Raw genomic sequence first — 461,373 nt, 5'->3', positions numbered from 1 at the left:
GATCACCTCCGGGGCGTACCGGCCGGCCAGCACCTCGGCGAGCAGCACCCGGTTGTACGGCGGGTGCTCCTCCTCGCCGACGAGCAGCGCGGGCAGGCCCAGCTCGCCGAGCCGCCGGGCGAGCCGTACGCCCGCGAGGCCGGCGCCGATCACCACCACACGCGTATTCGAGGTCATGTCCCCGAGCGTGCGGTCCGGACGTTACCCGGCCGCATCACCTCTGTTTCCCGCGGGGAACGCTGCCCTCAGCCTGCGGCGGCTCGGCGTGTGAGGTCCGGGGTGCGAGGGGGGTGTCGTTCGTCTGCGGCGCCGCCGTGGCTCAGCGGCTGGCTGTCAGATGGGCGAAGACCACCACGTTGCCCAGATAGCCGGAGGCCTTGGAGTAGCCGCCGCCGCAGGTGATGACGCGCAGCTCGGGGCGGTGGGCGGCGCCGTAGACCTTCTCGTCGGGGAAGTTGTTCGCCGCGTACACCTTCACCGTGTCCACGGAGAACACGGCCACGCTGCCGTCCATGCGGTCCACCTCGATGCGGGCTTCGCGCTTGAGCGCCCCGAGGTCGTAGAAGACGGCCGGGCCCTCCGCGTTGTCGACATGGCCGGCGACGATCGCGGTGCCCGTCTCGCCGGGCATGGTGCCGGACTCGTACCAGCCGGCCAGGTTCTTGATCCGGGCGGGCGGCACGTCCAGGCTGCCGGAGGGGGTGAGGGCCAGGCCCATCAGCGGGGCGTTCACCCGGATCGCGGGGATGCGGATCCGGGTGGGCACGGACGGGGCCAGGGCGTGGGCCGTGAGCCGCTCGCCGGCCGGATCCGGGCGGCCCTCGGCGGCGGCCGGCTGCGGCGGGGCGTGCGTCACGGCACCGCTGCCGAGCAGCCACACCGCGCAGCCGAGGGCCAGGACGGTGACCGCGGCTATCGCGGTGTCGCCGAGCCTGGCGCCGCGACCGCGTCTGGCGCAGTTGCGCATACGAACCTCCGAGGACTCCCGCCCCCTCCGGGCCGCGAGGGGCATCGGACCCGGAGGGGGCGGGTTGTGCGGTACCGGCGGACGGACAGCGGAGGGTGTCCGTCAGATCCCGTCGCCTCTCGCCCGGCGATGCAGGAGCCAGGTACCGCCCGCGGCGGCGACGGCCAGCGCCGCCACACCTGCCGCGGTCTGCGCGGGGTCGGTGCCGAGCGCGCCGCCGACCCCCGTCTTCAGGCTTCCTCGCGGCTGCACCTGCTCGTGCGCCGCGCTCAGTGCCACCACCAGGTCGCCCGTCACCTGGCGGTTTCCCTCGGCGCACTTGGCGACGATCTCGTACGTCCCCGGCTGTGCGCTCTCCGGCACCTGGAACTGGCCGATCGCCTCGCCCTCGTGCGTGCTGGGCGCCAGGGTGAAGGTGCCGCCGCCGACCGCGCCCGCGTCCCCGGTCGCCGAGCCCTTGTCGCCGCACGCGGCGGTGTTCACCGTGACCTGGCTGCCGGGGGCCACGGAGGAGGGGTACACGTCCAGGCTCGCGGTGCCGGCGGCCTGTGCGGGTGCCGCGGCCGCCAGGACCAGCGCGGTACCGGTCAGCAGTCGGGCGGTGCGTCGCATGGTGCTCTCCAGGGCTGGTCCGACTCGGGTGTCCCCTGCCCTACCGAGGTAACTGGGTTTCGCTCGGCTCCGCTCCCTGAGGCATCGTCAGGAATGCGGTGAACGGGTGGCGCGGCCGGCCCCCGCACGGCGTAACCGCCGCCGGGTTCCGGCAGGTCACACGCGTACGGACGCGATGATGAGACGACCGTGCGAAGAGCACACGAATGGAGCCGCCCGCCGTTGAACAGACGAGGGTGCCTCAGCGGGCCGGCACCTCAGTGCCCGTCCGGGCCGGGTGGCGCGTCCGCCGCCGGCAGCAGCACCTCCGCCTCGGCGCCCTTGCCGGGCGCGTTGCGCAGCCGCACCCGCGCCCCGATCACCTGCGCCTGTCCGAAGGCGATGGTCAGCCCCAGCCCGGTGCCCTGGCCGCGCTCGGCCGCCCCGGTCAGGAACCGCCGCGGCCCCTCCCGCAGCAGCCGCTCCGGGAAGCCGTCCCCGTGGTCCCGTACGGTCACCGCGCACCCGGACACGGTCACCTCGACCCGGCCGCCGCCGTGCCGGCGGGCGTTGCCGATCAGATTGGCCAGCACCCGCTCCAGCCGGCGCGCGTCCGTCCGTACGGGGGTGTCCGCCTCGGCGCCGGTCAGCCCCACGTCCTCCCCGGCCCGCCGTACGATCCCGGCGACCAGCGGACCCAGCGGGCGCACGTCCAGCTGCGGCCGCTCCACCTCCGCGTCCAGCCGGGCCACCTCCAGCAGATCCTCGGTGAGCGTGCACAGCGCCCGCACCCGGTCCCGGACCAGCTCGCTCGGGCGGCCCGGCGGCAGCAGTTCGGCCGCCGTGTGCAGGCCGGTCAGCGGGGTGCGCAGTTCATGGGCGACATCGGCGGTGAACCGCTGCTCGGCCTCCAGCCGGCCCTGCAGGGTCGCCGCCATCGTGTCGACGGCGGCGCCGAGTTCGGCCACCTCGTCGCGGCCGCCCGCCGGTCCCGGGCCGCCGATCCGGGCGTCCAGCTCGCCCTGGCTGATCCGGCGGGCCGTCGCCGCCGCCGTCCGCAGCTCACGGCTGAGCCGGCCGGCCAGCAGGGCCCCGCCGAGCGCGGCGAGCGCCACCACGCCCGCGCCGGAGATCATCAGCTGCCGGTCGAACTCGGCCATCTCGCGGGCCTCCTCGTCCAGCGGCTTGCGCACGGACAGCACGTGGTCGCCGATCGGCCGTGCCGCCCACACGGCGGGGTGGTCCGAGGACAGGTCGAGGTAGGTCGTGCGCCGGCCCTCGGCCGCGGCGCGCCGCAGCGGCTCGGGTACGGACAGGGAGTCGAGGGCGGCCTCGGTGTCGACGTCGTCGACGCGGCCGGTGAGTTCGTACACCTGCCGGACCCGGACCAGCTGGGCCAGTGCCTGGGCCCGGGAGCCGTCGGCGACCTGCTCCAGCCGCTGCTGGTGCACGAGCAGTCCGATGGCGACGGCGACCAGTGCGCAGCCGGCGGCGAGCAGCACGGCGATCTTGCCGCGCAGCCGGAGCCGGCGCAGCCCGAGCGGGTGGAGCCCGGGGCGAGGGTGGCCGGGGCGACGGCGGCCGAGGTGACGGTGCCTGAGGCGACGCTGCCGGAGCTGACGGAGCCCGGGGTGCCCCGGCCCGCCCGGGCGCGGCGCGGGCTCGGGCGGGCGGATCCGGCGGCGCGCGGCCTGGCCGAGGGCCGTCATCGCGTGCCGCCCTGCCCGCCCGTGCCGCTCTGCCCCCTCGTGCCGCTCTCGCTGTGGGCGGGGGACGGCGCGGGCTCCGTGGCGGAGGCCCCGTACTTCTTCTCGTCGCTCACCGTCACCAGCCGGGCTCCGTCCCAGTGGAAGCGCACCGCCTGCTGGGCACCGTCCGTGCACAGGCTGCGCAGCACCAGGTCGTGGCCCAGCGTCTCCACGGCCACCTGGTGGCCCCCGGTGAGCAGCACCTCGTAGACCTGGCCGGCGCGGGCGGCGAACACGGCGAGCAGGGTGCGGCCGTTCTCGGTGTCGACGGCGACCAGCAGCTCGGGCCGGCCGTCGCCGGTCAGGTCGGCGTAGCGCGGCGGGCGCATGCCGGCCGGGCCCGGCTTGTCGGTGCTCGGCCGGTCGGCGTACGGCCGGGTGCGCGGGTCGGCGCGCAGCACCGCCCGTACGTCCAGGTCGCGCAGGTCCTTCGCCTCGTCCGTGCCGATCCGGGGCAGTCCCTTCAGCGGCTCGGGCGGCGGCTGGCGGGTGGACGCCCGGGCGCCGGGCGCCGAGGCGGAGGTGCCGGTCCAGGCCGGCCATACGGACTCGGGGCGTGGCGGTGCGGACACGGTGGGTACCGGCTCCCCGGCGGCCAGCCCGTCCGTGGCGGCGCACCCGGAGGCGGCCCCGGCGCCGATGAGCACGGCGCAGCCGGGGAGCAGCAGGCGGAAGGACGGCTTCATGCCGTAGACCGTCGCACTGCTTCATCACAGAAATACGGAGGTTGCGTAACAAGGATCACTAAAGGTGGATGATCAGGCAATTCAGGACGAAAGTCCCGGGACCAACAGGCCGGTGCCCGGCGCGCCGGTGCCGGGAGCGGGCCGGCACCGGCGCATCCGGCCTCAGTTCACGTTGACGGCGCTCCAGGCCGCCGCCACCGCGTTGTACTCGGTGCTGCCCGCGCCGTACAGGTCCTTGGCGGCGTTCAGGGTGGCCGTGCGGGCCCCGGCGTAGTTCGTCGAGGAGGTCATGTAGACCGTCAGCGCCCGGTACCAGATCTTGCCGACCTTGTCCCGGCCGATGCCGGTGACGGTGGAGCCCTTGTACGTGGGGGAGTCGTAGGCGACCCCGTTGATGGTCTTCGGGCCGCTGCCCTCCGCCAGCAGATAGGCGAAGTGGTTGGCGACGCCGGAGGAGTAGTGGACGTCGAGGTTGCCGACCGAACTGCTCCAGTAGTCGGCCGAGTTGCCGTCCTTCGACGGCTTGTCCATGAAGCGCAGGGCGGGCTTGCCGAAGCCGGACTTCACGATCTTCTCGCCGATGAGGTAGTCACCGGGGTCGGAGGGGTTGTCCGCGTACCACTCGACCATGGTGCCGAGGATGTCCGAGGTGGCCTCGTTGAGCCCGCCGGACTCGCCGGAGTAGGTCAGCGCGGCCGTCTTGGCGGTGACGCCGTGCGTCATCTCATGGCCGGCGACGTCGAGCGCCACCAGCGGCCCGAAGGTGGTCCCGTCCCCGTCGCCGTACGTCATGCAGAAGCAACTGTCGTCCCAGAAGGCGTTGTTGTACTTGCTGCCGTAGTGGACGCGGTTGTACGAGCCCTTGCCGTCGCCGGCGATGCCGTTACGGCCCTGGACGTTCTTGTAGTAGTCCCAGGTCATGTCGGTGCCGTACTGGGCGTCGACGGCGGCCGAGGCGCGGTCGGCGGTGGTGCCGCTGCCCCAGTGGTTGTCGGCGTCCGTGAACAGGGCCGCGGGGGCCCGGCCGATGCAGATGGTGAGGACGCACGTATCGGTCTTGCCCTGCGCGTCCCCGGTGTAGGTGTTGCCGCGCGTCGGGTCCTTGAGCTGGTACGACGATCCCGATGGGGTGGTGTCGAGCGGCACCGTCCCGCTGTACAGCGACTTTCCGTCGCCGGCGGCGGTCTCGATGCTGTCCCAGGCGTCGATCTGGGCGCCGGTGCGGGCGTCGGTCAGCACGGTCCGGGCGACCGGGTTGCCGAGCGAGTCCCGGCCGGCGGCGTTGGTGCGCCAGGCGAGCCGCGGGGTGCCGTGCAGGGCGTCGACGATCAGCTCGGGCCTGGCCGTGATCTTCTTCAGCGCGTCGCCGAGGTGCACGGCGCGCAGGGCGTTCACGGCGAGGTCGGCGGCCTTGGGGGCGGCGATCCTCGGGATGATCGAGGCGAGGGAGATCGGGCTCCGGGTGGCCCGGTTCGCGCCGCGGTAGCCGCCGTCCGGGGCCAGATGGACCACGAAGTCGCCGCCCAGCACGGGCAGTTGGTGGTAGGTGCGGTCGTAGCGGACGTGCTGGGTGCCGTCCTTGTCCACGATCACGTCGCGGACGCTGGTGTTCTCGGCGGAGGTCAGGCCGAGGTTCGCGGCCTGGGCCGGCAGTGCCGACGCCGCGTTCTGGATCGCGGTGGCCCGGGTCGGCCTCGGGTCGGCGTGGGCGGCGGGGGAGAGGGCGGCGGTCAGCAGGGTCGCGGTGGTGACGGCGGCGCCGGCGGTGGTGGCGAGACGGCGGGATCCTCGGACGTGCGGACGTATCCGGCTCATCTGTCTCCTCGGGGTGGCGCCGAACGAGGGCGTGGGGCGGCGCGGAACGGGGGTGGGGGGATGGCGCTGTGACCTGAGATTTAAGGGGCCATGACATCTCGTGTCCATAGACCCTTCATGGAGATGTGTGAGGAGCCGAAGGGGGTCCAGAATCGTTTCCGTGATCGCTTCGGAGTCCCCGGCCCCGCTGCCCTTCTTCGTCTACGGCACCCTGCGCCCCGGCGAGGCCAACCACGGCCTCTTCCTGCGGGGCCGGACCGCGGCGGAGGAGCCGGCCCTGCTGCCCGGCGCGGCGCTCTACGCCGGCCCCGGCTACCCCTACGCCGTCGAACGGCCGGGCGGCCGGATACACGGCGAACTGCTCACCGCCCGGCCGGACGCCTACGCCGAACTGCTCGCCGCCCTGGACCGGTTGGAGGAGTACACCCCGGGCGACCCGCGGAGCCGCTACGAACGCGTCGCCCGGCACGCCGTCCGCACCGCCGACGGCGCCCCCGTGCGGGCCTGGGTGTATCTGGCCGCACCGCGCGTCGCCGCCGGCCTGCGCGCCACGGGCACCCGCATCGACGGCGACGATTGGCGGTCTGGACGCTGAGGCCTGTCGTCGGACTCCCTCCTCCACTGCCTCAAGGACGTGGGAGGTGCCCCCGGCCCGGCGGGTCAGCTCAGCAGTGTCAGCCCCTCGGGCACGGTGATCCCGAACTCCTCCGCCGCGACGCGCCGCGCCTGCGCCTCGTCCGTCAGCTTGCGCTCGGTCACCGTGCCGTCGGCGCGGGTCTCGGTCAGCAGGCGGCCGTCCAGGGACAGATGACGCTCGGGGGTGCTCCGCTGCAGGAAGGCGCGCTGGGTGAACGGAGAACGCGGGTTGGTGCTGACGTACCAGTTGAACACCTCGAAGTCCCGCGCGGTGAACGGCTCCAGGGTGAACGCGTACTGCCCGGCCCAGTCCTGCCGCCGCCGGTCGTAGGCCTGCAACTCCCACAGTTCCAGCGGCCCTTGGTGCGGCAGCGGCATCAGGCGGTGCCGGCGGCCGCCGCCCTCGGACTCGACGCCGGTCACCAGCGGTACCGGCGCCAGCAGCGCCCCGAGCGCGCCGAAGCCGACGTCCGCGAGATACGGCTCCGGCTCACCCGGCACCGTGACCCGCAGCATCGCATGGGTCCGCGGCCGGCTCTCCGGGCTCTCCGCGCCCACCACCACCCGCCCGGCCAGCGGTGTCACCGGGAATCCCAGCGCCTCCAGGCCCAGCCGCAGCAGCGTGTTCTGCTCGTAGCAGTAGCCTCCCCGCCCGCCGTGGACCATCTTCGCCAGCAGATCCGCCGGGGCCAGCGAGGGGGCCCGTCCGGACAGGGCGTCCAGGTTCTCGAAGGGCAGGGACAGCGCGTGCGCCAGATGGACACCGCGCAGCGTCTCCAGGCCGGCCTGCCGGCCGCCCCGCCATCCGATGCGGTCCAGATAGGCGTCGAGGTCGAACTGTTCAGGGTCGGACATGCTTCGAACGTACGCCCGCATGCCGCCCGCCGCCGCGACCCGCGGACCGATCCGTACTACTCCGGTGGCCCTACGACCTCCACCCGCACCGCGCACGACTTGAACTCCGGCATACGCGATGTGGGGTCAAGGGCCGGGTTGGTCAGGGTGTTGGCGCGGCCCTCGCCCGGCCAGTGGAAGGGCATGAAGACGGTGTCGGGGCGGATGGTGTCGGTGATCCGCGCGGGTGCCACGGCCCGGCCCCGGCGCGAGACCACCGCCAGCGCGTCGCCCTCGGCCGCGCCGAGCCGGGCCGCGAGGCGCGGATGCAACTCCACGAACGGCCCCGGCGCGGCCGCGTTCAGCTCCGCGACCCGCCGCGTCTGCGCGCCCGACTGGTACTGCGACACCACCCGGCCGGTGGTGAGCAGCAGCGGGTACGCGGCATCGGGCTCCTCCGCCGTCGCCCGGTGCGTCACGGCGGCGAACCGGGCCCGGCCGTCGGGCGTGGCGAAACGGTCCAGGAAGAGACGCGGGGTGCCGGGGTGGACCCCCTCGTCCGTGTCCTGCGGGCACGGCCAGAACACCCCGGTGCCCTCCGCCAGCCGGCGGTAGGTGATCCCGGAGTAGTCGGCCGGTCCGCCCGCGCTGGCCCGGCGCAGCTCCGCGAAGACCTCCTCCGGGTCGGCCGGGAAACCCTTCTCCACACCGAGGCGGGCGGCCAGCTCGTGCAGGACGTACAGATCGCCGCGGACCCCGGGCGGCGCGGTGACCGCCTGCCGGCGCAGCAGCACCCTGCCCTCCAGACTGGTCGTCGTGCCCGTCTCCTCCGCCCACTGGGTGACCGGCAGCACGACATCCGCCAGCTCCGCCGTCTCCGACAGCACGACATCCGCCACCGCCAGGAAGTCCAGCGCGCGCAGCCGCTCCTCGACGTGGGCCGCGCGCGGCGCCGACACCACCGGGTTGGAGCCCATCAGCAGCAGCGCCCGGATGTCCGTGCCGAGCGCGTCGAGAAGTTCGTACGCGCTGCGGCCGGGGCCGGGCAGGGTGTCCGGGTCCACGCCCCACACCCCGGCCACATGCCGCCGCGCGTCGGGGTCGTCCAGCTTGCGATAGCCGGGCAGCTGGTCGGCCTTCTGGCCGTGTTCGCGTCCGCCCTGCCCGTTTCCCTGCCCGGTCAGGCAGCCGTACCCGGACAGCGGGCGGCCCGCCCGGCCGGTCGCCAGGCACAGATCGATCCACGCGCCCACCGTGTCCGTCCCCTTGGACTGCTGCTCCGGCCCGCGCGCGGTGAGCACCATCGCCGACTCGGGCGCGCAGAACAGCCGTACCGCCTCCCGGAGCAGGGGAACGGACACCCCTGTGATCCGCTCCACCTGCTCCGGCCAGTGCGCCATCGCCGCCGCACGGGCCGCGTCCCAGCCCGTCGTCCGCTCCCGGATGAACTCCTCGTCCGTCCGCCCCTCCGTCACCACCAGGTGCAACAGGCCGAGGGCGAGGGCGAGATCGGTGCCGGGCCGCGGGGCCAGATGCAGGTCAGCCTGCTCGGCGGTCCGCGTCCGGCGCGGGTCCACGACGATCAACGTGCCGCCGTTCGCCCGTAGTTCGGTGAGGAAACGCAACGACGGCGGCATGGTCTCGGCGAGATTGGAGCCGACGAGGATCACACACCCCGTCCGCGGGATGTCCTCCAGCGGGAACGGCAGTCCCCGGTCCAGGCCGAACGCCCGGGTACCGGCCGCCGCGGCCGACGACATACAGAAACGGCCGTTGTAGTCGATCTGCGAGGTGCCCAGCACCACCCGTGCGAACTTGCCGAGCGTGTACGCCTTCTCGTTCGTGAGCCCGCCCCCGCCGAACACGCCCAGCGCGTCGGCGCCGTACCGCGCCCGCGTGCCCCCGAGCCGCTCGGCGACCAGATCCAGCGCCGCCGTCCAGCTCGCCTCGACCAGCCGGCCCCCCGAGCGCACCAGCGGCGAGGTCAGCCGCACCGCGGGCGAGAGCACCTCGGCCGCGGTGCGGCCCTTGCCGCACAGCGCGCCCCGGTTCACCGGGAAGTCCGCCCGCTCGGAGACCTCGACGCCCCCGGCCGCCAGGGGCGTGACGTTCATCCCGCACTGCAGGGCGCAGTACGGGCAGTGGGTGGGCGTCGGGGCGATCGTCTCCATACCGCCAGCCTGCGTCGGCCGTGTTACGGCCCCCCACCGCCTCCGGTTACACGCCCGGGACGGCGACCTCCCCGCGCCGCCCCGCCCGCCGTGAGGCGCCGTACCGTGAGGCGCCGTGCCGTGCAGTGCTGTGCCGTGCGGTCATGCTCACCGCCCGGCGGCCAGCGCCCGTGCCACTCCCGGCTCCTTCGGCCCGAGGAAGCGCGGATCGGGGCGGAACACCGCGTCGAGCACCGCCTTGCCCGCCGCGAACACCTCGCGCGTCCCGCCGTAGTACCAGGTCACATCGTGCGTGGCGTCGACCCCGACCCCGTACGAGTCCACCCCCGCCGCCTCGCACAGCGCCACCGCCCGCCGGATGTGGAAGCCCTGGCTGATCAGCACGGCCCGGTCCACGCCGAAGATCTTTTTGGCCCGCACACAGGAGTCCCAGGTGTCGAACCCGGCGTAGTCGCTCACGATCCGCTGCTCCGGCACCCCGTGCCGCTTCAGATAGCCGCGCATGGCGTCCGGCTCGTCGTAGTCCTTGCGGCTGTTGTCCCCGGTGACCAGGACGACCTTCACCCGCCCCGCCCGGTACAGCTTCGCCGCCGCGTCCAGCCGATGCGCGAGATACGGCGACGGCTCCCCGTTCCACAGCCCCGCGCCGAACACGACCGCCACCGGCGCCCGCGGCGCGTCCGACGTCGTGCGCAGCCGGTCCGCCGTGGACACGAACAGCCAGGTCACCGGCAGCAGCGCCAGCACACACCCGGCCATCACGGCCTGCACCAGCCGCCGCTGCCCCTGCCGGGTACGCGGCAGCCGCGGTCGACGGATCTTCATGCGGCCCCCCAGAATCTGCTGTCGCCCCTTCAGGACGTGCGGGACGCCGTTCCGGTTCGCCTCACATCGACCGTGTGTACGACGTGAAGCCATGGAAAACGCCCGTGACGGACAGGCAACAGCCATGCAACGTGACCCCGGCAGGATCCTTCCATGACGGTGTCGCACCTGTTCCGCCCCGAGTCCCTCGTCCTGGTCGCCCACGGCAGCCGCGATCCGCGCGCGCTGGAGACCGTACGGGCCCTGCGGGACCGGATACGCGAGCTGCGCCCCGGCCTCTGTGTCCGCCTGGGCCACATCGAACTCAACGAGCCCCTCCTCACGGACACCCTCACCACCCTCGGCGACACCCCCGCCGTCCTGGTCCCGCTGCTCCTCTCGCGCGGCTACCACGTCAAACACGACATCCCCACGATGGCGGCCACCGCGCGGGCCCGCACCCACCTGGCCGCCCCGCTGGGCCCGCACCCCCTCCTGGTGGAGACCCTCTACGACCGTCTGCTGGAGGCCGGCTGGCCCCCGGCCATGGACGCGGCCACCCGCCGGGCGAGCGCGGTCGTCCTCGCCGCGGCCGGCTCCCGCGACCCCGACTCCGCCACCGACACCCGCCGCACGGCCCGCGCCCTCGCCGACCGCCTCGGCGTCCCGGTCGTCCCCGCCTACGCCTCGGCGGCGACCCCGACCGTCCCGACGGCGGTGCGCGCGCTGACGGCGAGGGGCCGGCACCGCGTGGCGATCGCCTCCTGCTTCACGGCGCCGGGCCGCTTCCCGGCCCAGTGCGCCCGGGCAGCCCCCTGGATCGCCTCGGATCCCCTGGGCGCCCACCCGGCGATGGCCCGCCTGGTCCTGCAGCGCTACGAGGAGGTCTTGACGACACGGCAGCCGCAAGCGGCCTGAAGGGGCGCGGGGCCGTATCGATGTGCTGCTCCGCCGCGTGGGCGCGACAAGCCACAAACAACCCGCGGCCGCCCGAAAACAGAACTCGGCAGGTGACCGGGCATACTGTCGAAGAATGGAAGGCACCGCACTCAGCTACGACCCGTCCGCCCTGGAACGCTACGCCCCCGAGCCGGACAAACGCCCCGGCCGCACCGCCTTCCAACGCGACCGCGCCCGCCTCCTCCACTCCGCCGCCCTGCGCCGCCTCGCGGGCAAGACCCAGGTGGTCACCCCGGGGACCCGCAGCCAGGTCTGGGACGCCAGCCCCCGCACCCGCCTCACGCACTCCCTCGAATGCGCCCAGGTCGGCCGGGAACTCGGCGCCGCCCTCGGCTGTGACCCCGATCTCGTGGAGGCCGCCTGTCTGGCCCACGACCTCGGCCACCCACCTTTCGGCCACAATGGCGAACACGCCCTGAACACCTTCGCGGACGACTGCGGCGGCTTCGAGGGCAACGCCCAGTCCCTGCGGCTGCTCACCCGGATCGAGCCCAAACGGTTCACCGAGGAACGCTCCGTCGGCCTCAACCTCACCCGCGCCGCCCTCGACGCCGCCACCAAGTACCCCTGGCCGCGCGGCGCCCACCCCACCGACCCGGCATCGCCCAAGTTCGGTGTCTACGCGGACGACCGCCCGGTCTTCGACTGGCTCAGGGCGTCGGCCCCCGCAACCCGCACCTGCTTCGAGGCCCAGGTGATGGACTGGTCGGACGACGTGGCGTACTCGGTGCACGACGTCGAGGACGGCCTGCACGCCGGTCATATCGACCCCAACTGCCTGCACGCCGAGCCCGAACGGCAGGAGGTGTTCCGCGTCGCCGTCGGCCGGTACGTCCCCGCAGGCACCGACCCGGCCGAACTCGCCGCCGCCCTCGACCGCCTCCAGGACGAGGAGTGGTGGCCGCACGGCTACGACGGCACCGCGGTCGCCCAGGCCCGGCTGAAGGACGCCACCAGCCAGCTCATCGGCCGGTTCTGCCTGGCCGCCGAGGGCGCCACGCGCGCCGCGTACGGCACCGGCCGGCTCACCCGCTACGGCGCCGAACTCGTCGTACCCCGCGAGGCGCGCATGGAGTGCGCGGTGCTGAAGGCGGTCGCCGACCGGTATGTGATCCAGCGCGCCGAACAGGAGCGGCTGCGCGCGGACCAGCGGGTGATCGTCGCGGAGCTGGCCGAGGCACTGACCGTCCGCGCGCCGGACGGCCTCGATCCGCAGTTTCGGGCCCTGTTCGACGGGGCAGGCGACGACCACGCGCGCAAGCGGGTGATCGTCGACCAGATCGCTTCCCTCACCGACGCCTCGGCACGCTCACTGCACGCGAGACTGACGGGGCATATGTGAGAGGAACGTGACCGGCGGTGGCCTGATCGGGTCACCCCCTCTTCCCGCAGCACGCCGGGTGCGGGACGCTCGCATATGGCGGCACCCTTACGAGGAGGCATCAAGTGGTCGACGCGGATCAGACATTCGTCATCGTCGGGGGCGGTCTCGCCGGTGCGAAGGCGGCCGAGACGCTCCGCGCGGAGGGCTTCACCGGCCGCGTGATACTGATCAGCGACGAGCGCGACCACCCCTACGAACGCCCGCCCCTGTCCAAGGGCTATCTGCTCGGCAAGGAGGACCGCGACAGCGTCTTCGTGCACGAGCCGGCCTGGTACACCCAGGCCGAGATCGAGCTGCACCTCGGGCAGACCGTCACCGCGATCGACCGCGCCGCCAAGACCGTCCGGCTCGGCGAGGGCACTCTGATCCACTACGACAAGCTGCTGCTGGTCACCGGTGCCGAGCCGCGCCGCCTGGAAGTACCCGGCACCGGCCTCGCGGGCGTCCACCATCTGCGCCGCCTCGCCCACGCCGAGCGCCTCAAGGGCGTGCTCACGGCCCTCGGCCGGGACAACGGCCACCTCGTGATCGCGGGCGCCGGCTGGATCGGCCTGGAGGTCGCCGCGGCGGCCCGCGGCTACGGCGCGGAGGTCACGGTGATCGAGCACGGGCCGACCCCGCTGCACACCGTCCTCGGCCCCGAGCTGGGCAATGTCTTCGCCGAGCTGCACCGCGAGCACGGCGTCCGCTTCCACTTCGGGCGGCAGCTCACCGAGATCGTCGGCCAGGACGGCATGGTCCTCGCGGTCCGCACCGACGACGGCGAGGAGCACCCGGCGCACGACGTCCTCGCCGCGATCGGCGCGGCCCCCCGGATCGGCCTCGCCGAGGCGGCCGGACTGGAGATCGCCGACCGGGCCGACGGCGGCGGCATCGCCGTCGACGAGCGGCTGCGCACCTCCGACCCGGACATCTACGCCGCCGGTGACGCGGCGTCCTTCCCGCTGGCCCTGTTCGGCACCCGGCTGCGGGTGGAGCACTGGGCGAACTCGCTGAACGGCGGCCCGGCCGCCGCCCGCGCCATGCTCGGCCACGACATCGTCTACGACCGTGTGCCCTACTTCTTCACCGACCAGTACGACCTGGGCATGGAGTACAGCGGCTGGGCGCCGGCCGGGTCGTACGACGAGGTGGTGATCCGGGGCGATGCCGGCAAGCGGGAGTTCATCGCGTTCTGGCTGAAGCAGGGACGCGTGCTGGCCGGGATGAACGTGAACGTGTGGGATGTCACAGAGCGCATCCAGAAACTGATCCGTTCCCAGGCCGAGGTGGACACGGAGGCCCTGGCCGACCCGCACGTCCCGCTGGAGAGCCTGGCCTCCTGACGCCCGGGGGTGTCGGTCCCGCCCCGTAGAATCACCACGTGGCAGGACGGATCAACGACGAGGACGTGAAGGCGGTACGGGACGCGGTCCCGATCGACGCCGTGGTCTCCGAGTACCTCCAGCTGCGCAGCGCGGGCGGCGGCAATCTCAAGGGCCTGTGCCCCTTCCATGACGAGAAGTCGCCGTCCTTCCAGGTCAGCCCGAGCAAGGGACTCTTCCACTGCTTCGGCTGCCAGGAGGGCGGAGACACCATCACCTTCGTGATGAAGGTGGACCACCTCTCCTTCTCGGAGGCGGTCGAGCGCCTCGCCGCCCAGGCCGGCATCACGCTGCGCTACGAGGAGGGCGGATACAACCCGGCCCACCAGCGCGGCGAGCGCATCCGCCTGGTCGAGGCGCACAAGATCGCCGCGCAGTGGTACGCCGAGCAGCTCGCCACCAGCGCCGAGGCCGAGACCGGCCGGCTCTTCCTCGCCGAGCGCGGCTTCGACCAGGGCGCGGCCGTGCACTTCGGCGTCGGCTACAGCCCGCAGGGCTGGGACCACCTCACCCGCTATCTGCGCGGCAAGGGCTTCACCGACAAGGAGCTGATCCTCTCCGGACTCTCCCAGGAGGGCCGCCGCGGTCCCATCGACCGCTTCCGGGGCCGCCTGATGTGGCCCATCCGGGACATCGGCGGCGAGGTCGTCGGCTTCGGCGCCCGCAAGCTGTACGAGGCGGACAACGGCCCGAAGTACCTGAACACCCCCGACACGGCGATCTACAAGAAGTCCCAGGTCCTCTACGGCATCGACCTCGCCAAGCAGAACATCGCCAAGGCCAGCCGGGCGGTCGTCGTCGAGGGCTACACCGACGTGATGGCCTGCCATCTCGCGGGCGTGACCACCGCGATCGCCACCTGTGGCACGGCCTTCGGCGGCGACCACATCAAGATCCTCCGCCGCCTCCTCATGGACAACGGCTCGGCCCGCGTGATCTTCACCTTCGACGGCGACGCGGCCGGGCAGAAGGCCGCCCTGCGCGCCTTCGAGGACGACCAGAAGTTCGCCGCCGAGACGTACATCGCGATCGCTCCGGACGGCATGGACCCCTGCGAACTGCGCCTCGCGAAGGGCGACGAGGCGGTGGCGGACCTGGCCGAACCGCGCACGCCGCTCTTCGAGTTCGCGCTCCGCCAGATCGTCGCCCGCTACGACCTGGACACCCCGGCGGGCCGCGCCGCCGCCCTGGACGAGGCGGCGCCCGTCGTCGCCCGCATCAAGAACAGCGGCGCCCAGCACGAGGTCGCCGTCGAACTGGCCGGCATGCTCGGCATCCTGGACACCCAGTTCGTGGTCCGCCGCGTGGCCCAGCTGGCCCGCTGGGCGCGTGAGCGCGGCGGCAGGGGCGGCCCGCAGCAGGACCGCTCGCGCGGCGCGGAGCAGCAGTGGGCGACCCCCGCCGCCCGCCCCGCCTCCGGCCCGGCCCTGACCCTGCGCAACCCCGTCTACGCCGCCGAACGCGAACTGCTCAAACTCGCCCTGCAGCGGCCCGAGCTGGTCTCCCCGGCCGTCGACGCCTATGGCGTCGACGAGTTCACCGCCCCTCCCTACGCCGCCGTGCGCCAGGCGGTCGCGGAGGCGGGCGGCGCCGAGTACGGCGTCCAGGACCCGCAGGAGTATCTGGTCCGGGTCCGCGAGGCCGCGCCCGACGACACGGTCCGCGCCATGGTCACCGAGCTGGCCGTCGAGCCGATCCTGCGCCGCACGGTCGACGAGACCTACGCCGGCACGGTCCTGGTCCAGATCCGCCGCCGCGCCGTCGAGCGCCGCATCCACGACATCCAGTCCCAGATGACCCGCCTCGCCACCGGCGGCGACCCCGCCCAACTGGCCGCCGTCCAGAACGAGATGTGGGTCCTCCAGCAGTATGACCAGGCCCTGCGCGAGCGGGGCGCGGAGGCCCTCTAGGGACGCTCCAGGGGCCCTCCGGGGGCGCCTCCGTACGCGCCGGCGCCCGCTCGGCCGCCGCGTCGCGCCCGGTTTCCCGACACGGATCACCAACCGGTCACGGACTGGATGCAAAAAGTCACCGCAAGCCCCTACTGGCGGGGATGTGTCTTACTCCACACTGGGGTGCGGTGCCCGAGTCCGCGGAGCGCAGGCCGTCGACTCTCCACTTCCGAACCCGCTGCCGCACACCTTCAGCAGTGATCATCCTGGAGGTCGCCCCCGTGCAGACCCAGACCCTCACCCAGACCGACAGCGCCACCGGCGCCGCCGCGGACGAGCCGGATCCGGAGGCGGACGTCCTCGTGGCCGTGCCGCCGCAGGGCCCCGCCGCCCGGCACCCGGAGACGGTGCCCGCCGAGCCCGCGGAACCACCCGCGCAGGCGCTCACGGACGAGCCCGAGGAGGCCGCCGAGCCCGTCGAGACACCGCCCGCGGCCCGCGCCGACACCAGCGGCCCCTCCGCCGACCTGTTCCGTCAGTACCTGCGTGAGATCGGCCGTATCCCGCTGCTCACCGCCGCCGAGGAGGTCGAACTCGCCCGCCGGGTCGAGGCCGGCCTGTTCGCCGAGGAGAAGCTCGGCAACACCCCTGACGTGGACAGCCAGTTGGCGCTCGACCTGGACCGGCTCGTCGTCCTGGGGCGGATGGCCAAGCGGCGTCTCATCGAGGCCAATCTGCGTCTCGTCGTATCCGTGGCCAAGCGGTACGTCGGCCGCGGGCTGACCATGCTCGACCTGGTCCAGGAGGGCAACCTCGGGCTGATCCGGGCGGTGGAGAAGTTCGACTACGCCCGCGGCTACAAGTTCTCGACGTACGCCACCTGGTGGATCCGGCAGGCGATGTCCCGGGCCCTGGCCGACCAGGCCCGCACCATCCGCGTCCCGGTCCATGTGGTCGAGCTGATCAACCGGGTCGTCCGCGTCCAGCGCCGCATGCTCCAGGAACGGGGCTACGAACCCACGCCCGAAGAGGTCGCCGCCCATCTCGACCTGCTGCCCGAGCGGGTCTCCGAGGTGCTGCGCCTGGCCCAGGAACCGGTCTCGCTGCACGCCCCGGTCGGCGAGGAGGACGATGTGGCCCTCGGCGACCTGATCGAGGACGGCGACGCGGCGAGCCCCGTGGAGTCCGCCGCGTTCCTCCTGCTCAGGGAGCATCTGGAGGCCGTGCTGTCCACACTGGGCGAACGCGAACGCAAGGTCGTCCAGCTCCGCTACGGCCTCATCGACGGCCGGCCCCGCACGCTGGAGGAGATAGGGCGCCTCTTCGGCGTGACCCGGGAGCGGATACGCCAGATCGAGTCCAAGACCCTGAACAAGCTCCGGGACCACGCGTTCGCGGACCAGCTCAGGGGCTACCTGGACTGACGGAGGCAACGGAGAGGGGGGCCGCCGGCCGGCAGCCCCCCTTCGCCCACCTCGGACAGGCCCTAGGCCCTGCCGTCAAATTCCCGCCTGCCCGGCGGGCGGACGACGGGAATTTGACGACAGGCCCTAGTCCACCTCGGCCACAGCCTGCGCGAACTGGGCCTTGTACAGCCGGGCATAGGCGCCGTCCGCGGCCAGCAGCTCCGCGTGCGCGCCCTGTTCCACGATCGACCCGTTCTCCATCACGAGAATCGTGTCCGCGTCCCGGATCGTCGACAGCCGGTGCGCGATCACGAACGACGTCCGCCCCGTGGCCAGCTTCGCCATCGCCTTCTGGATCAGCACCTCGGTCCGGGTGTCGACCGAACTCGTCGCCTCGTCCAGCACCAGGATCGTCGGGTCGGACAGGAACGCCCGTGCGATGGTGATGAGCTGCTTCTCACCCGCGCTGACCCCCGCGCCCTCGTCGTCGATCACGGTCTCGTACCCGTCGGGCAGCGTACGGACGAACCGGTCGGCGTGCGCCGCCCGTGCCGCCTCCTCGATCTCGCCCCGGGTGACCTCGCGCGCCGCGCCGTAGGCGATGTTCTCCGCGATCGTGCCGCCGAACAGCCAGGTGTCCTGGAGCACCATGCCGATCCCGGCGCGGAGTTCGTCCCGGGACATCTTCCGGATGTCCACGCCGTCCAGGGCGATCCGGCCCCCCGAGACGTCGTAGAACCGCATCAGCAGGTTGACCAGCGTGGTCTTGCCCGCGCCGGTCGGGCCGACGATGGCCACCGTGTGACCGGGCTCCACCGTGAGCGAGAGGTCCTCGATCAGCGGCTTCTCGGGGTCGTACCGGAAGGACGCGTGCTCCAGTTCCACGCGTCCGCGCAGCTCGGCCGGCCGCTCGCCCGGAACCGGGTCCGCCTCCTGCTCCTCGGCGTCGAGGAGTTCGAAGATCCGCTCGGCCGACGCCACCCCGGACTGCACCAGGTTCGCCATCGAGGCGACCTGCGTCAGCGGCATCGAGAACTGCCGTGAGTACTGGATGAAGGCCTGGACATCACCGATGGACAGGGAGCCGGAGGCCACGCGCAGACCGCCGACGACCGCGACCAGGACGTAGTTGAGGTTCGAGACGAACATCATCAGCGGCTGCATGACACCGCTGTTGAACTGGGCCTTGAACCCGGCCTGGTAGAGCGCCTCGTTCTGCTCGGCGAACTGCTTGGCCGACTCGTCCTGCCGGCCGAACACCTTCACCAGGGTGTGCCCGGTGTACATCTCCTCGATATGGGCGTTCAGCTTGCCGGTGGTGCGCCACTGCTGCACGAAGTGCGGCTGCGAGCGCTTGCCGACCCGGGTGGCCACGAGGAACGACAGCGGCACGGTGACCAGCGCGACCAGCGCCAGGATCCAGGAGACGTAGAACATCATCACCAGCACGCCGACGATGGTCAGCAGCGAGTTGATCAGCTGTCCCATCGACTGCTGCAGCGTCTGCCCGATGTTGTCGATGTCGTTGGTCGCACGGGAGAGCACCTCGCCGCGCTGGCGCTTGTCGAAGTACGACAGCGGCAGCCGCGACAGCTTCGACTGCACGGACTCGCGCATCCGGAACACCGTGCGGTTCACGGCCCGGTTGACCAGCCGGGTCGCCACCGCCATCAGCAGGCCGGCGACCAGGAACGTACCGGTCGCGAGCAGCAGGATGTCCCCTACGGCGCCGAAGTCGATGCCCTTGCCGGGCGTGAAGTCGGTGCTCTTCAGCATGTCCGCGACGGAGCCCTGGCCATGAGCCCGCATCCGGTCCAGGACCTGCTCCTTGGTGGCCCCGGCCGGCATCCGGCGGCCGATGATGCCGGCGAAGACCAGGTCGGTGGCCCTGCCGAGGATCTTCGGGCCGATCACGCTCAGGGCCACGCTGACGACCACACACAGCAGCAGGCCGTAGATCGTGAGTCGTTCCGGTTTGAACAGGGATATGAGCCGTCTGCTCGACCCCTTGAAGTCCAGCGAACGCTGGTCCGGGCCTCCCGCTGCCATCATGCGTCCCATGGGCCCGGCCATCAGGCGGCCTCCGCTTCCGTCAGCTGGGAGAGCACGATCTCCCGGTACGTCTCGTTGTCCGCCATCAGCTCCCGGTGCCGGCCGGTGCCGACGACCCGGCCCTCGTCCAGCACGATGATCCGGTCCGCCTCCCGGATGGTCGCCACCCGCTGGGCGACGATGACGACGGTCGCCTCGGCCGTCTCACGGGCGAGCGCGCCGCGCAGGGCCGCGTCGGTGGCGTAGTCGAGCGCGGAGAAGGAGTCGTCGAAGAGATAGATCTCCGGGCGCTGCACCAGGGCGCGGGCGATGGCCAGACGCTGGCGCTGGCCGCCGGAGACATTGGTGCCGCCCTGCGCGATCGGCGCGTCCAGGCCGCCCTCCAGCTTGCTCACGAAGTCCTTGGCCTGCGCCACCTCCAGCGCGTGCCACAGCTCCTCGTCGGTGGCGTCGGGATTGCCGTAGCGCAGGTTGGTGGCGACGGTGCCGGCGAACAGATAGGGCTTCTGCGGCACCAGCCCGACCGTCTTCGCCAGCAGCTTCGGCTCGACCTGCTGGACGTCCACGCCGTCGACCAGCACCTCGCCCTCGGTGGCGTCGAACAGCCGCGGGACCAGCCCGAGCAGCGTCGACTTGCCGCTGCCGGTGGAGCCGATCACGGCGGTCGTCTCACCCGGCCGGGCCACCAGGTCGATGGACTTCAGCACCGGCTCCTCGGCACCCGGATAACGGAAGCCGGCGCCCCGGATCTCCAGATGGCCGTGCCGGCGCAGCTCGACGACCGGCGACTTCGGCGGGACCACGCTGGAATCCGTGCCGAGGACTTCCTGGATGCGCTCGGCACACACCTCCGCGCGCGGCACCATCATGAACATGAAGGTGGCCATCATCACGGACATGACGATCTGCATCAGATAGGCGAGGAACGCGGTCAGATCGCCGATCGCCATCTGGTTGCTGTTGATGCGATGGGCACCGAACCACACCACCGCGATCGACGACAGGTTCACCACCGTCATGACGATCGGGAACATCAGCGCGAGCATCCGGCCGGTGGCCAGCTGCATCTCGGTCAGATCGCCGTTGGCCTTCGCGAACCGACCCTGCTCGTACTCGTCGCGGACGAAGGCGCGGATCACCCGGTTGCCGGTGATCTGCTCGCGCAGCACCCGGTTCACCGTGTCCAGCCGGACCTGCATCGAGCGGAACAGCGGCCGCAGCCGGCGCACGATCAGCGTCACGGAGACGCCGAGCACCGGCACCACCGCGACCAGCACTCCGGACAGCGGCACGTCCAGGCCGAGCGCCATCACGATCCCGCCCACGCACATGATGGGCGCCGACACCATCAGCGTGAACGTCATCAGGACCAGCATCTGGACCTGCTGTACGTCGTTCGTCGTACGCGTGATGAGCGAGGGCGCTCCGAAGTGAGCCACCTCACGCGTGGAGAAGGACTGCACGCGGTCGAAGATGCCACCGCGCACGTCCCGGCCGAGCGCGGCAGCGGTCCGCGCGCCGTAGTAGACGGCTCCGATGTTGCAGACGACCTGGGCCAGCGAGATGCCGACCATCAAGGCGCCGAAGGAGAGGATGTAACCCGTGTCACCCTTCACGACACCGTTGTCGATGATGTGCGCGTTGAGGGTGGGCAGGTAGAGAGTGGCGCAGGTCTGCAGGAACTGCAGCAGCACCAGAAGGGTTATGGGTTTCTTGTATGGCCTGAGATGGGTCCGCAGAAGTCGTATGAGCACGCTACGTCTCTCGGGAGTCGACGACAGGGGGCTGGTGGATGTGCCCTTGGCCCCTATCGTCGAACACTCCACCCGTGTTACCTCAACTGATTAACCCGACGGGGGAGCGTGCGGACCCTGATTTTTTGGGTGTTATGGGCGTTATGAGTGAAACGCTCCGGGGTGGGTCTGCTCCCGCACCGCCACGAACTGCTGGCGCACCGCCTGCCCCACGGCCAGCTCGTCACCCGGCTCCAGCACCTGCGCCGCGGCCCCCCGCCAGACCGGCGGAGTGCGCGGATCGAGCGTGCCCTGCGACACGCCCAGCGCCCAGGCCGCCTGCCGGGCCGCGCCGATCGCCGCGTAGTCCGCGGGCTGCGGTACGACCACCTGGGTGCCGAACAGCGAGGGCGCCGAGGCCTGCACGGCCGGCAGCTCGGCGGCCGGGCCGAGCAGGAAGATCCGCCGCACGTCCACGCCCCGCCCGCGCAGCACGTCCAGCGCGTCGGCGAGCCCGCACAGCATGCCCTCGAACGCGGCCCGCGCCAGATGCTCGGGCTTCATCGACTCCCGTCTGAGGCCGGCGATGGTCCCGGCGGTGTGCGGAAGGCTCGGCGTCCGTTCGCCTTCCAGATAGGGCAGGAGGACGAGGCCATGGGCGCCCGGCGTGGACTTCATCGCCAGCTCGGACAGGCTCTCCAGATCCGGCAGCCCGAGGAGTTCGGCGGTGCCGCGCAGGGTGCGCACCGCGTTCAGGGTGGTGACGACCGGCAGATGCATTCCGGTGGCGTCGGCGAGGGAGGTGATCATCCCGGACTGGTCGGCGAGCGCCTCCGGGTGCACGGCCATCACGGACCCCGACGCCCCCAGCGATACGACGGCGTCCCCCAGCCCGATCCCGAGCCCGAACGCGGCCGCCATGGTCTCCCCGGTCCCCGCCGAGATCAGCAGCCCCTCCGGCGTCGTACCGGCCGCGTCCGAGGGGCCGATCACCTCCGGCAGCATCGCCTGATGGCCGAGGGCCAGCTCGACCAGGTCGGGCCGGTAGCCGCCGGTGGCGGCCGACCAGTACCCGGTGCCGGACGCCCCGCCGCGATCGGTGGTCCTGCGCACGGGCCGCCCGAGCAGCTGCCAGACCAGCCAGTCGTGCGCCTGGAGCAGTACGGCCGTCCGGCGGGCGTTCTCCGGCTCGCTCTTCGCGAGCCAGCGCAGCTTGGTGACGGGCTGGGCGGCCTGCGGCACACAGCCGACCGCCTGCGCCCAGGCCTCCCGGCCGCCGAGCGCGTCGATGAGGTCCGCCGCGGCGACCTGCGCCCGCTTGTCGCCGCCGACCAGCGCCGGGCGCACGGTGTTGCCCTGGGCGTCCAGCGGGACGAGGGCGTTCTGCTGGGCCGACACGCCGATGGCCTGCACGCCCTCCAGCAGGCCGCCCCCGGCGGCCTCGCCGAGGGACAGCAGCCAGGCCTGCGGGTCTATGTCGCTCGGACGACCCTCTGCCGGGTGCGGGGCGTACCCCTGCCGTAGTACGGCACCGGTGTCCGTGTCGCAGACCACGATGCGTGTGAAGTCCGGTGAGCTGTCCAGCCCGGCGACTATCCCCATACGGAGAATATTGCAGCATTCCTGCGACTGGTTCGTCCGCGGCGCGGCTACGTGTTGCTCGTGCCCCAGTCGTCGTCGGGGGTGCCGTTCAGGTTCCGCTCGCGCAGTGATCGCACCCGCTGGGCCACGGTCTCGGGAACCCGGTCCCCCACCCTGTCGCTGACCGTGTGGAAGGCCTTGCCGGCGTACTGGCGGCCCTGCTGGGCGGCGCTCTCGGCCGTGTTGCGCACGGCGGGGTTCTGCGCGATCCGCCGGGCGGACTTCTTCAGCTGCTCGTAGCGCTCGCGTCCGGCCCGCGTGCCGAGTACGTAACCGAGAGCCAGTCCGGCGACGAATGTGAGCCGGTAGCGCATGGCGGCCACCCTTCCCTTGCGTAGGTCTCTGGTGCGGCGTCGGGGCCGGGGGATACCGATTGGCGGAGCACCCCCCTGCTTGCGCTAATGTATGTGTCGCAGCGAGCGCCCGCCCCCTGGCGAATACCCAGGTAGGTACGTTCGATGCAACGAGGCGATCCTCCGTAGCTCAATTGGCAGAGCAGCCGGCTGTTAACCGGCAGGTTACTGGTTCGAGTCCAGTCGGGGGAGCTTCGGTCCTCCGTAGCTCAATTGGCAGAGCAGCCGGCTGTTAACCGGCAGGTTACTGGTTCGAGTCCAGTCGGGGGAGCGCGGTGAACGAGGACCCCTTGGGGGTCCTTTTTCATGCCCGCGGGAACCGCCGCGCCCTGCGTCGCTGTCCTCAAGGTCATGAGCAGCGCAGATGCCGACCATCCGAAGCAGGAGATCGTATGAGCGGCTATGCTGCGGCAGACGGCGCGCACACATGTACGCGACACGCCGCTATGGGGCGGTAGCTCAGCCGGTTAGAGCAGCGGACTCATAATCCGTCGGCCGTGGGTTCGAGTCCCACCCGCCCCACCACGCACCACTGGTGCAGAAACGATCTGACCTGTCAGAACGGGCGAGCGGTGGCCGCCACGCCGAAGCGGCGGCCATTGCTCACCTGCTCAGATCAAGATCCAGGGGCCCTACAGGGGCCCGGAGGACGCCAGCTGGGCCCCTCAAGGGGCTTAGGCGGCCTTCGCCGCAGGATCCCGGTCTTCGTCGCTACCTTCGAGCAGAACCCGAGCCAGGCTTTCGAGACCCACCTCGGGCTCGCCGTCGATGACGAAGCGGGCAAGGGGCTGCCGTTTCCCGGGTTCTGCGAGGGGAGCGGTGATCTTGTCCGCCGACAGGATCCTGAGACCGGCCTCCTTGCAGTGGTCGCGTACCCACTGGATCACGGCCAGCGTCACGTTCTCCTGGCTGCCGGTAACCGTTTTGATCTTGCCCAGCAGGCGGCCGTTGCGCCGCCCCTTCACGCTGACGCTCCAGACGCCGTCGCGATGGCGCGTGGCGTCGGCGTAGACGACGGCCATCCCGTCGCTGAACAGTCTCTGGGGGAGGGCGAGGGGCCGGAGCACGTCGTAGTCGACACTGCGCGGGATGACCGACGTCATGGACTCGGCCTCGCGTCGGGCGAGTTCGGGCAGGACGCTGGTGTAGGTGTCGGAGGTGATCTGGCGCGAGCTGTGCCCGAGCCGCTCTTGCACCACCTTGATGTCGTTGCCCTGGAGCAGTGACAGACTGGCCGAGATATGCCGGAGATCATGAAGCCGGACAGGGGGTAGGCCGGACAGCTCGACGAGCCGCTTGAAGCGTCGGCTCACCCAGTCGGGGTGGAGCGGTTCGCCGTTCTCAAGGGTGAAGACTCGGTCCGACTCGACCCAGGCTTTGACGCCGGACCATTCCTGGCGGGCCTTGTTCTGGTCGGCTCGCCACCGGCTCAGGACCTCGCCCGACTCCGCCTGCGCGACGAAAGCCGGAACGAACTCCACTGGCTTGCCGACTCGTTGGACGACGGCGTGGGCACGGTGGCGACGATGATGCTCGGCACCCGGTTCCTGGCGAGCGTCGGCCGCGACGGGCTCTGGCACGAACGGGTCGTGCGCTCGTACCGGGACCAGTGGAAGGCCAAGCACGCCGAGACCGTCGACCGGCTGTCCCGAACGGACGTGGCGCTCGCCTCCTACGAGGTGGAAGACGTGCGTTCCTGGCTGCAGAAGGTGCCCCGCGACGCCCCGGTGTGCAGCTTTCCTCCGTTCTACAGCAACGGTTACGAGAAGCTGTACGAGCCGCTGAACACCCACTTCGACTGGGACGCCCCCGAGTACGAGCCGCTGTCCGACGCCGACGTGGTCGGTGTCCTCGGTGCGATCACGGACCGGCCGTACTGGCTGACCGCCTCCAACCACGATGTGCCCGAGCTGCACCCCTACCTGCGCGGCGTGATCAAGGCGACCCCGCGCGCCGCTCCCTTCTACGTGTACGCCTCGGTCGCGCGGACGCGGATCGTCGCTCCCCGCCAGCCGATCGAACCGGTCAAGGCTCCGCGCCTGCGCGCAGGAGACGAGTTGGTCGGGCCGCTGACGCTCGCCCTCCTCAAGCCGGGCCAGTTCAACGCGCTGCGCTCCCGCTACCTCAACCCGCGGATCGCGCCCGGCGCCGCGAACCTTGCCGTCGCGGTCAAGGACGGCAAGGGCAAGATCCTCGGCGTCTTCGCGATGGCCCCGAGCAGCTACACCCCGGACGAGGCCTATCTGCTGTCCGACTTCGCGGTCGCGCCGACGGACTACCCGCGGCTGTCGAAGCTGATCGTGCTCGCGGCCACCAGCTCCGAGGCGCAGCTGCTGTGCCAGCGGGCGTTCTCGCGCCGGATCAGGGCGGTGTCGACGACGGCGTTCAGCAACAACCCGGTCTCGATGAAGTACCGCGGGCTGCTGAGGCTGACCAAACGCGGCCCGTCGAACGAGGACGGCTGGAAGTACCAGCTCCAGTACCAGGGGGCCATGGGCGGGCACACGCTCGCCGACGCCCTTCAGACGTGGGCGAAGCGGTGGGGCGCCCGGACCACGACGAAACAGACGGGAGTCTGACCATGGGCAAGACCAGCCAGCTTGCCCCGCCGCAGATGGTGCAGGGCGACCCGCGCACGCTGACGCTGCTGGACGTCAACGCGCGCTACCTGCCGCACGAGCAGTTCCGCCAACTGGTGGCGAACATCAAGCGGGACGGACACCTGACCTCGACCCCGTTGGTGTGGAACGACGCCGGCAATGGACGGCTGATCGTGCTGTCCGGCAACCACCGCACGCTCGCGGCCATCGAGGCCGGCCTGCCCCAGATCTGGTGGATGCAGATAGATGAGCCGTTGCCCCGCCAGCGGCAGATCGCGCTCCAGCTGTCCCACAACGCCATCGTCGGGCAGGACGACCCGGCGATCCTGAAGGAGCTGTACGACGAACTGGAGTCGGTGGAGTGGCGCCAGTACACGGGACTGGACGACAAGAGCCTGGACCTGCTGGAGAAGGTGGATGTCGCCAGCCTCGGCGAAGACAACCTCGACTTCGCCAGTGTGCAGCTTGTGTTTCTGCCCGATGAGTTGCAGCGTGCGGAGGCCGCGTTCGATGCCGCACGCTCGACGGCTGCAGCCGACCAGCGGTGGGTGGCCGGTCTGGAACAGTACGAGCCGGTACTCGATGCACTGGAGACCTCACGGGCCGCGTACAAGATCGGCAACAGCGCGACCGCGCTCGGCGTGATCCTCACCGTGTTCGAGCGGCACCTGGGTGAACTGGCCGAGGGTTGGTTCGACGCGGTCTCCGGGGAGCCCAGTCGGGCGGGGACGGCGCCGCTGGAGACGGTGTTCGGGGTGCGGGACGTGCCGGTGGAGACGGCGGCTGCGATGCGGGCGGCCATCGACCGGATGGTGCAGGACGGCACCGTTCCGGTAGACGAGCCGTGGCGCGCCTTGGAAATTCTGATCGGCGGGTTGGCAGTGTGACCGAAGCAAGCAGCGCAGCGGGTCGCCGTACTAGCGTGCTAGGTGGAGAAGACCCGACCAGGGCCAGGGGGCACGTTTACTCCCGGCGAGCGAGCCAATTGATCGAGAGGGTGAATTGTCCGTTTCTCTGAAAGTGATGACGATCTACTCACCGGCCACGTAAATCCCCAGCTCGCGACCTGTGGTCCCCGCGCACGCGGGGGTGGTCCCGACTGGTACACCGCGATCAACGACCTCGACCAGTGGTCCCCGCGCACGCGGGGGTGGTCCCAGCTTCTGGGTCTACGACGAACGCCTCGTGATGTGGTCCCCGCGCACGCGGGGGTGGTCCCGGGTATTCGACCGTGCGCGTGGTGGTGGTCATGTGGTCCCCGCGCCTGCGGGGGTGGTTGCATCGCCCAGATGATCGCCCTCAAGGCCGTCGGGTGGTCCCCGCGCCTGCAGGGGTTGTCCCTGCGCGGTGGAACCTTGGCCACCGAGATGTTGTGGTCCTCACGCCGGCGGAGGTAGTCCCCTCACAGCTCCGGTCAACACCAGTTCCGGGTAGCCTTTTCCCGCGAACACGGAGGTGGTCCCATCTCCAGCGAATGTGTGACGACAGCGGCTTCTTGGTCCCCGCGCATGCGGGGGTGGTCCCTGGGGATCCGCGCCGCACGCGTCCGTGTGAACGTGCTCCTCGCGTCTGCGGGGCTGGGAAGTAGCTGCGGGTGGACGTCTTTCAGAGGCGCAGCATGGCGGCCGCGGGCGCCGTCCCCACCAGAACTGAAGGTCTGCTCTGCATGCTTCTGGTCCAACTGGGGCTCTGCGCCGCAAGCGTTAACTCGCCCTCGGATAACGGGACTTAGCCCGCAAGGAGCGTCGGGATCCGCTACGGTCAAGACAAGAAGGGCCGAGTCTGTGCACCCGCGGCAAACGAGACACAGGCTCGGCCTGTCCGAGCAGCTGAAGCAACCCAGAACAGGAGCGACTCTACCTGTGAGTAGCAGCAACGGCATGTTTCAGGAACGAGCGGAGAGTTCGCGGCACCGGCAGAGCCTCTGGTACGGCCTGGTGCTAGCCCTCATCAACACTTGCCCGTCTTCTCCCTCTCCAACTGCACCGTTGGTGTGGGGAGCGGTCGTGGTGATCGTGGTCTTGGTTCTGCGGTCGAATACGTTCAGGCTGCGCCACGTCTGACAGATGCAGAGAGGATGAGCCTGGCGTCGGCTGTGGCTGACGCTGGGCGCTCGGCCTTCTGCGCGCGCGGCTGCGCATCACCCATTCACCTCCTCGGCGTGTCTAGGCAGACAGCTCTGCCGTGCCGCGCAGGAAGGCGGAGTCATGTCACAAGGCGTTCAGGGTCCCGGATCCCGGGATGGTGTTCCGCCATTCGGTCAGTTGTCTGCTGCGGCGAAGTCCGTATGGGCGAAGTCTGACCGGGGAACGGGTGGTTGGCTGCCGCTGTGGCGACACTTGACGGACAGTGCGGCCGTTGCCCGCCGGATGTGGGAACACTGGATACCCTCGTCCGTCAGGGAGTTGGTGGCCGAGGCGCTACCCGGCGGAGATGCTGACGCTCGTCAACTCGTTGAGTTTCTGGCCGGGGTCCATGACGTGGGGAAGGCGAGCCCTGCCTTCGCTTGTCAGGTTGAGCCTTTGGCCGTGGCGATGCGAGACGCGGGGCTTGATATGCCGCTTGCCCGTGAGTACGGCCAGGAGCGGCGGATGGCGCCTCATGGGCTGGCTGGGCAGTTGCTGTTGCAGGAGTGGATGGCTGATCGGTTCGGGCTGCGTGGGCGGGTGTCTGGTCAGTTTGCCGTCGTGGTGGGTGGCCATCATGGGACGTTCCCCGATCACCAGCAGATTCACGACTTGCAGCTTCGTCCGCATCTCATGCGGCACCCGGGGCCGAGTGAGAGCGTGTGGCGCGGGGTTCAGTTCGAGTTGATGGACGGGTGTGCCGCCTCGGCCGGGGTGGCGGAGCGGCTGCGCGAGTGGGCTGAGGTTCGGTTGCCGCAGACCGTTCAGGTGGCGTTGACGGCTTGCGTGATCGTTGCGGACTGGGTGGCCAGTTCACCCGAGCTGTTCCCCTACGACCCCGAGAGTTGGCATCCCGTTGGTCCCGTGGGCGAGCGGCGGCGGCTGGCGGCAGCCTGGGCGGGGTTGGACCTGCCGAGGCCGTGGGCTCCGTTGGAACCCGCGGAAGCAGCCGAGGACTTGTTCAGGCTGCGGTTCGCCCATTTGGACAAGGCGGCCATCCGGCCGGTTCAGGCCGACGCGGTACGGATGGCTCGGGCTATGCCGACGCCGGGGATGCTGGTGATCGAGGCTCCAATGGGCGAGGGGAAGACCGAGGCGGCGTTCGCCGCGGCGGAGGTCCTGGCGGCGCGGTCCGGCGCGGGCGGCGTGCTCGTGGCGTTGCCGACGCGTGCGACGGGGGACGCGATGTTCCCTCGCATGCTGGCGTGGCTGGAGAGGCTTTCGGCTGCCGGACAGGACAGGGAGGGGCGGCCTTCTGTCGTGCTTGCCCATGCGAAAGCTGCGTTGAACGATGTGTGGGCGGGATTGCTGCGGCAGGGGCGGAGGGCGATCGTCGCCGTGGATCCGGACGGGGGCGAGGGGAGCGAAGCGCGGCATGCTCAGCCGGCCGGGTTCCATGCGCATCAGTGGCTGCGGGGGCGTAAGAAGCAGTTGCTGGCTTCGTTCGCGGTGGGGACGATCGACCAGGTGCTGTTCGCTGGGTTGAAGAGTCGGCATCTCGCGCTGCGGCATCTGGCGGTGGCGGGCAAGGTCGTGGTGATCGACGAGGTGCACGCCTATGACGCCTACATGAACCGGTATCTGGACCGTGTGCTGGAGTGGCTGGCGGCGTACCGGGTTCCGGTTGTGCTGTTGTCGGCCACGTTGCCGTCGGAACGCCGGCACGCGCTGGTGGCCGCGTATGCGGGTACCTCGGGCGACAAGGTGGAGACGGATGCTGATGCGTACCCGTTGGTCACCGCTGCGGCTCCTGGTCATCCGGTCCTCACGGCGCGTCCTGCGGCGGCCTCCGGGCGGCGGATTTCGGTACACATGGAGCGGGCGGACGATGATCTGGCCGGACTCGCAGACCGTCTTGAGAGTGAACTGGTAGACGGTGGCTGCGTATTGGTCGTGCGGAACACCGTGAACCGGGTCTTGGAGACGGCGGATGTGCTGCGGGCGCGGCTGGGGGACAAGGCGGTCACCGTGGCCCACTCCCGGTTCCTCGCGGCGGACCGCTCGGCCCGGGATGCCGACCTGCTACAGCTGTTTGGGCCGGATGGCCGACGACGCCCTCACCAGCACGTGGTGGTGGCCAGTCAGGTGGTAGAACAGTCACTCGACATAGATTTCGATTTGCTGGTCACCGATCTTGCCCCTGTCGACCTGGTTCTGCAGCGAATGGGCCGGCTGCACCGGCATGTTCGAAACCGGCCATCACGCCTGGCGCAGGCCCGCTGTTTGATCACTGGCGTGGACTGGCAGGCCACCCCGGAGCAACCGGTCAAAGGGACGCGTGCCGTCTACCGCAGTGAGTACACCCTGCTGCGCTCGCTGGCGGTGCTCGGTCCGTATCTGAACGGACGGGAGTTGGAGCTCCCGGGCTGCATCAGTCCTCTGGTGCAGGCTGCCTACGGAGACGAGCCGGTGGGGCCTTCACATTGGGCAGAACGGCTCAACGAGACGTATGTGGCACACCGGCGGTTGCTGGATGAGAAGAGGGAGAAGGCAGAGGCCTTTCTGCTCGATCCGGCCCGGCGCGCTGGTCGGCCGGTGTACGGATGGCTTGAGGCTTCGGCCGGTGACGTGGACGACAGCACTAAGGGGCGGGCTCAAGTGCGTGACAGCCAAGAGACGCTGGAGGTTCTGGTTGTCCAACGGCAGGCCGATGGCCGACTGACGACTGTGCCGTGGCTGGACGACGAAGCGGAAGAAGGCCGGGGCAGCCTGGAACTGCCTGTCGACTTCCCTCCGAGCCGGCGTGCATGCGAGGCGGTGGCGGCGAGCGCGCTCACCCTCCCGAGCCAGTTCAGCCGCACGCCCGAGATGATGGATCGGACCATTGCAGAGCTGGAACAGTTCCTGGTCCCGGCCTGGCAGGCGAAGGAGTGCCCCTGGCTCGCAGGGGAGCTGATCCTCGTTCTCGACTCGGATTGTCAGACCCGTCTGGCAGGCTTCGTCCTCACCTACAGCCGTGCGGACGGTCTGCGGGTGACGTCCCCTGACGCGCCCACGACTGTCTCAAGTTGCGTGCAGCTTAGGGAAGTTGCCGTCATGGATGCGCGTACGGGGGAAGAGGGGAACGAGCGTGAGCACAACGAGTCGTCGGCCGGGTCAGGTGGCCAGGGCGTTAACGGGCAACGCCTTGGACCTGGTGAGGGGGACGGGATGAGCGGTGAGGCGCCGCACCAGTCTGGCGGGCCGCCTTCCTTCAATCTGGCCACAGAGCCGTGGCTGCCGGTGCAGGGTGCGGACGGAACGGTCGGCTTGGTCTCCCTACTGGGCCTGTTCGAGCAGGCGGATTCTCTGCGCCGGCTGGTGGGTGACGTCCCGACACAGGAACTTGCTCTGCTTCGGCTGCTGCTTGCCGTCCTCTACGACGCGTTGGGCGGTCCCGCGGAGGTCGAGGACTGGGAGGATCTGTGGCTGTCGACCAATCCGTTCGCCGCCGTGCCGGAGTATCTGGCACGCCATAGCGATCGCTTCGACCTGTTCGACCCGGAGCGCCCGTTCTATCAAGTCGCTGGCCTTGAAACGGTGAAGAACGAGATCGCCCCGCTCAGCCGGATCGTCGCCGACGTACCCGTGGGCGAGCCCCTCTTCGCCATGCGCCGTCCCGGCGTCGACTCGCTTTCATACGCGGAGGCCGCCCGGTGGCTCGTGCACGCCCACTCTTTCGACACCTCAGGGATCAAGTCCGCGATGGTGGGTGACGAGCGGGGAAAGGCGGGAAAGGTCTATCCCCTTGGCGTGGGGTCCTTGGGCCATCTCGGCGGGGTGTTTGCTGAGGGGGCCACGCTCCGGGAGACGTTGCTGCTCAACCTCATTGCATTGGAAGAGGTCCAGGTCGGCTTCGAGGACGTGGCGGGGGAGGACGTACCGGTCTGGCGGAGAGAGGCTTCCCTGGGGGCAGGGGCCCGCAAGGATGCGTCTGGCGGGGCGCGTCCTGTGGGACTGCGGGACTTGTACACCTGGCAGTCGCGCAGGATCCGCCTGCATGCGGACGGCGGCGGCGCCGTGACTGGTGTAGTCCTGGGCTACGGGGACCCGTTGGTGCTCGCTGCTCCGTGGAAGGCCGAGCCCATGTCCAGCTGGCGTCGCAACGAGACGCAGGAGAAGAAACAGGGCCGTCCCCTCGTCTACACACCGCTGAGGCACGATCCGAGCAGGGTTGCGTGGCGGGGACTGAGCGCGTTGTTGCCGGCCCGGCGGCAGGCCTCGGACGGCGGGAATCGCGGTGAGCCGGACCGCGTCCTTCCGTCCGGTATCGTCCGCTGGTTCACACAGGTGATCGTCGCCAGTGAGATTGACCCCGGCACGCTGGTGCGGCTGCGTCTGGTGGGTGCCGTGTACGGCACTCAGCAGTCTGTAGTGGATGAGATCGTGGACGACTCAGTGGTCCTGCCAGTGATCACTTTGCACGCGGCGAACCCGGTCTTCGGCGCGGTGGCAGTCGACGCCGTCAGCGACGCGGACGGGGCCGTCACGGCGCTCGGTCAGCTCGCCGGAAATCTGGCCCGTGCTGCGGGTACGGAGCCGGCGGCTCACGTCACTGCCGCTCGTGACCTGGGTTTCGGCACGTTGGACGGACCGTATCGGGCGTGGCTGAAGGATCTGCTGGCCTTCGAGGACCTTGAGACGGCACGCCGTGAGTGGCGGGCCACGGTACGCCGTCACATACTGCGGCTAGGCCGACAGTTGCTCGACGCGGCAGGTCCCGCGGCCGACGAGGGCCGGCTGGTCGACATCCCTGGCCTTGGCAGGCGGCTGATGGATACGGGCCGGGCCGAGCACATCTTCCGCAGCAGGCTTCACACCGTGGTCGGCCCGCCGACAGAGCAGAGGGCGAGTACGGCTCCCCTCCCGCGCCAGCCAGGCCCGCGGGCCCTTCCCGCCGAGCGTACGGAGAGCACATCATGAGCACGCCCAAGCAGCTGCCCGGTGCCCGCGGGGATGTCGAAAAGCCTGACCGTTCCCTGGTCCGCGAGGCCGCCCTGCGCACTGTCAACCGGCTGCAGAGGGGATACCGGAGCGACGTTCCCGCCGCGGTGGCAGCCGTAGCGCGCCTGCGGCGCGAGGCTGGACATGAGCCGCATACGTCGCCCGCCAGTTGGGGCCTTGATGATCTGGAAGCACTCACGCAGCTTCGGGAGGAACGAGAGCAAGAAGGTAACGACATTACGCGCTACCTGGTAGCGCAGGCGCAGCGTCAGCACGAACAGCGTGAGGAACGCGAGGACCAAGCGGTTCATCTGGCCGTGACGCTATGGGCACTTCATCAACAGTCGGTGCGCGACGAACCAATGCATGCCCCCGGTTGGTCCCTGGGCCGGGCTGCACGGCGGCTGGCTCAAGAGAACACGGAAACGTCTCCCACGCCCGCTCATCCGGACGACGAGGCTCCGTCCGCCGTAGCACGTGAGAGTGGACAGCGTGCCGTCGTCGAAAGCGTCAGTGCCACCGTTCGCAAGCGTTTCGTGCGGATCGGAACATCGACGGACGTCGACACTCTGGGCCGTCGTCTGCGCGAGATGGTTCTGCTGCTGCGTAATGCGCGCATCCCGCTGGATTACGGGCTGCTCGCCGACCAGCTCTATCGCTGGCAGCCCGAGGCGGGCCAGGCAGAGGTCAGGCGCTCCTGGGGCCGCGACTTCCACCGCACCTACCGCAACACGGTGCTGGACGGCGAAGAGGGTACGCCTCCCTCTCCTGAGCACACCCCGACTTGAGGGCCGATGACGTGGGCGAATAGGGATCTCACAGATCTCACGCACGGATCGCGGGTGTTTTGACCCCTGCCTTCCTCCTGTCCTGTCCCCAGTCCAAGCGACTTCAACGCTACAGAGGAACGGAAATCACAGTGACCCGGACCATTCTCGACATCCACATCCTGCAGGTTGTCCCGCCGAGCAACCTGAATCGCGATGACACGGGAACACCAAAGTCGGCGTACTACGGCGGCGTGCGGCGGGCGCGGGTCTCCAGCCAGGCCTGGAAGCGTGCTACACGCGAGGCATTCAACGAGCTGCTGCCGCCCCAGGAACTCGGCGTCCGCACGAAGAAGATCGTGGAAGCGGTAGCCGGGCGGATCACCGCCAAGAACGAGTCACTGCAGCCGGTAGCCGTTGAGCTGGCCGCCGAGACGGTGAAGGTGGCAACGGGGACCAAGATCGAGGTGCCGAAGCGGAAAGCCAAGGACGGCCAAGAGGCGGCCGACGCGCCCGTGTCCTCGTATCTGATGTTCCTCAGCCGGCGGCAACTGGACGCCCTCGCTGATGTGGCAATCAACGCCAGCGGGCCCGGTGGGGATGTCAAAACACTCCAGGAGACCTTCAAGGACAAGGGGAAGAAGGCTCTGGCCCGGCAGGCTGTGGATTCCCGGCACTCGGTGGACATCGCCCTGTTCGGACGGATGGTTGCCGACTCCGCCGACCTCAATGTCGAGGCGGCCACGCAGGTGGCACACGCCATCAGCGTCCACAAATCGGACATCGAGTCCGACTTCTACACAGCCGTCGACGACCTCAGCAACGACGATGAACCCGGCGCCGGCATGATCGGTACCGTCGACTTCAACTCCGCCACCCTCTACCGCTACGCCGCCGTCGACATCGACGAGTTGCAACGCAACCTCGGCCTGGGACTGCGAGACGACGAAGCACCGGGCACACCCGCGGAAAGGGCGGCCGGTGCGTTCCTGGAAGCCTTCATCACCTCCCTTCCCACAGGGAAGATCAACACCTTCGGCAACCACACCCTGCCCGCTGCGGTGATCGTGAAGCTCCGTGACCGCCGGCCGGTGAGTTTTGTCGGCGCCTTCGAGGAACCCGTCCCGCAGGGCGCCAGCGGCGGATACCTTCGGGCGAGCTGCCACCAACTCGCCGAGCATGTACTGGACTTGGAAAAGCAGTACAGCATCGAAGACCCCGACCTCAGCTGGGTCTTCCGCGTCGGCAACGAGACGGAGGCCCTGGCTCCTCTCGGCCGGCACGTTTCACTGGAGCATCTCATCAGTGAAGTGCGCGCGGCGGTGGCAACGCGTATGGCAGCCGGAGCCGACGCATGACGGTGCTGCTGCTGCGGCTCGCCGGTCCGTTGCAGGCCTGGGGGTCTGCTGCCCGGTTCGCCCGCCGCAGCACCGAGAACGCGCCCACCAAGAGCGGCGTGCTCGGCCTGCTCGCCGCCGCCGAGGGCCGACCCCGGGACGCTGACCTCTCCGACCTAGCCGCACTCAGGTTCGGCGTGCGCATCGACCAGCCCGGCTCCCGCCTGCGGGACTTTCACACCGCCCACCATGCCGACTCCGGCAAAGCCATGCCGCTGTCCGAACGCTTCTACCTCGCCGATGCCGTCTTCGTCGCCGGAGTCGAAGGAGAAACGGCGCTGCTGCAACGCCTGTACGGTGCCGTGCGTGCGCCGCGCTTCCTGCCCTATCTCGGCCGGCGCTCCTGCCCACCCGCACGTCCCCTCGACATGGGTGAGCCGCTGCAGCACGCCCAGCTCGAAAGTGCCCTGCACACCGCGCCGTGGCAGGCATCCGCCTGGTACCGGCGGCGTATCGAACGTGAGGCAGGCCGCGGGCAGGACACGGCCGGCCCTGCGCAGCTGGACGTGCTGATCGACTGTCCGCCGGGCGAGGTCCCTCACCTGTCTCTGCGGGACAGTCCGGTGAGTTTCGACCCCCGGCACCGGCAGTACGCACTGCGCGGCATTGTCACCAGCCACGCTGATGTGCCTGCGCGCCCGCCCACGGGCACACCAGCTCAGCACGACCCGACTGCCGCTCTGCGTGCCCTCGGCTCACCCGCACACGCCAGCACGACGGAGCACCCCCCAAGGACCAGCTGATGTATCTCACCCGCTTCCGTATCAACCCCGCACGTCCCGGCGCGCGTCGCCTGCTCGGTTCACCGCACCTCATGCACGGGGCTGTCAATATGGCCTTCCCCGACCCACCGCCCCGCGACGGGGCGGAGCCGCGGGTGCTGTGGCGGGTGGACCCGGCCGCCGCAGCACGTGCCGATCTGTTCATCGTCAGCCCCAGCCGTCCCGATCTGACCCACCTCGTCGAACAGGCGGGCTGGCCCGGCCTGGAGCAACCGGGCTGGACCACCTTCGCCTACAACGAGTTCCTCGACCGCCTCACCCTGGACAGCAGCTGGGGATTCCGGCTCACGGCCAACCCCGTGCACTACATTCGCAGGCCGCAAGATCCCAAGGACACACCAACGAAGCGCGCGGCGCACGTCACGCCCCGCCACCAGATCGGCTGGCTGCTGCAACGGCAAGAACGCGCCGGCTTCGAAGTGCTGCGGTCCCCTGCTGAACGCCGCCTGACCGAACACGGCCACGAGCACGAAGTGATCGTGCACACCCGTATGCCGCGGCAATTCGGCAAACGCGACACCCAGGCCGCCTCCCGCAACCAGGTCCGCATCACCCAGGTCACCTTCGACGGACGGCTGCGCATCACCGACATCGACGCCTTCCGACGCACCCTCACCCACGGCCTCGGCAAGGCCAAGGCCTACGGCTGCGGCCTGATGACCCTCGCCCCCGTGCAGGCACCATGAGCACGGTCAGTCAGCGCAGTGCCTCTTCACCCCGCGAACTCACCCGGGTCGGCGACCGGATCTCGTTCATCTACCTGGAACGCTGCACGATCCACCGCGACGACAATGCGATCACGGCGACAGACGCGAACGGTGTCGCCCACATCCCTTCAGCGACCATCGGGACGCTTCTCCTGGGCCCAGGCACCCGTGTGACCCATCAGGCCATGTCCGTGCTTGGGGAATGCGGGGCCGGCGTGGTCTGGGTGGGCGAACACGGGGTGCGCTTCTACGCGGGCGGCCGGGCCCTGACCCGTTCCTCCCGACTCGTCGAAGCGCAAGCAACAGCCTGGGCCAACCGCCGTACCCGCCTCGACATCGCTCGCTCCATGTACCGGCTGCGTTTCCCTGAGGACGACCCCTCCACCCGTACCCGGCAGGAACTGCTCAACATGGAGGGCCGCCGGGTCAAGGAGTGCTACCGCCGCGAATCAGCCCGCACCGGTGTCTCCTGGCGCCGACGCGAGTACCACCACGGTGACTTCACCGCTGGCGACACCCCCAACCAGGCCGTCACCGCAGCCGCTCAGTGCATGTACGGCGTGGCGCACGCCGTTGTGGTGGCTCTCGGCTGTGCACCAGGCCTGGGCTTCGTGCACTCCGGACACGAACGCTCCTTCGTCCTGGACATCGCCGACCTCTACAGGACAGACATCGGTATTCCAGCTGCCTTCGACGCAGCCGCTCAGGGCGAAGAAGACATCGCAGCCCGAACTCGTCGCGCCCTGCGAGACCGCATCAACACCACCAACCTGCTCGACCGCTGCGTACGAGACATCAAAAACCTGCTCCTCGCACCCCACGACAGCAAGGCGACCGACGAGACAGAGGACCAGGTGACGCTGCAATCGGACGGTGGTCTGCTTGTCCCAAGCGGACGCAACTACGACCGTCCGACCACTGACCGCGCCCACGAGGAGCCCATCTGGTGACGGTCATCATCCTCGCCAACTGCCCTCCTGGCCTGCGTGGATTCCTCACCCGCTGGCTTCTGGAAATTTCTCCCGGCGTCTTCCTCGGCGCCCCTACCACCCGAGTGCGCGACATCCTCTGGGAGGAAGTCCGCCAGTACCGTGGCAAGGGGCGTGCCCTGCTCGCCTACCAGGCCAACCACGAACAAGGCTTCACCTTCGCCACCCACGAACACGCCTGGCAACCCACCGACCACGAAGGCCTCACCCTCCTGCACCGGCCTTCTCCACAAGCACCTCTTGTGGCTGACACCACTCCTCCCAGCCCACCAGGCCAAGGCTGGAGCAAGGCAGCCAAGAGACGACGCTTCGGAAACCGGTGAAACAACTACGCCGTGACTGTTCACCACCCGCCAACCTACTGGCGGGTGGAATGTCCGTTTCCGTGGAAGCAATCAAAACCCGCGTGCTGGACGCCTAAAAGCCCAGTTCACGGCCTGTGGTCCCCGCGCACGCGGGGGTGGTCCCGGCACGCCGCGCGCCTGAACGAGGCACGATCCGTGGTCCCCGCGCACGCGGGGGTGGTCCCCACCTGATCAAGGTGGCCGACGCGTGCAAGTCGTGGTCCCCGCGCACGCGGGGGTGGTCCCAACGTTGCGAAGCCGGCCGCGCCCTGGGAGCCGTGGTCCCCGCGCACGCCGGGTTGGTCCCCGAAGCCACCTGGGTCAAGCTACGGCCCCCTCCGACGGATGCCTTTGTCGTGGTTCACCCGCCCCGTTCCTGTCATACATCTCGGTGCTGTCCGCGTACGCAGCCTCTCTGGTAGGGCCTGTGGCAGATGGCTGATTCCCGCGAGCGCCTGTGGACGGCCTGTTGTGGTCTCCGTACGCTGGGTAGCTGGTCTGGGCAAAGTTCACAGGGGGGCGACGTATGGGTGGTACGTGGGACGCGGATCCGCAGGCGCGGCTGGCCCGGCGCATCGGCCCCTCGCCGGCCGAGTTGGGTACGACTGGGGGCAGGGACGGTTGTCCGGACATCTGGGAACTCGACAACGGCGACTTCGCGGTCATCGGCCGTGACCTTACGGCGGTCTATTCCGAGGGGCTGCCCGATGATGTGGTGATCGGCGGCGGGGAACGCCTCGTGGTCATCCCACGTGTCACTCTGCTGGCTGCCCAAAGGCACATTCCGGATGCGTGACCTTCTTGGCACCTTGTCCGGCGAGCGGCTGGGGTTGGAGGTCTACCGCGGGGACTTCCGCAGCAGGGATTTCGCTGTTGACGGGTTCGATTCGTGGAAGATGGAACGTCGCCAGGACTTCCGTGAGCCGGGCGATGCGAGCTGGGATGCCTTTGCCCAGGGGGATTGGGAGGAGGCGCTGAGGCTGATCGAGGCCCAGCGTGCCGAGCTGCTCGAACTGTCTCGTCTGGCCGCGCGTCATCGGTGTCGTCTGCTGCGTGTCCGTGTGGTGGAGCAGCCGCTCACGCCGTACTTGCAGTGGGAGCTGCATTTGCTGCGTGTGCGGGCCGAGTGCGGTGAGTTGATCCGCGTCATTGGCCCGCAGCACATCGCCGCATACGAACGCGAGGGTCTCGTCCCGGAGTTGGTCACGTTGAACGACGACACGGTGTACGAGATCCTTTACGACGCGGAGGGTGTCCTGGAAGGGGCCGTGCGGTACCTCGGTGTGAAAACGAGGGATCGCGTCGCGGCACGGATTGAGGAGCTGTACGTGCTGGGTGAGGGCATCGGCACGTTCTTCGACCGTGAAGTGGCTCACCTCAAGCCTCCGACGGGTGCATGAGCCGCGCGAGGAAGTCAACTCCTCGCTCTCCGGCACCGCCCGTGACGTCGTGCAGGCCCGCGACGTGCAGGGCGGGATACACTTCCACGCTCCGGCGACCGACCGCGTGCGGCCTCCGGTGCCGTACCAACTGCCGTTGGCCGGGCTGGGTTTCGTCAACCGACGCGCTGAGCGGGAGGTGCTTGACCGTCTGCTCGATGACGGTCTCGCCTATGCACGGGTGCTGCTGGTAACCGGCACTGCGGGGGTCGGCAAGACGTCTTTGGTGCTGCACTGGGCGCACGCGGTCCGTGACCGGTTCCCGGACGGCCAGTTGTATGCCGACCTGCACGGCTATGACCCGCAGGCCCCGGTCAGGCACGAGTGGGTTCTTGAAAGCTTCCTGCGGGTGCTTGGCGCTCCTGCGGACGCGGTTCATGCTGAAGGTGAGCACATGGCCGCGGCGTTCCGTTCATGGCTTGCCGGCCGCAGGCTGCTGATCGTGCTCGACAACGCCGCTAGCGCGGCCCAGGTCAGGCCGTTGCTGCCGGCGACTCCTGGATGCCTGGTCATCGTGACTAGCAGGCACCGTCTGCCTGGCCTGACGATCCGGGAGGGGGCGCGGCGCCTCACGCTGGATGTGCTTGACCAGGATGGTTCGGTCGCCCTGCTGCGCAGTGTCACCCAGGGCTACCGGGACGGGGACGATCCCGCTCAGGTGGCGGAGCTCGCCTCGCTGTGCGCGCGTCTGCCGTTGGCGCTCAGGATTGCTGCCGAGCGTGCGGCGGGCCGGCCGTTGATGCACCTGGCGGATTTGATCGGCGAGTTGCGTGACGAGTCCGGGCGGTGGGAAGTTCTGTCGGCAGACGGCGACGAGGAATCTGAGGCGGTGCGTCCCGTGTTCTCATGGTCTTATCGGGCGTTGCCCTCAGATGCCGCCCGGCTCTTCCGGTTGCTCGGACTGCACCCCGGGCCGGACTTCAGCGACGCGGCCGCAGCAGCTCTGGCAGGAGTCGACGTCCGTACCGCGCGACGCCTGCTCGATGTTATCGCTGCCGCGCATATGGTCGATCAGACCGTGTCTGATCGTTTCCGCCTGCATGACCTGCTGCGCGCCTATGCCGCCGATCAGGCACGGCTGGAACAGACCCCCCAGGAGCGTCAGGACGCGGTGCGCAGGGTGCTGACCTGGTACCTACACACGGCGGACGCTGTTCAGACCCGCGTCGCGCCGCAGGAGCCTCGCGTGGAGCTGGTACCTGCCGATGGAGGAGTGCCCGCCCTGCGGTTCGCCGACGAGGCGCAGGCGATGCGGTGGTACGAGGCGGAACGCGACAACCTGGTGGCTGCTGTGCGCGCGGCCGCGAGTGGCGGGCTGGACCGGATCGCCTGGCAGTTGGCGGTGGTACTGCGTGCCGTCTACATGACCAACAATCCTTTTCAGGACTGGCTTGCCACCTCGCAGATCGGTTTGGAGGCCGCCCGGCGCGATGGCGACCTGGGCGCCGAAGCCGAGCTGGAGGAGAGCCTCGGTATGGCGTACGCCCAGTCCCAGTGCCTGGCAGCCGCCGCCGAGCATTACGAGTCGGCGCTGACCTTGCGCCGGGATGTTGGCGACACCTTCGGTGAGGCGCTGACGCTCAACGGCCTTGGTCTGCTTGAACTACGGCGCCGCAACCTCGTGCAGGCACGAGCGGCGTTCGAAGGCAGCAGGGAGCTGTTCGCGGCGCTGAACGACGGATTCTGGGAGCCTCGCGTGGCGGTCAATCTTGCGCAGGTGGAACTGGAAATCGGGCACCCTGACACCGCACTTGGTCCATTGCGCCGGGGAATCGAGGTATTCAAGGTCCACGGTGATCGCCACGCCGAGGGCAATGGCCTCCGGCTCCTCGCCGCGGCGGAGCTGGACACCGGAAACGCGGATGCTGCCTTGGCACATGCTGAGCAGGCCGTCGCCATCGCCACGGAGATTTGCAGCGCAGCCGCCGAAGGCTACTGGCTACTGGCCCTGGGTGACGCTCAACGCGCCACCGGGCACACCGCTCAGGCACTGGCTTCCTACCGTCGTGCCATCGCACTCCAAGAACAGTTGGGCGACCGCGCCCGGCAAGCCGCAGCCTGGGACGGCCTCGGGCAGACGTATCTGCAGCTTGGCCGCGATCAGGAAGCCGTCGAAAGCCACCGCCGGGCAGTGGTCACCTACCGCGACCTTGACCAGACATGGGAGATGGCACGAACGCTGGCGCACCTGGCGGAAGCCCTGGACCATGCCGGCACACCGCAGGAGGCCGCTGACGCACGAGCTGACGCATGCGACCTGCTCGCAGCGTTCACCGATCCGCGCGCTGTGCGGCTACGGGAAAGCCTGGCCCAGCGGTGACCACTTCACGACGAGGCCAGCCAGCGATCACGAGCCGGAACCGACACCGATTCGGTGACCCACAGCGGCCCGTCCCCGCACCGCATCCTGACGCCGCTCACCTCGCTGACGCTGGTCCGCAGCACGCTGACCCACTTGCCCCGAACGACCGCCAGCGGCTCGGGCACGGTGAACAGGCCGAAAGGGTAGGCCCGCACCAGGTTGTGGATCTCCCGGGCCGGCCGGTTCCAGTCGATGATCGCGCTGTCGGGACCCATAGAACCCTCGTACGACGCCGGCGACTCGTCCTGCGGCGTCCCCGCGAAACCGTCTTCCGCCAGGGCCAGTGTCTCTGGCACCAGAGTCCGGATCGTTTCCCGGACCTGTGTGAAGATCACGTCGCCTGTCAGATCGTCCGGCAGGGGAATGCCGTCGCGCTGCGTCACGACCGGGCCGCTGTCGGACGCCTCGTCCATCCAGTGATTCGTCACCCCGGTCTCCTCGTCGCCGTGCCGGACGGTCCAGTGCACGGGCATCGGCCCGCGGTGTCGCGGAAGCAGCGACGGATGGACGTTCAACACCCCACGCCGCGGTACGCGCAGCACAGTCGCGGGCAGTCGCCACGGAATCCCGTAGCACACGACAACATCAGGTTCGTATCCGGCGAGGCTGCGCGCGAGACCCTGCGGGCTGCGAGGGACCAGCACCTCATCCGTGGCAGAGCACCACCCTGCGATGCGGCACACACGTACGCGACCGGGGCGTGGCCGGCTGCCTCGCACGCCGCTTGCAAGTCCTCGAAGCCCTCAGCCCGTACGACATCAGCACTACGCGCATCCGTCAGCTGCTTTCCACCGTGACGGGCGAAGCCGAACCGCAAAGGTGCGTGATCACCTCATGGATCCGATGACATCCGTGCTCCTGCCCAGCGCCCAGTCCCTCGTCACGGCGATCCTCACCGACGGCTGGACACACGTACGCGACGTCCTGGCCCGCCGCTGGAGCCGGCAGACCGGCGAAGCGCGAGCCGACGTCGAACGCCGCCTGGACACGGCCCACACCCAGGCCGCAGGCATGGGTGATGACGAGGCTGTCCAGAGAGCGTACTGGGCTGGATACTTGGCTGCCGTTCTTGCAGAGCGCCCGACCCTGCTCGACGTCGTACGCGAGTTGCCCGACATGCCTGACCTACACAACACCAACAGCGGAACCGTCACGAACCTCATCCAGGCTCGCGACGTCCACGGCAACGTCACCTTCGGGGCGCAGTAACGGGAATCCCGGAGGCGTGCGGCGGTGGACTTCGAACCGGACATCAGGACCACAGAGCTTGACCAGTCGGAGACCGTTGAGGTCGCGTGGACGTATTGACCGGACGGCCCCCGCGCAGGCGGGGTTGGTCCCGAGGGCCACATGATCGTCATCGAGCCCGACGGGTGGTCCCCGCGCACGCGGGAGTTGGTACCGGCCACGGTGTGATTCACGAGGTGAATGAGGGGCCCCGCGCCCGCGAGGATGGTCCCAGGCCGATGTGATGTCGGCCTCCTCCGTGCGCAAGCTGCCAGTGGAGCAGGCCGTGGTGGTGCAGGTGGCGGGTGCGTGGTGGTGCGGTTGGTTCAGGCCGAGGCTGGGTCGGGGCGGATAGTGGATGGCGGCGAACGGCGTTTGGCGACAACGCTCGTTACGGAACGTAACCGCAGGCCGGTGGTGTATTTGAGCGCCGCAGGCTGCGAAGCCTCATCGCAGAGCAAGGGCCTTCCGGCGGAGCCGGAGGCGGTCGCGGAGTTATGCCCTGGGGCCTCCAGTTCTGCGGGGCGGGCGGAAACGGTGTGCAACACGCCCTAACGGCCCCCGGACGAGCAGGATGCAGCCGAATGGAAACGGGCGGATATGTCCGTTCCGTCGGCGAAATCGCAGGTGAGGCGCGTCACCAAATTAGGTTTGAGTCCCACCCGCCCCACCACGCACCACTGGTGCAGAAACGATCTGACCTGTGGAAAGGTCATGGTCGCGTTAACGGTGTCGAGTACGCCGTGCATCGCCGTGAACACATGGCGCGTCTCGGCGTCGTCGAGTTCCCGTGCCGGGCGCCGGGGTGCCGCGCGGGCGCGCCAGAGGATCTCGTCGCTGAGCAGGTTGCCGAGCCCGGCAATGAGGGACTGGTCCATGAGCACGCCTTTGACGGCGCCCCGCCGCGCTGCGAGCAGGTCCAGGAAGTCGGCGCGGGGCATCTGGGGGGCATCGGGGCCGAGCCGTTTCAGCGCCCGCCGCAGGGCGCGCTGATGCGGGGTCAGCCGTATGCCCTGGGGTTTGCGCTGGTCGCGGTAGCGCAGCTGCCGATCGTCGTCGAGGGTCAGGACGACCCGGTCTTGGACGGCCGACGGATCGTCGGCGCAGGCGCACACCAGCTCACCGGTGATACCGAAGTGCCAGACGAGGGCCGGGCCGTCCCCGACCGGGACGACCGGCAACTTCCCGTGCCGCGACGGCCGGCCGAGCCGCCGCCCCTCCACCTCCCGTCGCAGGCGCCGCACGCCGACGCCGCGCAGTACATCCGTGTCGTGCACGTCGATCCGCCGGACGCACCGGCCCCGGCCAGTTCCGGTCAGCCCCGGCCACAGCGGTTCAGCACGTCACGGAAGCCTTCGACGTCGGGCGGCTCCGGCATGGTCACCTTCTGCGGCCCTCGGTCACCGACCGGTTCGGTCGCCGTCGGCCAGGAGGCGGGTCACGATGCGCAGATCTTCGACGAGGCCGTCGTAGACCCGCGTGCGGTCGGCGTCGTCGGCGCGCAGCACGGCGGACGGATGGATCGTCGCGACCAGCCCGCTGATCGCCTGCTCGGCTCCGCCCGCCCCGTCGCCGTCTCCGTCGCTCCCGGCGAGGCCGGTCCAGGGCAGCAGGGCGCCGCGTCGCTCGGTCACCCGGAAGCCCGAGCCGAGCAGGGCTTTGCCCGCCGTCCCGCCGAGCGCGACGACCACCTCCGGCGCCACGACCCTCAGTTCGGCCCTCAGCCAGGGCCGGCAGGCGGTCGTCTCGCGGAGTGTCGGGGCCTTGCGGATCCGGCGTTTGCGGCCCTCGGGGAGCGTGAACTTGAAGTGTTTCACCGCGTTGGTGACGTACACCCGCTCCGGATCGATGCCCGCATCCGCGAGGGCACGTCTCAGCACCTTGCCCGCAGGGCCGACGAACGGCCGGCCCTGCCGGTCCTCCTGATCCCCGGGCTGCTCACCGATGAGCAGGACCTGTGCGGTCGTGTCGCCCTCGCCGAACACGGTCTGGGTCGCGTCCTGGTACAGCGGACAACCCCGGCACTGCGCGGCGGCCTTCCGCAGCCCGGGCAGTCCCGCGCGCCGTCCCGGCAGGTACGGCGTCGCGTCGTGATCGCGGCCGGATGCGCCGGCAGTCGTTCCGGCCATGCCTGTCGCCCCTTCTCGGCCTGGTCCTGAGCCCTGCGCGGGCCGTTACGGATTCCGAGTACCCGGGTACTCGCCGGATGGACAACCGACCCGCCGTCTGGGAACGGAACAGAGGAGAGGACATTGCCATGAATGCCCACCGCAACCGCAGGGGCGACACCCAGCCCGGCGAAAAGACGAGAGAGCGGTCCGCGGAGGAACGCGGCATCGTGGCCCCGACCCCGCGGGACGTGCGGGCCAAGGCCGAGGGCGACGAGGCGGAGAACGACGAGAGGTCCGACCCTCCGGCGAGCGACACCCGGTCCCTGTGACCGGCAGCGCGGCCTCGACCACAGCAACTCCGGCGCTGGGGGCGGCGCCGGGTCCGACCAGGGCGGACAGCAGGCAGGCGGCCTGGCTGACGACGATCTCGTCCACGATCTCGTCCACGATCTCGTCACCGATCTCGTCCACCCAAGTCCGCCGTGCGGTGGCGTTGTCGTGCGGATCGTGCTCCGTGCGCGCGTCCAACTCGGCCCGGGCACACAGGTTTCGCGCTTCTTCGGACCATGACATCCCCTATGGCAGGGGCGAGGCACGGGTGTCTTGGCAGTAGTGGACGCTGATCGTCGGACCCGGGGCCGCGCGGACGGCGATCCGGCGGGTACCCGTGCGTCCAGGATCCGACATGTTCCCTCCGGGAGGCGTGATGCCCGGCTTCGGATACTTCCTGTCGTGTGAGGAGCACGGCCCGGCCACGGCCCGGCGGAACTCGTCGAGCAGGCGCGCATGGCCGGGCAGGCCGGCTTCAAGTCGCTGTGGATATCGGACCACCATCACCCGTGGAACGAAAGCCGCCGCGACCAGCGCGGTGCAGCTGGACGGGCGCTTCCGGCTGGGCGTGGGCACCGGCGAGGCGCTCAACGAACACATCCTCGGTACGGTCTGGCCGGAGGCACCGGTACGGCTGGAGATGCTGGAGGAGGCCCTCCGGATCATCCGGCGGCTGTTGACCGGGGAGCAGACCAGCCTCCACGGCAGGCACTACACCGTGGAGAACGCCCGTCTGTACACGGTCCCGGACGAACCGGTGCCGATCGATGTGTCGGCCTTCGGCCCCGGGCCGCCATGGCCCGCCAAGGCTTCAAGGCCAAGGTGCAGGAGTTCCTGCCCGGGGGGCGCCAGTGACCGTGATGTGGCCGGTGGAGCGGGTGGACAGCGAGGTCTACACCGTCATCGACGACCTGCTCGCCGACGTGGTCACCGGCGGTTCCGTCCTCGACGTGCCCCGCGCGAACGAGGCCATGGCCCGCGCCGTCGACTGCCTCCAGGCCGACGTCACCCGGTGCGGCGGCATCACGGTCTGGCTACGCGTCGCCGCCCTGGCCCGGAGCCATGGCCTGCAGATCTCGGGCCACTGCGCCCCGCACGCCCACACCCACGCGCACGCTGCGGCCGCGGTGCCCGATCCGCGTCATCTGGAGTGGAGCCGTCTTCGCCGAGGAGACGTAATCCACGCAGAACGGGAACACGGCAGGTAGCAGATACCGGAAGGAGGCCGGCCCCAGGTCCACCGGCACGCGGTGCAAGCCGCGGACAGCTGAGCAACACACCAGCCGGAGAGAAAGGAGAGCGCCATGATCGCACTCGGCGTCATCCTGCTCATCGTCGGATTCGTCCTGCACATCGGCATCCTGTGGACGATCGGAATCATCCTGCTCCTCATCGGAGCCATCCTGTTCCTCCTCGGCTCCGTCGGACACGCCATAGGCGGCAGACGCCACTACTGGTAGACACACCCGGTTGCACACGGTGTCCTGTGTCTGCCGGCCCTGACGGCGTACACGATGCTCCATCGCGGTGACGCTCGGCCCGAGGGGTCGCCCTCCCCGGCGTGCACGGGGCATGGCGATGGCGGCGCGCGGTACACGTTGCTGGTCCGCGGCGACGCACGTGGGTGAGGAGGGCCGATGCGCACAGCCCTGGCGGCACTCGGCGAGGTAGTGGCCTGGTGGGCGGTGCTGGTCGTCGTCAACGTCCTGTTCATCAGCACCGTCTCGCCCCTCGAACTCGTCGTCGTCGCGGGCGGAGCGCTGATCGCGGCGGTCGCCGCACGGGCCGTGCACACGGCCTCGCACGCCCGGCTGGGCGACACCCGGCGGTGGGCAGCGGCCGCGCTCGCGTGGCCCGGCGCGGTTCTCACCGACCTGGTCGGACTGTGCGGGGTCACCGCGCGTGCCCTCGGCGGCCGTTCCCCGGAAGGGAGCCTGAAGAAGATGACACTGGCCTCCGGAGCGGGTGCCGCGTGGGCCTGTGCGCTGCTGTCGTCCACCCCCGGCGCATACGTCGTCGACGTACTCGAACCACGGGAGACGGGGCGAGCCCCGCAGACAGCCGTCGCCCACTTTCTCACCGATGACCGTACGCGCCTGGAGGATGTGCTCACCGAGGGGATGCGTCGATGAACGTCTGGCTGGTCGCGATCGCGGTCCTGCTGACCCTGGGGATGCCGCCGTGCGTGTGGGCCGCCGGCCGGGGCTCGGCGGTCGAGCGGCTCGCGGGGCTCAGTCTGGCGACCACCGTCGTCACCGCCGTCCTGCTGCTGACGGCCCAGGGATTCGGCCGCAGTTCCTTCGCCGACCTCGGCCTCGTCCTCGCCGTCCTGGGACCCGCCGGAACGCTGGTCTTCGCCCGTTTCCTCGGCGGCCGGTCGATCGAGGCCCCCGACGCCCAGGCCCATGGGAAGCCGTGACATGGCTGTCCGTCATGTGTGTGCACTCGTCCTGCTCGTCGCCGGTACCGGTGTGCTGCTGGTGTCCGCCGCCGGCCTGGTGGCCCTCCCCCGGCCGTACCAGAGACTGCATGCCCTCACCCCCGCCTCCACGGTCGGCGCTCCGCTCGTCGCGCTCGCCCTGGCCGTCGAGTCCGGCCCCGGGCGCGCAGCCGTCAAGCTGGTTCTCGTCGCGGTGATCGTGGCGTTCGGCGGGGCGGTCACGGCGATGGCGATCGGCCGGGCGACGGCCCAGCACGAACACCTGCTGCGAAGGGACTCCCCGCAGTGAGCACCGCCGTCGCCCAGGAGTGTCTGATCGCCGGCGAACTGGTGCTGGTCGCGGCGAGTGCCACAGCCGCGGCGCTGGCCCGCGACCCGGTACGGCAGGCCGTCCTGCTGGCCGTCCTCGGTCTGTGCCTCACCGTCCTGTTCACGTTTCTCCAGGCACCCGACGTGGCACTGTCCCAGTTGGCCGTCGGTACGGCGGTCACCCCGCTGCTCATCCTGCTGACGGTCCGCAAGGTGCGCCGCCCCACGGCTTCGCGCCACGACGGGGTCGAGCGCGGGCAGGAGGGCGGCGATGAGTCGTAGCGCGCGCATCCGGCTGTTCTGGGCCGCGGCCGTCGTCTTCGCCGTGGCGTACACGCTCGCCTGCACCGGGCTGCCGCGCTTCGGGACGGCGGTGCACCCATACGGCACCCGCGCGGTGGCCGCGTTCCTGCGGCAGCGCACCGCTTACGTGGTCTCCTCGGTCAACTTCGACCAGCGCGCCCTGGACACCCTAGGGGAGGAGTCGATCCTGTTCGCCTCGGTGCTCGGGACGCTCGTGCTGCTGCGCCGTGCCCGCGATGAGCGCGTCGGTCCGCCGCGGGCCGGGCGGGTCCTGCCCAGCACCCGGCTGCTGGGCCTGGTGATGGTGCCGGTCACGCTCCTGACCGGCGTGTACATCGTGGCGCACGGCCAGTTGTCGCCGGGCGGCGGCTTCCAGGGTGGTGTCATTCTCGCCACCGGGCTGCACATGGCGTATGTGGCCGCGGACTACCGGGTGCTGAAACGCGTCCGCCCACTGGCCGTGCTCGACCTGGCCGACGCGCTCGGCGCGGGCGCCTTCGTGGCTCTGGGGTTCGCCGGGCTGATCGCCGGCGGGGCCTACCTCCAGAACGTGCTGCCGCTCGGCACCTTCGGGCAGCTCTCCTCCGGCGGCCTGGTGCCGTTGCTGAACGCGGCGGTCGGCGTCGAGGTCGGCTCGGGCATCATCGTCCTGCTCGCCTCCTTCCTCGACCAGGCCGTCGAGGTGAGACCGGCGCGGAACCCGGGCTCGGGAGGCGGCACATGACGATGCTGCCCTTCCTCGCCGCCGGGTGGATCTTCCTCGCCGGTGTGTACGGCATGGTCACCAGCCGCGACATCATCCACGCCGTCGGCTGTCTCACGGTGGCGCAGTCGTCGACGTACGTGCTGCTGCTCACCGTCGGGTACCGGCGCGGCGGCATCGCGCCGTACTTCACCGACACGCCGCTGCGCACCCGCACCGTCGACCCGGTCGTCCAGGCGCTCGCGCTCACCGACGTCGTGGTGGGCGCCACGGTGACGGCGCTGCTGCTCGCGCTCGCCCTGCAGATCCGCAAGCGGCACGGCACGGTCGACCCGGACGCCCTGACCGGGCTGAAGGGCTAGCGGGCCGGGCATGGTGCGTACCGCCGATCTGCTGCCGCTCGTGATCGCCGTACCGCTGCTGGGCGCCGTGGTCCTGGTGGTCGTCGGCCGGTGGCTGCCGCGCCCGGCCATCGATGCGCTGGTCACCGTCTGGGCGGTGCTGGAGGTCGGGTGCCTCGCCCGGCTGTGGCTGCGCACCGACGACGGGCACAGCGTCTCGTGGCTGGGCGGCTGGTCCCCGGTGCGCGGTGAGAGCGTCGGCATCGTGCTCGTCGGCGACCGGATCGGCGTCGGTCTCGCACTGCACCGGCGCGCTCGTGCTCGCGGTCGTCGTCTACTCCTGGCGCTACTTCGACGAGCCGCCCGAAGGGCACGCGGGGACCTTCCCCGCCCTCATCCTCCTGTTCGAGGCGGGCATGGCCGGCTTCGCGCTGACCGGCGACCTGTTCGACGCGTTCGTCTTCTTCGAGCTGATGGGCGCGGTCGCCTACGCCCTGACGGGCTATCGCATCGAGGACCCGCGGCCGGTGCAGGGCGCGCTGGTCTTCGTAGTCGTCAACTCCCTCGGTGCGTACTGCTCGTTGCTCGGCATCGGGCTGGTCTACGCCCGCACCGGTGAGCTCGGTCTCGCGCAGATCGGTGCGCAGCTGGCCCGGCACCGACCCGACGCCCTGCTGTCCGTGGCCTTCGTGCTGATCGTCACCGGACTGCTGGTCAAGGCGGCGGTGGTGCCCCTGCACTTCTGGCTTCCGGACGCCCATTCCGTCGCGCCGACCCCGGTATGCATGCTGCTCTCCGGCGTCATGGTGGAACTCGGGGTCTACGGCACCGCACGCGTCTACTGGGTCGTCTTCTCCGGACCGCACGGCATCACGCACGCGCACCTGCGCGCCGTGTTCGTGGCCACCGGGGTGCTGACGGCACTGGTGGGGGCCGTGATGTGCTGGCAGCAGCGCCACCTCAAGCGGCTGCTCGCCTTCTCCACGGTCGGGCACGTCGGCCTCTTCCTCACCGGGACGGCACTGCTCACCCCGCCGCGACGGCCGGCACCGCCCTGTACGTCGCCGCCCACGCCGGGGTGAAGGCGGCGCTGTTCGCCACCACCGGTGTCCTGCTGGACCGGCACGGCTCCGTCGACGAGCACGGGCCGTACCGGCGCGGCCGCGATCTGCCGTTCGCCGGCGCGCTGTTCGCCGTGGGCGGTCTCGGGCTCGCCGGACTGCCGCCGTTCGGGACGGCCCTCGGCAAGGCGGTCGCCGAGCATGCCGGGGAGGCTGAATTCCCTTGGCTCCCCGCCGTGTTCGTGCTGGTCTCGGCCCTCACGAGCGGGGCCGTGCTACGGGCCGCCGCCCGGATCTTCGCCGGTGCCGGGCCCCGGCCGCGCGAGCGGTACACCGGTCCGGAGACCACCGGCGGCGGTGAGGAACCGGAGATCCGCGATCCGCAGCGCCGGATCCCCGTCCCCATGCTCGCCGTGCCCACCGTACTGCTCGCCGCCGCGCTCGCCGTCGGACTGCTCCCCGGCCTCGGCGTCGCCCTCGCCCATGCCGCCCGGCAGTTCACCGACCGCACCACCGATACGGCGGCGGCGCTCCACGGCCACGCCGTCGCACCGTCCGCGCCGGTGCCGGACGTGGGCTGGAGCGCCGAGGGCGTGCTTCTCGCGCTTGCCTCGACCGCCCTGGCGGTGCTCCTCGCCATGACCGCCGTCTGGGGGCCCACGCTGCGGTCACCGGCGTTGGGCAGGGCCGCGGCCGTCTGTGAAGGCGTGGGACGGCGCGTGATCGTGCCCCTGCGCCGACTGCACTCGGGACACCTCGGTGACTACGTCGCCTGGCTCGCCGTCGGGATGGCGGTGCTGCTCGTCGTCATAACCGTGTAGCGCACTGTCACCGAGTCGTGCGCCCTCATGGCACCAGGTCCGTCGGGTACTCGGCAGAGGTCGGGGAGCGGTCGCCGCCCGTGCACGGATGGCCCGGAGACAACCGAGGAAGACGCCATGAGTACCAGGGCGAGGACGCGGGAGCAGATACGGGTCGGCAACCGCACCGTGCCGCTGTCGAACCCGGACAAGGAGCTGTTCCCGGACGACGGCATCACCAAGGCCGAGCTGGTCGACTACTACCGCGGCATCGCGCCCCTGATACTGAGCCACCTCAGGGGGCGACCGTTGGTGATGGAACGCTACCCGGACGGGTACGGGGGAAAGTCCTTCTACCACAAGGATGTTCCCGACTACTTCCCCGACTGGATACGCACGGTAGGCGTGCCCAAGGAGGGCGGCCGTCTCACCATGGCCGTCTGCGACAACACGGCCACCCTCGTCCACCTCGCCAACCAGGCGTGCATCACCCCGCATCCCTGGCTGAGCCCCGCGGACTGCCTGGACTGCCCCGACCGGCTGGTCTTCGACCTCGACCCGCCCGACAGCGCACGCGACGGCTTCGAGAACGTCCGGTGGGGCGCACGCCGGCTGGGCGACCTGCTCACCGAGCTGGGGCTGCGGCCCGCGCTGATGACGACGGGATCACGCGGCCTGCACCTCCTGGTGCCGCTCGACCGGCGCACGGACTTCGACACCGCCCGGCACTTCGCCCGGCGCGTCGCCGACCTGCTCGCGGCACGGCACAGCGACCGGCTGACGACCGAAGCACGCAAGAACAAACGCCGGAACCGTCTCTATCTGGACACCCAGCGCAACGCCTACGCCCAGACCTCGGTCGCCCCCTACGCCGTACGCGCCCGCCCGCACGCACCGGTCGCCACCCCGCTGGCGTGGGCGAAACTCGACGACCCGGAGCTGGGCCCGCAGCGCTGGACCCTGCGCACTCTCGCCGATCGCCTGGACACACACGAGAACCCATGGAAGAACCTGAGCCGCTGCCGCCGCTCCCTCGACAGAGCACAACGCCACCTGGACGACCTCGTATGACCCGGCAGGAGGCCGTCCCCGTGCCGGTGACACCGGCGGGAAACGGAGGCAGCAGTCATGTTCCGACGGTCGAGTCACAGGTCGTACGGTCCACGCGTCGTCGTGGTCACCGGAGCCAGCGGGGGCGTCGGCCGGGCCGCCGCACGGGCCTTCGCCGCACGGGGCGACCACGTCGCGCTCGTGGCGCGGGGCCGAAACGGGCTGGACGTCGCAGCCGACGACTGTACGGCACGCAGGCAGCCCTGCGCCGGATGCTGCCGCGCGGCCACGGCGTCGTCGTACAGGTCGGCTCGGCGCTCGCCTACCGCGGCATCCCCCTCCAGTCCGCCTTCCGCGGTGCCAAGCACGCGATCCAGGGCTGGAACGAGGCAGTGCGCTGCGAACTCCTGCACCGCCGCACGACCGCTGGACGGCAGCGACGGGAGGGACTTCGGCGCACACGGCCGCCATGGCGGTACGGCACCGGTGCCGCCGACGCTGGGCGACGCCCCGCGGGACCTCCTCGCGCAGTTGGCGGCAGCTCCGACTGATCGGTCATCCCTCGTCCTGCTTCAGCCGCTCCCCGTCTTGCTTCAGTCGCTGCACGAGCTCTTCCAGCCCGGGCATCAGCCGTGGTCCCAGCGCGGCGACCGTCATGGCGACGGCGACCCCGGCCCAGGCCACGGGGCCGAGGGGTGTGCCGCCGAAGAACTGGCTGACCAGCGGCGTCTCGATCAGTGCGACCAGGGCGGCGGCGGAGCCGAGGACGGTCGCCAGCACCAGCGGGCTGTGGCGCCGTCCGGTGAGGGTCTGGGTCAGCTGGGCACCGACCACGCCGCACAGCGCCATCATGCTGGTCCGGCGTGCCGAGCCCGGGGTGAGCGTGCCGATCGACCAGGCGGTGGTCGCGCCGAGCGTGGTGATGACGCCGCGGTGTCTGATCTGGCGGGTCAGCGCGTCGCCGAGGACCGCGAGGCCCACGGGGGCGGTACCGACCAGGACGGACTCGCCGTCGCACGTCTCCTCGTTGGTCTCGTCGCGGGGGGGGGGTGACCGACACGGCCATGGCCGGGAACATGTCGGTGAACAGGTTGACCAGCAGGATCTGCCGGGTGCACAGGGGTGAGGAGCCGGACAGCACCGTGCCGAGGACGGAGAAGCCGATCTCGCCGGCGTTGCCGCCGATGAGGACGCTGATCGCGTCCGCCACGCTGCGCCACAGAGCCCGGCCCTCGGCGACGGCGTCGACGAGCAGCGACAGGTCGTCGGTGGTGATCACCAGGTCGGCGGCGTTACGAGCTGCCGCGGAGCCGTGTACGGCGATGCCGACACCGATGGCGGCGGCGCGGATGGCAGCGGCGTCGTTGGCGCCGTCGCCGACCATGGCCACCACCCGTCCGGCGGTCTGGAGTGCCTCCACGACGTGCAGTTTCTGTTCCGGCGCGACCCGGGCCACCACGTCGCAGTTCCGCAGCAGCCCGGCTCGGCCGGTCCGGCCCTGGGCGGCCAGATCATCGCCGGTGACCACGGCGACGTCGTCCGGCCAGCCGAGCTGGACCGCGACGGCGCGGGCTGTCCGCGGGTGGTCCCCGGTGAGCATGATGGGTCGTACGCCCGCCTCACGCAGGTCGGCCACCAGCGGTGCGGAGCTGGGGCGCGGGGTGTCGGCCAGGGCGACGAAGCCGTCCAGTTCCAGGCGCTTGAGCGGCCCGCCGAGTGCCTCGGCGGGATCGTCGGCGTCCGCGAGTCGGCGGCCGGCGACCGCCAGCACCCGCAGGCCGTCACCGGCCAGCGACTGGGCGGGGCTGTCGTCGGCCCCACCCGTGCAGCCTGGCAGGACGACCTCTGGCGCCCCCTTCACGATCAGCCGACGGGCACCGTGGGCGTCGGCTCCGACAGCGGAGGCGTACCCGCGGCTGGCCTCGAACGGCTGCACCTCGACCGGTGTCCACGGCGATCCGGGCGGGCCCGCGGCGAGGATCGCCTCGTCGGTGGAGTGGGCGTGGACACCGGCCTCCTGGTCGGCGGTGTGACAGGTCAGCGCGGCGGCGTGGAGCAACGGCGCCGCCTCGGCGGCGTCGGCCGGGTGCTCGGCCCCCTCGGCGGTGGAGACCCGCACCACATGCAGGCGGTTCTCGGTCAAGGTGCCGGTCTTGTCGAAGCAGGCGGTGTCCATCCGGCCCAGCGCCTCCAGGGCGCGCGGGGTGCGGACCAGGATGCCGATCCGGCCGAGCCTGCGGGTCGCGGCAAGCTGCGCGACGGTCGCGACGAGCGGCAGGCCCTCCGGAACGGCGGCCACCGCGACCGCGAGCCCGCCCCGGACCGCCTGCCGCACAGGCCGACCGCGCAGCAGCGACAGACCGGTCACCGCGGCGCCGCCGAGCAGGGTGAACGGCAGCATCTGGCCGGTCAGTTGGTGCAGGCGGGCCTGCACACCGGGGGCCTGCCGGGCGTGCGACGCGAGATGGGCGGCCCGGCCTGCCTCGGTCTCGTCGCCGGTTCCCACCACGACCGCCCGGCCGTACCCGGCGACCACCGTGGTGCCCTCGAAGACCATGCAGTGCCGGTCGGCCACCGAAGCCTGTGGTGTGGCGTCCACCTGTTTGGAGGTCGGCAGCGACTCTCCGGTCAGCGAGGACTCGTCGACCTCCAGGTCGTCACTCTCCAGCAACCGCGCGTCGGCGGGCACGACGTCGCCGGTGTAGAGCTCGATCACGTCACCCGGCGCCAGTCGCCCGGCGGCCACGGTGCTCGTCTCGCCCTTGCCGAAGTCGGCCACCCGGTGCGCCTGTTGGCGCTGCTCCAGCTTGAGACCGGACAGTGCCCGTTCCGCCGGCAAGCGCTGCACCCCGCCGACCAGAGCGTTCATGCCCATCGCGCCGACCACCAACAGCGCGTCCACGGTGGACCCCAGGAGCGCGGACGCGGTCGCTCCCGCGAGAAGCAATGGCGTCAGCGGATCGTGCAGTTCGGCGCGCACCGCGGCGACCAGACGGACCGTCAGACGCGTCGGCGCGAACACCGGGAGACGTACGACCCGGCCGGTGGTCCTGCGCACACCGGTCAGAGCGCCCGGCTCGGCCGCCCGGGCTCTCTCCCGCAGCCGGGCCAGTGCCTCCTGCGGCTGCAGGGCATGCCACGGCACCCGAGGCGGGGGGTGTGGGGTGTGATCGGTACTGACGTGCAGCGCGGCGCGCCAGCCCGAGACGAGTGACGCGGCAGCGGCCGCGTTCACCGGGCCGAGCCGGAAGCCGAGCGGGAGGACGAGGCGTCTCGACCGACCGCCCCCGGGTCACCACCAGCAGCCCGGCGAGCGCGGCACCCGCTTCGGCGAAGATCTTGGAATGCTCCCCGACCGCACGCGCGGCCGGGATCGCCGCCAGCAGCCGCCACGCCCCCGCCAGTCCTTGCAGCAGCAGGACGTCCGCACCCCATACCACCGCACTGCTCTCGTCGGTGAGTGAGACGGCGATGTCGCTGCGCAGCAGACCGGCCAGCACCTCGCGGCCCTCCGGACTCGGCTGTTGCCCGGTCGAAGCCCCACCGGCCGGGACATGAGCCACCGTGAGAACGATCCGACCGCCGCGCTGAAGGCCCCGCACCACCTCGGCCAACGGCCGGTCCCCGCCGACGAGTTCGTCCGCGAGCCCGCCGAAGTCGCCGAGGGTGCCGTCGTCGACCACCACGACGTGCAGACCGGCCCGCCGGGCTGCGTCCAGCGCGGCCTCGGCCAGTGGATCGAGCTCCCAACCGACCAGGACGGTGCCGATGTCCCGGCCTCCCTCCGACGCGATCATCAGCCCGATGTCCTCCGACTGCCCCTGGTCGGGCACCGGCCGCAACTCGATCGGTCCGTTCGGTCCCAGCGCTGCCGTCGCCGTCTGCCACAGCCGGTCGTGATCCCAGTCGGAAACGTTCGCGTTGACGTCCAGGACCGTCCGCCGGCTGCTGCGCAGCGCCTGCGGATGCAGCACCACCGTGTCGATCAGCTCCAGCTGCCGCAGCCGGTCCAGATTGCGTACCAGGACGCCTTCGCGGGCCAGTTCGGTGCCCAGAGCCGCGGCGAAGGCCGCCGGGCCGAAACGGGCGGCCTTCGGATTCCCGGCCAGCAGCGCCTCCGCCGCCTCGTGCACGTCACCGGTGAACAACAGCGCTCCGGCCGCGCCGAACAGGGTCCCGGTGATCGCCTGGTCCCGGTACTCCTGGGCCGGGTACCGGTGGATCGGCGGCCGTGCGACCTGCTTGCCGGCCAAGCTCAGCCGATCCGGCGCGCAGAGCGTGTCGTGTACGGCGTCGAACGCCGCGGCCCGGGCGATCGCTTCGGTCAGCTGACCGAAGCGCAGCGCCACATCCAGCAGCAGGGCGGTGGGTGCCTGCTCGATGCCCTGGGCGGCCGCGTTCGCGGCGGCCAGCACCAGATCGGTCGCCGACCGGCCCAGATGGCGCCGCAGCGCGACCCGTACCCGCGGATCCTCGCGCAACAGCGTCACCCCGGCGGAGACCAGGTGCGGGGTGGTCGTCAGACGGACCGTCCGCGCGGCCACCGCGGTGGTGGCCCCCACCGCATCACAGACCAGGGCCAGCGCCCCCGACCGTATGCCTCCGGTATGGCCGGGATGGGCGGGCTCCAGCACGTCCTCGTCGGGACGTTCCAGCTTCTGCTGCGCCGCCAGCTCGGTCGCCCGGTCCACCACCCGGTCGGTGACCGCGTCCTGCGTCATCTGCACGACCAGCCGGGCCAGGCCGCCGTCCCAGTACGCGGCGAGCACGTCCGGGCGCTTGGCCAGGGCGGCGGCCACCCGCCCCGCCCCGCTCTCCACGCTCCCCGCCGTGACACCCGCTCTCGGACGCAGGGGGAGTTGCACCCGGGATCCCGCCTGCCAGTACGGATGGCCCGGTGACACCGCATTCAGACCGACCCGGCCGACGCGTACCGCAGTCGTCGACACCGCCGCCGCACCACGCACGGCGGTGCGCACGCCCGTCTCCGCCGTACCGGCCGCCCCCCGGACAGCGGCACCGATCGTCGGCAGGACCTGGCGAGCGACCTGCGCGGGTGTTCCCAGCGCGAGCCCGACCCCCGCCGCGGGCAACCTCGCAAGCGAGCGCAGAATCATCGATCACTCCCGGGAACCGTCGGCAGACCTCACCCGCCCGCCGTCGAGGCCGACGATCCGGCCTTGGCCCGGCGCTGGGCCGACCGCGTGGCCTTCCGCGTCCCGGCCGCTGCCTTCCCGGCGGTGCCCGGCTTGCCCACCGCACGCTTCTTGGCCGACGACTTCGCCGTGGCCCGACGGGTCACTCCGGCCGTGGCGGACGGGGTCTGCGCAGCAGCGCTGTCGTCTGCGCGGGTGGGACGCGCCTGCGTCAACCACACGGCGGCGGCGCCCGCGGCCGCCGCCGGCCACTCGACCACTCCGGCCGCCCCGAGCAGACCGGCACCGGCGTAGGCCGCGATGCGACGAGAGCGGGGCGAAACCAGTCCGACGGTGTTCAGGACGCCGTCGAAGACCTCTTCGACGGCGGTGGCGCCAGGCACATGACCTGCTGCCGTTCTGACCGTATCCATCGGATGAAGCAGCCTCGACGGCGCTGAGGAGGCTTCCGACGCTTCTTGCACCTTGCCACTCATGACATCTCCACCTCCCATTGCTCCACGTGCCCGGTCTTCCCTGGCGGAACCAGGCGCCGACATCCGAACTGGCCACATACCTGAAGCCGGCAGGTTCAGCAGCCGGCTGAAACCACTCGCTACGGAACGTAGCCGCAGGAGCGGGGTCCCGGAAACCTCATTCGTCACAGGGGTATCAGCCATCGGCGATTCGGCCAGTCCTCGCCGTCCGGGGACGGCGCCGGCACGGCTTCCACGCGTTCGAGGCCTTGCCTGCCAAGGGCCGCCGCGCGTCCGGAATCGAGCGCGTTCGAATCCTGTGGCACGTCGTGTCGTTCACGCACATGTGCGCCCGGCTGCCCGCCGTACTGGTCGGCATCTGGCGTATGGCCTGGCAGCTCGATCGTAAGGCGGTGAGTCTCCTCGTCGTCTGCCAGCTCGTCACAGGTGCGGCCGCCGCCGTGAGCCTGCCGCGACAGCCCGTGCCATGCGACCGATCCTCGGAGCCGGCGCGGTCGGCGATCGGCTCCACCAAGCCCTGCCGGCTCTGCTCGTCGTCACGGCTGCCGCCGCCCTCGGCCGAGGGGCCGGAACCCTGTCCTCCTACGCCGACCGCAGGCTCACCCCGTTGTTGACGACGCACGCCGACACCAGCCTCGTCGAGGCCGTGTGCCGGGTCGAATCCGCCGCATACGCCACGGACGGCTTCTCCGACCGCCATGAAGCAGCGGAGATGGGTGTGCTCCGCACACACGTGATGGTCAACGACGCCCAGCGGTTCGCATCCGCACTGATCAGGATGGTGGCCGCGAGCGGCGTACTCTCCACGCTTCACTGGGCCATGCTGCCTCTGCTGATCCTCGCCGTTGTGCCCGCCGGGGCCGGCGCGGTCCTCTCCGCCCGGGTCGACTACGAGATGCACTACACCAACGTCTCGGACCGCAACGTACGGCACATGATGCGCTGGTGGGCCACCACCCCGAAGCACAGCGACGAGGTCCGTGCCAACGGCATGACCGGCTACCTGCTGTTCTGGTACCGGGCCCTGTCGGAACGCATCGACCACCGACTCCTCACCGCCGCTCCCCGCAATCTGCGGATCACCCTGGTCTCCTCGGCGACCGGCGGCTTCTTCCTCATCCTGACCTGGGCCACCCTCGCCTGGCTGACCATCACCGGCCGCATCGGGCCGGCGATCGCTGCGACCGCCGTCATCGCCGTACAGACCACGCTCGCCGCGCTGTCCCAAGTCGTCATCAACGGGGCAGCCCTGTTCCACACCAGGGGCGCGTTCTGTGGAACGGATCGGATCTCGCCACGGTCGACCAGGACACCGTCTGGTCGTGCACCGGCCTGGTCCCGCAACTCTTCGCGCAGTGGCCCCTGCGCGTACGTGAGAACGTGACTCTCGGCCGGCCCCGAACCCACGATGACGCACCGGTCTGGCAGGCCATCGACGCTGTCGGCATGCGCGAAGCCGTCGAATCCCTTCCCCACGGCATGGAAACCCTGCTCGCGCGAGAAGTCTTCGGCGGCGCGGAGCTCTCCGGAGGACAGTGGCAGCGCCTGGCTTGTTCCCGCGCGATCTATCGCCGGCCCGAACTGCTCATCCTGGACGAGCCGACCTCGCAGATGGACGCCCGGGGCGAGCACCAGATCTTCGAGAAGATCAGGAGCGGCGCCTCGGACCGCATCACCATCGTGGTCACCCACCAGTTGGAGAACACGAAGATCGCGGACCGCATCCTCGTGATGGAGCACGGCCGGATCACCGAACAAGGCCGGTACGACGAACTCGCCCACTCCGGAGGCCTGTTCGCCGACCTCCTCGCCCTGGCGAAGGACCGATGACGCCGAGGAACCCGACGCTTGAGCAGCACCGGTCCGTCCAGGGGGGCGGGGGCGGCCATACTGTGCGCATGGAACGCATCGGGGGATACCTCGTCGAGCGGCGGCTCGGCGAGGGGGGAATGGGCACCGTGTATCTCGCGCGGACGCGCGGCGGGCGGGCCGTCGCCGTGAAGGTCGCCAAGACCGAGCTGGCGGCCGACGCGGTCTTCCGCGAGCGGTTCCGCAGCGAGGTCGAGGCCGCCCGTGCCGTGGGCGGTTTCCACACGGCGCCGGTCGTGGACGCGGACGTGGAAGGCGCGTTGCTCTGGCTGGCCACGGCCTATATCCCCGGGCCCACCCTCGCGGCGCGGCTCGCCGCCGAGGGCGCGATGGACGAGCCGCAACTACGGGCGCTGGCCGCCGCGCTCGCCGAGGCGCTGGAGTCCATCCACTCCTGCGGGCTGGTGCACCGCGATCTCAAGCCCGGCAACATCATCATGGCCGCCGACGGCCCGCGCGTCCTCGACTTCGGCATCTCCCGCGCCGTGGAGTCCACCCGGCTCACCGCCACCGGCACCGCCTTCGGCACGCCCGGTTTCCTCGCGCCGGAACAGGCCCTGGGCAACGATGTGACCGGCGCCGCCGATGTGTTCGCCCTCGGCGCGGTCCTGGTCGCGGCGGCGGGCGGCAGCGCCTGGGGCGAGGGCACGCCGATGGGGCTGATGTACCGCTCCGTGCACGAACAGCCGGACCTGGCCGCCGTACCGGCCGCACTCGCCGGCCTGGTCGCGCGCTGTCTGGCGAAGGACCCGGCCGACCGCCCCACCCCCACCGAGCTGCTCGACGTGCTGACCGACGAGGCCCCGGCGCCGGCCCCGACGGAGGCGCCGTACGCCCCGGCCATGATGTCCCCGCCCGCCCACACCCCGGTGCCGCCCGTGGCCCCGGTGCCGCCCGTCGCCCCGGCGTCGCCCGTGGCCGCGGCGCCGCTCCCGCCCTACCCGGCCGCGCCCCCGCCGCAGGCCGCCCAGGGGTTCGGCCCGCCCGTGCCGTACCCGCTCCCGGAGGTCGAACTCACCGACGGGCAGGCGCGCGTCGCCGTGACCGCCACCGGGGTCGTCCTCCAAGTGGCGGGCGCCGCCGCGGACTTCGAGTGGGCGGAGATCGCGCACATCGGGCGTACCCGGCGCGGTCATCACCTCACGGTGACGGTGCGGTTGTGGGACGACGGCGTGTACGACTGCGAGCTGAACGCCCGCCGGTCGGCCCGGGTCACCGAGTGGCTGGCCCGGCTGGACTTCGTCCTCGGCCGGTACGCGCCCCGGTAGCGCGGCGGCCACCGTGTTCGCCGACAGCGGTACACAGCAGCTGGGTTGACCCGTACATGCTTGAACAGTGCGCGTCCTGGGCACGGACCTTCTACCGGCATCCACCGCCGGGCCGTAACGGCAGAGGGAGGGCGTCATGGACCGTCGCATCCGGGTACGCGTCAGCCGACGCCCCGTCGCTCCGCGGGAACGCGAGATCGACCGGAGGACGCCGTCGGGGCGGATCCTGCCGTACTGACGTGCGCCGCTTCGGCGTCCCGCCGAGGGAGTTCGTCACAGCGGCGCCTGCCAGGTGACCGTTGATCCCTCTGAGTCCTCGCCCGCCCCGGTGTCCGCGTCGTCGTACACCGTCAGCCGTACCGCCGCCCGGCCGTCCGGCAGCGTCGCCGTCGCGTCGACCGTCACCTCGATGCGGGACACGCCCCGGCGGCGGGCGGCGGTGTCGAGGGCGCGGCGCAGGGTCGTGAGGAGCTGGGCGCCGACGCGGTCCGGGACGCGGCTGTCGACCGGCCCGAGGAAGCGGGTGGCGGGCTGGAAGCCGAGCACCGCCTTCGCGGCCGCCGTCTCGCGCAGCACCCGGCCCCGGAGGCTGGTCGGAGCCTCGGCGGGCGGCTGCTGGAGCGCGAAGATCGCCGTCCGCACCTCCTGGACGGTCGACTCCAGCTCGTCGACGGCCTTGCCGAGCATGTCCTGCACGGCCGCCACCCGGGCCCGGCGCTGCGCCGCCTGCAGCATCATCCCGGTGGCGAACAGCCGCTGGACGACCAGGTCGTGCAGATCGCGGGCGATCCGGTCGCGGTCCTCGTACACCGCGAGCCGCTCCCTGCGGTGCCGGGCGCCGGCGAGGACCAGGGCGAGCGCGGCCTGGGAGGCGAACTGGGTGGCCAGGTGCTGTTCGACGTCCGTGTACGGGCGGTCGCCGCGCCGGCGGGGGAGTGCGAGCGTGCCGATCAGCTGGCCGCTCGCCTGCAGCGGCAGCATCATGCTGGGTCCGAACCGGTGCCGGACACGGGTCGTCATCCGCGGGTCGGTCGCCGAGTCCTCGATGAACACCGGCTCGCCGCCGAGCAGTTGCTCCAGCACCGGGCTGCCCGGCTCGATGGTCGTCCCGACGAGGCCCCCGGGGTCGTCGTGCGTCGACGCGGTCACGATCTCCATCCCGCCCTCGGGGGTGGGCTGGAGGATGACACCGGCACAGGCGTCGGCGAGCAGCCGGGCCCGCTCCGCGACCGTCATCAGCGCGTCCGCGGCTCTCTCCCCGCTCAGCAGCGCCGTGGTGACGGCCGCCGCACCCTCGATCCATCGCTCGCGCTGCCGGGCCGCCTCGTACAGCCGGGCGTTGCCGATCGCGGTGCCCGCCTGGGCGGCCAGCACCCGCAGCAGCTGCTCGTCCTCGGCGGTGAACGGGCCGCCGCCGCTCTTGCCGTCCAGACGCAGCCGCCCGAACGGCTCCGTGCCGACCAGGATCGGCACGTCCAGGCCGTCGGCGTCCTTGGGCGGAGGCGTCCTCGTACGGATCTCGGCCGGCCCCTCCGGGCCGCCGCCGGCGGTGCTCAGCGCCGCGTACCGGGCGCCGGTCAGCTCGGCGGCACCGTCCACGATGCGCTGCAGGGTGGCGCGCAGTTCGAGTTCGGAGCCGACCCCGAGGACCGCTTCGAGCAGCGGCGGCAGATGCGGGACGGGATCGCCGGGCATACGGTCGGTGCGCCGTGCGCGGCTCAGGCGGCCAGCGGGTTGAGGACCATCGGCTCGATCCGGCCCTCCAGCATGGCGCCGAGGCCCTGGGCCGCACAGATGTCCGGGCGGTCGGCGATGTGCACGGGCATCCCGGTGGCCTGCCGCAGCATCTGGTCGAAGCCGGGCAGCAGCGCCGAGCCGCCGACCATCATGATCCCGCGGTCGGCGAGGTCGGCGACCAGGTCGGGCGGGCAGTCGCGCAGCACCTTGCCGATGCCGTCGAGGACGGCGGTCAGCGGGGTCTCGATCGCGTCCCGTACGGCGGCGGTGTCGACGTGCACGCTGCGCGGAAGGCCGGTGAGCACATCACGGCCGTGGATCTCGGTCTGCGCCGGGCCCTGAGTGGTGATCCCGTTGTCGGAGAGGGCCACCTGCAGCGGACGCACGGACTGGCCGGGCAGCATCAGATGGTGCTCGTGCCGCAGATGCTGCACGATCGCGTTGTCCACGGCCTCGCCGCCCACCGGGACCCGCTGGGCGGCGACGATGGACCCGAGCGAGAGCACCGCGACCTGGGTGGTCGCCGCCCCGCACACCATGATCATGGTGGCCTCGGGGCGTTCCACGGGCAGCCCGCAGCCGATGGCGGCGGCGATCAGCGTGTCCACCAGCTCGACCCGGCGCGCGCCCAGCCCGACCAGCGTCTCGGTGATCGCCCGCTGGGCCAGCGGATCGGCGCCGTGCGGGGCGCAGGCCGCCGCGCGCAGCCGCAGATTACGGCGCAGCGTACGGCGCACCTTGTCGCCGAGCAGCTGCCGCAGCATGCGGTGGGCCATCTCGATGTCGACGACCGTGCCGCCGGCTATGGGCCGTACGACCTGGATGTAGTCAGGCGTGCGTCCCGTCATGCGTTCCGCGAGCTCGCCGACGGCGATGAGCGAGCCGGAACGGGCGTTCACCGCGGCCGCCGAGGGCTCGTCGACGATCAGACCGGCGCCTCTCACATACACCCTGGTGCGGGCCGCGCCCAGGTCGACGCCGAAGTGGCAGCGGCGCAGCTGGTCCAGGTTGACGGTCACGGCGATCCTCCCGATGCGCGAGCCCCGGTGTGCCCGGCCGGCTGGCGGGCCTCTCCCAGCATCCTGGTCGGCCGACCGGGTGTCCGCCTGTTGGAGGGGGCCGGGCGGGGTGCCGCCGAACGGGGGTTTCGGGCCGTGGCACACCGTCCGGTGATGGACTTCGGGCCGGATGTCCCACTCGGCGCGCGGCTTCACCTCCCGCCGGTCGGACTCCCGCCGGTCGGACTCCCGCCGGTCGGACTCCCGCCGGCCGGACGGCCGGCCTCTTCGGCGGCGGCCAGGAGCGCCGAGGAATGTTCCGCGGTAACCCCTTTGGCCCTCACGGGAGTTGGCGGGTTACCACCAGGGCACCTTTCCGTCATCACCCATCAACACCGTTGCACCACCACGCACATGACACTCGTCCCAGCACGCGAGCCACTCGCCCGAGGGGGGCGGCGACACCAAAGGACCACTGGAGCCGGCTGCCGCTGATCAACCTCGCGTTTGACGTCGGCACCGATCGCGGCACGCCGGACGTGCCGCGTACGGTCGCCTCCGTCTCGCTGCGGGCGTCGGCCCATGACGACAAGGGCGGCTCGCTGACGCAGGAGATCGTTCGGGCGGCGGCCGTCGAGCGGTGAGGCGGCCTACGGCTGTGCGGGGTGCACGATGCCCCGGACCACCCCCAGCTCCACCAGGTCCTGTGGGCGGATCATGAGCTGGTCCGCGGTTGCCTCGACTTCGGCCTCGGGGCGTTTGAGGATGGCGGCCGCGAGTTCCGGGGCGATCACCGAGAAGTAACTGTCCGGTGTGGCCCAGGTGTTGCCGGGGGCGGCCAGGGCGAGGGCGCCGCCGGAGCCGCCCTCGCCCATGACGAGCGTGGTGAGCGGTACCCGGGCCGCGGCCACCGCCCCGAAGACCTCCGCGATCGCCGCGCCGGCCCCCTGTCGCTCCGCCTCCGCGTCGTTGGCGGCACCCGGGGTGTCCACCAGCGTCAGCACGGGGATGCCGAGCCGGTCCGCCAGCCGGATCAGCCGGGCCGCGGTCCGGTATCCGGCGGGCCGGGTCGCCGCCCCGGTCTGTGCCGCGTACGCCACGGTACGACCGTCCCGCTCGCCGAACCCGCACAGCATGCCCTCGGGATCCCTGCCCCCGCACCGGTCGCCGCTGATGTCACGGCGACGGGTGAAGAAGGCGTCCAAGTAGGCCTGGGCGCGCGGTCGTTCGGGGGCGCGGGCGTGCCGGACGGCGTGCCAGCCGGTGGCCGGGAGGCCTGCGGTGCCGAGGGCCCGCGGCGGGGGAGGGGCATCGGCGGACGGGGACGTCAGCAGGCGCAGCCATGCCCCGAGGACCCGCTTCAGCCCGGCCGGGTCCACCACCTCGTCCGCCGAGCCGACCGCCACCTGGGACTCCGCGGTGTAGGCGGCGGGGTCGGCGGCGGGCGGGCGGACGCGGGAGCCGGCGAAGCCGACCTGGGCGCCGGGCAGGGCCAGGACGACGTCGGCGCCCCCGCCGAGCGTGGCCCAGCCGCCGCCGGTCGTGGGATCGCGGAGCACCGCGATCTGCGCCAGCCCGGCCTCGCGGGTGAGCGCCGACTGCCGGGCCACCCGCTGGAGCTGGCTCAGCGCGAGCATGCCCTCCTGCATCCGGCTGCCGCCGGTCGCGATCAGCGGCACGACCGGCAGCCGGTGCGCGCGGGCGTGGGAGTACGCCGCCTCCAGGCGGTCACCGGTGCGTTCGCCGAGGGAGCCGCCCAGGAAGCCGAACTCGAAGGCGATCAGCACGGCCCGGATGCCCTCGACGCGCGCGGTGCCGCAGGCGACCGACTCCTCCTCGCCGGTGCGCTCGGCGGCCCGGCCGCGGGAGGCGTCGTAGCCCGCCCAGCCGAGGGGGCCGTCCGGCTTGGCGGCGCTTGCCGGGTGCGGGAGTTCGGTGAAGGTGCCGGGGTCGGTGACCAGGGTCAGGATCTGCCGGGCCGAGTGCCGCTCAGACATCGGCCAGCGCCCGCTTCATGATCTTCCCCATGTCGTTGCGGGGCAGCGCGTCCAGGTAGCGGACGACGCGGGGCCGCTTGTGCGGGGCGAGCCGCCGGGCCACATGGTCCGCCAGCTCCGGTGCGGCGGGCGGTGCCTGCGGGTCGGCCGGGACGATCCAGGCGACGATCCGCTCGCCCAGGTCCGCGTCCGGCTCCCCGGTGACCGCCGCCTCCCGTACCCCCGGATGTTCCAGCAGCGCGTTCTCGATCTCACCGGCCCCGATCTTGTAACCACCGCTCTTGATCAGGTCGGTGGCCTTGCGCCCGACGATCCGGACATAGCCGTCGGGCTCGCGGACGGCCATGTCACCCGTGCGGAAGAACCCGTCGGCGGTGAACGCGGCCGCCGTGGCCTCCGGCCGGTTCAGATACTCGGTGAACAGGTTCGCCCCGCGCACCTGGATCTCGCCGACGCTCTCCCCGTCGTACGCGGTGATCGGTGTCCCGTCCTCCTCCACGAGCCGCAGCTCGACACCGGGCAGCGGCACGCCCACGGTCCCGGCGCGCGCCTCCCCGTCGGCGCGCACGCTGGTGTTCATCAGCGTCTCCGTCATGCCGTACCGCTCGATCACCCGCCGCCCGGTCGCGGCCGCGATCCGTTCGTGGTCGTGCACCGGCAGCGCGGCCGAGCCCGAGACCAGCAGCCGGGCCCGGCCCAGCGCCTCGGCCAGCTCCGGGTCGTCCGGCAGGGCCTCGGCGATGCGGTGGTACATCGTCGGCACCCCGAACAGCATGGTCGCGCCGGCGGTCAGCTCCCGGGCCACGCCCTCGGTGGAGAACCGGCCGAGGTGCCGGACGCCGCCGCCGCGCCGCAGCGGGCCGAGGGTGCCCAGCACCAGTCCGTGCACATGGAACAGCGGCAGCCCGTGCACCAGCACATCCGCCGCCGTCCACTGCCAGGCGTCGGCGAGCGCGTCCAGGGTGGTGGCGAGGGCCCGGCGGGGCAGCACGGCGCCCTTGGGCGGGCCCGTGGTGCCGGAGGTGTAGACGATCAGCGCCGGGGCCGCGTCGCCCGCGGTCTGCTCGGGTACGGCGGCGCGCGCGTCCGCGTCGACGTCCAGCCGCTCCAACGCGCCGAGCGCGTCGGGGAGTTCGGCGCCCGGCGCGGCCAGTACCAGGGTCGGCGCGCTGTCGGAGACGATGTGCGCGAGTTCCTTCTCGCCCGACTTCGGGTTCAGCGGTACGGCGGCCGCACCGGCGAGCAGGACGCCCGTCACGGCGACGGCGGTCTCCAGCTCGGGGGTGGCCCACACGGCGACCCGGCCCGCGCCGGCGAGCCGCCCGGCGAGCGCGCCGGCGGCCCCGGCGAGACCGCCGTACGTCAGGGAACGCGCACCGAACCGCAGGGCGACCCTCCCGCGGACCTCGTCCGGGGGCACCCCCGTCTCGCTGCGCTCGCCCGGGCCGTCCGCCAGGGCGGGAAAGAGGGAGGACACGCGCCGCACTCCTAACACTCTCGGTTGGGACCGTTCGGCACCCTTCCTACCCCAGCGGCCCGGTCCTCACCACCACGCTCAGGCGGGCCGCGAGCGGATGCCGTCGGCGTGCACAAGTCGTTCGAGCCGGAACGGCATGGTTGCTAGCCTCGCTGTGCTCGAAGCTGTGATCGAAGTCGTGATCGAAATGTCGTACGACAGGGAGCCCGTCATGCGCCGCATCGCCCTCGCCACCTACGACCCCGGCACCGAGCCCGGCAAAGACGCCGATCTGCCCGAACTGGTGCGGGCGCTCCGGGCCGCCGGGGCCGAGGCCGAGGCGCGGTACTGGGACGACCCGGACGTGGACTGGGGCCGATACGACCTCGTCGTCATCCGGTCCACCTGGGACTACAGCTGGCGGGCCGAGGAGTTCGACACCTGGGTGGTGCGGGTCGGCGCGCTGACCCGGCTCGCCAATCCGGCGTCCGTGGTGCGCTGGAACACCGACAAGCGCTACCTCGGCGAACTGGCCGCCGCCGGTGTGCCCACCGTCCCCACCCGCTATCTGGCGCCGGGCGAGCCCGCCGAGCTGCCCGCCGACCACGAGTACGTGATCAAGCCGACCTCGGGCGCGGGAGGCCGGTTCGCCGCCCGCTACACACCCGGCGAACACGACAGGGCCGTGGCGCACCTCGCCCGGATGCACGCCGAGGGCTTCACGGCGATGGTGCAGCCGTACCTGACGGGTATCGACGTCAGCGGGGAGCGGGCGCTGCAGTTCTTCGGCGGCCGGCTGCTGCACGCCAGCCGCAAGGGTGCCGTCCTCGCGCCCGGCACGCCCTACGACGCCGACAAGGTGGCCCACCCCGGCCTGGAGCGCTGGCAGCCCACCGAGGCCGAACTCGCCGTCGCCGAGAAGGCGTTGGCGTCCATACCCGGCGTGTCCGGAGGCCCCGGACCGCTGTACGCGCGCGTGGACCTCGTGGACGGGCCGGACGGCGAGCCGCGGCTGATGGAGCTGGAGCTGGTGGAGCCGAATCTGTTCCTGCGGCTGCACCCCGGCTCCCTGGAGCGGGTGACGGAGGCGATCCTGGCCGCGGCCGGGGACATTGCCGGCTAGTACGTTGATTCACGTCAAGTGAACTGAGGCATACGGGACTTACGGGGAGTTGCGATGAACAAGGTATGGCTGGTGACCGGGGCGGGCAGCGGTTTCGGGCGGGCGATCACCGAGGCGGCCGTCGCCGCCGGTGACGTGGTGATCGGCGCGGTCCGGCGCCCGCAGACCCTGGACGACCTGGTGGCCGCCCATCCCGGCCGGGTGGAGGCGCTGCGCCTGGACGTCACCGACCTGGCCGCGATCGAGCCGACGGTCCGGGACGTCATCGCCCGGCACGGGCGGATCGACGTGCTGGTCAACAATGCGGGCCGCACCCATGTCGGCGCCGTCGAGGAGACCACCGACGCCGAGCTGCGCGACCTGTTCGACGTGCACTTCTTCGGCCCGACGGCCCTCGTCCGGGCGGTGCTGCCGTATCTGCGTGAGCGGCGCTCGGGTGCGATCGTGCAGATGAGCAGCATGGGCGGGCAGCTGTCCTTCGCGGGCTTCGGGGCGTACAGCGCGACGAAGTTCGCCCTGGAGGGCCTGTCCGAGGCGCTCGCGGACGAGGTGCGCGAGTACGGCGTCAAGGTGCTGATCGTCGAGCCGGGTGCGTTCCGCACCTCGCTGTTCGAGGCCGACCGGGCCGGGGCCAGCTCCGACACCGGGGTGTACGCCAAGGTCGGCGAGACCCGGGGCGCGGTCAGCGGAGGCCATGGCAGCCAGCCCGGCGACCCCGCCAAGGCGGCGGCCCTCGTCCTGGCCGCGCTGGAGGCGGAGCGGACCCCGCTCAGGCTGCCGCTCGGCGACGACGGAGTGAGCGCGGTGCTGGCGCACACCGACCAGGTCCGCGAGGACGTCGCGGCCTGGGAGAAGCGGACCCGGGCGACCGGATTCGACGACTGAGGCCTTCGGGCCGAGGCCTTCAGACGGACGCCTTCAGACGGACACCTTCGGGCCGACGCCTTCCGCCGGGCGCTTTCAGTCACCTTCAGTCACCTTCAGTCACCTTCAGTCGCCTTCAGTCGGCGAGGTCGACCAGGGCCGTCCGCTGGAGCAGGCCCCAGGTGAACTCGGCGACCACCTCCACCCGCACGCCTCCGCGCCCGGGTGCGGTGAAGGCCAGCCCCCATCTGGTCGGTGCCGTGCCCTCCAGCGGGCGGGCCGGGGCGAAGGCGCGGGCGGCCTCGTCCACCGTGCACGACCAGGGGACGAGGTCGTCCAGGGTCCGAAGCTTCGGCGCGGGAGCACCCGGCGCCCGCACCAGCCACTCGTTCCAGACCCCGCCGTCCGGCCCGACCAGCACTTCGAAGCGCAGGTCGGGCCAGAGGGGCAGGGCCCAGCGGCGGGCCTCGCAGACGGCGTCGCCGAGCCGGTACGGGACCACGGATTCCGGCTCGCCGAGGACCGAGCCGTACCGGGCGGCGGCGGACCGGGATCTCGGTGAACGGACCATCGCCTGCCAACGCTTGTTGGCCTCCCGCATGTCCGCGATCGAGGCGCCGAGCGCGCGCCGGGCGTCCTCGACGAGGTCCGGATTGTGGTCGGCCATGCGGCGCAGCAGCACCAGCTGGAAGTCGACGTACATGCCTTCCATGGTGCCCGGCCTGTTCCGGACCATTGCCCGCGCACGTTCCCGTGATTAGCCTATGTTCGTCATGCCGATCGCCTGTTGAAATCTCGAACATAGGCGCTTAGACCCAAGGGAGGGGGCCGGACGTGGGACGCCTCGTACCTGCCGTGACCCGGGCTCTCGACATTCTTGAGCTGTTCCTCGACGGGGACGGGACGCTCTCCGCCCCCGACATCGTGCGCAAGCTGCAGCTGCCGCGCACCACCGTGCACGAGCTGGTCACCACGCTCGCCGCACGCTCGTACATCGCGCCGGTACCGGGCCAGCCCGGACGCTACCGGCTCGGCGTACGCCCGTACCAGCTCGGCAGCCGCTACGCCGAGCAGCTCGATCTGGCCGCCGAGGGCCAGCAGGTGGCCCGCTCGGTCGCCGAGACCTGCGACGAGACCGTCCATGTGGCGATCCTCGAAGGCACCGACGTCATCTACATCGCCAAGGTCGACTCCACCCACGCCGTGCGCATGGTCTCCGCCGCCGGCCGCCGGCTGCCGGCCCACTGCACCTCGGTCGGCAAGATGCTGCTGGCCGCGCTGCCGGAGCAGGAGCTGACGGCCCGGATCCCGGACGACGCCGAGCTGACCGCGATGACCCCCAACAGCATCACCGACCCCGCCGTGCTGCGCGAGGCCCTGGCGGAGATCCGGCGCCGCGGCATCGCGGTGGAGAACCGCGAGTCCAACCCGGACGTCAGCTGTGTGGCCGCCCCGGTCCGCGACCGCACCGGCCAGGTCGTCGCCGCCCTCTCCATCTCGGTCCCCATGATCCGCTGGAGCGAGGAGCGCCGGGCCGAGCTGGAGCAGCTGGCGGCCAAGGGCGCGGTGGAGCTGTCCGAGCGGCTGGGCCACCGGAGCGCGGTGTGAGCGGCGGCTACGAGGTCGCGGTACGGGCGTCGGCGGCGCTCGGCGAGGGCCCGACCTGGGACCCGGCGAGGGGCCGGCTGATCTGGCTCGACATCCTGGGCATGCGCGTGCACACCTACGACCCCGCCACGGGCCGGCGTTCGGTGCGCACCACGGAGCAGCACGTGGGCGCGGCCAAGCCCCGCGAGGGCGGCGGCCTGGTCCTCAACCTCCGGGACGGCGTGGGCCTGCTGGACCCCGACGACACCTTCCGCTGGCTGCACCACGAACCGGTCGCGGGCCGCCGCGCGAACGACGCCGCCGTGGCGCCCGACGGCTCGCTGTGGGCGGGAACGATGCGCTACGACGAGGCGCCGGGCGGCGGCACGCTGACCCGGCTGACCGGCGACGGCGGGGCACAGCCGGTCCTGTCCGACGTCACGGTCAGCAACGGCACGGGCTGGAGCCCCGACGGCCGGCTGATGTACTACGCGGACACCCCGACCCGCCGGGTGGACGTCTTCGATTACGACGGCGAACGGGTCCGGGGCCGCCGCCCGTTCGTGGAGATCGAGCGGGGCGCGGGCTTCCCGGACGGCCTGACGGTCGACGCGGAGGGCTGTGTGTGGGTGGCGCTGTGGGACGGGGGAGCGGTGCGCCGCTACACGCCGGGCGGCGAGCTGGACCGGGTGATCAGCCTGCCGACGCGACGGACGACGGCCTGCGCGTTCGGCGGCGCCGGCTTGACCGACCTGTATGTCACGACGGCTTGTACGGGGCTCACGGCGCCGCACCCGGTGGCGGGCTCGCTGCTGGTGGTACCGGGCGCCGGCCAGGGCGTCGCTCAGCCGGCGTTCGCGGGCTGACCGGGTCGTCACCCCCGCGTGCGGTCCAGCTCCCGCACGATGCGCCACTCCTGTGCCGTCAGCGGCGGTTCCGGCAGGGCCGGCAGAAGCGGGCCGGTCAGGGCCGCGAGCATGGCGTCCGGACGCAGCAGACGGGACGGACCCGTCGCAAGGCTCGTCACGTCCCAGACGGCGGTCGCCGCTCGGTAGGAGCCGGTGGCCGCCTTCGTCATGCGGCGTGAGTACCGGGCGACGAGGTGATCCGCGACGCCCGGCCTCGCGCCCCGCACCTGCGGGAACCAGACGTCCTGGCCCACGGCCATCGCCCAGGCCGCCGAGACCGACCGGGCGACCCCTCGCTGCACCCGGCGTGCCAGCCCCGGCGCGTCGACACCGCCGCGCCGCAGTTCCGCGCTCAGCACGTCGGCGCCGAGCGCGGCCACCGACATGCCCTGCCCGTAGGCCGGGTTGAACGTGGCCACCGCGTCACCGAGGACGACGAATCCGTCGGGCCAGCGGCGGGCCTTCTCCAGGTAGCGCCGTACGTTGCTGGTGCTGCGGCTGACGCGCACCTCGGTGAGGGGCTCGGCGCCGGAGATCAGCCGGCCGACGATGGGGTCGGGAAGGTCGAGTGTGTAGCGCAGGAAGCCCTCGGGGTCGGTCGGCGGTTCGCTGCCCCGGGTGCCGGCGAGGCTCACCATCCAGCGGTCGCCCTCGATGGGCAGGACCATCCCGCTGCGCCCCGGCCGCCCTCCGTAGGGGTCGGCCTGCACGAGCGTCACCGGAAACTGCTCGGCCCCGGCGGGCCTGCGGTAGATGCGGGTGGCATTGACGAGACCGGCGTCCACGGTCTTTTCCCGGATGTCCGAAAGACCCAGTTCTTTCAGCCACTTCAGGACCCGGGACCCCCGCCCGCTCGCGTCGACCACGAAGTCGGCCTCAAGCTCACGCTCGCCGTCAGGCGTCGATACGCGTACGCCCCGAACGCGGCTGACGTCCCCGGTCAGTTCGAGTGCCTGTGCCTGCTGTATCCGCACGTCCGTGCCGGCCAGGACCGTGGCCCGTACGACCCAGTCCAGCAGCGCCCGGCTGCAGGTGAGCATGCGGGGCCCTTCGTGCCGCCAGCGGCGGAACCAGCCTTCCGGGGTGAGGGCCACCAGGCCCTGGCCGAGGGCGACTTCGTGGGCGCCGGCGGCAAGCAGCCGCTCGCGCATGCACGTTCCGGGCACCAGATCGTCCATGGCGGCCAGGCCACCGGCCATGAGGAGATGAGCATGACGCCCCTGCGGGAGCCCGCGGCGGTGCTGGGGACCGTCGGGCAGGTCGTCGCGCTCCAGCACGATCACCTCCTCCACGGAGGCGGACAGCGCCGCGGCGGCCAGCATGCCGGCCAGTCCGGCACCGATGACGACGGCTCTGCGCGGCATGGGGCTCCTCGAATCATCCGGGAATGAACCGGCCAAACTCGAAGCGGGCCACGAAAGTTCAGCCATGGTAGGTCCTCACCGTACCTTCACCCATGGTTCCCACGGTGTGCACCGTCTCCAGGACCCGCGCCAGCTCCACCAGGCCGCTCGGCCCGGACACCTCCGTGGCGTACAGACGGCTGCCGCTCGACACCTCCGGCGGCTCCTCGCCGGCGGCGGCGCGGCGCGCGGCGTCCGCGACCATGGCGGCCTCCGCGGCGACCCGCGCCTCGTGCTGCCCGCGTCCTTCCCGCCGTGCGGCCTCGCGCGCCGTTTCGCGGACGCCGTCGTCGAAGTACGGGGCCAGCGCCAGAAGGGCGTCATGGATGGACACCTCGCGCCAGTGCAGCCGGTCCTGTGGCAGCTGCCACCACGAGCTGGGGGGCTTGGGCGCGATGGATGCGAACCGCAGCCGTGACCACAGCGGTCCGAGCCGGCGGTAGTCGCCGAGGCTGTGCCACTGGGTGAGGACCGCGGGCAGCAGTCTGGGCAGGGCGAAGCCCGCCGAACACAGCAGGGCGGCGAGTGACGCCGCCGGCGGGGCGAGGGTGGTGGACAGGAAGTCGAGGTCGTGCCCCGTCCAACGGGCGACGACCGCCGTGTACTTGGTGAGCTGAAAGCCGACGGCGTCCAGCAGCGCGCCGACGAGGATGAGCCGCAGGCCGGTCCGCAGCAGTCCGGTGACCTCACGCTCCCATTTCACGCACTGCGTGCACATCACGACGATCGCCGCGCTGTGCCCGAGCAGGTAGAGCAGGATCATCTCCCGCATGCCCGGTGTGTTCGCGTAGTACGTGTCGAGGTCGCGCAGCCGCTCCGTGTGCGCGTCCGCGAGCGCGAACAGCATGACGATGGCGGCGATCAGCGCGCCGTAGGCGACCACGCAGCGCAGTGCCGCCCGCCGTAGCCGCTCGCGCGGCCCGCCCCGCCAGTGGATCAGCAGGACGAGCAGGGAGCAGCTGTACGCGGAGAGCATGCCGTACGTGAGCGGTGCACCGAAGTTCGGGATGCCGGTGAGGTCGTTGACGGTGGCCAGGGTCAGCGGTGCCGAGCAGACGAAGACGAAGCCGCCCAGCGCGATCGCGGCGCACGTCGACACGGTCAGCGGGTTCCACGGGGCGGTGCGAGGCCGGCGGAAGAGGAGCGCGGAGGACAGCACAAGAGCCCCGGCCGCCACATACACGACGAGATTCACGGCCGCGCCCTCCCATCCGTTCGGTGGGCGGCCTCGCGGGACGCGCGCGGCGCCCGGATCCGCCTCATGCGGTGCCCGTCGGCGTCGTCGTGCCGTGAACGCGGGCGGACACGACCGGCGTCGAGGTGGCGAGGGCGTCGGCGATGCCGACGAGGGTCGCGGGGCCGGGGGAGCGGATCGGCAGGAGGTCGATCTCGTCGCACGGTTCCAGGGGCCGCTCCCGGTGGCGTTCCGCCTCCAGCGCCGCCGTGACCACCGCCGCCCACGCGACCGACTCCGCGCGTCCCGCGTCGCCCGTGTCCCGCAGGGCGCTCTCGTGGACCTCCTCGTACAGGTCCCGGTCGAAGTAGTCGGCCAAGTGACCGAGCGCGTTGTGGATGCTGGTCTGCAGCCACACCAGCCGGGTGGCGGGCGTGGCCCAGCGGGGCCGCGGAAGCCGGAGCGAGCGGCGGGTGAGGAGTTCGTCCAGCTCGCGCTCCAGGGGTTTCAGGCGCGCGTACGCCCGTCGGGACCGCTGCCACTCCGTCACGCGGGGCCAGGCCAGTGGGACCAGGATGCCCGTGACGGTGAGGAGCGCGCCGAGCCCGGCGGCCACCGGGGAAGCCGTCGTCCCGAGCCGCGACCAGTCGGCCCCGCACCAGCGGGCGATCACGGCGATGAGCTTGGAGACGCTGTACCCGGCGCTGCACAGTGCCCCTGTGCCCAGCATGATCAGCCCCACGCGCAAACGGCCGTCGACCTGGCGCGCCCAGCGCAGGGACGACACCGTGGTGATGCCGGCGGCGGCGAGGTGCCCGGCCAGGTACAGCACGATCATCTCGGCGAGGAACGGCGTCGTCGCGTAGTAGGTGTCCAGGTCGGTACGGCGTTCCACCGGCGCGTCGCCCAGCGCGAACATGACGGCGATGCCGATGAGGACGAGTGCGTAGGCGACGATCCACCGGCGGGCGGTCCGCTGTACGCTCGGCCCGCCCCGCCAGTAGACGACGAGGAGCTGCGAGGTGGCGCTGTACGCCGTGATCGAGGCGTAGGTCAGTGGGGCGGCGAGGTTGGGGATGCCGCTGAGCCGGTTGACGGCGCCCACGGTCGGCGGGGCCCCGAGGAGGAAGCACAGCCCGGCCAGGGCCAGCACCGCGCAGATCGCCCGCAGATACGGATCCCGCCAGTGGCGGGCCAGGTCCGGGGCCTTCACCGCGAGCCCGAGCCACAGCACCCCGCAGCTGACGTAGTTGATCAGGCCGCTCATGGCTTGGTCCCGCGGTAGTTGAGAGCGGCGCCGATACGGCCGGCCAGGCCCTGGGTACCGTCGCCGGATTCCGCGAACACGGAATCCGCGGAGGCCTCCAGCCACGGGCGCAGCCGCCGGCCCATCAACATGCCGAACCGGTCGGCCGCCTGCTCCTCGACCAGGTCGAAGTCGGTGCGCGCCGCTCCGGCATCGCCCTGGCTCATGTGCCATACCTCGTGACAGAAGATGACGATCTGGTGCCACGCGGCGGCTCGCCGGTCGATGACCACGTCGTCGTGCGTCTCCCGCTCCAGCCACAGTCCACTGGCGGTGTGCGGCGGGAAGACAGCCTTGTGGACGACGACCTCGCGGCCGCGCCACGCGCTGACGGAGGCGACCAGGGCGTCGAAGAGCGCCTCCGGGTCGGCCGGGACCGGGACTCGCATGGGGCCGATGAGGGTGTCGGCGAGCCGACGCATCTCCCTGGTCGTACGCACCCTGCTCTCCGTCATCTCGCCGCTGTCACCAGTGCAATATGCCAAGACTCGGCTGTCTCGGCCACTCTGTGCCGGAAATCTGTCCGTACGTCGCCTGCCGAGGCGCGGCCGACGTTCACCCGGGGGCCGGTGTGCTGGTCGCCGCGACGTCCGCGCGTGCGCGCACGGCCTCGATGTCCTCCGGGTGGCGCAGCGCGCAGGAGACCGGGCCGATCTCCCGGAGCAGGTCGGTCGCGTCGGTGTCCTGCATGCCCTCGTCGGACCGCGGCCGTGCCTGTGTGTCCACCGCGTCCAGGATCGTCACGGCCGCCGCCAGCGCCTTGGCCTTGTCCGGCGGGTGACCGAGGGCGAGCGCGGCGTCGTACGACCGGCGGCGCAGGTCCTCGTCGAGGCGGCGGCCGAGCGGCAGCAGCATGTCCCGGATGAACGTCTCGCGCAGTGTCAGCCGCAACTCCGGGCGGGCCCGCAGAAGCAGGGGGACTCTCTCTCCGCTGATGCCGCACATCAGCAGGTACAGCGGGCGCAGTTGGTTGTGGGCGAGCCGGACCCGCCAGCGGTCGTGCAGGTACTGGCCGACGTGCGGCAGGATGAAGCCGACCGCGATCAGGATGGCCGACAGACAGGCCACCGGCGGCGCGACGTCGCTGCTCAGCCAGTCCAGGTCGTGCCCGGTCCAGCGAGCCGTGACCGCGGTGAGCTTCACGGCGTCGAACACCAGATTCATGCCGTAGCCCGCACCCAGCGACATCAGTCCCCAGCGCAGCCAGGAGTCGAGCAGCCCGTCGGCGCTCACCCAGTTCCAGATCAGCCGGGACGTGGTGAGGGCCGTGGTGCAGTGCGCGAGCAGGTACAGCAGGATCTCCTCGCGCATATAGGGGGTGTTGGCGTAGTACGTGTCCAGGTCGATGCGCCGCTCGACGGGCACGTCCGCGAGCGCGAACAGCACCCACAGCGCGATGATCACCCCGGAGTACACGGCGATCACCCAGCGCTGTGCGCGGCGGGTGACGGCCGAGCGGTCGGAAAGGCCGTCGCGCCAGGCGATGATCAGAAGCAGACAGGACGCGCAGAACGCGGTCAGCAGTGAATAGACCAGCGGGGCCGCGATGTTGGGGACGCCGGTGACCCGGTTGGTCCAGGCGATCGTCGACGGCGTCACGAACACGAACACCGCGCAGGCGAGCAGCAGCAGTCCGCCCACCGCGCGCAACAGCGGGTCCTTCCACAGCCGGATGATGGTGGGCAGCTTGATCGCCAGTGCGGTGGCCAGCACCGCGGTGGCGATCCAGAACGCGACGGAGGACTCGCTGAGCATCTCTGCCGAGCTCAGCCGGCCGGCCAGGGTGCAGGCGGGGTGGGCGCACGTCATCGTGGGCTCCCGGTGCGTCCCCGGTGGCCGAGGGACCGTTGGACGGGGTCGAGCGGCCGGTCCGTGCTCTGGCACAGCCGGGGCCGGAAGGCGGTGGCGAGCCGGTGCCCGAACTCGTCGGCATCGGCCTCGTCCCGCTGCCGGGAGCCGTCGCGGGCGGCGACGGCGAGCGCGGCCGCGCGCAGGTCGGGCTCCTCGGCCAGCACTCGGGACGCGGCCGCGCCGGCGCCGGGGTGGTGGCAGTGACCGGCGTGCATGTGCCACAGCTCGTGGCCGAGTATCACCAGTTGCTGCACTTCCTCGGCCCGTTCCTCGACGATGACGAGGTCGAATTCGTGGAACTCCACCCACAGGCCCGTGACCGCGAGTTCGTCGGGGAATCGCTCGAACCGCAGTTGAACGGGGCGCCCTCCGCGCAGGTCGCTCATCGCCGCGCACAGCGCTCGGCACAACTCACGCGCATCGGCGGGAGGACGGGGACGGTCTCGGACCGCGGCCGCGAAGTGAGCCATCAACTGGCGCATCGTCAAGCCGGACCGCGAGCGCCGTCGCGGCTTCCCGGCAAACCGGGCCGCAATCCTCCGCGCGCCCGTGATGCCCATCGTGCCCCCTTCTCTCCTTCGGCCGGCAGCCCGCCCGAGCCTACGCGGAAGGTCGTGTCCGCGTCATGTGATCCGAGGCGGTTCCGCGGGGGCCGAGGGGCGGGGGTCCCCCGGCCCATGGACGGGGAAGCCCTTCGAATCTACGGATCAGGCTGGCGTGAAGGCCGCAGTGATCAGACCGGGGTGATCAGACCGGCGTGACCGGCAGTCCGCCGCTCGCCCTGCCGAGCAGTGTCAGGCTCGCCTTCCCCGGCCCCGACAGCGTGGTGAACTCCGACAGGACGGCCAACGCGAGGGTGTTGGTGCCCCGGGTGCGCAGGACGCCGTTCGGCAGGACGAAGGTGTGCTGCGGGCCCACGTTGTTGATGTACTGGCCCATGTTCCAGCCGTTGAGGAAGATCTGCGCCCGGTAGGCCCGGTACGGATCATCCTCCAGGGTCAGGCCGATCGACGCGTCGATGTCCGCCGGGATTGCGAGCCGGAAGGTGGTCCGGTACCAGGTCACGCCCTGGTAGCGGGCGGCGCGCGGGAAGGCCGTGTGCTCCCAGTCGTGGTCGCGGAAGCCGGGCAGATGCCAGCCCTTGCGCTCGCCGTACAGACCGCCGTTGTTCATCGGGCCGCGCACGGGATCCAGGGCTCCCTCGCCCTGGATGCGCCAGCTCACCTTCGGTGCGGCCCCCTTGAAGGAGGCCCGGGTCAGCCCGCGCGCGGCCTTGTGGCTGTCGAGGCCCTTGCCGTCCTGGTCGTGCTGCATGCGCCGCACGAGCACGGACAGCACATGCCGGCCGGGCGAGCGCAGCGCCGCCCGCAGCGGGAAAGCGGCGGTCGCCGTCCAGGTCCCCTGTCTGGCGGTGGTGTTCTTGTCCGGGACCGGCATCCGGTGGGTGCCCAGCGGCTCGCCGTCCAGCCATGCCATCAGCAGGCCCTGGGTGCCGGTGCTGTAGGCGAGCGCGACCTCCTCCAGGGCGGTGGAGTCGGTGAAGGTGCCCCGGTACCAGACGTCCCCGTAGTGGAAGCCGTAGTCGTCGGCGAAGAGGACCGGCTGCCCGTCGGGGACGGGCGTGGTGCTGAACGACGTCGTCTTGTCCGCGGCCTTCCAGCCCGAGTCGTCGAAGCTCGGCCCGGCCTCCGGGTTCTCCGTGCGCATCCGCCAGCCGCCCAGCGCGGGCAGCTTCACCTCGGGCACGGGCGGCAGCATGCCGGTGGTCATCAGGCTGCCGGACAGCGTCACCCGGGTGGGCAGGGCGCGCCCGTTCCACACCAGCTTGTCGATGCCGCGCGGCCCCCACACCTCCAGGCTCGTCGTCTCGGTGACGTCACCCGTCAAGTGGACCTCGGAGCCGCGCAGTTCGACATGGCGCAGCAGCGCCGGTCCGTACACCAGCAGGGTCCCGGACGGGGTGTCGTACGGGAACACGCGTACGGCGGTGGCGTCGTCGGCGAAGAGCAGCAGCAGCGGGGTCTCGCTGTCGCCCTTCTGCACCAGCACCCGGGTCAGCCCGCCCTGGCCGAGCGGTGCGTTCACATGCAGGGCGTCGTCGGCGAAGGCCCAGGCGGCCTCCGGGTCCAGCCGTGTGACGCTCGGCTCGGTGAGGCTCGTCAGCACCACCTCGGCCATGTCGCCGCGGCGGCCCGAGAACAGGGCGATGTCCTGCCGCCCCGCCGTCACACACAGCCCGGGCTCGGCCGTGGCGTACTTCAGGGTCCGGGTGCCGAGCTTCAGCCCGGTCGCGAGCAGCCTGGCGTCCCGGCCGGGCACGGTGATCCGCAGTCGGCCGGCGTCGGTCGGCAGCTCGGTGGTGACCGGGTCCGTGCCGTCGTTGCGGGCGACGTACACATGCGCGCCGGTGTCCGGGTTGGTCAGGTGGTAGACCTTCAGGCCCGCGGCCGTCACCTCCGCCGCCCGGTCCAGCTTGGCGAAGTCGGGCACGCGCTGCAGCAGATGGCCGAGCTGGTGCATCGGCGCGATCTTCGCCGTGACGTTCCGGCCCTCGTCGATGGCGGCGCCGTAGTCGTACGACGTGTAGACGACCGGCGCGGGCAGCCAGCCCCAGGAGGTCCCGCCGAAGGTCATGTACACGTTGTGCAGGGTGAGCCCGTTGGCGAGGTTGGTCAGATAGAAGCGCCGCTCGTAGGCGGCGTCCCGGGTGCGCCGCGACTCGGCGTACCCCTTGCCGTCGAACCAGGCCCCGCCCCACGGGTCGAACCAGCCACCGCCGAACTCGGGCACGAACCCGGGCGTGGACGGCGAGGCGCTGGCCCCGCCCTTCGCCCCGCCGGGCCCGAAGGTCCCCCAGTCCGGCGGGGTCTTCGCCGGCGACGGATATCCGTCGAACCCGTACAGCCAGCCGTCCTTCTCGCGGCCGGTGTCGAAGGCCCCGGGCACCCAGTAGCCGTTGCGGCCCTTGTCGTTGTGGAACAGCGGCACGTCGATGCCGTCCGCCCGCACCTTCTTGTACAGGTGCGACATGTACGCCCGGCCGCTCTCGTCGAGGTGGGCGTCGTACTCGTTCTCGATCTGGTACAGCAGGACGGTGCCGGTGCCCCGGGTGTACAGGTGCTTGCGGGCGATCCGGTTCACCTGGGTCAGCCACGCGTCGACGTGCCCCAGATAGACCGGGTCGTCGGTCCGGGCCCGGCCCGTGGTCGCCGTCAGCCAGCCGGGGAAGCCGCCGCCGTCCACCTCGGCGTTGATGTACGGGCCGGGCCGCAGGACGACGTACAGGCCCGTCTCGGCGGCCATGCGCAGGAACAGGTCCAGGTCCCGGACACCGGTGAAGTCGAAGTGGTCCGGCGCGGGGGAGTGGTAGTTCCAGGCCACATAGATGCTCACGGCGTTGTAGCCGTGGGCGCGCATCTTCTGCAGGACGTCCCGCCACAGGGAGGGGCTCGGCAGCCGGAAGGGATGCATCTCGCCGGACCACACGACCAGCCGTCTGCCGTCCACGAGCAGCGAGTACCGGTCGTAGCCGATGGTGTGCCGCTCGTTGTCGGCGGTGGGCGGGGCGGGTGCCGGGCCGGTCGGCACACCGCGTGCCGCGAATGCCGAGGGCGCCCCGGGGCCGCCGCTGCCGCCCAGGGCGAGCCCCAGGGCGGTCGAGCCGGCCAGGGCACTGAAGGTACGTCTGCTGAGCGCCAAGGTTGGATCCTCCCGGGCGATCTTACGGGGCGCGGGCGAGGCCATTCTCCACACGGCGACGCCCCACAATGGATCCATGAGGATCTCGGCGCGGGCGGATTACGCGGTACGGGCGGTACTGGAGCTGGCCGTACGGCAGGGTAACGGTCCGGTGAAAGCAGAGGAAATCGCCGCCGTGCAGGGCATCCCGCACAAGTTCCTGGAAGGGATCCTGGGCGACCTCAGGCGGGGCGGGATCGTCGACAGCCGGCGCGGCGGAGGCGGCGGCTACCGGCTGGCGCGGGACGCGGTGAAGATCACGGTCGCTGATGTGATCCGGGCGGTGGACGGCCCGATCGTCTCGGTGCGCGGTGAACGCCCGACCGGCCTCGCCTACACCGGCACCGCGCGGCCCCTGCTGCCCCTGTGGATCGCGCTGCGCGCCAACGTCCGCCGGATCCTGGAAGGTGTCACGGTCGCCGACCTCGCGGCGGACGCGCTGCCGGAGCCCGTCCGGGCGCTGGCGGCGGAACCGGAGGCCTGGGAGAACCCGTAGGGGCCCGGGTCCGGGTGTGAACGGCCGCTTGTGAATGGCCGGAGTTGGCTCTCCCGGGCGCGGGCGGGGCTTCCTACGATGCGGAACGCTTCACAGGCTGCACACAGACCCCCCACACCCGACTAGGGAGAAACCATGGCTGGTGGACTCCTCCTGAGCGGCGCCGTGGCTGCGCTGCTCTCCACCGCGATACCCACCCACAGACCCGCCGGCGGCGTCTTCGACAACCCGCCCCCGGACAAGATCGTCATCGATGTGGCGACGGTGAACGGCTCCGGCTGCCCCGAGGGCACCGCCGCGGTCGCCGTCTCCCCGGACAACACCGCCTTCACGGTGACCTACAGCAACTACCTGGCCCAGGCCGGCGGCAACTCCGACCCCACGGCCTTCCGCAAGAACTGCCAGCTCAACCTGGTGGTGCACGTCCCTCAGGGCTTCACCTACGCCATCGCCAGCGCCGACTACCGCGGCTTCCTCTCGCTCCAGCCCGGCGCCAGCGCCACCCAGAAGGCCTCGTACTACTTCCAGGGCTCCCCGACCACCGTGCCCAAGAGCCACCCGTTCGGCAGCCCCTTCAACGACAACTGGGAGGCCACCGACAGCACGGACGTCGCCCAGCTGGTCTGGGCGCCCTGCGGCGTCCTGCGCAACTTCAACATCAACACCGAGCTGCGGGTGAACGCGGGCAGCACCTCGCCCGACAAGGTCAGCTTCATGACGATGGACTCGACCGACGGGGACATCAGCACGGTGTACCACCTGGCGTGGAAGGAGTGCCCGAGCAGGTAGGGGCACGATCCGGCGTTACGGCGTGCGGGCCCATGAACGCGCGATCGTGAGCCCGCACGTGACGAACGCCGACCAGGCGGTGGGGGAGAGGGCGAGCTGGGGGCCTTGCTTGGCCTTGGAGTCGCGGACGTGGATGGTGGCGGGGCGGACAGCGACCTCGATGCAGTTGTCGCCGGAGCCGCTGCTGTAACTGCTCTTGAACCACGCCAGTTCGGAGGTGCTCATAGGTCTCCTTGAATCCGTTGCAGCAGGCTCACGGAGTCCCGGATGGTGAGAGCCTGCGAACGCATACTGGCATATCGGCTCTGGAGCACGCTGATCACGTTCAGGTCGGCGATGAACTGACCGCTTTCCTGCCCCTCGCTGTATGCGAACCACTTGTGTTTTGGGGTCTCGAGTAAGGCGATGGGCCCGTGCAGTCCGGCGTGAGACTGTTGGACGAGCGGCATGACCTGGATCTGGACGTTCCTCAGTTGCGCTGCCTCCAGCACATGGCCGATGACCTCGCGCGTGACCTCCGCCCCACCCGTCTGCCTCAGGAACGCGTGCTCCTCGATGATGAAGTTGAACGCGGTGTTGGGTCGTTCGCGCAACAGGCACTGGCGTTTGGCGCGTGCCGCCCAACTGGCCCCGATCTGTTGGTCGTCCAGCGGTGGCAACTCGTCGGCGAACAACTGCCGTGCATATGCCTCTGTCTGCAGCAGACCCGGGACCATCCGGCACTCGTAGTTGAAGAGATGGATCGCGGTCTGCTCCAGCGCCGCCCACCGCCGGAACCAAGAAGCCAACCCCGGCTCCCGCTCCAGAAAGGCCGCCGCCTTCCTCAACGCCCCGGTGTTCCCGAGCGCCTCCTCCGCCGCCTCCACGAAGTCCGGGTCCGGCATCCTCCTCCCCAACTCGATCGAAGCGACCGTGTGTTTGGAGTACCCCACCAGATCCCCGAGTTCCTCCCGGCTCAACCCGTGATACTCCCGGAGGGCCTGTACGACCGCTCCGAACTGGCGCAGACTGACCGACGACTCCGGCTCACCGCCGTTTCCCGTACCCATGGCGCACATGGTTACGGCCTGTCACGAGTACTGTCCAGACCGTGACCGTGTACGCCGCGCGAGCGTACGCGGGCCGTGCCTGGTGAAGTGCCGGTCACACCCACCACATTGGGCCCATGACCACACCGCCCCATGCCGCCCGCACCGTCACTCAGCGCCTCAGTTCCACTCCTCGCGGCGCCCGCCTGGCAAGGCATCTCGCGTTGGTCCAGCTCGAAACCTGGGGCATCCCGCAGGGCGCGGACACCACCGACGCGGTGGTGGCGATCGTCGCAGAGTTGGCCGCCAATGCCATCACCCACGGACGGGTGCCGGGACGGGACTTCGAACTGCGGCTGGTGCGGCTGGCCGGGAGCATCCGGGTCGAGGTGAGCGACACGCACGGCGAGCGACGGCCATCCGGGCCCGACGCCGTGACGGAGCCCGCGCCGCTCGCGGAGGCGGGGCGCGGGCTGCTGCTGGTGGACGCGCTGGCCGATCGGTGGGAGGTGGTCGACCGCGACCCGCTCGGCAAGACCGTACGGGCCGAGGTCGACATGCCTCCGTGGCTCGGTACGGCGTTGTTGCGAGGGCCGTCGACTCGCAAACCATTCGATTCCAGGGTCCGTTCGACGTGACGATCTCTGTCCGAAGGTCTTGCGGCGTACGTCGTGCGCCGGTGCGGACTCCCATGCGCCTCTGCCTGCGGAGCGATTGGCTCCGCTATCAAAGGAAGCTGGATGTAGATGGTGCTCGTACCCGCACTCAAGGAGGCGCGGCATGACCGAACTCACCGACGTGGCACGGACGATGAGCGACGATCCAGACGTCGTCGAGCCCAGGGGCGCTCTCGCAGTCCTCCTCGAGCTGGGCGCGGAGCTGGCGCTCGGTGATCTCGCCACGGGCCTTCCGCTGATCATGGAGGCCGCTCCTGAGGGGGCGAGCGTGGAGGAGTTGATGGTGGCGCGGCGTGCGGCGGTGGAGGCGGCCTGACCGAGCGCCGCGCGAATGGGACCGTATGAGTACGCGCTGGCCGGGATCCTCGGGGTGTGGTTGCTGCTGTCGGCGGCTGCCCAACTGGGGCCGGTGTGCCCCCGGGTGGCGGCCTGGCAGCGCCGCTACGACCTGCTCGGTCTCGTGCCGCGCTATCACTTCTTCGCGCCCCTGCCGGGTACCCATGACTACCACCTGCTCGTCCGCACGGTCTCGCCCGGTGGCGAGCACGGGCCGTGGCGCGAGGTGACGCCCGCGTTCGAGCGCCGCTGGTGGAACGTCGTGTGGCATCCCGACCGGCGTCACCACAAGCAACTCTTCGACCTGGCAGGCGCCCTGGCCAAGGACGATCTCACCTGCTCGGACCCGGCGACCCTGCAGTCGACCAGCTACCTCCTGCTGCTGCGCTACGCGACCGAGCGGGCGCGGACCTCGGTCGGTGGCGAGGCGGGTGACGAGGAGGTGCGTGTGCAGTTCGTCGTCGCGCAGACGGCGGGGGAACGTGCGTCGCGCTCGCCCGAGGCCGTGTTCCTCTCCCGTCCGCACCGGATCGGCCGATGAGCCTCGCCCCCGCCGCCGCCCTGCGCCTGACCGAAGTACTTGCCGCGACCGGTGTGCTGCTCGGTTCCCTCGAATACCTCGCCCGTCCCCGCACGTTGGCGGACACGTCCTTGTCCAGCTGGCCGATCCTGCGGCTGCGCCACCCGCGTTATGCGACCGGCCTCCTCGGCGTGACACTGAGCCGGACCGTGGCCTATCCCCGAGTCCTCGCCGTCCTCGCGATCCGTGCGGCGGCAGCCGCCTGCCTGATCACCACCGAGTTCGACGGCGCGGTGCACACAGTCCTGCTGGCCACCGTCGTGGTGACGACGATGACCCTGGTCGTCCGCGGCCTGGGTGGCGGTGAGGGCGCGGACCAGGTCCTGAGGATCACCTTCTGCGCGCTGCTCCTGACCGATCTGCACCCGACCGCGACGACCACGCGGCTGACCCTGTGGTTCCTGGCCCTGCAAGCCTGCCTCGCCTACTTCTCTTCCGGCATCCACAAGGTCACCTCGCCCGTGTGGCTGGACGGCACCGGCCTCACCGGCGTACTCCGCACCCGCCGCTACGGCCACTGGCGACTGGGCGCCGCCCTCGCCGCGCACCCGGCCCTGGCCCGGTGGGCCTCGCGCGGCGTCGGCCTGACGGAGACGCTGTTCCCGCTGGTGCTGATCGCCCCACCGTCCTGGCTCCCCGTTCTTCTCGCGCTCGGCGTCCTCTTCCACCTCGCCTGCGCCGTCATCATGGGCCTCAACTGCTTCGTCTGGGCGTTCACCGCGTTGTATCCCGCGGTCGCGTACGTCGTCCTCAGCGGCTAATAGCCCGCCGCCTCTCCCATTCCCGCCGCGTTCGGCCAGCTCTGGGCGTTCGGCCAGCCGGTGGCCGGGGCCGGGGTCAGACCGGTCGCGGGCGCCGTCATGCCGCGCACCTGCGCCGCCGTGAGACCGCCGCGAGCCGGGACACCGGGCGGAGTGGGGGCGACAGCGGCCGCGGGTACGGGCACGGGCGCGGGAAGCGGGGCCGGCGGTACCGGGGTGGGAGCGGGCACGGGCACGGGCACGGGCGTCGGCGCGGGCAGCGGTGCCGGCAGAGGTGCGGGCGCCGGGACCGGCTGCGGGACCGGCATGGGGGCCACCGGCTGCTGCACGGGGGCCATGGGCTGCGGCGCCGGGGCCGGCTGGGCCGCCGCGGGTACGGGGACCGGCGAAGGCGCCGCCGGCATCGGCATCCCGGCGCCGGGCGGTACGGCGGCGGGGAGCGGCATGCCGGTGCCGGCGGCCGCGGCGGGGGCGGCACCCAGGGCCTGCGCCTGTGCGGCCAGGCCCGGGACACCCGCCCCGTTGGTCTCGCTCATCAGCCGGTCCACGGCCGCCGTACCCGAGCTGTAGCTGGTCCCGGTGCCCAGCTCGGGTACGGCGGCTCCCCTCCCGGACCCGTAGAGCACCTGTTCCAGGCCGGACACCAGGCGACGCACGTCGACCTGGGGGCGCACCACGAGTCTCAGGAAGCGGCTGGAGGATCCGATCTTGTTGCCGCACTCGCGGACCAGGATCCGGTGCTCGGTCAGCATCCGGTCCCGGACCACCGTGCCCTCGGCCCCGACGGGCAGCCGTACGAAGAGGAAGTTCCCCTGGGAGGGGTAGACCGTGAGGCCGGGCAGCGCGGAGAGGTGGCTGGTCATCTCCAGGCGGTCGCGGCGGATCTGCTGGAGGCTCTGCGCGTACTCCGTGCCGTGGCCGCGCAGCATGAACACCACATGCTCGGCCAAGGAGTTGAGGTTCCACTTCGGGAGCATCGAGCGGACCTTGCCCGCGAGGGCCGGGTTCGCCACCAGGTAGCCGAAGCGGACACCGTGCAGACCGAAGTTCTTGCCGAGGCTGCGCAGGACGATCACATTGGGACGCAGCATGGCCTCCTGGACGACGCTCGGATCGGCCTCGGCGTCGGAGAACTCCAGGAAGGACTCGTCCACGATCACCAGGTCCAGGTCGGTCATCGCGTCCATGAACTGCACCACGGACTGCTTGCGCAGATAGCCGCCGTCGGGGTTGTTCGGGTTGCAGATCACCGCCACCCGGGTGCCGCGCCGCCGGATGAACTCGGCGTACTGGGCGAGGTCCAGGGCGAAACCGCTCGCCTCCTGCAGCGGGAACATGTCGACCCGCTTGCCGGTCTCCATCGGCTGGTCCGTCCAGCGGCCGAAGGTGGGCACCGGCACGGCGAGGGACTCGCGGACCAGCAAGTGGTCGATCCAGGCGATCAGTTCGGTGGAGCCGTTGCCCATCGCCACGCACTGTGGTGGCAGTTGGAGCAGGGAGCACAGCTCGCCGGTGACGACGTCGGCACTGCTCGGGTAGTACGTGACGATCTCGCGGAGCCGGACCGCCAGCTCCTCGAACATGGCCGGCGTGGGGAAGTACGGGTTGCACGGGATGCAGAAGTCCACCGGGCCGGTTCCGTCGCCGCCCTCCCGCGCCAGCGCCGCCATCGAGGGGCTGTGCGCCGTGGTGCCGCGGAACAACGAGGTGACGTTGCCGGCCAAAGGGTCCTCCGTTCTGGGTGGCCCGCGCGGGGGAGCGCGGGCCACCCTTCAGTACGGAGACGGATGTGCCGCCGTTCAACTCATGCGCTGAACTTGTGGATTGTCGTCGTCCGGTACGTCTGCCCCGGCCGCAGCACGGTCGAGGGGAAGGACGGCTCGTTCGGCGAGTCCGGGAAGTGCTGGGTCTCCAGGGCCAGCCCGTCGCCCTGCCGGTAGGTGTGACCGGACTGGCCGACGAGGGTGCCGTCGAGGAAGTTGCCCGAGTAGAACTGCACACCGGGCTGGTCGGTGAGGATCTTCAGGGTGCGGCCGGAGCCGGGGTCGCGCAGGGTCACCACATGCTCGGGCCGGGCCGTTGTGCCCTTGTCGAGGACGAAGTTGTGGTCGTAGCCCTTGGCCGTGACCAGCTGCGGGTGGCCGGTGCGGATGTCCCGGCCGATCGGCTTGGGATGCGTGAAGTCGAAGGGGGTGCCCTTGACCTTCGCCAGTTCGCCGGTGGGGATCAGGCCCGTGTCGGTGGGTGTGAACCTTCCTGCGGCGAGCCAGAGTTCGTGGTCGTAGATGGAGCCGCTGCCCTCGCCCGCCAGGTTGTAGTAGGTGTGGTTGGTGAGGTTGACGACCGTCGGCTTGTCGGTGGTGGCTGTGTAGTCGATGCGCCAGGCGCCGTGCCGGGTGAGGGTGTACGTCACCTTCGTCCGCAGCGTGCCGGGATAGCCCATCTCGCCGTCGACGCTCGTGTAGTACAGGTGCAGGCCGACGTCGGAGCCGGAGGTGAAGGGCTCGACGTCCCACACCTTGGTGTTGAAGCCCAGCTTGCCGCCGTGCAGGCTGTTCACGCCGTCGTTGACGGACAGCTGGTACGTCGTGCCGTCCAGCGTGAACCGGCCCTTGGCGATGCGGTTGCCGTAGCGGCCGATGGTCGCGCCGAAGAAGGTGGTCCCGGCGACGTACGCGGCGAGGTTGTCGTAGCCCAGCGAGACGTTGGCGTACCGGCCGAGGGCGTCCGGGATCTCCAGGGACTGGATGATGCCGCCGTAGGAGAGGACCTTCAGGCGGGTGCCGCCGTTCGCCAGCGACCAGCGGTGGACCTTCGTGCCGTCGGCGAGCGTGCCGAAGTACTCCTTCACCGGCTTCCTTCCGGATGCCGCCTCCGGGCCCGCCGCGGCAGCGGCTGATGTCGCCGTGCCGAGGGTGGTGGCGAGGCCCGCTGCCGCGGCGCCGGCGATGACCGTGCGTCTGTTCAGTTCCATGTGGTGCGGCTCCTTCTGAGCGACGCTTTACGAACCGGACTTGCGCTTGTTCCATACGTCGAACCCGACCGCCGCCAACAGGGCCAGGCCCTTGATGACCTGCTGCCAGTCGGTGCCGACGCTGAGGAGGTTCATGCCGTTGTTCAGCACACCGAGGACGAGACCGCCGATGATGGCGCCGAGGACGGTGCCGACGCCGCCGCTCATGGAGGCGCCGCCGATGAACGAGGAGGCGATGGCCTCCAGTTCGAAGCCGTCGCCCGCCTTCGGTGAGGCCGCGTTCAGCCGGGCGGCAACCACCAGACCCGCCAGGGCCGCGAGCACGCCCATGTTCAGGAACACCTGGAAGGTGATGCGCCGGTCCTTCACACCGGACAGCTTGGCCGCCGGCAGATTGCCGCCGATGGCGTAGATGTGCCGGCCGAAGACCGAGTTGCGCATGACATAGCCGTAGCCGCCCACCAGGACGCCGAGGATGATCAGGATGATCGGCGCGCCGTCGTAGCTGGCGAGCAGCATCGTCAGGGCGACGATCGCGGCGATCAGCGCGACGAGCTTGAGCAGGAAGAGGTTCCGCGGTACCACGTCGAGCGAGAACTCCTGCTGGCGGCGCCGGTCGCGAACCTCCTGCCACACCACGGCGGCGATCAGCACCATGCCGAGGAGCAGGGTGAGGTTGTGGTAGTTGGTGTTCGGGCCGACCTCGGGCAGGAAGCCGTTGCCGATCTTCTGCAGGCCGTTCGGGAACGGGCCGAGGGTCTGGCCCTTGAGCAGGATCTCGGTGAGACCGCGGAAGAGCAGCATGCCCGCCAGGGTGACGATGAACGACGGTATGCCGAGATACGCGATCAGGAAGCCCTGTACGGCGCCCGCCGCCGCGCCCACCAGCAGGCACAGCACCAGGGCGACGGGCCAGGCCACGCCGTGCTGCACCGTCAGCACGGCCGCGAACGCGCCCACGAACGCCGTGATCGAACCGACCGACAGGTCGATGTGCCCGGCGATGATCACCAGCATCATGCCGATCGCGAGGATCAGGATGTAGCTGTTCTGCAGCACCAGGTTGGAGACGTTGCGCGGCAGCAGCAGATCGCCGCCGGTCCAGAACTGGAAGAGGACGACGATCAGCCCGAGCGCGATCAGCATGCCGTACTGGCGCATGTTGCGGCGCAGACCGCCGAGCACCAGCTGCAACAGGTTCTCGCCGGCGGCCGGTCCGCCCTTGCCCGGCGGCGCGGCGGCCGGGCTCTTGTCGGTGACGTCCGTGCTCATCGCGTTACCTCTTCGTCCTTCGCCTTGTCGGTCGGCGCCTTGTCCTTCGTCATCCGGCGCATCAGCACTTCCTGCGTGGCCTCGGCCCGCGGCACCTCACCGGTCAGCCGCCCGGCGGCCATCGTGTAGATCCGGTCGCACATGCCGAGCAGCTCCGGCAGCTCGGAGGAGATGAAGACGACCGCCTTGCCCTGGGCGGCCAGTTGGTCGATGACCGTGTAGATCTCGTACTTGGCGCCCACGTCGATGCCACGCGTGGGCTCGTCCAGGATCAGCACATCCGGACCCGCGAAGATCCACTTGCTGAGGACGACCTTCTGCTGGTTGCCGCCGGACAGCTTGCCCACCGGCTCGAACACCGTCGGCGCCTTGATGTTCATGGATGTGCGGTAGCCCTCGGAGACCTGCCGCTCCGCCTGTTCGTCCACCACACCCCGCCGCGCGACCTTCCTCAGCGCGGCCAGCGAGATGTTCCGGTTGATGGTGTCGATGAGGTTGAGGCCGTAGTGCTTGCGGTCCTCGGTGACGTACGCGATGCCGTGCCCGACCGCCTCCGCGACGGACTTCGTACGGATCTCCGTGCCGTCCTTGAGGACCGTGCCGCCCGCGTACCGGCCGTAGGTGCGGCCGAAGACACTCATCGCGAGTTCGGTGCGGCCGGCGCCCATCAGGCCCGCGATGCCGACGATCTCGCCCCGGCGGACGCTGAGCGACACATCGTCCACGACCTTGCGCTGCTGGTCGATGGGGTGATGGACGGTCCAGTTGCGGATCTCCAGCGCCGGTGCCGCGCCCTCCTCCGGCTCGTGCGGGGTGCGCTCGGGGAAGCGGTGGTCGAGGTCGCGGCCCACCATGCCGCTGATGATGCGGTCCTCGGTCGTGCCCGCGTCCTTGACGTCCAGGGTCTCGATGGACCGCCCGTCGCGGATGATCGTCACCGAGTCGGCGACCTTGCGGATCTCGTTCAGCTTGTGAGAGATGATGATCGAGGTGATGCCCTGGTTCTTCAACTCCAGGATGAGATCGAGGAGTTTGCCGCTGTCCTCGTCGTTCAGCGCCGCCGTCGGCTCGTCGAGGATGAGCAGCTTCACCTTCTTCGACAGGGCCTTGGCGATCTCCACCAGCTGCTGCTTGCCCACGCCGATGTCGGTGACGCGGGTCTCCGGGTGCTCGTCGAGGCCGACCCGGCGCAGCAGTTCGGTGGCGTGACGCAGGGTCTCGCGCCAGTTGATCAACCCGCGCGTGGCGTGTTCGTTGCCGAGGAAGATGTTCTCCGCGATGGAGAGGTGCGGCACCAGCGCGAGCTCCTGGTGGATGATGACGATGCCGCGCTGCTCGCTCGCCCGGATGTCCTTGAAGTGGCAGACCTCTCCCTCGAAGAGGATCTCGCCCTCGTAGGTACCGTGCGGATGGACGCCGGAGAGCACCTTCATCAGGGTGGACTTGCCGGCGCCGTTCTCCCCGCAGATGGCGTGGACCTCGCCCTGGCGGACGGTCAGTGTGACGTCCGACAGCGCGGTGACACCGGGAAAGGTCTTGACGATCGAGCGCATGTCCAGGACGGGTCCCGCCATGGTCGTGCCTTCCAATCAGTGTGGGGTCGGGCAGGGGGGCGGGGTCACTTGAGCTGGGACTCGGTGTAGTAACCGCCCTTGACCAGCACGTCCTCGTAGTTGGTCTTGTCCACGCTCACCGGCTGGAGCAGATAGGCCGGGACGACCTTGGCGCCGTTGGTGTAGGTCTTGACGTCGTTGACCTGCGGCTTCTTGCCGTGCAGGACGTCATCGACCATGGAAACCGCGACCGAGGTCTCCTTGCGGCTGTCCTTGAAGACGGTCTGGGTCTGCTGACCCGCGATGATCGACTTCACCGAGGCCAGCTCGGCGTCCTGGCCGGTGATGACCGGCAGCGGGTTGCTGCCCGAGCCGTAGCCGTCCGACTTCAGCGCGGAGATGATGCCGATGGAGATGCCGTCGTAGGGCGAGAGCACCGCGTCGACCCGGCCGCTCTTGTAGGAGGAGGTGAGGATGTCCTCCATGCGCTTCTGCGCGGTGGTGCCGTCCCAGCGCAGCGTGGTGACCTGGTTGAGCTTGGTCTGCCCGGACTTGACCACCAGCTGCTTCTTGTCGATGTAGGGCTGGAGCACCTTCATCGCGCCGTCGAAGAAGTACTGGGTGTTGTTGTCGTCGTTGGACCCGGCGAACAGCTCGATGTTGAACGGGCCCTTCTTGCCGCTGTCCAGGCCGAGCTTGTGGACGATGTAGGTGCCCTGGAGGGTGCCGACCTTCTCGTTGTCGAACGAGGCGTAGTAGTCGACGTTCTTCGTGCCGAGGATCAGCCGGTCGTAGGCGATGACCGGGATGTTGGCCTGTGCGGCCTCCTGGAGCACGTTGTTCAGGGACTTGTTGTCGATGGCCGCGATGATCAGGCCCTTGACGCCCTGCGTGATCATGTTCTCGATCTGCGAGACCTGGGTGCTCGGGTCGTCCTCGCCGTAGACCAGCTTGGTCTTGTAGCCCTTGGACGTGAGGTTCTTGACCATGTCGTTGCCGTCGTTGATCCACCGCTCGGAGGATTTCGTCGGCATGGCGATGCCGATGGTGGCGCCCTTGACGTCACCCGTCTTCTCCTTGCTGCCGCCCGAGCCGCTCTGGCCGCAGGCGGTCAGGGTGAGGGCGAGCGAGGCGGTGGCGGATATCGCGGCGAGTGCGGCTCTGCGGTTGCGCATGGTGATCATTCCTTGGTCGTCTCGGCGTTGAGAGGTCACGCGGTGATGGGGAAGCGGTTGAGGGGGCCGGGCAGCCGTGAGCCGAGCGGCGCCATGTCGCCGTCCGCGCCGTGCCGGGCGAGCAGGTCCAGCGCGAGCCGGCCGCGCCGCACCCGCTCCCGTGCGGTTTCCAGGGTGAGATCCCGCAGATGGGCGCCCCACGGATAGATGCCGGGCGCCCTGGACAGGCCGAACTTCAGATAGAGCGGGGCGCCGCGCCGGATCAGCTCGGCGACCTCGTACATCCGCACATAGCCGCCCAGGTCGTCCGGGGCCTCGATGTACATGTCCATGGGGGCCGCCGACACCCGGCGGATCTCGGTGAGGTGATCCAGCGTCAGATCGCTGGGCACGTTGACCGAGTCGGCGCCGAGCCGCTCGAAGACGGCGTACGAGGCCGGGTTGACGGGGCCGATGAGTGCCGAGACCTTCAGTGTGGTGCCGGCCGGGATGATGCCGCTCTCGCGGGCCCGGTGCAGGGTCCACAGCACGCCCTCGTCGGCGACCAGGAGACACGTGACGCCCAGCTCGGTCGCGCGTACGGCGTCCTCGACGCAGCCGGCGACGGCGTCGTGGCCGCGTGCGCGCAGTCCGGCGCCCCGTGAGTCGGAGCGCACCGAGCCGCCGATGTCCCAGGTGCCGCGCGGGCCGGTGAACAGGCACAGCTCGATGTCCCGTTCGCCGGTCGCCTCGACCATCTCGGTGATCTCGGCGTCGGTGAGCATCCACACGCCGCTGCCCTGGCTGATGCGGTGGATCGGCACATCGAGGCGCGAGGCCTCCTTCAGGACGACCGCCAGCGCTTCGGGACCCTCGCACGAGGGGATCTCGGTGCGCCAGCGGCCGCCGCCCGGGAAGCTGTGCCCGGAGGCGTCGGCGGGGTCGAGGGCGGGTGCGGCCAGGCCGAGCGAGGCGAGGGCCTGCTCGCCGGGCCTGCGGGCTGCCGGAACGGAAGCGTCGGTCACAAGTTGTCCTTAGTGTTCGATATTTCGGACAAGGTTCGCGGCTCTGAGTACGGAAAAGCGTTGGTGGTACGCCGGTCGGAGCGCCGTCAGGTCACGCCCCGACCGGCGTACGTCTAGGGGTGCAGCAGCACCTTGCCCACCCTGGGGTCGCCGGCGCCGACGAGCTCGATGGCCTGGGAGAACTCGGTCAGCGCCAGCTCGTGCGTCACCAGCGCCCGCGGATCCAGCAGCCCGGCGCCGAACACCCGCACGGTGTGCGCCCAGGCCGCCGGCGGCGCCCCGAAGACGGTGTGCACCTCCAGCTGCCGTACGACGAGATCGGTCGGGTCGAGCCCGTCCGCGCCCGGCGCCGGGATCCCGGTCAGGACCAGGCGTCCGCCGCGCCTGAGCAGGGCGGCGGCGGTGCGCGCGGCGGACGCGGACCCGGCGGTCTCGATCACGACGTCGAAGTCGTCCGGGAGCTCCTGGTCCTTCAGCCGGAAGTCGGTCGCCCCGAACTGCCGGGAGAGCGCCTCCCGGTCGTCGCGGGTGCCCACGACGAGCAGCTCGGCCGGCGAGATCGCCCTCAGGAACTGCACGGCGAACATCCCGAGCGTGCCCGTGCCGACCACCGCGACCCGCTCACCCGGCCGGGCGCCGCCCTTCAGGGCCGCCGCCGCGATACACGCGGCCGGCTCCAGCAGGGCGGCCGCGGTGAGGTCGGCGTCGTCCGCCAGGACGTGCAGCAGCCGGGCGGGCAGGGTGAGCGTCGGGGCCATGGCGCCCGGCTGGGTGAACCCGGTCTCCTCGTACCCGGCCGTGCACAGCGTGGTCTCGCCCGCGTGACAGCGGTCGCACACCTGGCAGTTGCGAAAGCCCTCCCCGACCACCTTGCGGCCGACCAGGCCGTCCGGTACCCCGGCACCCACGGCCCGCACGGTCCCCGACCACTCGTGGCCCGGCGTCAGCGGATAACGGACGTACCCCTCGGGCCGATTGCCCTGGTACACCTCGCGGTCGCTGCCGCAGATGCCGACCGCGTGCACGGCGACGAGTGCCTCGCCCGGGCCGGGCTCGCGGGGTGTGTGCTCGGCGAGCCGGTGCCGGCCCGGGGCCTCGACGACGACGGCGCGGCTCATGTGGTTTCCTTCGGCTTGCGCTGCTCCCAGCCCTCGGCCCACAGATCGAACCGGGCCTGCTGCTGGGGGAATTCGGCGGCCGCGTCGACGTCCAGCTCGACGCCGAGACCGGGCGCCTCGGACAGATGGAAGCACCCGTCCTCGGGATCGACCTGCGGCGCGCCCTTCACCACCTTCTTGATCTCCGCGTCCGCGAAGTCGTTGAAGTGCTCAAGGATCTTGAAGTTCGGCGTGGTGAAACCGACCTGGAGCGAGGCGGCGGTGAGCACGGACCCGCCGACGTTGTGCGGGGCGAGGAGCATGTAGTGCGTCTCGGCGGTGGCGGCGAGCTTCCGGGTCTCCCAGATGCCGCCGACATGGCCGACGTCGGGCTGGAGGATGTCCGCGGCCTGGCTGTCGAACAGCTCGCGGAACTCGATCCGGTCATGGATCCGCTCACCGGTGGCGACCGGGATGTCCACCTGGGCGGCCACCTTCTGAAGTGCCTTCAGGTTCTCCGGCGGCACCGGCTCCTCCAGCCAGGCCGGTTCGAACGGGGCCATCTCCCTGGCCAGCCGGATGGCGGTGGCGGGGGAGAAACGGCCGTGCATCTCCAGCATCAGCTCGGCGTCCGGGCCGATCGCGTCCCGTACAGCCTCGATGAGCGAGACGGCGTACAGCGTGTCCTGATGGTCGAGTTCGAAGTGCCCGGTGCCGAACGGATCGATCTTCAGCGCCCGGTAGCCGCGCTCCACGACCCGCTGGGCGGCCTTGTGATAGGCCTCCGGCGTTCGCTCGGTCGTGTACCACCCGTTGGCGTACGCCTTGACCTTGTCGGTCACCTTGCCGCCGAGCAGCTGCCACACCGGCACGCCCAGCGCCTTGCCCTTGATGTCCCAGCAGGCCATCTCGACGACGGCGATGCCCGACATGACGATCTCACCCGCGCGGCCGTAGTCGCCGTACTTCATCCGGCGTACGAGGTCTTCGACAGCGAACGGGTCGGAGCCGAGGATGTGATTGGCCTCGGCCTCCCGCAGATAACCGAGCAGCGCGTCGGTGTGCCCGAGCATCCGGGTCTCGCCGACTCCCGTGATCCCCTCGTCGGTGTGCACCTGGACGTAGGTCAGGTTGCGCCACGGCGTGCCGACCACGTGTGTGCTGATTCCGGTGATGCGCACGGCAGTTGCCCCTCAGCTGTTCGAGATTTCGTCACACGTTCGAAATGCTGGCGTGACAGTAAGGACGGGGCGGTCGGGGTGTCAATGGGTCGCACGCATAACGGTTTCGACAAGTCTTTCGGGGTTTCTTTCGGTGCTCTACCAAACCTTCACAGAGGTGCCTAGGAACCTGACCCATGGGGAATCTAGTCTTCCGGCGTCATGGACTACTGCCACCCGTGCCAACGGCACCTCAACGGCGCCTTGGCCTGCCCCGGCTGCGGAACGCCGGCGCGCTCCACCGTCGACGCGCCGGCCGCGCACGCCTACGCGGGCGCGGGTGAGACAGCGGGTGAGACACCGGTCCACAGCGGGCCCGAGGGGCAGCCACCCGAGCCGTACGATCCTGAGCCGTACGACGTGCACGGGTACCGCATTCCCCAGCAGCACGCGCGCGCGGAGCCCGCGCGGGAGGAGCCGGAGCCGCACGGCGAGGGGCCGGACCCCGGGCCCGGGTCCGCGGCCGACCCCGAGCCGGCCGGCCGGGCGGCCCGCCGCCGGGCCCGTGGCTCCGCCGCCGTCGGTCCCGCCGAGGCCGACGCCAGCCGCCGCGACCGCAAGGCCGCCGCGCACCGGCGCAGGCGCCGCCGTGCCGTGCTGATCGCCGCGGGCTTCGTGCTGGCGGCGAGCGGCCTCAGCCTCGCCGAACTCGGCACGGACGCGCCCTTCGCGCCCTTCTCCGGCGGACGGCCGGACTCCCCGAGGGACACCGCGGCCGACGGCGGCACGTCCTCCGCGTCCCCCGGCGGCACGGCCGACCCGGCCTCCGGCACCTCCGGCACGACCTCGGGCGCCTCCGGCTCCGCCGCCCCGGACGCCTCGGCCTCCGCGTCCGCCGCCAAGTCCCCGAAGGACAAGGACTCGGCCTCGCCCGGCGCCCGGAGCACTGGCACGACGCGGCAGACCGGCACGACGGGCTCCGGCACCACCCCCAAGGCCCCGGCGCACCCGGCCACCTCCCGGCCGGCTGCCACCCCGTCCAGCGCCCCGACGACCTCCGCCCCGTCCCCGGCGCCCTCACCCACCAAGCCCTGCACCCGCTTCCTGTGGTGGTGCACCTGAGCCCGCGCGCGCCCCGCGCCACCCCGCGCCATCCGCCATACGGGGCAGCGACGACACCCCGGGACGCCCACGGTGGTTGAGTCGAACAGGTACATCGCGCCGTACCGGTCCCGGGAACGTCCGGAGCGGGAGCGGGCGTTGTGCCGAGAGGGGAGCAGCGGCTCAGTTGAGGAGAGCGGATGACGCAGCAGATCACCGTCCACGGCACGGTCGCCGAGGGTTTCGAGGCGGTGCGCGAGGAGTTCGCCGCCTTCGCGGCCGGGGAACGCGACGACTACGAGGGCCAGTTGTGCGCGTATGTGCGCGGCCGACGGGTCGTCGACCTGTGGGCGGGCACGGAGGTGGACTCGCTGTACGGCGTGTTCTCCTCCACCAAGGGGGCCGCGCATCTGGTGGTCGCGCTCCTGGTGCAGGACGGCACCCTGGAGCTGGACCGCAAAGTGACGTACTACTGGCCGGAGTTCGCCGCCGAGGGCAAGGGCGCGGTGACGCTCCGGGAGCTGCTGGCGCACCGGGCTGGCCTGGTCGGGATCGACGCCGGGTTCTCCGCCGAGGAGATGGCCGACGACCGGGCGATGGCCGAGCGGCTCGCCGACCAGAAGCCGTTCTGGCGGCCCGGGACGGCCTTCGGCTACCACGCGCTGGTGATCGGCGCGCTCACCGGAGAGGTGGTCCGCCGGGCCACGGGTCACACGCTCCAGGAGGTGTACGAGGAGCGGGTGCGCGCCCCGTACGGCACCGACTTCTTCCTCGGGCTACCCGAGTCCGAGGAACGCCGCTTCCGCCCGGTGCAGCCGATGCTGCCGACCCCCGAGCAGCAGGCCCTGCTGGCCGCCCAGCCGGCCGGCCCGCACACGCTGACCTCGATCGCCTTCAACACACACGTCCCGCAGCCGGGCACTCTCCCGGACTACGTCAACTCCCGCCTCGTCCGGGCGAAGGGCCCGGCGTCGGCGGGCGGCGTCGCCTCCGCGCGGGGCCTCGCGACGATGTACGCCTCCGCGATCAGCGAACTGGACGACCGGCCGCCCCTGCTGAAGCCGGACACGGTCGCCGAAGCGGGCCAGATCCACTCCGTCGGCTACGACCTGGTGGCCCGCGCCCACAAGGCCTACGGCCTCGGCTTCCAGGCCACCGCCGACATGTGGCACCCGGTCCTCGGCGCCGGCGCCTTCGGCCACAGCGGCGCCGGCGGCACCCAGGCCTTCGCCGACCCCCGCAGCGGCCTGGCCTACGGCTACACCCGGCGCCGGATGGCGTTTCCGGGCGGAGCGGCCCCGGAGAACGAAAGGTTCGTGCACCTGGTACACCGAGCGGCGCTGAACACCGACTGAGGGCCACCCCTGAACCTGGGGCGAGTGGACCAACCCAAGGGGTGCGGGGAACCGCGCGACCAGCCACGACGAGACCCGCACCCGAGAGAACACCGCACCCGGCACCACCCCCCCCCGGCCGAAAAAGAGACCGCACCCCACGTCCTAGGGTGCGGCCTCCACAGTGTGAAACGATGGTTGTCAGACCAGCGTCACGGTGATGTTCCCGCGTGTTGCCTTCGAGTACGGGCACACCTGGTGCGCCTTCTCGACCAGCTCCCGGGCCACCTCGGCGGAAACGCCCGGAATGCTCGCCGAGATCTCCACGATGATCCCGAACCCGTCGTCGTTCTTGCCGATACCGACCTTCGCGGTGACGGTCGATCCGGAGACGTCGGCGCCCTCCTGCCGGGCGACGACCCCCAGCGCGCCCTGGAAGCACGCGGAGTACCCCGCGGCGAACAGCTGCTCCGGGTTGGTGCCGGCGCCGTTGCCGCCCATCTCCTTGGGCGGGTTCACGACGACGTCGAGTCGGCCGTCATCGGTGGCGACCCGGCCGTCACGGCCGTTCTCGGCGGTGGCGACGGCGGTGTACAGGACGTCGGACTGCGTGATGGGCATGCGGTTGTCTTCCTCCTCGGTCCGCCGCGACTCGCGCCCACGATCGACGGCGGATTTCGGAATGAAGTTACCGCATGCCGGAAACGCGGGGGAAGGCCTGCCGGGCCCCGCCGCCTCAGAGCTTGACGATCATCTTCCCGATGTTGTCGCCGCGCAGGACCCCGAGGAACGCCTCCAGGTTGTTCTCGATGCCCTCGACGACCGTCTCGCGGTACTTCAGCTCGCCCGAGGCGACCCACGGCCCGACCTTCTGGACGAACTCGGGCTGCAGGTCGTAGTGGTCGCCGACCAGGAAGCCCTCGATGCGGCCCCGGGTCTGGATCAGCCGGGCGAGGTTCTTCGGGCCGGGCGCGGGCTCGGTGTTGTTGTAGACCGAGATCATGCCGCAGACGGCGATCCGGCCGCCCTGGTTGAGCGAGCCGATGGCCGCCTCCAGGTGGTCCCCGCCGACGTTGTCGAAGTAGACGTCGATGCCGTCGGGCGCGGCCTCGCGCAGCTGCTCGGCGACCGGGCCGTTCTTGTAGTTGAACGCGGCGTCGAAGCCGTACTCCTCGACCAGCAGCTTGACCTTCTCGTCGGAGCCGGCCGAGCCGATGACCCGCGAGGCGCCGAGCAGCTTGGCGAGCTGGCCGACCTCGCTGCCCACGGCACCCGCGGCGCCGGAGACGAAGACGACGTCGCCCTCCTTGAAGGAGGCGGTGCGCAGCAGTCCGGCGTAGGCGGTCAGGCCGGTCATGCCGAGGACGCCGAGGTACGCCGACAGCGGGACGTCCTGCGCGTCGGCGTCGACCTTCACGGACGGGACGGCCGTCGGGCCCACCTTGACCGCGTGTTTGGCGTCCATGACCGCGTACTCGCGCCAGCCGAAGAAGTGCAGGACGTGGTCGCCGGTCTCGATGCCCTCGGCGTTGGAGGCGACCACCTCGCCGACCGCGCCGCCCTGCATGACCTTGCCCAGTTCGAAGGGGGCGGTGTACGACTTCGCGGCCGACATCCTGCCGCGCATGTACGGGTCGACGGAGAGGTACTTGTTCCGTACCAGCACCTGGCCCTCGCCGGGGGTCGGGACCGGGGTCTCGACGAGGGCGAAGTCCTCGGGCTTGGGCCAGCCGACGGGACGGCTGAGCAGGTGCCACTCGCGGTTGATCATGACAGCGCCTTTCCTGGTCGCTCCACTGATTACTTCAGAACCTGAAACAACCATGCGCTTGAATATTTCATGATGTCAAGTAAGCGGGTATCCTGGCGTACATGGCCACACCACCGAAGACCCATCGCCCCGACGCCCTCACCATGGAGGTCGTCGAACTCATCGGGGATGTCGTGGCCCGCTTCTACGCGGACTACGAGGAAGCGGCGGGCCAGCACGCGCTGACCGGGCCGCAGGCGCGCCTGCTCAGTCTGCTCTCCATCGAGCCGCTGCCGATGCGGAAGCTGGCGCAGAAGCTGAAGTGCGAGCCGTCGAACGTCACGGGCATAGTGGACCGCCTGGAGGCCCGGGGGCTGGTCGAGCGCCGTCCCGACCCGGCGGACCGCCGGGTGAAGGTGGCCGCCGCCACCGACGAGGGCGTGAGCGTCGCCCGTGAGCTGCGCGAAGGTCTCCATTTCGCGCGCGAGCCGCTGGCCGGCCTCTCGGCGCAGGAGCGCGGCTCCCTGCGCGATCTTCTGCGCCGTATGCTCGCCGGCTGAGAGTCGGTAAGGTTCCGGCCATGCGCGATCTCGGGGTGGGGTTCCGGTATCTGCTGGCGGGCCAGCGCTGGATGACCCGGCACGGCCGCCAGTACGGCTTCGGGCTGCTGCCCGGACTGATCACCCTGGTCCTCTACGCGGCGGCTCTGGTCGCGCTCGCGCTGTGGGGCGAGGACGCGGTCACCTGGGCGACCCCGTTCGCGGACCACTGGTCCAGCCCCTGGCAGGGCCTGTTCCGCGGCTTTCTGACCGCCGTGCTGTTCGCCCTCGGCCTGCTGCTGGCGGTGCTGACGTTCACCGCGGTCACCCTGCTGGTGGGCCAGCCCTTCTACGAGAACCTGTCGGAGCGGGTCGACGCCGACGTCTCGCCCGACGGCACCGCGCCGCGCTCGGAGCTGCCGCTCTGGCGCGAGCTGTGGATCTCGGCCCGGGACAGCCTGCGCGTGCTGGTGCGGGCCGCGCTGTGGGGCGTGCTGCTCTTCGCCCTCGGCCTTCTGCCCTTCGTCGGCCAGACCGTCGTACCCGTGCTCGGCTTCTTCGTCACCGGCTTCTTCCTCACCGAGGAACTGGCCGCCGTCGCCCTCCAGCGCCGGGGTGTCGAACTGCGCGCCCGGCTCGCCCTGCTGCGCTCCCGCAAGACCCTGGTCTGGGGCTTCGGCACCCCGCTCGGCCTGGCCTTCCTCGTCCCCTTCGTCGCGGTGTTCCTGATGCCGGGCGCGGTCGCGGGCGCGACGCTGCTGGCGCGGGATCTGCTGGGGGAGGAGCACGCCGAGGACGCCGAGGACCGCGCGGACTCCCGGGACTCCGGGGGCCCCGCCGCTGTTGCCGGGTGCGAGTGAGCGGTACCGCCGTAGTGCCGTCCCGCAGGCCTTGAGGAGGCTCAGCCCGGGATCCGTTCCGCGGCCTCCCGCAGCGCCGTCACGAAGGCCCGGGTCGCCGTCGTCGGCGTGTGGCCGCGGGGTGTCGCCGCGTACACCGCGCGGGGCGGGGCGTCCTCGGTGCGGACCGGGAGCAGGGTGATGTCCGGCCGTGCGGACGCCGCGGCCAGCGCCGGGACCAGGGTCACGCCCAGGCCCGCGGCGACGTAGCCCTGTTTGGCGGTCCACTCGGCGACGACATGCGCGACGCGCGGCCGGAAGCCCTGCCGCACGGCCGCGTCGAGCAGCGTGCCCTCGGGCCGGGCGCTGCCGGCGATCCAGTCGGCGTCGGCGAGGTCGGCCAGCCGCACCGGTCCGGCGCCCGCGGCGAGCGGATGGCCGGCGGGGACGGCGACGTAGAGGGTCTCGTCGAGGAGATGGTGCAGCGTGTACGCCGCCAGCGGGGCGCGGCCCGTCGTCGAGACCACCGCGAGGTCGAGCCGGCCGCCCGCCAGCCGGTCCAGCAGGGCGGGGGAGAGGCCCTCCTCGCGCGCCACCCGGACGCGCGGGTGGCGGGCGTGGAAGGCGGCCAGCGCCTGCGGCACCAGCGCCGCGTCGGCGGTGGCGAACGCGCCGAACCGCAGCCGTCCGCCCGTCGCCGCGCGCAGCCCGGCCAGATCGCGCGCGGCGCCCCGCAGCGACGCGGACACGGCCTCGGCGTGCGGGACCAGGCTCCGGCCGGCCTCGGTGAGCCGTACGCCGCGCGGCAGCCGGTCGAAGAGCGCGCCGCCGCCGAGCGCCGACTCCAGCGCGGAGATCTGCCGGGACACCGCGGACTGGGTCCAGCCCAGGGTCCGCGCGGCCACGGTGAACGAACCGTGCCGGGCGACCTCCAGGAACACCCGCAGCCAGACGGTGGACAGATCGGGAAGCTCATCCTCGGTATGCGATGTCAGCATGCCAGCGATGCTAGACATTCGCTTGTCGCATCACATGGCCGGTCCTAGCGTCGACGGCATGCAGAAGCAGGAGAAGATCGCCTTTCTGGGGCTCGGCCGCATGGGCGCCCCGATGGCCCGCCGGCTGCTCGCCGCCGGTCACCCGCTCACCGTCTGGAACCGCACCCCGGCCCGCGCCGAACCGCTCGTCGCCGAGGGCGCCGTGCTCGCCGGATCGCCGGCCGGGGCGGTGCGGGACGCCGATGTCGTGATCACCATGCTGGCCGGGCCGGACGCGCTCACCGCGGTCGCCGACGCCGTCGTACCGGAGTTGCGGCCGGGCATGACATGGGTCGAGATGTCCACCGTCGGACCGGACGCCGTACGGGAACTGGGCGCGCGGCTGAAGGACGGGGTGGGTCTCGTCGACGCGCCGGTCATGGGCAGCACGGACCGGGCCGCCGAGGGCGGGCTCGGCATCCTCGCGGGCGGGGACACGGCCGGCGTCGAGCAGATCCTCGCGCACCTCGGCACGGTCACCCGCACCGGTCCCCCCGGCTCCGGCGCGGCCCTCAAACTCGTCGTCAACACGGCGGTGATCGGCGGCGTCGGCCTCGTCGCCGAGGCGCTACGGCTCGCCGCCGCACTCGGTCTCGACGGCGACACCGCACGCGAGGCCCTCGCCGCGGGCCCGCTCGGCGGCGCGGTCGCCCGTGCCTTCGCCGACGGGGCGCACTTCGCCACCGACCTGGCGGTGAAGGATCTGCGGATCGCCACGGCCGCCGCCCGGCTGCCGGTCGCAGAGGCCGTGTCGGCGCACTTTCGGCAGGCCGCCGAGGACCCCGTCGTGGCCCGCGCCGATCTCGCGCGGGCCGTCCCCCGCATCGTCCGCACTGTCCACACCGCCCCAAGGACTCCCGTGAACATCGCTCTCGACAACCCCGTCGGCGCGCCTGGGCCCGCCAACGCCCACTACTCCCAGGTCGCCCGCGTCGAACACGCCGACGGCAGCGCCCTGTTGTTCCTCTCGGGCCAGATCGCCGAGGGCGCCACGCTGGCCGAGCAGACCCAGGGCGTCTTCGAGACCATCGAGGCGCTGCTGGGGCCCCACGGCGCCACGCTCGCGGACATCATCAGCATCCGCACGTATCTGACCGACATCGCGGGGCTCGACGAGTACGGCGCCGTACGCCGCCGGTTCCTCACGGGTACTCCGCCCACGAGCATGACCTTCGAGGTGCCCCGGCTGTTCCGCCCCGAGGCGCAGGTGGAGATCGAGGTGGTGGCGGCCGTACGACCCGTGTAGCGGGCGCCGCTCAGTCCGCGGGCTCGCCGAGCAGCCGCAGGAAGTCCCGGAACGCCCCCGGCATGTCCACCGTCTCCGGGTCCAGCAGCCACTGGTACTGCAACCCGTCCATCACCGCGACCAGCAGCGGAGCCGTCCGCTCCGGGGTCAGTCCGTTCGGCAGCCGGTCGCCGTACTCGGCGCGCAGCACCGCCGCCATGGACGCCCGGACGCGGGCGTACCGCTCGGTGAAGTAGCCCCGGGCCGGATGATCCTCCGTCACGCTCTCGCCGAGCAGTGCCGAGAAGGTCTGGATGATGGCCGGGCGCATCGCGTTGTACTCCACCAGCGAGGCCAGCAGATCCACCCGCCACTGCGTGTCCGGGACCGCGTCCCACCGGTCCCGCTCCTGCAGCACGGCCACCAACAGTGCGTCCTTGGTGGGGAAATAGTGCAGCAGCCCCTGCTGGGTCAGCCCGACGCGCTCGGCCACGGCGGCCAGGCTCGCCCCTCGGTAGCCGCGCTCGGCGATCACCTCAAGGGCGGCCCCGACGATCTCCGCACGCCGCTCCTCGCCCCTGACCCTCGCGTTCATGACGTCACCGTACGGCATCCCCATCGGCGAAATGTAACGGCAAAATAACGAAACCTGCCGATCTACAGGTAGTCGTTGCACGATGGAGGGCACCTGCACGGACCGCAACGAGGAGGCACCGCGATGGCGGGATCCCAGCCCACCCCGGCCGACACGGCCCGCGAGGCGGCCGTCGAGGCCGCCCTCGGCAAGCTCGACCTCGACACCAAGGCACGGCTGCTGGCCGGGCAGGACATGTGGACTCTGCCCGCCCTGCCCGAGATCGGACTGACGTCGCTCGTCATGTCCGACGGCCCGATCGGCGTCCGGGGCGTGCGCTGGACCGCCGACGACCCCTCCGTCGCCCTGCCCTCGCCGACCGCGCTCGCCGCCACCTGGGACCCCGGACTCGCCCGCCGGGCAGGCGTGCTGCTCGCCCAGGAGGCCCGGCGCAAGGGCGTCCATGTGCTGCTCGCGCCCACGGTCAACCTGCACCGCTCCCCGCTCGGCGGCCGGCACTTCGAGTGCTACAGCGAGGACCCGTATCTGACCGGGGCGATCGGTGCCGGCTATGTCACCGGCGTCCAGTCCGGCGGAGTCGGCACCACCGTCAAGCACTTCGTCGCCAACGACGCCGAGACCGACCGCTTCACCGTGGACAACCTGGTCCCCGAACGCGCCCTGCGCGAGCTGTACCTCGCCCCCTTCGAGGCCATCGTCGCCAGCGCCCGCCCCTGGGGCGTCATGACCGCCTACAACCAGGTCAACGGCACGACCATGACCGAGCACCACCACCTGGTCAACGAGGTCCTGCGCGGCGAATGGGGCTTCGACGGCTTCAATGTCTCCGACTGGATGGCCGCCCGGAACACGGTCGGCGCCATCAACGGCGGCCTGGACGTGGCCATGCCCGGACCGCGCACCGTCTACGGCGCGGCCCTCGCCCGGGCCGTCCGGGACGGCGAGGTCGCCGAGGCGACGGTCGACGCCGCCGTACGGCGCGTGCTGCGGCTCGCCGCCCGGGTCGGGATCCTCGACGGCGCCGAACCCGTCGTGACCGAGCTGCCCGCGCCCGTCGACGGCGAGGCCCTCGCCCGCGAGATCGCCCGCCGCTCCTTCGTCCTCGTCCGCAACGAGAACGCCGTCCTGCCCCTGAAGCCGCACGGCACCGTGGCCCTGATCGGCGCCGCCGCCCGCGACGCCCGCGTCCTCGGCGGCGGCTCCGCCACCGTCTTCCCGGCCCGGATCGTCTCCCCGCTGGACGGCCTCACCGCCGCACTCCCCGAGGGCACCCTCACCTATGCCGTCGGCGCCGACCCGGCCACCGAACTCGCCGTCGCCGACCAGGGATTCACGCTCAGCGCCGTCTGCCGCGACAGCGAGGGCCGGGTCATCGGCACCCGGTCCGCCCCGAACGGCCTGATCCAGTGGATGGGTTCGGACCTCCCCGACGGCGTGACGTACGAGACCCTGCACACCGTCGAGCTGACCGGCACCCTCACCCCCCGCGAGTCCGGCCCGCACACCTTCGGCATCAAGGGCATGGGCGCCTTCACGCTCGCCGTCGACGGGACGACGTACTACGACGACGTCCAGCGCCCCGACAGGGAGGACCCCTTCGAGGCCTTCTTCGGCGCCCCCGTGCCCCGCGCCCAGGCCGAACTCACCGCCGGCCGCCCGGTCGACGTCTCCCTCACCCACGTCGTCCAGCTCCCCGACGACATCCCCATGGAGGTCATCACCTTCGCCCTCGCCCACTGTGCGCCGCAGCGCGACCCCGACGAGCTGATCGCCGAGGCCGCCCGGGCGGCCCGGCACGCCGACACCGCCGTCGTCATGGTCGCCACCACCGACCGCGTCGAGTCCGAGGGCTTCGACCGCACGGACCTGAGGCTCCCCGGCCGTCAGGACGACCTGGTCCGCGCGGTCGCCGCCGCCAACCCCCGCACGGTCGTGGTCGTCAACTCCGGCTCCCCGGTGGAACTGCCCTGGCGCGAGGACGTGGCCGCCGTCCTGATCGGCTGGTTCCCCGGCCAGGAGGGCGGCGCCGCCCTCGCCGACGTCCTCACCGGCGCCCATGAGCCCGGCGGCCGACTCCCCACCACCTGGGGCTCCCTCGCCGACGCCCCGGTCACCCGGGTCGCCCCGGCGGACGGTGAACTGCCCTACACCGAGGGCGTGTTCATCGGACACCGCGCCTGGGAGAAGGCCGGCCGCACCCCCGCGTACCCGTTCGGCCACGGCCTCGGCTACACCGACTGGAGCTATGAGTCCCTGGCGGCCGACGGCGCCGGCGCGCGGATTCGCGTGCGCAACACCGGCACACGGCCGGGCCGCGAGGTCGTCCAGGTCTATGTCTCCCCGGCCGGGACCGACCCCGGGCGCCCGGCCCGGCTGCTGGCCGGCTTCGCCTCGGCCGAGGCCGCGCCCGGGGAGAGCGTCGAGGTGACCGTCGCCCTGCCGCGCCGCGCCTTCGAGATCTGGGACGAGAAGGCGAAGGCGTGGCTGTTTGTGAAGGGTTCGTACGAGATCGCCGCCGGACGCTCGATCGTGGACCGCAGGCTCACCGCGCCGATTAACGTCTGATCCGGGACAAGTCCCCCACAAGCAGCCCCGGTCCGGGACCTGACCCCCGGACCGGGGCTCGTCACCTGAGCAAACGGATAGACTCCCGGCCCGCGAGCACCGGAAGAGACCGGGTACGGGGGAGAGAGATCGTGTATCCAGGCCAGCCACAACAGCCGGGTCCGTACGGACCCCAGCAGCCGCCCACGGGGGCGTACGGGCAACAGCCCCAGTACCAGCAGCCGTACGCGCCGCACCAGCCGTACGCGCCGCAGCAGCCCTACCCTCCGCAAGCGCCGTACCCGCCGCAGGGCTACCCGCAGCAGCCGCAGTACCAGCAGCCGTACCCGCCCCAACAGCCCTACCCCCCGCAGCAGTCGGCCCAGCCGCCCGCCCAGCACGTCGGCGAGGGACGGATGCGGCCGGATCCCGGTCTCACGCCGGACCAACGCGATCTGGTGCTGAAGATCCAGGCCAAGTCCAAGCCCATGGCCTACGGCATGATCCTCGGCATCCCGCTCACCTTCGGCGGCGTCCACTACGGCATCACACAGCAGCCCCTCGGCTTCGTCGCGGCACTCGCCGGACTGGGCCTGCTGGCCTTCGGCGTCTTCTCACTGCTGCAGATGCAGGGCCTCAAGCGGCAGCTGCGGCTCATCACGGCCGACGCCTGGCGTTCCCCGGCCGCGCATCTGCCCGGCGCCCGCAAGGCCGCCACCCAGGCCGCCTATCTCAACGGCGTGCTGGTCCTGCTGTCCCTCACCGCCACCGGCTATCTGCTCTACAAGGGCGCCGCCTGGGGCGCGTACGGCAACTCCTTCGGATTCGGCGCGCTGATGACCGCCGCGGCCCTGCCCTTCGGCATGGCCCTGGCCGCCGCGACCACCATTCCGCAGCTGCTCAAGGTGATCCCGGCCGGTGCGAGGGTCGGCCGCAGCCTGTACTCGATCATCTTCGCGCTGGCCACGACGGTGACGGGCGAGGGCATCAAGAGCCACTCCGCCGGCCCGATCGCGGGCGGCATCGCGGCCCTGCTGATCTGCGGGGGCGCGATGTCCCTGCTCGGGAAGGCGGCGAAGCGGATGCGGGGGGAGCGGGTTTAGGCCGTCGGCCGGCTGCCGCGCCGTCGTGGCCGGTCGCGCAGTTCCCCGCGCCCCTTGAGGGCGTTGCCGCTCAGCGTGCCGAGAAGGCGTACACCGTCTCCGAACGGAACACCTGCCCTGGCCGCAGCACCGTCCCTGGGAATTCCGGCCGGTTCGGGGAGTCCGGGAAGTGCTGGGTCTCCAGGGCGATGCCGTCGCCCGGGGCGAACGGCTCCGTGAGGTGGTCGGCGGTGTAGAGCTGGAGGCCCGGCTCGGTCGTCGCGATCGTCAGGGTGCGGCCGGAGGCCGGGTCGTGCAGCTCGGCGACCTCCTCCGGGGCGGCGGTCACGCCCTTGTCCAGGACGAAGTTGTGGTCGTAGCCCGAACCGACCTTGCGGGACGCCCGGAAGTCGAACCGGGAGCCCGCCACGTCCTCCAGGGCGCCCGTCGGGATCAGATCGGCGTCGACGGGGGTGAACCGGGCGGCGGCGACACGCAGTTCGTGTCCGCCCGCATGGCCCGAGCCGGCCAGGTTGAAGTAGCTGTGACTGGTGAGGTTGAGCACCGTCGGCGCGTCCGTGACCGCCTCGTAGGCGATCCGCAGTGCTCCGGACGCGTCCAGCGAGTACGTCGCCGACACCTCGACACGGCCGGGAAAGCCCTCCTCGCCATGCGGACTCACCCGGCTCAGCCGCACCCCGTGCCCGGCCGGCGCCGCGTCCCACACCCGCTTGTCGAAGCCTCGTGCGCCGCCGTGCAGGGAGTTTCGGCCGCTGTTCGGCTCCAGTGCGTACACCGCGCCGTCCAGCGGGAAGCGGGCGTGCGCGATCCGGTTGGCGTACCGGCCGACCAGGGCGCCGAAGTACGGCTCCGGGTGCGCGAGATAGCCGTCCAGGCCGGGGAAGCCCAGCACCACCTCGGCCGTCCGGCCCTCCCGGTCCGGCACCTGGACCGACCGCACGATCCCGCCGTACGTCAGGACCTCCACCCGCGTCCCGGCGCGCTCCAGCGTCCAGCGGTGCACCTCGGTGCCATCGGAAAGCGTGCCGAAAAGTTCGCTCATATGGAAAACCTTAGGCGATCTGTGCCCTAAGCAACCGGATTGCTCGCGGTGATGGTGCGGTACGCGATCGAGGCGAGCCGGGCCTGACCGTCCTTGCTGGGATGGAACCAGTCCCAGTGGCTGAGCTGGTCCGCGCCGAACCGGTATCCGTAGACCGCGCCGCCGTCGAAACGGCAGCGGCGGTCCTTGGCGCAGACATCCTTCAACACCTTGTTGTACTCCACCACCCGCTGCTGCACCCGGTCCCGGCGCACCACGGCCGCGCCGGTCAGATCGTCCGCGTCGGACAGCATCGACGGGCAGATACCGAGCTTCCACACCTGCTTGCCCAGCGGATTGGTCCGCCCCTGCGACCACAGCCACTTCAGGTTCGGCACGCTCGCCACGTACACCTGCGCCTTCGGCCGCGACGAACGCAGCGTGCGCAGCGCCTCCTCGAAGTCCGCGCGGAAGGAGGCCACCGAGGTCATCGCCGCCGCCGAGGACCGGCAGGCGTCGTTCGCGCCCGCCATCACCGTGACCAACTGCGGGTCGCGTGCCGCCGCCTGGGACATCTGCTCCGGCAGATCCGCCATCCGGGCCCCGGTCACCGCGTAGTTCCAGCTGCGCTCCGCCGCGCCCGCGACCCCGAGCAGCCGCACCGCCAGGCTGTCGACCTTCGCGTCACTGCCCGTCGCCCAGGACACCTCGGGGCAGTCCGACAGCACCGTGCACGCGTCGAAGCCGCGGGTGATGGAGTCGCCCACCGCGGCGATCGAGTCCGGGCTGCGGTTCCACAGCGGCGCCGGCTTGGCGGCGCGCGCCTTGGTGCCCTCGGGCGCGGACGAACTCCCGCCCATGACATCGCATCCGGCGACGCCCAGCACGGCTGCCGCCAGCACGGCGAGAGCGGCCCGTCCACGGCTGCTTCGCTTCCGCATCCCCTGATGATCCCCTCGGTCGTCGAATCGGGTGTTCCCGGTGCTTCCTCCCATAACAACGTGCGAGGGTTCCCGACCGCGCGCCGTGGAACGGACCACCCCCGTACAAGCGTCCCCCTGGGTGAATGGCAGAGGTTTCCTGGCACCGGGACCGACGGTACGTCACACTCCTTGCACCGCCGCAGGGTAGCCTCGCCATCAACGCGGCCGTCGCGCCACAGCCGCCAGCCAGTCCGCAAGATGTCCCGCTCTGTCCGGAGGTTCCGGTGACGACACGTGGAGTTCTGTACGTGCACTCCGCGCCGCGCGCGCTGTGCCCACATGTCGAGTGGGCCGTCGCCGGGGTGCTCGGCACGCGCGTCAGTCTCGACTGGATCCGGCAGCCCGCGGCCCCCGGCACCTGGCGCTCGGAGTTCTCCTGGCAGGGCCAGGCCGGCACGGCCTCCAAGCTGGCCTCCGCGCTGCGCGGTTGGCATCTGCTGCGCTTCGAGGTCACCGCCGAGCCCTGCCCGACCGCCGAGGGCGAGCGCTACAGCTGCACCCCCGACCTCGGCATCTTCCACGCCGTCACCGGCATCCACGGCGACATCCTCATCCCCGAGGACCGCCTGCGCGCGGCGCTGACGCGGTCCCAGCGGGGAGAGACCGAACTGGAAGCCGAGATCGCCAAACTCCTGGGCAAGCCGTGGGACGACGAACTGGAGCCGTTCCGCTACGCGGGCGAAGGCGCCCCCGTCCGCTGGCTCCACCAGGTGGTGTGAGCCCCCGTCCTCGGCGGGCACGAGCGCGGGTACGACTGAGGGCCCCTGCCGGTCGGCAGGGGCCCTCAGCCCTGTTCTCAGATGGTCCGGAACGCCAGGACCACGTTGTGCCCACCGAAGCCGAACGAGTCGTTCAGCGCGGCGATGCGGCCCTCGACGGGCAGCTTGCGGGCCTCGCCCCGGACGACATCGGCGTTGGCCTCCGCCTCGGGGTCGATGTTGTCGACGTTGACGGTCGGCGGCGCCACCCGGTGGTACAGCGCGAGCACGGTCGCGACCGACTCCACGCCGCCGGCCCCGCCGAGCAGGTGACCGGTCATCGACTTGGTCGCGGAGACCGCCATGTGGTCCGCGTCGTCGCCGAACACCTTCCGCAGCGCCTTCAGCTCGGCGATGTCACCGGCCGGCGTCGAGGTGGCGTGCGCGTTGACGTGCACGATCTCGGCCGGGTCCAGGTCGGTGTTGTCCAGCAGGTTCTGCAGCGCGTGCGAGATGCCGCGGCCCTCCGGCTCCGGCTGCACGATGTCGTGGCTGTCGGCGGAGATGCCCTGCCCGACGGCCTCGGCGTACACCCGCGCACCGCGCTTCGCGGCGTGCTCGGCGGACTCCAGGACGATCACACCGGCGCCCTCGCCGAGGACGAAGCCGTCGCGGTCGACGTCGTAGGGACGCGAGGCGCCCTGCGGGTTCTCGTTGTTCTTGGACATCGCCATCATGTTGCCGAACGCCGCGATCGGCAGCGGGTGGATCGCGGCCTCCGTACCGCCGGCGACGACGACGTCGGCGCGGCCGGTGCGGATCATCTCGATGGCGTAGCCGATGGCCTCGGCGCCCGAGGCGCACGCGGAGACCGGCGTGTGCACGCCCGCCCGGGCGCCCACGAGCAGACCCACGTTGGCCGAGGGGCCGTTCGGCATCAGCATGGGGACGGTGTGCGGGGAGACGCGGCGGACGCCCTTCTCCCGGAGCACGTCGTACTGGTCGAGCAGCGTCGTCACACCGCCGATGCCGGAGGCGATGACCGCGCCCAGCCGGTCGGGGTCGACGTTGCCGTCCTCGCCGGCCTTGTCGGTGAAGCCCGCGTCCTTCCAGGCCTGCTGAGCGGCGATCAGCGCGAACTGCGCGGAACGGTCCAGCTTGCGGGCCTGCGGCCGCGGGATGACCTCGGTGGGCTCCACGGCGATCGGAGCGGCGATACGGACGGCCTGCTCGGCCGCCCACTCCTGCTCCAGAGGCTTGACACCGGACGTGCCGGCGAGCAGAGCCTCCCAGGTCGAGGCTGCGTCGCCACCCAGCGGTGTGGTTGCGCCGATACCGGTGACGACCACGGTGCGATTGGTCGGGCTCACGGGAATTCTTTCTCCAACGGATACGGGATTCGACGGCGCCACCGCCGGGTGGCGGGGCCTTGCAGCCGGGGCCTAAGGGGTGGCTCAGGCCTGGTGCTTGAGGATGTAGTCGGTGGCGTCGCCGACGGTCTTGAGGTTCTTGACGTCCTCGTCGGGGATCTTCACGTCGAAGCGCTCCTCGGCGGCGACGACGACCTCGACCATGGACAGCGAGTCGACGTCCAGGTCGTCGGTGAAGGACTTGTCCAACTGGACGTCCTCAACCGGGATGCCAGCGATCTCGTTAACGATCTCCGCGAGACCCTCGACGATCTCTTCCTGAGTGGCGGCCATGTTGGCGCTCCTTCTTGATTTTCAGATGGTTTGTGGCAATTGCGGCCGTGCCCGATCGCAAGATCCGGCACGGAGTGCCTAGGGGAGGGTAACGACCGTGGCGGCGTAGACGAGACCCGCCCCGAATCCGATGACGAGCGCGGTGTCACCGCTCTTCGCCTCCCCGGTCGCCAGAAGCCGCTCCATCGCGAGCGGAATCGAGGCGGCCGAGGTGTTGCCGGTGGTGCGGATGTCCCGGGCGACCGTGACATGCTCCGGCAGTTTGAGAGTCTTCACCATCGAGTCGATGATCCGCACATTGGCCTGGTGCGGGATGAAGACGTCCAGCTCCTGCGGACTGATCCCGGCCGCGTCCAGCGCCTGCTGGGCGACCTTCGCCATCTCGTACACGGCCCAGCGGAACACCGCCTGGCCCTCCTGCGTGATCGCAGGGAACTTGATGTTGCCCTCGCTGTCCAGGGGAAGCTCGGTCACATCGCCGATGTGGAACCGGTTCCAGGGGACGGTCTGCTTGATCGTCTCGGCCTTGTCGCCCTCGGAGCCCCACACGGTCGGGCCGATCGCCGGCTCCTGCGAGGGACCGACGACGACCGCGCCGGCGCCGTCGCCGAACAGGAAGGCCGTGGCCCGGTCCTCCAGGTCGGTCAGATCGCTCAGCCGCTCCACGCCGATGACGAGCACATACGCGGCGGAACCTTCCACCACCATGCCCTTGGCGAGGGTCAGGCCGTAGCCGAAGCCCGCGCAGCCGGCCGAGATGTCGAAGGCGGCGGCCTTGTCGGTGCCGAGCTTGTCGGCGATCTCGGTGGCGACGGCCGGGGTCTGGCTGAAGTGCGAGACGGTCGAGACGACCACGGCGCCGATCTGCTCGGCGTCGATACCGGCGTCCGCGATCGCCTTGCCGGAGGCCTCGATCGCCATCGCCGCCACGGTCTCCTCGGGACCGGCCCAGTGCCGGGTCTCGATGCCGGAGCGCGAGCGGATCCACTCGTCGGAGGAGTCGATCTTCTCCAGGATCACCTCGTTGGGCACCACCCGGGTCGGCCGGTAGCCGCCGACACCGAGGATGCGCGCATACGGGGCGCCCTTGCTGGGCTTGATCTTCGCCATCTACGGCTCCTTAGGCGCCGGCGCCGGCGTGCTCGGAGATGAGCTCACGGGCCGCGTCGAGATCGTCGGGGGTCTTCAGGGCCAGCGTCTTGACGCCGGGCAGCGCCCGCTTGGCCAGGCCGGTCAGCGTGCCGCCCGGGCACACCTCGATGAGCGCGGTGGCGCCCAGCTCCTTGAACGTCTCCATGCACAGGTCCCAGCGCACGGGGTTGGCGACCTGGCCGACCAGCCGGTCGAGGACCTCGGTGCCGGCCGTGACCGCCCGGCCGTCCTTGTTGGAGACATAACGGACCGTCGGGTCGGCGGGCGTCAGCTCCGCGGCGGCCTTGGCCAGCGTCTCGACGGCGGGAGCCATGTGGTGGGTGTGGAAGGCGCCGGCGACCTTCAGCGGGACGACCTTGCGGACGCCCTCGGGCTTGTCCTCGCTCAGCGCGGTGAGCTGCGCCAGCGTGCCCGCGGCGACGATCTGGCCCGCGCCGTTGATGTTCGCCGGGGTCAGGCCCAGCTTCTCCAGGTGCGCCACGGAGGTCTCGGGGTCGCCGCCGAGCAGCGCCGACATCCCGGTCTCGGTGATCGCGGCGGCGTCGGCCATCGCCAGCCCCCGCTTGCGGACCAGGCCGAGCGCCGTGGTGTCGTCCAGCACGCCCGCGAAGGCGGCGGCCGTGAACTCGCCGACGCTGTGACCGGCGACCGCGCTCGGGGCGATCCGGGCGATGTCACCGAGTGCCGCGGCGGACAGGATCCCGGCGGCGACCAGCAGCGGCTGGGCCACCGCGGTGTCACGGATGGCGTCGGCGTCGGCCTGGGTTCCGTAGTGCACCAGGTCCAGTCCGATGGCGTCCGACCATGCGGCGACACGGTCCGCGGCACCGGGAAGATCGAGCCAGGGAGTCAGGAAGCCGGGCGTCTGGGCGCCCTGGCCGGGAGCGACGAGTACGAGCACTCTCACACTCTCTCTTGGGGACGGCCACGGCCGCCCGTGGGGACAAGGACGAAGAACACGAGGGCGTTTTGTGGGGCCCCGACAAAACCTTATGCCGGGGCCTCGCCGTCGGCCAGACGCCCGAGGATGAGCGCGATCCGCAGCGTGAACGCGGATCGTACATCCGATGGCGACCAGCCGGTGACGTCAGTCACACGTCGGAGCCGGTAGCGCACGGTGTTCGGGTGAACGAAGAGCATCCGGGCCGCGCCTTCCAGGCTGCTCGCCTGCTCCAGGTAGACGCTCAGGGTCTCCAGCAGCGCGGAACCCGCTTCCTCCAACGGTCTGTAGATCTCCTCCACCAGCTGTTCGCGGGCGCTCGGATCGCCCGCGATCGCGCGCTCCGGCAGCAGATCGTCCGCCAGCACCGGCCGTGGCGCGTCCTGCCAGGCGGAACACGCCTTCAGGCCCGCGGCGGCGGCCTGCGCGGACCGGGTGGCGGCCAGCAGATCCGGTACGACGGGCCCCGCGACGACCGGCCCGGCGGCGAAGGGCCCGATGAGCGACTTGGCGACGGCGAGCGGATGGGGGCTGCCGCCCGCGATGACGACGAGCCGGTCCCCGAGCACACCGGTGAGCACCTGCAGCTTGGCGTGCCGGGCGGCCCGCCGGATCGCCTCGACGGTCAGCTCGCTGTCCCCGTCCGGCGCGGTCCCGAGCACCACACACACATGGTCCGGCGAGTTCCAGCCGAGCGCGGCGGCCCGGCTGACTGCCCCCTCGTCGGCCTCCCCGCTGAGCACCGCGTTGACCACCAGCGACTCCAGCCGCGCGTCCCAGGCACCGCGTGCCTCGGCGGCCTGGGCGTACACCTGCGCGGTGGCGAAGGCGATCTCCCGCGCGTACACGAGCAGTGCTTCGCGCAGCACGCTCTCGTCACCGGGAGCGGCCACCTCGTCGATGGCGCTCTCCATGACCTCGATGGTGGTCCGCACCATCTCCACGGTCTGCCGCAGCGTGATGGCCCGGGTCAGCTCGCGCGGCGCCGTCCCGAACACATCGGTGGAGATCGCCTGCGGGGCGTCCGGGTGCCGGAACCACTCGGTGAAGGCCGCGATGCCCGCCTGGGCGACCAGCCCGATCCAGGAGCGGTTCTCCGGGGGCATGGCCCGGTACCACGACAGGGTCTCGTCCATGCGTGCGATGGCCTGCGCGGCGAGGGACCCGGAGGACTTCTCCAGCCGCTTCAGGGTCGCGGCATGCGGATGGCCGTCGTGTCCGTGGCGTTCGGCGTGGGAGTCGCGGGTGCGGGATTCGGGTTCGGGCACGGGGACAAGACTGCCTTATCCGGACGCCGGTGCGCGCCGCCGGGTGGGGCTGTGCTGCGACGGAGGGGAGCTACGGTGGTGGTCGTGATGGACGTACGGCGCGCCGGTGAGCGCTATCCAGGGGGCGATGCGGAGTCCGGGATCGAGTCGTGGCACGCCTTCTCCTTCGGCCCGCACTACGACCCCGGCAACCTCCGCTTCGGCGCGGTCATCGCCTGCAACGAGGAGCGGCTCGCGCCCGGCGCCGGCTTCGACGAACACTCGCACAGCCACACCGAGATCGTCACCTGGGTGATCGAGGGCGAGCTGACCCACCGCGACTCCGCCGGCCACGAGACCCGGGTCCGCCCCGGCGACGTACAACGCCTCAGCTCGGCGGCGGGTGTCCGCCATGTGGAACGCAACGACGGCTCGTCGCCCCTCACCTTCCTCCAGATGTGGCTGGCCCCGCGGAACCCCGGCGGGGTGCCGTCGTACGAGATCATCCCGGGGATCGCCGACTCCACGCCGTACGCCGTACCGGCGGCGGGCGCGATGCTGCATGTCCGCCGGCTCGCGGCCGGGGAGCGGACGGCGGTGCCCGACGCGGCGTACGTGTACGTCCACGTGGTGCACGGGCAGGTCGCGCTGGCGGGCCAGGCCCTCGGCCCCGGCGACGCGGCCCGGATCACCGGGACCCCCGGCCTCCAGGCGCTGGCCGAGGCCCCGGCGGAACTGCTGATGTGGGAGATGGGGGCGTAGGCGGCACGGGTGTCAGCCGCGCAGCTCCGCGAGCACCGCGTCCGTGAAGGCCGGCCACGCCTCGACCGCCCACGGCCCGAACGCCCGGTCCGTCAGGGCGACGCCGGCCGCACCGGCGACGGGATCGACCCACAGGAACGTACCGGACTGGCCGAAGTGCCCGAAGGTCCGCGCGGAGGACGAACTCCCCGTCCAGTGCGGTGACTTGGCGTCGCGGATCTCGAAGCCCAGCCCCCAGTCGTTCGGGTTCTGGTGCCCGTACCCCGGCAGCACCCCCTTCGTCCCCGGGTACTGCACGCTCATCGCCTCCGCGACCGTCCGCGGATCCAGCAGCCGCGGCAGCTGCACCTCCGCCGCGAACCGCAGCAGATCGGCCACCGTGGAGACGCCGTCCTTCGCGGGGGAGCCCGCCAGCGTCGTCGAGGTCATCCCCAGCGGCTCCAGCACCGCCTGCCGCAGATACTCCGCGAAGGGGATGTCCGTGGCCTTGGCGATGTGGTCGCCGAGCTGCTCGAACCCGGCGTTGGAGTACAGCCGCCGCTCCCCGGGCGAAGCCGTCACCCGGTGCTCGTCGAAGGCCAGCCCGGAGGTGTGCGCGAGCAGATGGCGGACGGTCGCACCGGGCGGCCCGGCCGGCTCGTCCAGCTCGATCGCGCCCTCCTCGTAGGCGACGAGCGCCGCGTAGGCCGCCAGCGGCTTGGTGACCGAGGCGAGCGGAAAGCGGTGCCCGACGGGGCCGTGCGTGCCGAGGACGGTCCCGTCGGCTCGTACGACGCCCGCCGCGGCGGTGGGCACGGGCCAGTTCTCGACCGAGGCCAGGCTGGTCAGGCTGTTCAACGACATGCCGCCGAGCCTATGCGGCTCACAGCGGCAGCCGCATCGACGGGTCGGGGTCACGGGTGAAGCCGAGCGAGGCGTACAGCGGTTCGGCCGCGGGGGAGGCGTTGAGCAGCACATGTCTGGCGCCCCGCGCCCGGAACCAGGCCAGCAGCTCCTCCATGCACACGCGCGCGTACCCGCGGCGGCGGGCGTCCGGGTCGGTGGCCACGCTGAACACATGCCCGACCCGCCCGTGCGGATTGCCGGCCTTCCCGATCCGGTACTCCAGCGTCCCGGCCACCAGCGCGGCCAGCGCCCCCGGCCGGTCCGGATGGTCCACGACGAAGGCCGCGAAGTCCCCGTCGGCCCGCGCCAGCCGCTCCCGCAGCGTCGGCAGGGACTCGGCGTGCCAGTTGGTCGGACCGTGGCCGCCGCCCCCGCTCCAGATCGAGTCGATCATGACCTGCCGCAGGCGCAGCACTTCACCGGCATCCTCGGGCAGAGCCCGGCGTGCAAGACTCATGCGGGGCACGTTAGCCCCGCGCCCCCGCCCGCGTCCTGCGGATTTCTTACCGGATCCGCTTGCTTGGAGTGCACTCCAAGGTCATAGCGTGGAGGTCATGACGGTGATGCAGACCACGCCAGCGGACACCGCGCACACGGCCCCCGCCGACATCTGCTCCGCCCCGCCCAGAAGCCATCCACGACCCGACGGCGAGGACCGCTACACGATCAGCGAGGTCGTCGCGTTCACCGGGCTGACCGCGCACACCCTGCGCTGGTACGAGCGGATCGGTCTGATGCCGCACGTCGACCGTTCGCACACCGGCCAGCGGCGCTACAGCAACCGCGACCTGGACTGGCTGGACTTCGTGACCAAGCTGCGGCTGACCGGCATGCCGGTGGCGGACATGGTCCGGTACGCGGAGCTGGTCCGGGAGGGCGAGAGCACCTACGGGGAGCGGAAGGACCTGCTGGAGTCGACCCGCCGGGACGTGCTGACCAGGATCGCCGAACTGCGGGACACGCTCGCCGTGCTCGACACCAAGATCAGTTTTTATGCGACGGAGGGGATCACGCGATGACCGACGCCAGGATCGCGACGGCACGGCTCGGCGAGGGCGGACCGGAGGTCGGCGTACAGGGCCTCGGCTGCATGGGCATGAGCTTCGCCTACGGCCCCACGGACGCCGGCCAGGCCCGCGCCGCGCTGGAGCGGGCGCTGGAGCTGGGGGTGACGCTGTACGACACGGCGGACGCCTACGCCGCAGGGGACAACGAGCGGTTCCTGTCGCCGTTCTTCACGGCGCACCGGGACGAGGTGGTCATCGCCACCAAGTTCGCCCTGTCGATCCCGGAGGGCGACCCGGTCAAGCGGATCATCCGCAACGACGCGCCGTACATCCGCGAGGCCGTCGAGGCCAGCCTGAAGCGGCTCGGCGTCGATGTGATCGACCTCTACTACATGCACCGCCGCGATGTGAACGTCCCCATCGAGGAGACCGTCGGCACGATGGCCGAGCTGGTGCGCGAGGGCAAGGTCAAGCACCTCGGGCTGAGCGAGGTCACCGCGGACGAACTGCGCGCCGCGCACGCCGTGCACCCGATCGCGGCCGTCCAGTCGGAGTGGTCCCTGTTCAGCCGGGACATCGAGGCGAAGGTCGTACCGGCCGCGCGTGAGCTGGGCGTCGCCCTGGTGCCGTACTCGCCGCTCGGCCGCGGCTTCCTCACCGGCTCCTTCACCGATGCCGAACAGGACCTGACGGCCGACGACTTCCGTCGTCACCAGCCCCGCTTCACCGGTGCCAACGCGACCGCCAACGCGGCCCTCCTGGAGCCCCTGCGCGCCATCGCCGCGGCCCATGACGCCACCCCCGGCCAGATCGCCCTGGCCTGGGTGCAGCAGCGCGCCACGATCGACGGCCTCCCGGTCGTCCCGATCCCGGGCACCCGCAAGCCGGGCCGGGTGGCGGAGAACGCGGCGGCGACCGCCCTCACCCTCACCGCCGGGGAACTGGCCCGGCTGGAGCCGATCGCGGGCGCGGTGGCCGGCGACCGGTACGCGGACATGGCGTTCACCTCCGCGGGCCGGGAGTAGCTCACAGCTCCGCCAGCAGCTCCGCCTTCTTGGCGGCGAACTCCTCGTCGGTGACCAGCCCGGCCTGATGCAGTTCGCCGAGATGCCGGATCCGCTCGGCGATATCGGCGGGGTCGCGCCGTGCGGGGGCCGCTACCACGGGTACCGGCCCCCGCGTGCGTACGGCGGCGAGCACGGCCGCGGCGAACGGCAGCGACTCGTGCACCGGCCCGTATCCCAGCCCGAAGACGACGGCCGCGGGATCCTGATCGGCCGGCCCGGCCGCCTCCGCGTCCGCCGCGCGTCTGATCAGCCGCAGATGTCCCTCGAACACCTCCGGCGAGCGCCACTCCACATCGGCCAGGTCGGCCACCGCGAAGCTCTGGTCGCCGGCCTTCCACTTCGCCGACGACGCCCCCGTCCACGACCAGCGGAACTGCACGGACGTCCCGTCGAACGACGCCTTCCCGTCGTACGCCTTGAACTGCAGCGGCGCCTCGGGCGCCGGCACCAGGTACCGGTCGGCCGGCCCCGACTCGGACTCGGCGAGCAGCCCCTTCAGCTCGTCCGCGTAGTACTCGGCGAGCGTCTCCCGCTCGGCCGGCAGCACCAGCCGGTAGGGATCGGAGCCCTCCTTCAGCTGCCCGGCGGCCGCCTGGAGCAGCGGATCGGCACCGACGCGCAGCAGCAGCCGCAGCACGACGGTGCCGCGTTTGCCCGGGGCGAGGGTCACGCCCTCGACCGCGGACAGCGGGACGCGCCGCTCCCCGAGCGCCTGGAACAACTTCGGTGTCCGAATCCCCCGTTCGTAACGGATGAGCACGGAGTCGGACTCGAACTCCCAGACGGCATGAAAACCCGCCAGTACGTCACCCATGCGGCTCATCGTATGCGGCACGTGCTCCTCCGTCGCCACCCGCGCAGACCGCACTTCCTGCTGTTTCTACGCGCGTCCGGCCGTCGTCGTGCCGGGCAGACCGGCCCGGCACACGTCGTTCTCGCGTGCGCACGTCACCTCGTCGTACGCGCCGACGCCGACGGCGGCGAGGTTGCGCAGGCTGTCCGTGCCCGGCTGGAAATAGCCGGCGTGTCCGAGCGCGTCCCGGGCGGACAGCACCCGCGCGCCGAATCCCGAGGACACCGGGTCGGCGCCGTGCCCGAGCCCGCCCAGCTCCAGATACGGCACGTCCTGGATCCAGTCGGTGGCGTCCCGCATGGCCCACACCCGGGCCCCGGTGCCCAGATGGGAGGCGGCGGAGACCCGCATACCGGGGCTCGCGGCCACCGCGATGTCACTCACCCGGTCCGGCATGGAGTGCGCGGCGACACCGCAGACCACCGTGCCGTAGCTGTGGCAGATCATCGCCACCGGGGCCCGGCCGGGCAGGCCGCCCACCAGGGCGTTCAGCCGCAGGGCGCCCTCCTCGGCGCGCAGGCCCGTGGCCGCGTCCACGCCGAGTCCGTCGGGGGCGGTGTAGTCGGCCCAGGCGATCACGGCCGTGCGGGTCGCGGGGCTCTGGGCGCGCTCCGCCGCGTACAGCGCCTTGGCCATGCCGACCGGGGCGCTGTACGGGCGGTAGGTCTTCTGGAAGGTGAGCAGATCGGTGTCGACGCCGGGGACGACGACCGAGACCCGCTGGGCCGTGTCCAGGTTCCCGAACACCTCCGCGACGCGGCCCGAGCCCTCGGGGTCGAAGGCGAGGATCTGCCGGCCGGCGGTCAGCAGGGACTCGTAGCGGTGCATACGACGGCCCGCGTCCTGCTGGCCGGCCGTGCTGAGCCGGCCGTCGTGCATGCGCTTCTTCTCGACCTTGCGGGCCTGCTCCAGCGCGATGTGGTTGGCGCGGTAGCGCAGGGCGGCGGGCGCGCCGTTCATGTTGCCGACCGCGAGCGGGTAGCGGTGGGCGAGCCGGCTCTGGTCCTCGGGGCCGAGGGAGGCGAAGAAACGGCCGAGCCGGGCCGGTGCGGCCTCGGGGTCCGGCAGATGCAGGCCGTGGATGCTGCCGTGCCGCCACTTGTCGAGCGAGGCCTGGAGTTCGGTCGACTCCCGGTGGGTGCGCAGGGCGGTCCAGCCGGTGGTCGCGAGCATCACGAACACCACGGCCAGCGCCAGCAGTGCGCGCCAGACGTTCAATTGCGGGGAGGTGTCGAAGGAAGTCACTGGGAGGACACACTAGGAGAACGGGAGGGTCTCGGGGTAACCGAGTGATGGGGATCACGTTTCGTGATAGGCCGAACTGCCCGTCAACGATCTCGGTTCTCGCGCCAGTTCCCGGTGAGCGCCGAACCCGCCTGGTCCAGGTGGGACGCGGTGAGTTGGCGGATGGCCGCCAGGCTGAAGTCGTCGCCCGTGCACCACTGCCGCTCGGTGACCCTTATCACCGCGCCGAACATGGCCACGGCGAGTCGCGGGCGCGGGTCGGTGTCCACGTCCACGCCCTCGCGCTCGGCCAGCAGGCGCGCGATCGTCTCCTCCGTCTCCGCCGAGCGGAGCAGATGGGCGGCGAGCAGTGCGGGCGTCGACTCGATGGTCCGGTACATCCGCAGATGCAGATCGACCGGGACGGCCGTCTCGACGGTCTCGCGGATCGCGTCCCAGCCCTCCAGGACCGCCTGCCGCAGGGCCTGCATCGGCGCCTCGTGCGCCGGGCGCGCCCGCAGGGCGGCGACGAAGTGCTCCTCGGTCATGGCCTGCACGGTGAAGGCCACGTCCTCCTTGCCCGCGAAGTAACGGAAGAAGGTGCGCTGGGAGACGTCGACGGCCTCGGCGATCTCGTCGACGGTGGTGTGCTCGTACCCCTGGGTGGTGAACAGCTCCAGAGCGGCCCGCAGCAGCGCCTCCCGGGTGCGCTGTTTCTTGCGTTCGCGCAGTGTTTCCATATGTGTCAGTTACTGACGGATGGAATCGTTTGTCAAATGTCAGACGCTGTCACTAGCCTCTGACGTATGACTAGTCAGACCACCATCGACGCGACGGGGCCGGGGGACAAGAGCTCGGAAGCCCCGCTCGCGCCGGCTCCGGCCGCGGGGCTGCGCGGCCATCCTTGGCTCACCCTCATCACCGTCGCCGTGGGCGTCATGATGGTGGCCCTCGACGGCACCATCGTGGCCATCGCCAACCCGGCGATCCAGAAGGACCTGGGGGCCACCTTCGCCCAGGTGCAGTGGATCACCAACGGCTACTTCCTCGCCCTCGCGGTCTCCCTGATCACCGCGGGCAAGCTCGGTGACCGCTTCGGCCACCGGCAGACCTTCCTCATCGGCGTCACCGGCTTCGCCGCCGCCTCGGGCGCCATCGGGCTGTCGAACAGCATCGCCGCGGTCGTCACCTTCCGCGTCTTCCAGGGCCTGTTCGGCGCGCTGCTGATGCCGGCCGCGCTCGGCCTGCTGCGGGCCACCTTCCCGGCCGAGAAGCTCAACATGGCCATCGGCATCTGGGGCATGGTGATCGGCGCGTCCACCGCGGGCGGCCCGATCCTCGGCGGTGTGCTGGTGCAGCACGTCAGCTGGCAGTCGGTGTTCTTCATCAACGTGCCGGTCGGCGCCCTCGCCCTGGTCCTCGGCGTGCTGATCCTGCTCGACCACCGCGCCGAGAACGCCCCGCGCTCCTTCGACCTCCTCGGCATCGCCCTGCTCTCCGGCGCGATGTTCTGCCTGGTGTGGGCGCTCATCAAGGCCCCGGCCTGGGGCTGGGGCGACGGCAGGACGTGGATCTTCATCGCCGCGTCCGTGGTGCTCTTCGTGCTGTTCTCCGTCTGGGAGACACGGGTCAGGGAGCCGCTGATCCCGCTCGGCCTGTTCCGCTCGATACCCCTCTCGGCGGGCGTCGTGCTGATGGTCCTCATGGCCATCGCCTTCATGGGCGGCCTGTTCTTCGTGACGTTCTACCTCCAGAACGTCCACGGCATGAGCCCGATCGACGCGGGCCTGCATCTGCTGCCGCTCACCGGCATGATGATCGTCGGCTCGCCGCTCGCCGGCGCCGCGATCACCAAGCTCGGCCCGCGCATCCCGCTGGCCGGCGGCATGCTCGCCACCACCGTCGCCATGTACGGCATGTCGACGCTCCGGGCCGACACCGGCAGCGGTGTCATGTCCGTCTGGTTCGCCCTGCTCGGGCTCGGCCTGGCCCCGGTCATGGTCGGCGCCACCGAGGTCATCGTCGGCAACGCCCCCATGGAGCTGTCCGGCGTGGCCGGCGGCCTCCAGCAGGCCGCGATGCAGATCGGCGGCAGCCTCGGCACGGCGGTGCTGGGCGCCGTGATGGCCTCCAAGGTCGACAGCGACCTGCCGGGCAACTGGACCGGGGCCGGGCTGCCGAAGCTGACCCCGGATCAGCTGGACAAGGCCTCGGAGGCGGTCCAGGTCGGTGTCGCGCCGGTGCCCAAGGGCGTGCCCGAGCAGGTCGCCGCGAAGATCACCGACGTCGCCCATCACACCTTCGTCTCCGGCATGAGCCTCGCCTCCCTGGTCGCGGCCGGCGTGGCGGCGGTCGCCGTCTTCGTCGCACTGCTCACCAAGCGGGGCGCGAACGCGGAGTCGGGCGCGGGCGTGGGCCACATCTGAAACCCCGTCAGCGGCGGATTTCGCCTATCAGGGTGACTCCGGTAAAGATCCCTCGCACCGGGTGCGCGCCGCAGGTCACAGTGGGTCAAGTCCTCCGCAGGACATGGGAGGACCGCCGGGCCGCGGCGCGCGCTGCGGAGGGGGCTGCGCGGGCCTGCGGCGCTTCGGCGGATTCGGCAACGGGGGTGGGGGGTGCTCGTCGTCGCCGGGTGCGGGTCGGGTGTGGCCGGTCGCTCAGTTCTCCGCGCCCCTGGGGGAGTTGCAGTGCAACCCCCTGAGGGGCTCGGGGAACCGCGCGACAAGCCACCCACTCACCCGCACCCGGCGATGGCCCCGCACCCCCACTCCCGTTGCCGCCTACGCGTCGCCCCCGGCCGCTCCCGGATCCGCCGCCGAGACATCCAGCAACTGGTACCGGTCGACGGCCTGCTTCAGCACGGACCGGTCGACCTTGCCCTCCCGCGCCAGCTCCGTCAGCACCGCGACGACGATCGACTGCGCGTCGATGTGGAAGAAGCGGCGCGCCGCACCCCGGGTGTCGGCGAAGCCGAAGCCGTCCGCGCCGAGCGACTGATACGTACCCGGCACCCACCGCGCGATCTGGTCGGGAACCGATCGCATCCAGTCGGACACGGCCACGAACGGCCCCTCGGCGCCGCTGAGTTTCCGCGTCACATACGGCACCCGCTGCTCCTCCTCCGGATGCAGCAGATTGTGCTCCTCGCACGCCACCGCCTCACGGCGCAGCTCGTTCCAGGACGTGGCCGACCAGACGGCGGCGCGCACATTCCAGTCCTCGGCGAGGATCCGCCGTGCCTCAAGGGCCCACGGCACCGCCACACCCGACGCCATGATCTGGGCCGGGACCGACCCCGCCGTGCCCTCGCTCAGCTTGTGGACGCCCTTGAGGATGCCCTCGACGTCCACGTTCTCCGGCTCGGCCGGGTGCTGGATGGGCTCGTTGTAGACGGTCAGGTAGTAGAAGACGTCCTCGCCGTGCGGATGCTCGGCGTCGCCGCCGTACATCCGGCGCAGTCCGTCCTGGACGATATGCGCGATCTCGTACGAGTACGCCGGGTCGTAGGCCACGCAGGCCGGGTTCGTCGAGGCGAGCAGCTGGGAGTGGCCGTCCGCGTGCTGCAGACCCTCACCGGTCAGGGTCGTACGACCGGCGGTCGCGCCCAGTACGAAACCGCGCGCCAGCTGGTCGGCCATCTGCCAGAACTGGTCACCCGTGCGCTGGAAACCGAACATCGAGTAGAAGACGTAGACCGGGATCAGCGGCTCGCCGTGCGTGGCGTAGGCCGAGCCCGCCGCGATCAGCGAGGCCGTGCAGCCCGCCTCGGAGATGCCGTCATGCAGCATCTGGCCGGTCGGCGACTCCTTGTAGGCGAGGAGCAGGTCCCGGTCCACGGCCTCGTACTGCTGGCCGAGCGGGTTGTAGATCTTCGCGCTCGGGAAGAAGGAGTCCATGCCGAACGTGCGGTACTCGTCCGGCGCGATCAGCACGAAACGCCGGCCGATCTCCTTGTCCCGCATGAGGTCCTTCAGCAGCCGTACGAACGCCATCGTCGTGGCGATGGACTGCTGGCCAGAGCCCTTCTTCACGCTCGCGTAGGTCTTGTCGTCCGGCAGCGCGAGCGGCGCGGAACGCACGACGCGCGTCGGGACGTACCCGCCGCACTGCTTGCGCATGTCGTGCATGTACTGGATCTCGTCGGTGTCCCGGCCCGGGTGGTAGTACGGCGGCAGGCCGGACTCCAGCTGCTGGTCCGTGATCGGCAGGTGCAGACGGTCGCGGAAGCGCTTGAGGTCGTCGACCGTCAGCTTCTTCATCTGGTGCGTGGCGTTGCGGCCCTCGAAGTTGGGACCGAGCGTCCAGCCCTTGATCGTCTTGGCCAGGATGACCGTCGGCTGGCCCTTGTGCTCCTTGGCCGCCTTGAACGCCGCGTAGATCTTGCGATGGTCGTGACCGCCGCGGCCCAGGTGCAGGATCTGGTCGTCGGTCATGTTCTCGACCATGGCGCGCAGCCGCTGGTCGTCGCCGAAGAAGTGGTCGCGGATGTACGCGCCGGACTCCGTGGCGTACGTCTGGAACTGGCCGTCCGGGGTCGTGTTCATCTTGTTGACCAGCACGCCGTCGCGGTCCTGCGCGAGCAGCGGGTCCCAGGTGCGGTCCCAGACCAGCTTGATCACGTTCCAGCCGGCACCCCGGAAGACCGACTCCAGCTCCTGGATGATCTTGCCGTTGCCGCGCACCGGGCCGTCCAGGCGCTGCAGATTGCAGTTGACCACGAAGGTCAGGTTGTCCAGTCCCTCTCGAGCCGCGATGGACAGCTGGCCGAGCGATTCCGGCTCGTCCATCTCGCCGTCCCCGAGGAACGCCCATACGTGCGACTTCGAGGTGTCGGCGATGCCGCGCGCCTCCATATAGCGGTTCATCCGCGCCTGGTAGATCGCGCCGAGCGGGCCGAGGCCCATGGAGACGGTCGGGAACTCCCAGAAGTCCGGCATGGAGCGCGGGTGCGGATAACTCGACAGGCCGTCGGGGTACTTCGACTTCTCCTGGCGGAAGCCGTCGAGCTGGTCCTCGGTGAGCCGGTCGAGCAGATACGCGCGGGCGTAGATGCCCGGCGAGGCGTGGCCCTGGAAGAAGACCTGGTCGCCGCCGTCGCCCCCGTCCTTGCCGCGGAAGAAGTGGTTGAAGCCCACGTCGTAGAGCGAGGCGGAGGAGGCGAAGGTGGCGATGTGGCCGCCGACGCCGATGCCGGGGCGCTGGGCGCGCGAGACCATCACCGCCGCGTTCCAGCGGGTCGCGTTGAGGATCCTGCGCTCGATCTCCTCGTTGCCCGGGAAGAACGGCTCGTCCTTGGTGGCGATCGTGTTGACGTAGTCCGTGCTGCGCATCTCGGGCACGGACACGCGCCGCTCGCGGGCGCGTTCGATCAGCCGGAGCATGAGATAGCGGGCCCGCTCGCGGCCTCGCTCGTCAACGGCGGCGTCGAGGGAGTCGAGCCACTCCTGGGTCTCTTCGGGATCGAAGTCAGGAACCTGACTCGGAAGGCCGCCAATGATGATCGGATTGCGATCGGATCCGGAAGCCACGCTGTTCCTTACCTGTCAGAGGGCCGATTTTCTGCTGTTCCCTGCTTTTCTGCACCTGCCTGCACCGCACCCCATCGTGTACCTCGGGGCGGTGTACGTCATCTCCACCGGTCAAAACGCAACGATACGCCCGGGGTGTGACAGGCTTGGCAAAGATGTTCGAGAGGCGGAACAAAACAGGCAAATGCCTGAGACGTGGGCCACGCTGAATCGGGATACGGTGCAAGGAGTTGCGGTGACAAGGCCGGTATCGTCACCGTTTCGGCGGTCTGAACGGCCGGGTACTTGCGCGATCCGTCCCGCCCGTGTGGACTACGGCCAGGCAACGCGCGCACGCGCGTGGCTGAGTTTTTCCCAAAGACATGATCAGGAGGCAGACCGTGAGCGCGACCGCGGACCACGCGGAGACGAGCCTGGCCGTCAGGCTGGGGTTCCAGCCCGACCAGGTGGTCCAGGAGCTCGGCTACGACGACGACGTGGACCAGGAGCTCCGCGAGTCCATCGAGGGAGCCATCGGCAGCGAGCTGGTGGACGAGGACTACGACGACGTGGCCGACGCCGTGTTGCTGTGGTTCCGTGACGATGACGGCGACCTGACCGACGCACTGGTCGATGCCATCGGGCTCCTCGAAGAGGATGGCCAGATCGTCCTCCTCACGCCGAAGACCGGCCGGGACGGCTACATCGAGCCCAGCGACATCAGTGACGCGGCGCGGACAGCCGGTCTGTCGCAGACCAAGGGCATCAGCGTGGGCAAGGACTGGAACGGCAGCAGGCTGTCCACCCCGAAGGCCGCCGCCAAGCGGTGAGTGCCTCCCCCAGGTGAGCGACGCGGGGGCGGTGGTCCCTCCAGGTGACCGCCGCCCCCGCCGCCGTAGGCTGTTCTCCTCCGAACAGCCCACCGAAAGGGAAACATCCCGATGGCGATCCAGGTCGGCGACAAGGCCCCCGACTTCGAGCTCAAGGACAACCACGGCAAGGCCGTGAGGCTCTCGGACTTCCGCGGCGCCAAGAACGTGGTCCTGCTCTTCTATCCGTTCGCCTTCACCGGTGTGTGCACCGGGGAGCTGTGCGAGCTGCGCGACAACCTGCCGAAGTTCGTCAACGACGACACCCAGCTGCTCGCCGTCTCCAACGACTCCATCCACACCCTGCGTGTCTTCTCCGAGCAGGAGGGCCTGGAGTACCCGCTGCTCAGCGACTTCTGGCCGCACGGCAACGTCTCGCGCCAGTACGGCGTCTTCGACGAGGACAAGGGATGCGCCGTCCGGGGCACCTTCATCATCGACAAGGAAGGCGTCGTGCGGTGGACCGTGGTCAACGGCCTGCCGGACGCACGCGACCTGAACGCGTATGTGGAGGCGCTCGACACCCTGTAGGCCGACCGTGGCCGACACCTGCGATTCTCCGGGTCCAGGGTCTGCGGGGGGTGGGAACCCCTCACTAGGATCGGCACGTTGATCCCATAACCGAAGCACGACGGGGCTTCCCGCCCCTGGACACCACATGGAGGACACGTGGGAGTCAGCCTCAGCAAGGGCGGCAACGTATCGCTGACGAAGGAGGCCCCCGGACTGACCGCGGTCCTCGTCGGTCTGGGCTGGGACGCCCGCACCACGACCGGCAGTGACTTCGACCTCGACGCCAGCGCGCTGCTGCTGAACAACTCCGGCAAGGTCGCGAGCGACCAGCACTTCGTCTTCTTCAACAACCTCAAGAGCCCCGAGGGCTCGGTCGAGCACACCGGTGACAACCTCACCGGTGAGGGCGAGGGCGACGACGAGGTGATCAAGGTCAACCTCGCAGGCGTCCCCGCCGACATCGAGAAGATCGTCTTCCCGGTGTCGATCTACGACGCGGAGAACCGCCAGCAGTCCTTCGGCCAGGTCCGCAACGCCTACATCCGCGTGGTGAACCAGGCCGGCGGCACGGAGATCGCCCGCTACGACCTGAGCGAGGACGCCTCCACCGAGACCGCCATGGTCTTCGGCGAGCTGTACCGGCACGGGGCGGAGTGGAAGTTCCGCGCCATCGGCCAGGGGTACGCCTCCGGTCTGCGCGGCATCGCCCAGGACTTCGGCGTCAACGTCTGACGTACGACAGCCCGCGCATTCCGTCCGGCGCCGCACCGTTTACGGGCGGCGCCGGACGCGCAGGACAACCAGAACAGCACCACTAGGGGAGGACCAGCATCATGGGCGTCACGCTCGCCAAGGGAGGCAATGTCTCCCTCTCCAAAGCCGCACCGAACCTCACCAACGTCTTGATCGGGCTCGGCTGGGACGCGCGTTCCACCACCGGCGCCCCCTTCGACCTGGACGCCAGCGCGCTGCTGTGCGGCGCGGGCAACCGCGTCCTGGGCGATGAGTACTTCGTCTTCTACAACCAGCTCAAGAGCCCCGAGGGCTCGGTCGAGCACACCGGTGACAACCTCACCGGTGAGGGCGAGGGCGACGACGAATCGATTCTGGTCGACCTCGCCAAGGTCCCGCCGCAGTGCGAGAAGATCGCCTTCCCGGTCTCGATCCATATGGCGGACGAGCGGGGCCAGACCTTCGGCCAGGTCTCCAACGCCTTCATCCGGGTCGTGAACCAGGCCGACGGCCAGGAACTGGCGCGCTACGACCTGAGCGAGGACGCCTCCACCGAGACCGCCATGATCTTCGGCGAGCTGTACCGGTACCAGGGAGAGTGGAAGTTCCGGGCCGTGGGCCAGGGCTACGCCTCGGGTCTGCGTGGTATCGCCCTGGACTTCGGAGTGAACGTTTCGTAGGCACTGGTACCGCCGGTAGGGTGCACCTCTACACTCGGGGTCAACGTTTAGCAAAGCCGAGTACGGCACGGGGGAGACCCGTACCTAGATGATTGGGTAGCCAGTGCTTCTGAAAACCTTCGGCTGGTCGTTCGCGGTAACCGCGCTCGGCCTGGTCGCCGCGGTCTTCTACGGGGGGTGGGAGGCATTCGGCGTCGTGGCGATCCTCGCCATCCTGGAGATCTCGCTGTCGTTCGACAACGCGGTGGTCAACGCCGGGATCCTGAAGAAGATGAATGCCTTCTGGCAGAAGATCTTCCTCACGGTCGGCGTTCTCATCGCGGTCTTCGGCATGCGGCTGGTCTTCCCGGTCGTCATCGTGGCCATCACCGCCAAACTCAACCCCGTCGACGCGGTGCACCTCGCCTTCAGCGACAAGGACCGCTACCAGCAGCTGGTCACCGACGCCCACCCGGCGATCGCCGCCTTCGGTGGCATGTTCCTGTTGATGATCTTCCTGGACTTCATCTTCGAGGACCGGGACATCCAGTGGCTGCGCTGGATCGAGCGGCCGCTCGCCAAGCTCGGCAAGGTCGACATGCTGGCGGTCTGCATCGCCCTGATCGTCCTGCTGATCACCTCCTTCACCTTCGCCGTCCACGCCCACCAGCACGGTGGCGCCCATGTCGACAAGGCACAGACGGTCCTGATCTCCGGCATCGCCGGCCTGATCACGTACATGATCGTCGGCGGTCTGTCCGGCTACTTCGAGGACCGGCTGGAGGAAGAGGAGGAGCGCGAGCACGAGGAGGAGGAAGAGGCCGCCCGCACCGGCAGGAAGAAGCCGGCGGTGCTGATGGCCGGCCAGGCCGCGTTCTTCATGTTCCTCTACCTGGAGGTCCTGGACGCGTCCTTCTCCTTCGACGGCGTGATCGGCGCCTTCGCCATCACCAACGACATCGTGATGATGGCCCTCGGCCTCGGCATCGGCGCGATGTACGTCCGGTCCCTCACGGTCTATCTGGTCCGCCAGGGCACCCTCGACGACTACGTCTTCCTGGAGCACGGCGCCCACTACGCCATCGGCGCCCTGGCCGTCATCCTCATGGTCACCATCCAGTACGAGATCAATGAGGTCATCACCGGCCTGGTCGGCGTCGTGCTGATCGCCCTGTCCTTCTGGTCCTCCGTCCGCCGCAACCGCGCGCTGGCCGAGGCCGGCGAGGGCAGCGACGAGAAGGCCGAGGTCTCCTCAGGGGTGTGACACCCCTGCCGGTGAGGAACGCTCTGATCGGGGCGGCCGACGAGGTCGGCCGCCCCGATCGTGTTCACAGAGTTACCAGGGGGCGGGAATGGGTTTCTTCGACGGGCTGCGGGGCGCCAACGCCGCCGACTTCGACTCGGGCAACGCCTCGAGCAACGCCATCGAGCTCATCAGGCGGCACCAGGCGGTGTCGCTCACCAAACAGGGCGCGGCGACCGGCCATCTGCGCGTCAATCTGACCTGGCGGATGCGCACGTCCGACTTCGGCACCACCGCACGCACCAGCCTCTTCCGCCACCCCTTCAAGGCCCTCAAACCGCCCGAGGTGCTGGGCCACGGCCAGAGCATGGTCAATGTCGACCTCGACCTGGGCTGCCTCTACGAACTGACCGACGGCACGAAGGGCGTCGTCCAGCCGCTCGGCAACTACCTCGGTGACGTCAACGCGCCGCCCTACATCAAGCTCAGCGGCGACGACCGGTTCGGCTCGGCGTCCGGCGAGACGATGTACATCAACCTCGACCACCGCGACGCCATCAAACGCCTGCTGGTCTTCGTCTACATCTACGACCAGACCCCGGCCTTCGACCGCACCCACGCCATCGTCACGCTGTACCCCAGCAACGGCCCCCGCATCGAGATAGGCCTCGACGAACGCCACCCCCAGGCCCGCTCCTGCGCGGTCGTCATGATCGAGAACGTGAAGGGCGAGCTGGTCGTCCGCCGCGAGGTGAAGTTCGTGTACGGCTTCCAGGGGGAACTGGACCGCCTGTACGGCTGGGGGCTGCAGTGGGGCAGGGGCTACAAGACCGCCGACCGCTGACGGGGCTCACCGCCCGATGAACTGCGGCCCCTGCGGCGGCAACCGGAAGTTCGGATCAGCCGACCCCGCCGGCCCGGGCACCGTCACCGGCATGGGCACCGGCTGCGGGTACCCGTACGCCGGCGCAGCCGCCGCCGGCTGCGGATAGCCGTAGGCCGGCGGCTGCTGAGGCACGGCGGGCGCCGGCTGCTGAGGCACCGCGGGCACCGGCCGCTCGGGCGGCAGCGGCTGGGACGACTGCGGCTCCGCCATCTCCGACTCGTCCACCGAGATACCGAAGTCCGTGGCGAGACCCCGCAGGCCGTTGGAGTACCCCTCGCCCACCGCGCGGAACTTCCAGCCCTCCCCGCGCCGGTACAGCTCACCGCAGATCAGCGCGGTCTCCGCGCCCGTCTCCGGCTTGATCTCGAACCGGGCCAGCGGCTCCCCGTCGGCGACCGCGGCGTCGTACAGCAGGACGCACAGCGCCGGCACCCGGTCGAAGGCGACCCCGTCCGCGGACGCCACCAGCACGATCCGGCCGACGGCCGCCTCGACACCCGGCAGATCCGTCTGGATCGTGTCGGTCAGTCCCTCCGCGACGCGCTTCTTGCCCAGCCGCCACACCTTCCCGGAGGGGTGCCGGGGCTGGTTGTAGAAGACGAAGTCCTCGTCGGAGCGCACCCGGCCGTCGGGGCCCAGCAGCAGCGCCGAGGCGTCCACGTCCGGAACTCCCGCTCCGGGCGTCCAGCGCAGTACGGCGCGGACCGTCTCGGCCTCCAGCGGGACGTTCGACCCCTTCAGCATGGCGTGCGTCATGCGGTCATCCTGCCTTCTCGGTCCTGGCCACGACAATGCGGGGGGTGGTCTCCCACCGGTCTCCCGCGGCGGCGCCGACACGGGTGAGTTACCGGAAATTCATGCCCGTGGGGAACCCATGACATGGATCCCTACGTACTATTACCGGCCACCTTTTACCGAACACAGACTCGGCTCGCACCCCAGAGGGAGTCCTATGCGTCATTTCGGGCACATCGCCCCCGAGGTGCGGCAGCGCCTCTTCCACCGGGAGCCCGGCGCGTTCACCGCCGACTCTCCGGCCCGGCTGCTCGCCGCCGCCCTCGGCGCCACCCTGTACAGCCCGGCCACCCGGCCGCGGCTCGCCGACGACATCGTCAAACAGGCCGGCAGCGGCGTGGTCTCGATGGTGCTGTGCCTGGAGGACTCGATCGACGACGCCGACGTCGTGGCCGGAGAGGAGAACCTCGTCCGGCACTTCGCCGACCTGGCCGCCCGGCCCGGCGTCGAGCCGCCGCTGCTCTTCATCCGGGTGCGCACGCCCGAGCAGATCCCCGACCTCGTACGGCGTCTCGGCGCGTCCACCCGGCTGCTGTCCGGATTCGTGCTGCCGAAGTTCACCGAGGAACGCGGCATCCCCTTCCTGGAGGCCCTCGCGGACGCCGAGGCCGACAGCGGCAGCCGACTGTTCGCCATGCCCGTCCTGGAGTCCCCCGAGCTGCTCTACCGCGAGTCGCGCGTGGACACCCTGGAAGGCATCGCCCGCGCCGTCGCCAAGTACCGCGAGCGGGTCCTGGCGCTCCGCCTCGGCGTGACCGACTTCTGCTCCTCCTACGGCCTGCGCCGCGCCCCCGACATGACCGCCTACGACGTCCAGATCGTCGCCTCCGTGATCGCCGACGTCGTGAACATGCTGGGCCGCGCCGACGGCTCCGGATTCACCGTGACCGGGCCCGTGTGGGAGTACTTCCGGGTCTCCGAGCGCATGTTCAAGCCACAGCTGCGGCAGAGCCCCTTCCTGGAGGTGCAGGCCGTCGAGCTGCGCGAGAAGCTGATCGAGCACGCCATGGACGGACTGCTGCGGGAGATCTCCCTCGACCAGGCGAACGGCCTGCTCGGCAAGACCTGCATCCACCCCTCCCATGTGCTGCCCGTTCACGCGCTGTCCGTGGTCAGCCACGAGGAGTACAGCGACGCCCAGGACATCCTGCGGCCGGAACGCGGCGGCGGGGGTGTACTGCGGTCGGCCTATACGAACAAGATGAACGAGGTGAAGCCGCACCGCGCCTGGGCCGAGCGGACCCTGCTGCGCGCCGAGGTCTTCGGCGTGGCCCACGAGGACGTGGGCTTCGTGGAGCTGCTCGCCGCCGGAATAAGGAACGCATGAAGAACGCAGTGAACGACGGAGCCCGGACCGCCGGCGACGAGGTCTGGACCGGCAGCTGGGTCGCCGAGCGGCTCGGGGTCGAACTCATGGGAGACGACGGCCTGCCGGCCCTGCTGGGGCTCGCCCTGCGCCGCAATCCCAGGCGGGCCCATCTGCTGGTGTCCAACGTCCTCGGCAAGCATGTGCCGCAGTCGCCGGCGCTGGTCTACGACCACGGCCACCGCCTGGGCCGACGGGTCCTCGCAACGCTCGGCGCGGCGGAGGCCGCGGGCGCCGTGGTCCTCGGCTACGCGGAGACGGCGACGGGGCTCGGCCACGCGGTCGCCGACGGGCTCGGTACGGCGCCGTATCTGCACTCGACGCGGCGCCCGGTGGCGGGGGTCGCCCGGGCGGGCGGGTTCGAGGAGTCGCATTCGCACGCGACATCGCATCTGCTGCTGCCCGAAGACCCCGCTCTGCTGGCCGGTGACGGTCCGCTGGTGCTGGTGGACGATGAGTTCTCCACGGGCAACACCGTCCTCAATACCATCCGTGACCTGCATGAACGGTATCCGCGGCGGCGGTATGTGGTGGTCGCCCTGGTCGATATGCGATCGACTGAGGACGCCGCCCGGATGGCACGGTTCGCCGATGAGATCGGGGCGCGGGTGGATCTGGTCGCCGCCGCGTCCGGGACCGTGCGGCTGCCGTCGGGTGTGCTGGAGAAGGGGCAGGAGCTGGTGGGTCGCCATGACTCCGCCGGGTGCGGCTCCGATGCGATTGCCCGCGCCCCTTACGCACAGCACCTCGACCTGAGCTGGCCGGCGGGCCTCCCCGACGGCGGGCGCCACGGCTTCACGCCCGCCCACCGGGCCCGCCTCGAAGCCGCGCTGCCCGCCATGGCCGCCCGCATACGCGACGCCCTGCCCCCCGGTGCCCACCGCGTCCTCGTCCTCGGCTTCGAGGAGCTGATGTACGCCCCGCTGCGCCTCGCCCGTGAGCTGGAGCGGGTCACGGACGCGGAGGTGCGTTTCTCCACCACCACCCGCTCGCCCGTCCTCGCGGTGGACGACCCCGGCTATGCGATCCGTACCCGCCTGGTCTTCCCCGCCCATGACGACCCGGCCGACGGCCCCGGCGAGCGCTACGTCTACAACGTGGCGGGCGGCGGCTTCGACGCCGTCGTCGCCGTGGTCGACTCCGCCGCCGACACCCCCGCGCTGCACGCGCCCGACGGCCTGCTGGCCCGGCTCGCCGCGCACACCCCGCACGTCCTGCTCGCGGTCGTCCCGTCGTACGTCCCGCCCGCTCCCGAAAGGCCGGCCATGCTGCCCGAGCCCCTCCGCGGCCCCGCATTCTCCTCGTACGCGCCCGACGAGGTCGGCTGGCTGCTCCAGGACCTCTCCGACGTCACCCTGGAGGCACCGACCGAGGAGCGGGAGGAGGCCATCCAGAGCGGCGGCGCGCACTACGCGGAGTCGCTGCCGGTGGAGTACCAGCCGAGCGAGCAGTACCAGGAGCTGTTCCGCTCGGCGCTCGACGCCTCCGGCGGCCGTATCGCGCAGGCCGTCGGGGTCGTGACGGAGACGGTGCTCGCCGAGCGGTCACCGCGCCCGGTGCTGGTCTCCCTCGCCCGCGCGGGCACCCCGGTCGGCATCCTCATGCGCCGCTGGGCACGGTTCCGGCACGGCCTGGACCTCCCGCACTACGCCGTGTCCATCGTGCGCGGCCGCGGTATCGACGCCAACGCGCTGCGCTGGCTGGCCGCCCACCACGATCCGCGCGATGTCGTGTTCGTCGACGGCTGGACCGGCAAGGGCGCCATCACCCGCGAACTCGCCCAGGCCGTCGAGGAGTTCGAGGCGAAGGAGGGCATCAGCGGTTTCGACCCGGAGATCGCCGTACTCGCCGACCCGGGCTCCTGCGTACGCACCTACGGCACCCGCGAGGACTTCCTCATCCCCTCCGCCTGCCTCAACTCGACCGTCTCCGGGCTGATCTCGCGCACGGTCCTGCGCGCCGACCTGGTCGGCCCCGACGACTTCCACGGCGGGAAGTTCTACCGCGAACTCGCCGGCGCGGATGTCTCCGTGGCCTTCCTCGACGCCGTCTCCGCCCGCTTCCCCGAGGTCGCCGACACCGTCGAGGAGGCGGTGAAGGAGCTGATGGCCGCGGACCGCAGCCCGACCTGGGCCGGCTGGCGGGCCGTCGAGCGGATCAGCGAGGAGTACGGCATCCACGACGTGAACCTGGTCAAGCCCGGTGTCGGCGAGACCACCCGGGTGCTGCTGCGCCGGGTGCCGTGGAAGATCCTGGCCCGCGAAGGGGCCGGCGCCGACCTCGCCCATGTGCGGCTGCTCGCCGAGCAGCGCGGGGTCCCGGTCGAGGAGACCCGTGAACTGCCGTACACCTGCGTCGGGTTGATCCACCCCCGGTACACGCGCGGTGCCACGGGCGCCGACGGCAAGGCGGTGACCGTCTGATGCCGGTGCTGGTGGCGAGCGACCTCGACCGTACGCTGATCTACTCCTCGGCGGCCCTCGCGCTGCCTTCGCCGGACGCTCCCCCACGCTCGGCTTCGCTCGCGCGGGAGGTGCCCCCAGCGCCCCGGCTGCTGTGCGTGGAGGTGTACGAGGCCGAGCCGCTCTCCTATATGACCGAGACGGCGGCGGGGCTGCTGACCGACCTCGGTGACACGGCCGTCTTCGTGCCGACGACGACCCGGACGCGCGCGCAGTACCAGCGCGTCAACCTGCCCGGACCGGCCCCGACGTACGCGATCTGCGCCAACGGCGGCCATCTGCTGGTCGACGGGGTCAGCGACGAGGACTGGCACGCGGGCGTGCGGGCGCGGCTCGCCGCGGAGTGCGCGCCGCTGGCGGAGGTCCGCGACCATCTGCGGCGCTCCGCCGACCCCGCCTGGCTGCGCAAGCACCGGGTCGCCGAGGACCTGTTCGCCTATCTCGTCGTCGAGCGCGAGCTGCTGCCCGAGGACTGGGTGAAGGAGCTGACGGTGTGGGCGCGGGACCGGGGCTGGACCGTCTCGCTCCAGGGCCGCAAGATCTACGCCGTCCCGCAGCCGCTCACCAAGAGCGCGGCGGTACGGGAGATCGCCCGCCGCACCGGCGCGGAGCTGACGCTGGCAGCCGGGGACTCCCTGCTCGACGCCGATCTGCTCCTCGCCGCCGACCGTGGCTGGCGGCCGGGCCACGGCGAGCTGGCCGACACGGGCTGGACGGCCCCGGAGATCGCGGCACTGCCGGAGCGGGGGGTGCTGGCAGGGGAGCGGATCGTCCGGGAGTTTCTACGGGCGGCACGGGAACGCCTTTGAGGGGCGCGGGCCTCTGTCTGATGTGCGGCTGCCGCCGCCTGGGCGCGACGAGCCACGATGGTGCCGCACCCGCCCGACGGCATGGTGCGGCACTTTCACGGGCGGCTAACCGCAACAACCCCCGCCACAACAACCCCCGCCACCGCTCGGCGCGGTGGCGGGTGCTCCGGCCTTGCCGCCGACGGCCACCGTCGACAACAGCTTCACCGTGTCCCCGTGCCCGGCAGGGCAATCCGCGGGGGCGGCCGACTCGGCCATGGGCCGGCTCAGTTCGAACGTGTCGCCGCAGGTACGGCAGCGGTACTCATAGCGAGGCATGTGCCCAGACTAGGGCCTGTCCGGCGGATCAGGTCGCGGGATGCTCCCGCTCGTCCGCGTCGGGATGGCGGGCCCGCCAGTACGGGTTGTCGTGCGGCAGGGTCGAGCCGACCCGGCCGTACATGCCGAAGGTCATCAGCAGCAGGCCCACGACGAAGCTGAAGAACACGTTCTGGATCTTGAACGCCAGGAAGTTGTGCGTGGTGTCCAGCAGACCGAGGCTCAGGAAGCCGGCCAGCAGGAACAGCACTCCGAACACCAGGTTCAGCGTGGACGCCACGTTCCCGCCGATCACCATCCCGGCGAGCAGGATCGCCCCGACGACGATCGACAGCACGCTCAGCGCGCCGTTGGTGTTGAGCCCGGCGACCGTGTCACCGCCGGTGTTGAAGAAGCCGATGTGGTCGATCACACCGAGGATGCCGAAGGCGACGAGGAACGCGCCGATCAGGCCCGCACCGATCCGGTAGACGGTGTTCAGCCGGTGGTCGACGGGCAGGTGCTTGTCGAACTCGATCCGCCGTCGTGGCTTCGGGTGCACTGCGTGTGTGGCCATATCCGCCTCCCTCAGGCGCTAGCGGAGGCCATCCGTCCACCCAATATCCGCCCACCCGCACCCGGAGCACAACAGGAACCCCTGCGGCGGGACCCCTCGGTGCGGCGGGACCCCTCAGTGTCCACCCCGCTCCTCACGGATCTGCGCCACCACCCGAGACACCGACTGCCGCACCCCGTCCGTCTCGGTCAGGAAGTGCCAGTAGTCAGGATGCCGGCCGGCCTCCAGCGTGCCGATCGCCCGCTCCAGCCGGGCCACCGCCTCGTCCAGCGGCCGGGCGTGCCGGGGATCCGGCGTCGTACGGCCCGTCATGGCGAGCCGCTGGGCGTCCCGGATCGCGAACCGGGTGCGGTCGATCTCGGCCTGCGGATCCTTCTGGACGGCGTTCAGCCGGTTCAGCCGGTCACCCGCGGCCGACACGGCCTCGTCGGTGGTGTTCAGCAGCGCCCGTACCGTCGACAACAGCGAAGTCGCGTCCGGCCAGCGCTGGGCGTCCCGGGCGGTCTGCGCCTCGCGGAGCTTCAGCTCGGCCTGTCGTACGTTCTCCGCGGCCTGCGCGGGCACCTGCTGCAGGTCCTGCCAGCAGGCGGCCGCGAACCGGCGCCGCAGCTCGCTCAGCACCGGGTCGACCTGCCCGGCCCGCGTGGTCAGCGCCTGGGCCCGGGTGCGCAGGCTGACCAGCCGGTGGTCGATCTCGGCGGCCTTCTGCGGCAGCCGCTCGGCCTCGGCCCGGATCGCCCCGGCCTCCCGCTGCACCCGCTCGGCCCGCTCCAGCGTCTCCGCCACGCCGTGCTGCCCGGCGCCCTGGTTCAGCCGGGTCAGCTCCGGGGACAGCGCGGCGAGCCGGGCGGCCAGGTCATCGGCGCGCAGCCCCTGCTCCCGTACGGCGTCCAGGGCGTTGCTGGCGCCCAGCAGGGCCTGCCGGGCCCGCTCCACGGCGGGTGCCAGCCGGGCCAGCTGGGTCTCGGCCTTGCCGAGCAGCGGCCCTAGCGAGCCGCCGAACCGGTCCAGCTCCTGCTTGACCCGGATCAGCTCGTCCTTGGCGGACGTCAGCTCCGAGCGTGCCCGGGAGGCCGCGGTGGCCTCCAGGTCGTCCCGGTCGAGATCATGGGCGTCGACGGCCTGGATATAGCGCCGGCTGACCTCGTCGATGCGCTGTCCGAGCGCCGCGAAGTCGCTGACGGTACGCCGGGCGGCGGGGGAGTCGTCCACGGCCGTGATGGTCTCGATGGAGATCCTCAGGTCCCGCTGGGCGGTGTCCAGTTCGTAGAACGCGGCCGCAGCGGCGTCCTTGGCGGCCTGGGCCTCGGCCCGCTGGCCCTCCGCCCGGCCGCCGAACCAGCGCCGGGTGCCGCCGCCGGCGAACGCGGCCGGCAGGGCGAGCGCGGCCAGCACGGGCAGGCTCATCAGGGTGAGGGTGTCGCGCAGGGCCGTGGACCCGGACCGGGCCCGGGGGGCCGACAGCGGGTACGACCGCGTCGCTGGCGTGCCCGGTGTCGCCGTCACATCCCTCTCCCGTGTGGTGGTCCGCCGTGGGTGGTGTCATTCTCCCACCCGTAGAAGACGAACACACGGGCCGGTCAGTTCGCGGTACGGACCGTGACTTCGCCGTCCGAGGAGTGGGCCGAGACCCGGTGCGGGCTGCGGTCGTCGCGGGGCACGGACACCGTGGCCGCGCCGTCGTCGGAACCGGCCGACACCCGATAGGACGCCTTGGGCAGGGTGACCGTGACGGCGCCGTCGTCGCTGGAGGCGTCCACCAGGTCGGGCACGCCGGACAGCCGCACCTGGACGGAGCCGTCGCTGGAGTGCGCCTTGACCCGGCGGGCGGAGACATCGGCGCTCACCGATCCGTCGTCCGACGTCAGGTCGAGCGGCCCGCTGGAGTCGGTGACGCGCACGGCGCCGTCGCCGGTGTCGATGCGCAGCGGATCCCTGAACCCGTGCGCCCGTACGGAGCCGTCGCCGTTGTCGACCCGCACGTCGATCCCCCGCGGCACCTCGATCCGGTGCCGGGCCGAGCAGTCGGCGATGAGCCCCGAGCAGTGCACGCGCAGCACCAGCCGGTCGTCCTGGAAGGACCATCGCACGCTCGGACTGCCGCCGACGACGACGGATCCCTTGAACCACCGGGTCACCTCGACGGTGCCGGCCTTGGCGGAGTCCGTGGCGACGACCTCCAGGGCGGAGTCGTCGGAGTCGACGGTGAGGGTGTGGCCGTGCAGGGCGAAGGACCGGTGCTCCGGGTGCGTGTCGTCGTCGGCCGAGGCGCAGCCGCCGACGGAGGCGACGAGCGCCCCGGTGACGACGGCCATGGCGGCGGCGCGGAAAGGAACGGAACGGGCCATGCGAATCCCCCCTGAACCGGCCCGCCGGGTCAGGGCGGCCGGACCGACTCGGTCTCCGACGACGCTAGACGATCATCGACCGCGGCCCGATCCGGCAGCCTCCCGGACCCATGGTGGGGTTAACCCCCGCATCCCCCGCATCCCCCGCATCCCCCGGTTACCCAACGGTTTGCGGCGCACCGGGCCGGGCAGGGTACGCTGTTGATCTGTCCTGGGCGCACTGCCCGGATGCGGGGTGCGTAGCTCAGGGGTAGAGCGCCTGCCTTACAAGCAGGATGTCGGCGGTTCGAAACCGTCCGCGCCCACCGACGGAGCCTCTGACCGCACGGTCAGGGGCTCTTCTCATTCCTTCACGGTCTCATTCCTCCACGGCTTCCTCTGCGGCGGGCCGCTCCCGCGCGTGCTTCAGCTCGGTGCGGGCGGCCACGCGGTCGGCTGCCGCGACCTCGGCCCAGAAGCGGTGTGTGCTGACGAACACCGCGAGTTCGTGCTCGCGGCGGCGCAGCTTCTCCACCTCGGCCTGTTCGTCCGCCGTCCAGCCCGGGGACGCGGGCCGCGCCACCCTGCGCCAGCCCTGGTCCTCGCTGAAGCCGTCCGCCGGCTCCACCGACCAGGGCAGTCGCTTGAGCAGAGCCGACAGCTCGGCCCGGACCTGATGCAGCTCCTCCTGACCGGCGAGGAGGTCACTGGGGAATTCATAGGTCTCAGCCACGCGGCAATGCTACGCCTGTTCGATTTTGGGAGGCGAGCTCGATCGTGGGGCCGGGGGGAGGTTCAGCCGAACGGGTGACCGGCGGGCCGATGAGGCCCGCCGGCGGGCGTGTTCAGTGGCCGGCGGCCCGCAGTTCGCTCATCAGGCGGGCCGTCACCGGCACCGGTACGCCGTGCAGGCCGGCCGCGCGCAGCAGCGCCCCGCCGATGGCGTCGAGTTCGAGCGGGCGGCCCGCCTCGGCGTCGCGCTGCATGGACGACTTGGCGGCGGGCGCGAAGGCGTCGTACCGGGCCAGGGCCTGGGCCGGGTCGGCGGGGGCGCCGCAGGCGCGGCTGACGGCCGCGGTCTCGGCGACCAGGGACTGGAGTTCCGTGCGGTGCCGGGTGCGGACGTCGCCGAGGGGGAGGCCGTACCGCGTGGTCAGCAGGGCGAACGGGGCGAGGAAGGCCATCTTGGCCCACAGGGCCGCCGTCTCGTCCCCGAGGACGCGGGCCGTCACACCGGCGGACGTGAGGGTGGCGGCCAGTTCGTCGAGGCGGGGGCGCGGGACGGCGTCGCCGGTGAGGTCGATCTCCGTGAACGGGCTGCCGTGCTCGATCACGCCCGGGGCGAGACGGGTGGACTCCACGCGGATCACGGCCGGTGCCACCCGGTCCGGGCGGAAGCGGTCACGCAGGGCCGCGGGGTGCTCGACGCCGTTCAGGAGCGGTACGACGAGGGCGTCGCCCAGGGCCGTGGGCGGGACGCGGGTGAGGGCGGCGTCCAGGGCGGTGTGCTTGACGGTGATCAGACAGGCGTCCACCGGTTCGCGCAACTCGGTGTCCGCCTCGACGGGGGCCGTGAACTCGCCGAACTGGCGGCTGCGGACCCGGATGCCGCTGCCGCGCAGGGCGTCGGCGGTCTCCTCGCGGGCCAGGCAGATGACGCGGTGGCCGGAGCGGGAGAGCAGGGCGGCGAGGAGGCCGCCGGTGCCGCCGGGGCCGAGGATGGCCACGGTGTGCTTGGTCGCCATGAGGCTGTTCCCTTCGTCGGTCGGCCCCGGGGATCGGTGGCCGCCTTCTCCGTGATCGTCGCACCGGGGCCCGGGCTGCGTGAGACTGGGGGCATGTGCCGGAGCATCAAGACACTGCGTCCGCCCGTGCTGCCCGACGAGGCCACGGACGAGGACATCCACGCCGCCGCGCTGCAGTACGTGCGGAAGGTCTCGGGATTCCGGGCACCTGCCGCGCACAACCGTGAGGTCTTCGACCGCGCGGTGGCCGCGGTGGCCGAGGCCACGGCCGAGCTTCTCGGCGGGCTGGAGGTGCGGGGGCGGTCCACGCGGAGCGCCGTCCTCCACAATGTTGAACTTGCAAGTAATGATTAGGTAGCCCTAACCTGGTCTCTCATTCGGTACCGCCGCCCCCATGACCGGCCCTGTGCACCACACGTCCCCGGCCGGCCCGACCGACACCGAAGAGGAGAACCATCCCCATGACCGCACGTCTCAACTCCGCTCAGCCCTACGCCCTCGGGCTCTTCCGCATCGTCGTAGGCCTGCTCTTCGCCGTGCACGGCGCCGCGTCCCTCTTCGGTGTGCTCGGCGGCGCCGTCGGCACCCAGGGCGGCACGATCCCGGCCGGCACCTGGCCCGGCTGGTACGCGGCCGTGATCCAGCTGGTCGCCGGCGCTCTGGTGCTTCTCGGCCTCGGCACCCGCGGCGCCGCGCTGATCGCCTCGGGCTCGATGGCGTACGCCTACTTCGACGTCCACCAGCAGGCCGCGCTGTGGCCCATCCAGAACGGCGGCGAGCTGTCGGTCCTGTTCTGCTGGGCGTTCCTCCTGCTGGTCTTCACCGGTTCCGGCGCCTTCGGCCTCGACCGGCTCTTCGCCCGGCGCACCACCGAGGGTGACAGGACCGCCGCCGAGCAGGCCCCGATAGCGGCCTGACGCACCCGGCGCTCTTCCCCGTCACGAGGGGAAGGGCGCCGCCGTGGACGCGTGCTGTCGCGTGTCTACGAGGTCTCGCCGAAGGGCACGGTGAAGCAGGCCACCCGGCTGCCCTTCATACCGGGCTCGCTGTGGATCACCACCGAGGAGGCCTCGCCCTTGCGGAAGGTCCAGGTGTGCTGGGCGGTGGCCATGCCCCCGCCGTGGCTGTCGGACTTGAAGTCCAGCCAGACCTCGTTCGCCGCGTTGACGTGGGTGGAGTCCGTGCCGGCCTTGTCCTGGTAGTGCGAGCCGGCGGCGGCCGGGTCGGCGCCGCAGGCCTTCTGATGGACGTGCACCCCGAAGAGGTGGCCGGCCTTGATGCCGGTCACCCGTACCTGGACGGTGGTGGCGCCGTTGCGCTGGGTCTGTTGGCGGACCCGGATCCAGGTGCCCGACGGGACGAGGCTCTGGTTGTACGTCACCGCCTTCGACGACACGGACGCGTTCGGTGGGGCGAACTCGCCGACGGTCTCCAGGGAGGAGACGCCGGGAGCGGTTGCGCTCCCGGTCGCGAACAGGGCTGCGGCGAGGGCGCCCGCGTAGACGGCTGCGACCATGATGTGCACCTTTTTCTCTGCTCGTATGCGCCGTTTCATTCGGATCTGGGCCCCGTCGGCGTGGACAGGGCTTTCCTCGTTGCTACGGGACGCGTGACGGCCCCGCAGGCCGGGGCGTGCCATCCGGGTGAAAGTGCGCCGTCCGGGTGAGAGTGCGCCATTCGGGGGAGTACGGCCCTCGGGCAGGCCCCATGAGTCCTACGAGCCCCCTGAGACCCCCGAGACTCTCCTGTCACATCCCCCGCGTACGCTGTATGGCTGTCAACGGGGGAGTGACGGGAGTCGTCGTGTTGGAGAGTCTGGGGGCGCTGGCCACCGGACCGTGGATCTATGCCGCGGTGGTCGTGTCGGTACTGCTCGACGTGTTCGTGCCGGTGCTGCCGAGCGGCGTGCTGGTCATCACGGCGGGTACGGCAGCGGCGGCGGGGACGGGAGCGGCGACCGGCCGGGTCACGCACTCCGTGCCCGACCTGCTGGTGCTGATCCTGTCCGCGGCGACCGCCTCGGTCCTCGGCGATCTCGTGGCCTACCGGCTGGCCTGGCGGGGCGGAGCGCGGCTGGACCGGGCGATAGCCCGCTCCCGGCGGCTGACCACCGCGCAGGAACGTCTCGGTGACGCGCTGGCCCACGGCGGTGGCGCGCTGGTCGTGCTCGCCCGCTTCGCCCCCGCCGGCCGCTCGGTCGTCTCCTTCTGCGCCGGCGCCGCGCATCGCCGCGCCCGCGAGTTCGTCCCGTGGTCCGCGCTGGCCGGTCTGTCCTGGGCCGCGTACAGCGTCGCCCTCGGCTACTACGGCGCGCAGTGGCTCGGCGCGACATGGCTCGCCACGGCCGTCTCGCTCGCGGCGCTCTTCGGCGCGGGCGCGCTAGCGGGATATCTGATGCGCCGCCGCCCGGCGTGACACCGGACGGCGCCCGGGGCCCCGCCTGGCGGGGCAGGGGTCAGCAGCTCGCGAGGTCCTTCGTCAGGGCCGTCTTCTCGGCTGAGTCGACCGAGAGGTCGTAGTAGTACTTGACCTGCACCCAGGCGCGGACGTACGTGCAGACGTAGGCGGACCGGGACGGGACCCAGGTCGACGGGTCCTGGTCGCCCTTGGCCTGGTTCACGTGGTCGGTGACGGCGAGGAGCTGCGGGCGGGTGACGTCGTCGGCGAAGGCCTGCCGCTGGGCGGTGGTCCACTTGCTCGCGCCGGAGTCCCAGGCCTCGGCCGGCGGGACGAGATGGTCGATGCCGACGTCGGAGGCGGCGGTCCAGGTCGCGCCGTCGTACGGGGAGTCGAACAGGGCGGTGGAGGCTATGACGCCGGTAAGAGCGGCGAGCATGACAAAGCCACGGCCGAACTTTCACATCCCGTACGATGGGGAGCGCAGAAGGGGAGTAGCTCTTCGCCGGACCGTCGACATACTGCTCAGCCAGCCTGAGCCGGCGCCCGGAGGCGGCCTTGCGCGGGCCGCCGGCGAGACCTTCGGCAAGCAGTGCACGCCCGTGTCCCGTGACACCGGCGCCGAGTGCGCTGCCATGCCGAGGTGTCATCGCATCGCGTGATGTACCGCACTCTCGGTGGGCAGCCCCGACCGATTGAGGAACCTTGATCAGCATCACCGTGACGGCGCTCGTCTTCGGCGTCATCTTCCTCGCCGAACTGCCGGACAAGACCGCCCTCGCCGGCCTCGTCCTCGGCACCCGCTACCGCGCGAGCCATGTCTTCGCGGGCGTCGCCGCCGCCTTCCTGCTGCATGTCGTGCTGGCCGTCGCGGCCGGCAGCGTGCTGACCCTGCTGCCGCAGCAGATCGTGCACGCGATCACCGGTGTCCTCTTCCTCGGTGGCGCGGCCATGCTGATGCTGCAGAAGGGTGAGGACGAGGAGGAGATCAGGAAGCCCGCCGACCAGTCCTTCTGGAAGGTCGCGGGGACCGGCTTCACGCTGATCCTCGTCGCCGAGTTCGGCGATCTCACCCAGATCATGACCGCCAACCTCGCCGCCCGTTACGACGACCCCCTCTCCGTCGGCCTCGGCGCGACCCTCGGTCTGTGGGCCGTCGCCGGACTGGGCATCGTCGGTGGAAAGGCCCTGATGAAGAGGGTGCCGCTGCGGCTGATCACCCAGATCGCGGCGCTGCTGATGCTCGGGCTCGGGGTGTGGAGCCTGTACGAGGCGGTGGCAGGCTGAGGACGGCCGGCCGCGGCGAGCGGGGTGCGGCCGAGCTGAACGGCCGGTGAACCCTTCACGGGGGTGGTGGCGGGAATCGCCCGGGTTTTGTACCGTAGAGAAACAAAGTGGCTCCCGCCCGTTTACCCTGACCGGCGGGCGGGGCCGCCTTGTCCCCTTCGACCTGGGGTCTCTCCCTTCCTGGAGCTGCCGATGACGGCCACCGCCGCGCCCACCGTCCTGACCGCCCGTGCCCTTCTGCTCGACATGGACGGCACCCTCGTCAACTCGGACGCCGTCGTCGAGCGCATCTGGCGGCGCTGGGCCGACCGGCACGGGCTGGACGGCGACGAGGTGATGAAGGTCGTCCACGGCCGGCAGGGGCACGCCTCCATGGCCGTACTGCTGCCCGAGCGGCCCGTGGAGCAGAACCTCGCGGACAACGCCCGCATGCTGGCCGAGGAGACCGCCGACACCGACGGTGTGGTCGAGATCGCCGGTGCGAGCGCGTTCCTCGCCTCGCTGGCCGGTCTGCCGCATGCGCTGGTGACCTCCGCCGACGTCGCGCTGTCCACCGCGCGGATGAACGCCGCCGGGCTGCCGTTGCCGCGGGTGCGGGTCACCGCGGAGTCGGTCGGTGCCAGCAAGCCCGATCCCGAGGGCTTTCTGAAGGGCGCGGCCGAACTGGGTGTGGGTCCGGCCGACTGCGTGGTCTTCGAGGACTCCGGGGCCGGAATCGCGGCCGGGCGCTCCGCGGGGATGACGGTGGTGGGCGTCGGCCCCCGCGCCGGGCTGCACGATCCCGATGTGACCGTGCCCGACCTCACGCGGGTGCGGGTCGAGGCGACCGGCGACGGGGCGCTCCGGCTGCACATCGGCTGATCCAGGCGTTCACGGCTCGGACGTCTCCGACTCCAGGCTCGCGCGGGTCGCCGCTCCGTACACGCCCAGGGTGTCGTCCCCGATGCCGCGGGCCAGCTGGTAACTGCGAACGGCGTCCTCCACGGTGCGGGTGTAGACGCCGTCGACCCGGCCGTCGTAGAGGTCCAACTGCCATAGCCGCAGCTGGAGTTCGGCCACCTGGGGGCCGTGGTCGCCGCGGCGGAGCACCGGGGCGACGGCCGGGGTGGTGCGGCTGGCGGGGGACGTCGGCACGGACGGGGCGGGGGCGGGGGAGGCCCGGCGGGACGCGCCGGCGGACGGCGTCGTGGACGGCGTCGTGGACGGGGTCGGAGTCGGGGTCGGTGAGGCGGACGGTGTGGCCGGCGGGCTCGGCCGGGGCGCCGGAGCGGAAGGCGGCGGCACCGGTGTGCGGGACACGCCGGGGGAGGGGGGCGCCGTCGGTGACGTCGGGCCCGGCGCGCTCACGCTCACGTCCGGGACGCTCTCCCTGACCTCCTGGGCCATCGGCTCCCGGGACGGCGGGTGGTACGTGAACAGCCCGCTCGCGAACCCGGCGGCCGCCACGACCGCCGCGCCGGCGCCGGCGGCCGACAGCAGGACGGTGCGCCGGGACCGCCGCCGCGGCGGCTCACCGGCCGCGATCTCGGCGGGCGGCGGCGACGGGCGGGTCCGGGCGCCGTCGGACACCGGGCCGGTCCCGGCCGGTCTCCCGCCGCCGGGCGGCGCGCCACTCACGACCGGTATCGGAAAGGTCTCCTCGGCTGCCTCGGAGCGACGGCCGGCTGCCTCGGAGCGACGGCCGGCCACTTCGGAGCGAGGTTCGGTGACCCCGGAGTGAGGTTCGGTGACCCCGGAGTGAGGTTCGGTGGCCCCGGAGCGGGGTTCGGTGACCTCGACGTACGGGCGTATCCGCAGCGGATCGAAGTCCTCGGCCGCCGCCGCCTCGGCCGTGCGGGTCTCGCGCAGTGCCTCGGCGGCGCGCCGGGTGCAGTCGCAGGACGGGCTGCGGTCCGGTCCCCGTGGCGCCCCGCACTCCGGGCAGGTACGGCCCTCGGAATCACTCACGCGTTCGCCCTTCCCCCTCGCGAATCTCCGAGACTATGCGCACCTTCTTCACATCCGGCGCCGGAAACGCCGTACTCAACAGGCCATAAACGGTGACACCGACCACCATGGAGGGGGTGCATCCGAGCCCCGGGAGGTCTCCATGGCCCTGGACACGCACGGCACGGACAAGCAGGCGGCCGCCGCCGAGCACGTCTCCGGCAATGTGCTCGTCTCGATCGGCGCCCTGCTCCTCGGGCTGCTGCTCGCCGCGCTCGACCAGACGATCGTGTCGACCGCGCTGCCCACCATCGTCAGCGACCTCGGCGGTCTGGAGCATCTGTCCTGGGTGGTCACCGCCTATCTGCTGGCCTCGACCGCGGCGACCCCGCTGTGGGGCAAGCTCGGTGACCAGTACGGCCGGAAACGGCTGTTCCAGACCGCGATCGTGATCTTCCTCGTCGGTTCGGCGCTGTGCGGCATGGCGCAGAACATGGGCGAGCTGATCGGGTTCCGGGCGTTGCAGGGGCTGGGCGGCGGCGGGCTGATGGTGCTGTCCATGGCGATCGTCGGCGACCTTGTGCCGCCCCGCGAACGCGGCCGCTACCAGGGCCTGTTCGGGGCCGTGTTCGGCGCCACGAGCGTCCTGGGCCCGCTGCTCGGTGGGGTCTTCACCGAGCAGCTGAGCTGGCGCTGGGTGTTCTACGTCAATCTGCCGGTCGGTGTCGTCGCGCTCGCCGTGATCGCCACCGCCCTGCACATCCCGCGCCGCACCGCCCACCACGTCATCGACTACCTCGGCACCTTCCTGATCGCCGCCGTCGCCACCTGCCTGGTCCTGGTCGCCTCCCTCGGCGGGACCACCTGGGCCTGGGGCTCGGCGCAGATCATCGGGCTGGCGGTGCTGGGCGTGCTGCTCGCGGTGGCGTTCGTGGCCGTGGAACGCAGGGCCGCCGAACCGGTGCTGCCGCTGAAGCTGTTCCGCATCCGCACCTTCACCCTCTCCGCCGTGATCAGCTTCATCGTCGGGTTCGCGATGTTCGGCGCGATGACGTACCTGCCGACGTTCCTCCAGGTCGTGCACGGCATCTCGCCGACCCTGTCCGGGGTGCACATGCTGCCCATGGTGCTCGGCCTGCTGCTGTCCTCCACGATCTCCGGGCAGATCGTCAGCCGCACCGGCCGCTGGAAGGTCTTCCCGGTCACCGGCACCGCCGTCACCACCATCGGACTGCTCCTGCTGCACCGGCTCGACGAGCACAGCCCGACCGCCGAGATGAGCGTCTACTTCTTCGTGTTCGGTCTCGGGCTCGGCCTGGTCATGCAGGTCCTCGTCCTCATCGTGCAGAACGCGGTGTCGTACGAGGACCTGGGCGTCGCCACCTCCGGCGCGACCTTCTTCCGCTCCATCGGCGCCTCCTTCGGCGTGGCGATCTTCGGCACGGTCTTCGCGAGCCGTCTCGGCGACAAGCTCGCCGCCGCCTTCCGGGGCGTCCAGCTGCCGCACGGCGCCACGTCGGACGCCCTGAAGGCCGACCCGCGCGGCATCACCACCCTGCCGACCGCCCTGCGCCCCGCGGCCCTGCACGCGTACGCGTCCGCCATCACCGACGTCTTCCTGTACGCCGCGCCCGTCGCCGCACTCGGCTTTCTGCTGGCCTGGTTCCTGAAGGAGGACCGGCTGCGCGGCTCGGTCACCGCGCCGGACGCCTCCGAGACCATCCCGCCCAACCCCGTGCAGCGGTCCTCCTACGACGAGTGCAGCCGGGCCCTGTCCCTGCTCGGCACCCGCGAGGGCCGCCGCGAGGTGTACCGGACGATCACCGAGCGGGCCGGGTACGACCTGTTGCCCGCGGCCAGCTGGATGCTGCTGCGCATCCGCAAGTACGGCTCGATCGAGCCGGGCGTGCTCGCCGAGCGCAGCCCCGTCCCGCTCGACGTCGTCCTCGCCGCCGCCCGCCAGGTCGAGGAACGCCGCCTCGCCGAACGCCGGGGCCTGGAGCTGTACCTGACCGAATCCGGCCGCGAGGTGGCCGAGCGCCTCGCGGCGGCCCGCGAGGAGTCACTCGCCGAACTCCTCGGCGACTGGTGGCAGCCCGGCCGCACGACCGATCTGACGCAACTCGTCAAGGAACTCACCGGCGAACTGTGCGGCACCGAACGCGAGCGCCCGCACGACGGGTCGTCCACCAAGGTCAGCTGACCACCAGCTCCTTGCGGAACCAGTGCTCGGCGTAGGCCTCGTCGTTGTGCGGGCCGGTCTCCGTGTACCCGAGGCGGGCGTAGAGGGCGCGGGCCTCGGTCAGATCGCCGCGGGTGTCGAGGACCAGCCGGCGGGCACCGAGGCCGAGGGCGGCCTGCTCGGCCGCGCCGACGAGGAGCGCGGCACCGCCCCTGCCGCGCAGCCGCCCGGCCACGAACACCCGGGTCAGCTCGGCCGTGTCCGGGTCCAGCAGCCGTACGCCCGCCGAGCCGGCCGGCTCGCCGTCGTACCGTCCGACGAGCAACTGCCCGGTGGGCGGCGCGAGTTCGGCCCCGGTCGTGGCCGCGATCTCCCGCTCCAGCTCGGCGGGGTCGGTGCGCCGGCCCTCGTGCAGCAGGTACCAGCGGTCACTGACCTCTGTGTAGTACGCCCGCCACAGCGCGGCGGCCACCGGTGAGTCGTACGGTTCCGGGGCGATCGTCCACGTCGTCATGATTCCGGGGTGCCTGGGGTGCCTGGGGTGCCTGGGGTGCCCGTGGCGGCGGCCCGGCGTCGGCGCCAGGCGCGGACGACCTCCTCCACGTCGTACGGCTTCCTGCCCAGCGGGGGGCCGGGTGGCGGCTTGAACATCATGTCCTTGATCTTGACGTTGATGTCCTCGATGATCTTCCGTGCGATCCGCTCCGAGGGCGCCGCGTACGCCGCCTCCAGCGCGTCCTCGGCCTCCTTGCGCAGCGCGAGCGCGGGCGGCAGCACGGACAGGCCCTCGCGCGCCATCTTCCGTCTGATCCACCACAGTTCGTCGTAGGCGGAGTCGACCTCGACGGGCAGCGGCTCGCCCGCCCCCGGCAATCGCTCGAACTCACCGCGCCCCTGCGCGTCACGGATCTGCTTGTCCACCCACGAGTCGAACGGCACCCCTGGTGGCTTTCGCTCGGTCATGACTCCATTGTGCCCAAGACGGCGCGCGGCCGGGCGTTCTATCATGCGGCGGCGGCAGGTGATCCGGCCGCCGGGCAAGGACGTCGAGGGACGTCTGACGTGGAACGTCACAGGGGGAACACGCGTGCTCGAACTCACCATGGCCACCGTCTCCGGAGCGGACGCGGGTGCCACGGCCGGTATGGCCATGGCCGACGCACCGAGCGAACCGGGCGCCGTCCTCCGGCTCGGGCGGGACGCGTCCGCGTGCCGGCTGGTCACCCCGGACGACTGGCTGTTCGTCTCCCGGGTGCATCTGGAGTTCCGCTGCGGCCCGGACGGCGGCTGGCAGTTGACCTGGCTGCGCGGTTCCCAGGCCGAGCCGTCGTCCGAAGTCCGGCTGCTGCTCGGGGAGTACGAGCAGCCCCTCGGCTACGGCACGGCCGTAGCGCTGCCGCACGGCGGGTCCGGCGAGATCGTGATCCAGGACCGCACCGCGCCGCGCAGCGTCAACGTCGGCTTCTACCAGGAGGTTTGAGCCGCCACCCCCGTGTGACGGGGGTGGCTTCAGGCCAGTACGCGAGCCAGCGCGAAGCCGTCGTGGCCCTTGCCGCCGACCGTCTGGATCGCCGTGCCGGTCAGCCGCGGATGCGTGGCGATCATCTCGATCGCCGCGCGCGTGCCCAGGACGTCGGGGTCGGTGCTGCCCGCGTCGGTGACCCGGCCGCCGCGCACCACGTTGTCCAGCACGATCACGCTGCCGGTGCGGGTGAGCCGCAGCGCCCACTCCACGTAGTGCGCGTTGTTGGCCTTGTCGGCGTCGATGAACACCAGGTCGAACGGGGCCGGGTTCTCGTCCGCGAGCTTGGGCAGCGACTCCAGGGCTGGCCCCACCCGCACCTCCGCGATCCGGTCCAGGCCGGCTCGGGCGAGGTTGCGGGCCGCCACCTCCGCGTGCCTGGCGTCGTACTCCAGTGACACCAGCCTGCCGTCCTCGGGCAGGGCGCGGGCCAGCCAGATCGTGCTGTAACCGCCGAGTGTGCCGATCTCCAGGATGTGCCGCGCGCCCTGTACCTGGGCCAGCAGCTGGAGGAACTTGCCCTGCGCCGCCGTGACGGCGATCTGCGGCAGCCCGGCGGCGTCGTTCTCGCGCAGGGCCGCCTGCAGCGCCTCGTCGTCGGGCGCCAGCAGGCTGGTGAAGTAGTCGTCGACGTCGTCCCAGAGCTGGGAGTCGCTCATGCTCGTGTCGCCTTTCCCGAGTGTCTGCCCTTCCCGTACGACATCGTCTCAGCCGAGGGGCGCCGACGGGGTGACCGGCGGCGGGGGCTGCACGGGCGGCGGCGGGGTCACCGGCCGCCGGGAGCGCCGTACGACGACCACGGTGAAGGCGGTGCCGGCGGCCAGCAGGATGCCGCCGACCGTGAGCAGCCAGGCCGGGATGCCGCCGACCGTGAGCAGCCGGTCCTCGTAGTCCACCTGCTGGACCGGGGTGTCGGCGGCGGCCCGGACCAGCTCGTGGTCGCCGGAGATACGGGACGGCTCGGGGAACCGCTGGGTGAGCGCGGTCAGATACGGCGTGCGGGCGGCGAGCTTGCCGAGGGCGCCGCCGTGCGGGTGGACGCGGCCCGCGAAGAGCACGGTGGGCTGCAGGCCGCCGATCGCCGAGCGCGTCTGCATCCGGTGTGCGGCCAGGACGTACAGGCCGAGCGACTGCGGGAGGGAGGCGAGGCGGGACAGCCGCATCGGGTACACCGGGCGGTCCGAGGCGAAGGTGAGGTGGAGCGGATCCAGCGCGCCGTGCAGCGGGCCGGTGCTGCCGCCGGTGCCGGTGCCGGTGCCGGTGTCCGGGGCGAGGCGGACGGCCACGTACTCCCAGTGCCGGTCGACGTACGGCCGCAGGGCCGTCTTCAGCCGGGCGGGGAGGGAGAAGCCGTGGGTGTGCAGCCAGTCCTCCAGGGCGGCCGGGTCGGTGGCGGTCAGCCGGGCCACGTCGAAGGGGCCGAGCCGCTGGCGGTCGACGACACCGACGGCGGAGTCGGCGCCGGGTGCGGGGGCGTCGGCGGCGGAGTCATGGTCGTCGAAGGGCCAGTCGCCGTTGTACGGCCAGAAGTGGTAGCGCGTGCGGTGCACGGGGGCCGTGGCGGTGGCCAGCTGGTCGAAGAGGGCGGGGTCGCCGAGGCGGACGGCGGCGCGGTGCGGGACGGGCATGATCCAGGCGGCGTGCCGCGCGTCGCCGTTCACCGTCAGCCGCATCACGATCTGCTCCTGGCGGCCGTCCCAGCGCAGTACGGACTGCTCGTCGCTGACGGCTATCTCTCTCGCCGGGTCCGGCACCATCGCTCCGCATCCGCAGGCGTAGGCGGGCGCGACGAGCCAGCTCAGCTGGACGCCGAGCAGGGTGAGGACGAGGGTGAGGATGCGGGTGCGGGCGTTTTTCACAGGCCTACAGACGGCACCGCCGTGTTGATCGGTTCCGGTCAATCCGGCTGCCGACGGCACCGCGCCTACCGGCCCTCCACCGCCGGAGCGGAACCCGGCAGCGGACGCCCGGCCGACTCCGACATCCGCCACACGGCGAACCCGCCGATCACAGCCGCCGCCATCATGTAGTACGCGGGCATCATCATGTTCCCCGTCGCCCCGATCAGCGCGGTCACGACCAGCGGAGTCGTGCCGCCGAAGAGGGACACGGACACGTTGAAGCCGATGGACAGGGAGCCGTAACGGACCCGCGTCGGGAAGAGCGCGGGCAGCGCGGCCGGCATGGCCGCCGTGAAGCACACCAGCAGCAGCCCCAGCGCCCCCATGCCCAGCGCGACAGCGAGCAGGCTGCCCTGGCGGATCAGCAGCAGCGCCGGGACGGAGAGGAAGAGGAAGCCCGCGCAGCCCGCCGCGATCACCGGGCGCCGGCCGATCCGGTCGGTCAGCGCGCCCGCGAACGGCTGCACGATCATCATCAGCGCCATCACGCCCAGCACGACCAGCAGCCCGTGCGTCTCGTCGTACTTCAGCTCACTGGTGAGATAGCTCGGCATGTACGACAGCAGCATGTAGTCGGTGACGTTGAAGACCAGCACCAGGCCCATGCACAGCAGCAGCGCCTTCCACTGGCCCGTCACCATCTCGCGCAGCCCCGTCCTCGGCCGGGCCGCCTCCGCCTTCTCCACCTCGGCGGCGAACGCCGGGGTCTCCTCAAGGCGCATCCGCAGATAGAGACCGATGATGCCCATCGGGCCCGCGATCAGGAAGGGAACGCGCCAGCCCCAGGCCACCAGGTCGGCGGAGGACAGCAGGGCCGTCATCAGGGTGACCAGGCCCGCGCCGCCGATGTAGCCCGCCAGCGTGCCGAACTCCAGCCAGCTGCCGAAGAAGCCACGGCGCTTGTCGGGCGCGTACTCGGCGATGAAGGTCGAGGCGCCCGCGTACTCACCGCCGGTCGAGAACCCCTGCACCAGCCGCGCGGCGAGCAGCAGCAGCGGCGCGCCCACGCCGATCGTCGCGTACGACGGGATCAGGCCGATGGCGAACGTGCCCGCCGCCATCATGATCATGGTGAGGGCGAGCACCTTCTGGCGGCCCACGCGGTCGCCGAGCGGCCCGAAGACCATGCCGCCGAGCGGCCGGACCAGGAAGGCCGCCGCGAAGGCCCCGAACGTCGACAGCAGCTGTGCGGTCGGGTTGCCCGACGGGAAGAAGACCTTGCCCAGGGTGACCGCGATATAGCTGTAGACGCCGAAGTCGAACCACTCCATCGCGTTGCCGAGCGCCGCCGCCTTCACGGCGCGCTTGACCAGCGCGGGGTCGGTGACGGTGACCTCGGCGGGGGCCGGTGCGGCCTGCGAGGTCTTCGGGTGCGGGGAGACGGCTGCGGCGGTTGCCAAGACGGGCTCGCCTACCTTTCGACGGGGACAGGGGCACGGCCCGGGTCCGTGCGGCGGCGCTGCCGGGAAAACGGGCCGAAATAGACCATAGGGGCAGTTCGCCCGGTTACTGGATGTATGCGGTCAGCTGCGCAGTGCAGCTAAATGCTGCCTGTGCAGGTGCGTCTGCCCGCCTGGCGTACGGCATGCCGATGCCCCGCTGTGATGCTTCTCGCGCCACCGCTGTGGGACTCGATCTCTACGAGGGTGAGAACTACAGCCAGCGCCACGCGACCTTCTACGGCAGCGACATCGAGCTGAACAACAAGTACTGGGACGGCAGCGCCTCGGCGTTCGCCCAGAACGGCGGCAGCTCCATGCGGAACGACACCGGCCCCTACGTCGGCCTGTGGGACATCGGCACCGCGTGCACGGGCGCCTCGTACACGGCGAAGCGCTCGCCCTGCTGCTTGTGGCCACCGGGTGCGCGGCGACGTCCGAGCGGCACCCGAAGGCCGTGCTGGCGGCGGCGCCCGAGCCGACGAAGGAAGTCCGGGATCTGCTTCTGCCCTACGACCGCTATCAGCTGTCGGTCAACGACATCTACCTGATCGGGAGCGCACAGGATCTCCTGACCCGTGACTGCATGAAGAAGCGCGGATACGACTGGGAGGTCATCGGCGACCGGAAACAGTATCCGGACGTGCGCAACCGCCGCCGCTACGGCGTCATCGAGCCGGCGGTCGCCCGGGAACTGGGATATCGGGCCAATCCCCGGCTGCTCGGCTCCACCGATGTGACGGTACGCGAAATGGACCGTCAGGAGGCCCTCTCGCCGGCCGCGAAGAAGGCCGCGCCGATGGTCGAAATCCGACAAGGCGTCAGCCGCCGAGAAGAAGGCGGCGGTCGCCGATGTGACGCTGCACATCCGCCACGAGCAGGCGTGCCGGCTCTACGAGCCTCGGCGGATCGTGCTGCATCCCTCGCCGCTGCGGTCGACATGGGCGCTGCGCAGCGACCCCTGGGGCGAGGGCGGCACCCATGTCGCCTACCCCGTGGCAGACCCGGCCGGGAACGGCCGCCCGGCCGACGAGCCCGTCCTGCTGGACCCGCTCGGGGGGGGTGATCGGACAGGCCCGGTTCCTGCTGCTGTCGGACCTGGGCAGCCCCTGTACCACCACGGAGCTCGCCCGGCGCCATCATATGAGCGCGTCGACCGTCTCCTACCACCTGCTCCGGCTGCACCGCGTCGGTCTGCTGCACCGGACGCGCGAGGGCAGCAAGGTCTACTACCAGCGCACGGAGCAGGCCGACCGGCTGGTCGAGTGCCATGGGCACCGGGTCGCCGCCTTGGCCCGGCCCGCACGCGAACCGGCCCGTCTCACAGCCGCTGAATGATCGTCCCGGTCGCCAGCCCGCCGCCCGCGCACATGGTGATGAGGGCGAACTCCTTGTCCACGCGCTCCAGTTCGTGCAGCGCGGTGGTGATCAGACGGGCGCCGGTCGCGCCGACCGGGTGACCCAGCGCGATCGCACCGCCGTTGACGTTGACCTTCTCCAGGTCCTGCTCGAAGACCTGGGCCCAGCTCAACACCACGGACGCGAAGGCCTCGTTGATCTCGACGAGGTCGATGTCCTTCAGGGACATGCCCGCCTTGCCGAGCACCGCGCGCGTCGCGTCGATCGGGCCGTCGAGGTGGAAGTGCGGGTCGGCGCCGACCAGGGCCTGGGCGACGATGCGTGCCCTGGGCCGCAGCTTCAGGGCGCGAGCCATCCGTTTCGAGGCCCACATGACGGCGGACGCGCCGTCCGAGATCTGTGAGGAGTTGCCCGCCGTGTGGACCGCCGTCGGCATGACCGGCTTCAGACGCGCCAGCGCCTCCGGCGAGGTGTCCCGCAGGCCCTCGTCCTTGTCGACCAGCCGCCACATGCCCTGACCGGCGAACTGCTCCTCCTCGGTCGTCGGCACCTGCACGGCGAACGTCTCGCGCTTGAAGCGTTCCTCCGCCCATGCGAGGGCGGCCCGCTCCTGGGAGCGCAGGCCCAGCGCGTCGACGTCCTCGCGGGCCAACCCCCGGTGGCGGGCGATGCGTTCGGCGGCCTCGAACTGGTTGGGGAGGTCGACGTTCCACTCGTCGGGGAAGGGCTTGCCGGGGCCGTGCTTGGAGCCTGAGCCCAGCGGGACCCGGGACATGGCCTCGACGCCGCAGCTGATGCCGACGTCGATGACGCCGCCCGCGACCATGTTGGCGACCATGTGCGAGGCCTGCTGGGAGGAGCCGCACTGGCAGTCGACGGTCGTGGCGGCCGTCTCGTAGGGGAGGCCCATGGTCAGCCAGGCCGTGCGCGCGGGGTTCATGGACTGTTCGCCGGCGTGGGTGACCGTGCCGCCGACGATCTGCTCGACCGCGTCGGCGGGGATGCCGGTGCGGCCGAGGAGTTCACGGTAGGTCTCGCCCAGGAGGTAGGCGGGATGCAGATTGGCGAGCGCGCCGCCGCGCTTGCCGATCGGGGTGCGGACGGCTTCGACGATCACGGGTTCGGCGGCCATGGGTGCGGGTCCTCTCCGAGAGGGCTCTCCTCCAGAACTAGTACGCGTTCTAGTTCTGCTCAGCAGTCTGCTGACGTGATGTCCATCACCGCAAGGGTCTTGCAGGTGTCGAAGTCGCGATCTGCGCGAATTCCGCACGGATTGGGGTCGCCGTACCTCTTGCGACTTGTAGAACCCGTTACTACCTTCACGGCACCCGCTGATGGACCGTCAGAACGGACGGGAGCCGCCGATGCACTGCCCCGCGCTGCCCGACGGGTTCGACCTCACCGACCCCGATCTGCTGCACCACCGCGTGCCCCTGCCCGAGTTCGCCGAGCTGCGCCGCACCGAACCGGTCCGCTGGATCCCGCAGCCGCACGGCATCGCGGGCTTCGCCGACGCCGGCTACTGGGCCGTGACCCGGCACACGGACGTCAAGTACGTCTCCACGCACCCGGAACTCTTCTCCTCCACCCTCAACACCGCGATCATCCGCTTCAACGAGCACATCGAGCGCGACGCGATCGACATGCAGCGCTTCATCCTGCTCAACATGGATCCCCCGGAACATACGCGCGTACGGCAGATCGTGCAGCGGGGCTTCACGCCACGTTCCATCCGCGCCCTGGAGGAGCGGCTGCGGGCGCGGGCGCGGGCGATCGTCTCGGCCGCGCGGGAGCGTTCCGGGCCCTTCGACTTCGTCACCGAGGTCGCCTGCGAGCTGCCGTTGCAGGCCATCGCCGAGCTGATCGGCGTTCCGCAGGAGGACCGGTCCAAGATCTTCGACTGGTCCAACAAGATGATCGCCTACGACGATCCCGAGTACGCCATCACCGAAGAGGTCGGCGCGGAGTCGGCCACCGAGATCATCGCCTACGCGATGAACATGGCCGCCGAGCGGAAGCGGTGCCCCGCCCATGACATCGTCACGACCCTCGTCGCGGCGGAGGACGAAGGCAACCTCAACTCCGACGAGTTCGGCTTCTTCGTGCTGATGCTGGCCGTGGCCGGGAACGAGACGACCCGCAACGCCATCACCCACGGGATGCACGCCTTCCTCACCCATCCCGGGCAGTGGGAGCTGTTCCGGCGGGAGCGGCCCGCCACCGCGGCCGAGGAGATCGTGCGCTGGGCGACCCCGGTCAACGCCTTCCAGCGGACGGCCACCCAGGACACCGAACTGGGCGGGGTCCCGATCAGGAAGGGCGAGCGCCTCGGGCTGTTCTACGCCTCCGCCAACCACGACCCCGAGGTCTTCGACGACCCCGACGCCTTCGACATCACCCGTGACCCCAATCCCCATCTGGGCTTCGGCGGTGGCGGCCCGCACTTCTGCCTCGGCAAGTCCCTGGCGATCCTGGAGATCGACCTGATCTTCGGCGCGATCGCCGACGCGATGCCCGGCCTGCGACTGGCCGACGCACCGCGTCGGCTGCGCTCGGCCTGGATCAACGGGGTCAAGGAACTCCAGGTCACCACCGGCTGACCCGCCTCGACCCGGCGGGTCGGCCCATCCCGAGGGAGGCAGGAGCACTCCTACCCCAACGCCCCGTTCCTGCCTCCCCCGAGATCCGGGATCCGAGCTCCTGGATCCGAGCTCCTGGATCCGGGATCCGGGACCTGCGCCCCGAGGTCCGTGATCTGTACGGCTCATTCCCTGCCGGACGTGACCGCCGCCAGCACGCCCGAGGCCGCCGCGGCGATCAGCAGCGGGATGCCCAGGCCGTGGTGGAGGACCAGCAGCGCGCCCAGACAGGCGCCGGCGAACATCGCGCTCACCGCGGCCGTACGGCGCGGTGAGCGGTGGCCGGTGGCGTCGCCGAGCCGGGACTCGGCGGCCAGGCCGGTCAGGGTCATGGTCAGCACGGTCGTGGTGAGATCGGCGATGCCCAGCTTGCGGACGGTCGCGTTGCGCAGACCCATCGCGAAGGCCGTCAGGGCGATCAGGGCGTAGCGGGTGCCGCTGCTGTCCGGCCATACGAAGGCCACCACCGCTGAGCCGCCGACCAGGACCGCCTCGGCGGCCAGCGTCAGCCGGGTCCGCCGGCGCCGGGAGCCGCTGCGTCCGACCCGCGCCGCCAGCCGGCCGCCCGCCACCGCGCCGAGCAGGAAACAGGCCAGCGAGGTGGCCGTGTGCGGGACGGAGAAACCGGGGGCGCCGGCCGCCGCGAAACCGAGGACGACGACATTGCCGGTCATGTTGGCCGTGAAGACCCGGCCGAGGCCCAGATAGCCGACGGCGTCGATCAGCCCGCTCACCACGGTCAGGAGCAGCAGCACGACCACCAGCCGCAGCCCGCGCGGCTCCGGGTCGCCTGCGGGCGGCGCCTGCGCCGGCGGTCCCTCCGGTGTGCTCATCGCCCCAGTGGACCATGCGGGCGCAGGCGAGGGAACGCCGAAGGCGGCGGCCCGGGGATCGGGCCGCCGCCTTCAGAAGCGTCGGTGTGTGCCGCCTGCCGGCTCAGTACCAGCCGTTCGCCTGCCAGAAGCTCCAGGCCTTGACCGGGCTGCCGTAGCGGGAGTTCATGTAGTCCAGGCCCCACTTGATCTGGGTGGCCGGGTTGGTCTTCCAGTCGGCGCCGGCGGAGGCCATCTTCGAGCCCGGCAGCGCCTGGACCAGGCCGTAGGCGCCGGAGGAGCTGTTGGTCGCGGACGGGTTCCAGCCGCTCTCATGGGAGACGATCTTGCTGAACGCGTTGAACTGCGCGGCGTCCGGGATCATCTTCTTCGCGATCGCCTGAGCGGAGGAGGCCGAGGCCGGGGCGGCCTGCGCGGGCGCCGCGGAGAGCGCCATGCCGGCGGTGGCGGCGGCCACGGCGGCGACGGTGAGGGCCTTCTTCGGGGAAGCGATGCGGCGGATGAAGGAGACGGACACGGAGAACCTCTTGCGTCGGGGACAGGGGGTTCGCCCGTATGGCGTGACCACCGTTTTCGCGGTGGCCGCATACGTCGGCGCCGCGGCCCGGGAGGGCTCGTGGCGCCTGGCGACGTCATCCAGACAAGCAGGCCCGAAGTCGGTCCGCAATGACCCCTTTTACTAGTTGTGACCGGATCGACGGGAAACATCCGCTCTGTGGCGTGGGTCTCAATGCGCAGGTCAGTGGGGGTGCACTGAAGGGCGTATCGGACATTCCGCACTACTGCCCAGGATCGTAGGTGATCTGGCTCATGTGGGGTGCTTCACCGGCTCCGTGCCGCTGTGTGAGCGGCCCTGTCCGTCCGGTGAGCGCTCCTCGGGGCCGAATGTGACCGCGGTCTCGAACGCGGCCCGCCGGGTGGCCCGGCGCAGCGCGCGCAGCACCGCCGGGCCGAGGAAGACGGTCAGCACCACCGTGCAGACGGCCCGGCCCAGGTCCCAGCCGAGCGAGGTGGCCAGGCAGTAGGCGAGGAAACGGGCCAGATTGGCGGGGACGGAGGCGTGGGCGTCGAAGGAGATGTTCGAGGCGGCGGCGCCCATGAAGGGCCAGCCCGCCAGATTCATGACCGTGCCGTAGGCGAAGGCCGCGAGAAAGCCGTAGCCGGCGAGCAGCAGCAGTTCCGCCCGCCCGCGCAGCCGGACGGCGCCCGGCAGCAGCCCGGCCCCCATCGTGAACCAGCCCATCGCCAGCATCTGGAACGGCAGCCACGGTCCGACCCCGCCCGTGAGCAGCGCGGACGCGAACATCGTCACCGAGCCCAGCGTGAAGCCGAAGCCGGGTCCGAGCACCCGCCCGCTGAGCACCAGCAGAAAGAACATCGGCTCGATCCCGGCCGTCCCCGCGCCGATCGGCCGCAGCGCGGCCCCCGTCGCGGCCAGCACGCCCAGCATGGCCACGGCCTTCGGCCCGAGATCCGACTCGGAGATCGTCGCCGCCACCACCGCGACCAGGAGGACGAGCAGGCCCGCGAAGAGCCAGGGCGCGTCCTGGGCGTGCGCGCTCAGCTGCGAGGTGGGCGGGGCGAGGAAGGGCCAGCCGAACGCGATCACGCCGACCGCGCTGACCAGCGCGAGGGCGGCGAGCGAGCGGGGCCGCAGCCGGACGGCGTGCAGCCGGGCCGCCTTCGGGCCGCTTGGCTGCCGGGCACTCGTCGGATGCCGGGTACTCATGCGAGAGCCTCGCGTACCTCGGTCACGGTGAGCCACCGCTGCGGCGCGAGGATCTTCGTCACCTGCGGGGCGAACGACGGCGAGGAGACGACGATCTGCGCCGTCGGGCCGTCGGCGATGACATCCCCCTCGGCGAGCAGCACCACCCGGTGCGCGAGCTCGGCCGCCAGCTCCACGTCATGCGTGGCCAGCACGATCGCATGCCCCTCGGCGGCGAGCCCGCGCAACACGGTCACCAGACGGGCCTTCGCCGCGTAGTCCAGGCCACGCGTCGGCTCGTCGAGCAGGAGGAGGGGCGGACGGGCGGTCAGTACGACGGCCAGCGCGAGCGCCAGACACTGCCCCTCGGACAGATCGCGGGGGTGTGTGTCATCGGTGATCCCCGGCAGCAGCTCGGACACCAGCGCCCGGCAGGTGCCCGGCGCCGCGCCGGCGTCCCGGTCGGCCGCGGCGCACTCCTCGGCGACGGTGTCGGCGTACAGCAGGTCACGGGGGTCCTGCGGGACGAGGCCGACGCGGCGGACGAGGTCGGGGGGTGCGGTGCGGTGGGGTTCCGCGCCGCCGACGCGGACGGTGCCGCGGGTGGGCGGGACGAGGCCGACGAGGCAGGAGAGGAGGGTGGACTTGCCGGCGCCGTTGCGACCCATGAGGGCGATGGTCTCGCCGGGGGTGACGGTGAGGTCGATGTGGCGGAGGGCGTCGATGGTGGCGCGGCGGACGGAGAGGGCGTGGATCTCGGCGATGTTTGTCTGCGGGGGGTGCGGGGCCTGCGGGGCTTCCGGGGAGAGGGTGCTACGGCGGCGGAAGAGGGAGCGGCGCCCGGTGCCGGTGCCGGTCCTGGCGCCGGTGCGGGGCGGAGGCGGGTTCGCTTGCCGGCGCTCGCCGGGTGCCGCCGCGCCCACCCTCCCCCACTCTCGGCTTCGCTCGAGCGGGGGGACCCCCATCGCCCCAGCGGCACGACTGCCCGCAGCTGTGTCGGCATGGCTGCCCGCGGTGGACGTGGCCAGCCGTTCTCGCAGTGGAGCGGCCTGGCGGCGGGCGTCGCGGACGGTGAGGGGGAGGGGGGACCAGCCGGCGAGGCGGCCCAGGGCCACGACCGGGGGGTGGACGGGGGAGACCGCCATGACCTCGGCGGGGGTGCCGACGATCGGGGGCGCGCCGGGGGCCGGGAGCAGGACGACCCGGTCGGCGTAGTGGATCACCCGCTCCAGACGGTGCTCGGCCAGCAGGACGGTCGTACCGAGGTCGTGGACGAGCCGCTGGAGCACGGCCAGGACCTCTTCCGCCGCGGCCGGGTCCAGTGCCGAGGTCGGCTCGTCCAGGACCAGCACCTGGGGGTGCGGGGTGAGGACCGAGCCGATCGCGACCCGCTGCCGCTGTCCGCCGGAGAGAGCGGCGACCGGGCGGCTGCGCAGTCCGGCCAGGCCCAGCAGGTCCAGGGTCTCCTCGACCCGGCGCCGCATCACCTCCGGGGCGAGCCCCAACGACTCCATGCCGTAGGCGAGTTCGTCCTCGACCGTGTCCGTCACGAAGTGGGCGAGCGGGTCCTGGCCCACCGTGCCGACCACGTCGGCGAGTGCGCGCGGCTTGTGGGTGCGGGTGTCCCGGCCGGCCACCGTGACGCGCCCGCGCAGGGTGCCGCCGGTGAAGTGCGGCACCAGTCCGCTCACCGCGCCGAGCACGGTCGACTTGCCGACCCCGGACGGGCCGACGAGCAGCACCAGTTCGCCCTCCGGCACCTCGAAGTCCACGCCCCGGACGGTGGGTCCGGCCGCACCGTCGTAGGTCACGCTGACATCCTCGAAGCGGATCACGACGGCTCCTTGGGGTCTTGGGGGGCCTGGGGGACGACGAAGGCGGGGAGGAGGGCGAGGAGGATCGCCGCGGCGGGCCACAGGGGGAGGGCGGGCGCGACGAGGGGGACGACGCCGGGGTGCAGGGCGTCCGGGTCGCGGGCGGCGGCGAGGCTCAGCAGCGCGGCGACCGCGGTGCCGGAGCCGGCGACCAGCCAGGCCCGCGCGTCCCAGGGGTCGGGGCGGTACCGGGTGCGCAGCGAACGCCGGCCGCCGAGCCGGAGCCCCGCGAGCGCGGCGGCGACACCCGCGAGCAGCAGCGGGATGCCGTAGGTGCCGCCCTCCGCGGTGAGCAGCCCGTACGTCCCCGCGCACACGCCGAGCAGACCGCCGAGGGTGAGCGCGGCCGTCGTACGGCGGACGCCGGCGGGGACCTCGGCGGTACGGCCGTAACCGCGGGCCTCCATCGCGGCGGCGAGCGCGACCGAGCGCTCCAACGCGCCCTCCAGGACCGGCAGTCCGACCTGCAGCAGACCGCGCACGCCCCGGTCGGGACGGCCGCGCAGCCGGCGGGCGGCGCGCAGCCGCTGGACGTCGGCGATCAGATGCGGCGCGAAGGTGAGCGCGACGACCACGGCGACACCGGTCTCGTACAGGGCACCGGGCAGGGACTTGAGGAGCCGGGCCGGACCGGCGAGCGCGTTCGCCGCGCCGACGCAGATCAGCAGGGTGGCGAGCTTCAGCCCGTCGTAGCCGGCGAAGACGAGTGCCTCGGCGGTGACCTTTCCGCCCAGCCGGATGCCCTGCGCCCAGTGAGGGAGCGGGACTTCGGGAAGGGTGAACAGGATGTGGGTGCCGGGGATGGGCGAACCGAGGGCGACCGCGAACACCAGCCGGATGAGCAGCACCGCGAACGCGAGCTTCGCGAAGGCGGTGTAGGCGCGGGCGGCGGGGGTGGGGGTGCGGTGTGTCGCCACGACGTACGCGGACGCGGATATGAGAAGGGCGAGGAGCAGCGGATTGGTGGTCCGGGTGGCCCCCACCCCGAGCGCGAGCGCCCAGATCCACCAGGCACCCGGGTGAACGGCGATCCGGCGGCTGGACAGGTGCGGCCCGCGGTCAGCCGGAGTCATCACGTCGCCGTCGGGCCTGCCACACCGCCGCGCCCGCCAGCACGGCCACCACTCCCGCGCCGATCGGCAACCCCAGCGAAGGCCCGCCGCCCGAGCCGCTCTTCTGCTCCGAGCCGCTCTTCTCAGCCGAGCCGCTCTCCTCGTCCGAGCCGCTCTTCCGCTCCCGGCCGGAGGCCACCTGCTCGCCGCACCCCTTCTTCGGATACCCGGAGATCGCACACAGCAGCGCGTTGGTGTCGTACCGCAGCGGCCCGGCCACGGCGGCCAGCGCGTCCGCCGTCGTCGCGTCGTCGGCCACGCGGGCGCACGCCGTACGGCCGGCCGGCGGTGTCTCGCCGGACGGCGCGTCCGCCGGGGTGCCGAAATCGAGGACCAGGGCCACCCGCTTCATCCCGGACCTGGCCGGCGTGGCCGAACAGATCGTGCCGAAGTCCGCCGCCCCGCGCGGCCGGCTCGCGTCCGCCGAGTCCGCGCTCACCGCGAAGCGGAATCCCTCCACCGCGCCGTCGTCGGGACGGGCGGTCGACGGGCCCTGTGTGGCGTACGTCCAGTGCCCGCCGGACCGCTCCCAGAAGGACCAGTACCGGTAGCCGGCGGCCTGCGCCTGCCCGGCCCCGGCCAGCAGGACGAGGCCGGCGCACAGGACGCCCGCGGCGCGGCGGACGGCGGTCACGGCTGCCGCTTCTTCCGGCCGCTGAGCAGGAAGCCGATGCCGATGCCCGCGACGAGGCAGACGCCGACGAACCACCACAGACCGAACTTCGAGCCGTCGTCGGACTTCTCGCCCTTCGTGCTCTCGTGCCCGGCGGAGGCCATGTGCGGGGCGGGGCCGAGGTCGTTGAGGGACCGGACCAGGCTGGTGCCGCCGAAGTCACCGGGCTGCGCGCCGACCGCGTGGGCGGCGAGGATCAGTTGCGCGTACGCCGCGGGGCCGCTCTGCCGCGCCCAGGGGCCGGCGTTCTTCTCCAGCCAGCCGTAGGCCTTCTTCGCCTGCTCCGGCCGGCCGGCCGCGGCGAGCGCGACGACCGTGTCCGCCGTGTTGCCGTAGTCCGGCTGGGCCTTGGCGCCGGGCAGCACGGTCTCCAGATGCCCGGTCCTGCCGACGGCCGCCGCCAGGTACGCGGCGGCGTTGTCGGCGATCCGCGCCGGGGTGGAACGACCGGCCTCGGCACACGCCTCGTGCGCGGGCGCCTTCCCGGCCTCGGCGACGAACCCCTTGCCGAGCGCGCCCAGCACGCCCGCCGCCGACGCGTCCGCGTTGGCGGCCAGCTTGCCCTTCTTGTCCGGCTGGAACGCGAGGGCGCCGCCGCCGTCCTGGTCGCAGGGGAGGGACAGGGCCGCGAGGAGGTCGTACGGGGACTTGCCCGCCCTGGTGGCCTTCGCCGGGTCGGCGCCGGTCGCGGTCAGCGCGCCCACGACCACGGAGGTGGAGTTGGTGTCGCTGGCCTTGCCGGGGTAGTAGCCCCAGCCGCCGTCCTTGTTCTGTACGGACTTCAGCCAGGTCATCGCCTTGCCGACGGTGTCGTCGTGACCGCCGGTGGCCTTGAGCGCCTGGACCGCGGCGGCGGTGCTGTTGGTGTCCACCATGAGCTTGCTGTCACAGGCACCCGCGGGGTCGGCGCGGTACGCGGCGAACGCGCCGTTCGCGCACTGCTGGCCGGCGAGCCAGTCCACGGCCTTCGTGGCCGGCTCATAGCCGAGGGTCCGCTGCGCGACCAGCGTCAGCGACTGCCGCCACACGCCGTCGTAGGTGGGGTCGGACGTGCCGTACAGCCCGGACGGGATCGCGGCCTTCGGAGAAGGGGACGGGCCGGCGGCCGTGGCGGGCGCGGCGGCGGCCAGCACACCTACGGCGGCGAGAACCGCGGCACTGCGGCGGACGTTCATGGTCGGCGACTGCCTCTCCTGCGGGGAACCGGCAGCGCACGGGAGACCCCCGGGCGGCTCGGCTCCGTAAACCTCGACGGTGCCGTGCGCGGCGGGCCGCCGACGCACGTGAGCCGGTCAACGTCCCGCCCGGGGCAGTCCGGCTCAACGGTTGCGGGTCAGCGCCGGAATTGCACCGGCTTCCCCCCGTACGGGTGTGATGACGACCCCGCCACTTTACCGGCAGCCCCGAACGGCCCGAGGAGTGGCTGTACGCACACGGTCCCGGTGACGGGGGTCACGGCGGCCTCCGCCGGCCGGGCGGGCTCAGCCGGCCTTCGGGGTGGCGTCACCGAAGGGCAGGTGCAGGGTGCGGGAGGCGATCAGCCAGGTGCCGTCGACCTTGCGGAAGACGTCGGCGTAGTGCCCGACCTGGACGGGCGGCCCGGCCGGGATGGGGGCGCCTGCCTGGTATCCGTCGACGCGGTACGTCGTGAAGTACGCGATGGCGCTCGCCGTGTCCGGGCCGGTCACGGTGACCAGCACGTTGGACATCAGCCGGCGGGAGAGCCGGTCGGCGGGACGGGAACCGAAGTACGTGCGCAGCGCTTCCCGGCCCTGGATCCGGCGTCCGTCCCCCGGCGGCGGCCACTCCCAGACCGCGTCTTCGGTGAACAGCCCGGCCACGGAGGCCGGTTCACCGAGGTCGAGCCGGTGGACGAAGTCCACGATCAGACGCTCACAGGCACGCTCGGCGAGAAGCCGGTCCAAGGGTTCTGTCGGTTCCATCAGGCCTGTCTAGCAGGTGGTCCGCGCACCCGGCGAACCGATTGCCCTCCCGCACACCCCGCCCCCTCACACCGCCACGTACGTCACCGGCTCGCTGCCCGTCACCGGTTCCGCGCGGCCCTGTTTCACCAGGCGGCGCAGATGGGACTCGGCCTCCGAGACGGCGATGTTGCGGGAGCCGTAGGGGATGTCGGCCCAGGGGCGGTTCCACTCCATGCGCTCGGCGAGCTGCCAGGGCGTGAGCGGCTCGGCGAGCAGGGTGAGCAGTCCGGCCAGCCGCTCCTCGTGATGCGCGAGCAACTCCCTGACCCGGCCGGACGCATCGGTGAAGGTGTGCTGATGGGCGGGCAGGACCTCGGCGGGGGCGAGCCGGCCGATCCGCTCCAGGGAGTCGAGGTAGTCGCCGAGGGGGTCGGCGACGGTCGCGTCGTCGGGGTCCTCGTACAGACCGATGTGCGGGGTGATCCGCGGCAGGAGGTGATCCCCGCTGAACAGGCGCCCATGGCCCGGCAGTCGGGCGGGGTGCTCCTCCTCCAGGTGCAGACAGACATGGCCGGGGGTGTGGCCCGGGGTCCAGATCGCACGCAGCCGGCGGCCGGGCAGGTCGAGGAGTTCGCCGGGGACGATCTCCCGGTCGGGCAGGGCGGCGGCGAGGCCGGGCAGCCGCCGGCCGCGTGCGGTGCGCAGCGGTGCCACGTGCTCCTCGGGCGCCCCGGCGGCCGCCAGCTTGGCCGCCATGTACGTGAACCACCGCTCGGGCCGCGTCCCGCGCGCCCTGCGCACGATCGCCGCGTCGGCCGCGTGCAGCGCCACCCAGGCACCGGAGGCCTCACGCACCCGGGCCGACAGCCCGTGGTGATCGGGGTGATGGTGCGTGACGACGACGCCGTACACCTCACTCACCGCCGTACCGCACGCCACGAGCCCCGCCACGAGCGTGTCCCAGGACGCGGGATCGTCCCACCCGGTGTCGACCAGCACCGGCCCGCGGTCGGTCTCCACCACATGGACGAGGGTGTGCCCCAGGGGATTGTCCGGAATGGGAACCGCCACGGACCGCACGCCGCCACCGTGATCGAACGTCTTCGTCATCGCCCCTCCACCCTCCACCCTCCGCCCCCGCGCCCTCCACCCGCCGGCCCATGGCCATTGCCCACTATAACTAGAACTGGTTTCAGATCAGATGGGCCTGCCGAAGCTCTCCTTGGGCAGGCGCTGACCGGCAACGGAGCCGTCGTTGTTGGCTGTTGTTGGGTGTCGTGGGCCGCCGTCGGACGGCCCAGGGACGGCCCAGGATCTCGCGCCGCCGCAGGAGACGAGTTCGCCGTTCTGCCGTGTCCCGGGCGAGTTGTGCCGCGCGAGACGGCCCGCCGACGACTACGAGGCCAGCATGATCGCCAGGTTTCGTTGACGGTCCGCAACGACGAGAGCCCCGTGATCTGCTCAGGTCACGGGGCTCTCGTTTCCGTGTGGCGGCGCCAGGATTCGAACCTGGGAAGGCTGAGCCGGCAGATTTACAGCGGGCTCGCTCCGCACAGCCTGAGCAGGCACTTCCCTCTCTGTCGAGCCATCCGGGGGACACGTGGGGGAAGCGGCGCCCTTGACCTCCGGAGGCAACGCTGCTCGGGTCTCCTACGAAAGCGACGCATTACGAGTTGTGAGGTCAAGCGTCACGGTCAGTCGGAATCAAGGACACGGCGCCCGTCATGCGAACGCACATGGGGGGTCAACGCGGGGTCGAGCGCATCCCTCACCCGAACCGCGAAGACTTCACTCATCCACTTGTCGGCTTCATCGGGTGTAAGCCACTCGACGGCCGTCGATTCGCTCGACGTCCGCTCCGCGCCATCGATCGCGCGGCACCGGAACACAAGCGCAACCACACCCATCTTCATGTTCTTGTACACGCCGGTCAGACGCTCCACCTCCACGTGGATGCCGGTCTCCTCCAGCACCTCACGGATGGCGCCTTCCTCTGGACGTTCGTCCAGCTCAAGGACGCCACCCGGCGGCTCCCACGCGCCATTGTCCGCGCGACGGATCGCGAGTACGTGGCCGTCTTCACGCACGACCACACCGGCCACCGAAACCGAATGAAGTGGCATGGCGTCCCTTCCGAATGGCACTGACTCATTTTCAGCCGCGCCCTGGAGGGCGCAGCCTGATCATGGGGGGCTGTGAGTGGTGGCCGGTAGCCGTGGTTGTGGCTGCTATAGGCGTACGTCGTGATGTAGCTCATGAGGCGAGTTCGACCAGGTCACGCGGCTCTGCGACACATGCGACCTCCTCCCTGTGGCACCTGCTTGGGTTCGTGGCTCTCCTGAGATCACGTACCAGACGCGTCTGTGTCAAGCTGGTATCCGAAAACCACCCTAGGGAGGACTTGATGGCGGAGACCGCCAGGGAGATCGCTGACGAGCTGCGGGAGCGTATTCGGTCAGGCGACCTCGGCCCCGGCGCCCGACTCCCGGGTGAGCCGACGCTGGTCAAGGGCTACGGGGTGGCCAAGGAGACAGCTCGACGCGCCTTGACCCTGTTGGTGACCGAAGGACTCGCTGTGCGCCGGAGCGGTAGCGGTACGTATGTCCGGGAGTTCCAGCCGATTCGGCGAGTGGCGAACTTGAGGCTTTCCGAAGAGCGCTGGGGCGGAGGTCGGTCCGTCTGGAGCGCTGACGTTGGCCAGCGCCCCATGAGCGTGACCGAGCTGCGCGTCTACGAGGCGTCCGCTCCGGAGGACGTGGCCCAGATCCTCGAATTGGAGGACGGCGCCGCCGTCATCATCCGTGACCGCCTCTTCGCTGTCGAAGGCGAACCGGTGCAAGCCGCGGTCTCGTACCTCCCCGCCGACCTCGTGCGAGGGTCAGCGATTGCGCAGGAGGACACCGGGCCGGGCGGTACATACGCGCGCCTCGCGGAGCTGGGAGCAAAGCCCGTCCGTTTCGTGGAGGAACTGCGGGCGCGGATGCCGAGTCAGGAAGAGTCCGAGCGTCTGCACCTGGCTGAAGCAACGCCGGTGGTCGAGATCTATCGCACCGCGCTCACGGAGGACGGCAAGCCCGTTGAAGTGAACAGGATGCTGCTGGACGCCGGCGCGTATGTCATGGAGTACCGCATCACAGGCTGACCAGAGTCACAGCAACCCCGAAGGGGCCCGCCATTGGTGGGCCCCTTTTTCGCGGCCGTTGACCTCCCTAGGGAGGTGTGCTTTAAATGTCCCTAGGGAGGTTCGCCGCCCGGGGGCTCCGAAAGGGGCTTATCCGGCGTGCGCGGACGCCTCAGGGGCCCGGGACAGAGCGGGCCGAGGGCGCCGGGGTCCTGGTCATCAACCCGAGGGCTGAGACCGAAAGGTCACGTCTCCATACGCCTGAACCGGGAGCGCGCTCCCGAAGGAGACAACGAACTGACTGCTCAGCGACTCGAAGGAGTGGCTGTGATCCGTCGACATACCTGGGGTGCCGCCGGTACGGACCGGTCGGCGGCATCCGCGCTTCATTCCGGTCCGTCTCTCTGGCTTCGCGGCGCCTCGCGCTGCGGCCGGTTGCCTCTCCCGCCCGTCCGGGCCGCCTGCGCGGAGCTGGACGGTAGTGGCTGTGGCTTGCGGCAAGGTGAGATCTTCGGGCTTCCCGTGGATGAAGTCGGCTTTCTGAAAGGGTGGTTGCACGTCGCGTACCAAGTGAAGCTGGTTGACGGGCAGGCTGTGTTCGCACCGCCGAAGCGTGGCAAGGTGCGTGACGTGCCCTTGCCCGAACGGGTTGGGCAGGTGTTCGCCGCTCACATGAAGCGAATCCCGCCCGCGGACGTGACGTTGCCGTGGCTTGTCCTGGACGGGTGGCCCGTGACCAAGAAGCTGTTGTTCACTGCTCCCGAAGGCGGTGCGCTCGTGCGGAACAACTTCAACGTGCAGGCGTGGAAGCCTGCCCTCGTGGCCGCCGGCGTCCTCCCGGAGCCCGAACGGGGCCAACGGATCGTGGAGTCTCGGGAAGACGGAATGCATGCCCTGCGGCACTTCTACGCGTCCGTTCTGCTCGATGCGGGAGAGAACGTGAAGGCGCTGAGTCGGTATCTGGGTCACAGCGACCCGGGGTTCACCCTGCGGGTCTACACACACCTCATGCCGAGCAGTGAGAGCCGCACCCGGAGGGCGGTCGACGGTATGTATCGGGCGGTCGACGAAGGGAACGACGGGCCACAGACAGCCCACGTGGCATGAAGTCACCCCGTACCAGCAGCGAACCTGCTGGTGCGGGGGCATTCGGTGTCGCCCAAGGGCCGGAGGTTCGCTCGTCGTGGGTCTCCGGAGGCGTTTGGCAGTCCCCTCGCCCTGGAAGCACTCACGCCGCCCAAGAATTCTTGCCCAGCGTCGAGCCCCCGTTGCCTTCGGCGATGACGGGGGCTTCTTCGCATGCCTTGAGGTGCCTCTCAGTCTGACAGGAATTCGGCGTCAGGGGCTCATCTCCTGGATTGGTGTGTAGACCTCGTCGTCGGCTGGGCCGCCCGAATCGGCCCTGCGGAGCCATATCTGAGCCTTTACCTCTTCGTCGCCTATTTCTGTATCCAGCTGATCACGAAATACCGTGATCGACTTCTGACGACTCACGACGGACGAGAAGGCCGTGAATCGGTCTGGGATCGGGTAGGGGGTGATCTGATCGTCGCCGCCGCCGAAAGGAGCGCCGCGGTCGTCCTCCCAAAGTTTCACTGCGTCGTCGAAATCGCCGCCGACTTCGTCGTCCCTGAAGTTGACATCGTAGGAGACCGTTATTTCCCAGATGCTCTGGTCCGCAGGCAGCGGTCCGAATCCAGTGATATTTTGGTTGGAAATTTGCGCCATCTCGGTCACTCCGCCTCGTGTCGTCATCTGCCTTGATGGTTCGTCCGGTTCACCCCCTCGGCGTCCTTGGACTTGCCCCTTCTGTACCTTTTGGCTTCACCGTCTTCTATGACACTACCGTGGCTCACTCATTGCAACCTGGAGGGGGCGCGAGAAATTAGGCTGAGGAAATATGTCGCTGTCAACGAAATGAGTGCCGTTCGTAGATGGAGAAGTCGAACGGTTTCCTGGCGTCATGGCTGGGCAGCCGATGACGCCGCCATGCGCCGGGGCCAAGGGCCGTATCGGCTGCACTGGGGTGGTGCGGGTGCGCGGCCGTGGTGCCAGGCGGAGGTTGGGGCAATCCGTTCCGTGCCATGGTGTTTAGCCGCGTAGCCAGAGCCGCACCCGGAAGGCCGTCGACGGCATGTGTCGCGCGGCCCGTGGAGGCGATGACGGCCCACAGGCGGCCCATGTGGCCTGGTGGGAGCCTATTTAGCCCCGGCTCTGGCTTAGTTTAACTAGAACTGATATCAGTTCTGAAACAGCGTCAGAAGCATGCGGTGCGGCGGGAGGCACGCGGCCATGACCGAGCTCGTGGAACACGGACAGCTGTTCATCGGCGGGGAGTTGACCGATCCCCTGGGCGAGGACGTCATCGAGGTGATCTCCCCGCACACCGAGGAGGTCATCGGCCGGGTGCCGCACGCCTCGCGGCAGGACGTGGACCGGGCCGTGGCCGTCGCGCGCCGTGCCTTCGACGAAGGGCCGTGGCCGCGGGCCGCACTGGAGCAGCGGATCGAGGTCGTCAGCCGGATCAAGGACGGCATCGCCGCCCGGCACGAGGAGATCGCGCGCGTGATCTCCTCGCAGAACGGCTCGCCGTACTCCTGGAGCGTCCTCGCCCAGGCGCTCGGCGCGATGATGGTGTGGGACGCGGCGATCAGGGTCGCGCGGGACCACCCGTACGAGGAGCGCCGCGACGGCGTCCTCGGCCCGATCCTCGTCCGGCGTGAGCCGGTCGGCGTGGTCGCGGCCGTGGTCCCCTGGAACGTCCCGCAGTTCGTCGCCGCCGCCAAGCTCGCGCCCGCACTGCTGGCCGGCTGCACGGTCGTACTGAAGCCGTCCCCGGAGTCCCCGCTGGACGCCTACCTGCTGGCCGGGATCGCACGGGACGCCGGTCTCCCCGAGGGCGTGCTGTCCGTGCTCCCCGCCGACCGCGAGGTCAGCGAGTACCTGGTCGGCCACCCCGGCATCGACAAGGTCTCCTTCACCGGCTCGGTCGCGGCGGGCAAGCGCGTGATGGAGGTGGCCGCCCGCCATCTCACCCGGGTGACACTGGAGTTGGGCGGCAAATCGGCGGCGGTGGTCCTCCCTGACGCGGACGTGGCGACGGCCGTGGCCGGCATCGTCCCGGCCGCCTGGATGAACAACGGGCAGGCCTGCGTGGCCCAGACCCGCATCCTCGTCCCGCGCACCCGCTACGACGCGTACGCCGACGCCTTCGCCCAGGCCGCGGGCGCGCTGAAGGTCGGCGACCCGCTGGACCCGGCGACCCAGGTCGGCCCGCTGGTCGCCCGCCGCCAGCAGCAGCGCAACCTCGACTACATCCGGATCGGGCAGGAGGAGGGCGCCAAGGTCCTCACCGGCGGCGGCCGCCCGGGCGGGCTGGAGCGCGGCTGGTACGTCGAGCCGACCCTCTTCGGCGACGTCCACAACGCCATGCGCATCGCCCGCGAGGAGATCTTCGGCCCGGTCATCTGTCTGCTGCCGTACGGCGACGAGCAGGAAGCGGTGGAGATCGCCAACGACTCGGACTACGGCCTGTCCGGCAGCGTGTGGACGGCCGACGTCGAGCACGGCATCGACATCGCCCGGCAGGTGCGCACCGGCACCTACTCCGTCAACACCTTCAGCCTGGACATGCTCGGCCCGTTCGGCGGCTACAAGAACTCGGGCCTGGGACGGGAGTTCGGCCCCGAGGGCTTCGGCGAGTACCTCGAACACAAGATGATCCATCTGCCGGCGGGGGCGTGACCATGGGCGACCGCTGGCACATCGAGGTCGACCGGTCGGTGTGCATCGGCTCGGCCCAGTGCGTCCACCACGCCCCGGACGACTTCTCCCTCGACGCCGCCCGCCAGTCCCACCCGGCGGCCCCGGACACCGACGCGAACGAACCGATCCTCCAGGCGGCCGAGAGCTGCCCGGTGGAAGCCATCCTCATCACCCTGCGGGACAGCGGGGAGGCGGTGTTCCCGCCGGAGGAGTGACGCGCGTGCCCGTCGGGGGCGGAACGGACTCGACGGGCTCCTCCCGCCGCGTCACGCCGAGCCCGTGCCGCCCGGTTCCGTCAGGTCGATCAGGCGGCACACCGTCTCGATGTCGATCTTCACCTGGGCGATCGAGGCGCGGCCCGAGAGCCAGGTGATCAGGGCCGAGTGCCAGGTGTGCTCGATGACGCGGACCGCCGAGAGCTGCTCGGGGGTGGGGTTCTCCAGGCCCATCGCGTCCAGGATGATCAGGGTCGTCTGGCGTGAGACCTGGTCGACCTCGGGCGAGACGCTGCGGTCGGCGAAGGTCAGCGCGCGGACCATCGCGTCGGCCAGGTGCGGTTCGCGCTGCAAGGCGCGGAAGGCCCGCATCAGGGTCTCGGCGACGCGCCCGGCGGCCGTCTCGCCCGCCGGGGGCTTCTTGCGCAGGGTGCCGTGCATGTGTTCCAGCTGGTCCTGCATCGTCGCGACCAGCAGATGGATCTTGGAGGGGAAGTAGCGGTAGAGGGTGCCCAGGGCCACCTGGGAGGACTCCGCCACCTCACGCATCTGTACGGCGTCGAAACCGCCCCGGCTGGCGAGCTGGGCGCTCGCGTGCAGGATCCTGCGGCGGCGGGCCTCCTGGCGCTCGGTGAGCGGAGACGAAGGAGACGGCGAGGGCCGGGACGTACTGGCTTCCACCTTGGATTCCACAGGCATGGGTCCCGTTCCGTGACAGTCGGTGAAGGCGTCGGTTGGGGCACGTGATCACACAGCATGGCAGGGCGGCGCGCCGTGGCGCGAATCACCTGATCCACTGCTCACAGCGCCCTTACCTGCCGGTAGATTCGAAGCCTCTTGAACGATCAAGTCTGAAACTTGTTCTAGATTACCGTCCCGTCGTAGTCTCGCGGGACAGCGCAGGCAGAAGGGGGCACGGAGTGACCGCTGAGGCCCGGGATGCGGGAGCCCAGGAGGACCCCGCAGCCGACGGCGGGCGACCGCTCGACATCGCGCTCCTCACCTATAAAGGGAACCCGTTCTGTGGCGGCCAGGGTGTCTACGTCCGGCATCTGTCGCGTGAGCTGGCCCGGCTCGGCCACCGGGTCGAGGTGATCGGCTCGCAGCCGTACCCCGTCCTCGACGAGGACGACGAGGGCAGGGACAGGGGCGGCGACGGGCGCCGCACCGGCCGGCTCACCCTCACCGAGCTGCCCAGCCTCGACCTCTACCGCCAGCCCGACCCCTTCCGCACGCCGGGGCGGGACGAGTACCGGGACTGGATCGACGCCCTCGAAGTCGCCACGATGTGGACCGGCGGCTTCCCCGAGCCGCTGACCTTCTCGCTGCGCGCCCGCCGCCATCTGCGCGCCCGGCGCGGCGAGTTCGACGTCGTCCACGACAACCAGACCCTCGGGTACGGACTGCTGGGCGACATCGGCGCCCCCCTGGTGACCACCGTCCACCACCCCATCACCGTCGACCGGCAGCTGGAGCTGGACGCGGCCGAGGGCTGGCAGCGACGCTACTCGGTGCGCCGCTGGTACGCCTTCACCCGGATGCAGAAGCGTGTCTCGCGCCGGCTGCCCTCGATCCTCACCGTCTCGGGCACCTCCCGGCAGGAGATCGCCGACCACCTCGGCGTCCGCGACGACCGCGTCCATGTGGTCCACATCGGCGCCGACACCGATCTGTTCGCGCCGAATCCGGCCGTGCCCGAGGTGCCGGGCCGGATCGTCACCACCTCCAGCGCCGATGTGCCGCTGAAGGGACTGGTGTTCCTGGTGGAGGCGCTGGCCAAGGTGCGCACCGAGCACCCGGCCGCCCATCTCGTCGTCGTCGGCAAGCGCCCCGAGGAGGGCCCGGTCGCGGCGGCGATCGAGCGCTACGACCTCGATGGCGCCGTCGAGTTCGTCAAGGGCATCTCCGACGCGGAGCTGGTCGACCTGATCCGCTCGGCCGAGGTCGCCTGTGTGCCCTCGCTGTACGAGGGCTTCTCGCTGCCCGCCGCCGAGGCCATGGCCACCGGCACCCCGCTGCTCGCCACGACCGGCGGCGCCATCCCCGAGGTCGCCGGCCGCGACGGCGAGACCTGTCTCGCCGTACCGCCCGGCGACGCGGGAGCGCTGGCCGCCGGGCTCGGCCGGCTGCTCGGGGACCGTGCACTGCGCAGACGGCTCGGCACGGCGGGCCGGGAACGGGTGCTACGGCACTTCACCTGGGCCCGCGCCGCCGAGGGCACCGTCGCCCACTACCGCGAGGCCATCGCGCGCGCCGGCGGTCTGCGCCGGCCGCACCCCGAGCAGACCGAGGGCCGTCCCGCGGCCGCAACAGGCGTCTACACCGAAAGCAGGGCCACGTGCTGACCGTCGACTTCTCCCGGTTCCCGCTCGCCCCGGGCGACCGAGTCCTGGACCTCGGCTGCGGGGCCGGCCGGCACGCCTTCGAGTGCTACCGGCGCGGCGCCCAGGTCGTGGCCCTGGACCAGAACGCCGAGGAGATCCGCGAGGTCGCCAAGTGGTTCGCGGCGATGAAGGAGGCCGGTGAGGCCCCGGCGGGCGCCACCGCCACCGCCATGGAAGGCGACGCCCTCGCGCTCCCCTTCCCGGACGAGTCCTTCGACGTCGTCATCATCTCCGAGGTCATGGAGCACATCCCCGACGACAAGGGCGTCCTCGCCGAGATGGTGCGGGTCCTCAGGCCGGGCGGCCGTATCGCCGTCACCGTGCCCCGCTACGGCCCCGAGAAGGTCTGCTGGGCGCTGTCCGACGCCTACCACGAGGTCGAGGGCGGCCACATCCGCATCTACAAGGCCGACGAACTCGTCGCCAAGGTCCGCGAGGCGGGCCTGAAGCCGTACGGCAGCCATCACGCGCACGCCCTGCACTCGCCGTACTGGTGGCTGAAGTGCGCGTTCGGCGTCGACAACGACAAGGCGCTGCCGGTACGGGCGTACCACAAGCTGCTGGTCTGGGACATCATGAAGAAGCCGCTGGCCACGCGGGTCGCCGAGCAGGCGCTCAACCCGCTGATGGGCAAGAGCTTCGTGGTCTACGCGACCAAGCCGCACCTGCCGCGCGTCACGGAGACCCAGACCGGGACGTCCGGGGCGGCCGCCAAGTGACCACTCCCCGGACAGAACACCTCGTCCTGCCCGGGGTCCTCACCGCCGAGCAGGCCGCCGCGACCGTCCGCGGCATCCTCGCCGTGCAGCGGGAGGACGGCGCGATCCCCTGGTTCCGCGGCCACCACCTGGACCCGTGGGACCACACCGAGGCCGCGATGGCCCTGGACGCGGCCGGCGAGCACGAGGCCGCGGCACGGGCCTACGAATGGCTCGCCCGGCACCAGAACGCGGACGGCTCCTGGTACGCCGCCTACGCCGACGGCGCCCACGACGACGTCACCGACCGCGCCCGCGAGTCCAACTTCGTCGCCTACATAGCCGTCGGCGTATGGCACCACTACCTCTCCACCGGCGACGACACCTTCCTGGACCGGATGTGGCCGGCCGTCTACGCGGCCATGGAGTGGGTGCTCGGGCTCCAGCAGCCCGGCGGCCAGATCGGCTGGCGCCGCGAGGACGACGGCACGCCCACCGCGGACGCCCTGCTCACCGGCAGCTCCTCGATCCACCACGCGCTGCGTTGCGCCCTCGCCATCGCCGAGCAGCGCGAAGAGCCGCAGCCGGACTGGGAGTTGGCGGCCGGAGGACTGCGCCACGCGATCCGTCGGCACCCGGAGCGCTTCCTGGACAAGGACCGCTACTCGATGGACTGGTACTACCCGGTCCTCGGCGGCGCCCTGACGGGCGACGAGGCCAGGGCCCGTATCGAGGAGTCCTGGGACCGCTTCGTCGTACCCGGCATCGGCGTGCGCTGCGTGATCCCGAACCCCTGGGTCACCGGCGGCGAGTCCTGCGAACTCGCCCTGGCCCTGTGGGCGACAGGCGAGTCCGACCGCGCCCTGGACATCCTCCAGTCCATCCAGCACCTGCGCGACGAGGCGAGCGGCCTGTACTGGACGGGCTATGTCTTCGACGACGACGCCATCTGGCCCCGCGAACTCACCACCTGGACGGCCGGCTCCCTGCTGCTCGCGGTAGCGGCTCTGGGCGGCCACGAGGCGACGTGCGCGGTGTTCGGCGGAGAGCACTTGCCAGGGGGCCTGGACCCCGACTGCTGCGTCTGAGCACCGGGTGCCGCAGGGCACCGGGGGCCGATGTCCCCCAAGTGGCGGATCCCATCCGACCGGGCCACCCTGCCAAGGGAAGCAACGACTCGGGGCCAAACGTCCGGAGGACTCCGTGGACGTACCGATCCGGCGCCTCTTCGTGGCGCTCACGCTCTGTACCGCCCTGCTGGCCGGGGCCACGGCCTGTGGCACCAGCGAGAACAGCAGTACGAAGACCACCGCGGCGGTCCAGGCTGTCCCCGCCGCCGACACCCCCAGCCCGACCACGTCCGCCGAACGGCAGAAGTTCGCCAAGACCCGGTTCGTGGCGAACGCCGGCCTCGCCGCCGGAGCGACCTACCAGTGGATCGTGAAGCCCTGGAAGGCCGGCAAGTTCAAGAAGGGCGCCAAGGGCCGCCGCACGGCCCTGCTGAAGGCCGGTCTGGCCGGCGCCTTCACCTACAACCGCCTCAAGGCGGCCCAGCGCAACGCCCAGGGCGACCCGACGCTGTCCAAGGCGCTCGCGCCGCTCGGCGCCGGCATCGACGCCCTGAAGAACCTGCCGTCCAAGCTCCGCGGCGGAGACGACGGCGCGGCCAACACCTTCAACGACATCATCGGCAAGGTCAAGGACGCGGGCGCGAGCGCCGGCGCCCCGGTCAAGGACCAGGTGCCCTCCGCATCCCAACTCGCCAAGGGAAGTTAGGAGTTCGGCTCCGGCTAGGAGTTCAGCTCCGCCAGCACCCTGAGGCTGTGCGGGTCCGGGGACAGGGCCAGCAGGTCCGTCACCGGGCCCGCGCGCCACAACTGAAGCCGCTCGGCGATACGTTCGCGCGGGCCGACCAGTGAGATCTCGTCGGCGAAGGCGTCCGGCACGGCCAGCACGGCCTCCTCCCGCCGCCCCGCGAGGAACAGCTCCTGGATCCGCCGGGCCTCCTTCTCGTACCCCATGCGCGCCATGAGGTCGGCATGGAAATTACGCGCCGCGTGCCCCATGCCGCCGATGTAGAAGCCCAGCATGACCTTGACCGGCAGCAGCCCCTCGGCGATGTCGTCGCACACCTTCACTCTCGCCATGGGCGCCACCACAAACCCCTCGGGCAGCTCGCGCACCACGTCCCCGTACACCTCGGGCCGGCTCGGCGCCCAGTACAGCGGCAGCCAGCCGTCGGCGATCCGGGCGGTCTGCGCCACGTTCTTCGGCCCCTCCGCGCCGAGCAGGACGGGCAGATCGGCCCGCAGCGGATGCGTGATCGACTTGAGCGGCTTGCCGAGCCCGGTGCCGTCCGGCCCCCGGTACGGCACCGGATGGAACCGCCCGTCCGTCTCCACCGGCGCCGCGCGCCGCAGCACCTGCCGTACGACGTCCACGTACTCCCGGGTCGCGGTCAGCGGCGACTTCGGGAACGGGCGGCCGTACCAGCCCTCCACCACCTGCGGCCCGGACAGTCCGAGCCCGAGCAGCATCCGTCCGCCGCAGAGATGGTCCAGGGTGAGCGCGTGCATCGCGGTGGCGGCCGGTGAGCGGGCGGCCATCTGGGCAACGGCCGTGCCCAGCCTGATCGTTGAGGTCCGCGCCGCGATCCAGGTCAGCGGGGTGAAGGCGTCCGAGCCCCAGGACTCCGCGGTCCACACCGAGTGGTAGCCGAGCCGCTCCGCCTCCTGCGCGAGCGGCACATGACCGGCGTCCGGACCGCGCCCCCAGTACCCGAGTGCCAGACCGAGCCGCATACTCCTGCCTCCTGACGATCCGTCAGTTCACGGTCGGGAGGCGACTGTACGACAACGGCCCCCCGCCCGGAAGGGCGAGGGGCCACGGTACGGCGGTGTGCGGGGCCCGGGGCCTCAGCCGCGCTGTATGCCGGAGGTGTCCTGGAGCACACCCCGACGGCCGTCCTGGGTCTGCGCGATCAGCTGCGCACCGCGCTGCTCGACGGCCAGGTACCAGGTGCCCGGCGCCAGTTCGGCGATCGGGTTCTGCGAACCGTCCTCCGGGAACAGCGGGCGGGTCACCGGCACGGCGAACCAGAACGGCGAGAAGTCCGCCGCGGCCGGCTGCGCGACGCCCGGCTGCGGCGCCGGAGCGGCACCCTGCGGGGCCGGAGCCGGGGCCGGAGCTGCCTGCTGGCCGAACGGCTGGCCCGGCTGCGGCTGCGCACCGTACGGCTGGCCGGGCTGCGGCTGGGCACCCGGGTAGCCGTAACCACCGGGCGGCTGGGCGCCGTAGGGCTGCGGCGCGACCGGCTTCGCGGCCGGGAGCAGCGCGCCCTGGAGGGCGGGGACCAGCGGGGTGGCGATGGCGGCACCGGCCATGACCAGGGTGGCCACGAGGGCGAGAATCAGACCCGAGCCCGCGCTCGGCGCCTGGTCTCCACCACCGCCGCCGATGTTGTCGAGACCGCCGACGGGGTCGACCACGTTGCCGAGGGCGCTCCATGCGGCGAAGACCGTGAAAGCGACGCCGAACGCGCCGAGTTCAAGGCCGGCGACCTTGCGCGGCTGCGGCAGGGCGCGCGACACGACGACCAGCGCGGCGCCGATGATCCCCGCCAGGACGACGCCGAGCAGGACTGGTCCGCTCTCCCAGAGGTTCGGCAGATCGATGCTGCTGGGCACATCCTTGTACGAGTAGTTGTCGAGGAACGACGCGATCAACAGCAACACCGCTGCCACGATCACTACGCCGTCGCCTCGCGTGAGGGAGCGGATATTCACTTCGGGTCCTTCGTAAGTCGTCTCGTCGTCGGTAGACACTACCGTCCGCAAGATCCGGCTGTCCGGCCGGTCTCGACCGGCGGTCACGACTCGTGCAAGAAACTCACGATTCCGTCAGACATTCCTTGCGCCGCCTTCTGTCGCCAGGCGTCGCTGGTCAGTAGTGCCGCGTCCTTGCTATCGCGCATGTTGCCGCACTCGATGAACACCTTGGGAACTGTTGACAGATTGAGACCACCCAGGTCCGTACGTGTGACGAGACCGGTACCTTCGCCGACGTAGTTGGACGGCGGCTCACCGGTGTCCCGCAGGAACGTGCCCGCGATACGCGTCCCCAGGTCACGGGACGGGCCCATGATCGGGCGGGTGTCGGCGGCACCGGCGTGCACGGTCCCGGGGAGGATGACGTGGAAGCCGCGGTTGCCGGCCGCGGAGCCGTCGGCGTGGATGGAGATCGCGGCGTCGGCGTGCGCGTCGTTGCCGATCCGGGCCCGCTGGTCCACGCACGGCCCCCAGGCCGGGCTGTCGCCGTCACGGGTCAGCTTCACCGTGGCGCCCTGCTTCTGCAGCAGTGTGCGCAGCCGGTGGGCGACGTCGAGGGTGAACCGGGCCTCGGTGTAACCGGCGTTGGTGGACGTCCCGGTGGTGTCGCACTCCTTCTTGTTCGTCCCGATGTCCACCTTGCGGTTGATCTCGGCGGTGTGCTGGAAGTTGCCCTGGTTGTGCCCCGGGTCGATGACGACGACCTTCCCCTTCAGCGAGGCGGGCCCGGGCGCTTTCGAGGCCCGCTTGCCGTCGTCCGCGGGAGAGCCCGCGGCAGAGTCCGTGGGGGAGGAGGGAACGGGGGCGGTGCCGGAGGGCGTGGCGGCGGCGGCCGTGCGGTCGGAGCCGCCTCCGCTGCCGCCGCCCACCGCCTCGTACACCACCCAGCCGAGCAGCGCGCCGGGCACCAGCGCGGCCAGCGCCACGGTCAGGGGCCCGCGCCGGGGCCGGCGGGGCTGCGAGGGTTCGAAGTCCGGGCCTACGTACGACACGTCTGCGACTCTAACCGGGCCCTCAGATCTCCGCGCCCGTTCGCCGCAGGACACGCAGGGAGCCGGTCGCCGACACCTCCGTGAAGGCGCCGGACCCAAGGGCCCGCAGGTACACCCGGTACGGCGCCTGTCCGGTGAACTCGTCCTCGGGATCCGGGAACACATCGTGGATGACGAGAAGGCCCCCTTCGGCCACATGGGGTGCCCAGCCGTCGTAGTCGGCGCTCGCGTGCTCGTCGGTGTGGCCGCCGTCGACGAAGACGAGGCCGAGCGGGGAGTTCCAGATCGCCGCGATCTGCGGGGAACGGCCCACGAGGGCGACCACGTGCTCCTCCAGCCCCGCCCGGAACAGCGTGCGCCGGAAGGCGGGCAGGGTGTCCATCAGCCCGATCTCCGGGTCGACCGTCTCGGGGTCGTGGTAGTCCCAGCCCGGCTGCTGCTCCTCGCTGCCCCGGTGATGGTCCACGGTCAGCACACTGACCCCCGCCGCACGGGCCGCGTCGGCGAGCAGCACGGTGGACCGCCCGCAGTATGTCCCGACCTCCAGCAGCGGCAACCCCAGCCGCCCCGCCTCCACCGCAGCCGCGTACAAGGCCAGCCCCTCGTCCGCGGGCATGAACCCCTTGGCCCCTTCGAACGCGACCAGGATCTCGGGCTGGGGAGCGGGGACGGGCATCGCGGGGGCGCCTCTCTGTCGTACGGCTGTTCAGGGCCCCATGCTGTCGCACCCCCGGCCACTATGTGACAGGGGGTGCGGCAGCATGGGGCGCGGGGCTGTGGTGGCAGAGCGCTACGCGCTCACAGTCTCCCCGGGCAACGAAAGATCCACAGCGACAGCCCCCTCGTCCCCGGAATGCGTCGCCGACGCGGCACGCGGCCCATGGCCGGAGGCCTTCGCCGCGAGCACATACGCCCCCCGCTCCGGCACGGCCAGCGCATAGCTGCCGTCCTCGCCGGAGACGGTCGCGCCCGCCTGCCGCCCCCGCCGGTCGATCAGCGTGACCTTGGCACGGGCGACGGGAGCGCCGTCCGCACCCAGCACCCGCCCCCGGAAGCCTCGCAGCACCTCTTCCGCCCGCTCCAGGACGGCGTCCTCCTCGCTGCTCGCACGCAGCTGGGTGTGCTCCTGCTGAACCGGGCGGGCGGCCTTCGGCAGGAACAGCGCGAGCAGCAGGCCCACCGCGACGGCGGCCGTGGCGATCAGGAAGGACACCCGGAAGCCGTGCATCGTCGGGATCTCGATGCCGCCCACGTTGTTCGCCGTGTTGGCCAGCACCATCCCGATGACGGCGCTGGACACCGACGTACCGATGGACCGCATCAACGTGTTGAGGCCGTTCGCCGCGCCCGTCTCCGACGCCGGGACCGCGCCGACGATCAGCGCGGGCAGCGAGGAGTAGGCGAGGCCGATGCCCGCGCCGAGGACGACGGAGGTGACGACGGTCTGCCAGGCCGCGTCCATCAGGCCGAGGCCGCCGCCGTAGCCGAGCGCGATGATCAGCAGGCCCATGATGAGGGTGACCTTGGGGCCGTACTTGGCGGACAGCCGGGCGTAGACCGGCGCCGTGAACATCATCGTCAGACCCAGCGGGGCCACGCACAGACCCGCGACGACCATGGACTGGCCGAGGCCGTAGCCGGTGGCCTTCGGCAGCTGGAGCAGCTGGGGCAGGACGAGCGAGACGACGTAGAACGCCACGCCGACCATGATCGAGGCGAGGTTGGTGAAGAGGACGGCCGGGCGTGCGGTGGTGCGCAGGTCGACCAGGGGCGCCTTGACGCGCAGCTCGAACAGGCCCCACAGGACGAGTACGACGACGGACGCGCCGAACAGACCGAGCGTCGTACCCGAGGACCAGCCCCAGTCGCTGCCCTTGGTGATCGGCAGCAGCAGAAGCACCAGACCGCTGGACAGGCCGAGCGCGCCGAGCAGGTCGAAGGAGCCCTCCGCCCGCATCGGGGACTCGGGCACGACGAGGAGGGTGAGGGCGATGGAGAGCGCGCCGAGTCCGGCGGCGCCGTAGAAGAGGGCGTGCCAGTTCGTGTGCTGCGCGACCAGGGCGGCGGCGGGCAGCGCGAGGCCGCCGCCCACGCCTATGGAGGAGCTCATCAGGGCCATGGCCGAGCCGAGCTTCTCGCGGGGCAGCATGTCGCGCATCAGGCCGATGCCGAGCGGGATCGCGCCCATGGCGAAGCCCTGCAGGGTACGCCCGACGATCATGGTGAGCAGCTCGCTCGTGAGCGCGCTGACCAGGGCGCCGACCACCATGACGGCGAGGCTGAGGATCAGCATCCTGCGCTTGCCGTACAGGTCGCCGAGGCGGCCCATGATCGGGGTGGCCACGGCGCCGGACAGCAGGGTCGAGGTGAGTACCCAGGTGGCGTTGCTGGGGGCGGTGTTCAGCAGCTGCGGCAGGTCTTTGATGACCGGCACGAGCAGCGTCTGCATCACCGCGACGGTGATGCCCGCGAAGGCGAGCACCGGGACCACGGCGCCGCTGGCCGTGCGGCCAGGCTGGTCGGTCGTCGTGTGGGACATGGAGTCGAGGCCTCCCCGTAGTGATAAGTACCGGGTAAACCTCGTATGCACAGGCAACTATTCCGTTGCTTCGGGCCCCTAACGGATCCTTGACCAGCCCATGGGATTCTGATCCGCCGTCAGGGGCTGGTGAGTTGATGGAACACGTTCTAGTGTGCGCGCCATGAAGGCCTATGTCGCCGGGGTCGGGATGACCAAGTTCGAGAAGCCCGAGACCCGTTCATGGCAGTACTGGGACATGGTGCGGGAAGCGGGCGGGGCGGCCCTGGCGGACGCCGGGATCGCCTATGGCGACGTGGAACAGGTTCCCGTCGGGTACTGCTTCCAGCCCTCGACCGCCGGCCAGCGCGCCGCCTATGAACTCGGCCTCACCGGCATCCCCGTCTACAACGTCAACAACAACTGTGCGACCGGCTCGACCGCGCTGATGCTCGCCCGCCAGCTCGTCGAAGGGGGCGCCGCCGACTGCGTACTGGCGCTGGGCTTCGAGAAGATGAAGAAGGGCGCGCTGGGCGGGGGAGCCGACGTAGGCGACTTCTCCACCTCTCCTGTCGCCCGGCACTACGGGGTGATGGCGGCCCGGCACGGCTTCGAGATGACCCCGCCCACCGCGCAGATCTTCGGCGACGCGGCCCGCGAGCACATGGAGCGGTACGGCACCACCGAGGCCCAGCTCGCCGCGGTCGCCGCCAAGAACCACCGGCACTCGGCGCACAACCCGTACGCGCAGTTCCGGGACGTGTACGAGGTGGCCGACATCCTGTCCGCGCGGACGGTCCACCGGCCGCTGACCAAGCTCCAGTGCTCGCCGACCTCGGACGGCGCGGCGGCGGTGGTCGTGGTGTCGGAGCGGTTCGCCTCGGGGCGCGGGCTCTCCGCGCTGGTGGAGATCGCCGGGCAGGCCATGGCCACGGACACCGAGGAGTCCTTCGCGTCCGGCTCCTGCATCGACGTCGTCGGGCAGCCCATGTCCCGCGCCGCGGCCCGGCAGGCCTACGAGCACGCCGGGCTCGGCATCGAGGACGTCGACGTGATCGAGCTGCACGACTGCTTCTCCGTCAACGAACTGCTGACGTACGAGGCGCTCGGTATGTGCGCCGCCGGCGAGTCCGGGAAACTGGCCGAGTCGGGCGCGACGACGTACGGCGGCCGCTGGGTGGTGAACCCCTCGGGCGGCCTGATCTCCAAGGGCCATCCGCTCGGCGCGACGGGGCTGGCCCAGGCGGCCGAGCTGGTCTGGCAGCTCCGCGGCACGGCGGGCGACCGGCAGGTGCCGGACGCGCGGGTGGGACTCGCGCACAACATCGGACTGGGCGGTGCGGCGGTGGTGACGGTGCTACGCGCGGTCTAGGCCGGACGTCCTACTCCTGGTGGTCCGAAATGCCGATGCAAGGACCGTAACGGGGTTGAGAGCATGACATCCATGCTCGAAGCCGCCGACACCACACCCCTCATATCCCGCCTCCTGCCGCGGCGGACGGCCGCGCCCACCTGGCTGGTCGTGGCGCTCGCCTGCGCCGGACAGTTCCTGGTCGTCCTCGATGTGTCGGTGGTGAACGTCGCCCTGCCGTCCATGCGGACCGGGCTCGGGCTGACCCCGTCCGGTCTGCAGTGGGTGGTGAACGCGTACGCCATCGCCTTCGCCGGGTTCATGCTGCTCGGCGGCCGGGCCGGCGATCTGTACGGGCGCAAGCGCATGTTCCTGGTGGGGCTCGGCCTGTTCACGCTGGCCTCGCTGGGCGGCGGCCTCGCCCAGGAGAGCTGGCAGCTGCTGCTGGCGCGGGCCGCGCAGGGGCTCGGCGCGGCGGTGCTGGCCCCCTCGACACTGACCCTGCTGACGGCCGCGGTGCCGGAGGGCGCGGCGCGGGCGCGGGCCATAGCGACCTGGACCGCGGTCGGCGCCGGCGGCGGTGCCGCGGGCGGGCTGGTCGGCGGAGTCCTCGTGGACGTGCTGGACTGGCGCTGGGTGCTGCTGATCAACGTGCCGGTGGGCGCGCTGGTGCTGGCCGGCGCGCTGGTCTGGCTCAGCGAGAGCCGGGCCGGGGACGGGCGGCGCCTGGACCTGCCGGGCGCGCTGCTGGTCACGGCGGGCCTCGGGACCCTCGCCTACGGCATCTCGCAGACGGAGGCGGAGGGCTGGACGGCCCCGGCCACCTTGCTGCCACTGCTCGGCGGGCTGCTGCTGATCGCCCTGTTCCTGCTGGTCGAGGCACGTACGGCGGCCCCGCTGATGCCGCTCGGGCTGCTCCGGCTGCGCTCGGTCGCGTCGGCCAACGCGGCGATGTTCCTCGCCGGCTCGGCCATGTTCTGCATGTGGTACTTCATGACGCTCTACGCCCAGAACGTCCTCGGCTACTCGCCGCTGCAGGCCGGTCTCGCCCTGGTGCCCAGCTCGCTGTCCGTGGTCGTCGGCTCCAAGGCGGCACCGCGGCTGATGCGGGGCGCGGGCCCGCGGCCGGTGGCGGTGCTGGGCACGCTGGTGGCGGCGACCGGGTTCGGCTGGCAGTCGACGATGACCGCGCACGAGGCGTATGTCACCGCGATCATGATCCCGGGGGTTCTGATGATGCTCGGCGCGGGTCTGGCGGCGACCCCGCTCGCCTCCCTGGCCACGTCGGGCGCGGCGCCGGGCGAGGCCGGGGTGGTGTCGGGACTGGTCAACACCTCGCGCACGATGGGCGGTTCGCTCGGGCTCGCCGTGATGTCGACCATCGCCGCGGCCGGGACGGGCAGCGGCCACGGTCCCGAGGCGCTGACCGACGGCTACGCTCTGGCCTTCCGGGCCAGTACGGCGGTGCTGCTGGGCGGGGCGGTCCTGATGCTGGTGTGGCTGCCGGGAAAAACTTCCATGACATCCCGAGGGTGAGGCAACGGTCCGGGCTGCCCATGGACTCCTTCATACATCAAGGGAGGTGCCCATGGGGGACGGGAAGCAGGTTCGGAACGAGGAGTTCCAAAGCTTCATGATCGGCCGCTGGCCGCGGCTGATGCGTACGGCGTTTCTCCTCACGGGGGAGCAGCACGCCGCCGAGGACCTGGTCCAGTCGACGCTGGAGCGGGTCTATGTGTCCTGGCGCAAGGTCGGCGCGGCCGACGACCCGGAGGCCTATGTGCGGCGCGTGATGATCAACCTCCACGCACGCAAGCACAGAAAGAGGCTCAAGGAGTTCCTGGCTCCGAAGGACGACTCGGGCCTGGTGCACGAGGTGCCCGAGGCGGGCGACCGGATCGCGCAGGCCGACGACCGCGGCGCGCTGCTCAAGGCGCTCGCCCAGCTGCCCGTGCGGCAGCGCGAGGCGGTCGTCCTGCGCTACTGGGAGGACCTGACGGAGACACAGGCGGCGGAGGCGATGGGCTGCTCGGTCGGCACGGTGAAGAGCAACGCGGCCAAGGGGATCGCGAAACTCCGGGCCATACCGGCACTGGCCGAGACGGTGACGTACGGAGGGCGGAAGTGATGAGCGCGGACCGGGAGACGTACGACATGACGGCGCAGACGGACATCGCCCTTCTCCTCGCGGACGCCGCGGACGGGGTCGAGATCGGTACGGCCCCGGTGCAGGCGGTGCTGCGCGCCGGCCGGCGGCGCAGGGCGCGGCGGTGGGCGGTGGCGTCGGCCACGGCGCTGGTGGTGGCCGGGACGACGGGCGCTCTCGCGGTGACGGGCCTGCCGGGCGGCGGCCCGGCGGTCCGGCAGGCGAACGAGGCGAAGCCGCCGGCCTCGGCCGAGGCGCGGCACGTGTACGACCCGCAGCGGACCGAGCTGGCGTGGGGCATGTACAAGGGCAAGGAGTGGCACGTCGCCGTCCAGGTGTGGGGAGCGCCGCGCGACGAGGGGGAGGCGGCCCGGCAGCTCGACGCCATGGGTGAGCTGGGCCTCAGGCCGGCGGATGCGCACAGGGCCGCCGACCTAGTCGGCAAGACCTCGTACTTCGCGACCCGGGCCTGGGGCGAGAACCGGCCGCAGCAGGTCATGTTCAGCACGGTCGACAAGTTCGAAAGCTACTCGGGCAAGGACATGGAGGCCGCGGCGACCCGGCTGGGGTACGGCGGCGAGAGCTCCGGACGGCTGGTGGTCGGCATGGTCGCCAAGACCGCCCGGCAGGTCACCTGCCACTGGAAGGACGGCACGACGGCTGTGGCCGAGCCGGCCGAGGGCTACTCCGCCCACGACACGGGGTCGGCGATCCGCGTGGTGGACGGCTTCCAGGGGGCCAACTGGTTCACGTGCGTGGCGCCGGAAGGGACGTCCTACGCGTCGGCGGAGGTGACCAAGCCGGACGGGGCGGCCTACGCATCGGTGGTCGTGACGAAGTAGCACCTCCGGGAGGTCACAGCCACCCCTGCTGCCGGGCCTCGCGTACCGCCTCCGCCCGGTTGCGGGTGCCGGTCTTGCCGATCGCCGAGGAGAGGTAGTTGCGCACCGTGGACTCGGACAGATGCAGCGTGCCGGCGATGTCGGCGACCGTCGCCCCGTCCACGGACGCCTTGAGCACATCGCACTCACGGGCCGTCAGCGGGCTCGGTCCGGCACTGAGCGCGGCGGCGGCCAGCGCCGGGTCGACGACGGTCTCCCCGGTGAGCACGCGCCGGATCGCCGCGGCGAGTTCCTCCACGGGCCCGTCCTTGACGAGGAACCCGGCGGCCCCGGCCTCCATGGCCCGGCGCAGATAGCCGGGCCGGCCGAAGGTGGTGAGGATCAGCACCCGGCAGTCGGGCGCCTGGTCCCGCAGCTCGGCCGCGGCGTCCAGCCCGCTGGTGCCGGGCAGTTCGATGTCCAGCAGGGCCACGTCCGGCCGGTGCAGCAGCGCCGCCTCCACGATCGTGTCACCACGGGAGAGCTGGGCGACGACCTCGATGTCGTGCTCCATGCCGAGCAGCAGGGCGAGCGCACCACGCATCATGCCCTGGTCCTCGGCCAGCAGAACCCGGATGCACTTGGCGGGCCTGCCGTCCCGCGGCATCTCGTTCATGCGCTCAGCCTACGGCCACCGGGCCCATCGCCCCGGCAGTGCCGAGGGTTTCGCGGACATCGTCTGGCTGATGCCTGAAGGGGCGGATTTCGTCCGGTGATTGACGCGGCGTGCGGTCCTCTCCGGTAAAGAATCCGCTTGATTCCGTGCAGCGGGGGTTGACGGTCGCGGACGGCGTGCAAACAATCGCCCCTGCATTTCCAAATCCCCCCGCAATTTGGCAGCGGAATAGGTTCGGTATTTCGATCGAACATTGTCCGAAATACCGAACGGACGCTGCCCCGTGACGAACCGAGGTGCGTCTTGCTCTTCAGAACACCCCGCCCCCGACGCCTGAGAAGCGCCGCCCTGTCCGTGCTCGCCGGCCTCGCGACCCTCGCCGCGCTGCTCCTCGGCGTCGGTGTGCCGCAGGCCGCCGCCGCGAGTTCGCTGCCCTGTGACGTCTACGCCGCCGCGGGCACCCCCTGCGTCGCCGCGCACAGCCTGGCCCGCGCGCTGTACTCCTCGTACAGCGGCCCGCTCTACCAGGTGCAGCGGGCCTCCGACGGGGCGAGCGCGAACATCGGTCTGCTGTCCGCCGGCGGATACGCGAACGCGGCCGCCCAGGACTCCTTCTGCTCGGGCACGACCTGCATCATCACCAGGATCTACGACCAGTCCCCGCGCCACAACGACCTCACGGTCGAGGGCGCGGGCGGCGCCGGCAAGGCCGATGTCGGCGCGCCCGCCGACGCGCTGCCGGTCACCGTCGGCGGCCACCAGGTCTACGGCCTGGAGATATCCGCCGGCATGGGCTACCGCAACGACTCCACCTCCGGCGTCGCGACCAACGGCGCCGCCGAGGGGATGTACATGGTGACGTCCGGCACCCATGTCAACGGCGCCTGCTGCTTCGACTACGGCAACGCCGAGACCAACAACAAGGACACCGGCAACGGGCACATGGACGCCATCAACTTCGGCACCGAGTGCTGGTTCTCGCCCTGCTACGGACAGGGCCCCTGGGTGCAGGCCGACCTGGAGAACGGGCTGTTCCAGTCGGACGCCGGATACAGCAAGAACACCTCCAACACCGGCACCGGACCACTGCCTTTCGTGACCGCGCTGCTCAAGAACAACGGCCAGAACCATTTCGCGCTGAAATACGGGAATGCCCAATCCGGTGGGCTCACGACCACCTATTCCGGAGGTGAGCCGACCGCCAGTGGATACTCGCCGATGCACCAGGAGGGCGCGATCGTCCTCGGCACCGGCGGAGACAACAGCAACGGCTCCATCGGCTCCTTCTTCGAGGGCGTCATGACCTCCGGCATCCCGACCGACGCCGCCGACAACGCCGTCCAGGCGGACATCGTCTCCGTCGGCTACGGCGGCGCGACCGGCAGCACCGGCACGCTGAACGCGGGCTCGGAGATCTCCCTGCGCGCCACCACGTCCTGCTGCACCAGCGACTACGTCCGCCACCAGAACAACGCCGGAGTCCTCAGGGCCCTCACCTCCAGCAGCTCCGGCCTGGACAAGAACGACGCCACCTGGATCGTCCGCAGGGGGCTCGCCGACCGTTCCTGCGTCTCCTTCGAGTCGCGCGACTACCCCGGAGACTTCCTGCGCCACTACAACTTCACGATCTACCGGCAGCCCATGGACGGCACCGCCCAGTTCCGGGCCGACGCCACCTTCTGCCCGCAGACGGGCAAGAGCGGCACCGGCACCTCGTTCGCCTCGTACAACTACCCGACCAGATACCTACGCCACTACAAGTACAACCTGTACATAGCGAGCGACGGCGGGTCCAACGACTTCGACAGCGCCACGTCCTGGACCGACGACGTCAGCTGGGCGGTCAGCTCGCCCTGGGCGCCGTAGCCGCCGCTTGCACCAACCCCGCCGACTGCACCGGGAGTTCGGCGGTCACCGTGAAACCGCCGCGTGGCGACGGGCCGACCGTGAGCGAGCCGCCCGCCGCCGCGAGGCGCTCGGTCAGCCCCTTCAGACCCGTGCCGCCGATCCCCGGCTCGGGCCGGATCACCGGCTTGCCGCTGCCGTTGTCGGTGACGGTCAGCCGGACCCGCTCCGCGCCGCTCTCCACGGTGATCTCACAGCGGCCGGCGTCGCTGTGCCGGACCACATTGGTGACCGCCTCGCGCACCACCCAGCCGAGGAGCGCCTCGGTCTGCGGTTCGAGCGGCGTACCGGACTGCCGGACCACCGGCTCCACGCTCGCCGCGGACAGCGCCGAACGGGCCCGGGTCAGTTCGGTGGCGAGGCTGCCCTCCCGGTAGCCGGTCACCGCCTCGCGGATCTCGGTGAGCGCCTGCCGGCCCACCGACTCGATGTCCGCGATCTGGCCCAGCGCGGCGTCCATGTCGCGCGGGGCCAGCCGCCGGGCCGCCTCGGACTTCACCACGATCACCGACAGAGTGTGCCCCAGCAGGTCGTGCAGATCGCGCGAGAAGCGCAGCCGCTCCTTCTCCACCGCGCGCCGGGCCAGCTCCTCACGGGCGGCGCGCAGCTCCCGCACCGCCTCGGACAGACCGAGGATCGCGGCGGTCACCATGCTGGACAGGAACGTGGCGTAGCCGATGTTCGTGGCGTCGCCCCAGTTGTCGCGGACGCCGGAGACCACCGCCGCGTACACCGCGAGCAGGATGCCGGTACGGCCGAGCCAGGGGCCGCGCAGGGTGGCGCCGGTCGCGAGGCCGAGCAGCGGGAAGAACATCAGCCAGGTGCCGCCGTAGCCGAGGGCCAGGCCTGTGGTCAGCAGGCCCATGAGCGCCAGCGCCACCCGGGTGGAGACCGCCTCGCGCGTCTCCCGGTGGAAGGCGCGGAACGTGACGTAGACGTACAGGGAGTTGAAGGCGAGCAGGCCCAGGCCGCCGATCAGCGGGTTCGGGGTCGTGCCCTGGAGCAGGTTGGAGAAGGCCCCCATCCCCATCAGCAGCCAGGGCAGCAGCGCGAAGCCGGTGGGCGGCGGTCCCGGATGGTCGACGTCCGAGTGCTCGCCCCGCCCCCGCTTCCCGGCGGCCCGCTGCGCGGCCCTGAAGCGCTCCAGCTCCGCCTTCCACTCAAGCCGCTCGGCCTGCCAGGCCCGCGCCTGGCTCCGTGCTCTGCGCAACACCGTCATGTCCGTGTTTCCCCCGATCAGCTGGTCCCCGCCGTACGGCGGTACGACAGCACAGCGTACGAACCGAACAGTTCCAGCCAAGCCGTCGCCACGATGATGGCACCCGGGCCCCACTCCGGGCAGATGCGCATGTACGGAGTCGGGCAGTACAAATGTCACCGACCGCGACACCTGACACTCCGTCAGGAGCCTTCACAACTGAAGAGCCCTCGGCTATACAGAGGGCGCTGGACTGGAACGCGTTCTAGATCCGCCCCCAGGACGACCTCGGTGCGGCCGACGGTGCGGACGGCCGTGCCGGGGTCTTGAACCGCCACAGGAGCCGTATGCCCATCGACGCAGCCAAAGCCCTCGCGGCCGAGCCCCGTACCGGGGACATCTCCTGGACCACGAAGGACGTCCAGCTCTATCACCTCGGCATCGGCGCGGCCGCGAATCCCGACAAACACAACCCCGCCCTCGATCCCGGCGAACTGCGCTACACCCTGGAGTCCCGGCTGCACGTCCTGCCGAGCTTCGCCACCGTCGCGGGATCCGGCGCGCCCGGCGTGATCAGCGGGCTGTCCATGCCCGGTGTCGAGGTCGAACTCGCCAAGGTCCTGCACGGCGGGCAGACTCTGGAGATCCACCGCCCCATCCCGGCCGAGGGCACCGCGAGAGCCACCAACCGGCTCGCCGCCGTCTACGACAAGGGCAAGGCCGCCATCCTGGTCCTGCGCACCGAGGTCGCCGACGCCGACGGCCCGCTGTGGACCAACGACGCGCAGATCTTCGTACGCGGCGAAGGCGGGTGGGGCGGCGACCGCGGGCCGAGCACCCGCCTCGAACCGCCCGCCGGTGAACCCGACCGGATCCTCGAACGCCCGGTCCGCGAGGACCAGGCCCTCCTCTACCGCCTCTCCGGCGACTGGAACCCGCTGCACGCCGACCCCGACTTCGCCCGGCGCGCCGGCTTCGACAGGCCCATCCTGCACGGGCTGTGCACCTACGGCATCACGCTCAAGGCGGTCGTGGACACCCTGCTCGACGGAGAGGTGGGCCGCGTGCGGTCGTACACCACCCGGTTCGCCGGGGTCGTGTTCCCCGGGGAGACCCTGCGCATCCGTATGTGGCAGGGGGAGGGGAGCGTGCGGGTGGCCGTCAGCGCGGTCGAGCGGGACGACGCGCCGGTCCTCGCCGACACGATCGTCGAACACTCTTGATCCAGTGAGCAGTTGAGGGGAGCCGCACCATGCGCGCAGCCGTACTGCACGAGATCGGCCAGGAAAAACTGGAGGTCCTCGACGACGTCGAGGCGGTGGGCTTCGGCCCCGGCAGGGTCAGGGTCCGGGTGCGCGCCACCGGGCTGTGCCACTCGGACCTGTCCGCGATGAGCGGCGTACTGCCGCAGCCCGCGCCGTTCGTGCCGGGCCACGAGGGCGCGGGCGAGATCCTCGACGTCGGGGAAGGGGTGCGGGGGCTGCGGCCCGGTGACCGGGTGGTGATCTGCTGGCTGCCCGCGTGCGGGGCCTGTCCGGCCTGCAAGCGCGGCCAGACCCAGCTGTGCCTGGCCGGATTCATGAACGCGGGCACCCCCAACTTCAAGCGCCCCGGCGGTGATGTCTTCGGCTTCGCCGGCACCGGCACCTTCGCCGAGGAGGTCGTGGTCGACGCGGGCTGCGCCGTGCCCATCCCCGAGGACGTGCCCTTCGACGTGGCCGCGCTGATCGGCTGCGGGGTCACCACCGGACTCGGTGCCGCCCTCAACACCGCTGATGTGCAGGCCGGTTCGTCGGTCGCCGTCATCGGCTGCGGCGGCGTCGGCATCTCGGCGGTGCAGGGGGCCCGGCTGAAGGGCGCCGCCGAGATCGTCGCCGTGGACCCGGTCGCCACCCGGCGCGAGTCCGCCCTGAGGTTCGGCGCCACGAAGGCCGTCGCACCGGAGGAGCTGGCCGAGGTCAGACAGCAGGTCACCGGCGGCGAGGGCTTCGACTATGTCTTCGAGGTCGTCGGCCGGTCGGCCACCGCCCGCACCGCCTACGAGAACACCCGCCGCGGCGGCACCCTCGTCGTGGTCGGCGCCGGCGCCATGGACGACTTCCTGCAGCTCAACATGTTCGAGCTGTTCTTCGACGAGAAGCGCATCCTGCCGTCCATGTACGGCGGCGGGGACGTGCTGCGCTCCTACGAGCGCGCGATCGCCCTGTGGCGGGCCGGCCGGATCGACCTGGCGGGCCTGATCACCCACCGGGTCCCCCTCGCGGAGATCAACGAGGCACTGGACCAGATGCGTACCGGGACGGCCCTGCGTACGTGCATAGAGATCTGAGGACGGGGGCCGGCATGGCACTGCCATCCGAGGGGCCGTTGCAGGGGCTGTCCGCCGTCGTCACCGGCGCCGGACGCGGGCTCGGCCGGGCCGAGGCCCTCGAACTCGCCCGGCTCGGCGCGGCCGTCGTCGTCAACGACTACGGGCAGCCGGGCCGGGACGGCTCGGGCGCGGCCTCGGCGGCACCCGCCGAAGAGGTCGCCGCCGAGATACGCGCCCGGGGCGGCCGGGCGGTGGCCCACACGGGGGATGTCGCCGACTTCCAACAGGCCCGGGGCATCCTGCAGTTGGCGATCGAGGAGTTCGGCAAGCTGGACATCCTCGTCAACAACGCCGGCATCCTGCGCGACCGCATGGTCTTCTCCATGACCGAGGACGAGTGGGACTCGGTGATCCGCGTCCACCTCAAGGGCCACTTCAACACCACCCACTTCGCCGCCGCGCACTGGCGGGAGCGGTCCAAGGCGGCCGGCGGGGAGAAGGTCTACGGACGGATCGTGAACACCTCCTCGGAGGCGTTCCTCGCCGGCTCCGCGGGCCAGCCCAACTACGCGGCCGCGAAAGGCGGCATCGTCGGACTGACCACCTCCACGGCCCTCGCCCTCGCCAAGTACGGCGTCACGGCCAACGCGATCTGCCCGCGCGCCCGGACCCGGATGACCGAGGACGTGTTCGCCGGCTTCCGGCCGCCGGACGAGGGCCTGGACCCGCTGGCCCCCGAACATGTCGCCCCGCTCGTCGGCTACCTCGCCGCACCGGCCGCCGCCCGGATCAACGGCCAGCTGCTCGTCGTGCACGGCGGCATGGTCGCGATCGTGGAACGGCCGCGCGTGCGGGCCAGGTTCGACAGCAAGCAGGAGACGTTCACCCACGACGAACTGGACGCGCTGCTCACCCCGCACTACGCGGACCGGCCACCGGGGGAGACCTTCGCGGCGGCGGAGGTGCTGGGACTGAAACGCGGGTGAGGAAAGAGGACGAGAAAAGAGAAAGAGAAACGAGAAGAGGGGGCGCCGGTCGGGCGCCCCCTCTTCCGCGATGACCGTCAGGCGGCCGCCTCCGCGGTCTCCTCCGCCGGCCTTCGGTGCCGGCCGTGCGGAGAAGTCTCGCTCTCCTGGACCGCGATCGGGCCCCGGTGCCGGCCATGGCCGGCAGCCTCGGAAGAGTCGGCAGACAGCTGCTCCGTCGTGCTGGTGTCGCTCATCGGACGTATTCACCCCGTCACATGATCTTTCGTACAGCCGGGCGAGTGTAACCGGCGCACCACCGGCCACATCCAGGCGCACACGCCAACCGGCACTAGTTCGTTACAAGACGTGCCAGGGGCGCCTGCTGCAACGGCACCGGACGCGCCGTCACCGGCTCCGCGACCGGCTCCGGGGCCTGCTCCGCGGCCTGTTCCTGCCGGGCCGGGGCCGCCGTCCGCTCCGCGGGCTCCGGAGGATCCGGTTCCGTCGCCCGCCGGGACGTCTCGGACGCCCCGGCAGCCGTGCCGTCCCGGACCGGACCCTCCAGACCCGCGCCCCCCGCCCCCGTCTCCCCCCGGGGCGCCGTCAGCCCCGCCACGCCGCACGGAGTCCCCTCCGTGGCGTACGGCAGCCGCAGCACCCCGTCCCGTGTCCACAACCCGGCCCCGGCCAGCCAGCCCTCGGGCGCCGGGAAATGGCTCAGCTGCCGGCCGGCCGGCCGCCAGACCCCCACCCAGCTGTTGCCGAACGGCCCGTCGATCCGCAGCGCCACCGCGCAGTTCTCCGGCGTCAGCACCTGCTCGGGCTGGATCGCGAACGGCGTCACCGCGCAGTCCGGCACCCGCAGGCTCTCCGGGAAGCGCACCGGCAGGGTGCTGCCGAGCACGCCCCAGCCCAGCCGCTCCGCCCCCGGCGACGGCGCGTCGGAGGAGATGAGCAGCAGCCCGCTGTCCGGGTCGGCGAGCAGCAGCCGGTCATCGCTGCCGGCCGCGATCTGCAGCAACGGCGAGACCTCCGCGCGCTCCAGGTCCACCACGACCGTCTTGACCGGCCCGTCCGCCAGCTCCCGGTCCAGCGCCAGCATCCGCCCGCCGCGATCCAGCCAGACCCCGCCCGCGCACCGCCCCGGCACCTGTGCGACCCGCTCCGGGCCGAACGCCCCGCCCGCCACCAGCCAGACCGCACTCGAACGCGGCCCGACGGCGAGGGCGTACGCCCGCGCCCCGCCCGGTGCGGGCGGCAGCAGCGTGAGCCGGGTGCCGGGCTCGGGGCACTCCACCGCGCCCAGCGGCAGCTCGCCCGTGCCGGGGCCGGTCGGGTAGAGCAGCGAGAAGGCGTGCCGGTGTTCGACCAGCCGGTGGATCAGCACCCGGCCGTCGGACAGGGGCTGCACCTCGGTGCCCGGCTCCTCCGGCTGATGGCCGGGCAGCGGCACCGCGTACGGCTCCGGGCCGTCCAGCGTCCAGCGCTCCGGGAACCAGCAGTCGCCGGCCCGCGCGAGCCGGGCGGCGTACGCCCCGTCCGCCGTGATGGCGCACCCCGTCCCCGGCTCACCGTCGTCCTCGCCGGTGGAGGGGGGTTCGATCGCACAGGCCGTCATCCTTCGGTCACCTCCGGCGACGAAGCTAGTTTTCGTACGCACGGGCGTGGGACCGGCAGACAGCGGCTTCACACATAAGGATGGCGCAGAAGCGATTCACCTGAGGAAACCGGGACCTTTGTGCTGAGCGGGGCCAGACCAGGCGCATGCGGTACGGCCGCGCAGGCCAGCCAGGTAGCCTTTGCTTCGTGCCCCGTCTGTCTGAAGTCATCGCCGCGCTGGAGAACCTGTGGCCCGCCGAGCGGGCCGAGTCCTGGGACGCGGTCGGCACCGTCGTGGGCGACCCCGACCAGGAGGTCACCCGGGTCCTGTTCGCCGTCGACCCGGTGCAGGACATCGTCGAGGAGGCGGTGAAGCTCGGCGCCGATCTGCTGGTCACCCACCACCCGCTCTATCTGCGGGGGACCACCACGGTCGCGGCGACCCACTTCAAGGGCCGCGTCGTGCACACGCTGATCAAGAACGACATCGCCCTGCACGTCGCGCACACCAACGCCGACACCGCGGACCCGGGCGTGAGCGACGCCCTCGCCGGCGCGCTCGACCTCAGGGTCGTACGACCCCTCGTGCCGGACCCGACCGACCCCGAGGGCCGCCGGGGCCTCGGCCGGGTGTGCGAGCTCGACCACCCGGTGACCGTCCGTGAACTGGCGGCCCGGGCCGCCGAGCGGCTGCCCGCCACCGCGCAGGGCATCCGGGTGGCCGGCGACCCCGAGACCGTCGTCCGCACCATCGCGGTCAGCGGCGGCTCCGGCGACAGCCTCTTCGACCAGGTCCGCGCGGCCGGCGTCGACGCCTTCCTCACCGCCGACCTGCGCCACCACCCGGCCGGCGAGGCCGTCGCGCACAGTCCCCTCGCGCTGCTCGACGCGGCGCACTGGGCCACCGAGTGGCCCTGGTGCGAGCTGGCCGCCGCCCAGCTCGACGAGATCTCCGACCGTCACGGCTGGGACCTGCGGGTCCATGTGTCCAAGACGGTCACCGACCCCTGGACCGCCCACGCGGCGTCCAGTACGACACCCGCAGGAGCCCCCAACTGAACGCCGCGCCCGCCGACCAGATCCGACTCCTCGACGTCCAGGCCCTCGACGTCCGGCTGCAGCAGCTCGCGCACAAGCGCAAGTCGCTGCCCGAGCACGCCGAGATCGGCTCGCTGACCAAGGACCTCACCCAGCTGCGGGACCTGCTCGTCGCCGCGCAGACCGAGGAGAGCGACACCGCCCGCGAGCAGACCAAGGCCGAGCAGGACGTGGACCAGGTGCGCCAGCGCGCCACCCGCGACCAGCAGCGCCTGGACTCCGGAGCGGTCACCTCGCCCAAGGACCTGGAGAACCTCCAGAAGGAGATCGTCTCCCTCGCCAAGCGCCAGGGCGACCTGGAGGACGTCGTCCTGGAGGTCATGGAGCGCCGGGAGGCCACCCAGGAGCGGGTCGCCGAACTGACCGGGCGGGTCGGCGCCGTCCAGGGGAAGATCGACGACGCGACCGCCCGCCGGGACGCGGCCTTCGAGGAGATCGACGGCGAGACGGCGACGGTGACCAAGGAGCGCGAGGTCGTCGCGGGCGCGGTCCCGGCGGACCTGCTGAAGCTCTACGACAAGCTGCGCGAGCAGCAGGGCGGCATCGGCGCGGCCAAGCTGTACGCCCGCACCTGCCAGGGCTGCCGCCAGGAGCTGGCGATCACCGAACTGAGCGAGATCCGCGCGGCCGCGCCGGACACGGTCGTCCGTTGCGAGAACTGCCGCCGCATCCTGGTGCGCACCGCCGAGTCGGGCCTGTAGGAACACCGAAGGGGCGTACGTGGCAAGGGAGTTCATCGTCGAGGCCGACGGCGGCTCCCGGGGCAACCCGGGTCCCGCCGGCTACGGCGCGGTGGTCATCGACGCGGCGACGGGCGAGACGCTGACGGAGGCGGCCGAGTACCTCGGCGTCGTCACCAACAACGTCGCCGAGTACCGCGGCCTGCTGGCGGGTCTGCGCGCGGCACGGGAACTCGACCCTTCCGCGACCGTCCACGTCCGTATGGACTCCAAGCTCGTCGTCGAGCAGATGTCGGGCCGCTGGAAGATCAAACACCCCGACATGAAGCCACTGGCACTGGAGGCGGGACGGGTCTTCCCGGCGGACCGGGTGACATACGAGTGGATCCCGCGAGCGCAGAACAAACACGCGGACAGGCTGGCGAACGAGGCGATGGACGCGGGGAAGCGGGGCGGGCAACCCTCGCCGGCCGGCAGCGTGGCGACGGCCGGGGCCGGCCACGAGGACACCCGCGCCGCACGCAAGGTCGCCACGGCACCTCAGCCGGCCTCCGGCTGGGCGTCGCCGGACATGGGGGCCCCGGCCACCTTCGTCCTCCTCCGCCACGGCGAAACCCCCCTCACCCCCCAGAAACGCTTCTCCGGCAGCGGCGGCACCGACCCCTCCCTCTCCGTCGCCGGCCGCGACCAGGCCCACCGTGTCGCCGAGGCCCTCGCCCGCCGCGGCACCGTCCAGGCCATCCTCGCCTCCCCGCTCACCCGCACCCGTGAGACCGCCGCCGCCGTCGCCACCCGCCTCGGTCTCGACGTGACGATCGAGGACGGTCTGCGCGAGACGGACTTCGGCGCCTGGGAGGGCCTCACCTTCGGCGAGGTCCGCGAGCGCCACCCCGACGACCTGAACGCCTGGCTCGCCGACCCCGAGGCCCACCCCACCGGCGGCGGCGAGAGCTTCGCCGAGACCGCCACCCGGATGGAGGCCACCCGGGAGAAGCTGGTCGCGGCCTACGCCGGCCGTACGGTCCTGCTGGTCACGCACGTCACCCCGATCAAGACCCTCGTCCGCCTCGCCCTCGGCGCCCCGCCCGAGTCCCTGTTCCGGATGGAACTCTCGGCGGCCTCCCTGTCGGCGGTGGCGTACTACGCGGACGGCAACGCCAGCGTCCGGCTCTTCAACGACACGTCCCACCTGCGTCCCTGACCCCGCCGAGCCGCGCCGCGCCCCGCGCCAGCTCCTCGATCCGCGCCCAGTCCCCGGCGGCCACCGCGTCCGCCGGGACCATCCAACTGCCGCCCACGCAGCCGACGTTGGGCAGGGCCAGATACTCCGGCGCACTCGCCGGCCCGATCCCGCCGGTCGGGCAGAACCGGGCCTGCGGCAACGGCCCGGACAACGATTCCAGGTAGGCCGTACCGCCCGCCGCCCGCGCCGGGAAGAACTTCATCTCCCGCACCCCGCGCTCCAGCAGCGCCACGACCTCCGAGGCGGTCGACACCCCGGGCAGGAACGGCACCCCGGACCCGCGCATCGCCTCCAGCAGGGTGTCCGTCCAGCCGGGGCTGACCAGGAACCGCGCCCCCGCCGCCGCACACGCGCCGACCTGCTCCGGCGTGATCACCGTGCCCGCGCCGACCATGGCCTGCGGCACCTCGGCGGCGATCGCCCGGATCGCCTCCAGCGCCGCCGGCGTCCTGAGCGTCACCTCGATCGCCGGCAGCCCGCCCGCCACCAGCGCCCGCGCCAGCGGTACGGCGGCGGCGGCGTCGGAGACGACCACCACGGGCACGACGGGGGCGCGATCCACGAGGCCCAGTACGGAGGCGGGCGAGGGTGAGGGCAGCGCTGAGGTCATGCCCTCATCGTGCCGAGCGACTGCATCACGCGCAATGGCCGTTGCGCATACTGCAACGCATGTGAGAGTGTCCGGATCCCCTCAGTGGATCTCCTCCACCAGCACATCCAGCGACCACGCCTTGCCCGCCTTCCCCGGCGCCTCCGCCTCCACCTCGTACCCGAGGTCCCGCAGCACCTCGACCAGCTCGGCCGGGTCCCCCGGCGCGGCACCCTCCGACAGCAGGCTCCGTACGATGCGGCCCTTGGTCGCCTTGTTGAAGTGGCTGACCACCTTCCGGGTCGGCGCGTGCAGCACCCGCACCGTCGCCGTGCGCCCCGCGACCTCGCCCTTCGGCCGCCAGGCCGCCGTGTACGCCGAGGAACGCAGGTCCAGCACCAGGCCGTCCCCGGCCGCCTCGGGCAGCACCTCGGCCATCGGCGCCCGCCAGTGCCCGGCCAGCGCGCCGAGCCCCGGCAGCTTCACCCCCATCGAGCAGCGGTAGGAGGGGATCCGGTCCGTCACCCGCACCGCGCCCCACAGCCCGGAGAACACCAGCAGCGAGGCCACGGCGCGCTTCTTCGCCACCGCGTCCAGGGTGGCCAGGCCGAGGGCGTCGTACAGGACACCGGTGTAGATCTCCCCGGCGGGGCGGGCGCCGGCGGTCGGCAGGCCGGTGTTCTTCGCGACCTCGCCGCGCAGCCCCTCGCTCAGCCCGAGCACCTCGCGCGCCTTCTCCTCGTCACCGGCGCACAGCTCGACCAACTCGGTGAGCACGGCCTCGCGCGCCGCGGTCAGCCCCGGAAGGGACAGTGACCGAAGCTCCAGCGGGGCACCCGCGCCCGAGTTCGCCTTGCCTTCGGACGGCGGCAGCAGGACCAGCACCACGTACTCCTCACATAGACCTCCGCGACAGCGTACGGCGTGCCACCCACCCGGCCCCGACCTACGCTCGCTGTATGCCCCGCCGCAAGATCCGCGTGACCGGTGCCCCCGAAGCCCCCTTGCGGGCCGCGCTCGCCGCGCTGCGCAGCGAACTCGGTGTCCCGGAGGCCTTCCCGCCACAGGTCCTGGCGGAAGCCGAGCGCACGGCGAAAGCGCCCGCCCTGCCGGCGTACGACGCCACGGACATCCCCTTCTTCACCCTCGACCCTCCCGCCTCCACCGACCTCGACCAGGCGACGCACCTGTCCCGGCGGGGCACCGGCTACCGGGTCCGGTACGCCATCGCCGACGTCGCCGCCTTCGTCGTACCGGGCAAGGCGCTGGACGCCGAGGCGCATCGCCGGGTGAACACCCTGTACTTCCCCGACGAGAAGGTCCCGCTGCATCCCACCGTGCTCAGCGAGGGCGCGGCCAGCCTGCTGCCGGGCCAGGTCCGCCCGGCCGCGCTGTGGACGATCGACCTGGACGCCGACGGCCGGACCGTCGCCGTCGATGTGCGCCGCGCCCTGGTCCGCAGCCGCGCCAAGCTGGATTACGCGGGGGTGCAGAAGCAGATCGACGCCGGGACCGCCGAGGAGCCCGTCGCGCTGCTCAAGGCGATCGGCGCGGCCCGGCAGCGGCAGGAGACCGAGCGCGGCGGCATCTCCCTGAACGTGCCCGAGCAGGAGATCACCGAGAAGGACCACACCTACGTCCTCGGCTACCGGGCCCCACTGCCCGCCGAGAGCTGGAACGCCCAGCTCTCCCTGCTCACCGGCATGACCGCCGCCGAGCTGATGCTCGCCCACGGCACCGGTGTGCTGCGCACGCTGCCGACCGCCCCGGACGGCGAGGTGGCCCGGCTGCGCCGCACGGCGACCGCGCTGCACATCGACTGGCCGCACCATGTGTCCTACGCGGCCCTGATCCGCTCCCTCGACCCGGGCGACCCGCGCCACGCGGCCTTCCTCCAGGAGTGCACCACCCTGCTGCGCGGCGCCGGCTACACCGTCTTCCGGGACGGCGTCCTGCCCGCGATCACCACACACGCCGCCGTCGCCGCCCCCTACACCCACTGCACGGCCCCGCTGCGCCGCCTCGTCGACCGGTACGCCGCCGAGATCTGCCTCGCCGCCGTCGCGGACCGGTCCCCGCCCGACTGGGTGCTCGCCGCGCTCGACGCGCTGCCCCGACGGATGGCCGACGGCTCCCGGATCGCCGGCACGGTCGAGCGCGAGTGCGTGGACATCGTGGAGGCGGCCCTGCTCAAGGACCGGGTCGGGGACGTCTTCGACGGCTGTGTGGTGGACGTCGACGAGCACCGGCCGACCGTCGGCACCGTGCAGTTGATCTCCCCGGCCGTCATCGGCCGCATCGAGGGCGACCCGCTCCCGCTCGGCGAACGGCTCCGGGTCCGCCTCGCCCAGGCCGACCCGGGGACGTCGAAGATCCTCTTCACGGCCGTGTGAGCGCCCGCGGCGACAGGGTCAGGCGCCGGCGGCAGGCACCCCGAGCCAGCGCTCCAGGGCCTCCGGCAGGCCCTTGTCGTCCGCGTCCGCCGCGTCCGCCGCGTCCGCCGCCCAGGCCACGAAGCCGTCCGGGCGGACGAGCAGCGCCCTGAGGCCGGGCCGGTCCGGGCAGGCGAGGGTGCGGACCTCCAGCCGGTCGCCGTACCCCTCGGCGTGGGCGCGCAGCCCGGGGTCGTCGGCGAGGTCGAGCAGCAGGGCGCGGCCGTGGTGCAGATGGCCACCGAGCCGGGATGCGTCGGCCAGCACCAGATCGGGCGCGCTCGCGCCGGTCAGCGGGTGGTCGCCGGGCAGGTCGTAGCGCTGCCAGATGCCGGAGATCTTGGTGACGAGATACGTCGTCCCGGTCGTGGTCAGCGCCAGGTCGGTCACCACCCGGCGCAGCGCGCGGGCATGCCGGTCCGGGCGCATCACCGCGATCTGGGCCCGGGTCCAGTCGAGCACCCAGGCGCCGATGGGGTGGCGTTCGGCGGTGTAGGTGTCGAGCAGGCACACCGGTGCCGTGCCGCGTACGACGGCGGCCAGCTTCCAGCCCAGGTTCATCGCGTCCCCGAGGCCGAGGTTGAGCCCCTGCCCGCCGAACGGCGAGTGCACATGCGCCGCGTCGCCCGCGAGGAGCACCCGGCCCCTGCGGTACTCGGTGGCCTGGCGGGCGTTGTCGGTGAACCGGGTGGCACTGAGCACCTTGGTGATGGTGACCTCGGGCACGCCCGACACCCGGCGCAGGCTGGCCTGCAACTCCTCGGCGGTGACGGGCGCCGAGCGATCGGCAGGCGGGCCGTCGAACTCCACGCTGAGGATCCGGCCGGGGAACGGTCCGTGGACGTACGTCCCGGTGTCCGTGGTGTTCCAGCCCTCGTGCAGCCGCTCGGCGCCGGTCAGCTCGACGATCGCCTGATAGCCGGTGATCTCCGGGTCCGTGCCCGGGAAGTCGAACCCGGCGAGCTTGCGGACGGTGCTGCGGCCGCCGTCGCAGCCGACGAGCCAGCCGGCGCGGACAGTGGCGTCACCGATGTGTACGGCGACCCCGTCCGCGTCCGCGTCGAAGCCGGTCAGCGCGACACCCCGGCGGACCTCCACCCCGAGCTCCCCGGCCCGCCGGGCCAGGATCCGCTCCAGCGTGGCCTGGGGAACGAGGAGCCCGGTGTCGCCGGCGGGGCCGACCTCGGCCCAGGCGGGATCGGAGCCGTCGAACAGGTCCTGGGTCATCGTGATTCCGGCGAAGTGCCCGGAGAACTTGGGCGCGAGCTCGGACTCGAAGTCCTCGCCCCGGAAGGCGCGTATCCGGTCCAGCGCCGCCTCCCACACCGCCTCCAGCTCGGGCAGCAGCCCGCGCCGGTAGAGGGCGACCGCGCTCGGGATGTTGATCGCGCCTGCCTTGATCGTCTCGTCCACCTCGGTCAGCCGCTCCACGACCAGCACCCGCGCACCGCCGAGCGCCAGCTCACAGCCGAGGAAGAGGCCCACGGGGCCGGCTCCGGCCACCACCACGTCGTAATCGATCGTCGTCATGGCTTCAAGTGTAGTCACTAAAAGTTTTGAGCGGCTATAGTTTTTCCATGAACAAGGAACCGGATGAGGAACTTCCGCTGCGGGAGCGCAAGAAACTGGCCACGCGGCAGCGGATCTCGGACATCGCGACGGGTCTGTTCATCGAGCGCGGCTTCGAGGCGGTGACCGTCGCCGAGGTCGCCCGGCGGGCCGGCGTCTCCACGATGACGGTCTTCAACTACTTCCCGCGCAAGGAGGACCTGTTCCTCGACCGCATCCCGCAGGCCGTCGCCCTCTTCGCCGGGGCGGTGCGCGACCGCGCCGACGGCGAGTCCCCGCTCACGGCCCTGCGCCGGCTCGCGCTCCGGCTGGACGACGAGCGGCACCCGTTGGGCGGCGTGCGGGAGACCTTCGCGCCGTTCTGGCGGGTCGTCGTCGATTCGCCGGCCCTGCGCGCCCGGGCCCGCGAGGGTGCCGAGGAGGTGGAGCGGGGGCTGGCCGCCGCCCTCGCCGAGACCGGCGCGCCGGAGCCGGACCTGCTGGCGGCACTGGTCGTGGCGGCCCACCGGGCGGTCTTCGCCACCTCCGTGCGCCGGCTGATGGCGGGCGACCCGGTGGACGAGGTGGCACGCGCCCACCGGGCACGCCTGGAGACCGCCTTCACGGCCCTGGAACGCACGGACCTCGACGGCTGACACCGTCAGCCAGACCTGGACGCCGCATGGAAGCGGGGGCATGGAAGCCGGGGGGCATGGAAGCGGGGCCTGAAGGCGTTGTACCCATGAAGGGGCCGGTACGACGAGGGGGCGCGGGATGGCGGAACAGGCGTTGTGGACGCGCGCCCGGCTGGGACACGGCGGACCCCCGCTCGACCTCCTGACGGCGGACTTCCGCCGGCACACCTACGCCCCCCACGCCCACGACGAATACACGATCGGCGTCTGCGTCGGGGGCAACGAGGTCATCGACTACCGCGGCGGCCACATCCGCACCGGCCCCGGCACGATCGTCGTCCTCGAACCCGGCGAGATGCACACCGGCGGCCCCGCCAACGCCACCGACGGCTACGCCTACCGCGCCCTGTACGCCGAGCCGTCCCTGCTGGCCGACGGCGTCCTCGACGGGCTGCCGTACTTCCGCGAACCGCTCGTCCAGGACCCCGAACTGGCCGCCGCGCTCCGCCTCGCCCACACCGAACTCAGCGCCTGCCCCGACCCGTTGGAGGCGGAGTCCCGGCTGCCGTGGCTGCTGACGGCGCTGGCCCGCCGGCACTCCACGGCACGCTGCGGTCCGGGTCTGGTACCCGGCGCCGGCACGATCGCCCGTACCGTCCGCGACCGCCTGGCCGACGAACTCACCGCCCCGCCGGCCCTCGCCTGCCTCGCCGCCGACCTCGGCCTGTCCCGCTACCAGCTGCTGCGCGCCTTCCGTACGACCATGGGGATACCGCCGTACGCCTGGCTCGCCCAGTACCGCGTGAGCCGGGCCCGCGCGCTGCTCGCCGCCGGGCTGCGCCCCGCCGAGGTGGCCCCGCTCGTCGGCTTCGCCGACCAGGCGCATCTGACCCGCTGGTTCCGCCGGGTGCTCGGGGTGACCCCGGCGGCCTACCGCAACAGCGTTCAAGACGCGCCCCGAGGACACGGCCGAAACTCGACCCCATGACTGCACGTGGCTGGTTCCTGTTCTCCCTCATGGGAGTGATCTGGGGCGTCCCCTATCTGATGATCAAGGTGGCGGTGGACGAGGTGTCCCCGCCGGTGGTCGTATTCACCCGCTGTGCCCTCGGCGCGCTTCTGCTGCTCCCCTTCGCCCTGCGCCAGGGCGGCCTGCCGGGGGCCGTACGCGCCCACTGGCGCCCCCTGCTGGCCTTCGCGGTCCTGGAGATCATCGTCCCCTGGTTCACGCTCACCGACGCCGAACGGCATCTGTCCAGCTCGACGGCGGGCCTGCTGATCGCGGGCGTGCCGATCGTCGGCGTCGTCGTGGCCCGCGTCCTGGGGGACACGGAACACCTGGGAGCCCGCCGGCTCACGGGCCTCGCACTCGGCCTCGGCGGTGTGACGGTCCTGACGCTCCCGCACCTCACCGGCGGCGACGCCCGCTCCCTGGCCGAGGTCTTCACGACGGTCCTCGGCTATGCGACGGCCCCCCTGATAGCCGCCCGCCGGTTGAAGGACGTCCCCTCCCTGCACCTGACGGCGGCCTGCCTGACCCTCGCGGCGGTGGTCTACGCCCCGGTGGCGATCGTGGCGCGCCCGTCCGCCGTCCCCTCTCCTTCCGCCCTGGCGGCCCTGGCCGGCCTGGGCGTGCTCTGCACGGCGGTGGCCTTCGTGGCGTTCCTGGAACTGATCAAGGAGGCGGGCCCGACCCGGGCGACGGTGATCACGTACGTCAATCCGGCGGTCGCGGTGGCGGCGGGCGCCCTCTTCCTGGACGAGCGGCTGACCCCCACGGTCCTGGCGGCCTTCGCCCTGATCCTGGCGGGCTCGGTGCTGGCGACGGCGGCGGGCGGTCCGCGCCGCTCCACGCGCCCGGTACCATGGTCGACACGGCAGACGAGCCGGGCGGACGGCCGCGTGGAGTCCCCCTAGGGGGCTTCCCGAGGAACGTCCGGGCTCCACAGGGCAGGGTGGTGGCTAACGGCCACCCGGGGTGACCCGCGGGACAGTGCCACAGAAAGCAGACCGCCCGGGGCTTCGGCCCCTGGTAAGGGTGAAACGGTGGTGTAAGAGACCACCAGTGCCCAGGGCGACCTGGGCAGCTAGGTAAACCCCACCCGGAGCAAGGTCAAGAGGGAGCACTCCGGTGCTCCTGCGCGGACGTTCGAGGGCTGCCCGCCCGAGTCCGCGGGTAGACCGCACGAGGCCGGCGGCAACGCCGGCCCTAGATGGATGGCCGTCGCCGAGGGACCCGCGAGGATCCCTCGGAACAGAACCCGGCGTACAGCCCGACTCGTCTGCCCGCCCAGGTGCGAACTGACCGCGTCGTCCGGGCCGGAGGCGCGGTCACGGACTCTCAGACCCCTTACGTCCCGTCCGTGCCATCAAAGCCAGACAGGACCGTCGGGCAAGCCAGCCCACGGCAAGTGCGGCGAGGACGGCTCCCCAGTCGATGACATGCGGGAGTCCGGGGAAGAACGCGAAGAAGGCGAGTGCGGCGAAGAGCCCCACGAGAAACGAGACGCTCCCGGCGCGACGACGCCACACTTCCTGGGCCTGGTCTGCGTCGTTCTGCTGCTGCTCGACCATGAAGGGCTCACTTCGTGATGTGGTGGCACTGACTGACGCGGCGCACTCCGTTGACGTAGAGGCGGGCGCACGCCTTTCCATAACGAGGCAGCGTCTGGGGAGAGTTGTTGCGCATGGGGTCGATCCTGCACTCGGTGTGTGTCCGCCCGCGGGACGTGCGGTACGTCCGGTTGTCGGTGTCGGCGTAAGTGAAGTCGATACGCCAGTTGCAGAATCCGCTGCTGAGGGCGGCGACGAAGGCGCAGTCGACGCCGGCGTTCTGATAGGTGATCCTCCGGCCGCCGCCGCGGATGATGTGCGTGAACATGCATCCTGTCGGGATCTTCATGCTCATGCCGCCGACGCTGTACTCAAAGGTATGTACAGGAGCTGTTCCGATCGCCGTCGCATGCGCGCCCGTCGGCGCGGCCAGGACAAGGGCTCCGGCCGCGGCCAGCGCCGTAGCGAAGCGAGTGAAGTAATGCAGGGGCATGGCGGTCCTCCCGGTGATCTCCTGTTGCGAGCACCCGGGACAACCGGATCTTGTGACTGGCAGTTGCTGGATTCCGCTTGATTCACTGCTATTGAGTGATCAAGGAACAAGCCGACTGACGTGCAGAAACGTTCATAGGCTGAGAGCATGGCTTCGCGGAGATCGTTTCCTGGCGTTCCTCCCGTGCCGTCCGACTCTCCTCATGCCGAGGCGGAGGCGGACGCCGACGCGTCGTCGGTCCGGGCCGAGGTGGAGATCTCCTCCAGGGTGCGTGCGCGGGTCTCCACTCCGGAGAGGGGCATCGCGGCGGTCGCGAGGGCGAGTGGTGCCGCGCAGAGCAGGGCGGTGGTGCGGAGGGACGGCGGGGCCACGGCTGCCACGACCACGGTGATCATCAGTATGCCGCCGATCTTGGTGACCGCGGCCGTGAGGCCGGAGGCCTGGGAGCGGACCGTCGTCGGATACACCTCGGCCGTGTACGCGCTGAGGACGGCGACGGCCGAACCGGCCGACCAGATGGGGACCGCCAGGAGCAGATGCAGCGTCAGAGGGTGATCGGTGATCCGGTCGCCCAGCGCCGCCAGCGCCACCATGGACAGCGCGGTGCAGGCGCCGAGGAGGACGAGTGTGCCCTTGCTGCTCCACCGTCCGTACAGCCAGGCGATCGCGAGGTTGAACGGCAGTCCCAGCAGTGCCGCGTCCCGCAGGGTGGTGTCGGCGGTCAGCTCCGTGAAGCCGAGGCGCTGCAGGTCGGACGGGATCCACAGCTGGAAGCCGTAGGTCACCAGGCCGATCCCCAGGGCGAGGAGTACCAGGGGGAGGCTGAGGGTGGTGTACGGCGTCAGCAGTAGTCGCAGGTAGCCGTCGTCGGACGAGGGCGCGGGGGTGTCCGGGGGCGGTGGCGGGGCGGGGAGCAGACGGCCGCCGTAGCGGGCCAGTACGGCCTCGGCGTCGGCGTGTCGCCCGCGGGCCACGAGGAACCGCGCGGACTCCGGGATCCAGTGGTTGAGCAGCAACAGGGCGACGCCGGTGGGCAGTCCGAGCAGCCACAGCACGCGCCAGCCGAAGTGCGGCACGAGCAGTGCGGCCGCCCAACTGGTCAGCACATAGCCCCCGGCGGTTCCGACACCGCCGACGAGGACGACGATCCAGCCGCGCTGACGGGCCGGCACGGTCTCCGTCAGCAGGGTGAAGGTGAGCGGGAGCATGCCGCCCGCGCCCATCCCCATCAGGAAGCACATGAGGATGTTCATCCAGAACAGCGGCATGGCCCCGCAGACGGACGTCGCGAGAAAGACGACACCGGCCAGGAGAATGGCGGGGCGACGCCCGATCCGGTCGCCGAACCTGCCCCACAGGAAAGAACCGATGACGGTTCCGCCGATCCCGGACAGCGGCAGCAGCGCGACGGGCAGGCCGCCGTGCGGATGGACCGCCGAACGCAGCCCGTATTCCTGAGCCACACCCGGCGCGACGAAACTCAGCGTCATGGGCTTCATGACGTCGATGGCCACGGCGAACACCATCACCAGGGTCAGCGCCCCGTGCGCTCGGGTCAGGGGCACGTCATCGGCGAAGCCCGCGCGGAGCGGACCCGGTCCCGGCCCCTCGTCGCCGGGCGTCCGACGGGGGCCGACGATCCCGTGGACGCATGCCGCCACCCCGGCCAGCACGAACGCCATCCCGGTCAGCATCAGCGGGTCCAGCGGATTCGAGTCACCGCCCGGCATGGTGGCCTGATGCCCCGGCGGGTGGGTGAGGTGCGCGTACATCGGCAGATGGCTCAGCACGCCCGCGAGGCACAGCAGGGCGCCGCACCAGAACCATCTCGGCCGAGCGAAGTCGATGCGGTGTCCCATGGGTCCCCACCTCTCGGTACCGATGCCAGAAGCCAGGAAGCACTGTGACAAGGGGGGTACAGCGCGTCAATGGCCGGACACCTTGTGTGATCGAGCCTCCGGGGGGGATGGCCGGGGAGGAGGGGGGAGGGGAGAGGCGCATCGGGCACCGGCGGAGCGATGTACGGCACCCGGTGCACCACCCGCGCTTCGGCGGTCAGTCGTGGAGGACTTCTTCCCGCCCCTTCCCGGTGGCGTCCGCGAGGACGGTGCGCGGTTGCGCGGACACCTCCGCTTTCGTGAGCACGGCCGGCTCGGCCGTCGTGGCGGGCGCCTCCTGGGTGGCCTCGTCGCGGCCGGCGCGGGCCTCGGCCTTGAGGATGCGCAGCGACTTCCCGAGTGAACGCGCGCTGTCCGGGAGCCGTTTCGCTCCGAACAGAACCATGACGACCAGAGCGATGATGATGATTTCGAGCAGACGGTTTTCCAGCATCACGACCTTCTTCGGCTGGGGCGGGTGAAGCATTCTCGCGAGGTGACGGCGTGGGTCACCGGCACCTTTTCCGGGGTTCTACCCGATTGCCCGGCGGCCGCTGAGCGGGGTTCACCTGATGGATGCAGGGCCGGTCAGGTGCACTCTTTCGGTGGATCAAGAAATCGCCGGACCGCCCCGAGGCTATTAATCGCAATAGATGACGCTCTGGAGGGGAAATAATAGTGCCGTTCTTGGTTCCAGGTGCCGGCACACCGGCGGCCGGCTGCGGTGGTCTGCGCTCCCGTGCTGCCCGGTTGCTGCGGCAGGACATGCGGCAAGTCGATTTCGGGGCGCGCCGATTCAGGCTCCGCTCGGGTCCGGCCCGGCCGCGGCTAGAGGATTCCGGAAGGGCCTTTCTCGAGGGATTCAATCACTCGGTGGCCGCCCGAAATGCGGATGCGCTCGGCACGGCACTGGGCGGCGTCCCGGAAGAATTCCGAGGGTTTGCCTTCGAGGGTGCCGGCATGGGCTGCGCGCTGCTCGACCTGCTCACCCTTTCCCGGGGGCGCAGACTGCGGGAACTTCTCGATGGGGCCGGCGTCGACTATCCGCATTTGATCCATGTGGGTGCCGGCTGGGCTTTCGCCAAGCTGCGGCTGCGTCCCTGGCGCGGACTGCGTGCCGGCGACCCCCTGCTGCGCTGGCTCGCCTGGGACGGATTCGGCTTCTACCAGGGCTTCTTCGACTCGGACCGGGTCGTGGCCGGGCAGCGGATCGAGCGCGGTCTCGACCCGCGGCAGCGTGCCGTACGGGACCAGGGGCTCGGCCGGTGCCTGTGGTTCCACGAATGCGCCGACCCCGAGGCACTGGGCCTGCGGGTGGCCGAGTTCCCCCAGGGGCGGCGGGCGGACCTGTGGAGCGGAATCGGTCTCGCGGCCGTGTACGCGGGGGGTGCGGACCAGGACGAACTGCGCGCACTGGCCGAGGTGGCGGGCGGCTACCGGGCCCATCTCGCCCAGGGCGCCGCCTTCGCCTGCGGGGCCCGGGTGCGCGCCCGGACGCCCCTGCCCGAGCACTGCGGCCCCGGCGCCCTGGCCCTCGCCGGGGTGCCGCCCCGGACCGCGGCCGACTGGACCGACACCGCACAGGCGGACCTGGGCCCCGACCCCCGTACCTCACAGCACTACGAGGAATGGCGCGCCGGGATCAGAGGGCTGTGGACGACTTACCACAATTCGCCCCCGGCCGGTGCCCGCGCCGACGACTCCGCCCCCCACGGGTCCACCCCGGACGCTGCCTCCGCCCACAGCTCTGCCCACGGTTCCGCTCACCCTCCCACGCGGCAGCCCCCTCGCCACCTCACGGCCACCGAGCCCGGCGAGGCCGTCGAGGCCGTCGAGCCCGGCGAGGCCGCGCCGTTCTCCCGGAGGGGCCGATGAACTCCGCCGCTCGTCTCGTGAGGGCGCACGCGGCCAAGGCCGTGGCGCTCTGCTGCTGTTTCACGGCCTTCTCGCTGGCCCTGCCGGACTCGGTGTCCGCGGCCGACCGGGCAGCGGCGGCGGCGCCCTTCCATTTCACCGCGCACCCGCTGAACGCCCCCGACCGGCCGGGCGAGCGCCGGCTGCGGCCGGTCGCGCCCGCCTTCCACCACATCCGGTCCTGGATCTCCTCGGTCGGCGCCGGCGCCGGGCTGTTCGCCGCGGACGGCGGGTCGGTCGCGCACGACGTATGTCTGGTCGATCCGCGCACCGACACGGTCACCGTCGAGCCGGCCCCCGGCACAGGGAAGCGGTACCGCGCCTTCACCCTCGCGGCGAAGGGGCTGCCCATGCCGTCGTACGCGGCCCCGATGGGCTGTATGCCGGCCGATCTGAACCAGGACGGCCGGCAGGACCTGGTGGTCTACTACTGGGGCCGCTCGCCCGTGCTCTTCCTGCGCAAGGCCGGCGGCGCCCCCGCCCGGGCCGCCTTCGTACCGCGGGAACTGGTGCCCGGCCACCCGGTGTGGAACACCAACGCGATGACCCTCGGTGACTTCGAGGGCAACGGACACCTCGATCTCGTCGTGGGCAACTACTTCATGGACGGGGCCCGGGTACTGGATCCCACGGCCGAGCAGTCCGAACTCCAGATGCCGTCGTCGATGTCCCACGCGCTGAACGGCGGCACCCTGCGCTACTTCCGGTTCACCGGCGGCCGTTCGGGCGCGAAGCCCGAGGCCCGGTTCGCCGAGGTCCCCCGCGCCTTCGGGCCGAAGCCCCCGACCGGCTGGACGCTGGCGCTCGGCGCCCAGGACCTGGACGGCGACGGACTGCCGGACCTGTACCAGGCGAACGACTTCGGACGGGGCCGGCTGCTGGTCAACGAGTCGAAGCCCGGCGCTCCCAGGTTCCGGCCGGCCACGGGGACCCGCCACTTCACCACGCCGAAGTCCAAGCAGCTCGGCAACGGCTCGTTCAAGGGCATGGGTGTCGCCTTCGCCGACCTCGACCGCAGCGGAACCCAGTCCATCCTGGTCGGCAACATCACCGAGCCCTACGCGCTCCAGGAGAGCAACTTCGTCTTCCGGCCCACCGTGCCCCGCGGCCGGCTGGGCGCCCTGCTGCACCGCGGCGAGGCCCCCTACGACGACCACAGCGAGGGCATGGGGCTGTCCCGCTCCGGCTGGACCTGGGACCTCGTCGCGGCCGACTTCGACAACTCCGGCTATCCGCAGGTGATGCACGCCACCGGATTCCTCGCGGGCGGGACCGATCGCTGGGCGCAGCTGCAGGAGGCGGCGATGTCCAACGACCTGATCCTGCGCCACCCCGAACTGTGGCCCAACGTCGAGCCGGGGGACGACCTCTCCGGCCACGACCCGAACACCTTCTTCGTCCGGACCCCCGAAGGCCGCTATGTGAACCTGGCCGAGGAGGCCGGGGTCGCCTCCACCGCGGTCACCCGGGGTTTCGCCGTCGGTGACGTCACCGGCGACGGACGGCTCGACTTCGTCGCGGCCAACCAGTGGGGACAGTCGGTGTTCTACCGGAACCGGTCCGCGGCGGCCCCCTTCCTCGGCCTGCACCTGCGGCTGCCCACCGGATCGCCGAGCGCCACCACCGCGGCCACCACCACCGCGGCCACCACCCCGGCCATCGGCGCCGTCGCCCGGCTGCACCTGCCCGACGGCAAGGTGGCCGAGCAACAGCTCTACCCCGCCAACGGACACGGCGGGGTCGCCGCCCCGGATCTCCACTTCGGCCTCGGCAAGGAGAAACCGGTCGGCCCGCTGCGCGTGGACCTCTCCTGGCGGGACCTCCGCGGAGTACGGCACGAGCGCACCGCAACCCTCCCACCGGGCTGGCACACCCTCGTGCTGGCAGCCGACGGAACCATCGCGGAGGTTCCCGCATGACGACCGACCACACCTGTGCCGTCGACACCGGCAAGCCCTGCGCCCCGTGCCGGCGCAGCAAGGCACTGCGCCGCTTCGCGATGTCCATCACGGCCGCCACCGTGCTCGGCCACACCGTCCTCGGCTTCGAACAGGCCTATGCCACCCCGCTGTTCTCCGTCCTGGCCGCGGTCCTCACCGAACTGCTCCTCGAAACCGTCGAGGCGTGGGGCGTACGGCGTCCGGCCCGCTACCGGCGGCCCCTCGGCGAGGCGGTCGACTTCCTGCTGCCCGCCTACATCGGGGGTCTGGCCTGCGCGATGCTGCTGTACGCCAACAGCCGTATCTGGCCCACGCTGCTGGCCGCGATCGTCGGTGTGTCCAGCAAGTACCTGATCCGGGTACGGGTGCGGGGCAAGGCCCGGCACGTCCTCAACCCCAGCAACTTCGGCATCGTCACCGTCCTGCTGCTGTTCCCGTGGGTGGGCATCGCACCGCCGTACGAGTTCACCGAGTGGCTGAACGGCTGGTGGGGTGCGGTCCCGCCGCTCGCGGTGCTGGCCCTGGGCACCATGCTGAACGGCAAGCTGACCGGCAAACTGCCGCTGATCCTCGGCTGGGCGGGCGGCTTCGCGGCGCAGGCGCTGCTGCGGGGCGCGCTCACCGACATCTCCACGATCAGCGCCTTGCTGCCGATGACCGGCTCCGCCTTCGTGCTGTTCACCAACTACATGATCACCGATCCGGGCACCTCGCCGTGGCGGCCCCGCAACCAGGTCGTCTTCGGCGCGACCATCGCCGCGGCATACGGCGTGCTCGTGCAGCTGCACATCGTCTTCGGCCTGTTCTTCGCCCTGGTCATCGCCTGCGTACTGCGCGCGGCGCTGCTGGCCCTCCTCGCGGCGCGCGCCGGCAGCAGCATCCCGGCCCCGCGCCAGGAGGCCGGACCGGCCGACGCCCAGGACACCCGTGCCACGGCCGCCTCCGGCGCCGCCGCCGCGGTCGCCGACGCGTCCTGACTGGCTAGGAGAGTCGCCGTTGTCCCCGTACGAGAGCACGGTTTCCCACGACGGCATCGCCGTCGTGGGAATGGCCTGCCGCTATCCCGATGCCGACGACCCCGCACAGCTGTGGGACCTCGTCCTGCGCCGACGGCGCGCGTTCCGGCGGCTGCCCGCGGAACGCCTCGCCGTCGAGGACTACGCCGACCCGACGCGCCGCGACCCCGACAGCATCTACGGGACCAGAGCCGCCCTGCTGGAGGGCTGGCACTTCGACCGGGGCGCCTTCCGTGTGCCCGGCGCGGTGCACCGCGCCACGGACCCCGCCCACTGGCTCGCGCTGGAGACCGCGGCCCGCGCGCTGGAGGACGCCGGGGCGCCCGGCGGCGCCGGCCTCGACCGGGACCGGGTCGCGGTGGTCATGGGCAACACCCTCACCGGCGAGGTCACCCGCGCCCGCACCCTGCGGCTGCGCTGGCCGTATGTGCGGGCCGTGCTCGACGGCGTTCTGGCGGAGGAGGGACTCACCGGGACACAGCGCGAGAAGCTGCTGGCCAAGACCGCCGAGCGCTACCTGGAGCCGTTCCCCGCACCCGACGACGAGTTCCTGGCCGGCGGCCTCGCCAACACCATCGCGGGCCGGATCTGCAACCAGTTCGACTTCCACGGCGGCGGCTTCACCGTGGACGGGGCCTGCGCCTCCTCGCTGCTCGCCGTGACCACGGCCTGCGGCCGGCTGCGCGAGGGCAGCGCGGACCTGGTGCTGGCCGGCGGCGTGGACATCAGCCTCGACCCGTTCGAACTCGTCGGGTTCGCGCGGCTCGGCGCGCTGGCCGAGGACCGGATGCGGATCTACGACAAGGAGGCCACCGGCTTCCTGCCCGGCGAGGGATGCGGGGTCGTCGCCCTGATGCGCGGCCGGGACGCGGCCGCCGCCGGGATGCCCGTCTACGCCGAGATCCGCGGCTGGGGCATCTCCTCGGACGGCGCGGGCGGCATCACCCGCCCCGATCAGCGCGGCCAGCTCCTGGCACTGCGCCGGGCCTACGCGCACGCGGGCATCGACCCGGCCGCCACCGGGCTGGTGGAGGGCCACGGCACCGGTACGGCCGTGGGCGACGCGATCGAGCTGCAGGCACTGTGCGCCCTGCGCGCCGGGGCCCCGCGGCCGGCCGCGCTCGGATCGGTCAAGGCCAACATCGGCCACACCAAGGCCGCGGCCGGACTGGCCGGACTGATCAAGGCATGCCTGAGCGTGCACGGCGGTGTGCTGCCGCCGACCACGGGATGCGACAGCCCGCGCGACGAACTCGCCGGCGAGGACGCGGTGCTGCGGATCCTCACGGACGCGGCCGAGTGGCCGCCCGGACCGCGCGTCGCCGGAGTCAGCGCCTTCGGGTTCGGCGGCATCAACACCCATGTGGTGCTGAGCGAGCCCCGGCACCCGGGGCCGCGGGCCGCCGCCCGAGCCGCGGTTCCGCGCGCCCGCCGTGCCGACCCGGAACAGGAGCTGATCCTGCTCAGCTCGGACAGCCCCGGGGAACTGTCGGACCGGCTGCGCCGCCTGGCCCGGCTGGCCCCCCGGCTGTGCGACGCCGAACTCCACGACCTGGCCTGCGCCTGGGGCCGGGCACCCCACCCCGGTCCGGTCCGCGCCGCCCTGATCGCCGATTCCCCCGAGCAGCTCGCCCGGCGCGCCGAGGCCGCCGCGGCCGCGCTCGCCCAGTCCGCGCCGGGCACGCTGGCCCAGCTCCCCGGCGTATGGGCCGGGAACGCCTGCGCGGGCCGGGTCACGCTGCTGTTCCCGGGTCAGGGCGCTCCGCTGCCCGCCGGCCCGGGCGCGATCGGCGCCGACCTGGCCGAGGACGCGGCGAGCGGGTCTCCCCCCGGGCCCGCGCCCCAGGCCCCCGCCCACGCCGCCCATGGCGCCGAGGGACCCCGCCCGGACGCCGACACGGCCGCCGCCCAGTCCCTCGTCCATCGGGCCTCGTTGACCGGCCTGCGCTGGCTGCGGACGCTGGGCGTACGGGCCGAGGCGGCACTCGGGCACAGCCTGGGCGAGTACGCCGCGCTCGTCTGGGCGGGCTGTCTGGATGCGCGGGAGAGCCTGGAACTGGTGGACCGGCGCGGCCGGACGATGGCCGAACTCTGCGCTCCCGGTACGGGGATGCTGGCCCTGACCGTCGACGCCGCCGCCGCCGAGGAGCTGTGCCGGGGCACCTCGCTGGTGGTCGCCGCCTACAACGGGCCGCTGGCTCACGTGGTCGCCGGGCCCGCCGACGAACTGGCCGCGCTGGCCCGGCGCGCGGCCGAGCGCGGGATCGACGCGCTGCGCCTGTCCGTGGCGCACGCCTTCCACTCGCCCGCCGTCGCCACCGCGGCGCAGAAGTTCGCGCCCCTGGTCCGCGCCACCGGATTCGCGGTGCCCCGCGGCACACTGCTGTCCGGCGTGACCGGCGGCGTCTGCCGCGTGGGGGGAACGGAGCTGCAGGAACTGCTGTCCGCGCAGATGACGGCACCGGTGCGGTTCTGGGACGCGGTCCGCGCGGCCGCCGGGTGGACGGACCTGTTCTGCGAGACCGGCCCCGGCCGGGCCCTCGCGGCGCTCGCCGCCCCCAGCGGTGTGCCCACGGTGTCCCTGGAGGTCGGGGCGCCGGGGCCCGGGCCACGCGCGCGGACGGCGGCCGCGCTCTTCGCCTGCGGGGCGCTCGCCTCGGCCGAGGCGCTGTTCGAGGGCCGTGAGAGCCGCCCCGTGGACCCGTGGCGGGAGCGGGTGTTCATCAGCAACCCCTGCGCCCGTCCCACGACCGGCCCCACAACCGGCCCCGCCACCATGCCGGCGGCCCCGGCGGCCCCGGCGGCCCCGGCGGCCCCGGCGGCCTCGGCCGGCCCGAGCGGCCCGAGCGGCGCGACCGGCGGGACCGGCGCGACCGGCGCGACCGGCGGGACCGGCGCGACCGGCGGGACCGGCGCGACCGGCGGGACCGGCGCGACCGGCGGGACCGGCGCGACCGGCGCGACCGGCGGGACCGGCGCGACCGGCCCGGCCGCCTCGGCCGATCGGACTCCCGGGGCGGCGGGTCCCGCCGAACGGTCCGTCTCCGCCGAGTCGTTCGCCGTCCCGGACACCGAACAGCCCGTACACACCGAGCCGTCGGCGTCGCCCGCCGGACCGCCCGAACCCGTCGGCCGCCCCTGTGGGGAGGACGTCGCCGGGCTTGTGCTGCGGCTGGTCGCCCAGGCCACGGAGTTCGAGCCGGCGGCGCTCACGCCGGACCAGCGGCTGCTCAGCGACCTCCATCTGTCCTCGCTGAAGGTGACCCAGCTGGTTGCCGAGGCCGCCCGCGCGGCGGGTCGTGAACCCCCGGCCGCGCCGCTGACCATGGCGGACGCGTCGCTCGCCGAGATCATCGAGGTGGTGCGCGCGCTTCCCGGAGCCGGCAGCGGCGACGGCCCGGAGGCGATCGTCCCGGGGGCCGCGCCCTGGATCCGCTGCTTCGCCGAGGAACTGCGTCCCGTCGCGGTGCCCGCCCCGGCTCCCGCCGACCGCCCCGGCCGGGTCACCCTCGCGGCCCCCCGGGGACCGGCGCCCGGCGCCGACGCCCTGCGGCTGCCCGCCGGCGAGCCGACGGGCCGGGCCGAACTGCTCTACGTGCCCGACGCGGAGGCGCCGGAGGGGCTCGCCGGGCTCCTCGGCGCGGCCCGCTCGGCCCTCGCCGGCGACGGCCGGCTCGTCCTCGTCACGCATGGACCGGCCCTGTCCGGCTTCGCGGGCAGTCTGCACCAGGAACACCCGCGACTCGGCATCACCGTGCTGCGCGTCCCGCCGACCGAGGCGGGCCTGACGGCCGCCGCGGCCGTCGCGGGCGCCGAACCCGGAGTGCTGCGGGAACTGGTGGTGTGCGAGGACGGCAGCTGCGCCGAACCGGTCGCCATGCCGCTGCCCGAACCGGACCCCGGCGCCGAACCGGTGCTCGGCCCGCGGGACGTCCTGCTGGTCAGCGGCGGCGGCAAGGGGCTGGGCTTCGAGGCCGCCGCCGCGTTCGCCCGGACGACCGGGGTCTCGCTCGCCCTGCTCGGCCGCGGTGATCCGGCCGCGGACGCGGTGCTGCGGCGGAACCTGGAACGGCTCGCCGAACTAGGCGCCACGGTCCGCTATCAGCGGACGGACATCACCGACCCGCACGCCACCGCGGACGCGGTCGCGGAGGTGGAGCGCGAACTGGGCCCGGTCACCGCCGTGCTGCACGCCGCCGGCATCAACCAGCCGCGACGCTTCGACGACCTCACCGAGACCGACGTACGGGCGCACCTGGCACCGAAGACGACGGGTCTGGCGCATCTGCTGGCCGCGGTGGACCGCGGCCGGCTGCGCCTGCTGATCGGGTTCGGCTCGGTGATCGGCCGCTACGGCCTCGCGGGCGAGTGCCACTACGCGCTCGCCAACGGCCGGCTGCGTCAGATGCTCCAGGACGAGGCCCGTGACCTGCCCGGCTGCCGCACCCTGGTGCTCGACTGGTCGGTGTGGGCCGGCGTGGGCATGGGCGAACGGCTCGGCGTGGTGGACCGGTTGGCCCGCGGCGATGTCACGCCGATCCCCGTCGAGCAGGGCCTGGACCTGTTGCTGCGGCTGGCCGCCGCCCGGGACCTGCCCACCGCGGTGACCGTGCACGGACGCATGGGACTGCCGCCGCGGCCGCTCCCCGAAGGCGCGGCCGGCTCCGCCACCCGGTTCCTGACCCGGCCGCGGATCCACTACCCGGGCGTGGAACTCGTCGTGGACAACGTGCTGACCGAGGCCACCGACCCGTATCTGCGCGACCACCGCGTCGACGGGCTGCCGGTGCTGCCCGCCGTCGTCGGTCTGGAGGCGATGGCCCAGGCCGCCTCCGTCCTCGCGGGCCGGCCGCTGCGCCGCTGCCGTGAGGTGACCTTCGACCGGCCCGTGACATCGGCGGCCGGCGGCCCCCGCACCCTGCGGCTGTGCGCGCTCGCCGAGGACGGCGCCGTCACCGTGGTGCTGCGCAGCGACGAGACGGCGTTCCGCGCGGACCACTTCCGCGCCGTCTTCCCGCTGCCGGCCGCCGCCGGCGACACCGAGCCGACGGACGACGCGCCGTCCCTGGCGCCGGTGACCGGCGACGAGCCCGAGGTCCCGGCCGCGGATCTCTACGGGCCGCTCTACTTCCACACCGGCCGCTTCCGGCGGGTCGAGCGGCTCCACGGCCTGCGGGCCCGGCAGGTCAGGGCCCGGCTGGGCCAGGCCGTCGAGGCGGGCTGGTTCGCCGCGGGGCTGGCCCAGGGCCTGCTCCTCGGCAGCCCCGGCCGCAACGACGCGACGATCCACGCGCTCCAGGCCTGTGTCCCGGGCCGCCGGCTGCTGCCCGTGGGCTGCGCGGAGTTCCAGGCCGCCGAACCGGGCCCGGCCGGCGCCGACGGGGACGTCACGGTGCACGCCCGGGAGCGCCGGTCCGCGGGCGGCGCGTACGAATGGGACGTCGAGGCGGTGGACGACAGCGGGCGGCTCCTGGTCCGCTGGCGTCGGCTGCGGCTGCTGGACGTGGGCCCGCTGCCGCGCCGGGAGCGCTGGACCGGGCCGCTGCTCGCGGTGCACCTGGAGCGGGGCGCGCTCGCGCTCGGCCTGGACCCCGCCCTGACGCTCGGCATCGAGGCGGGCGCGGCACGGGAACGCACCGTCCCCCCGGTGCGGCCACCGCACGGGACCTCGCGCAGCCACCGCGGTCCGCTGACCCTGACCGCCACGGCCCCGGGCGGTGTCGCCGTGGACTGGCAGCGGATCACCCCCGGCGAGGCGGACGGGGTGCGCTCGGCGCTCGGCGCCCCGTACGCGGACCTGTGGGCGCATCTGCGCCTGGCGCTGGACGAACCGGAGCACGCCGTCGCGGCACGGCTGTGGACGGTGGCCGAGTGCGGCGGCAAGGCGGGGCGCGGCCCCACCACGCCGGTGACCGTGGACGGGATCTTCGAGGACGGCTGGGTCCGCTTCCGCAGCGGGCGTTCGCTCATCGCGACCGCGGTGGTCCCGGACCGGCTGGCGCCCGAGGGCGCGGCGGAACCGGAGCCCGGCGCCGGTGGCGGACCGGGCCCGGTGATCGCCGTGGCCGTGATGACAGCAGCGGGAGGCACACATGTGGCAGCGCACGACGTACAACCACCGGCATCTGGTGACGCTGGAAGAGACGAACCTCGTCGGGAACGTGTACTTCAGTAACTACTTCCTGTGGCAGGGGCACTGCCGCGAGCGCTTCCTCGCCGAGCGGGCACCGGGCGTGTTCCGGGCCCTGCGCGAGGACTTCGCCATGGTCACCGTCTCCAGCCGCTGCGACTTCCTCGCCGAGCTGTACGCCGCCGAGGAGGTGGAGGTCCGGATGTCGCTCGGCGCCCACGGAGCGAACAAGGTCACCATGCTCTTCGACTACTACCGGCTGCAGGACCGGACGGCTCAGCTGGTGGCCCGGGGAGAGCAGACCATCGCCTGTATGCGGCGCACCGCCGAGGGGATGGAGCCGATCGACGTACCCGGGGAACTCGCCGAGGCGCTGCGCCCCTACGAGCGGGAACCCGCCCTGGCGGTGGACCGGAGTGTCTGAGCCGGACTCCCGCCCGGGCCGCGGCGCCGGTGCGGCCTCGTCCCTGCCCGCCCGTACCGCCGTGGTGGGCTGCGGACGCATGGGGTCCGCCCTGCTGCACGCCGCGCTCCGGCAGGGCCTCGACGTACTGGCCGGGGTGCGCGAGCCCCGCCGCAGACGGCCCGGGGTGCCGCCGGAGGTGGCGCAGCTGACGCCCGGACAAGCCGCGGCGGCGGCCGAGCTGGTGGTGCTCGCGGTGCCGCCGGGCGAGCCGCTGCGGCAGCTGGCGGAGCAGCTGGAACCGGTGCTGGCCGGCAAGGTGGTGCTGGAGCTGTCCAACCCCGCGATGCCCCGGCGGGACATGCCCGCGCCACGCGGTCCCTGGGGGCCGAGCGAGGCGGAGCTGCTGGCCCGGCGCCTGCCCCGGGCGCGGGTGGCGAAGGCGCTGAACACGGTCTCGGCCAAGGCCCTCGGCCCGCTCGGGCCCGCGGCTCGCGGGGAGTGGCCCCGGCCGAGCGTACCCGTCGCCGTGGACGATCCGGCGGCGCAGCGACTGGTCTGCGCCTGGGTGGAGGCGCTCGGTTTCGAGGCGGTGCCGGCCGGACCCCTCACGCATGCGCGCTCGCTGGAGCACCTGGCCCAGCTGCTGCGCCACATCGACGCGCAGTCCGGGCGGACGGGACTGGTGGGATGCCGGATCCTGCGCCCCTGAGGCGCCCCCGAAGGAGGAAGCCCGAAGGAGGAAGCCCGGAGAAGACCACCGGAGAAGACCAAAGGGAGGAAACCCATGTGTGGAACGCCTGATTCCGATCAGTCTCACTGCCCTCAGGCCCATGGCCGGGAAGCCGACGCGCGTACGGTCATCCCGCTGCTGATGCCCGCCCCGCACGGTCCGCTGGCGGGTGTCGAGATCCGCCCCCCGGGTCCGTCCGGCCCGCACTGGGACGGCCGCAGGGCGGCGCTGGTGTCCGGAGCGGGCGGCGCCAAGGAGGACTTCCTGCCGCTGATGCACCGCCTCGCCGGGTCGGGACACCGGCTCTTCGCCGTGGACCTGTGCGGCCAGAACGAGACCCCCGGCCCCGACGACCCCGCCGTGTACGGCGTCGAGGCGCTGGCCACCGATCTGGCCGTCGCGACGACGGCGGCGTGCGCCCGTAAGCCCGTGCATCTCGTCGGGCACGGGGCCGGCGCCCTGGTGGCGGCCACCGCGGTGGCCCAGGCCCGCGCCCGGGAGCGGTTCGCACCGTCGACGTACCGCAGTCTCACCCTCGTCGCCCCCTGCTGGGACGGCACCGTGGCGGCCGGTGAGGCGGAGTCCGCCGACTGGGAGCGGCTGGTGGCGCTACAGCACCGCGGCACGGTGACCGACGAGCGCCGGGCCGTGATCCGGCAGCGGCTGGCCCGCAGCCACCCGATGGGCCTCACCCGGCTGGCCTCGGCCGCCGCCGCACCGGATCTCGTCACCGTGCTGCGTGCCGAGGGCATCCGGATGCTGGTGGTGGGCGGCGCGCAGGACCCGCTGGTCCCCGCGGACCGCACCGAGGCACTGGCCCGGCGCCTCGGCGCACGCCACAGCGTCGTCCCCGGGGCCGGACATCTGCCGCACCACGACAACCCCGATGCCCTGGCCGCGACTCTGACGGCGTTCTGGGCCGAAGCCGAAGCCGAAGCCGAAGCCGAAGCCGAAGCCCAAGCCCAAGCCCAAGCCGAAGCCTGCCCGCCGCAGCGGCCTGCGGCTGCCGCGGCGGGCGACGGCACATGACGGCACCGCCGGCGGGGGGGTGCGCGTGCGGTGCGCCGGGGCGCGCTCGGTCTACCGCGCGTCCACCGGAACGCCCAGTTCCGCGGCGGCCAGGGCGGTTCCCCGTACGCGTGCCTCGATCTTGGCGAAGGCCAGGTCGCGCGAGGTGGACGTGTCGTCGGCGAACGGCGAGAAGCCGCAGTCGTCGCAGGTGCCCAGCTGGTCCACCGGGATGTGCCGGGCGGCGCGCAGCACCCGGTCGCGTACCTCCTCCGCCGTCTCCACCCGGGGATCGATGGGATCGGTCACGCCGACGAACACCCGGATGCCGGGGCGCAGTTGCTCGGCGATGATGGCGAGGACCCGCTCGGGATCGGCCTCGCTGGCCAGTTGGACGTAGAAGTTGCCCGCCTTCAGCTGGAAGAGCTTGGGCAGCAGCCCGGCGTAGTCGACGTCCAGGCTGTGGGTGGAGTCGTGGTCGCCGCCGGGGCAGGTGTGCACCCCGAGGCGGGCCCGCTCCGTCGCGTCGAACCGGCCGAGCACCTCGTTGTTGAGGTCGATGAAGTCGTCGAGGAGGGCGCCGCTCGGGTCCAGCTTGAGGGAGAGGCGGCCCTCGGTGAAGTCGAGCTGAACCACATGCGCGCCCGCCTCCAGGCAGCCGCGGATGTCGGCCTCGGCCTCGTCGGCCAGGTCGCTGAGGAAGGCCTCGCGGGAGTATCCGGCGATGGGCTCGGGCGGGTAGAGCAGGCTGAGTGCCGAGGGCGCGATGACCGCCTGCTTGAGGGGGCGGTCGGTGTGCTGCCGGGCGTCGCGCAGATACGACTCCGCGCGGATCCGGTAGCGGAACGGCCCCTCGGTCAGGTGGGGCAGCTGCCGGACGTGGCCGTCGGCGAACGGGATGGCGGCGCCGTGCGGAGCGAGGCCGGCCAGGCCCGCGATCGGGTAGGTGGCGAAGCTGGGCTTGGCCTGCTCGCCGTCGACCAGGACGGGGCAGCCCGCCGCCGCGAGGCGGTCGAGCGTGTCCGCCGTCGCCCGTTGCTGAAGTGCTGTCAGTTCTTTGTCGTCCAGAGTGCCTTGCGCGTGCTCACTGAGAGCCTGTCGCAGTTCGCGAGGGCGGGGGATGCTGCCGATCGGCTCCGTGGGGATGCTCATGCGCCGGACCATAGGAATCCCCCCGCGTCCCGGCAAGAGGGCGCGAGCGTGCCACCAGGGCCGCCCTCCTCGAATTCACCGGATAGGGATGCCCGGCCGGGCGCCGGGTTGACCCGGCACCGCCGGATGCGCCGCGAGGCGGGGGCCTCAACGAGTGAATCCCCGGCCGTATGACGCGCGTTTGTGATGATATGCGCTGATATGGGGCATGAAATGGTCGTCATGGCTGGGTGTTCGCCGGATCCAGCGACCTCGATGTTCCACTGGGAGTGATGGTGTTCAACCTGAGCCCGTTCACCCTGGTCGCTCTCGCTCTGATCGCCATGTTCCTCTACGGCCCCGACCGGCTGCCCAAGGCCGTCGGGGAAGCGGCCCGCGGCCTGCGCAGGCTGCGTACGCTGCTGCGCGGCGCCACCGACGGGGTACGGCGGGAGCTGGGTCCCGAGTACGAGGATCTGCGGCTGCGCGACCTGCACCCGCGGGCGTTCGTCGCGAAGCACCTGCTGGCGGACGACCGGCCCTGGGACCCGCCGGAACCGCAGTGGCAGCCGGGGCCGAAGCCCGCGGGCTGGCCGGAGCACGTGCCGTTCCCCTCGGCCGCCGAGATGGGCATGGCCGAGGGCACGGACGCGTTCAGCGCCCCCATCCCGCACGAGCGGATTCCGCCGCCGGAACCGGGTCCGTCGGCGCAGGCGGCGCCCCACGGGCCCGTCGAGGAAGCGTCACCGGCGGTCGCGGTGGGGGCGGCGGCGTCGCGGGCATCCGCCGCGGAGGCGCCCGCGCCGGACAGCGGCGGGGGCGTACGGATGCACGATCGCTGATCTCGTCGCTCACGCATGAGGAGTTCCGCCCCCGTGGACACGACCCGACCCGACATCCCCCGGACCCCGCCCCGTCCGGACGGTCCGCCCCGTCCGGACGGTCCGGCGCGCAAGGACGGCCGGATGCCGCTGCGCGAGCATCTGCGCGAGCTGCGCAACCGCGTGGCGAAGGCGCTGCTCTCCGTGTTCCTCGGCACGGTGGTCGGCTGGTGTGTGCACCCCTGGCTGATCACCGAACTGACCGGTCCCAGCTGCCATATCCCCGGCCTGCACGGCATCGCGCCCGCGACCGCCGCCTGCCCCAACGGGCTGATGGTGATGCAGGGCGTGATGACCCCGCTGACCTTCACCTTCAAGGTGGCCATGGCCGCCGGGGCGGTGCTCTCCAGCCCGTTCTGGTCGTACCAGCTGTGGGCGTTCGCGGCGCCGGGGCTGCACCGCCACGAGAAGCGCTACGCGCTCGGGTTCGTCGCCGCCGCCGTGCCGCTGTTCCTGTCCGGAGCCGGGCTGGCCTACTGGGTGTTCCCGCAGGCCCTGCGGATCCTGCTCGGTTTCACGCCGGGTTCCTTCAGCAACTTCCTCCAGGGCGATCAGTTCCTGGAGTTCTTCATCCGGATGATCCTGGTGTTCGGCCTCTCCTTCGAGATGCCGCTGCTGCTGGTGCTGCTCAACTTCACGGGTGTGGTGAGCGCCAAAAGCCTGCTGGCCCGCTGGCGGACCTTCGTCATGCTGATCTTCGTGTTCTCGGCCCTCGCCACCCCCACGGGCGACCCGCTCACCATGATGGTCCTCGCCCTGCCGATGACCGTCCTGTTCGCGCTGTCGCTGGCCGTGATCGCCTGGCGCGACCGGGTGCGCAGCCGCAGGGCGGGGGCGGCGGCGCTCTCGCCCGACGAGGCGGCGCCGCTCGGCGAGGCGGAGCTGCTCGGCGAGGCGGAGCCGCTCGACCCGACGCCGGCACAGAACCCGGTCCCGGCAGGAAGCAGGGACTGACCACCGCCGCCCGCCCACGAGCCGTCTCGGAGCCATCGATGAACGCAGCCACCGTCCCGCCGCCCGCGGACCCGCTCGCCGCCGTCCCGCGCCGCGCGCTCGCGGTGCGCGCGGCCACGCTCCTGCTGCTCCTGCTGCGCGGCGCCGCGGCACTCGCCGCACAGACGGCGGTCGGGATCCTGCGCCGCGATATGCGCACCCGCCGGGACCGCTGGCTGGTGGACCTGGTCACCCGACTCGGACCCGCCTTCATCAAGGCCGCCCAGCTGCTGGCCACCCGGGCGGATGTGCTCCCGCCCCGCCTGTGCGCCGCCTTCGCCCGCCTCTACGACGGTGTCCGGCCCGCGCCGCTGGCCGCCGAGGCCGGTGAACTGCGGGACAGCGGCCTCGTACTGGACCGGGGGAGCGACGGCGTCGCCCGCCCGGTCGCCGCCGGCAGCATCGCCTGCGTCTATCGCGCGACCGCTCCCGACGGCCGCAGGGTCGCGGTGAAACTGCGGCGCCCGGAAGTCGCCAGGCGGCTCGCGGTGGACCTGGAACTCATGCGCAGGGGCACCCGGCTGGCGGCCCGGCTGCCGCAGCTGCGCGGGCTGCCGGCCGTCGCCGTCGTCGACCAGATGACACAGGCGGTCCACGGCCAGCTGGACTTCGTGCGCGAGGCCCGCTTCCTGGCGGAGTTCCGGGCGAACATGGCGCAGGAATCCGGCCTCCGGGTACCCGCCGTGCACCCGGAACTCGGCCATGACGGCGCTCTGGTCATGGAGTTCATGGAGGGCCTGCGACGCCGTGAGCCGCACGAGTTCCCGGCAGGGGTGCGTGAGCGGGCGGTGCTGTCGACGCTGCGCGGGATCTACCGGATGCTCTTCATCGACGGGCTGGTCCACTGCGATCTGCACCCCGGCAACCTCTACTTCCTGCCGGACGGCGATGTGGTGCTGGTGGACGCCGGTTTCACCGTGCGCCTGGACGAGCGGACACGCCGCGCCTTCGCCTGGTTCTTCCTGCAGATGACCGTCGGGGACGGCAAGGCCTGCGCCCAGATCGTGCTGTCCACGGCGACTCCCGGGCCGCGCGCCGACACCGACGGTTTCACCCGCGAACTCACCGCGCTGGTGGAGGCGAACAGCGGGGTGTCCGCGGCGGACTTCGACCTGGTGACGTTCGGCGCCTCGCTGTTCGACATCCAGCGCCGCCACGACCTCTACGCCGCGCCGGAGTTCGTGTTCCCGCTGCTGTCCCTGCTGGTGCTGGAAGGCACCGTGCGGGCCTTCGCCCCGCAGGTCGACTTCCAGAAAGAGGCCGGGCCCTATCTGATGAAGGCCGTGTTCGGCGAGGCCTTCCAGCCGGCGGCCTGACGGAACGCCGCACCCCGCCACCGGTGCGGTGGCGGGGTGCGGTTCGGCGTCCGACGGGTTCTCAGGCGCTCTGGTTGACCGTGACCGGGAAGCCCTGCAGCTGGCCGGCCTGGTTGCCGTTCGAGTCGAGGAGCGGCACGTTGCCGCCGAGCGTGTAGCCCTGGTTGGCGGGCGGGAACGCCTTGAGCAGGCCCGAGCTGAGCGTGGCCGGGTTGTTCGGGTCGGTGGACAGGACCAGCGGCGGGCTGCCGTCCTTCGGGGCGACCGTGAGCGTGAAGAGCAGCTTGATGATCATCTCCGGGAAGGGCGGGACCGGCGGGATCGCCGTCGGGTTGCCCGGGTTCATCTGCAGCAGGCTCAGCGGGGTGATCGTGGTGTCCGACTGCTCGATGGTGACCGTCATGGTGGCGGTGTCCGCGACCACCTTGTGGCCGATGACCTCCAGGACGAGACCGGTCTCGTTGCTCGTGCGGACGCAGACGTCGATGCCGCCCTTGAAGTCGAGGTTGACGACACCGGTGTTGATCTGCAACGGCACGTTGGCGGCGTAACAGCTGCAGGGGATGTCCACGCCGACGGGCGGGAGCGGGAACGGGAAGGCGGGCTGCAGGGCGGCGATCCGCTCCGCCTCCGCGGCCTGGGCGCTGCCCGGTACCAGGGCTCCGGCGCCGACCGCGGCGGCGGTGACCGCCGCTCCCTTCATGAAGCCGCGGCGATCGCTCCCGCTGCCGGTGATCTCAGCAGACTCTGTCATCCGACTGTTTTTCCTCTCTCAAAGGTGAGTGGGCAGCACATGGGCCGTCCTGGAAGGCCGCCGTCACCCTGTGTGGCGCAAGTCCGGGTCTTACGGCAGCGTCGACTCACGTATACCGCGCCAAAAGTGACGTGCAGTCATAAAATTGGCATTTCCTCCGATTTGGGTCCGTTTGCTCCAGTGCGGCACAGGTGGGCGGTGTGCGGCGAGTCTTCGGGCGGGGCCGAACGGGTCAGTGGCGCCGCCGCCATGTCCGCTGTTCCTGCCTATTTCGGTGTTCGGGAGGTTTGATACGGAATATCCAGTCGGGCCGCATGGGGGCGGATCCGCCGCCACGGCCCACCCAGGGCAACGGAAAGGCCGTTCGGCATGACGAATGGACAGGGACCGGCCACCGGGACCGCGGGAGCCGCCCGTTCGGGGCGCAGGGGCAGGAGCCGCCGGATCGGAACGTGGTGCGCCACGGCCGTACTGGCGTGCTCGGCGGCGGTCATGGGCGCGCACCCGGCGGCGGCCGCCGGGAAACCGGGTCCCGTGCTGGTCGACCACCCGCAGAAACCGCAGGCCGTCCTCACCCCCGGGCGCGCGGGCCGGGTGACGGTCCAGCTGAAGAACACCGGCCGCGGGAGCGCCCGCAACGACGGCCGCATGTACATGGAGATCTGGGCCCCCTACGGCACCCGCTTCACGGACACCCGGCTGACCCCGCTCCACGGGGCGCCGGGCGGATGGGCCTGCAAGGGCGACGCGTACCGGAAGGGAGTTCCGTACGAGAGCACGATCCTGCGCTGCTTCTCCGACCGCCACGGGCAGGTCGCCCGCGCGGGCGGAACGGCGGCCTGGGAGCTGAGGATGAAGGTCGTGCCCGGCACCCGGGCCGGCACCACGCTGGCCACCACCCCCTACAACCGTGGCGCGGTGTTCCACTTCGGCTACCGCGGGCGGTCCGTCTGGACGACCATGTCCCTGAAGGTCAGGACTCCCGGCAAGGCGCACCGCGCACACCGCCGGGCACACCACGGCGGACGGCATCGCTGACCCGCTCGCGCACACCGCCCCGGATCCGCCCCGCGGCAGCCGGCGGGGCCGGTTCCGGGGCGGCGCCGGGGCGGCCGGCCGTCAGGACGTCGCCGCGGCGACCGGCGTACGGGCTTCCAGGGTCATCGCGTTCGAGTCCCACCAGGTGCCGGAGTCCCGGCCGGGGGAGTGCAGCCGCAGGGACGCCCAGCCGTTGGCGCTCCTGGTGCCGGCCGCCAGCTCCGCGGGAGCCGCGAGGTTCACCTTCCAGCGCCATTCCTCGGCCGGCGCCGGCCCGCTGTAACGGGACGTGCAGGACATGTGCCGGCCGTTGTGCGTCACCGGGGTCATCCCGTCGTACATCCGGCAGGACCATCCGCCCGGCGCATGGCCGACCGGGGTCACCGTGGCGTCGGCCAGCCGCATCAGCTCCGGTGAATACACCGTCAGCGTCAGGCCGTTGACGCGGGAGGGCAGGTCCTTCGTCCGCTTGATCCCGAACGTCACCGGGCCGGACGCGCCCGGCTTGATGAGGGCGATGGGCCGCTGGGGGCTGTCGGTCCCCCAGTACGGCACGGGGGCTCCCGCGACCGGTGCGGCCGTGGCCGGGGCGAGGCCACCGCCCAGGGCGAGCGCGGCGCCCGCCGCAAGGACCGCGACGCACCAGTGGGCCGGCCGTCGCACATCGGTCTTCATCTGTGCCTCTCCCTCGCTGCTGGCGGGTGTCGGGGGTCTTCGAGGTGGCGGCCGCACGCACGGCGCGCCCCTGTCGGATCGGATACTCATCCTTTCCGCGGCCGCTCCCCCCGTCCCGCGCACCGACATGCCGAAGGCTCACCTGATCGCCACGCGCCCCCGCCCGCGGAGCCGCCGGGAGGGCCCGGTCAGCCCGTGGGGCCCAACGGCCGCTCCCGCACCCGCTGGAGATGCCGCTCGAACACCTCCCGTGTCTCGGGCGTCAGCGTCCGCAGCGCCACCAGTGCCGTGATCACCACATCGCACAGCTCCGCCTGTACGTCCTCCCAGGTGTGGGTGACGCCCTTGCGGGGGTTCTGGCCGGTCGTGCCGATGACCGCCTCCGCGACCTCGCCGACCTCCTCCGAGAGTTTCAGGACCCGCAGCAGAAGGCCCTCGGTGCCGGCATGGGCGCGGGTGGCCTCCAGACGGGAATAGAGGTCGTCGATGGCCGGCCAGAGGGACGGCGGGGCGGTCGTGCCGGAAGTGTCCTGATCCGTCATGCCCGCAGCCTGCCATGCCCCCCGGCGGCGCCGTACCGGGCTACTCCTCGAACTCCTCGAACAGCGCCTCCTGCTTCCCCTCCGTCCTCGCCCGCAGCCGGCAGCCGCGCGCGCCGATCACCGCGGCGGTGCCCGCCGCCGTGACGCCGAGGGCCACCGGCACCATCCAGCCGCGGTCGAAGACATGGCCGAGGGCGTGGTCGAGGGAGAGGCGGCCGGGGCCGGCGATCGCGAGGCCGGCCGCCGCGAGACCGAGGCTCGCCGCGTACTCGTAGCCGCCCCCCTGGGCGAAGAAGCCGCTCGGCAGATGGACCGCCGCCGCCCCCGCCATCGCGCCGGCCGCCGCAGCGCCCGCCGCCGGGGTCGCAAGGCCCAGGGCGAGCAGGGTGCCGCCGCCGGTCTCCGCGAGGCCCGCCGCCGTCGCGCTCACCCTGCCGGGCGCGTAGCCGACGGACTCCATGAACTGACCGGTGCCCTCCAGACCGCCCCCGCCGAACCAGCCGAACAGCTTCTGCGCACCGTGCGCGGCCAGCACCCCGCCGGTCCCCAGCCGGAGCAGCAGCAGGCCCAGATCACGTCGGTCGTAACAGCTCACGGTGGCTCCCAGGCGGAGAGGCGGAGAGGCGGAGAAGCAGGGAAGAAGCAGGGAAGAAGCAGGGGGGAAGCAGGGGGGAAGCAGGGGGAGGGGCGGAGGGACTCGTGTTCCACCGTCGCAGGACCGGCGCCCGTAGGCCCGTCGGGCAGGGCGTTCGGGTGGCCGGTCGTGAAGGGCGTTCCGGTGGCGGGTCCGGGACAGCGGTGTGAGCCTGGCGCCATGAGCATCAAGCCAGCCAATCTCAGCGACCCGGCTGTCCGGGCCTTCGTCAGCGCCGTCAACTCCCATGACCGGGACCGCTTCATGTCCCTCCTGGCACCCGGCGCGACCATGTCCGACGACGGTTCCGACCGTGACCTGGACGAGTGGATCGACCGGGAGATCTTCTCCAGCCACGGGCACCTGGAGGTCGACAAGGAGACCTCCGGCGGACGGGCCCTCGTCGCCCGCTACCGCAACGACACCTGGGGCGAGATGCGCACCCGGTGGACCTTCACCGTCGCGGACGACGGCCGTATCTCCCGCTTCGAGACCGGCCAGGCATAGCCGTTATCGCCTTGGGCCGAGGATGCCTGGGCAAAAGACGTAGGGGACTTGGGAAACCGGGGTAACTCATCGGATTTTCATAACGCGGCAAATTCCCAGCCGTTCGGCCGTCGATCCGCGAATCCCCTGCTGGGCGCGGTGTACGGTCCCGGGGTGCGTGAATGTTCCCGGCTCAGCCGGCGTGCTGTCCTCGGGCTGGCCGCCGCCGCCCTTCCCCTGTCCACGGCCACCGAGGCCTCCGCGACCACGGTCGTCGGGGGCGAGCAGCTGGCCCGTAACGGCGTCCAGGTGCGCGGCGCCTCCGGGCTGCCCGGCAAACTCACCGCCCGTTCCTGGCTGGTCGCCGACTGCGAGAGCGGCGAGGTGCTCGCCGCGTTCAACGCGCACCGGCGGCTGCCGCCCGCGTCCACACTGAAGATGCTGTTCGCGGACACCGTGCTGAAGAAGTTCGACCGCACCGAGCGGTACACGGTGAAGGACTCCGACGTCCTCGACGTCCCGGCCGGCTCCAGCCTGGTCGGGATCAAGCCCGGCCTCACCTACACCGTCGACCAGTTGTGGCAGGGCGTGTTCCTGCGCTCCGGCAACGACGCCGTTCATGTGCTCTCGCACATGAACGGCGGCATCGCCAAGACCGTCGCCGAGATGCAGTCCAAGGCCGAGGACCTGCAGGCCCTGGACACCCATGTGGTCAGCCCCGACGGCTTCGACCACCCGGGCCAGATCTCCTCGGCGTACGACCTCTCGCTCTTCGGCCGGCACGGCCTGAAGGACGCCGACTTCCGCGGCTACTGCGGCACCCGGACCGCCGACTTCCCGGCCGGCGGCAAGAAGACCTTCCAGATCCAGAACACCGACCGTCTGCTGACCGGGGCATGGGGTCTGAAGACATACGACGGCCTGATCGGTGTCAAGAACGGCTACACCAGCCATGCGGGCAACACCTTCACCGGCGCCGCGACCCGGGGCGGGCGCACCCTGCTGGTGACGGTCATGCACCCGGCCGAGGGCAGCAACGCCGTCTACGAGCAGACCGCCGCACTGCTCGACTGGGGCTTCGGACAGGGGCGTTCGGCGCGGGCCGTGGGCACGCTCGTCGATCCGCTCAGCGAGGGCGGCGCGAGGGCGCGCCCGGCGTCCGGGCACAACGCGGCACAGCCGGCGGCCGGCGCACCCGGCTCGGGGGGCTCCGGCCGCCCCTCCACCGGACGGCTGGTGGAGGGCGCGGGCGGTACGGCGCTGCTGCTGGCGGCGGCCGGGGCGTGGGCGGTGAAGCGGCGCCGCAGGCGGGTCGCGGCGGCCGCGCTGGCCGAGGCGGACACGGAGGTCACCGAGACGGCGGGGGACACGGCGAAGACCGAGGCCACGGCGAGGGCGGAGGCCCCGGGGGCGACGGAGTCCGGCGGCCGGCACCGGCGCTGACTCGCCCGAACGGCTGAAAATATGCGGCGGCCGTTCCATCGGCCGGTGCGTACCCCGCGTCCCGCGCGAGGTCCACCCCCCAACTCCGGCCCGGTGGAACGGCCGCCGACTCCCCCCCTCAGTGTGGCTGCGGAATCCACGTGCTCCAACTGTGAAGCTATCGTGGAGGAAAGTTGAGCATATGCGCTCGACGGGCCGCAATACTGCGGATATTCAAATTCCGTTTGTGATGAAGGGTGCACTCCCGCCCGGCACGCGCCCCAGCGTGCGCCCCGGACCCACTCCAGACCCCGCCCCGGCCCCGCCTCAGCCCCGCCCGATGTACGGCATCCCCGTCGCCAGCACCGTCGCGAACTGCACGTTCGCCTCCAGCGGCAGCTCGGCCATGTGCCGTACGGTGCGCGCCACATCGGACACGTCCATCACCGGCTCCACGGCCACCTCGCCGTTCGCCTGCAGCGCGCCGGTCTGCATCCGGGCCGTCATGTCGGTCGCCGCGTTGCCGATGTCGATCTGCCCGACCGCGATGCCGTACGGCCGCCCGTCCAGCGACAGCGACTTGGTGAGGCCGGTCAGCGCGTGCTTGGTCGCGGTGTAGGCGACCGAGTGCGGCCGGGGCGTGTGCGCCGAGATGGAGCCGTTGTTGATGATCCGGCCGCCCTGTGGATCCTGCTCCTTCATCCGCCGGTACGCCGCCTGCGCGCAGAGGAACGCCCCGTTGAGGTTGGTGTCCACCACGTGCCGCCACGCGGCGTAGGGCAGCTCCTCGACCGGGACCCCGCCGGGCCCGAAGGTCCCCGCGTTGTTGAACAGCAGGTCCACCCGGCCGAAGTGCGCCACCGTCGCCGCGAACAGGGCGTCCACGTCCTCGGGGCGGGAGACGTTGGTGCGCACGGCGAGCGCGGCGCCCCGCGGCACCAGCGCCGCCGTCTCCTCCAGCGTCTCGGCGCGCCGGCCGGCCAGCGCCACCGACCAGCCGGTGTTCAGCAGTTCCACGGCGACGGCCCGCCCGATGCCGGAACCGGCGCCGGTCACCACCGCGATCTTCGCATCCCTGTCAGTCATGGCTCCGCAGCGTAGGCGGCGAGTCCGCCATGCGGAATACCATGTCCGCCATACGGTTATCCGGGGAGGCCGGCCGGCTCCTCGCCCGGATACCGCACCCCGATCCGCTCCCGCAGCGCGTCCAGCGTCCGCATCACCGCGAGCGAGCCCTCCAGCGGCACCAGCGGCGACTCCTTCTCGCCGGCCCGCAGCGCCCGCATCACCTCGGCCGCCTCGTGCCGCAGGGTGGCGCGCGGCCCGTCGCCCGGGTCGGCGGTGAACTCCTGCGGATCACGGCCGTCGCGGTGCAGCACGAACCGCTCCGGGTGGAAGAACCCGGACGGCACGTCGATCCGGCCGCGCGAACCGGTCACCGAGGCCGTGCCGCCCGTACCGCCCGCGATCGAGCAGTGCAGCACGGCCAGCGCCCCGCTCGCCCAGGACAGCACCGCGCCCGTCTGCAGATCGACGCCCTCCGGCGAGAGCAGCGCGCTCCCCGCGACCGCGTCCGGCTCGCCCAGCAGCAGCTGCGCGAACGACACCGGGTACACGCCCAGGTCCAGCAGCGCCCCGCCGCCGAGGGCCGGATCCCGCAGCCGGTGCGCCGGCGGGAACGGTCCGGCCAGTCCGAAGTCGGCCTGCACGGTGCGCACGTCGCCGATCACCCCGTCGTCCACGAGCGCCTTCAGCCGCCGGACCAGCGGATTGCAGTACGTCCACATCGCCTCCATCAGGAAGCGGTCGTGGGTGCGCGCCAGCGCGACGAGTTCCTCCGTCTCGCGCAGGTTCAGCGTGAACGGCTTCTCGCACAGCACGTTGCGGCCCGCCGCCAGGCACAGCCCGGCCGCCGCCCGGTGCGCCGAGTGCGGGGTGGCGACGTACACGACATCGATGTCCGGATCCACCGCCAGCGACTCCCAGTCGCCGTACGCCCGCCCCGCCCCGAACCGCTCCGCGAACGCCTGCGCCGACTCCCGCCGCCGCGAGGCCACCGCGGCGATCTCCGCGTCCGGCAGGTCGACCAGGTCGGCCGCGAACGCCGCCGCGATCCCGCCCGTCGCCAGGATCCCCCAGCGCACCTTCTCTCCCATGGCCCCGCCCTCGCTCATGCGTACCCCGGCACTCTGTACGAGCTGAGAGCATAGGTGCCGGTCGTGTCCTATCAGGTGGCTTCGGACAGGGGAGGGACGCATGCACGAGCACGCGGCGGCGCCGACGCCGAGGACCCGGCACCCGGCCACCCCTGCCCGGCCGTCCGCCGCCGGCCCCCGCACCGGCCTGCTCGTCACCCTCGTCCTCGGCGGCCTCACCGCGACACCCCCGCTCGCCATGGACATGTACCTCCCGGCCCTGCCGGAGGTCACCGGATCCCTTGACGCGCCCGCCGCCACCGTCCAGCTCACCCTCACCGCATGCCTGCTGGGCATGGCCCTCGGGCAGCTGGTCGTCGGCCCGCTGAGCGACCGCTGGGGCCGCCGCCGGCCGCTCCTCGCCGGCCTCGCCGGCTACCTCCTCGCGACCGCCCTGTGCGCCCTCGCACCGAACGTCGAGACGCTGGTCGCCCTCCGGCTGGTGCAGGGCCTCGCCGGCGCGGCCGGGATCGTCATCGCACGAGCCGTCGTACGCGACCTGTACGACGGCGTGGCCCTGGCCCGCTTCTTCTCCACCCTGATGCTGGTCTCCGGGGTCGCGCCGGTCGTCGCGCCGCTGATCGGCGGGCAGATCCTGCGGGTGACGGACTGGCGGGGCGTGTTCGTCGTCCTCACCGCGGTCGGTGCGCTGCTCGCCGCGCTCGTCCGGCTGCGGCTGCCCGAGACGCTGCCGCCCGCCGAGCGGCACACCGGGGGAGCCGGGGCGGCCCTGCGCGCCATGCGCGGGCTGCTCGCCGACCTGCCCTTCACCGGCTACATGCTGGCCGGCGGCTTCGCCTTCGCCGCGCTGTTCGCGTACATATCCGCGTCCCCCTTCGTCATCCAGGAGATCTACGGCGCCTCCCCGCAGACCTTCAGTCTGCTGTTCGGCCTCAACTCGGTCGGACTGGTGATCGCCGGGCAGATCAACGGCAAGCTGCTGGTCGGCCGGGTCGCCCTGGAGAAGGTGCTGGCCTGCGGCCTCGCGGTGATCGTGCTCGCCGCGAGTGCCCTGCTGCTGATGTCGGCCGGCGCCCTCGGCGAGGTCGGCCTGGCCCCCGTCGCGGCCGCGCTCTTCGTCCTGATGTCGGCGATGGGCATCACCCTCCCCAACGCCCAGTCCCTGGCCCTGCTGCGCACCCGGCACGCCGCCGGCTCCGCCTCCGCGCTGCTCGGCACCTCCTCCTTCCTCGTCGGCGCGGTCGCCTCGCCGCTCGTCGGCGTCGCCGGAGAGCACACCGCCGTACCCATGGCCGTGGTCCAACTGACCGGGGCACTGGTCGCGGCGGCCTGCTTCATGGGAATGTGCCGTCCCTGGAACACGCGGGGGAACACCCTTGCGGGGCCGGAGGGAGACGAGAACTGAGCGCACCGAGACTGCGCGCCGACACACCGGAACGGGCCGGGCTCGACCCCGTGGAGCTCGGGCACCTGGTCGGCGAGGTGCACGCCCTCACCGCCGGTGACCGCCCCTGGGCGCCCGGCGCCGTCGTGCTGGCCGGCCGCGGACCCGTGATCGCCGTGGCCGAGGCGTCGGGCTTCGCCGTCCGCTACTGCGGCTACGACCCCGAGACCGACACCGGTGTCGAACTGCCGCCCGCCGCCCGGGTCCCCGCCACCGTCGACACCCCCTTCGACCTGGCCTCCCTCACCAAGCTGTTCACCTCCGTCGCCGTCGTGCAGCAGATCGAGCGCGGCACCCTCGGCATGGACGCCCGGGTCGGCGACTACCTCCCCGACCTCCACGCCGCGGCCGCCCATGGCATCACCGTGCGCCGGCTGCTCACCCACACCTCCGGGCTCCGCCCCGAACTCCCGCTGTACGACTGCCCGGACGACGCCACCCGCCTGGCCCGGCTGCGCGCCGAGGCCCCGACCGGCCCGCCCGGCCGGTACCGGTACTCGGACCTGAACATGCTGCTGCTCCAGTCCGTGCTGGAGCGCATCACCGGCCGCAGCCTCGACGTCCTCGTCCAGGAGGGCATCACCCGCCCGCTCGGCATGACGGCCACCACCTTCGGCCCCTGCCGGGGCGCGGCCGCCACCGAGGACCAGCGGCGGCCCTGGGCCAAGACGGACCGCGGGATGCTGCGGGGCGTGGTCCACGACGAGAACGCCTGGGCGCTCGGCGGGGTCGCCGGACACGCGGGTCTCTTCTCCACCGCCCCCGACCTGGCGGTCTTCTGCCGCGCCCTGCTCGCCGGCGGCTCCTACGGCCCCGCCCGCATCCTCGGCCCCGACTTCGTCGAGCTGCTGTTCACCCCGCCGGGGCTGGGCTTCGCCCTCGACCAGCCGTGGTTCATGGGCGAACTCGCGGGCGCGGGGGCGGCGGGGCACACGGGGTTCACGGGCACGTCACTCGTCCTCGACCCGAGGACGGACACGTTCCTGGTCCTGCTGGCCAACACGGTCCACCCGCGCCGCCGGCCGCCGGACAGCGCACCGAGGGCGGCACTGGCGACCCGGCTGGCGAGGGCGGTGATCTGAGGCCCGCGTCACAGCCGGCCGAGCGGACCGGCACCGGCGCCGGGCGCCATAGAATCACCGGGTGAACGCCCCCGTACCCCCGGCCGAAGCCCTCCGCAGGAGCCTCGCCGAACTGCTCGACGGACTCCCGCCCAGGCAAGCCGCCACAGCCGTCGAGCGGCTCATCGCCAACTACCGGGGCGACACCCCCACCCACACCCCGATCCTCCGCGACCGCGCCGATGTGATCGCCTACGCCGCCTACCGGATGCCGGCCACCTTCGAGGCGGTCCACACCGCGCTGGAGGCGTTGGCCGCGGCCGTGCCCGACTGGACGCCCCGCAGCCACACCGACGTCGGCGGCGGCACCGGCGCTGCCACCTGGGCCGTCACCGCGACCTGGCCCGGCGAGCGCGGCGTCACCGTGCTGGACTGGGCCGAGCCCGCCCTCGCGCTCGGCCGGGAGATCGCCGCCGCCAACCCGGCCCTGACCGGCGCCCGCTGGCGGCGCGCCCGGATCGGCGCCGACCTCAGCCTGGACGACACCGATCTCGTCACGGTGTCGTACGTCCTCAACGAACTCTCCGAGCGCGACCGCGCCGCCCTCGTGGACGCCGCCGCGGCCGCCGCCCCGGCCGTGGTGATCGTGGAGGCCGGCACCCCGGCCGGATACGCCCGGGTGATCGAGGCCCGCGACCGGCTCGTCCGCGCCGGACTGCACATCGCCGCCCCCTGCCCGCACAGCGCCGCCTGCCCCATCGAAGCGGGCAAGGACTGGTGCCACTTCTCCGCCCGGGTGACCCGCTCCTCGCTGCACCGCCAGGTCAAGGGCGGCAGCCTCCCGTACGAGGACGAGAAGTTCTCCTACGTCGTCGCCACCCGGCTGCCCGCCCGGCCCGCCCCCTCCCGGATCGTCCGGCGCCCCCAGATCCGTAAGGGCCAGGTGCTGCTGGACCTGTGCGAGGCCGACGAACGCCTGGCGCGTACGACGGTCACCAAACGCCACGGCGACCTGTACAAGGCGGCCCGGGACGCCGACTGGGGCGATGCGTGGCCGCCGCCGGCGCCGCCCGCGTAGCCTCGGCGGCCCGCCGGCCGTGCGGCGGATCCCGTCCGGTTCCGCCGAAACCGCCCCTGGCACCCCGAAGCGCAGGAAGATGGGACGATAAGGCATGCTGTCCGCACACCGCGAGGCGACCACCGAGGCGAGGCGATTGATGAGCGCGACGTTCGGCGGCCGGTCCGGCCGGCAGGGCAAACTCTCCCAGTGGCTGCTCGGACGACGCCCGAGGGAGGCCGCCGCCGACGACGGCGGCCGTGAGGCCCTGCTGGTGGCCGCCGCCGCGGCGGGCCTGCCGCTCGCCCCCGCCGCGCACCCCGCCCCCGGCTACCGCTGTTCCTGTGACCGCGTGGGCTGTCCCACCCCGGCCCGGCACCCGGTGTCGTTCGCCTGGCAGACCCAGTCCACCACCGACCGCGCCCAGGTCGAGCGCTGGGCCCGGCATCAGCCGCAGGCCAACTTCATCACCGCCACCGGCATGACCCACGACGTCCTCGACGTGCCTCTTCAGGCCGGCCGGGAGGCCCTCGACCGACTGCTCGGCAGCGGCGTCGAGGTCGGTCCGGTCGCCGAGAGCGACGACGGACGCATGCTGTTCTTCACCCTCACCCGCGGCACCCCCGAGGACGAGGACGAGTGGTGGCCGTGCGAGCTGGACTGCCACCCCGAGACCATGGACGAGCACCCGGGGCTGCGCTGGCACTGCCGGGGGTCGTATGTGCTCGTACCGCCCGCCCGGCTGCCCGGCGACGACGGTCGGCGGGTGCGCTGGGTACCGGGCCGCGGCCCGGAACAGCCCCTGCCGGATCCGCTGAGCCTGCTGGAGATCCTCACGGACGAATGCGGGCGCCACGCCGGCACGAGCGGGGAAGGCGCGGCCTGGCCCCTGCGGCACTAGGCGCGCGGAGCACGTGGAGTGCTCGGCGTGGTCGGCGTCCTCGGGTCTCAGCTGCCCTGTGCCGCCGTCAGACCCGGCACCCGTCCCAGCACCGACACCTTGCCGCTGCCCGTCGGGTCCAGGGCGACCTCGGCGGACATGAACTCCAGGGTCAGGGACTGGTTCACCTCGCCCTTGGTCAGGGCCCGCACGTCCTTGTTCGGGACCGGCACGGTGGTTCCGGCGGCGGCGGTCTGCTTCTCGTAGTGGTGCGTGGTGAAGAACACCAGCGCCCCGCCCGCCTCGGTGCGCAGCGCCAGCGGCGCGTAGTCGCCGCTCGTCAGCGGCCTGTCGATGAACTGCGTGACCAGACCGGGCTTGTTGGCCCGCTTCGCCCGGTCGGCGCGCTCCACGCTGGTGTACGAGCCGTCGGCGAAGCCCTGCCCGCCCTTCTTCAGATACGTTGCGTACTCCGCGCTCAACTTCCCCGGGGTGACGGCGAGTTGGGCGGAGCCGGCCGGTACCGCCTGCGCCCAGCCGTCCTTGTCCGTCGTGAACCGCGGTACGGCGCCGGGCGCCACGAGGGTCACATACGCCACCCGCCAGCGCGCGCCGAGGTCGCCCCGGGTGAAGACCATCAGCCAGCGGGCCCTGCCGGTCTTGTTGCCCTGCGCGTCGGCGACGAACCAGCGCGGCCAGCCGGCCTTCTTCGGGATCGTGATCTTCACGTCCGACAGCTTCAGCGGCACATGGTTCGGGTTGCCGGAGGGGCTGTTGGTGTGCCCCGCCTTCAGCCGCGCGGCGGTGATGTCACCGAACGGGCCGGTGAGATAGGGCGCGTCCAGGGAGCTGTCGAAGGCCTTGTCGGCCTTGTTGTACGCGGCCGTGAACGCGGTGACCGCCTTCGCGGCCTCGGCGCGGGTGGCGGAGGGAAGCATCTCCCGCTCCCCGTGCACCACCATGCACCCGCTCGCCGTCAGCGACAGAGCGGTCAGCGAGGCCGCCATGAGTGTGTTCCGGCCACGTCTGCGGAGCAGCACGTTCCTCTCACACCTGCGGAGCCTGCGCGGGCTGCGATCCCTGCTCATCGGGTCCCTTCACCTTCCCCTTCCCGGAGGCGAACCCTACCGGGGCGAAGAACACGGCGAGCGCCGGGACCGGATACAGCAGCCACACCGTGACCTGGAGGACCGCCGGGCCGGGCCGGGTGGGAGGGTGGACGGCATGGGGAACGCGCGCAGGGAACTGCTGGGGGAGGGCCGGCTGGTGCTGGACATCCGGGACCGGCCCGAGCCGCCACAGCTCCGCTTCGAGACGACCGACGACGGCAGACTGCTGCTCCTGCGCCAGGGCGAGCGGCCCCTGCTGCTCGGCCGCTCGGCCGTCCCCGGCGCGTCCTGCTGCCCCGAACTGCGTCTGCACCGCCTCGGCGGCTACCGCTCACCCCTGCCGCCTCTGACCGCGGCGCGACAGCGCTCGTCCGTCAACTGGCCGCACGAGTACGCGCGCCGGCTGGAGGAGGCCACCGGGACCCCGCTGGCCGACGGCCGCTGGGAGCTGGCCCTGCGCACCGGATTCCCGCCCGGCATCTGGGAGGAGGACCTCGTGCGGGAGTGGCCCGGCGGCACGCTCGAACTGTCGTGCGGCGGCGGCTGGCACGGAGTCGTCCCGCTGCGCCCGCTCTCGCCCCCGGGCTCCGGCCGGGTCAGGGCACAGCGCAAACTGGTCCGCGAGGGCGCTGCCGCGCCGGTCCTGCTGTGGTGGGTGAGCTTCCTCGACGGCTGGCTGCTCCTCGACGGCCACGACCGGGCGGTGGCGGCGCTGGCGGAGGGCCGCAGACCCGACAGTGTCGTGCTGGAACAGCTTCCCGCGGCCGGCGAACAGTGGCGCGGCGCCGAGAAGATCGAAGAGGCGCACGCGTACCACATGGCACGGCTCGCCGCCCTTCCCCCGGGGCCGGGCGTCGAACGCCAACGGGCCCACCTGGAACGGGCCTACGGCGAGGCCCTCGCCGAACTCCCTTACGCCGTCGTGCCCACCGTCACGCGTCCGCTCCCCGGCGGCGCCCCCGCCTGGCACGCGCTCGCCGCCGCCGCGATGTTTCAATTCCCTCGTGACTGACTACGACGTACTCCGTGTCTTCTGCGGACCGAACGGCGGCCACGGCAACGCGCTCGGTGTCGTCCGTGACGGCTCCGTGCTGCCCGGGCGGAGCGACCGGCAGGCGCTGGCGGCCGAACTCGGCTTCAGCGAGACCGTGTTCGTGGACGACCCCGAGCGCGGCGCGATAGACATCTACACACCCACCCTGCGCCTGCCCTTCGCCGGACACCCCTGCGTCGGCACGGCCTGGCTGCTCGACGTGCCCGAACTGCGCACGCCCGCCGGAGTGGTGGGCGCCCGGCTCGACGGCGAGTTCAGCTGGATCGAGGCACGGGCGGAGTGGGCCCCGCCGCGCACCCTGCGCCGCCACGCCACCCCCGCCGAGGTCGACGCCCTCGACGTGCCGCCACCGGGCGAATGGATCTACGCCTGGGCCTGGGAGGACGAGGCGGCCGGACGGATCCGCGCCCGCGCCTTCCCCGGCCGCGGAGACGGTATCGACGAGGACGAGGCCACCGGCGCGGCGGCCATCCTCCTCACCGAACAGCTGGGCCGCGCCCTGAACATCACCCAGGGCAAGGGCTCCCAGATCCTGACCGCACCACAGCCCCACGGGTGGGTGGAGATCGGCGGCCGGGTCTTCCTGGAGCGTCAGGCCCTCACAGCGCCCCGCGGCCGCCAGGCCTAGGCGGTCAGCGGGAACTCCGTGCTCAGGGCATGGAAGACGGCCGTGTTCAGGGTGAACGCCCGCCTGCACTCGGCGGTGATCCGCTGCTTCTCCAGCTCGTCCGCGTCGACCGCGTCCAGCAGATCGCGGTAACTCCGCTTGAACGCGGCCGGGTTGGGGACGCCCTCGAAGACGTAGAAGCGGACGCCGTCGCCCTTCTTCGCGAAGCCCCAGGTCTTCTCCGCCCGGTCGCGGATGATCTGGCCGCCGGACAGATCGCCCAGATACCGGGTGTAGTGGTGGGCGACGTAACCGCCGGGCCAGTGCGTGGCGCACACGCGGATCCGGTTCGCGTACGCCCGGGTCGCGGGCAGGGCGCTCAGCCCCGCCCGCCAGTGCGGACCCCGCAGATGCGCCAGGTCCCGCTCCAGCGCGGCCAGCCGCAGCAGCTCGGGCCGGATGAACGGTCCCGCCACCGGATCCGCGGCCAGCCGCCCGGCGCCGCTCTCCAGGGCCTCGTACACGAACCACAGCTGCTCGGTGTAGCGGGCGTAGGCGGCCACGCCCAGCCGGCCGCCGAGCAGGTCGCTCATGAACGTCGAGGTCTCCGCCGCCACATGCTGCTCGTGGGACGCGGTGCGGATCAGGGTCGAGAAGGAGTCCATGAGGCCGTCCTCTGCGCATCTCGGCGACACTTGCCGACACCATGTCGGTAAAATTCTACAAGAGAAAGCCCGCCCTCGCAGAGGGCGGGCCGGGCGCGCGCGGTCCACGACAGGCTCTACGGCAGGGTGAGGATCTCCGCGCCGCTCTCCGTCACCACCAGTGTGTGCTCGAACTGGGCCGTCCGCCTGCGGTCCTTCGTCACGACCGTCCAGCCGTCGTCCCACATGTCGTACTCGTGGGTGCCCAGCGTCAGCATCGGCTCGATCGTGAACGTCATGCCCGGCTGCATGACCGTCGTCGCGTGCGGGCTGTCGTAGTGCGGGACGATCAGGCCGGAGTGGAAGGAGGAGTTGATCCCGTGGCCGGTGAAGTCACGGACCACTCCGTAGCCGAAGCGCTTGGCGTAGGACTCGATGACACGGCCGATGACATTGATCTGCCGGCCCGGCTTGACCGCCTTGATCGCGCGGTTCAGGGACTCACGGGTCCGCTCCACCAGCAGCCGCGACTCCTCGTCCACGTCCCCGACCAGGTAGGTGGCGTTGTTGTCGCCGTGCACCCCGCCGATGTACGCGGTCACGTCCAGGTTGACGATGTCGCCGTCGTGAAGGACCGTCGAGTCCGGGATGCCGTGGCAGATGACCTCGTTCACCGACGTGCACAGCGACTTCGGGAAGCCGCGGTAGCCGAGCGTGGACGGATAGGCGCCGTGGTCGCACATGTAGGCGTGCGCGACCTTGTCCAGCTGGTCCGTGGTGACGCCGGGCGCGATGATCTTCGCGGCCTCCGCCATCGCCTGCGCGGCGATACGGCCGGCGACCCACATCGCCTCGATGGTTTCCGGGGTCTGCACCTCCGGCCCCGTGTACGGCGTCGGCGCGGGCTTGCCGACGTACTCGGGGCGGCGGATGTTGCCGGGTACCGAACGGGTGGGGGACATCTCCCCTGGGACGAGCAGCGACTGGCCAGACATGCCAGCGAGTCTAACCAGCCGGCATGGGGGAACATGTCGGTGGCGAGAGGAGCTGGTCATGCCCCTGTTCAAGAAGCGCACCGTCGGCAAGCCGGGCGAGTGGTACTACTGCCTGGAGCACAAGAAGGTCGAGGAGGGCCCGGACTGCCCCGGCAAGGACCGCTTCGGGCCGTACGCCTCCCCGCAGGAGGCCCAGCGGGCGATGGACACGGCAGCCGAGCGCAACCTGGAATGGGACACCGACCCGCGCTGGCACGACAAGGCCCGCCAGGGCGACGCCGACGACACCTGATCAGCCGGTCGGCCGAGCGTCCGCGGCGCGTCGCGCCCGCATCCGTACGGCGTGTCCGTTGGTGCGGGCGTCGTACCTCAGCAGGCCCGGCAGACACAGCGCGAGCAGACCGACGGCGCCCGCGCACGCCAGCCCGCCGGACAGCACCGAGGTCCGTACGCCCGCCCAGGCGGCCAGCGAACCCGCCCTGACCTGGCCGAGCTGCGGGCCCACCGAGTAGGACAGCAGCTCGATCCCGGCCAGCCGGCCGCGCAGCTCGTCCGGGATCGTCTGGTTCCACATCGAGGCCCGGAAGATCCCGGAGACCATGTCGAAGCCGCCGCCGACGGCCAGGAACAGCAGCACCGGCCACACGTCGCGCGAGACTCCGGCCGCCGCGACCGCCAGGCCCCAGCCGATGGCCGACAGCACCACCATCAGCCCGTGCCGGTGGATCCGGGAGGTCCAGCCGCTGGTCAGGCTCACCAGCAGGGAGCCGGCCGGGATGCTCGCGTACATCAGCCCGAGCGCCCAGCCGGCATGCAGCTCGTCGGCGAGGAACGGCAGCACGGCGAGCGGCATGGCCAGGGCCATCGCCGCGAGGTCGACGGCATAGGTGCCGAGGAGTTCCTTGCGGCTCCAGGCGTACCGGGCGCCCTCCAGGATGGCGTTCAGTGAGGGCCGCGCCGCTTCGTGGGAGGCGGGGGAGGGGGCGATCCGCACGATGTACGCCAGCGAGAGGGCGAAGGTCAGCAGGTCGGCGGCGTAGGCCCAGCCGAGGCCCGCGCAGGCGACGACCACGCCCGCGAGCGCCGGGCCGGCGACTCCGCCGACCGTCCAGCGCAGCGAGTTCAGCGAGGCCGCGGCGGGCATGTCGTCGTGGGCGACGATCCGGGGCCACAGGGAGTCCAGCGCCGGGCGCTGCACGGAGACCAGGGCGCAGGAGAGGGCGGCGACGGCGTACAGCGGCCACACCGCGGGGTGCGGGAGCAGCGCGTTCAGCAGCAGGGCGGCACTGAGCAGGCCCTGACCGGCCTCCGTCCACACGATCAGCCGCCGCTTGTCGAGCGCGTCGGCGAGGGCGCCGCCGTAGAGACCGCAGACGATGAGGGGGAGCAGCTCCACGGCGCCGAGCGCGCCGACCGCCGCGGTGGACCGCGTCAGGTCCTTCAGCTGGACGGGGAGCGCGACGAGGGTGAGGAAGCTGCCGAAGTTGCTGATCAGGCCGGACTTCCACAGCCGTCGGAAGTCGGCGGAGGCCTTCCAGGGGGCCGTGTCGGGCAGGAGAGCGGAGAGCACTGAGGCATCCTGGGCCGGTGGTCCGGCCACAGCAACCGCTTTTCCTCAGCCGGATGAGCCGCAGGGGCCGGTCACCAGGGGGCCGGCGGCGGTGCCGTCAGGACTTCCGCCAGCCTCGACAGACGGTCACGAAGACCCCGCCGGACCCTGGAGGCGCCCGCGTTCTCCCCGGCCGCCGCGCTGACCAGATGCTGCACGGTGTCCAGGTCCAGCTCCGCCTCGTCGGGCACCGCCAGCACATCGTGCGCCATCGCGGCGAGCTCACCGCCGCACGGCCCCAGCGCCAGTACCGTGACCCCCGCCCGCCGGGCCGAGTGGACCCGTTCCAGCAGCGGTGCCGGCTCCTGCGGCGCCACCACCAGCAGGGTCTCCCCGCGCCGCGCCGCCTCGATCCGCCCCGGTCCGACGGCGAGATGCGGCGGGTCGCAGGGGCGCGCGTGATGCCGTACCAGCGTCGGGGCCAGCTCCGGCGTCCCGGACCAGGCGGCCTCGTCCACCAGATGCGCGGCCAGATGCCACGGCTCGTACGCGGGCGTGCCCACCAGCAGCAGCCCGCCCCCGTGGGCCACCACCGACCCGCGCAGCACACCGGCGAACCGCCGGGTGGCGCCCACCCACTCGGTTCCGGCGAGCACTTCCCGCAGCAGCGCGACCCGTACGGCGTCCATACGACCGCATACTGCACCAACCAGCCACTTGTGACGCGGAGTTCACCCGGAATTCGCCCACCCCGGGGACGTTCCCCCTCCTCCCCTCTCCTCCGTGCACCCACCGGTCCCCGTACGACCCCAGGAGCCGCCCGATGACCGAGGCCACCGTTCCCTTCCGCGCCGGACAGGAGGGCTACGCGAGCTTCCGTATCCCGGCGGTCGTCGCCACCGGGGCCGGCACCCTCCTCGCCCTCTGCGAGGGCCGCGTCGGCTCCTCCGCCGACCACGGGCGCATCGACATCGTGCTCAAGCGGTCCACGGACGGCGGCCGCACCTGGGGGCCGCTCCAGGTCGCCGCGAGCAACGGCGAGAACCTCGCCGGCAACCCCGCCCCCGTCGTCCTCGACACCGGCCGGATCCTGCTCGTCCACATCCGTGCCGCCGCCTTCGCCACCGAGGACGCCATTCTGCGCGGTCAGATCGACGACGCGGACGGGCGCCGGGTGTGGGTGCGGCACAGCGACGACGACGGGGCCACCTGGTCCGCGCCCAGGGACATCACCGCGCAGGTGAAGCGGCCCGGCTGGCGGTGGTACGCCACCACCCCCGGCCACGCCCTCCAACTCGGCGGCGGACGCGTCCTCGTCCCCGCCAACCACACCCTGCCGCCCACCGGCACCGGCACCGACACCGGCACCGAGCCGAAGTACAACAGCGGGCACGCACTGCTCAGCGACGACCGGGGCGAGAGCTGGTATCTCGGGTACGTCGACGAGAACACCGACGGCTACGTCAACGTGAACGAGACCACCGCCGCCGAACTCCCCGACGGACGCGTCTATTTCAACACCCGCAACGACTCGCCCGCCCCCGGCAACCGTGCCGACGCCCACTCGACGGACGGCGGGAAGACCCTGGTCAAGCCGTTCCGCCCGCAGGCCGGGCTGACCGCGCCGGTCTGCGAGGCCGCCGTCCTGCAGCTCCGGGAGCCCAGCCTGCTGCTGTACTCCGGCCCCGCCGACCCCGCCTTCCGCGCCTTGATGACGATCCGCGCCTCCACCGACGGCGGCACCACCTGGCGCACCGCGTACACCGTCGACGGGCTGCCCGCCGCCTACTCCGACCTGGTCCGCGTCGACGCGGACACGGTCGGACTCCTCTACGAGACGGGCGACTTCAGCGCCTACGAGACCATCACCTTCCGCCGGGTCCCGGTGCACCGGCTCACCTGAACCGGTGTCCGGCCCGCCACGGACGTAGAGTCGGGCCCATGACCTCTACCGACAGCGCACAGACCCCTGCCAAGGCCCCCGCCAAGGACCCCTGGGACCTGCCCGACGTCTCCGGGTACGTCGTCGGCGTGCTCGGCGGCACCGGACCGCAGGGCAAGGGCCTCGCCCACCGGCTCGCCCGGGCCGGCCAGAAGGTGATCATCGGGTCCCGCGCCGCCGAGCGCGCCCGGGCCGCCGCCCAGGAACTCGGCCACGGTGTCGAGGGCGCCGACAACGCCGAGACCGCGCGCCGCAGCGACATCGTGATCGTCGCCGTACCGTGGGAGGGCCACGGCGACACCCTGAAGGCGCTGCGCGACGAACTGGCCGGCAAGCTCGTCGTGGACTGCGTCAACCCGCTCGGCTTCGACAAGAAGGGCGCCTACGCCCTCAAGCCCGAGGAGGGCAGCGCCGCCGAGCAGGCCGCCGCCCTGCTGCCGGACTCCCGCGTCGCGGCGGCCTTCCACCATCTGTCGGCCGTCCTGCTCCAGGACCCCGGGACCGAGCGGATCGACACCGATGTGATGGTGCTCGGCGAGGAGCGGGCCGACGTGGAGATCGTGCAGGCGCTGGCCGGGCGCATCCCCGGCATGCGCGGCGTCTTCGCCGGGCGGCTGCGCAACGCCCACCAGGTGGAGTCGCTGGTCGCGAACCTGATCTCGGTCAACCGCCGCTACAAGGCACACGCCGGGCTCCGCGTCACGGACGTGTGAGCCCATGGGGGACACTGGTCGGCGAAGCAGTGTCCCCCCGCAAGGAGCCGGCCCCCATGCCCCGCATCGCCCTCTACCCCCTCGTCGTCTGTGTGCTCTCCGTGGCCGCCGCGGTCGTCTCCTTCGTCCAGGGCAGCTGGCTGGGGATCGTCTGGGTGCTGCTGGCGGGTCTGACGTCCAACATGACCTGGTACTACGTCAAGCGGGGCCGGATCGCCGCGGCGCGGGAGAAGTCCGTCACGGGCTGACCTGGCAGATCTCCGGGGTGCCCTGCCAGAAGCGGTACAGCTCCTGGCCGCAGTAGCGGTGGAAGTCGCCGACGCCGAGGCCGCGCATGACGGCGTCGACCAGATCGAAGAACACGGTGTTGACCGACGGCACCCACAGCAGCGCGAACACGAACAGCAGACCGAACTGCGCGAACGGCTCCACCTGGCGCTTCACCTTGTACGACAGCCAGGGCTCGATCACGCCGTAGCCGTCCAGACCCGGCACCGGCAGGAAGTTCAGGATCGCCGCCGTCACCTGGAGCAGCGCGAGGAACGCCAGCGCGTACTGGAAGTCGGCGGGCACGCCGTCCAGGGCGTGCAGCCAGAAAGGGGCCGTACACACGGCCGCGAACAGGGCGTTCGTCAACGGACCGGCCGCCGAGATCAGGCTGTGCTTCCAGCGGCCCCGGATCCGGCCGCGCTCGATGAACACCGCGCCACCGGGCAGACCGATCCCGCCCATGATCACGAAGAGCACCGGGAGCACGATGCTCAGCAGCGCGTGGGTGTACTTCAGCGGGTTCAGCGTGAGATAGCCCTTCGCGCCGACCGTGATGTCCCCGCCATGCAGGGCGGTGCGCGCGTGCGCGTACTCGTGCAGGCACAGAGAGACGATCCAGGCCGCCGTCACGAACAGGAACACGGCTATGCCCGGCCGGGCCGCGAACCCGCTCCAGGTGGCCCAGCCCGTGACCGCCGTCACGGCCAGGATCCCGAGGAACACGGGACTGACCCGGCGCTCGGCGCGGCGGGTGGTGGCGGTGGTCATGAGGCAGGGCTCCTCGGAGGCGTCGGGCGGGGCGGGGTCGACCGTACCGGTGATGTGGGGGGAACGTCCTGCGGACCGGCTGAGGTTCCTGATAGCCAGTACGCTGCAATCAATCGGAACAAGGAGGTGCCATGACCATCGCCGAGGACTGGGTAGCCGACGCCATGGAGAACCTTGAGGTACCCAGGACGATGCGCCTCCGGCTGACCCGGAACGGACTCACAGTGGTACCCGTCACACAAGCACATGTGATGACCCAGATGCGCATCTTCGGCCAGATCGATGCGCGGCTGCCCGGGTGGGTGCCGATCGGCGAGTTCAAGGTCCTGCCCCCCCGGGAGGGCTACATGCCCGAGCCGGATGTCTCCGCGCTTCCCCAGGAGAAGCTGGATCCGGGCAGCAGCAGATTCGACGAGGGGCTGCTGCCTTTTGTCGTCGAGATCGTCTCGCCCGAGAGCAAGGGCCGCGACTACAGCACAAAGACCGATCACTACGCCTTGCGTGGCATCCCGGCGTACCTGATCGTTGACGTGCTCACCGCCCGGTGGACGCTCCTGACCCGCCCCGCTGACGGCGAGTACCAGCACCGGGAGTCCGGTGTCTTCGGCGACCAGATCGAGATTCCCGTCGCCGACCGGACCCTCACCCTCGACTCCTCCCAGTTCATGCGCATCTGAAACCCGCAAGCCACGCACGGCCGTCCCCGGAGACAATGGACCCCGTGCGCTATCGGTTGCTCGGCACCACCCAGGTACTCCGCCCCGACGGTACGGCCGTCCCGGTCGGCGGGGCGCGGCTGCGTGCCCTGCTGGGCGTGCTCGCGCTGCGGGCCGGCCGGACCGTGCCCGCGGGCGTGCTCGTCGACGAGGTGTGGGGCGCCGAGCCGCCCGCCGACGCCGCCGGGGCGCTGCAGGCCCTCGTCGGCCGGCTGCGCCGTACCCTCGGCGCGGACGCCGTCGCCTCCGCCGAGGGCGGCTACCGGCTCACCGCCGCCCCCGACGACATCGACCTCACCCGCTTCGAGCGGCTGACCGGCGACGGCCTCGCGGCCCTCGCCGACGGCGACCCGGCCAAGGCCGCCGCCGTGCTGGACGACGCGCTCGCCCTGTGGCGCGGCCCCGCCCTCGCCGACCTGCCCGACCACACCGCCGAGGCGGCCCGCTGGGAGACCCGCCGGCTCGACGCGCTGCGCGCCCGGCACACCGCCGCCCTCGCCCTCGGCCACGCCGAGCAGGCGCTGCCCGAGCTGACCGCCCTGTGCGACGAGCACCCGCTGGACGAGCCGCTGCACACGCTGCGGCTGCGCGCCCTGCGCGACACCGGCCGCCCGGCCCGCGCCCTCGCCGCCTACGAGGACGTACGCCGGCTGCTCGCGGACCGGCTCGGCTCCGACCCCGGCCCCGAACTGCGGGCCCTGCACGCCGAGTTGCTCACCGAGGAACCCCCGGCCGCCCCGCACCCCGCGCCGGCCCCGGGCAATCTGCCCGCCCGGCTCACCTCCTTCGTCGGCCGGGAGGCCGACATCGAGGCCATCGGCGCCGATCTGACCGCCGCCCGCCTGGTCACCCTGCTCGGGCCCGGCGGCGCCGGCAAGACCCGGCTGTCCCAGGAGGCCGCCGAGGCGGTACGGCACACCGTCCGCGACGGGGTGTGGCTGGCCGAACTGGCCCCCGTGGACGATCCCGGGGCCGTACCGCAGGCGGTGCTCACCGGGATCGATGCCCGTGAGACCGTGCTGCACGGCGCCGGCGTCGAGACCATCCGGGCGGCCGCCGACCGGCACGACGACCCTCTCGAACGGCTCCTGGAGCACTGTGCCCGCCGCCGGATGCTGATCATCCTCGACAACTGCGAGCATGTCGTGGCGGCCGCCGCCGCACTGGTGGCCCGGCTGCTGGCCCGCTGCCCCGGCGTGGTCGTCCTCGCCACCAGCCGTGAACCCCTCGGAGTACCGGGGGAGTTGCTGCGGCCGGTGGATCCGCTGCCCGAGCCGGTCGCGCTGCGGCTGCTCGCCGACCGGGGCGCGGCCGCCCGGCCCGGATTCCGCGTCGACGACGATCCCGGGGCCTGCGCCGAGATCTGCCGGCGCCTCGACGGACTGCCCCTCGCGATCGAACTGGCGGCGGCCCGGCTGCGCATGCTGACCTCACGCCAGATAGCGGACCGGCTCGACGACCGCTTCCGGCTGCTCACCTCCGGCAGCCGCACCGTACTGCCCCGCCAGCAGACCCTGCGGGCCGTCGTCGACTGGTCCTGGGAACTGCTGGACGCGGACGAACGGGACGTCCTCGCCCGGCTGTCGGTCTTCGCCGGCGGCTGCGACCTGGCCGCCGCCGAGGCCCTCTGCGGCCCGACCGCCCTGGACGCGCTCGGCTCCCTGGTGGACAAGTCCCTGGTGGTGGCCGCCCCCTCGGCCGAGGGTGCCATGCGCTACCGGCTGCTGGAGACCGTCGCCGAGTACGCCGCCGAACGGCTCGACGAGTCCGGGCGGCGCCGCGACACCGAACGCGCCCATCTGACGTACTACCGCGAACTCGCCCGCACCACCGACCCGTTGCTGCGCGGCGCCGGACAGCGCACCGCCATCGACCGCTTCCAGCTGGAGTACGAGAACCTGCGCACCGCCCTGCGCCACGCCGTCGCCCTCGGCGAGGAGCAGGAGGCGATGTGCCTGGTGCTGTCCCTGCTGTGGTTCTGGCAGATGCGCGACCAGCGCATCGAGACCCGCACCTGGTGCCGGGAGGTCATGGCGCTCGGCCCCGACCCGTTCGCCGGCCCCGTCCGCCCGGCCCGCCCGGTGCGGCAGCGCTGCACCGACACCCCGCCCCCGTACACCGGCGAGGTCCTCGCCGAGGCCCGGCGCGGTGTCCATCTGGCCCATCTCGCCTGTATGGACACCGAGCTGGAGGCCTGGCAGACCCCCGAGGCACGGGCCAGGCTGCGGGTCATCGCCGGGACGTACGAGCCCGGCCAGCCGCAGACCTGCCGCATCCCGGGGGCGCTGTGGTTCTACGCCGTGCTGTTGACCGGCGGCATGGAGCGGCTGCGCACGGTCGTCGACGCCACCGTGCGAACCTGCCGGGACACCCTCGGCTACGAATGGGAGCTGGCCGGCGCCCTGCAGATGCGCGCCAACGTGCTCGCCAACCGCACCGCCTGGGCGGGCGACGCCACCCGCGACGCGGACGAGGCCCTGGAGATCTACCGCCGCCTGGGCGACACCTGGGGCACCGCCGAGGCGCTGTCCGCGCGCGGCGAGGCCCGGGAACGCAAGGGCGCCTACCGCGCCGCGGCCGCCGACTACCGGGCCGCCATCGAGCACGCCGAACGCCTCGGCGCCCGCGCCCAGATGGCCGTCCTCAAGGCCCGGCTCGGCAGCGTCCTGATGGAGCAGGGCGAGCTGGCGCAGGGCGAGCGGATGCTGCGCGGCGTCATCGCCGACGGGGACGGCGCCCTCAACGAGGCGATGCCCGCCGCCCGGCTCTTCCTCGCCTGCTGGCTCTCCGTGACCGGTCGCGTCGGCGAGGCCCGTGAGCAACTGAGGGCGCTGCGCGAGGAGTTCAGGATCGCGCACTTCGTCGTCTTCGACGCGCTGATCCTCGGCCAGGAGGCCTGGCTGGACGCCCTCGAACGACGCCCGCAGGACGCGCTCGACCGCATCCGCCGGGCCCTGCGCCTCGCCGAGGACCCGCTGACCGAGGCGATCACCCCGCAGCTGCCCTCGATCTGCCTCGGGGTCGCCGCCATGGCCCTGGCCGACCTCGACGGCGGCGGCCGCGCGGCGGACGGCGCCCGCTGCCTGGGCGCCGCCGAGGCCCTGCTGCCGGCCGGTCATGTCCTCACCGGGATGGAGCGCCGGTTCCACGACCTCACCGAGACCCGTATCCGCGAGACCCTCGACGAGGCCGGATACGCGGCCGCGTACGCCGAGGGCGGTGGCCTCTCCCTCGCGGAGGCCACCGCCCTGCTGTGACGTGCCCGCCCGGGGCGTGCACATCAGGTCTTGGTACGGAACTTGTGGATCGCGATCGGCGCCATGACCGCCGTGATCGCCACCGACCAGCCCACCGTCACCCACAGATCGTGCGCGACCGGGCCGCCCACCATGAGCCCCCGGGCCGCGTCCGCGAGGGCCGACAGCGGGTTGTAGTCGGTGAAGTGCCGCAGCCAGCCCGGCATCGACTTGGTCGGCGCGAAGATCGAGGAGCCGAACTGGAGCGGGAACAGCACCAGGAAGCCCACGCCCTGCACCGACTGCGCGTTCTTCAGCATCACACCGAGGGTGAGGAACACCCACATGATCGAGGACGCGAACAGCGCGGACAGGCCCACGGTCGCGATCAGGCCCGCCCAGTGGTGGATGTGGAAGCCGACCAGGACGGCGACGATCATCAGGATGACCGTCGCGAACAGCATCCGCGCCAGCTCGACAGCGATCTTCGCGAACAGCACGGACCCGCGGCCGATCGGCAGCGACCGGAACCGGTCCATCACCCCGCTGTTGAAGTCCTGGCTGAAACCGGTGCCGACGCCCTGCGCGAGCGTCATGCTCATCATCGCCAGCATGCCGGGGATGACGTACTGCACATAGCGCTCCTGGCCGCCGCCCAGCGCCTGGCCGATCGAGCCGCCGAAGACGTACACGAACAGCAGCGTGAAGACGATCGGCATGAACAGCGCGTCGAACATCGACTCCGGGTCCTGGCGGATCCAGAGCAGATTGCGGCGGATGAGCGCGCCGGTGTGGCGCAGATGCCCGCGCAGCGGGATCCGTACGTCGACGTCGGTGACCGGGCGGGCGGCGGCGGTGGTGGCGCTCATACGGCGACCTCCTCGCGGGTGTCGGCGGGCGCGGCTTCCTGCGGGGCACCGGCGCGGTGGCCGGTGAGCGACAGGAACACCTCGTCCAGGCTGGGCAGTTCGGTGGTGATGGCGGAGATCGTGATGCCGCGCGCGGTGACCGCGCCGACCACGGCCGTCAGCTGCTCGTCGCTGAGGATCGGCACCAGCAGCGTCCCGGACTCGGTGTCCACGGTGGTGGTCGAGAGCCCGGTGATGCCCAGCTCGTCCAGCATGCCGGCGAGCGGGCGCAGCTGCAGCGGATCGACGGGCCGTACCCGCAGGGTGCGGCCGCCGACGCGGGCCTTCAGTTCCTCGATCCCGCCGGTGGCGATGACCTTGCCGCGGTCCACGACGGTCAGCTCGGAGGCGAGCTGCTCCGCCTCCTCCATGTACTGGGTGGTCAGCAGCACGGTGACGCCGTCGCCGACCATCCGCTGTACCTCGTCCCACACCTCGTTGCGGGTACGGGGGTCGAGACCGGTCGTCGGCTCGTCCAGGTACAGCACGGCGGGCCGCCCGATCATGGACGCGGCGAGGTCCAGCCGGCGCCGCATGCCACCGGAGTACGTGCTGGCCGGCCGCCTGGCCGCCTCGGTGAGGGAGAACCGCTCCAGCAGCTCGTCGGCGCGGGTGCGGGCGTCCTTGCGGGACAGGTCCAGCAGCCGGCCGATCATGTACAGGTTCTCCCAGCCGGGCAGCTTCTCGTCCACCGAGGCGTACTGGCCGGTGAGGCCTATCACCCGGCGCAGCTGCCGGGGCTGGCGTACGACGTCGTACCCGGCCACGGTGGCCTGTCCGGCGTCGGGGGTGATCAGGGTGGACAGGATGCGGACGAGGGTCGTCTTGCCGGCGCCGTTCGGCCCGAGCACGCCCATCACGGTGCCCTCGCGCACGTCCAGGTCGACACCGTCCAGCGCCTTGGTCTCGCCGTAGTGCTTGACCAGTCCCCGTACCGTCACTGCGTGGCTCGCGCCGACGGGGTCCTCATGGATTCGCTTCATGGGGAAGACGGTGCCAGCGCCTACCGACAAACCGCCGACAGTCCACCGACACCACTGACAAATCCCCGACGACCACCGCAACCATCAATTGAGCAACCACGACGGCGAGCAACCACCTCCGCGAGAGCGGCGCCGGCTTAGGCGCAAAAAGGCGCAGCCCGCCGACGGGGGAAGATCGGCGGGCTGCCCGGTGTTGCCGCAATGGCTCAGTGGACGGAGTGTTCCTCCAGCGGGAACGTTCCTCCGACGACGTCCTGCGCGAACGACCGCACCGCGTCGCCCATGACCGCCCGCAGATCCGCGTACTTCTTGACGAACTTCGGCACCCGACCCGAGGTCAGCCCCAGCATGTCCGTCCAGACCAGGACCTGCGCATCCGTCTCGGGCCCCGCGCCGATACCGACCGTGGGGATGTGCAGCACCCGCGTCACCTCGGCCGCCAGCTCCGCCGGAACCAGCTCCAGGACCACGGCGAACGCACCCGCGTCCTGCACGGCCTTCGCGTCGCGCAGCAGCTGCTGCGCCGCCTCCTCGCCGCGCCCCTGCACGCGGTAGCCCATCGCGTTGACGGACTGCGGGGTCAGCCCGATGTGGGCCATGACCGGGATGCCGGACTCCACCAGGAGCCGGATCTGTTCGTGCGAGCGCTCGCCGCCCTCCAGCTTGACGGCACCCACGCCCGCCTCCTTGACCAGCCGGGTCGCCGAGCGCAGCGCCTGCACCGGGCCCTCCTGGTAGGAGCCGAACGGGAGGTCGCCGACGACGAGGGCGCGCTGTGTGCCGCGGACCACGGCCGCGGACAGCATCGTCATCTCGTCGAGGGTGACGGGCACGGTCGTCTCGTACCCGAGGTGGCAGTTGCCCGCCGAGTCGCCGACCAGGATGACCGGGATCCCGGCCTCGTCGAAGACGGACGCGGTCATCGCGTCGTAGGCGGTGAGCATGGGCCACTTCTCGCCGCGTTCCTTGGCGAGGGTGATGTCGCGAACGGTGATGCGGCGGTTGCTCTTGCCTCCGTACAGCGCCTTGCTGCCGTCGGAGGATGTCATCCGCGCGTTCTGCGCGTTCTGGGCAGCCGAAAGCTGCGTCATGGCAACGGCTCCTTCAGTCATCTCGAGGCGCCCTGACGGCGTCCCCGGATCGCTTCCATGGTGGCACCTCGTGCCAGCCAGGACCAGGGGGACCCCCTGTGATCCACGTCCGTGGCCGGAAACCGTGCCATGTAAGACCTTGGTAAAGAAGTAAGATACGAGACCGTTCCGTATCGAAATGATCGTACGCTCGGACACATGACAAGTCCCGTCCCTGCCCCCCGCATACCGGAAGCGGTGCACCGGCGTCGCTGGGCGATCCTCGGCGTGCTCATGCTGAGCCTGCTGATCGTGGTGCTCGACAACTCGATCCTGAACGTCGCCATCAAGACCATCTCCACTCCGGCGCCCGTCGGCCTCGGTGCCTCCCAGGGCCAGATCGAGTGGGCGATCAACGCCTACACCCTCGTCTTCGCCGGACTGCTGTTCACCTCCGGCCTCATCGGTGACCGCGTCGGCCGCAAGAAGGTGCTGCTCGGCGGCATCGCCGTGTTCGGCATCGGCTCCGCCCTGGCCGCCGAGTCCGGCTCGCCCGGCCAGCTGATCGCATACCGCGCCCTGATGGCGCTCGGTGCCGCCTTCGTCATGCCCGCCACCCTCGCCGTGCTGATGAACGTCTTCGAACGCGAGGAGCAGCCCAAGGCCATCGGCATCTGGGCCGGCGGCGTCGGCCTCGCCATCGCCATCGGCCCCATCACCGGCGGCGCCCTCCTCGACCACTTCTGGTGGGGCTCGGTCTTCCTCGTCAACGTGCCGATCGTCATCGTCGCGCTGATCCTCATGACCTGGCTCGTGCCCGACTCGCGCGACCCGCGGCCCGGCCGTCTCGACCCCGTCGGCGTCGTCCTGTCCGTCGTCGGCCTCGTCCTGCTGGTCTACGGCATCATCAAGGGCGGCGAGCTGGCCGACTTCACCGATCCGAAGGTGCTGGCGACCATCATCGCCGGGCTCCTCGTCCTCGCCGGCTTCGTCGTCTTCGAGAGCCGCAGCGACCATCCGTCGCTCGACGTCAGCTACTTCAAGAACAAGGTCTTCTCGGCCGCGATGGGCGCCATCGCCCTGGTCTTCTTCGCCCTGATGGGCGTCACGTTCTTCGGCGTCTTCTACACCCAGAGCGTGCGCGGCTACTCGCCGCTGGAGTCCGGCGCGCTGATGCTGCCGCTCGCCGTCGCCCAGCTGATCTTCGCGCCGCGCGCCCGGCTGCTGGTCGACCGGTTCGGCAACAAGGCCACCACCACGGCGGGCCTGGTGCTGATCGCGGCGACGCTGGCCGCCTTCGCCACCTTCGAGGCCGACACACCGATCTGGATCCTGGAGGTCGTCTTCTTCCTCATGGGCACCGGCATGGCGCACATCATGACGCCGACCTCGGTCGTCATCATGCAGGCGCTGCCGCGCGAGAAGGCCGGCTCGGCCTCCGCGCTCAGCAACACCTTCCGCCAGGTCGGCGGCGCGCTCGGCATCGCCGTCCTCGGCTCGGTGCTCGCCACCTCGTACCGGGGCGGCATCGAGGGCAAGCTCGGCCTGCTGCCGCCCGCCCTGCGCGACAAGGCGGCCGAGTCCATCGAGGCCACGCTCGGCATCGCCGACAAGCTCGGCCCGCGGGGCAAGGCCCTGGTCACCCCCGCCGACGACGCGTTCCTGCACGCCATGCACGTCACCGCGCTGTGCGGGGTGGGTGTCGCGCTGATCGGCGCCGTCGTGACGGCCCTGTTCCTGCCGGGCAGGGCGCCGGCCGCTCAGCAGGACGAGAAGGAGACGGAACTGGTCGCTGCCGCGGAGTGACGCGGACCGCGGGGAGCACAAAGAACACAGGGAACACGAACACAGGGAACGCAGGGATAAACGGGGGAAGGAGGCGGCTGCGGGACAATGTCCGCAGCTCAGTGAGAGGACGGATCGACGTGAGCCTTGCCGGCAGCCGGCCGCAACCCGACGGGCCCGTGCGGGGACGACCCCGCAGCGAGGCCGTGGAACGGGCCATCCTGGAAGGCGTGATGAAGCTCCTGGAGGACGGCGTACCGCTCGCCGAACTCTCCATCGAGCGCGTCGCGCGCACGGCCGGGGTCGGCAAGGCCACCATCTACCGCCGCTGGAGCGGCAAAGAGGAACTGTTCATCGACGTCGTGCGCGCCGCCGAACCCCCCGATCCCGAACTCCCCGGCACCTCCCTGCGCGACGACCTCGTCGTCCTGCTGGAGACCTTGCGCCAACGCGGCCTCGCCACCCGCTCCTCGGCGCTCCTGCACAACGTGTACGCGCAGATCAAACACACTCCCCGGCTCTGGCTGGAGTACCACGACAGCGTCATAGCGCCCCGCCGCCGGCTCGCCTTGGAGGTGCTGCGCCGGGCGCGGGACAACGGCGAACTGCGGGCGGACGTCGACCTGGAACTGGCCAACGACATGTTCGTCGGCCCCATGCTCGTCCGCAGCATCATGCGCCCCGACGGTGACCTGCCCGAGGACCTGGCCGAAAAGATCGTCGACGCGGTCCTGGAAGGCCTACGGCCCGTCAGCTCGACAGCCTCGTAGCACTCATGTGCGCATTTCGTCACAGACCCCAGGCGTCCCAGGGGTAGACGGAACGCGCTGCCCCGCCCCACTCGTCCTTGTCTTCCGTACGGCCGTCATGGGACGGCGGGAGCGGAGCCGATCATCCCCTAGGGTCGGAAGAACACACGGGGGAACGACGGTGTGCACGGCAGGCAGTGAGGCAGACGGTATGGCGCAGCAGGCGTACATGACGGAGACGGTGGGCGGCGGCTCGGGCCCCGAGCGACCTGGATCCCGGCTTCGGCGCCTACTGCACCGCCTGTTCGCCGGCTGGCGCGGCGATCCGGGCATCTGGCGCCGCGGCATCGTCCTCGCGGTGCTGGCCCTGCTGCTCGCCCTGGTGATGCTGCTGCACTCGCGCATCCCGAACCAGGTGGGCAACCTCGGCAGTCTGACCGAGACGTTTCTGCCCTGGGTGGGCTTCGCCATCCCGGTGCTGCTGCTCCTCGGCCTGCTCCGGAAGTCGGCGACCGCGCTGATCGCCGTGCTGCTCCCGGGGATCGTGTGGCTGAACCTCTTCGGCGGGCTGCTCACCGACAAGTCGGGCTCGGGCGGCGACCTGATGGTGGCGACGCACAACGTCAACGCCGACAACCCCGACCCGGCCGCGACCGCCCGCTCCGTGGCCTCCTCCGGCGCCGACGTCCTGGCCCTGGAAGAGGTCCCGAGCGGCGCCGTACCCGTCTACGAGAAGGCGCTCGCGTCGACGTACAAGTACCACGGGGTCGTCGGCACGGTCGGCCTGTGGAGCAGGTACCCGATGACCGACGTACGAGCCGTCGACATCAAGCTCGGCTGGCAGCGTGCGATGCGCGCCACCGTGACGACCCCCAAGGGCAGGATCGCGGTGTACGTCGCCCACATGCCCTCGGTCCGGGTGAAGGTGGAGGCCGGTTTCACCGCCCGGCAGCGGGACACGAGCGCCGACGCGCTCGGCGAGGCCATCGCCGAGGAGCCCCTGAAGCAGGTGGTCCTGCTCGGTGACCTGAACGGTACGATGAACGACCGTTCGCTCAACGCGGTCACCGCCCAGATGCGCTCCACGCAGGGCGCTGCGGGCAGCGGCTTCGGGTTCAGCTGGCCGGCGTCGTTCCCGATGGCGCGGATCGACCAGATCATGGTCAGGGGCGTGGAACCGGAGAGCTCCTGGACGCTGCCGCGTACAGGCAGCGATCACCTTCCGGTGGCTGCCCGTGTGAAGCTCGACACGTCCTCGTAACCGTCCGGAATACTGGGCCTGGGAGACTTTGTTCCGCTGCTGAACTTAGCAACTGAACTCCGCTCCCTCACCTCGAAAGGCACAGGCCCTCCATGCCCCTGGCCCTGCTCGCCCTGGCCGTCGGCGCTTTCGGAATAGGTACGACCGAGTTCGTGATGATGGGCCTGCTGCCCGACGTCGCGGACGACCTGCACATCTCGATCCCCACCGCCGGCCACCTGGTCTCGGCGTACGCGCTGGGCGTCGTCATCGGCGCCCCGCTGCTCGCCGCCCTCACGGCCCGTATGCCCCGCCGCACGGTGCTGATCGCCCTGATGGCACTGTTCGTCGCCGGCAACGCCCTGTCGGCGTTCGCCCCCGGCAACGGCTCCCTGCTCGCCGCCCGCTTCCTCAGCGGCCTGCCGCACGGCGCCTTCTTCGGCGTGGGCGCGGTCGTGGCGACCGGCATGGTCCCGCCGGAGCGCAAGGCCCGCTCGGTGTCCCTGATGTTCCTCGGCCTGACCGTCGCCAACATCGCCGGCGTCCCCGCGGCCACGCTCGTGGGCCAGCACCTGGGCTGGCGGGCGGCCTTCCTCGGCGTCAGCGTGATCGGCCTGGCCGCGATCGCCTCCCTCGCCCTGCTGATCCCGCACGACGGGAAGCACGCCGCCGCCTCCGCGGGCCTGCGCGGCGAACTGGCGGCGCTGCGCTCCCTCCCGGTCTGGCTGGCCCTCGGTACGACGGTGGCGGGCTTCGGCGCGCTGTTCGCGGCGTACAGCTACGTCACCCCGATGCTGACGCACGCGGCGGGCTACGCCCAGACGAGCGTGACGCTGCTCCTCGCCCTCTTCGGCGTGGGCGCGACCGTGGGCAACCTGCTGGGCGGCCGCCTCGCCGACCACTCCCTGCGGGGCACCCTCTTCGGCGGCCTGGCCGCACTCGCGGCGGTGCTCCTCCTCTTCCCGCTGCTGATGCGGGCGCAGTGGAGCGCGGCGCTCGCCGTCACCCTGCTGGGCATGGCGGCGTTCATCACCGGCTCGCCGCTCCAGCTGATGGTGATGGAGAAGGCCTCGGCGGCCCCCTCCCTCGCCTCCTCCGCCAACCAGGCCGCCTTCAACCTGGCGAACGCGGGCGGCGCATGGATCGGCGGCCTGGCGCTCGCGGCGGGCTTCGGTACGACGTCGCCCGCGCCGGCGGGTGCGGCGCTGGCGGTGCTGGGCCTGGGCGTGGCGGCGGTGGCGTACGTGGTGGACCGGCGCCGGGTGGCTCCGTCGGTGGGCCGGGTGGTCACCTCCCACCTGCCGGAGGAGTCCGGGGCCCTGCACCGCTGACTCCCGCGCTTGCGCCACCGGGATTCAGGCCGGACGAAATCTGCGGCTGAAGTCCAGAGGGATGTCCAGGGCCAGGAAGTTCTTGCCGCTCCCCGTCCGGGCCCGCAGCCGGATCCGGTGCCGGGCCACCGGCACCGTCTCGGGGAGCCGAAGGATCCACGCCTGCTTCCACGGCCCGGCGGGCCGCCTCGGAGCCCCTGACAGTCGCGCGCCCATGCCTGCCAGCAGATCGGGCAGCCGGTAGCTCCTGTCCAGCATCTTCACCGGACCGAATTTCATGATCACATTGCAGGTGACCCGGGTCAGGTCGACGGTCTCCTTGAGGTGGCCGTGCATCTCCCAGCGGACCTGGTGCCCGAGCCACGGCAACGCGGGGGTCAGTGTGATGTCAAGGATGTCCAGGACATAGGTGTCGTCGCTAGCGTCCTCCACCAGGTGCATGTTCACCTCGCTCAGCCCGCGGTGTGCGGGGGAGGGGCCACTCTGCCGTGCACGCCCCGGAACGCCGCATGCGTCGTCTGTCACCCGGTCGGGGGTGGCGGAACGCCGGAAGGACGGGCGGCGTTCGGACGCAAGACACCAGAAGGGTTGGCTGGTGAAGGCGAGTCCGGCCGGCCGGCCGCCGGGCTGCGGTGCCTGACGGTCGGCTCGGACAGGGTGTGCACGGCGAGAGACGGTCGGACAATGGTCGGGACGGCAACCCCGGCCCGATACCGGCGGGCCGGGGGTCCGTATCATGCGGTCGGCCTCTGACTAGTTGTCGTCGTCGTGGTCGTCGTGGCCGTCGTGGTGCCGGACCACGCGGAAGCTGGCCACGACGCCGTCCTCGACGTCGATGCCCTCGGGCGGGCAGGCACGCACGCCGAAGCTGTCGCTGTGGGCGCCGACGGTGGCGATGGGACCGCCGTTGTCGCAGACCGCCCCGCGGAAGACCTCGACGGTCTTGTCGCTGTCGTTGCGGATGTTCAGGGTCTTGGCGCCCAGGCCGCTGATGACGGTGATGCAGTCGCCGGGGTGGCTGGAGTAGGACCGCTCGTTGACCTGGATCCGGCCCTCCTTCCGCCTCTCGCCGCCACCCTCGTTGCCCTTGCTCTGCGTACCGCCGTCGCGGGGCGCGCCGGCGGCAGCTGTCGGGGCTGCCTCGGGCGCCGGGACGGAGGCGGCCGAGGCGTAGGTGATGCCGGTCGCGACGAGGGCTGCCGCTCCCGCGACAGCGGCGGTCACCATATTGGAACGGGCGAGCTTCATGTCTCTTCACCTGTCTCTGTCTCGGAGATGCCGGCCCGTCAGCCGGCGTGAGAACAAAAGTAATAAGAGACGATTTAAGTGCGATACCGGAAGGCGGCCGCGATAGTGCCGATCGGGGGCATTTCAGGCTCCGTGGGCGGGGGAAGTGGGAGTCAATTGGCTTGAAAACAACCGCTATTGATATGCCATTAGGCCCTTAGAGTGATTCTCCGGCACTCCCCCACCCTCATGCGAAGCGTGTCGCTGCGGACACGGTGGGGGGAGCCGTGCTAAGCGGTGCGTGCGGGGCCGGACCGGTCACCTCGGTCACCGGGGTGCCCTCGCCGAGGCGGCCGATGACGTCGGCCGGCAACTCGGTTACACGCAGCCGGACTTCGTGGTAGTGCTCCCGGTAACGCAAAGGGGGCGTGAGGTCCCGCAGGACCCCACGCCCCCTCCTGCTCGGCGGAGCGTTACTTCTTCGGTGCGTACGAGGCGACGTAGCCGTCGGCCGGAGAGCCGACGCCCGTCACGTCGTCGTAGCCCTTCGTCGCGGACAGGGAGCTGTCCTTGCCGAGGCTGCGGACCGAGTACAGCAGGCCGCCCTTGGCGTCCAGGCCGTTGGCGAAGTCCACGCGGGCGACCGCCAGGCCGGAGCCCGTCGGGTTGTCCGTGACGTCGTGGAAGACGCCCTGCTTGCCGTACTTGGCGTAGATGGACGGGTTGGCGAAGCCGAGGGCCTTGCCGCCGTGGGCCTCCTGCGCCAGCGCCTGGACCGCGGCGATGGTCGGCGCGGCCAGCGACGTGCCGCCGATGCGGTACTCGCTGTACTGCTGCGACCCGTCCGGGAACGTCTGGGTCTGGCCGACGAGGAAGCCGGTGTTCGGGTCGGCGATGGCCGAGATGTCCGGGACGACGCGGTTGGCGGTCGTGCTGCCGTTCACCTTGGCGAGCGCGTCCGGGACGACGCCCTTCTGGTAGTACGGCTGGGCGACCGTCTTGCTGGTGCCGCCGCCCGCGCCCGAGGTGAAGGCGCCGGGGAAGTTGGTCCAGCTCTTGCCGTCGGCCGCGAGGGTCGCCTTCTGGGTGCCCCAGCCGGTCTCCCACTGGTACTTGTCACCCTTGCCGACGGCCAGCGAGGTACCGCCGACCGCGGTCACCCAGGCCGAGTTGGCCGGGGTGTCGACCTGCTTCGTTCCGGTGTTGGCGACCTCGTCGCCGTTGTCACCGGAGGAGAAGTAGAAGCCGATGCCCTGCACCGCGCCCAGCTGGAAGACCTGGTCGTAGGCGGCCGCGAGGTCCGGGGTCTGGTTGGCCTCGACGTCGCCCCAGGAGTTGGAGACGATGTCGGCCAGATGGTTGTCGACGACCTTGCTGAGCGAGGCCAGCAGATCGTCGTCGAAGCAGGAGGCCGCACCGACGTAGGTGACGTCGGCGTCGGGCGCGACCGCGTGCACGGCCTCGACGTCCAGGGTCTCCTCGCCGTACCAGCCGGCCGCCTTGCACTCGGTGGTCCTGGTGTAGGCGTCCGGCAGGGCCTGGTGCAGCTGGCTGGTCTTCCAGGCCGCGTCACCGTTCTTCTGCGCGTACGTGCCCGCGTCGAAGGCGATGGTCGGGGAGGCGTAGGCGTCGGTGATGGCGACGCGGACGCCCTTGCCGGTGTACTTGCCGGCGCCGTAGGCGGCGCGCAGCTGCTTGCCGGTGTACCCCTTGATGGCGTACGGGATCTTCTGGCCGTAGGCGTCCGGCAGGGTGCTCGCGGTCCTGGAGCCGAAGTACGAGGAGAACGGCCCGGAGTTCCTGAACACGGCGTCCGGCGGCGGCAGCGTGTCGTCGTGGCTCGCCATGTGCGGGGCGTTGTCCAGGCCGGTGACGGTGAGGACGGCGTCCTTCAGGCCCTCCGGCACCGACGCGGCCTGCGCGGGGGCACGGTAGGTCTTGGAGCCCTTGGCGAAGTTGTGCAGCTGGGCGCCGAAGGCCTTCTCGGCGGCGGCCACGTCACCGGAGACGGCGACGTAGTGCGTGGTGACGGCGGTGACCTTCAGGCCGGCCGACGTCAGCCAGGACTTGACCGCGGCGACCTGCGCCTTGGTGGCCCCGAAGCGGGTCTGCACCTTCTTGGCGCTCAGGTACTTGCCGTACAGCGGCGAGCTGGGGTCGGACACGGCCTTGGCGTAGGCGGCGAGTCCGGCCGCGTTCTTGCCGGCCAGATAGACCTTGGCGTTGACCTGGGCGCTGTTCGAGGTCGCGCCCTTGTCCGCCTTGGCCGTGGCCCAGAAAGGCTTGGTTCCCTTCAGCACGTCACGAGCGGGGCTGTCCGCGGCGTGCGCCGCGGGTATGCCCAGCGCCAGCGCGCCGGCGACCATCGGCAGTGTCGCTGCCATGCTCACGGCGCGCAGCTTGGCGCGGTTGGATCTCATATAACCCCCTGCGATGCGGTTCGCATGCATGTAGTGGTCGATACGACATGTGTCCGCGTGCCGGCCCGCGGCGGTACGGCCGGTGAATGGATCACACGATGGGGGTCACTCTCTCGATGAACCGTTCATGCCAGGGGAAGGAAAAGGTCAAGAGAAGCTCAAGTGGCCGTCAGGTGGGGTGATTTGAGCCCTTTGTCCTTACGGCTGTGTTACGGAATGACTTGCCCGCTGTTCACGAACGCGGTTTCGCTCCGCGCTCCTTGAGCATCTGCGCCATCGCCTGAAGCTCCGACTGCTGGGCGTCGACCATGCCCTGCGCGAGCCGCTTCTCCACCCCGACCGTGCACTTGGCCACGCAGCCCTCGGCCATGTGGATGCCGCCCTTGTGATGGTCCGTCATCAGCTGCAGATAGAAGACCTCGGCCTGCTTGCCGTTCAGCGACTGGAGCTTGTTCATCTCCGTGTCGGTCGCCATGCCCGGCATCAGCGAGCCGTCCCCGCGCTCGGGCATGTCACCCATGCCCATCCAGCTCATCGGCGGCTTCGCCGACACCTTCGGCAGCTCCCACAGATCCAGCCAACCCAGCAGCATGCCGCGCTGGTTGGCCTGCGTCTGCGCGATGTCGTAGGCAAGCCGCCGCACTTCGTCGTTCTTCGTGCGGTCCCGGACGATGTACGACATCTCGACGGCCTGCTGGTGGTGTACGGCCATGTCCCGGGCGAACCCGGCGTCCGCCGACTCCGCGCCCGGCGTCCTCGGGCCCGGGTCGCCGGAGTCCTCGGCGGCCGCGTAGGTGATCGCGCCGGCCGCGACGAGCACCGCCGCCGCGGCCCCCGCGATCCAGCCGATGTGCCGCCGGGTCACTTCATGACCCCGCCGGTGCAGGAGGCACCCGGCTCGGGCGTCTGCTGCCCCTGGACGTAGGCGGCGAAGAACTTGTCCACTTCCGGATCGCTCGCGCTCTTCACCGCCACCTGATGGCCCCACGCCGACAGGAGCAGCGGCGCCGACTGGTTCTCGTACGGGCTCATCAGCGAGTACTGCGTCTTCTTCACCTTCGCCGCGAGCGCGTCGACGTCGGCCTTCTTCGCCTTGTCGGTGTACGTCACCCAGACCGCGCCGTGCTCCAGCGAGTGCACGGCGTTCACGTCCGACAGCGCCTTGGTGTAGACGTCGCCGTTGCAGTTCGCCCAGATCGGGCTGTGGTTGCCGCCGACCGGCGGGTGCATCGGGTACGACACGTCGGTCGTCACGTGTGTCCGCGCCAGCTTGCCGGACCAGGTCTGCACACCGTCCTTGCCGGCGGTCCAGTGCCCGGTGTCACCGGAGGAGCCCTTGGCGGCGTCGGCGGAGTCGCTGGAGTCCTTCTTGCCGGACTGGGACTTCACGAGGACCACACCGCCGACGACCAGACCGGCGACGACCACGACGCTCGCGGCGACCTTGACTATGCGGCTGCGGCGCTCGCGCGCCTGCTCGGCGCGGCGCATCTCCTCTATGCGCGCCTTGCGCGCCGCGCTGCTGTTCTTGGCGGAACCCATGAGGTGTCCTTCTGGGGAAAGGGACGGCAACGGGAAGGGTGGAGCTCGCTGATCGTAGTGGGACCAGGGGCGACTTCCGTAGGGAGGGCAGGGCAAAAGAACGGCGGGGGATCGCACAAAGAGGGGATGCCGGGATAATTTGAACCATGCATGCGTATTACCTAGGCTCGTGATATGCGGCTCCTGCGCTCCACCGATCTGGCCCTGCGCCTCCTGATGCGACTGGCCGTGGCCGCCGACGCCACGCCCACCACCCGCCAGGTCGCGGCGGACATGGACGTGCCCTACACCCACGCCGCGAAGGTCGTCGCCGAACTCCAGCACCTCGGCCTCGTCGACGCCCGCCGCGGCCGCGTCGGCGGCCTCGCACTGACCGGGAAGGGCCGTACGGCGTCGGTGGGCGCGGTGGTGCGCGTCTTCGAGGGCGCCGGCGACGTCGTCGACTGTGAGGGCCCGACGCCCTGCCCGCTGAACTCCGGCTGCCGGTTGCGGGGCGCTCTGCGGCGGGCCCAGGAGGCGTTCTTCGCTTCGCTGGACCCGGTGACGGTCGCGGAGATCGTCGCGGAGCCGACAGGGGGCCTGCTCCTGGGGATCTCCCGGGGGCCGGGGGCGGATGCGGCGCCTGTGGGGGGTGCGGCTCAGCCGGCGGCTCAGCCGTTCGCCGGTCAGAGGTCCGGTCCGAAGACCTCGTAGTGGATGTCGGCCGGTGAGGTGCCCTTTCCGATCAGCTGGGTGCGTATCGCGCGCATGAAGGGGAGGGGGGCCGCACAGGTACGCGTGCGTGCCGGGGGCTACCGGGACGTCGGCCAGGTCGACCGGGCCGGTGCGGGTGCCCGGCTCGGCGTCGTGCTCGTAGAAGAAGTGCGCGGACGCGTCCGCGAGCTTTCCGGTGTACGCGCGGTGCTCGTCCCGCAGGGCACGGTCGGCGGGGGAGCGGTCGCCGTGCAGGACGGTGACCGGGCCGCGGTGGCCGGACGCCGTGAGGTCGGCCGGCATCGCGATCATCGGGGTCACGCCGATGCCGGCCGAGGCGAGCAGCACGGGTGTGTCCGGGCCGGCGGCGTCCAGGACCAGGTCGCCGTACGGCTCGGACAGCTCCAGGACGTCACCGGTGCGCACGCGCGCGTGGAGGTGCTGGGAGACCTCCCCGTCGGGGGCCGCGTGGCCGCGCACCCGCTTGACGCTGAACTGCCGCAGCGCCTCGCCGGGCGCCCCGGACAGGCTGTACTGCCGTATCTGCCGGGCGCCGTCGGGCAGTTCGACCTGGACGGAGACGTACTGACCGGCGCGGAAGCCGCGCACCGCCGCGCCGTCGGCCGGCCGCAGCCGGAAGGTGACGACGTCGGCGGTCTCCGCGACGCGTTCCACCACCTCCCACGGCCGTCGGACCGTCGTGCCGCTCTCCTCGTAGAGCCGTTTCTCGATCGCGATCAGCGCGTTCGCCATCAGCCAGTACACCTCGTCCCAGGCGGCGGCGACCTCGGGCGTGACGGCGTCGCCGAGCGAGGCGTGCTTGTGGGCGATCCGGCCGAGCAGCGCGTCGGGCCGCGCTCCGGGTGCTCCAGCAGCTGGGCGGCGAAGGCGGCGATGGAGCCGGCGAGGGCCTGCTTCTGGGCGCCGGAGGCCTGGTTGCCGCGGTGGAACAGGTCCCGCAGCAGTTCGGGGCGGTCGGCGAAGAGACGGCGTAGAAACGCTCGGTGATCTCGCCGATGGCGCCGCCGACGGCGGGAAGCGTGGCGCGGACGGTGGCCGCGGACGGCTCGGACAGCATCGGGAGTGCTCCTCACGGCTCGACTGAACTCGACAGAACGGCTCGGCCGACCGAACGCCATGAAAACTTGCATCTGAGATGCAAATTAAATGGACGTGGGGTGGCTCACGTGGGAAGCGGATCGGCCGTTACGGATGTCACCGCGAGCAGGCAAGATGGGCCACACAGCAGTACACCTGCCGTACGAGAGGCGTTCAGGCCGAAGACGCTCGGGCGATCAAGGTCCGCAACGCGCGTGAAATGGTGTTGTGGTGGGATGCTCAGGAGCCCGACCGCCTCCTGCGGGATGCGGGGACGGGCGGCCTGACCAGCAAGGATGGGGTAGCTGAAGATGGACAAGCAGCAGGAGTTCGTGCTCCGGACGTTGGAGGAGCGCGACATCCGGTTCGTACGCCTGTGGTTCACGGACGTGCTGGGCTTCCTGAAGTCCGTCGCCGTGGCCCCCGCCGAACTGGAGCAGGCCTTCGACGAGGGCATCGGCTTCGACGGCTCCGCCATCGAGGGCTTCGCCCGGGTCTATGAGTCCGACATGATCGCCAAGCCGGACCCCTCCACCTTCCAGGTCCTGCCGTGGCGCGCGGAGACCCCCGGCACGGCCCGCATGTTCTGCGACATCCTCATGCCGGACGGCTCCCCGTCCTTCGCCGACCCGCGCTATGTCCTCAAGCGCGCCCTGGCCCGCACCTCCGACCTGGGCTTCACCTTCTACACCCACCCCGAGATCGAGTTCTTCCTGCTGAAGGACCGCCCGCTGGACGGCTCCCGCCCCACCCCGGCCGACAACTCGGGCTACTTCGACCACACCCCGACCAACGTCGGCATGGACTTCCGCCGCCAGGCGATCACCATGCTGGAGTCGATGGGCATCTCGGTGGAGTTCTCCCACCACGAGGGCGCGCCGGGCCAGCAGGAGATCGACCTGCGCTACGCCGACGCGCTCTCCACGGCGGACAACATCATGACGTTCCGCCTGGTCATGAAGCAGGTCGCACTGGAGCAGGGCGTCCAGGCGACCTTCATGCCGAAGCCGTTCTCCGAGCACCCGGGCAGCGGCATGCACACCCACCTCTCCCTCTTCGAGGGCGACCGCAACGCGTTCTACGAGTCGGGCTCCGAGTACCAGCTCTCCAAGGTCGGCCGCTCCTTCATCGCGGGCCTGCTGAAGCACGCGGCGGAGATCTCGGCGGTCACCAACCAGTGGGTGAACTCGTACAAGCGCATCTGGGGCGGCTCCGAGCGCACGGCGGGCGCCGGCGGCGAGGCCCCGTCGTACATCTGCTGGGGCCACAACAACCGCAGCGCCCTGGTCCGGGTCCCGATGTACAAGCCCGGCAAGACCGGCTCCGCCCGGGTCGAGGTCCGCTCGATCGACTCCGGCGCCAACCCGTACCTGGCCTACGCCCTCCTGCTGGCGGCCGGCCTGAAGGGCATCGAGGAGGGCTACGAGCTGCCGCCGGGCGCCGAGGACGACGTCTGGGCCCTCTCCGACGCCGAGCGCCGCGCGATGGGCATCGAGCCCCTCCCGCAGAACCTCGGCGAGGCCCTCGCCCTGATGGAACGCAGCGACCTGGTCGCCGAGACCCTCGGCGAGCACGTCTTCGACTTCTTCCTGCGCAACAAGCAGGCCGAGTGGCACGAGTACCGCTCGGAGGTCACGGCGTTCGAGCTGCGCAAGAACCTGCCGGTGCTGTAGCCGCAGGCCGGAGCGGCTCTCCGGCGAAACGATCCCGTGGGGGCCGACGGTCACGGACCGCCGGCCCCCACGGGTTCCTGCCGAGACCGGTCCGAGTCGGTCCGGGGGTCACTCCCAGTCGGACTCGGTGTTGGTCTCCTGGTACTGCTGTACGTGACCGTGCGGGGGCTGGACGCGGCCGTTGTGGTCGTGGTTGTTGCAGGCGTCGTACACCGACTGGCCGGTCATCGGCACGGCGAAGGGGACGAGCCCGAGGGCCTGCTCGCAGAGCTTGTTCCCGGACAGGGTCCGGCCGGCGATGTTGATGCGGCCGTGGTCGCTGTCATGGGCCTGGGCCGGGGCGGCGAACCCGAGACCGGCCGCGGTCAGCGCGGCGAGAGCGGTGATCTTCTTCATACCCTGGTCAACGACCCCGGATCAGCCCAGGTCACGGGGCCGTCACCGGTCCGGCTATCCGATGTACGCCGGTGACACCGCGGCCGTGCTGATCCGCCGGGGCGCCCCCGACCCGTCGGCCGGGACCTGGTACAGATCGGCGCCGTAGTCCCCCGGCAGCGCGTACACGACCGTACGGGCGTCCCGCCACACCGCCTGGTCGTCCACGCTGCGCCGCTCGGCGAGCGGGGTCTCCCGCATGGTGCGCAGATCGAGGACGTACAGCCGCCACGGCGCGTCCTTCGACAGGCCCTCGACCCGCTTCTTGTACGCGATCCGCGTGCCGTCGGGCGAAAGAGAGGGACACTCGACGTTCGCGTGCAGGGTCGTGACCGTACGGGCGCGCAGATCGCCCCGCACCAGATAGGTGCTGCCCCTGGTCGCGAGCGTCGCGTAGAAGGTGCGGTCGTCGCGCGCGAACGTCACGCCCCAGAAATTGGCGTCCGCCGCCTGGTACGGATGCCCGTCCTTGACGATCCGGAAGTCCTCCAGCGTCGGGATCAGCCGACCGCTCCTGGTGTCCACGATCGCCGCGCGCGTCGAGAAATTCGTACCGGCGTAACTGTCACCGCCCACGAACGCCGTCCAGGCGGCGAAGTGCCCGGTGGGGGAGACCCGGGCACGGGAGGGGATGCCCGGGACGTCGTACCGGTGTACGACCTTCAACCGGTCATCCAGAACCAGCGCCCGATAGGTGTCCGAAACCGGCCCGTGCACCGCTTGCAGGCACACACCCGTCCCCGAAGCGGCGTAGAACCGCAGGCACTTGACGCCGGACGCGGTACGCGGCCCGGACGGATCACCGGCCGCAACCGCCGTCAGCTCGTCCCGGTGCGGCCCCCACGCCATGTTCCGGAAGATCATCGACCCGTTCCCGGTCAGCGTCACCGTCCCCGGCGTGACCCGCGGACCGCCCGCCTGGGTGTGGTTGCGCCGGTCGGCCCGGGCCGAGGCATGCAGCACCGCCGCGCCGCCGACCACCGCCAGCACGGCGACGGCCGCGACCAGGATCAGGATGCGGCTGCGTACGGTCATGCGGGCACCGTCCCCTTCGGACGCAGGGTGAGTGAGAACAGGGCACACGCGGCCAGCGCCACGGCCGCCCCCGCCAGCGCCGCCCGGTCGCCCCACACGGTCCAGGCCGCGCCGAACAGCAGCGAGCAGGCGAACCGAGCCATCGCCTGCCCGGTCTGCACGAGGGCCAGCCCGGACGAGCGCAGCGCCTCCGGCACCCCGTCCGAGGCCGCCGCCATCAGCACCCCGTCGGTGGCCGCGTAGAAGGCGCCGTGCAGGGCGAGTACGACATACGGCAGGGCCGATCCGCGCCACGCGGTCAGCAGCAACGCGTACGCGACCAGCAGACCGCCGTGCCCGGCCACGAACACCGCCCACCGCCCCACCCGATCCGCGAGCCGTCCGAGCGGCACCGCGAGCAGCAGGAACGAGGCGGCCGTACCGAGCGGCAACAGCGCGAACCAGCGGTCCGGCACCCCGAGCCGCCGCTGAAGCAGCAGATAGACGAACGAGTCACTCACCGTGGCGAGCCCCAGCAGCAACGCGCACACAGCGATCCGCCGCAGCCCCCGCCGCCGCAGCAGCCCCACCGCACCCCGCAGCGTGGGCCGCTCGACCGCGCCGGCGTCACCCCGCCTCCCGCCCGGCACGAAGAGCACCAGCACGAGCACACCGACGACGGCGACACAGAAACTGACGGTGAACACCGCGTCGTACCCGTCCACGGTCGCCCGCAGGATCAGAAAGGCGACCAGCGGCCCGAGCAGCGCCCCGGCCGTGTCCATGGCCCGATGCACCCCGAAGGCACGCCCCCGGTTCTCCGCCGTGCTCGACAACGAGATGAGCGCATCGCGCGGAGCGGTCCGCAGCCCCTTCCCGGTGCGGTCGGCGGCCAGCACGAGCCCGATCGGCGTCAGCGAATGAGCGACCAGCAGCAAGGGCTTGCACACGGCGGAGATGCCGTACCCGACCCCGGCGACCCACTTGTGCCGCCCGCCACCGCGATCCGCGAGATGCCCGCCCACGAGCCGCACGAGGGCCGAGAACCCGTTGTAGACGCCGTCGAGCAGCCCGAACCCCAAAGGTGACAGGCCGAGCCCGGTGACCAGGTACAACGGCAAGACGGCGGTGACCATCTCACTCGACACATCGGTCACCAGACTGACCGTTCCGAGCGCGAGCACGGTCGGGGCGATCGCGGCACGGCGCCGCCCGGCCACCGGCCGGACGGCACCGTCCGCGGACGCCGGCTTGCTCGCGCGGCTGTCCGCTACGTACACGTCAGGACGCCCAGATGCCGCTGATGTCCTCGGCGTCGGCCGCGTTGCCCGCGTGCGAGGTCAGCCCCTGGCTGTCCTCCAGGGTGCGCAGCAGGTCGTAGTGGTTGTACGTCGTGGAACTCGACGACCCGGCCGCGACCGGCTGCCCGTACAGCACGGTCGGGATCCGGTTCCCGCTCAGCCGGTTGTCCTCGTCGAACGTGATGACGAGCAGGCTGTTGTGGGTCTTGGCCCAACTCGCGTAGGCACCCAGGTTGTTCTTGATCCAGGTGTCACCGCTGGACACCGAGCAGTCGTGCATGTCGCTGCACAGGTTCGGGGTCACGAACGACATCTGGGGCAGCGTGGAGTAGTCCGTCGGGAACTGCGCGAACGTCTTCGCGCTCGACGTCGGCACGTTGTCGAACCCGAACCACGGGTTGTGCTTCTGCGCGTACTTGCCGCTGCTGCACGTCGTCGAGCCCTCGCTCGGCAGCGACTCGTTGTAGCTGGCCCAGGTACGGCCGGCGTCGATCACCTCGGACGCCAGGTTCGGGTCCGACGAGAAGCCCGGATCGACACAGCTGTCGTCCGTGACCCCCTGCGTCGAACCGGAGAACAGGGCGTAGTAGTTGGGCTGGCTCGGGTGGGTCTCGGCGTACGACTGCGTCAGGCTGGCACCTCCCGACTTCAGCGAGTTGATGTACGGGGCGCTGGAGGAGCCGATGACCTGGCTGTACGCGTGGTTCTCCATGACCACGACGACCACGTGGTCCGGGCTCGGCACGGCGCCCGCGGCATGCGCGGACCCTTCGCCGATCCCGGTCCACAGCCCGACCGCGGTCGCGGCGAGGGCCGCCGCGGACGCCACGACGGTACGGGTAACGGAACTGCCGGACACATCAACCTCCGGGTGGGGGGAACAACGGGGCTGGCGGTGCGGACAGAGCATGCACACGCCAATATGCCCCCGCCTCACGGCATCCAACCGAATTGATGAAGAGCGGATGAACGACTGCCTTCGCTCGCGTACGGCGGCAAGGGGACACGGCGGGTGGTGTCCGCCCGCGGCGGCCGGCGAAAACACGGAGCGCCCCTCGAAGAAAACAGCCCGCCGGCCCGAGGACGGACACCACCCGCCGGGGCGCCGACTTCTCCACTCACCGTAGGCGCTCGACAAGCCACGACGTACCCGCACGGGCGGCCGCAGGCATCTGACCACGCACCCACACGGGCGGCCGCAGGCATGCCACGACGCATCCGCGGAGCCCGCCGCGGGCATCCCGCGACGCACCCGCGGAGCCCACCGCAGGCATGCCACGACGCACCGCGGAGCCCGCCGCAGGCATGCCACGACGCACCTGCAGAGCCGCCGCAGGTATCCCACGACGCATCCGCGGAGCCCGCCGCGGGCATGCCACGGCGCACCGCGGAGCCCGCCGCGGGCATGCCGCGACGCACCCGCACGGGCCGCCACAGGCTCCCCACGACGCACCCGCGGAGCCCACCGCAGGCATGCCACGACGCACCGCGGAGCCCGCCGCAGGCATGCCACGACGCACCTGCAGAGCCGCCGCAGGTATCCCACGACGCACCGCGGAGCCCGCCGCAGGCATGCCACGACGCACCTGCAGAGCCGCCGCAGGTATCCCACGACGCATCCGCGGAGCCCGCCGCGGGCATGCCACGGCGCACCGCGGAGCCCACCGCAGGCATGCCACGACGCACCTGCAGAGCCGCCGCAGGTATCCCACGACGCACCCGCGGGGGCCGCCGCGGGCATGCCACGACGCACCGCGGAGCCCGCCGCGGGCATCCCACGACGCACCCGCACGGGCCGCCACAGGCTCCCCACGACGCACCCGCGGAGCCCACCGCAGGCACCCCACGACGCACCTGCGGAGCCCACCGCAGGCACCCCACGACGCACCCGCGGAGCCCACCGTCGGCATCCGCCACCCCCTACCCCCGATCCGGTTAGGCTCTGGCCAGGAAGACCGACATCCCAGGGGAGGCCGAGCATGACGCCGGGCCGCAGGAGCAGCACCTTCACCCGCCTGCTCCGACACGGCTTCACCGACCCCTCCGCCGCCGAACGCCTCCTGGACGGCTCGGAACTCGCCCCCGTCCGCGACGACCCCGTCCTCCTGGAGGCCCTCGGCGCCACCGCCGACCCCGACCTCGCCCTGCACGGCCTGGTCCGCCTCCTGGAGGCCCAGGCCGGCCCCACGGCCCACCGCGAGCTCCTGGACACCCTCATCGCGGCCAAACCCCTCCGCGACCGCCTCCTCGGTGTCCTCGGCGCCTCCGCCGCCCTCGCCGACCACCTGGCCCGCCACCCCGCCGACTGGCAGGCCCTGGTCACCTACGAGCCCCAGGACCTCCACCCCGGCCTCACGGAGTTCGAGCGCGGCCTGGCCGACGCCACCGACCCCGTCTCCCTGCGCGTGGCCTACCGCCGCTGTCTGCTCTCCATCGCCGCCCGCGACGTCTGCGGCACCACCGACGTCGCCGAGACGGCCGCCGAACTCGCGGACCTCGCCACCGCCACCCTGCGCATGGCCCTGGCCATGGCGCAGGCGCACGCCCCCGAGGACGCCGCCGCCTGCCGCCTCGCGGTGATCGCGATGGGCAAGTGCGGTGGCCAGGAACTGAACTACGTCTCCGACGTGGACGTGATCTTCGTAGCGGAAGCGGCCGAAGCCGCCACCGAGGTCAAGGCGCTCACCTCGGCCACCCGCCTCGCCTCCCACCTCATGCGGATCTGCTCGGAGACGACCGTCGAGGGCTCCATCTGGCCGGTGGACGCCAACCTCCGGCCCGAGGGCCGCAACGGCCCCCTCGTCCGCACCCTCTCCTCCCACCTCGTCTACTACCAACGCTGGGCGAAGACCTGGGAGTTCCAGGCCCAGCTCAAGGCCCGCCCGGTGGCCGGCGACACAGAGCTGGGCCAGGCGTACGTCGACGCACTGGAGCCCATGGTCTGGACGGCCGCGGAGCGCGACAACTTCGTGGCGGACGTCCAGAAGATGCGCCGACGCGTCGTCGAGAACATCCCCGCGTCCGAGATCGACAGAGAACTCAAGCTCGGCCCCGGCGGCCTCCGCGACGTCGAATTCGCCGTCCAGCTCCTCCAGTTGGTGCACGGCCGCACCGATCCCGGCCTCCGCAGCGGCACCACCCTGAACGCCCTGCAGGCCCTGGCCGCCGGCGGCTACGTGGGCCGCGAGGACGCCGCCCGCCTCGACGAGGCCTACCGCTTCCTGCGCAGCATGGAGCACCGCATCCAGCTGTACCGCCTGCGCCGCACCCACCTGGTCCCCGTGGCCGAGGAGGACCAGCGGCGCCTGGGCCGCTCCCTGGGCCTGCGCACGGACCCCGCCGCCGAGCTGATCCGCGAATGGAAGCGGCACACGGGCGTCGTCCGCAGGCTCCACGAGAAACTCTTCTACCGCCCGCTCCTCGACGCGGTGGCCCAACTCGCCCCCGGCGAGGCCCGCCTGAGCGCCGAGGCGGCCCGCGAACGCCTCGTCGCGCTCGGTTACGCCGACCCGGCCGCCGCCCTGCGCCACCTGGAGGCCCTGGCCTCCGGAGTGACCCGCAAGGCGGCGATCCAGCGCACCCTGCTCCCCGTCCTGCTCGGCTGGTTCGCCGACTCGGCGGACCCGGACGCGGGCCTGCTGAACTTCCGCAAGGTCTCGGACGCGCTCGGCAAGACCCCCTGGTACCTGCGCCTCCTGCGCGACGAAGGCGCGGCAGCGGAGAACCTGGCACGGGTCCTCTCGGCGGGCCGCCTCGCCCCCGACCTCCTGATGCGCGCCCCCGAGGCGGTGGCCCTGCTGGGCGACGGCGACGGCACGGGCATGCGCGGAGCCGGTCTGACACCGCGCGAGCGCGCCCCCCTGGAGCAGGAGATCCTGGCCGCCGTGGGCCGCGCGGAGAACGCCGCGCAGGGCGTCACCGCGGCCCGTGGTGTGCGCCGCCGCGAGCTGTTCCGCACCGCGGCCGCCGACATCGTCGGCTCCTACGGCACCGAGACCAGCCCCGCCGAGGCCGACCAGGGCGCCCTGGTGGACCGGGTCGGCGCCGCGGTCTCCGACCTCACGGCCGCGACCCTCGCGGGCACCCTGCGCGCGGTGGTCCGCGACAGCTGGGGCGACACGCTCCCCACTCGCTTCACGGTCATAGGGATGGGCCGCTTCGGCGGCCACGAGCTGGGCTACGGCTCCGACGCGGACGTCCTCTTCGTGCACGAACCGCAGGACGGTGTGGACGAGCACGAGGCGGCGGCCGCCGCGAACAAGGTCGTCGCCGAGATGTGCCGCCTGCTCCAGCTGCCCAGCGCCGACCCGCCGCTGCTCATCGACGCCGGTCTGCGCCCGGAGGGCAAGTCGGGCCCGCTGGTGCGCACCCTGAAGGCGTACGAGGCGTACTACCGGCGCTGGTCCCTGGTCTGGGAGTCCCAGGCGCTGCTGCGGGCGGAGCCCGTGGCCGGGGACGAGGACCTGGCCCGGCGCTTCACCGAGCTGATCGACCCGCTGCGCTACCCGTCGCACGGCCTGACGGAGGACGCGGTCCGCGAGATCCGCCGGCTGAAGGCCCGTATGGAGTCCGAACGCCTCCCGCGCGGCGCCGACCCCAAGCTGCACACCAAGCTGGGCCCCGGCGGCCTGTCCGACGTCGAGTGGACCGTCCAGCTGTTCCAGCTCCGGCACGGCTGGGAGATCCCCGGTCTGCGCACCACCCGCACCCGTGCGGCACTGGCCGCCGCCCGCGAGGCCGGCCTGCTGTCCGCCGAGGAGGCGGAGATCCTGGACGAGGCCTGGGTGCTGGCCACCCGGGTGCGCAACGCGGTGATGCTGGTGCGCGGCCGGGCCGGGGACACCTTCCCCACCGAGCCCCGCGAGCTGTCCGCCGTGGGCCGCTACCTGGGCTACGGCGCCGGACACGCGGGAGACATGCTGGACGCGTACCGGCGTACGACCCGCCGGGCACGCACGGTGATGGAGGAGAGCTTCTACGGCGACTCGACGTGACGGCCGCAGCGGACCTCCACCACCCCACAGATCCCTCTAGGGCGTGTTGCGCCCTAGGGCGCCGCAGCTTCCGCCCCCCCACTCCCGCGTCTCCCGGGCCTTGGCCCCCCGCGCACCCCGAGGCAGCGCGTACGGCAGGGCGCCGTACCACACCCGCGCCATCGTGAAGCCGAACGTCAGGCACAGCATGCCGCCCACCGCGTCCAGCCAGAAATGGTTGGCGGTGGCGACGATGACGAGCAGCGTGGCCGTCGGATAGAGCAGCCCCAGCACCCGCACCCACGGCACGGAGGCCAGCGCGAAGATCGTCAGCCCGCACCACAGCGACCAGCCGATATGCATCGACGGCATCGCCGCGTACTGGTTCGACATGTGTTTCAGATCGCCGGAGGCCATCGAGCCCCACGTGTGGTGCACCATCACCGTGTCCACGAAGTGCCCGCCGCGCATCAGCCGGGGCGGGGCGAGCGGGAACAGGTAGTAGCCGACCAGCGCCACACCGGTCGTCGCGAACAGCACCAGCCGGGCGGCCGCGTACCGGCCGGGATGCCACCGGTACAACCACACCAGGACACCCAGCGTGACCACGAAATGCAGTGTGGCGTAGTAGTAGTTCATGCCGACGATCAGCCAATTCACCGAGTTCACGGCGTGGTTGACGGACTGCTCGACGGCGATGCCCAGACCGTGCTCGACGCGCCAGATCCAGTCGGCGTTGCGCAGCGCCTTGCCCTTCTGCTCGGGGACGGCGTTGCGAATCAGTGAGTACGTCCAGTAACTCACCGCGATCAGAAGGATCTCGAACCACAGCCGGGGCCGGCGCGGCTGCCGCAGCCGGGCCGGCAGACTCCGTGGAGTTCGTCCGACCTCGCCCGTGACGGCCTGCGGAACGGCCACCTTCTCGCGACCTTCCGACTCTGTCACGGTCGAGTCACTCATAGGCATCAAGTCTGCCAGACAAGGCTTCCTCGCCAGATCATCCCAAGGTCGGGTCCGGCTCGCACCTTCTACGACATACGGACGACCGCTACGACGTACGGACCACGTGCGGCGCCGAAGCGGTTGAACCGCGCACCACCAACTCCGGCATGAACACGAACTCGCTGTGTGGCGCGGGCGTGCCGCCGATCTCCTCCAGCAGCGTGCGCACCGCGGCCTGCCCCATCGCCGGCACCGGCTTGCGGACCGTGGTCAGCGGCGGGTCGGTGAACGCGATGAGCGGGGAGTCGTCGAAGCCGACCACCGACACGTCCCTGGGCACCTCCAGCCCCCGCTGCCGGGCCGCTCGTATGGCACCGAGCGCCATCATGTCGCTGGCACACACCACGGCCGTGCAGTCCCGCTCGATCAGCGCGGTCGCCGCCGCCTGACCGCCCTCCAGGGTGTACAGCGAGTGCTGGATCAGCTCGGTCTCGACCGTCTCGGCGCTCAGTCCCAACTGGTCCTGCATCGCCCGTACGAAGCCCTCGATCTTGCGCTGCACCGGCACGAACCGCTTCGGTCCGAGCGCGAGCCCGATCCGGGCGTGCCCGAGCGAGGCCAGATGGGTCACGGCGAGCGTCATCGCGGCCCGGTCGTCGGGGGAGATGAACGGCGCCTGCACCTGCGGCGAGAACCCGTCCACCAGCACGAACGGCACGCCCTGCGCCCGCAGCCGCTCATAGCGCTGCATATCGGCCGTGGTGTCCGCGTGCAGCCCGGAGACATAGATGATCCCGGCGACCCCGCGGTCCACGAGCATCTCGGTCAGTTCGTCCTCGGTCGACCCGCCCGGGGTCTGTGTGGCGAGCACCGGCGTATAGCCCTGGCGGGTCAGCGCCTGGCCGATGACCTGGGCGAGCGCCGGGAATATCGGGTTCTCCAGCTCCGGCGTGATCAGACCGACCAGCCCCTCGCTGCGCTGCCGCAGCCGCACCGGGCGCTCATAGCCGAGGACGTCCAGCGCGGCGAGCACGGACTGGCGGGTGGTGGCGGCGACGCCCGGCTTCCCGTTGAGGACCCTGCTGACGGTCGCTTCGCTCACCCCCGCCTGCGCAGCGATGTCGGCAAGCCGTGTGGTCACGGCACCGGACTGTACCGGTCGTACGGCGCCTTGCACACCGACGGGACGCCGTGCGCGAGCGGCCGGACGGCCCGTCTTGGGTTGCTGCCTCATCGGGCTCCCTCGAATGGATGGCGGCAAGAGCTTGCAGAGTCTTGCACAAGTGTCCCCCCTCCGCTGAGCGGTAACGACGGGGTAACCATCGTGTTCCCTTGCACTTTTTTTCTGCAAGGTCTTTCGCAACGCTTACAACGCTGTTACGTTCCTGGTCGCCCGGCGGCCGCGACGGCGCAGTCGGCATCACGGGCTTTCACCCTCAAGGAGAACTCATGCGGCGTGGCATAGCGGCCTCCGCGCTGGTGGCGTCCCTCGCCCTCACGGCGACGGCCTGCGGCGGGAACGACAGCGACAGCGGCAAGGCGGGCGGCCCGGTCACTCTCACCTGGTGGGACACCTCCAACGCCACGAATGAGGCGCCGACGTACCAGGCCCTGGTCAAGCAGTTCGAGGCCGCCAACAAGAACATCAAGGTCAACTACGTCGACGTTCCCTTCGACCAGGCCCAGAACAAGTTCGACACCGCGGCCGGCTCCAAGGGCGCCCCGGACATCCTGCGCTCCGAGGTCGGCTGGACCCCGGCCTTCGCCAAGAAGGGCTACTTCCTGCCGCTGGACGGCACCGAGGCCCTCGCCGACCAGGCCAAGTTCCAGCCCAGCCTGATCAAGCAGGCCCAGTACCAGGGCAAGACCTACGGCGTCCCGCTGGTCACCGACACCCTCGCCCTTGTCTACAACAAGGCCCTGTTCAAGAAGGCCGGCATCACCGACGCCCCCAAGACCTGGGACGAGCTGAAGTCGGACGCCGCCAAGATCAAGGACAAGACCGGCACCGACGGCTACTGGGGCTCCACCCAGGCCTACTACGCGCAGAGCTTCCTCTACGGCGAGGGCACCGACACCGTCGACGCCGCCGCCAAGAAGATCACCGTGGACTCGGCCGCCGCCAAGAAGGGCTACGGCACCTGGCTGGGCCTGTTCTCCGGCAAGGGCCTGCACAAGGCCGACGCCACCGCCGACGCCTACGCCCACATCCAGGACGCGTTCGTCAACGGCAAGGTCGCCGCGATCGTCCAGGGCCCCTGGGAGATCACCAACTTCTACAAGGGCAGCGCCTTCAAGGACAAGGCCAACCTCGGCATCGCCACCGTCCCGGCCGGCTCCGCCGGCAAGGCGGGCGCCCCGACCGGCGGCCACAACCTCTCGGTCTACGCCGGCTCCGACAAGGCCCACCAGGACGCGGCCCTGAAGTTCGTGAAGTTCATGACCTCGGCGACCTCCCAGGAGGCCATCGCCCTGAAGAACTCCACGCTGCCCACCCGCTCCGACGCCTTCACCGCCAAGGTCAAGGCCGACCCCGGCATCGCCGGCTTCCAGAGCGTCCTCAGCGCCGCCCGGCCCCGCCCCGAGCTGCCCGAGTACAGCTCCCTGTGGGTTCCGCTCGACACCGAGCTGGCGAAGGTCGCCGGCGGCAAGGAGTCGCTGGACCAGGGTCTGAACAACGCCGAGCTGGCCATCGCCAAGCTGGTGCCCGACTTCAGCAAGTGACGCCCGCGTGGCCGTCGGATCCCCGTGACAGGAGGGGAGGGATCCGACGGCCACCGCCCCGCGCCCAGCCCGATTCCCTGCCCGCGTACCCCGGCCCAACCCCGTGAACCTGTGAAGGTGTCGAACCATGACCGTCGCCATCGACCGCGCGACCGGCGAGCGCCGCGGTGACCGCGCGCCTCGGCCCGGACCGGGGCAGCGCATCAGAAACGGCTTCCAGAAGTACTGGTACGCCTACGCGATGATCGCCCCGGTCGTCGTCGTGCTCGCCGTCATCGTGGGGTATCCGCTGATCCGCGGCTTCTATCTGACGCTGACGGACGCCGACAGCCTCAACTCGGCGCGAACGATCGGCGTCAACCACATCGCCGCCACCTACAAGTTCGTCGGCCTGGACAACTACAAGGACATCCTGTTCGGCCCGACGTCGTACGACCGCTTCTGGTCGCACTTCCTGTGGACCGTCTTCTGGACGGCTGCCTGTGTGTTCCTGCACTACACCATCGGACTCGGCCTCGCGCTGATGCTCAACCAGAAGCTGCGCGGCCGCACCTTCTACCGGCTGCTGCTGGTCCTGCCCTGGGCGGTGCCGGCCTTCGTCACCGTCTTCTCCTGGCGGATCATGCTCGCCGACTCCGGAGTGGTCAACCAGATCCTCGGCGCCCTGCACCTGCCCCAGCCGCAGTGGCTGGAGGATACCTTCTGGCAGCGCTTCGCCGCGATCATGGTCAACACCTGGTGCGGTGTGCCGTTCATGATGCTCTCGCTCCTCGGCGGCCTGCAGTCCATCGACTCCACCCTCTACGAGGCGGCCGAGATGGACGGCGCGAACGCCTGGCAGCGCTTCCGGCATGTCACCCTGCCGGGGCTGAGGGCCGTCAGCTCCACCGTCGTGCTGCTCGGCATCATCTGGACCTTCAACCAGTTCGTCATCATCTTCCTGCTGTTCGGACCCACCAGCGCCCCCGACGCCCAGATCCTGGTGGACTGGGCCTACCAGCTGGGCTTCGGACAGCAGCCGCGGGACTACGCCCAGTCCGCCGCGTACGGCGTGCTGCTGCTGTCGGTCCTCGTCGTCTTCACCTCTTTCTACTTCCGCTGGCTGAAGCGCAATGACCAGCTCGCCGTCTGACGCCGCAGGAGCCGCCGCCATGAGCACCACGACCCTCGAAAAGACCGAGACCGCACCGGCCCCCGCCGCCCAGCCCCCGAGCCGGACGGGCCGGCGCGGCGAGCGCGGCCCGCTCGGCGCCGCCCTGCTGCACGGCGGCCTCGCCGTCGCGAGCCTCATCGCGCTCGCCCCGGTGGCCTGGCTGTTCTATCTCTCCCTCGGCCCGGACAAGGACGACTACCTCCACCCGAGCCGGATCGCGGGCAAGTTCAGCTTCTCCAACTACAGCTTCGTGCTGGAGCACACCGGCTTCTTCGACTGGTTCAAGTCGACGATGATCGTGGCTCTCGGCACCACCCTGATCGGTGTCCTCGTCGCCGCGACCACCGGCTACGCGGTCTCCCGGATGCGCTTTCCCGGCTACAAGCAGCTGATGTGGGTCCTGCTGCTCACACAGGCCTTCCCGATCGCCATCCTGATCGTGCCGATGTACCAGATCTTCAGCGATCTCGGCCTCATCGACACCTACTGGGCGCTGATCATCATCAACTGCACCACGGCCGTGCCGTACAGCGCCTGGCTGCTCAAGGGGTACTTCGACACCATCCCCTTCGAGATAGACGAGGCAGGCCGCGTCGACGGGCTCAGCCCGTTCGGCACCTTCTTCCGGCTGATCCTGCCGCTGGCCCGGCCGGGCCTGGCCGTCGCCGCCTTCTACAACTTCATCACCGCCGTGGGCGAGGTCGCCTTCGCGACGACCTTCCTGCTGGACGACTCGAAGTACACCTTCGCGGTCGGTCTGCAGACCTTCGTCAGCCAGCACGACGCCCAGTGGAACTACATGGCCGCCACCGCGGTGCTGATCGCGATACCCGTGTCGGTGTTCTTCTACCTCGTGCAGAAGAACCTCGTCACCGGCCTGACCGCGGGCGGCACGAAGGGCTGAGCCGCCCCACCCCCAAGGGTTCCCGCGCACCGGCATGTGCGCGGGTAGGCGGCCGCGGTGCCCATCCGACCCCGCAGCACCGCGGCCGCCTCGCACACCCCCCGGTCCCGGCATCCTTCGCCGTACCAACGCCCACGCGCCCATGACCCCATCTCTCTTATCAAGGACGCCATGAGCCAGCAGCACCCCGCCGCACCGGCCCCCCACTCCGCAGCCGCCGTATCCGCCGTAGCCGACCGCCGCGACTGGTGGCGGGACGCGGTCATCTACCAGGTCTATCCGCGCAGCTTCGCCGACAGCAACGGCGACGGCATGGGCGACCTGGAAGGCGTTCGCGCCCGTCTGCCGTATCTGCGCGACCTCGGTGTCGACGCCGTGTGGCTCAGCCCCTTCTACGCCTCCCCGCAGGCCGACGCCGGTTACGACGTCGCCGACTACCGCGCCGTCGACCCGATGTTCGGCAATCTGCTCGACGCCGACGCGCTGATCCGCGACGCGCACGAGCTGGCCTTGAGGATCATCGTCGACCTCGTCCCGAACCATTCCTCCGACCAGCACGAGTGGTTCAAGCGCGCCCTCGCCGAGGGCCCCGGATCCCCGCTGCGCGAGCGCTACCACTTCCGCCCCGGCAAGGGAACGAACGGCGAACTCCCGCCCAATGACTGGGAGTCCATCTTCGGCGGCCCCGCCTGGACCCGGATCACCGAACCGGACGGCACGCCCGGCGAGTGGTACCTGCACCTCTTCGCGCCGGAGCAGCCCGACTTCAACTGGGAACACCCGGCGGTCGGCGACGAGTTCCGCTCGATCCTGCGCTTCTGGCTGGACATGGGCGTCGACGGCTTCCGTATCGACGTGGCCCACGGCCTGGTCAAGGCCGACGGTCTGCCCGACCTCGGCTCGCACGACCAGCTGAAACTGCTGGGCAACGATGTCATGCCGTTCTTCGACCAGGACGGCGTGCACGCCGTCTACCGGCAGTGGCGCACGATCCTGGACGAGTATGCGGACGAGCGCATTTTCGTCGCGGAGGCCTGGACGCCGACTGTCGAGCGCACCGCCAACTACGTCCGTCCCGACGAACTCCACCAGGCCTTCAACTTCCAGTACCTGTCGACGGAGTGGGACGCCAAGGAGCTGCGGACGGTCATCGACCGCACCCTTCAGGCCATGCGCCCGGTCGGCGCCCCGGCCACCTGGGTGCTGTCCAACCACGACGTCACCCGGCACGCCACCCGCTTCGCCAACCCGCCCGGCCTCGGCACCCAGATCCGCACCGCCGGAGACCGCGCGCTGGGCCTGCGCCGCGCCCGCGCCGCCACCCTGCTCATGCTGGCCCTGCCCGGCTCGGCCTACGTCTACCAGGGCGAGGAGCTGGGCCTGCCGGACGTCGTCGACCTGCCCGACGAGGTGCGCCAGGACCCGGCGTACTTCCGGGGCGCCGGCCAGGACGGCTTCCGCGACGGCTGCCGGGTGCCGATCCCGTGGACCTGCGAGGGCTCCTCGTACGGCTTCGGCAGCGGCGGCAGCTGGCTCCCGCAGCCGGAGAGCTGGGCCGAGCTGAGCGTGGAGGCGCAGACCGGTGTCCCCGGCTCGACGCTGGAGCTGTACCGCTCGGCGCTGAGCGTCCGCCGGACCCGGCCCGACCTCGGCGCGGGCGACGCGGTGCAGTGGCTGGACGCGCCCGAGGGCGTCCTGGCCTTCCGGCGCGGGGAGTTCGTGTGTGTCGCGAACACCACGGGGGAGCCGGTGACGTTCCCGGTCAGCGGGCAGGTGCTGCTGGCCAGCGGTGAGATCACCGAGGCGGACGGCGGGACGAGGCTGCCCGCCGACACCACGGTGTGGTTCGGCATGGTCTGACGACCCGTCGAGAAGTTTTTGCATCAACTTCACAACGGCCCGCTGTCTTTCGGACAGCGGGCCTTTAACATCTGCGTCACCGCAAGTTTGCTGAAAGATTTCAGCAAGCGCCTTCAGCGGGCTCTCCATAGGCCTTCAACGTCGAAGGAACCCCCACATGGCACGCAGATTCCTCTCCGGGGCGGTCGCCCTCACGGCCGCCACCCTTGTCATGACCCCAACTACCGCGGACGCCTCCCCGCCCGGCACCAAGGACGTCACCGCCGTCCTCTTCGAGTGGAACTACGACTCGGTGGCCCGCGAGTGCACCAGTACCCTCGGCCCCGCCGGCTACGGCTATGTCCAGGTCTCGCCGCCCGCCGAGCACATACAGGGCTCGCAGTGGTGGACCTCGTACCAGCCGGTGTCGTACAAGATCGCGGGCCGGCTCGGCGACCGCACCGCCTTCAAGAACATGATCGACACCTGTCACGCGGCCGGACTGAAGGTCGTCGTCGACACCGTCGTCAACCACATGTCGGCCGGATCCGGCACCGGCACCGGCGGCTCGTCGTATACGAAGTACGACTACCCGGGCCTGTACTCCTCCGCCGACCTCGACGACTGCACGGCCCAGGTCACCAACTACCAGGACCGCTGGAACGTCCAGCACTGCGAACTCGTCGGCCTGGCCGACCTGGACACCGGCGAGGAGTACGTCCGCAAGACGATCGCCGGCTATATGAACGACCTGCTCTCGCTCGGCGCCGACGGCTTCCGTATCGACGCGGCCAAGCACATCCCGGCCGAGGACCTGGCGAACATCAAGTCGCGCCTGACGAACCCTTCCGCCTACTGGAAGCAGGAGGTCATCTACGGCGCGAACGAGGCCGTCCAGCCCTCCGAGTACACCGGCAACGGCGACGTCCAGGAGTTCCGCTACGCCTACGACCTCAAGCGCGTCCTCAACTCCGAGAAGCTCGCGTACCTGAACAACTTCGGCGAGGGCTGGGGCTATCTGAAGAGCTCGGTGGCGGGCGTCTTCGTGGACAACCACGACACGGAGCGGGGCGGCTCGACCCTGAACTACAAGGACGGCGCCAACTACACCCTGGCCAACGTCTTCATGCTCGCCTGGCCCTACGGCGCCCCGGACATCAACTCCGGCTACGAGTGGTCCGACGTGGACGCGGGCCCGCCGAACAACGGCCAGGTCAACGCCTGCTGGCAGGACGGCTGGAAGTGCCAGCACGCCTGGCCGGAGATCAAGTCCATGGTCGCCTTCCGCAACGCGACGCAGGGCCAGGCGGTCTCGGACTGGTGGGACAACGGCAACAACGCCATCGCCTTCGGTCGGGGCGGCAAGGGCTATGTGGCCATCAACCACGAGTCCTCGGCCCTGTCCCGCACGTACCAGACATCGCTGCCCGCCGGGACGTACTGCAACGTCCAGAACAACACGACGGTGACGGTGAACTCCAGTGGGCAGTTCACCGCCACCCTGGGCTCGAACACGGCGCTCGCGATCTACGCCGGGAAGTCGAGCTGCTGACCCGGAAGGCCTACTTCCAGGTGTCGCTCGTCGTGTAGCCGGACGAACTGCCCGTCGTGTATGCGCGGTTCGTCCCGGACTCCCAGGTCACGTTCCCGGAGCCGTCCTTCTTCACGTACTTGTACGTGAAGGACGTGCTCTTGGGGACGATGACCAGCCGGTTCCAGTCCGGGTACGACGCCGAGGACAGCGGGACGGCGTCGGACGTGCTCCAGGAGCCCAGGGACGGGATCGAGCCCGTGACGTAGACGTTGGTCCCCCAGTCCGTCGTCGCCGTCTCGTGGAAGGTGACGTCGGTGGCGTCGGTGTCCGCCACGTTCCAGGAGTTGTTCAGCGAGAGGGCCGACGTGGTCGTCGTCGCCGATCTGTCGGCGTTCGACTCCCAGGTCACATTGCCCGAGCCGTCCTTCTTTATGTACTTGTAGGTGAAGGACGTGTCCACCGGGACGCTCACCTCGCCCGACCAGAGCGGGTAGCCGGACGACGACAGCCGGACCGCCTTGGAGGTGTCCCAGCCGCCCAGCGCCGCGATGGACCCGACCACGTACACGTTCGTGCCGGAGGCGGTCGGCCCGTACTCGTCGAACGTCGCGTTCACCGTGTCGCCCGAGCTTCCGCCCGCGTCCCCGCAGCCCACCGTGCAGGTGTAGGAGGAGTTGTAGAAGGCGACCGCGCCCTTCGCGGGGACGGTGACCGACGCGCTGCCGCCGGAGACGGTCACCGTCGACCTGCCGCCGTCGATCACGTTGCTGTACGTGCCGTCCGCCATGCCCCTGGCGAAGGTGTACGTCGCGCTGCTCGTGCCGTTGTTCAGCGCGAAGAAGCCCTTGCCGCCGCGGCCGAAGCCGATCACGTTCGACGACTTGGTCTGCCAGTCGGAGACCGCGGCGGTGTCGGTGGCGTTGTGCCAGGCCACCATGCCGACCACCGCGGTGTCCCGGTCCAGGCAGTACCAGGCGCCGCCGGCGCAGTCGGTGTCCGTCACGAAGCCCGAGGAGTTCGGCGGGGCCTGGTCGCTCCGGGTCCATTCCCAGCTGGCGTACACCGTGGGCGTGGCCCACTTGTACGCGAGCTGGAAGAGGTTCGCCAGCTCGTAGGTGTCGCCGTCCTTGTACGACAGATGCAGCCCGTTGCGCTCGGTGTCGTGGTTCGTCACGAACGACACCGAGTTCGCGGCCGGCAGGATGCCGCTGCTCCCGATCGAGGACAGGTCGGAGACATTGCCCTGGAAGGCCGACTTGAGCTTGCTCGCGTAGGTGAAGTCCAGGACGTCACCGGTGGCGTAGTAGTCGCTCGGCTGCGGGGTCGAACCCGGGTAGATCTCCTGGAAGACATACGGCGCCGAGCCCGACGCGGTGTTGCTCAGCTTGCCCTCGATCGCCGCGATGTCGGTCTCGGGGATGTGCTTGGCCGCGTCGATCCGGAAGCCGTCGACGCCCAGCGCCAGCTGGGAGTTCAGGTAGTTCGCGAGACCCGTGCGGACGGTGTCCGACCCGGTCTTCAGGTCGGGCAGGCCCAGCAGTTCGCAGTTCTGGACCTGGGTCAGGTTCGAGTAGTCCTGGATGGTCAGGTCCGACGTCGGGCACTGGCTGGAGTCGTGGTAGTCGGAGCGGCTCCAGTCGGGGGTGGAGTACTTGTCGGTGATCGTCGTGCCGTTGTAGCCGGTGCCGGTCTGGGCGGCCGTGTGGTTGATCACCGCGTCCGTGTAGACCTTCACCCCCGCCTTGTGGCAGGCCGTGATCATCGAGGCGAACTTCGCCTGTGAGCCGAAGCGGCTGTTCAGGGAGTAGGAGTAGGGCTGGTAGGCGTCCCACCAGTAGTAGTTCGACTGCTTGAGGGACTCCTGTGGCGGTGCCACCTGGACCGCGCCGTAGCCGGCGGGGCCCAGGACGTTCGTGCACTCCGAGGCGATCGAGTCCCAGTTCCACTCCCACAGGTTGGCGATCACATCGCCCTTGGCGGTGGTGTCCGCCTGTGCGGGTGTCGTGGGCAGCGCGATGGCTCCGGCCAGGGCGAGGGCCCCCGCGGCCACGGCGGTCGCGGTGCGGCGGAGGACGCTCGGGGGTCGCTGTCTGCTCATGTGCGGCTCCGAAAGAAGAGACAACGTTCAACAACCGGTGAGCGTGCGGCAGTTGAGAAGAGCACGTCAAGGTTGACGTTGAAACTTCTTGCTATGAGTTTCAAGACTCTTGCTGTAAAGCTTTCGTTGGGGATACGGTCACGCGGGGTCGGACCCAAGAGAGCCGTATTCGCTAGGAGTTACCGCGTGATACCCAGAGCGAGACGGGTCGCGGCCGTCACCGCCGCGGCCCTCGCCGCCGCCCTGATCCAGCCACTTGCGGCACATGCCGCAGCACCGCCGGCACCCCCTTCGGACGCGGCCCTCGCCGCCCAGCCCGCCCGGCACGACGACACCCGCGAGCAGTTCTACTTCGTCATGCCGGACCGTTTCGCCAACGGCGACAGGAGCAACGACGAGGGTGGCCTCACCGGCTCCCGTCTCTCCACCGGCTACGACCCCACCGACAAGGGCTTCTACCAGGGCGGCGATCTCAAGGGTCTGACCAGGCGGCTCGACTACATCAAGGGCCTCGGCACCACCGCGATCTGGCTGGCGCCGATCTTCAAGAACCGCCCGGTGCAGGGGGCGGGGGCCGATGTCTCCGCCGGTTACCACGGCTACTGGATCACCGACTTCACCCAGGTCGACCCGCACTTCGGGACGAACCAGGACCTGAAGTCCCTGATCTCCAAGGCCCACGCCAAGGGCATGAAGGTCTTCTTCGACGTCATCACCAACCACACCGCCGACCTCGTGGACCACGAGGAGAAGTCCTCCGACTACCTCTCCAAGGGCGCCTTCCCGTATCTGACCAAGGACGGCAGGCCCTTCGACGACGCCGACTACGCGGACGGCACGAAGAGGTTCCCGGCCGTCTCCACCGCCTCCTTCCCGTACACCCCGAAGGTCACCAGCGACAGCAAGGTCCCGGCCTGGCTCAACGACCCGACGATGTACCACAACCGGGGCGACTCGACCTTCGCCGGCGAGTCCACGACCTACGGCGACTTCTCCGGCCTGGACGACCTGTGGACCGAGCGTCCCGAGGTCGTCCACGGCATGGAGAGGATCTACGAACGGTGGGTGAGGGACTTCGCCGTCGACGGTTTCCGGATCGACACCGTCAAGCATGTCGACATGCCGTTCTGGACACAGTGGGCGACCGCGCTCGACACCTACGCGGCCGCGCACGGGCGGAGGAACTTCTTCATGTTCGGCGAGGTCTACTCCGCCGACACCGCCGTCACCTCGCCGTACGTCACCCAGGGCCGCCTCGACGCCACCCTCGACTTCCCGTTCCAGGACGCGGCCCGCGCCTACGCCTCCCAGGGCGGCAGCGCACGGCGCCTCGCGAGCGTCCTCGGCGACGACTGGAAGTACACGACCGGCAAGGCCAACGCCTATGAGCAGGTCACCTTCCTCGGCAACCACGACATGGGCCGCATCGGGTACTTCCTGAAGCAGGACAACCCGAAGGCCACCGACGCCGAGATCCTGAAGAAGGACCGGCTCGCCAACGAGCTGATGTTCCTCAGCCGCGGCAACCCGGTCGTCTACTACGGCGACGAGCAGGGCTTCACCGGCTCCGGCGGCGACAAGGACGCCCGCCAGACCATGTTCGCCTCCAAGGTCCCCGACTACCTCGCCGACGACGAGATCGGCACCACCCGCACCCACGCCGGCGACTCCTACGACACGAGCGCCCCGCTCTACGAGCAGATCGCGGCCCTCGCCGATCTCCGCAAGGGCAACCCGGCGCTGACCGACGGAGTCCAGACCGAGCGGTACGCCGCCGACGGTGCCGGGATCTACGCCTTCACCCGGACGGACGCGCACACCGGCCAGGAGTACGTCGTCGCCCTCAACAACGCGGACACGGCGAGGACGGCCACCTTCGCCACCGGGTCGGCCGGCATGGCCTACCGGGGCGTGTACGGCGCCACCGACACGGTGCGCACCGGCAAGGACCGGGACGTCACCGTCACCGTCCCGGCCGAGTCCGCCGTCGTCTACCGCGCCACCGGCTCCCTCGACCGGCCCGCCGCCGGGCCGACGATCACCCTGAAGGCCCCGGCCGCCGGAGCCACCGGGACCGTGGACCTCACGGCCGGCGTCGACGGGGGACAGCTCGACCGGGTCGTCTTCGCCGCCCAGGTCGGAGACGCCAAGTGGCAGGTGCTCGGCTCCGCCGACCATGCCCCGTACCAGGTCACCCAGACCCTCGGCCAGAAGGTCCCCGCCGGGACCGCCCTGCGCTACAAGGCCGTCGTCATCGACTCGGCCGGGCACACCGCGAGCGCCACGGCGAGCAGCACCACCGGCACCCCGCCCGCACCCGCCGTCCCCACGGCCTCCTCGCGGGACTACGCGATCGTCCACTACAAGCGCACCGACGGCGACTACGACAAGTGGGGCCTGTACGCCTGGGGCGACATCGCCGACGGCGAGGCCACCACCTGGCCGGCCGGGCACCCCTTCGCCGGCCAAGACGCCTGGGGCGCCTTCGCCTACGTCAAGCTCAGGCCCGGCGCCTCGAACGTCGGCTTCCTGGTCGTCGACAAGAACGGCGACAAGGATGTCTCCGCCGACCGGAGCATCGACGTCACCAGGACCGGTGAGGTCTGGGTCGAGCAGGGCAAGCCGGACGTGCGGACGGAGAAGCCCGCCTATCCCGCGCAGGACACGAGCAAGGCCGTCCTCCACTACCACCGGGCCGACGGCGCCTACGACGGCTGGGGTCTGCACGTCTGGACGGGTGCCGCGCACCCCACCGACTGGTCGAAGCCGCTGCAGCCGGTGAAGACTGATGCCTATGGCGCGGTCTTCGAGGTGCCGCTCACCGCGGGTGCCACCAGCCTCAGCTACATCATCCACAAGGGCGACGAGAAGGATCTCCCCGCCGACCAGTCACTCGACCTCAAGGCCGACGGCCACGAGGTGTGGCTGTTGAACGGCCAGGAGGACCCGCTGCTGCCGCAGCCCGCCGGCAGTGCCGCCGCGCTGGACCTGACCACCTCCAAGGCGGTCTGGATCGACCGGAACACCCTCGCCTGGAACGGCGTCGACGGCGCCGCCTCCACCCAGCTGCTGTACTCCCCGAACGGCTCGATCGCCGTCAAGGACGGGACGCTGACCAGCGACGACGAGCACTGGATCCGGCTCGCGAAGACCACGCTCTCCGACGCCCAGAAGGCGAGGTTCCCCCATCTGAAGGACTACACCGCCTGGTCCGTCGACCCGCGCGACGCGGGCCGGGTGCGTACGGCGCTCACCGGGCAGCTCGTCGCCTCCCAGCGGGCCGCCGGCGGGGCCGTGCTGGCCGCGACCGGTGTGCAGACCGCCGGCGTCCTCGACGACCTCTACCCCGGTGCCACGAAGGCCGCGCTCGGCCCGGTCTTCCATGACGGGAAGCCGACCCTGTCCGTCTGGGCGCCGACCGCACAGAGCGTGGCACTGGAGCTGGACGGCTCCACCGTGGCCATGCACCGCGACGGCGCCACCGGCGTCTGGTCCGTCACCGGCCCCGCGTCCTGGAAGGGCAAGCCCTACCGGTACGTCGTCAAGGTCTGGGCGCCCAGCGTCCGCAAGCTGGTCGTCAACAAGGTCACCGACCCCTACTCGCTCGCCCTCACCGCGAACTCCGAGCGCAGCCTCGTCGTCGACCTCGACGACAGGCCCCTCGCCCCGAGCGGCTGGTCGGCCCTGCGCAAGCCCCGGGCCGTACCGATGAAGGACGCGCAGATCCAGGAGCTGCACATCCGGGACTTCTCGGCCGCCGACACGACCGTCCCGGCGAAGGACCAGGGCACCTATCTGGCCTTCACCGACAAGAACAGCGACGGGTCCAGGCATCTGCGGCAGCTGGCGAAGGCCGGGACGTCGTACGTGCATCTGCTGCCCGCCTTCGACTTCGCGACCGTCCCGGAGAAGAAGGCCGACCAGCAGAGCCCGGCCTGTGACCTGGCCTCCTACCCGGCCGACTCCGACCGGCAGCAGGCGTGCGTGGCGAAGACCGCCGCGAAGGACGCCTACAACTGGGGCTACGACCCGTACCACTACACGGTCCCCGAGGGCTCGTACGCCACCGACCCGGACGGCACCGCCCGCACGGTACAGTTCCGGCAGATGGTGCAGTCCCTCAACGGGGACGGCCTCAGGGTCGTCATGGACGTCGTCTACAACCACACCGCCGCGAGCGGCCAGGCCGACACCTCCGTACTCGACAAGGTCGTGCCCGGTTACTACCAGCGGCTCCTCGCCGACGGCTCGGTGGCCGACAGCACCTGCTGTTCCAACACCGCTCCCGAGAACGCCATGATGGGCAAGCTGGTCGTGGACTCCATCGTCACCTGGGCGAAGGAGTACAAGGTCGACGGGTTCCGCTTCGACCTCATGGGCCACCACCCGAAGGCCAACATCCTCGCCGTCCGCAAGGCGCTCGACGCGCTGACGCTCGCCAAGGACGGCGTCGACGGCAAGAAGATCATCCTGTACGGCGAGGGCTGGAACTTCGGCGAGGTCGCGAACGACGCCCGCTTCGTCCAGGCCACGCAGGCCAACATGGCCGGCACCGGCATCGCCACCTTCTCCGACCGGGCCCGGGACGCGGTGCGCGGCGGCAGCCCCTTCGACTCCGACCCCGGCGTCCAGGGCTTCGCCTCCGGCCTCTACACCGACCCCAACTCCTCGTCCGCCAACGGCACTTCGGCCGAGCAGAAGGCCCGGCTGCTGCACTACCAGGATCTGATCAAGGTCGGTCTGAGCGGCAACCTGAAGCCATTCACCTTCACCGACACCGACGGCAAGGAGGTCAAGGGCTCCGAGATCGACTACAACGGCTCGCCCGCCGGCTACGCGGACGCGCCCGGTGACGCCCTCGCCTATGTGGACGCGCACGACAACGAGTCGCTGTTCGACGCGCTGACCTACAAGCTGCCCGCGGGCACGAGCGCGGCCGACCGGGCCCGGATGCAGGTCCTGGCGATGGCCACGGCCGGCCTCTCGCAGGGCCCGGCCCTGTCCCAGGCGGGCACCGACCTGCTGCGCTCGAAGTCGCTGGACCGCAACTCCTTCGACAGCGGGGACTGGTTCAACGCCATCCACTGGAACTGCGCCGACGGCAACGGCTTCGGACGCGGACTGCCGCTGGCCGCCGACAACCAGTCCAAGTGGGACTACGCCAGGCCGCTGCTGACCACGGTCAAGGTGGGCTGCGACCAGATCACCGGCGCCTCCGCCGCCTATCGGGACCTGCTGAGGATCCGTACGACGGAGAAGGCGTTCTCGCTCTCCACGGCCGCGCGGGTGCAGGACGAGCTGTCCTTCCCGCTGTCCGGCAAGGACGAGACACCCGGGGTCATCACCATGACCGTCGGTGACCTGGTCGTCGTCTTCAACGCGACCCCGCAGCGGCAGGAACAGACGATCGGCGCGCTCGCCGGCACCCACTACCGGCTGCACCCGGTGCAGGCCGCCGGCGCCGACCCGGTGGTGAAGACCGCCGCGTACGCCTTTGGCAAGGGCACCTTCACCGTCCCGGCCCGGACCGTGGCGGTGTTCAAGAAGTCCGACCGGTAACCGGCCTAGGGCCTGTCCGGCGGATGGGCGTGCCGGCTCCCGCGTCCGCGACAGGATCCGCCGGACAGGCCCTAGGAGCCGAGGGAGATGAGCCGGCCGACGAGGTCCGCCAAGTGGCCGTCGGCCGGTTCGTCCTTGACCATCTTCTTCAGCAGGCCCGCCATCTCCTGGTCGTAGGCCGCGCTGACCGCGGCCAGCGCGGCGAAGTCGTGCACCAGCTGGATCTCCAGCTCCCTGCGCGGAATACGCCGGCCGTCCAGCCAGATCAGCGCCGTGGACTCGGCGAGGGAGATCCAGGAGCGGACGAGCAGTTCCAGGCGCGGGGAGACGTCGGTGACGTCGAGGTGCGACAGCATCTGTTCGTACGCGGCCTGGCGCACGGACTGGATCAGCGCGTTGGTGGCCGAAGATCCCACGGCCGGTCCGCCGCGCATCAACGCGGAGAAGCCCGGCCCGTGTTCCTCCACGAAGTCGAAGAAGCGCCGCATCACCCGCAGCAGCCGGGCGCCGAGCGGACCCTCGTGGGGCTCGGCGAAGCGGTCCGCGAGATCCTCCGAGGCGCGCGTCAACGCGGCCTCGTACAGGCTGAGTTTGCCGGGGAAGTAGTGATACACCAGCGGGCGTGAGATGCCCGCCGCCACGGCTATCTCGTCGATGGAGACCTCGTCGGGCGAGCGTCGGCTGAACAGATCGAGGGCGACGCCGATCAGCTGCTGCCGCCGCTCGTCGACGCCCATTCTGCGGCGAACCCCGGTACTCATGCGAACACCTTACCGATCGGATCCGGCCGCAGGTGATCACATATCGAGCACCAGGCGATCGCCCCGGGCCCGCGAGACACAGATCAGCATCGAGTCGGCGCGCTCGCCGTCCGTCAGCAGCTCGTCCCGGTGATCGATCTCTCCTTCCAGCACCCGCTGTTGGCAGGTCCCACAGAACTCCTGCTCACAGGAGTAGGCGGCGGCCGGCAGTTCCCGGCGCACGGCGGCCAGCACGGTGGAGTCCGCCGGTACGGTCAACGTCCGCCCGCTGCGCCGGAGTTCGACCTCGAACTCCGTGTTGCCCTCGGACGACGTACGGGGCGCGAACCGTTCGAGACGGACGGCCGGAAATTGTGCCTCGACGGCCGCCATGAGCCCCTCGGGACCGCAGGCGTAGACGGCGGCCCCCTCGCTCACCTCCAGCGCGTCGAGATCCGGCCGCCCCTCCACGACGGTCACCCGGTCGCGCCCGAGTTTCTCGACCTCCTCCAGGAACGGCATCGAGGCCCGCTCGCGCCCCGCGTACAGCAGCCGCCACTCGGCGTCCCTCGGCAGCGCCCGCAGCATCGGCAGCAGCGGGGTGATCCCGATCCCGCCGGCGACGAAGACATATGACTGCGCCTCGATGAGCGGGAAACGGTTCCGCGGCCCCCGCACCTCCAGTTCCATGCCCTCCGTCACCTGCTCGTGCACCTCGCGCGAGCCGCCCCGCCCGTTCTCGACCAGCCGGGTCGCGACGGTGTAGGAGGAGGTGTCCTCGGGGTCGCCGCACAACGAGTACTGGCGGACGATCCCCGACGGCAGGACGAGGTCGAGATGCGCGCCGGGCTCCCAGCGCGGCAGGTCCCGTCCCTCCAGACGAAGCCGGACGACCCCGTCGGCCACCGTCTCGTGCGCCGTCACCAGCAGCCGCAGTGCCCGTGAGCGCGGCCGGCCCGAGGTGGGCTCCTCCAGTGCGGGCATCGGCCACAGCGGCGAGACCTGGATACGGCGGCGCAGCGCCCGCCGGGCCAGCAGGGCGGTGCCCGCGAGGAGCACGACGGTACGCAGCTTCGGCATCAGGCGGCCCTCTTCCCGGTGGCCTTCTCCGCTGCCTTCTCCGCCGCCGTCGCCGCGGGGGAGGAGGCCAGATAGGCGACGGCCTGCTCGGTGTCGCCCTCCTGCGAGGGGTGGTAGCCGCGGCTCAGATAGCGGGGGATGGACCTGACCATGTCTCCGGTCGAGGGGAGCAGCCCCCGCCGGCCACGGTCGTGCAGATCCCTGAAGCTCGCCCTGCCGTCGACGAGGGTCGGGTCGTTCTCCATGAAGAACCGCGTCCCGCGCTGCCACAGGAACACCATCGCCGAGAACGCCGTGGCCCAGGTCCGTACCCGCCGGCGGTAGCTGCCGTCGACGTGCATGAACAGCTCGAAGGCGACGGAGCGGTGCTCGACCTCCTCCGCGCCGTGCCAGCGCAGCAGGTCCAGCATGGTCGGGTCGGCGCCGAGCCGGTCGAGTTCCCGGGCGTTGAGCACCCAGTTGCCGAGGAAGGCGGTGTAGTGCTCGATGGCCGCGATGAGCGCGACCCGCTCCATCAGCCACCATCGGCGCGGCCGGCCCGGCGGCAGCGTCCGGTCGCCGAGCAGCTTCTCGAAGAACCAGTCCACCTGCGCGGTGTACGGCGTCGGATCGAGTCCCTGCTCACGCAGGTGCGGCAGCACCTCGTCATGGGCCTGGGAGTGCATCGCCTCCTGGCCGATGAACCCGATGACGTCCGCACGGAGCCGCTCGTCACGGATGTACGGCAGCACCTGCTTGTACACATGCACGAACCACCGCTCACCGGCGGGCAGCAGCAGGTGCAGCACATTGATGGTGTGCGTGGTGAACGGGTCCCCCGGCACCCAGTGCAGCGACGTGCCGTCCCAGGAGAAGGACACCTTGCGTGCCTTGAGCGGCACCCGGGCCTGCGTGTTAGACATGGCGTCAATGTACTGGCGGGTAGTGCCGCTGAGAACCCCTGGGGCAGGGCTTGTTTACGCGAATGTCAGCAACGGGCGGTGGTGCTGCCTAGTGCAGCCCGGTGATCTCCCGCCCCTCCGTCAGGGTGCCCTTCAGCTGGGCGTGCGCTCCCTGCTTGGCGCGGGCCACCAGGAACCGGCCCTGTCCGGCGGCGGTGACCCCGCCCCCCGCCTGGATCGTCGCCGTGTCCTTGTCGCCCGCCGCCAGCAGATACCAGTGCCCGGCCGCGGACTTCCACAGCACTCCGGCGAGCGCGTGCGGATCACGCGGACCGCAGGAGCGGGCATCCGTGCCCTTGGCGACGATCGCCGCCACCCGCCCGCCCGGCGTGCGGAACTGGGCCAGCGCGCCGGTGCCGTCGCCGCGCCAGGTCTCGGCCCTGGTGCACATCCACTCCGCCGACCCGCTGCCGTCGGGCAGCGGCTGCTCGGCGAACGTCCAGGCGTTGACGCCGCGCACTCCGACGGAGCGCTCCGCCGCCAGCGAGCAGGCGAACGGCGCCCAGGCCGCCCGCCCCGCGGTGTCGGACACCTCGCCGGCCGAGCCGGGCGGGCCGGCCGTGAGATGGGCCGGCGTCAATTCGCCCAGATCGGTGGTGAGTTCGCTGCCGAAGGCGCCGGTGAGCTGCAGCACCGTCCAGGAGGTGCAGCCGCCGGAGCGCAGCGCGGGGCTGGCCAGCGGCGCGGTGATGCCGTCGGTGACCGTCAGCGCGGTCGCCTCCGAGCCCGGCTTCATCAGGTCCCGCGAGGCCGCCTTCCGCACCCAGGGCGCGGTCAGGTACTGGACGTTGCCGTCGGAGCGGCCGAGCACCAGCGCGCTCGCCTCGGGGCCGGTCGCGCCGTCCGCCCGGGCGAGGTCGAGGGCCGCGCCCTGGGTGCCGTCGACCGGTTCGGCGTAGCGGGCGATGCGCAGACCGTCGTAGAGCACCACCACCCGGGCGTTGTCGACCTGGCCCGCGTACAGCAGCTGGGGCGGGCCGGCCGGGCCGCCGATCTCGGTGCCGGGGGTCGCCGAGACATGCACCGTGCCGCCCGGGCGGGCCCACACGGCGAGGGCGCGGCGCAGCAGGTCCGTGTCGCCGGTGAGCGGGCCGCGCGCGGGCCACACCGAGAAGTCGGTGCGGGCTGCGGACTCCCAGGCGCCGGGGGAGACCCGCACCAGCCGGGCGGGGTCGAGGGCGGCATCGGCGGCCGGGTTCCCCGCGTAGGGGGGTGCGGCGGCGCCGTCGGGGCCCCAGCCGTCGCCGGGCAGGGTGAACAGTGCCCCGCACACCGCGAGCGCCGCGGCGGCGGCGAGTGCGGCCTTGGTGTGCTGGCGGCGGCGCATCAGATCGGTGGGCCGGGCCTGCAGCACACAGGGGTCGAACTCGGGGGAGGCGAGCAGCTCGGGCTCGGTGGGCACGCCGTGCGAGGCGGCCACCGCGCCGCCCACGTCGTCGACCCCGGCGGCCGTCAGCAGTTCCCGGATCCCCGCGTCGGACAGCTGGTCCAGGCCGCGCAGCACATAGGCGGCGCGGGCCGGGCCGGACAGGGCGGACAGCCGCTGGTCCAAGGCGAGTTCGTCGGCGCCGCCCGAGCGCGGGAACAGCTTGAGGCCCCACACCTGGGGCAGCAGCGGCGGCAGCTGGGCGAGCCGGGGCAGGCCCTTGCGGGGCCGGGCCGCCTCCAGGGCCGCGCACAGGACACGCCGGCGCAGATAGACGTACCCGGGGTCGCCGTCCCCGCCCTCCTCCGCCTTCGCCCGGGCGGGAGCACCCCCGTCCTGGGCCGGGATCGCGGACTGCTGCTCACGCCCTGTGGGCAGGGAGCGCTGGGCGAGCGAGTGTGCGGTCAGCACCCGGCGGCTGCGGCCGAGTCCGGGGGGCAGCACCAGGTAGGCGATCCGGACCAGCCGTGGATAGTGCTCGACGAGCGCGGCCTCGGCCTGCTCGAGATCGACCGGCGCGGGGTGTCCGGTGGCGGCGGGTGCGTGACGCTGGGCTACATCCTGTGACTGCACGTCAGGGAAAACGAGCGAGGGGGAGGTTGGTCACCCCCGGACGGGTGATCCGGTCCTTCGCCGCTGGGCCTGCGCCGTTGAGCGCGCGGCGGCCGGGATCCGTATCCGAAGGAGCTGAGGCATGCTGGGCCAGAAGGACCGGAGGAACAGATGAGGGTGACACGACTGCTGCCGGCCGCCGCGGCCGTACTGGCGCTGGCGGGCTGCGGCGCGGGCGGGGAGACCAAGGCCGTCCCGCCCGCCGCGACCGGCAGCCTGGAGAGCCTGGCCGCCGAGGTGAAGTGCAAGCCGAACATGCAGACCGACGCCGACGAGCTCCGCCAGGCCATCTGCAAGAACGGCGACGGCAGGTTCATCCTCGCCACCTTCGCCACCGACCGCGGCCAGCGCGAGTGGATCAACGACGCGAAGGACTACGGCGGTTACTACCTCGTCGGCCGCAAGTGGGTCGCCGTCGGCGACGACGGGGTCGTCAAGGCGCTGCGCGGCACACTCGGCGGGGACGTGGAGATCGGCACGAACCACGCCGCGCACGGTGCGGGCCACTCCGGGCACGGCGGCTGAGACACGGGAAAGGCCGGTGACGGGAGGGGGGTCCGTCACCGGCCTCGTCCTGTGGCCCGGGTCAGCTGATCAGGCGCAGTTGCGTCCGGTGTTGATGCAGCCCGCGATCCTGTTGGCCAGACCGCCGTTCGTGACGCTGATGAAGTCGTCGTGGTCGGTGATCGGCTTGTGCAACTGCTCGGGGAAGCCGTCGACCGCGTACGCGTTCTTCACCTGGCCGTTCTGGATGACCGGCTGCGGCACGTTGTAGACCAGCCGCATGGTCAGCTGCGGGATCGCCTTGAAGCCGTTCGGGCAGACCCCGCTCGCGGGATCCGGGAAGGCCACGTGCGTGCGGTGGTTGGCGCTGTCGATGTTCACGCCGTCCCAGCAGCTCTGGAAGGCGAACGTGCGCACCACGTTGCTGCCCTGCGGACAGATCGGGTACTGCGTGGTCAGCTGCACCTTGTTCTCGAAGCCGGTGCAGCTCCAGTGCGCGTTGGCGTTGGCCGTGCCGTTGGTCGCGGCCTTGGCGTCACCGGTGATGATGCGCAGGAACTGCGGCATCGCGACGACCTTGCTCGCCGGGCTGCCGACGTACTTGATCTGCGCCTGCTGGGCGACCAGGATCTTGCCGACGTTGAGGTCCTTGCCTCCGCCGTCCGCGTTCGCGTCCTTCTCCTGGGTGCCGTCCTGCTCGCGGATGACCGGCCAGTAGTACGCCGACAGGTCATTGCGGTTCTGGCAGCTGGTGCCGCCCTGCAGGAAGGTCTGGTTGCTGGAGAACGCGTTGACCTTCTGGTTGCCGACGTAGTCGTGCACATGGTGGGCACCGTTGGTCACACCGGGCGCGACGATCACGTTGTCGCTGTTGTGGTTCTGGTTGGCGTTCACACCGCAGCGCGTGGTGAACGTGCCCGTCGAGGCGTTCTGCAGGTTGCGCGGCTTGCCCTGGACGTTCGGGGCGACCTTCGTGATGTCCACGAAGTCCGCCGCGGACGGGCCGTCGCCGCCCTGGCCACCGTTGTTGGCCTGCTGCTGGCCGCCCTGCTGCTGGCCGCCGTTGTTCTGCTGCTGGCCACCGGTGTTCTGCTGCTGACCGCCGTTGTTCTGCTGCTGACCGCCCGTGGTCTGGTCGGCGGTCTGTGTCGTACACGCGGCGAGCTGCTGCAGCGAGGTGTCGAAGGAACCGCCGACGCGCTGGATGTCGATGCGGATCCGGTTGATCGTCGCCGAGCGCTTCTCCTTGAGGGGGCCGACGATCGCGTTCTGCACGAAGCTCGGATCCTTGGCCTGCGCGTCCCGGGTGGAGGCGAGCCGGGTGTAGGCCTCGGTGATCTGCTTGTCGAGGTTGGACAGCTCCGTCGCCACGCCCTGGCGGGCCCGCCAGGGCACGTTCGTCAGCTTCTGGCCGACGTCCGGGCAGGAGACCGTCGCGACCTGCGCCGTCGCGGCCTTCGTCTGGTTGCCTCCCCAGGTCTGGTTGTTCGACTCATGCGCAGAGGCATAGAAGTTCGCCCAGATCAGCCCGCCCCCACCGAGCGCTAGGGCCGCCGATGCGGCTATGGCCTTGGTGGCCAGCGGCGTACGGCGTTTTCGTGTGTTGCGTCCCATGGAACTCCTCTGACTTCCTTGCGAGCGGGGCAGCATCGGGGCGCCCGACAGGAGTGAAGCGGTGTCCTTTCATACGGACGCCGCCCCAGAGGTGTTCACCGGTTTCACAAATTCCTCGTGGAACAAGGGAGTTGGCAGGCCACACCGGTCCCGGTCATCGGTCACCGGTCCCGGTCGAGATAGGCGATGACCGCGAGGACCCGCCGGTTGTCGTCGTCCGACACCTCCAGGCCCAGCTTGGCGAAGATGTTGGAGGTGTGCTTGGCGATGGCCCGTTCCGTCACCACCAGCTGGGCCGCGATGCCCGCGTTCGACCGGCCCTGCGCCATCAGCTCCAGTACCTCCAGCTCGCGCGGGGTCAGCCCCGCGAGCGGCCGGTCGTCGGCCGCCCGCCGGGACAGCAGCTGCTGGATGACCTGCGGGTCCATCGCCGTACCGCCGCCCGCGACCCGTCGTACGGCGTCGATGAACTGCTCGGCGTCGAAGACCCGGTCCTTCAGCAGATAGCCGATCCCGCCGTTGCCGTCCGCGAGCAGCTCGCGCGCGTACAGCTGCTCCACATGCTGGGAGAGCACCAGCACCGGCAGTCCCGGCCGGGCCGCGCGGGCCGCGAGCGCGCACTGCAGGCCCTCGTCGGTGTGGGTGGGCGGCAGCCGTACGTCGACCACGGCCACGTCCGGCTTCAACTCGGCCAGCGCCTGGGTGAGTTCGGGTCCGGACTCGACGGCCGCGGCGATCTCGAAGCCGAAGGCCTGAAGCATCCGGACCAGCCCGTCGCGCAGCAGGAAGAGGTCTTCGGCTAGGACAACGCGCACGGAATCTCCATCGTCACCAGGGTGGGGCCGCCGGCGGGGCTGCTGACGGCCAGGACGCCGTCGAATGTACCGAGTCGGCGCTCCACCCCGGCGAGCCCCGACCCGGTGCCGATCGCCGCGCCGCCCTTGCCGTTGTCGGTGACCGTGACCCGCAGCCGGCCCTCGGTGTGCAGCACGTCGACCCAGATGCGGCCGGCGCCGGAGTGCTTGACGGCGTTGGTGAGCACCTCGCTGACCGCGAAGTAGGCCGCCGACTCGACCGGCGCCTCCGCGCGGCCCGCCAGTTCCACGCTCACCTCGGCCGGCAGCGGCAGCCGCAGCGCCAGCGCCCGTACGGCGTCGCCGAGCCCGCGCTCGGCGAGGACCGGCGGATGGATGCCGCGCACCAGGTCGCGCAGCTCCTCCAGGGCCTCGGCGGAGTTCTGGCGGGCCTCGGCGAGCAGCCGCTTCGCCTGGGCCGGGTCGTGTTCCACCAGCATCTCGATGGTGCCGAGATCCATGCCCATGGCGACCAGCCGGGCCTGTGCCCCGTCGTGCAGGTCCCGCTCGATGCGGCGCAGTTCGGCGGCCGAGGTGTCCACGGCGTCGCGCCGGGTCTCGGTCAGCACCCGGACCCGCTCGGCGAGTTCCTCGTCGCCGCCGAGCACGGCCTGGGTGAGCCGGAAGTGCACGGCCACAAGGCGCGGGATGACACGCCAGGCGGCGGCGAGGAGCACGGCGGCGAGCAGGGCCGCGAGGAGGGCGGTCCCTTCGCCGGTGACCGGCACGAAGAGGTACCAGTAGGCCTCGCCCGAGTCCGGTACGTACGCCCGCCACAGCCCGGCCGGCAGCATGAACCCCTCGACGGGGTAGAACAGCAGCAGGGCCGGCAGCAGCGCGGTGAGGAAGCCCGCCGTGAAGTCCACCGGCAGCCACACCACATCCCGCCGCACCTGCGGGTCCCGCAGCAGGGCGAAGGTGCGCCTCCAGGGGTTGAATCCCTTGGGGAGCGGCTGGTACGCCGCCGGGATCCGTATCCCGTACCACTCGGCCGCGAGCTTTCTGCGGGCGTCCGCCAGTGCCCGTACGCCGGTCAGGACCGCCGGGGTCGTGACGAGCCCGACGCCGAGCGGGATGAGGGCGAGGGAGAGCAGGGTCAGGCAGAAGAACGCCACACCGCAGGGCAGCACCACCAGGGCCAGCACCAGCCCCTGCACCGCGGCCAGCAGCACCTCCCGGGCCCGGCTGCGGACGTCGTGGCTTTTCGTGTCGGTGTTCATGCCGCAAGTCTGGCCGAGCGCCCCTCGCGCGTCAGTCGTCCGAGGCCGCCTCTTGCGGGGTGGTGCCAGGTACACCCCCCACCGCGCCCTGTGTACCGGCCGCCCCGGCGAGCACCTCCGCTTCCACCCGCGGATCGAGGCCCGGAGGCGTGCGGTCCGGCCGCAGCTCGGGGGTGCCGCCGATCTCCGTGAGCCAGCGCCAGGTGTCCGCGACGGTCTCCGCGGCCGGCCGGCACACCAGACCGGTGGCCAGCGCCCGGGACACATCGGTGCGGTGCGCGCAGGCGTACAGCTCGCCGTCCGGCGGTGTCCACACCGGCAGCTGGGTCCAGGGTTCGATGCCGGCGGCCAGGATCACCTCCGGGTCGGTCCAGCGCAGCTCCGCGTCCGCGCCGGTGACCCGGACACACAGGTCGAGCAGTTCGCCCATGGTGCTGTGGCCCGGCGGGCCGATCAGGTCGTAGGGCCCGCTCAGCGACCGCTCCACCGCGCCGAGCAGCCAGCCGGCCAGGTCACGGGCGTCGATGAACTGCACCGGCAGCGTACGCGGCCCGGGGGCGAGGACCGGGCCGCCGCGGGCGATGCGGGCCAGCCACCAGGGCAGCCGGCCCACGTTCTCGCGCGGGCCGAGGATCAGCCCGGCCCGCACCAGCAGCGAGTCCGCCTCGCCGAAGGCCTCGACGGCGGCCAGCTCACCGCCCCGCTTGTCCTCGGCGTACTCGGTGTGCTCCGCGTCGGCGCGGGCGCCCTCGACCAGCCCCCCGGCCCGGGCGTCCCCGTCCAGCGAGGGCCAGGGCCAGGCGTACACGGACCGGCTGGAGACGTACACGTAGCGCGCGGCACGGCCCCGCAGCAGCCGTGCCGCGTCGAGCACGGCACGCGGCGCGGCCGACCAGGTGTCGACCACGGCGTCCCAGCCGCCCGGGTCGGCGGCGAGCGCGGCGAGGCCGTCGGGCGCGGTGCGGTCGCCGTGCAACGACCGCACCCCGGGCGGGGGTTGATGCCGTCCCCGGTGGAAGAGCGTCACCTCCCAGCCGCGTGTCACCGCGGCCTCGGCGACCGCCCGCCCCACGAACTCCGTACCGCCCAGCACCAGAAGTCTCATGCCGCTGATCGTGCCCGCTCCGGGCGCGCCGCGGTACCGGACTCTGCCGAGGGCAGAGCCGGGGCGGGGCAGCCGGTCAGCGGCCGGCCGGCGGGATGTACTTGTAGCCGACCCGGCGCACGGTCTGGATGGTCCGGCGGTGCTCGGCGCCCAGCTTGCGGCGCAGCCGGGCGATGTGTACGTCGACGGTGCGGCCGTCGCCGACGTGGCCGTAGCCCCACACCGTGGTGACCAGCTGGTCGCGGGTGTGCACCCGGTGCGGATGTGCCACCAGGTGGGCGAGCAGCTCGAACTCCAGGTAGGTGAGGTCGAGTTCACGGCCGTCGAGGGCGGCGGTGCGCCGCGCGGTGTCGATCCGCACCACCGGCTCGGCGGCCGTGCCGCCGCTCGCCTGGGTGCCCGCGTCCGGGTCCGTCGCCGGCTGGTCCGGGTCCGGCACCGCGACCGGCAGGAACGGCGGCCGCTGGTCCGCCGGGACCAGCACCAGATAGCCGACCATCGGCGGCCGGCCGGGGAGGGTGGGCAGGGTGTGCTGCGGCGCGGGCAGCCAGGTGGCGCCCGGCGGCAGCAGGTCCGCGACATCGACCACCTCGTCCCGGTCGACGGCGCGCAGCCGGTGCCGGGCGGGGGCGGTCAGCGAGGAGGCGGGGGAGAGAGAACGAGAGATCGCCATGAGAGGTCAGCTCTTTCACGCGAGAAGTTCGTCGGTCGGGGCGACGGCCGCGACTCGTGGTCGGGGCACGCCGGGGGACGTACATCGCTTCGCGCTGGCCGAAGGCCGGGGTGAGGCTTTAGAGGGCCCGCGCGTTCGTCGCGCGGCAACACACCCGGTCGAAGTCGTGGTGCTGACGGGAGGGCCAGAAGGGCTCCAGGTCATGGCGACCCGTCGCGGTGATCTTCTGGAAGCTGGCCATGCGCCCATTGAAGCAGACACCTGCGCCGGACAGGAGTCTTCTCTCACTGCTTGGACGATTCCTTGGCGTGAAGTTGACGTCGCCGGCCTCCCGGCGCGGCGTATCCGCCCTTGATCAGGGGTTTCTGGCGGGCCGTCGGTTCCGTGAGCTGTCTCGACATGCGGAAGGGGGCGCCCACCGTGATGGTGGACGCCCCCTTCCGGAAGCCGGGATCAGACCTGGCCGGCCTTCTCCAGCGCGGCGCAGCAGGTGTCCACCAGCAGGCGGGTCACCACGTACGGGTCGACGTTGGCGTTCGGGCGGCGGTCCTCGATGTAGCCCTTGCCGTCCTTCTCGACCTGCCACGGGATACGGACCGAGGCACCGCGGTCGGAGACGCCGTAGGAGTACTTGTCCCACGGGGCGGTCTCGTGCAGACCGGTGAGGCGCTCGTCGATACCGGCGCCGTAGTTCTTGACGTGGTCGAGCGGCTTGGAGCCCTCGCCGAGCGACTCGCACGCGGTGATGATCGCGTCGTAGCCCTCGCGCATGGCCCTGGTGGAGAAGTTGGTGTGCGCGCCCGCGCCGTTCCAGTCGCCCTTGACCGGCTTGGGGTCCAGGGTCGCGGAGACGCCGAAGTCCTCGGCGGTGCGGTACAGCAGCCAGCGGGCCACCCACATCTGGTCGGAGACCTCCAGCGGGGCGAGCGGGCCGACCTGGAACTCCCACTGGCCGGGCATGACCTCGGCGTTGATGCCGGACAGACCGAGACCGGCCTTCAGGCAGTTGTCCAGGTGGGCCTCGACGATGTCACGGCCGAAGATCTCGTCGGCGCCGACACCGCAGTAGTAGCCGCCCTGCGGGGCGGGGAAGCCGCCCTCGGGGAAGCCGAGGGGGCGGGTGCCCTCGAAGAAGGTGTACTCCTGCTCGATGCCGAAGATCGGCTCCTGCGCGGCGAACCGCTCGGCGACCTCGGCCAGCGCGGCCCGGGTGTTGGAGGGGTGCGGCGTCATGTCCGTGTCGAGGACCTCGCACAGCACCAGGATGTCGTCGCCGCCGCGGATCGGGTCCGGGCAGCTGAAGACCGGCTTGAGCACACAGTCCGAGGAATGGCCCTCGGCCTGGTTGGTGGAGGAGCCGTCGAAGCCCCAGACCGGCAGCGCGTCGAGACCGGCCGGGGCGCCCGTGATGACCTTCGTCTTGGAACGGAGCTTGGCCGTCGGCGCGGTGCCGTCGATCCAGATGTACTCGGCCTTGAAGGTCACGGGCCACTTCCTTCGGGGGTGTGTCGGGCGCACATCGGTGCGGGTGCTGCGGGTGCTGCGGCACCGGGGCGCCGCGTCGATCTGCCCGGCAGCCTGGCAACAGGCGATTTCCCGTCCGTTGCTCTGATGTGAACCCCGTGTTACCTGGTGGTTCTGTGTCACGACTCACGTGGTGAGGTGCCGGGGGCGGGGGTATGGCCGCTCTCCGTCGCGGCCTCCCGCACCCCGTCGAGGAAGTCCCGGACGGCGGCTCGCTGGTGGTCGTCGTAGCCCCGCAGCAGCTCCACCGACCGCTCGATCAGCGGCCCGAAGAAGGATGCGCCGAGGTCCACGGCGTCGTCCGTCACCTCCACGACGACCTTCCGCCGGTCGCTCTCCGCGCGCACCCGCCGCACATGCCCCGCCCGCTCCAGCCGGTCCAGCAGCGCCGTGGTGCCCGCCGAGTTGAGCCCGAGCCCGGCCCCGAGCCGCCCGGCACTCATCCGCTCACCGGCCCGCCGCGCGTCCATGAGCGCGATCAGTGCGCGTACGTCCGTGGTGTGCATGCCGTTCTGCTGCGCGAACCGGGCGCTGTGCAGGCCGAGTTCGACGGCGACGGCACGCAGCAGGTGGACGATCTCCATCTCGGATTGCATGCGGGACCTCCGAAGCTATTATCTCGCTCAGCGAATATCTCGCTGAACAAGATAATAAGGGGGTCCCATGACCGGGTACGACGGCGAGGTCTTCCGGGTTGCGTACGACAAGGTCCTGGCGAAGTGGCCCGCCGAGCGGGAGGCGCTGACGGTCCGCACCCCCTTCGGCGCCACCCGCGTCAACGCCTGCGGCCCCCGGGACGCGCCCCCGCTGCTCCTGCTGCCGGGCGGCGGCGGAGCCACCTCCGTCTCCTGGTACGCCCAGGCCGCGGAGCTGGCCCGGATCCGGCGGGTCTACGCCGTCGATGTGATCGGCGCCCCGGGGCTGAGCGGCCCGGCCGCCGACCGCCACCCCCGCACGGTCGCCGACCTGACGCGCTGGCTGGACGCCCTCCAAGACGGCCTGGGCGCCGCGTCGACCGACCTGGGCGGCCACTCGTACGGCGGCTGGATCGCACTGCACCACGCCCTGCGCGCCCCGGACCGGGTCCGCCGTCTGTTCCTCCTCGACCCGACCCAGTGCTTCGCCGGGTTCAAGACGGCGTACCTACTGCGTGCCCTGCCGATGCTGCTGCGGCCCGCGCCCCGCCGGGTCCGTGCCTTCCTGGAGTGGGAGACGGGGGGAGTCCCGCCGGATCCGGACTGGCTCGCCCTGCAGGAGGCTGCCGTCGACTTCCCGGCCGCGAAGCCGGTGACGGCGCCGCGCCCCGCACCACAGGCGCTGCGGGCCCTGGACCGGCGGGTCCTGCTGCTCGTGGCCGCGAACAGCAGGACCCATGACCCCACCGAGGTGGCGGCCCGGGCGGCGGCTTTGCTGCCGCACGTGGAGACGGCCGTACTTCCCGACGTCTCGCATCACGCGCTGCCGCAGTCGGCACCGGCGGCCCTGGCCCACCACGTCATCGATTTCCTGACCCGCGGCTGAGCCTCACCCCACCTTCTCGATCACCGCGTGGCGGATGAGGAACTTGCCCGGCTCCCGGACCTGTTCGAAGGCCGCGTTGTTCAGCAGCACACAGCTGCCGGAGACAGAGGTGACCTTCACCGTCGTGGACTTGTTGTTGTCCAGGTTGGTGACCTTCAGGGTCGTACCCGCCGGGAACTGGCCGCTGGAGGCGGCGGGGGCGCCGGCCTCGCCGGAGAGCGTGACCGTGGACCCCTTGCAGACCTGCTGACCGGAGGCGGCGGCACCGCCGGCACCGCCGTTCCCGGCGGCACCGGTCTGCGCGGGCTGCGCGGTCTGTGCGGGCTGCGAGGGCTGGGCGGCGCCCGGCTGTCCCGCCTGGGAGCCCTGAGCCGACTCCCCAACGGTGCAGCCAGCTGCCTTCTGCTGGACCTCGATCTGTTTGATGACCGCCTCGCGGTTGGCGACCCGGGCCGCCGACTGGGCGTCCGGATGCGCCTTCTGGTCCGCGATGAACGAGTCGTTGTTGCCGTGGGCGGTGGCCAGCCCCTGGCAGAGGGCCGAGTCCCCGGTGGAGAGGGTCTTCGCACCCTGCGCGGGCTGGGCGGCGTGGGACGTCGTGGCCAGCGCGAAGGCCCCGCCGCCCGCCACCGCCGCGGCACTGACGAGCAGCGCGATCTTCTTCTTCGTACCGAGAGTTCTCCTGCGCGACATGCGCGCCTCCTGAAGAGGTAGGGGAGCGTACGCCGCTATGTACGAGATACCGAACGCGGTGACTCACCGGTACCAGGAGTCGGTGAAGTAACCTGCGTCACAGTCGAGTTGAGCGCAGATCAGCCCTTGTTGTGCGTGAGGGCCTGCCGTACGGCGTCCTCGGAGCGGGCGACCAGGGCCGTGCCGTCGTCGGCGGTGATGATCGGCCGCTGGATGAGCTTGGGGTGCTCGGCGAGCGCGGTGATCCACCGGCCCCGCTCACTCGCGTCGCGCGCCCACTCCTTGAGCCCCAGTTCCCCGGCCTCGGCCTCCTGGGTGCGGGTGATGTCCCACGGTTCGAGGTTCAGCCGGTCGAGTACGGCCCTGATCTCGTCCTCGCTCGGCACGTCCTCCAGATAGCGGCGGACGGTGTAGTCGGCCCCCTCGGCGTCGAGCAGGCTGAGGGCGCTGCGGCACTTGGAGCAGGCCGGGTTGATCCAGATTTCCATGCCGCACACGGTATGCGAGAACCGGATCCCGCCGGTGGGGGGAGCCGGGTGCCGCCGCGCCCGGGGCCGTGTTGCACCGCGGTCGTGCCCGGCTTTCCATGGGACTGTGGCGGCGACATACGTGACCCGGCTCATCGCGGCGCTGGAGGGTCATGCCGGCCGCCCGGCGCTCGGGGGTGCGGGCCTCGGCGGTCGTGTGCTCGACCATGGCGCCCTGCTCGAAGAGGTCTACCGGATCGCCGGCGTGCTGGCCGACGCGGGGGTGCGCCGCGGCTCGGGTCTGGCGTGCGTGCTGGGTGCGAACCGCGCTCAGGCGCTGCTCCTGCGGACCGCCGCCCATGTCCTCGGCGCGCGGCTGACGCTGGTGGTGCGGGACGCGTCCACGTACGGGGTGGCGCACATGCTCCGGGACTGCCGTCCCGACCTGGTGGTGTACGACGTACCGGTGCCGGACACGGGGACACCGCGGCTGCCGCTGGCCGAGGTGCTCGCGCGGGCCGCGTGCCGCGAGGCGGTGGCGGTGCCGGTCGCGGCCCGTGAGGACGACGTGGCCCGGGTGGCGTACACGGGAGGCACCACCGGGCTCCCGAAGGGCGTCGCCAGCACCTTCCGCGCGCTGGCGGCACGCCCCTGCGGGCAGAACATGTGCGGCGCCGAGGGCCGCCACGGTCCGGGGGCTTCGGGGACCTACATCTCGGTGACCTCGCTGGCCGCGCGGTCCGGCGGTCGCTGCCTCGAACAGTGGCGTGCCGGCGGCCGGGTGGAGGTGCTGTCGGCCTTCGGCGCCGGGCGGCTGGCGGCCGCCTGCCGGAGACTGGGGCCGGCGTCGACCTATCTGATGCCGCCCATGATCTACCGGCTCCTGGAGGATCCCCGGACCGCCGACGGGATTCCGGGCCTCGAAGCGATCAGCTACGGCGCCGCGCCGATCCTGCCGCAGCCGCTGCGGCGGGCGGTCACCGCCTGGGGCTGCCGCTGGGAGCAGGGCTACGGGACGACCGAGACCTCGGTCATCACCCGGCTGAGCCCTGCCGATCACGCGGCGGCCGTCGCCGGCCGGCCCTGGCTGCTGGGCTCGGTGGGGCGCCCGGCGGCCGGCGTGGAGATCGAGGTACGGGAGCCCGGTGATGCCGGGCGGCCGCTGCCCGCCGGGCGCGTGGGCGAAGTGTGGGTGCGCTCGGCCGCCGGTATGTCGGGCTACTGGATGCGGCCCGACCTCACGGCGCAGGTGCTGCGGGACGGATGGCTGCGTACCGGCGATCTCGGGCACCTCGACGGCGAGGGCCGGCTCTACCTCGACGATCGGGTCAAGGACATGGTGGTGGTCGACGGGGACAACATCTACAGCCTGCCCGTCGAAGCGGCCCTCGCCCGGCACCCCGCGGTCGGCCAGGCCGCCGTGGTCGGCAGATCCAGTGTCCTGACGGGCGAGGAGGTCTGCGCCTTCCTCGTGCCGGCACCGGGCCGTACGGCAAGCCGGTCCGCCGCCGTCGAGGCATGCGCGCTCGTGGCGCGACAGCTTTCCCCGGCGCACCGGCCGGCCACCGTCCGGTGGACGGAGCGCCTGCCTCTGACCGGGAACGGCAAAGTGGACAAAGGCGCGCTGCGGGCCATGGCCGCGGGCACGGACACAGGCCCCGGCCGGCCACCCTCGCCGACGATCCATGTTCGAATATGAGGCCACCTCACGGGCATCAGGCAAACCTGCCGTGACAGGCAGTCAATTCCCATCCCCACCTGGACGTTTGCCGGACTCTGCGGACTGTCTCGATGTCAGTGCCGGGCAGTAGACTAGAGGCAGTGTTCGAGGGTATCGCCGGGGCGTCCGGCCGGTGCCCTGCCCGCGACAGGAGGATGCCCGTGCCCGCTGCCGCCCTGAAGCAGAAGCCGTCGCCCACCCAGTCCACCGTCCAGCATCCCGTGCTGTTCGACTCTCCCTACGAGCCCCTGACGAAGCGGCCCCTGCCGGCCGGCCGGCCGCGCCAGTGGTACGTCAGCCACAACCGCCGTCTGAAGGCCATGCGCCTCGCCATAGCCCTGCTCGACTCCGGGATCTATCTGCCGGCCCAGGCCCGCGACGAGACGATCCGCGGCACGGCGGAGGAGATCGGGATGCGCCCGCCGTCCGACACGACCTGCCACATGGTGCGCGCACTCATGCGCTACAGCCGCTGACACCGACAAGGGTGTGACACCGCCGCCGGGTGCCCCGGTTCCCCGGGGCACCCGGCGCGCGCATGTCCACGTCCGCGGCGGCGCAGGCTCAGTCTCACGGCCCTTCACCCACGGTGGTCCCGCCGGGCGGAAAACGGGATGCGGATGGGGTGTCAGCCTCCCTACGCTGAACAAACGGCACGAAGCCGACACACTCCACCCCAGCCTCTCTCACCTCACGGAGGAGGTCCGTCATGCGTGGCATCGTCGTGTCCGGGACCGCCGTCCTGGTGATCCTCGGAATCGGAAACCATCTGTGGTGGCTCGCCGCCGTCGCGCTGCTGTACGTGTACGCGACGCGCGGACGTGGCACCCCCGGCACCCCACCGACCACCGGCACCGGCATGGGCACCCCGCCCCCGCCGGAGAACTACCGCGCCTACCGCGAGCGCCGGGACCGGCAGGCCAGGTGGGAGCGCCGCTACCGCCGTGAGCGCCCCTTCGAGACCCGCCGGCAGGAGCGCGAGAAGAGCAGGTGAGCGATGGCGCCCCCGGTCACAGACCGGGGGCGCCCCACACCGGGAACCAGCGGCTCAGGTCCTGCTCGATCCGCAGATCGTTCGCGAGCGCCGCCTTCACCTGGAGCTCCAGCGCGCTGTCCCGGCGTTCGCCGCCGCCGGGCAGCGGGGCGAAGGGGTAGAACGCGGCCCGCTTGTAGAGGTAGACCAGCGCCAGCGTGCGGCCGCCGTCGTCCGTGAACGCGGCCAGTGAGCACAGCAGTTGCGGGCCGAAGCCGTTGACCTCCATCGCGCTGTTCACCGCGTGCAGGTCGTTGACCAGCTCCGGCAGCTGCTCCGGGGTGCGCGCGGAGACCAGCCAGGAGTATCCGTAGTCGTCCCGCCGCAGCTCCACCGGCGGCCCCGCGCGGTCCGTGTCCGCGTCCAGCAGCGCCTGCACCTCGCGGTGGGTCTGCTCGAAGGCCGCTCCCTCCACCGTGGCGAAGCACACCGCGCCCGTCCCGGTCGGGGTGAAGCCGGCCGCGGCCTGGAGGGTCACGGCCGCCGAGGGCAGCGCGAAGAGCTGATCGAGATCGGGCGCGACCGGTTTCGTCCGGCCCAGCAGGATGTCCAGCAGCCCCAACGCTCAGCCCGCCTTCCCCGGGCTGGCGGCCTCGCCCAGCTCCGCCGAGATCCGGCCCAGCTGCTCCAGCCGCTGCTCCAGGGTCGGGTGCGTGGAGAGATACCGCTCGATGCCGGGCTCCTTCCCGGTCGCCGGGGTGAAGTAGAAGGCGTTGAAGGCCTGGGCGGTGCGCAGATCCTTGGTCGGGATCCGGGCGATGTCCCCGGAGACCTTGGTGAGCGCCGAGGCGAGGGCCGACGGGCGGCCGGTGAGATGCGCGGCCGCGCGGTCCGCCGCCAGCTCCCGGTACCGGGACAGCGCCCGGATCAGCAGGAAGCTGAGCGCGTACACCGCCGCGGACACACCCAGGACGGCGGCGAAGATCGCGGCCGTGTTCTGGTCCCTGCGGCCTCCGCCGAAGACCTGCGAGTAGAAGGCGAACCGCACGATCAGGCCCGCCAGCACGCCCAGGAAGGACGCGATCGTGATCACGGCGACGTCCTTGTGCGCGACGTGCGACAGCTCGTGCGCCAGCACACCCTCCAGCTCGGCCGGCTCCAGTCGGCGTAGCAGCCCCGTGGTCACACAGACCACGGCGTGGTCGGGATTCCGGCCGGTCGCGAATGCGTTGGGCATGTCCATGTCGGACACCGCGACCACCGGCTTGGGCATGTCCGCGATCGCGCACAGCCGGTCGACCACCGCGTGCAGCTCGGGATACTCCTCCCGCTCCACCACGCGTCCGTGCATCGCGAACATGGCGATCCGGTCGGAGAACCAGAACTGCGCCACGAACATCGCTCCGACCAGCACGACGACCAGCACCCAGGACCTCAGCAGCGTGATCAACGCGGCGATGAAGCCCACGTACAGCAGACCGAGCAGGAACAGCGTGAGTCCCATGCGCACGGTCAGCCGTCGATCGCTCCGGAAGCGGCTCTGCATCTTGCATCACCCCGCAGTCAGGCACTCGTCCCGCTGTCCAGTGTGCACCTGCCGAATGCCATGAAGCGGTTCCGAACGGCCCTAGGAGCGGCAAAACGTATCTGTGGGTCGCCCTAGCGTGCCGAGCCGAACTGCACCAGTCCGATCAGCACCATCACCGCGACCACACAGCCGAAGACCATGGCCGTCGATGCCCAGGACGAACGGCGCGGCGCCGGGCCGGGGTCGCCCCGGAAGGGCGCCGGGTCCGGCGGGTTGTCCCGCCAGCGCGCGGCGAGCATCCGGGCCCGGGCGGAGGGCTCCTTGTGCTCGGCGGAATTCGCCCAGCGGTGATCGAATTCCCGCTCCCAGTCGTCCTTTTCCGGCATCCCCGTTCAACCTCTCTCGTCCGGCATGGTCTGGAGGGATGATCCCCCGACAGTAGGAAGTCTGGGAAGCGCAAAAGGTTGCGCCTGCGGCTTCGACACCGTGCGACACCGCACACGGGCCGGGCACGCCGAAGGCCCCCCGGCGCGAGCCGAGGGGCCTTCCGATCCCAGGGGATCCGACGCGTCAGACGTCTGTCACACGTCGAAGTACAGCTCGAACTCGTGCGGGTGCGGACGCAGCTGGAGCGGCGCGATCTCGTTGGTGCGCTTGAAGTCGATCCACGTCTCGATCAGATCCGGCGTGAACACGTCGCCCTGGAGGAGGAACTCGTGGTCGGCCTCGAGCGAGTCGAGGACGGCGGGCAGCGAGGTCGGGACCTGGGCGACGTTCGCGTGCTCCTCGGGAGCCAGCTCGTACAGGTCCTTGTCGATCGGCTCGGCCGGCTCGATCTTGTTCTTGATGCCGTCCAGGCCCGCCAGCAGCAGGGCGGAGAAGGCCAGGTACGGGTTGCCGGAGGAGTCGGGCGCGCGGAACTCGACGCGCTTGGCCTTCGGGTTGGAGCCGGTGATCGGGATACGCATGGCGGCGGAGCGGTTGCGCTGCGAGTACACCAGGTTGATCGGCGCCTCGAAGCCCGGCACCAGACGGTGGTACGAGTTCACCGTCGGGTTGGTGAAGGCGAGCAGCGACGGGGCGTGCTTGAGGATGCCGCCGATGTAGTAGCGGGCGGTGTCCGACAGGCCCGCGTAGCCGGCCTCGTCGTAGAACAGCGGGTCGCCGTTGGCCCACAGCGACTGGTGCACATGCATGCCCGAGCCGTTGTCACCGAAGATCGGCTTCGGCATGAAGGTCGCGGTCTTGCCGTTGCGCCAGGCCACGTTCTTCACGATGTACTTGAAGAGCTGCAGGTCGTCGGCGGCGGCCAGCAGGGTGTTGAACTTGTAGTTGATCTCCGCCTGGCCGGCGGTGCCCACCTCGTGGTGCTGGCGCTCGACCTTCAGGCCGTTCTTCTCCAGCTCCAGGGAGATCTCGGCGCGCAGGTCGGCGAAGTGGTCGACCGGCGGGACCGGGAAGTAGCCGCCCTTGTAGCGGACCTTGTAGCCACGGTTGTCCTCGACGGCACCGGTGTTCCAGGCGCCCGCCTCGGAGTCGATGTGGTAGAAGGACTCGTTCGCGGTGGTCGCGAAGCGGACGGAGTCGAAGACGTAGAACTCGGCCTCGGGGCCGAAGTACGCGGTGTCGGCGATGCCCGTCGACGCCAGGTACGCCTCCGCCTTCTTCGCCACGTTGCGCGGGTCACGGGAGTACTGCTCGCCCGTGATCGGGTCGTGGATGAAGAAGTTGATGTTGAGCGTTTTGTCCCGGCGGAACGGGTCGACGCGGGCGGTGGACAGGTCGGCGCGCAGGGCCATGTCGGACTCGTGGATGGCCTGGAAACCACGGATCGACGATCCGTCGAAGGCCAGCTCCTCGTCCGGGTCGAACGCATCGACGGGCACCGTGAAGTGCTGCATGACGCCCGGCAGGTCGCAGAAGCGGACGTCGACGAACTTGACGTCCTCGTCCGCGATGAACTTCTTGGCCTCGTCGGCGTTCTGGAACATCCAGCTCCTCCTACTCCCGACCGTCCTCGCCGGGGTGGTAGATCGTTCGTGCGGCCAGTGCGGTGGCACACGCTGGGGTCGACCCTAGGGACGGGTGATTTCTCGGGCGTGACCCATTTGTTTCGCAGAAGTTAACCGGCCGCAGGTCCACCGTAGCCCCGACACACCCCTCGGCACAGTGCCCGAAACCGGGCGCAGTACCGTGGACGGGTGGACAACAGGCAAGCACTCGGCTCGTGGCTCTCCGGCCCCCGCGCGGCCATGGAAGACGCCGGTGCCGACTTCGGCTACCGGGGCGAGCAGCTCGGCCTTCCGGAGGAGGGGCCGAACTCGATCGCACGCCCGGGACGGCGGCTCGGCGCGCTCGCGGTGGACTGGGGACTGAGCGTTCTGATCGCATACGGCCTGATCACGGATGGCTATCGGGTGCCTGCGACGAGCAACTGGGCACTCGGTGTCTTCTTCGTGATGAGCGTCCTGACCGTCGGCACGATCGGCTTCACCCCGGGCAAGCGGCTCTGCGGCATCCGGGTGGTGGCCCTGAGTACGGGCACGGTCAACCCGCTGCGCTCGCTGCTGCGCACGGTGCTGCTGTGCCTCGCCGTCCCCGCGCTGATCTGGGACCGCGACGGCCGCGGCCTGCACGACCGGCTCGCGCAGACCGTCGAAGTACGGATCTGACGGATCTGACGGATCTGGCGGGCCTGACGGGTCCGACTGTTTCGGCCGTTTCCGGCCGCGCGAGCACCCTGCCACCTGCCCGCACCCGGTGACGGCGGGGCGCCTCCGCATCAGGTTGCCCGCTCCCCGCACCGACGGCATAGTCGTGATCGGTGGCCGTGACGGCCCGGACACGGACTGTCGCCGGCCTGCCCAGGCCCGACGCAGGCCCGGACTTCGGGACAGGTGGTACGCGGTATGACCGACACTCAGGATCTGATGGCGCCCGCTCAGGATCTGCTGGCGCCCGAGGTGACGCCCGGGGAGTTCCAGGACGCCATGGCGCGCTTTCCGTCGGGCGTGGTGGTGGTGACCGCCCGCTGCGAGGACGGCACCCCGCGCGGCTTCACGGCCAGCTCCTTCTGTTCCGTCTCCCTGGAGCCACCGCTGGTCCTGGTCTGCCTCGCGGACGCGGCCGACTCGTCCGCGGTCTTCGCCGGGTGCGACCACTTCGCGGTGAGCGTGCTGGCCCCCGAGCACCAGGGGCTGGCCCTGCTCTTCGCCACCAAGGGCGCGGACAAGTTCTCCGACGCCCTTCTCCAGCCGGGCCCCACCGGCCTGCCGACGGTGCAGCAGGCGCCCGTGCAGCTGGACTGTGCCGCATACGCGCGTTACCCGGCCGGGGATCACACGATCCTGATCGGCCGGGTAACGGGAGTGCGGCTGGGCGAGGGAGCCCCGATGGTCTACTGCGAGCGGGCGTTCCGGACCCTGAACTAGGAGCTTCAGCGGCCCTTCGGCATCCGCATGCCCTTGGGCATGGGGCCCTTCGGCACCGGCATGTTGCTCAGCAGGTCGCCCATGGCGCGCAGTCGGTCGGTGGTGGCCGTCACCTGCGGGCCGGTCAGTACGCGCGGGAACTTCAGCAGGGTCGTGCGCAGCTTCTTCAGCTCGACCTGGCCCTCGCCCTCGCCGACGATGACGTCGTGCACCGGGACGTCGGCCACGATGCGGTTCATCTTCTTCTTCTCGGCGGCCAGCAGGCTCTTCACCCGGTTCGGGTTGCCCTCGGCGACCAGCACGATGCCGGCCTTGCCGACGGCCCGGTGCACCACGTCCTGGCTGCGGTTCATCGCCACCGCCGGAGTCGTCGTCCAGCCCCGGCCGATGTTGTCGAGCACGGCGGCAGCGGCACCCGGCTGGCCCTCCATCTGGCCGAAGGCGGCGCGCTCGGCCCGGCGGCCGAACACGATCGCCGTCGCCAGCAGGGCGATCAGCAGGCCGAAGATGCCCAGATAGACCGGGTGGCCGAGCAGGAACCCGATCGCGAGAAAGACAGCGAGGGTGCCGATGCCGACGGCCCCGAGCACAAGCCCGATCTTCTTGTCGGCCTTGCGGGTCATCTTGTACGTGAGAGCGATCTGCTTCAGTCGCCCAGCGTTCGCGGGGTCCACCGCGGATTCCTTCCTCGCCATGCCACGAAGTCTACGTGGCCCCGGGAGCGCGGACGACGGCAGTGCCCGGAGGGAAGGGACGGGGGCGATCAGGGGCGGTCGGCGGCCTGATCCAGGAAGCGCTGCGCCTCGACCCGGTCCTTGGCGCGCCGGCGGTCCTCCAGCACGGAGGTCCATGCGTTGCGCCGGGCGGTGCGCTGTCCGCTGCTCATGAGCAGCGACTCGACGGCGCGCAGCGCGTCGGTGAAGGTCGGGATGGCGGTGGCGCGTACGGGCGCGGCCTGCATGATCGAGGTCCCCCCTCGGAGCGGGTGGTGTACGAGGCGTGATACCAGAGTCACTGATTGGTGTTACCAGGGCGTGTCCGACCGGTCAAACACCAATGAAGCCTTGATACAGAGGGCTCAAACGCTGACGCGGCCCTGATGCCGGTCCTCATCAGCGAGGACGGTCAGGGCCGCGTCGACTCGGCCTTTACTGGCCAGTAGCTGCTTGTGCGCGAATTCACACGCGTGGTGCTGCGCGGGTTGCCGGCGCGGGTCACCGCGCCGGGATCACACCGCCTGCGAGGCGATGTACGAACCCCGCTTCTCGATCGCCATCTGGTACAGCCGCCCGGCGCGGTAGGAGGAGCGCACCAGCGGGCCGGACATCACACCGGAGAAACCGATCTGCTCGGCCTCCTCCTTCAGCTCCACGAACTCCTGCGGCTTCACCCAGCGCTCGACCGGGTGGTGCCGGACGGAGGGGCGCAGGTACTGGGTGATGGTGACCAGCTCGCAGCCGGCGTCGTGCAGCTGCTTCAGCGCCTCGCTGATCTCCTCGCGGGTCTCGCCCATGCCGAGGATCAGGTTCGACTTGGTCACCAGGCCGACGTCGCGGGCCTCGGTGATGACCTTCAGGGAGCGCTCGTAGCGGAAGCCGGGGCGGATCCGCTTGAAGATCCGGGGGACCGTCTCGACGTTGTGCGCGAAGACCTCGGGGCGGGCGGAGAAGACCTCGGCCAGCTGCTCGGGGACCGCGTTGAAGTCGGGGGCCAGCAGCTCGACCTTCGTACGGCCGCCCTCCCGCCCGGCGGTCTGCTGGTGGATCTGGCGCACGGTCTCGGCGTACAGCCAGGCGCCGCCGTCCTCCAGGTCGTCGCGGGCGACGCCGGTGATGGTGGCGTAGTTCAGGTCCATCGTGACCACGGACTCGCCGACACGGCGCGGCTCGTCGCGGTCCAGGGCCTCGGGCTTGCCGGTGTCGATCTGGCAGAAGTCGCAGCGCCGGGTGCACTGGTCGCCGCCGATGAGGAAGGTCGCCTCGCGGTCCTCCCAGCACTCGTAGATGTTCGGGCAGCCGGCTTCCTGGCAGACCGTGTGCAGGCCCTCGCTCTTCACGAGGTTCTGCATCTTCGTGTACTCGGGACCCATTTTCGCCCGGGTCTTGATCCACTCGGGCTTGCGCTCGATGGGGGTCTGGCTGTTGCGGACCTCCAGGCGCAGCATCTTGCGTCCGTCGGGTGCGACTGCGGACACGACCGGCTCCCTGTGACTTCGATTCTTCGGCGCACCCCAGGGTACGCCCGTACAAACTACGCCCTGCCGCTGGAGCCAACCCCGCTGCCGCAGGGCGCATTCCCCGACGGGGGGCGCTGTGCCGGCGAGGCCTCAGGCGGAGGCCTTCTCGATCTCCCGGGGCTTCAGCTCCGCGTTCTCCAGGATGTCCGCCAGGTGCCGCTCGACCACCGGCAGGACCTCCTCGATGGTGACGTCCCGGCCCAGCTCGCCCGCGAGGGAGGCGACCCCCGCGTCCCGGATGCCGCACGGGATGATCCGGTCGAACCACTTGTTGTCCGGGTTCACGTTCAGGGCGAAGCCGTGCATCGTGACGCCCTTGGCGACCCGGATGCCGATCGCGGCGATCTTGCGGTCCTCGCGGCGCTGACCCGCGTTGGAGGGGGCGTACTCCGGGCCGTTGAGCCGGGGGTCGAACTCCTCGTCCTTGAGCCGAGGGTCGAAGTCCAGCGACAGTCCGCCGAGCGCGGGCCGCCGCTCGACCGGGTCGCCGAGCACCCACACGCCGCTGCGGCCCTCCACCCGGGACGTCTCCAGGCCGAACTCCGCGCAGGTGCGGATCAGCGCCTCCTCCAGGCGCCGTACGTGCGCGACCACGTCCACCGGGCGCGGGAGCTTCTGGATCGGGTAGCCCACCAGCTGCCCCGGGCCGTGCCAGGTGATCTTGCCGCCGCGGTCCACGTCGATGACCGGGGTGCCGTCCAGCGGGCGCTCGCTGTCCTCGGTGCGCCGGCCGGCCGTGTACACCGGCGGGTGCTCCAGGAGGATCACGGTGTCCTGGACCTCGTCGGCGAACCGGGCCGCGTGCACCCGGCGCTGCTCGTCCCAGGCCTCCTGGTAATCGACGGCATCCGCGCCGAACCCCATGCGGACGAACCGCAATCCACTCACGGCAAGCGCCTCCCTCAGCGACCGGGCAATCGAGCAATCGACCGAGCAATCGGTGTGTCAGGCACGTAACGCGCCCACGCCACTGTACGTCCGACCGGTGTACGTCAGCCCTACGGGCGTTCCTCACACGATCGGATGAATGCCTGGCGGAATGTGTGATCGCCCCTTCACTCTCCGCTACATTCGCGCCGTTCGTGAGGCCATAAAGGCAGCTCAAAGGCAAACCGGGCACTTCAGAGGCACGGAAGGCAGGAGACCGCACCGCAGATGACGGATCGACCCGCGCAGCGCACCCCCAACCGCCAACTCGCCGCGCTCATCGCAGAAGCGGGGTTCTCCAACGCAGGTCTGGCCCGTCGCGTCGACCAGCTCGGCCTGGAGCACGGGCTGGACCTCAGATACGACAAGACCTCGGTCACCCGCTGGCTGCGCGGACAGCAGCCCAGGGGCACCACGCCCGCCCTGATCGCCGAGGTGTTCACCCGCCGCCTGGGGCGCCGGCTCACGGCCCAGGACCTCGGCCTGGACGCCTGTGCCCCGGTGTACGCCGGGCTGGAGTTCGCGGCCACCCCGGAGGAGGCCGTCGACATCGTCAGCGGGCTGTGGCGCAAGGACTCCGGCAGCCACGCCGAGCTGCGCAAGATCGCGTTCACCCCGGCGGGGCTCGTCGTGCCCAGCCGGGACTGGCTGATCGGCAAGCCCGACGACAGGGTGGCCAGGGAACCGGCGGCCCGGGTGCCCCCGCAGGTCCGTCCCGCCCCGGCCAAACCCCAGGGCCGGCCGGCCCTGGCGCTCCCGCCCCGGGCGCGCGGGCACGCCGAGCGCGCCCCCGGGCACAAGGTCACCGGCGGCGACATCAACGCGCTGCGCTCGGTGGGAGAGCTGTTCCGCACCCTCGACGACCGCTACGGCGGCGGCCATGCCCGGCAGGCCCTCGTGCGCTATCTGGAGCACGAGTGCGAGCCGATGCTCCGCGGCAGCTACGACGAGCAGACCGGCCGCCGGCTCTTCGGCGCCGCGGCCGACCTGACCCGGCTCGCGGGCTGGACGTCGTACGACATCGCCGCGCACGGACTCGCCCAGCGCTACTTCGTGCAGGCCCTGCGGCTCGCCCAGGCGGCCGGCGACCGGCCGTACGGCTCCTACGTCCTGGTCACCATGAGCCGCCAGGCCGTCTATCTCGGCCACGGCAGGGAGGCCGTGCAGCTGGCCCGGGTCGCCCAGCAGGGCATGGGGACCGGGGGCCCGCCGGTGGTGCAGGCGCTGCTGCACGCCTCCGAGGCGCGGGCGCACGGCGTGCTCGGCGAGGTGCGGGCGTGCACGGCCGCACTCGTGCGGGCCGAGCGCGCCCTGGAGGCGGCCCGGTCCGGGGACGAGGTGCCGTACTGGGCCAAGTTCTTCGACGAGGCACAGCTCGCCGACGAGTTCGGGCACTGCCACCGGGATCTGCAGCAGTTCCGGGCGGCCGCCCAGCACGCCGAGCGCGCGCTCCAGCTCCGCGCCCCCTCCTACGCCCGCAGCCGGCTCTTCTGCCGGGTCGTGCTCGCCACGGCCCGCCTCGGCCTCGGCGAACTCGACCAGGCGTGCGCGCTGGCCGCGGAGGCCGCCGGCCAGGCAGCCGAGATGCGGTCCGCTCGTGCGATCGAGTACGTGAAGGATTTCGAACGCCGGCTGGAGCCTTATCGCGATGCCGCCCCGGTGAGGGGGTATCGCGACAAGGTCGCCGCGTTGGGTTAGGTCGGCCTCGCGCCCCGCAAGGGGTTCACGCCGCCCTTGGCAGGGTGGGGGCCGGGTCTGCGCGGTGCATCGAGCCCGCCGCGCCCAGGTCGGCCAGGATGGCGGCCGTGGCACGGTGGGCCGAGTGCAGGGCGCCCTGGACGGTGCTCGTGTCGCGGTGGTCGCCGCAGACGTAGAGGCCGGCCAGCAGGCGTACCGGGCGGCGCAGGTCGTGCGGTGGGCGCATCGCCGGGACCGCCTCCGGGGTGTGGTGCACGGCGAGCGTCTCCCAGCGCCGCGTCGAGGTGCGGTAGAGCCGGGAGAGGTGGATGCGGACCGCGGTGTCGACGCCCTCGGGCGGTGTGCCCAGCACCGTCGAGGAGATCAGCACCCGGCCGGCCGGCGCCCGGCTCGGATCCACGGCGCTGAGCACCGCCGTGTGCGCCACCGGCCCGCCGCGGTCCGCGTCGAGGAGCAGCGAGGTACCCGACGGGAAGGCCGCGGCCGGGTCGTCGGTGGTGTGGTGGACCACGGTCACCGGATGGAAGTCCGGCACCCTGAGGCCCGGCAGCAGCTCCGCCGCGGCGCGTGCGTCCGTCGCGAGCAGCACCGCCCGGCAGCGGATCTCACCGTGTTCGGTGGTGGTCACCGCGGTCGTGGACACCGAGGTGACCCGCACCCCGGTGTGCACGGTCCCGGGCGGCAGCGCCCGCGCCAGCAGCTCCGGCAGCACGTCCGCGCCGCCCTCGGGCACACACAGCCGCCCGCTCGCGAAGGAGCGCAGCGCGAGGTCGGCGCACCTGCTGGAGGTGGTCAGCTCCGGGTCGCACAGCAGCGTGGCGAGCAGCGGCCGCAGAAAGCCGTCGATCGTGCGGGCCGGCAGTCCACGCCGGGCGAGGGCCTCGCCGGCCGGCATCTCCGGGCGGGCCAGCAGGCGTTCGACCGGCGTGCCGGCGATCCGGCCGAGCGCGGCGCCGAGCCGGGCCTGGTCGACCGCGCCGCCCACCGGCGTGCCGGCCCGGCCGGGGACGGCCGCCGGGCCCCTGGGGGCGCTTGCGAGGGCACGCACCACATGCAGTGCGCCTCGTGCGCCCCGTGTGCTCCCCCCGGTCGCCGGCGCGCCCACCCGCTGGGTGCGTCCGTCGCGGTGCAGCAGGACGCCGGGCGCGAAGGTGCGCAGGGTCAGGGAGTCCAGTCCCGGGGTCGTGCGGAGTTCGGGGTAGGACGTGGACAGCAGCTGTCCGATGCGGTCGAGCCGGAATCCGTCGACCTTCTCCGTCGACATACGACCGCCGACGTACGGGGCGGCCTCCAGGACCGCGGTCGACACTCCTGCGCTGGTCAGCCGGTGAGCCGCCGAGAGCCCGGCGATGCCGGCTCCCACGATCACGACGTCCACCTGGTACGCGGGCTCAAGCACGAGGCCCCTCCTGTGGTTGCGCGGCCGGTGGAGACGTCATGCCCCCAACTGGCTCCAGGGATACCCGAGTTCGGGTCGAGGGTAGGTCTGTGATCGGTCGCAAACAGTCGCGCATGGGCAGGGCACGGTCGCATGGAGGTCGCATACGGTCACAAGAGGTCACAGGAGGTCGCAGGACATCCCTGGCGTACGTCGGGCCACCGACGGGCCGCCGGGGCCGGCCGCCTCAGGCCGCCCTGATCGACTCCTCGATCCCCGGGAACGCGAACCGGAATCCCGACTCCAACAGCCGCTTCGGCACCACCCGTTGACTGCCCAGCACATCCCCGGCCATCTCGCCCAGCGCCGCCCGCAGCACCGGCGCCGGTACCGCGAAGGGCGCCGGACGGCGCAGCACCCGCGCCATCGCCGCCGTGATCTCACGGTTCGTCAGCGGCTCGGGGGCCGTCAGATTGAACGGCCCGGACAGGGTGTCCCCGTCGATGAGATACCGCAGCGCCGCGACCTCGTCGTGCAGCGCGATGTACGACCAGTACTGCCGCCCGTCGCCCAGCCGCCCCCCGAGCCCCGCGCGGAACAGCGGGAACAGCCGGCCCCAGGCCCCGCCGCCGCGGGCCACCACCAGCCCCGTCCGCGCGAACACCGTCCGCACGCCCGCCTCCTGCGCGGGCGCCGCCGCCTCCTCCCACGCCACGCACAGCGAGGGCAGGAAGCCGTCGCCCGGCGGCGCCTGCTCGTCCACCACCCGGTCGCCGGTGTCGCCGTAGACGCCGATCGCGCTGCCGCTGACGAAGACCCGCGGCGGCTCGGGCAGCGTGGCCACCGCCTCCGCCAGCGCGGCCGTGCCCAGCACCCGGCTGTCGCGCAGCAGCCGCTTGTACGACGGCGTCCAGCGCCGGTCGCCGATCCCCGCCCCGGCCAGATTCACCACCGCGGCACAGCCGATCAGCCCGGCCCCGTCCACGTACTGCCCCGCGGGGTCCCAGCAGACCTCGTCCGGGGCCGCGGCCGCGCGGCGCACCAGCCGTACCACCTCATGCCCGTCCGCCTTCAGGGAGCGCACCAGGGCGCTGCCGATCAGCCCGGACGCGCCGGCCACCGCGATACGGAGACGTTCCATGGCTCCAGGATGCCCGCACCGAAACCCGGTGAGGCGCTCGGGGCGCGCGTCGTAGGGTGACCGTCATGCCGGAGCCATCCATACGCGTCGCCGTCGCCGGGGACGAGGAGGAACTCGCCCTCCTCGACCGTGCCACCTGGTCCACCCTGCACGCCGTCTCGCCGCCGCCGCAGGGGCCGTTCTTCGACGAGCGGCACACCCCGCGGGACTATCTGGTCGCCGAGGCCGACGGCCGCGTCGTCGGCTACCTCCGCATCGGCCGCCCCACCCCACTCGCCTCGAACGCGCATGTGCTCCAGATCCAGGGCCTCGCCGTCGCCGACGAGGCGCGCGGGCGGGGCCTCGCGCGTGCGCTGATCCGGGCCGCGATCGAGGAAGCGCGCGGGCGCGGCGCGCGCCGGCTGACCCTGCGCGTGCTCGGGCACAACGCCCCGGCCCGCGCGCTGTACGTGTCCGAGGGGTTCGCCGTCGAGGGCGTACAGCCCGAGGAGTTCCTCCTCGACGGCGCCTATGTCGACGACGTGCTCATGGGCCAACGACTGTGAACGGGCCAAAGACTGTGAACCGGCCGGAGACCGTGACGACCGGGACCTGGTCGTGGACCTGGCCTAGGAGCTGACCAGCTGACCCGTGTCCACCGGTGTCGTCGCCGTGGCCGCGCGCTGCGCGTCGCCCGCCACCTCGTCCGCCGTCAGCACATACCCCGTCTCGGCGTCCGAGGTGGAGCGGGCGAAGACGACGCCGAACACCTTGCCGTTCGTGGTCAGCAGCGGGCCGCCGGAGTTGCCCGGCCGGACCGTGGACCGGATCGAGTAGATGTCCCGGGTGACCGTGGCGTCGTTGTAGATGTTCTGCCCGGTGGCCTGCACCCGGCTCGCCACCGTCGCCGCCTGCAGATTCAGGCTGCCGTCCTGCGGATAGCCCGCGACCACCGCCGAGTCGCCGCGCGCCGCGCTCGTGTCGAAGCGCAGCACCGGGGCGTGCAGGCCCGGCACATACAGCACCGCCACGTCCCGGTCGGCGTCGAAGAGCACCACCCGGGCCTCGTACGACCGACCGACCCCGCCCACCCGCACGCTCGGGTTGTCGATGCCGGCGACCACATGGGCGTTGGTCATCACATGCTGCGGCGCGTAGACGAAACCGCTGCCCTCGCGGCCCTCGCTGCCCGCCACGCCCTCGATCTTGACCGTGCTCAGCTTCGCGGCGCTCGTCGCTGCCGGGGTGACGCTGTCGCCGGAGGGCCGGGCCACCCGGGCCGTCGACTCGTTCTCGAACGGGTTGAAGACCTGCGGGAAGCCCGCCTCGGTCAGCGCCGACGTGGCCCGCGAGAACCACGCGGGCGTCGTGTCCGGCATCGCCTGCTGCACCGCGCCCAGCAGCGTCGAGTTCCGTATCGCCGTCGTCAGCGACTGGGACGGGGCCGCGCCCAGCACGCTCGCCGCCACCCAGGCCACGATCAGCACGGCGACCGAGTTCGCCGCCGCGCCTCCTAGTCCGTCCACCACCCGCAGCGGGCCCCGGTCCAGCTCCCCGCGCAGCCGCAGCGCCAGCCGGCCCGCCAGCTCGTGTCCCAGCACCGCCGGCAGCAGCACCGTCGCCACCGCGAGCGCCGTCGCCTGCGTGGTGCCGCGCTCGGCCAGGCCGGTCACCCAGGGCAGCACCCACACCCCGACGACGGCACCGCCGACGAAACCGGCCAGCGAGACACAGCCGGCCACCAGCCCACGCCGGTATCCGGACGCCGCGTAGACGAGGATCACCAGCGCAAGCACCAGGTCGAGCAGGTCCACGGAGCCGCCTTTCTCTCGGACCCCTCAGTACGGACGGTACGGGCCCGGTGATTCAGTCACCCACCCACACGCGACGGCGGTCACCGGGCGGCGAACCGGCCACGTATGTCTGTACCCCCAGAAACGTCCCGGACCGGGACGATGGTTCCGCCAGGTGGCACAGCGCACATCGCGGGCATCGCACGGCGCCCCGAGAGTGGGATCATGTTCGCTGTCCGAAGAACACGGGTAAGACCCGGTACCCCGCAGACACCGGGCGCCCCGCAGCCGCCTGAAGCGCCGGGCGTACCGGAAATACCGGAGATATCCGAGATACGTGAGATAGCCAGGACACCCGGCACATCCGGCACACCTGACATGCCGCAGATACCGGAAATGCCGGAGACGCCCGAGGTACCCGAGGTACCCGAGACGTCGGGTACCCAGCGGCAGCCGGAGGCACCGCGCACGCAGGGGACCCGGAGCCGGTTCGCCCGGCGGATATCCGGGCCGCTGCCGGCCCTGCTCGGCGTGCTGCCCGGCCTGGTGGCCATCGTCGCGCTCGTCCTGTGCGCCCGAGGCGTCGAGCGCACCACCGCGAGCCACCCCGACCGGCCCGTCCCGGCCCGCGCCCCGGCCGTCCACCGCGCCGCCCGGCCGCACATCGTGCCCCGCTCCGTCTGGCTGGGCACCGCCGGGCGCACCCAGCCGCCGCCGCGCTACGACGACAAGGTGGTCGCCGTCTTCCTCCACCACACCGACTCGCCGGGCGGCTACGACTGCGCCGACGCGCCGAGCATCATCCGTCACCTGTACGCCGGACAGACCGGTGACCGCCGCTGGGACGACATCGGCTACAACTTCCTCGTCGACCGCTGCGGCACCATCTACGAAGGCCGCGCCGGAGGCATCGAGCGGGCCGTCACCGGCGCCCACACCCAGGGCTTCAACCACCGCACCGCCGGGATCGCCGCGATCGGCACCTTCACCGCAGGCGTTCCCGTGCCGAAGGCCATGACCGACGCGATCGCCGCGCTGGCCGCCTGGAAGCTCGGCCTCGCCGACGTCGACCCGCGCACCAGCACCCGCCTCGTCTCCAGCAACGGCCACAGCCGCTACAAGCTCGGCGCCACCGCGACCCTGCCCGTCCTGGCCGGCCACACGGACGGCTTCATGACCAGCTGCCCCGGCGCCGCCCTCAGGGCCCGGCTGCCCGAGATCAGGGAGAAGGCCGCCCGACTCCAGGGCCGGACCACCTCCATGCCCGTCTCCGACCGGACACCCCCCACACCGACCCAGAGCCCGTCCGTTCCCGCGCCCCTGCTGGACCGGGTCGCTCCCGCACCGGTCCAGAGCCCGTTCGCTCCGGCGCCTCTCCTGGGCTGGGTCGCTCCCGCGCCTCTGCTGGACCGGGTCGCTCCCGCACCTCTGCTGGGCCGGACCGCTCCGGCGCCCCTGCTGGGCTGGGTCGTTCCCGTGCCGGTCCAGAGCCCGTTCGCCCCCGGGCCTCTCCTGGGTCGGACTGCTGCCGCGCCCCTGCTGGGCTGGGTCGCTCCCGCGCCGGTCCGGAGCCCGTTCGCTCCGGCGCCTCTGCTGGGCCGGGTCACTCCCGTGCCGGTCCAGAGCCCGGTCGCTCCCGCGCCTCTGCTGGGTCGGGTTGCTTCGGCGCCTCTGCTGGGTCGGACTGCTGTCGCGCCCCTGCTGGGCCGGATCGATCCCGCGCCGCTGTTGAGCCGGACCGCCCCCGTGCCCCTCCCGGGCCGGACCGCCCCCGTGCCCCTCCCGGGCGGGATCGTTTCCGTGCCGGTCACAGGGATCCCCTAGGCGGGGCGCAGCCTTCTCCGAGCTCCGCGCCCTTCGGTCGGGGGCGACACCAGCAGAGTGGAGGTGGGGATCATGAACAGCAGTCGTACGCGTGCCGAGACCCCCGAGGGGGCACGCCGGACGCGGACCGCACGCGGACCGTGGGCGGCGGTCCGCGCGGCCGCCACCGTCGTCCTCGGCCCGGCCGCGGCCACCGCGTCCGCCCTCGACCAGGCCAACGCCGCGCCGCTGCACCACGTGGCGCGGGCCGGCGCCCGTGCCATCCGCGGGCGCACGGCCGGCTGAGCCGGAGCCGGCTACTCCCGGAAGCGGTCCCACAGCCGGGGGAACCGTTCGGCGAGGGCCCGCTCGTTCTCGAAGTCCACCGGAGTGCCCGTCGGCTCGGCGGGCGCCGGGGCGATGCCCAGATCCGGAGCGACGGTGCCGGTCAGCTGCTCATAGGCCTCGTCCGCCGCGTAGCCCAGCTCCTCGCCGTCGCCGTCGATCTCCTCGTCGAACTCGCGCAGCGACTCGGCCAGCGAGTCCGGCTCGTGCAGGGCGCCCTCGTACACCTCCCGGCCCTGGCCGATCAGCCAGCAGCGGAAGAAGTCGAACGCGTCGTCGCTGGCCCCGTCCAGCAGCACCCAGGCGGCGCCCCACAGGTCCCAGCGGTAGGCGCGGTTGTAGCGGGCCTCGAAGTGACGGGCGAAGTCCAGCACCAGCTCGGGCTCCAGCTGGAGCAGCCGGTCCACGAGCACATCGGCCTGTTCCTCGGGGTCGCCCTCGGCACTCTCGCGGGTGGCGTCGATCAGCTCCCAGAACTCCGTCTCGTCCATCACGGCACCAGCATCGGGCCTCCACCCGTGGGACGCACGCGGAGTAAGCCGGAGTACGGCGGATCGTTATCCGCCGCCCGTACGGCCGTACCGTGCCGCCAGCCGGGCCGCGTCCGCCGCGAACCGCTCCCGCAGGCTCCGCGGGGCCAGCACCTCGGCCTCCGCCCCGAGCGCCGTCAGCTGGGTGTGCGCGACCTCCTCGGACTCCACCGGCAGCGTCACCGTCACCCAGCCCGCCCCGTCCGGCTCGCCCGGCCCGCTCAGCGCCGCGCGCGCCGACACCGGCTCCACGGCGTACCGCAGCCTGCGCACACCCTCCGGGGACAGCCGTACGACGACCTCGGCGCGCAGGATCGAGAGGGCGAACCGCTCGGCCTGCTCGGCCCAGTAACCCGGCAGATCGAAGTCCGGAGCACGGGTGAACCGTTCCTCCAGAGGATCCACGGCGCTGAACCGGTCGATCCGATAGGTACGGAAGGAGCCGCCGTCCGCCACCCGCGCGCACAGGTACCACACGCCCGCCTTCAGCACGAGCCCGTACGGCTCCAGCAGCCGCTCCACCTCCGCCGCGTCCCGCCGGTACCGGGCGCTGACCCGGCGGTCGTCCCACACCGCCTCCGCGACCACCGGCAGCAGCGCGGGCGGCTCCGGCTCCTGGAACCAGGCCGGCGCGTCCAGGTGGAAGCGCCGGGCGGCGCTGTCCGGGGCGTCCCGCAGCGAGGGCAGCAGCGCCGCGGAGACCTTCAGCCGGGCCGCCGAGGCGGCGTCCGCAAGTCCCATCTCCCTGAGCGCCCCCGGCACCCCGCTCAGGAACAGCGCCTCCGCCTCGCTCCTGGCGAGCCCCGTCAGCCGGGTCCGGTAGCCGCCGACCAGCCGGTAGCCGCCGGTCCGCCCCCGGTCCGCGTACACCGGCACCCCCGCCTCCGAGAGCGCCTGCGCGTCCCGGGTGACCGTCCGCTCCGACACCTCCAGTTCCCGCGCCAGCTCGGCGGCGGTCATGGACGGCCGGGACTGGAGCAGGAGCACCATCTTGATGAGCCGGGCCGCACGCATGCCGCCAGCCTGCCACGAAGCCTGCCGCACCGGCGCTGATCTCCTAGGCTGGGATCACCTTTGGCGCACCTGGGGAGCGGGGAAGGGGCGGGGCATGCGGGGGGAGATCCTCGACGGGCGGTACGAACTGGTCGAACGGCTGGGCCGGGGCGGTATGGGGCAGGTGTGGGCGGCCCGGGACGCGCGGATGCACCGGGAGGTGGCGGTCAAGCTCGTCACCGCGCTGCCGCGGATCGGCGAGCACGAGACCTTTCTCCGCTTCCGCCGCGAGATACGGTCCGCGGCGCAGCTGCCCGGCCGGTACACGGTCATCGCCCACGACTGCGGCGAGGCCGTCCTGGACGGCGAGCGCGTCCTCTACATGGTGATGGAGCGGCTGACCGGGCGGACCCTGTCCGACGCGGTCGCGCAGGAACGCCCCTCCTGGCAGCGGTCCGTGGCCTGGGCGCGGCAGGTCGCCGCCGCCCTGGACGCCGCGCACCGGCAGGGCATCGTGCACCGGGACATCAAGCCCGAGAACGTCATGTTCGACGCCGAGGGCGACCTGAAGGTGCTGGACTTCGGCATCGCCAAGTTCCTCGGCGACACCGTGCTCGTCAGCGGCCTCACCGGCACCGGCGTCGCCATCGGCAGCCTGCTGTACATGTCACCGGAGCAGGCCCGCGGCGAACGCACCGTGGACCACCGCACGGACCTGTACTCCTTCGGCTGTCTGCTCTACTTCATGCTCACCGGCCGGCCCCCGCTCATGGCGGACAACGCGTACGCGCAGATGGCCCTGCTGTTCGAGGGCCGGATCGAGCCACCGCGCGCACTGGACCCCGCCGTCCCGCCCGAACTGGACACGCTCGTCCTCGCACTGCTCGCCCGCACCCCCGGGGAGCGGCCCGCCACGGCCCGCGAGGTCCTCGACCGGCTGAGCGCGCTCACCGCCGCCTCGGCCCCCTCACCGGGGCGGACCGATGCCGGGGAAGAGGCCGCCGCACTGCGCGCGGCCGCCCTCGCCGACGCCCGCGCCCTGCGCGAGGAGGCCGCGCGCGCCGCCGAGGAGCACCGCGAGCTGGCGGAGGCGGCGGTCCGGCAGGTGCGCGCCGACGCGGAGGCCTATGTCGCGGAGCGCAGGACCCGCGCCCGGCAGGAGGCCCAGCAGGAGGGGACGCGGATCGTCGAGAAGGCGAAGGAGGACGCCGCCGGGCTGCTGGCCGAGGCACGGCGGGACGCGATGGGCAGGCGCGAGGCAGCCGAGGCCCTCTTCCAGGAGACCCGCGACAAGGCCGCACAGGCCGCCGCCGACTTCGAGACGAACCTGGCCAGGCGCCGCGACCAGTCCGAGCGGGATCTGCTCGCCCGGCAGCAGGCGGCCACGCAACGGCTCACGGAGATCGAGGAACGGGCCGAGCAACTGCGCCTGGAGGCGGAGCGGCTGCGCACCGACGCCGAGCGCCGGGCCCGCAGGACGGTGGCCGAGGCCGAACGACAGGCCGAGACCATGCTGGCCGAGGCGGGGCACAAGGCCGACCGCCTCCTGCCGTACGACGCGCTGACCGGGCTGCGCCGGACCGTGGCCGCGATCATCGCCGACAGCAGATTCACCCCGGTCGGCGGACTGGTCGAAAAACGCGCCGGCATCCTGCGTCAGCTGACCGAACTGCACGAGGCGCTGACGCCGTTCGACGAAACGCCGAACGGCGGGTAGAGAAGGTCACCCTTCTCCACCCGCCGGGGCGGTGGACGAACCTACAGCCCGTACTTCTCCCGGGCCTCCTTGACCGCCGTGGCCTTCACCTCGCCGCGCCGGGCGAGCTGGGCCAGGGCCGCGACGACGATCGACTGGGCGTCGATGCCGAAGTGGCGGCGGGCGGCCTCACGGGTGTCCGACAGACCGAAGCCGTCGGCGCCCAGCGAGGAGTAGTCCTGCTCGACCCACTGCGCGATCTGGTCCGGGACCTGGCGCATGTAGTCGGAGACGGCCAGCACCGGGCCCTCGGCGCCCTGCAGCGCCTGGCGGACGTACGGCACACGCTCCTCGCCGCGCAGCAGGGCCGCGTCGGCCTCCAGCGCGTCGCGGCGCAGCTCCGTCCAGGAGGTCGCGGACCATACGTCGGAGGCCACGCCCCACTCCTCGGCGAGCAGCTGCTGCGCCTGAAGGGTCCAGTGGATGGCCGTACCGGAGCCCAGCAGCTGGATGCGCGGGGCGTTGGCGGCCGCGGACACACCCGCGGACTCCGCCGTGTTGAAGCGGTACAGACCCTTGACGACGCCCTCGTCGATGCCGAGGCCCTGCGGCTTGGCGGGCTGGGGCAGCGGCTCGTTGTAGACCGTCAGGTAGTAGAAGACGTTCTGGTCCTCGCCCGGCTTGGCCTCGCCGTACATCCGGCGCAGACCCTCACGGACGATCACCGCGACCTCGTAGGCGAACGCGGGGTCGTACGTCAGCGCGGCCGGGTTGGTGGCGGCGATGACCGGGGAGTGGCCGTCGGCGTGCTGCAGGCCCTCGCCCGTCAGGGTCGTACGGCCGGCCGTCGCACCGACCAGGAAGCCGCGGCCGAGCTGGTCGCCGAGCTGCCACATCTGGTCGGCGGTGCGCTGCCAGCCGAACATCGAGTAGAAGATGTAGAACGGGATCATCGCCTCGCCGTGCGTCGCGTACGCGGTGGACGCGGCGATGAAGTCGGCCATCGAACCGGCCTCGGTGATCCCCTCGTTGAGGATCTGGCCGTTCTTGGCCTCCTTGTAGTACATCAGCTGGTCGCGGTCGACCGGCTCGTACGTCTGGCCCTTGGGGGAGTAGATCCCGAGGGACGGGAACAGCGACTCCATACCGAAGGTGCGGGCCTCGTCGGGGACGATCGGCACCCAGCGCTTGCCCGTCTCCTTGTCGCGGACCAGGTCCTTGACCAGGCGGACGAAGGCCATCGTGGTGGCCACGTTCTGCGAGCCGGAGCCCTTGTCGAAGGCGGCGAAGGCCTTCTCGGCCGGGGCCGGCAGCGGGGCCAGGGCGTGCGTGCGGCGGGCCGGGGCGGGGCCGCCGAGGGCCGCGCGGCGCTCCTGGAGGTAGCGGACCTCGGGGGAGTCGGCGCCCGGGTGGCCGTAGGGGACCACGCCGTCGGTGAAGTCGCTGTCCTTGATCGGCAGGCCGAGCAGGTCCCGCATCGTCTTGAACTCGTCCACCGTCAGCTTCTTCATCTGGTGGTTGGCGTTCTTCGACGCGAAGCCGTCGCCCAGGGTGTGGCCCTTGACCGTCTGGGCCAGGATCACGGTCGGCGCGCCCTTGTGCTCGACGGCGGCCTTGTACGCGGCGTAGACCTTGCGGGCCTCGTGACCACCGCGCGAGAGGTGGAAGACCTCAAGGATCTTGTCGTCGCTCAGCAGCTTCGCCATCTCGGCGAGCGCCGGGTCCTTGCCGAAGAAGTCGGCGCGGATGTAGGCGGCGTCGCGGGTCTGGTACGTCTGGATCTGCGCGTCCGGTACCTCGCGCAGCCGGCGTACGAGCGCGCCGGTGGTGTCGAGCTGGAACAGCTCGTCCCAGGCCGAGCCCCACAGCGTCTTGACGACGTTCCAGCCGGCGCCGCGGAACTGGGCCTCCAGCTCCTGCACGATCTTGAAGTTGGCGCGGACCGGGCCGTCGAGGCGCTGCAGGTTGCAGTTGATGACGAAGGTGAGGTTGTCCAGCTCCTCACGGGCGGCGAGCGCGAGGGCCGCCGTCGACTCCGGCTCGTCCATCTCGCCGTCGCCGAGGAACGCCCACACGTGCGAGGCGGAGACGTCCTTGATGCCGCGGTTGGTCAGGTAGCGGTTGAAGCGCGCCTGGTAGATCGCGGAGAGCGGGCCGAGGCCCATCGACACCGTCGGGAACTCCCACAGCCAGGGCAGCCGGCGCGGGTGCGGGTACGAGGGCAGGCCGTTGCCGCCGGACTCCTGGCGGAAGTTGTCGAGGTGCGCCTCGGTCAGCCGGCCGTCGAGGAAGGCACGGGCGTAGATGCCCGGGGAGGCGTGGCCCTGGATGTACAGCTGGTCGCCGGAGCCGGCGGCCTCCTGGGATTCCTTGCCCTTGAAGAAGTGGTTGAAGCCCGTCTCGTAGAGCCAGGCCGCGGAGGCGAAGGTGGCGATGTGGCCGCCGACGCCGTGCTTCGAGCCGCGGGTCACCATGGCGGCCGCGTTCCAGCGGTTCCAGGCGGTGATCCGGGCCTCCATCTCCGGGTCACCGGGCAGGCCCGGCTCGGCGGAGGTGGGGATGGTGTTGACGTAGTCCGTCTCGAGGAGCTTCGGCAGCGCGATGCCGCCCGCCTCGGCGCGCTCCAGCGTGCGCCGCATCAGATACGCGGCGCGATGCGGCCCGGCCTCCCGGGCGACGGCGTCGAGGGAGGCCTGCCATTCGGCGGTCTCCTCCGGGTCGCGGTCAGGGAGCTGGTCGAGCGCGCTCGGCTGGATGGCGTTGGGGTCGGTCATGTCGCCGCCTTCCTCAGTCGAAGGGGGTTCCCTCATCGGTAAGGGTTCGGGGGTGCCCTAGGTCTTTGGCAGGACAGGGCTAGGACTTCGGTGGAAGTCCGTCGGCGACTGTAACTCCCTGATCGATGATCGATCAAAGGGTTGAGGGGCAAAACCTCTTGATTACGAGAAAGTCGGCACGGGGTGCCTCCACCAGGGGCACCGAGTGTCGCTCCTGGGCGGCGTTTTCGCAGGTCGAGCCACGTTTGAGCGTGGCTCTGCTCGCCAGTGCCAGAGCGCGCTAAGGGCGCGGCGCGCAGCCCAGGACGTGGGCCTTCACGATCTCGGCGATGCGGGGGTCGCGCCGCTTGAAGGCGGCCACCAGCTCCTCGTGCTCCTCCGCGTACGACTGCTGGACCGTGCCCAGCCAGCGGATGGACAGGGCCGTGAAGACCTCGATGCCGAGCCCTTCCCAGGTGTGCAGGAGAACCGAGTTGCGCGCGGCGCGCACGAGTTCGCGGTGGAAGCCCACCGTGTGGCGGACCTGCGCCGTGCCGTCGGCCTCGCGGTCGGCCTCGTACAGGGCCAGGACATGCGGTTCCAGGGCCGAGCAGTCCTCGGCGAGGCGGTCGGCCGCCAGCTCCGCCGCGATGGCCTCCAGGCCGGCCCGCACCGGGTAGCTCTCCTCCAGGTCCGCCGCGGTCAGATTGCGGACCCGGACGCCCTTGTTCGGCGCGGACTCGATCAGGCGGAGGGACTCCAACTCGCGCAGGGCCTCCCGGACCGGGGTCTGGCTGACCTCCAGCTCGGTGGCGATACGGCGCTCCACGATGCGCTCGCCCGGCTGCCAGCGCCCGCTGACGATCCCCTCCACGATGTGCTCGCGGATCTGTTCGCGCAGCGAGTGGACGACGGGCGCGGTCATTGAGGGCTCCTTCGGGAGGGCTGACGTTTAGACAATACGGCGGGTTCGCTCCGGGGATGCGGTGTGCGGGGTGCTTTTGCGCAGGTGAGACAAGGCTTACACGCAACGTGTGCCGACAAACACGAACACCCCGCCCGGAAAGCTCCGGACGGGGTGCCGCACAGGCAGCGGACCTGAGGAGGACTACAGGTCCAGCTCGACTTCGTTTCGATCCTCGGCCCGTAGGCCGTCGGGTCAGAGGCCGAGCTCGACCTCGAACTCGCCCGCCTCCAGGATCGCCTTGACCGCGGTCAGGTAACGGGCCGCGTCGGCGCCGTCGACCAGACGGTGGTCGTAGGAGAGGGTCAGGTAGGTCATGTCGCGGACGCCGATGACCGTGCCCTCCTCGGTCTCGATGACGGCCGGACGCTTGACCGTGGCACCGATGCCGAGGATCGCGACCTGGCCCGGCGGCACGATGATCGTGTCGAACAGGGCACCACGCGAACCGGTGTTGGAGATGGTGAAGGTCGCGCCGGACAGCTCGTCCGGGGTGATCTTGTTGGCGCGGACCTTGCCGGCCAGGTCGGCCGTGGCCTTGGCGATGCCGGCGATGTTCAGGTCGCCCGCGCCCTTGATGACCGGGGTCATCAGGCCCTTCTCCGAGTCCACCGCGATTCCGATGTTCTCGGAGTCGAAGTAGGTGATCGTGCCCTCGGCCTCGTTGATCTTGGCGTTGATGACCGGGTGGGCCTTCAGCGCCTGCGCGGCGGCCTTGACGAAGAACGGCATCGGGGAGAGCTTGACGCCCTCACGGGCCGCGAAGCCGTCCTTGGCCTTGGCGCGCAGCTTCATCAGCCGGGTGACGTCGACCTCGACGACCGACGACAGCTGGGCCTGCTCGTGCAGCGCCTTGACCATGTTGTCGCCGATGACCTTGCGGATGCGGGGCATCTTGACGGTCTGGCCGCGCAGCGGGGAGGCCTCCAGCGCCGGGGCCTTCTTCGCGGCGGCGGCAGCCGGAGCGGCCGCGGCCGGAGCCGGGGCAGCGGCCTTCGCGGCCTCGGCGGCGGCGATGACGTCCTGCTTGCGGATCCGGCCGCCGACGCCGGTGCCCTTGACGGTGGCCAGGTCGACGCCGTTCTCGGCGGCGAGCTTGCGCACCAGCGGGGTGACGTAGGCGCCCTCGTCGGTCGCCTGGGTGGCGGTCGGGGAGGTCGGCGCGGTGGCCGGCACGACCGGAGCCGGAGCCGGGGCGGGCGCCGGAGCCGCGGGGGCGACCGTGGCCGGGGCGGCGACGGGCGGGGCGGGGGCCGGAGCCGGAGCGGCGGGGGCGACCGGGGCCGGGGCAGCCGGAGCCGGGGCCGGGGCCGGGGCAGCGGCGGGGGCCGGGGCGGCCGGAGCCGGAGCGGCGGCCGGGGCGGCACCCGGGGCGCCGATGACGGCGAGCTTGGCGCCGACCTCGGCGGTCTCGTCCTCGGCGACCACGATCTCCAGGAGCACGCCGGAGGCGGGCGCCGGGATCTCGGTGTCGACCTTGTCCGTGGAGACCTCGAGCAGCGGCTCGTCGGCCTCGACGGAGTCGCCGACCGACTTCAGCCAGCGGGTGACGGTGCCCTCGGTGACGGACTCACCGAGCGCGGGCAGGACCACGTCCGTGCCGGTGGCGCCACCGGCCGGGGCGGCGGGGGCGGCAGCGGGGGCCGGAGCCGCGGGGGCCTCGGCGACCGGGGCCGGGGCCTGGGCAGCGGCCGGAGCCGGAGCCTCGGCGGCGGCGGGGGCCGGGGCGGCCGCGGGGGCGCCGGTGCCGTCGTCGATCACGGCCAGCTCGGCGCCGACCTCGACGGTCTCGTCCTCGGCGACCTTGATGGAGGCCAGCACGCCGGAGGCGGGCGAGGGGATCTCGGTGTCGACCTTGTCGGTCGAGACCTCGAGCAGCGGCTCGTCGGCCTCGACGCGCTCGCCCTCGGCCTTCAGCCAGCGGGTGACAGTGCCCTCGGTGACGCTCTCACCGAGCGCCGGAAGGGTTACGGAAACCGCCATGGTTTCGGTTGCTCCTTACGAATTGCGGAAGTCTGTGTCGTCGCGCCCGTTGACCGAAGGCTCAGTCGTGGGAGTGCAGCGGCTTGCCGGCGAGCGCCAGGTGCGCCTCGCCCATCGCCTCGTTCTGCGTCGGGTGGGCGTGGATGAGCTGGGCCACCTCGGCCGGCAGCGCCTCCCAGTTGTAGATCAGCTGGGCTTCGCCGACCTGCTCACCCATGCGGTCGCCGACCATGTGGACGCCGACCACGGCACCGTCCTTCACCTGGACGAGCTTGATCTCGCCCGCGGTGTTCAGGATCTTGCTCTTGCCGTTGCCCGCCAGGTTGTACTTCAGAGCGACGACCTTGTCCGCGCCGTAGATCTCCTTGGCCTTGGCCTCGGTGATACCGACGGAGGCGACCTCCGGGTGGCAGTAGGTCACCCGCGGGACACCGTCGTAGTCGATCGGAACGACCTTCAGACCGGCCAGACGCTCCGCCACCAGGATGCCCTCGGCGAAGCCGACGTGCGCGAGCTGGAGGGTCGGGACGAGGTCACCGACGGCGGAGATGGTCGGGACGTTGGTGCGCATGTACTCGTCGGCGAGGACGTAGCCGCGGTCCATGGCGACGCCCTGCTCCTCGTAGCCCAGGCCCTGCGAGACCGGGCCGCGGCCGACGGCGACGAGGAGGACCTCGGCCTCGAACTCCTTGCCGTCCGCGAGGGTGACCTTCACACCGTCCTGGGTGTACTCGGCCTTCTGGAAGAAGGTGCCCAGGTTGAACTTGATGCCGCGCTTGCGGAACGCGCGCTCAAGAAGCTTCGAGGAGTTCTCGTCCTCGACCGGGACGAGGTGCTTGAGGCCCTCGATGACCGTGACGTCCGAGCCGAAGGACTTCCACGCCGAGGCGAACTCGACGCCGATGACACCGCCGCCCAGGATGATCGCGGACTTCGGCACGCGGTCCAGGACGAGGGCGTGGTCGGAGGAGATGATGCGGTTGCCGTCGATCTCCAGGCCCGGCAGCGACTTCGGCACGGAGCCGGTCGCCAGCAGGACGTGGCGGCCCTGGACGCGCTGGCCGTTGACGTCGACGGAGGTGGGGGAGGACAGCCGGCCCTCACCCTCGATGTACGTCACCTTGCGGGACGCGATCAGACCCTGCAGGCCCTTGTACAGGCCGGCGATGACGCCGTCCTTGTACTTGTGGACGGCCGGGACGTCGATGCCCTCGAAGGTGGCCTTGACACCGAACTGCTCGCTCTCGCGGGCCTGGTCGGCGATCTCGCCCGCGTGCAGCAGGGCCTTGGTGGGGATGCAACCCCGGTGCAGGCAGGTGCCGCCGACCTTGTCCTTCTCGATCAGGGCGACGTCCAGGCCCAGCTGCGCCCCGCGCAGGGCCGCGGCGTAACCACCGCTACCACCGCCGAGGATCACTAGGTCGAAAACGGTGCTGGCGTCGTTCGCCACGTCACGTCCTCCATGCATGTGCGCCGTAGGCCGGTCGTCGATGACCGGCAGGCGGCTGGTGTCCGGCCGCTTGATGCTTCGGCCCTTCGGTGGGGGCCCTGTCCTGCCGGGCTCCATCTTTGCACTTGTTCGAGGCGTACGAGACGCCGGGCCGGGGTGTGAGACACCCCACGTCCACTGGAAACAAGCGGGGGAGCAGCCGACCTGAAGGGGCGCGGGGAACTGCGCGACCAGCCCCCACGCCCCCGCAGTCGCCACACAACCGGTGCGACCCGAGTGAAGAGGCGAACGTCAGCCCAGGTCGCCGGAGGCGGTCAGCTCCGCCAGCCGCACCAGCGTCCGTACAGCGGAACCCGTGCCTCCCTTGGGGGTGTAACCGAACGGCCCGCCCTCATTGAACGCCGGGCCGGCGATGTCGAGGTGCGCCCAGGTGATCCCCTCGCCCACGAACTCGCGCAGGAAGAGACCGGCGACCAGCCCGCCGCCCATCCGCTCGCCCATGTTCGCGATGTCGGCGACCTGGGACTCCATGCCCTTGCGCAGGTGCTCCGGCAGCGGCATCGGCCAGGCCGGCTCGCCGACCTCCTCCGCCGCCTCGTGCACCGTGGAGCGGAACGCGTCGTCGTTGCTCATGACACCGAAGGTCCGGCTGCCGAGCGCCAGCATCATCGCGCCGGTGAGCGTCGCGACGTCCACGATCGCGTCCGGCTTGTCCTGCGAGGCCGCCCACAGCGCGTCGGCGAGCACCAGCCGGCCCTCGGCGTCGGTGTTGAGCACCTCCACCGTCTTGCCGCTGTACATACGCAGCACATCACCCGGGCGCACGGCGGTGCCGGACGGCATGTTCTCGGCCAGCGCCAGCCAGCCGGTGACACGGACCTCCAGACCGAGGCGCGCGGCGGCGACGACCGCGGCGAACACGGCGGCGGCACCGCTCATGTCGCACTTCATCGTCTCGTTGTGGCCGGCCGGCTTCAGCGAGATGCCGCCCGAGTCGTAGGTGATGCCCTTGCCGACGAAGGCGAGGTGCTTCTCCGCCTTCGGGTGGGTGTACGACAGCTTCACCAGGCGTGGGGTGGCCGCGGAGCCGACGCCGACCCCGAGGATGCCGCCGTAGCCGCCCTTGGCCAGGGCCTTCTCGTCGAGCACCTGCACCTTGATGCCGTGCTCCTTGGCCGCGGCCTGGGCGACCGCGGCGAACGCCTCCGGGTCGAGGTCGTTCGGCGGGGTGTTGATCAGGTCGCGGGCGCGGTTCAGCTCCTCGCCGACCGTGACCGCGCGGGCGAGCGCGCCCTTGTGGGCGGCGTCGCGCGGCTTGCCGCCGAGCAGCGCGGCCTCGGCCAGCGGCGCCTTGCCGTTCTTCGCCTTGGCGGAGCCGTTCGACGTCTCCTTGTAGGCGTCGAAGGCGTACGCGCCGAGCAGGACGCCCTCGCCGATCGCGCCGATGGCACCCGGGCCGTCGACCGGCAGCGCGAACGCCGCCTTCTTCGAGCCGGCGAGCGCCCGGGCGGCCACGCCGGCGGCCTTGCGCAGCGCCTCGGCGTCGTAGCCCTCGCCCTCCTCGCTCTTGGCGTCGGGCTCCGCGCCGAGGCCGACCGCCACGACGATCGGGGCCTTGAAGCCGGCGGGTGCGGGCAGCTTGGTCAGCTCGCCCTCGGCCCCCGAGGCACCGAGGGTCCCCAGGACGCCGGCGAGCTTGCCGTCGTACGCCTTGTCCACGGCCTCGGCGCCCGGCGCCACGACGGGTCCCTTGGCGCCCTTGGCGACACCGATCACGATCGCGTCGGCCCGCAGGCCGGGCGCCGCTGCGGTGCTGAGAGTCAGAGCAGTCACGGTGGTGAGTTCTCGCTTCCGGTGTGAAGTTGCTGTGGCCGAAGTGGGGTGGGTCGACCGGGCCCGAGAGCCGACCTTAGGTCCATACCTGGGCACAGGTGGCAACCGGGGCCTTCACCCTGTCGGCGAACACCCGGGACGAGACTACGCGCGTGCGCGCCCTCGCTCATTCCTACGGGCGTTCACCTGTGCGTGGCGTCATGGCCATTTCCGCCTCCCGCGCACCGGCGAACGAGCCATAGTCGGCGCGCCCGTCCGAAGGGCGCGCCGGTGCTCAGCCCCGGGGCAGGCCGGCCGTCGGGCCGGCCTCCGCCCGCTGGAACACGCCCACGACACAGGTGCCGGCCAGCCGGTCGGCGAGGGAGCGGCGGCCGGGGAAGAACACGGTCAGCGCGTTGGCCAGGAACAGCACCACCGCGACGGCCCACACCAGCACCGACAGCGCGAACTGGCCCTCGATCAGCAGCACACAGGCCAGCGCGTACACCGCGACATCGGCGGCGGCGGTGACGGCGGCCCGGCGCAGGGCGGGCCGGGACAGCCGCGGGGTGACCTGCAGGCCGAGTACGCCCTTGCCGAGGGTGCGGCCGAGCAGGGTGAGGCAGGCCCACTGGTAGAGGAACGTGAGGACGACGAGCGCGCCGAAGGCCTCCTCGACGTCCAGCACGATCTCGTCCCACAGGGACCGGCCGAGGTGCTCCGAGGCGCCGATGACATCACCGCGCGAGGTCAGCAGGTCGAGGCCGCCCTTCGCGGCCAGCGAGGGCACGTCGGTCACCAGCGCGCCGATTCTGTGGAAGGTGAGGATCGCCAGCAGGGCGGCCGCCACCCCCACCAGCGCGAAGTCGATGAACCAGGCCAGGGTACGGCGTAGTGTCAGCACGGAATCTTCCCCCGAATCACAACTGTCTTGTCCGTGTACGGGCGAAGATCCTAACGGCCGCGGGCCGCCGCCCGGAACTAACGTCCGCAGGCCAGGACCACGAGCGTGGCCGTCGCCGCCGTCTCCTCCAGCGCCCCGAAGACATCGCCCGTCACCCCGCCGAACCGGCGCACGCAACGGCGGAGCAGGAGTTCGGCCGTGCCGAGCGCGAGCAGCACCGCGAGCGCGGCGCGCACGGCGCCGTACGCGCCGAAGGCCGAGCCGCCGGCCGCCGCGGCCAGGGTGACGGCGGCCGCGCCCGCCAGGGCGCCCGGCAGCGGGACCACCCCGGCGACCGCCGCGCCGAGGCCCTCCGGACGGGCGGCCGGGACATCGGCGCGGGCGGCCAGCGTGAGGGCGAGGCGGGCCGTGACCGCCGAGGTCACGGCCGCCATGGCGCCCCGGGCCCAGGAGTCGCCGTACAGCTGTGCCAGCACGGCCACCTGGGCCAGGAGCGTCAGGACGAGGGTGAGGACGCCGAACGGGCCGATGTCCGACTGCTTCATGATCCGCAGCGCGTCCTGTGCGGGCTTGCCGCTGCCCAGCCCGTCGGCGGTGTCGGCGAGCCCGTCCAGGTGCAGCCCGCGGGTGAGCGCCGCGGGTACGGCGACGGAGGCGACGGCGGCGAGCAGGGGGCCGGCGCCCAGGAGGAGAAGGAGAAGCCCGAGTCCGGCCGCGCAGACGCCGACGACCAGCCCGGCCACGGGGGCGTTCAGCATCCCGCCGCGGGCGGCCGGCCGGTCCCAGCGGTGCACCGTGACGGGCAGCACGGTCAGGGTGCCGAAGGCGAAGCGGAGGCCGTCGGAGGGGGAGGAGTTGGGCACCGGCGAAGGTTACCCGGCGGTCGCGGAGCCGCTCGCCGCACCCGAGGATAAGGTGCGCATATGGGGCACTGGTGGGAACGGAACATCGTCGAACCGGGCAAGCTCCCGCTGCTGCTCGCCCTCACCGCCTTCGTGTTCACCTTCGTCGTCACCCGGGTGATCACCCGCCTGATCCGGGCCGGCAAGGGGCCGTTCGGCAACGTCAAGGCGGGCGGCCTGCACATCCACCATGTCGTGCCCGGGGTCGTCCTCACCGTGATCGGCGGATTCGGCGCGGTCGCCAGCGACCGGCACGGCGCGGGCGGCGCCATCGCCGCCGTCCTGTTCGGGACGGGAGCCGGTCTGGTGCTGGACGAGTTCGCGCTCATCCTGCATCTCGACGACGTCTACTGGAGCGACGAGGGCCGCAAGAGCGTCGAGGTCGTCGTGGTCACCGCCGCACTCGTCGGGCTGCTGCTCGCCGGGTTCTCGCCGTTCGGCGTCAACGACCTGAGCCGGCAGGAACTGCAGGACCGCGGCGGCGCCCTCACCACCATCGCCATGAACTTCCTCTTCGCGCTCGTCGCCCTGGGCAAGGGCAAGGCGCGCATCGCGGTGTTCGGGGCGATCGTGCCGCTGGTCGCACTCGTCGGCGCCGTCCGGCTGGCCCGCCCCGGCTCCCCGTGGGCCCGCCGCTTCTACGGCCACCGCCCCCGCGCCCGCGCCAAGGCCGCCCTGCGCGCCTACCACCACGACCGCCGCTGGGACCGGCCGCGCCGCGTCCTTCAGGACCTTATCGGCGGCAAGCCCGACCCGCGCCCGGTCCGGTTGCCCGACCGCCGCTGACCACGCCGCACCAGACGGCCGTACGAACGGCGCAGCCGGAGCCGCAGCCCGCGCCCCCGGCGGTGCTTCACCGCCACCGCCAGACACAGCAGCCCGACCGCCATCAGCGCGGCCAGATGCTCCTTGCCCGCCAGGTTCTCCTTGACCAGCACCTCGGCCACCATGGCCACGGTCACCGCACCCGCCGTCACATAGGCGCCGTACCGCCAGGCCACGTACACCGCGAGGCCCACCACGGCCGCCGACGGACCGGTGTCCACCACCTCCGCGTCCGTCCACGGCAGCCCGAACGGGGCATGCGCGCCGAGCGAGATGCCGACGCGCGCGTACAGCGTCCCGGCGAGCGTGGCGACGTAGGCGATGACCAGCGTCCGCCACCAGCCGATGCACGCCTCCGCGATCCCGAACACCAGCAGGATCTGCACCAGCGCGCCCCACACCGGAAGGTCCAGCGCCGGCACGAACAGGGACAGCGGGGTGCGCAACAGGGCCAGCCACAGCGGGTCCTCGGCCCGTACGGCGCCCATGTTCTGCACGAACTGATAGCCCCACTGCTGGTTCTGCACCCACTGGAGCAGGGCCGTCAGACACACCGCCGCCAGCGTCATCGGGATCGCCCGCAGATGCCGCTTCAGCAGGGACTCCCGCACGGTGACGTACAGCAGCCCCCACTCCTCACGGGCCCAGCGGGCGAGGGTTCTCATCAGGCGTTCCTCATCGGTGCGTGTCCAGGTGTCTGCGGTGCAGCCACTTCGGCAGTCCCGGCGCCTCCAGGAAGCCTTCCGCGCGGGCCGAGGCGAGGCCGATGCGCAGCAGGTCCGCGCTCTTCTCGAAGAGCAGGAACCGCGGCTCCCAGATGGGCCGGTACTTGGCGTTGGCGCGGTACAGCGACTCGATCTGCCACCACCGGGAGAAGAAGCTGAGCAGCGACCGCCACAGCCTCAGCACCGGTCCGGCGCCGAGACGTGCGCCACGTTCGAAGACCGAACGGAACATCGCGAAGTTGAGTGACACCTGGGTGATCTCGATCTCGTCGGCCCTGCGCAGCAGTTCGATGACCATGAACTCCATCAGCCCGTTGTCGGAGTCCCGGTCGCGGCGCATCAGATCCAGCGACAGCCCGTGCGGCCCCCACGGCACGAACGACAGCAGGGCGCGCAGCCGCCCCTCGGCGTCCGTGCACTCCAGCATCACGCACCGCCCGTCCTCCGGCTCCGCGAGCCGGCCGAGCGCCATGCTGAAGCCGCGCTCGGTCGCCCCGTCCCGCCAGTCGTCCGCGCGCTCGACGAGATACGCCATCTCCTCGGCAGGGATGTCCTCATGACGCCGGATCCGCACCTGGTACCCGGCCCGCTTCACCCGGTTGTACGCCTGCCGGACCGTCCGCATCGCCCGGCCCTCCAGCGTGAAGTCGGCGACCTCCACGATCGCCTCGTCGCCGAGTTCCAGGGCGTCGAGGCCGTGCCGGGCATAGATCGTCCCCGCCTCCTCGCTCGCCCCCATCACCGCCGGGATCCACCCGTGCGCCCGCGCCTCGGCCAGCCACGGCACGATCGCGCCCGGCCAGGCCTCCGGATCGCCGAGCGGATCCCCGGACGCGAGGCTCACCCCGCCGACCACCCGGTAGGCGACGGCCGCCTTCCCGGTCGGCGACCACACCACGCTCTTCTCGCGGCGCAGCGCGAAGTAGCCCAGCGAGTCCCGTTCGCCGTGCCGCTCCAGCAGGGCCCGCAGCCGCTTCTCGTCTTCCTGGGTGAGCGGGTCGACGGCGCGCCGGGAGCGGAACGCGGCGTAGAACACGGCGAGGACGAGCAGCGTACTGAGCACGTTGATGATGACGTTGGCCCAGTTCGGAGGCTCGATCCCCGGGAAGCTGGACTCGTCGGCCGCCACCGAGACCAGCCGCAGATTGCCGTAGTGCCAGCGCTCCAGGAGCGTCGAACGGGCCGCGTCCGGCGCCTGGTTGGTGACCGTCACCAGCAGCGCGGCCAGCAGGCTCGCGACCAGCCCGCCGCCGGCCGCGGCCGCCGCCGCGAGCCGCGGGTTGGACCGGTCGCCCTTGGCGTAGAACTCGCGGCGCCCCATGAGCAGCGTGCCGACGAACGCGGCCGTGAGCCCCAGCGAGATCCAGTTCTGCGGGTAGCGCCGCAGCTCGGGGAAGACCATGGCGAACGCGAACAGGGCGAGGAAGGCCCCGCTGAGTACGAGGTTGAGGATCCAGGCGGCCCGCTTTCTGCGCCGCATGGTGATCGCCAGGAACGCGGTGAACACACCCGAGGCGAAGCCGGCCGTCAGCAGGTAGGGCGTGAAGAAGTCGTCCTGGTTGTGCCGGCGCACGTCCTGGCCGAGCGAGACCCAGACCGCGCTGAGGAAGTTGATGAAGGCGACGGTCCGCAGATACCAGACAGCGAAGGCGGCGGCCCGCCGGGAAGCCCCGGTGGACCGCCGCCCCTCCTCGCCCGGGCGTCCCGGTTCGGCTTGCTGCGGCACGGCATTTCGGGCATCTCCCATGGGTCAGGATCATATGGGCGCCGCCCTGGCGAACCGCACTTTTCCGCCGGGGGTTCCCCTACGCCCCGGGGGTAGCGGCCGCAGCTGCCGAACCGGCCGAAACCCGGCTACTCCAGGGTGTCTTCCGGCTCTTTCCCGCCCTCGGGCTCCTCCGGCTCCTTCGGCAGCTCCGGCAGCTCCGCGGCCAGCGCGGCCGCGCTGCGCACCAGGGGCAGCGCGAGCAGGGCCCCCGCGCCCTCGCCGATCCTCACGCCCTGCGCCAGCAGCGGTTCCAGGGCCATCCGGTCCAGCGCCTTCGCCTGTCCCGGCTCCCCGCTGTCGTGTCCGGCCAGCCACCAGTCCGGCGCCCGGAAGGCGATCCGCTGCCCGACCAGCGCGCACGCGGCGGCCACCACACCGTCCAGGATCACCGGCAGCTTCCGCACCGCGCACTGCAGCAGGAACCCGGTCATCGCCGCGAGATCCGCCCCGCCCACGGTCGCCAGCAGCTGCAACTGGTCGCCGAGCACCGGCCGCGCCCGCCTGAGCGCGTCCCGGATCGCCGCGCACTTGCGCATCCACGCCAGATCGTCGATCGCGAGCCCGCCCCGCCCGGTCACCACCGACGCGTCGGTCCCGCACAGCGCAGCGATCAGCACGGCCGCCGCCGTGGTCCCGCCCACGCTGATGTCACCGAGCACCACCAGGTCCGTACCCGAGTCGGCCTCCTCGTCGGCGATCGCGACGCCCGCGCGCAGCGCCGCCTCGGCCTCGTCCAGGGTGAGCGCGTCCTCGATGTCGATACGGCCGCTGCCGCGCCGCACCCGGTGCCGCACGACGTCCTCGGGGAAGGCGTCCGGGGCGCAGTCCAGGGCCATGTCCACGATCCGTACGGGCACCTCCTGGCGCCGGGCGAGCACGGACACCGGGCTCGCGCCCTCCAGTACCGCCCGCACCAGCTGCTCCGCACCGCCCGCGGGCCGCGCCGAGACGCCCAGCCCGGCGACGCCGTGGTCGCCGGCGAAGAGGATCACCCGGGGCCGCTCGATGGGCCGTACCGGTACGGCGCTCTGCGCGGCGGCCAGCCACTCGCCCAGCTCGTCGAGGCGGCCCAGTGCCCCGGCCGGCACGATCTGGCGCTCCCGCAGGGCCTCGGCGTCACGGCGCACGCCCCCGTCCGGGCGCTCGATCAGATCGGTGAAGTCGTCCAGATTAAGCCTGCTCATTCGCCGAACAGTACCGGCAGACAACGAACGCTTCCGCGCCACACGGTCACCACGACACCACGACGTCATTGCACCCGGGATCCGGATCCCATACGTTCCGTTTTGTAGCGAAATGTCGCTCAGGGAGCCGCGCATGTCGACCTCGCCCGCCACCGCCAGGACCAGCCCCCGGAAGAAGAACCCCCAACGGTCCCGCGACCCGTTCCTGGAACCGCGCCGCGCGGACTGCCCCTGGTGCGGCTCCGCGCGGCTGCGCCCCCGGGTACGGGCGGGCGACCCCCTGCGGCACCGGCCGGGCCGCTTCGTACTCGACCAGTGCCGGGACTGCGGCCATGTCTTCCAGAACCCCCGGCTCACGGCGGAAGGGGTCGCCTTCTACCACCGGGACTTCTACGAACGGCACCTGGAGGAGTTCGCCGGCCGCCTGACGCCCGCCGACGACGTCCAGCGCCGACACCGCGCCACCGCCCGCAAGCTGTCCGCGCTGGCCGAACCGGAGAGCTGGCTGGACGTGGGCACGGGCCACGCCCGTTTCCCCGAGGCGGCCAAGGAGTTCTTCCCGTACACGAGCTTCGACGGCCTGGACTGGACGGCCCGGGTGCAGCAGGCGCAGCTGGAGGAGCGGGTCGAGGAGGCCCACCGCGGCTATCTCACCACCCCCGGCACGACGGCCCGGCTGCGTGGCCGCTACGACGTGGTCAGCATGTTCCGCCATCTTGAGCACACGCCCGACCCGCGCGCCGAACTCCGCGCGGCCCTGACGGTCCTGCGCCCCGGCGGCCACCTGGTCATCGAAGTCGCCGACCCCCACTGCGGGTTCGCCGCGCTGCTCGGCAGATGGTGGCTCCCGTACGGCCAGCCCCGCCACCTGCACCTGCTCCCGCTGGCCAACCTCCACGCCGAACTGGAGGCCCAGGGCTGCAGGATCCTCGTCACAGACCGCAGCGCGCCCCATATCCCCTACGACCTCTCAGGCGCCATCGCCCTGTTCTCGGCCCCCCACGCCGTCCTGCGCTTCACCACCGCCCCCTTGCTGGCCGCGGCAGCCGCGATCGACTACCTCCTGGCCCCGCTGCTCCGCCACACCCACTTCTCCAACACGTACCGGATCGTGGCCCGCAAGCCCCCCAGGTGACGTACGGCACCCCGCGAGCGTCACCCCCGCAGCACCAACGCCTGCCCCGCCACCACCAGCAGCACCTGTTCGCACTCCGCCCCGAACGCCGCGTTCAGCCGCCCCAGTTCATCCCGGTACCGCCGCCCCGACGCCGTCGCCGGCACGATCCCCGACCCCACCTCGTTGGACACGGCGACCACCGTCCGCCGCGTACCGCGCACCGCCTCGGCCAGCTCCCGCACCCGCTCCCGCAGGGACTTCTCACCACCGTCGGCCCACTCCGCGTCGTCCCACGCCCCCACCGAGTCCATGGCATCCGTCAGCCACAGCGACAGACAGTCGATCAACAGCGGCGGCCCGTCCTCCCGCAGCAGCGGCACCAGATCCGTCGTCTCCGCCGTACGCCACGACCCCGGCCGCCGCTCCCGGTGCGCCGCCACCCGCTCCGCCCACTCGGTGTCCCCGCCCCGGGCCCCGCCGGTCGCGACGTACAGCACATCCGGGAAGGACTCCAGCCGCCGCTCCGCCTCCACCGACTTGCCCGAGCGCGCCCCGCCCAGCACCAGCGTCCGGCGCGGCACGTCCGGCACGTCCTCGTACGCGCCGACCGCCAGCGTCGTACCGTCCGGCACGGCCCGCGCCCCCGCCGCGGCCAGCCGGCGCCGCAACTCCGCGCCGGGCGGCACATCGTGGTCGAGGTGGACGGCGACGACGTCCGTCGTGGGGCCGACGGAGCCGACCGCTCGCAGCCGGGCCAGCGCGTCCGGGCGCCCCACCACGTCCGCGAGGACCAGGTGGTACGACTCGGCCGGCGCCGTCTGAAGACCGGCCGGTGCCCCGCCCGGCGGCAGATACAGCAGCCGCAGCCCGTCCGGCCCGCTCACCGCGTACCCCGTGCCGCCCGCGTCCATCGCCACGGCCCGCACCCGATGCCCCGTCAGCAGCGCCAACTCCCGCCCGTCCGGCACCCGGACGGGCTGCGGCAGCCCGGCCGGCACCTCCACCGCCGGTCCGTCGTGCGGATGCGACAGCAGCACCTGCCGTACCCCGGCCAGCGACTGCCCGGCCCGCGCCGCCGCGAACGCCACACCCGGCGTCAGGTCGAGCAGCAGCGTCCCGTCCACCAGCACGGCCGTCGCCGCCCGGGCGTCGGGCCCGAGCGCGGTCGCGCAGGCGGCACAGGGGCAGTCGGGGCGGGGCAGTCCGGCCGGTGCGCCGGTACCGAGCAGAGTCACTTCCACGGAATCGATTTTCGCCCCTCTGATCAGGTCGTGCGCTTCCGGCTAGTCTTCCAGCAGGTGTGGGATCAAAGGAGGCCCAGATGACGGCATGGACGTGGCGGTTCGAGAAGGCCGACGGGACGGAGGTCCAGCCCCCGGTGCAGCCCGAGGAGTTCACCACGCAGGGGGATGCCGAGTCCTGGATCGGCGAGGAGTGGCGGCCGCTGCTGGACGGCGGCGTCGACCAGGTGCGGCTCTTCGAGGAGGGCACCGAGATCTACGGGCCCATGAGCCTGCACGCCGCCGCCGAGTCATGAGACCCGAGGGGTACGGCCCTTGGGGCCGTACCCTTCCCGGTCGCCTCACTGCTCGCCCAGCGTCACCTGCGCCGTCCGCCCGGCGCCGCTCCGCTGGTACTCCACCGTGGTCTTCTGGCCCGGCTTGTCCGCCGCCAGCGCCTCCGACAGCGAGGTGACGGTGGAGATCCGCTCGTCGCCCAGCTTGGTGATGATGTCGCCCGGCCGCAGGCCCGCCTTGTCGGCCGCGCCGCCGCTGCGCACGGTGACCACCGCCACCCCGGCGGGCTGGTACCGGTCGTCCACGACGGTCCGCGCGCTGATGCCGAGCGCGGCCCGCCCCGAGTCGACGACCTTGCCCGTCTTGACGATCTGGCCGGCGATCGTCTTCACCATCGACGCCGGGATGGCGAACCCGATGCCGGGCGCGGCGCTGCCCCCGAGGTCGGGGTCGGCGGCGGCGAGCGTCGGGATGCCGATGACCTGCCCGTTCAGATTGACCAGGGCGCCGCCGCTGTTCCCGGGGTTGATCGCGGCCGAGGTCTGCACCATGTTCGCGATGGTCGCGCCGCTGCCCCCGCCCGCCTCGCTGACGGTCCGTCCCGTCGCCGAGACGATGCCCTGGGTCACGCTGGACGACAGCCCGAGCGGTGAGCCCATGGCCAGCACGATCTGGCCGACCTCCACCTTCTCGGAGTCGCCGAACGTCGCCGCCTTCAGCCCGGCCGGCACCTTGTCCAGCTTGATCACGGCCAGGTCCTGCTCGGGATAGGAGTACACCAGGCGCGCGGTGAGTGGCTCCTCGCTGTTGGCCGCGGTCACCTTGAAGATCTTCTCCGACCGGACCACGTGCGCGTTGGTGACGATGTGGCCCTTGTCGTCGTACACCACCCCGGAGCCCAGGTCATGGCTCGCCTGGATCTGCACGACCGACGGCAGGACCGTCTTGATGACCTTCTGGTACTGGCTCTGCAGATCGTCCGCGGCCATCGGCGCGGCCGCCCGCGCGGTCGTCGCGGTGCCGGTGCCGGTGTCCTGTGCGGCCGGGGCGGTGGCCGGCGAGCAGCCGGCGGCGAGGAAGGCGCAGCACACCAGCGCGGCGGCGGACACGGCCTTGCCGAGGGCACGGGTACGGGAAGCGTCCATGCCCCGAGTCTCACCGCACGGTGATCGCCGGGCCCGTGGTGTTCCCCCGAACGGGTGCGGCCCTATGCCGTACCGGATGCCGTACCGGTCCTCGGCTCAGCCCCGTACGCCGCACAGGTGCAGCAGGGCAGCCGTGCCGCGGTAGGGGTCGGTGCGCCCGGCCCGCTCCTCGGCGGCCAGCAGCGTCCGGAGGTCGTCCGGGACCGGCGCGTCGTCCGCGGCCGTGTCCGTGAAGACCCGCACGCCGTACCAGGCGTGCAGCGGCGCGGCGATCCCGGCGAGCGTCCCGGTGAGCGTGCCCAGCCGGTCGGCGCGGACGTCCAGGCCGAGGCGGTTGCGGTAGGCGGTGGTGTCGAAGGCGGCCAGGGCGCCCGCCCAGTCCCCGGACAGGCCCGGCCGCAGGGCGAGCGCGTCGCCGTTGCGGACGAGGAGGGAGAGCAGCCCGCCGGGGGCGAGCATCCGGGCCAGCCCCGCCAGCAGCGGATCGGGCTCCTCGACGTACATCAGGACGCCGTGGCACAGCACCACGTCGAAGCCGCCCGGCAGGAAGTGCACCCCGGTGTCGCGCCCGTCGCCCTGCACCAGCCGCACCCGCTCCCGGATGCCCTCCGGCTGCTCGGCCAGCGCCTCGCGCGCGGCGGCGATCATCGTCGGGTCCTGCTCCACCCCGGTCACCTGATGACCGAGCCGGGCCAGCCGCAGCGCCTGGGTGCCCTGGCCCATCCCCACGTCGAGCACCCGCAGCCGCTGCCCGACCGGGAACCGCGCGGCTATCTGCTCGTCCAGCTGCCGGGCCACCAGCTCCTGGCGTACGACATCGCGCAGCCCGCCCAGTGTGCGCAGCCAGGCGCCCGCCGCATCCCCGGTGAAGGCGTCTGCGCTCAGGGCCGCTCTCCGCGCTTGACCTGAGGCTTCGGCAGGCGGAGCCGGCGCATCTGGAGCGAGCGCATCAGGGCGTAGGCGACCGCGCCGCGCGTGTTCTCGTCCGGGAAGCGCTCCTTCAGGCGCTTCCTCAGACGGAACCCGCTGAACGCCGCGTCCGCCACGATCAGCACGATCACGACCAGCCACATCAGCAGCGCGATCGACTGGATCGCCGGCACCCGCACGATGCTGAGCACGAGGATCACGACGGCGAGCGGCAGGAAGAACTCCGCCACGTTGAACCGCGCGTCCACCCAGTTACGGGCGAACTTGCGCACCGGGCCCTTGTCCCGGGCGGGCAGATAGCGCTCGTCACCGCTGGCCAGCGCCTGGCGCTGCCGCTCCAGGGCCTGGCGCCGCTCCTCGCGCTGGCGCTTCGCGGCCTCCTTGCGGTTGGTCGGCGTCTTGGCCACGCTGCGCCGCTGGGTCTGGGCCTCACTGCGCTTGGGCGTGGGCCTGCCCTTCGGGGCCTGCGGGTCACGGGGCTGCTTGGAGTCGGCTACCGGCGCCTTGTCGGCGGGGGCCTTCTCGTCCTTGGCACGGCTACGGAACACAAAACCCAAGCGTAAGGGCTTCACCGGCATGGACCCCAGTCCGGCGGGGAACGATCCGGCAACACCGGACGTCTGTAGGGGGACAGAGGGGACGTCGCAGACGCTTCATCCGGCGGTCATCGGGGGGACCGCGAAGGGCCCGCAAGGGCTCACCCGGAGGACCACCTACTCCTCACGCCGGAGCGATACCGTCCGCAGTCGTCCTTGGGGATGAGCGCATCCGTCCCCGAACAGTGCGGTAATGGAGTCAGGGCCCGTACTGTGGGTCCTGTCGCAGGATCTGTGAGCTGGAGTCCGTCAGAAGGGGGCGCGCGAAGCCCATGAGCGGTGTCATGAAGCGTATGGGGATGATCTTCCGCGCGAAGGCGAACAAGGCCCTTGACCGGGCCGAGGACCCGCGCGAGACCCTCGATTATTCGTACCAGAAGCAGCTGGAGCTGCTGCAGAAGGTGCGCCGCGGGGTCGCCGACGTGGCGACCAGCCGCAAGCGCCTGGAACTCCAGCTCAACCAGTTGCAGCAGCAGTCCACCAAGCTGGAGGACCAGGGCCGCAAGGCGCTCGCGCTCGGCCGCGAGGACCTGGCCCGCGAGGCGCTGTCCCGGCGTGCCGCCCTCCAGCAGCAGGTCACCGACCTGGAGACGCAGCACTCCACCCTCCAGGGCGAGGAGGAGAAGCTCACTCTGGCGGCTCAGCGCCTGCAGGCCAAGGTGGACGCGTTCCGTACGAAGAAGGAGACCATCAAGGCCACCTACACCGCCGCCCAGGCCCAGACCCGCATCGGCGAGGCCTTCTCCGGCATCTCCGAGGAGATGGGCGACGTCGGCCTCGCCATCCAGCGCGCCGAGGACAAGACGCAGCAGCTCCAGGCGCGGGCAGGCGCCATCGACGAGCTGCTCGCCTCCGGCGCCCTGGACGACCCCTCCGGCATGGCCAAGGACGACATCGCCGCCGAGCTGGACCGCCTCTCCGGTGGTACGGATGTAGAGCTGGAGCTGCAGCGCATGAAGGCCGAGCTGGCCGGGGGCTCCCCGCAGCAGGCCATCGAGGGCGGCACCGCCCAGGGCCAGGCCCAGCCGCAGCCGCAGGACACCCCGCGCTTCGACAAGCAGTAGTCCGCCGCCGGGGCCCGAGCCGAGGAGGCCGACGTGATCGTACGGATCATGGGGGAGGGCCAGTGGAGGCTGGCCGACGCCCACTTCGCCGAGCTGAACAAGCTCGACGACGAGCTGCTGGACGAGCTGGACAGCGGTGACGAGGGGGGCTTTCGCCGTACGCTCCGCGCCCTCCTGGACAAGGTCCGTGAGCTGGGCGAGCCGTTGCCGGACGAGGCCCTGGAGCCCTCGGAGCTGATCCTTCCGGCGGCGGACGCGTCGCTGGAGGAGGTCCGGGAGATGCTCAGCGAGGACGGGCTGATTCCGGGCTGACCCCGCTGGGGGCCTGCCCGGGGTGCCGGCTCCGGGTCAGTTCAGGGTGAACCAGGTGGTGCGGGACTTCTGCCACTCCGGGTGGCTGAGGTCCTTCGCCTCGGTGCCGTCGCCGTAGAGATCGGCGGCGCCGTCGTCGGTGATCAGCTGCACCCGGGCGCCGGAGGCGGTCAGGTCGGGCACGGAGACGACCGACTCCCAGGCGCCCGCGTCCGCCGTCGGCAGGTCCGTCACCTTGACCGGCCGGTGCCCTGCGACGCCGTCCCAGGAGTACAGCGCCTGCGGGTCGCTGTTGTCGTCGGCGGCCCAGGACCCGGCCACGATCAGGTACTGCCCGTGGTCGTTACGGCGCAGATCACGGATGGACAACCCGCCGAGGTCCAGCTCGATCGGGGTGCCGAAGGCCGCCTTGGCGCCCTTGGCCACCTGGTCCATGTCGGTGACCGGCACGATCAGCGCCTTACCGCCGTTCTGCGGCGGCACGAGCGGGGCGCGGAAGCCGACGTACGCGGTGGTGCCGGACCCCGGCGCGAACTCCAGCCCCTCCACATTGAAGCCGTTGATCTCCTTGGGGATCTGCCCGTCGGCCGTCCCGGCGGCGAAGCCGTAGCGGTCGCCGTTCGCCTCGTCCCAGGCCACCAGGTCGTCGCGCAGCCGGTGCCCGGCCGAGCCGAAAGTGAGCCGGGTGGCGGCGCCGGACCCGGAGACGGTCGTGGTGAACACCGTGTTCCGGTCGGCCTTGTACACGCCGTCCTTGTTGTTGCCCAGCGACCCGGTCCAGTAGATCGTGTTCCCGACGCGGGCCGCGCCCTCGATGTCGACCTCCTTGTCGGCGCCCAGCGCGCTGCCCATGTCCCAGGTCCTCACCGGCGCGCCCGAGGCCGAACCGTCGTACAGGCGCAGGGTGTTGTCCTCGTCGTTGCCGACGACGATGTAGCCGCCGCCGACGTCCACCGCGGCGGAGGCGTCCGAGGCGCCGGTCAGATAGCGGGCGTCGGCGGAGTGCTGGACGGCCGGAGAGGCCGCGTAGTGCAGCGTGGTCGTGGCCGTCCTGCCGCCGAGACCGGTCACCTTCAGGGTGAGGTCGGTGTAGCCCTGGGCGTGCGCGGTCACGGCGACGCTGCGGGTGCCACCGGTGCCGCCGGCCTTGACGTCACCGGTGCCGGCCACGGCGGCCCTGCTCGTCCTGCTGGCGGCCACGGAGAGCGCGGAGGCGTCGGCGCCGCTCTGTGCGACGGTGACGGTGACGACGGGGTCGCCCGTGCTGCCGACGGCGCCGGAGAGGTAGGCGGTCGAGAGCTTGATCGTCGGGGTGCCGTAGGTCACCGCGTGTGCGGAGGTGGTGAGGCCGGTGGCCGACACGAGGGCGAGAGCGGCGGCGGTCCAGAGCGAACGAGAGCGCACGGAGGGCCTTTCTTCGTCGGGACGGATGCGACGAGAAGGCTGTGCACTCATGGCCAACGCCGCTTGAAAGTTGACGGTCCGTCGGACGATCGGACGCCTAACAGCTCGCCCCTCGCGGGCACAGGGCGGTACAAAGCAGCCGTACTGTTCATCCCGTGAGCACTCTCGACCGCGCCCGGTGCAGTCTCAAGGCCCATCCCTGGGCCCTGGACGCGGGCATCGCCGCAGGCGTGCTGGTGTGCATGGTCGCGGGATCCTTCGTGACCCCCCGCGGCGAGAACGGCGTCACCTGGGGCGTCCGCACCCCCGACCCGCTCAGCCTCCTGCTCATGGTGCTGTCCGCGGCCGCCCTCGTCTTCCGCCGCCGCGCCGCGAAGGCGGTCCTCGCCGTCACCGGCAGCCTCTCGGTCATCGAGTCCGTCACCGGCGATCCGCGCGCCCCGGTCGCGATGGCCGCCGTGGTCGCCCTGTACACCGTCGCCTCGACCACCGACCGCACCACCACCTGGCGCGTCGGCCTGCTCACCATGACCGTGCTGACCGCCGCCGCGATACTCGGCGGCTCCCTGCCCTGGTACGCGCAGGAGAACCTCGGCGTGCTCGCCTGGACCGGGATCGGCGCCACCGCCGGCGACGCCGTACGCAGCCGGCGCGCGGAGGTCCAGGCCATCCGGGAGCGGGCCGAGAGAGCCGAACGCACCCGTGAGGAGGAGGCCCGCCGCCGGGTCGCCGAGGAACGGCTGCGCATCGCCCGGGATCTGCACGACGTCGTCGCCCATCACATCGCCCTGGTGAATGTGCAGGCCGGGGTCGCCGCGCATGTCATGGACAAGCGGCCCGAGCAGGCCAAGGAGGCCCTGGCCCATGTCCGCGAGGCCAGCCGCTCCGCCCTCGACGAGCTGCGCGCCACCGTCGGTCTGCTCCGCCAGTCCGGCGACCCCGAGGCCCCGACCGAGCCCGCCCCCGGCCTGAGCCGTCTTCAGGATCTGGCCGCCACCTTCCGCAACGCCGGCCTGCCGGTGGCGGTGGCCCGCGCCGACCAGGGCACCGAACTGCCCGCCGCCGTCGACCTGGCCGCCTACCGGATCATCCAGGAAGCCCTGACCAACGCGCAGAAGCATGCCGGACCCGATGCCAGGGCCGAGGTCAGCGTCGTACGCGTCGGAGCGAACATCGAGGTCACCGTCCTCGACGACGGCGCGGGCGCGGCCGGGGTGCCGGGGGCCGGCGGCGGGCACGGACTGCTCGGCATGCGGGAGCGGGCCACCGCCCTCGGCGGCACCCTCACCACCGGACCCCGCTACGGCGGCGGCTTTCGCGTCCATGCGATCCTGCCCCTCAAGACCCGAAGCGAGACCCGTACGACGGCCCCGGGGGAGACCGCATGACGATCCGTGTCCTGCTCGCCGACGACCAGGCACTGCTGCGCAGCGCGTTCCGGGTGCTGGTCGACTCCGAGTCCGACATGGAGGTCGTCGGGGAGGCCTCCGACGGCGCGCAGGCGGTGCGGCTGGCCCGGGAGCAGGCCCCCGACGTGGTCCTCATGGACATCCGGATGCCCGGCACGGACGGGCTCGCCGCGACCCGGATGATCAGCGAGGATGCCTCGCTCGCCCAGATCAGGGTGGTCATCCTGACCACGTTCGAGGTCGACGACTATGTGGTCGAGGCCCTGCGCGCGGGCGCCTCCGGCTTTCTCGGCAAGGGCAGCGAGCCGGAGGAGCTGCTGAACGCCATCCGGGTCGCGGCGGGCGGCGAGGCCCTGCTGTCGCCGACCGCCACCAAGGGCCTGATCGCCCGCTTCCTCGCCCAGGGCGACGGCGGCGACGGCCGCGACCCGGCCCGCTCGGAACGGCTCGGCACGCTCACGAGCCGGGAGCGCGAGGTGCTCGTCCAGGTCGCGGCCGGCCACTCCAACGACGAGATCGCCGAGCGGCTCGCGGTCAGCCCGCTGACCGTGAAGACACACGTCAACCGGGCCATGGCCAAACTGGGAGCGCGCGACCGGGCGCAGCTCGTGGTGATCGCGTACGAGTCGGGGCTGGTCCGGCCGCGGACGGACTGAACTCCACCCGGAGCCCACCCGAGGCGTACTCCGTTCTCCACCCCGGCGTACTGCGGGCGGAGTAGGCACCGGATAAGGAACTGGACCCTGGGCCTACGGTTCGGCGCTGCGTGATGGTTCAGGGTGAGAGGGTCTGCCGCTCACGGAAGAGAGACCCTGATCCATGTCCTGGCTGTCGAGATTCAGCCTCCGGCAACGGGCCCTCATAGGCCTGATGTCGCTCGTCGCGCTCGTCTTCGGGCTGATCGCGATACCCCAGATCAAGCAGCAGCTGCTGCCCACCATCAACCTGCCCATGGTGTCGGTCGTCACGCCGTACCAGGGCGCCTCGCCCGACGTGGTCGAGAAGCAGGTCGTCGAGCCGATCGAGGACAATCTGCAGGGTGTCGACGGAATCAAGTCCGTCACCTCCACCGCCAGTGAGGGCAACGCCGTGATCATGGCGTCCTTCGACTACGGCAACGACACCAAGCAGCTGGTCTCCGACGTCCAGCAGGCCGTGAACCGGGCGCGCAACCAGCTCCCGTCCGGCGTCGACCCGCAGGTCGTCTCCGGCTCGACCGACGACATGCCGGCCGTGGTCCTCGCCGTCACCTCGGGCAAGGACCAGCAGGCGCTCTCCGACCAGCTGGACAAGACGGTCGTACCGACGCTGAAGGGCATCGACGGGGTCGGCCGCGTCCAGGTCACCGGCGTCCGTGACGTGCAGGTCACGGTCACCCCGGACGACGCGAAGCTGGCACGGGCGGGACTCACCGCCGCCGCGCTCGGCCCGGCCCTGCAGGCGGGCGGCGCGACCGTCCCGGCCGGCTCCTTCGAGGAGGACGGTGCCAACCGCACCGTCCAGGTCGGCGGCGGTTTCACCTCGCTGCGGCAGATCCAGGACCTGTTGGTCACCGGCGAGGGCGGGGCGAAGCCCGTACGCCTCGGTGATGTGGCCGGCGTCAGGGAGCAGCCGGCCCCGGCCGACTCCATCACCCGCACCGACGGCCGGCCCAGCCTCGCGGTCAACGTGACGATGGACCACGACGGCAGCGCGGTGACCATCTCGAACGCCGTCAAGGACAAGCTGCCCGGCCTGCGCGAGCAGCTCGGCTCCGGCGCGAAACTCACGGTCGTCAGCGACCAGGGCCCGGCCGTCTCCAAGTCCATCAAGGGGCTGACCACGGAGGGCGCGCTCGGCCTGCTCTTCGCGGTCCTCATCATCCTCGTCTTCCTCGCGTCGATCCGTTCGACGCTGGTCACGGCCGTCTCCATCCCGCTGTCCGTCGTCCTCGCCCTGATCGTGCTGTGGACGCGCGGCCTGTCGCTGAACATGCTTACGCTCGGCGCGCTCACCATCGCCATCGGCCGGGTCGTCGACGACTCGATCGTGGTCCTGGAGAACATCAAGCGGCACCTCGGCTACGGCGAGGAGCGCAGGGACGCGATCCTGAACGCGGTGCGCGAGGTGGCCGGCGCGGTCACCTCCTCCACCCTCACCACGGTCGCCGTGTTCCTGCCGATCGGCCTGGTCGGCGGCATGGTGGGCGCCCTGTTCGGCTCGTTCAGCATCACGGTGACGGCGGCCCTGCTGGCCTCCCTGCTGGTGTCGCTGACGGTCGTCCCGGTCCTGTCGTACTGGTTCCTGCGGGCCCCGAAGGGCACCCCCGAGGATGCCGCGGAGGCCCGGCGCCGGGCCGAGGAGAAGGAAGCGGACAGCCGCCTCCAGCGCGCCTACGTCCCCGTCCTGCGCTTCGCCACACGCCGTCGCCTCACCAGTGTGCTGATCGCGATCGTGGTCCTCGTCCTCACCTTCGGCATGGGCGGTCTGCTGAAGACGAACTTCTTCGACCAGGGCGAGCAGGAAGTCCTCACCGTCAAGCAGGAGCTGAAGCCCGGCACCGGCCTCACCGAGACCGACAAGCAGGCCGAGCGGGTCGAGCAGCTGATCGCCGCCACCAAGGGCGTCAAGGACTACCAGGTCACCGTCGGCTCCTCCGGCTTCATGGCGGCCTTCGGCGGCGGCACCGACACCAACCAGGCGTCGTACCAGGTGATGCTGAAGGACTCGAAGTCGTACGACGACGTACAGAAGCACCTTGAGGACGGCCTGAAGAAGCTCAAGGGCATCGGTACGACCACCGTCTCGGCCGGTGACGGCTTCGGCAACCAGGACCTGAGCGTCGTGGTCAAGGCCTCCGACCCGCAGACGCTGTCCACGGCCGCGGAGCAGGTGCGCTCCACGGTCGCCGGCCTGGACCATGTCACGGACGTCACCAGCGACCTCGCCACCAGCGTGCCGCGGATCTCGGTCAAGGCCGGCGCCAGGGCGGCGGCTGCCGGGTTCGACGACCAGAAGCTGGGCGCCGTGGTCGCCGAGGCGGTGCGCGGTACGACGGCGGCGAAGGCGACCCTCGACGGCACAGAGCGCGATGTCGTGGTCAGGTCGGCCAAGCCCGCCACCACGCTGGCCGAGCTGAAGAACCTGCGCGTCGGCCCGGTGAAGCTGGCCGACATCGCCACGGTGAAGCTGGTGGACGGCCCGGTGTCGCTGACCCGGATCGACGGTCAGCGGGCCGCGACGATCACGGCCAGGCCGACCGGTGACAACACGGGCGCGATCAGCACCAAGCTCCAGTCGAAGATCAAGGCGCTGAAGCTGCCGACGGGTGCCACGGCCGAGATCGGCGGTGTCTCCTCCGACCAGAGCGACGCGTTCAAGAACCTGGGCCTGGCGATGCTGGCGGCGATCGCGATCGTCTTCATGCTCCTGGTGGCGACGTTCCGCTCGCTGGCCCAGCCGCTGATCCTGCTGGTCTCCATCCCGTTCGCGGCGACCGGCGCGATCGGCCTGCTGGTCGCCACCGGCACCCCGATGGGCGTCCCGGCGATGATCGGCATGCTGATGCTGATCGGCATCGTGGTGACCAACGCGATCGTGCTGATCGACCTGATCAACCAGTACCGCCGACAGGGCTACGGCGTGGTCGAGGCCGTGATCGAGGGCGGCCGGCACCGGCTGCGCCCGATCCTCATGACGGCCCTGGCGACGATCTTCGCCCTGCTGCCGATGGCCCTGGGCGTCACCGGCGAGGGCGGCTTCATCGCCCAGCCGCTCGCGGTGGTCGTCATCGGCGGCCTGATCACCTCCACCCTGCTGACGCTCCTTCTGGTACCGACGCTCTACGCGATGCTGGAGCTCCGCAAGGAGCGCCGGGCGAAGAAGCGGGCGGCGAAGAAGGAGGCGAAGGCGAGGAAGGAGGCGAAGGCGGAGAAGGCGCCGGATCCGGAGCCGGCCGGAGTCTGAGCACCCCGCCACACCGCACTCCTTCACACGCCGGGGCCCGGCCCGCGTCCTGCGGGCCGGGCCCCGGCGTCTGTGCCGTCGAAGCCCTACGGCAGGGCGAGCATCCGTTCCAGCGCGAGCTTGGCGAACGCCTCGGTCTCCTTGTCGACCTCGATCCGGTTGACCAGGTTGCCCTCGGCCAGGGACTCCAGGGCCCAGACCAGATGGGGCAGGTCGATGCGGTTCATGGTCGAGCAGAAGCAGACCGTCTTGTCGAGGAAGACGATCTCCTTGCCCTCGGGCGCGAAACGATTCGCCAGCCGGCGGACCAGGTTCAGCTCGGTGCCGATGGCCCACTTGGAGCCGGTCGGGGCCGCCTCCAGGGCCTTGATGATGTACTCGGTGGAGCCGACGTAGTCCGCGGCGGCGACGACCTCGTGCTTGCACTCCGGGTGGACCAGCACGTTCACACCGGGGATGCGGGCGCGCACGTCGTTGACCGAGTCGAGGCTGAAGCGGCCGTGCACCGAGCAGTGGCCGCGCCACAGGATCATCTTCGCGGCCCGCAGCTGCTCCGCCGTCAGCCCGCCGTTCGGCTTGTGCGGGTTGTAGACCACACAGTCGTCCAGGGACATGCCCATGTCCCGGACGGCGGTGTTGCGGCCGAGGTGCTGGTCGGGCAGGAACAGCACCTTTGTCGTGGAGGGCTCCCCCTGCTCGAAGGCCCAGTCCAGCGCCCGCTTGGCGTTGGACGAGGTGCAGATCGTGCCGCCGTGCTTGCCGGTGAACGCCTTGATGTCGGCGGAGGAGTTCATGTACGAGACCGGTACGACCTGCTCGGCCACGCCTGCCTCGGTCAGTACGTCCCAGCACTCCGCGACCTGCTCGGCCGTCGCCATGTCGGCCATCGAACAGCCGGCGGCGAGGTCGGGCAGGACGACCTTCTGGTCGTCGGAGGTGAGGATGTCCGCGGACTCGGCCATGAAGTGCACACCGCAGAAGACGATGTACTCGGCCTCCGGGCGCGCGGCCGCGTCCCGGGCCAGCTTGAAGGAGTCACCCGTGACGTCCGCGAACTGGATGACCTCGTCGCGCTGGTAGTGATGGCCGAGTACGAAGACCTTGTCGCCGAGCTTCTCCTTGGCCGCGCGGGCGCGCTCGACCAGGTCGGGGTCGGACGGCGAGGGCAGGTCGCCGGGGCACTCGACGCCCCGCTCGCTCTTCGGGTCGGCCTCACGGCCGAGCAGCAGCAGGGCGAGCGGAGTCGGCTGCACGTCGAGTTCCGGGGTCTGGGCGGTGGTCACGACACGCACCCTTTCTACTTTTCGTCTAACTGACGCTATCTATCATAACTGGTTCACGTCACTTTGACGATGGCCATAACGTCGATGTGACGTGAATCCCCTTGGGGTCCCTCCACAGGCCGCTGTCGACGACAGAGGGCATGTGCGAGCATGAAGACGGAAGCAAAAATGCGACAACGCGACCGCCCGGCCCGGAATGAATCCGCGAAAGCGCCGGTTGCACTCGTCGGCAAGCAGTCTCCGTACAACCCGGGAGAGATGTAGATGTCCGTATCGGACGAGACCACCACCGTCACCGACGGCATCATCCTGACCGACGCCGCCGCGGCCAAGGTGAAGGCCCTGCTCGACCAGGAAGGCCGTGACGACCTCGCGCTGCGCGTCGCCGTCCAGCCCGGCGGCTGCTCCGGCCTGCGCTACCAGCTCTTCTTCGACGAGCGCTCGCTCGACGGCGACGTGGTGAAGGACTTCGGCGGGGTCAAGGTCGTCACGGACCGCATGAGCGCCCCGTACCTGGGCGGCGCCACCGTCGACTTCGTGGACACCATCGAGAAGCAGGGCTTCACGATCGACAACCCGAACGCGACCGGCTCCTGCGCCTGCGGCGACTCCTTCAGCTGAGCCGCGGACCCTGTCCGAAGGAACGGCGAAGGTCCGAAGGAACGGAGAAAGGCGGCGGCCCCTGGTGAAGGGGCCGCCGCCTTTCGTCGTGCGCTGCGGGAGACTCAGCGCGGCTGCGCCGACGCGTCCGGCCGCAGCGAGCCCGGCTTGTCCCGCGGGATCCGCGTGCCGTCGGCGTCGACCACCGTCCGTCCGCCGAGCGGCGCGGTCAGCCGTACGGTCTTCACGTACTCCTTGGCGATCAGTACGCACACCTTGTCCGGCCAGGGCCGCTCGGTGACGGTCACGGTCACCCGGTCGCCGCTCTCCTTCGCCGAGGCCTTGTAGTCGGCGCACACCCCGCCGAAGAAGCTCACGTGCAGCTCCCGGTCGTCGGCCGTGTAGCCGGTGACCTTCACGGTGTGCGGCCGCGGCGCCTTGGTGGGCCCGCCGGAGGGGGCCTGTGCCGAGGCCACGTACCGGGGATCGACCGCCGGATAGGCCACCGTGGACGTGCCCTGGCCGGCCGGCTCCCGCACCTCGAACAGCCAGGACGGCACCAGCGTCTGCCGCCCGGCGACGGACCGCACGGCCAGCCCGAACACCGCCTTGTCCACGGTGACCCGGTCCGCCTTCTCGACCGTGACCCGGTCGACCCCGTTCTTCGGCACCGCGCCGGCGGCCTGCTTCGGTCCCGCGCTCGCGGCGCCGCAGGGCTGCTCCAGCCGGTCCTTCAGCGGCACCGGACTGGTGCAGCCGCCGATCCCCATCCGGTGGTCGCCCTTCGGCGCCGCGTTCATCAGCTTCAGCGTCTTCGCGGCACTCAGCACGGGATACACCGCGCCCTTCACCGGCGCCCCCAGCAGCCCGTGCCCGCCGACCACCTCACCCTGCCGGTCCACGGTCAGCCCCGTCGACCAGCCGTACGTCGGCAGCCCGCCGACCACCGGCTCGGCGTTGACCACCCGCTGGACGCCCATGACCTGCCCCGCGTCGATCTTCGCGTCGTCCAGCCCGGCCGCCTTCAGCACCGGCGCGGCGGCCTCGGTCGCCTTCCGCACACTCACCGGGGCGCCGCTGGGGCCCATCGGATCGTGTGCGCACAGAACACCCTTCTTGCAGTTGTCGGTGCCCGGCGCATACCGGCTGAACGTCCAGCTGCCCGGTGCGTCCCGGTTCACCTGGAGGCTCGGCCCGAAGCCGTCCTTGCCGCCGACCCGCCAGATCCCGCCCTCGGCCACCGGGGTGCCCTCGACACCGAGCGCCTTCGCCAGCCGGGCCACCGCGTCCTTACCGACCTGTCCCTTCGGCATGTACACCGGCGCGGAACCCGGCCCGGCAGGCAGCTCGCCGGCGGCCACATAGGTCGCTCCGTACGGGTCCGGCTCACCCGGCGCGATGCCGCCGGTGCCGCTCCAGCCGTCCAGGGCGAGCGGTGGGGGAGTGGCCCCGCCGGCCGCACCGGGGCCGCCGTCCCGGCCGCCCGCGTCGCTGCTCGCCGCGAGGTACGCGCCGCCGCCCCCGACCAGCAGCACGGCGGCGGCGACGGAGAGGACGGCGAGCCGCGACCGCCGCCCGCCCGGCCGTTCCTCCCCGCCCTCAGGGCTCCCGACGGTCCCGGCGCTGTCGGCATGCTCGGAGCCCTCGGTGTGCTCGCGGTTCTCGGGTTCCTCGGTGTTCACCGCATCGCTCCTCGCTGGTCGTATCCCGCATCCCCTGCGTGGGGGACGGCGATGGGACGCGGGAGGGGAGCGTGCGGTTCCCGGGTGCCCGGCGCGACGCGCCCGGCGCGTCAGTCCCCGTAGTCCGACATCGCGTCCAGCAGTCGCGCGGACGTGGCCGGCACGGTCACGCCGTGGATCCGGGACGGCGGCACCGGCCGGGACCCGGCATGCTTCGGAACCGACCAGTGCGGAGCCATCCGGGCACAGTCACCGCGCAGTACGGCGAGGTCGCCCTCGATGTCGGCCGGGGCGGTGGAGCGGAATCCGATGTTCGTCATGACCGCACCGTAGGCCTGCACCGGGCCGCGAAGAAAGATCTACTATCGGGTAGTTTCGCCGCCTACAGCGCCGGCCGCCGACCGGGTAGCGTGAACTGTCAACCCGCCCTCCCGTCTCCGCAGGAGATTTCCCGTCGTGCGCATCGCAGTCACCGGCTCCATCGCCACCGACCACCTCATGACCTTCCCTGGCCGGTTCGCCGACCAGCTCGTCGCGGACCAGCTGCACACGGTTTCGCTCTCCTTCCTGGTCGACAACCTCGACGTGCGCCGGGGCGGTGTCGGCGCCAACATCGCCTTCGGCATGGGCCAGCTCGGCACCCAGCCGATCCTGGTCGGCGCCGCCGGCTTCGACTTCGACGAGTACCGCGCCTGGCTCGACCGGCACGGCGTGGACACCGAGTCGGTCCGCATCTCCGAGACCCTGCACACCGCACGCTTCGTGTGCACGACCGACGCCGACCACAACCAGATCGGCTCCTTCTACACCGGTGCGATGAGCGAGGCCCGCCTCATCGAGCTGAAGACCGTCGCCGACCGCGTGGGCGGCCTCGACCTGGTCCTCATCGGCGCCGACGACCCCGAGGGCATGCTCCGCCACACGGAGGAGTGCCGCTCCCGGGGGATCCCCTTCGCCGCCGACTTCTCCCAGCAGATCGCCCGGATGGACGGCGACGAGATCCGCGTCCTGCTGGACGGGGCGACCTACCTGTTCTCCAACGAGTACGAGAAGGGCCTCATCGAGACCAAGACCGGCTGGACCGACGCCGAGATCCTGGCCAAGGTCGGCCACCGCGTCACCACGCTCGGCTCGCGCGGCGTACGGATCGAGCGGGTCGGCGAGGACCCCATCGAGGTCGGCTGCCCCGAGGAGGAGCGCAAGGCCGAGCCCACGGGTGTCGGCGACGCCTTCCGCGCCGGGTTCCTGTCGGGACTGGCCTGGGGTGTCTCGCTGGAGCGCGCCGCCCAGGTGGGCTGCATGCTGGCGACGCTCGTCATCGAGACCGTGGGGACGCAGGAGTACCGGTTGCGGCGGGCGCACTTCATGGAGCGGTTCGTGAAGGCGTACGGGGACGAGGCCGGCGAGGAAGTCCAGGCTCACCTGGGCTGAGGAGGCGGGGGGCCGGGGGCTGCGCCCCCGGACCCCCCCTCAGCTGACCCGGCGTACCACGTACGCCGTCCCCCTCTCCGCCGGCTCCTCGCCCACGTACTCCTGCCCCCGCATCTCGCACCACGCCGGGATGTCCAGCCGGGCCGCCTCGTCGTCGGACAGGACCCGTACGGTCCCCCCGACCGGCACCTCGCCGAACACCTTGGCCAGCTCGATGACCGGGATCGGGCAGCGCTTGCCGAGGGAGTCGACGACGAGTTCCCCGGCCTGCACGGCGGTCTCGGGGGCCGGTGCGCCCAGGGTCTCCCGGACACCTGCCACGGCGCCCGGCAGCACGGTCAGGAACCGCTCCACGTCCTCCTCGGCCGCCCCCGCCGGCAGGGACACCCGTACATTGCCCTCGCTCAGCACGCCCATCGCCTTCAGCACATGGCTGGGCGTCAGCGTGCTGCTCGTGCAGGAGGAACCGGAGGACACCGAGAAGCCCTCGCGGTCCAGGGCGTGCAGCAGCGCCTCGCCGTCGACGTACAGACAGGAGAAGGTGACGATTCCGGGCAGTCGCCGCTCGGCGTCCCCGACGACCTCCACCTCCGGCACCAGCTCCGGCACCCGGGTCCGGATCCGCTCCGTCAGCTCCCTCAGCCGTACCGCCTCCTGGGCCGCCTCGGCCCGCACCGCGCGCAGCGAGGCGACGGCCGCCACGATGGCCGGAATGTTCTCGAACCCGGCCGCCCGCCCCGACTCCCGCTCGTCGGCCGGGCCTTGGACGGCGAACCGCACCCCCTTGCGTACGACGAGCAGCCCGACCCCGGGCGGCCCGCCCCACTTGTGCGCGCTGGCCGTCAGCAGTGACCAGGCGCCCTCGACCGGCCCCCACCCGAGCGACTGCGCCGCGTCCACCAGCAGCGGGACCCCGGCGGCCCGGCACACCTCCGCCGTCTCGGCCACCGGTTGCACGGTCCCCACCTCGTGGTTGGCCGACTGCAGACACGCCAGCGCGGTGTCCGGCCGGAGGGCGGCCGCGTAGGCCGACGGGTCCACGGAACCCGCCCGGTCGACCGGCACCCGGTCCACCGTCCCGCCGTCCGCCTCGCACACCTGTGCCGAATGGAGTACGGAGGAGTGTTCGACCGCCGACACGACCAGGTGGCGCCCCACCCGCCGCCGTCCGGCCAACGCGCCCCCGATTCCGCTGTGTACGGCCCGCGTCCCGGACGACGTGAACACCACCTCGTCCCCCCGGCAGCCGACCGCCTCGGCAACCGCCTCCCGAGCGGCATCGAGCAGCATCCGCGCCCTGCGCCCTTCCCGGTAGAGGCGAGCGGGGTCCGCCCACCCCTCATCCAGGGCGGCCAAGAAGGCCTGACGGGCGACGGGATGCAGGGGAACGGCGGACGCAGCGTCAAAGTAGGACACACAGCAACGGTAGAACGTGCGTCGGCCGCACCACCTCAGGGGCGCGGGGAACGGCGCGACCAGCCACGACGCGAGCCGCACCCGCCATGCCGAACCGCGACAACCCGAGCTGTTGGGCGCCCGATCCAAACCCTTCGGAGTGACCGGCGGCGCGTATGCCCCCCTCCCCGCGAACCCTCGGAGAGCGTCGGCTAGGGTTTGGTCCGCATAAACATCCAAACCCCTGCCCGCCGCAGGGCGGCGACCGACCAGCGAGAAGGCCGCAGCCGACCGCGCGGGCGAGACTCTCGGGAAGGCGCTACGTGAGTCCCAACGGCTCCGACCGCTCGCCGCGGCGCCCGATGCGGCGGAAGCTGCTGCAGGCACTGACCGCGGGCCTGGTCCTGGCGACCGCTACCGGTTGCACATACAAGGACTTCCCCCGCCTTGGCATGCCCACCCCGACCACGGAAGAGGCTCCGCGGATCCTCTCCCTGTGGCAGGGCTCCTGGGCTGCCGCACTGGCCACCGGCGTGCTGGTGTGGGGCCTGATCCTGTGGAGTGCTTTCTTCCACCGGCGCAGCCGCACCAAGGTCGAGGTACCTCCGCAGACCCGGTACAACATGCCGATCGAGGCCCTGTACACGGTGGTCCCGATCATCATCATCTCGGTGCTCTTCTACTTCACGGCCCGGGACGAGTCGAAGCTCCTGGACCTCTCCAAGAAGCCGGACCTCACGGTGAACGTGGTCGGCTACCAGTGGAGCTGGGGCTTCAACTACGTCGAGAACGTCCCCGGTGTCCCCGGCGACGCGAAGACCGACAAGAACCTGGACGCCATTCCGGACCGGTTCAAGAAGGACTTCCCGGCGAACGCCGGCGGTGTCTACGACGCCGGCACTCCCGCCACGCGGAACCCGCAGACGGGCAACCCCGGTCCGACGCTCTGGCTCCCCAAGGGCAAGACGGTCCGCTTCGTCCTCACCTCGCGTGACGTCATCCACTCCTTCTGGGTGGTGCCGTTCCTGATGAAGATGGACGTCATCCCGGGCCACACCAACTCTTTCCAGGTGACCCCCAACCAGGAGGGCACCTTCCTCGGCAAGTGTGCCGAGCTCTGCGGCGTCGACCACTCCCGGATGCTGTTCAACGTGAAGGTCGTCTCCCCCGAGCGGTACGAGCAGCACCTCAAGGACCTCGCCAAGAAGGGGCAGACCGGTTACATTCCCGCCGGCATCGCGCAGACGAGCCACGAGAAGAACCGGGAGACGAACAACCTGTGAGCATCCTCAACGAACCCCAGGGTGCCGCGGCTGCTGAAGGCTTGTACGCGGACGAGCAGCCGGTCAGGCGCAAGCAGCCCGGCAATGTCGTGGTGAAGTGGCTGACGACCACCGACCACAAGACGATCGGCACGCTCTATCTGGTCACCTCGTTCGCGTTCTTCCTGATCGGTGGCGTGATGGCGCTGCTGATGCGCGCCGAGCTGGCCCGGCCGGGCTTGCAGATCATGTCGAACGAGCAGTTCAACCAGGCGTTCACGATGCACGGCACGATCATGCTGCTGATGTTCGCGACGCCGCTGTTCGCCGGCTTCACCAACTGGATCATGCCGCTGCAGATCGGCGCGCCCGATGTGGCGTTCCCGCGGCTGAACATGTTCGCCTACTGGCTCTACCTGTTCGGCTCGATCATCGCGGTGGGCGGCTTCATCACCCCGCAGGGCGCGGCCGACTTCGGCTGGTTCGCCTACTCCCCGCTGTCGGACGCGGTCCGCTCGCCGGGCGTCGGCGCCGACATGTGGATCATGGGTCTGGCCTTCTCCGGCTTCGGCACCATCCTCGGCTCGGTCAACTTCATCACCACGATCATCTGCATGCGCGCCCCGGGCATGACCATGTTCCGCATGCCGATCTTCGTGTGGAACGTGCTGCTGACCGCCGTGCTGGTCCTGCTCGCCTTCCCGGTCCTCGCGGCCGCGCTGTTCGCCCTGGAGGCGGACCGCAAGTTCGGCGCCCATGTCTTCGACGCCGCCAACGGCGGAGCCTTGCTATGGCAACACCTCTTCTGGTTCTTCGGCCATCCAGAGGTGTACATCATCGCGCTACCGTTCTTCGGCATCATCTCCGAGGTCATCCCGGTCTTCTCGCGTAAGCCGATGTTCGGCTACATGGGCCTGATCGCGGCCACCATCGCGATCGCCGGTCTGTCCGTGACGGTGTGGGCCCACCACATGTACGTCACCGGCGGTGTGCTGCTGCCGTTCTTCTCCTTCATGACGTTCCTGATCGCCGTACCGACCGGTGTGAAGTTCTTCAACTGGATCGGCACCATGTGGAAGGGCTCGCTGTCCTTCGAGACACCGATGCTCTGGGCGACCGGCTTCCTGGTCACCTTCACGTTCGGTGGTCTGACCGGTGTCATCCTGGCCTCGCCGCCGATGGACTTCCACGTCTCCGACTCGTACTTCGTGGTGGCGCACTTCCACTACGTGGTCTTCGGTACGGTCGTCTTCGCCATGTTCTCCGGATTCCACTTCTGGTGGCCGAAGATGACGGGCAAGATGCTCGACGAGCGCCTCGGCAAGATCACCTTCTGGACGCTGTTCATCGGCTTCCACACCACGTTCCTGGTCCAGCACTGGCTGGGCGCCGAGGGCATGCCGCGGCGTTACGCCGACTATCTGGCGGCCGACGGCTTCACCGCTCTGAACACGGTGTCGACCATCGGTTCGTTCGTGCTCGGCCTGTCGATCCTGCCGTTCCTCTACAACGTGTGGAAGACGGCCAAGTACGGCAAGCCGGTCAACGTCGACGACCCGTGGGGCTACGGCCGTTCCCTGGAGTGGGCGACCTCCTGCCCGCCGCCGCGGCACAACTTCCTCACCCTGCCGCGGATCCGCAGCGAATCCCCGGCGTTCGACCTGCACCACCCTGAGATCGCCGCGCTCGAGCAGCTGGAGCACGCCGGTCACGGCACCGCCATCGCGGGCAGCAAGGAGGCCGGCAAGTGAAGATCCAGGGTCGGATGTTCATCTGGCTGAGCGTCTTCATCCTGATCATGGCCATCGTGTATGGCGTGTGGTCGAAGGAGCCGGCCGGTACCACCGCGCTCTTCCTGGCCTTCGGCCTGAGCGTCATGATCGGCTTCTACCTGGGCTTCACCGCCCGGCGGGTCGACGCGGGCGCCCAGGACGACAAGGAAGCCGACGTCGCGGACGACGCGGGCGAGCTGGGCTTCTTCAGCCCGCACAGCTGGCAGCCGCTGATGCTGGGCTTCGGCGGTGCGATCGCCTTCCTCAGCATCGCGGTCGGCTGGTGGCTGATCTACTTCTCGGCCCCGTTCATCGTGGTCGGCCTGTTCGGCTGGGTGTTCGAGTACTACCACGGTGAGAACCGCACCCAGTAACACACCAGAGCACCCACCGGAAGCCCGGACACTCCATCAGGAGGGTCCGGGCTTCCGGCCTTTTGGGTGACCTCACGTGCCGGTCACCCATCCGCTGTCGGCCTTGTGCCGTAGTGTCGATCACTCGAACGGATTACCTGCCGCGCTGGTGAGGTCTGCGCCTCATAGCGTGATCGTATGAACCACACACCGCGAACCCGCACCGCCGTCGGCTGCACCCTGTTGGTGACCGCTCTCGGCGCGGGCGTCACTGCCTGCGGTTCGGACGGCAACCCCCTGTCGGCCAAGCCGTACGACGCGGCGGGTGTCATCTCGTTCAACGCCCCCACCGACGCGGGCAAGCGGGCCGACCCGGACAAACCTCTGGAGATCACCGCCAACAGCGATGACGGCCGGATCACCGACGTCACCGCCCAGGACTCCACAGGGCGCTATGTGGCGGGCGAACTCGCCGCCGACGGCAGCAGATGGCACAGCACCGCCCCGCTGGCCGCAGGCGACCACTACACGGTCACGGTGAGCACCGAGGACGACGACGGCGCGCCCGGCCGCAAGGTCCTCTCGTTCGACACCAGCAGGCCCACGAACAAGAAGCGGCTGAACGTCACCTTCGGGCCGGACGCGGGCGAGTACGGCGTGGGTCAGCCCATCACCGCCCAACTGGACCAGGAGGTCAAGGACAAGACGGAGCGCGCCGTCGTGGAGAGCGCCCTGCGCGTGCAGTCCACGCCGGCCGTGCAGGGCTCCTGGTACTGGGTGGACGACAAGGAGCTCCACTACCGGCCCAAGGTGTACTGGCCCACCCACACCACCGTCACGGTGCACAGCAACCTGGACGGCATCAAGATCGGTGACCGGCTGTGGGGCGGTCCGTCCAAGTCGCTGACCATCACCACGGGCGACCGGGTGGAGGCCGTCACGGACGCCGCGGCGCACCGGATGACGGTCTTCAAGAACGGCGTGGCCATCAAGGCGCTGCCCGTCACCACCGGCAAGCCCGGCTTCGAGACCCGCAACGGCGTCAAGGTCATCCTGGCCAAGCAGTACTTCGTACGCATGCGCAGCACCACGGTCGGCATCGCCGCGGGCACCCGCGACTCCTACGACCTGCCGGTCTACTGGGCCACCCGGGTGACCTGGTCGGGCGAGTTCGTCCATGCCGCGCCCTGGTCCGTGGGCTCACAGGGCTCCGCGAACGTCAGCCACGGCTGCACCGGCATGAGTACGGCGAACGCCGAGTGGTTCTTCAACGCCGTCCGCGAGGGCGACATCGTCAGGGTGGTCAACTCCATGGGCGACCCGATGGAACCCTTCGGCAACGGCTTCGGCGACTGGAACGTCGACTGGAACAAGTGGCGCAAGGGCAGCGCCCTGACCGGCGACGCGATGAACACACCGTCCGAGGCCAACCAGGTACGCCTCCAGCCGGCAGCGCTGTAGCAGGGGCGCGGGCACGAAGCCCACGCCCCGGGCTCTCAGGCGCTCAGCAGCCTCTTCTGACGGAGCAACGAAGCAAGGGCCGAGGCGAACTCCACGGGATCCACCGGCAGCGTCACCGCCGCGTCGGCCCGGCTCCACGTGGCCAGCCACGCATCCTGCGGCCGCCCCATCAGCAGCAGCACCGGCGGGCAGTTGAACACCTCGTCCTTGATCTGCCGGCACACCCCCATGCCCCCCATCGGCACGGCCTCGCCGTCGAGCACGCACACATCGATGCCCCCGCGCCCCAGCTCCCGCAGCACCGCCTCGGGCGTCGCGCACTCCACGAACTCGACCAGAGGGGCGTCAGGAGCCGGCTTACGGCCGGTGGCCAGCCGTACTTGCTCGCGGGTGGTGGAGTCGTCGCTGTAGACCAGCACCGTGGCGGTCGGCTGCATGGTTCCTCCGGGACGTCAGCGTCGTACGGACGGGAAGTACAGGGCCGTTCGGGGCGGATGTTACTCCCGTCGAAGTCCCCCTGAACACCACGTCAACACCGGTTCGGCGGGTAGCAACACTCCGAACGGCACCCCCCGGAGTGAGGGCGGGATAAGCGACCGACATAATGTCGGTCGTGGCGACAGCAACGACAGTAGAAACCGGGCACGCGCACCCGTCGGTCAATCGGCCGAACCTCACCAGTGTCGGAACCATCATCTGGCTGAGTTCCGAGCTGATGTTCTTCGCGGCCCTCTTCGCGATGTACTTCACCCTGCGATCGGTGACGGGTCCGGCGCACTGGAAGCACATGGCCGAGGCGCTCAATGTGCCCTTCTCGGCGACGAACACCACGATCCTGGTGCTCTCCTCGCTCACCTGCCAGCTCGGCGTGTTCGCGGCCGAGCGCGGTGATGTGAAGAAGCTCCGTGGCTGGTTCATCCTCACCTTCATCATGGGTGCGATCTTCATCGGCGGTCAGATCTACGAGTACACGGAGCTGGTGAAGAACGACGGCATCTCGCTGTCCTCCGACCCGTACGGCTCGGTGTTCTACCTGACCACCGGCTTCCACGGCCTGCACGTGACGGGCGGTCTGATCGCCTTCCTGCTGGTCCTCGGCCGCACCTACATGGCCAAGAGGTTCACTCACGAGCAGGCGACCGCCGCCATCGTCGTGTCCTACTACTGGCACTTCGTCGATGTGGTCTGGATCGGCCTTTTCGCCACGATCTACCTGATCAAGTAGCGGGACCGGCTCCCGCACATCCAGAAGCACCGACGCAGAAGATCCTGACACCGGGGTAATCCGTGAAAAAGCTCTCCGCACGACGACGCCATCCGCTGGCGGCGGTCGTCGTCCTACTCCTCGCGCTGGCGGCCACTGGGGGGCTGTACGCCGCGTTCGCACCCGCGGGCAAGGCGCAGGCCGATGATTCCGCCCAGTCCCTGACCATCAAGGAGGGCAAGAAGCTCTACGAGGTCGGCTGCGCCAGCTGCCACGGCACCGGTGGCCAGGGCTCCTCCGACGGGCCGAGCCTCGTCGGCGTGGGCGCCGCGGCCGTGGACTTCCAGGTCGGCACCGGCCGTATGCCCGCCGCCACCTCGCAGGGCGCCCAGGTCCCGCGCAAGAAGGTCGTCTACAACCAGACGCAGATCGACCAGCTCGCCACCTACATCGCCTCGCTGGGCGCCGGCCCGAACGTGCCCACCAAGGAGCAGTACGGCCCGGGCGGCGCGGACATCGCCAAGGGCGGCGAACTGTTCCGCACCAACTGCGCGCAGTGCCACAACTTCACCGGCAAGGGCGGTGCCCTGACCAAGGGCAAGTTCGCGCCGAGCCTGGAAGGTGTCGCTCCGAAGCACATCTACGAGGCCATGCAGACCGGCCCGCAGAACATGCCGTCCTTCCCCGACACCACGCTGTCCTCGAAGAACAAGAAGGACATCATCGCGTACCTGAACGCGGTCAACGGCGACAAGACGGAGAACCCGGGCGGTCTGGAGCTGGGCGGCCTCGGGCCGGTCAGTGAGGGTCTGTTCGCCTGGATCTTCGGCCTCGGCGCGCTGATCACGGTCGCCGTCTGGGTCGCCGCTCGGACCGCAAAGGCCAAGAAGTCATGAGTAGCCAAGACATTCCAGAAGAGAACCTGCCTGCTGAGCAGGACCACGCACATGGCGCGGTAGGGGTCGCGGACGAGGAGAACCCGTTCGCCGACCCCGGTCTGCCGCCGCACGAGCACCGGATCCAGGACATCGACGAGCGGGCCGCGAGGCGGTCCGAGCGGATGGTGGCCCTGCTGTTCACGGTGTCGATGCTGGCCACCATCGCCTTCATCGCCGCGTACCTGGTGATCCCGAACGACAAGTCGATCTTCGTCTTCCCGATCGGGCACCTCAGCGCGATGAACTTCACGCTGGGTCTGACCCTCGGCGTGGCGCTGTTCTGCATCGGCGCGGGCGCGGTCCACTGGGCCCGCACCCTGATGTCCGACGTGGAGGTCGCCGACGACCGGCACGCGATCGCGGCCTCGCCCGAGGTCCGCGCGAAGGTCCACGAGGACTTCCGCCAGGGCGCCAAGGAGTCGGCGCTCGGCCGCCGCGGGCTGATCCGCACCACGATGTTCGGCGCGCTGGCCCTGGTGCCGCTCTCCGGCGTCATGCTGCTCGGCGGCCTCGGCCCGGCGCCCGGGACCAAGCTCCGGCACACGATGTGGGCCAAGGGCAAGCGCCTGGTCAACATGAACACCAACCAGCCGCTGCGTCCCGAGGACGTCGCCGTCGGTTCCCTCACCTTCGCCATGCCCGACGGGCTGCAGGAGACGGACGAGGAGTTCCAGACGGAGATCGCCAAGGCCGCGCTGATGATCGTCCGGCTGCAGCCGGACAACATCAAGGACAAGCGCGAGCTCGACTGGTCGCACGAGGGCATCGTCGCCTTCTCCAAGATCTGCACCCACGTCGGCTGCCCGATCTCGCTGTACGAGCAGCAGACGCACCACGTGCTGTGCCCGTGCCACCAGTCCACCTTCGACCTCTCCGACGGCGCCCGAGTGATCTTCGGCCCCGCCGGCCACGCCCTGCCGCAGCTGCACATCGGCGTGGACAGTGAGGGTTACCTCCAGGCGCTCGGCGACTTCGAGGAGCCCGTCGGTCCTGCATTCTGGGAGCGCGGATGAGTACTGCAGCGAACGAGACGCCCCGCTCTCGCGGGAAGGCACCGGCCGGCGAGCGCATCGCCGACTGGGCCGACGGCCGGCTCGGGATCTACTCCCTGGCCAAGGCCAACATGCGCAAGATCTTCCCCGACCACTGGTCGTTCATGTTGGGCGAAGTGTGCATGTACAGCTTCATCATCATCATCCTGACGGGTGTCTATCTGACACTGTTCTTCCACCCGTCGATGAACGAGGTGCAGTACCACGGCAGCTATGTCCCGCTCCAGGGACAGCTGATGTCCGAGGCGTTCAACTCGACCCTGCACATCTCCTTCGATGTGCGCGGTGGTCTGCTCATGCGGCAGATCCACCACTGGGCCGCGCTGATCTTCCTCGCCGGCATGTTCGCGCACATGATGCGCGTGTTCTTCACCGGCGCGTTCCGCAAGCCGCGTGAGGTCAACTGGCTGTTCGGCTTCCTGCTGTTCGTCCTCGGCATGTTCACCGGCTTCACCGGTTACTCGCTCCCGGACGACCTGCTCTCCGGCACCGGTGTCCGCTTCATGGAGGGCGCGATCCTGTCCGTGCCGATCGTCGGCACGTACCTGTCGTTCTTCCTGTTCGGCGGAGAGTTCCCCGGCCACGACTTCGTCGCCCGGTTCTACTCGATCCACATCCTGCTGCTGCCGGGCATCATGCTGGGCCTGATGGTGGGGCACCTGATCCTGGTCTTCTACCACAAGCACACGCAGTTCGCGGGTCCCGGCAAGACCGAGAAGAACGTCGTCGGCATGCCGCTGCTGCCGGTCTACATGGCCAAGGCCGGAGGCTTCTTCTTCCTGGTCTTCGGTGTCATCGCGGCCATCGCGGCGGTCGCCCAGATCAACCCGATCTGGGCCATGGGCCCCTACCGTCCGGACCAGGTGTCCACCGGTGCCCAGCCCGACTGGTACATGGGCTTCTCCGAGGGCCTGATCCGCTTCATGCCGGGCTGGGAGATCAACCTGTGGGGCCACACGCTCGTCCTGGGCGTGTTCATCCCGCTGGTGATCTTCCCGCTGGTCCTGGTGGCGATCGCGGTCTACCCGTTCATCGAGTCCTGGGTCACCGGCGACAAGAGCGAGCACCACATCCTGGACCGCCCGCGCAACGCCCCGACCCGCACCGGTCTCGGTGTCGCCTGGATGACGCTGTACCTGACGCTGCTGGTCGGCGGCGGCAACGACCTGTGGGCCACGCACTTCCACCTGTCGATCAACGCCGTGACCTGGTTCGTCCGGATCGCCTTCTTCGTCGGCCCGGTCCTCGCGTTCATCGTCACCAAGCGGATCTGCCTCGGCCTGCAGCGCCGCGACCGCGAGAAGGTGCTGCACGGTCGCGAGACCGGCATCATCAAGCGCCTGCCGCACGGTGAGTTCATCGAGGTGCACGAGCCGCTCAGCCAGGAGCAGCTGCACACCCTCACGGCTCACCACCAGTACGAGCCGGCCGAGATCGGCCCGGTCGTCGACGAGAACGGTGTCGAGCGCAAGGTCGGCACCTCGGAGAAGCTCCGCGCGAAGCTGTCCAGCGCCTACTACAGCGAGGACAGCCAGATCCCGAAGCCGACCGTCGATGAGTACAAGGAGATCACGAGCGGCCACGGCCACCACTGATCCCCGCGTCGCCACGCCACGCTGAAGGGCCCCGTCCGACTCTCGGACGGGGCCCTTCGCCTGCTCCGGGGGCCGATAGGGTGGGATCCACCACTGATTTCGCAGGTACGACACCCTGGAGCGGCTATGAGCGCTGTGACCCCCGCTGGAGGCGACACCGCGGCGGGCCGCTCCTGGCCCGCCCTGCTGAACGGCCTGCTGGACGGCCGGGACCTGTCCGCCGACGACACCGCGTGGGCGATGGACCGGATCATGCGCGGCGAGGCGACCGACGCGCAGATCGCCGGGTTCATGGTGGCGCTGCGCGCCAAGGGCGAGACGGTGGAGGAGATCACCGGACTCGTCCGCGCGATGTACGAGCACGCGAACGTGATCGAGGTGCCCGGCCCCGCCGTCGACATCGTCGGCACCGGCGGCGACGGCGCCAAGACGGTGAACATCTCCACCATGGCGTCGATCGTCGTCGCGGGCACGGGCGCCAAGGTCGTCAAGCACGGCAACCGCGCCGCCTCCTCCGCCTCCGGTTCGTCCGACGTCCTGGAGAAGCTCGGGATCAATCTGAACCTGACCCCGAAGCGGGTCGCCGAGGTCGCCGAAGAGGCCGGCATCACCATCTGCTTCGCGGTGCGGTTCCACCCGTCGCTGCGCCATGTGGCCGCGGCCCGCGGCCAGCTGGGCATCCGTACGACGTTCAATGTGCTCGGCCCGCTGACCAATCCGGCCAAGGTGCGCTCCCAGGCCGTCGGCGTGGCCGACCCCCGGATGGCGCCGATCGTGGCCGGAGTCCTCGCCGAGCGGGGCAACTCCTCCCTGGTCTTCCGGGGCGACGACGGGCTGGACGAGCTGACGACGACGTCCACGTCCCGGGTCTGGGTGGTCCGGGACGGCAAGGTCACCGAGGAGATCTTCAACCCGCGCGAGGTCGGCATCGACCTCGTCCCCGTGGAAGCCCTGCGCGGCGCCGACGCGGCGTACAACGCGGAGGTGGCCCGGCGGGTGCTGGACGGCGAGCGGGGCCCCGTCCGGGACGCCGTCCTGCTGAACGCGGCGGCGGCGCTGGTCGCGCTGAACCCGGCGGACGCCTCGCTCCCCGAGCAGATCCGCGCCGCCATGGCCAGGGCCGCCGAGTCCATCGACTCGGGCGCGGCGAAGCGGACGCTGGAGCGCTGGGTGGCGGCCACCCACCGCTGACCCGAAGCCGTGTGACGTGAAGGCGCAGTCCAGATGGCGGACTGCGCCTTGCGCGTCGAAGATCGTATGGCAGGATACGGGCCAGGTCATGAGTGACAGCCTTCAGGCCCCGGCCGGCTGTCCGGCAACCCTCCGTCCGTGGCGGGGTGCCCCGGGTGAAGACCAGGTCGTAGGCAGCGAGGTCTACGGCAAGCGCGGACCCCTCGAGAAACCAGGGGTCCTGGTCGTCGAGGAGCCTTCCGTGAGCAAGCGAATGCGATAGGGCCGCTGAGCCCCGCCTCCGCACACCCTTTTTCTCTTCCTTCCGTACGTCGTCTTCGGCGTACGTCCTCACGGGAGTTCACCCATGTCTGTCTTCACCGCTGCCGCCGACCAGTCTGTTTGTGCCCCGTTGCCCGTTCTCGGGCGAGATGTCACCGTCCCGCTCGTGACCGGTGGCGAGGTCAGCTACGCGGCCCTCGACTACGCGGCCAGCGCGCCCGCCCTCCAGCGCGTCTGGGACGACGTGGCCGCCTACGCGCCGTACTACGGCAGCGTCCACCGCGGCGCCGGCTATCTCTCCCAGCTCTCCACGGACCTGTTCGAGAACGCCCGCAGGACGGTCGCCGAGTTCCTCGGCTGCCGCGCCGACGACCAGGTGATCTTCAGCCGCTCCACGACGGACTCCCTGAACCTGCTGGCCCGCGCGCTCCCCGCCGGCTGCCAGGTCTTCGTCTTCGAGACCGAGCACCACGCCTCCCTGCTGCCCTGGCAGGACGCGCACGTCACCTACCTCAACGCCCCGCGCACCCCGCAGCAGGCCGTGGCGACCCTGGAGCGGGCCCTCGCCGACCGCGACCCGTACGGCCCGGCCCTGGTGTGCGTCACCGGCGCCTCCAATGTCACCGGGGAGCTGTGGCCGGTGCGCGAGCTGGCCGCCGCGGCGCATGCCCATGGCGCCCGGATCGTCCTGGACGCCGCCCAGCTCGCCCCGCACCACCCGGTGCACATCGGCGACCTCGACGTCGACTGGGTCGCCTTCTCGGGCCACAAGCTGTACGCCCCCTTCGGCTCCGGCGTCCTGGCCGGCCGCGCCGACTGGCTGCGCGCGGCCGAGCCGTACCTCGCGGGCGGCGGCGCCAGCCGCAAGGTGACCCGGCGTCAGGACGGCGGCGTGGACGTGGAGTGGCACGACAGCGCCGCCCGCCACGAGGCCGGCTCCCCGAACGTCATCGGCGCCTACTCCATCGCCTCGGCCTGCAAGGCGCTCACCGAGGCCGGCTGGGACGGCCTGGTCGCCCGCGAGCAGCAGCTGATCGCCCGGGTCCGCGCGGGCCTCGCCGAGGTCCCCGCGGTGCGGATCCTCTCCCTGTTCGGCGACGACGCCCCGCGCGTCGGCGTCATCTCCTTCGTCGTCGAGGGCTGGAACAGCTCCCACTTCGCGGCGGCCCTCTCCGCCGAGTACGGCATCGGGGTCCGCGACGGCCTCTTCTGCGCCCACCCCCTGGTCCGCACCCTCCTCGGCAGCGACCCGCAGACCCAGGGCGAATGCGGCGCCCCCGAGGCGGCCCCCGGCGAGAAGTCCCTCAACGCCATCCGCGTGAGCTTCGGCGCGGGCACCCCCGACGAGCACGTCGACCGCTTCGTCACCGCGGTCAGGGAACTCGTGACCGAGGGCGCCAAGTGGCAGTACCGCACGGAGGAGGGCCGCTGCGTGCCCGCGGTCTGACACCGCCCGCACACGCGAACAGCTCCGCACCCGGCGGACGAGAAGGCGCCGCCGGCCCTCGGCGGCGCCGCATAAACTCCCCCTGCTGCACGGCAATCGGGGGGAGCACGGAGTTGCAATCGCTGCGCGCGGCCGATCCACGCCGGATCGGCCCGTACGACGTGACGGACCGGCTCGGCGCCGGCGGCATGGGCGAGGTCTATCTCGCCCGGTCCCGCACCGGCCTCCGCCTCGCCGTGAAGGTCGTCCGCGTCGAGCACGCCGAGGACCGCACCTTCCGGGCCCGCTTCCGGCACGAGGTACAGGCCGCGCAGACGGTCGGCGGCGCGGGCACCTACACCGCGCGGGTGGTCGACGCGGACACGGAGGCCGAACGCCCCTGGATGGCGACGGAGTTCGTGCCCGGCCCCAATCTGCGTGATGCCGTGCTCGACCACGGCGCGCTGCCCGGTCCGGCGGTCCGGGTGCTCGCCGCGGCCCTCGGCGAGGCCCTCGGCGCCATCCACGGCAAGGGCCTGGTCCACCGGGACCTCAAGCCGTCCAACATCCTGCTGGGGCCGGACGGGCCCCGGGTCATCGACTTCGGGATCGTACGGGCCCTGGAGGCGACCGCGCTGACGCGCACCGGCGCGGTCGTCGGGTCGGTGGGGTACGTCTCGCCGGAGCAGATCCGCAACGGCGGCCAGGTCGGCCCGCCGAGCGACGTCTTCTCGCTCGGTGCGGTCCTCGCCTACGCGGCGGCCGGCCGCGAACCCTTCGGCGAGGGCCAGGACTCGGTGATCCTGCTGCGCATCCTGACCCGGGACTTCGATCTGTCCGGGGTGCCGGAGGACATCCGTCCGCTGGTGACGTCCTGTCTGCGCGAGGACCCGCTGAAGCGGCCGGCGCCGGCGGACGTGGTGGCGCGGGCCGGATTCACCCCGCGGTCCCTGCGCCACGGCACCCGCCCCGGCTGGTACGGCCCCGCAGCCTCCGCCACCACCACCCCGGACCCCCACCCCAGCGGCGTGGAGTACTTCTCCACCCCTGGCTCCGCCCCCGACCCCACCCCTGGCTCCAGCCCCGACTCCGGCCCTGGCTCCACGCCTGGCTCCACCCTCGACTTCAGCCCCGACTCCGCCCCTGGCTCCGGCCCTGGTTCCGCGCCTGGCTCCACCCTCGACTTCAGCCCCGACTCCGCCCCTGGCTCCGGCCCTGGTTCCGCGCCTGGCTCTGCCCTCGACTCCGCCCCTGGCTCCACCTCCGACTCCAGCCCTGGCTCTGCCCCTGGCTCCACCTCCGGCTCTGCCCCTGGCTCCGTCTCCGCCTCCGACCCGGCCCCTGGCTCCGCCTCCGACTCCGCCCCCGATCCGGCCCCGCTGGCCCCGGAGTCCGGTCCTCGTATCACCTCCGCCCCGCCGAAGGCTCCCGTCGCCTCTTCCTCCGCCGTCCCCACGGCGGTCACCCCCCTCTCCCGCTCCTTCGGTGCCGTGGCACCAGGGCGGCGGCGGTTGTTGCGGTTGATCGCGGGCGGGGCCGTCGCCGCGGCCGGAGTCGGGGTCGCGGGATGGCTGTCGAAGCGGGGCACGGGGACGCACAGCGGCGGCGGCGCCGCGCGGACGCCGGATGCCGGGGCGTCCGGCGCGACCGCGACCCTGCGCTGGCAGTACGACTTCGGCGGCATCGGAGGCCTGGACGGCCCCTGCTGCGCGCTGTCCCCGGACGGCTCCGTCGTCTACGTCGGCACCTCCGACGGCTCACTGCACGCGATCTCCCGCGACGGCTCCCGGCGCTGGAAGGTCCGGCTCGGCGACGGGGTCGGCTCGCCCGTGGCCACCCGGCACGGCGTGTACTGCGTGGTCGACTTCCGCACCGGCAACCTCCGCCGGCTGACCGCCGTGAGCCCGTCCGGCAGCCCGCTGTGGACCCGCACCCTGGGCGATCGGGCCTACGCCGTCCCGGTCCTGCTCGGCGACGACGTGCTCGTCTCGATCGGCGGCACGGACGCGGGCGGACTGCGCCGCTACGGCGCCGACGGCAGCACCCGGTGGACCGTCACGACCCCGGCCGGACCCACCGGCACCCCCGTGGTGACGGCGGACGCGGTCTACACCGGCAGCTACGGCGATGCCCTGCTGGCGCTGGACGCCCGGGACGGCTCCCAGAAGTGGAAGGTGCCCGCGGGCACCGATGTGACGGCGCTCGCCCTGGTGGGAAGCACGCTGTTCACCGACGCCGCCGCGCTGCGCCAGGGCTTCCGGATCACGGACGGCAGACGGCTGTGGCGCAGCGAGGCGTACACCGACGGGGCGCTGACCGGAGCCGGCCGCTCCCTGGCCGTCGGCACGGAGCCGGGCACGGTCTACGCCGTCCGGGCCGCCGACGGCTCCAAGGCCTGGGACCACCCCATCGAGGGAGAGGCGGACGAACCGCGTGCCGTGGTGGCCGGCGGGACCGTCTACGCCCGCTTCTCGGACCGGGTGCGGGCCCTGGACCTGAACGGCCGGACGCGCTGGACGGCGGACCTGGGCCACAGCTCCGGCGACGACCAGCACACCCCGCTCATCCGCGGCCGCCGCCTCTACATCCCCTCGGGCACCGGCATCGCGGCGGTGGACGTCCCCGCCTGAGCGGGGGCCTGCGAGCCCTGGCCGGTCAGTTGTCCAGGCCGATCGAGAACGCCGCCTCCAGGTCGTGCTGGGAGTAGGTGCGGAAGGCGACGTGGGTGTCGGTGCCCTCGACGCCGGGGATCTTGCTGATCCGGCCGGGGATGACCTCGGCCAGGTCCTCGTGCCGGCCGACCCGGACCATGGCGATCAGGTCGTAGGTGCCGGTGACCGAGAAGACCTCGCTGACGCTCTCCAGCGCGGCGATCTGCTCCGCGATCTCGGGGATCCGGTCCACGCTGGTCTTGATGAGGACGATCGCGGTGATCACGGCTGGTTCTCTCCCTCGGGAGCCGGAGCTGGGGCGCAGCTCACTCTAGTCGCCCGCCCGTACCGCACCCACGCGTAGCCGAAGCCGAGCCCGAAGCCGATCAGATGGGCCAGATACGCGACCCCGGGGCCGGCGGAGGTCTGCCCGGCGGCCGCCCACTGCAGGGCCGCCCAGAACGGCAGCACCACCCATGCGGGAAACCGCACCGGCAGGAAGAACAGGAACGGAAGAAGACTGGTCACACGGGCGCGGGGGAACAGGTAGAGGAACGCTCCGAGGACCGCCGAGATCGCCCCGGAGGCGCCCACCAGCGACTCCTTCGAGGTGGCGTTGGCGGCCGCGTAGCCCAGCAGCGCCAGACAACCGCAGCCGACGTAGAAGAGGGTGAACTCGACCCGGCCCATCCGTTCCTCGGTCATCGCGCCGAAGACGAAGAGGAAGAGCATATTGCCGAGCAGATGCACCCAGCTGCCGTGCACGAACAGGGCCGTGGCGGGGGTCAGGGCCTCGCGCACCGGCCGGGCGAACAGCTCGGCCGGGACCACTCCCCAGCGCCGGAAGTACACCCGCTGCGCGGCGAGCAGCGCGTCGCCGGTGCCGTATCCCGGGGTGAGACCGGAGGCGGGGCCGAGCACGAAGAGCAGACAGCACAGGCCGATGAGGCCGTACGTCAGGGGTGCCGGGCTGCTCCGGACCGCTCTGAGGACCCTGCCGGCCGCCGAGCTCCACGCGCTGATCATGAACACAGAGCATGACGTAACGGGACTGAACCTGACAGACCGCCTCGCCGCCGTGAAGGGGCCAGCGGCGAGTCCCTGCCAGGCCGTAGGGTTACGGCCACACGCGTCGGCCGGCGGCGTGTGAGCACGTACGAGTGACGCCGCGCGATGCCGAGCGACGACGAGCGACGACGAGAAGGATGCGGACAGCGACGATGACGGTTCCCCTGCCGACCGCCACCACCCGATGGCGCTGCACCCTGTGCGGCAACCTCACCCGGTTCGATGTGACGCGCTCCTCGAAGGTCGTCGAGTACGTCCACCTCGATCTGGCCGGCGAGCCGAGGGTGGAGGAGCGCGAGGTGGTCAGTGAGACCATCGAGTCGGTGCGCTGTCGCTGGTGCAACGCGGTGGACCAGGTGGAACTCGTGGACAGGCCGGGCGCCGACTCCTGAGCGGAGCGGCCCCGTGGAAGTGGAAGTAGTGGGGTGTGACGGATGGTGGAGAGCGCAGGCGGGGGGCCGGGCGACGGCACCGCTGAGGTGCTTGACCGTCCGCTGCCCGACGGGGTGCGCCGGCGGGTCGTGCAGATCGTCTCGGACGGCTTCGGCGGTCTGACCGTCACGGAACTGCCCGCCCAGCTGAGGCAGTACGCCCGGTTCGCCCCCAATCGCCGGGCGAAGTTCGCCGGAAACGCGATGGCGGCGGCGCTGGAGACCGACACGCTGTTCCGGCAGCGGATCGGGGAGAAGCTCAGAGAGGCCCAGCCGGAACTCGCCGGCGCCCTCGACTCCGGCTCCCCGCCCCCGGCCGCGGACCCGCTCGACGTGGCGGCCGCGGCCTACGTACTGCGTCCGGCGGGCTGGGTGAAGCTGGTCGCCGCGGCCGGCGAGGAGGCCCAGCGCGCGGACGCCGAGCGTGCGGACGAGGAGAGCCGGGCCGAGCTGGAGCGGCTGCGCGCCGAGCTGGCCCAGGCCCGCGACCACACCCGCGCCGAGACCGAACGGCTGCGCGCGGAGCTGGAGTCGGCGAAGAAGGACGCGGAATCGCTTCACCGTAAGCTCCGTGCCGCCCTCAGCGACGTCAAGCGCGGCGAGGCCGCGCTGCGCAAGGCGCAGGGCGAGTTCGACGCCGCACGGGCCGAGGGGCAGGCGCAGGTGTCCGCCGCCGAGAGCGAGTCCCGCCGGCTCAAGGCACGGCTGGGCGAGGCCGAGGCGGCGCTGGAGGCCACCCGCCGGGCCGCCCGTGAGGGCCGCAGTGTGGAGGACATGCGGGTACGGCTGCTGCTGGACACCCTGCTGGACGCCACCCAGGGGCTGCGGCGGGAACTCGCCCTGCCGCCCGTGTCCGTGCGGCCCGCCGAGACCGTGGACGCGGTCGAACCGGGCCGTATGACCCCGAAGGACATCGCGGCGCGCGCCCTGTCCGAGAACGATCCGGCCATCCTCGACCAGCTGCTGGCGCTGCCGCAGGTGCATCTGGTGGTCGACGGCTACAACGTCACCAAGACCGGCTATCCGCAGATGCCGCTGGAGAAGCAGCGCCTCAGGCTGCTGGGCCAGCTCTCGGCGCTCGCCGCGCAGACGGGCGCCGAGGTGACCTGCGTCTTCGACGGCGCCGAGCTGGCCGCGCCGGTGCTGCTCGCGCCGCCGCGCGGGGTGCGGGTGCTGTTCTCCAAGCCGGGGGTCACGGCGGACGAGCTGATCCGGCAGCTGGTGCGCGCGGAGCCGCCGGGCCGCCCGGTCATCGTCGCCTCCACCGACCGTGAGGTCGCCGACGGGATCGCCAAGGCCGGTGCCCGTCCGGTCGCGTCCGCGGTGCTTCTCAAGCGCCTGTCCTGAAGGTCCAACGGGCAGGGTCAATGCCCGAATTGGTCGGATCGTCACGCAACGTAGCGTCAATCCCACGTCACTGCATGTGGGTTGTGTGCAAAGAATGCATTGTGTGATGGGATTTTTTAGTGTGAGGATTTGAACTGATCACAGTCGGGTCACTAGGGTCTGGGGTCGAACCTCCGAACGGGTGATCTCTCACTCACTCACAAGAAGGAGTTCGTCCTCCGTGGCGTCCCACCGTCGACCCAAGCAGCAGAGTCGCGCCCGCGTGACCGTGCTGACCACCGCAGCCGCCGCTGCCGTCGTGCTGAGCGCGAACGCCGCCAACGCGGCGCCGACCCAGAAGCTCAGCAAGGACCAGGTCAAGGCCAAGGTCGACGACCTCTACGAGAAGGCCGAGCAGGCCACCGAGAAGTTCAACGGGGCGAAAGAGAAGCAGCAGAAGCTGCAGAAGGAAATATCCACGATCCAGGACAACGTCGCGCGGGGTCAGCAGGACCTCAACAAGCTGCGCGACGGTCTGGGTTCGCTGGCCACCTCGCAGTACCGCTCGGGCGGCATCGACCCCTCGGTCCAGCTCTTCCTGTCCTCCAACCCGGACGACTTCCTCGACAAGGCCTCGACGCTCGACCAGTTGAGCGCCCAGCAGGTCGACGCGCTGAAGAAGATTCAGGACAAACAGCGCGAACTCGCCCAGGAGCGGGCAGAAGCCAGCGAGAAGCTCAAGGACCTCTCCTCCACGCGCACTCAGCTGGAGGACAAGAAGAAGGACGTCCAGAGCAAGCTCGCCGAGGCGCAGAAGCTGCTCAACACGCTGACGGCCAAGGAGAAGCAGGAGCTGGCCGCCCAGCAGCAGCGCGCCGACCGCTCCTCCAGCGAGCGCGTGAACCTCGGCGACACCCCGCCGGCCTCCGGCCGTGCCGGGGCGGCCTTCTCCGCCGCCCAGAGCCAGATCGGCAAGCCCTACGTCTACGGCGCCACCGGCACCGCCTCCTACGACTGCTCGGGTCTGACCTCCTGGGCCTACGCCCAGGCGGGCATCTCCATCCCGCGCACCTCGGAGCAGCAGGCGAACATAGGGACCCGGATCAGCTCGGTCAACGACCTGCAGGTCGGCGACCTGGTGTTCTTCTACGGCGACCTGCACCACGTGGGTCTGTACGCCGGCAACGGCCAGGTGCTGCACGCCCCGCACACCGGTGCCGTGGTCCGCTACGAGACGATGTCGGACATGCCGTTCCAGTTCGGCGTCCGGGTCTGACCCCCGCGCGAAACCCGGTCTGATACCCCCGCGGCTCCATGAGAAACACTGCAACGGGGGCGCCCGAACGGGCGAATCCTCTGGACCGGAACTGACCCCACGCCCCGCCAGTTACCTGCGTAACCGGCGGGGCGTCACTGTGTGTTGCCATCGCGGCCTTTGGCCGCGGCCCTTCCGCACGGCTACTGTCTGCCGCGTTTCCCCGGCGCCGGGGCCTCCCCGTCCCCAGGCGCCGGGGAAGCGGTCGTCGTCCGCCAGCAGAAGGACTGCCGTGGGGTCTCATCGCCGTCTTGCCTCCTCCGGGTTCGACCGGGGCGCCGTAGCCCTGTGCATGCTGTCGGCCGCGGCCGCCGCGCTCGGCGCCGTACCCGCGCACGCGGCCCCGCAGGCCGACACCGCCGAGGTGGACCGCCTCTACCAGGAGGCCGAGCAGGCGACCCAGGCCTTCGACAAGGCCCAGGAGCGGGCGGACACCCTGCGCCGCGAGGTGCGCGGCGCCCAGGACCTCATCGCCCGGCAGCAGCAGCACATCAACACCCTGCGCGAGCAGCTCGGTTCGCTGGCCGGCGCCCAGTACCGCACGGGCGCCATCGACCCCACCGTCGCGCTGCTCTTCTCCGACGACCCCGCCGACTATCTCGACAAGGCGACCACGCTCGACCGCATCGGCAGCCAGCAGGAGGGCCGGCTGCGCGAGCTGCAGTCGGCGATGCGGGAGATCGCCCAGGAGCGCACGGCGACCGCCGGAAAGCTCGCCGAGCTGGAGAAGAACCGCAAGGCCGTCGCCACGCACAAGCGGACCGTGGAGCACAAGCTCGCCAAGGCCCGGCAACTGCTCAACACGCTCCCGCCCGCCCAGCGCGCCGCCTTCGGCCGGGCCTCGCGCGACGACGGCTCCGGCCGTCTGGAGCTGCCCGACCTGACCGGGCTCATCGCCCCCGCCGCCCCGGACGCCCGTGCCTCCGCCGCCCTGGCCGCCGCCCGCTCGGCCCTCGGCCGCCCCTATGTGTGGGGCGCGAGCGGCCCCTCCGGCTTCGACTGCTCGGGCCTGATGCAGTGGTCGTACGCGCAGGCCGGTATGCAACTGCCGCGCACCTCGCAGGAGCAGCGCTTCGCCGGCCGGCACATCCCGCTCTCCGAGGCCCGCCCGGGCGACCTGGTGATCTACCGCTCCGACGCCAGCCATGTGGGGATGTACGCCGGCAACGGCCAGGTCATCCACGCCCCCTATCCGGGAGCGGCGGTGCGCTACGACCCTGTCGGGATGATGCCGGTCGCCTCGGTCACCCGGCCCTGATCGCGCCGTTCGCCGTTACGATCGTGAAGTGGCTGATCGTGGACGGGCATGGAGCATCGCGGCGGTGGGGCTCGCTCTGCTGCTGCCCCTGACCGGGTGCACGGGCGGCCGCTCGGCGACCGACTCCGCGCGCACCGAGGTGCAGCAGCTGCTCGACCGGCGCTCCACCGCCCTCCTCGCCCATGACGAGGGGGCGTACGCGGCGACGGGCACCCGGACGGTGTACACCCGGCTGCGCGACCTCCCGCTGGCCTCCTGGACCTACCGGGTCACCGACGTGCGCCACACCTCCTCCGGCGCCACCGTCGACGCCGATCTGAGCTACCGCGTCGCCGGGTACGACACGGCCCCGGTCGACACCCGCCGCACCCTCACCCTCGGCCGTGCCACCGACGGGACGTGGTACGTCAGCGCCGACCAGCCCGCCGGACAGGCCGGGCAGCAGCTGTGGGACCAGGGCCCGGTGACCGCGGTCCGGGGCGCGCACAGCCTGGTGCTGGGCGCCGGCCGCAGCGCCGCCGACCTGCGCGGGTACGCCACGCTGGCCGACCGCGCCGTGCCCGCCGTCTCCCAGGCCTGGGGGACCGGCTGGAGCCGCCATGTCGTCGTCCTCGTCCCGCGGTCCCTCGCGGACATGGGGGCACTGCTCGGCTCGCCCGCCGCGAACTACCGGGGCATCGCCGCCGTCACCACCGGCGAGGCGGGCGGCTCCGGCCAGGCCCCCGCGGACCGGGTGGTCGTCAACCCGGAGGCGTACGCCGTCCTCGGCGACCTCGGCAAACAGGTGGTGCTCACCCACGAGACCACGCATGTGGCGACCCGCGCGGCCACCACCGCGGCGACCCCGCTGTGGCTCTCGGAGGGCTACGCGGACTGGATCGGCTACCTCGGCACCGGCCGCACCCCCGCCGAGGCCGCGCCCGAACTGACCCGCGCCGTCCAGGACGGCCACGCCCCCACCGCGCTCCCCACCGACAAGGACTTCGGCTTCACCAGCGACCCCACCCAGCTGGCCCAGGCCTACGAGGGCGGCTGGCTGGCCTGCCGGATGATCGCCGGCCACTGGGGCACGGCCAGGCTCGGCGCCTTTTACCGGGCCGTCGGCGCCCATGAGGAGCGGACCGGCGCGGTCGAGGACGCGCTGAAGAAGGTGCTCGGCACCACACCGGACGCGTTCACCGCGCAGTGGCGGGACTTCGTCAGGTCCGAGCTCGGCTGAGCGTCCCGGCCTACGGCCGGCGGAGGATCAGGGGGAGACCGGCGCCTTGCGGTGCTGGGCCGGCCGGGGCGGCAGCGGTGCCGTGGGGGCCGCCGGGCGCACGGTCGAGCGCCACAGCCGACGGCCCGCCGTGAGCGAGGCCGCGACCAGCAGACCGTTGCGCACCGCGAGCAGCAGGACGCCGTACCGGTCGCTCGTCACCACGTGCACGAAGCCGAACGGGAACTCCAGGACCGTCACGAAGGCCGCCGCCACCACCATCAGCGCGGGCGCCCCCATCCGGCTCGCCCGGTAGGACACACAGACCGCGGCGAGACCGACCAGCCAGACCATGTACTGCGGGCTGATCACCCGGCTGGTGACCGTGAACAGCAGGACGGCGGTGAAGGCCGCCTCCGCGAGCGTGTGCGGCTCCCGGCGCCTCGCACGCAGCCGCCACAGCAGCAGCCAGCCGAACGCGGTCCCGGTCAGCGCCAGCGCCGCCGTACTGACCTCGTTCACATACGGGCCGAGGAATTCGACCGACCCGTAGTTCAGCAGCACCTGCCCCTGCCAGCCGAAGTGCCGGGCCACATGGAAGACCAGGGCGCCCAGCGACTCCACCTCGGTGCCCCGCTCGCGCTGGAAGGTGAGGAAGGCGAAGGCACCCGGCATGGACACCGCGAACAGCGCCGCGAGCCCGGCCGCCGTGACCGCCGCCGACGCCCAGGCCCGGCGCCGGAAGCAGCCCACCAGCAGCAGCGCCGGCCACACCTTGAGCAGGGCGCCGAACGCGGTCAGCGCGCCCATCACCCGTGGCTGCCGGACCCCGGCGAGCACCGCCGCCACGGCCACCGCGGTCACCATCACGTCATAGCGGGCGTACACCGTCGGGCCGAGCAGCGGCACGCCCGCCACCCACACCCAGGCGCCGCGCAGCGACCGGTCGGGGCGCCTGCCCGGATACAGCAGCAGCCCCGTGACGACCACGTCGGCGAGGAACGCCAGCAGGAAGAAGGCGTGCGCGTACGACAGGAAGGGCAGGACGGCGGGGGCGAGGATCGGGAGGGCGGCGGCCGGCGGGTACTGCCAGGTCACATCGTCCAGCGGAAACGTTCCCTGCCGCAGCACCTCGTACCAGCCGCGGTAGATCACCGACACATCGGACGTGACGTCCAGGTCCGAGAAGGCGTACACCCCGAAGACGCACAGCAGCAGGGCCACACGGGTCACGGCCCAGGTCGCGAGCAGCCATGCCAGGGACCGCCCGGCGCCTTTCGTCTCCACGTGATCCCCTGCCGTTCGATTCCCGCTCGATGTCCGCGTCGCGTGACCATGATGTCCTGACCGGCTGTGCGCATGCCACAGGCCCGGCCGCCCCCGGCCGTGAAGGCCCCATTCGGTCCGGGCCGGCGGAGCCCGTTCGGTAGGGTCGGCGGCGATGCACAAGACCCTGATCGTCACCAACGACTTCCCGCCCCGGCCGGGCGGTATCCAGGCCTTCCTGCACAACATGGCGCTGCGCCTCGACCCCGGCCGGCTGGTCGTCTACGCCTCCACCTGGAAGCGGGGCCGGGAGGGCGCCCTGGCCACGGCCGCCTTCGACGCCGAGCAGCCCTTCATGGTCGTGCGCGATCGTACGACCATGCTGCTGCCCACCCCGCAGGCGACCCGGCGGGCGGCCGGGCTGCTGCGCGAGCACGGCTGTACCTCCGTCTGGTTCGGCGCCGCGGCCCCGCTCGGCCTCATGGCCCCCGCGCTGCGCAGGGCCGGCGCCGAGCGGCTGGTGGCCACCACCCACGGCCACGAGGCCGGCTGGGCCCAGCTGCCCGCCGCCCGGCAGCTGCTGCGCCGGATCGGTGAGTCGACGGACACGATCACGTATCTGGGCGAGTACACCCGGTCGAGGATCGCCACGGCACTGACCCCGGCGGCGGCCGGCCGTATGGTCCAGCTGCCGCCCGGCGTCGACGAGAAGACCTTCCACCCCGGCTCCGGCGGCGACGAGGTACGCGCCCGCCTCGGCCTCACCGACCGCCCGGTCGTCGTCTGTGTCTCCCGGCTGGTCCCGCGCAAGGGCCAGGACACCCTCATCCAGGCCATGCCCCGCATCCTCGCCGCCGAGCCCGACACCGTCCTGCTCGTCGTCGGCGGCGGCCCCTACGAGCGCGACCTGCGCCGCATGGCGGCCGAGACCGGTGTGGGCGACTCCGTCCGCTTCACCGGCGCCGTCCCCTGGTCGGAGCTGCCGGCCCACTACGGCGCCGGCGACGTCTTCGCCATGCCCTGCCGCACCCGCCGCGGCGGCCTGGACGTGGAGGGCCTCGGCATCGTCTACCTGGAGGCCTCGGCCACGGGTCTGCCGGTGGTCGCCGGCGACTCGGGCGGCGCCCCCGACGCCGTCCTGGACGGTGAGACGGGCTGGGTCGTCAGGGGCGGCGAGCCGGCGGAGGCCGCCGAGCGGATCGTCGCCCTGCTGGCCGACCCCGCGCTGCGCCACAGAATGGGCGAGCGCGGCCGCCGCTGGGTGGAAGACCGCTGGCGCTGGGACCTCCTCGCCGAGAACCTCAAAGACCTGCTCTAGGACAGCCCCCCAGGGGCGCGGGGCTGTATAAATGTGCGGCTCCGCCGCGTGGGCGCGATCGGCCACGAACCACCCGCAGTCGCCGACGAACCGCACCCGGCACCCCAGATGGCGCCCATCCCCTTGGCGGAACCGAAAAATCCGCCCATGCTGCCCGCATGACAGCAAACCTGATGAGACGTCAGCTGACAAGACGTCAGATACTCGGTATGGCTGCCCTGCAAACGGCAGCCACCCTCGGCTTCACCCGCATCGGCCTCCAGTCCGCCCGAGCCGCCGAGCCCGACGCAGTCGAAACCGCGCCGGCGATCGTCGTCGGCTCCGGCTACGGCGGCGCCGTCGCCGCCCTCCGCCTCGGCCAGGCCGGCATCCGCACCCTCGTCCTCGAGATGGGCCGCCTGTGGAACACCGCCGGCGGCGACGACAAGGTGTTCTGCTCCACCTCCGCCCCCGACCAGCGCTCCATGTGGTTCCGCACCCGCACCGAGGCCCCGCTCGCCGCCTTCCTCTGGCTGGACGTGGTCAACAAGGACATCAGCCCCTATCCCGGTGTCCTCGACCGCGTCCACTACGACAACATGTCCGTCTACGTCGGCCGCGGCGTCGGCGGCGGCTCCCTCGTCAACGGCGGCATGGCGGTCACGCCCCTGAAGTCGTACTTCACGGAGCAGTTCCCGACCGTGGACGCCGACGAGATGTACGGCACCTACTACCCCCGCGCCCGCGCCATGCTCGGCGTCAACACGATCGACCCGGCATGGTTCGAGTCCACCGAGTGGTACAGGTTCGCCCGCACCTCCCGGAAGGCCGCCGGCAACGCGGGCCTGAAGACCACCTTCGTGCCGAACGTCTACGACTTCGGCTACATGCAGCAGGAGGCAGCCGGCACGGCCACGAAGTCCGCGCTCGCGGGGGAGGTCATCTACGGCAACAACCACGGCAAGCGCAGCCTCGACAAGACCTACTGGGCCGCCGCCCTCGGCACCGGCAACGTCACCATCCACACCATGGAGAAGGTGAGGTCCCTCAGCAGGGCCGGCGACGGGTCGTACGTGCTCACCGCCGACCGGATCGACGACACCGGCGCGGTCGTCGAGACCAAGCAGTACGGCTGCACCTATCTCTTCCTCGGCGGCGGCAGCCTCGGCACCACCGAACTCCTCGTCCGCGCCCGGGACATCGGCACCCTGCCCGACCTGAACGCGGCCGTGGGCGCCGGCTGGGGCACCAACGGCAACACCATGCTGGGCCGCGCCAACCACATCTGGGACACGGTCGGCGCGGGCGAGGCCACCATGCCCGTCATGGGCATCGACGACTGGGCCAACACCGACAACCCGGTCTTCGCCGAGATCGCCCCGCTGCCCATGGGGTTCGAGCACTGGATCAGCCTCTATCTCGCGATCACCAAGAACCCCGAGCGGGCCTCCTTCACCTACGACTCCGCCTCCGGCAAGGTGAAGCTCGACTGGAGCGCCGCCCAGAGCGCGGTGTCGGTGGGCATGGCCAAGAAGCTGTTCGACCGGATCAACCTGGCCAACGCGACCATCTACCGCTACGACCTGTTCGGCCCGACCAGCAAGGTCTTCGCCGACGACTTCACCTACCACCCGCTGGGCGGCTGTGTCCTCGGCAGGGCGACGGACGACTACGGCCGGGTGAAGGGCTATGACCGGCTCTATGTCACCGACGGTTCGCTCGTGCCCGGCAACATCGGCGTGAACCCGTTCGTCACCATCACGGCGCTCGCCGAACGCACGATGGCGCGGGTCCTCGTCGAGGACACCGCGCCATGACACTCCGTCAGGAGGCGTGCTACTTCGCGTAGATCGCCTCGATCTCGGGAGAGTAGTCCTTCGCCACCACGCCCCGCTTGAGCTTCAGCGACGGGGTGAGATGGCCCGACTCCTCCGTGAACTGGGAGGACAGAATGCGGAACTTCCGCACCGATTCCGCCTTCGACACCGCGGCGTTGCCGTCGTCGACCGCCGCCTGGATCGCCGCGATCAGATCCGGGTCGTCCTTCAGCGACGCCGCGGTGGAACCCGCCGGCTTGCCGTGCTCCTCGGCCCAACGGCCCAGGAACTCCTCGTCGATGGTGACCAGCGCGCCCACGAACGGCCGCCCGTCGCCCACCACCATGCACTCGGCGACCAGCGCGTGCGCCCGGATCCGGTCCTCGATCACCGCCGGCGCCACGTTCTTGCCGCCCGCCGTGACGATGATCTCCTTCTTGCGGCCGGTGATCCTGAGGTAGCCGTCCTCGTCCAGGGTGCCGATGTCGCCCGTGTGGAACCAGCCGTCGGCCAGCGCCTCCGCCGTCGCGGCCGGGTTGTTCCAGTACTCCTTGAACAGATGCTCGCCGTGCAGCAGCACCTCGCCGTCGTCCGCTATGCGGATCACCGAGCCGGGCAGCGGCTGGCCGACCGTGCCGATCTTCTGCCGGTCCCAGGGGTTGAACGCGGTCGCCGCGCAGGACTCGGTCAGGCCGTAGCCCTCCAGCACCGTGAAGCCGATGCCCCGGAAGAAGTGGCCGAGCCGTTCGCCGAGGGGGGCGCCGCCGGAGATGGCGTACTCGCCCCGGCCGCCGAGGACCGCGCGCAGCTTGCTGTAGACCAGCCTGTCGAAGACCTTGTGCTTGACCTTCAGCCCGAACGACGGGCCGGAGGCGCTGTCCAGCGCCTTGCTGTAAGCGATCGCGGTGTCCGCCGCCTTGTCGAAGATCGCGCCCTTGCCGTCCGCCTGCGCCTTGGCGCGCGCCGAGTTGTAGACCTTCTCGAAGACCCGCGGCACACCGAGGACCAGCGTCGGGCGGAAGGCGGCCAGCTCGTCGGTGAGGTGCTTGATGTCCGGGACACAGCCCAGCTTGATCGGCGCCATCATCGGGGCGATCTGCACCAGCCGGCCGAAGACGTGCGCGAGCGGCAGGAAGAGCAGCACCGAGCACTCGCCGGTGCGGAACAGCGGGCGCAGCCGCTCCACGATGTTGCCGCACTCGGCGAAGAAGCTGCGGTGGGTGAGCACACAGCCCTTGGGGCGGCCGGTCGTACCGCTCGTGTACACGATGGTCGCCGGGTCGTCGGCCTTGGCGAGCGAGCTGCGCTCCTCGACCGTCTCGTCCGACACGTCCTGTCCGAGCCGCGCCAGCTCCTCCATGCCGCCGGCCTCGATCTGCCAGACGTGCTTGAGGGCGGGCAGCGACTCGCGCACCGACTCCACCGCCGCGGCGTGGCCCGGCAGTTCCACGACGCAGGCGGTCGCGCCCGAGTCGGACAGGATCCACTGCACCTGCTCCGGCGAGCTGGTCTCGTACACCGGCACGGTGACCGCGCCCGCGCTCCAGATCGCGAAGTCCATGAGCGTCCACTCATAGCGCGTGCGGGACATCAGGCCCACCCGGTCGCCCGGCTGCACCCCGGCGGCGATGAGGCCCTTGGCAGCGGTGTGCACCTCGGCCAGGAACGCCCGGGCGCTCACGTCCTGCCAGGCGCCGCCGGTCTTGCGGGCGATGACGGCGACGTCGGGATGCTGCGCGGCGTTTCTGCGGACGATGTCGGTCAGGTTGCCGTCGGCAGGGACCTCGTACAAAGCCGGAAGGCTGAACTCGCGCAAGACTGCTGCTCCTCATAGGGCGCCGGCGCCACGACACTGTGTGATGCGACGGTGCGGTCCACGGCTCGGGCTGGTGCTCGGGGCTTCGGTCGTTGAAATCCAGAGCACGATTGGACTGCCCGGACGTTACCCGCCGGTATGGCGTTCCCGACAGGGGGTCCCGGCGAGATGTTCGCTGCGTCACACATCTTGGCGTTCCTTCGCGCACAGTAGTCCACGGCTGAACCGACCGGCGAGTAACCGCAGGCAGGGCCGACACTGTTCACGCACACCGCACAGCCTTACCCTTGATCGCCATGGCACCCACACCCTCCGGTAACCGAACGACGCGCGTCCACGTGGTCAGTGACGTGCACGGCAACGCCCGTGACCTGGCACGGGCCGGAGAGGGTGCCGACGCCCTGATCTGCCTCGGCGACCTCGTGCTCTTCCTCGACTACCACGACCACTCGCGCGGCATCTTCCCCGACCTGTTCGGCAAGGAGAACGCCGACCGCATCGTCGAGCTGCGCACCGCCCGCCGCTTCGAGGAGGCCCGCGAGTTCGGCGCCCGGCTGTGGGGCGGCATCGGCGGCGACCGGGCCGCCGCCATAGAGAAGGCGGTGCGGAGGCAGTACGCCGAGATGTTCGCCGCGTTCCCCACCCCGACGTACGCCACCTACGGCAATGTCGACATGCCGCCTCTCTGGCAGGAGTACGCCCGCCCCGGCACCACCGTCCTCGACGGCCAGCGCGTCGAGATCGGCGGCCGGACCTTCGGTTTCGTCGGCGGCGGCCTGAAGACGCCCATGCGCACCCCCTACGAGATCGACGACGAGGAGTACGCGGCGAAGATCGAGGCGGTCGGCGAGGTCGACGTGCTGTGCACCCACATCCCGCCGGAGGTTCCCGAGCTGGTCTACGACACCGTCGCCCGCCGCTTCGAACGCGGCAGCCGCGCCCTGCTGGAGGCCATCCGCCGCACCAGACCCCGCTTCTCGCTCTTCGGGCATGTGCACCAGCCGCTGGTGCGGCGGATGCGGATCGGGGCGACGGAGTGCGTGAACGTGGGCCACTTCGCGGGGACGGGCCGGCCCTGGGCGCTGGAATGGTGACCGGTCCGTGATCAGGGGGACATGGGGGTGAAGGCGGCATGTCGGCGGCGCGGTAGCCTTCACGCTGCACACACGTGCGCACGACGACCTCTGTACCGGCCCGCATCTGGAGGAGCCACGGCGATGGCGGAACACACCAGCTCGAGCATCACGATCGAGGCGGCACCGGCCGACGTCATGGGGGTGATCGCCGACTTCGCCCGCTACCCGGACTGGACGGGAGAGGTGAAGGAGGCGGAGATCCTCAAGACCGACGACCAGGGCCGCGCGGAGCAGGTCCGCCTCGTCATGGACGCGGGGGCGATCAAGGACGACCAGACGCTGGCCTACACCTGGACCGGTGCCAACGAGGTCTCCTGGACCCTGGTCAAGTCCCAGATGCTGCGCTCCCTGGACGGCTCCTACGTCCTCAAGCCCGCCGGCCCCGGCAGCACCGAGGTCACCTATCTCCTGACGGTCGACGTCAAGATCCCCATGCTCGGCATGATCAAGCGCAAGGCGGAGAAGGTCATCATCGACCGCGCGCTGGCGGGCCTGAAGCAGCGGGTGGAGTCGGGGGAGAAGTAGTCACCCCGGTTCGCCTCCCGCGCACGCAGGTACCCTCCACCCTCATGCGCACCATCCTGATCACGGGGCCCGGCGGCAGCGGTCGTACCACGATCGCCGCCGCGACCGCGCTCGACGCCGCCCGCGAGGGCACCCGCACCCTTCTGCTGAGCGCCGACCGCACCGACACCCTCGGTGCCGCCCTCGGCTCCGCGACAGGACCGGCCCCCGCACCAGCCGGCGCGAACCTCACCACCTGGCGTCCCGACGCGACCGCCCGGTTCCGCGCGGACCTCACCGCCTTCCAGACCCGCGCCGCGAACGTCCTCGACCTGCTCGGCGCCGCTCGCCTGGAGGCCGAGGAGGTCACCCCGCTCCCTGGCGCCGAGGAACTGTCCTTGCTGCGCGCCCTCCGGGACGCAGCCCTCAGCGAGCGCTACGACCTGCTCGTCGTCGACCTCCCGCCCCTGTCGCAGGCCCTCGCCCTGCTCGCCCTCCCCGAGGAGCTGCGCCGCTATCTGCGCCGGCTGCTCCCGCCCGAGCGGCAGGCGGCCCGCGCTCTGCGCCCGGTCCTCGGCCGGCTGGCCGGTGTGCCCATGCCCGCCGACTGGCTGTACGAGACGGCGGCCCGCTGGGACGTCGAACTGGCCGCCGTCCAGGCCGTGCTCTGCGACCGCGACACCGCCGTACGCCTGGTCGCCGAACCCGGACCGGCCGGCGCCGACGCCGTCCGGGCCGCCCGCCTCGGCCTCGCCCTGCGCGGCCTGCCCGTCGAGGGCCTGATCGCCCACCGCACCCTGCCCGAGGCCACCCCCGACAGCTGGTTCTCCTCCCTCCTCGCCCAGCAGCGCAAGACGCTCGCCGACTGGCAGCAGCAGCCGTACGACGTCCACCCCGTCGCGCACCTCGGCCGTGACCCGCGCGGCGCCGACGACCTCGCCGCCCTCGCCGTGCCGCGCGTCAATCCGGCGCCCGCCCCGGTCGAGTGGCCCGTGGCCGACCGGCTCGCCGAGGACGGCGTGCTGGTCTGGCACATCCCGCTGCCCGGAGCGATACGGGAGGAACTGGACCTGATCCGGCGCGGTGACGAACTCGTCATCACCGTGGGACCTTTCCGGCGGATCGTGCCGCTGCCCTCCGCCCTGCGCCGCTGCACCGTCGCCGGGGCCGGTCTGCGCGAGGGCGAGCTGCGGGTGAGGTTCGCGCCGGACCCCGAGCTGTGGCCCGCCGCCGGACGCCGAAGCGGACGGTGAACCGGGTACGCCCGTTCGGGTAACGTCGTACAGGCGAACCGTCGTCAGGAGTCCGCCATGAGCGAAGAGCGTCCCGCAACCGACTCGTCCGAGGAGCAGGGCCGGGCCACCGACTCCGACGCCTGGGCGACCGCCTGCGCCGAGGATCTCGCCGCCGAGAAGGCCCGCCGCCGCGCCGAGCACGGCCCGCAGCCGGGATCGGCCGCGGAGGAACTGAAAAGACTCGTGGACACCGTGGCCGACAAGCTGTCCGGCCTCTCGTCACCGCTCGTCGGCGGCCTCGCCGGACCCGCCGCCCAGCAGGTGGTGCGCCAGGCCGTCCAGCAGGCCAAGGCCGCCGTCGAGCCCGTCATCGAGCGCAACCCGGATGTCTTCGACCACCTCGCCGCGGCCGGCGGCGAACTGCTCGCCGCCTATCGCTCCGCCGTCCAGGCCCAGGAACGCCGCTGGAGCGCCCGCCCCGGCGACCTGGCGGACGAGTGGCGCGACGAGCGGCGCGACGGGGGTGAGGGCGGCGGCCCGGGAGAACGGATCGACCTGGACTGAAGCCGTCCCTCAAGGGGGCCTCGGGTACGGTTGGCCGTAGCGGGGCTCGACCGAACTGAGGGATTCATGGGACTCACCATCGGCGTCGACATCGGCGGCACCAAGATCGCGGCCGGTGTGGTCGACGAGGAAGGCAACATCCTCTCGACCCACCAGGTGCCGACCCCGGGTACGCCCGAGGGCATCGTGGACGCCATCGCCGCTGCCGTCGAGGGCGCGCGAGCCGGGCACGAGATCGTCGGCGTGGGTATCGGCGCGGCCGGTTATGTGAACCGGCAGCGCTCGACGGTGTACTTCGCGCCGAACATCGACTGGCGCCAGGAGCCGCTGAAAGAGAAGGTCGAGGCCCGTGTGGGCCTCCCGGTCGTGGTCGAGAACGACGCCAACGCCGCCGCCTGGGGCGAGTACAGGTTCGGCGCGGGCAAGGGCCACCGCAACGTCATCTGCATCACCCTCGGCACCGGCCTCGGCGGCGGCATCATCATCGGCAACAAGCTGCGCCGCGGCCACTTCGGCGTGGCCGCCGAGTTCGGCCACATCCGGATGGTCCCGGACGGCCTGCTGTGCGGCTGCGGCTCGCAGGGCTGCTGGGAGCAGTACGCCTCCGGCCGCGCCCTGGTCCGCTACGCCAAGCAGCGCGCCAACGCCACCCCCGAGCACGCCGAGATCCTGCTCGGCCTCGGTGACGGCAGCCCGGACGGCATCGAGGGCAAACACATCTCCATGGCCGCCCGCCAGGGCGACCCGGTCGCCGTCGACTCCTACCGCGAGCTGGCCCGCTGGGCCGGCGCCGGCCTCGCCGACCTGGCCTCCCTCTTCGACCCCTCCGCGTTCATCGTCGGCGGCGGCCTCTCCGACGAGGGCGAACTGGTCCTCGACCCGATCCGCAAGTCCTACAAGCGCTGGCTGGTCGGCGGCAACTGGCGCCCGGTGGCCGATGTGATCGCGGCCCAGCTCGGCAACAAGGCGGGCCTGGTGGGCGCGGCGGACCTGGCCCGGGAGCCCGACCCGATCATGTAAGAGACCTTGGGTTCATATATGTAAGAGACCTTGGGTTCAACGGGGCGCGGGGAACTGCGCGACACGCCACGACGACACGGCAGTCGCACACGACCTCGCGCCCCGCTTTATTCGGGCGCCCGAGCCCCGTCCACGTCCTAGATTGACGGCATGGCAACCCCCCTGCTCCCCAACTCCCGCACAGAGTCCGACGGTTCCCCCGTCCTCCGCGTCCTGAGCTACAACATCCGCTCGATGCGCGACGACACCGACGCCCTCGCCCGAGTCATCACCGCCTGCGCCCCCGACCTGGTCCTCATCCAGGAAGCCCCCCGTTTCTTCCGCTGGCGCAAGAAGCTCGCCCGCCTCGCCGCGGCCTGTGGCCAGGTCATCCTCACCGGCGGCGCCACCGCCGCGGGCCCCGCGATCCTCTGCTCGCTCCGGGCCACCGTCGAACACACCGAGGACGTCCTCCTGCCCCTCGCCCCCGGCCACCACCGGCGCGGCTTCGCCACGGCAGTGGTCCGTTTCGGCGGCGCCCGCATCGGCGTGCTCAGCTGCCATCTGAGCCTGCAGAAGGACGAGCGCCGCGAGCAGGCCGGGATGCTTCTCGACCGGCTCGCCGGCCTGGGCGTGGCGCACGCCGTCGCCGGCGGTGACCTCAACGAGAGTCCCGAGGGCCCCGCCTTCCGTCTGCTCTCCGGCGCCCTTCAGGACTGCCGGGCCGTGGCCCCCTGGGGCGGCGAGGAGACGTGGCGGTACAGCGAGCCCCACCGCCGTATCGACGCGGTCTTCGCCACGAAGGACATCGAGGTGCTGGGCTGCGGGGTCCCCTTGGCGCAACCGGGCGTCACCCGTGCCGATCTGATCGCCGCCACGGACCACCTCCCGGTGCTCGCCGCCCTTCGCGTACCGGCGTCCTGACCGCCACCTCGCAGCCGACCGGTCGCCGCATCGCGTGCGCCGCTTGAACTAAGTACAGGAAACCCCTTGTGCGTCCCGTCGGGGCGCCCTACAGTCCTGCCTGTACTTAGTTCAAGTGCCCAGAAGGGGGATCGTGATGTCCGAGGAGCGAGAGTCACTGGCCGCGTTCGTGGCGGCCGCGGCGGACGAGTTCGGGGTGCCGGGGGCCGCCGTCGCCGTACTGGCAGGGGGTGCGGAGCACCATGTCACCCACGGCGTGACCAACGTGGACCACCCGCTGCCGATCGACGAGCACACCCTCTTCCCGCTCGCCTCGGTCAGCAAGAGCTTCACGGCGACCGCGCTGCTGCGGCTGGTCGAGCAGGGCGCGGTGGACCTCGACGCCCCGGTCCGCCGCTACGTCCCCGAGCTGTGCCTCGCCGACGAGGAGGCCGCCGCCCGGATCACCGTGCTGAACCTGCTCAACCACACCTCGGGCCTGGACTGGAACCTCGTCGACGCCGACGAGACCGACGGCTCGCTCGCCGCCTGGGTCGCCCAGCTGGACCGGCTGCCGCTGATCGCCCCGCCCGGTGCCCGTGCCTCCTACAGTCAGGCCGGGTACAACCTGGCCGGGCTGGTGGTGGAGAAGGTCACCGGCCTGCCCTTCGAGAAGGCCGTCGCCGAACTGGTCCTGGAGCCGCTGGGCCTGTCCGACACGGTCTACGACCTGGACGAGGTCGTGATCCGCCGCTTCGCCGTGGGCCACAACCGGGCCGAGGACGGCACCGTCACCCTCGCCCGCCCCTGGAAGTCCTGGCGGGCCGGCACGCGCGGCAACAACCCCGGCGGCGGCATCGTCTCCTCGGCGAGCGATCTGCTGCGCTGGGCCCGCTTCCAACTGAGCGACGGTGAGGGCCTGTTGACGGCCGCGAGCCTGGACCGGATGAAGCGGCCCACGGTTCAGCTGCGCGGCAGCACCCTCGGCGACGCCTTCGGCATCTGCTGGTTCCTGCGGGATGTGGCGGGCGTGCGCACGGTCGGTCACGGAGGCTCGGGCAACGGGCAGTTCGCCGAGCTGCTCCTGGTGCCGGAGCGGGACTTCGCCGTCGTCTCGCTGGCCAACACCGGCCCGGACGGCTACCAGTTCAACCAGGCGGTGCTGAAGCGGGCGCTGGAGCTGTACCTCGGGGTGGTCGAGCGGGAACCGGAACCGCTGCCGTACGACGCGGGGCGGGCGCGCGAGGCCGCCGGGCGGTACGAGATCGACGCCATGTGTCTCGACGTCACGGACGAGGCCGGCCGGCTCACGCTGGCCGTCGGCATCAAGCCGGAGATCCGGGCGGCCTCGGATGCGGAGATGCCGCCGGACTACCCGGCCGCGGAGATCGGCTTCCTGCCGGGGGAGGGTGACGAGTATGTGATCACCGAGGGCGGCTTGAAGGGGCAGAAGGGTTACTTCTCCCGTGGAGCCGACGGCGCGGTGACCGGCGTCGACCTGGCCGGACGCCTCTTCAGCAGGCGCTGACCGCAGTGCCGGGAGCCGTGTCCGTTCCGCCGGGCCGCAGGCCGTCCAGCAGGGCGCGCAGGCCCACCCGGTACGTTCCGTCCGGCGCGTCCGCATACCCCGTCGCCGCCGCCGTGTCCAGCCGTGCCCGCAACCGCGGAAACGGCTGTGCCGCCTCCGCCGCCTTGGCCAGCGTCTCCTCGACGCGTCCCCCGGCGTCCTCGCCGGCCCGCCGCAGCTTGCGTGACAGTGATGCCATCGTGGACGCGCCGAGCGCGTTGCCGAAGACGTAGGTCACCAGTGCACCGGCCGCCTGGTCGGCCTCTTGTGGCCCGAACCCGGCCGTCTCGAAGACCCCGAGGAGATGGTCGTCGTAACGGGCCTTCCCGGTGCCGTGGAGCAGATGGGAGCCCATCGCCTGCACCAGCCACGGATGCCGTAGGAGCATCGTGTGCAGCCGGTCGGCCATCACCGTGGCGGTGCCCCGCCAGTCGGCCGGGCCCAGCTCCGGCAGCTCCACCTCGCGCCACACCCGGTCCGCGGCGAGCAGCACGAGGTCGTCCTTGTTCTTGACATGCCAGTAGACGGCGGTCGCCGCGGCCCCCAGCCGCCTGCCGAGGCTGCGCATGTTCAGGCCCTCAAGACCCTCGTCGTCCAGCAGCTCCACGGCGGTCCGGACGATCTGTTCAGGGGTGAGGGTGTCGCGCGGCATGGGCTCACGATAGGGGAGCCACGCGGCACCTGTACAAAGTTCAGACGACCGCGCCACGGCCCGGGTCGTCGCCCTCCTCGTCGTCCGTGCGCATCCGCATCACCAGCGTGGCGAAGCCGCCGAGGAAGCCGCCGATGCCGAGGGTCGTCAGCCACCAGGTCATGTCCCAGCCGAGCACCACCGCGAGCAGCAGCAGGACCGGCCCGCCGACGACACCCAGCCAGGCGAACCTGGCGGTGGGGTCGGCGGCCGGCAGGGGCGGTGGCTCCGGCGGGACGAAGTGTCCCTCGTCGTCCTCGTCGGGCTCCGCGGGTGCGTAGTCGCGCGGGCCGACACCGGGCGCGAACGACACCGAGCTGCCCAGCGGCCGCACCGGCGCCTTGCCGATGTCGCTCTCGTCCTTCCCGGCGTCCTTCCCGGGGTTCGTGCCGGTGTCCTTCTCGGTGTCCGGCTCCGGCAGCGCCAGGTCCTCCACCGGCTTGAAGGGCCTGGCACCCGGCGGGTCCGGCGGCTCCTCGCCGTACCCGGCGACGATGGCGCGCCAGGCGGCGTCCTCGTCGAAGGACGCGCCCTGCTCGTCCGGCTCGCGGCCCTCGCGGTCCTCACGGTCCTCGCGGTCGGACTCGTGCTCAGCCACCTGTGGCCGTCCCTTCCTTGCCGAGACTGGGTGCGAGCCGGCCGACGAAGGCGAGGCTCTGCTCGAAGATCCGGTCCGCATCGAGGTCCAACGTCGCCACGTGGTAGCTGTGTTCCAGCACGATCTCCGTCACGTCCGTGGACGACACCCGGCTGAGCACCCGGGCCGAGTCGGCGGCCGGGACGACATGGTCCTGCGCGCTGCGCAGCAGCAGCAACGGCTGGGTGACCTGGGGCAGCTCGCCGTCCAGCCGGCGCAGGAAGCGCCGCAGCGAGTGCGCCGCGTGCAGCGGCACCCGGTCGTACCCCACCTCGGCCGCGCCGCCCTTGGCGATGTCGCTGGCGATGCCCTTCGTCGTGCGCACGAGATGCCGGGCCACCGGAAGGGCGTACGCCGCGAGGCCGTGCACCTTGTTCGCCGGGTTGACGACCACGGCGCCCGCGACCCGCTCGCCGTGCCGGGCCGCGAGCCGGAGCGCCAGGGCGCCGCCCATGGACAGGCCCGCGACGAACACCCGGGAACAGCGCTCGGCGAGGAGGCACAGCTCGCGGTCCACCTCCGCGTACCAGTCCTGCCAGCCGGTGAGCTGCATGTCCTCCCAGCGGGTGCCGTGGCCGGGCAGCAACGGCAGCGACACGGTCAGGCCGTGTGCCGCGTGGTGCTCCGCCCAGGGGCGCAGCGACTGGGGCGAGCCGGTGAAGCCGTGGCAGAGGAGGACCCCCACCTCCCCGCCCTCGTGGCGGTACGGCTCGGCTCCGGGGAGGACCGGCACCTTGGACGCTCCTGTTTCTGAAGAGGCCCCCACCGGTGGCCGGCGAAAGCGTGAGGAATACGCGCGGATGTGCTTCACCGTACGCGACCGCACTGACACCGACCAGGGTCGTCGGACCGATTGACGGTCCTCCGGGTTAAGGTCTGTTCGACGGAAACGGGAGGCACACGGGTGTTGTACGGCACGATGAAGGTCGCCATCGGAGGGCCGCTGAAGGTCGCCTTCAGGCCCTGGGTGGAGGGCCTGGAGAACGTACCGGCAGAAGGGGCCGCCATCCTGGCGAGCAATCACCTGTCCTTCTCGGACTCGTTCTTCCTGCCGGCGGTCCTGGAGCGCAAGGTCACCTTCATCGCGAAGGCCGAGTACTTCACCACGCCCGGTGTGAAGGGCCGGCTGACGGCGGCCTTCTTCAAGGGCGTCGGACAGCTCCCGGTGGACCGCTCCGGGGCGCGCGGCGCCGGCGAGGCGGCGATCAAGAGCGGCATCGAGGTGCTGGAGCGCGGCGAGCTGTTCGGTATCTACCCCGAGGGCACCCGCTCGCCCGACGGCCGGCTCTACCGGGGCAAGCCCGGCGGTCTCGCGCGCGTGGCGCTCGCCACCGGAGCGCCGGTCATCCCGGTGGCGATGATCGACACCGAGAAGATCCAGCCGCCCGGCAAGGTGATGCCGAAGCTGATGCGGCCCGGCATCCGTATCGGCAAGCCGCTCGACTTCGGCCGCTACGCCGGCATGGAGCACGACCGCTTCGTCCTGCGCGCCCTGACCGACGAGGTCATGTACGAGATCATGAAGCTCTCCGGCCAGGAGTACGTCGACATGTACGCGACCGCCGCCAAGCGGCAGATCGCGGATGCGGCGAAGTCGGCCAAGGAAGCCGAGAAGGCCAGGGAAGCCGAGAAGGCCGAGGCCGCCGAGAAGAAGACAGAGGCTTGACGGGCTGGACGGGCTAGGAGAGGGCCGGGGGGGCGGGGGACATGCCGAGGCGTGAGCGGGTCATGAGGATGTCGGTCGAGCTGCCGCTGTGGCGCGCGCTCGCCGGCTATCGCGTGCTGACCCTGCTGTACGCGATCGCCCTGTGCGTCACCAGGTACGACCTCTATGTCCGACCCTGGGCGGCCGTCGCCTACAACGCCGTCCTGCTCGTCTGGACCCTCGCCACCCTGCCCAGGGTGCGCGGCGCGGCGAGCTGCACCAAGCGCTTCCTGGTCGCCGATCTGGCCATCGCCCTCGCCGGGATCCTGCTCACCCCGCTCGCCGACAGCCACCAGCGGATCGCGGGCGGTCCCACGCTGCCGTCGATATGGACGGCCGGCGCGGTGCTCGCCTTCGCGATCAAGGGCGGCTGGCGCTGGGCAGCCGTCGCCTCCACGGCGGTGGCCGCCGCCAATCTGGTCGAGCGCGGCCACCCGGCCCGCGACACGGTGCACAGCCTGATCCTCGTCTGGGTGGCCTCCATCGCCATCGGCTATGTCGTGGAGGTCGCCCGCGCCTCCGAGCGCACCCTCGCCCGCGCCCTGGAGATCGAGGCCGCGACCCGTGAGCGGGAGCGGCTGGCCCGGGACATCCACGACGGCGTGCTGCAGGTGCTGGCGATGGTGCAGCGGCGCGGCGCGGTCATCGGCGGTGAGGCGGCCGAGCTGGGGCGGCTCGCGGGGGAGCAGGAGGTGGCGCTGCGCACGCTGGTCTCCGGCGGTCTGGTGCCGGTCTCCCGGGTCTCGGAGGACGCCTCCGCCGGAGCCGTCGTACGCGTCGTCGAGGAGCCGTACGAGGACGAACCGGACGGCCCGCTCGATCTGCGCGCCCTGCTCGCCCCCTACGCGGGTGCCCGGGTGAGCCTGGCCGAGCCCGGGGCCCCGGTCGAGCTGTCCCGGCCGGCCGCGCGGGAGCTGGCCGCCGCGGTCGGCGCCGCCCTGGACAACGTACGCAGGCACGCGGGCGGCGAGGCCCGGGCCTGGATCCTGGTCGAGGACGAGCCGGAGGAGATCGTCGTGACCGTCCGGGACGACGGCCCCGGCATCCCCGAGGGCCGGCTCGCCCAGGCCGAGGGCGAGGGCCGGCTCGGCGTGGCCCAGTCGATCCGGGGGCGGCTGCGCGACCTGGGCGGCAGCGCGGAGCTGATCTCCGTCCCCGGACAGGGCACGGAAGTCGAACTGAAGGTACCGAAGGGTGCGCCGCGGGCGCGGGGGAAGAAGGCGGAGCGGCGATGACACAGCGGCAGGATCCGATCAAGGTCATGGTGGTGGACGACCACCCCATGTGGCGCGACGCGGTCGCCCGCGACCTGGCCGAGTCCGGCTTCGCGGTGGTCGCCACCGCCGGCGACGGCGAGCAGGCGGTCCGCCGGGCCAAGGCCGCCGCCCCCGACGTCCTCGTGCTGGACCTGAACCTGCCCGCCAAGCCCGGTGTCCAGGTGTGCAAGGAACTGGTCGGCCACAACCCGGCGTTGCGCGTCCTGGTCCTCTCCGCGAGCGGCGAGCACGCCGACGTCCTGGAGGCGGTGAAGTCCGGCGCGACCGGCTATCTGCTGAAGTCGGCCTCCACCGGGGAGTTGCTGGACGCGGTGCGCCGGACCGCCGTCGGCGACCCGGTGTTCACGCCGGGTCTCGCCGGACTGGTCCTCGGCGAGTACCGCCGGCTGGCCTCCGAGCCCGCCCCCGCCCCCGACACCGACGAGCCCGGCGCGCCCCGGCTGACGGACCGCGAGACGGAGGTGCTGCGCCTCGTCGCCAAGGGCCTGAGCTACAAGCAGATCGCCGAACGCCTCGTCATCTCCCACCGCACGGTGCAGAACCATGTGCAGAACACCCTCGGCAAGCTCCAACTCCACAACAGGGTCGAGCTGGTGCGGTACGCCATAGAGCGCGGCCTCGACAACGAGTAGCGCTGCCAGGCGCATTCCGGCAATGCGCCGAAATCACCCGCCCCGCCTCTCCCGATGTGACCTGGGTCACCGTTAGCGTGACCGAGTGTCAGGGAACCGCGGCGAAGGGACATTTCATGCGGGTCGGAGTACTGACCGGAGGCGGCGACTGCCCCGGGCTCAATGCCGTCATCCGGGGCATCGTCCGCAAGGGCGTGCAGGAATACGGCTATGACTTCGTCGGCTTCCGGGACGGCTGGCGCGGTCCCCTCGAAGGCGACACCGTCCGTCTCGACATCCCCGCGGTGCGCGGCATCCTGCCCCGCGGCGGCACCATCCTCGGCTCCTCGCGGACCAACCCGCTCAAGGCCGAGAACGGCATCCGCCGGATCAAGGACAACCTGGCCAAGCTGGACGTCCAGGCCCTCATCGCGATCGGCGGCGAGGACACCCTGGGCGTCGCCGCGCGGCTGTCCGACGAGTACGCGGTGCCCTGCGTCGGGGTGCCCAAGACGATCGACAACGACCTGTCGGCCACCGACTACACCTTCGGCTTCGACACCGCCGTCAACATCGCCACCGAGGCCATCGACCGGCTGCACACCACCGCCGAGTCCCATATGCGGGTCCTGGTCGTGGAGGTGATGGGCCGGCACGCCGGCTGGATCGCCATCCACTCGGGGCTGGCCGGCGGCGCCAACGCCATCCTCATCCCCGAGCAGCGCTTCGACGTCGAGCAGGTCTGCGCCTGGGTGACCTCGCGCTTTCGGGCGTCGTACGCGCCGATCGTGGTCGTCGCCGAGGGTGCCATGCCCAAGGACGGCGACATGGTGCTCAAGGACGGCTCGCTGGACTCCTTCGGGCACGTCCGGCTCTCCGGGGTCGGCGAGTGGCTGGCCAAGGAGATCGAGAGGCGCACCGGCAAGGAGGCGCGCACCACGGTCCTCGGCCATGTCCAGCGCGGCGGCACGCCCAGCGCCTTCGACCGCTGGCTCGCCACCCGCTTCGGCCTGCACGCCATCGAGTGCGTGCACGACGGGGACTTCGGCAAGATGGTCTCGCTGCGCTCCACCGACATCGTCCGGGTCCCCCTCGCCGAGGCCACGGCCAAGCTGAAGACGGTGAATCCGAAGCTGTACGAGGAGGTCGGGGTCTTCTTCGGCTGAGCGGGCCCGTTCCCGGCGCCGGTGGGCGATCCAGCCCGTCTGGGGGCGACAGCCCCCAGACGGCGCGACAGACACCGGTGCTCGTCCATGCCCCGCGACACCGACAGGATCCAAGCGACCGGCCCTAGGGCGCTACACGCCCTAGGGCCGGTCGCCGCTCGGAGCACGTGCTCGTGCCGCGCAGCTGACCGATCAGCTCCCGCACCACCGCGGCCCCGTTCAGGCTGAGGACCGACTCGGGGTGGAACTGCACGCCGGCGAAGCCGGGCCCGCGCAGCGCGTGCACCTCGCCATTGGCCGCCCGGCTCACCTCCACCCCGTGCGCGGCCAGCTCCCGGGCGCCCTCGTCGTCGCAGCGGGCCACGAAACTGTTGTAGAAGCCGACGGTCTCGGCCCGTCCGAACAGGCCGACCGTGGTCTGCGCCCCCTGGTACGGCACCTCCTTGCGGACGATGTCCAGCCCCAGCTCGGCCGCGATCAGCTCATGGCCCAGGCAGACGCCCAGCACCCCGTGCCGCCGCTCCCGGATCAGCGTGGACGTCAGCTCGCGCAGGAACCGCATCTTCGGGTCGGCGAGGTCCGCCGGATCGCCGGGTCCGGGGCCGAGCACCACCGGGCCCTCGTGCGCGAGCACGGCCGCCCGCAGCCCCGGCTCGTCGTACCGCCGTACCGTCACCTCCAGGCCGCCCGAGCGCAGCACATGCGCCAGCATCGCGGTGAAGGTGTCCTCGCCGTCGACGACGAGGGCATGGCCGGTCAGCTCCTGCGCCGGCTCCTGCATCCGCAGCCAGAAGGGCGCGAGCGAGGCCCGCCGGCCGTCCAGCGCCGCCCGCACCCGCGGGTCGTCCGCCAGCCGGGGCCGCTCCCCCTGCGCTCGCGGCCGGGGCGGCCGTACCCCGAGGGCGGCCAGCACCCCCGCCGCCTTCGCGTGTGTCTCCGCGACCTCGCCCGCCGGGTCCGAGCCGCGCACCAGCGTGGCGCCGACCGGGACGCGCACGTGTCCCTCGGCGTCGATGTCGGCGGTGCGGATCAGAATGGGGGAGTCGAGGGTCTGGGCGCCGCCGGAGTCCCGGCCGAGCAGCGCCAGAGCGCCCGCGTAGTAGCCCCGGCCGCCCACCTCATGGCGCTCGATCACCCGGCACGCGTTCTGCACCGGCGACCCGGTCACCGTCGCCGCGAACATGGTCTCCCTCAGCACCTCCCGCGCGTCCAGGGAGGACTTTCCGCGCAGCTCGTACTCGGTGTGCGCGAGATGCGCCATCTCCTTCAGCCGCGGCCCGACGACCACCCCGCCCATGTCGCCGACGGTGCACATCATCTTCAGTTCCTCGTCGACGACCATCGACAGCTCCTCGATCTCCTTGCCGTCGGCGAGGAAGGAGAGCAGATGCTCCGGGGTCGGCCCCTCGGTGGGATACCGGTACGTCCCGCTGATCGGGTTCATCACGACCGTCCCGCCGGACATCCGCACATGCACCTCGGGGCTGGCCCCGACCAGTGTCCGGTCCCCGGTATGCACGACGAACGTCCAGTACGCGCCCCGCTCACCCGCCAGCAGCCGCCGGAACAGCGCGAGCGCGTCGGCCCGGCCGAACCCCGGGATCGCGCCCTCGTAGGTGCGCCGGATCACGAAGTTCGCGCCCTCGCCCCGGCCGATCTCCTCCGCCAGCACCCGTGCGACGATCTCGCCGTAGGCCGCGTCGTCGACGTCGAAGGCGCCGTCCTCGACCCGGACTTCGTGTCCGGGCAGCTGGTCCAGGGCCTGCTCCAGCGGGATCTCGTACGACTCCTCAGGGGTCAGCACCAGCAGCGGGGTGCCGTCGTCGCGGACGTCGAAGCCGCGCTCGCGGATCTGCCGGAACGGGACCAGCGCGAGACCCTCGTCGGGCAGGTCCGCCAGCCGGTCGTGGGCGGTGACGGGGCCGCGCAGCAGCTCGACCGTGTCGTGCTCGCGGCCCGGTGTGCGGCGGCGCAGAAGGGCGAACGGGCGGTCGTCGTCGAGCAGTCGGGTCAGGTCCATGGTTTCTCGTTCCTCTTCTCGGTGGGAGGAACGGCCCGGCCCTGGAAACACCGAAGGCCGCCCCTCGGGCGGCCTTCGCGAAGTCTGGGTACGCGCAGTCAGTGGGCCGCCGGATGAGCGGTCCACCACCAGTTCTGGTTCATGGGCGAATGCGCGAGCATGTTCCGCACCCTACCCGATCCGGTCAGGCCTCGGCGGGTTCATCCGCCCGGCACCCGCTTCCCGGAGGCTTTCAACTGCCCCGCGCGCGTTTGGCGACCCGCTGTTTCACGCCGTGCCCACACGGCCCTCACGCCGGGCGTGCGGAGGCTCCGCACACGGAAGTAGGCCGAAAAAACCGGCAATTGAGCGCCATTTGTTGACGCGTACACGATCTGACTCTCAGTCTTCCCCCGGACCGCTTTCGTCCCTCGGGGGAGGAGAAAGTCATTTCCAGATCACTGTCACCACGGCCGCATCCGTGGTTCGGACGGCGCGCCGTACGCACGCTGACCGTCCTCGCCACCGCGGCGGCACTCGGCGCCGCACCGCTCGCCACCGCACAGGCCGCCACCGCGCAGGCCGGCACCCGTGGCGGCGGCACCACGATCCACTACCGGGGGCACGCGTTCACCGTCCCCGCCGACTGGAAGGTCGTCGACCTCGACAGGAATCCGGCCGCCTGCGTCCGCTTCGACCGGCACGCCGTGTACCTCGGCACACCCGGCGCCCGCCAGAACTGTCCCGCCGACGTGACCGGCCGCACCGAGGCGCTCCTCGTGCGGCCCTCGGGCGCCACCAGGATCACCGTCACCGAGAACCCCGCCTCCCGGACGTACAGCGCGACCGCCGCCGGCATCACCGTCACGGCCGGCTACGGCGGTGACCGCGCCGGGATCCAGCGGGTGCTGGGCAGTGCCGGGCTGCCGGCGGCCTCGGCGCGGACCGCGGCACCGTCCGCCGCGCCGGCCGCGCTCGCCGTCCCGGCCGACGCGACCTCGTACCAGGGCAAGGGCTTCGACGCCTGCGCCGCCCCGGGCCAGGCGGCGATGGACGCGTGGAAGGGATCCTCCGGATACGGCGCCGTCGGCGTCTACATCGGCGGCGAGAACCGCGGCTGCCCCCAGGCGAACCTCGACGCCCAGTGGGTGCGGACCCAGTACACGAACGGCTGGCGCTTCCTGCCGATCTACGTCGGCAAGCAGGCCACCGCCGACTCGGGCAGCTGCGGCGGCCACTGCTCGGTCATCACCGACCCGGTCCCGCAGGGCACCGCGGCCGCCGACGACGCGGTCGCGCAGGCGAAGGCGGTGGGGCTCGACGCGGGCTCGGTGATCTACGAGAACATGGAGAACTATCCGCGCGGAGGCGACAACACCGCCCGGGTGCTCGCCTACCTCGACGCCTGGACCAAGCGGCTGCACACGCTCGGCTACCGCTCCGGTGCCTACGGCGGCGGAGCGTCCCTCACCCCCGACCTCGTCGCGGCCGCCGGCCGGATCGTGCTGCCGGACGTGATCGACACCGCCCGCTGGGACAACCGGGAGACCACCGACGACCCGGCGATCCCGGCCGGCCTGTGGACCGACCACCAGCGCGTCCACCAGTACGCGGGTGATCTGTACGAGACCCACGGCGGCGTCAGGATCGGCATCGACCGCGACTTCATGGACGTCGGCGCCGGCAGTACGCCTCCGCCGCCCCGGAAGAAGGCCACCAAGCTCGCCCACACCGGCCCGAAGACCGTCTCCGACGGCTCCCCGGCCACGCTGTCCGCGACCCTCACCACCGACGCCGGCGCACCCGTCGCCGGCAAGAAGGTGAGCTTCGCGCTCGGCGCCCAGACCTGTGACGGCACCACGGACGCCCAGGGAGCGGCGAGCTGCGCCATCGCCTCGGTCGACGCCCCGCTGAACGCCGACGCGACCGTCCCGGTCAAGGTGTCCTTCGCCGGCGACGACGGCTACCTGCCCGCCGAGGCCACCGCCACCGTGCGGCTCCGGTACGTCACCGGACGGGCCTACGGCCTCTCCGCCGACGTCTCGCTGCTCGGCCTGCCGGTGGTGTCCGTCCCGCCGACGCCCGACACGGGCACCGTGCGCACCGCGGGTGCGAGCGGCACGGCCCCGCCCTGCACGGCCGACCTCACCACGGTCGTGCTCACCTCGAAGACGCTGTGTGCCCGGGTCGACACCAAGGCCGGACCCGGCAGCGCCACCGCCACGGCGTCCCTGGAGGAGGCCACGATCGGGCTGCCCGGGCTCCCCGTCCTGAAGGTGTCCGGGATCAAGGCCGGCTCGACCGGCACCTGCGGCGCGGTGTCCGGCAGCACGGACCTCACGCTCACCGTGGCCGGTGTCCCGGTCAAGGTCGACGGCAGCGTGAACGAATCCGTCGATCTCGGGGTCGTGGGCGTCAAGCTCGTGGTGAACGAGCAGGTCAGGACGGCGGACGGCGGCCTCACGGTCGACGCCGTCCACCTGACCGCCCCCGGGGTGGACGTGGTCGTCGCGTCCAGCACCTCGGCGGCCCACAACTGCGGCTGACCGCCGCCGGAGACGGGCCTGCGCACCGACGGGCCGCACCGACGGGCCCCCGCCCCCGGGGGCCCGTTTCCCACATCCGGTCACGATGCGTCTCACTTGATGAGCGAATGAGGGGGTCGGTGACCGCACCCCGTAATGTGTAGAGGGTGACCGTGAACGCTAAGACCAGCGCGAGCGCTGGCAACACCTGGCGGAACCTGCCCGCGGCGCAGCAGCCCGAGTACCCCGACGCCGAGGCTCTGCGCGCAGTGATCGCGGACCTCGAGTCGTATCCGCCGCTCGTCTTCGCGGGCGAGTGCGACCAGCTGCGCGCCCGGATGGCGGCCGTCGCCAGGGGAGAGGCGTTCCTCCTCCAGGGCGGCGACTGCGCCGAGGCCTTCGACGCCGTGTCCGCCGACCACATCCGCAACAAGCTGAAGACGCTGCTCCAGATGGGTGCCGTCCTCACCTACGCGGCCGCCGTGCCCGTGGTGAAGGTCGGCAGGATCGCCGGGCAGTACTCCAAGCCGCGCTCCAAGCCGACGGAGACCCGCGACGGAGTGACCCTCCCGGTGTACCGGGGCGACTCCGTCAACGGCTTCGACTTCACTCCGGAGTCCCGGATCCCGGACCCCGAGCGCCTGAAGCGCATGTACAACGCCTCGGCGTCCACGCTGAACCTGGTGCGCGCCTTCACCACCGGCGGCTACGCCGACCTGCGCCAGGTGCATGCCTGGAACCAGGACTTCGTGAAGACCTCGCCGTCGGGCCAGCGCTACGAGCAGCTCGCCCGCGAGATCGACAACGCGCTGAACTTCATGCGGGCCTGCGGCACGGACCCGGAGGAGTTCAAGACCGTCGAGCTGTTCTCCTCGCACGAGGCGCTGCTGCTGGACTACGAGTCCGCCCTGACCCGGGTCGACTCGCGCACCGGCAAGCTGTACGACGTCTCCGGGCACATGGTGTGGATCGGCGAGCGCACCCGGCAGCTGGACGGGGCGCACATCGAGTTCGCCTCGAAGATCCGCAACCCGCTCGGCATCAAGCTCGGCCCGGCGACGACGGCCGAGGACGCGCTGAAGTACATCGACCGCCTCGACCCCGAGCGGGAGCCGGGCCGGCTGACCTTCATCGTCCGCATGGGCGCCGACAAGATCCGCGACAAGCTCCCCGAGCTGGTGGAGAAGGTCACGGCGTCCGGCGCGACGGTGGCCTGGGTGACCGACCCGATGCACGGCAACACCTTCGAGGCGGCCTCCGGGCACAAGACCCGCCGCTTCGACGACGTGCTCGACGAGGTCAAGGGCTTCTTCGAGGTCCACAAGGGGCTCGGCACCCACCCGGGCGGCATCCATGTGGAGCTGACCGGCGACGATGTCACCGAGTGCGTGGGCGGCGGCGACGAGATCTTCGTCGACGATCTGCACCAGCGCTACGAGACGGCCTGCGACCCGCGGCTGAACCGCAGCCAGTCGCTGGACCTGGCGTTCCTGGTCGCGGAGATGTACCGGGACCAGTAGGACCCGCAGGGGACAGCCGGACGCTCTGGGGCGCGGATCACATCCGATCCGCGCCCCTCCCCACTTTTGCGGACCCTGTGCGGCGGGTAAGGTTAGGTTTGCCTCACCGATCAAGGGGATGGCGCCGAGACTCCGTCGGGAGGTGAATCCGCGTGTACGTCTGCAGCTGCTTCGGCATCACCGAGGACCAGGTCAAGCGGCATGCGGAGGACGGCGCCTGCACCCCCCGCCAGATCGCCTCCGCCTGCAAGGCGGGCACGGACTGCGGTTCGTGTGTCCGCCGGATCCAGGCGATCCTGGGCCGTGGCGCCTGCCCGCGCCGCGAGCTGGCCGACCAGGGCAGGCCGGTACTCGCCGAGCTGTCCGGCCCCGTCGGTCTGGACGAGGCCGCCTAGCCGCTCCCGAGGCGGCCCTCCCGGGTCGGCTGCTCTCGGGTCAGCTGCTCTCGGGCTGCTCGATGATCTGGGAGATGTAGAGCGCCTCGCCGAGCTTCTCCACCAGCTCCAGCTGCGTGTCGAGATAGTCGATGTGGTTCTCCTCGTCGGCGAGGATGTCCTCGAAGATGTTGGCGGACGTGATGTCGCCCTTCTCGCGCATCACCTTGATGCCCCGCTTCAGCCGGTCGATCGCCTCCACCTCGATCTGCCGGTCGGCCTCGAACATCTCCTTCACCGTCTGCCCGACGCGGACATGGAAGAGCCGCTGGTAGTTGGGCAGCCCCTCCAGGAACAGGATCCGGTCGGTGAGCACCTCCGCGTGCTTCATCTCGTCGAAGGACTCGTGCCGCGTGTACTTGGCGAGCTTGTACCAGCCGAAGTTCTCCTGCATCTTCGCGTGCAGGAAGTACTGGTTGATCGCGGTCAGCTCGCCGGTGAGCTGCTCGTTGAGGAACTCGATGACCTCGGGGTCGCCCTGCATCGCAGCGGCTCCTTCCACACGGAAACGGGGGGTACGCGGCCGCATGATTGCATCGGGGACGAAGATCGTCCAGTAAGTGCCGACTTAGTAAGTAAGTGCTTAGTTGCTGCGAGTTGTCCGGTTCATGGATCCATGGTCAAGGGCACTGCCCGAGGTCTGTCAGGATGGATACATGGGTCATCCGGTGGAGCGAGAGTCTGGAGCAACGGCAGGGTCCGAGCTTCCGCCGGGTCAGCGGCTCCAGCGCGGCTGGCCGGTCACCCACTACGGCCCCGTCCCGAAGTTCCGCTCCGAGCGCTGGGAGTTCCGGGTCTTCGGCGCCACCGCCGACGGGGACAAGCACACCTGGGGCCACGAGGAGTTCACGGCCCTGCCGTACACCACCGTGGTGGCCGATCTGCACTGCGTGACGAAGTTCAGCATGACCGGCGCCGAGTGGGGCGGTGTCCCCGCCCGCGCCGTCCTCGACCTCGCCCCGCCGGCGCCGGACGTCACCCATGTGATGGTCTGGGCCGAGTACGGCTTCAGCTCCAACCTCCGCCTGTCCGACTTCACCTCGGACCGCACGATCTTCGCCACCCACAAGGACGGCGAACTCCTCACCGCCGAGCACGGCTTCCCGGTCCGGCTGATCGTGCCCCACCTGTACGCCTGGAAGGGCCCCAAGTGGGTCCGGGGTGTCGAGTACATGACCGCCGATCGCCGCGGTTTCTGGGAGGAGCGCGGCTACCACAACATCGGCGACCCGTGGAAGGAACAGCGCTTCTCCTACCAGGAGGAACCGGGAGACGGCCCCGAGCTGTGACCCCGGCCCGGCCCCGCCTCGACCGTCAGCCGCCCTTGGGGCTCTCCGGCCTCAGCCGTCCCTGAGCTTCTTCAGGCGCTCCACGTCCGCCGCGTGCCCTTCCCTGCCGCCGGGCGTCTCGATGATCAGCGGTACGCCCTCGGTCGCCGGGTGGGTCATGAGCGCCCGGAACGGGTCCTCGCCGATGTGGCCGGCGCCGATGTTCTCGTGCCGGTCCTTGTGCGAGCCGACCACGTCCTTGGAATCGTTGGCGTGGATCAGCTTCAGCCGCCCCTCGCCGACGGTGTCCACCAGCAGGTCCAGCGTCTGGTGCATCCCGCTCGGCCCGGTCAGATCGTGCCCGGCGGCGAAGATGTGGCAGGTGTCCAGGCACACGCCCAGCTTCGGATGGGCGTCCAGCGCCTCGAAGTACGGCCCGAAGTCCCAGGTGCGCGAGCACAGCGAGGCACCCTGCCCCGCCGTCGACTCCAGCAGCAGGAACGGATCGTCGTCGTGGGTCAGCTCCTCCAGCAGCGGCAGCATGTGCTCCCGCACCTGCCGCAGCGCCACGGCCCGCTCCCGCCCGCCGGTCGCGCTGCCCGTGTGCACGACCACGCCCAGCGCGCCGATCTCCCGCCCGCGCCGCAGGGAGTGCCGCAGGGACTCGACCGACCGCTCGACGGTCGCCTCGGTGTGCGAACCGAAGTTGATCAGGTACGGGGCGTGTACATACGCGGGGACCGACTCCTCGGCACACGCCTGCCGGAACGCCTCGTCCTGCCGGGGGTTTCCCACGGGCGTCGCCCAGCCGCGCGGATTGGCGACGAAGACCTGCACGGTCTCGGCCTTCAGCTCACGGGCGTACGACAGCCCCACGGAGTGCAGGCCGCCGGCCACGGGGACATGGCCGCCGACGGGATTGCGCGGAAGGGACGGCGACGGCCGCAGGGACGACCGCTGATCGGAACTCACCCGTTCAGGGTGTCATGCTCGCACCGGCCGCCCGACCGCGGTCCTCCCTGATGACCAATGGCCAATGGCCGATGACCAATGGTCAATGACCGATGCCCCGGTCACCGGATGGTGATCGTGACGGTCGCCCCCTTGGGGGCCTTGTCGCCGCCCTTCACCGACTGCTTCTGCACGGTGTCGCCGAACAGCCCGAGCAGCCCGCGGTCCTCCTCCACCTTGAAGCCGGCGCCCTCCAGCGCCTTGTGGGCGTCGTCGACGCTGTCGCCGGTCACATCCGGGACCTCGACCATCTGCGGGCCCTTGGACAGCGTCAGCGTCACCGTGTCGCCCTCGGCGGCCTGGCTGCCGTCACCGGGGCTCTGCTTGGCCACCTGACCCTTGTCGTACTCGGAGTTGACCTGCTCGGGAGCGATCTGCACCTTCAGCCCGGCGCCCGTCAGCTCCTTCTTGGCGTCGTTCAGATCGTCGCCGGTGACGTCCGGGACATCGATCGGGCTGCCCTTGCTGACGGTCAGCGCGATCGCCGAACCGGCGTGCCGCTTGGTGCCCGCCTGCGGTGTCGTACCGATCACCGAGCCCTTGGCGACCTCGTCGCTGAACTGCTGGGTGACCATGCCCGGCTCCAGCCCGTCCGACTTCAGCCGGGCGCGGGCCTCGGCCAGTGTGCGGTCCGTCACATCCGGCACGTTCACCGTGTCCGGGCCCAGCGAGACGGTCAGCGTGACCGACTCGTGGTCGCGGATGCGGGCGCCGGGGGCCGGATCGGTGCCGATGACCGTGCCGCGCTTGACGGCGTCGTTGTACTCGCGCTTGACCTGCCCGACGTCCAGCCCGGCCGCCTTCAGCCGGTCCCGCGCCTGCGCCTCGGTCTTCGACAGCAGCGGCGGGACCTTGGTGAACTGGCCCGAGTTGATGTACCAGACCCCGGCGCCCACGCCGAGCACCACCAGCACGGCGGCGACGATCGTCAGCACCAGCCGGTTGGGGCGTCCGGACCGCCCGGACCGCCCGGAGCGCCTGGACCGCCTGGACGGCGGGGCGGGCGGCGCCTGGAGCCGGCTGGTGCGCTGGACGAGGTCGTCCGCCGGCTCGTCCTCGTTGACGGGCAGCGGCCGCGGCACGGTCAGCGAGCGCGGGATCACGCTCGTACGGTCCCGGGCGTTGTCGTGCTCCGCGGACCGCGCCTGCGGCGGCACCGTGTCCAGCTGGGACTCGCTGAGCCCGTGCCGCGCCTCGCGCGCCTGGGCGAGCAGCGCCACGGCGTCCTGCGGGCGCAGGTCCGGGGTGCGCGCGGTCGCCGACGCGACCAGTTCGTCCAGCGGGTACGGCAGCCCCGGCACCCGTGCCGAGGGCGGCGGCACGTCCTCGTGGATGTGCTTGTAGAGCACCTGGGCGGGGGAGTCACCGGAGTGCGGCTTCTCGCCCGTCAGCATCTCGTAGAGCACGACGCCGCACGCGTACACGTCGACGCGCGGGTCCGCGGTGCCGTGCTCCACCTGCTCGGGCGCGAGATACGACACGGTCCCGAGGACGGCGTCGGTGGTGCTGGTCACGGTGTCGACGGACCGCACGAGCCCGAAGTCGGCGACCTTGACCCGCCCGTCGTCCCCTATCAGCACGTTCTCGGGCTTCATGTCCCGGTGTACGAACCCGGCCCGGTGCGCGGCGCCGAGCGCGGCGAGGACGGGCTCCAGGATGTCGAGGGTCGCGCGCGGCTGCAGCGCCCCGCGCTCGCGCAGCACGTCCCGCAGGGTGCAGCCGGCGATGTACTCCATCGCCAGGTACACATACGACCCGTCGGTGCCCTGGTCGAAGACCTGGACGACATTCGGGTGCGCCAGCCGGGCGACGGACTTCGCCTCCCGGATGAACCGCTCGACGAACGAACCGTCCGCCGCGAGCGTCGGGTGCATCACCTTCAGCGCGAGAACGCGGTCCAGACGGGTGTCCAGGGCCCGGTAGACCGTGGCCATCCCGCCGACCGCGATCCGTGCGTCGACGCGATAACGGCCGTCGAGCACCTGCCCGACGAGAGGGTCCTGAAGGGTCGTATCCACGCAGGGGAGTCTACGAGGAGCGACCGACACTTCCCCCGCCGAGACCGCTTTCCCCCACCCACTGAAGCCGACCTGTAACGCGCCCCACACCCCCCGACCACGCCATCCACCCACCCCCACACGGCCCCCCCTCGCCCCGCACTCCGCGCGGCCACGCCCCTTCGCCCTGGGCTTCGTGCGGCTACGGCCTTGCCCTGGGCTTCGTGCGGCTACGGCCTCTCGCCCCGGGCTTCGTGCGGCTACGGCCTCTCGCCCCGCACTCCGCGCGGCCACGGCCTCTCGCCCCGCACTCCGCGCGGCCACGGCCCTTCGCCCTGGGCTTCGCGCGGCTATGGCCTCTTGCCCTGGGCTTCGCGCGGCCACGCCCCTTCGCCCCCCGGGCTCCGCGCGGCCACGGCCTCTCGCCCTGGGCTCCGTGCGGCTACCGGTCCCCGTCCCGGGCACTATGCAGCCATCGCCCCCACCTCAACTCGATGTGGCCACCGTTCCCTGCCCCCGGGCTCCGTCTGGCTACCGGTCCCCGTCCCCGGCACCATGCAGCTACCCCCCGCCCCAGCTCGATGTGGCCACCGTTCCCCGGCCCTGACCCCATGCGGTTACCGCCCCCGCCCCGGGGCCGTGTGGCTAGCGCCCTCACCCCCGACTCCGTGTGGCTACCGCTCTCCGCTCCGGCTCCGTGTGGCTACCACCCTCGCCCCGGCACTTGCGGCTACCGCCCCCGCCCCCGGCTCGATGTGGCCACCGCTCCCCGCCCCGGCCCCCGCGGCCAGCCCTCCCTGCCTCTCTCAGCGGCCAGCCCTCCCCGGCCCCCCGTGGCCAGCCTTCCCCGCCTCTCCCCCCGGCCAGCCCTCCCCGGCCCCCGCGATCCGCCCCTCCGGCCCGAGGCCGCCGGCGGTGGGGGAGGCCCACGGGAGAGTTCAGCCCTTCAGTCGGCAGTCATGGGTGGTGCGTGGGTGGGAGGGCAAGGGGGGCGCGGCGCAGGGTCAGAACGCGGGACGCTCGGGATCCAGCACGGCCAAGCCCTCCGCAGGAGACGACGCCTCGGCGAGATACCGCCGCGGAATCCGACCGGCCAACCGAGCCAGCCGACCCCCCTCCACCGCATGCCGCATCGCCGCCGCCATCCGCTCCGGCTCCTGCGCCCGGGTCACTGCAGAGGCGAGCATCACCCCGGCACACCCCAGCTCCATCGCCAGGGCAACGTCAGACGCCGTACCGGCCCCCGCATCCAGAATCACCGGCACGCGCGCGTGCTCCACGATCAGCTGGAAGTTGTGCGGATTGCGGATGCCGAGCCCGGAGCCGATCGGCGAGCCCAGCGGCATCACCGCCGCACAGCCCACGTCCTCCAGCTTCCGCGCGAGCACCGGGTCGTCGTTCGTGTACGGCAGCACCGTGAACCCGTCGTCGACCAGCGTCTCCGCCGCCTCCAGCAGCTCCACCGGATCCGGTAGCAGCGTCCGCTCGTCGGCGATGACCTCCAGCTTGATCAGATCCGTGCCCAGCGCCTCCCGTGCCAGCCGCGCCGTCAGCACGGCCTCACCCGCGGTGAAACAGCCCGCCGTGTTCGGCAGCACCCGGATGCCCAGCTTCTCCAGCACCGACAGCACCGAACCGTGCACGGAGGGGTCCACCCGCCGCATCGCGACCGTCGTCAGCTCCGTACCGGAGGCGGCCAGCGCCCGCTCCAGCACCTCCAGGCTGGGCGCACCGCCCGTACCCATGATCAGCCGCGAGGAGTACGCCGTACCCCCGAGGACGAAGGAATCGTCGGCCATGGCTCAGCCTCCCTGGACCGCGGTGAGGATCTCCACCCGGTCGCCCTCGCTCAGCGTCGTACCCGCCCACTGCGCGCGCGGCACGACGGTCTCGTTGACGGCCGCGGCCACCCCGGAGGGCGCGGAGACCAGGGACCGCACGACGGCGTCGAGCGAGGTGCCCGAGGCGACCTCCCGGCCCTCGCCGTTGACGGAGACGGAGAACGTGACGGAGATGCTCATGCGGGCTGCTCCAGGAGTACGGCGCCGAAGCGCTGCGGAGTGAACGGGCGGGCCTCGTCCGGCAGTTGGCCGCTGACCAGCACCTCGGCCAGTACATCCCCGGTGACCGGCGTCAGCAGCACCCCGTTGCGATAGTGCCCGGTGGCCAGCAGCAGTCCGTCGAGCCCGGTCGGGCCGAGCAGCGGCGCGTTGTCGGGGGAGCCGGGGCGCACTCCGGCCCGGGTCTCGGTGAGCGGCAGCTCGGTGATGCCCGGCACCAGCTCATGGGCGTCGCGCAGCAGCTCGTACACACCGCCCGCGGTCACCGCCGTGTCCCAGCCCAGCTCCTCGCTGGTCGCGCCGACGACCAGTTCGCCGTTCTCCCGGGGCACCAGATAGACATGGCCACCGCGCACCACGGCCCGTACGGTCCGGCTGAGGAAGGGCGCGTACCGGCGCGGCACCGTCAGCCGCAGCACCTGCCCCTTGACCGGCCGTACCGGCGGCAGCAGCGCCTCGGGCACCCCCGCGAGCCGTCCGCTCAGGCTGCCGGCCGCGAGCACCACCTGCCCGGCCCGCAGCGCGGTGCCGTCCGCCGTGGTGACCCCGGCGGCCCGGTCGCCCGCCACGTCCAGCCGCTCGGCCCACACCCGGTGGAACGTGACGCCGGCCCGCTCGCACGCGGCCACCAGGGCCGTCGCCAGCCGCCGCGGGTCGATCTGGTGATCGCCGTCGACCCGCAGCCCGCCGCGCACCCCGGGCGCCAGCATCGGCTCCAGGCGCCGGCACTCCCGCCCGGACAGCCACTCCGACTCCAGGCCGGAGCGCCGCTGCAGGGCGTGCAGCTCGCGCAGATGGGCGCGGTCGTCGGCGTCGAGCGCGACCTGGAGGGTGCCACAGCGGCGATAGCCGAGGTCATGGCCGGTCAGCTCGGTCAGCTCGGCCGCGAAATCCGGGTACCGGCGTGCCGATTCAAGGTTGAGGGCGAGCAGGGTCTGCTCGCCGTAGTGCAGTTCGGTGACCGCGGCCAGCATCCCGGCCGCGACCCGCGCGGCCCCGCCGCCGGGCTCGGGATCCACCACGGCCGTGGCAAGCCCGCGCTGCGCCGCGCGCCAGGCCGTGACCAGGCCGATGATTCCGCCCCCGATGACGAGGACGTCGGACGTATCGGACGTACGTGACGACATGGGCGTCCAGCCCCTCCCTTCGCCGGCATGACCCGGATCAGGTTCGTACGGTCGGAGGCCGCCAGCCTCCCTCTCAGCCCGGTGCGTCCGGGCTCCCGCGAGTGCTTGTACGGTGGCCACCCTAGCCCGCCGCGCACATCACCCGTAAGGGAGCCCCTGCCTGTGACCCGGTCCCTCGACGGTCTGACCTTCGCCCCTGTGGCGGACCAAGCCCCAGGTCAGGTGGGCACCCGCACCCGGTTCGCCTATCACGAGGACGACGGCCGGATCTGGGCCGAGTACGCGGGCGGCGATGTGGTGCGCGGCCATCTGGTCGGCACCCGCGAGGGCGACCTGCTGGACTTCCGTTATGTCCAGCTCAGGACCGACGGGACCACCGCCTGCGGGCACTGTGTGTCCACGGTCGTCGAGCTGCCGGACGGGCGGATACGGCTGGAGGAGACCTGGGAGTGGGAGTCCCGGGCGGGCGCCGGCCGAAGCGTTGTGGAACAGGTCACCGAGCACGCCCGCTGACTGACGATCCGTCACATGCTTATGGTGATCAGGTGAGCGAGCAGACAGCACAAGAGGGCACGTCACAGCAGGGGCGCCGGGTGGTCGTCGTCGGCGCGGGCATGGCCGGGGTGCAGACCGCGGTCGCCCTGCGGGAACAGGGCTTCAAGGGCGCCGTCACCGTGCTCGGCGCCGAGCCGCACCAGCCGTACGACCGGCCGCCGCTGTCGAAGGCCGTGCTGCTCGGCAAGGCCGAGGACTCCGCCTTCGACGTGGACTTCGAGACGCTCGGCGTCGAGCTGCGGCTCGGCTGCGAGGTGCTGGGCCTGCGCCCCGCCGCGCACGAGCTGGACACCGAGGCGGGCCCGGTGCCGTACGACGTCCTGGTCCTCGCCACCGGCGCCGAACCGATCACCCTGCCCGGCACCGAGGGCGTGCCCGGCGTGCATCTGCTGCGCACCCTGGACGACGCCGAACGGCTGCGGCCGGTGCTGGCCCGGCAGCACGACGTCGTGGTCGTCGGGGCCGGCTGGATCGGCGCCGAGTTCGCCACGGCCGCCCGCGAGGCCGGCTGCGCGGTGACCGTCGTCGAGGCCGCCGACCGGCCGCTGGCCGGCGCCCTGCCCCCCGAGGTCGCGGCACCCATGGCCGGCTGGTACACCGACGCCGGCGCCGAACTGCGCACCCACGCGCGCGTGGATCACATCGAGCCCGGCGCGGTGGTCCTCGCCGACGGCACCCGGCTGCCCGCGGGCGCCGTCGTCGTCGGTATCGGCGCCCGCCCCGCCACGGCCTGGCTCGCCGGCTCCGGCATCGCGCTCGGCCCGCACGGGGACGTCCTCGCCGACGCCCACCTGCGCACGAGCGTCGAGGACGTGTACGCCGTCGGCGACTGCGCCTCCTTCCCCTCCGCCCGCTACGGCGAACGGCTGCTCGTCCACCACTGGGACAACGCCCTGCAGGGCCCGCGCACCGTCGCCGCGAACATCCTCGGCGAGACCCCCGCGGCCTACGACCCGGTGCCGTACTTCTGGTCCGAGCAGTTCGGCCGCTTCGTCCAGTACGCCGGCCACCACGCCGCAGCCGACCGGATGGTCTGGCGCGGTGCCCCGACGGGCCCGTCCTGGTCGGTCTGCTGGCTCCGTGAGAACCGCCTCGTCGCCCTGCTGGCCGTAGGCCGCCCGCGTGACCTCGCCCAGGGCCGCCGCCTGATCGAAGCGGGCCGCACCATGGACCCCGAGGCGATGTCCGATCCGGCTCGCCCCCTGAAGGACGCGACGGCAACCCCCTAGGTCCTGTCGTCGAATTTCCGCCGCGATGGGGGTCCCCGGGTTCGAGCGAAGCCGAGAGCTTGGGGGAGCGACCAGCCACGACGGCGCGGCGGCCGACGGACGACATCACCCGGCACCGTCCATCGCCGCCCACCCGGCGGAGCGCCTACGCTAGGTGGCGTGACCGAGATTGACGCAAAGATCGATGCTCTCGTCCCCGCCTGGCTCACTCTCCCCGACATCGCCGAACAGCTCGGCGTCGAGGTGACGCGTGTGCGGCAGCTGGTCAAGGAGGGCCAGCTCATCGCCGTACGCCGAGGTGAGAACCGCGCGCTGCACGTCCCCGCCGCCTTCATCGACGGGGACAAGGTCGTCAAGGGCCTGTCCGGAACCTTGACGCTCCTGCGGGACGACGGCTTCACGGACGAAGAGATGCTCGAATGGCTCTTCACCCCCGACTCGACCCTGCCCGGCACCCCCGCGCAGGCCCTGAGCGAGAATCGCGGCACGGAGGTGAAGCGCCGGGCCCAGGCACTCGCCGTCTGAGCCGACCCGCACCACGAAGGGGGCGTACGGGCCGCCGTGGCCCGTACGCCACCCGCTGAAGCCGCCAGGGACACCGACCAGGGGGACCACGTATGTCCGACACCGCCACCGCACGCACCGCGCTCGCCGACGCCCGCCTGTACCTGTGCACGGACGCGCGCACCCGGCAGGGTGACCTTCCCGAGTTCCTGGACGCGGTGCTGGCCGGCGGTGTCGACATCGTGCAGCTGCGCGACAAGGGCTTGGAGGCCGGCGAGGAGCTGGCCCACCTGGAGGTCTTCGCGGACGCCTGCGCCCGGCACGGCAAGCTCCTCGCGGTGAACGACCGCGCCGACGTCGCCCACGCCGCCCGCGCCGATGTGCTGCACCTCGGCCAGGGCGACCTGCCGGTCCCCGCCGCCCGCGCGATCCTCGGCGACGAGGTGCTGATCGGCCGCTCCACACACGCCGAGTCCGAGGCGGCCGCGGCGGCCGTGCAGGACGGCGTGGACTACTTCTGCACCGGCCCCTGCTGGCCCACGCCCACCAAGCCCGGCCGCCACGCGCCCGGCCTCGATCTGGTCCGGTACACGGCCGGCCTGGGCACGGACCGCCCCTGGTTCGCGATCGGCGGCATCGACCTCGGCCGTCTCGACGAGGTGCTGGAGGCGGGCGCCCGCCGGGTGGTCGTCGTCCGCGCGATCACCGAGGCCGATGACCCGGGTGCCGCCGCGGCCGAGTTCGCCAAGCGCCTGCGGCAGGCCTGACCGGCTCTCCGTCCGGGGAAGTGTCCAAGGGGTGGACAGCAAGTCGACAATCCGGACAAAATACCGGCATCCGGTTGGGTGACCGCCCACCCCTGGCTAACCTGCCCGTATGGCCCTCGGAACCCCCTCCACCAGGACTGATCGCGCACGCACCGTGCGGGAGATCCTCGCCACCGGCAAGACCACGTACTCGTTCGAGTTCTCGGCGCCGAAGACCCCCAAGGGCGAGCGGAACCTGTGGACCGCGCTCCGGCGGGTCGAGGCGGTCGCGCCCGACTTCGTCTCCGTGACCTACGGCGCCGGCGGCTCCACCCGCGCCGGCACGGTCAAGGAGACCCAGCAGATCGTGGCCGACACCACGCTCACCCCGGTCGCCCACCTCACCGCGGTCGACCACTCCATCGCCGAGCTGCGCAACATCATCGGCCAGTACGCGGACGCCGGGATCCGCAACATGCTCGCCGTGCGCGGCGACCCGCCCGGCGACCCCATGGGCGAGTGGGTCCCGCATCCCAGGGGCCTGACCTACGCGGCCGAGCTCGTCCGGCTCATCAAGGAGTCGGGCGACTTCTGCGTGGGCGTCGCCGCCTTCCCCGAGATGCACCCCCGCTCCGCGGACTGGGACACCGACGTCGCCCACTTCGTGGACAAGTGCCGTGCGGGCGCCGACTACGCTGTCACACAGATGTTCTTCCAGCCGGAGTCGTATCTCCGGCTGCGCGACCGTGTGGCGACGGCGGGCTGTGACACCCCGGTGATCCCCGAGATCCTCCCTGTCACCAGCGTGAAGATGCTAGAACGCCTGCCCAAACTCAGCAATGCGGTCTTCCCCGAGGCCCTGAAAGAGCGGATCCTCACAGCGCGGAACGATCCGGCGGCGGTACGCTCCATCGGTATCGACTTCGCCACGGAGTTCTGCGCTCGGCTGCTCGCCGAGGGGGTGCCCGGACTGCACTTCATCACGCTGAACAGCTCCACGGCGACCTTGGAAATCTACGAGAACCTGGGCCTGCACCACCCCCCGCAGGCCTAGACCGGCCGCACCGCGATACGACACACTGCGTAGCGGTTACTGGGAGAGGGGCGTACATGGGCTGGACGGTCCTCTACATCGCGTTCGGCGTCGTCGCACTGTGGCTGCTCGGCGAGGTACTGCTGCAGTACAAGGCGCGTCTGCGCTGGCGGCTGCTCGCCTTCGCCGGCTTCCTCGGTGTCGTGGTCGGTGTGCTGATGCCGTCCGTGATCGTGATCGGTGTCGGCGCCATCGCCTTCGCGGTGGGCCAGACCTACGTCACCCTGTCGTTCCGCCGCGGCTTCGCCGCCGGCTGGGCCGTCAAGCGCCCGGACGCCGAGGCCGCCGCCGGCGGAGCCGGCAGCAAGCGCCGCCGCGGCAAGACGGACCGGCACGACCCGCAGCCGGAGGCCGCGGACCAGGAGTACGCCGCCGCCGACGACCGGGACGCCGACCAGGCCGTCTACGGCCAGGCGCACGGTGACTACGACGACTACGACCGCGACGACGTCTTCACCCCGGCCCGCCCCGGTGCCCCCACCGCCGCCGAGACCACCGCCGTCTACGAGCCGCAGCCCATGCCCGAGGACACCGGCAACTACGGCGTCTACGGCGACACCGCCACCCACGCGGCCGCGGCCCAGCAGCAGGACCCCGGCCAGCAGGCCTACGCCTACGACTACTCGGGCTACGGCCAGCAGGGCTACGGCTACGACGCCACGGGCCAGCAGGCCTACGCCAACTACTCCGACCCCTACATCGGCAGCCAGCCCTACGGCGGCGCCGCCTCGTACGACACCGGCTACTCCGGGCAGTACGCCCAGCAGGGCTACCCCCAGGACCCGTACGCCGGCGCCGGCGGCGGCTACGGCGAGACCCCGGCCGGCGGGGTGTGGGTGCCGCAGCAGCGCACCGACGAGACCTACGGCGGCGAACTCCCGCAGGAACAGCCCTACCCGTACCAGGGGCAGGGCCAGGCTCAGCAGCAGCCGCAGCCCGGCGCCGGGTACGACGAGCAGTACCGCTTCTGAGGCCGGCGGCCCAGGCTCTTTGGGGCCTCGGTCCGGCTCACTGGGAGCCGCGGAACTCCGGGCCCTCCACGATCAGCCCCGCCACCAGCGCGCCCGACATGCCCGCGTGCGGCAGGCCGCCGCCGGGGTGGGACCAGCCGCCGACCCGGTAGAGACCGGGCAGGCGCGTGGTGTTCGCCGGGTGCAGGAAACGGCCCTGGCCGGCGGCGAGGGCCGGGGCCGGCACCGCGCCGAGGAACGCGCTCGTCTCGTCGTCGGTGTCGTCGGGTGTGCGCACCTCCTGCCACAGGATGCGTTCCCGCAGACCCGGTATCGCGGCCCCGGCGGCTTCGAGGAGATGCTCCGTGTACCCCCGGACCATGCCCTCCTCGTCCCAGTCGGCGGCGCCCGGCACCACCGCGGACAGCACCATGGACTCGTGCCCGTCGTCCGGTCTGAGCGCAGGGTCGTCGGGGCGCAGCACGGTCACCGTGGGCCGCGGCGGCACATCTCCCTCCGCCGTGGCCAGGAAGTCCAGCTCGGACGGCGGGTCCGGCGTATGCACGACCGTGCGGTGCGCGGCACCGGACTCGCGCCCGCCGCGCAGGGCCAGCAGCAGGGTGAACCGCCCCGGCCGGGTCATGAACGGGTCGGCCCGGACATCGCCGTTCCTGTCCAGCGGGCGGTCCGTCAGCGCCTTCAGGCGCGCCGGGTCCACGTCCGCCACGACATGATCGGCCTCGGCCACCGTGCCGTCCCGCAGCTCCACGCCCGTGGCCCGCCCGTCCTTGTCCAGGACGCGCACGACCTCCGCGCCGAAGACGAACTCGACCCGCCGCTCAAGGCATCGCTCGTACACCGCGCGCGCCAACTCCCGGATACCGCCGCGCACATACCACGTGCCGAAGGCGTGCTCCATGTAGGGCAGCACGGCCGCGCTCGCCGGAGCGGTCCGCGGATCGAGGCCGTGGGCGAGGGCACAGCTGTCCAGGACGGCCGCGAGGCGCTCGTCGCGCAGCTCCCAGGAGCCGATCTCGGACAGGGTGCGCGCATACCGGGTGCGCAGCAGGCGCCGCTGCGGGACGCCCGGATACGGCTCCTTCCCCGCCAGCGCCTGCCAGTTGGGCCACAGCGGCTCCTCCAGCAGCGGCCTGCGGGTGCGGTCCCAGGCCTCCCGGGCCCGCACCAGGAACGCGCCCCAGCTCTCGCCCGCGCCCGCGCCCAGCGACTCGTCCAGGGCCGCGACCACACCCGCGCGCGAGGCGTTCGGCAGCGTCACCTCGGTGCCGTCCGCGAAGACATGCCGCGCGGACGGATCGACCTGGACCAGCTCGACGCAGTCCTCCAGCGGCTGCTTGCCGGTCTTGACGAACAGATCGCGGTACACGGCGGGCAGCGTCAGCAGTCCGGGACCGGTGTCGAATCCGAACCCGTCCCGCTCGAACCGGCGCACCCCGCCGCCGTAGGTGTCCGTGCTCTCGTACACCACCACCCGGTGGCCCGCGACGGCCAGCCGGGCAGCGGCCGCCATCGCGCCCATCCCGGCGCCGATCACCGCAATCCGTGCCATGCCTGCGACTTTATCGACCCCCACTGACAATCCGGCCCGCGGGCGGGTCAGGGGGAGCGCGAGGCCAGCCGCCGCTCCTCGCGCCGCTGTGCCCGGCGCCGTAGGAAGCGCCGGATGCGCGAGACGAGGAGCACCAGCGCCAGCAGACCGCCGGCCAGCAGCACGGCCGCGATGATCGCCGCCGCCGCGGGGTGGAACATCGCGATCGAGACGACGCCGCCCACGCCGAGGTCCTCGGCGAAGCTCAGCACGATATTGCTGAACGGCTCCGGCGAGGTGTTGACGGCCATCCGCGTCCCGGCCTTCACCGTATGGCTGGCCAGTGCCGTCGAACCGCCGATCAGACCGGCCGCCACGTCCGGCAGCGAACCGCTGTGCCCGGCGAGCAGCGCGCCCACCCAGGCACCGGCGAGCGGCCGGATCACCGTGTGCACGGAGTCCCACAGCGAGTCGACGTACGGGATCTTGTCGGCCACCGCCTCGCACAGGAACAGCAGCCCGGCGACGATCAGCACCTCGGGCCGCTGCAGCGTCTGCGGGACGTCGTCGCTCACGCCCGTCAGGCCGAACACGCCGAGCAGCAGCACCACCGCGTAGGCGTTGATGCCGCTGGCCCAGCCGCTGGTGAAGACCAGGGGGAGTACGGACACGGAGGCGATCGTAGCCAGGTGACGGGCCGCCGTGCCGGGCACGCGCGCGGGTGCCTGAGTATCCGTACCTAGGTGGCGAGATGAGTATGTGCGCGGATGGGCCACGACCTGTGCGGACGGGACAGTTGAGGCACGGCAAGGGGCGCGGCCCGGCACCGCCGGCACGGGGCGGCGGAACGGCGCCCGCCACCTGGCCGCTCCTTCCGCCGATCAGTCGGCGGAAGCGAGTCGGGGGACCCGGGGGAACGACCACCCACGGGGGACCATCGGGGGAGAACCGTACGGGGGCGTACGGATCACAAGGGGAACGGGAAGGCGCCGGTCCGGCAGCGGACCGGCGCCTTTCCCCTGTCTGCGGGCTTGTCAGCCCTTGCCGCTGACCCGTCCCTGCAGCAGCCGGGACAGGGCCGAGTGGACGTCGTCCAGGGAGCGCTCCGGCTGGAAGGACTTCCAGTCCAGCGCGGCCACCAGGACCATGCCGACCAGCGCGGCCGCCGTCAGCTGCACATCGATCTCGTCGCTGAACTCACCGGCCGCCACGCCCTCGCGCAGCACCTCCTCCACCACGGCGACGGCCTCCTGCCGGACCACCATCAGCGTGGACTGCCAGGCCCGGTTGGTGCGCCACAGCTCGGCGACGTACAGCTGGGTGAAGGCCGGGTAGCGGTCGATGAAGACCAGGCCCGCGCGGACCATCGCGTCCAGCGCGTCCACCTTGCTGCCGCCCGCGCGCGCGGTCTGCTCCGCTGCCTCCTTCAGCGAGGCGGTGAGCAGGCCCACGCCGTGCCGCAGCAGCTCCTCGAAGAGGACCGACTTGCTCGCGAAGTTGTAGTAGACCGTGCCCTTCGCGACTCCTGCCCGCTCGGCGATCTCGTCCACCGTGGTCGCGGAGAAGCCCTGCTCGGCGATGAGCGTGACGGCCGCCTCGTAGAGCTTCTGCCGGGTGGCCTCACGGCGCGTGCTGCCGCCGGACCTGGCGCTGCTGCTTTCCATGGTCCCGATTCTCACAGGTACGCGCGCGTGCGTCGGCCGCCCGGGGGTCACAGGCTCAGCTCCGGGTGCAGCCGGTCCAGCGTCCACACCTGGCGGCGCCGGGCCGCGAGCGCGGTCAGGGCCAGCGCTCCCACGGTGAACGCGGCCAGCACGGCACACGCCTGCCAGACCGGACCGAGCCCGCCGCCCGTGATCAGCCGGCGCAGCGCCTCCACGATGTAGCTCATCGGCAGGAACGGGTGGATCGCGTTGAAGAAGCCCGGACTGGTCTGCACGGGATATGTGCCGCCCGCCGAGGTCAGCTGGAGCATCAGCAGCGCGAGCACCAGGATCCGGCCGGCCGCGCCGAAGCGGGCGTTCAGCCACTGCACGAGCGCCGCGAAGCAGCCCGTGACCAGGCACAGGAAACCGATCGTGCCGGCCGCCCGCAGCATCTGCAGACCGATCGCCCAGTGCAGTACGGCCATCAGGGCGCCCACCTGGAGCACACCTACCGCGGCCACCGGCAGCCAGCCCGCGAGCGCGATCCGCCAGGCCGGCGAACCGGCCGCCAGGGCACGCCGGTTGAGCGGCGGGATCAGCATGTAGGCGACCATCGCGCCGACCCACAGGGACAGCGGGATGAAGTACGGGGCGAAACCCGTGCCGTAGTTCGGCGCCTTGTGCAGATCGTGGGAGGCCAGCTGGACCGGGTCGGCCATCACGTCGGTGCGCTGGTCGCGGTCCTTCTTGTCGTAGTCCGGGATCTTCTTGGCGCCGTCGTGCAGTCCGCCGGCGAGCTTCCCGGAGCCGTCGGACAGCTTGTACATGCCGCCGTTCAGGGTCTGGGCGCCCGACGCGGCCGTCCCGATGCCCTTGTCCAACGCGGTGGCGCCGGTCTGGGCCGTACCGAGCCCGGCGTGCAGTTTCTTGGCGCCGGCGGCGACCTTCTGGGCGCCCGTGTTCAGCTCGTTGATCTCCTTGACGGCGCCGTCGACGTCCTTGTACAGGTGCGGTGCGCGTGCTTCGAGGGCGGTGGCCTGCTCGCGTAGGGCGCCGAGGTTGTCCCGCATCGTCTTCAGGTCGCCGTCCTGGTCGGCGATCAACGTGTTGAGGTCGTCGGCCACGGTGGCCACGTCGGCGGCGGCCGTCCTGGCCCGCTTGAAGTCGGCGCAGTTCGGGTCGGGGATCGTGGCCGTCTCGCAGCGCGCCTTGTAGAAGTCGTCCATGACGCCGGCGTTCAGGTGAGCGAGCTTCGCGGCGCCCGGCGCGCGCTTCACCAGGACGTCGAGATTGTCGTCGACGGTCTTGGACGAGTCGGCGACCAGCCGCGCGGTGTCCCCGATGGTCTTCTCGTTGTCCTTCAGGAACGGACCGGTCTTGTCGTACACGCCGTTGACCTTGTCGGCGAGCGCCTGGGTGCCGTCGGCGACCCGCCGGGACCCCTCCTGGAGGTCACCGGCGCCCGTGTTCAGCTTCTTGACGCCCTTGGCCAGCTTGCCGCTGCCGCCGCGGGCATCCCGCAGCCCGTCGGCGAGGTCCTTGGAGCCCTTCTCCGCCTTCCCGATGCCGGTGCTCAGCCGGTCGGCGCCCTCGGCGGCCGTGACGGTCTTGTCGTGGATGCCGGAGAACGAGACGAAGATCTTGTCGAGGAAGGTGCGGGAGGCCTTGGTGGAGGCGGCCGAGCGGACCTCGTTGAAGACCGTGCGGGAGATCTGGCCGACGATGTAGTTGTTCGCGTCGTTGGTGCGCACCCGCAGGGCGCCGGTCTCCGGGGAGGCGCCGGAACTGGAGGCGATCCGCCGGCTGAAGTCGGCCGGCATGGTCAGCGACAGGTAGTAGGTGCCGTCCTCGACGCCCTTGCGGGCCTCCGCGTCGCTCACCTCGTGCCACTCGAAGGTCCGGCTGTCGCGCAGCCCGTCGACGATGTCGTCGCCGGCGGTGATCTTCTTGCCGGCCGCCGTGGCGCCCTTGTCGTCGTTCACCAGCGCTACCGGGATACGGTCCAGACGGCCGTACGGGTCCCAGAAGGACCACAGGTACAGGGCGCCGTAGAGCAGTGGCAGCACGAGCAGCGCGACCAGGGCGGCGCGCGGCAGCCGGCCGCGTCCGAAGCGCCTCAGTTCGAGCGCGGCCAGCCTAGGCGAGCGCATCGACGCCCTCCTTCGGGTCGCTCTTCTCGCTGCCCGTGACCTCGTCGGTCTCGTCGGCCTTGTCAGCCTTGTCGGTCTCGTTCGTCCCGTCCGCCTGCCCGGCCTCTGCGCCCCGCGGCCCGGTCGCGGCGACAAGGCAGTCACCGGGGGCGGTGCGGCAGACGACCGCCACGGTCGTCCCCGCGCGCGTGAGGGAGCGCAGCAGGTCCCACAGTTCGGCGCGCTCGGCGTCCGAGAGCTTCAGGTCGAGGTCGTCGACGCCGAGCAGTCCGGGCCGGCCGAGCAGGGCCAGGGCGATGGACAGTCGCAGTTCCTGCGGCCGCTCCAGATCGCGCACGGCCGTCCGGGAGCCCTTGGGCAGCGTCTCGGGGTCCAGTCCGGCGGCGGCCAGGGCCGCGTCGACGCGCAGCCGTGCCTCGTGCACACGCTGGGCGCGGGGGCGCAGCAGGCCGCGCAGGGACTCGCCGAAGCGGCTCTGCAGCAGGGCGCGTTCGCGCAGGTGCTCGCCGACGGTCAGGGCGGGTTCCAGATCGGTCACCCCGGCCACGTTGGCCACGGCGCTGCCGCGGCGCAGCCGGGCCATGTGCCGGGGGAGCGGGAACCCGCCCACGACGGCGGTTCCCTCGGTGGGCTTCATCCGTCCCGTGAGTGCGAGCAGCAGGGAGGTGCGGCCGGAGCCGGACGGTCCCTCGATCGCGATGAGCGAGCCGGGCTCCGCGTCGAGGGTGATGCCCCGGAAGGCCCACCCCCGCGGCCCCTTGAGCCCGAGGCCCTCGGCCCTGACGTCCATGCCGTTCACAAGCCCCCCTGCCGAATCCGTATTTTTGCACTGACTGGTCAGTGCAAAAATACGCCCGAACCTACGATCGAAGCAAAACCCCAGGTCAGAACGGATTGTCAGTGCCATACCGCACGATGGGCACATACGGCACCTGTGCCGTCACCCAGACGACAGGAGGTTCGTCATGGCCAATCCCTCCGCAGCCGCCGCCCGTCGGCGCCGCGCCACCGGCCCTGCCCCCTCACTGACCGGCCCGGCGAGCGATGTGCACCCCGTGCTCCGCCGGGCCACGGCCCCGCCCGCCGCCCTCGACCTGCTCGCCCAGGCCCGCGCCGGACTGGAGGAGGCCACCGTCCTGGAAACGCCGAACGAACGCTATGCGACGGCCCACCTCGCCGCGCTGCGCACCGCCGCCGCCGTGCTCGCCGCCCTCGGCCGCCCCGAGACCAACCCGCGCCGCCGCGCCCGGATCCGCAGCGCCTGGGACGTACTGCCCGAGATCGCCCCCGAACTGACCGAGTGGAGCGCGCTGTTCGCCTCGGGCGCCGCCCGCCGCGCCCGTGCCGAGGCCGGCATCCAGGGCGCGGCCGGCCGGCGGGACGCCGACGACCTGATACGGGACGTGGCGATGTTCCTGCGCATCGTCGAGCGGATGCTCGTCCTCCAGCCGGTCCTGCCCCAGCCCCGCCAGGACGCCGGTGACCGGGACGGCCCGAGAGCACGCGGGGACCTTCCGGACGCGGGCTGACCAGCGGCCGGGCGGGACGGACACGGCCGTACCCGGCGCGGTGCCGGGTACGGCCGCGGAGGCAATAGGGTGGACTCGCCTGAAGCTTCCAGCCCTGCGAGGAGTCAACTGCCGTGTCGGACCCGATGCGCCCCCGCGCCTCCCTGCGTACCGCCGTGGTCTGGGACGTCCTCCAGGACGCCCTCGACCGCCGGGTCAAGGCCACGGGACGGGACTGCCTGGACGTCCTCGACACCGGGGGCGGCAGCGGAAACTTCGCTGTGCCCCTCGCCCGGCTCGGCCACCGCGTCACCGTGGTCGACCCCAGCCCGAACGCGCTGTTCGCGCTGGAGCGCCGGGCCGCCGAGGCCGGTGTCGCCGACCGCGTCCGGGGCGTCCAGGGCGACGCGCACGGCCTGTTCGACGTCGTCGAACGCGACGGGTACGACGCCGTGCTGTGCCATGGCGTCCTGGAGTACGTGGACGACCCGGCCGAGGGCGTCCGCAACGCCGTCGCGGCGCTGCGCTCCGAGGGTGTCCTCAGCCTGCTCGCCGCGGGCCTCGGCGGGGCCGTGCTGGCCCGCGCCCTCGCCGGCCACTTCTCGGAGGCCCGGCAGGCGCTGCAGAACCCCGAGGGCCGCTGGGGCGCCGGCGACCCGATGCCGCGCCGGTTCACCGCCGAGCAGCTCACCGCGCTGGTCGAGGGCGCGGGCCTGCGGGTCGGCGCCGTGCACGGCGTGCGGGTCTTCGCCGACCTCGTCCCCGGTGTCCTCGTGGACACCGAGCCCGGCGCCCTCGACGCGCTCCTGAAGCTGGAGGCGGCCGCGGCCGAACTGCCCGCTTTCCACTCCGTCGCCACCCAGCTGCACGTGCTCGGTGAGACGCGGGGTGCCGCCGAGGCCTGAGCGTGCCACCGGGACGCGCCGCTGATCAGGGCCTTGGCAGCGGATGGAGTACGCCACAAGACCCCCGATCGAGGGGTTTGCGCCGTATGATCGAGGTACACCACCCGGCATGACGGGTCGGCCGCAGGGGAATGGAAGCCTCAGCGAGCCGGGACGCTCATGGCGGGTTCTGGTTGGCCAATTGGCGTAGAGGGGCGGGTTTCACGGGGGCGATTCCCTGCCTATCCTGAAGGGACCCCCCGGGTCGCCCCGGCGACTGCACGATGAGGAGGACTCCGTGCCGCTCTCGGAGCACGAGCAGCGCATGCTCGAGCAGATGGAGCGAGCGCTGTACGCCGAAGATCCCAAGTTCGCGTCAGCGCTTGAGGGAAGCGGGCTGCGTACGTACACCCGTCGGCGGGTCTACCAGGCGGTCGCAGGCTTCCTCGTGGGTATCGCGCTCCTCATGGCCGGAATGGTCGCGCAGCTGATCTGGGTCAGCGTGGTGGGTTTCCTCGTCATGCTGGGCTGTGCCGTACTCGCCGTCACAGGCTGGCGCAAGGGCCCGAAACCGGGCGAGCAGCCCGCGGGCGCGGGTGCCGTCCGCCGCCAGGCGCGGCCGAAACGCTCCATGATGGACCGGATCGAGGAGCGCTGGCAGCGCCGCCGGGACGAGCAGGGCCGGTAGCCGACCGGCGTTTTTGCCGGCACCGACAGACCTCGGCACCGACAGACCATGGGTGAGGGGCGACCACGCGAAGTGGTCGCCCCTCACCGTTCTCTCAGCCCTGCTGCTGCGACGGCCGGCGCAGACCGGGCCGGGCCGCCGCCACCCGGGTCCTGAGCGCCGACCAGCGTGCCGACACCGCCCACAGCACCCGCACCGACGAACGCGGCAGGAACAGCGCCCGCAGCCGCGTGCCGGTGCTGACCGTGGCGCGCAGCCCCTCGGTCACCCGGCGCACGTCCTCCGCGGCCCCCGCCACCGGGCGCGGGCTCGGCGCGTACAGCACCTGCTCCACCACGTTTGCCACCCGGTGCACCGCGGCACCGGCCGTCTGGTCCAGCTGCCCCAGCTCGACGATCCGGGCGGCCGCCCGGCGCGGCGTCAGCGACTCGTCGGGCGCGATGCCATGGTCCCAGGCGCTGTCCGTCAGCTCCTGCCAGGCGGCCAGGGTGTGCGCCACCGCGCCCTGCTCGGTCCGGGCATGCCCGCCCAGCCGCACCGACCGCACCCGCGTCCGCCACAGCAGCGGCGCCAGCGGAACCGCCGCCACGACCAGGGCACCCAGGCCGATCAGCAGATACCACCACGGGCCCGTGCCCCCGCCGCCGCTGTGCGGGACCGCCGCGGCGGACGCGGTGTCGCAACCCTGCAGCTTGACCAGCTCCGGCGAGCAGCTCTCGCTCGGCGAGGCCACCGCCGAGGGCGCCGAGGACGAGTGGTGCGAGGGCAGATCCTGGTCGGGCAGAGAGTTCCCGGGCGTGTCCGACACGGTGTACGACGGTGTGGTGCCACGGGTCGGGGTCGGCTCGAAACGGGTCCAGCCCACACCCGCGAAGTACAGCTCGGGCCAGGCGTGCGCGTCCTTCTGGCTCACCGAGACCGAGCCGTCGGACTGCGGGGTACCGGGCGCGAAGCCCACCGCGACCCGGGCCGGGATGCCGAGGGTGCGGGCCATCGCCGCCATGGCGAAGGAGAAGTGGACGCAGAAGCCCTCCTTCTTCTTCAGGAAGGCGGCGATGGCGTCGGGGCCGCGGCCGACCTCCACCTCGGTGTCGTACTGGAAGCCGCCCGAGACGGCGAAGTAGTCCTGGAGTTTGACGGCTTCCTCGTAGTGGTTGCGCGCGCCCGACGTGACCTGCTTGGCGGTCTCGGCCACCACCTTCGGCAGCACGGGCGGCACCTTCGTGTACTCACGCTTCAGGGCGGCCGGCGGCTCCGGCGCGGCGGCCAGCTGATCGGCGGTCGGCTGCACATCCAGGCTGGTCACCTGGTAGGTCTCCCCGCGCGTGGTCTGGCCGTGGTCGCCGACGAGGGTCATACCGACCGGCTCGTAGCGCCAGCGGCCGGCGACCTTCACCCCGCTCGGCGGGTACGGCATCGGCAGCCAGTCCTGGGCGTACCAGCCCGCCGCCGCGACCGTCGTCGTCACCGTGCGGCGCTTGACGTCCGGGCCGAGACCGATGGGCGTGGGGAACCTGTCCGGGATGCCGACGATGTGCCGCTGGGCCGGTTTCCAGGTGGTGCCGTCGAAGTCGTCCAGGGAGACTATCCGCAGATACAGGTCCGAGACGTCGCTCGTGCTGGTCTTCACCGACAGCACCTGGCGGTCGTCGTCCGTGTTCAGGCTGTCGCGCAGCGACACCAGCGGGTTGACCGCGGAGATCGTGCCCCCGCGGCCGTCGCCCGCCCCCACACCCGCGCCGGCGGCGTCCAGCAGGCCGCCCTGCATCGCGGGCAGGGCCAGCGGCACCACCAGGGCCGCGCCGAGCGCGACCGCGCCGATCCGGCGGCCGGTGCGCACCGGGGCCACCGCGCCGCCCTCCGGAGAACCGGGGCCACGGGCCGCGCCTGCGAAGACATGGCCCCACTGCGCGAGCCGGTCCCGGCTCTCGGCGAGCAGCAGCATCAGATAGCCGGCCGCCGCCACCAGGAACCACAGCCAGTCGGCCCCGCCCTCGGACAGCCCGGCGGCCACCGAGTACAGCGCGAGCAGCGGCAGCCCGGCCGGGGCCGCGCTGCGGAAGGTCACCGCGAGCGTGTCCACCAGCAGACCGATGAGCAGGACGCCGCCGATCAGCATCAGCTTGATGCCGTCGGTGACCGGCGCGGGTATCGCGTACTCGCTGACGTCGTCGGAGCCCTGCTGGAGCAGGGCGGAGAAGTGATGGAAGGCGTCCGGGCCGGGGATCAGCCCGATGATCGCGTACTCCCGAGCGAAGACCAGGGTCAGCAGCATCAGGGCGGCCAGCGCCTGCGCCACCACGGTCAGCGGCCGGCCCAGCGGCACCCGGCGGGCCGCCGCACCCACCCCGGACTGCACGGCCACCAGCGGGACCAGCTGCAGCAGCCAGGTCGGCTCGGCCACCAGGGGCAGCAGCGCACAGGAGGCCATCAGGGTGGCCGCCGCCGCGCACAGGGCCAGTCGTGCCCGTCCGCTCATCGCGTCGCCTCCCCGCTGAGGGCGGCCAGGCCCGAGCGTTCCCGGTCCGCCTGCTGCCACAGCGCGTTCAGCGCGCCGCCGCGCGGTACGCTCAGCGCCGTCCAGCCCCCCTCGCGCAGCATGCGCAGCCGCTCGGCGTGCCGGTGGCCGGGGCGCGGTACGTCGGTCGCCTCGCGCACCCAGATGTCCGGGTCCAGCACGAAGGCGACGGCCCCACCGCTGCGCCGGCTCATCTTGGCGACCGTCGTGGCCTGTTCCTCGTCCAGGTCGCCCAGGAAGGCGATCAACAGCCCCTCGTTCCCGCCGCGCAGTACGTCGTAGGCGCGGGACAGGCCCGTGCCGTCGGAGTGGTCGATCACCGCGAGGGTGTCCATCATCAGTCCGGCCGCCTCCGCGGTCTCCTGGCCGCTGCCCGCGAACCCGTCGCCGCCCTCACCGGGCACCACACTGCCGCTGTCGGTCAGCAGCCGTACCGAGAAGCCCCGTTCGAGCATGTGCACCAGCACCGAGGCGGCCCCGGAGACGGCCCATTCGAAGGCCGAGTCGGGGCCCGCGCCCTCGTAGGCACCGCCCCGGGTGTCCAGCAGGACCGTGCACCGGGAGCGCCGGGGCTGTTCCTCGCGGCGCACCATGAGCTCGCCGTAGCGCGCGGTGGAGCGCCAGTGCACCCGGCGCAGGTCGTCGCCGTAGCGGTAGCCGCGCGGGATCACGTCGTCCTCGCCCGCGAGGGCCAGCGAGCGCTGCCGCCCGTCGCCGTACCCCTTGGCCTCGCCGCTGAAGCGGACCGGGGCGAGCGGGTCCACGCGCGGGATGACCGTGAGGGTGTCGTACGTCGAGAAGGAGCGGGTCAGTTCACACATCCCGAAGGGGTCCGTCAGCCGCAGCTGCAGCGGGCCCAGCGGGTAACGGCCGCGCAGGTCGGAGCGGACCCGGTAGGACACCTCGCGGCGGCCGCCCGGCTCCACCCGGTCCAGCACGAACCGGGGGCGCGGCCCGAGGACGTACGGCACCCGGTCCTGGAGCATCAACAGGCCGGTGGGCAGCCGGGAGACGTTGTCCATCCGCAGATGGACCCTGGCCTCGCTGCCGGCCGGCACGCGCGCGGGGGCGAGCCGGCGGGAGGCGGACACCCGGTAGCGCGTGCGGTACACCACGGTCGCGCAGATCAGCGGCAGCGCGGCCAACAGCAGGCCGACCCGCAGCAGATCGCTCTGGCCCAGCACATACGCGCAGATCGCGGCCGCGGTCCCGGCCGCCAGGAAGGAACGGCCACGGGTCGTGAGACCCGCGAGGGCCGTACGGACGCCGCCCGTCTCCCCGCGGTCGGCCTCCGCCTGACCGGCCCCCCCGGCGCTCATCACAGACCCCGCGGGGGCTGCTGGGGATACGCCGGCATCCCGCGGCCGAGGCCCCCGAAGCCGCTCTGCTGTCCGGGCGCCGCGGGCACCGGGGTGCGCTGGAGGATCTCCTGCACGACCTGCTCGGCCGTACGGCGGTTCAGCTGGGCCTGGGCGGTGGGCAGCAGACGGTGTGCGAGGACGGCGACGGCGAGTGCCTGCACGTCGTCCGGCAGGGCGTACTCCCGGCCGGCGAGGGCCGCGGACGCCTTTGCCGCGCGCAGCAGATGCAGCGTCGCGCGCGGGGAGGCACCGAGTCTGAGGTCGGGGTGGGCGCGTGTGGCGGCGACCAGCTCCACCGCGTACCGCCGGACCGGCTCGGAGACATGGACGCCGCGCACCGCCTCGATCAGCTTCAGGATCTCGTGGGCGTGCGCCACCGGCTGCAGGTCCTCCAGCGGGCTCGCCGCGCCGTGGATGTCGAGCATCTGCAGCTCGGCCTCCACACTCGGGTAGCCGACGGAGACGCGCGCCATGAAGCGGTCGCGCTGGGCCTCGGGCAGCGGATAGGTGCCCTCCATCTCGACCGGGTTCTGCGTGGCCACCACCATGAAGGGGCTGGGCAGTTCGTAGGTCTGACCATCGATGGTGACCTGGCGCTCCTCCATGGACTCCAGCAGCGCCGACTGGGTCTTGGGCGAGGCGCGGTTGATCTCGTCGCCGATCACGATCTGCGCGAAGATGGCGCCCGGCTTGAACTCGAAGTCCCGGCGCTGCTGGTCCCAGATGGACACACCGGTGATGTCCGAGGGCAGCAGGTCGGGCGTGAACTGGATGCGCCGCACCGAGCAGTCGATGGACCGCGCCAGCGCCTTGGCCAGCATCGTCTTGCCCACGCCGGGGACGTCCTCGATCAGCAGATGGCCCTCGGCGAGCAGCACGGTCAGCGCCAGCCGTACGACCTCGGGCTTGCCCTCGATCACGCCTTCCACCGAATCGCGCACCCGCTCAACAGTGGCGGTCAGATCAGTGAGGCTCGCTCGATCGTCATAGGTCGTCACCCGGCCCTCCTCGGCCCGTTCTTTCCGGGCCGACGCTGCTTGCGAACCGGCCCACCCCGAAACACGGACACCACGCGGGAAAGGTTCCGCGTGATGCCACACCCCGCATTCTTGCCGCCGTTACCGATTCGTGTCACTCGCCTGTGGACAACTGCCCGCACGATGTCGGTCATACGTCTCATTCGACCGCATTTCGATACCGGGGAGGGGGTGGCGGGCGCCGTGTTCCGGGGTGGCCGGCCGCTGTGCCCGTCAGGCCGGGTCGACCTCGCGCAGCCGGCCGGTGCGCACGTCGAACACGAAACCGCGCACGTCGTCGGTGTGCAGCAGGAACGGCGAGGTGCGCACGCGCTGCATCGACTGGCGTACGTCCTGGTCGACGTCCCGGAAGGCCTCCACCGCCCAGGCCGGCCGCTGGCCGACCTCCATCTCCAGGTCGTGCCGGAAGTCCTCGGTGATGGACTCCATGCCGCAGCCGGTGTGGTGGATGAGGACGACGCTGCGGGTGCCGAGCGCCCGCTGGCTGATGGTCAGGGAGCGGATGACGTCGTCGGTGACGACGCCGCCGGCGTTGCGGATGGTGTGGCAGTCGCCGAGCTGCAGGCCCAGCGCCTGGTGCAGGTCGAGACGGGCGTCCATACATGCCACGACGGCAACCCGGAGTACCGGGCGGGCGTCCATTCCCGGGTCGGCGAACGCTGCGGCGTACCCCTGGTTGGCCTCAACCAGGCGGTCCGTCACGGTGCCGCCGTTCGATATGGCGCCTTCGGATCCAGTGGGAACTGCTGCGGAAGTCGTCATACCCAAGACGGTACTGGTCACGCTCCGTCCTGGCCCGCTGTGAGAGAGGACAAAGAACGTCATCGTGGCTTGTTGTGAGCTAACCCACAGGGAGGGCAAACCTGGCCCGGCCGGGTGAATCGCCTCCGATTGCGGCTCGCGCCGCGATGCGCTAGGCGACGCGCAGGCCGGTTGATTGACCGCGAGACACGGTGGACTAAAGTGACGCGAAGCGGGAGGCACGGCCCTCCCTGCTGGTGAAACCCCCGGAGGCACCGGCTCACCCCGGACCGTCTCCCCACGTGCGCGGCGCGTACGTACGGCTCGGCCTCCTCCCGCTCCCGGTCCGGCTGACGCTTCCGGCGCCGGCAGGCCTCCCCTTCACGAGCTGGTGGGGACCCGGCGGTGCGGATGGGCCCTGCCGGAAGATGAGAGGCCCCCTTGAGCCAGAGTCGACACGTCCCGGTGATGCTCCAGCGGTGCCTGGACCTGCTGGCGCCCGCCCTGGAGCACCCGGGAGCGGTGGTCGTCGACTGCACCCTCGGCCTCGGCGGACACAGCGAGGCGCTGCTGACCCGGTTCCCCGAGGCGCGGCTGATCGGTCTCGACCGGGACAAGGAGGCACTGCGCCTGTCCGGTGAGCGGCTGGCGCCCTTCGGCGAGCGCGCCACCCTCGTGCACGCCGTCTACGACGAACTGCCCGACGTCCTGCGCCGGCTCGGCATCGCGCGCGTGCAGGGCGTCCTGTTCGACCTCGGGGTCTCCTCCATGCAGCTGGACGAGGCCGACCGCGGCTTCGCCTACGCCCAGGACGCGCCCCTGGACATGCGGATGGACCAGACGACCGGCATCAGCGCCGCCGAGGTCCTCAACACCTACCCGGCGGGCGAACTCGTGCGCATCCTGCGCATGTACGGCGAGGAGAAGCAGGCCAAGCGGATCGTGTCCGCGATCGTGCGGGAGCGGGAGAAGGAGCCGTTCAGCAACAGCGCGCGGCTTGTCGAGCTGATCCGGGACGCCCTGCCGCAGGCCGCCAAGCGCACCGGCGGCAACCCGGCCAAGCGCACCTTCCAGGCGCTGCGCATCGAGGTCAACGGCGAACTGTCCGTCCTGGAGCGGGCGATCCCGGCGTCGGTGAAGGCCCTCGCCGTCGGCGGGCGGGTCGCCGTGCTGTCGTATCACTCGCTTGAGGACCGGCTGGTCAAGCAGGTGTTCGCGGCCGGTGCCGCGACCACCGCGCCGCCCGGCCTGCCCGTCGTGCCGGAGCGCTACCAGCCACGGCTCAAGCTGCTCACGCGGGGTGCCGAACTTCCCACCGAGGAAGAGGTCGCCGAGAACCGCCGGGCCGCACCGGCGAGGCTGCGCGGCGCCGAGCGCATCAGGGAGGACGCCGAGTGAGCGAGACGGGTCGGTCGGATTCCCGAAGGCACAGGGGCGGCCGGTTGGATTCCCGAACCCACCGGGGGAGCCGTGAGTAGGAAACCCGAACTGAGGGGGCGGGCCGCGCGAGTCGTCCGGCTCTTTCCCGCCGGCCGCGCCCAGGCCGCCCGCGCCCCGTTCGTCCTTCTGGTCGTCCTGCTGCTCGGCGGCGGCCTCATCGGGCTGCTGGTGCTGAACTCCGCGCTCAGCGAAGGCTCGTTCAAACTCGCCGATCTGCAGAAGCGGACGAAGAGCCTCACCGACGAGGAACAGGGCCTCCAGCGCGACATCGACGCCTACTCGGCCCCGGACGCCCTCCAGCGCCGGGCCCGTGAACTCGGCATGGTCCCCGGTGGCGACCCGGCCTTCCTCGGCCCCGACGGCAGGGTCAAGGGCGTCCCGAGCGCCGCCCCCCGCTCGGCCGCCCTGACCGTCCCCGCGGCCCCCACGGCCCTGAGTCCGGCACCCGCCCTCGCCACGACGGGATCCCCGCTCCCCTCCGGCGCGTCCCCCCAGGAGCAGCCCATGCTCACCGGCGGCCCCCAGCCCACCCCCGCGCTGCCCGCCCCGGCGGCGGCCGTCCCGCCGCCGCCCGCACTCCCTCAGCCCACTCCGATCCCCGGCAGGTGAGCCAAGTGTCCGACAGGGAAGCACCGCGCCGTCGGGTGCCCGGGCCGGCCCGGTCCGGGAACGCCGTGCGGCGCCGGCCCGGTCCCGGTGCGCATCCGGTGCGGCGGCCTGGCGGCGCGCGGCCGCCGGCCCAGCAGACCCTCCGGCTCGGCAGCCCGCGGCCCCGGCTGCGCATGGTCAGCCTCATGCTGACCCTGGTGCTGCTCGCGTTCGTCGTACGGCTGCTGCAGGTGCAGGCGGTCGACGCCAGCGCGTACGCCGCGCGGGCCGAGCAGAACCGGTATGTCGTGCACACGCTGACGGCCGATCGCGGCCGGATCACCGACCGCAGCGGCGTGGCCCTCGCCGTCAGCGAGGACGCGTACGACATCACGGCCGACCCGACGATGTTCACCAGGAAGCAGCTGAAGATCGACGACGGGCCCGAGCAGGCCGCCGCGCTGCTGGCCCCGATCCTCGGGCAGGACCAGGCCACGCTCGTGCACAAGCTGCGGCCCAGGAACAAGAACTCCCGGTACACCCGGCTGGCCAACCGGCAGACCCCGCAGGTCTGGAAGCAGATCAAGGACCTGAGGAACACACTCGCCACGAAGGCGCAGACGGACAACAACACCGCCAATGTGCTGGCCGGTGTCTTCGCCGACCCCAGCAGCCAGCGCGTGTACCCGGGCGGTGACCTCGCCGCCGGGACCCTCGGCTGGGTCAACGCCGACGGCCAGGGCGGCGGCGGCATCGAGCAGGAGCTGAACAAGCAGCTGTCGGGCAAGGACGGCAAGATCCGCTATGCCCAGTCCGGCGGGCGTGAGGTGCCCACGGTCGGCTCCAACGAGACACCCGCCGTGCCCGGCTCCGACGTCGAGCTGACCATCGACCGCGACATCCAGTGGGCCGCGCAGAAGGCCATCACCGAACAGGTGCGCAGGTCCGACGCGGACCGTGGCTATGTCGTCGTCCAGGACACCCGCACCGGCCAGATCCTGGCCATGGCCAACGCACCCGGCTTCGACCCGAACAACCTGTCCAAGGCGGACGCGGAGGCCATGGGCAACGCGGCCCTTCAGGACGCCTACGAGCCCGGCTCCACCGCCAAGGTGATGTCCATGGCGGCCGTGCTGCAGGAGAACGCGGCGACCCCGCTCACCCATGTCGTCGTACCCAACCGGCTGCACCGCGGCGACCGGCTCTTCCAGGACGACGTCGACCACGACACCTGGTACCTCACGCTGAACGGCGTGCTCGCCAAGTCCAGCAACATCGGGACGATCCTGGCCACCGGCCAGCTCGGGCGGACGCAGTCCGAGGCGAACAAGGTCCTCTACTCCTACCTGCGCAAGTTCGGCATCGGCAGCTACACCGGGCTCGGCTTTCCCGGTGAGACCCCCGGCATCCTCGCGCCGTACCAGAAGTGGTCCACGTCGCAGCAGTACACGATTCCTTTCGGCCAGGGTTTCTCCATCAACGCCGTGCAGGCCGCCTCCGTGTACTCGACCATCGCCAACGGCGGGGTCCGGATCGAGCCGACCCTGGTGCGCGGCACCAAGGGCCCCGACGGACGCCTCACCCCCGCGCCGAAGCCCAAGGAGACACGGGTGGTCAGCGACCGGACCGCCGCCACGGTCGCCCAGATGCTGGAGTCCGTCGTGGACGACGAGCAGGGCACCGGCATCAAGGCCCGCATCCCCGGCTACAACGTCGCCGGCAAGACCGGCACGGCCAACCGCGTGGATCCGGCCACCGGCAAGTACCGCGGCTACACCTCGTCCTTCGCCGGATTCGCCCCCGCCGACAACCCCCGGATCACCGTCTACTGCGCCATCCAGAACGCCACCTCCGGCAGCTACTACGGCGGCCAGATCTGCGGCCCCATCTACAAGCAGGTGATGGAGTTCGCCCTGAAGACCCTCCAGGTCCCGCCCACCGGAGCCCAGCCCGCCAACCTGCCCGTCGACTACAAGCCCTGATCAGCACACCGGACCACCAGGAACGAACTCGTGACGACGATCACCCCGGACCCCGGGAACCACGGCCCCCGGCGCCCCTCACTTCGCTCCGGACCCGGTGCGCCCGGTACGCTCACCGCCGTGCCACACGCTGATCAGTCCCAAACCACTCAGAAGGGCGCTTCCGTGACATATCCGGGACCGCCGCGACCGGTTCAGGTCTCCGCCACACCCCTCGCGGAACTCGCCGATCAGCTGGGTGCCGCCGCTCCCGACGCCGCCGCCGAGGTCACGGGGATCACCCACGACTCGCGCGCCGTCCGCCCCGGCGACCTGTACGCCGCCCTCCCGGGGGCCCGTCTGCACGGCGCCGACTTCGTCACCCAGGCCGCCGGCCTCGGCGCGGTCGCCGTGCTCACCGACCCGACGGGCGCCGAGCGCGCCGCCGCCACCGGGCTGCCGGTCCTCGTCGCCGCCGACCCGCGCGCGCGGATGGGCGAACTCGCGGCGACGATCTACGGTCACCCCGGCCGCGACCTGCTCCAGATCGGCATCACCGGCACCTCCGGCAAGACCACCACCGCCTATCTGGTCGAGGGCGGGCTGCGGACCGCGAAGTCCACCGGTCTCGTCGGCACGGTCGAGATGCGCATCGGCGACGAGCGCATCAAGTCCGAGCGCACCACCCCCGAGGCCACCGACCTGCAGGCCCTCTTCGCCGTCATGCGCGAGCGCGGCGTCGACGCGGTCGCCATGGAGGTCTCCAGCCACGCCCTGGTCCTCGGCCGGGTCGACGGCTGTGTCTTCGACATCGCCGTGTTCACCAACCTCAGCCCGGAACACATGGAGTTCCACTCCGACATGGAGGACTACTTCCGGGCCAAGGCACAGCTGTTCACGCCGAAGCGCAGCAAGCTCGGTGTGATCAACGCCGACGACGAGTACGGCCGCCGGCTCGCGAAGGAGGCCACGGTCCCGGTCGTCACCTTCTCCGCCGAGGGCCACCCCGACGCCGACTGGCGCGCCGAGGACGTCCAGGTCGGCCCCACGGACTCGACGTTCACCGCCGTCGGCCCGGACGGCGAGCGGATCCACGCCAGGTCGCCGATCGCCGGTCCCTTCAACGTGGCGAACACCCTCGCCGCCGTCGTCGCCCTCGCCGCCGCCGGTCTCGACCCGCAGACCGCCGCCGACGGCATCGCCGCCGTACCCGGCGTCCCCGGCCGGCTGGAGCGCGTGGACGCCGGGCAGCCCTATCTCGCGGTCGTCGACTACGCCCACAAGACCGACGCGGTCGAATCGGTGCTCAAGGCGCTGCGCAAGGTCACCAAGGGCCGGCTGCACATCGTCCTCGGCTGCGGCGGCGACCGCGACCGGACCAAGCGTGCCCCGATGGGCGCCGCCGCGGCCCGGCTCGCCGACACGGCCGTACTGACCTCCGACAACCCCCGCTCCGAGGACCCGCTCGCGATCCTCGCGACCATGCTCCAGGGAGCCGCCTCCGTGCCCGCGCACGAGCGTGGCGAGGTGCTCCTCTTCGAGGAGCGGGCCGCGGCGATCGCCGCGGCGGTGGGCCGCGCCCAGGCCGGCGACACCGTGCTGGTCGCGGGCAAGGGCCATGAGCAGGGCCAGGACATCGCCGGCGTGGTCCGTCCGTTCGACGACCGCCAGGTGCTCCGCGCAGCCATCCAGAAGACCCAGGGATGAAAATCCAGAAGACCCAGGGGATGAACTTGTGATCGCCCTCTCCCTCGCCGAGATCGCAGCAGTCGTCGGCGGGCAGACGCAGGACATACCGGATCCGTCCGTCCAGGTCACCGGGCCGGTCGTCCGGGACTCCCGCGAGGTGGTGCCCGGCAGCCTGTTCGCCGCCTTCGTCGGCGAGCGTGTCGACGGCCACGACTTCGCCGCCGCGGTCGTCGAGGCGGGCGCGGTCGCCGTACTGGCGTCACGCCCGGTCGGCGAGCCCGCGATCGTGGTCGAGGACGTGCAGACCGCCCTCGGCGCCCTCGCCCGGCACGTCGTACGCCGGCTCGGCGCGACCCTCGTCGCCCTGACCGGCTCGGCCGGCAAGACCAGCACCAAGGACCTCATCGCGCAGGTGCTCCGGCACAAGGCGCCGACGGTGTTCACGCCCGGCTCGCTCAACAACGAGATCGGGCTGCCGCTGACGGCCCTGTCCGCCACCGAGGAGACGCAGTTCCTCGTGCTGGAGATGGGCGCCCGCGGGATCGGGCACATCCGCTACCTCACGGGTCTGACGCCTCCGAAGATCGGCCTCGTCCTCAACGTCGGCACCGCCCACATCGGCGAGTTCGGCGGCCGCGAGCAGATCGCGCAGGCCAAGGGCGAGATCGTCGAGGGCCTCCCGGAGGACGGGGCGGCGATCCTCAACGCCGACGACCCGCTGGTCCGGGCCATGGCCCCCCGTACCAAGGCGAAGGTGGTCCTTTTCGGAGAGTCGGCCGAAGCGGACGTACGCGCCGAGAACGTGCGACTCACGGACAGCGGACAGCCGTCCTTCAGACTTCACACACCCTCCGGTGCATGTGATGTGACCATGCGCCTGTACGGTGAGCACCACGTGTCGAACGCGCTCGCCGCGGCCGCCGTCGCCCATGAGCTGGGCATGTCCGCGGAAGAGATCGCCACCGCGCTCTCCGAGGCGGGCACCCTCTCCCGCTGGCGCATGGAGGTCACCGAGCGACCGGACGGCGTGACCATCGTCAACGACGCCTACAACGCCAACCCCGAGTCCATGCGGGCCGCCCTCCGGGCGCTCGCGGCCATGGGCAAGGGGCGCCGCACGTGGGCGGTGCTCGGCAAGATGGCCGAGCTGGGGGACGAGGCGCTCGCCGAGCACGACGCCGTCGGACGGCTCGCCGTCCGGCTCAACGTCAGCAAGCTCGTCGCCGTCGGGGGGATTGAGGCCTCCTGGCTGCAACTGGGCGCATATAACGAGGGTTCGTGGGGTGAGGAGTCGGTGCACGTGTCCGACGCACAGGCGGCGATCGACCTGTTGCGCAGCGAGTTGCGCCCGGGGGACGTCGTCCTCGTGAAGGCGTCCCGATCGGTGGGCCTGGAGAGCGTTGCCCAGGCACTCGTCGAGACCGCTGCCGAGGGCGAGGTTGCCGCCCGATGATGAAGCAGATCCTGTTCTCAGGAGTCATTGGCCTCTTCCTGACGCTGATCGGCACCCCGCTGCTGATCAAGCTCCTCGCACGGAAGGGCTACGGCCAGTACATCCGTGACGACGGCCCGCGCGAGCACGCCAGCAAGCGCGGTACGCCGACCATGGGCGGCATCGCCTTCATCCTGGCGACGATCGCCGCGTACTTCCTGAGCAAGCTCATCACGGGTTACGCGCCCACCTACTCCGGCATCCTGGTCCTCGGGCTGATGTTCGGCATGGGGCTGGTCGGCTTCCTCGACGACTACATCAAGATCGTCAAGCGGCGTTCGCTGGGCCTGCGGGCCAAGGCGAAGATGGCCGGCCAGCTGATCGTCGGCATCTCGTTCGCCGTGCTGTCGCTGATGTTCGCCGACGCGCGCGGCAACACCCCGGCCTCCACCAAGCTGTCCTTCATCACCGACTTCGGCTGGACGATCGGCCCGGTGCTGTTCGTCGTCTGGGCGCTGTTCATGATCCTCGCGATGTCGAACGGCGTGAACCTGACCGACGGTCTGGACGGCCTGGCCACCGGCGCCTCCGTGCTGGTCTTCGGTGCTTACACGTTCATCGGCGTCTGGCAGTTCCAGGAGTCCTGCGCCAACGACCAGACCCTGACCAACCCGGCCGCCTGCTACGAGGTGCGCGACCCGCTCGACCTCGCGGTGATCGCCTCCGCGCTGATGGGCGCCTGCCTGGGCTTCCTGTGGTGGAACACCTCGCCGGCGAAGATCTTCATGGGCGACACCGGCTCGCTCGCCCTCGGCGGTGTCCTCACGGGTCTGGCCATCCTCTCCCGCACGGAACTGCTGGTGGCCATCATGGGCGGCCTGTTCGTCCTCATCACCATGTCGGTCGTCATCCAGGTCGGCTCCTTCCGGCTCACCGGCAAACGCGTCTTCCGGATGGCACCGCTCCAGCACCACTTCGAACTCAAGGGCTGGTCCGAAGTCCTTGTGGTGGTCCGATTCTGGATCATCCAGGGAATCTGTGTGATTGTCGGACTGGGCCTCTTCTATGCGGGATGGGCAGCGGAAAAGTGACCTCCACCTCGGAGCCCTCCGACCTCCAGGGCAAGCACGTCGTCGTCGCAGGCCTCGGCGTCTCCGGCGTCCCGGCGGCCAAGGTGCTGCACGCGCGCGGGGCGATCGTCACGGTCGTCAACGACGGCGACGACGCACGCGCACGCGCGCAGGCCGCGGAGCTGGAGGCGCTCGGGATCACCGTGCGCCTCGGCGACGGAGCGACCCTGCCGGAGGGCACCGAGCTGATCGTCACCGCGCCCGGCTGGAAGCCGGACAAGCCGCTGTTCCTGGCGGCGGGGCAGGCGGGCGTGCCGATCTGGGGTGACGTCGAGCTTGCCTGGCGTCTGCGCGGCCCCGACGCGGCGCCCTGGCTCGCCGTCACCGGCACCAACGGCAAGACCACGACCGTGCAGATGCTGGCGTCGATCCTGCGGGCCGCGGGCCTGCGCACGGCGGCCGTCGGCAATATCGGCGTCTCCCTGCTGGACACGGTCCTCGGCGAGGAGCAGTACGACGTCCTCGCCGTGGAGCTGTCCAGCTACCAGCTGCACTGGGCGCCCTCGCTGCGCGCCCACTCCGCCACCGTCCTCAACCTCGCCCCGGACCACCTCGACTGGCACGGCTCCATGGAGGCCTACGCCGCCGACAAGGGCCGTATCTACGAGGGCAATCGCGTCGCCTGCGTCTACAACGTGGCGGACAAGCTCACCGAGGACCTGGTGCGCGAGGCCGACGTGGAGGAGGGCTGCCGGGCCGTCGGGTTCACCCTGGGCACCCCCGGGCCCTCCCAACTCGGCGTCGTGGACGGCATCCTGGTCGACCGCGCCTTCGTGGCCGACCGGCACAAGAACGCACAGGAGCTGGCCGAGGTCGGCGATGTCAACCCGCCGGCCCCGCACAACATCGCCAACGCCCTTGCCGCGGCGGCCCTCGCGCGCGCCTTCGGGGTGCCCGCCACGGCCGTACGCGACGGCCTCAGGGCCTTCCGTCCGGACGCCCACCGCATCGCGCATGTCGCCGACATCGACGCCGTGGCGTACGTGGACGACTCCAAGGCCACCAACACGCATGCCGCCGAAGCCTCATTGGCGTCATATGAGTCGATTGTATGGATTGCGGGTGGGCTGGCGAAGGGCGCGGCCTTCGACGAGCTGGTCGCCAAGTCGGCAAAGCGACTTCGCGGTGCGGTCCTGATCGGCGCCGATCGAGCCCTGATCCGCGAGGCCCTCGCGCGACACGCCCCGGAAGTACCCGTCGTCGACCTCGACCGGACCGACACTGAGGCGATGCTCCAGGCGGTGACGGAAGCGAAACGGCTCGCGCAGCCCGGTGACACGGTGCTGCTGGCCCCGGCCTGCGCCTCCATGGACATGTTCACCAACTACAACCAGCGTGGCGACGCGTTCGCGGCGGCGGTCCGCGAACTCGAAGCCTGACCCCGGCCGCCCGCCGGGCGGATCTTGGGAGGGACGCGTGGGACGGTCGACGTTCAGTGGAGGCGCCGATGTCCAGTAGCCGTACCGGCCGGCCGCCCGTGCCACGGCCGTCCCAGCAGCGGCCCGCCGTTCCCCGGCCCCGGCGCGACAGTCCCGTGCAACGGCTCTACTCGCGCGCGCGGAAGGCCTGGGACCGTCCGCTGACCGCCTACTACCTGATCCTCGGCGGCAGCGTACTGATCACCGTGCTGGGCCTGGTCATGGTCTACTCGGCCTCCCAGGTCACCGCGCTGCAGATGTCGCTGCCCGGGTCGTACTTCTTCCGCAAGCAGCTGCTGGCCGCCGCGCTGGGCGGCGTACTGCTGTTCCTGGCCTCCCGCATGCCGGTGAAGCTGCACCGGGCGCTGGCCTACCCGATCCTGGCCGGTGCCGTCTTCCTGATGGCCCTGGTGCAGGTGCCCGGGATAGGGATGGCGGTCAACGGCAACCAGAACTGGATCTCCCTCGGCGGCTCCTTCCAGATCCAGCCGAGCGAGTTCGGCAAGCTGGCCCTGGTGCTGTGGGGCGCGGACCTGATCGCGCGCAAGCAGGAGAAGAAGCTGCTGACCCAGTGGAAGCACATGCTGGTGCCGCTGGTGCCGGGCGCCTTCCTGCTGCTCGGGCTGATCATGCTCGGCGGCGACATGGGCACCGCCATCATTCTCACGGCGATCCTGTTCGGCCTGCTGTGGCTCGCCGGGGCGCCGACGAGACTGTTCGTGGGCGTGCTGCAGATCGCCGCCCTGATCGGTTTCGTCCTCATCAAGACCAGCGCCAACCGGATGGCCCGGCTCGCCTGCATCGGCGCCACCGAGCCCAGGACGGGCGGCGCCGACTGCTGGCAGGCCGTGCACGGCATCTACGCCCTCGCCTCCGGCGGACTCTTCGGCTCCGGTCTCGGCGCGAGTGTGGAAAAATGGGGCCAACTACCGGAAGCCCACACCGACTTCATCTTCGCCGTCACCGGTGAGGAGCTGGGCCTGGCAGGGACGCTGTCGGTGCTCGCCCTGTTCGCGGCTCTAGGCTATGCGGGTATCCGCGTGGCCGGACGCACGGAGGACCCCTTCGTGAGGTATGCCGCGGGAGGCGTGACCACCTGGATCACCGCCCAGGCGGTGATCAACATCGGTGCGGTGCTCGGTCTGCTGCCGATCGCCGGCGTCCCCCTCCCGCTGTTCTCCTACGGAGGGTCCGCCCTGCTGCCGACCATGTTCGCCATCGGGTTGCTGATCGCCTTCGCACGCGACGAGCCCGCTGCGCGGGCGGCGCTTGCCATGCGGCAACCTCGCTTTGGTAGAAAGCGGGGAGCTGGGGGCTCCGGGTCCGGTCGGAAACCCCGGAGATGGAACACGATGCGACGGCGTGCCGCGGTGGCGCGTTCGTCCGGAGAGCGGTGAATTTCGGTGCATGTCGTACTCGCCGGTGGGGGGACCGCCGGCCACATCGAGCCCGCGCTCGCCCTCGCGGACGCCCTGCGCAGGCAGGACCCGACCGTGGGGATCACGGCCCTCGGCACAGAGCGTGGCCTGGAGACCAAGCTGGTCCCGGAGCGCGGTTACGAGCTGGCGCTGATCCCGGCGGTGCCGCTGCCCCGCAGGCCCACCCCCGAGCTGATCACCGTCCCGGGCCGGCTGCGCGGCACCATCAAGGCCGCCGAGCAGATCCTGGAGCGCACCAAGGCGGACTGTGTCGTCGGCTTCGGCGGCTATGTCGCCCTGCCCGGCTACCTCGCCGCCAAGCGGCTCGGCGTGCCGATCGTGATCCACGAGGCCAACGCCCGCCCCGGCCTGGCCAACAAGATCGGCTCGCGGTACGCGGCCCGGGTCGCCGTCTCCACGCCGGACAGCAAGCTGCGTGACGCCCGCTACATCGGCATCCCGCTGCGCCGCTCCATCGCCACCCTGGACCGGGCCGCCGCCCGCCCCGAGGGGCGCCATCGCTTCGGCCTCGACCCCAACCTGCCCACGCTGCTCGTCTCCGGCGGCTCCCAGGGCGCCCGGCGTCTCAACGAGGTGGTCCAGCAGGTCGCCCCGTGGCTGCAGCAGGCCGGTATCCAGATCCTGCACGCGGTCGGCCCGAAGAACGAACTGCCGCAGGTACAGCAGATGCCGGGAATGCCCCCCTATGTCCCGGTAAGTTACTTGGACCGGATGGACCTCGCGTACGCCGCGGCCGACATGATGCTCTGCCGCGCGGGCGCGATGACCGTCGCCGAACTCTCCGCCGTCGGGCTTCCGGCCGCCTATGTCCCGCTGCCCATCGGCAACGGCGAACAGCGGCTGAACGCCCAGCCGGTGGTGAAGGCGGGCGGTGGACTCCTTGTCGACGACGCGGAGCTGACGCCGGAGTGGGTGCAGCAGAACGTCCTGCCCGTGCTCGCCGACCCGCACCGGCTGTACGAGATGTCACGCGCGGCAAGCGAGTTCGGCCGCCGGGACGCCGACGAGCTGCTCGTCGGCATGGTGTACGAGGCGATCGCCTCGCGCCGTTAGGACCGTATGACGAAAGGGCAGTGAGCGTGGCCGGACCGACGACCGCCGAGCGCGGTGAACGCCAGCAGGAGTCGTCCGGCCCGCCGCTCGTCCGCAGGCTCAGAAGACCGCGCCTTCGTACGATCGTCATCCTGGCCGTGGTCGTCCTGCTCCTCGGGGCCGGTGGCGTCTGGGCGTTGTACGGCTCCGCGTGGCTGCGGGTCCGGCAGGTGTCGGTGTCCGGCACCGATGTCCTGACCCCCGCCGAGGTGCGTGACGCGGCCGCCGTGCCGGTCGGGGCGCCGATGATTTCCGTCGACACCGGAGCCATCGAAGCCCGATTGCGCCGGAAATTGCCACGAATTGACACTGTTGTTGTGGCCCGGTCCTGGCCTCATGGCATCGGGCTGAAGGTGACCGAGCGTACTCCGGTGCTGCTGGACCGAAAGGACGGGGACTTCGTCGAAGTCGACGACGAAGGTGTCCGGTTCGCTACGGTTCCGCAGGCGCCGAAGGCCGTACCGATGCTGGAATTGTCCGCTTCCCGCACGGGTTCCGCCGCGGCCAGCTTCCGGCGGTTCGGCACCGACCGGCTGGTGCGCGAGGCGGTCCGGGTCGCCGGGGCCCTGCCGGCCGCCGTGGCGAAGGAGACCCGGACGGTCCAAGTCCGCTCCTACGACACCATCTCGCTGGAGTTGGCCGACGGCCGCACGGTGGCATGGGGCAGCAGTGAGGACGGCCGGACCAAGGCACGGGCCCTCACGGCTCTCATGAAAGCAGCTCCCGGCGCGCGGCACTTCGACGTCAGCGTTCCCACCGCCCCTGCGTCATCGGGGAGTTGACGCACATCTGCGCAGGCCAGCACCCTGGTTGGGCACTGCTACGGCTGATCACATAGGGTGAAAAGAAAAACGGGAGGTTCGGCGTGTTCGTTGAACGTGCGCCACTTGTCGACTTAGTGTCCTGTTCAGAAGACTTCAGGGAACACACACACTGGTAACCCTAAACTTCAGGGTTAGGGTTCGGGTCGGCGTTACGGACCGTCCCATTCGGCATCCGTCGTCCCGACGCGGGGCACCGCACGGCGGCGACAACGTAATTCGAGGCGAGAGGCCTTCGACGTGGCAGCACCGCAGAACTACCTCGCAGTCATCAAGGTCATCGGTGTCGGCGGCGGTGGTGTCAATGCCATCAACCGGATGATCGAGGTCGGTCTCAAGGGTGTCGAGTTCATCGCCATCAACACCGACGCACAGGCGCTGTTGATGAGCGACGCCGACGTCAAGCTCGACGTCGGCCGTGAACTCACCCGCGGACTCGGCGCCGGGGCCAACCCGGCCGTCGGCCGCAAGGCCGCCGAGGACCACCGCGAGGAGATCGAGGAGGTCCTCAAGGGGGCCGACATGGTTTTCGTGACGGCCGGTGAGGGCGGCGGCACCGGCACCGGCGGCGCCCCCGTCGTGGCCAACATCGCGCGCTCGCTCGGCGCCCTGACCATCGGCGTGGTCACGCGCCCGTTCACCTTCGAGGGACGGCGCCGCGCGAACCAGGCCGAGGACGGTATCGCCGAGCTGCGGGAAGAGGTCGACACCCTCATCGTCATCCCGAACGACCGGCTGCTGTCCATCTCGGACCGCCAGGTCTCGGTCCTGGACGCCTTCAAGTCGGCCGACCAGGTCCTGCTCTCCGGTGTCCAGGGCATCACCGACCTCATCACCACCCCCGGCCTGATCAACCTCGACTTCGCCGATGTGAAGTCGGTCATGTCCGAGGCCGGTTCGGCCCTCATGGGCATCGGTTCGGCCCGCGGCGACGACCGCGCGGTGGCCGCGGCCGAGATGGCGATCTCCTCCCCGCTGCTGGAGGCGTCCATCGACGGCGCCCGCGGTGTGCTGCTCTCCATCTCCGGCGGCTCCGACCTCGGTCTGTTCGAGATCAACGAGGCGGCCCAGCTGGTCAGCGAGGCCGCCCACCCCGAGGCCAACATCATCTTCGGCGCGGTCATCGACGACGCCCTCGGTGACGAGGTGCGGGTCACCGTGATCGCCGCCGGCTTCGACGGCGGCCAGCCGCCCGCCCGCCGGGACAACGTCCTCGGCTCGGCCTCGTCTTCGGCCTCCACCCGCCGCGAGGAGCCCGCCCCGGCCCGGCCGAGCGAGCCCAGCCGTCCGTCCTTCGGCTCGCTGGGCAGCGTCAAGCCCAAGGAGGAGCCGGAGCAGGCTCCCGAGCCGGTGGCGGAGATCCCGGTCACCCCGCCGGTGACGCCGGCGCCCCGGACCTACTCGGACAGCGCGGCCGAGGAGCTGGACGTGCCGGACTTCCTGAAGTGATAGGACGGCGCGAGAGCGTGAGCGGCGCGCACTTCGCCTTCACCGACCGGTGGGGCGGGGTGAGCGCCGCTCCGTATGAGGAGCTCAACCTCGGTGGCGCGGTCGGCGACGACCCTGAGGCCGTACGGGCCAACCGGGACATCGCCGCCAAGGCGCTCGGCCTCGACGCGGGGCGGGTCGTCTGGATGAACCAGGTGCACGGCGCCGATGTGGCCGTGGTGCGGGAGCCGTGGGGCATGGGGGTCCCCCCGCTCCAGCGAAGCCAAGAGCGGGACAAGCCGGTGCCGGAGGTCGACGCCGTCGTCACCGACCGCCGCGGACTCGCCCTCGCCGTCCTGACCGCCGACTGTGTGCCGGTGCTGCTGGCCGATCCCGTCGCCGGGGTCGCCGCGGCGGCGCACGCGGGCCGGCCCGGGATGGTCAAGGGGGTCGTCCCCGCCGCCGTACGGGCCATGGTCGAACTCGGTGCCGAGCCGGGCCGGATCGTCGCCCGCACCGGACCGGCGGTGTGCGGGCGGTGCTACGAGGTACCGGAGTCGATGCGCGCCGAAGTGGCCGCCGTCGAGCCGACGGCGCACGCGGAGACGAGCTGGGGTACGCCGGCGGTCGATGTGAGCGCCGGGGTGCACGCGCAGCTCGACCGGCTCGGGGTGTGCGACAGGGCGCAGGCGCCGGTGTGCACGCTGGAGTCGGGCGACCACTTCTCGTACCGCCGCGACCGCACCACCGGGCGGCTCGCGAGCTATGTATGGCTGGACTGATGGGGCATGACGGACCGTAAGACCGAACTCGCCAAAAACCTGGCGAAAGTGGAGGAACGCATCACCGCCGCCTGTGCGGCGGCGGGGCGCGAGCGGGCGGAGGTGACCCTGATCGTGGTCACCAAGACCTACCCCGCGAGCGATGTGCGGATCCTGTCGGAACTGGGTGTGCGTCATGTCGCCGAGAATCGCGACCAGGACGCGGCGCCGAAGGCCGCCGCATGCGCGGATCTGCCCCTGACATGGCACTTTGTCGGTCAGTTGCAGACCAACAAGGTCCGATCCGTGGTCGGTTATGCCGGTGTCGTGCAGTCCGTCGACCGTGCCCGGCTCGTCACCGCGCTGTCCAGGGAGGCGGTGCGGGCGGAGCGCGAGATCGGCTGCCTGATCCAGGTGGCGCTGGATGCGGGCGTGAACGGCCGGGGCGAGCGCGGAGGCGTCGCGCCGGACGGAATCGAAGAGTTGGCCGACCTGGTCGGCGACGCGCCCGGGCTGCGGCTCGACGGACTGATGACCGTCGCACCGCTCACCGGGGAGTACGCGGGGCATGAACAAGCGGCGTTCGGACGGCTCATGGATTTGTCGACTGACCTGCGCCGAACTCATCCGACTGCAACCATGGTGTCGGCAGGGATGAGTGCGGACCTCGAACAGGCCGTGGCCGCTGGGGCGACACATGTGCGCGTCGGCACTGCGGTACTCGGAGTCCGCCCCAAGCTCGGGTAACGTCGCCAAGAAGTCGGACCACAGCAGAAAATATGGTCAGTGCCTGTGAAGGCGGGCACAACGACCGCGTGGATCGCGGGCACTTGGCAGTCGTCAGCCGATCCACCACAGAGCGGAGGACTCAGAGCATGGCCGGCGCGATGCGCAAGATGGCGGTCTACCTCGGCCTCGTGGAGGACGATGGGTACGACGGCCGGGGATTCGACCCCGACGACGACTTCGAGCCCGAGCTGGACCCGGAGCCCGAGCGGGACCATCGACGACACGAATCTTCACACCAGTCGCACAGTGCGCATCAGTCCCAAAGGGACGAAGAGGTGCGTATCGTGCAACCGCCCGCGCCACGCGAGTCGGTGCCGCGCGCGACTTCGCTCGCCGCGGAATCCGGACGTCCGGCGCGCATCGCGCCCGTGGCATCCATCACACAAGAACGTCAGTCCCTGGAGAAGAACGCACCGGTGATCATGCCCAAGGTCGTGTCGGAACGAGAGCCGTACCGGATCACCACACTTCACCCCCGGACCTACAACGAGGCCCGTACCATCGGGGAACACTTCCGTGAGGGCACCCCGGTGATCATGAATCTGACTGAGATGGATGACACAGACGCAAAGCGACTTGTCGACTTTGCGGCCGGTTTGGTGTTTGGTCTTCACGGCAGCATCGAGCGGGTGACGCAGAAGGTGTTCCTGTTGTCTCCTGCTAACGTCGATGTCACGGCGGAGGACAAGGCCCGCATCGCAGAGGGCGGGTTCTTCAACCAGAGCTGAGACGCACGACCGGATCGAAGTTCGGAAGAGCACGGAAACAGGGGAGAGGGAAGCGCAGACCATGAGCGTGTTCGCACTGGTGGTCCACACCGCGCTACTGGTGTTCCTCGCCGTGCTCATTTTCCGGCTGGTCATGGATTATGTGTTCCAGTTCGCCCGCTCGTGGCAACCCGGCAAGGCGATGGTGGTCGTACTGGAGGCCACCTACACTGTCACCGATCCACCGCTGAAGCTTCTGCGGCGGTTCATCCCGCCGCTGCGTCTCGGGGGCGTGGCGCTCGACCTGTCCTTCTTCGTACTGATGATCATCGTCTACATCCTCCTCTCCATCACGGGGAGCTTCGTGTGATGAGGGTGGACGATACGGTCTTGCCGACTGCCGATGACTACGTTGAGGTGAAGAGATGCCGTTGACCCCCGAGGACGTGCGGAACAAGCAGTTCACGACCGTCCGCCTCCGAGAAGGCTATGACGAGGACGAGGTCGATGCCTTCCTCGACGAGGTCGAAGCCGAACTGACCCGTCTGCTCCGCGAGAACGAGGACCTGCGCGCCAAGCTGGCCGCGGCGACCCGTGCGGCCGCGCAGAACCAGCAGAACATGCGCAAGGGCCCGCCGGAGCAGGACCAGCAGCCGCATCCTCAGCAGCAGGGCATGCCTCAGCAGGGGATGCGAGGTCCCGGCGCTCCGGTGCCCGCCGGCATATCGGGCCCGCCGCAGCAGCAGATGGGTGGCCCCATGGGTGGCCCGCCCCAGCTGCCGAGCGGCGCCCCGCAGCTGCCCGCCGGTCCCGGCGGTCAGGGCGGCCCGCAGGGTCCCGGTCCGATGGGCCAGGGTCCGATGGGTCAGGGCCCGATGGGTCAGGGCCCGATGGGTCAGGGCCCGATGGGCGGACAGCCGCCCATGCAGCAGCAGATGGGCGGTCCGATGGGCGGCCCCATGGGCGGTCCGATGGGCGGCCCCGGTCAGGGCCCCGGTGGCGACAGCGCCGCCCGAGTCCTCTCGCTGGCCCAGCAGACCGCCGACCAGGCGATCGCCGAGGCCCGCTCCGAGGCCAACAAGATCGTCGGCGAGGCCCGCAGCCGCGCCGAGGGTCTGGAGCGTGACGCCCGTGCCAAGGCCGACGCCCTGGAGCGGGACGCGCAGGAGAAGCACCGCGTCGCGATGGGCTCCCTGGAGTCCGCCCGCGCCACGCTGGAGCGCAAGGTCGAGGACCTGCGCGGCTTCGAGCGCGAGTACCGCACGCGCCTGAAGTCGTACCTCGAGTCCCAGCTGCGTCAGCTGGAGACCCAGGCCGACGACTCCCTGGCCCCGCCGCGTACCCCGGCCACCGCGTCGCTGCCGCCGTCCCCGGCGCCCTCCATGGCACCGGCCGGCGCGAGCGCCCCGTCCTACGGCGGTAACCAGACGATGGGCGGCAACCCCGGCCCGTCCGCCCCGTCCTACGGCGGTCAGCAGCAGATGACCCCGGCCATGACGCAGCCCATGGCCCCGGTTCGTCCGCAGGGTCCGTCCCCGATGGGTCAGGCTCCCTCGCCGATGCGTGGGTTCCTGATCGACGAGGACGACAACTGAGCACCGGGCACGGTGAGTAGTACGCCTTAGGCGTCGGCAGCGTTCAGGGCGGGACCCCGGATTCCATGATCCGGGGTCCCGCCCTTTTTACGCGCGTTGCGGACCCCTGCGGATACGGACCCCTGCGGATACGGACCCGCGAAGAAGGGCCCGGCCTCCGAACCGGAGACCGGGCCCTTCTCGAATCTCGAACCGCTCGGCGCTTACGCCTTCCGCAGTCGGAACGTGAGCGACAGCCCCTCGTCGGTGAACGGCTCGCCGAAGCTGCCGTCGGCCTCGCCCTGGGCGAAGTCGGTCGCCAGGACCTCGTCCGCGATCAGCTCGCTGTGCTCGCCGAGCGCGGCGACCACCGCAGGGTCGGTCGACACCCAGCGCAGGGCGATCCGATCGGCCACATCCAGGCCGCTGTTCTTACGGGCCTCCTGGATCAGCCGGATCGCGTCACGGGCCAGGCCCGCCTGCCGCAGCTCCTCGGTGATCTCCAGGTCCAGGGCGACGGTGGCACCGGAGTCGGAGGCCACCGACCAGCCCTCGCGCGGGGTCTCGGTGATGATCACCTCGTCCGGGGCGAGGGTGACGGTCTCACCGCCGACCTCCACCGAGGCCGTGCCCTCGCGCAACGCGAGCGACAGCGCGGCCGCGTCGGCGCCGGCGACGGCCTTGGCGACGTCCTGGACCCGCTTGCCGAACCGCTTGCCCAGGGCGCGGAAGTTGGCCTTCGCGGTGGTGTCCACCAGCGAGCCGCCGACCTCGGAGAGGGACGCCAGCGAGGAGACGTTCAGCTCCTCGGTGATCTGGGTGTGCAGCTCCGGGTCCAGGGACTCGAAGCCGGTCGCGGCGATCAGCGCGCGGGACAGCGGCTGGCGCGTCTTGACGCCCGACTCCGCGCGCGTGGCACGGCCCAGCTCCACCAGCCGGCGGACCAGGACCATCTGCTTCGACAGCTCCGGGTCGATCGCGGACAGATCGGTCTGCGGCCAGGCCGCCAGGTGCACCGACTCCGGAGCGCCCGGGGTCACCGGCACGATCAGGTCCTGCCACACCCGCTCGGTGATGAACGGGACGATCGGTGCCATCAGCTTCGTGACCGTCTCCAGCACCTCGTGCAGCGTGCGCAGCGCGGCCTTGTCGCCCTGCCAGAAGCGACGGCGCGAGCGACGGACGTACCAGTTGGACAGGTCGTCGACGAACGCGGAGAGCAGCTTGCCGGCGCGCTGGGTGTCGTACGCCTCCAGGGCCTGGGTCACCTGGTCGGTCAGGGCGTGGAGTTCGGACAGCAGCCAGCGGTCGATCAGCGGGCGCTCGGCCGGGGCCGGGTCCGCCGTGCTGGGCGCCCACGCGGACGTACGGGCGTACAGCGCCTGGAAGGCGACCGTGTTCCAGTACGTCAGCAGGGTCTTGCGGACGACCTCCTGGATGGTGCCGTGGCCGACCCGGCGGGCCGCCCACGGGGAGCCGCCGGCCGCCATGAACCAGCGCACCGCGTCCGCGCCGTTGGCGTCCATGAGCGGGATCGGCTGCAGGATGTTGCCCAGGTGCTTGGACATCTTGCGGCCGTCCTCGGCGAGGATGTGGCCGAGGCAGACGACGTTT

The 461,373-nt window shown here is 71.5% G+C and carries 408 protein-coding genes, 5 tRNA genes, 1 other RNA gene, 13 pseudogenes and 3 riboswitches (2 of these 430 only partly in view); of the genes and pseudogenes, 222 read left to right on the top strand and 205 right to left on the bottom strand.

The annotated features are described in order from the left end of the window. From IE277_RS03170 to IE277_RS03145, 6 genes are all read right to left on the bottom strand, one after another. On the bottom strand, positions 1-177 hold the beginning of the coding sequence (locus IE277_RS03170; protein ID WP_189948250.1) for an NAD(P)/FAD-dependent oxidoreductase. Its footprint begins 1,038 nt before the window's first position; only the first 177 of its 1,215 coding nucleotides appear in the window; its start codon is at positions 175-177; its stop codon lies beyond the left edge, outside the window. Positions 178-319: 142 nt separating this feature from the next. Continuing rightward, positions 320-967 carry a class F sortase gene (locus IE277_RS03165; RefSeq protein ID WP_189948249.1) on the bottom strand — a complete coding sequence of 216 codons (648 nt, stop codon included), beginning with the start codon at positions 965-967 and terminating at the stop codon, positions 320-322. A 102-nt stretch (positions 968-1,069) separates the two neighbouring features. Then, the gene (locus tag IE277_RS03160; RefSeq protein WP_189948247.1) at positions 1,070-1,579 is read right to left on the bottom strand and encodes a hypothetical protein; all 510 of its coding nucleotides are present in this window, start codon (positions 1,577-1,579) and stop codon (positions 1,070-1,072) included. Positions 1,580-1,836: 257 nt separating this feature from the next. Next, a complete protein-coding gene (locus IE277_RS03155) occupies positions 1,837-3,267 on the bottom strand; it encodes an ATP-binding protein (protein WP_189948245.1) in 1,431 nt (476 codons plus the stop codon). Next, positions 3,264-3,992, bottom strand: coding sequence for a hypothetical protein (locus IE277_RS03150; RefSeq protein ID WP_189948243.1), 729 nt, complete (start codon positions 3,990-3,992; stop codon positions 3,264-3,266). The genes IE277_RS03155 and IE277_RS03150 overlap by 4 nt, the downstream gene beginning before the upstream one ends. 162 nt (positions 3,993-4,154) lie before the next feature. Next, entirely contained in the window at positions 4,155-5,807 is a 1,653-nt protein-coding gene (locus IE277_RS03145; protein ID WP_189948241.1) for a M4 family metallopeptidase, read from the bottom strand. A 160-nt stretch (positions 5,808-5,967) separates the two neighbouring features. Between IE277_RS03145 and IE277_RS03140 the strand changes: the two genes are divergently transcribed. Beyond that, positions 5,968-6,402, top strand: coding sequence for a gamma-glutamylcyclotransferase family protein (locus IE277_RS03140; protein WP_373310697.1), 435 nt, complete (start codon positions 5,968-5,970; stop codon positions 6,400-6,402). Between the two features lie 65 nt (positions 6,403-6,467). Here the strand turns inward: IE277_RS03140 and IE277_RS03135 are convergent, their stop codons facing one another. From IE277_RS03135 to IE277_RS03125, 3 genes are all read right to left on the bottom strand, one after another. Next, positions 6,468-7,298 carry an arylamine N-acetyltransferase family protein gene (locus IE277_RS03135; RefSeq protein WP_189948239.1) on the bottom strand — a complete coding sequence of 277 codons (831 nt, stop codon included), beginning with the start codon at positions 7,296-7,298 and terminating at the stop codon, positions 6,468-6,470. 56 nt (positions 7,299-7,354) lie between these two features. Then, complete coding sequence (locus tag IE277_RS03130; protein ID WP_189948237.1) at positions 7,355-9,448, bottom strand: molybdopterin oxidoreductase family protein; 2,094 nt, start codon at positions 9,446-9,448, stop codon at positions 7,355-7,357. Between the two features lie 147 nt (positions 9,449-9,595). Continuing rightward, positions 9,596-10,273 (bottom strand): SanA/YdcF family protein, encoded by a 678-nt coding sequence (locus IE277_RS03125; protein ID WP_189948235.1) that lies wholly within the window; start codon positions 10,271-10,273, stop codon positions 9,596-9,598. 153 nt (positions 10,274-10,426) lie between these two features. On the opposite strand from IE277_RS03125, the gene IE277_RS03120 reads away from it, so the two are divergent. From IE277_RS03120 to IE277_RS03100, 5 genes are all read left to right on the top strand, one after another. Next, positions 10,427-11,170, top strand: a complete 744-nt coding sequence (locus IE277_RS03120; protein WP_189948233.1) for a sirohydrochlorin chelatase — start codon at positions 10,427-10,429, stop codon at positions 11,168-11,170. A gap of 115 nt (positions 11,171-11,285) precedes the next feature. Continuing rightward, positions 11,286-12,554 carry a deoxyguanosinetriphosphate triphosphohydrolase gene (locus IE277_RS03115; RefSeq protein WP_189948232.1) on the top strand — a complete coding sequence of 423 codons (1,269 nt, stop codon included), beginning with the start codon at positions 11,286-11,288 and terminating at the stop codon, positions 12,552-12,554. Between the two features lie 104 nt (positions 12,555-12,658). Continuing rightward, a complete protein-coding gene (locus IE277_RS03110; RefSeq protein WP_189948230.1) occupies positions 12,659-13,921 on the top strand; it encodes an NAD(P)/FAD-dependent oxidoreductase in 1,263 nt (420 codons plus the stop codon). Between the two features lie 38 nt (positions 13,922-13,959). After that, the gene (gene dnaG, locus IE277_RS03105) at positions 13,960-15,870 is read left to right on the top strand and encodes a DNA primase (RefSeq protein WP_189948228.1); all 1,911 of its coding nucleotides are present in this window, start codon (positions 13,960-13,962) and stop codon (positions 15,868-15,870) included. A 143-nt stretch (positions 15,871-16,013) separates the two neighbouring features. After that, on the top strand, positions 16,014-17,276 hold the full coding sequence (locus IE277_RS03100; RefSeq protein WP_229880538.1) for an RNA polymerase sigma factor: 1,263 nt from the start codon (positions 16,014-16,016) through the stop codon (positions 17,274-17,276). A gap of 126 nt (positions 17,277-17,402) precedes the next feature. Here IE277_RS03100 and IE277_RS03095 read toward each other — a convergent pair whose 3' ends face one another. From IE277_RS03095 to IE277_RS03080, 4 genes are all read right to left on the bottom strand, one after another. Further along, positions 17,403-19,331 carry an ABC transporter ATP-binding protein gene (locus IE277_RS03095; protein ID WP_189948226.1) on the bottom strand — a complete coding sequence of 643 codons (1,929 nt, stop codon included), beginning with the start codon at positions 19,329-19,331 and terminating at the stop codon, positions 17,403-17,405. Further along, positions 19,331-21,064, bottom strand: a complete 1,734-nt coding sequence (locus tag IE277_RS03090; RefSeq protein ID WP_189948225.1) for an ABC transporter ATP-binding protein — start codon at positions 21,062-21,064, stop codon at positions 19,331-19,333. Before IE277_RS03090 ends, IE277_RS03095 begins: the two co-directional genes overlap by 1 nt. A gap of 141 nt (positions 21,065-21,205) precedes the next feature. Next, the gene (locus tag IE277_RS03085) at positions 21,206-22,645 is read right to left on the bottom strand and encodes an FGGY family carbohydrate kinase (protein WP_189948223.1); all 1,440 of its coding nucleotides are present in this window, start codon (positions 22,643-22,645) and stop codon (positions 21,206-21,208) included. A gap of 47 nt (positions 22,646-22,692) precedes the next feature. Next, entirely contained in the window at positions 22,693-22,998 is a 306-nt protein-coding gene (locus IE277_RS03080; RefSeq protein ID WP_189948221.1) for a YtxH domain-containing protein, read from the bottom strand. Positions 22,999-23,156: 158 nt separating this feature from the next. Here IE277_RS03080 and IE277_RS03075 point away from each other — a divergent pair. The 3 genes from IE277_RS03075 to IE277_RS03065 all read left to right on the top strand — a co-directional run bounded on the left by IE277_RS03075 (position 23,157) and on the right by IE277_RS03065 (position 23,562). Then, positions 23,157-23,229 (top strand) — tRNA-Asn (locus tag IE277_RS03075). 6 nt (positions 23,230-23,235) lie between these two features. Beyond that, positions 23,236-23,308, top strand: a tRNA-Asn gene (locus IE277_RS03070). Between the two features lie 177 nt (positions 23,309-23,485). Then, positions 23,486-23,562, top strand: a tRNA-Ile gene (locus tag IE277_RS03065). A 149-nt stretch (positions 23,563-23,711) separates the two neighbouring features. On the opposite strand, the gene IE277_RS03060 is transcribed toward IE277_RS03065, so the two are convergent. Next, positions 23,712-24,518 (bottom strand): site-specific integrase, encoded by an 807-nt coding sequence (locus tag IE277_RS03060; protein ID WP_189948220.1) that lies wholly within the window; start codon positions 24,516-24,518, stop codon positions 23,712-23,714. Here IE277_RS03060 and IE277_RS03055 point away from each other — a divergent pair. The 12 genes from IE277_RS03055 to IE277_RS03000 all read left to right on the top strand — a co-directional run bounded on the left by IE277_RS03055 (position 24,432) and on the right by IE277_RS03000 (position 41,431). After that, positions 24,432-25,616, top strand: coding sequence for a putative antirestriction adenine methyltransferase (locus tag IE277_RS03055; RefSeq protein ID WP_373310720.1), 1,185 nt, complete (start codon positions 24,432-24,434; stop codon positions 25,614-25,616). The genes IE277_RS03060 and IE277_RS03055 overlap by 87 nt on opposite strands. Before the next feature lie 2 nt (positions 25,617-25,618). Beyond that, entirely contained in the window at positions 25,619-26,524 is a 906-nt protein-coding gene (locus IE277_RS03050) for a ParB/Srx family N-terminal domain-containing protein (RefSeq protein WP_189948216.1), read from the top strand. 1,320 nt (positions 26,525-27,844) lie between these two features. After that, on the top strand, positions 27,845-32,665 hold the full coding sequence (casA, locus tag IE277_RS03045; RefSeq protein WP_189948214.1) for a type I-E CRISPR-associated protein Cse1/CasA: 4,821 nt from the start codon (positions 27,845-27,847) through the stop codon (positions 32,663-32,665). Further along, the gene (gene casB / locus IE277_RS03040; protein WP_189948212.1) at positions 32,662-33,474 is read left to right on the top strand and encodes a type I-E CRISPR-associated protein Cse2/CasB; all 813 of its coding nucleotides are present in this window, start codon (positions 32,662-32,664) and stop codon (positions 33,472-33,474) included. The genes casA and casB overlap by 4 nt, the downstream gene beginning before the upstream one ends. A 131-nt stretch (positions 33,475-33,605) precedes the next feature. After that, a complete protein-coding gene (gene cas7e, locus IE277_RS03035) occupies positions 33,606-34,811 on the top strand; it encodes a type I-E CRISPR-associated protein Cas7/Cse4/CasC (protein WP_189948210.1) in 1,206 nt (401 codons plus the stop codon). Beyond that, complete coding sequence (gene cas5e, locus IE277_RS03030; protein WP_189948208.1) at positions 34,808-35,593, top strand: type I-E CRISPR-associated protein Cas5/CasD; 786 nt, start codon at positions 34,808-34,810, stop codon at positions 35,591-35,593. The genes cas7e and cas5e overlap by 4 nt, the downstream gene beginning before the upstream one ends. Continuing rightward, positions 35,593-36,318: a type I-E CRISPR-associated protein Cas6/Cse3/CasE gene (gene cas6e / locus IE277_RS03025; protein ID WP_189948206.1), complete on the top strand. Its 726-nt coding sequence runs from the start codon at positions 35,593-35,595 to the stop codon at positions 36,316-36,318. Before cas5e ends, cas6e begins: the two co-directional genes overlap by 1 nt. Next, positions 36,315-37,289 (top strand): type I-E CRISPR-associated endonuclease Cas1e, encoded by a 975-nt coding sequence (gene cas1e, locus IE277_RS03020; protein WP_189948204.1) that lies wholly within the window; start codon positions 36,315-36,317, stop codon positions 37,287-37,289. The genes cas6e and cas1e overlap by 4 nt, the downstream gene beginning before the upstream one ends. Beyond that, entirely contained in the window at positions 37,286-37,651 is a 366-nt protein-coding gene (gene cas2e, locus IE277_RS03015; RefSeq protein ID WP_189948202.1) for a type I-E CRISPR-associated endoribonuclease Cas2e, read from the top strand. The genes cas1e and cas2e overlap by 4 nt, the downstream gene beginning before the upstream one ends. Positions 37,652-38,198: 547 nt before the next feature. Continuing rightward, positions 38,199-38,468, top strand: coding sequence for a hypothetical protein (locus IE277_RS03010; protein ID WP_189948201.1), 270 nt, complete (start codon positions 38,199-38,201; stop codon positions 38,466-38,468). Next, entirely contained in the window at positions 38,461-39,072 is a 612-nt protein-coding gene (locus IE277_RS03005) for a DUF6879 family protein (RefSeq protein ID WP_189948199.1), read from the top strand. The genes IE277_RS03010 and IE277_RS03005 overlap by 8 nt, the downstream gene beginning before the upstream one ends. Beyond that, complete coding sequence (locus IE277_RS03000; protein ID WP_229880535.1) at positions 39,065-41,431, top strand: ATP-binding protein; 2,367 nt, start codon at positions 39,065-39,067, stop codon at positions 41,429-41,431. Before IE277_RS03005 ends, IE277_RS03000 begins: the two co-directional genes overlap by 8 nt. A 5-nt stretch (positions 41,432-41,436) precedes the next feature. Here IE277_RS03000 and IE277_RS02995 read toward each other — a convergent pair whose 3' ends face one another. Then, complete coding sequence (locus tag IE277_RS02995; protein ID WP_229880738.1) at positions 41,437-42,051, bottom strand: methionyl-tRNA formyltransferase; 615 nt, start codon at positions 42,049-42,051, stop codon at positions 41,437-41,439. A gap of 256 nt (positions 42,052-42,307) precedes the next feature. Between IE277_RS02995 and IE277_RS02990 the strand changes: the two genes are divergently transcribed. Further along, positions 42,308-42,682 (top strand): hypothetical protein, encoded by a 375-nt coding sequence (locus IE277_RS02990; RefSeq protein WP_189948197.1) that lies wholly within the window; start codon positions 42,308-42,310, stop codon positions 42,680-42,682. Between the two features lie 569 nt (positions 42,683-43,251). Here IE277_RS02990 and IE277_RS02985 read toward each other — a convergent pair. After that, a complete protein-coding gene (locus IE277_RS02985) occupies positions 43,252-44,019 on the bottom strand; it encodes a DNA-formamidopyrimidine glycosylase family protein (protein ID WP_189949177.1) in 768 nt (255 codons plus the stop codon). 81 nt (positions 44,020-44,100) lie between these two features. Further along, entirely contained in the window at positions 44,101-44,829 is a 729-nt protein-coding gene (locus tag IE277_RS02980) for a UdgX family uracil-DNA binding protein (protein ID WP_189948195.1), read from the bottom strand. Positions 44,830-44,957: 128 nt separating this feature from the next. Between IE277_RS02980 and IE277_RS02975 the strand changes: the two genes are divergently transcribed. The 13 genes and pseudogenes from IE277_RS02975 to IE277_RS02915 all read left to right on the top strand — a co-directional run. Further along, positions 44,958-45,140: a hypothetical protein gene (locus IE277_RS02975; protein WP_189948193.1), complete on the top strand. Its 183-nt coding sequence runs from the start codon at positions 44,958-44,960 to the stop codon at positions 45,138-45,140. A 377-nt stretch (positions 45,141-45,517) separates the two neighbouring features. Next, a pseudogene (locus IE277_RS02970) lies at positions 45,518-45,928 on the top strand (LLM class flavin-dependent oxidoreductase); the annotation flags it as partial. Positions 45,929-46,001: 73 nt separating this feature from the next. Then, complete coding sequence (locus IE277_RS48725; protein ID WP_373310718.1) at positions 46,002-46,349, top strand: enolase C-terminal domain-like protein; 348 nt, start codon at positions 46,002-46,004, stop codon at positions 46,347-46,349. A gap of 96 nt (positions 46,350-46,445) precedes the next feature. Continuing rightward, positions 46,446-46,601 carry a DUF6131 family protein gene (locus tag IE277_RS02960; protein ID WP_189948191.1) on the top strand — a complete coding sequence of 52 codons (156 nt, stop codon included), beginning with the start codon at positions 46,446-46,448 and terminating at the stop codon, positions 46,599-46,601. Between the two features lie 177 nt (positions 46,602-46,778). Beyond that, the gene (locus IE277_RS02955) at positions 46,779-47,273 is read left to right on the top strand and encodes a hypothetical protein (protein ID WP_189949264.1); all 495 of its coding nucleotides are present in this window, start codon (positions 46,779-46,781) and stop codon (positions 47,271-47,273) included. Beyond that, a complete protein-coding gene (locus tag IE277_RS02950; protein WP_189948189.1) occupies positions 47,270-47,560 on the top strand; it encodes an MrpF/PhaF family protein in 291 nt (96 codons plus the stop codon). The genes IE277_RS02955 and IE277_RS02950 overlap by 4 nt, the downstream gene beginning before the upstream one ends. A gap of 1 nt (position 47,561) precedes the next feature. Continuing rightward, on the top strand, positions 47,562-47,870 hold the full coding sequence (locus tag IE277_RS02945) for a cation:proton antiporter (RefSeq protein ID WP_189948187.1): 309 nt from the start codon (positions 47,562-47,564) through the stop codon (positions 47,868-47,870). After that, positions 47,867-48,172 (top strand): Na(+)/H(+) antiporter subunit B, encoded by a 306-nt coding sequence (locus IE277_RS02940; RefSeq protein ID WP_189948185.1) that lies wholly within the window; start codon positions 47,867-47,869, stop codon positions 48,170-48,172. Before IE277_RS02945 ends, IE277_RS02940 begins: the two co-directional genes overlap by 4 nt. Beyond that, entirely contained in the window at positions 48,162-48,917 is a 756-nt protein-coding gene (locus tag IE277_RS02935; RefSeq protein WP_189948183.1) for an MnhB domain-containing protein, read from the top strand. The genes IE277_RS02940 and IE277_RS02935 overlap by 11 nt, the downstream gene beginning before the upstream one ends. Further along, positions 48,914-49,258, top strand: coding sequence for a sodium:proton antiporter (locus IE277_RS02930; RefSeq protein WP_189948181.1), 345 nt, complete (start codon positions 48,914-48,916; stop codon positions 49,256-49,258). The genes IE277_RS02935 and IE277_RS02930 overlap by 4 nt, the downstream gene beginning before the upstream one ends. A 10-nt stretch (positions 49,259-49,268) precedes the next feature. Continuing rightward, positions 49,269-51,119 (top strand): annotated as a pseudogene (locus IE277_RS02925) (complex I subunit 5 family protein). A 117-nt stretch (positions 51,120-51,236) separates the two neighbouring features. Further along, complete coding sequence (gene ligD / locus IE277_RS02920; protein WP_189948179.1) at positions 51,237-52,169, top strand: non-homologous end-joining DNA ligase; 933 nt, start codon at positions 51,237-51,239, stop codon at positions 52,167-52,169. A gap of 57 nt (positions 52,170-52,226) precedes the next feature. Next, positions 52,227-52,570: pseudogene (locus IE277_RS02915) on the top strand (SDR family NAD(P)-dependent oxidoreductase); the annotation flags it as partial. Positions 52,571-52,703: 133 nt separating this feature from the next. On the opposite strand, the pseudogene IE277_RS02910 reads toward IE277_RS02915, so the two are convergent. Together IE277_RS02910 and IE277_RS49155 are read right to left on the bottom strand one after the other, a co-directional pair. Further along, positions 52,704-57,265: pseudogene (locus tag IE277_RS02910) on the bottom strand (cation-translocating P-type ATPase). A 29-nt stretch (positions 57,266-57,294) separates the two neighbouring features. Then, entirely contained in the window at positions 57,295-57,687 is a 393-nt protein-coding gene (locus IE277_RS49155; protein WP_308433343.1) for a hypothetical protein, read from the bottom strand. A gap of 416 nt (positions 57,688-58,103) precedes the next feature. On the opposite strand from IE277_RS49155, the pseudogene IE277_RS02900 reads away from it, so the two are divergent. Beyond that, positions 58,104-59,610: pseudogene (locus tag IE277_RS02900) on the top strand (ATP-binding cassette domain-containing protein). Positions 59,611-59,678: 68 nt separating this feature from the next. Further along, positions 59,679-60,917, top strand: a complete 1,239-nt coding sequence (locus tag IE277_RS02895; RefSeq protein ID WP_189948178.1) for a serine/threonine-protein kinase — start codon at positions 59,679-59,681, stop codon at positions 60,915-60,917. Positions 60,918-61,190: 273 nt separating this feature from the next. Here the strand turns inward: IE277_RS02895 and IE277_RS02890 are convergent, their stop codons facing one another. Both IE277_RS02890 and IE277_RS02885 read right to left on the bottom strand, forming a co-directional pair. Then, positions 61,191-62,612, bottom strand: coding sequence for a GAF domain-containing sensor histidine kinase (locus IE277_RS02890; protein WP_189948176.1), 1,422 nt, complete (start codon positions 62,610-62,612; stop codon positions 61,191-61,193). A 23-nt stretch (positions 62,613-62,635) separates the two neighbouring features. Continuing rightward, on the bottom strand, positions 62,636-63,673 hold the full coding sequence (locus IE277_RS02885) for a rod shape-determining protein (protein ID WP_189948173.1): 1,038 nt from the start codon (positions 63,671-63,673) through the stop codon (positions 62,636-62,638). A gap of 428 nt (positions 63,674-64,101) precedes the next feature. On the opposite strand from IE277_RS02885, the pseudogene IE277_RS49405 reads away from it, so the two are divergent. Next, positions 64,102-64,296 (top strand): annotated as a pseudogene (locus tag IE277_RS49405) (hypothetical protein); the annotation flags it as partial. Positions 64,297-64,302: 6 nt separating this feature from the next. Here IE277_RS49405 and IE277_RS02880 read toward each other — a convergent pair. Further along, entirely contained in the window at positions 64,303-65,649 is a 1,347-nt protein-coding gene (locus IE277_RS02880; RefSeq protein ID WP_189948171.1) for a carboxyl transferase domain-containing protein, read from the bottom strand. Next, on the bottom strand, positions 65,642-67,126 hold the full coding sequence (locus IE277_RS02875; protein WP_189948169.1) for an acyl-CoA synthetase: 1,485 nt from the start codon (positions 67,124-67,126) through the stop codon (positions 65,642-65,644). The genes IE277_RS02880 and IE277_RS02875 overlap by 8 nt, the downstream gene beginning before the upstream one ends. A gap of 211 nt (positions 67,127-67,337) precedes the next feature. Here IE277_RS02875 and IE277_RS02870 point away from each other — a divergent pair, with 211 nt between their 5' ends. After that, on the top strand, positions 67,338-68,228 hold the full coding sequence (locus tag IE277_RS02870) for an ATP-grasp domain-containing protein (RefSeq protein WP_189948168.1): 891 nt from the start codon (positions 67,338-67,340) through the stop codon (positions 68,226-68,228). 54 nt (positions 68,229-68,282) lie between these two features. Next, positions 68,283-69,113 carry an oxidoreductase gene (locus IE277_RS02865; protein ID WP_189948166.1) on the top strand — a complete coding sequence of 277 codons (831 nt, stop codon included), beginning with the start codon at positions 68,283-68,285 and terminating at the stop codon, positions 69,111-69,113. A gap of 115 nt (positions 69,114-69,228) precedes the next feature. Here IE277_RS02865 and IE277_RS02860 read toward each other — a convergent pair whose 3' ends face one another. Then, on the bottom strand, positions 69,229-69,795 hold the full coding sequence (locus IE277_RS02860) for a hypothetical protein (protein ID WP_229880529.1): 567 nt from the start codon (positions 69,793-69,795) through the stop codon (positions 69,229-69,231). 131 nt (positions 69,796-69,926) lie between these two features. Between IE277_RS02860 and IE277_RS02855 the strand changes: the two genes are divergently transcribed. Both IE277_RS02855 and IE277_RS02850 read left to right on the top strand, forming a co-directional pair. Then, a complete protein-coding gene (locus IE277_RS02855) occupies positions 69,927-70,700 on the top strand; it encodes an IclR family transcriptional regulator (protein ID WP_189948162.1) in 774 nt (257 codons plus the stop codon). Continuing rightward, a complete protein-coding gene (locus IE277_RS02850; RefSeq protein ID WP_189948160.1) occupies positions 70,697-71,545 on the top strand; it encodes an SMP-30/gluconolactonase/LRE family protein in 849 nt (282 codons plus the stop codon). The genes IE277_RS02855 and IE277_RS02850 overlap by 4 nt, the downstream gene beginning before the upstream one ends. Positions 71,546-71,553: 8 nt before the next feature. On the opposite strand, the gene IE277_RS02845 is transcribed toward IE277_RS02850, so the two are convergent. The 7 genes from IE277_RS02845 to IE277_RS02815 all read right to left on the bottom strand — a co-directional run bounded on the left by IE277_RS02845 (position 71,554) and on the right by IE277_RS02815 (position 81,020). Then, the gene (locus IE277_RS02845; protein WP_189948158.1) at positions 71,554-72,951 is read right to left on the bottom strand and encodes an NAD(P)/FAD-dependent oxidoreductase; all 1,398 of its coding nucleotides are present in this window, start codon (positions 72,949-72,951) and stop codon (positions 71,554-71,556) included. Between the two features lie 58 nt (positions 72,952-73,009). Next, on the bottom strand, positions 73,010-74,185 hold the full coding sequence (locus tag IE277_RS02840; protein ID WP_189948156.1) for an MAB_1171c family putative transporter: 1,176 nt from the start codon (positions 74,183-74,185) through the stop codon (positions 73,010-73,012). Between the two features lie 64 nt (positions 74,186-74,249). Then, on the bottom strand, positions 74,250-75,431 hold the full coding sequence (locus IE277_RS02835; protein WP_189948153.1) for an MAB_1171c family putative transporter: 1,182 nt from the start codon (positions 75,429-75,431) through the stop codon (positions 74,250-74,252). After that, positions 75,428-75,910: a toxin gene (locus IE277_RS02830; protein ID WP_189949175.1), complete on the bottom strand. Its 483-nt coding sequence runs from the start codon at positions 75,908-75,910 to the stop codon at positions 75,428-75,430. The genes IE277_RS02835 and IE277_RS02830 overlap by 4 nt, the downstream gene beginning before the upstream one ends. 115 nt (positions 75,911-76,025) lie before the next feature. Beyond that, on the bottom strand, positions 76,026-77,279 hold the full coding sequence (locus IE277_RS02825) for an MAB_1171c family putative transporter (RefSeq protein WP_373310696.1): 1,254 nt from the start codon (positions 77,277-77,279) through the stop codon (positions 76,026-76,028). After that, positions 77,276-77,881, bottom strand: coding sequence for a toxin-antitoxin system, toxin component family protein (locus IE277_RS02820; RefSeq protein WP_189948151.1), 606 nt, complete (start codon positions 77,879-77,881; stop codon positions 77,276-77,278). Before IE277_RS02820 ends, IE277_RS02825 begins: the two co-directional genes overlap by 4 nt. Positions 77,882-78,068: 187 nt before the next feature. Beyond that, positions 78,069-81,020: a glycoside hydrolase family 35 protein gene (locus IE277_RS02815; RefSeq protein ID WP_189948149.1), complete on the bottom strand. Its 2,952-nt coding sequence runs from the start codon at positions 81,018-81,020 to the stop codon at positions 78,069-78,071. 76 nt (positions 81,021-81,096) lie between these two features. Between IE277_RS02815 and IE277_RS02810 the strand changes: the two genes are divergently transcribed. Continuing rightward, entirely contained in the window at positions 81,097-81,555 is a 459-nt protein-coding gene (locus IE277_RS02810) for an RrF2 family transcriptional regulator (protein ID WP_189948147.1), read from the top strand. Between the two features lie 135 nt (positions 81,556-81,690). After that, the gene (locus tag IE277_RS02805; protein ID WP_189948146.1) at positions 81,691-82,344 is read left to right on the top strand and encodes a DUF4360 domain-containing protein; all 654 of its coding nucleotides are present in this window, start codon (positions 81,691-81,693) and stop codon (positions 82,342-82,344) included. Between the two features lie 15 nt (positions 82,345-82,359). Here IE277_RS02805 and IE277_RS02800 read toward each other — a convergent pair whose 3' ends face one another. Both IE277_RS02800 and IE277_RS02795 read right to left on the bottom strand, forming a co-directional pair. Next, positions 82,360-82,569, bottom strand: coding sequence for a DUF397 domain-containing protein (locus tag IE277_RS02800; RefSeq protein WP_189948144.1), 210 nt, complete (start codon positions 82,567-82,569; stop codon positions 82,360-82,362). Then, entirely contained in the window at positions 82,566-83,402 is an 837-nt protein-coding gene (locus IE277_RS02795) for a helix-turn-helix domain-containing protein (protein WP_189948142.1), read from the bottom strand. Before IE277_RS02795 ends, IE277_RS02800 begins: the two co-directional genes overlap by 4 nt. Positions 83,403-83,509: 107 nt before the next feature. Between IE277_RS02795 and IE277_RS02790 the strand changes: the two genes are divergently transcribed. The 4 genes from IE277_RS02790 (at position 83,510) to IE277_RS02775 (ending at position 85,726) form a co-directional block, all read left to right on the top strand. Next, the gene (locus IE277_RS02790) at positions 83,510-84,010 is read left to right on the top strand and encodes an ATP-binding protein (RefSeq protein ID WP_189948141.1); all 501 of its coding nucleotides are present in this window, start codon (positions 83,510-83,512) and stop codon (positions 84,008-84,010) included. A gap of 142 nt (positions 84,011-84,152) precedes the next feature. After that, a complete protein-coding gene (locus IE277_RS02785; RefSeq protein WP_189948139.1) occupies positions 84,153-84,365 on the top strand; it encodes a hypothetical protein in 213 nt (70 codons plus the stop codon). A 15-nt stretch (positions 84,366-84,380) separates the two neighbouring features. After that, positions 84,381-84,926, top strand: a complete 546-nt coding sequence (locus tag IE277_RS02780; RefSeq protein WP_189948137.1) for a hypothetical protein — start codon at positions 84,381-84,383, stop codon at positions 84,924-84,926. After that, positions 84,923-85,726: an HTTM domain-containing protein gene (locus IE277_RS02775; RefSeq protein ID WP_189948135.1), complete on the top strand. Its 804-nt coding sequence runs from the start codon at positions 84,923-84,925 to the stop codon at positions 85,724-85,726. The genes IE277_RS02780 and IE277_RS02775 overlap by 4 nt, the downstream gene beginning before the upstream one ends. Here IE277_RS02775 and IE277_RS02770 read toward each other — a convergent pair. The 8 genes from IE277_RS02770 to IE277_RS02735 form a co-directional block, all read right to left on the bottom strand. Beyond that, the gene (locus IE277_RS02770) at positions 85,723-87,450 is read right to left on the bottom strand and encodes a pyridoxal phosphate-dependent aminotransferase (protein WP_189948133.1); all 1,728 of its coding nucleotides are present in this window, start codon (positions 87,448-87,450) and stop codon (positions 85,723-85,725) included. The genes IE277_RS02775 and IE277_RS02770 overlap by 4 nt on opposite strands. An 80-nt stretch (positions 87,451-87,530) precedes the next feature. Next, on the bottom strand, positions 87,531-88,700 hold the full coding sequence (locus tag IE277_RS02765; protein ID WP_189948131.1) for an aldose epimerase family protein: 1,170 nt from the start codon (positions 88,698-88,700) through the stop codon (positions 87,531-87,533). 27 nt (positions 88,701-88,727) lie between these two features. Beyond that, positions 88,728-89,972, bottom strand: coding sequence for a multiple monosaccharide ABC transporter permease (gene mmsB, locus IE277_RS02760; RefSeq protein ID WP_189948130.1), 1,245 nt, complete (start codon positions 89,970-89,972; stop codon positions 88,728-88,730). Further along, positions 89,969-91,546: a multiple monosaccharide ABC transporter ATP-binding protein gene (gene mmsA / locus IE277_RS02755; protein WP_189948128.1), complete on the bottom strand. Its 1,578-nt coding sequence runs from the start codon at positions 91,544-91,546 to the stop codon at positions 89,969-89,971. Before mmsA ends, mmsB begins: the two co-directional genes overlap by 4 nt. 44 nt (positions 91,547-91,590) lie before the next feature. Then, positions 91,591-92,700, bottom strand: coding sequence for a multiple monosaccharide ABC transporter substrate-binding protein (gene chvE / locus IE277_RS02750; protein WP_189948126.1), 1,110 nt, complete (start codon positions 92,698-92,700; stop codon positions 91,591-91,593). Positions 92,701-92,735: 35 nt separating this feature from the next. Then, positions 92,736-93,704, bottom strand: a complete 969-nt coding sequence (locus IE277_RS02745) for a hypothetical protein (RefSeq protein WP_189948123.1) — start codon at positions 93,702-93,704, stop codon at positions 92,736-92,738. A 113-nt stretch (positions 93,705-93,817) separates the two neighbouring features. Further along, on the bottom strand, positions 93,818-94,822 hold the full coding sequence (locus IE277_RS02740; protein WP_189948121.1) for a zinc-dependent alcohol dehydrogenase: 1,005 nt from the start codon (positions 94,820-94,822) through the stop codon (positions 93,818-93,820). Beyond that, positions 94,819-95,982 carry a mandelate racemase/muconate lactonizing enzyme family protein gene (locus IE277_RS02735; protein ID WP_189948119.1) on the bottom strand — a complete coding sequence of 388 codons (1,164 nt, stop codon included), beginning with the start codon at positions 95,980-95,982 and terminating at the stop codon, positions 94,819-94,821. The genes IE277_RS02740 and IE277_RS02735 overlap by 4 nt, the downstream gene beginning before the upstream one ends. A 201-nt stretch (positions 95,983-96,183) precedes the next feature. On the opposite strand from IE277_RS02735, the gene IE277_RS02730 reads away from it, so the two are divergent. Both IE277_RS02730 and IE277_RS02725 read left to right on the top strand, forming a co-directional pair. Beyond that, entirely contained in the window at positions 96,184-97,083 is a 900-nt protein-coding gene (locus IE277_RS02730) for an SCO2400 family protein (RefSeq protein ID WP_189948116.1), read from the top strand. 179 nt (positions 97,084-97,262) lie between these two features. Continuing rightward, positions 97,263-98,417, top strand: coding sequence for a serine hydrolase domain-containing protein (locus IE277_RS02725; RefSeq protein WP_189948114.1), 1,155 nt, complete (start codon positions 97,263-97,265; stop codon positions 98,415-98,417). A gap of 180 nt (positions 98,418-98,597) precedes the next feature. On the opposite strand, the gene IE277_RS02720 is transcribed toward IE277_RS02725, so the two are convergent. Beyond that, a complete protein-coding gene (locus tag IE277_RS02720) occupies positions 98,598-99,017 on the bottom strand; it encodes an organic hydroperoxide resistance protein (protein WP_189948112.1) in 420 nt (139 codons plus the stop codon). 115 nt (positions 99,018-99,132) lie between these two features. Further along, complete coding sequence (locus IE277_RS02715; protein WP_189948111.1) at positions 99,133-100,167, bottom strand: NADP-dependent oxidoreductase; 1,035 nt, start codon at positions 100,165-100,167, stop codon at positions 99,133-99,135. Between the two features lie 101 nt (positions 100,168-100,268). Between IE277_RS02715 and IE277_RS02710 the strand changes: the two genes are divergently transcribed. Together IE277_RS02710 and IE277_RS02705 are read left to right on the top strand one after the other, a co-directional pair. After that, the gene (locus tag IE277_RS02710; RefSeq protein WP_189948109.1) at positions 100,269-100,706 is read left to right on the top strand and encodes a MarR family winged helix-turn-helix transcriptional regulator; all 438 of its coding nucleotides are present in this window, start codon (positions 100,269-100,271) and stop codon (positions 100,704-100,706) included. Between the two features lie 20 nt (positions 100,707-100,726). Next, positions 100,727-101,545, top strand: coding sequence for an EI24 domain-containing protein (locus IE277_RS02705; RefSeq protein ID WP_189948107.1), 819 nt, complete (start codon positions 100,727-100,729; stop codon positions 101,543-101,545). A gap of 41 nt (positions 101,546-101,586) precedes the next feature. Here IE277_RS02705 and IE277_RS02700 read toward each other — a convergent pair whose 3' ends face one another. Next, entirely contained in the window at positions 101,587-102,522 is a 936-nt protein-coding gene (locus IE277_RS02700; protein ID WP_229880512.1) for a LysR family transcriptional regulator, read from the bottom strand. Between the two features lie 58 nt (positions 102,523-102,580). Between IE277_RS02700 and IE277_RS49150 the strand changes: the two genes are divergently transcribed. Further along, positions 102,581-103,807: an NAD(P)-binding domain-containing protein gene (locus IE277_RS49150; RefSeq protein WP_308433342.1), complete on the top strand. Its 1,227-nt coding sequence runs from the start codon at positions 102,581-102,583 to the stop codon at positions 103,805-103,807. Between the two features lie 10 nt (positions 103,808-103,817). Here the strand turns inward: IE277_RS49150 and IE277_RS02685 are convergent, their stop codons facing one another. Continuing rightward, a complete protein-coding gene (locus IE277_RS02685; protein ID WP_189949172.1) occupies positions 103,818-104,399 on the bottom strand; it encodes a TetR/AcrR family transcriptional regulator in 582 nt (193 codons plus the stop codon). Between the two features lie 105 nt (positions 104,400-104,504). On the opposite strand from IE277_RS02685, the gene IE277_RS02680 reads away from it, so the two are divergent. Together IE277_RS02680 and IE277_RS02675 are read left to right on the top strand one after the other, a co-directional pair. Then, positions 104,505-106,946 carry a beta-glucosidase family protein gene (locus IE277_RS02680; protein WP_189948103.1) on the top strand — a complete coding sequence of 814 codons (2,442 nt, stop codon included), beginning with the start codon at positions 104,505-104,507 and terminating at the stop codon, positions 106,944-106,946. Positions 106,947-107,077: 131 nt separating this feature from the next. Further along, positions 107,078-108,028 (top strand): hypothetical protein, encoded by a 951-nt coding sequence (locus IE277_RS02675; protein ID WP_189948101.1) that lies wholly within the window; start codon positions 107,078-107,080, stop codon positions 108,026-108,028. Positions 108,029-108,098: 70 nt separating this feature from the next. Here IE277_RS02675 and IE277_RS02670 read toward each other — a convergent pair whose 3' ends face one another. After that, positions 108,099-109,070 carry an aldose epimerase family protein gene (locus IE277_RS02670; RefSeq protein WP_189948100.1) on the bottom strand — a complete coding sequence of 324 codons (972 nt, stop codon included), beginning with the start codon at positions 109,068-109,070 and terminating at the stop codon, positions 108,099-108,101. A 26-nt stretch (positions 109,071-109,096) separates the two neighbouring features. Continuing rightward, positions 109,097-109,990, bottom strand: coding sequence for an SGNH/GDSL hydrolase family protein (locus IE277_RS02665; protein ID WP_189948098.1), 894 nt, complete (start codon positions 109,988-109,990; stop codon positions 109,097-109,099). A gap of 266 nt (positions 109,991-110,256) precedes the next feature. Between IE277_RS02665 and IE277_RS02660 the strand changes: the two genes are divergently transcribed. Next, positions 110,257-110,751 (top strand): DUF3145 domain-containing protein, encoded by a 495-nt coding sequence (locus tag IE277_RS02660; protein ID WP_189948096.1) that lies wholly within the window; start codon positions 110,257-110,259, stop codon positions 110,749-110,751. A gap of 77 nt (positions 110,752-110,828) precedes the next feature. Here IE277_RS02660 and IE277_RS02655 read toward each other — a convergent pair whose 3' ends face one another. From IE277_RS02655 to IE277_RS02635, 5 genes are all read right to left on the bottom strand, one after another. Then, positions 110,829-112,100 carry a beta-ketoacyl-[acyl-carrier-protein] synthase family protein gene (locus IE277_RS02655; RefSeq protein ID WP_189948094.1) on the bottom strand — a complete coding sequence of 424 codons (1,272 nt, stop codon included), beginning with the start codon at positions 112,098-112,100 and terminating at the stop codon, positions 110,829-110,831. Positions 112,101-112,184: 84 nt separating this feature from the next. Continuing rightward, positions 112,185-112,433, bottom strand: a complete 249-nt coding sequence (locus IE277_RS02650) for an acyl carrier protein (protein WP_046425089.1) — start codon at positions 112,431-112,433, stop codon at positions 112,185-112,187. Between the two features lie 78 nt (positions 112,434-112,511). Continuing rightward, the gene (locus IE277_RS02645; protein ID WP_189948092.1) at positions 112,512-113,543 is read right to left on the bottom strand and encodes a ketoacyl-ACP synthase III; all 1,032 of its coding nucleotides are present in this window, start codon (positions 113,541-113,543) and stop codon (positions 112,512-112,514) included. Between the two features lie 10 nt (positions 113,544-113,553). Next, a complete protein-coding gene (locus tag IE277_RS02640; RefSeq protein WP_189948090.1) occupies positions 113,554-114,486 on the bottom strand; it encodes an ACP S-malonyltransferase in 933 nt (310 codons plus the stop codon). A gap of 89 nt (positions 114,487-114,575) precedes the next feature. After that, on the bottom strand, positions 114,576-115,793 hold the full coding sequence (locus tag IE277_RS02635) for a PucR family transcriptional regulator (protein WP_189948088.1): 1,218 nt from the start codon (positions 115,791-115,793) through the stop codon (positions 114,576-114,578). Positions 115,794-115,880: 87 nt separating this feature from the next. Between IE277_RS02635 and IE277_RS02630 the strand changes: the two genes are divergently transcribed. Continuing rightward, a complete protein-coding gene (locus IE277_RS02630; RefSeq protein ID WP_189949171.1) occupies positions 115,881-116,534 on the top strand; it encodes a pirin family protein in 654 nt (217 codons plus the stop codon). A 12-nt stretch (positions 116,535-116,546) separates the two neighbouring features. Here the strand turns inward: IE277_RS02630 and IE277_RS02625 are convergent, their stop codons facing one another. Together IE277_RS02625 and IE277_RS02620 are read right to left on the bottom strand one after the other, a co-directional pair. Then, positions 116,547-117,377, bottom strand: a complete 831-nt coding sequence (locus IE277_RS02625; RefSeq protein ID WP_189948086.1) for a serine hydrolase domain-containing protein — start codon at positions 117,375-117,377, stop codon at positions 116,547-116,549. A 19-nt stretch (positions 117,378-117,396) separates the two neighbouring features. Beyond that, a complete protein-coding gene (locus IE277_RS02620; RefSeq protein WP_189948084.1) occupies positions 117,397-117,876 on the bottom strand; it encodes a GNAT family N-acetyltransferase in 480 nt (159 codons plus the stop codon). A 97-nt stretch (positions 117,877-117,973) separates the two neighbouring features. Between IE277_RS02620 and IE277_RS02615 the strand changes: the two genes are divergently transcribed. Together IE277_RS02615 and IE277_RS02610 are read left to right on the top strand one after the other, a co-directional pair. After that, complete coding sequence (locus IE277_RS02615; protein ID WP_189948082.1) at positions 117,974-118,438, top strand: MerR family transcriptional regulator; 465 nt, start codon at positions 117,974-117,976, stop codon at positions 118,436-118,438. Continuing rightward, positions 118,435-119,451, top strand: coding sequence for an aldo/keto reductase (locus IE277_RS02610; protein WP_189948080.1), 1,017 nt, complete (start codon positions 118,435-118,437; stop codon positions 119,449-119,451). The genes IE277_RS02615 and IE277_RS02610 overlap by 4 nt, the downstream gene beginning before the upstream one ends. Position 119,452: 1 nt before the next feature. On the opposite strand, the gene IE277_RS02605 is transcribed toward IE277_RS02610, so the two are convergent. The 3 genes from IE277_RS02605 to IE277_RS02595 all read right to left on the bottom strand — a co-directional run bounded on the left by IE277_RS02605 (position 119,453) and on the right by IE277_RS02595 (position 122,310). Then, entirely contained in the window at positions 119,453-120,307 is an 855-nt protein-coding gene (locus IE277_RS02605) for a DUF4429 domain-containing protein (RefSeq protein ID WP_189948078.1), read from the bottom strand. Positions 120,308-120,373: 66 nt separating this feature from the next. Further along, the gene (locus tag IE277_RS02600) at positions 120,374-121,591 is read right to left on the bottom strand and encodes an alpha/beta hydrolase (protein ID WP_189948076.1); all 1,218 of its coding nucleotides are present in this window, start codon (positions 121,589-121,591) and stop codon (positions 120,374-120,376) included. Between the two features lie 83 nt (positions 121,592-121,674). Further along, positions 121,675-122,310, bottom strand: coding sequence for a TetR family transcriptional regulator (locus tag IE277_RS02595; protein WP_189948075.1), 636 nt, complete (start codon positions 122,308-122,310; stop codon positions 121,675-121,677). 66 nt (positions 122,311-122,376) lie between these two features. Here IE277_RS02595 and IE277_RS02590 point away from each other — a divergent pair, with 66 nt between their 5' ends. Further along, positions 122,377-123,996 carry an MFS transporter gene (locus IE277_RS02590; protein WP_189948073.1) on the top strand — a complete coding sequence of 540 codons (1,620 nt, stop codon included), beginning with the start codon at positions 122,377-122,379 and terminating at the stop codon, positions 123,994-123,996. Between the two features lie 357 nt (positions 123,997-124,353). On the opposite strand, the gene aceE (IE277_RS02585) is transcribed toward IE277_RS02590, so the two are convergent. Then, positions 124,354-127,101, bottom strand: coding sequence for a pyruvate dehydrogenase (acetyl-transferring), homodimeric type (gene aceE / locus IE277_RS02585; RefSeq protein ID WP_189948071.1), 2,748 nt, complete (start codon positions 127,099-127,101; stop codon positions 124,354-124,356). Positions 127,102-127,481: 380 nt separating this feature from the next. On the opposite strand from aceE (IE277_RS02585), the gene IE277_RS02580 reads away from it, so the two are divergent. The 6 genes from IE277_RS02580 (at position 127,482) to IE277_RS02555 (ending at position 131,940) form a co-directional block, all read left to right on the top strand. After that, positions 127,482-127,910: a DUF3052 domain-containing protein gene (locus tag IE277_RS02580; protein ID WP_189948069.1), complete on the top strand. Its 429-nt coding sequence runs from the start codon at positions 127,482-127,484 to the stop codon at positions 127,908-127,910. Positions 127,911-128,021: 111 nt separating this feature from the next. Beyond that, a complete protein-coding gene (locus IE277_RS02575; protein WP_189948068.1) occupies positions 128,022-128,480 on the top strand; it encodes a peroxiredoxin in 459 nt (152 codons plus the stop codon). 138 nt (positions 128,481-128,618) lie between these two features. Continuing rightward, the gene (locus tag IE277_RS02570; RefSeq protein WP_189948065.1) at positions 128,619-129,194 is read left to right on the top strand and encodes a TerD family protein; all 576 of its coding nucleotides are present in this window, start codon (positions 128,619-128,621) and stop codon (positions 129,192-129,194) included. A 101-nt stretch (positions 129,195-129,295) separates the two neighbouring features. Next, on the top strand, positions 129,296-129,874 hold the full coding sequence (locus IE277_RS02565) for a TerD family protein (RefSeq protein ID WP_189948063.1): 579 nt from the start codon (positions 129,296-129,298) through the stop codon (positions 129,872-129,874). Positions 129,875-129,977: 103 nt separating this feature from the next. Next, positions 129,978-131,117 carry a DUF475 domain-containing protein gene (locus IE277_RS02560; protein WP_189948061.1) on the top strand — a complete coding sequence of 380 codons (1,140 nt, stop codon included), beginning with the start codon at positions 129,978-129,980 and terminating at the stop codon, positions 131,115-131,117. Between the two features lie 88 nt (positions 131,118-131,205). Continuing rightward, on the top strand, positions 131,206-131,940 hold the full coding sequence (locus IE277_RS02555; RefSeq protein WP_189948059.1) for a TerD family protein: 735 nt from the start codon (positions 131,206-131,208) through the stop codon (positions 131,938-131,940). A 6-nt stretch (positions 131,941-131,946) separates the two neighbouring features. Here the strand turns inward: IE277_RS02555 and IE277_RS02550 are convergent, their stop codons facing one another. Next, complete coding sequence (locus IE277_RS02550; RefSeq protein WP_189948057.1) at positions 131,947-132,738, bottom strand: TerD family protein; 792 nt, start codon at positions 132,736-132,738, stop codon at positions 131,947-131,949. A gap of 196 nt (positions 132,739-132,934) precedes the next feature. Here IE277_RS02550 and IE277_RS02545 point away from each other — a divergent pair, with 196 nt between their 5' ends. From IE277_RS02545 to IE277_RS02535, 3 genes are read left to right on the top strand one after another with little or no spacing between them, the layout of a single operon-like run. Continuing rightward, positions 132,935-134,104 (top strand): HpcH/HpaI aldolase/citrate lyase family protein, encoded by a 1,170-nt coding sequence (locus IE277_RS02545; RefSeq protein ID WP_189948055.1) that lies wholly within the window; start codon positions 132,935-132,937, stop codon positions 134,102-134,104. Next, complete coding sequence (locus IE277_RS02540) at positions 134,101-136,566, top strand: phosphoribosyltransferase (RefSeq protein WP_189948053.1); 2,466 nt, start codon at positions 134,101-134,103, stop codon at positions 136,564-136,566. Before IE277_RS02545 ends, IE277_RS02540 begins: the two co-directional genes overlap by 4 nt. Further along, positions 136,566-137,414 carry an HAD family hydrolase gene (locus IE277_RS02535; RefSeq protein ID WP_189948051.1) on the top strand — a complete coding sequence of 283 codons (849 nt, stop codon included), beginning with the start codon at positions 136,566-136,568 and terminating at the stop codon, positions 137,412-137,414. The genes IE277_RS02540 and IE277_RS02535 overlap by 1 nt, the downstream gene beginning before the upstream one ends. A gap of 105 nt (positions 137,415-137,519) precedes the next feature. On the opposite strand, the gene IE277_RS02530 is transcribed toward IE277_RS02535, so the two are convergent. The 4 genes from IE277_RS02530 to IE277_RS02515 form a co-directional block, all read right to left on the bottom strand. Continuing rightward, on the bottom strand, positions 137,520-137,732 hold the full coding sequence (locus IE277_RS02530) for an FmdB family zinc ribbon protein (protein ID WP_189948049.1): 213 nt from the start codon (positions 137,730-137,732) through the stop codon (positions 137,520-137,522). Between the two features lie 28 nt (positions 137,733-137,760). Then, a complete protein-coding gene (locus tag IE277_RS02525) occupies positions 137,761-138,288 on the bottom strand; it encodes a DUF4383 domain-containing protein (RefSeq protein WP_189948048.1) in 528 nt (175 codons plus the stop codon). A 114-nt stretch (positions 138,289-138,402) separates the two neighbouring features. Then, entirely contained in the window at positions 138,403-139,794 is a 1,392-nt protein-coding gene (locus tag IE277_RS02520) for a coiled-coil domain-containing protein (RefSeq protein WP_189948046.1), read from the bottom strand. A gap of 74 nt (positions 139,795-139,868) precedes the next feature. Next, the gene (locus IE277_RS02515) at positions 139,869-140,636 is read right to left on the bottom strand and encodes a DUF4097 family beta strand repeat-containing protein (RefSeq protein WP_189948044.1); all 768 of its coding nucleotides are present in this window, start codon (positions 140,634-140,636) and stop codon (positions 139,869-139,871) included. A gap of 233 nt (positions 140,637-140,869) precedes the next feature. On the opposite strand from IE277_RS02515, the gene IE277_RS02510 reads away from it, so the two are divergent. Then, a tRNA-Val gene (locus tag IE277_RS02510) sits at positions 140,870-140,941 on the top strand. A gap of 53 nt (positions 140,942-140,994) precedes the next feature. Here IE277_RS02510 and IE277_RS02505 read toward each other — a convergent pair. Both IE277_RS02505 and IE277_RS02500 read right to left on the bottom strand, forming a co-directional pair. Continuing rightward, positions 140,995-141,348: a DUF8825 domain-containing protein gene (locus IE277_RS02505; protein WP_189948042.1), complete on the bottom strand. Its 354-nt coding sequence runs from the start codon at positions 141,346-141,348 to the stop codon at positions 140,995-140,997. Positions 141,349-141,460: 112 nt separating this feature from the next. Continuing rightward, complete coding sequence (locus tag IE277_RS02500) at positions 141,461-142,360, bottom strand: ketopantoate reductase family protein (protein ID WP_189948040.1); 900 nt, start codon at positions 142,358-142,360, stop codon at positions 141,461-141,463. 93 nt (positions 142,361-142,453) lie between these two features. Here IE277_RS02500 and IE277_RS02495 point away from each other — a divergent pair, with 93 nt between their 5' ends. Both IE277_RS02495 and IE277_RS02490 read left to right on the top strand, forming a co-directional pair. Next, positions 142,454-142,714, top strand: coding sequence for a DUF2277 domain-containing protein (locus tag IE277_RS02495; protein WP_189948039.1), 261 nt, complete (start codon positions 142,454-142,456; stop codon positions 142,712-142,714). Positions 142,715-142,821: 107 nt separating this feature from the next. Further along, the gene (locus IE277_RS02490; RefSeq protein ID WP_189948037.1) at positions 142,822-143,277 is read left to right on the top strand and encodes a DoxX family protein; all 456 of its coding nucleotides are present in this window, start codon (positions 142,822-142,824) and stop codon (positions 143,275-143,277) included. A 65-nt stretch (positions 143,278-143,342) separates the two neighbouring features. Here IE277_RS02490 and IE277_RS02485 read toward each other — a convergent pair whose 3' ends face one another. Next, the gene (locus IE277_RS02485) at positions 143,343-143,876 is read right to left on the bottom strand and encodes a superoxide dismutase family protein (RefSeq protein WP_189948035.1); all 534 of its coding nucleotides are present in this window, start codon (positions 143,874-143,876) and stop codon (positions 143,343-143,345) included. 287 nt (positions 143,877-144,163) lie between these two features. Here IE277_RS02485 and IE277_RS02480 point away from each other — a divergent pair, with 287 nt between their 5' ends. After that, complete coding sequence (locus IE277_RS02480; RefSeq protein WP_189948034.1) at positions 144,164-144,775, top strand: DedA family protein; 612 nt, start codon at positions 144,164-144,166, stop codon at positions 144,773-144,775. Between the two features lie 40 nt (positions 144,776-144,815). On the opposite strand, the pseudogene IE277_RS02475 reads toward IE277_RS02480, so the two are convergent. After that, positions 144,816-145,151 (bottom strand): annotated as a pseudogene (locus IE277_RS02475) (GmrSD restriction endonuclease domain-containing protein); the annotation flags it as partial. A 311-nt stretch (positions 145,152-145,462) separates the two neighbouring features. On the opposite strand from IE277_RS02475, the gene IE277_RS02470 reads away from it, so the two are divergent. Next, entirely contained in the window at positions 145,463-146,044 is a 582-nt protein-coding gene (locus tag IE277_RS02470) for a TMEM165/GDT1 family protein (protein ID WP_189948032.1), read from the top strand. 192 nt (positions 146,045-146,236) lie between these two features. Then, the gene (locus IE277_RS02465; RefSeq protein WP_189948030.1) at positions 146,237-146,905 is read left to right on the top strand and encodes an HAD family hydrolase; all 669 of its coding nucleotides are present in this window, start codon (positions 146,237-146,239) and stop codon (positions 146,903-146,905) included. Positions 146,906-146,914: 9 nt separating this feature from the next. Here the strand turns inward: IE277_RS02465 and IE277_RS02460 are convergent, their stop codons facing one another. Further along, positions 146,915-147,991: a peptidoglycan-binding domain-containing protein gene (locus tag IE277_RS02460; protein WP_189948028.1), complete on the bottom strand. Its 1,077-nt coding sequence runs from the start codon at positions 147,989-147,991 to the stop codon at positions 146,915-146,917. A 142-nt stretch (positions 147,992-148,133) separates the two neighbouring features. Between IE277_RS02460 and IE277_RS02455 the strand changes: the two genes are divergently transcribed. Beyond that, positions 148,134-150,173, top strand: coding sequence for an MDR family MFS transporter (locus IE277_RS02455; RefSeq protein ID WP_189948026.1), 2,040 nt, complete (start codon positions 148,134-148,136; stop codon positions 150,171-150,173). Here the strand turns inward: IE277_RS02455 and IE277_RS02450 are convergent. After that, positions 150,166-150,666, bottom strand: coding sequence for a GNAT family N-acetyltransferase (locus IE277_RS02450; protein WP_189948024.1), 501 nt, complete (start codon positions 150,664-150,666; stop codon positions 150,166-150,168). The two genes, IE277_RS02455 and IE277_RS02450, sit on opposite strands and share 8 nt — an antisense overlap. Then, positions 150,663-151,115, bottom strand: coding sequence for a DnaJ family domain-containing protein (locus tag IE277_RS02445; RefSeq protein WP_189948022.1), 453 nt, complete (start codon positions 151,113-151,115; stop codon positions 150,663-150,665). The genes IE277_RS02450 and IE277_RS02445 overlap by 4 nt, the downstream gene beginning before the upstream one ends. A gap of 124 nt (positions 151,116-151,239) precedes the next feature. On the opposite strand from IE277_RS02445, the gene IE277_RS02440 reads away from it, so the two are divergent. Beyond that, positions 151,240-151,632: an FHA domain-containing protein gene (locus IE277_RS02440; RefSeq protein ID WP_189948020.1), complete on the top strand. Its 393-nt coding sequence runs from the start codon at positions 151,240-151,242 to the stop codon at positions 151,630-151,632. Positions 151,633-151,661: 29 nt separating this feature from the next. Here IE277_RS02440 and IE277_RS02435 read toward each other — a convergent pair whose 3' ends face one another. The 3 genes from IE277_RS02435 to proP form a co-directional block, all read right to left on the bottom strand. Next, on the bottom strand, positions 151,662-152,333 hold the full coding sequence (locus IE277_RS02435) for an O-methyltransferase (protein WP_189948018.1): 672 nt from the start codon (positions 152,331-152,333) through the stop codon (positions 151,662-151,664). 48 nt (positions 152,334-152,381) lie between these two features. Next, on the bottom strand, positions 152,382-153,533 hold the full coding sequence (locus tag IE277_RS02430) for a DUF2330 domain-containing protein (RefSeq protein ID WP_229880510.1): 1,152 nt from the start codon (positions 153,531-153,533) through the stop codon (positions 152,382-152,384). A 65-nt stretch (positions 153,534-153,598) separates the two neighbouring features. Continuing rightward, positions 153,599-154,975 carry a glycine betaine/L-proline transporter ProP gene (gene proP / locus IE277_RS02425; RefSeq protein ID WP_189948016.1) on the bottom strand — a complete coding sequence of 459 codons (1,377 nt, stop codon included), beginning with the start codon at positions 154,973-154,975 and terminating at the stop codon, positions 153,599-153,601. A 406-nt stretch (positions 154,976-155,381) separates the two neighbouring features. Between proP and IE277_RS02420 the strand changes: the two genes are divergently transcribed. Then, positions 155,382-156,080 carry a hypothetical protein gene (locus IE277_RS02420; RefSeq protein WP_189948015.1) on the top strand — a complete coding sequence of 233 codons (699 nt, stop codon included), beginning with the start codon at positions 155,382-155,384 and terminating at the stop codon, positions 156,078-156,080. Then, entirely contained in the window at positions 155,996-156,352 is a 357-nt protein-coding gene (locus IE277_RS02415) for a helix-turn-helix domain-containing protein (protein WP_229880505.1), read from the top strand. Before IE277_RS02420 ends, IE277_RS02415 begins: the two co-directional genes overlap by 85 nt. Here the strand turns inward: IE277_RS02415 and IE277_RS02410 are convergent. Beyond that, positions 156,336-157,505 (bottom strand): steroid 3-ketoacyl-CoA thiolase, encoded by a 1,170-nt coding sequence (locus tag IE277_RS02410; protein WP_189948011.1) that lies wholly within the window; start codon positions 157,503-157,505, stop codon positions 156,336-156,338. The genes IE277_RS02415 and IE277_RS02410 overlap by 17 nt on opposite strands. 232 nt (positions 157,506-157,737) lie before the next feature. Here IE277_RS02410 and IE277_RS02405 point away from each other — a divergent pair, with 232 nt between their 5' ends. Continuing rightward, on the top strand, positions 157,738-158,973 hold the full coding sequence (locus IE277_RS02405) for a cytochrome P450 (RefSeq protein WP_189949169.1): 1,236 nt from the start codon (positions 157,738-157,740) through the stop codon (positions 158,971-158,973). Between the two features lie 164 nt (positions 158,974-159,137). On the opposite strand, the gene IE277_RS02400 is transcribed toward IE277_RS02405, so the two are convergent. The 11 genes from IE277_RS02400 to IE277_RS02350 form a co-directional block, all read right to left on the bottom strand. After that, a complete protein-coding gene (locus tag IE277_RS02400; RefSeq protein ID WP_189948010.1) occupies positions 159,138-159,845 on the bottom strand; it encodes a YoaK family protein in 708 nt (235 codons plus the stop codon). Positions 159,846-159,948: 103 nt separating this feature from the next. After that, a complete protein-coding gene (locus IE277_RS02395; protein ID WP_189948008.1) occupies positions 159,949-160,362 on the bottom strand; it encodes an aggregation-promoting factor C-terminal-like domain-containing protein in 414 nt (137 codons plus the stop codon). Positions 160,363-160,653: 291 nt separating this feature from the next. Further along, the gene (locus tag IE277_RS02390; RefSeq protein WP_229880503.1) at positions 160,654-161,574 is read right to left on the bottom strand and encodes an ECF transporter S component; all 921 of its coding nucleotides are present in this window, start codon (positions 161,572-161,574) and stop codon (positions 160,654-160,656) included. After that, the gene (locus IE277_RS02385) at positions 161,571-163,388 is read right to left on the bottom strand and encodes an ABC transporter ATP-binding protein (protein WP_189948006.1); all 1,818 of its coding nucleotides are present in this window, start codon (positions 163,386-163,388) and stop codon (positions 161,571-161,573) included. Before IE277_RS02385 ends, IE277_RS02390 begins: the two co-directional genes overlap by 4 nt. Beyond that, positions 163,385-164,500 (bottom strand): CbiQ family ECF transporter T component, encoded by a 1,116-nt coding sequence (locus tag IE277_RS02380; RefSeq protein WP_189948004.1) that lies wholly within the window; start codon positions 164,498-164,500, stop codon positions 163,385-163,387. Before IE277_RS02380 ends, IE277_RS02385 begins: the two co-directional genes overlap by 4 nt. Further along, a complete protein-coding gene (locus IE277_RS02375) occupies positions 164,487-165,173 on the bottom strand; it encodes an SCO2322 family protein (RefSeq protein ID WP_189948002.1) in 687 nt (228 codons plus the stop codon). The genes IE277_RS02380 and IE277_RS02375 overlap by 14 nt, the downstream gene beginning before the upstream one ends. Next, positions 165,170-166,387, bottom strand: coding sequence for an SCO2321 family membrane protein (locus IE277_RS02370; protein WP_189948000.1), 1,218 nt, complete (start codon positions 166,385-166,387; stop codon positions 165,170-165,172). Before IE277_RS02370 ends, IE277_RS02375 begins: the two co-directional genes overlap by 4 nt. 124 nt (positions 166,388-166,511) lie before the next feature. Beyond that, a riboswitch (adenosylcobalamin-variant (AdoCbl-variant) riboswitch) is annotated at positions 166,512-166,586 on the bottom strand. Positions 166,587-166,693: 107 nt separating this feature from the next. Then, positions 166,694-167,155, bottom strand: a complete 462-nt coding sequence (locus IE277_RS02365; protein ID WP_189947998.1) for a nuclear transport factor 2 family protein — start codon at positions 167,153-167,155, stop codon at positions 166,694-166,696. A 66-nt stretch (positions 167,156-167,221) separates the two neighbouring features. Continuing rightward, complete coding sequence (locus IE277_RS02360) at positions 167,222-168,247, bottom strand: Strvi_7410 family MBL fold metallo-hydrolase (RefSeq protein ID WP_189947996.1); 1,026 nt, start codon at positions 168,245-168,247, stop codon at positions 167,222-167,224. 378 nt (positions 168,248-168,625) lie between these two features. Beyond that, positions 168,626-168,701 (bottom strand) — tRNA-OTHER (locus IE277_RS02355). Between the two features lie 130 nt (positions 168,702-168,831). Further along, entirely contained in the window at positions 168,832-169,260 is a 429-nt protein-coding gene (locus IE277_RS02350) for an NUDIX hydrolase (RefSeq protein ID WP_189947994.1), read from the bottom strand. Positions 169,261-169,541: 281 nt separating this feature from the next. Between IE277_RS02350 and IE277_RS02345 the strand changes: the two genes are divergently transcribed. Then, a complete protein-coding gene (locus tag IE277_RS02345; protein WP_189947992.1) occupies positions 169,542-170,279 on the top strand; it encodes a GntR family transcriptional regulator in 738 nt (245 codons plus the stop codon). A gap of 456 nt (positions 170,280-170,735) precedes the next feature. After that, positions 170,736-171,365: pseudogene (locus tag IE277_RS02340) on the top strand (tyrosine-type recombinase/integrase); the annotation flags it as partial. Positions 171,366-171,596: 231 nt separating this feature from the next. Here IE277_RS02340 and IE277_RS02335 read toward each other — a convergent pair. Continuing rightward, positions 171,597-171,995: a hypothetical protein gene (locus tag IE277_RS02335; protein ID WP_189947988.1), complete on the bottom strand. Its 399-nt coding sequence runs from the start codon at positions 171,993-171,995 to the stop codon at positions 171,597-171,599. 555 nt (positions 171,996-172,550) lie between these two features. Here IE277_RS02335 and IE277_RS02330 point away from each other — a divergent pair. Next, positions 172,551-174,002, top strand: a complete 1,452-nt coding sequence (locus tag IE277_RS02330; RefSeq protein ID WP_189947986.1) for an aldehyde dehydrogenase — start codon at positions 172,551-172,553, stop codon at positions 174,000-174,002. A 2-nt stretch (positions 174,003-174,004) separates the two neighbouring features. Further along, on the top strand, positions 174,005-174,238 hold the full coding sequence (locus IE277_RS02325; protein WP_189949166.1) for a ferredoxin: 234 nt from the start codon (positions 174,005-174,007) through the stop codon (positions 174,236-174,238). A gap of 51 nt (positions 174,239-174,289) precedes the next feature. Here IE277_RS02325 and IE277_RS02320 read toward each other — a convergent pair whose 3' ends face one another. Next, positions 174,290-174,937 (bottom strand): TetR family transcriptional regulator, encoded by a 648-nt coding sequence (locus IE277_RS02320; RefSeq protein WP_189947984.1) that lies wholly within the window; start codon positions 174,935-174,937, stop codon positions 174,290-174,292. 221 nt (positions 174,938-175,158) lie between these two features. On the opposite strand from IE277_RS02320, the gene IE277_RS02315 reads away from it, so the two are divergent. The 4 genes from IE277_RS02315 to IE277_RS02300 all read left to right on the top strand — a co-directional run bounded on the left by IE277_RS02315 (position 175,159) and on the right by IE277_RS02300 (position 179,096). Next, entirely contained in the window at positions 175,159-176,583 is a 1,425-nt protein-coding gene (locus IE277_RS02315; protein ID WP_189947983.1) for a glycosyltransferase family 4 protein, read from the top strand. Further along, the gene (locus IE277_RS02310; protein WP_189947981.1) at positions 176,577-177,341 is read left to right on the top strand and encodes a class I SAM-dependent methyltransferase; all 765 of its coding nucleotides are present in this window, start codon (positions 176,577-176,579) and stop codon (positions 177,339-177,341) included. Before IE277_RS02315 ends, IE277_RS02310 begins: the two co-directional genes overlap by 7 nt. Then, positions 177,338-178,408, top strand: coding sequence for a prenyltransferase/squalene oxidase repeat-containing protein (locus IE277_RS02305; protein WP_189947979.1), 1,071 nt, complete (start codon positions 177,338-177,340; stop codon positions 178,406-178,408). Before IE277_RS02310 ends, IE277_RS02305 begins: the two co-directional genes overlap by 4 nt. Before the next feature lie 115 nt (positions 178,409-178,523). Then, positions 178,524-179,096, top strand: a complete 573-nt coding sequence (locus IE277_RS02300; protein ID WP_189947977.1) for a hypothetical protein — start codon at positions 178,524-178,526, stop codon at positions 179,094-179,096. A 14-nt stretch (positions 179,097-179,110) separates the two neighbouring features. Here the strand turns inward: IE277_RS02300 and IE277_RS02295 are convergent, their stop codons facing one another. From IE277_RS02295 to IE277_RS02275, 5 genes are all read right to left on the bottom strand, one after another. After that, positions 179,111-180,121: an LLM class F420-dependent oxidoreductase gene (locus tag IE277_RS02295; protein ID WP_189947975.1), complete on the bottom strand. Its 1,011-nt coding sequence runs from the start codon at positions 180,119-180,121 to the stop codon at positions 179,111-179,113. Between the two features lie 114 nt (positions 180,122-180,235). Then, positions 180,236-181,105 (bottom strand): DUF5336 domain-containing protein, encoded by an 870-nt coding sequence (locus IE277_RS02290; protein WP_189947973.1) that lies wholly within the window; start codon positions 181,103-181,105, stop codon positions 180,236-180,238. Between the two features lie 83 nt (positions 181,106-181,188). Then, positions 181,189-182,139, bottom strand: a complete 951-nt coding sequence (locus tag IE277_RS02285) for an N-acetylmuramoyl-L-alanine amidase (RefSeq protein WP_189947971.1) — start codon at positions 182,137-182,139, stop codon at positions 181,189-181,191. 22 nt (positions 182,140-182,161) lie between these two features. Further along, positions 182,162-182,815: a class I SAM-dependent methyltransferase gene (locus IE277_RS02280; RefSeq protein WP_189947969.1), complete on the bottom strand. Its 654-nt coding sequence runs from the start codon at positions 182,813-182,815 to the stop codon at positions 182,162-182,164. 114 nt (positions 182,816-182,929) lie between these two features. Next, the gene (locus IE277_RS02275) at positions 182,930-184,678 is read right to left on the bottom strand and encodes an MFS transporter (protein ID WP_189947967.1); all 1,749 of its coding nucleotides are present in this window, start codon (positions 184,676-184,678) and stop codon (positions 182,930-182,932) included. A 163-nt stretch (positions 184,679-184,841) separates the two neighbouring features. Between IE277_RS02275 and IE277_RS02270 the strand changes: the two genes are divergently transcribed. From IE277_RS02270 to IE277_RS02255, 4 genes are all read left to right on the top strand, one after another. Next, a complete protein-coding gene (locus IE277_RS02270) occupies positions 184,842-186,029 on the top strand; it encodes a lipid-transfer protein (RefSeq protein ID WP_189947965.1) in 1,188 nt (395 codons plus the stop codon). Between the two features lie 63 nt (positions 186,030-186,092). Further along, complete coding sequence (locus tag IE277_RS02265) at positions 186,093-187,544, top strand: MFS transporter (protein ID WP_373310694.1); 1,452 nt, start codon at positions 186,093-186,095, stop codon at positions 187,542-187,544. Between the two features lie 52 nt (positions 187,545-187,596). Continuing rightward, positions 187,597-188,136 carry a SigE family RNA polymerase sigma factor gene (locus tag IE277_RS02260; protein WP_189947961.1) on the top strand — a complete coding sequence of 180 codons (540 nt, stop codon included), beginning with the start codon at positions 187,597-187,599 and terminating at the stop codon, positions 188,134-188,136. Further along, positions 188,136-188,996, top strand: a complete 861-nt coding sequence (locus tag IE277_RS02255) for a hypothetical protein (RefSeq protein WP_229880500.1) — start codon at positions 188,136-188,138, stop codon at positions 188,994-188,996. Before IE277_RS02260 ends, IE277_RS02255 begins: the two co-directional genes overlap by 1 nt. A 13-nt stretch (positions 188,997-189,009) precedes the next feature. Here IE277_RS02255 and IE277_RS02250 read toward each other — a convergent pair whose 3' ends face one another. After that, complete coding sequence (locus IE277_RS02250; RefSeq protein ID WP_189947957.1) at positions 189,010-189,651, bottom strand: response regulator transcription factor; 642 nt, start codon at positions 189,649-189,651, stop codon at positions 189,010-189,012. A gap of 303 nt (positions 189,652-189,954) precedes the next feature. Here IE277_RS02250 and IE277_RS02245 point away from each other — a divergent pair, with 303 nt between their 5' ends. After that, the gene (locus IE277_RS02245) at positions 189,955-191,517 is read left to right on the top strand and encodes an alpha-L-arabinofuranosidase B (protein ID WP_189947956.1); all 1,563 of its coding nucleotides are present in this window, start codon (positions 189,955-189,957) and stop codon (positions 191,515-191,517) included. On the opposite strand, the gene IE277_RS02240 is transcribed toward IE277_RS02245, so the two are convergent. After that, positions 191,495-192,775 carry a sensor histidine kinase gene (locus IE277_RS02240; protein ID WP_189947953.1) on the bottom strand — a complete coding sequence of 427 codons (1,281 nt, stop codon included), beginning with the start codon at positions 192,773-192,775 and terminating at the stop codon, positions 191,495-191,497. The two genes, IE277_RS02245 and IE277_RS02240, sit on opposite strands and share 23 nt — an antisense overlap. A 326-nt stretch (positions 192,776-193,101) precedes the next feature. Between IE277_RS02240 and chsH3 the strand changes: the two genes are divergently transcribed. From chsH3 to IE277_RS02225, 3 genes are read left to right on the top strand one after another with little or no spacing between them, the layout of a single operon-like run. Continuing rightward, entirely contained in the window at positions 193,102-193,977 is an 876-nt protein-coding gene (gene chsH3, locus IE277_RS02235) for an enoyl-CoA hydratase ChsH3 (RefSeq protein WP_189947951.1), read from the top strand. A 29-nt stretch (positions 193,978-194,006) separates the two neighbouring features. After that, positions 194,007-195,083, top strand: a complete 1,077-nt coding sequence (locus IE277_RS02230; protein WP_189947950.1) for a Zn-dependent alcohol dehydrogenase — start codon at positions 194,007-194,009, stop codon at positions 195,081-195,083. 14 nt (positions 195,084-195,097) lie between these two features. After that, positions 195,098-196,051 carry a 3-oxoacyl-ACP reductase gene (locus IE277_RS02225; RefSeq protein WP_189947948.1) on the top strand — a complete coding sequence of 318 codons (954 nt, stop codon included), beginning with the start codon at positions 195,098-195,100 and terminating at the stop codon, positions 196,049-196,051. Between the two features lie 77 nt (positions 196,052-196,128). On the opposite strand, the gene IE277_RS02220 is transcribed toward IE277_RS02225, so the two are convergent. After that, entirely contained in the window at positions 196,129-196,287 is a 159-nt protein-coding gene (locus IE277_RS02220) for a hypothetical protein (protein ID WP_189947946.1), read from the bottom strand. Between the two features lie 95 nt (positions 196,288-196,382). Continuing rightward, complete coding sequence (locus IE277_RS02215; RefSeq protein WP_189947944.1) at positions 196,383-197,651, bottom strand: hypothetical protein; 1,269 nt, start codon at positions 197,649-197,651, stop codon at positions 196,383-196,385. A 188-nt stretch (positions 197,652-197,839) separates the two neighbouring features. On the opposite strand from IE277_RS02215, the gene IE277_RS02210 reads away from it, so the two are divergent. Genes IE277_RS02210 through IE277_RS02200 form a run of 3 tightly spaced genes read left to right on the top strand, consistent with a single transcriptional unit; the run spans position 197,840 to position 200,611 of the window. Further along, entirely contained in the window at positions 197,840-198,691 is an 852-nt protein-coding gene (locus tag IE277_RS02210) for a Nif3-like dinuclear metal center hexameric protein (protein ID WP_189947943.1), read from the top strand. Continuing rightward, complete coding sequence (locus IE277_RS02205) at positions 198,688-199,431, top strand: zinc ribbon domain-containing protein (protein WP_189949164.1); 744 nt, start codon at positions 198,688-198,690, stop codon at positions 199,429-199,431. The genes IE277_RS02210 and IE277_RS02205 overlap by 4 nt, the downstream gene beginning before the upstream one ends. A 19-nt stretch (positions 199,432-199,450) precedes the next feature. Then, positions 199,451-200,611, top strand: coding sequence for a bifunctional RNase H/acid phosphatase (locus IE277_RS02200; protein WP_189947941.1), 1,161 nt, complete (start codon positions 199,451-199,453; stop codon positions 200,609-200,611). Here the strand turns inward: IE277_RS02200 and eda are convergent. Continuing rightward, positions 200,583-201,263, bottom strand: a complete 681-nt coding sequence (gene eda, locus IE277_RS02195; RefSeq protein ID WP_189947939.1) for a bifunctional 4-hydroxy-2-oxoglutarate aldolase/2-dehydro-3-deoxy-phosphogluconate aldolase — start codon at positions 201,261-201,263, stop codon at positions 200,583-200,585. The two genes, IE277_RS02200 and eda, sit on opposite strands and share 29 nt — an antisense overlap. Before the next feature lie 81 nt (positions 201,264-201,344). Continuing rightward, complete coding sequence (gene yaaA, locus IE277_RS02190; RefSeq protein WP_189947937.1) at positions 201,345-202,127, bottom strand: peroxide stress protein YaaA; 783 nt, start codon at positions 202,125-202,127, stop codon at positions 201,345-201,347. 74 nt (positions 202,128-202,201) lie between these two features. On the opposite strand from yaaA, the gene IE277_RS02185 reads away from it, so the two are divergent. Next, the gene (locus IE277_RS02185; protein WP_189947935.1) at positions 202,202-203,635 is read left to right on the top strand and encodes an RNB domain-containing ribonuclease; all 1,434 of its coding nucleotides are present in this window, start codon (positions 202,202-202,204) and stop codon (positions 203,633-203,635) included. 18 nt (positions 203,636-203,653) lie between these two features. Here the strand turns inward: IE277_RS02185 and IE277_RS02180 are convergent, their stop codons facing one another. Beyond that, entirely contained in the window at positions 203,654-205,204 is a 1,551-nt protein-coding gene (locus IE277_RS02180) for an FAD-dependent monooxygenase (protein WP_189947933.1), read from the bottom strand. 47 nt (positions 205,205-205,251) lie between these two features. On the opposite strand from IE277_RS02180, the gene IE277_RS02175 reads away from it, so the two are divergent. The 4 genes and pseudogenes from IE277_RS02175 to rnpB all read left to right on the top strand — a co-directional run bounded on the left by IE277_RS02175 (position 205,252) and on the right by rnpB (position 208,142). Next, complete coding sequence (locus IE277_RS02175; RefSeq protein ID WP_189947931.1) at positions 205,252-205,878, top strand: TetR/AcrR family transcriptional regulator; 627 nt, start codon at positions 205,252-205,254, stop codon at positions 205,876-205,878. 118 nt (positions 205,879-205,996) lie between these two features. Continuing rightward, complete coding sequence (locus tag IE277_RS02170; RefSeq protein WP_189947929.1) at positions 205,997-206,845, top strand: AraC family transcriptional regulator; 849 nt, start codon at positions 205,997-205,999, stop codon at positions 206,843-206,845. Further along, positions 206,842-207,621, top strand: a pseudogene (locus tag IE277_RS49400) (DMT family transporter); the annotation flags it as partial. The gene IE277_RS02170 and the pseudogene IE277_RS49400, both read left to right, overlap by 4 nt. A 118-nt stretch (positions 207,622-207,739) precedes the next feature. After that, positions 207,740-208,142: RNase P RNA component class A (gene rnpB, locus IE277_RS02160), an RNA gene on the top strand. Between the two features lie 46 nt (positions 208,143-208,188). On the opposite strand, the gene IE277_RS02155 is transcribed toward rnpB, so the two are convergent. From IE277_RS02155 to tatA, 4 genes are all read right to left on the bottom strand, one after another. Beyond that, positions 208,189-208,431 (bottom strand): hypothetical protein, encoded by a 243-nt coding sequence (locus IE277_RS02155; protein ID WP_189947927.1) that lies wholly within the window; start codon positions 208,429-208,431, stop codon positions 208,189-208,191. Positions 208,432-208,438: 7 nt separating this feature from the next. Further along, positions 208,439-208,765 carry a hypothetical protein gene (locus IE277_RS46925; RefSeq protein ID WP_308433337.1) on the bottom strand — a complete coding sequence of 109 codons (327 nt, stop codon included), beginning with the start codon at positions 208,763-208,765 and terminating at the stop codon, positions 208,439-208,441. 338 nt (positions 208,766-209,103) lie between these two features. Further along, a complete protein-coding gene (locus IE277_RS02145) occupies positions 209,104-210,762 on the bottom strand; it encodes an MFS transporter (RefSeq protein ID WP_189947925.1) in 1,659 nt (552 codons plus the stop codon). A 196-nt stretch (positions 210,763-210,958) separates the two neighbouring features. Then, positions 210,959-211,234, bottom strand: a complete 276-nt coding sequence (gene tatA / locus IE277_RS02140) for a Sec-independent protein translocase subunit TatA (RefSeq protein ID WP_189947923.1) — start codon at positions 211,232-211,234, stop codon at positions 210,959-210,961. A 224-nt stretch (positions 211,235-211,458) separates the two neighbouring features. On the opposite strand from tatA, the gene IE277_RS02135 reads away from it, so the two are divergent. The 7 genes from IE277_RS02135 to IE277_RS02105 all read left to right on the top strand — a co-directional run bounded on the left by IE277_RS02135 (position 211,459) and on the right by IE277_RS02105 (position 223,945). Continuing rightward, positions 211,459-212,655, top strand: coding sequence for a DUF1702 family protein (locus IE277_RS02135; RefSeq protein ID WP_268252138.1), 1,197 nt, complete (start codon positions 211,459-211,461; stop codon positions 212,653-212,655). Beyond that, entirely contained in the window at positions 212,652-214,613 is a 1,962-nt protein-coding gene (locus tag IE277_RS02130; protein WP_189947918.1) for a CRTAC1 family protein, read from the top strand. The genes IE277_RS02135 and IE277_RS02130 overlap by 4 nt, the downstream gene beginning before the upstream one ends. Further along, positions 214,610-215,611 carry an enediyne biosynthesis protein UnbU gene (locus IE277_RS02125; RefSeq protein WP_189947916.1) on the top strand — a complete coding sequence of 334 codons (1,002 nt, stop codon included), beginning with the start codon at positions 214,610-214,612 and terminating at the stop codon, positions 215,609-215,611. Before IE277_RS02130 ends, IE277_RS02125 begins: the two co-directional genes overlap by 4 nt. A 19-nt stretch (positions 215,612-215,630) precedes the next feature. Beyond that, positions 215,631-221,825 (top strand): type I polyketide synthase, encoded by a 6,195-nt coding sequence (locus tag IE277_RS02120; protein WP_189947914.1) that lies wholly within the window; start codon positions 215,631-215,633, stop codon positions 221,823-221,825. Further along, positions 221,743-222,204 (top strand): acyl-CoA thioesterase, encoded by a 462-nt coding sequence (locus tag IE277_RS02115; RefSeq protein ID WP_189947912.1) that lies wholly within the window; start codon positions 221,743-221,745, stop codon positions 222,202-222,204. The genes IE277_RS02120 and IE277_RS02115 overlap by 83 nt, the downstream gene beginning before the upstream one ends. Continuing rightward, entirely contained in the window at positions 222,197-222,895 is a 699-nt protein-coding gene (locus tag IE277_RS02110) for an NADPH-dependent F420 reductase (protein WP_189947909.1), read from the top strand. Before IE277_RS02115 ends, IE277_RS02110 begins: the two co-directional genes overlap by 8 nt. Positions 222,896-223,057: 162 nt before the next feature. After that, positions 223,058-223,945, top strand: a complete 888-nt coding sequence (locus IE277_RS02105) for an alpha/beta fold hydrolase (protein ID WP_189947907.1) — start codon at positions 223,058-223,060, stop codon at positions 223,943-223,945. A 51-nt stretch (positions 223,946-223,996) separates the two neighbouring features. Here the strand turns inward: IE277_RS02105 and IE277_RS02100 are convergent, their stop codons facing one another. Next, positions 223,997-225,076, bottom strand: coding sequence for a cobalamin-independent methionine synthase II family protein (locus IE277_RS02100; protein ID WP_189947905.1), 1,080 nt, complete (start codon positions 225,074-225,076; stop codon positions 223,997-223,999). 272 nt (positions 225,077-225,348) lie between these two features. Between IE277_RS02100 and IE277_RS02095 the strand changes: the two genes are divergently transcribed. Genes IE277_RS02095 through IE277_RS02085 form a run of 3 tightly spaced genes read left to right on the top strand, consistent with a single transcriptional unit; the run spans position 225,349 to position 228,245 of the window. Next, positions 225,349-225,897 carry a twin-arginine translocase TatA/TatE family subunit gene (locus IE277_RS02095; protein WP_189947904.1) on the top strand — a complete coding sequence of 183 codons (549 nt, stop codon included), beginning with the start codon at positions 225,349-225,351 and terminating at the stop codon, positions 225,895-225,897. 33 nt (positions 225,898-225,930) lie between these two features. Continuing rightward, positions 225,931-226,890: a twin-arginine translocase subunit TatC gene (tatC, locus tag IE277_RS02090; RefSeq protein ID WP_189947902.1), complete on the top strand. Its 960-nt coding sequence runs from the start codon at positions 225,931-225,933 to the stop codon at positions 226,888-226,890. Between the two features lie 38 nt (positions 226,891-226,928). Next, positions 226,929-228,245 carry an ABC1 kinase family protein gene (locus IE277_RS02085; protein WP_189947900.1) on the top strand — a complete coding sequence of 439 codons (1,317 nt, stop codon included), beginning with the start codon at positions 226,929-226,931 and terminating at the stop codon, positions 228,243-228,245. Between the two features lie 61 nt (positions 228,246-228,306). Here IE277_RS02085 and IE277_RS02080 read toward each other — a convergent pair whose 3' ends face one another. Then, positions 228,307-228,999, bottom strand: a complete 693-nt coding sequence (locus IE277_RS02080) for a twin-arginine translocation signal domain-containing protein (protein WP_189947899.1) — start codon at positions 228,997-228,999, stop codon at positions 228,307-228,309. A gap of 369 nt (positions 229,000-229,368) precedes the next feature. Between IE277_RS02080 and IE277_RS02075 the strand changes: the two genes are divergently transcribed. Next, positions 229,369-230,037 (top strand): hypothetical protein, encoded by a 669-nt coding sequence (locus IE277_RS02075; protein WP_189947897.1) that lies wholly within the window; start codon positions 229,369-229,371, stop codon positions 230,035-230,037. Positions 230,038-230,118: 81 nt separating this feature from the next. Here the strand turns inward: IE277_RS02075 and IE277_RS02070 are convergent, their stop codons facing one another. From IE277_RS02070 to IE277_RS02060, 3 genes are all read right to left on the bottom strand, one after another. Then, entirely contained in the window at positions 230,119-230,712 is a 594-nt protein-coding gene (locus IE277_RS02070; protein ID WP_189947895.1) for a hypothetical protein, read from the bottom strand. Between the two features lie 188 nt (positions 230,713-230,900). After that, the gene (locus IE277_RS02065; RefSeq protein ID WP_189947893.1) at positions 230,901-231,254 is read right to left on the bottom strand and encodes a MazG-like family protein; all 354 of its coding nucleotides are present in this window, start codon (positions 231,252-231,254) and stop codon (positions 230,901-230,903) included. A gap of 40 nt (positions 231,255-231,294) precedes the next feature. Beyond that, positions 231,295-231,849 (bottom strand): DoxX family membrane protein, encoded by a 555-nt coding sequence (locus IE277_RS02060; protein WP_189947891.1) that lies wholly within the window; start codon positions 231,847-231,849, stop codon positions 231,295-231,297. A 219-nt stretch (positions 231,850-232,068) separates the two neighbouring features. Here IE277_RS02060 and IE277_RS02055 point away from each other — a divergent pair, with 219 nt between their 5' ends. Both IE277_RS02055 and IE277_RS02050 read left to right on the top strand, forming a co-directional pair. Continuing rightward, positions 232,069-232,395: a nuclear transport factor 2 family protein gene (locus tag IE277_RS02055; protein WP_189947889.1), complete on the top strand. Its 327-nt coding sequence runs from the start codon at positions 232,069-232,071 to the stop codon at positions 232,393-232,395. A 153-nt stretch (positions 232,396-232,548) separates the two neighbouring features. After that, a complete protein-coding gene (locus IE277_RS02050; protein ID WP_189947888.1) occupies positions 232,549-233,817 on the top strand; it encodes a D-alanyl-D-alanine carboxypeptidase family protein in 1,269 nt (422 codons plus the stop codon). A 306-nt stretch (positions 233,818-234,123) separates the two neighbouring features. On the opposite strand, the gene IE277_RS02045 is transcribed toward IE277_RS02050, so the two are convergent. Continuing rightward, entirely contained in the window at positions 234,124-234,882 is a 759-nt protein-coding gene (locus tag IE277_RS02045) for an SDR family oxidoreductase (protein ID WP_189947886.1), read from the bottom strand. 56 nt (positions 234,883-234,938) lie between these two features. Beyond that, positions 234,939-235,970 carry a Gfo/Idh/MocA family protein gene (locus IE277_RS02040; protein WP_229880491.1) on the bottom strand — a complete coding sequence of 344 codons (1,032 nt, stop codon included), beginning with the start codon at positions 235,968-235,970 and terminating at the stop codon, positions 234,939-234,941. An 82-nt stretch (positions 235,971-236,052) separates the two neighbouring features. Between IE277_RS02040 and IE277_RS02035 the strand changes: the two genes are divergently transcribed. The 4 genes from IE277_RS02035 (at position 236,053) to IE277_RS02020 (ending at position 240,415) form a co-directional block, all read left to right on the top strand. Continuing rightward, positions 236,053-237,357, top strand: coding sequence for a multidrug effflux MFS transporter (locus IE277_RS02035; protein ID WP_189947884.1), 1,305 nt, complete (start codon positions 236,053-236,055; stop codon positions 237,355-237,357). Next, entirely contained in the window at positions 237,297-238,478 is a 1,182-nt protein-coding gene (locus tag IE277_RS02030) for a serine hydrolase domain-containing protein (RefSeq protein ID WP_189947881.1), read from the top strand. The genes IE277_RS02035 and IE277_RS02030 overlap by 61 nt, the downstream gene beginning before the upstream one ends. A 61-nt stretch (positions 238,479-238,539) precedes the next feature. After that, positions 238,540-239,535: a small ribosomal subunit Rsm22 family protein gene (locus IE277_RS02025; protein ID WP_189947879.1), complete on the top strand. Its 996-nt coding sequence runs from the start codon at positions 238,540-238,542 to the stop codon at positions 239,533-239,535. A gap of 139 nt (positions 239,536-239,674) precedes the next feature. Continuing rightward, on the top strand, positions 239,675-240,415 hold the full coding sequence (locus IE277_RS02020; RefSeq protein ID WP_189949161.1) for a bifunctional DNA primase/polymerase: 741 nt from the start codon (positions 239,675-239,677) through the stop codon (positions 240,413-240,415). A gap of 47 nt (positions 240,416-240,462) precedes the next feature. Here IE277_RS02020 and IE277_RS02015 read toward each other — a convergent pair whose 3' ends face one another. Next, positions 240,463-241,482, bottom strand: a complete 1,020-nt coding sequence (locus IE277_RS02015; protein ID WP_189947877.1) for an SCO2278 family lipoprotein — start codon at positions 241,480-241,482, stop codon at positions 240,463-240,465. Continuing rightward, positions 241,442-241,600: pseudogene (locus tag IE277_RS46920) on the bottom strand (iron transporter); the annotation flags it as partial. The gene IE277_RS02015 and the pseudogene IE277_RS46920, both read right to left, overlap by 41 nt. A gap of 18 nt (positions 241,601-241,618) precedes the next feature. Between IE277_RS46920 and IE277_RS02010 the strand changes: the two are divergent. Then, on the top strand, positions 241,619-242,515 hold the full coding sequence (locus tag IE277_RS02010) for a hypothetical protein (protein WP_189947875.1): 897 nt from the start codon (positions 241,619-241,621) through the stop codon (positions 242,513-242,515). Next, positions 242,508-243,185, top strand: a complete 678-nt coding sequence (locus tag IE277_RS02005; protein ID WP_189947873.1) for a PhzF family phenazine biosynthesis protein — start codon at positions 242,508-242,510, stop codon at positions 243,183-243,185. Before IE277_RS02010 ends, IE277_RS02005 begins: the two co-directional genes overlap by 8 nt. Here IE277_RS02005 and IE277_RS02000 read toward each other — a convergent pair. Together IE277_RS02000 and map are read right to left on the bottom strand one after the other, a co-directional pair. Then, positions 243,182-243,829: a biliverdin-producing heme oxygenase gene (locus IE277_RS02000; protein WP_189947870.1), complete on the bottom strand. Its 648-nt coding sequence runs from the start codon at positions 243,827-243,829 to the stop codon at positions 243,182-243,184. The genes IE277_RS02005 and IE277_RS02000 overlap by 4 nt on opposite strands. 116 nt (positions 243,830-243,945) lie before the next feature. Continuing rightward, complete coding sequence (map, locus tag IE277_RS01995) at positions 243,946-244,803, bottom strand: type I methionyl aminopeptidase (RefSeq protein WP_189947868.1); 858 nt, start codon at positions 244,801-244,803, stop codon at positions 243,946-243,948. A gap of 58 nt (positions 244,804-244,861) precedes the next feature. Here map and IE277_RS01990 point away from each other — a divergent pair, with 58 nt between their 5' ends. Beyond that, complete coding sequence (locus IE277_RS01990) at positions 244,862-245,095, top strand: hypothetical protein (protein ID WP_189947866.1); 234 nt, start codon at positions 244,862-244,864, stop codon at positions 245,093-245,095. On the opposite strand, the gene IE277_RS01985 is transcribed toward IE277_RS01990, so the two are convergent. Continuing rightward, positions 245,096-246,373, bottom strand: coding sequence for an MFS transporter (locus IE277_RS01985; protein ID WP_229880488.1), 1,278 nt, complete (start codon positions 246,371-246,373; stop codon positions 245,096-245,098). 71 nt (positions 246,374-246,444) lie between these two features. After that, positions 246,445-247,041, bottom strand: coding sequence for a hypothetical protein (locus IE277_RS01980; protein ID WP_189947862.1), 597 nt, complete (start codon positions 247,039-247,041; stop codon positions 246,445-246,447). A 134-nt stretch (positions 247,042-247,175) separates the two neighbouring features. On the opposite strand from IE277_RS01980, the gene IE277_RS01975 reads away from it, so the two are divergent. The 3 genes from IE277_RS01975 to IE277_RS01965 are packed head-to-tail and all read left to right on the top strand — an operon-like array spanning position 247,176 to position 249,255. Next, on the top strand, positions 247,176-248,255 hold the full coding sequence (locus tag IE277_RS01975) for a sialidase family protein (protein WP_189947860.1): 1,080 nt from the start codon (positions 247,176-247,178) through the stop codon (positions 248,253-248,255). A gap of 38 nt (positions 248,256-248,293) precedes the next feature. After that, the gene (gene npdG, locus IE277_RS01970) at positions 248,294-249,007 is read left to right on the top strand and encodes an NADPH-dependent F420 reductase (RefSeq protein WP_189947858.1); all 714 of its coding nucleotides are present in this window, start codon (positions 248,294-248,296) and stop codon (positions 249,005-249,007) included. 56 nt (positions 249,008-249,063) lie between these two features. Further along, a complete protein-coding gene (locus tag IE277_RS01965) occupies positions 249,064-249,255 on the top strand; it encodes a hypothetical protein (RefSeq protein WP_189947856.1) in 192 nt (63 codons plus the stop codon). On the opposite strand, the gene IE277_RS01960 is transcribed toward IE277_RS01965, so the two are convergent. Continuing rightward, positions 249,245-250,045 (bottom strand): site-2 protease family protein, encoded by an 801-nt coding sequence (locus IE277_RS01960; protein WP_189947854.1) that lies wholly within the window; start codon positions 250,043-250,045, stop codon positions 249,245-249,247. The two genes, IE277_RS01965 and IE277_RS01960, sit on opposite strands and share 11 nt — an antisense overlap. A gap of 131 nt (positions 250,046-250,176) precedes the next feature. On the opposite strand from IE277_RS01960, the gene IE277_RS01955 reads away from it, so the two are divergent. Then, a complete protein-coding gene (locus tag IE277_RS01955) occupies positions 250,177-250,722 on the top strand; it encodes a Uma2 family endonuclease (protein ID WP_189947852.1) in 546 nt (181 codons plus the stop codon). 35 nt (positions 250,723-250,757) lie between these two features. Then, complete coding sequence (locus tag IE277_RS01950) at positions 250,758-254,018, top strand: AfsR/SARP family transcriptional regulator (RefSeq protein WP_189947850.1); 3,261 nt, start codon at positions 250,758-250,760, stop codon at positions 254,016-254,018. Between the two features lie 23 nt (positions 254,019-254,041). Here the strand turns inward: IE277_RS01950 and IE277_RS01945 are convergent, their stop codons facing one another. The 3 genes from IE277_RS01945 to panB form a co-directional block, all read right to left on the bottom strand. Then, positions 254,042-254,866, bottom strand: coding sequence for an ABC transporter permease (locus tag IE277_RS01945; protein WP_189947848.1), 825 nt, complete (start codon positions 254,864-254,866; stop codon positions 254,042-254,044). Next, the gene (locus IE277_RS01940) at positions 254,863-255,888 is read right to left on the bottom strand and encodes an ATP-binding cassette domain-containing protein (protein WP_189947846.1); all 1,026 of its coding nucleotides are present in this window, start codon (positions 255,886-255,888) and stop codon (positions 254,863-254,865) included. Before IE277_RS01940 ends, IE277_RS01945 begins: the two co-directional genes overlap by 4 nt. Before the next feature lie 206 nt (positions 255,889-256,094). Beyond that, a complete protein-coding gene (panB, locus tag IE277_RS01935; RefSeq protein WP_189947844.1) occupies positions 256,095-256,979 on the bottom strand; it encodes a 3-methyl-2-oxobutanoate hydroxymethyltransferase in 885 nt (294 codons plus the stop codon). A 198-nt stretch (positions 256,980-257,177) separates the two neighbouring features. Between panB and IE277_RS01930 the strand changes: the two genes are divergently transcribed. From IE277_RS01930 to IE277_RS01915, 4 genes are all read left to right on the top strand, one after another. Further along, on the top strand, positions 257,178-258,764 hold the full coding sequence (locus IE277_RS01930; RefSeq protein WP_189947842.1) for an MFS transporter: 1,587 nt from the start codon (positions 257,178-257,180) through the stop codon (positions 258,762-258,764). Positions 258,765-258,883: 119 nt separating this feature from the next. After that, a complete protein-coding gene (locus IE277_RS01925; protein ID WP_189947840.1) occupies positions 258,884-259,513 on the top strand; it encodes a TetR/AcrR family transcriptional regulator in 630 nt (209 codons plus the stop codon). Between the two features lie 190 nt (positions 259,514-259,703). Further along, on the top strand, positions 259,704-260,753 hold the full coding sequence (locus tag IE277_RS01920; RefSeq protein ID WP_189947838.1) for an endonuclease/exonuclease/phosphatase family protein: 1,050 nt from the start codon (positions 259,704-259,706) through the stop codon (positions 260,751-260,753). A 92-nt stretch (positions 260,754-260,845) separates the two neighbouring features. After that, a complete protein-coding gene (locus IE277_RS01915; protein ID WP_189947836.1) occupies positions 260,846-262,063 on the top strand; it encodes an MFS transporter in 1,218 nt (405 codons plus the stop codon). Positions 262,064-262,087: 24 nt separating this feature from the next. Here the strand turns inward: IE277_RS01915 and IE277_RS01910 are convergent, their stop codons facing one another. The 5 genes from IE277_RS01910 to IE277_RS01890 form a co-directional block, all read right to left on the bottom strand. After that, entirely contained in the window at positions 262,088-262,504 is a 417-nt protein-coding gene (locus IE277_RS01910; RefSeq protein ID WP_229880485.1) for a hypothetical protein, read from the bottom strand. A gap of 312 nt (positions 262,505-262,816) precedes the next feature. Next, entirely contained in the window at positions 262,817-263,311 is a 495-nt protein-coding gene (locus IE277_RS01905) for a hypothetical protein (RefSeq protein ID WP_189947832.1), read from the bottom strand. 452 nt (positions 263,312-263,763) lie between these two features. Then, positions 263,764-265,710, bottom strand: a complete 1,947-nt coding sequence (locus tag IE277_RS01900) for a S53 family peptidase (RefSeq protein ID WP_229880482.1) — start codon at positions 265,708-265,710, stop codon at positions 263,764-263,766. A gap of 232 nt (positions 265,711-265,942) precedes the next feature. Further along, a complete protein-coding gene (locus tag IE277_RS01895) occupies positions 265,943-266,575 on the bottom strand; it encodes a DUF305 domain-containing protein (protein WP_189947830.1) in 633 nt (210 codons plus the stop codon). Then, positions 266,572-267,252 (bottom strand): thioredoxin-like domain-containing protein, encoded by a 681-nt coding sequence (locus IE277_RS01890; RefSeq protein ID WP_189947828.1) that lies wholly within the window; start codon positions 267,250-267,252, stop codon positions 266,572-266,574. Before IE277_RS01890 ends, IE277_RS01895 begins: the two co-directional genes overlap by 4 nt. 174 nt (positions 267,253-267,426) lie before the next feature. Between IE277_RS01890 and IE277_RS01885 the strand changes: the two are divergent. Next, positions 267,427-267,858 (top strand): annotated as a pseudogene (locus tag IE277_RS01885) (Rrf2 family transcriptional regulator); the annotation flags it as partial. Between the two features lie 59 nt (positions 267,859-267,917). Here IE277_RS01885 and IE277_RS01880 read toward each other — a convergent pair. Then, a pseudogene (locus IE277_RS01880) lies at positions 267,918-269,023 on the bottom strand (FAD-binding oxidoreductase). Positions 269,024-269,354: 331 nt separating this feature from the next. Between IE277_RS01880 and glnA2 the strand changes: the two are divergent. Next, positions 269,355-270,716, top strand: coding sequence for a gamma-glutamylpolyamine synthetase GlnA2 (gene glnA2, locus IE277_RS01875; protein WP_189947823.1), 1,362 nt, complete (start codon positions 269,355-269,357; stop codon positions 270,714-270,716). Positions 270,717-270,824: 108 nt separating this feature from the next. On the opposite strand, the gene IE277_RS01870 is transcribed toward glnA2, so the two are convergent. Genes IE277_RS01870 through IE277_RS01855 form a run of 4 tightly spaced genes read right to left on the bottom strand, consistent with a single transcriptional unit; the run spans position 270,825 to position 274,325 of the window. Then, entirely contained in the window at positions 270,825-271,112 is a 288-nt protein-coding gene (locus IE277_RS01870) for a hypothetical protein (protein ID WP_189947822.1), read from the bottom strand. 54 nt (positions 271,113-271,166) lie between these two features. Next, entirely contained in the window at positions 271,167-272,186 is a 1,020-nt protein-coding gene (locus IE277_RS01865; RefSeq protein WP_189947820.1) for a TolB family protein, read from the bottom strand. Next, entirely contained in the window at positions 272,183-273,445 is a 1,263-nt protein-coding gene (locus IE277_RS01860; RefSeq protein WP_189947817.1) for an MFS transporter, read from the bottom strand. The genes IE277_RS01865 and IE277_RS01860 overlap by 4 nt, the downstream gene beginning before the upstream one ends. 1 nt (position 273,446) lies before the next feature. Next, a complete protein-coding gene (locus tag IE277_RS01855; protein WP_229880466.1) occupies positions 273,447-274,325 on the bottom strand; it encodes an alkaline phosphatase family protein in 879 nt (292 codons plus the stop codon). Between the two features lie 1,120 nt (positions 274,326-275,445). Between IE277_RS01855 and IE277_RS01850 the strand changes: the two genes are divergently transcribed. After that, a complete protein-coding gene (locus IE277_RS01850) occupies positions 275,446-278,460 on the top strand; it encodes a bifunctional [glutamine synthetase] adenylyltransferase/[glutamine synthetase]-adenylyl-L-tyrosine phosphorylase (protein WP_189947813.1) in 3,015 nt (1,004 codons plus the stop codon). Between the two features lie 36 nt (positions 278,461-278,496). Here the strand turns inward: IE277_RS01850 and IE277_RS01845 are convergent, their stop codons facing one another. Together IE277_RS01845 and IE277_RS01840 are read right to left on the bottom strand one after the other, a co-directional pair. After that, positions 278,497-279,399, bottom strand: coding sequence for a phosphatase PAP2 family protein (locus IE277_RS01845; RefSeq protein ID WP_229880462.1), 903 nt, complete (start codon positions 279,397-279,399; stop codon positions 278,497-278,499). Positions 279,400-279,487: 88 nt separating this feature from the next. Next, entirely contained in the window at positions 279,488-280,522 is a 1,035-nt protein-coding gene (locus IE277_RS01840) for a LacI family DNA-binding transcriptional regulator (RefSeq protein WP_189947811.1), read from the bottom strand. A 308-nt stretch (positions 280,523-280,830) separates the two neighbouring features. Between IE277_RS01840 and IE277_RS01835 the strand changes: the two genes are divergently transcribed. From IE277_RS01835 to IE277_RS01815, 5 genes are all read left to right on the top strand, one after another. Continuing rightward, the gene (locus tag IE277_RS01835; protein ID WP_189947809.1) at positions 280,831-282,105 is read left to right on the top strand and encodes an extracellular solute-binding protein; all 1,275 of its coding nucleotides are present in this window, start codon (positions 280,831-280,833) and stop codon (positions 282,103-282,105) included. Positions 282,106-282,232: 127 nt separating this feature from the next. Continuing rightward, positions 282,233-283,237, top strand: coding sequence for a carbohydrate ABC transporter permease (locus tag IE277_RS01830; RefSeq protein ID WP_189947807.1), 1,005 nt, complete (start codon positions 282,233-282,235; stop codon positions 283,235-283,237). A 19-nt stretch (positions 283,238-283,256) separates the two neighbouring features. Continuing rightward, positions 283,257-284,162 (top strand): sugar ABC transporter permease, encoded by a 906-nt coding sequence (locus IE277_RS01825; RefSeq protein WP_189947805.1) that lies wholly within the window; start codon positions 283,257-283,259, stop codon positions 284,160-284,162. A 171-nt stretch (positions 284,163-284,333) separates the two neighbouring features. Beyond that, positions 284,334-286,022, top strand: coding sequence for a glycoside hydrolase family 13 protein (locus tag IE277_RS01820; RefSeq protein WP_189947803.1), 1,689 nt, complete (start codon positions 284,334-284,336; stop codon positions 286,020-286,022). A gap of 157 nt (positions 286,023-286,179) precedes the next feature. Beyond that, complete coding sequence (locus IE277_RS01815; protein WP_189947801.1) at positions 286,180-287,553, top strand: alpha-amylase; 1,374 nt, start codon at positions 286,180-286,182, stop codon at positions 287,551-287,553. Positions 287,554-287,563: 10 nt separating this feature from the next. Here the strand turns inward: IE277_RS01815 and IE277_RS01810 are convergent, their stop codons facing one another. After that, the gene (locus tag IE277_RS01810) at positions 287,564-289,633 is read right to left on the bottom strand and encodes a carbohydrate-binding module family 20 domain-containing protein (protein WP_189947799.1); all 2,070 of its coding nucleotides are present in this window, start codon (positions 289,631-289,633) and stop codon (positions 287,564-287,566) included. Between the two features lie 186 nt (positions 289,634-289,819). Here IE277_RS01810 and pulA point away from each other — a divergent pair, with 186 nt between their 5' ends. Next, positions 289,820-295,192 (top strand): pullulanase-type alpha-1,6-glucosidase, encoded by a 5,373-nt coding sequence (pulA, locus tag IE277_RS01805; RefSeq protein ID WP_229880459.1) that lies wholly within the window; start codon positions 289,820-289,822, stop codon positions 295,190-295,192. Positions 295,193-295,263: 71 nt separating this feature from the next. Here pulA and IE277_RS01800 read toward each other — a convergent pair whose 3' ends face one another. The 4 genes from IE277_RS01800 to IE277_RS01785 all read right to left on the bottom strand — a co-directional run bounded on the left by IE277_RS01800 (position 295,264) and on the right by IE277_RS01785 (position 299,952). Further along, entirely contained in the window at positions 295,264-295,953 is a 690-nt protein-coding gene (locus IE277_RS01800; protein ID WP_189947795.1) for a TetR/AcrR family transcriptional regulator, read from the bottom strand. Positions 295,954-295,989: 36 nt separating this feature from the next. Next, positions 295,990-297,012 carry a PDR/VanB family oxidoreductase gene (locus IE277_RS01795; RefSeq protein ID WP_189947794.1) on the bottom strand — a complete coding sequence of 341 codons (1,023 nt, stop codon included), beginning with the start codon at positions 297,010-297,012 and terminating at the stop codon, positions 295,990-295,992. Further along, positions 297,012-297,914, bottom strand: a complete 903-nt coding sequence (locus tag IE277_RS01790) for a metal-dependent hydrolase (RefSeq protein ID WP_189947792.1) — start codon at positions 297,912-297,914, stop codon at positions 297,012-297,014. Before IE277_RS01790 ends, IE277_RS01795 begins: the two co-directional genes overlap by 1 nt. Positions 297,915-298,002: 88 nt before the next feature. After that, positions 298,003-299,952 carry a hypothetical protein gene (locus IE277_RS01785; protein WP_189947790.1) on the bottom strand — a complete coding sequence of 650 codons (1,950 nt, stop codon included), beginning with the start codon at positions 299,950-299,952 and terminating at the stop codon, positions 298,003-298,005. A 150-nt stretch (positions 299,953-300,102) separates the two neighbouring features. Between IE277_RS01785 and IE277_RS01780 the strand changes: the two genes are divergently transcribed. Further along, positions 300,103-300,516 (top strand): hypothetical protein, encoded by a 414-nt coding sequence (locus IE277_RS01780; protein WP_189947788.1) that lies wholly within the window; start codon positions 300,103-300,105, stop codon positions 300,514-300,516. A gap of 69 nt (positions 300,517-300,585) precedes the next feature. Here IE277_RS01780 and IE277_RS01775 read toward each other — a convergent pair whose 3' ends face one another. The 8 genes from IE277_RS01775 to IE277_RS01745 all read right to left on the bottom strand — a co-directional run bounded on the left by IE277_RS01775 (position 300,586) and on the right by IE277_RS01745 (position 308,081). Continuing rightward, positions 300,586-302,109 carry a DUF1996 domain-containing protein gene (locus IE277_RS01775; protein WP_189947787.1) on the bottom strand — a complete coding sequence of 508 codons (1,524 nt, stop codon included), beginning with the start codon at positions 302,107-302,109 and terminating at the stop codon, positions 300,586-300,588. 161 nt (positions 302,110-302,270) lie between these two features. Then, complete coding sequence (locus tag IE277_RS01770) at positions 302,271-302,924, bottom strand: LuxR C-terminal-related transcriptional regulator (protein ID WP_189947785.1); 654 nt, start codon at positions 302,922-302,924, stop codon at positions 302,271-302,273. Next, positions 302,909-304,183: a sensor histidine kinase gene (locus IE277_RS01765; RefSeq protein WP_189947783.1), complete on the bottom strand. Its 1,275-nt coding sequence runs from the start codon at positions 304,181-304,183 to the stop codon at positions 302,909-302,911. The genes IE277_RS01770 and IE277_RS01765 overlap by 16 nt, the downstream gene beginning before the upstream one ends. A gap of 31 nt (positions 304,184-304,214) precedes the next feature. Next, positions 304,215-305,288 (bottom strand): NAD-dependent epimerase/dehydratase family protein, encoded by a 1,074-nt coding sequence (locus IE277_RS01760; protein WP_189947781.1) that lies wholly within the window; start codon positions 305,286-305,288, stop codon positions 304,215-304,217. 76 nt (positions 305,289-305,364) lie between these two features. Beyond that, the gene (locus tag IE277_RS01755) at positions 305,365-305,961 is read right to left on the bottom strand and encodes a winged helix-turn-helix domain-containing protein (protein ID WP_189947779.1); all 597 of its coding nucleotides are present in this window, start codon (positions 305,959-305,961) and stop codon (positions 305,365-305,367) included. Positions 305,962-306,079: 118 nt separating this feature from the next. Continuing rightward, the gene (locus IE277_RS48720; protein ID WP_023551297.1) at positions 306,080-306,202 is read right to left on the bottom strand and encodes a hypothetical protein; all 123 of its coding nucleotides are present in this window, start codon (positions 306,200-306,202) and stop codon (positions 306,080-306,082) included. A 212-nt stretch (positions 306,203-306,414) separates the two neighbouring features. Continuing rightward, positions 306,415-307,446 (bottom strand): glutamine synthetase, encoded by a 1,032-nt coding sequence (gene glnII / locus IE277_RS01750; RefSeq protein ID WP_189947777.1) that lies wholly within the window; start codon positions 307,444-307,446, stop codon positions 306,415-306,417. A gap of 158 nt (positions 307,447-307,604) precedes the next feature. Further along, positions 307,605-308,081 carry a MarR family winged helix-turn-helix transcriptional regulator gene (locus tag IE277_RS01745; RefSeq protein WP_189947775.1) on the bottom strand — a complete coding sequence of 159 codons (477 nt, stop codon included), beginning with the start codon at positions 308,079-308,081 and terminating at the stop codon, positions 307,605-307,607. Between the two features lie 67 nt (positions 308,082-308,148). Between IE277_RS01745 and IE277_RS01740 the strand changes: the two genes are divergently transcribed. Next, a complete protein-coding gene (locus IE277_RS01740; RefSeq protein ID WP_189947773.1) occupies positions 308,149-309,006 on the top strand; it encodes an alpha/beta fold hydrolase in 858 nt (285 codons plus the stop codon). 3 nt (positions 309,007-309,009) lie between these two features. Here IE277_RS01740 and IE277_RS01735 read toward each other — a convergent pair whose 3' ends face one another. After that, positions 309,010-309,699, bottom strand: a complete 690-nt coding sequence (locus IE277_RS01735) for an SCO2207 family protein (protein ID WP_189947771.1) — start codon at positions 309,697-309,699, stop codon at positions 309,010-309,012. Positions 309,700-309,818: 119 nt separating this feature from the next. Next, entirely contained in the window at positions 309,819-310,187 is a 369-nt protein-coding gene (locus tag IE277_RS01730; RefSeq protein WP_189947769.1) for an ArsC/Spx/MgsR family protein, read from the bottom strand. A 106-nt stretch (positions 310,188-310,293) separates the two neighbouring features. On the opposite strand from IE277_RS01730, the gene IE277_RS01725 reads away from it, so the two are divergent. The 3 genes from IE277_RS01725 (at position 310,294) to IE277_RS01715 (ending at position 312,880) form a co-directional block, all read left to right on the top strand. Beyond that, on the top strand, positions 310,294-311,865 hold the full coding sequence (locus tag IE277_RS01725; protein ID WP_189947768.1) for a class I adenylate-forming enzyme family protein: 1,572 nt from the start codon (positions 310,294-310,296) through the stop codon (positions 311,863-311,865). Positions 311,866-312,047: 182 nt separating this feature from the next. Beyond that, positions 312,048-312,362: a hypothetical protein gene (locus IE277_RS01720; RefSeq protein WP_189947766.1), complete on the top strand. Its 315-nt coding sequence runs from the start codon at positions 312,048-312,050 to the stop codon at positions 312,360-312,362. A gap of 233 nt (positions 312,363-312,595) precedes the next feature. Beyond that, entirely contained in the window at positions 312,596-312,880 is a 285-nt protein-coding gene (locus tag IE277_RS01715) for a hypothetical protein (RefSeq protein WP_189947764.1), read from the top strand. Positions 312,881-312,896: 16 nt separating this feature from the next. On the opposite strand, the gene pspAB is transcribed toward IE277_RS01715, so the two are convergent. From pspAB to glnA, 4 genes are all read right to left on the bottom strand, one after another. After that, entirely contained in the window at positions 312,897-313,481 is a 585-nt protein-coding gene (gene pspAB / locus IE277_RS01710; protein WP_189947762.1) for a PspA-associated protein PspAB, read from the bottom strand. Between the two features lie 3 nt (positions 313,482-313,484). Next, the gene (htpX, locus tag IE277_RS01705) at positions 313,485-314,405 is read right to left on the bottom strand and encodes a zinc metalloprotease HtpX (protein WP_189947760.1); all 921 of its coding nucleotides are present in this window, start codon (positions 314,403-314,405) and stop codon (positions 313,485-313,487) included. A 113-nt stretch (positions 314,406-314,518) separates the two neighbouring features. Then, positions 314,519-314,773 carry an SCO2583/SCO2584 N-terminal domain-containing protein gene (locus IE277_RS01700; RefSeq protein WP_189947757.1) on the bottom strand — a complete coding sequence of 85 codons (255 nt, stop codon included), beginning with the start codon at positions 314,771-314,773 and terminating at the stop codon, positions 314,519-314,521. 195 nt (positions 314,774-314,968) lie between these two features. Next, a complete protein-coding gene (glnA, locus tag IE277_RS01695) occupies positions 314,969-316,378 on the bottom strand; it encodes a type I glutamate--ammonia ligase (protein WP_189947755.1) in 1,410 nt (469 codons plus the stop codon). A gap of 210 nt (positions 316,379-316,588) precedes the next feature. Between glnA and IE277_RS01690 the strand changes: the two genes are divergently transcribed. Then, complete coding sequence (locus IE277_RS01690; protein ID WP_189947753.1) at positions 316,589-317,059, top strand: RDD family protein; 471 nt, start codon at positions 316,589-316,591, stop codon at positions 317,057-317,059. A 237-nt stretch (positions 317,060-317,296) separates the two neighbouring features. Then, the gene (locus IE277_RS01685; RefSeq protein WP_229880456.1) at positions 317,297-317,818 is read left to right on the top strand and encodes a flavin reductase family protein; all 522 of its coding nucleotides are present in this window, start codon (positions 317,297-317,299) and stop codon (positions 317,816-317,818) included. Positions 317,819-317,823: 5 nt separating this feature from the next. Here IE277_RS01685 and IE277_RS01680 read toward each other — a convergent pair whose 3' ends face one another. From IE277_RS01680 to lipB, 4 genes are all read right to left on the bottom strand, one after another. Further along, positions 317,824-318,513 carry a DUF4191 domain-containing protein gene (locus IE277_RS01680; RefSeq protein ID WP_189947751.1) on the bottom strand — a complete coding sequence of 230 codons (690 nt, stop codon included), beginning with the start codon at positions 318,511-318,513 and terminating at the stop codon, positions 317,824-317,826. Between the two features lie 68 nt (positions 318,514-318,581). Continuing rightward, positions 318,582-318,779, bottom strand: a complete 198-nt coding sequence (locus IE277_RS01675; protein WP_189947749.1) for an SCO2195 family GlnR-regulated protein — start codon at positions 318,777-318,779, stop codon at positions 318,582-318,584. Positions 318,780-319,046: 267 nt separating this feature from the next. Next, the gene (gene lipA, locus IE277_RS01670) at positions 319,047-320,012 is read right to left on the bottom strand and encodes a lipoyl synthase (RefSeq protein WP_189947748.1); all 966 of its coding nucleotides are present in this window, start codon (positions 320,010-320,012) and stop codon (positions 319,047-319,049) included. Between the two features lie 132 nt (positions 320,013-320,144). Further along, a complete protein-coding gene (gene lipB, locus IE277_RS01665) occupies positions 320,145-320,942 on the bottom strand; it encodes a lipoyl(octanoyl) transferase LipB (protein ID WP_189947746.1) in 798 nt (265 codons plus the stop codon). 267 nt (positions 320,943-321,209) lie between these two features. On the opposite strand from lipB, the gene IE277_RS01660 reads away from it, so the two are divergent. Then, complete coding sequence (locus IE277_RS01660; RefSeq protein ID WP_189947744.1) at positions 321,210-322,679, top strand: NsdA family TPR-like regulatory protein; 1,470 nt, start codon at positions 321,210-321,212, stop codon at positions 322,677-322,679. Between the two features lie 25 nt (positions 322,680-322,704). Here IE277_RS01660 and IE277_RS01655 read toward each other — a convergent pair whose 3' ends face one another. Then, positions 322,705-324,078, bottom strand: a complete 1,374-nt coding sequence (locus IE277_RS01655; RefSeq protein WP_189947742.1) for an NAD(P)/FAD-dependent oxidoreductase — start codon at positions 324,076-324,078, stop codon at positions 322,705-322,707. A gap of 226 nt (positions 324,079-324,304) precedes the next feature. Beyond that, the gene (locus IE277_RS01650) at positions 324,305-325,198 is read right to left on the bottom strand and encodes a TIGR01777 family oxidoreductase (RefSeq protein WP_189947740.1); all 894 of its coding nucleotides are present in this window, start codon (positions 325,196-325,198) and stop codon (positions 324,305-324,307) included. 65 nt (positions 325,199-325,263) lie between these two features. Here IE277_RS01650 and IE277_RS01645 point away from each other — a divergent pair, with 65 nt between their 5' ends. Continuing rightward, positions 325,264-325,743, top strand: a complete 480-nt coding sequence (locus IE277_RS01645; protein WP_189947738.1) for a GNAT family N-acetyltransferase — start codon at positions 325,264-325,266, stop codon at positions 325,741-325,743. Between the two features lie 63 nt (positions 325,744-325,806). On the opposite strand, the gene IE277_RS01640 is transcribed toward IE277_RS01645, so the two are convergent. Beyond that, entirely contained in the window at positions 325,807-326,991 is a 1,185-nt protein-coding gene (locus IE277_RS01640) for a MarP family serine protease (RefSeq protein ID WP_189947736.1), read from the bottom strand. 375 nt (positions 326,992-327,366) lie between these two features. On the opposite strand from IE277_RS01640, the pseudogene IE277_RS01635 reads away from it, so the two are divergent. Then, a pseudogene (locus IE277_RS01635) lies at positions 327,367-328,221 on the top strand (peptidoglycan recognition protein family protein); the annotation flags it as partial. 645 nt (positions 328,222-328,866) lie between these two features. Continuing rightward, positions 328,867-329,079, top strand: a complete 213-nt coding sequence (locus IE277_RS01630) for a hypothetical protein (protein ID WP_189947734.1) — start codon at positions 328,867-328,869, stop codon at positions 329,077-329,079. A gap of 11 nt (positions 329,080-329,090) precedes the next feature. Here the strand turns inward: IE277_RS01630 and IE277_RS01625 are convergent, their stop codons facing one another. Both IE277_RS01625 and IE277_RS01620 read right to left on the bottom strand, forming a co-directional pair. Next, entirely contained in the window at positions 329,091-329,609 is a 519-nt protein-coding gene (locus IE277_RS01625; RefSeq protein WP_189949157.1) for a DUF4240 domain-containing protein, read from the bottom strand. A gap of 66 nt (positions 329,610-329,675) precedes the next feature. Beyond that, on the bottom strand, positions 329,676-330,662 hold the full coding sequence (locus IE277_RS01620; RefSeq protein WP_189947732.1) for a helix-turn-helix transcriptional regulator: 987 nt from the start codon (positions 330,660-330,662) through the stop codon (positions 329,676-329,678). 94 nt (positions 330,663-330,756) lie between these two features. Here IE277_RS01620 and IE277_RS49395 point away from each other — a divergent pair, with 94 nt between their 5' ends. Further along, positions 330,757-332,358, top strand: a complete 1,602-nt coding sequence (locus IE277_RS49395; RefSeq protein ID WP_189947730.1) for a serine/threonine-protein kinase — start codon at positions 330,757-330,759, stop codon at positions 332,356-332,358. 41 nt (positions 332,359-332,399) lie between these two features. On the opposite strand, the gene aceE (IE277_RS01610) is transcribed toward IE277_RS49395, so the two are convergent. The 7 genes from aceE (IE277_RS01610) to IE277_RS01580 form a co-directional block, all read right to left on the bottom strand. Continuing rightward, positions 332,400-335,111, bottom strand: a complete 2,712-nt coding sequence (gene aceE, locus IE277_RS01610) for a pyruvate dehydrogenase (acetyl-transferring), homodimeric type (protein ID WP_189947728.1) — start codon at positions 335,109-335,111, stop codon at positions 332,400-332,402. 280 nt (positions 335,112-335,391) lie between these two features. Continuing rightward, positions 335,392-336,015: a GntR family transcriptional regulator gene (locus IE277_RS01605; protein WP_189947726.1), complete on the bottom strand. Its 624-nt coding sequence runs from the start codon at positions 336,013-336,015 to the stop codon at positions 335,392-335,394. Positions 336,016-336,249: 234 nt separating this feature from the next. Next, positions 336,250-338,037: a 2-oxoglutarate dehydrogenase, E2 component, dihydrolipoamide succinyltransferase gene (gene sucB / locus IE277_RS01600; RefSeq protein WP_189947725.1), complete on the bottom strand. Its 1,788-nt coding sequence runs from the start codon at positions 338,035-338,037 to the stop codon at positions 336,250-336,252. A gap of 61 nt (positions 338,038-338,098) precedes the next feature. After that, a complete protein-coding gene (lpdA, locus tag IE277_RS01595) occupies positions 338,099-339,487 on the bottom strand; it encodes a dihydrolipoyl dehydrogenase (protein ID WP_067313693.1) in 1,389 nt (462 codons plus the stop codon). 291 nt (positions 339,488-339,778) lie between these two features. Further along, on the bottom strand, positions 339,779-341,320 hold the full coding sequence (locus IE277_RS01590) for a leucyl aminopeptidase (protein WP_189947723.1): 1,542 nt from the start codon (positions 341,318-341,320) through the stop codon (positions 339,779-339,781). Positions 341,321-341,594: 274 nt separating this feature from the next. Beyond that, on the bottom strand, positions 341,595-342,203 hold the full coding sequence (locus IE277_RS01585; protein WP_229880444.1) for an RDD family protein: 609 nt from the start codon (positions 342,201-342,203) through the stop codon (positions 341,595-341,597). 77 nt (positions 342,204-342,280) lie between these two features. Next, positions 342,281-343,066 (bottom strand): adenosylcobinamide-GDP ribazoletransferase, encoded by a 786-nt coding sequence (locus IE277_RS01580; RefSeq protein ID WP_189947722.1) that lies wholly within the window; start codon positions 343,064-343,066, stop codon positions 342,281-342,283. Between the two features lie 60 nt (positions 343,067-343,126). Between IE277_RS01580 and IE277_RS01575 the strand changes: the two genes are divergently transcribed. Beyond that, positions 343,127-343,891, top strand: a complete 765-nt coding sequence (locus IE277_RS01575) for a hypothetical protein (RefSeq protein WP_189947721.1) — start codon at positions 343,127-343,129, stop codon at positions 343,889-343,891. Here IE277_RS01575 and IE277_RS01570 read toward each other — a convergent pair. The 3 genes from IE277_RS01570 to cobT all read right to left on the bottom strand — a co-directional run bounded on the left by IE277_RS01570 (position 343,831) and on the right by cobT (position 347,607). Beyond that, positions 343,831-344,595 (bottom strand): hypothetical protein, encoded by a 765-nt coding sequence (locus tag IE277_RS01570; RefSeq protein WP_189947720.1) that lies wholly within the window; start codon positions 344,593-344,595, stop codon positions 343,831-343,833. The genes IE277_RS01575 and IE277_RS01570 overlap by 61 nt on opposite strands. Positions 344,596-344,605: 10 nt before the next feature. After that, positions 344,606-346,402, bottom strand: a complete 1,797-nt coding sequence (locus IE277_RS01565; RefSeq protein ID WP_229880442.1) for a phosphatidylglycerol lysyltransferase domain-containing protein — start codon at positions 346,400-346,402, stop codon at positions 344,606-344,608. Between the two features lie 107 nt (positions 346,403-346,509). Then, a complete protein-coding gene (cobT, locus tag IE277_RS01560; RefSeq protein ID WP_189947719.1) occupies positions 346,510-347,607 on the bottom strand; it encodes a nicotinate-nucleotide--dimethylbenzimidazole phosphoribosyltransferase in 1,098 nt (365 codons plus the stop codon). A gap of 133 nt (positions 347,608-347,740) precedes the next feature. On the opposite strand from cobT, the gene IE277_RS01555 reads away from it, so the two are divergent. After that, positions 347,741-348,742, top strand: coding sequence for a class I SAM-dependent methyltransferase (locus IE277_RS01555; RefSeq protein ID WP_189947718.1), 1,002 nt, complete (start codon positions 347,741-347,743; stop codon positions 348,740-348,742). 20 nt (positions 348,743-348,762) lie between these two features. On the opposite strand, the gene IE277_RS01550 is transcribed toward IE277_RS01555, so the two are convergent. Continuing rightward, positions 348,763-349,965, bottom strand: coding sequence for a bifunctional adenosylcobinamide kinase/adenosylcobinamide-phosphate guanylyltransferase (locus IE277_RS01550; protein WP_189947717.1), 1,203 nt, complete (start codon positions 349,963-349,965; stop codon positions 348,763-348,765). Positions 349,966-350,045: 80 nt separating this feature from the next. Here IE277_RS01550 and IE277_RS01545 point away from each other — a divergent pair, with 80 nt between their 5' ends. Further along, positions 350,046-350,261 (top strand): hypothetical protein, encoded by a 216-nt coding sequence (locus IE277_RS01545; protein ID WP_189947715.1) that lies wholly within the window; start codon positions 350,046-350,048, stop codon positions 350,259-350,261. Positions 350,262-350,306: 45 nt separating this feature from the next. On the opposite strand, the gene IE277_RS01540 is transcribed toward IE277_RS01545, so the two are convergent. The 3 genes from IE277_RS01540 to IE277_RS01530 form a co-directional block, all read right to left on the bottom strand. Continuing rightward, positions 350,307-351,386 (bottom strand): S1C family serine protease, encoded by a 1,080-nt coding sequence (locus IE277_RS01540; protein ID WP_189947713.1) that lies wholly within the window; start codon positions 351,384-351,386, stop codon positions 350,307-350,309. A gap of 96 nt (positions 351,387-351,482) precedes the next feature. Next, positions 351,483-352,184 (bottom strand): class I SAM-dependent methyltransferase, encoded by a 702-nt coding sequence (locus tag IE277_RS01535; protein WP_189947712.1) that lies wholly within the window; start codon positions 352,182-352,184, stop codon positions 351,483-351,485. 83 nt (positions 352,185-352,267) lie between these two features. Then, on the bottom strand, positions 352,268-352,864 hold the full coding sequence (locus IE277_RS01530) for a DUF3043 domain-containing protein (protein ID WP_373310689.1): 597 nt from the start codon (positions 352,862-352,864) through the stop codon (positions 352,268-352,270). Between the two features lie 320 nt (positions 352,865-353,184). Here IE277_RS01530 and IE277_RS01525 point away from each other — a divergent pair, with 320 nt between their 5' ends. Further along, a complete protein-coding gene (locus IE277_RS01525) occupies positions 353,185-353,976 on the top strand; it encodes a PspA/IM30 family protein (RefSeq protein WP_189947708.1) in 792 nt (263 codons plus the stop codon). A 33-nt stretch (positions 353,977-354,009) separates the two neighbouring features. Further along, a complete protein-coding gene (gene pspAA / locus IE277_RS01520; protein ID WP_189947706.1) occupies positions 354,010-354,288 on the top strand; it encodes a PspA-associated protein PspAA in 279 nt (92 codons plus the stop codon). A 36-nt stretch (positions 354,289-354,324) separates the two neighbouring features. On the opposite strand, the gene IE277_RS01515 is transcribed toward pspAA, so the two are convergent. After that, positions 354,325-355,650, bottom strand: a complete 1,326-nt coding sequence (locus IE277_RS01515) for a DUF3616 domain-containing protein (RefSeq protein WP_373310717.1) — start codon at positions 355,648-355,650, stop codon at positions 354,325-354,327. A gap of 197 nt (positions 355,651-355,847) precedes the next feature. On the opposite strand from IE277_RS01515, the gene IE277_RS01510 reads away from it, so the two are divergent. The 3 genes from IE277_RS01510 (at position 355,848) to IE277_RS01500 (ending at position 361,046) form a co-directional block, all read left to right on the top strand. Continuing rightward, positions 355,848-357,080, top strand: a complete 1,233-nt coding sequence (locus IE277_RS01510; protein ID WP_189947702.1) for a sensor histidine kinase — start codon at positions 355,848-355,850, stop codon at positions 357,078-357,080. Beyond that, positions 357,077-357,757 (top strand): response regulator, encoded by a 681-nt coding sequence (locus tag IE277_RS01505; RefSeq protein ID WP_189947700.1) that lies wholly within the window; start codon positions 357,077-357,079, stop codon positions 357,755-357,757. Before IE277_RS01510 ends, IE277_RS01505 begins: the two co-directional genes overlap by 4 nt. Positions 357,758-357,920: 163 nt before the next feature. Next, a complete protein-coding gene (locus IE277_RS01500) occupies positions 357,921-361,046 on the top strand; it encodes an efflux RND transporter permease subunit (protein ID WP_189947698.1) in 3,126 nt (1,041 codons plus the stop codon). An 86-nt stretch (positions 361,047-361,132) separates the two neighbouring features. Here the strand turns inward: IE277_RS01500 and nadA are convergent, their stop codons facing one another. Further along, entirely contained in the window at positions 361,133-362,329 is a 1,197-nt protein-coding gene (gene nadA / locus IE277_RS01495; RefSeq protein ID WP_189947696.1) for a quinolinate synthase NadA, read from the bottom strand. A 264-nt stretch (positions 362,330-362,593) separates the two neighbouring features. Here nadA and IE277_RS01490 point away from each other — a divergent pair, with 264 nt between their 5' ends. Beyond that, positions 362,594-362,950, top strand: a complete 357-nt coding sequence (locus IE277_RS01490) for an iron-sulfur cluster assembly accessory protein (RefSeq protein ID WP_030340884.1) — start codon at positions 362,594-362,596, stop codon at positions 362,948-362,950. 104 nt (positions 362,951-363,054) lie between these two features. Here IE277_RS01490 and IE277_RS01485 read toward each other — a convergent pair whose 3' ends face one another. Both IE277_RS01485 and IE277_RS01480 read right to left on the bottom strand, forming a co-directional pair. Then, positions 363,055-364,611, bottom strand: a complete 1,557-nt coding sequence (locus IE277_RS01485) for a hypothetical protein (RefSeq protein ID WP_308433334.1) — start codon at positions 364,609-364,611, stop codon at positions 363,055-363,057. 110 nt (positions 364,612-364,721) lie between these two features. Then, positions 364,722-364,931, bottom strand: coding sequence for a hypothetical protein (locus IE277_RS01480; RefSeq protein ID WP_189947695.1), 210 nt, complete (start codon positions 364,929-364,931; stop codon positions 364,722-364,724). Positions 364,932-365,067: 136 nt separating this feature from the next. On the opposite strand from IE277_RS01480, the gene IE277_RS01475 reads away from it, so the two are divergent. Further along, complete coding sequence (locus tag IE277_RS01475) at positions 365,068-366,042, top strand: carbohydrate kinase family protein (RefSeq protein ID WP_189947693.1); 975 nt, start codon at positions 365,068-365,070, stop codon at positions 366,040-366,042. Positions 366,043-366,081: 39 nt separating this feature from the next. Here the strand turns inward: IE277_RS01475 and IE277_RS01470 are convergent, their stop codons facing one another. After that, on the bottom strand, positions 366,082-367,458 hold the full coding sequence (locus tag IE277_RS01470; protein ID WP_189947691.1) for a cysteine desulfurase/sulfurtransferase TusA family protein: 1,377 nt from the start codon (positions 367,456-367,458) through the stop codon (positions 366,082-366,084). Positions 367,459-367,760: 302 nt separating this feature from the next. On the opposite strand from IE277_RS01470, the gene ctaC reads away from it, so the two are divergent. From ctaC to IE277_RS01450, 4 genes are all read left to right on the top strand, one after another. Further along, the gene (gene ctaC, locus IE277_RS01465; RefSeq protein WP_189947689.1) at positions 367,761-368,720 is read left to right on the top strand and encodes an aa3-type cytochrome oxidase subunit II; all 960 of its coding nucleotides are present in this window, start codon (positions 367,761-367,763) and stop codon (positions 368,718-368,720) included. After that, a complete protein-coding gene (gene ctaD / locus IE277_RS01460; protein ID WP_189947687.1) occupies positions 368,717-370,450 on the top strand; it encodes an aa3-type cytochrome oxidase subunit I in 1,734 nt (577 codons plus the stop codon). The genes ctaC and ctaD overlap by 4 nt, the downstream gene beginning before the upstream one ends. Beyond that, entirely contained in the window at positions 370,447-370,845 is a 399-nt protein-coding gene (locus IE277_RS01455; protein ID WP_023551358.1) for a cytochrome c oxidase subunit 4, read from the top strand. The genes ctaD and IE277_RS01455 overlap by 4 nt, the downstream gene beginning before the upstream one ends. Before the next feature lie 177 nt (positions 370,846-371,022). Then, positions 371,023-372,285, top strand: coding sequence for a L,D-transpeptidase (locus IE277_RS01450; RefSeq protein ID WP_189947685.1), 1,263 nt, complete (start codon positions 371,023-371,025; stop codon positions 372,283-372,285). 35 nt (positions 372,286-372,320) lie between these two features. Here the strand turns inward: IE277_RS01450 and IE277_RS01445 are convergent, their stop codons facing one another. Then, the gene (locus IE277_RS01445; RefSeq protein WP_189947683.1) at positions 372,321-372,722 is read right to left on the bottom strand and encodes a response regulator; all 402 of its coding nucleotides are present in this window, start codon (positions 372,720-372,722) and stop codon (positions 372,321-372,323) included. 167 nt (positions 372,723-372,889) lie between these two features. On the opposite strand from IE277_RS01445, the gene ctaE reads away from it, so the two are divergent. The 7 genes from ctaE (at position 372,890) to IE277_RS01410 (ending at position 382,582) form a co-directional block, all read left to right on the top strand. After that, positions 372,890-373,510 (top strand): aa3-type cytochrome oxidase subunit III, encoded by a 621-nt coding sequence (ctaE, locus tag IE277_RS01440; protein WP_189947681.1) that lies wholly within the window; start codon positions 372,890-372,892, stop codon positions 373,508-373,510. A 62-nt stretch (positions 373,511-373,572) separates the two neighbouring features. Continuing rightward, complete coding sequence (gene qcrC, locus IE277_RS01435) at positions 373,573-374,385, top strand: cytochrome bc1 complex diheme cytochrome c subunit (protein WP_189947679.1); 813 nt, start codon at positions 373,573-373,575, stop codon at positions 374,383-374,385. Then, positions 374,382-375,440, top strand: coding sequence for a cytochrome bc1 complex Rieske iron-sulfur subunit (gene qcrA, locus IE277_RS01430; protein WP_189947676.1), 1,059 nt, complete (start codon positions 374,382-374,384; stop codon positions 375,438-375,440). Before qcrC ends, qcrA begins: the two co-directional genes overlap by 4 nt. Further along, positions 375,437-377,074, top strand: a complete 1,638-nt coding sequence (gene qcrB / locus IE277_RS01425; RefSeq protein ID WP_189947675.1) for a cytochrome bc1 complex cytochrome b subunit — start codon at positions 375,437-375,439, stop codon at positions 377,072-377,074. The genes qcrA and qcrB overlap by 4 nt, the downstream gene beginning before the upstream one ends. A gap of 126 nt (positions 377,075-377,200) precedes the next feature. Next, entirely contained in the window at positions 377,201-378,265 is a 1,065-nt protein-coding gene (gene trpD, locus IE277_RS01420; protein WP_189947673.1) for an anthranilate phosphoribosyltransferase, read from the top strand. An 84-nt stretch (positions 378,266-378,349) separates the two neighbouring features. Continuing rightward, positions 378,350-378,466: riboswitch (SAM riboswitch) on the top strand. Between the two features lie 145 nt (positions 378,467-378,611). Beyond that, complete coding sequence (locus tag IE277_RS01415; protein WP_189947671.1) at positions 378,612-379,973, top strand: aminotransferase class V-fold PLP-dependent enzyme; 1,362 nt, start codon at positions 378,612-378,614, stop codon at positions 379,971-379,973. Positions 379,974-380,086: 113 nt separating this feature from the next. Continuing rightward, positions 380,087-382,582 carry a serine/threonine-protein kinase gene (locus tag IE277_RS01410; protein ID WP_189947670.1) on the top strand — a complete coding sequence of 832 codons (2,496 nt, stop codon included), beginning with the start codon at positions 380,087-380,089 and terminating at the stop codon, positions 382,580-382,582. A gap of 25 nt (positions 382,583-382,607) precedes the next feature. Here IE277_RS01410 and IE277_RS01405 read toward each other — a convergent pair whose 3' ends face one another. Next, positions 382,608-382,889, bottom strand: a complete 282-nt coding sequence (locus tag IE277_RS01405; RefSeq protein ID WP_189947668.1) for an Lrp/AsnC family transcriptional regulator — start codon at positions 382,887-382,889, stop codon at positions 382,608-382,610. Next, complete coding sequence (locus IE277_RS01400; protein ID WP_189947666.1) at positions 382,886-383,629, bottom strand: rhomboid family intramembrane serine protease; 744 nt, start codon at positions 383,627-383,629, stop codon at positions 382,886-382,888. Before IE277_RS01400 ends, IE277_RS01405 begins: the two co-directional genes overlap by 4 nt. 194 nt (positions 383,630-383,823) lie before the next feature. On the opposite strand from IE277_RS01400, the gene IE277_RS01395 reads away from it, so the two are divergent. The 5 genes from IE277_RS01395 (at position 383,824) to IE277_RS01375 (ending at position 389,220) form a co-directional block, all read left to right on the top strand. Beyond that, positions 383,824-384,063 carry a hypothetical protein gene (locus IE277_RS01395; protein WP_189947664.1) on the top strand — a complete coding sequence of 80 codons (240 nt, stop codon included), beginning with the start codon at positions 383,824-383,826 and terminating at the stop codon, positions 384,061-384,063. Positions 384,064-384,105: 42 nt separating this feature from the next. Further along, complete coding sequence (locus tag IE277_RS01390) at positions 384,106-385,449, top strand: NYN domain-containing protein (protein WP_189947662.1); 1,344 nt, start codon at positions 384,106-384,108, stop codon at positions 385,447-385,449. Positions 385,450-385,669: 220 nt separating this feature from the next. Then, on the top strand, positions 385,670-386,704 hold the full coding sequence (locus IE277_RS01385; RefSeq protein ID WP_189947660.1) for a C40 family peptidase: 1,035 nt from the start codon (positions 385,670-385,672) through the stop codon (positions 386,702-386,704). Positions 386,705-386,975: 271 nt separating this feature from the next. Further along, entirely contained in the window at positions 386,976-388,001 is a 1,026-nt protein-coding gene (locus IE277_RS01380) for a C40 family peptidase (RefSeq protein ID WP_189947658.1), read from the top strand. A gap of 28 nt (positions 388,002-388,029) precedes the next feature. Beyond that, positions 388,030-389,220 carry a hypothetical protein gene (locus IE277_RS01375; RefSeq protein WP_229880439.1) on the top strand — a complete coding sequence of 397 codons (1,191 nt, stop codon included), beginning with the start codon at positions 388,030-388,032 and terminating at the stop codon, positions 389,218-389,220. Between the two features lie 27 nt (positions 389,221-389,247). Here IE277_RS01375 and IE277_RS01370 read toward each other — a convergent pair whose 3' ends face one another. Next, positions 389,248-390,486 (bottom strand): glycosyltransferase 87 family protein, encoded by a 1,239-nt coding sequence (locus IE277_RS01370; protein WP_189947656.1) that lies wholly within the window; start codon positions 390,484-390,486, stop codon positions 389,248-389,250. A gap of 154 nt (positions 390,487-390,640) precedes the next feature. On the opposite strand from IE277_RS01370, the gene IE277_RS01365 reads away from it, so the two are divergent. Then, positions 390,641-391,783 (top strand): glycosyltransferase family 4 protein, encoded by a 1,143-nt coding sequence (locus IE277_RS01365; RefSeq protein ID WP_189947654.1) that lies wholly within the window; start codon positions 390,641-390,643, stop codon positions 391,781-391,783. A 173-nt stretch (positions 391,784-391,956) separates the two neighbouring features. After that, a complete protein-coding gene (locus tag IE277_RS01360; RefSeq protein WP_506005337.1) occupies positions 391,957-393,579 on the top strand; it encodes a GMC oxidoreductase in 1,623 nt (540 codons plus the stop codon). A gap of 19 nt (positions 393,580-393,598) precedes the next feature. Here the strand turns inward: IE277_RS01360 and IE277_RS01355 are convergent, their stop codons facing one another. Beyond that, positions 393,599-395,395, bottom strand: coding sequence for an AMP-dependent synthetase/ligase (locus IE277_RS01355; protein ID WP_189947650.1), 1,797 nt, complete (start codon positions 395,393-395,395; stop codon positions 393,599-393,601). A gap of 296 nt (positions 395,396-395,691) precedes the next feature. Here IE277_RS01355 and IE277_RS01350 point away from each other — a divergent pair, with 296 nt between their 5' ends. The 7 genes from IE277_RS01350 to IE277_RS01320 all read left to right on the top strand — a co-directional run bounded on the left by IE277_RS01350 (position 395,692) and on the right by IE277_RS01320 (position 402,264). Further along, positions 395,692-396,489 carry a metallophosphoesterase family protein gene (locus tag IE277_RS01350; protein ID WP_189947648.1) on the top strand — a complete coding sequence of 266 codons (798 nt, stop codon included), beginning with the start codon at positions 395,692-395,694 and terminating at the stop codon, positions 396,487-396,489. Between the two features lie 123 nt (positions 396,490-396,612). Next, on the top strand, positions 396,613-397,056 hold the full coding sequence (locus tag IE277_RS01345) for an SRPBCC family protein (protein ID WP_189947647.1): 444 nt from the start codon (positions 396,613-396,615) through the stop codon (positions 397,054-397,056). 44 nt (positions 397,057-397,100) lie between these two features. Next, positions 397,101-398,288, top strand: coding sequence for an ArsA family ATPase (locus IE277_RS01340; RefSeq protein WP_189947646.1), 1,188 nt, complete (start codon positions 397,101-397,103; stop codon positions 398,286-398,288). Positions 398,289-398,345: 57 nt separating this feature from the next. Next, positions 398,346-398,834, top strand: a complete 489-nt coding sequence (locus IE277_RS01335; protein ID WP_189947645.1) for a DUF5304 domain-containing protein — start codon at positions 398,346-398,348, stop codon at positions 398,832-398,834. Between the two features lie 66 nt (positions 398,835-398,900). Continuing rightward, a complete protein-coding gene (locus IE277_RS01330; RefSeq protein ID WP_189947644.1) occupies positions 398,901-399,854 on the top strand; it encodes an ROK family glucokinase in 954 nt (317 codons plus the stop codon). A 150-nt stretch (positions 399,855-400,004) separates the two neighbouring features. Further along, positions 400,005-400,757 (top strand): endonuclease/exonuclease/phosphatase family protein, encoded by a 753-nt coding sequence (locus tag IE277_RS01325; protein WP_189947643.1) that lies wholly within the window; start codon positions 400,005-400,007, stop codon positions 400,755-400,757. A gap of 136 nt (positions 400,758-400,893) precedes the next feature. Continuing rightward, positions 400,894-402,264 carry a serine hydrolase domain-containing protein gene (locus IE277_RS01320; RefSeq protein ID WP_189947642.1) on the top strand — a complete coding sequence of 457 codons (1,371 nt, stop codon included), beginning with the start codon at positions 400,894-400,896 and terminating at the stop codon, positions 402,262-402,264. Here the strand turns inward: IE277_RS01320 and IE277_RS01315 are convergent. Genes IE277_RS01315 through IE277_RS01305 form a run of 3 tightly spaced genes read right to left on the bottom strand, consistent with a single transcriptional unit; the run spans position 402,251 to position 404,364 of the window. Further along, the gene (locus tag IE277_RS01315; RefSeq protein ID WP_189947640.1) at positions 402,251-402,955 is read right to left on the bottom strand and encodes a TetR/AcrR family transcriptional regulator; all 705 of its coding nucleotides are present in this window, start codon (positions 402,953-402,955) and stop codon (positions 402,251-402,253) included. The genes IE277_RS01320 and IE277_RS01315 overlap by 14 nt on opposite strands. 40 nt (positions 402,956-402,995) lie before the next feature. Further along, positions 402,996-403,592, bottom strand: a complete 597-nt coding sequence (locus tag IE277_RS01310) for a hypothetical protein (protein ID WP_189947638.1) — start codon at positions 403,590-403,592, stop codon at positions 402,996-402,998. Further along, positions 403,585-404,364 (bottom strand): alpha/beta hydrolase, encoded by a 780-nt coding sequence (locus IE277_RS01305; RefSeq protein WP_189947636.1) that lies wholly within the window; start codon positions 404,362-404,364, stop codon positions 403,585-403,587. The genes IE277_RS01310 and IE277_RS01305 overlap by 8 nt, the downstream gene beginning before the upstream one ends. A gap of 186 nt (positions 404,365-404,550) precedes the next feature. Here IE277_RS01305 and IE277_RS01300 point away from each other — a divergent pair, with 186 nt between their 5' ends. The 4 genes from IE277_RS01300 to IE277_RS01285 all read left to right on the top strand — a co-directional run bounded on the left by IE277_RS01300 (position 404,551) and on the right by IE277_RS01285 (position 408,390). Next, the gene (locus tag IE277_RS01300) at positions 404,551-405,297 is read left to right on the top strand and encodes a lysophospholipid acyltransferase family protein (protein WP_189949147.1); all 747 of its coding nucleotides are present in this window, start codon (positions 404,551-404,553) and stop codon (positions 405,295-405,297) included. Positions 405,298-405,338: 41 nt separating this feature from the next. Continuing rightward, entirely contained in the window at positions 405,339-406,571 is a 1,233-nt protein-coding gene (gene macS, locus IE277_RS01295) for a MacS family sensor histidine kinase (protein ID WP_189947634.1), read from the top strand. Then, complete coding sequence (locus IE277_RS01290) at positions 406,568-407,245, top strand: response regulator (protein WP_189947633.1); 678 nt, start codon at positions 406,568-406,570, stop codon at positions 407,243-407,245. The genes macS and IE277_RS01290 overlap by 4 nt, the downstream gene beginning before the upstream one ends. Positions 407,246-407,361: 116 nt before the next feature. Then, a complete protein-coding gene (locus IE277_RS01285) occupies positions 407,362-408,390 on the top strand; it encodes a 6-phosphofructokinase (protein WP_189947631.1) in 1,029 nt (342 codons plus the stop codon). Between the two features lie 124 nt (positions 408,391-408,514). Here IE277_RS01285 and IE277_RS01280 read toward each other — a convergent pair whose 3' ends face one another. Together IE277_RS01280 and IE277_RS49390 are read right to left on the bottom strand one after the other, a co-directional pair. Beyond that, the gene (locus IE277_RS01280; RefSeq protein ID WP_189947629.1) at positions 408,515-410,410 is read right to left on the bottom strand and encodes an anthranilate synthase family protein; all 1,896 of its coding nucleotides are present in this window, start codon (positions 410,408-410,410) and stop codon (positions 408,515-408,517) included. A gap of 98 nt (positions 410,411-410,508) precedes the next feature. Next, complete coding sequence (locus tag IE277_RS49390) at positions 410,509-410,571, bottom strand: trp operon leader peptide (protein WP_189949145.1); 63 nt, start codon at positions 410,569-410,571, stop codon at positions 410,509-410,511. A gap of 525 nt (positions 410,572-411,096) precedes the next feature. Between IE277_RS49390 and IE277_RS46905 the strand changes: the two genes are divergently transcribed. From IE277_RS46905 to IE277_RS01260, 3 genes are all read left to right on the top strand, one after another. Next, a complete protein-coding gene (locus tag IE277_RS46905) occupies positions 411,097-412,935 on the top strand; it encodes a choice-of-anchor P family protein (protein ID WP_229880436.1) in 1,839 nt (612 codons plus the stop codon). Between the two features lie 146 nt (positions 412,936-413,081). Further along, positions 413,082-414,434, top strand: coding sequence for a class II 3-deoxy-7-phosphoheptulonate synthase (locus IE277_RS01265; RefSeq protein WP_189947627.1), 1,353 nt, complete (start codon positions 413,082-413,084; stop codon positions 414,432-414,434). A 152-nt stretch (positions 414,435-414,586) separates the two neighbouring features. After that, positions 414,587-414,829, top strand: coding sequence for a (2Fe-2S)-binding protein (locus IE277_RS01260; RefSeq protein WP_189947625.1), 243 nt, complete (start codon positions 414,587-414,589; stop codon positions 414,827-414,829). Between the two features lie 40 nt (positions 414,830-414,869). Here the strand turns inward: IE277_RS01260 and bfr are convergent, their stop codons facing one another. Next, positions 414,870-415,352, bottom strand: a complete 483-nt coding sequence (gene bfr / locus IE277_RS01255; protein WP_123977855.1) for a bacterioferritin — start codon at positions 415,350-415,352, stop codon at positions 414,870-414,872. A gap of 172 nt (positions 415,353-415,524) precedes the next feature. Between bfr and IE277_RS01250 the strand changes: the two genes are divergently transcribed. Further along, entirely contained in the window at positions 415,525-416,157 is a 633-nt protein-coding gene (locus IE277_RS01250) for a sulfite oxidase-like oxidoreductase (protein WP_189947624.1), read from the top strand. A 51-nt stretch (positions 416,158-416,208) separates the two neighbouring features. Here IE277_RS01250 and IE277_RS01245 read toward each other — a convergent pair whose 3' ends face one another. The 5 genes from IE277_RS01245 to thiO form a co-directional block, all read right to left on the bottom strand. Next, entirely contained in the window at positions 416,209-417,084 is an 876-nt protein-coding gene (locus IE277_RS01245; protein ID WP_189949144.1) for a deoxyribonuclease IV, read from the bottom strand. A 125-nt stretch (positions 417,085-417,209) separates the two neighbouring features. Continuing rightward, complete coding sequence (gene pknB / locus IE277_RS01240) at positions 417,210-419,165, bottom strand: Stk1 family PASTA domain-containing Ser/Thr kinase (protein WP_189947623.1); 1,956 nt, start codon at positions 419,163-419,165, stop codon at positions 417,210-417,212. Between the two features lie 983 nt (positions 419,166-420,148). Beyond that, positions 420,149-420,943 carry a thiazole synthase gene (locus tag IE277_RS01235; RefSeq protein ID WP_189947622.1) on the bottom strand — a complete coding sequence of 265 codons (795 nt, stop codon included), beginning with the start codon at positions 420,941-420,943 and terminating at the stop codon, positions 420,149-420,151. A gap of 3 nt (positions 420,944-420,946) precedes the next feature. Next, positions 420,947-421,165, bottom strand: a complete 219-nt coding sequence (gene thiS / locus IE277_RS01230) for a sulfur carrier protein ThiS (RefSeq protein ID WP_189947621.1) — start codon at positions 421,163-421,165, stop codon at positions 420,947-420,949. Next, positions 421,162-422,331 carry a glycine oxidase ThiO gene (thiO, locus tag IE277_RS01225; protein ID WP_189947620.1) on the bottom strand — a complete coding sequence of 390 codons (1,170 nt, stop codon included), beginning with the start codon at positions 422,329-422,331 and terminating at the stop codon, positions 421,162-421,164. Before thiO ends, thiS begins: the two co-directional genes overlap by 4 nt. Beyond that, a riboswitch (TPP riboswitch) is annotated at positions 422,329-422,440 on the bottom strand. (Overlaps the previous gene by 3 nt.) A gap of 53 nt (positions 422,441-422,493) precedes the next feature. Between thiO and IE277_RS01220 the strand changes: the two genes are divergently transcribed. The 6 genes from IE277_RS01220 (at position 422,494) to IE277_RS01195 (ending at position 427,429) form a co-directional block, all read left to right on the top strand. Further along, entirely contained in the window at positions 422,494-422,844 is a 351-nt protein-coding gene (locus IE277_RS01220) for an avidin-fold protein (RefSeq protein WP_189947619.1), read from the top strand. 32 nt (positions 422,845-422,876) lie between these two features. Beyond that, a complete protein-coding gene (locus IE277_RS01215) occupies positions 422,877-424,115 on the top strand; it encodes an NAD(P)/FAD-dependent oxidoreductase (protein WP_189947617.1) in 1,239 nt (412 codons plus the stop codon). Positions 424,116-424,274: 159 nt separating this feature from the next. Beyond that, positions 424,275-424,640 carry an Rv2175c family DNA-binding protein gene (locus IE277_RS01210; RefSeq protein WP_189947615.1) on the top strand — a complete coding sequence of 122 codons (366 nt, stop codon included), beginning with the start codon at positions 424,275-424,277 and terminating at the stop codon, positions 424,638-424,640. A 92-nt stretch (positions 424,641-424,732) separates the two neighbouring features. After that, on the top strand, positions 424,733-425,386 hold the full coding sequence (gene thiE / locus IE277_RS01205; protein ID WP_189947613.1) for a thiamine phosphate synthase: 654 nt from the start codon (positions 424,733-424,735) through the stop codon (positions 425,384-425,386). Between the two features lie 109 nt (positions 425,387-425,495). Further along, entirely contained in the window at positions 425,496-426,419 is a 924-nt protein-coding gene (gene metF / locus IE277_RS01200) for a methylenetetrahydrofolate reductase [NAD(P)H] (RefSeq protein WP_189947611.1), read from the top strand. 56 nt (positions 426,420-426,475) lie between these two features. After that, positions 426,476-427,429, top strand: coding sequence for an SCO2102 family sporulation regulator (locus IE277_RS01195; RefSeq protein WP_189947609.1), 954 nt, complete (start codon positions 426,476-426,478; stop codon positions 427,427-427,429). Between the two features lie 37 nt (positions 427,430-427,466). Here the strand turns inward: IE277_RS01195 and IE277_RS01190 are convergent, their stop codons facing one another. The 5 genes from IE277_RS01190 to IE277_RS01170 all read right to left on the bottom strand — a co-directional run bounded on the left by IE277_RS01190 (position 427,467) and on the right by IE277_RS01170 (position 433,543). Further along, positions 427,467-428,978, bottom strand: coding sequence for a phytoene desaturase family protein (locus tag IE277_RS01190; protein ID WP_229880433.1), 1,512 nt, complete (start codon positions 428,976-428,978; stop codon positions 427,467-427,469). 47 nt (positions 428,979-429,025) lie between these two features. Continuing rightward, positions 429,026-429,628 carry a DUF4126 domain-containing protein gene (locus tag IE277_RS01185; protein ID WP_189947607.1) on the bottom strand — a complete coding sequence of 201 codons (603 nt, stop codon included), beginning with the start codon at positions 429,626-429,628 and terminating at the stop codon, positions 429,026-429,028. A 363-nt stretch (positions 429,629-429,991) separates the two neighbouring features. After that, positions 429,992-430,621, bottom strand: a complete 630-nt coding sequence (locus tag IE277_RS01180; RefSeq protein WP_189947605.1) for a TetR/AcrR family transcriptional regulator — start codon at positions 430,619-430,621, stop codon at positions 429,992-429,994. 47 nt (positions 430,622-430,668) lie between these two features. Continuing rightward, positions 430,669-432,753, bottom strand: coding sequence for a YhgE/Pip family protein (locus tag IE277_RS01175; RefSeq protein ID WP_189947603.1), 2,085 nt, complete (start codon positions 432,751-432,753; stop codon positions 430,669-430,671). Continuing rightward, positions 432,740-433,543, bottom strand: coding sequence for an ATP-binding cassette domain-containing protein (locus IE277_RS01170; RefSeq protein WP_189949142.1), 804 nt, complete (start codon positions 433,541-433,543; stop codon positions 432,740-432,742). The genes IE277_RS01175 and IE277_RS01170 overlap by 14 nt, the downstream gene beginning before the upstream one ends. Positions 433,544-433,718: 175 nt before the next feature. On the opposite strand from IE277_RS01170, the gene IE277_RS01165 reads away from it, so the two are divergent. The 3 genes from IE277_RS01165 to IE277_RS01155 all read left to right on the top strand — a co-directional run bounded on the left by IE277_RS01165 (position 433,719) and on the right by IE277_RS01155 (position 435,833). Further along, positions 433,719-434,282, top strand: a complete 564-nt coding sequence (locus tag IE277_RS01165) for an SAV_6107 family HEPN domain-containing protein (RefSeq protein WP_189947601.1) — start codon at positions 433,719-433,721, stop codon at positions 434,280-434,282. A 113-nt stretch (positions 434,283-434,395) separates the two neighbouring features. Further along, positions 434,396-435,166: a methyltransferase gene (locus tag IE277_RS01160; protein ID WP_189947599.1), complete on the top strand. Its 771-nt coding sequence runs from the start codon at positions 434,396-434,398 to the stop codon at positions 435,164-435,166. A gap of 277 nt (positions 435,167-435,443) precedes the next feature. Then, a complete protein-coding gene (locus IE277_RS01155) occupies positions 435,444-435,833 on the top strand; it encodes an SCO2097 family morphological protein (RefSeq protein ID WP_189947597.1) in 390 nt (129 codons plus the stop codon). 94 nt (positions 435,834-435,927) lie between these two features. Here the strand turns inward: IE277_RS01155 and IE277_RS01150 are convergent, their stop codons facing one another. The 4 genes from IE277_RS01150 to IE277_RS01135 all read right to left on the bottom strand — a co-directional run bounded on the left by IE277_RS01150 (position 435,928) and on the right by IE277_RS01135 (position 441,511). Beyond that, positions 435,928-438,312, bottom strand: coding sequence for a transglutaminase TgpA family protein (locus tag IE277_RS01150; RefSeq protein WP_189947595.1), 2,385 nt, complete (start codon positions 438,310-438,312; stop codon positions 435,928-435,930). Next, positions 438,309-439,670, bottom strand: a complete 1,362-nt coding sequence (locus IE277_RS01145; protein WP_189947593.1) for a DUF58 domain-containing protein — start codon at positions 439,668-439,670, stop codon at positions 438,309-438,311. Before IE277_RS01145 ends, IE277_RS01150 begins: the two co-directional genes overlap by 4 nt. Next, on the bottom strand, positions 439,670-440,710 hold the full coding sequence (locus tag IE277_RS01140; protein ID WP_189947591.1) for an AAA family ATPase: 1,041 nt from the start codon (positions 440,708-440,710) through the stop codon (positions 439,670-439,672). The genes IE277_RS01145 and IE277_RS01140 overlap by 1 nt, the downstream gene beginning before the upstream one ends. 252 nt (positions 440,711-440,962) lie before the next feature. After that, entirely contained in the window at positions 440,963-441,511 is a 549-nt protein-coding gene (locus tag IE277_RS01135; protein ID WP_189947588.1) for a beta-class carbonic anhydrase, read from the bottom strand. 420 nt (positions 441,512-441,931) lie between these two features. Here IE277_RS01135 and rsmH point away from each other — a divergent pair, with 420 nt between their 5' ends. From rsmH to IE277_RS01055, 16 genes are all read left to right on the top strand, one after another. After that, positions 441,932-442,888 carry a 16S rRNA (cytosine(1402)-N(4))-methyltransferase RsmH gene (gene rsmH / locus IE277_RS01130; protein WP_189947586.1) on the top strand — a complete coding sequence of 319 codons (957 nt, stop codon included), beginning with the start codon at positions 441,932-441,934 and terminating at the stop codon, positions 442,886-442,888. 72 nt (positions 442,889-442,960) lie between these two features. Further along, positions 442,961-443,539, top strand: a complete 579-nt coding sequence (ftsL, locus tag IE277_RS01125; protein WP_189947584.1) for a cell division protein FtsL — start codon at positions 442,961-442,963, stop codon at positions 443,537-443,539. Positions 443,540-443,544: 5 nt separating this feature from the next. After that, a complete protein-coding gene (locus IE277_RS01120) occupies positions 443,545-445,500 on the top strand; it encodes a peptidoglycan D,D-transpeptidase FtsI family protein (protein WP_308433333.1) in 1,956 nt (651 codons plus the stop codon). Between the two features lie 30 nt (positions 445,501-445,530). Then, positions 445,531-447,186: a UDP-N-acetylmuramoyl-L-alanyl-D-glutamate--2,6-diaminopimelate ligase gene (locus tag IE277_RS01115; RefSeq protein WP_189947580.1), complete on the top strand. Its 1,656-nt coding sequence runs from the start codon at positions 445,531-445,533 to the stop codon at positions 447,184-447,186. Positions 447,187-447,214: 28 nt separating this feature from the next. Further along, complete coding sequence (locus IE277_RS01110) at positions 447,215-448,621, top strand: UDP-N-acetylmuramoyl-tripeptide--D-alanyl-D-alanine ligase (protein WP_189947578.1); 1,407 nt, start codon at positions 447,215-447,217, stop codon at positions 448,619-448,621. Next, the gene (gene mraY, locus IE277_RS01105) at positions 448,618-449,691 is read left to right on the top strand and encodes a phospho-N-acetylmuramoyl-pentapeptide-transferase (RefSeq protein ID WP_189947576.1); all 1,074 of its coding nucleotides are present in this window, start codon (positions 448,618-448,620) and stop codon (positions 449,689-449,691) included. The genes IE277_RS01110 and mraY overlap by 4 nt, the downstream gene beginning before the upstream one ends. Further along, positions 449,673-451,109, top strand: a complete 1,437-nt coding sequence (murD, locus tag IE277_RS01100) for a UDP-N-acetylmuramoyl-L-alanine--D-glutamate ligase (RefSeq protein WP_189947574.1) — start codon at positions 449,673-449,675, stop codon at positions 451,107-451,109. The genes mraY and murD overlap by 19 nt, the downstream gene beginning before the upstream one ends. 68 nt (positions 451,110-451,177) lie before the next feature. Continuing rightward, positions 451,178-452,545: a putative lipid II flippase FtsW gene (ftsW, locus tag IE277_RS01095; RefSeq protein ID WP_189947572.1), complete on the top strand. Its 1,368-nt coding sequence runs from the start codon at positions 451,178-451,180 to the stop codon at positions 452,543-452,545. A 6-nt stretch (positions 452,546-452,551) separates the two neighbouring features. After that, positions 452,552-453,640, top strand: a complete 1,089-nt coding sequence (gene murG, locus IE277_RS01090) for an undecaprenyldiphospho-muramoylpentapeptide beta-N-acetylglucosaminyltransferase (RefSeq protein WP_189947570.1) — start codon at positions 452,552-452,554, stop codon at positions 453,638-453,640. A gap of 26 nt (positions 453,641-453,666) precedes the next feature. Continuing rightward, positions 453,667-454,461: a cell division protein FtsQ/DivIB gene (locus IE277_RS01085; protein ID WP_189947568.1), complete on the top strand. Its 795-nt coding sequence runs from the start codon at positions 453,667-453,669 to the stop codon at positions 454,459-454,461. A gap of 279 nt (positions 454,462-454,740) precedes the next feature. Continuing rightward, positions 454,741-455,949 (top strand): cell division protein FtsZ, encoded by a 1,209-nt coding sequence (gene ftsZ / locus IE277_RS01080; RefSeq protein WP_189947566.1) that lies wholly within the window; start codon positions 454,741-454,743, stop codon positions 455,947-455,949. Continuing rightward, positions 455,946-456,710: a peptidoglycan editing factor PgeF gene (gene pgeF, locus IE277_RS01075; RefSeq protein ID WP_189947564.1), complete on the top strand. Its 765-nt coding sequence runs from the start codon at positions 455,946-455,948 to the stop codon at positions 456,708-456,710. The genes ftsZ and pgeF overlap by 4 nt, the downstream gene beginning before the upstream one ends. Positions 456,711-456,716: 6 nt before the next feature. Continuing rightward, entirely contained in the window at positions 456,717-457,436 is a 720-nt protein-coding gene (locus tag IE277_RS01070; RefSeq protein ID WP_189947562.1) for a YggS family pyridoxal phosphate-dependent enzyme, read from the top strand. A 128-nt stretch (positions 457,437-457,564) separates the two neighbouring features. Next, positions 457,565-458,206 (top strand): cell division protein SepF, encoded by a 642-nt coding sequence (locus IE277_RS01065; protein ID WP_189947560.1) that lies wholly within the window; start codon positions 457,565-457,567, stop codon positions 458,204-458,206. Between the two features lie 61 nt (positions 458,207-458,267). Beyond that, positions 458,268-458,555 (top strand): YggT family protein, encoded by a 288-nt coding sequence (locus IE277_RS01060; protein WP_189947558.1) that lies wholly within the window; start codon positions 458,268-458,270, stop codon positions 458,553-458,555. Between the two features lie 55 nt (positions 458,556-458,610). After that, on the top strand, positions 458,611-459,780 hold the full coding sequence (locus tag IE277_RS01055; RefSeq protein ID WP_189947556.1) for a DivIVA domain-containing protein: 1,170 nt from the start codon (positions 458,611-458,613) through the stop codon (positions 459,778-459,780). Positions 459,781-459,983: 203 nt separating this feature from the next. On the opposite strand, the gene ileS is transcribed toward IE277_RS01055, so the two are convergent. Further along, positions 459,984-461,373, bottom strand: partial view of an isoleucine--tRNA ligase gene (gene ileS, locus IE277_RS01050; protein WP_189947554.1) — the end only. 1,754 nt of this gene lie beyond the right edge of the window; the window shows 1,390 of its 3,144 coding nt (coding positions 1,755-3,144); its start codon lies beyond the right edge, outside the window; its stop codon occupies positions 459,984-459,986.

This window comes from Streptomyces alanosinicus (assembly GCF_014650595.1).
GTDB lineage: Bacteria > Actinomycetota > Actinomycetes > Streptomycetales > Streptomycetaceae > Streptomyces > Streptomyces alanosinicus.
This window is presented reverse-complemented; position numbering and strand designations above follow the sequence as displayed.

Bases quoted from the DNA above. Each gene is read 5' to 3' on its own strand.
- IE277_RS02495 (WP_189948039.1), top strand. From the start codon at position 142,454: ATGTGCCGGAGCATCAAGACACTGCGTCCGCCCGTGCTGCCCGACGAG.
- bfr (WP_123977855.1), bottom strand. From the start codon at position 415,352: ATGCAGGGCGACCCCGAGGTCATCGAGTTCCTCAACGAGCAGCTCACC.
- IE277_RS02465 (WP_189948030.1), top strand. From the start codon at position 146,237: ATGACGGCCACCGCCGCGCCCACCGTCCTGACCGCCCGTGCCCTTCTG.
- IE277_RS02350 (WP_189947994.1), bottom strand. From the start codon at position 169,260: ATGCCACTTCATTCGGTTTCGGTGGCCGGTGTGGTCGTGCGTGAAGAC.
- IE277_RS02790 (WP_189948141.1), top strand. From the start codon at position 83,510: ATGACCACACCGCCCCATGCCGCCCGCACCGTCACTCAGCGCCTCAGT.
- IE277_RS01390 (WP_189947662.1), top strand. From the start codon at position 384,106: ATGGTGGAGAGCGCAGGCGGGGGGCCGGGCGACGGCACCGCTGAGGTG.
- IE277_RS01625 (WP_189949157.1), bottom strand. From the start codon at position 329,609: ATGGACGAGACGGAGTTCTGGGAGCTGATCGACGCCACCCGCGAGAGT.
- IE277_RS02275 (WP_189947967.1), bottom strand. From the start codon at position 184,678: ATGTCCCACACGACGACCGACCAGCCTGGCCGCACGGCCAGCGGCGCC.
- IE277_RS01780 (WP_189947788.1), top strand. From the start codon at position 300,103: ATGAGGGTGACACGACTGCTGCCGGCCGCCGCGGCCGTACTGGCGCTG.
- casA (WP_189948214.1), top strand. From the start codon at position 27,845: ATGTCACAAGGCGTTCAGGGTCCCGGATCCCGGGATGGTGTTCCGCCA.
- IE277_RS01775 (WP_189947787.1), bottom strand. From the start codon at position 302,109: ATGGGACGCAACACACGAAAACGCCGTACGCCGCTGGCCACCAAGGCC.
- IE277_RS02035 (WP_189947884.1), top strand. From the start codon at position 236,053: ATGCACGAGCACGCGGCGGCGCCGACGCCGAGGACCCGGCACCCGGCC.
- IE277_RS01735 (WP_189947771.1), bottom strand. From the start codon at position 309,699: ATGTCGCGCAGGAGAACTCTCGGTACGAAGAAGAAGATCGCGCTGCTC.
- IE277_RS01575 (WP_189947721.1), top strand. From the start codon at position 343,127: ATGGGGCACTGGTGGGAACGGAACATCGTCGAACCGGGCAAGCTCCCG.
- casB (WP_189948212.1), top strand. From the start codon at position 32,662: ATGAGCACGCCCAAGCAGCTGCCCGGTGCCCGCGGGGATGTCGAAAAG.
- IE277_RS01890 (WP_189947828.1), bottom strand. From the start codon at position 267,252: ATGGGTTCCGCCAAGAACAGCAGCGCGGCGCGCAAGGCGCGCATAGAG.
- IE277_RS02545 (WP_189948055.1), top strand. From the start codon at position 132,935: ATGCGTCATTTCGGGCACATCGCCCCCGAGGTGCGGCAGCGCCTCTTC.
- IE277_RS01320 (WP_189947642.1), top strand. From the start codon at position 400,894: ATGTCCGAGGAGCGAGAGTCACTGGCCGCGTTCGTGGCGGCCGCGGCG.
- IE277_RS02620 (WP_189948084.1), bottom strand. From the start codon at position 117,876: ATGAGTCTTGCACGCCGGGCTCTGCCCGAGGATGCCGGTGAAGTGCTG.
- IE277_RS02670 (WP_189948100.1), bottom strand. From the start codon at position 109,070: ATGAGCGAACTTTTCGGCACGCTTTCCGATGGCACCGAGGTGCACCGC.
- IE277_RS02820 (WP_189948151.1), bottom strand. From the start codon at position 77,881: ATGGGCATCACGGGCGCGCGGAGGATTGCGGCCCGGTTTGCCGGGAAG.
- IE277_RS01350 (WP_189947648.1), top strand. From the start codon at position 395,692: ATGGCACCCACACCCTCCGGTAACCGAACGACGCGCGTCCACGTGGTC.
- IE277_RS01300 (WP_189949147.1), top strand. From the start codon at position 404,551: ATGAAGGTCGCCATCGGAGGGCCGCTGAAGGTCGCCTTCAGGCCCTGG.
- IE277_RS01900 (WP_229880482.1), bottom strand. From the start codon at position 265,710: ATGAGATCCAACCGCGCCAAGCTGCGCGCCGTGAGCATGGCAGCGACA.
- mraY (WP_189947576.1), top strand. From the start codon at position 448,618: ATGATGAAGCAGATCCTGTTCTCAGGAGTCATTGGCCTCTTCCTGACG.
- IE277_RS01565 (WP_229880442.1), bottom strand. From the start codon at position 346,402: ATGGGAGATGCCCGAAATGCCGTGCCGCAGCAAGCCGAACCGGGACGC.
- IE277_RS01740 (WP_189947773.1), top strand. From the start codon at position 308,149: ATGACCGGGTACGACGGCGAGGTCTTCCGGGTTGCGTACGACAAGGTC.
- IE277_RS01395 (WP_189947664.1), top strand. From the start codon at position 383,824: ATGACGGTTCCCCTGCCGACCGCCACCACCCGATGGCGCTGCACCCTG.
- IE277_RS01660 (WP_189947744.1), top strand. From the start codon at position 321,210: ATGACGGATCGACCCGCGCAGCGCACCCCCAACCGCCAACTCGCCGCG.
- IE277_RS01180 (WP_189947605.1), bottom strand. From the start codon at position 430,621: ATGGAAAGCAGCAGCGCCAGGTCCGGCGGCAGCACGCGCCGTGAGGCC.
- IE277_RS01235 (WP_189947622.1), bottom strand. From the start codon at position 420,943: ATGGCCGACGATTCCTTCGTCCTCGGGGGTACGGCGTACTCCTCGCGG.
- IE277_RS03120 (WP_189948233.1), top strand. From the start codon at position 10,427: ATGACGGTGTCGCACCTGTTCCGCCCCGAGTCCCTCGTCCTGGTCGCC.
- thiE (WP_189947613.1), top strand. From the start codon at position 424,733: ATGTCCGACACCGCCACCGCACGCACCGCGCTCGCCGACGCCCGCCTG.
- IE277_RS02960 (WP_189948191.1), top strand. From the start codon at position 46,446: ATGATCGCACTCGGCGTCATCCTGCTCATCGTCGGATTCGTCCTGCAC.
- ctaE (WP_189947681.1), top strand. From the start codon at position 372,890: ATGTCGGTCGTGGCGACAGCAACGACAGTAGAAACCGGGCACGCGCAC.
- htpX (WP_189947760.1), bottom strand. From the start codon at position 314,405: ATGCAGAGCCGCTTCCGGAGCGATCGACGGCTGACCGTGCGCATGGGA.
- IE277_RS01150 (WP_189947595.1), bottom strand. From the start codon at position 438,312: ATGAGCGGACGGGCACGACTGGCCCTGTGCGCGGCGGCGGCCACCCTG.
- IE277_RS02330 (WP_189947986.1), top strand. From the start codon at position 172,551: ATGACCGAGCTCGTGGAACACGGACAGCTGTTCATCGGCGGGGAGTTG.
- IE277_RS03095 (WP_189948226.1), bottom strand. From the start codon at position 19,331: ATGGCCGGGCCCATGGGACGCATGATGGCAGCGGGAGGCCCGGACCAG.
- IE277_RS02145 (WP_189947925.1), bottom strand. From the start codon at position 210,762: ATGGGACACCGCATCGACTTCGCTCGGCCGAGATGGTTCTGGTGCGGC.
- IE277_RS02540 (WP_189948053.1), top strand. From the start codon at position 134,101: ATGAAGAACGCAGTGAACGACGGAGCCCGGACCGCCGGCGACGAGGTC.
- IE277_RS02485 (WP_189948035.1), bottom strand. From the start codon at position 143,876: ATGGTCGCAGCCGTCTACGCGGGCGCCCTCGCCGCAGCCCTGTTCGCG.
- IE277_RS02010 (WP_189947875.1), top strand. From the start codon at position 241,619: ATGGGGAACGCGCGCAGGGAACTGCTGGGGGAGGGCCGGCTGGTGCTG.
- IE277_RS02780 (WP_189948137.1), top strand. From the start codon at position 84,381: ATGGGACCGTATGAGTACGCGCTGGCCGGGATCCTCGGGGTGTGGTTG.
- IE277_RS01910 (WP_229880485.1), bottom strand. From the start codon at position 262,504: ATGCACCTGGTGGAGGACGCTAGCGACGACACCTATGTCCTGGACATC.
- IE277_RS01745 (WP_189947775.1), bottom strand. From the start codon at position 308,081: ATGCAATCCGAGATGGAGATCGTCCACCTGCTGCGTGCCGTCGCCGTC.
- IE277_RS02455 (WP_189948026.1), top strand. From the start codon at position 148,134: ATGGCCCTGGACACGCACGGCACGGACAAGCAGGCGGCCGCCGCCGAG.
- IE277_RS01400 (WP_189947666.1), bottom strand. From the start codon at position 383,629: ATGATCAGCGCGTGGAGCTCGGCGGCCGGCAGGGTCCTCAGAGCGGTC.
- IE277_RS02185 (WP_189947935.1), top strand. From the start codon at position 202,202: ATGCCCCGCCGCAAGATCCGCGTGACCGGTGCCCCCGAAGCCCCCTTG.
- IE277_RS02070 (WP_189947895.1), bottom strand. From the start codon at position 230,712: ATGAAGACCGATGTGCGACGGCCGGCCCACTGGTGCGTCGCGGTCCTT.
- cas6e (WP_189948206.1), top strand. From the start codon at position 35,593: ATGTATCTCACCCGCTTCCGTATCAACCCCGCACGTCCCGGCGCGCGT.
- IE277_RS02380 (WP_189948004.1), bottom strand. From the start codon at position 164,500: ATGACTCCGGCTGACCGCGGGCCGCACCTGTCCAGCCGCCGGATCGCC.
- IE277_RS02590 (WP_189948073.1), top strand. From the start codon at position 122,377: ATGACTAGTCAGACCACCATCGACGCGACGGGGCCGGGGGACAAGAGC.
- IE277_RS02525 (WP_189948048.1), bottom strand. From the start codon at position 138,288: ATGGCCACACACGCAGTGCACCCGAAGCCACGACGGCGGATCGAGTTC.
- IE277_RS01700 (WP_189947757.1), bottom strand. From the start codon at position 314,773: ATGCCGGAAAAGGACGACTGGGAGCGGGAATTCGATCACCGCTGGGCG.
- IE277_RS02410 (WP_189948011.1), bottom strand. From the start codon at position 157,505: ATGGCCGCCGAACCCGTGATCGTCGAAGCCGTCCGCACCCCGATCGGC.
- IE277_RS01620 (WP_189947732.1), bottom strand. From the start codon at position 330,662: ATGCGTGCGGCCCGGCTCATCAAGATGGTGCTCCTGCTCCAGTCCCGG.
- IE277_RS02130 (WP_189947918.1), top strand. From the start codon at position 212,652: ATGAACTCCGCCGCTCGTCTCGTGAGGGCGCACGCGGCCAAGGCCGTG.
- IE277_RS01360 (WP_506005337.1), top strand. From the start codon at position 391,957: ATGAGACGTCAGCTGACAAGACGTCAGATACTCGGTATGGCTGCCCTG.
- IE277_RS02990 (WP_189948197.1), top strand. From the start codon at position 42,308: ATGGATCCGATGACATCCGTGCTCCTGCCCAGCGCCCAGTCCCTCGTC.
- IE277_RS01870 (WP_189947822.1), bottom strand. From the start codon at position 271,112: ATGAAGAAGATCACCGCTCTCGCCGCGCTGACCGCGGCCGGTCTCGGG.
- IE277_RS01500 (WP_189947698.1), top strand. From the start codon at position 357,921: ATGTCCTGGCTGTCGAGATTCAGCCTCCGGCAACGGGCCCTCATAGGC.
- IE277_RS02615 (WP_189948082.1), top strand. From the start codon at position 117,974: ATGACGGTGATGCAGACCACGCCAGCGGACACCGCGCACACGGCCCCC.
- IE277_RS01810 (WP_189947799.1), bottom strand. From the start codon at position 289,633: ATGAGCAGACAGCGACCCCCGAGCGTCCTCCGCCGCACCGCGACCGCC.
- IE277_RS01290 (WP_189947633.1), top strand. From the start codon at position 406,568: ATGACACAGCGGCAGGATCCGATCAAGGTCATGGTGGTGGACGACCAC.
- IE277_RS02370 (WP_189948000.1), bottom strand. From the start codon at position 166,387: ATGAACGTCCGCCGCAGTGCCGCGGTTCTCGCCGCCGTAGGTGTGCTG.
- IE277_RS02095 (WP_189947904.1), top strand. From the start codon at position 225,349: ATGGTGTTCAACCTGAGCCCGTTCACCCTGGTCGCTCTCGCTCTGATC.
- IE277_RS02000 (WP_189947870.1), bottom strand. From the start codon at position 243,829: ATGGACTCCTTCTCGACCCTGATCCGCACCGCGTCCCACGAGCAGCAT.
- IE277_RS02115 (WP_189947912.1), top strand. From the start codon at position 221,743: ATGTGGCAGCGCACGACGTACAACCACCGGCATCTGGTGACGCTGGAA.
- IE277_RS48725 (WP_373310718.1), top strand. From the start codon at position 46,002: ATGTGGCCGGTGGAGCGGGTGGACAGCGAGGTCTACACCGTCATCGAC.
- IE277_RS01945 (WP_189947848.1), bottom strand. From the start codon at position 254,866: ATGAGCGCCACCACCGCCGCCGCCCGCCCGGTCACCGACGTCGACGTA.
- trpD (WP_189947673.1), top strand. From the start codon at position 377,201: ATGAGCGCTGTGACCCCCGCTGGAGGCGACACCGCGGCGGGCCGCTCC.
- IE277_RS01345 (WP_189947647.1), top strand. From the start codon at position 396,613: ATGGCGGAACACACCAGCTCGAGCATCACGATCGAGGCGGCACCGGCC.
- IE277_RS01060 (WP_189947558.1), top strand. From the start codon at position 458,268: ATGAGCGTGTTCGCACTGGTGGTCCACACCGCGCTACTGGTGTTCCTC.
- IE277_RS01915 (WP_189947836.1), top strand. From the start codon at position 260,846: ATGCCCCTGGCCCTGCTCGCCCTGGCCGTCGGCGCTTTCGGAATAGGT.
- IE277_RS01250 (WP_189947624.1), top strand. From the start codon at position 415,525: ATGGGTCATCCGGTGGAGCGAGAGTCTGGAGCAACGGCAGGGTCCGAG.
- IE277_RS01940 (WP_189947846.1), bottom strand. From the start codon at position 255,888: ATGAAGCGAATCCATGAGGACCCCGTCGGCGCGAGCCACGCAGTGACG.
- thiO (WP_189947620.1), bottom strand. From the start codon at position 422,331: ATGTCGTCACGTACGTCCGATACGTCCGACGTCCTCGTCATCGGGGGC.
- IE277_RS01960 (WP_189947854.1), bottom strand. From the start codon at position 250,045: ATGACCACCGCCACCACCCGCCGCGCCGAGCGCCGGGTCAGTCCCGTG.
- IE277_RS02975 (WP_189948193.1), top strand. From the start codon at position 44,958: ATGAATGCCCACCGCAACCGCAGGGGCGACACCCAGCCCGGCGAAAAG.
- IE277_RS48720 (WP_023551297.1), bottom strand. From the start codon at position 306,202: ATGGCCAGCTTCCAGAAGATCACCGCGACGGGTCGCCATGACCTGGAG.
- IE277_RS01730 (WP_189947769.1), bottom strand. From the start codon at position 310,187: ATGGAAATCTGGATCAACCCGGCCTGCTCCAAGTGCCGCAGCGCCCTC.
- IE277_RS01070 (WP_189947562.1), top strand. From the start codon at position 456,717: ATGACGGACCGTAAGACCGAACTCGCCAAAAACCTGGCGAAAGTGGAG.
- IE277_RS02860 (WP_229880529.1), bottom strand. From the start codon at position 69,795: ATGTACGTCGACTTCCAGCTGGTGCTGCTGCGCCGCATGGCCGACCAC.
- IE277_RS01815 (WP_189947801.1), top strand. From the start codon at position 286,180: ATGGCACGCAGATTCCTCTCCGGGGCGGTCGCCCTCACGGCCGCCACC.
- IE277_RS03050 (WP_189948216.1), top strand. From the start codon at position 25,619: ATGGGCAAGACCAGCCAGCTTGCCCCGCCGCAGATGGTGCAGGGCGAC.
- IE277_RS02930 (WP_189948181.1), top strand. From the start codon at position 48,914: ATGACGATGCTGCCCTTCCTCGCCGCCGGGTGGATCTTCCTCGCCGGT.
- panB (WP_189947844.1), bottom strand. From the start codon at position 256,979: ATGACGCAGCTTTCGGCTGCCCAGAACGCGCAGAACGCGCGGATGACA.
- IE277_RS02170 (WP_189947929.1), top strand. From the start codon at position 205,997: ATGGCGGAACAGGCGTTGTGGACGCGCGCCCGGCTGGGACACGGCGGA.
- IE277_RS02500 (WP_189948040.1), bottom strand. From the start codon at position 142,360: ATGGCGACCAAGCACACCGTGGCCATCCTCGGCCCCGGCGGCACCGGC.
- IE277_RS01830 (WP_189947807.1), top strand. From the start codon at position 282,233: ATGACCGTCGCCATCGACCGCGCGACCGGCGAGCGCCGCGGTGACCGC.
- IE277_RS02720 (WP_189948112.1), bottom strand. From the start codon at position 99,017: ATGCCCATCACGCAGTCCGACGTCCTGTACACCGCCGTCGCCACCGCC.
- IE277_RS03165 (WP_189948249.1), bottom strand. From the start codon at position 967: ATGCGCAACTGCGCCAGACGCGGTCGCGGCGCCAGGCTCGGCGACACC.
- IE277_RS02015 (WP_189947877.1), bottom strand. From the start codon at position 241,482: ATGAGCAGGGATCGCAGCCCGCGCAGGCTCCGCAGGTGTGAGAGGAAC.
- ligD (WP_189948179.1), top strand. From the start codon at position 51,237: ATGAGTACCAGGGCGAGGACGCGGGAGCAGATACGGGTCGGCAACCGC.
- IE277_RS02530 (WP_189948049.1), bottom strand. From the start codon at position 137,732: ATGCCTCGCTATGAGTACCGCTGCCGTACCTGCGGCGACACGTTCGAA.
- IE277_RS03010 (WP_189948201.1), top strand. From the start codon at position 38,199: ATGGGTGGTACGTGGGACGCGGATCCGCAGGCGCGGCTGGCCCGGCGC.
- qcrA (WP_189947676.1), top strand. From the start codon at position 374,382: ATGAGTAGCCAAGACATTCCAGAAGAGAACCTGCCTGCTGAGCAGGAC.
- IE277_RS01990 (WP_189947866.1), top strand. From the start codon at position 244,862: ATGCCCCTGTTCAAGAAGCGCACCGTCGGCAAGCCGGGCGAGTGGTAC.
- IE277_RS01920 (WP_189947838.1), top strand. From the start codon at position 259,704: ATGGCGCAGCAGGCGTACATGACGGAGACGGTGGGCGGCGGCTCGGGC.
- IE277_RS02740 (WP_189948121.1), bottom strand. From the start codon at position 94,822: ATGAGCCGCGCCGTCGTCGTCGAGGCCCCGGGCCGGCACCGGCTCGCC.
- IE277_RS02105 (WP_189947907.1), top strand. From the start codon at position 223,058: ATGCCCGCCCCGCACGGTCCGCTGGCGGGTGTCGAGATCCGCCCCCCG.
- IE277_RS46925 (WP_308433337.1), bottom strand. From the start codon at position 208,765: ATGAGCATGAAGATCCCGACAGGATGCATGTTCACGCACATCATCCGC.
- IE277_RS03125 (WP_189948235.1), bottom strand. From the start codon at position 10,273: ATGAAGATCCGTCGACCGCGGCTGCCGCGTACCCGGCAGGGGCAGCGG.
- IE277_RS02215 (WP_189947944.1), bottom strand. From the start codon at position 197,651: ATGACGGCCTGTGCGATCGAACCCCCCTCCACCGGCGAGGACGACGGT.
- IE277_RS02360 (WP_189947996.1), bottom strand. From the start codon at position 168,247: ATGACGAAGACGTTCGATCACGGTGGCGGCGTGCGGTCCGTGGCGGTT.
- IE277_RS01545 (WP_189947715.1), top strand. From the start codon at position 350,046: ATGACGGCATGGACGTGGCGGTTCGAGAAGGCCGACGGGACGGAGGTC.
- IE277_RS02490 (WP_189948037.1), top strand. From the start codon at position 142,822: ATGACCGCACGTCTCAACTCCGCTCAGCCCTACGCCCTCGGGCTCTTC.
- IE277_RS02805 (WP_189948146.1), top strand. From the start codon at position 81,691: ATGGCTGGTGGACTCCTCCTGAGCGGCGCCGTGGCTGCGCTGCTCTCC.
- IE277_RS01835 (WP_189947809.1), top strand. From the start codon at position 280,831: ATGCGGCGTGGCATAGCGGCCTCCGCGCTGGTGGCGTCCCTCGCCCTC.
- IE277_RS01490 (WP_030340884.1), top strand. From the start codon at position 362,594: ATGTCCGTATCGGACGAGACCACCACCGTCACCGACGGCATCATCCTG.
- IE277_RS01630 (WP_189947734.1), top strand. From the start codon at position 328,867: ATGAACAGCAGTCGTACGCGTGCCGAGACCCCCGAGGGGGCACGCCGG.
- IE277_RS03160 (WP_189948247.1), bottom strand. From the start codon at position 1,579: ATGCGACGCACCGCCCGACTGCTGACCGGTACCGCGCTGGTCCTGGCG.
- murD (WP_189947574.1), top strand. From the start codon at position 449,673: ATGGGCAGCGGAAAAGTGACCTCCACCTCGGAGCCCTCCGACCTCCAG.
- IE277_RS03100 (WP_229880538.1), top strand. From the start codon at position 16,014: ATGTGTCTTACTCCACACTGGGGTGCGGTGCCCGAGTCCGCGGAGCGC.
- IE277_RS02230 (WP_189947950.1), top strand. From the start codon at position 194,007: ATGCGCGCAGCCGTACTGCACGAGATCGGCCAGGAAAAACTGGAGGTC.
- IE277_RS02225 (WP_189947948.1), top strand. From the start codon at position 195,098: ATGGCACTGCCATCCGAGGGGCCGTTGCAGGGGCTGTCCGCCGTCGTC.
- IE277_RS01335 (WP_189947645.1), top strand. From the start codon at position 398,346: ATGAGCGAAGAGCGTCCCGCAACCGACTCGTCCGAGGAGCAGGGCCGG.
- IE277_RS49150 (WP_308433342.1), top strand. From the start codon at position 102,581: ATGCAGAAGCAGGAGAAGATCGCCTTTCTGGGGCTCGGCCGCATGGGC.
- IE277_RS02685 (WP_189949172.1), bottom strand. From the start codon at position 104,399: ATGCCGTACGGTGACGTCATGAACGCGAGGGTCAGGGGCGAGGAGCGG.
- IE277_RS03150 (WP_189948243.1), bottom strand. From the start codon at position 3,992: ATGAAGCCGTCCTTCCGCCTGCTGCTCCCCGGCTGCGCCGTGCTCATC.
- IE277_RS01480 (WP_189947695.1), bottom strand. From the start codon at position 364,931: ATGACGAACATCGGATTCCGCTCCACCGCCCCGGCCGACATCGAGGGC.
- IE277_RS01505 (WP_189947700.1), top strand. From the start codon at position 357,077: ATGACGATCCGTGTCCTGCTCGCCGACGACCAGGCACTGCTGCGCAGC.
- IE277_RS01790 (WP_189947792.1), bottom strand. From the start codon at position 297,914: ATGTCTAACACGCAGGCCCGGGTGCCGCTCAAGGCACGCAAGGTGTCC.
- glnA (WP_189947755.1), bottom strand. From the start codon at position 316,378: ATGTTCCAGAACGCCGACGAGGCCAAGAAGTTCATCGCGGACGAGGAC.
- IE277_RS02895 (WP_189948178.1), top strand. From the start codon at position 59,679: ATGGAACGCATCGGGGGATACCTCGTCGAGCGGCGGCTCGGCGAGGGG.
- IE277_RS02240 (WP_189947953.1), bottom strand. From the start codon at position 192,775: ATGACGGTGTTGCGCAGAGCACGGAGCCAGGCGCGGGCCTGGCAGGCC.
- IE277_RS02950 (WP_189948189.1), top strand. From the start codon at position 47,270: ATGAACGTCTGGCTGGTCGCGATCGCGGTCCTGCTGACCCTGGGGATG.
- IE277_RS02040 (WP_229880491.1), bottom strand. From the start codon at position 235,970: ATGAGCGAGGGCGGGGCCATGGGAGAGAAGGTGCGCTGGGGGATCCTG.
- IE277_RS02700 (WP_229880512.1), bottom strand. From the start codon at position 102,522: ATGCTGACATCGCATACCGAGGATGAGCTTCCCGATCTGTCCACCGTC.
- IE277_RS03130 (WP_189948237.1), bottom strand. From the start codon at position 9,448: ATGGAGACGATCGCCCCGACGCCCACCCACTGCCCGTACTGCGCCCTG.
- IE277_RS01330 (WP_189947644.1), top strand. From the start codon at position 398,901: ATGGGACTCACCATCGGCGTCGACATCGGCGGCACCAAGATCGCGGCC.
- mmsA (WP_189948128.1), bottom strand. From the start codon at position 91,546: ATGGCGGGACCCGTCCTGGACATGCGCTCGATCGTCAAGACCTTTCCC.
- IE277_RS02595 (WP_189948075.1), bottom strand. From the start codon at position 122,310: ATGGAAACACTGCGCGAACGCAAGAAACAGCGCACCCGGGAGGCGCTG.
- IE277_RS01570 (WP_189947720.1), bottom strand. From the start codon at position 344,595: ATGAGAACCCTCGCCCGCTGGGCCCGTGAGGAGTGGGGGCTGCTGTAC.
- IE277_RS02020 (WP_189949161.1), top strand. From the start codon at position 239,675: ATGAGCGCGACGTTCGGCGGCCGGTCCGGCCGGCAGGGCAAACTCTCC.
- qcrB (WP_189947675.1), top strand. From the start codon at position 375,437: ATGAGTACTGCAGCGAACGAGACGCCCCGCTCTCGCGGGAAGGCACCG.
- chsH3 (WP_189947951.1), top strand. From the start codon at position 193,102: ATGCCCATCGACGCAGCCAAAGCCCTCGCGGCCGAGCCCCGTACCGGG.
- IE277_RS02405 (WP_189949169.1), top strand. From the start codon at position 157,738: ATGCACTGCCCCGCGCTGCCCGACGGGTTCGACCTCACCGACCCCGAT.
- IE277_RS02415 (WP_229880505.1), top strand. From the start codon at position 155,996: ATGTCGCCTACCCCGTGGCAGACCCGGCCGGGAACGGCCGCCCGGCCG.
- IE277_RS02625 (WP_189948086.1), bottom strand. From the start codon at position 117,377: ATGTCGTTGAACAGCCTGACCAGCCTGGCCTCGGTCGAGAACTGGCCC.
- IE277_RS02610 (WP_189948080.1), top strand. From the start codon at position 118,435: ATGACCGACGCCAGGATCGCGACGGCACGGCTCGGCGAGGGCGGACCG.
- IE277_RS01195 (WP_189947609.1), top strand. From the start codon at position 426,476: ATGGGCTGGACGGTCCTCTACATCGCGTTCGGCGTCGTCGCACTGTGG.
- IE277_RS02175 (WP_189947931.1), top strand. From the start codon at position 205,252: ATGAACAAGGAACCGGATGAGGAACTTCCGCTGCGGGAGCGCAAGAAA.
- IE277_RS01795 (WP_189947794.1), bottom strand. From the start codon at position 297,012: ATGCCGAAGCTGCGTACCGTCGTGCTCCTCGCGGGCACCGCCCTGCTG.
- IE277_RS02955 (WP_189949264.1), top strand. From the start codon at position 46,779: ATGCGCACAGCCCTGGCGGCACTCGGCGAGGTAGTGGCCTGGTGGGCG.
- IE277_RS02450 (WP_189948024.1), bottom strand. From the start codon at position 150,666: ATGACGACGTGGACGATCGCCCCGGAACCGTACGACTCACCGGTGGCC.
- IE277_RS02665 (WP_189948098.1), bottom strand. From the start codon at position 109,990: ATGCGGAAGCGAAGCAGCCGTGGACGGGCCGCTCTCGCCGTGCTGGCG.
- IE277_RS01605 (WP_189947726.1), bottom strand. From the start codon at position 336,015: ATGACCGCGCCCGTCGTCCACTCGCTGCGCGAACAGATCCGCGAGCAC.
- IE277_RS02810 (WP_189948147.1), top strand. From the start codon at position 81,097: ATGAGGATCTCGGCGCGGGCGGATTACGCGGTACGGGCGGTACTGGAG.
- mmsB (WP_189948130.1), bottom strand. From the start codon at position 89,972: ATGAGCACGGACGTCACCGACAAGAGCCCGGCCGCCGCGCCGCCGGGC.
- IE277_RS02065 (WP_189947893.1), bottom strand. From the start codon at position 231,254: ATGACGGATCAGGACACTTCCGGCACGACCGCCCCGCCGTCCCTCTGG.
- IE277_RS02260 (WP_189947961.1), top strand. From the start codon at position 187,597: ATGGGGGACGGGAAGCAGGTTCGGAACGAGGAGTTCCAAAGCTTCATG.
- IE277_RS02435 (WP_189948018.1), bottom strand. From the start codon at position 152,333: ATGAGCGACTCCCAGCTCTGGGACGACGTCGACGACTACTTCACCAGC.
- IE277_RS02645 (WP_189948092.1), bottom strand. From the start codon at position 113,543: ATGGCGAAGATCAAGCCCAGCAAGGGCGCCCCGTATGCGCGCATCCTC.
- IE277_RS01950 (WP_189947850.1), top strand. From the start codon at position 250,758: ATGGACCCCGTGCGCTATCGGTTGCTCGGCACCACCCAGGTACTCCGC.
- IE277_RS02055 (WP_189947889.1), top strand. From the start codon at position 232,069: ATGAGCATCAAGCCAGCCAATCTCAGCGACCCGGCTGTCCGGGCCTTC.
- IE277_RS01820 (WP_189947803.1), top strand. From the start codon at position 284,334: ATGAGCCAGCAGCACCCCGCCGCACCGGCCCCCCACTCCGCAGCCGCC.
- eda (WP_189947939.1), bottom strand. From the start codon at position 201,263: ATGACCTCAGCGCTGCCCTCACCCTCGCCCGCCTCCGTACTGGGCCTC.
- IE277_RS02555 (WP_189948059.1), top strand. From the start codon at position 131,206: ATGGGTTTCTTCGACGGGCTGCGGGGCGCCAACGCCGCCGACTTCGAC.
- IE277_RS02155 (WP_189947927.1), bottom strand. From the start codon at position 208,431: ATGGTCGAGCAGCAGCAGAACGACGCAGACCAGGCCCAGGAAGTGTGG.
- IE277_RS02775 (WP_189948135.1), top strand. From the start codon at position 84,923: ATGAGCCTCGCCCCCGCCGCCGCCCTGCGCCTGACCGAAGTACTTGCC.
- sucB (WP_189947725.1), bottom strand. From the start codon at position 338,037: ATGGCGGTTTCCGTAACCCTTCCGGCGCTCGGTGAGAGCGTCACCGAG.
- IE277_RS01800 (WP_189947795.1), bottom strand. From the start codon at position 295,953: ATGAGTACCGGGGTTCGCCGCAGAATGGGCGTCGACGAGCGGCGGCAG.
- IE277_RS01540 (WP_189947713.1), bottom strand. From the start codon at position 351,386: ATGGACGCTTCCCGTACCCGTGCCCTCGGCAAGGCCGTGTCCGCCGCC.
- IE277_RS03085 (WP_189948223.1), bottom strand. From the start codon at position 22,645: ATGGGGATAGTCGCCGGGCTGGACAGCTCACCGGACTTCACACGCATC.
- IE277_RS01955 (WP_189947852.1), top strand. From the start codon at position 250,177: ATGACCATCGCCGAGGACTGGGTAGCCGACGCCATGGAGAACCTTGAG.
- IE277_RS02835 (WP_189948153.1), bottom strand. From the start codon at position 75,431: ATGAGCGGCCTGATCAACTACGTCAGCTGCGGGGTGCTGTGGCTCGGG.
- IE277_RS01755 (WP_189947779.1), bottom strand. From the start codon at position 305,961: ATGGCGATCTCTCGTTCTCTCTCCCCCGCCTCCTCGCTGACCGCCCCC.
- IE277_RS01165 (WP_189947601.1), top strand. From the start codon at position 433,719: ATGGCCAATCCCTCCGCAGCCGCCGCCCGTCGGCGCCGCGCCACCGGC.
- IE277_RS02795 (WP_189948142.1), bottom strand. From the start codon at position 83,402: ATGTGCGCCATGGGTACGGGAAACGGCGGTGAGCCGGAGTCGTCGGTC.
- npdG (WP_189947858.1), top strand. From the start codon at position 248,294: ATGACCTCTACCGACAGCGCACAGACCCCTGCCAAGGCCCCCGCCAAG.
- IE277_RS02390 (WP_229880503.1), bottom strand. From the start codon at position 161,574: ATGAGTACCCGGCATCCGACGAGTGCCCGGCAGCCAAGCGGCCCGAAG.
- IE277_RS02825 (WP_373310696.1), bottom strand. From the start codon at position 77,279: ATGACGTGCGCCCACCCCGCCTGCACCCTGGCCGGCCGGCTGAGCTCG.
- IE277_RS02075 (WP_189947897.1), top strand. From the start codon at position 229,369: ATGACGAATGGACAGGGACCGGCCACCGGGACCGCGGGAGCCGCCCGT.
- IE277_RS02220 (WP_189947946.1), bottom strand. From the start codon at position 196,287: ATGAGCGACACCAGCACGACGGAGCAGCTGTCTGCCGACTCTTCCGAG.
- IE277_RS01280 (WP_189947629.1), bottom strand. From the start codon at position 410,410: ATGGACCTGACCCGACTGCTCGACGACGACCGCCCGTTCGCCCTTCTG.
- tatA (WP_189947923.1), bottom strand. From the start codon at position 211,234: ATGCTGGAAAACCGTCTGCTCGAAATCATCATCATCGCTCTGGTCGTC.
- IE277_RS02650 (WP_046425089.1), bottom strand. From the start codon at position 112,433: ATGGCCGCCACTCAGGAAGAGATCGTCGAGGGTCTCGCGGAGATCGTT.
- IE277_RS01825 (WP_189947805.1), top strand. From the start codon at position 283,257: ATGAGCACCACGACCCTCGAAAAGACCGAGACCGCACCGGCCCCCGCC.
- IE277_RS03135 (WP_189948239.1), bottom strand. From the start codon at position 7,298: ATGTCCGACCCTGAACAGTTCGACCTCGACGCCTATCTGGACCGCATC.
- IE277_RS02575 (WP_189948068.1), top strand. From the start codon at position 128,022: ATGGCGATCCAGGTCGGCGACAAGGCCCCCGACTTCGAGCTCAAGGAC.
- IE277_RS02680 (WP_189948103.1), top strand. From the start codon at position 104,505: ATGGCGGGATCCCAGCCCACCCCGGCCGACACGGCCCGCGAGGCGGCC.
- IE277_RS02180 (WP_189947933.1), bottom strand. From the start codon at position 205,204: ATGACGACGATCGATTACGACGTGGTGGTGGCCGGAGCCGGCCCCGTG.
- IE277_RS01055 (WP_189947556.1), top strand. From the start codon at position 458,611: ATGCCGTTGACCCCCGAGGACGTGCGGAACAAGCAGTTCACGACCGTC.
- IE277_RS02605 (WP_189948078.1), bottom strand. From the start codon at position 120,307: ATGGGTGACGTACTGGCGGGTTTTCATGCCGTCTGGGAGTTCGAGTCC.
- IE277_RS01905 (WP_189947832.1), bottom strand. From the start codon at position 263,311: ATGAAGCTCGCCCGTTCCAATATGGTGACCGCCGCTGTCGCGGGAGCG.
- IE277_RS02980 (WP_189948195.1), bottom strand. From the start codon at position 44,829: ATGGCCGGAACGACTGCCGGCGCATCCGGCCGCGATCACGACGCGACG.
- IE277_RS01850 (WP_189947813.1), top strand. From the start codon at position 275,446: ATGACGCCGGGCCGCAGGAGCAGCACCTTCACCCGCCTGCTCCGACAC.
- IE277_RS02715 (WP_189948111.1), bottom strand. From the start codon at position 100,167: ATGATCAACCGCGAGTGGCACCTGCTCAGCCGTCCCGTCGGCTGGCCC.
- IE277_RS02870 (WP_189948168.1), top strand. From the start codon at position 67,338: ATGCGCCGCATCGCCCTCGCCACCTACGACCCCGGCACCGAGCCCGGC.
- IE277_RS01175 (WP_189947603.1), bottom strand. From the start codon at position 432,753: ATGCGCTCGCCTAGGCTGGCCGCGCTCGAACTGAGGCGCTTCGGACGC.
- ftsW (WP_189947572.1), top strand. From the start codon at position 451,178: ATGTCCAGTAGCCGTACCGGCCGGCCGCCCGTGCCACGGCCGTCCCAG.
- IE277_RS02400 (WP_189948010.1), bottom strand. From the start codon at position 159,845: ATGAGCACACCGGAGGGACCGCCGGCGCAGGCGCCGCCCGCAGGCGAC.
- IE277_RS02255 (WP_229880500.1), top strand. From the start codon at position 188,136: ATGAGCGCGGACCGGGAGACGTACGACATGACGGCGCAGACGGACATC.
- IE277_RS01315 (WP_189947640.1), bottom strand. From the start codon at position 402,955: ATGCCGCGCGACACCCTCACCCCTGAACAGATCGTCCGGACCGCCGTG.
- IE277_RS02080 (WP_189947899.1), bottom strand. From the start codon at position 228,999: ATGACAGAGTCTGCTGAGATCACCGGCAGCGGGAGCGATCGCCGCGGC.
- IE277_RS01340 (WP_189947646.1), top strand. From the start codon at position 397,101: ATGCGCACCATCCTGATCACGGGGCCCGGCGGCAGCGGTCGTACCACG.
- macS (WP_189947634.1), top strand. From the start codon at position 405,339: ATGCCGAGGCGTGAGCGGGTCATGAGGATGTCGGTCGAGCTGCCGCTG.
- IE277_RS01145 (WP_189947593.1), bottom strand. From the start codon at position 439,670: ATGAGCGCCGGGGGGGCCGGTCAGGCGGAGGCCGACCGCGGGGAGACG.
- IE277_RS01445 (WP_189947683.1), bottom strand. From the start codon at position 372,722: ATGCAGCCGACCGCCACGGTGCTGGTCTACAGCGACGACTCCACCACC.
- IE277_RS02845 (WP_189948158.1), bottom strand. From the start codon at position 72,951: ATGCCGCGCAGAGCCGTCGTCATCGGTGCCGGACTGGCCGGCATGCTG.
- IE277_RS01450 (WP_189947685.1), top strand. From the start codon at position 371,023: ATGAACCACACACCGCGAACCCGCACCGCCGTCGGCTGCACCCTGTTG.
- IE277_RS01760 (WP_189947781.1), bottom strand. From the start codon at position 305,288: ATGAGACTTCTGGTGCTGGGCGGTACGGAGTTCGTGGGGCGGGCGGTC.
- IE277_RS02265 (WP_373310694.1), top strand. From the start codon at position 186,093: ATGACATCCATGCTCGAAGCCGCCGACACCACACCCCTCATATCCCGC.
- map (WP_189947868.1), bottom strand. From the start codon at position 244,803: ATGTCTGGCCAGTCGCTGCTCGTCCCAGGGGAGATGTCCCCCACCCGT.
- IE277_RS02945 (WP_189948187.1), top strand. From the start codon at position 47,562: ATGGCTGTCCGTCATGTGTGTGCACTCGTCCTGCTCGTCGCCGGTACC.
- IE277_RS02705 (WP_189948107.1), top strand. From the start codon at position 100,727: ATGCGCGATCTCGGGGTGGGGTTCCGGTATCTGCTGGCGGGCCAGCGC.
- IE277_RS02515 (WP_189948044.1), bottom strand. From the start codon at position 140,636: ATGGCCCGTTCCGTTCCTTTCCGCGCCGCCGCCATGGCCGTCGTCACC.
- IE277_RS01685 (WP_229880456.1), top strand. From the start codon at position 317,297: ATGACCGACACTCAGGATCTGATGGCGCCCGCTCAGGATCTGCTGGCG.
- IE277_RS02445 (WP_189948022.1), bottom strand. From the start codon at position 151,115: ATGACCGAGCGAAAGCCACCAGGGGTGCCGTTCGACTCGTGGGTGGAC.
- IE277_RS02325 (WP_189949166.1), top strand. From the start codon at position 174,005: ATGGGCGACCGCTGGCACATCGAGGTCGACCGGTCGGTGTGCATCGGC.
- IE277_RS02865 (WP_189948166.1), top strand. From the start codon at position 68,283: ATGAACAAGGTATGGCTGGTGACCGGGGCGGGCAGCGGTTTCGGGCGG.
- IE277_RS01065 (WP_189947560.1), top strand. From the start codon at position 457,565: ATGGCCGGCGCGATGCGCAAGATGGCGGTCTACCTCGGCCTCGTGGAG.
- IE277_RS01190 (WP_229880433.1), bottom strand. From the start codon at position 428,978: ATGGCACGGATTGCGGTGATCGGCGCCGGGATGGGCGCGATGGCGGCC.
- IE277_RS01650 (WP_189947740.1), bottom strand. From the start codon at position 325,198: ATGGAACGTCTCCGTATCGCGGTGGCCGGCGCGTCCGGGCTGATCGGC.
- IE277_RS01525 (WP_189947708.1), top strand. From the start codon at position 353,185: ATGAGCGGTGTCATGAAGCGTATGGGGATGATCTTCCGCGCGAAGGCG.
- IE277_RS02565 (WP_189948063.1), top strand. From the start codon at position 129,296: ATGGGCGTCACGCTCGCCAAGGGAGGCAATGTCTCCCTCTCCAAAGCC.
- cobT (WP_189947719.1), bottom strand. From the start codon at position 347,607: ATGAGCAGGCTTAATCTGGACGACTTCACCGATCTGATCGAGCGCCCG.
- IE277_RS02785 (WP_189948139.1), top strand. From the start codon at position 84,153: ATGACCGAACTCACCGACGTGGCACGGACGATGAGCGACGATCCAGAC.
- IE277_RS03005 (WP_189948199.1), top strand. From the start codon at position 38,461: ATGCGTGACCTTCTTGGCACCTTGTCCGGCGAGCGGCTGGGGTTGGAG.
- IE277_RS01845 (WP_229880462.1), bottom strand. From the start codon at position 279,399: ATGAGTGACTCGACCGTGACAGAGTCGGAAGGTCGCGAGAAGGTGGCC.
- IE277_RS02125 (WP_189947916.1), top strand. From the start codon at position 214,610: ATGACGACCGACCACACCTGTGCCGTCGACACCGGCAAGCCCTGCGCC.
- IE277_RS02550 (WP_189948057.1), bottom strand. From the start codon at position 132,738: ATGACGCACGCCATGCTGAAGGGGTCGAACGTCCCGCTGGAGGCCGAG.
- IE277_RS01645 (WP_189947738.1), top strand. From the start codon at position 325,264: ATGCCGGAGCCATCCATACGCGTCGCCGTCGCCGGGGACGAGGAGGAA.
- IE277_RS02270 (WP_189947965.1), top strand. From the start codon at position 184,842: ATGAAGGCCTATGTCGCCGGGGTCGGGATGACCAAGTTCGAGAAGCCC.
- IE277_RS03155 (WP_189948245.1), bottom strand. From the start codon at position 3,267: ATGACGGCCCTCGGCCAGGCCGCGCGCCGCCGGATCCGCCCGCCCGAG.
- IE277_RS01680 (WP_189947751.1), bottom strand. From the start codon at position 318,513: ATGGCGAGGAAGGAATCCGCGGTGGACCCCGCGAACGCTGGGCGACTG.
- IE277_RS01975 (WP_189947860.1), top strand. From the start codon at position 247,176: ATGACCGAGGCCACCGTTCCCTTCCGCGCCGGACAGGAGGGCTACGCG.
- IE277_RS01365 (WP_189947654.1), top strand. From the start codon at position 390,641: ATGCACAAGACCCTGATCGTCACCAACGACTTCCCGCCCCGGCCGGGC.
- IE277_RS02710 (WP_189948109.1), top strand. From the start codon at position 100,269: ATGGCCACACCACCGAAGACCCATCGCCCCGACGCCCTCACCATGGAG.
- metF (WP_189947611.1), top strand. From the start codon at position 425,496: ATGGCCCTCGGAACCCCCTCCACCAGGACTGATCGCGCACGCACCGTG.
- IE277_RS01715 (WP_189947764.1), top strand. From the start codon at position 312,596: ATGCGTGGCATCGTCGTGTCCGGGACCGCCGTCCTGGTGATCCTCGGA.
- IE277_RS02765 (WP_189948131.1), bottom strand. From the start codon at position 88,700: ATGGAACTGAACAGACGCACGGTCATCGCCGGCGCCGCGGCAGCGGGC.
- aceE (WP_189947728.1), bottom strand. From the start codon at position 335,111: ATGACCGACCCCAACGCCATCCAGCCGAGCGCGCTCGACCAGCTCCCT.
- chvE (WP_189948126.1), bottom strand. From the start codon at position 92,700: ATGCGCAACCGCAGAGCCGCACTCGCCGCGATATCCGCCACCGCCTCG.
- IE277_RS02365 (WP_189947998.1), bottom strand. From the start codon at position 167,155: ATGGAACCGACAGAACCCTTGGACCGGCTTCTCGCCGAGCGTGCCTGT.
- IE277_RS02800 (WP_189948144.1), bottom strand. From the start codon at position 82,569: ATGAGCACCTCCGAACTGGCGTGGTTCAAGAGCAGTTACAGCAGCGGC.
- IE277_RS01325 (WP_189947643.1), top strand. From the start codon at position 400,005: ATGGCAACCCCCCTGCTCCCCAACTCCCGCACAGAGTCCGACGGTTCC.
- IE277_RS01675 (WP_189947749.1), bottom strand. From the start codon at position 318,779: ATGCAGGCCGCGCCCGTACGCGCCACCGCCATCCCGACCTTCACCGAC.
- IE277_RS02730 (WP_189948116.1), top strand. From the start codon at position 96,184: ATGGACTACTGCCACCCGTGCCAACGGCACCTCAACGGCGCCTTGGCC.
- IE277_RS01765 (WP_189947783.1), bottom strand. From the start codon at position 304,183: ATGAACACCGACACGAAAAGCCACGACGTCCGCAGCCGGGCCCGGGAG.
- IE277_RS01135 (WP_189947588.1), bottom strand. From the start codon at position 441,511: ATGACGACTTCCGCAGCAGTTCCCACTGGATCCGAAGGCGCCATATCG.
- IE277_RS49395 (WP_189947730.1), top strand. From the start codon at position 330,757: ATGCGGGGGGAGATCCTCGACGGGCGGTACGAACTGGTCGAACGGCTG.
- IE277_RS02100 (WP_189947905.1), bottom strand. From the start codon at position 225,076: ATGAGCATCCCCACGGAGCCGATCGGCAGCATCCCCCGCCCTCGCGAA.
- IE277_RS01415 (WP_189947671.1), top strand. From the start codon at position 378,612: ATGTCTGTCTTCACCGCTGCCGCCGACCAGTCTGTTTGTGCCCCGTTG.
- IE277_RS02935 (WP_189948183.1), top strand. From the start codon at position 48,162: ATGAGTCGTAGCGCGCGCATCCGGCTGTTCTGGGCCGCGGCCGTCGTC.
- IE277_RS02535 (WP_189948051.1), top strand. From the start codon at position 136,566: ATGCCGGTGCTGGTGGCGAGCGACCTCGACCGTACGCTGATCTACTCC.
- IE277_RS01555 (WP_189947718.1), top strand. From the start codon at position 347,741: ATGTCGACCTCGCCCGCCACCGCCAGGACCAGCCCCCGGAAGAAGAAC.
- IE277_RS02890 (WP_189948176.1), bottom strand. From the start codon at position 62,612: ATGCCCGGCGATCCCGTCCCGCATCTGCCGCCGCTGCTCGAAGCGGTC.
- cas5e (WP_189948208.1), top strand. From the start codon at position 34,808: ATGACGGTGCTGCTGCTGCGGCTCGCCGGTCCGTTGCAGGCCTGGGGG.
- IE277_RS02630 (WP_189949171.1), top strand. From the start codon at position 115,881: ATGGACGTACGGCGCGCCGGTGAGCGCTATCCAGGGGGCGATGCGGAG.
- IE277_RS01285 (WP_189947631.1), top strand. From the start codon at position 407,362: ATGCGGGTCGGAGTACTGACCGGAGGCGGCGACTGCCCCGGGCTCAAT.
- IE277_RS02725 (WP_189948114.1), top strand. From the start codon at position 97,263: ATGACGCAGCAGATCACCGTCCACGGCACGGTCGCCGAGGGTTTCGAG.
- IE277_RS01930 (WP_189947842.1), top strand. From the start codon at position 257,178: ATGACAAGTCCCGTCCCTGCCCCCCGCATACCGGAAGCGGTGCACCGG.
- IE277_RS02085 (WP_189947900.1), top strand. From the start codon at position 226,929: ATGAACGCAGCCACCGTCCCGCCGCCCGCGGACCCGCTCGCCGCCGTC.
- IE277_RS03145 (WP_189948241.1), bottom strand. From the start codon at position 5,807: ATGAGCCGGATACGTCCGCACGTCCGAGGATCCCGCCGTCTCGCCACC.
- IE277_RS02880 (WP_189948171.1), bottom strand. From the start codon at position 65,649: ATGTCTGAGCGGCACTCGGCCCGGCAGATCCTGACCCTGGTCACCGAC.
- IE277_RS02045 (WP_189947886.1), bottom strand. From the start codon at position 234,882: ATGACTGACAGGGATGCGAAGATCGCGGTGGTGACCGGCGCCGGTTCC.
- IE277_RS02320 (WP_189947984.1), bottom strand. From the start codon at position 174,937: ATGCCTGTGGAATCCAAGGTGGAAGCCAGTACGTCCCGGCCCTCGCCG.
- IE277_RS03080 (WP_189948221.1), bottom strand. From the start codon at position 22,998: ATGCGCTACCGGCTCACATTCGTCGCCGGACTGGCTCTCGGTTACGTA.
- thiS (WP_189947621.1), bottom strand. From the start codon at position 421,165: ATGAGCATCTCCGTCACGTTCTCCGTCTCCGTCAACGGCGAGGGCCGG.
- IE277_RS02295 (WP_189947975.1), bottom strand. From the start codon at position 180,121: ATGCGGCTCGGTCTGGCACTCGGGTACTGGGGGCGCGGTCCGGACGCC.
- IE277_RS03115 (WP_189948232.1), top strand. From the start codon at position 11,286: ATGGAAGGCACCGCACTCAGCTACGACCCGTCCGCCCTGGAACGCTAC.
- IE277_RS01865 (WP_189947820.1), bottom strand. From the start codon at position 272,186: ATGACCGTACGCAGCCGCATCCTGATCCTGGTCGCGGCCGTCGCCGTG.
- IE277_RS01965 (WP_189947856.1), top strand. From the start codon at position 249,064: ATGCCCCGCATCGCCCTCTACCCCCTCGTCGTCTGTGTGCTCTCCGTG.
- IE277_RS02280 (WP_189947969.1), bottom strand. From the start codon at position 182,815: ATGCCCGTCCCCGCTCCCCAGCCCGAGATCCTGGTCGCGTTCGAAGGG.
- IE277_RS01170 (WP_189949142.1), bottom strand. From the start codon at position 433,543: ATGGACGTCAGGGCCGAGGGCCTCGGGCTCAAGGGGCCGCGGGGGTGG.
- IE277_RS01980 (WP_189947862.1), bottom strand. From the start codon at position 247,041: ATGGACGCCGTACGGGTCGCGCTGCTGCGGGAAGTGCTCGCCGGAACC.
- glnA2 (WP_189947823.1), top strand. From the start codon at position 269,355: ATGGACAAGCAGCAGGAGTTCGTGCTCCGGACGTTGGAGGAGCGCGAC.
- cas1e (WP_189948204.1), top strand. From the start codon at position 36,315: ATGAGCACGGTCAGTCAGCGCAGTGCCTCTTCACCCCGCGAACTCACC.
- IE277_RS02250 (WP_189947957.1), bottom strand. From the start codon at position 189,651: ATGAACGAGATGCCGCGGGACGGCAGGCCCGCCAAGTGCATCCGGGTT.
- IE277_RS02345 (WP_189947992.1), top strand. From the start codon at position 169,542: ATGGCGGAGACCGCCAGGGAGATCGCTGACGAGCTGCGGGAGCGTATT.